The organism is Ruegeria arenilitoris, assembly GCF_013035315.1.
GTDB lineage: Bacteria > Pseudomonadota > Alphaproteobacteria > Rhodobacterales > Rhodobacteraceae > Ruegeria > Ruegeria arenilitoris_D.
In genome coordinates this window covers 1-451,436 of the sequence record NZ_WQHP01000001.1, presented here as the reverse complement: position 1 = coordinate 451,436, position 451,436 = coordinate 1, and the positions used below count along the sequence as shown (strand labels likewise).

The following is a 451,436-nucleotide window of genomic DNA, read 5'->3' as shown; positions in this document are numbered from 1 at the left end:
TTGTCACCTGTAAAACCGGACGCCATGCCTACACATTCGGAAACACGTCACCTCCCTTACACTGCCCAGCAGATGTACGAGCTGGTCGCCGATGTGGCCAAGTACCCCGAGTTCCTTCCATGGTGTGCAGCTGCCCGTATTCGGCGGACCTATGCAGCGGGCGAGGCGCAGGTGATGGAGGCCGATCTGGTGATCTCGTTCAAGGTTTTCCGCGAACGGTTCGGCAGCCGGGTGACCTTGTTTGCTGATCAAAAACGCATCGACACCGAATACCTGGACGGCCCCTTCAAATACATGAAGTCCGATTGGCAGTTTGAAGACGCAGACGATGGCGGCTGCAACATCTCGTTCCATGTGGACTTCGAGTTCAAGAATGCCATCTTGCAGGGGATCATTGGTGTGGTGTTCAACGAAGCCATGCACCGGATCGTGCAGGCTTTTGAAACCCGGGCAAAGGACTTGTACAGCTAGCCCTTTACCACCCGTCGGTGGTCGCTAGACTGCGGCCATGACAGACTTTACCGCATCTCTGGCAGCCTTTGCGGCGGGCCCCATCACGACGACCTTGCAAACGCGAGTTGTCACGTCTCTCTCTGTTTTGGACTGGATCGCTGTCGGGCGCGCAGGTGTGGATGAGCCTGTGTCGCGCGCCGTGCGTGATTTGGTTCTGGGCGAAGGTGGTGCAGAACAGGCGCGGTTGTTCGGCGGAGGTGCTGCGCCATTGCGCGGAGCGGCCTTGGTGAACGGCACGGTCTCCCACGCGTTGGACTACGATGACACGCATTTCGCCCATATCGGCCATCCATCGGTTGCCGTGCTGCCTGCTGCATTGGCGGCAAGTGAATGGGATGATCGCATTCTGGTCGATTTCCTTGAGGCGGCTCTGGTAGGCATGGAAACTTCAATCCGCATCGGGCTCTGGCTCGGGCGCGACCATTATCAAGCGGGTTTTCACCAGACTGCGACATCCGGGGCATTTGGTGCAGCTGTGGCTGCAGGGCGCATACTGGGCTTTGATGCGGTGCAGATGCAAAAAGTTCTGGGCCTGACGGCGACCCGCGCCGCTGGGTTGAAAGCGCAGTTTGGCACGATGGGCAAACCCTACAACGCTGGTCTTGCGGCCTCTGCCGGGGTCGAGGCCGCGTTGCTTGTGGCGGGAGGATTTGATCCCAATACACAGGCACTGGAAGGCGCTTATGGCTTTGGTGCAACGCATAAGGGACAGGCGGATACGGCGGCAGCTCTGGATGGTTTAGGAGAGGACTGGCTGTTCGAAAGCGTCAGTCACAAGTTTCACGCCTGTTGCCACGGCCTGCATGCCGCGCTTGAAGCAGCACGGGATCTGGACATTGCCGAGCCCGAGGTGGCCGAGATCAAGGTCAAGACCCACCCGCGTTGGATGAGCGTTTGCAATCAAACGTCGCCGACAACTGGTTTGGGTGCCAAATTCTCATATCGCACCGTGATTGCGATGCAGGCGCTTGGTTACGATACGGCCTTGCCCGCCAGTTTTTCGGAAAAGGTCTGCGCTGATCCGCGGCTGAGGTCTCTGCGGGACCGGGTCGCCGTTGAGGCAGACGAAACCCTGTCAGAAACGCAGGCGCATCTGACGCTGCTGCGCCGTGACGGTGCCCGGATGGAGGCCACGCATGATCTGCTGGCCCCGATGCCGCTGTCAGATCGTGAGGATCGCGTGCGCGGCAAGGCCGCCAAGCTGATCGGGAATGATGCGGCGGACGCGACCTGGTCGATGCTGCGAACCGGAGGCCGCGCCCGCGATTTGTCAAAGATGCTGGCGGGTTAAACCACGCGCCAGTGAAGCGGGAAGCCCGGATTAAAAACCGTCACCGGTCCATCGCCGGATTCGATCTTGGCGGGATACTCAACCGGTTCGCCCTTTGTCATTGTGATGGTCTCGTCGTTGACCGGCAGGCGATAGAAACCCGGTCCGTTCAGCGACACGAACCCTTCCAGCTTGTCCAATGCGCCTTCGCGGTCGAACATCTCGGTCACCAGTGACATCGTGTTGGTCGCGGTGAAACAGCCGGCACAGCCGCACGCCATTTCCTTGTTGTCATCCGTGTGCGGGGCACTGTCGGTTCCCAGGAAATATCGCGCGTCGCCCGAGGTTGCGGCGGCCAGAAGTGCCAGCCGGTGTTCCTCGCGTTTCGCAACGGGCAAGCAGTAGTAGTGCGGTTTGATCCCGCCCACCAGAATGTGGTTGCGGTTGATGATCAGGTGATGCGCGGTGATCGTAGCGCCAAGGTCGGCGTCGTTGGCTTTGACGTAATCGACGCCGTTCGAGGTGGTGATATGCTCCATCACGACGCGCAGGCCGGGCGTTGCCCTGCGGATCGGATCCAGCACGCGGTCGATGAACACGGCTTCGCGGTCGAAGATGTCGATCTCGGCATCCGTGACCTCACCATGCACGCACATCGGTAGGCCAATCTCGGCCATTTTTTCCAGCACCGGGCGCACCTTGTCGAAATCGCGAACGCCCGAGGCCGAGTTCGTCGTGGCACCCGCCGGGTATAGCTTGACCGCCTTGACAAGACCGCTGGCGTGGGCCGCTGCCATGTCCTTGGGGTCTGTATCCTCGGTCAGGTACAGTGTCATCAGCGGTTCAAACGTCATGCCGTCGGGCAGCGCGGCCAGGATACGGTCGCGATAGGCGGCGGCCTGATCTCCGCGTACAACGGGCGGAACAAGGTTGGGCATGATGATCGCACGTCCAAAATGGCGCGCGGTTTCGGGAAGGACGGCCTGCAGCATAGCGCCATCGCGCAGGTGCAGATGCCAGTCGTCGGGGCGGCGGATCGTGAGGGTATCGGTCATGGCCTTCCGCTAGCACAGCGGACCCGATGGCGAAAGACCCTCAATGGGTCCCAGACCTTGTCAACTCATCCGATCGTCGTAAGTCCCGGAAAGGACACGGCCTTGACGCGCGGGCATGGTCGTGACCTGTTGTGCCAAGGGAGAGACCAGAACATGACACAGCCAGAATCCATCGACGCCGTTCAATCCATGCTTGGCGAACAAGGTTATGTCTGTGGGCGGGCGTTGGCGACAGTGGTGTTCCTGTCACTGAAACTGGGCCGACCATTGTTCCTGGAAGGTGAGGCCGGCGTGGGCAAAACCGAGATTGCCAAAGCGCTGGCTGCCGGTCTGAACCGTCGCCTGATCCGGCTGCAGTGCTATGAAGGGTTGGATGCCTCTTCCGCCGTCTATGAATGGAACTTTCCGGCGCAAATGGTTGCAATCCGCACGGCCGAGGCCTCGGGTGGCGCAGATCGCGGCGCGCTGCAGTCCGAGCTGTTTTCGGACGAGTACCTGATCGAACGCCCGCTGCTGCAGGCGATGCGGCCGGACGAAAATGGCGCTCCGGTTCTGTTGATCGACGAACTGGACCGAACGGACGAACCGTTCGAGGCCTTCTTGCTTGAGGCGCTCAGCGACTTTCAGGTGACGATCCCCGAGTTGGGCACTGTGAAGGCCCCGGAACCGCCCATTGTCATCGTCACTTCAAACCGCACGCGCGAGGTGCATGATGCGCTGAAACGGCGCTGCCTCTATCATTGGGTCGACTATCCCGATTTCGACCGTGAGATCGAAATCCTGCACGCTCGTGCCCCGGAAGCCGCCGAGGCGCTTAGCCGCGAGATCGTAGCCTTTGTTCAGCACCTGCGCACCGAGGATCTGTTCAAGAAACCCGGCGTGGCCGAAACCATCGACTGGGCGAAATGCCTGCTGGCGTTGGACGTCATCAACCTGAGCCCCGAGGTGATCGGGGATACTTTGGGTGCGATCCTGAAATACCAGGACGACATCCAAAAGCTGCAGGGGTCCGAGGCCAAGCGCATTCTGGACGAAGCCAAAGCGGTGTTGGAGCCTGCCTGATCCGATGGCGACGGCTCCGGTCATTCATATTGGCGGTTGGCCGGGTGTCGGCAAAATGACGATTGGACGGATTGTTGCAGAGAAACTGGGCGGGCGCTTGATCCACAATCATTTGATGCTGGACGCGGCTCGGGCAATCTACGCGCGAAACACACCGGAAAGCGTTGAAATGCGGGGAGACGTGCGTAACGCCATTCTAAGTCACGCGCGGCGGCTACCAAAAGAAGTACCGATTGTCTTCACCGACGCTTTGGCGGACGAACCGGCTGCTGTTCCGTTGTTTCAGCCAACACTGGATTTTGCAAAAAGTCGGAACGCGCAATTGCATTTGTTTGTGCTGGACGCTTCGGTGCAGGAAAACCAGCGACGGCTGCGGGAACCGGGCCGCATTGGGGGGAGCAAACTAACAGACCCTGACGTTCTTGCAGCCATTCGGAGTTCGGAGGAGTTGTTTGTGCCCGAGACTGCGATTGTCCTGGATGTAACCGATTTGACCGCTGAGGCTGCAGCGGCTGTCATTTGCCAGCATGTGGAGCAAGCGCATGGCTGAGCAGATACCACTGGACATCCCCGACAATCCCAAGCTGGCGCAAAACATTACCCATTTCGCGCGTGCCTTGCGTAAGGCCGGGTTGCCCATTGGGACGGGCAGGGTTGTTGACGCCATTCGCGCCGTGCAGGTGGCTGGATTTACCGAGAAACAGGACTTTTATTGGACGCTGCACGCCTGTTTCGTGAACCGACCGGAACATCGAACCGTATTCGCGCAGGTCTTTCGGCTGTATTGGCGCGACCCCCGGTATCTGGAGCACATGATGTCCATGATGCTGCCTGCTATTCGCGGCGTTCAGGAAGAACGTAAGGCGGACGCTGCCGAAAAGCGCGCGGCCGAGGCGTTGCTGGACGGTGTCGAACAAGACTTGCCAGATGTCGCAGAGCAAGAAGAAGAGAATGAGCTTGAGATTGACGCCTCGCAGACGGCATCGTCCGAGGAACGTCTGCGGAGCCTCGATTTTGAGCAGATGAGCACGTCCGAGATCGCACAAGCAAAGCGGATGCTGGCGCGGTTGACGCTTCCGGTGAAGCCCATTGAATCTCGGCGCGGCCAGGCAAGCCATTTAGGGCATCGCATCGACCGGGCCAGAACGCTGCGCGCCGCCATGCGGCAGGGCGGAGAGCTGCATGAAATTTTGCGTCAAAAGCCTAAGCCGCGTTGGCCCAATCTGGTTGTGCTTTGCGACATCTCCGGGTCGATGAGCCAGTACAGCCGGATTGTTCTGCACTTCCTGCATGCCGTCTCGAACGCCAAGGGGGCAGGCTGGGCCAAGGTGCACGCCTTCACCTTTGGCACGCGGCTTACCAACATCACCCGCCACCTTCAGCACCGCGATGTGGATGCCGCGCTGGCCGCTGCCGGGGCCGAGGCGCAGGATTGGGAAGGCGGCACGCGGATCGGAGAGTGCTTGCATGCCTTCAATCGGGACTGGTCGCGGCGGGTCATGGGGCAGGGCGCGGTCGTCCTGCTGATCTCGGACGGGCTGGACCGGGGTGATCCCGAAGCGTTGGGAAAAGAGATGGAACGACTGCACCTGTCCGCACGTCGATTGATCTGGCTGAATCCATTGCTGCGGTGGGATGGGTTCGCACCCAAGGCCCAAGGCGTGGCGGCTATGCTGCCCCATGTGGACAGTTTCAGGGCAGGCCACTCGATTGCGTCGCTCGAAGATCTGGCTGCCGTTATTTCAAAACCCGACGATGTGGGTGAGAAAGCGCGGCTGATGACCGCGCTTTCGACCTGAGGGTCAGCTCAGCTGTTCTTCGTTGCACTTACGCGCCATTTCCATGGCCTTGTAGGTGCCGGTCAAATCAACGGTAAATCCGAAGTCCTTTTCCGGGAAAACGACCATGACCTTTTGTTTGGCAATGTCATCGGCGAACTGCGGATCATCCGACAGAACATACCCGCCCGAGTACCCTTTGGTGATATTGCCGCGCATGCCGGTGGCTTCGCCCACATAAAGATTTTCGCCCAGCAAAATCGCCACGGCTTCTTTCTCACCGCGCTTGATGTCGGTTTCTGCCTTGGTGAACACACCCACGTAGCCGACGCCACGGTCTTCGGTCAGGCCCATCTGGACCACGTTTTCCGAGTCATCAGCGGCTTCGATCAGGCAGGATTTCTTGTCCTGGTCGATGAATACTTTCCAGCCCTCAACCTCGCCGTAGCGCAGATATGTGTCCGCAGCTGCGACGGTCGAAGTAAACAGGCCAAGCGCCAGTCCGAGTGTAAGAATTCGTTTCAACTCTCTGTCTCCGTTGTGAAAAATTTATATGCGCATACTGGAATGCAGCAATTGCCCGTGTAGGCTAGAATCTGGGTTCGGCGCAATCAATGATTTGTGGGCGACAGTGGCATCTGGGCTTGTATACGCCGATGCCGGCCCAGGGCTAAGTGACGGCGAAATACAGGATGTTCGCCTTTAGGCTTACTTTTCATTGCGCCAAACCTGCCTATGTTGGACCTGAACACGCCGGGAGGGTGCAATGGACAGATTCGACAACAGCCCTGAGACGGCCCTGAAATGGCATGCCGAGGGTCATCCGACGGCACTGGCTACGGTTGTTGAAACCTGGGGCAGTGCGCCGCGCCGCGTGGGTGCTCAGTTGGTGATCGCTGGCGACGGCCGGATCGAGGGTTCGGTCTCTGGCGGCTGCGTCGAAGGTGCCGTCATCGTCGAAGCGCTGGAGGCGATGGACGAGGGCGAGGCGCGGTTACTGGAATTCGGCGTTAGTGACGAGGATGCCTTTGCCGTCGGTCTGGCCTGCGGCGGTACGATCCGCGTTTTGGTCGAGCCTATAGGATCGGTCCTTCCAGAACCCATGTTGCGTGACTTGGTTGCGGCCCGCGCCCGGCGGGAGCCTGTGGCATACGAGGTCAACGTTGAAACCGGCCACAGAGCGTTGCGCCGCAATGCCTATGCCAACCGAATGCGTATGGACCGATCCGGTTTTGAAGAAGACGGGCAGACATTCGTTGCCGTCCACAACCCTCCGCTACGGCTGATCATTGTGGGGGCCGTCCATATCGCTCAGGCGCTGGTACCTATGGCGCGGATTGCCGGGTATGACCCCGCCATCATCGATCCGCGTGACGCCTTCGCCTCAAGCGCGCGCTTTCCCGGCGAAAAGATCCTGACCGACTGGCCGGACGAGGCCGTTGCCAAGCTGGGCATGGACACACGGACCGCCGTGGTTCTTTTGACCCATGACCCAAAGCTGGATGATCCGGCATTGGAGTCTGCCTTGCGCGCGGGAGTGTTCTATATCGGGGCGCTCGGTTCCACGCGGACCCACGCGAAACGTGTAGCGCGGTTGACCGAAGCCGGGTTTTCTGAGGCTGAGATCGCTCAGATCCACGGTCCCATCGGCTTGGACATTGGCGCGGCGGACCCATCCGAGATTGCGGTGGCCATTCTTGCCCAGATGACAGCTGTTCTAAGGGGCAAAGCGTGAAGTTCGGTCCCGTTCCTATCGCAGAGGCCACGGGCGCAATTCTGGCGCATTCGGTGCAAGTCCAGGATGCCAAGCTGCGCAAAGGGCTTGTTTTGACAGCCGACCATTGTGACCAGCTTGCTGATGCCGGGTATGACGAAGTCACAGTGGCGCGGCTGGAAACCGGAGATTGTCACGAAGACGAAGCCGCCGAGCTTTTGGCTGCAGCCCTTGCACCGGACCCGCAAGCTGTGGGTTTGCGCGTGACGCAGCCTTTTACGGGGCGTGTGAACCTGTTGGCGGACGGGCCCGGTGTCGTGGACCTGGATGCCGAGGCGTTGCAGGCGTTCAATTGCGTAAACCCGATGATCACCGTCGCGACGGTGCCGCAATATCAGCAGATGGGCCCGGGTGGTATGGTCGCCACGATCAAGGTGATATCTTACGCTGTTCCGCGCGAGGATGTGTTGAAAGCCACCAATCTGGCCCGCGCGTCCATTCGCCTGGCGGCCCCGGTCCACAAAACCGCTGGGCTGATCGTAACGGATATTCCGGGCGGCCCCTCCAACGAAAAGGGCATCGCGGCCATTCGCGGCCGGGTCGAGGCGCTGGGGCTTGAATTGGATGAGGTGCAGATCGTACCTCACAAACCCGAACCATTGGCGCAGGCAATTTCGGAGGCATCGGGTGATATTGTGATGATCCTGACCGGCTCGGCCACGTCGGATGTGTTCGATGTCGCGCCTCAGGCCGTGCGCGCCGCAGGCGGTCATGTGGATCGCTTTGGTATGCCGGTCGATCCCGGTAACCTGCTGTTTATTGGCGCGCTTGAACAGCGTCCGGTGATCGGTCTGCCGGGCTGCGCGCGCTCTCCGGCGCTGAACGGCGCGGACTGGGTTCTGTCCCGCGTGGCCTGTGGGGTGGAAACGACCGGGGCTGATATCGCGGGTATGGGGGTCGGAGGGCTGCTCAAGGAAATTCCCACACGACCGCAGCCAAGATCAGGGCGCAAAGCGTAACCCGACCGCCGATTTTCGAATGGCCTAGGTGGATTTAACGCCAAAGGCGACCCCTACGAACGTCGGATACAGGCGCTAAATATTTTTGTTCTCAAACAATTTTTCCCGTGTTTAACTCGGAACGGGAGATTTCATATTGGGAGGAAAATATGACACAGGTCTCAATGACCGTGAACGGGAAATCCGTGAGCGGTGATGTCGAGGGCCGGACACTGCTGTCCAGTTTCCTGCGTGACCACCTGTCGCTGACCGGAACCCATGTGGGCTGCGATACCGCTCAATGCGGAGCCTGCGTTGTCCATGTGAACGGTGAAGCGGTGAAATCCTGCAACATGCTGGCGCTTGAGGCGGATGGGGCTGACGTAGGCACCATCGAAGGACAAGCCAATCAGGACGGCTCCTTGAACGTGATCCAGCAGGCATTTCAGGACCATCACGGCTTGCAGTGCGGGTTCTGCACACCCGGAATGGTCATGAGCGCGGCGGCCCTGCTGAAAGAGAACCCGCGCCCGACCGAAGGTGAGATACGCAAGTATCTGGAAGGCAACCTGTGCCGCTGCACGGGATACCACAACATCGTCAAGGCGATCATGGCCGCATCAGGCCAGGACGTAGGTCACATCGCTGCCGAGTAAGGCAGAGATTGAGAATTTTCGACGAAAATTCCTTTCCAGGGAGGAGAACAAGCAATGCCCAAAGACAGTGGCATCGGAGCCAGTTCCAAGCGGCGTGAGGACGTACGCTTTCTGACCGGAGCAGGCAATTACACCGACGACATCAACGTGCATGGCCAGGCCTATGTGCATTTCCTGCGGTCCGATATTGCGCATGGTCGGATCAAAAACATCGACACTTCGGCAGCTGAGGCCATGCCCGGCGTGGTCAAGGTATTCACCGGAAAAGACTTTGAAGGCGTGGGGGGTATCCCATGCGGTTGGGAAGTCACGGATAAGCATGGCGCGCCCATGCAGGAACCGCCGCACCCAATTCTGGCGCAGGGCAAGGTACGGCATGTGGGTGACCCGATTGCAGCCGTTGTGGCCGACAGTCTGGAGCAGGCGCGTGACGCGGCCGAGGCGATCGACCTTGATATCGAGGAGCTGCCCGCCGTTCTAGACATGAAAGCCGCCGCCCAAGACGGGGCGACGCTGGTCCATGACGATCTGAAGAACAACATCTGCTACGACTGGCAGTTGGGCGAAACCGACGACGCAAAGGTTAACGAGGTTTTTGCCAATGCGGCCCATGTGACGACGCTGGATCTGGTCAACAACCGGCTCGTCGCCAACCCGATGGAACCGCGTGTGGCTGTGGCCGAGTATAGCCGCGGAACCGAAGAGTATACGCTCTACACCACCTCGCAGAACCCGCATGTGATCCGGCTGCTGATGTGCGCCTTTGTTCTGGGACTGCCCGAGCACAAAGTACGCGTAGTGGCCCCGGATGTGGGTGGCGGTTTTGGCACCAAAATCTTCCACTACGCCGAAGAGGCGTTCTGTACCTTTGCCGCAAAAGTCTGCAACCGTCCGGTCAAGTGGACCGCCAGCCGGTCCGAAGCGTTCATGTCGGACGCGCAAGGCCGCGATCACGTCAGCAGGATCGAACTGGCGCTGGATGCGGACAACAACTTCATCGGTCTGCGCACCGATACCTACGCAAACCTGGGCGCTTATCTGTCGACCTTCTCCAGCTCGGTTCCGACCTGGCTGCACGGCACTTTGATGGCGGGCAACTACAAGACGCCAGTCATTCAGGTGAATGTTAAGGCGATGTTCACCAACACAGTGCCGGTCGACGCGTACCGCGGTGCTGGCCGGCCCGAGGCGACCTATCAGCTAGAGCGCGTGGTTGACAAAGCTGCACGCGAGCTGGGCGTTGATCCGATTGCATTGCGTCGTCAGAACTTTGTCACTCAGTTCCCCTATGACACGCCGGTCGCATTGACCTACGACACCGGGGACTACAACGGCACGATGGACAAGCTGGAATCTGCTGCTGATCTGGCAGGTTTTGCCGCGCGCCGGGCTGAAAGCGAGGCCAATGGCAAGCTGCGTGGTCTGGGCATCAATTGCTACATTGAGGCCTGCGGCATCGCGCCGTCTAACATCGTTGGTATGCTGGGAGCCCGCGCAGGACTCTATGATGCCGCGACCGTTCGGGTGAATGCTACCGGGTCGATCAGCGTTATGGTCGGTGCACACAGCCACGGGCAGGGGCATGAGACCGCCTTCCCGCAGGTCGTGGCCGACATGATCGGCATCGACGAGTCGATGGTCGAGATCGTGCATGGAGACACCTCGAAGATCCCGTTTGGGATGGGTACCTATGGGTCCCGTTCGCTGGCAGTCTGTGGTTCGGCCATGGTTAAGGCGACCGAAAAGGTGATCGAGAAAGCCAAGAAGATCGCAGCTCATTTGCTGGAGGCGTCCGAAGCCGATATCGAGCTGAAGGATGGTCAGTTCAGCGTTGCTGGCACCGACAAATCGGTGGCTTGGGGTGATGTGACCCTGACGGCCTATGTCCCGCACAACTATCCTTTGGAAGTTGAGCCGGGTCTGGAAGAGACCGCGTTTTATGACCCGGCCAACTTTACCTTCCCGGCAGGTGCTTATGCTTGCGAGGTCGAGGTTGACCCCGAAACCGGTCAGGTCAGCATCGAGAAGTTCACGGCGGCGGATGACTTTGGCAACATCGTCAACCCGATGATCGTGGATGGACAGGTCCATGGCGGCATTGGTCAGGGGATCGGTCAGGCATTGCTTGAGAACTGTGCCTATGACGAGAACGGCCAGCTGCTGAGCGCGTCCTTCATGGACTATGCCATGCCGCGTGCTGACGATGTTCCGTTCTATGGTGTCGATCACTCCAGCCAGACGCCGTGCACGCATAACCCGCTGGGTGTGAAGGGCTGTGGTGAGGCTGGCGCGATTGGCTCACCTCCTGCGGTCGTCAATGCGGTTCTGGATGCGTTGAACTCGGGTGGCAAGGCCGTCGATCATATCGACATGCCAGTGAGCCCGTCGCGCGTCTGGGCGGCGATGAACAGCTAAGTGACAAGGGTGGACCGGGGGCCGGCCCCGGACCCCCGAGGTATTTTTAGCCAGATGAAGGGCGGATCCGCGCCTTTCGGAAAGGAAAACGAAATGTACAATTTCGAGTTTGAGAAACCCTCGACCATAGCTGATGCGGTCGCCGCGTTGGGGCCCGAGGACGCGCAGGCGTTAGGAGGCGGGCAGACGCTTATCCCGACGTTGAAACAACGGTTGGCAGCGCCTTCGTCCTTGGTTTCGCTGAGTGGGATAGCCGAGATGCAGGGGGTCTGCGTCGAGGATGATGGGTCTGTCGCCATCGGCGGAGCAACTCCGCATGCCGTTGTCGCGAGCGAGGCGGCCAGCAGCTATCCCGCTTTGGCGGCGCTGGCGGGGCAGATCGGTGATCCTGCGGTCCGCAACCGCGGTACGATCGGCGGATCGCTGGCGAACAACGATCCGGCAGCCTGTTACCCGGCCGGTGCCTTGGGATCAGGTGCGACGATCATTACCAACACTCGTCAGATTGCAGCAGATGAGTTCTTTGAGGGGATGTTCTCAACGGCTTTGGATGAGGGCGAGATTATCACTTCGGTGCGCTTCCCGGTGCCACAGGCTGCGAGCTATCAAAAGTTCCTTCAGCCCGCGTCACGTTTTGCGCTTGTCGGTGTCTATCTGGCGCGATTTGCAGATGGGGTGCGTGTCGCCGTAACGGGAGCCAGTGAAGATGGTGTGTTCCGCTGGTCCGAAGCGGAAGAAGCCCTGAATAAGGAATTCCGTGCGGATGCCCTGACCGGGCTGAGCATCAACCCGGCTAACATGATCGCAGACCTGCATGGCAGCAAAGCGTACCGTGCGCATCTGGTGAGTGTCATGACCAAGCGGGCCATCGAAGCCTGTATGTAAATTCCAAACAATCCGAGAAGCCCCGGCGTCACCGCCGGGGCTTTTCTATGTGCGCCTGATTCTGGGGGGCTGGGACGGCCGCCAATAGGCGCCCGTGTCCTCTCGGGATTTTTGGTAAGCGTCGACCCGCTCGCGCGCGGCGTCTCCACCGGCTTGGAACAGGTGGCCCAGAAGGCATTCCAGAACCACCATTGCCCCGGCGTAGCTTGAAAAATGGTGGAGCGACCGGGTGCTGACCGGAAAGACAACATCTGGTTCAATGCCGGGGGCGATCACCTCGCTGTCGGCGATCAGGATTATTGGCATGGATTTGCGCCGGGCTAAGCGCATGGACTGGATAGTATCAGAGGAATAGGGGCTGACTGTGATCGCGATCAGGCAGTCACCGGGGGTGGCGTCCAACAGATCATCGGTAGCGGCCCCCATGTGGCGCGGGACTAGGCGCAGGCCGGGGTGCGCCATGCGACCGGTATAGGAAAAATAGTACGACAACGCATAGCTTGCGCGCGTTGCCGTAACAAAGCACCTGTCAGACCGGGTCATGATCTCAACCGCTTGCCTGACTTTGTCCGGATGCATGAGGCGCAGGGACCGCATGACCACGTTCTGCGCGTTCTGAGCGAATTGGGCCTGAGCTTCACTGAAGGTATCGCCGTCTTGCATGTCGCTGAGCCAAGATTGGCTCATATGGTCCTCGCTGTCGGTCACAAGGGCGGTGCGGAACGGGGCGCGAAAAGCCTCGAATCCGTCGAAACCCATGCGTTGGGCCAAGCGAACCAGCACGTTTGAGCTGACGCCGATCTTGGCAGCGGTTTCGCGGATTGGGTCCAATCCGAAATCCGCTGGGTGATCCAGGATGTACTTCGCGGCTGCCTGCAGACCGGGGGGCAATTGGTCGATCTGTTGTCGCAACGCTTCGGTGATTTGGTTCAAAGGCTGGGTCATGACCTTAGAAAAACAAATGTTATGAAGATTGCAAATTGAAAACGAGTGCTAGACGGATAACTGAGGGGCAACTTGCTAAGGATTGCCCGATGTCTGAACCCGTGTCTCATACTCAAACTGCGCCCAAACCGTATGTTCTTGTCGCGCCAAACGGTGCGCGCCGGGGATCAGTGGATCATGCAGAGTTGCCGGTTGGTTTAGAGCATATCGTTGCCACTGCGCAGAATTGCTTTCGGGCGGGTGCGGACGGCCTTCACCTGCATGTGCGCGATGATCGGGGGCAGCATACGCTGGACGCGGGGCGCTATCTGGAAACGATTGCCGAGTTGCGCCGGGTAGTGCCAGATATGGATGTCCAAATCACGACCGAAGCTGCGGGCGTTTTTGATGTGGCCGCGCAATTGGAGTGTCTGCGGAAGGTGCGGCCGGAATGGGCCTCGATCTCGGTGCGAGAGGTTGCTCGTGCGCGTGAGCTTGTCAGTACTTTGTATGGATTGTGCGAGGATCAGGGAACTCGTGTTCAGCACATCCTTTACGACCGAGAAGATGCGGCCTTGCTGGCGGACTGGCAGGGGCGCGGAATTGTGCGCACAGAGCAAACAGATCGGTTGCTGGTTCTGGGGCGATACAGCTCGGGTCAGCAATCCGCGCCAGAAGATCTGGATCAGTTTCCGCAAGACCCCTCGCGATGGATGGTCTGTGCCTTTGGCCGGCAGGAACATGCATGTTTGTTGACGGCCGCAAAGCGCGGAGGTGACGTTCGGGTCGGGTTCGAAAACAGTTTGACTGACAAGGACGGAAATACTTGGGCAGATAATGCAACGTCCGTAGCGTCGCTGGTTGCGGCTTTGAAAGGAGCGCAGGAATGAGTAGTCATGTTTTTCCACGTCACACGAAATCGGAACTTCCGGTCGCTGTGGGTGGCGACGGGTGTTACCTGATCGACGCGCAGGGGCAGCGGTATCTGGATTGCGGTGATGCTGCAGTGTCATGTCTGGGGCATTCAAACCCTGCGGTAATCAACGCCGTGCAGGAGCAGGTCGAAAGGATTGCTTTTGCGCATACCGGTTTCATGACATCCGAACCGGCGGAAGCCTTGGCGGACCTGCTTATCGAACATGCGCCGGGTGATCTTGACCGTGTCTATTTTGTTTCCGGTGGGTCCGAGGCGACCGAGGCGGCGATGAAGCTGGCCCGGCAGTACTTCCTTGAGATCGGACAGCCCGAGCGCCGCCGGGTGATTGCGCGGCGGCAGAGTTATCATGGCAATACCCTTGGTGCCTTGTCCGCAGGGGGCAATGAGTGGCGACGGGCTCAGTTCGCCCCGATGCTGATTGAGATGACGCATATTGCTCCGTGTTATGAATATGCCGAAAAGCCGGATGGTGAGAGCAGCTATGACTATGGCCAGCGCGTCGCCAACGAATTGGAGACCGAGATTTTGCGTCTTGGTCCCGAGACGGTCATGGCCTTCATGGCAGAACCGGTTGTCGGGGCGACCTTGGGCGCGGTGCCTGCGGTTGAGGGGTACTACAAACGTATCCGCGAGATTTGCGATCAGTATGGCGTCTTGTTGATATTGGATGAAGTGATGTGCGGCATGGGGCGGACTGGGCATCTGTTTGCCTGCGATCATGACGGTGTTGCGCCGGACATTCTTTGCATCGCCAAGGGTTTGGGGGCCGGGTATCAGCCGATCGGGGCGATGATGTGCACCGGCAAGATATACGATGCGATCGGGGATGGCTCGGGGTTTTTTCAGCACGGTCACACCTATATCGGCCACCCGGTGGCCACAGCGGCAGCCTTGGCGGTCGTAACCGAACTGACCTCGCGCGAATTGCCTGCGCGGGCCGGTGTTATGGGGAACAAGCTGCAATCGGCGCTGCAGGCCGAATTCGGCCAACACCCAAATGTCGGCGATATCCGTGGCAGGGGTCTGTTCCGCGCGGTCGAACTGGTCTCAGACCGTGAAACGAAAACGCCTTTTGATCCGACACATGGCGTTGCAGGCAAAATCAAAAAGGCCGCGCTGGCCGAGGGACTGATTTGCTATCCGATGTCCGGCACGCGGGACGGGCGGCTTGGGGATCACGTACTGCTGGCCCCGCCATTCATCATTGAAGACACTCAGATCGACGAACTGGTCGGCAAGTTGAGCCGGGCAATCGCTGCGTCGATCCCGGCTTGAGACACTTCTTCTCTCGTTTAAGTCCACAAAAAAACCCTGTCAGAGCGCTGTTCGACAGGGTTCCAATTTCGATAAGTGCCGGGCTTACTTTTGAGGCAGCGGGCCGATCATCATGATCATTTGACGGCCTTCCATCTTCGGCATGTTTTCGACCTTGCCGATTTCTTTGATGTCCTCGGCCACACGTTCCAGCAGCTCACGGCCCAGGTTCTGGTGCGCCATTTCGCGGCCACGGAAGCGCAGGGTCACTTTGACCTTGTCGCCTTTTTCCAAGAACTTCACGACGTTCTTCATTTTGACGTCATAGTCATGCGTGTCGGTGTTGGGCCGAAACTTGACCTCTTTCACCTCGATGACTTTTTGCTTCTTGCGGGCTTCGCTTTCGCGCTTTTGCTGTTCGTACTTGAACTTACCAAAGTCCATGATCTTGCAGACCGGAGGGTTCGCGTTGGGCGAAATCTCAACCAGGTCGAGGCCGGCATCGGCGGCAAGTTGCATGGCTTTGGCGGGATGAACCACCCCGACGTTGTCACCGTCTGCGCCAATCAGGCGAATTTCGGGGGCACGGATTCTTTCATTGACGCGCGGTCCGGTATCTCGTTGCGGCGGCGCGTTGTGAGGTCTGCGGGCTATGGGTTCATTCCTTTGATGATTGCAGAAATTCGAGCCCGAAATTTAGACCGGCCTGCACGCCGATTCAAGCGGCATAAACAACAGCCAACATGAAAATTCCGGGTTTTGTCAGAGGTTTTTGTGGGTTCCGGGGCAATTTACCCCGGAACCGCTGTGTTGGATTAACCAACAAAGGCTTTTTCGATGACGAATTCCTTAGGTTCGGAGTTTGCGCCTTCGCGCAGGCCGAACTCTTCCAGAATCTCTTTGATGTCCAGGTTGAAGGCCAGCGAACCACAAACCATGGCGCGGTCGGTGTCCGGTTTGATCCCGCCTTCGATACCCAGATCAGCAAACACGGTGCCGTCTTTCAGCAGGTTTGTGATGCGGCCCATTTTGGGGCTCTCTTCCCGCGTGGTGGTCGGGTAATAGCGGATCTTGTCCGCGAAACCTTCGCCCATCAACTCGGCCAGCATTTCGTCCTGACGGATGCTTTCGATCAACTGACGGCCATACTCCAGCTCGGCCACTTCGCGGCAGGTATGGGTGATGATGACCTCATCGTAATCCTCATAGGTCTGCGGTTCGCGCAGCAGCGACGCGAAGGGGGCGAAACCAGTGCCGGTGGCAAAGAACCACAGGCGTTTACCGGGCAGCAGAGCGTCATGCACCAGCGTGCCAACCGGCTTGGGCCGCAGGATGATCTGGTCGCCCGGCTTGATGTGCTGCAGCTTTGAGGTCAGCGGACCGTCCTGCACCTTGATTGAGTAGAACTCCAGCTCTTCGTCCCACGAAGGCGAGGCGATCGAATAGGCGCGCAGCAGCGCCTTGCCGTTGTCGCCCAGCAGACCGATCATCACGAACTCGCCCGAGCGGAACCGCAAGGACGCAGGACGCGACACCTTGAACGAGAACAGGCTGTCGGTCCAGTGTTTGACATCTGTTACTGTCTGGGCGTCCGGAAGGACGGGGGCCTTAACGGCGGTTGCTTCGGTCACGGGCTTCATCTCTGTCATCGTTGTCACTGTCGGTTCGGTAAACCGACATCTCCGTTTAATCTTTGATCCAAGTCAGGAAAAGGGGCTTAATGCCCCTTTCAAGTCACAAGCTGGCGATTGTCGGTCTTAGCCGCGCAGGCGGGCCTGATAGTTGTGGTTCTGCCAATCGGAACGGGCAAGCCACTGATCTTCGGGCTGGCGTGTCGCCAGTGCATTGTCGATCTCGACCTCGTCAAACCCACTGCGGCGCGCCATGGCATATTGGTCAGCCAGAACGTGGCCCTTGGCGCGCAAGCGGCCTGTATAGCCTTTCAGTCGCAACACGCGTGCGATGGTGAAACCGCGCCCATCGGCCGAGGACGGAAAGTCCACACGGACCATCTGGGCGCTGCCCAAACGGTCAATCAACTCATCGGGGTCGGTGTCCGAGGCCACGTCCAGCGCCACCACGTCATTGGCCGCGTCTTCCAGAGTGACAAAGCCATCGGTCCAGTCATCGGGGGCAAAGCCCTGATCAGTTACAATAACGTTCATGTTTTCTCTCCAGCGCGCACCATCTTGCCGTCGACAAAATGGATGCCGCATTCTTCTTTGTTCTGATCGCGCCAGCGTCCGGCGCGGGGGTCTTCGCCTTCTTTGACCGGCGAGGTGCAGGGCGCACAGCCGATCGAGGGGTAACCTTTGGCCACCAGCGGATGCCGGGGCAGGTTGTTTTCGTCCATGTAGGCGCGCACATCTTCGGGCGCCCAGTGGGCCAGCGGGTTGACCTTGATCCGGCCGGTGCCGTCTTCGACCTCGAAAAAGTCGAGCGCGGCGCGGGTTCCGGACTGAAACCGTTTGCGCCCGGTGATCCAGCCGTCATATCCCGCCAAAGCCTTTTGCAGCGGAAAGGTCTTGCGCAGGTTGCAGCAGGCATCCGTGTCGCGCAGGCGCAGTGCGCCATAAGGGTCTTCGCGTTGCACGTCCTCATCCTCGGCGCGGATGATCTGGACGTTCTTCAGGCCCAGACGTTCGCTGACCTCGTGCTGGTATTCCAGCGTCTCAGTAAACAGCATCTGCGTGTCCACGAACAAAATCGGGGTCATCTTGTCGACCACAGCGGCCATGTGCAGCAACACTACCGACTCCGCACCGAAGCTAGAGACCAGAGCAAGCTCTTCGATCTCTTCCAGCGCTCCATGCATGACATCATGGGCGCTGTGGTGGCGGAACCGGGCGTTCAGCGCGTCGACCTGTTCGGTCAACTCCGCGCGGTCTTTGCCCAGTTCCGTCTGGATCAGGTCAAGCGGCATTGGCCTGCGCCTCGGGGTAAAGCGCCGCTTTGAACGGAGCCATGCCTACGCGGCGATAGGTTTCGAGGAACGTTTCTTCGGCGCTGTCACGCTGTTCCAGATAGGTGTCCACGATGCGCTCCACTGCCGGCACGATCTCATCATAGGCAAAACCCGGACCGGTGCGGTCGCCAACGGCCGCAGTTTCGGTCGCGTCCCCACCCAGAGTGATCTGGTAGTTCTCGACGCCTGCGCGATCCAGACCCAGGATGCCAATGTGACCCACGTGGTGGTGACCACATGCGTTGATGCAGCCCGAGATCTTGATCTTCAGGTGGCCGATATCATGCTCCAGCTTCAGCTCATCGAAACGAGTTGCGATCTGCTGGGCAACCGGGATCGAACGTGCCGTGGCCAGCGCGCAGTAATCCATGCCGGGGCAGGCGATGATGTCGCTGATCAGGCCGATATTGGCGGTAGCCAATTCGTACTCTTTCAGCTTCGCGTGAATCGCGGGCAGGTCCGATTTGTGGACATGCGGCAGGATCACGTTCTGCTCATGGCTGATGCGCAGCTCGTCATAGGCGAACTCTTCGGCCAGATCGGCCATCACACGCATCTGCTCGGCAGTTGCATCGCCCGGCGTCTGGCCGTGCTTCTTGATCGAGATCGTGACGATCGCGTGGTCCGCGTTCTTGTGCGGCGCAATGTTTGTATCGACCCACGAACGGAAAACCGGATCGTTGGTGTAGGCACTTTCGAACGACGCGACCGATGCTTCGCGGAAGGTCGGAGGCGCAAAGTGGCCCTTGATCTCTTCCAGCAGGTTCATGTCCGCACCCTTGAACTGCGGGCGGACCTGCAGGAAGCGTTCGTTGACCTTGGCGCGGATAGCGTCGATGCCATGCTCGTGCACGGTGATCTTGATGCGCGCTTTGTACTTGTTGTCGCGGCGGCCGATTTGGTTCCAGACGGACACGGTGGCTTCGAGATAGGCCAGCAGATCGTCAAAGGCGACGAATTCGGACAGTTCTTTACCGATCATCGGCGTGCGGCCCAGACCGCCGCCAACGATGACGCGGGCACCCAGAACACCGTCACGCTCGACCAGTTGCAGACCGATGTCATGCGCTTTGATCACAGCGCGGTCGTTCTCGGACCCGGTGATAGCGATCTTGAACTTACGCGGCATGAACTGGAATTCCGGGTGGTCGGTCGACCACTGACGCAGCAGTTCGGCGTAGGGGCGCGGGTCGGCGACCTCATCCGCGGCGGCACCGGCGAAGTGGTCGGCGGTCACGTTGCGGATGGTGTTGCCCGAGGTCTGAATGGCGTGCATGCCAACCTCAGCCAGCGCGTCCAGCATGTCCGGAACGTCGTTCAGTTTCGGCCAGTTGTACTGAATGTTCTGACGGGTGGTGAAATGGCCATAGCCCTTGTCCCACTTTTCAGCCAGCAGAGCCAGTTGACGCATCTGTGCGCTGGACAGCGTGCCATAAGGGATAGCGACCCGCAGCATGTATGCGTGCAGTTGCAGATACAGGCCGTTCATCAGGCGCAGAGGTTTGAATTCGTCTTCGGTCAGCGAGCCGTCAATACGACGCTCGACTTGGGCGCGGAACTGCGCATTACGTTCTGCCAAAAATGCTGTGTCGAACTCGGAGTAGCGATACATGATTAGCTGTCCTTAGTTGCAGCCCCGAACCTTGGGGCCTTGAAAAGGGGAGAGAGACGGGCCAGAGGTCAGGCCCGGGGCTGCGTGGATGTTTCTTGTTTGCCGTGGGCATAGTTGGACGGGCCGGTGCGGCGGAAGTCTTCCCGGAAGTGGGTCGGCTCGGGGCCGTTGTCACCGGCGACTGCATCGGCCAGATAAGCGCCGACGATCTTGTTGGCCTGACGCGACGCATCCAACAGACGCACCTGCGCGTGCGCCTCGTCCGTGATCAACTCGGCCTCGGACAGTTCACGCGACCAGCGGTCGTCTTCGGTTTGATAGATCACGTCACCTTCCAACAAATCGTTGGCAGTGACCACTTTGGGGGTAAAAGCGCGGGCCATCAGGCGTGCTCCTTCTTGAATTCGGTCAGGGCCTGAGCCGCTTGGCGCGGGGCGAGGCCATAAAATGTCAGTGTTGGGCCGTCCATTTCGGCGGCGTTCAGATCGGTCGGAAGCTGATCCAGCGTCGTTTCCAGAACACGCTGATCGGGCCGCGAGGCGTTCTCGATCAGGGTCACAGGCGTCTGGCGGTCGGCACCGTGCATGATCAGGCGGCCTTGGATAAACCGGGCCGATTTCTTGCCCATGTAAATCGCTGCAACCGAACCCGCGCGTGCCAGCGCAGTCCAGTCGTGATCGGCAAATCCCTTCATGTCGTGGCCGGTCAGAAACCGGACCGAAGAATTGCGTCCACGCCGTGTCAGGCTTTGACCAATTCCGGCCACTGCCGCGGATGCAGCAGTGATACCCGGTACGATCCGCCACGGGATGCCAGCAGCCTCAACCGCCTCTATCTCTTCATCCAAGCGACCAAATACGGTCGGGTCGCCGGATTTCAGGCGTACGACGCGCTGACCTTTCAGCGCGTAGTCGACCAACAGGGCGTCAATGTCTTCCTGTTTCCACGAGGGGCCGAAACCGGCCTTGCCCACATCGACCAGTTGCGCGGTCTTACCGGCCAGTTCCAGCACCTCGGCGCTGATCAGGCGGTCATGCAGAACGACGTCCGCGCGCTCGAACGCATTCAGCGCTTTGAGCGTCAGCAATTCCGCATCGCCCGGACCTGCGCCGACAAAGTCGACATGGCCTTTGGCATTATGTGATTGCGTAAGCTGCATTTTCGGTCCCGAGTGTGGTTTGACTTGGGTTGCAATATAGGAAATATTCCCGCTAATACGCCATATGGGCGAGTAAATAAGGACAAACGTTCTAGTTGAGGTGAGCTTCAGGACGTTTGTTTCGAAACGAAAGGAAAATTGGAATGTCGGTGCGGATTGACGATACGGATCGGAAAATTCTGATCGAGCTGCAGCGGGATGCAAGCCAATCGCTGGACGAAATAGCCGCCCGTGTCGGTAGTTCCAAGACCCCGGTCTGGAATCGGATACGCAAACTCAAAGGGGCCGGAGTGATCGGCCAGCAGACCGTTTTGCTCGACGCCGAAGCGCTGGGGTTCGAGGCGACTTTCTTTGTGCTGATCCGCACCTCAGAGCACGAGGCCGACTGGCAGCACAAGTTCCTCAAAGCCCTGCGCGACAGGCCTGAAGTGCAAGAGGCGCACCGGCTGGCTGGTGACATCGACTATATCCTCAAGGTGCGGGTAAAGAACGCGCGCGCCTATGATGAGTTCTATCAGGCGCTGATCTCAGAGGTGCGCGTGCATAACGTCACCGCGCTGCTGTCTATGGAAGAGATCAAGTCGACCACGATGCTGCCGCTGAATGCGTTGATCGAGAGCTAGCTTTCGACCATCAGACGGGTCAGCCCGTGAAAATGATAGGTGTTCGAGTATTCCGGTTTGGCGCTCAGGCGCAGGTTAGGGCACCGTTCGAACAACACGGACAGGCCAATGCGCATCTCCATCCGTGCAAGCGGCGCGCCGACGCAAAAATGCAGGCCGCCGCCGAAACTGGTGTTCGTGACGATGGCGCGCGCAGGGTCGAACCGGTCGGGGTCGGGCCAGACCACAGGATCGCGGTTCGCAGCCCCTAGCAGCAAAGCGACCTCATCACCGCGTTTGAAGGTGTGGCCGAACGCTTCGATGTCTTCGTAGGCATAGCGGGTGAACATGTGTAGCGGCGGATCGTAGCGCAGGATTTCCTCGACCGTCCCGTCGATGGCGTCGGGCACAAAGGCTTGCGGCCCGATACCCAACTGCAGTGTGGTCTTCACTCCGTTTGCCAAAGAATGAACCGTCGCCTCATGCCCGGCATTCAAAAGCAGGATGCAAGTGGCCACCAGCTCATCGCGGGAGAGTTTCTCTCCGTCCTCTTCGGCAGTAATCAGCCGCGTAATCAGATCGTCCTGAGGATCGGCACGACGTTGGTCGATGTACCCGATCAGAAAGTCGGTGAATTCTTGCGATGATCTGGCAGCGGCGGTCTCGGTCTCAGCCGTGCGACTGGCCTGATACATCGCCACCATGTCATGCGACCAGCGCAGCAGGCTAGGTGCCATATCCTCGGGCACGCCCAGAAGGCGGCAGATCGTGATGACCGGGATCTGGGTGCAAAACGCAGGCAACAGGTCGAAGGGCGCGTCAGGACAAGAATCGATCAGCGTGTGGCTGAGCGCGTGGATCGACGGCTCCAGCGCCGCAATCGCGCGAGACGTAAATGCGCGCATCACCAACGCACGCAAACGCGTGTGCCGAGGCGGCTCGGCTTCAAGTAACGAGTGCGCCTCAACCGCCAGCCAAGGGGCAAGATGTGAGGGGCCGGGTGTTTGCAGCTCCTCAGGCACCTCGCGGCCAAAACGGCGATCCTTTAGCAGGGCGGAGACCGCGCGATGCGATACCGCTGCGACTTTGCCGTAATCCTCCCAATAGACAAGGTCGCCGAATGCGCGGGCCTCATCGTAGAAAGGGTAGGGATTTTGAACGAAACCCGGATCGACCGGAGATAGAATGACCGTCTTCATGCGGCGCAGACTTGCCATGCGGCGCGCTGAATGCAAGACCCTATGTCATGCACAGAGTTTGGGTCATCCTGGGATTTCTGTTTGCCGTCGGGCTGTTGTCTGCTGGTGTCTGGTCCTATGGCTATCGTCAGGCGCTGTCGCAGCTGAGCGAAAAGGCTGAAGCCGATCTGGAACTGGCCGCGGACCGGCTGAGCACTCAGATGCAGGTTTATCAGGAATTGGCGGTGCTGATGGCAACGCATCCCGTCCTGCGCAGGCTTGAAACGCCAGCACAGAAGCGTGCGGCGCGGGCGATACTGCTGGACGTGGCGGACAAGACCTCGGCCGTTAACATGATGTATCTGGATCGCAGCGGCAGGGTGCTGGCCTCGGCCCAGCCAATCGCTCAGGAAAGCATGTCCGACCACCCGGCGTTTCAGCGCGCCATGCAGGGCGCTATGGGCAGCGCGCATGGGGTTGTAGATTTCAGCGGAGACCGTACCTATTCATACGCGGCCCCAACCTTTGGCCTTGATGGTCGGGTCGAGGGTGCGCTGATCGTTGTGGCCGATGTGCAGGATGTGGAACAGACCTGGCGCGGCAGTACCGAGGCGGTGTTCTTCATTGATGGCGACGGCATTGTCTTTATCTCGAACAGATCGGACCTGTTGTTCTGGCAGCGGGAAGAAGGACAGTTAGGTCTGACGCCGCCGAGCGGAGAGGATGTCGATTTCGCCTCGGTTCTTGTCGGCCCGCATGAGGTTTGGAAGCTGAACTGGGGGCGTTACCTGCCAAGCCGAGCCTTGCACCTGATGTTGGAACTGCCGGTCATCGACATGACAGCCGAAGTGCTGGTGGACGTGGCCCCGGCACAGCGTCTGGCAGGGTTGCAGGCGGCCACTGTCGCCGCGATCTGCCTGGCCTTTGGGGCGCTTCTGTATTTGGCGACGGAACGTCGGCGTACACTGGCTGAAGCGAACGCTGTTCTTGAAACGCGTGTTGCGCAACGCACGCAGGCTTTGACCGCGGCCAACATGGCCTTGCGACGTGAAGTACGTGAACGTGAAGATGCCGAGGCCGCCCTCAAACACGCGCAGGAGGAGCTGATTCAGGCCGGAAAGCTAAGCGCTTTGGGGCAGATGTCAGCCGGTATCAGTCACGAGTTAAACCAACCGCTGATGGCGATCCAGCAATTCGCAGACAATGGGTCCGCGTTCCTTTCGCGTGGGCGCGAGGAGAAAGCCTCGGAAAACCTCACGCGTATCTCTGCCATGGCCGCTCGAATGGCGCGGATCATCAAGAACCTGCGCGCCTTTGCCCGCAACGAAAGCGAACCCATGGGCAAGGTCAATCTGGTGCACGTGATCGACACGGCAGTTGAACTGACCGAGGCGCGGCTGCGGACTGAGGACGTGCGCTTGGACTGGGCACCGCCCAAGAACCCTGTCTACGCCTGGGGCGGCGAGGTGCGTTTGGTTCAGGTTTTCGTCAACCTGATCAACAACGCCGCAGATGCCATGAGCGGACAGGACGACCGGCTAATCCGCATCAGGATCGAAGCCGGGGACAAACTGGCCGTGACCGTGCGCGACATCGGGCCGGGCATTGAGAACTCTGAAAAACTGTTCGAGCCGTTCTACACCACCAAAGCCGTTGGATCGTCCGAGGGGATGGGGCTGGGGCTTTCGATCTCCTATGGTTTGGTTCAGAGCTTTGGCGGTAACATCCGGGGTACCAATCTGGAAACTGGCGCAGAGTTCACAGTCGAGCTTGAGCCTTTCACAGAGCACGAGGTCGCATGACGCGGAAAATTCTACTGGTCGATGACGATGCCGCTGTGCGCGAGGCCCTGGCGCAGACGTTGGAGCTGGCGGATTACGATCCGGTAACGGCCGGATCGTTCGTTGCGGCAAAGGATCATATCCGGGCGGATTTTCCCGGAGTCATCGTTTCGGACATTCGAATGCCCGGTCGTGACGGATTTCATCTGTTGACCTACGCTCGCGACGTCGATCCAGAATTGCCTGTTATCCTGCTGACCGGAGAGGGCGACATACCGATGGCCGTGCAGGCCATGGGTCAGGGTGCGTTCGACTTTTTGGAGAAACCCTGCGCCGCAGCCGACCTGCTGTCAGTGTTGGAGCGCGCGTTCGAGGCTCGAACTCAGGTGATCGAACAGCGCGCCCTGAAATCCGAGCTTGAGCGCGGCGACCCAGCGGCACGGTTACTGTTCGGCTTGTCTGCGCAAGCCGAGGCATTAAGGGAACGGGTCCGGTCCGTCGCGCCTACGAAAGCCGAGGTGTTGGTCACCGGACCGCCGGGCAGTGGGATTTCCAAGGTGGCCGAGGTGGTGCATCTGATGTCCCCCGTTGGGCAGGGGCCGTTTGTAAAACGCCCGGCGTCAGGGCTGACGCCCGATGGTCTGGCCCGGGTCTGCGAAGATGCGGCCGGCGGGTCATTGTTTCTGGACGAGGTCTCGGCCATGCCGGAGGCGACGCAATACGCTGCTTTGGAACTGGTCGAGCAGGGACCCGGCGCCCGCATTGTGGCGGGCACAACTGCCGATCTGGCGGTTTTGTCAGAGCAAGGCAGGTTCAGTGCAGACCTGTTTTACCGGTTGGATGTCATGCGCGTGCGTATACCGTCGTTGGCCGAACGCCCTGAGGACATTCCGATCATCTTTCGTCACTACGTTGCGCAAGCCGCGGAACAGGCCGGTATTGCCGAGCCCGAGATTACGTCGGAACATTTGGCATCCTTAATGGCCAGCGATTGGCCGGGGAATGCGCGGTCTTTGATGTCAGCCGCAATGCGGTTCGTGCTTGGTATGCCCGAAGAAGTCGCGCGTGGAACTGATCTGGGATTGAATGAGCAGATGGCGCGGGTCGAACGGTCGCTGCTGATCGCCGCACTGGGGCGGCACAACGGCAAAGCAGCGGATGCTGCCAAAGCGTTGAAGCTTCCGCGCAAGACGTTTTACGACAAACTGGCGCGCTATCAGATTCGCCCTGAGGACTATCGCCGCTAGGAACGCTCCCGCCGGCTTTCGCCGCATTTACATGCGTTTGAAGCCGTTGGGCCGGGCAGCCCGCTGATGCGGTCTGCGGTCGTTTTAGTGAGGATTAGCCCTGCGCGTTGTCTCATTTGATTCGCGACCTGTGCGGAAATCCGCACAGCATGGCTTTGGCATGTGCGGATTTCCGCACAGCAGTTAGAAGCGCCGCCACAGCGGAACTTGGGATGTGGTTTGAAGCTATTGAAAAGAAACAATAAAGTCTGATGTGGTGAAAGTTTAAACAAAAAGTTGAGCGGTGATCTGCGATTCGGTTCACTTCGCGGCATGCGGCGTCTTTTGGGCGTCGACGAAAGGTTTCACGGAAGTCTGGGAGGAAAAGACAGATGAAATTCCTTACTACTGCTGCCACCGCGCTGGCACTGAGCGTTACTGCATCGGCCGCCATGGCCGCCTGTGACGATGGCGAGATCGTGGTCAAGTTCGCGCATGTGACAAACACGGACAAACACCCCAAGGGCATCGCAGCATCGTTGCTGGAGCAGCGCGTCAATGACGAGATGAACGGCGTGATGTGCATGGAGGTTTACCCGAACTCCACGCTTTACAATGACGACAAGGTGCTCGAGGCGATGTTGCAAGGCGACGTCCAACTGGCCGCTCCGTCGCTGTCGAAGTTTGAAAAGTTCACCAAGCAATTCCGTCTGTTCGACCTGCCGTTCATGTTCAAGAACATCGACGCCGTCGACGCGTTCCAGGCCTCGGCCGATGGTCAGGCTATGAAGGACAGCATGCAGCGCCGCGGCCTGCAAGGCTTGGCCTTCTGGCACAATGGCATGAAGCAGATGTCGGCGAACAAACCTCTGGTCGATCCGGCAGACGCGGATGGCCTCAAGTTCCGCGTTCAGTCTTCGGACGTTCTGGTGGCTCAGATGGAAGCCATTGGTGGTAGCCCGCAGAAAATGGCGTTCTCGGAAGTGTACGGCGCACTGCAGCAGGGCGTTGTGGACGGGCAGGAAAACACCTGGTCGAACATCTACGGCAAGAAGTTCTTCGAGGTGCAGGACGGTATCACCGAAACCAACCACGGGATCATCGACTATCTGGTCGTGACCTCGGTGGATTGGCTGGACAGCCTGGATCCTGCGGTGCGTGATCAGTTCCTGACCATTCTAGGTGAAGTGACCGAGACGCGGAACAAAGAAGCCTTTGCTGTGAACGAAGCGGCCAAAGCCTCGATCACCGACGCGGGCGGCATCATTCGGGAACTGAACCCTGAACAGCGTCAGGCTTGGGTCGATGCGATGAAGCCCGTTTGGGATCAATTCGCGGGTGACGTTGGTCAGGACAAGATCGACGCCGCTCAGGCAATCAACGCCGGGTTCTAAACCCGTAATACAGGTCGCGCGTCCGGGCACTGGGGAGTAATCGACGCGTGGGCCGGGCGGGCCGTTTAAAGGCCCGCCAACCTTACTCTCATCACCAATAAATGTGGGGACAGATAAATGTCTGGTTCGAAACCCGGCCAAGGCGGGCTGGTCGACCATATCGAAGAGACCATGATTGCGGCGTTGCTGGGCCTGATGACGGTCGTGACCTTCGCCAATGTGATCGCGCGCTTTGTTTTTAATTCCAACATCTTGTGGGCGCTGGAGCTGACTGTGTTCACCTTTGGCTGGCTGGTCCTTTTGGGTGCTTCGTATGCGGTCAAGAAACATGCGCATCTGGGTGTGGACGCCATCCTGAACATGTTGGCCCCGGCACCACGCCGCATTCTGGCGCTGATCGCGGTTGGGTGCTGTCTGGTATTTTCGCTGCTGCTGCTGAAAGGCTCATATGACTATTGGGCCGTGTTTGCGGACTTGCCGCCCACCTCCGGCCGCTGGTTCCCGACCGGGTTCAATTTCGACGCACGCAGCCAGAGCTTTTACGAGGTGGACGATATCCCCATGGTCGCGCCGCTGCGCTTTCTGGAAGACCTGATCAACTATGGCGAGGGCTATGAAAAGCTGCCCAAGGTGGTGCCGTATCTGGTTCTGCCAGTGTCAATGCTGCTGCTGGTGATCCGTTTTACCCAAGTCGCAGTACAAATCTGGCGTGGCGAGACAGACCGTCTTGTCGCCAGCCACGAAGTCGAGGACGAGATCGAAGAAGTCCGCGCTCAGCAAGGAGAGCATGACTAATGGACGTCGTACTTCTATTCTCGATGGTCATCGGCCTGTTGCTGATCGGGGTTCCGATCGCCGTGGCGCTTGGCCTTAGCTCGACCCTGTTCCTGCTGATCTATTCCGACAGTTCGCTGGCATCGGTTGCGGGAACACTGTTCGAGGCGTTTGAGGGGCACTTCACGCTGCTGGCGATCCCGTTCTTCATCCTCGCGTCGTCTTTCATGACGACAGGCGGTGTGGCGCGGCGTATCATCCGGTTCTCGATTGCCTGTGTGGGTCATTTGCCGGGCGGTCTGGCGATTGCGGGCGTGTTCGCCTGTATGCTGTTTGCTGCGCTTTCCGGGTCGTCCCCGGCCACTGTGGTCGCTATCGGTTCGATCGTGATCGCAGGGATGCGCCAGGTCGGGTACTCGAAAGAATTCGCTGCTGGTGTGATCTGTAACGCCGGTACGCTCGGCATCCTGATCCCGCCCTCCATCGTGATGGTGGTCTATGCTGCGGCTGTCGAGGTCTCGGTTGGACGCATGTTCCTGGCGGGCGTTATTCCCGGCCTGATGGCGGGTCTGATGCTGATGATCACGATCTACGTCATGGCCAAGGTGAAAAACCTGCCCAAAGGCGACTGGAAAGGCTGGGGCGAGATCTTTGTCTCAGCGCGCGAAGCCGGGTGGGGCTTGTTCCTGATCGTGATCATTCTGGGCGGCATTTACGGCGGTATCTTCACCCCGACCGAGGCAGCTGCGGTTGCTGCCGTTTATGCCTTCTTTATCGCTAGCTTTGTATACAAGGACATGGGGCCGCTTAGCACGGAAGAGGGTACGCCGAACCTGCCGTTGCTGAAAAAGCCATATGCGCTGGTCACGGCGTTCTTCCACCCCGACACCAAACATACGCTGTTTGAGGCTGGCAAACTGACGGTGACGTTACTGTTCGTCATCGCCAACGCGCTGATCCTGAAACACGTGCTGACGGATGAGCAAGTGCCGCAGCATATCGCCAGTGCCATGCTGTCGGCAGGTCTGGGGCCGGTGACCTTCTTGATCGTGGTCAACGTCATCCTGCTGATCGGCGGTCAGTTCATGGAGCCCTCGGGTCTGTTGGTTATCGTGGCACCGCTGGTGTTCCCGATTGCGATCGAGTTGGGCATCGACCCGATCCATCTGGGTATCATCATGGTGGTTAACATGGAGATCGGGATGATCACGCCTCCGGTTGGTCTGAACCTCTTCGTAACGTCGGGCGTCGCCGGTATGCCAATGATGAGCGTTGTGAAGGCTGCATTGCCGTTCCTGGCGGTTCTGTTCGTCTTCCTGATCATGGTGACGTACATACCGTGGATATCGACCTTCCTGCCGAACACCTTCATGGGGCCGGAGATCATAACGAACTAGCGATACAGGCTACCAAAGAAAGGCCGGGTCTTCGCCAGACCCGGCCTTTTTTCACGCACCGTACTTGTTCAGGTAGTCCGCGACCCATTCGATCCCGCCATAAGCGCGGCGGCGGCGTGATCCCCAATAACCGATGCTGTCATCCAACAGCTCATTTGGGTTGGGGCGCCATTGAAAATCACGATCTTCGGCCTTTTGGGGCGCTTTTTGTACTTTTTGAAGATCAGGCCAAACGGCCAATAATAGACCAGATGGATAATGCCGATGCACCAATTCTTGGGATAGCATTTCCGGTTCGTCGCAAGCGCCGAGATGTAATTCTGGTCATTTTCATATTTCGGCAGGTCCTTGGCCCCGTCGAAGTCATAGAACAGGTGAAACTGCTCGGCCGGGACGTACCCAACGATCGAGGAATTACCGCGTGTCACTTTGTTCATGAACCACGGAATCCGGTCCCGGATCACGGCGGGGATCATGCGCCAGACAAGCCCGCGGAACTTGGGCATCAGATACAGGCCGCCTTTTTCCAGCATGATCGTCAACAGCGGGTCCAACTGCCCGGTGACGACCAGATCCAGGTCGAGAAACAGCGCGGCGTCGTACTCTCCGACAATCTCGCGGTCGAACATCAACAGCTTGGGCCATTTGCCGTGAACCCATAGGTCTCTTTCAAGCTGGGGGAAGGAAAGCGGGACAACCTTGATGCCCGGCTTTAACCCTTCGGCATTGTCGGTGATACAGATAAAGTCGTGGTCCATCGACATATGGTCTTGAACCGCAGCATACAGCAGATTGACATAGTCAGGACCGAAAGCGTCGCCCCATTTCATGCAGATGATGCATGTCTTTGGTGATTTCCGGGCGGCACTTTCCATTCTTCTTCCTTACCTGAGCAGGTTCTAACCAGACGCAGTTGAGGGCCAAAACGCATCGATTGCCGATGCTAGTATCGCCCAGCACCTCGCATCCCCTTGAATCACGGTCAAGAGATTTTATCTAGCGGTCAGAGGACGACCTCGCCGTTTTGGCAGTTCATTCGGGACGACCCGAACGGAAATGAGGTGTTGTTATGCCCTGGATATTGTTGTTGTTCGCCGGTCTTCTGGAAATCGTTTGGGCGGTTGCCATGAAGCAATCTGCGGGTTTTTCGCGCATGTGGCCCACGGCTGTGATGGGCGTGTCCATGATTGGCTCATTTGGGCTGTTGGCCCTCGCGATGAGGGATTTACCGCTGGGCACGGCCTATACCATCTGGACCGGTATTGGCGCGGTCGGAGCCTTTATGGTTGGCGTGATGCTTTTGGGCGAGGCGCTGACTGCACCCCGCCTGATCGCCGCGGCCCTGATCATTGCAGGGCTGGTCACCATGAAACTGGCCTGACCTCAGGACTTCTGCAGCGCGTCGATGACACCTGAGAAGTCCTGCGATTTCAGGCTCGCGCCGCCTACCAGCGCCCCGTCTACATTCGAGACTGCAAAGATGTCACCGGCGTTGCTCGGTTTGACCGAGCCGCCATACAGCAACCGGACCGAGCGGCCGACGCCTTCGCCGAAGCGCCGCTCGAGCCGGGCGCGGATAAAGTCGTGGACCTCTCCGATCTCGTCCAGGGTGGGGACCTTGCCGGTGCCAATAGCCCAGATCGGCTCATAGGCGACGATCAGGTTTTCTCCCGTCGACTGATCGGGGATCGAGCCGGACATCTGGCCTCCAATAATGTCCAGAGTGTTTGCAGCCTCGCGCTGTTCCAGGCTTTCGCCGACGCAGATGATGGCTTTTAGGCCAGCGTCCATGGCGACACGCGCCTTGGCACGCACGTCCTCGTTCTGCTCGCCGTGATCTTCACGCCGCTCAGAATGCCCCAGAATGACGGCGGTCGCGCCTGCATCCAGCAACATCTGAGCACTGATGTCTCCGGTATGCGCGCCGGACTCTGCCGCGTGGCAATCCTGACCGCCCACAGTGATCGCGGTATCCTTAGCAACGTCTGCAGCGCGATGCAGCAACGTGGCAGGAGGGCAGATCAGAACATCCACCGAAGCGCTCGGATAGGAGGTAGCCAGCGACTGAAGCTCGGGCAAAGAAGCCGAGGTGCCGTTCATTTTCCAGTTTCCTGCTGCCAACTTACGCCGCATAACGCGTACCCCCAGATTAGTCATTGTTTGCCCTCGGATAGCACCGCTGGCCGCACCTGACAATTCCGGTTGCAAAGGCGCGGGTACAACGGCAGGCTTTTCGGTAAACAGGAGGGCCCGATGATCGATGATCTGGATCTGGAGAAACTGGACCGGCGCGAGACGCAAGAGCTGGCCAAGTTACTGCGCGCAGTGGGCGAGGTGGGGTTCCTGACCGTATCGAACACCGGCCTGCACACCGACCAGGTGTGTGAAGTGATCGAAACTTATCGCGGGTTTTTTCACTTGCCCGAAGTCCAGAAAAAGACGGTAGACATGGCGGTGACAGGGTCAAACCGAGGGTGGGGCGCGCCGCAGTCCGAACAGGTCGACCCCAACGCCAACCCGGATTTCAAGGAAGTGTTCGACTGTGGCTATGAACTGCCGCCTGATAACCCTTTTGTCGACAAAGGGCTGAGTGTTTACGCGCCGAACCTTTGGCCTGAATATCCTGTTGAATTTCAAAACACTATTCAGGGCTATTACAGCGACGCATGCGGCGTGGCGATGCGGATTCTAAGGGCGATCGCTGTCGCCTTGGGGCGCGATGAAACCAGCTTTGACAGAGCGTTTGACACACCCATGGCCCTGTTGCGCGGAAATTTCTACCCGGAACGCCCCACCTGGGCCGGAGAGCACGATTTTGGTATCGCGGCGCATACCGATTACGGATGCCTGACCTTGTTGGCAACGGACGGATCCTCGGGGCTTGAGGTCCGTATGCCGGACGACACATGGCAATCAGTCTCGGCCAAACCCGGTACGTTTATCATTAACTTTGGTGAGATGCTTGAATTCTGGACCGCCGGTCAGGTCAAAGCGACCGAGCATCGTGTGGTTGGCGGCACGCAAGAGCGAATTTCCGTGCCGCTGTTTTTCAACCCGTCCTACGATACAAACGTGGCCCCGCCGGCGTCGGGTCAAACAATCAGCGCGGGTGAGCATTTGACGAACCGGTACAATGAAACCTACGTCCACCTGCAGAAGGCTTAGGATTGTGAGGACAGCGCGTCGTCGAACTTGATGGATTCGCCACAGCCGCACGCGTCGACGACATTCGGGTTACGAAACTTGAAGCCGGACTCCAGTAGGGAGACCTCATAGTCAATCTCGGTCCCGAATAGGAACATCTGCGCCATTGGCGCGATCATGATCCGAGCACCATCCTGTTCAACAACTTCGTCGTTGGTGTCGGCCTCTTCAACGTAGTCCATGGTGTATTCCATGCCTGCACAGCCGCCCTTTTTGACACCAATGCGCAAACCGGCATGACCGCCGGACGCCATAAGGCGTGCGATTTGCTCGGCTGCTTTGGTCGTCATTGTCACGGCTTGTTTGCCGGGAATGCCAAACATGGTGATCTCCGTTGCGCTAGGTTACCCTCAATTTAGGGCTCGGAGGCGTCAGGCTCAAGACATAGCAGGCCTGCTGACCTAACTTTTACTTCTGTTTTGAGCGTCTGACGGAATTGGTGAAAGGAATCTTGCGTCAAATGCATCCTTCGCCTTAGCCTGAATTCAGGATCACCAAGGGTTAGTAAAAGGGCAATTGAATATGACTTGGCACGGGCAGATTCCACCGAAAAATGTTGTGATACAAGCTGTTTGCGCGGTTTTTTTAAGCGCAGGTGTTGCTTCGGCCGCTAATGACAAGCGGCATCCGGTGAACTGCGCGACCGCAGAGGGTGATCTGAGAGCGATTGCGTCCGAAAAGAAACACGCCCAGGACCAGCAAGCAGAAAGTATTATTGCAGTCACGCCAGCGGGTGCGTTGCTTGGGTTAGTGACTGGGACGGAAAAGAAGCGGCTCAGCATGCTGAACGGCGATTACGTCAAAGCGCTGGACGAACGCGCGGCCGAGATCAAAGAGACCTGCAACGTGGAATAGATTGCGCGTCTTACCAAAAAAAGACGGCCGGAAAGCGGGGCGGCCTATTTGTATTCTATAGTTTAGAGGGCGACCCTAAACTGATATCACATGAATCCCAGCTCTAGGCGGGCTTCGTCCGACATCATCTCCATGCCCCAGGGCGGCTCCCACGTCAGTTCGACATCAACTTCTTTGACGCCCGCGACGGGTTCGATGGCCTCGACGATCCAGCCGGGCATGTCGCCTGCAACCGGGCAGCCCGGCGCTGTCAGTGTCATGATCACCTTCACGGCGTTTTCCTTGGTGATGTCGATCGTATAGATCAGACCCAAGTCATATATATTTACGGGAATCTCGGGGTCAAAGACGGTCCGGCAAGCCTCGACCACGGGCTCGTATAGTGGATGATCGATGGTTGAAGGTGCAATCAAAGGCGTTCCTTCAAACTGTTCACTTGGGTGCGTCATTCATGCCTCGGGGCTGTTACCTGAGCAAATATATAGGGAAAGCATAGGGCAGCGTCCAGTGGTGCCGTGGCACCATCGGACGCTGCGTTCTTAGATCATTCGTTGATATCGTGGTTGAAGGTTTTCACCTGGCCATGGGGCAGGGCGAACATGCGCCGCAGGATCAACCAGGCCGCCAGCGAGAGAACGGCAAAGATCAACAGCAGCACGGGTAGGCTCGGTGCAAAGCCCGGAATTACAAGCAAAAGCCCTGTAACGGCCGCGCCTATAGCAAAGCCAAGAAAGATGAACCCCGGCAGCACGATCTCGAGTATGCCCAGAGCGAGAGCTCCGGCCAGCCAAATCCACCATGTCAGCCAGAAGGGATCAGTCATTACTTCGCTCCTTTCAGCATCTTAAACGCATCTCCGAAGGCTTCCAATGCGTTCGCGGGTACCACAATGGTCTGCGAACCGTTGCCATTGCCAAGCGCGTTCAGCGCCTCGACCTGTTTCAGGGCAACCTGATACTGTGCGGCCTCGATCCCATTGTCCTGAATAGCCTTGGCGACGACACCGGTTGCGTATGCTTCGGCCTCGGCCTGGATACGGCGCGCTTTAGCTGTTTGTTCAGCGGCATAGAGTTCCGCATCAGCGTTCAATTCGACTGCGCGCTTCTGACCCTCAGCCTCTGTCACCTGAGCGCGGCGGGCACGTTCGGCGTTCAACTGCTGCAGCATCGCATCGCGGGTGGCCTGATCCAGATTCACATCCAGAATCTCAGCGCGCGTTACCTCGATGCCCCAATCATCAACGGCCGTTTCGACACTTTCCTGTATCCGTGTAATCAGTTGGGCGCGGTTCGACTGGACCTCGTCCAGATCCATTTTACCAATTTCCGCCCGCACGATGCCGGCCACTGTCGTTGCGATCGCACCATCGACGTCGCGGATACGGTACACGGTCTTTTCGGGTTCAAGAATGCGGTAGAAGACCGATGTGTCGATCTGGACCAGAACGTTGTCCTTGGTGATCGCGTCTTGTGTCGCATTGGGCAACTGGCGTTCCAGAATGGATATCTTGTGACGTGCAACGTCCAGAAACGGAACGATAAAGTTGATGCCCGGGCCAAGGACCGAGTGCAGGCGGCCAAAGCGCTCTACCACGTATTTTTCAGATTGCGGCACGATCTTGATGCCTTTGAAGATCACAACGATAACTAAAATCGCCGCAAGCACGTAAATGATGTTTGATGTCAGCAATCCAATGATCTGGTCTTCTGTCATAACTGTCCTCTATTTTTGTGTACTATGGTATACACTTGGGGATTGTTCCGCCTAATTTCAACTCAGGTATGGCGGGAATGGCAGCGGATGCAAATCGATGAAACCGTGTTACCAGAGTGGAAATTTGCATATGTGGCCGCTTTGCATCCAGCTTCCGATTGCGCTATCGGGCGGGGATGAAACTAATAATTGACACTGATCCCGGCATCGACGACGCGATGGCCATCGCCTATGCCGCAGCAGCACCTGATATTGATTTGATCGGGCTGACCACCATCTTCGGCAATACGCACGTTCACCAATCCAGTCGCAACGCACGGTTTTTGTTGGATAAGTTGGGTTTGGATGCGCCAGTTTCAGAAGGGGCACCCTGGGCCTGGGAAACCGACGGTCATGCCCCGTCCGAGCATGTGCACGGCCCGGAAGGGTTTGGCGACATTACAGAAATTCCGCAGATCGGATCCAACCACCCTTTGGCGGCGGCAGAATATCTGGTGGATCAGGCACGGGCGCATAAGGGCGAATTGGTTGTGTGTGCGGTTGGTCCGCTGACAAACATCGCTGATGCGATGCGGCTTGACCCTCAGTTCGCCAGCAACCTCAACCGGTTGGTGATCATGGGTGGGGCGGTCTTTTGCCGCGGCAACATTACTGAACACGCAGAAGCCAATATCTATCATGATGCAAAGGCGGCGGATGCGGTGTTTGCCTCCCCTCCGGATACGGTTCTTGTGGGGCTGGATGTGACTTTGAAGACGCTTTACGAAACAGCGGATTTCGAGGCACTGGCCGAACGCTCGGTAGAAATGGGCGGGTTCCTGCGCGACATCTCGAAGTTTTACCTGAATTTCTACAAAGACATCGGCGGATTGGAAGGCTGCGGCTTGCATGATTCAACCGCTGTGATCGCCTGCACGCACGCGCCCATGTTCGAGATGGTGGAAACCGGTATTCGCGTTGTTGCGGACGGACCGCAAGCCGGGGCCACTTTGCCGGATGCCGACAGACCGGCGATACGCGTTTGCCGTGATGTGGACGGGGCAGGGGTTGTCGAGTTGTTCACTGAGCGTGTCGCAACACTGCCCTGACGGCTTGCAATAGAAGCTAAGATCGGGCAATTGCTGCCCGGTTCAGCGACCCTGAGGCATTCATATGACAGACCGTTTCTCTTTCGACCTGAAGGCCACCGATGGCAAGGCCCGCACCGGAGTCATCCATACTCCGCGCGGTGACGTGCGTACGCCTGCATTCATGCCGGTTGGAACAGCGGCCACGGTCAAAGCGATGATGCCGGAGAGTGTACGCGCCACAGGTGCGGACATTCTGCTGGGTAATACCTATCACCTGATGCTGCGTCCGACGGCCGAGCGGATCGACCGTTTGGGCGGATTGCACAAGTTTATGAATTGGGAGCGCCCGATCCTCACGGACTCGGGCGGATTTCAGGTCATGTCGCTGGCTGGGCTGCGGAAGCTGACCGAGAAGGGTGTGACCTTCAAATCCCATATCGACGGATCTCGGCACGAATTGACTCCCGAAAGGTCGATGGAAATTCAGCGCCTTTTGGGCTCGGACATCGTGATGTGTTTCGATGAGTGCCCGGCGTTACCCGCGGATCGGGATCGCATCGCTGAATCGATGCGCCTGTCGATGCGGTGGGCGCAGCGTTCGCGCGACGCCTTTGGGGATCGTCCCGGTCATGCCTTGTTTGGCATCCAGCAAGGTGGGCTGGAAAAGGACTTCCGCGAGGAATCGGCCGAGGCGCTGAAAGAGATTGGGTTCGAAGGCTATGCCGTCGGCGGTCTCGCCGTGGGCGAAGGGCAGGAAGCAATGTTCGACGTGCTGGACTTTGCCCCCGATATGCTGCCCGAAGACAAACCACGCTATCTGATGGGCGTCGGTAAGCCTGACGATATCGTTGGCGCAGTTGCGCGCGGAATCGACATGATGGATTGCGTTCTGCCGTCCCGTTCGGGGCGCACCGGGCAGGTCTTCACGCGCCACGGCGTCGTTAACATCAAAAACGCCCGCCACGCCGATGACCCGCGCCCGCTGGATGAACACTGCACCTGTCCGGCGTGTTCGAACTATTCCCGCGCTTATTTGCACCATGTGTTCCGCTCGAACGAGATGATCTCGGGCATGCTGCTGACCTGGCACAACCTGCATTATTTCCAAGAGATTATGCAGGGCATGCGCGACGCGATTGCCGCAGGTACTTTTGAGGCCTGGCGGGCAGATTTCCACGCACAACGTGCGCAGGGTGATATCGAGCCACTTTGATAGGCGTTTGGCGATTTGATGACCAAAATCGCCGAATAGTCCATCAGGTGCCTTGCAGTCCCGAACACCTCGGGTCATTCTCATCACGAGAGATGGCGGTGAGGTTGAAATAGGGCACAGACTGCCCCACCTTAATCGTCCAAGACAGGAGACGGCCGGGCGTTGCCTCGATGAGGGACCAGAGCCGTCTTGCCAATGATAAGGATAGAGCATGCAAGAGCCCCTGAACTCCTCATACCCAGTGCTGCCGCTGCGCGATATCGTGGTCTTCCCGCATATGATCGTGCCGCTGTTCGTCGGTCGGGAAAAATCCGTCCGTGCGCTGGAAGAAGTGATGCAGGACGACAAGCAGATTCTGTTGTCCAGTCAGATCGACCCGAGTGACGATGACCCCACCATAGATGGCATCTATCGGTCGGGTGTGCTGGCCAATGTGCTGCAACTGCTGAAACTGCCGGACGGCACCGTAAAGGTGCTGGTCGAAGGCCAAGCACGTGTGCAAATCACGGAATTCCTTGAAAACGAATATTTTTTCGAGGCTCGCGCCGAGTATCTGACCGAAATTCCGGGCGATGTCACCACGACCGAAGCGCTGCAGCGCACGGTGGCGGATGAGTTTGAGCGTTATGCCAAAGTGCGTAAGAACATCCCCGAAGAGGCTCTGACTGCCGTGGGTGAAACCGCCGAACCCGCCAAACTGGCCGACCTTGTGTCGGGTCATTTGGGCATCGAGGTCGAGCAAAAGCAGGAACTGCTGGAAACCCTCAGCGTCAGCGAGCGGCTTGAGAAGGTCTATGGCCTGATGCAGGGTGAAATGTCTGTTCTTCAGGTCGAGAAAAAGATCAAGACCCGCGTAAAATCCCAGATGGAGAAGACGCAGCGCGAATACTATCTGAATGAGCAGATGAAGGCCATTCAGAAGGAACTTGGCGATGGTGAGGACGGCTCGAACGAAGTCGCCGAGCTGGAAGCCAAGATCGCTGAGACCAAGCTGTCGAAAGAGGCGCGCGAAAAGGCCGAAGGCGAGCTGAAAAAGCTGCGCAACATGAGCCCGATGTCCGCCGAAGCGACCGTTGTACGCAATTACCTTGACTGGATCCTGGCCCTGCCGTGGGGCACCAAATCCCGCGTCAAAAAGGATCTGGGGCGTGCGCAGGACATTCTGGATGCCGATCACTATGGCCTCGAGAAGGTCAAGGAGCGGATCGTCGAGTATCTGGCGGTGCAGCAGCGTTCGAAAAAGCTGAAAGGCCCGATCCTGTGCCTCGTTGGCCCTCCGGGCGTGGGTAAAACCTCGCTTGGTAAGTCTGTGGCAAAAGCCACCGGGCGCGAGTTCATTCGCATCTCGTTGGGTGGCGTGCGCGACGAATCCGAGATCCGGGGACACCGCCGGACCTATATCGGTTCGATGCCTGGCAAGATCATTCAAGCGCTGAAAAAGGCGAAAACCACTAACCCGCTCATCCTGCTCGACGAGATCGACAAGATGGGGCAGGACTTCCGTGGCGACCCTGCTTCGGCAATGCTTGAGGTGTTGGACCCGGAACAGAACAGCACGTTCATGGACCACTACCTTGAGGTCGAATATGACCTGTCCAACGTGATGTTTCTGACCACGTCGAACAGCTACAACATGCCTGGGCCTCTGCTGGACCGGATGGAGATCATCCCGCTGGCCGGTTACACCGAAGAGGAAAAGAGCGAGATCGCCAAGCAACACCTGATCAGCAAGCAGGTCAAAAACCATGGTCTGAAAGCCAAGGAGTTTGAACTGACCGATGAGGCGCTGCAGAAGATCATCCGCACCTACACCCGCGAAGCGGGCGTACGGAACCTCGAACGTGAAATCGCCAAGGTGGCCCGGAAATCGCTGACCAAGATCGTCAAGAAAGAAGCCGACGAGATCACCGTGACGCCGGAGAACCTGGATGAGTTCTTGGGTGTGCCAAAGTACCGCTATGGTCTGGCCGAGCAGGACGATCAGGTCGGCGTGGTCACAGGTCTGGCCTACACTTCCGTTGGCGGCGATCTGCTGCATATCGAGGCGCTGAAGCTGCCGGGTAAGGGGAGGATGAAGACCACCGGTAAACTGGGCGACGTGATGAAGGAATCCATCGACGCGGCTTCGTCCTATGTACGGTCGATTTCGCCTCAGATCGGGGTCAAGCCGCCGAAGTTCGACAAGCTGGACATCCACGTCCACGTGCCGGATGGGGCGACGCCCAAGGATGGTCCCTCTGCCGGCCTGGCCATGGTGACGTCCATCGTGTCCGTACTGACCGGTATCCCGGTCCGCAAGGATATAGCCATGACGGGTGAGGTTTCGTTGCGTGGCAATGCAATGCCGATCGGTGGTTTGAAAGAGAAACTGCTGGCGGCGCTGCGCGGTGGCATCAAGACCGTCCTGATCCCAGAAGAGAACGAAAAGGATCTGGCCGATATCCCGGACAACGTGAAGGAAGGTTTGAAGATCATTCCGGTCAAGCACGTGTCCGAGGTGCTGAAAGCAGCGCTGGTGCGCGAGCCTGAGCCTATCGAGTGGGATGAGGCCGCCGAAGAGGCCGCTGCTGCCGCTGCAAAGGCGGCAGACAGCGCAGGTCCAGCCGCGACGACGCACTAAGGCCAAATAAGAAACGGAAAAGGCGGGGGAGACCCCGCCTTTTTTACAGCCCGATGACGGGTTGCCTGGGGTCCAGAATTTCCTCTTCTGCGATGTATTTCTGGAACTTTTCGACCGACAGGGCCGAGCGCACAGCAAGACCGAAAATCACGGCTGAAAACAGAATGCACAACGCGATGTCCCATCCGAAAGGAATCTGTTTCTGTGCGCCTTCCCCGAACTGACCCAGATATGAGATCAGGCCGATTCCGGCGAAGTAGGGCACGAGCCAAAGGGCCTCGGTCACGTCCATCTCATCCAGTCGATTACGGAACCTTGCCAGTAAGAGCGCGCCTCCGACGATGAGTGCGAAACCAAGCCGCCAGACGGTGTCCCAACCGCTCCAATAAACGATCAGGGTTGCGATGGAGAAGGCCGAAACGGCTACGATCTTCACCATCGGGATGCGGATCGACCTTGGGTGATCCGGCATCAGGTGACGCAGGCACACAACGGCTATGGGACCGACCGCAAAGGACATCACAATGGCCGCGCCATTCAGGGCGATGACTGTGGTGAACGGGACCGTGAGCAAAAACAGTACGCCGATCAGATAGTTCAGGGCCAGGGCCCAGAGCGGTACCCCAAATGAAGACAGCATTTGTAGCCGTTTTGGCAGAAAGCCATTTTTGGATAAGGCCAGTGCGATCCGCGCGTTTGATCCCGTGGATACAAGGCCATTGCCAAACGGGCCAATGATCGAGCCAACGTTCAGTACGCTCAGAAACCAGACGATCCCGACGGACAGGATCACCCCGTCTAATGGTCCTTGACCACCAAAGGACAGCTTTGCCCAACCGTTCTGGATCATAACAGGATCAAGTGCGCCGATAAAGGCGATTTGTAGCCCGATGTAAATCGCGGCACACAGAATGATGGACAACACCAGCGCGGCCGGGATGGCGACCTTGGGGTTTTTGACCTCGCCGGCCATGTCGACCACATGGCGAAAGCCGATGAACGAGAAAATCACTCCGCCTGTCGAAACGGCTGCCATGATTCCCTGCAGGCCGTATGGTGCGAAGCCGTCCGGTGAGGTGAAGTTCGCCGTATCGAACCGGCTGACAATCAAAAGCACCGACAGCACAATCGGGATAGCGATTTTGGCCCATGTTAGGGTCGCGTTGACCTGTGCGAAGAACTTCACACCTAGCGCATTGATCACCACAAAAAGCAGCATGAAGAACAAGGCGACGGTGATCCCAGCACCGGTCAGATCACCGGTTTCGGCGGTGTGTAGCCACGGCGCATAAGGCGCGAGGTATTTCAACATCGCCTCCACTTCGATCGGGGCTGTGGTGTTGTACCCAATCCAGGCGGTCCACCCCATTGCCATGGAAACGATGTTGCCGTGCGAAAACTGCGGGACACGCGCAATCCCTCCTGGGATGGGTAGCATGGCCGAGATCTCGGCAAAGGTTATCGCCAAGACAAACATGGCAGCTGCACCAATGACCCAGGACAGGATCGCTGCCGGCCCTGCGTGCTGAACCGCAAGCAAAGGGCCGAACAACCAGCCAGACCCGATGATTCCGCCAACCGAAATGAAGGTGAGGCCGATTAGGCCAATGTCCCGCTTCAGTTTGGCCATTTCGTTAACCCCGCCGATCCGCGCCGCTGAAGGATACGGCGGACAAAAGGACGATACGCAGCAGACGCGCGGTCTGGCAAGCTTTGCTAATTCAAGCGCTTAGCTGGAACAAAGGCTAAAAAGGGGAATGGTGGGTGATAAGAGATTTGAACTCCTGACATCTTCGATGTGAACGAAGCGCTCTACCACTGAGCTAATCACCCGTAGACGGTGCAGTTACAGCGAGTCGGAACGGTTGGCAAGATGAGCCAACGTGAATTCAGCTCGCAGACACAAAAAGCGGATTTTTCAGGGGCGCGGGCAGGGGACCAATTCGGAAAAAATCAGCTTCTTCAAAAAAACTTCAAAACGCCGCTTGACGATGTCGGGGCGTAGCCATAATACACCCCAACGTTCAGCGATGAACGGACAGCGGGCGGTTGTAGCTCAGTTGGTTAGAGTACCGGCCTGTCACGCCGGGGGTCGCGGGTTCGAGCCCCGTCAACCGCGCCACTGCTGTCAGCCTGGATCCGGGTTAAGGGATCTCGAAAATAGATGCGCGGTTGTAGCTCAGTTGGTTAGAGTACCGGCCTGTCACGCCGGGGGTCGCGGGTTCGAGCCCCGTCAACCGCGCCATTTTCTCCTTCACCCAATCCAAGATGTCCAAGTATTGAACCGGCTTCGATGGGTTGCGGTGCGTGATGTCAGGATGTGTCGGCAATAAACCGGTTGTTCACACTTTGTTCTAACTTTTCTGTTGGAGACTCAGCCCGGCTCGCCTATTTCTAAGACACTTGTGTGTTGGGGGCCAAAATGGCTGAGCTTAAGAATATCGAGGTGCGCGGCGCGCGCGAGCATAACCTTAAGGGAATCGACGTCGATATTCCTCGGGATCAGCTTGTGGTGATCACGGGTTTGTCCGGGTCGGGCAAGTCGTCTTTGGCCTTTGACACGATCTATGCCGAAGGCCAACGTCGCTATGTCGAAAGCCTGTCGGCCTATGCGCGCCAGTTCCTCGACATGATGGAAAAGCCGGATGTGGACCACATAAGTGGCCTGTCGCCCGCGATTTCTATCGAGCAGAAGACGACCTCGAAGAACCCCCGCTCGACCGTCGGCACCGTGACCGAGATTTACGACTATCTTCGTCTGCTGTTTGCCCGCGCCGGAACCCCTTACAGCCCTGCAACCGGCCTTCCGATTGAGGCCCAGCAGGTTCAGGACATGGTCGACCGTATCATGACGATGGAGGAGGGGACGCGCGGCTATCTTCTGGCCCCGATCGTGCGTGACCGTAAGGGTGAGTACAAAAAAGAGTTCCTGGAACTGCGCAAGCAGGGTTTCCAGCGTGTAAAGGTCGACGGTGAGTTCTACGAACTGGACGAGCCTCCTACGCTGGACAAGAAGTTCCGCCACGACATCGACGTTGTCGTGGACCGTCTGGTCGTGCGCGAGGGGATGGAAACGCGGCTGGCTGACAGTCTGCGCACCGCTTTGGACTTGGCCGATGGAATCGCGATTCTGGAAACAGCCCCCAGTGAAGGCGAGCCGGAGCGTATCACCTTCAGCGAAAACTTCGCCTGTCCGGTTAGCGGGTTCACGATTCCCGAAATCGAACCGCGTCTGTTCTCGTTCAACGCACCGTTTGGCGCTTGCCCAGATTGCGACGGTTTGGGCGTCGAGTTGTTCTTTGACGAACGCCTTGTGGTGCCTGACCAGACGCTCAAACTGTACGATGGGGCGCTGGCACCCTGGCGCAAAGGTAAGTCGCCTTACTTCCTGCAAACTATCGAAGCGATTGCGCGGCATTACGAATTCGACAAGAACACGCCGTGGAAAGACCTGCCAGCCAAGGTCCAGCAGGTGTTCCTGCGTGGCTCAGGCGACGAGGAGATTCAGTTCCGCTATGACGAGGGCGGGCGTGTCTATCAGGTGACCCGCAGTTTTGAGGGCGTGATTCCGAATATGGAACGCCGCTATCGCGAAACCGATAGTGCGTGGATTCGTGAAGAATTCGAGAGGTATCAGAACAATCGACCCTGCGGCACGTGCGAGGGGTATCGCCTGCGACCAGAGGCGCTTGCGGTCAAGATCGCGGGCCTGCATGTCGGTCAGTTGGTCGAGATGTCGATCCGTGAAGCTCTGGCTTGGGTCGAGGACGCACCGAACCATCTGAGTGTTCAGAAAAACGAAATCGCCCGTGCAATCCTCAAGGAAATCCGCGAGCGGCTTGGATTCCTGAATAACGTTGGTTTGGAATACCTTACACTGTCGCGTTCAAGTGGCACTTTGTCCGGCGGTGAAAGCCAACGGATCCGTTTGGCCAGCCAGATTGGTTCGGGCCTGACCGGCGTCCTCTACGTTTTGGATGAACCCTCCATTGGCCTGCATCAGCGCGATAATGACCGATTGCTCGGTACCCTGAAAAACCTGAGGGATCAGGGAAACACTGTGATCGTGGTGGAGCATGACGAGGAAGCCATTCGCGAAGCAGACTACGTGTTTGACATCGGCCCCGGTGCCGGCGTGCATGGCGGTCAGGTGGTCAGCAAGGGCACGCCTGCCGAAATCGCCGCAGACGCGGCCTCGATGACCGGTCAGTATCTGTCCGGTACGCGCGAGATTTCGGTTCCCACAGAGCGCCGGAAGGGCAACAAAAAGAAAGTGACCGTTGTCAAAGCGACCGGGAATAACCTCAGGAACGTTACTGCAGAATTTCCCTTGGGCAAGTTCGTGTGCGTCACGGGTGTCTCTGGTGGTGGCAAGTCGACCCTCACGATCGAAACGCTGTTCAAAACCGCCTCGATGCGCCTGAACGGTGCACGACAGACGCCTGCGCCTTGTGAGACGATCAAGGGGTTGGAGCATCTGGACAAGGTCATCGATATCGACCAACGACCAATCGGACGGACTCCGCGTTCGAATCCAGCGACTTACACCGGGGCCTTCACCCCGATTCGTGACTGGTTCGCCGGGCTGCCGGAGGCCAAAGCGCGCGGGTACAAGCCGGGGCGCTTCAGCTTTAATGTCAAAGGCGGTCGGTGTGAGGCCTGTCAGGGCGACGGTGTGATCAAGATCGAGATGCACTTTCTGCCCGACGTCTATGTGACTTGCGAAACCTGCAAAGGCGCACGGTACAACCGCGAAACACTCGAAATCAAGTTCAAGGGTAAGTCCATCGCCGATGTGCTTGATATGACAGTGGAAGATGCGCAGGAGTTCTTTAAGGCGGTGCCCTCGATCCGCGACAAGATGGACGCGCTGGCGCGTGTTGGACTGGGGTACATCAAGGTCGGACAGCAGGCCACGACCCTGTCGGGGGGCGAGGCGCAGCGGGTCAAGCTGTCCAAGGAACTGTCCAAACGTTCAACCGGACGAACGCTCTATATTCTGGACGAACCGACCACTGGTCTGCACTTTGAAGACGTTCGTAAACTGTTGGAAGTGCTGCACGAACTGGTGGATCAGGGGAATTCGGTTGTGGTGATTGAACACAATCTGGACGTGGTCAAAACGGCGGACCACATCATCGACATCGGCCCCGAAGGCGGCGATGGCGGGGGTGAGATTGTGGCAACCGGTACTCCGGAAAAAGTGGCCGAGGTCGAACGCAGCCATACCGGCCGGTATCTTAAACCGATGCTCAAGAATGCCCGTGTAGCGGCCGAATAGGAGCTGACATCCTTAGTTCAGGATGTCAGCAACTGCACCAATCAGGTTCAAAACTTTGCGTGTGTCCGGATCGACCCGATACACGTAGTCACCCGCGCGAACGTAGTAGCCACCTCGGTTCAGACCATAGCGGTAAGGATCATTGATCCAGCGGTAATCGCGGGTGATGTAGTCACCAGTATTGTAGAATTTTTTCGCCTGACCGGGCGGCACGCAAGGGATGCTTTTCTTGGCCAAGCCCGGGGGACAATGACCTCCTTTGGAGTTGCCGTTTCCAGCCATTGCGACGCCAGAACTGAACACAATTGTCAGGGTTGCAGCCAATGTAACCAACGTGCGGGACATCTTTGATCCTTTTGCGTGAAGCCGGAGTTACCTGATAGATGGCCAAAGTGTCGGGGTTGGTCAACCTGGTGGGCGGGAAGCCGCCCACCAGTTATTGTTAGCTTCTTCCTCGCTGTTCGAACCGGGGAAGCATGGCCGAGAAGTCTTTGCCAAGCCCGTTTTCAGACTCGACGAACTGTTCATACAGTGCGGTTGCAACCTGACCCATTGGCGTATCAGCATCCGAGCTTTCGGCGGCCTGCTGGCTGAGGCGCAGGTCTTTTAGCATCAGCTCAGCTGCAAACCCGGGCTGATAATCATTGTCTGCAGGGCTAGATGGACCGACGCCGGGCGCCGGGCAATAGGCATTCATCGTCCAGCTATAGCCCGAAGACGTGCTGACCACGTCAAACATCTTTTGCCGATCCAGTCCCAGCTTATCGGCCAGCGCGAAGGCTTCGCAGGTGGCAATCATGGTCACGCCCAGGATCATGTTGTTGCAGATTTTTGCGGCTTGACCGGCTCCGGATTCGCCACAATGTACGGCCTTTTGGCCCATGATCTCGAACAGCGGAGCAGCCTTTTCGAAGGCCGCGTCGCTGCCACCGGCCATGAATGTCAAAGTTCCTGCGGCCGCGCCACCGATGCCGCCCGATACCGGAGCATCAACTGCCATTACACCCGCATCCTTAGCCTGATCCGCTACTGCACGTGCGCTGTCGACATCGACGGTCGAGCAATCAATCCAGACCGAGCCCGCGCTCATCGCGGGGATGATTTCACCTGCCACAGCCCGCAGGATTTGCCCGTTGGGCAACATGGTGACAACGATGTCGGCCCCTGTGGCAGCTTCGGCGCCAGAGTTGGCCATGGTCACGCCCGGCACGCTGACATCCGCCATGTCGAAACCGACCACATCATGCCCCGCTTTGGCTAGGTTGGCCGCCATCGGATTGCCCATGTTGCCGAGGCCGATAAACCCGATTTTCATTCTTATTCCTCCTCGAATTTCAGAGTGTCCGCACCCAATGGCTGCAGCATGTTCGAAACGGCCACCGCCGGAACGTCTTGGCCCTGATGTTGCCAGCTTGGGTTGCGATCCTTGTCTATGATCTGCGCCCGTATACCTTCCAGAAAATCCCCGTGCTCCATCGCGCGATAGGTAAAGCGATACTCCATCTCCAGCGCCTTGCGCATGGTCAGGGTCGGAGAACGAAGCCGGTGCAGCATTTCCACTGTGCAAGCCATGGACAACGGAGAATTCCGCCCGATCAGTTTTAACGCTGCGGCGGCATTGTCATTGTCCGAGTTCTGCAGACTGTTCTGGATATCCCCAAGGGTTTCACCACCAAAATCCCCGTCGATCTGGGATTGAAGGGCGGTCAAACTGCCTTCGGGCGGGGTCTCGGAATGGGCTTCAAGGCTGTCGGCGTTCCCGGATGCCTCGAGCATTTCGATCAGGTCCTGCCAGTGTTGGATCGGGATGTAGTGGTCCGCGAAACCGGCCAAAATCGCGTCAGCCGGACCCATCCGATGCCCGGTCGTGCCCAGGTATTCCCCCAGCCGTCCGGGCGCGAGCGCCAGCATTAGCGTGCTTCCCACATCCGGCACCAATCCGATCGAGCATTCGGGCAGAGCGATTTGCGAGGTTTCGCCCACGATACGATGGCTGCCATGGCAGCCGATGCCAACGCCACCACCCATAGTGAAGCCCTGCAGAAAACTGACCACCGGCTTGGGGTATTCGAAGATCAGAGCATTCAGACGATACTCATCCCGCCAGAACGTGCGTCCGTATTCGTAGTCCCCTTTGATGCCGGTGTCATAAAGCTGGGCAATGTCACCGCCTGCGCAGAACGCCTTTTCGCCCTCGGCGTCCAGTATGATCAGGTCGACCGCATCATCTTCGCGCCAATTGCGCAGGGCTGTATCAATGGCCATGCACATATCATAGCTGAGCGCATTCAGGGCCTTAGGGCGGGTCAGGGTGATGCGCCCGGCGCGGCCTGTGGTGCGGATATAGATGTCTGACATGACGTCCTCAGCGTTGAGAAAGCATCTGGCGCGCGACGATGACGCGCATGATCTCGTTTGTGCCTTCCAGAATCTGATGCACGCGAAGGTCGCGCACAAGCTTTTCGATACCGTAATCGGCCAGATAGCCATAACCGCCATGCAATTGCAGGCACTGGTCGACAACTTTCGACCCCGTTTCGGTCACAAACTTCTTGGCCATGGCACAGAACTTGGTGGCATCAGGTGCGCCTTGATCCAGTTTCCACGCAGCCTGCCTCAGGAAAGTCCGGGCGGCCTGCAATTCGATCTCCATATCCGCAAGTCGGAACTGAAGCGCCTGGAACTGGTCGATGGACTGCCCAAAGGCTTTGCGTTCCGACATATACTGCAGCGTCATGTTCAGCCCGGTCTGTGCCGCCCCTAACGAGCACGAAGCAATGTTCAGGCGACCACCGTCCAGACCCATCATCGCGTATTTGAAACCGTCACCTTCGACCCCGACAAGATTGTCCGAGGGGATCTTGCAGTCGTCGAACTGCACCTGGGCGGTGGGTTGGCTTTTCCAGCCCATCTTCTGCTCCAGCGCGCCAAAGCTGAGGCCGGGGGCGCCATCCTCGACATATACGGTCGAAATGCCCTTTGGCCCGTCCTGACCGGTGCGCACCATGCAAACATAGGCGTCCGAATATCCGCCACCCGAGATGAACGCCTTGGTGCCGTTCAGAGTGTACCCTTCGTTCGTACGCTCGGCTCGGGTTTTCAGCGCGGCTGCGTCGGACCCCGATCCAGGCTCGGTCAGGCAGTAGCTGAGCACGGTGTTCAGGGTCAGAACATCGGGCATGATCCGAGATTTCAGTGAGTCACTGGCGAAACTGTCCAGCATCTTAGCACACATATTGTGGATCGACAGGAACGCCGCAACCGAGGGGCAAGCCATAGACAGCGCCTCGAACACAAGTGTGGCGTCAAGGCGGGACAGACCGGAACCGCCGCTTTCTTCGGACACGTAAAGACCGCCGAATCCCAGCTCACCAATTCGGGGCCACAAGTCCTTGGGGATGGTGCCTTCGGCCTCCCACTGACGGGCGAAGGGGGCGATATGTTCCTGCCCAAAATCATAGGCCATGTCGAAGATCGCGTTCTGCTCTTCGGTCGTTGCGAAATCCATGGTGTGCCTCCCACGCTGCCCAATGAATTGAACGAGTGTTTATTTCTGAATCCTTACAGAAATTTTGCACGGTCAGCAATCACCTGCATCACCCGTAAGCCAGGCGAGAACGTGCTTTCAGAGGTCTTGATGAAACTCTTCGATCAGGTGTCGGACGACCGCCTGTCCGGGGTCGTCTCCCTTGGCAGAGGCCTCGGCATGAACGCGGCGCTGGCGCGTGGCTGATGTGCCGTTCTGAGCGATCTGCACCAGTTTCGCCAGTTCAGGCATTGTCCCCAGTGCCTCGGCATCCTCGGCCAGCATCCCCATCAGTTCACCCATCAGTTCAGGCATCGGTTTCACGGAACGCTCGCCAAAGTCGATCATACCTTCGCCCACGCCATAACGCTGGGCGCGCCAACGGTTTTCACCGATCAGAAAGCGGTCATACTGCCGCCAGCGCAGGTTTCGGTCCTTCAACCGGCACAGCATCCGCGTCAGCGCCTGAACCATAGCGGCGAGGGACAGCGCATGCTCGAGCCGCGGCTGAACATCCATGATGCGGGTTTCCAGCGTTGGGAACCGGTGTGACGGGCGCAGGTCCCACCAGATTTTCGTCGTGTCCTCGATCACACCCAACTCAACCAAAACGCCCGTGGTGCGTTCATATTCTGACCAGCTAGAGAAAACGGGCGGCAGGCCGGTGCGGGGCAGGTTGTCAAATACGGTCAAGCGATAGGAGGAAAGACCTGTGTCCTCACCGTTCCAATAGGGGGATGAGGTCGACAGGGCCAGCAGATGCGGAAGGAAGTACGAAAGCTGCGGCATCAGATCGGCGCGCAGGGCTTGGTCCGCCACGCCCACATGCACGTGCATCCCGCAAATCAACATCCGGCGTGCCACGCCACCCAGCGCGTGTTGCAAGGCGTCATAACGGTCTTTGCGCGTGTGATGCTGTTTCTTCCAATCGGCAAACGGATGGCACGAGACCGCGATCGGGGCCAGATTGTGCTCGGCCGCACGCTTTGCAACGCAAGACCGCAGGCGTTTCAGATCTTCACGCGCAGAGTTGATGGTGACGTGGGGCCGTGTTCCAACCTCAATCTGGCATTGCAGGAACTCGGGGCTGACCTGTCCTTCAAAATCGGCCTGGCAGGCTTCCATCAATCCCGCTGGAGCTTCGGCAAGTTCAAGGCTGTCCCGATCGACAAGCAGATACTCTTCTTCGATGCCCAGCGTGAAGTCTTGCTGCATTCCGGCCCTCGCAATTGTGTTCGGACCAGTGAATACGGAAATCGCCTTTTTGCCAAGTGTTAGCCTGTGGGGTTCTTGCAGAGGCCCCATTGGCACAGGTAAGGAGGCGGTTAACGTGTGACCAAACCCGGAGCCCCCCGTGAAACCCAGGAAATTTCCCCGGCTGAATGCTGTCCTCGACCGGTTTGGTGTGAAACTGATCGACAAGGTGACCGAACGCGACGAGCGCGCACGCCTTGAGGCGTTCGAGCGGGCAGGTGGGCTTACACGCCCTGCCTACACCTTGTCACCTGGGATGGAAGGGTTCGACATCAGCCAATTGGTGGCTGAGTATCACGAGCACTCTGCCGCGCTTGAAGCACTAAAAGACCCGGCGCAGAACAAAACCGGGTATCGCATCAACAACGGCTATTACGATAGCCCGGATGCGGACGCCCTGTACCTGATGATCCGCCGGTTCACACCCAAACGCGTGATCGAGGTCGGTTGCGGCAACTCGACCCGTGTAACACGTCAGGCGATCATTGATGGGGGTTTGGACACAGAAGTCACCGCGATTGACCCATACCCACGGGCGGATATCGCCCATGTGGTGGACCGGTTCGAACAGAAACGGCTGGAAGACGTCGATCCGGCGCTCTTTGACCAGCTTGAAGCGGGCGATGTTCTATTCATCGATTCCAGCCATGTTGTGCGCATGAGCAATGACGTCGCGCATCTGTTCTGCCGCATCATTCCTGCGTTAAAACCCGGTGTCGTGATCCACGTGCACGATGTTTTTCTGCCCTATGAATATCCCAAGCGATTCTTCTATGATTGCCCTGGTTGGGGCGAGCAATACATGCTGCACGCGCTGCTGCAATCTGGTTCATATTCAATGCTTTGGCCGGGTTTCCTGTTGCAACAAGATCGCCCGGACGCCGTCGAAGCCTTACCGTTTCTAAAGGACGGCCGCGCCCAGAGCATTTGGGTTAAGGTCAAATAAATCTGATCCTATTGTGATCCGGTGCGTCAAAACGCCCGTACCCCTTTCCATAACAAGCTGGAGAGGAGTTAACAGCCATGTTTCGCCGTACGTTTATGGGCGCCGCCGCCGCACTCGCACTTGCACTGCCCGTCAAAGCGCAGGCCGCAGATATCGTTGACACCGCCGTATCGGCCGGATCGTTCAACACCCTGGTCGCTGCCGTTCAGGCCGCCGGTCTGGTCGACACGCTGAAAGGCGATGGTCCGTTTACTGTATTCGCGCCCACAGACGAAGCGTTTGCCGCGTTGCCCGAAGGCACGGTGGAAACACTGCTGCTGCCGGAAAACAAAGACCAACTGGTCGAAATCCTGACCTATCACGTGGTTCCCGCCAAGGTCATGTCGGGCGATATCGCAGGTAAGCGTGCACAGGTTCTGACCGTGCAGGGCGACCGCCTGTCCGTGAATGCCAAGCGCGGTGTGAAAGTGAATGACGCCGAGGTTATTCAGGCCGACATCGAGACCAGCAATGGCGTGATCCACGTCGTTGATGCTGTGATCCTGCCGGAATAAGACCTCATACCTATGAAAAAGCCCCGGTCCTTAAGGCCGGGGCTTTGTCGTCAGACCAGTCTGACTTGAGTTCCAATTTGAACCAGCGGATAGAGCTCTTCGACATGCTGGTTATAGAGACCGATGCAGCCGGACGAGCTTTGGCGTCCGATCTTGCGGGTATCGTGGGTTCCATGCACCAGGTAAGCTGGCCACCCCAGATACATCGCACGTGTGCCCAGCGGATTGCCCGGATCGCCGCCTTCCATTCGAACCGGAAGCGCCGGATCGCGTTCACGCATCGAGGCGGTCGGGGTCCAGCTTGGATACTCGGCCTTGCGGACAACTTTGGTATAGCCACGCTTGGTGAGTTCCTCGCTCATGGGAACCGAGCTTGGGTACAGTTTATATGTACCATCCGGCCCCCAATAGTGAACCGCGCGGCTGGTGATATCGGCCAGCAATGCGCCCACACCCAACGAATCAAAGTGGTCCTGCCAGTTTTGCTGCGAGAAGGACGAGATGTTACGGCGAACTGGCAATTGCGTGCTGATCGCCTCTTCATTCGTCGGGAAGGCATCAGAACTTTGGGCGCGTAGCAGCGTCGGCGTCGCAAGGACAGACGCAACGCCAAGCAGCGCAGTACGACGGTTGATACGGGAACTGGACACAGATGCCTCCTAAAGGACTACTCGGGATTTTTCGCAATTTAGTGTGAGGTTAACCCAACGACCAGATGTATCCCTTGAATTTTCCGTGAGAACTGCGTCCTCCGCGCGAATTTCTGCCTGTCCGGACGCGGGTTTTCTTGATGTCCGGACAGGATTTTCCTGTTTACCGGACACGGGTTAGGGTATTTTTCTGGCTATGGCTGCTCCAACTCCATAGGACAGGCCCACAGCATTCCGGAGACCGTACGATATGACCAAGAAATCAGAAACCTTGGAAATTCGCGTATCTTACGAGTTGAAAAGCAAATTGGCTGATCTGAGCGAACAGCGCGGATCGTCGATGAGCGAGCTCGTACGCGGCGTGATCGACCGCGAGCTGGCAGGGCCTTCAACAAACCCAGTTGGAGATAAAGACATGCCTATCCGTTCACTCAGCCGTTTCGCCCCAAAGACCCTCTATGCGTTGCCGGTCCTATTGTTGGCGGGCCTGTATTGGGGTCGGCCCAGACACCTGCGCAAGCGACACCAACGGCCCGGATTTTCTTTGCCGAGCTAGACCGAAATGGCGACGGCCAAATCACACAGGCCGAATTTCATCATTTTTTGTCCGATGAAGACGTCTTGTTCGTACCGGATGATTGCGACTCATCGACGGAACCCTGCACGGTCGAGGCGATCGCAGCGGATGAAATCAGCCGGGCAGACACCAATGCCGACGGCCGGGTCGAATACTCTGAATTCGAGATATTCTACTTGGCAGAACGGGCGGTCGAGTTTCTCGACTATGACGTTGATGAGAACGGCGTTGTTTCGCCGGATGAATTCGTCGCGCTGGAGGTGCGGGACCTCATCGAGTTTCCGGACCCGGAAATGGACGAACCGCTGTCCGCTGAGTGCGTGACCCTGGTCGAAAGCGATCAGATCAATGGCATCGCCAAAGCGTGTATGCCCGCGCATGACCTGCGGATGGTGATGGCGGAGTTCGACGCTGATTTTGATGGCAAGATTACACTCCGCGAGTTCCTTCAGAACTGACACCTCGTCGGGGAACAAAAAAGGCCGCCCAATCGGGCGGCCTTTGGTTGTTTCAAACGGTGGAAATCAGTCCATCGCTTTGAAGTTGAACTCGCCACCTTCCTTGATGCCCGACGGCCAGCGTGCGGTCACCGTTTTGGTGCGGGTGTAAAACTTGAAGCTGTCGGGGCCGTGCTGGTTCAGGTCACCAAACATGGATTTCTTCCAGCCGCCAAAGGTGTGGTAGGCCAGCGGAACCGGGATAGGGACGTTGATGCCGACCATACCGATATTTACACGGCTGGCGAAATCACGCGCGGTGTCGCCGTCACGGGTGAAGATCGCGGTGCCGTTGCCATACTCATGGTCCATCGCAAGCTTCAGTGCTTCTTCATAGGAACCGGCGCGCACGGTCGACAGAACCGGTCCGAAGATCTCCTGCTTGTAGATGTCCATCTCGGGCGTCACGTGGTCGAACAGGTGCGGACCGACAAAGAAGCCGTCCTCATAACCCTGCAGGCTGAAGTCGCGGTTGTCGACGACCAGTTTGGCGCCCTGTTCCACGCCTGAGTCGATCAGGCCGAGAATACGCTCTTTCGCGGCACCGGTGACGACCGGGCCCATGTCAACATCATCGCCAGCGGTGTAGGGGCCGACCTTCAGCTTTTCGATCCGGGGCACCAGCTTTTCGATCAGCGCATCCGCGGTCTCTTCACCAACCGGAACCGCGACGGACACAGCCATGCAGCGTTCGCCCGCTGCACCGAAGCCTGCGCCGACCAGAGCATCGGCGGCCTGATCCAAATCGGCGTCGGGCATGACGATCATATGATTTTTTGCGCCGCCAAAACATTGCGCACGTTTGCCGTTCGCGGTGGCGCGGGAATAGATGTATTGCGCGATCGGGGTCGAGCCAACAAAGCTGACGCCCTGAATGATTTCGCTGTCGAGGATGGTATCAACGGCCTCTTTGTCACCGTTCACCACCTGGAACACGCCCTTGGGCAGACCTGCCTCTACGAACAGTTCGGCCAGCATCAGCGGAACCGAGGGGTCACGCTCGGACGGTTTCAGAACCACGGCGTTGCCGCAAGCCAGAGCCGGACCAACGTGCCACAGCGGCATCATTGCGGGGAAGTTGAACGGCATGATCGAGCCGACAACGCCCAAAGGCTGACGCATCGAGTACATGTCGATACCCGGACCAGCGCTGTCGGTGAATTCGCCTTTCAGCATCTGCGGCGCGGCGATGCAGTATTCGATCACTTCCAGACCACGCTGCAGGTCGCCTTTGGCGTCGGGAATGGTCTTACCGTGCTCGCGGCTCAGCGCTTCGGCCAGTTTGTCCATGTCGCGGTTCATCAGGTGAACCATCGCCATCATGACCCGTGCGCGTTTTTGCGGGTTGGTCGCGCCCCATGCGGGTTGTGCAGCGGCGGCGCTTTCGATGGCAGCGGTCGTTTCTGCTGCGCTTGCCATGGGGCACTTGTACTGCACCTCGCCTGTGGCAGGGTTAAAGACGTCGTCAAAGCGTCCTGAGGTTCCGGCGACGTTTTCGCCGTTAATGAAATGGGACAGCTCGGTCATGGCAGATCTCCTCCGAATAGACTTGCGCGCAGGATAGGCTTGCATAATTTGCGTGAACAGAGGCAATCTCTCAAAGAAGTTTTGCAAAAATGCAAAGGACGGGTTTTGACGCCAAATTGGGATGATATGCGGGTCTTTTTGGCCGTTGCGCGCGAAGAGAGCCTGTCAGCCGCTGGACGCCAGTTGAAAATCGACCCCGCAACCGTCGGACGGAGGATCGCCCGACTGGAGGCTTCTCTGGATGCGCCATTGTTCACCAAGTCGCAGCAGGGCTATTTGCTGACACAAGCGGGTACGCGCTTGATGGAACACGGCCTGAAAGCCGAAGAGGCAATGCGGGCCGCAGCAGGGTCAATGGCGGGCACGTCAAAGACTCTCAGCGGTCAGATAAGGATCGGTGCGCCAGATGGATCGGCCAACTACCTATTGCCTCAGGTCTGCGCGAAAATCAGCGATGCCAACCCGGACCTGGATATTCAGATTCTTGCCTTGCCGCGTGTGATCAACCTGTCCCGGCGCGAGGCAGATATGGCCGTGACCGTCAGCGCACCGACTGCGGGCAGCTTGTTGGTGCAAAAGATCACCGACTATAAACTGCATCTGGTCGCGACGCTCGACTATCTGGCTGCGCATTCTGAAATCCGGTCGCTCGCGGACCTCAAAGGTCATCGTATGATTGGCTACATCCCGGACATGATCTTTGACCGCGAGCTGGACTATCTGGTCGATATCGGTGTTGACCGTGTTCCGCTTGCATCGAATTCGGTGTCGGTGCAGCTGCGTCAGGTGACACTGGGCACGGGCATTTGCGTGGCGCATGATTTCACGCTGCCGTTTCATCCGAACCTGCAAAAAATCCTAACGGATCAGGTGAGTCTGACCCGCAGTTTTCACCTGGTGCGCCATCAGGGTGATCAGCGGAACGAACGGCTGAACCGTTTCGCACAGGCCCTGACGCAGGGCATCCGTGAAGAGGTTGAGCGGCTTGAGGCCGAAGTGTCACCTTGACAGGTTTATTCATTCCGGCAACGCTTTGGAAAACAGGACATTATTTCGGAGGTTACGCATATGCTCGTTCAGGCCATTCTGAAATCCAAGGCCACCGGAGGGGTCGTCACAGTTGCGCCAACGGTCACGGTGTCTGACGCTTCGAAGATTTTGTCGGAAAAGCGCATCGGTACAGTGGTTGTGTCAGAGGATGGTGGCGAGACGGCAATGGGTATTTTGTCCGAACGCGACATCGTGCGCGAACTGGCCGCCAGTGGTAGCGGCTGTCTGAACCAACCGGTCAGCGCCTACATGACGCATGACCTTGTGACGGCCACGCAGCAAGACACTGTTCAGGACATCATGAGCCGCATGACCGAAGGGCGATTTCGCCACATGCCGGTTGTCGAAGAGGGCAAGCTGGTGGGGATCGTGACGCTGGGCGATGTGGTCAAGGCTCAGTTGGCGGAACTGGCCATGGAGAAGGACGCCTTGCAAGGCATGATCATGGGCCACTGAAGTCCTGTGACTTAACGCTGCCCCTTGCGTCTGCGGCAGAGTTATGTTTGCTGGCGCAGAATTTTTGTTGCGCAGGAGGCCCTGATGAGGGTTGGATTATATCCGGGAACTTTCGATCCAATCACTCTGGGTCATATCGACATCATCCGGCGTGCTGCAGCGTTGGTCGATAAGCTAGTCATCGGGGTCGCCATTAACCGCGACAAAGGGCCTTTGTTCTCACTGGAAGAACGCGTGGCCATGATTGAGGCCGAGTGCGCTTATCTGACCGAGCAAACCGGGACCGAGATTGTTGCTCATCCTTTTGAAAATCTGCTGATCGATTGCGCCCGCGATGTTGGGGCACAGATCATCGTGCGCGGTCTGCGCGCTGTTGCGGATTTCGAGTATGAGTTCCAGATGGTCGGGATGAACCGGGCGCTGGATGACTCGATCGAGACGGTCTTTCTGATGGCCGAAGCACGGCATCAGGCCATCGCGTCTAAACTGGTTAAAGAAATCGCCCGTTTGAACGGGGACGTGTCGAAGTTCGTCACGCCCGCCGTCAAAGATGCTCTGACTGAGCGTTTAGGTTAGGGCGCCCATCGCGGCTGCGGTGTCCAGCATCCGGTTCGAGAAGCCCCATTCGTTGTCATACCACGCAAGAACGCGAACCAGGGTGCCGTCGGTCACCTTGGTTTCTGGTAGCGACACGGTCGAGCTGTGCGCGTCGTGGTTGAAATCTACCGAGATCAACGGGCGGTTCTCGGCCGCCAGAACTCCGGGGATTTTGGCTGCGGCTTCTACGAATAGCGCGTTGACTTCTTCTTCGGTCGTTGGGCGCGATACTTCGGCGACCAGATCGACCACGGATACGTTCGGGGTAGGGACCCGAATGGCCTGGCCGGTCAGTTTGCCTGCCAATTGCGGCAGGACCAGCCCAACAGCCGAGGCTGCGCCAGTTGTGGTTGGGATCATCGACAGGGCAGCTGCGCGCGACAGGTAAGGATCCTTTCCTGCCGTGTCGTGGACGGGTTGGCTGGCGGTATAGGCGTGAACCGTGGTCATGTTGCCGTGCACAATGCCGAGGCCCGCATCCAGTGCGGCGGCGACAGGAGACAGGCAGTTCGTCGTGCACGATGCGTTCGAGACAACGGTGTCCTCAGCTGTCAGTTCGTGATCGTTGACGCCAAACACAATGGTCTTCACCGCGCCGTCACCACGGGCAGGGGCCGAGATCAGAACCTTTTTCGATCCGTTTTCAAAGTGACGAGACGCGGCTTCGCGTGTGCGAAACACGCCGGTGCATTCCAAAACCACGTCGATGTCCGACCAGTCCAGCTTTTCGGGCTCGCGCTCGCTGGTCAGACGGATTGGGCCTGCACCAACATCCAAACCGGCTTCGGTCAGGGTCACCGGCTTTGAGTAACGGCCATGCACGCTGTCAAACTCGAAGAGATGCGCGTTCATTTCGGGTTTTGCCAGATCGTTGATGGCGACGATTTCAACATCCGTGCGACCGGACTCCATCACTGCGCGCAATACGCCGCGTCCGATCCGTCCAAATCCGTTGATTGCCAGCTTGAGTGTCATGTCCTGCTCCGTCCGAAATTCGGCAAAAATGAAGTTAGCGCTAACAACGCTAGTTCAGCGGAAAAGTCAAGCGAAACATCACTCAGCGCCAGAAGGCGAGCCAGTCCAGAAAGGCGTAAAGTTTCTTGCCGAGGAACAGCAGGTGTTCGGTTCCGAAGATGGCGTAGTCGATCACAAACAGGGTCAGGATCAGCAAAGCAAGCCAAATGGCGATTTGATTGGTCATGATGGCCCCGGACGAAAACGCCCGCCCAGATAACCTGAGCGGGCGAAAAGGTTCAAGATTTCAGAGGTATCTTAGTTAAGCCGACCCATCGCAACAGCGACGTCTGCCATGCGAACCGAGAACGCCCACTCGTTGTCGTACCAGGCCAGAACGCGAACCATGCGGTCGCCAACAACGCGGGTCTGGTCCGGCGCGAAAATCGAGCTTTCTTCGGTGTGGTTGAAATCGGTCGAAACCAGCGGGGCGGGTTCATAACCCAGAACGCGCTGCATCGAACCCTGCGAGGCTTCGCGTACGATGGCGTTCACTTCTTCTGCTGTGACATCACGCGAAGCGCGGAAGGTCAGGTCAACAGCCGAGACGTTCGGTGTCGGTACGCGGATGGCAGACCCGTCCAGACGACCCTTGAGGTTCGGCAGAACTTCTCCCAGGGCTTTCGCTGCGCCGGTCGAGGTCGGGATCATCGACATAGCGGCTGCGCGAGCGCGGTACAGGTCACTATGGCGGCGGTCCAATGTCGGCTGGTCACCGGTATAGGCGTGGATCGTGGTCATGATGCCGTGTTCGATGCCGATGCCTTCGTCCAGAACCTTGGCAAGCGGAGCAAGGCAGTTCGTGGTGCAAGAGCCGTTCGACACCATTTTGTCATCGGCGACCAGGCTATTGTGGTTCACCCCGTAGACGATGGTCTTGTCGACGTTCTTGCCGGGGGCAGACAGCAGAACCTTTTGCGCACCGCGCTCAAGGTGGGTGTTGGCCTTCAGCCCGTCGTTGAACTTACCGGTGCATTCCAGAACGACGTCGCAGCCGTCCCAGTCAAGCTCGTTCATGTCGTAGGTCGAGAACATCTCCATCGGGCCGCGGCCCAGATCCATAGTCTTGCCGTCGATGGCGACGTCGCGTGGGAAGCGGCCGTGGATGCTGTCGTATTTCAGCAGATGCGCCGTGGTTTCCAGCGGACCAGTCGCGTTGACCTTGATCACTTCGATGTCGTTCCGGGCGGATGCCGCGATATGCGACAGTGTACAACGGCCGATGCGGCCAAAACCATTGATGCCGACCTTGATGGTCATGTGACGTCTCCAACTGCGCTTGCTTTGCAGGCCATATAGCCGTCAAAGCCCATTCTCAAAAGAGCGAAAGTGACATATTTTTAACGTGTTAGCGCAAACCTGCGCCGGTTGCGCTAACGCTTGCGCTAGCCGTCGGATCAGGTAGGGTTTGAGTGCGGCAGGTGAGATGAAAGGAAGCGCCATGAGCGGTCTGTTGGCCCTATTGGATGACGTAGCAGGCATTGCAAAGGTTGCGGCGGCGTCCGTGGATGATGTGGTCGCTGCAGCGGGCAAAGCAGGCGCAAAGACGGCAGGGGTCATCATTGACGACGCGGCGGTCACCCCGAAATACGTTCAGGGATTTGCTCCGGCGCGCGAGTTACCGATCATCTGGCGAATTGCGCGCGGTTCTATATTCAACAAAATCATCCTGCTACTGCCCGTCGCCTTGTTGCTGGCCAATTTTGCACCTTGGATGATCACGCCCTTGCTGATGCTCGGGGGGTCTTATTTATGTTTCGAAGGGGCCGAGAAGATTTTCCACGTCCTCTTTCCGCATGGTAGCCATGTCATCAAAGAGGACATGGCAATTCGTGATCCCGGTCACCTTGAGGAGCAAAAGGTCAAAGGGGCGATCAAGACCGACTTTATCCTTTCCGCCGAAATCATGACCATTGCACTGGCCGCAGTTGAAGCCCCGAACCTTTGGATGCAGGCGGCCACTCTGGCGGTCGTCGGTATCGGTGTCACGGTTGCGGTCTATGGCTCGGTGGCGCTGATCGTAAAGATGGACGATATCGGGCTGTATCTGGCCCAGAAAGCGTTCACCCCGATCGGGCGCGGGTTTGGTCGTGGGTTGGTCAAGGCGATGCCGGTGGTGATGAAGGTGCTGTCCGTCGTCGGTACGGCCGCGATGCTGTGGGTTGGCGGATCCATCATCATTCACGGGATGGAGGTTCTGGGATTTGGTTGGCTGGGCCACCACATCCACGACTGGGCCTATGCGGTCGGTCACTCTGTTTCAGAACAGTGGGTTGGGGCGGTTGAATGGATTTCCAAAGCTGCCATGGATGGCGTGTTTGGGCTGGCCTGGGGCATGGTTTTGATCCCGCTGGCGACAAAGGTAATCTCGCCGACGCTCAAGGCGATTAAGGGAAATTCCGAGGCGCACTAACGCGAGGTCACAGGTGCTCAGGTTGCTGTCACTTCTTATGGTCAGTGCGAACGGAGGGAATACCAAACCATGTCCGAGCTTACACTGTCCCAGACTCTTGAATCAGCTGAACGCGTCGACGACACGCAGAACTACCCGTTGCCGCCGAACTGGATGCAGGGTCGGACCGGTTTTGGCGGGTTCACCGCCGCATTGCTGCTGCATGCGGCCCGTGCGCAGCATCGGGAATTGCCGTCTCTGCGCTCTGCGATGATTAACTTTACGGCTCCGGTTACCGAAGGGCCTGACGTCAGTACCGAGGTTCTGCGGCAGGGCCGCAACGTGACGACGCTTTTGTCTCGCGCGCAGGTCGCGGGAAGAACGGCTGCTGTTGGCACCTTTTCCTTTGGCGCACCTCAGCAAAGCCAGATTGCCGTTGAACATCCCGCCAAGACCGCACCCAATCCTGAAGATACGCCCAGTTATCTGCCGCAAGGACTGACAAAGGCGCCGATTCCATTTCTGGATAACTTTGATCTTCAGTTGATCGACGGACAGCTTCCGTTTGCCGGGTCCGACAAAGGATACAATCGCATCTGGGCCCGCCACAGGGATCCGCAGATGCGGGGCACCTTGGAGGGTTTGATTGCTCTGGCCGATGTGCTGCCGCCGATGGTGTTCCCATTGTTGAAGGCGCCTACAGTCAATTCGTCGATGAACTGGATGATTAATCTGTTGTCGGAATCCGTTCAAACCCGGGATGGGTGGTGGTTGATGGAGAACCAGTTGACCGCTGGCCGCGACGGCTACAGCTCGCAAGTGATGCGGATGTGGAATACGGACGGCGAACTTGTAGTCGACGGAATGCAATCGGTGATTATCTTCGGGTAAGCCCGCGCAAGGTTACAAAAAAGCCCCGGTCGAAACCGGGGTTTTTCTTGTTTCTGCGGATGGAAATGCGGGATTAACCCAGCAGTTCCTTAACCTTGGCAACGGTTGCCTCGGCTGTGATGCCGAAATGCTTATACAGCTCACCAGCCGGGGCAGATGCACCAAAGCTGTCCATGCCGATAAAGCCTGCTTTGGCCTCACGACCACGCTCACCCAAAAGCCAGCGGTCCCAGCCACCGGCGCGAACAGCGGCTTCGATGCCGACGCGAACAGCACCGGCGGGCAGAACGCGTTTGCGGTAGGCCTCGTCCTGCTCGGCGAATAGCTCCATGCAGGGCATCGAGACGACGCGAGTGCCGATGCCTTCGGCCTCGAGCATCGCCTTGGCTTCCATCGCCAGCGAGACTTCGGAACCAGTGGCGATCAGGATGGCCTGACGCTTGCCTTCGGCTTCGGCCAGAACATAAGCACCCTGAGCAACAAGGTTCTTGGTTTTGTGCTGCGTCCGAACGGTCGGCACGCCCTGACGGGTCAGCGACAGGACAGAAGGGCTTTCCTTGAAGGTCAGTGCCAGTTCCCATGCCTCGGCGGTCTCAACCGTGTCAGCGGGGCGGAACACATAGGTGTTCGGGGTCGCACGGCTGATCGCCAGATGCTCGACCGGCTGGTGGGTCGGACCGTCTTCGCCCAGACCGATCGAATCGTGGGTCATCACGAAGACCGATGGGATTTTCATCAGGGCCGCCAAACGCATGGACGGGCGGGCATAGTCGGTGAAGGCCATGAACGTGCCGCCATAGGGGCGGATGCCACCATGCAGCGCCATGCCGTTCATCGCAGCGGCCATGCCGTGTTCGCGGATTCCATAGTGGATGTAGCGACCCTTGCGGTTTTCCGGCAGGAACACGCCCATATCGGCCGATTTGGTGTTGTTCGAGCCGGTCAGGTCGGCCGAGCCGCCAACAGTCTCGGTCATGATCGGGTTCACGACGTTCAGAACCTTCTCGGACGAGGCGCGGGTGGCCAGTTTTGGCTGATCTTCCGACATCTGCTTTTTGAACGCGCGGATGGCACCTGCCAGCTTCTTGGGTGCTTCAAACGCGTAGGCGCGGTTGAACTCGGCCTGTTTGCGCTCGGACAACTGAGCAAAACGCTCTTCCCATTCCGCACGCTCTGCGGCACCACGGGCACCAATGGCTTCCCAGGCAGATTTCACATCTGCAGGGATTTCAAACGCGTCGTGTGGCCAGCCATAGCCGTCCTTGGCAGCTTTCAGCTGCTCCTGATCCGTCAGCGCGCCGTGGCCTTTCGAGGTATCCTGTGCCGCGTGACCCAGAGCGATATGGCTTTCGCACGCGATCATGGTCGGTTTGTTCGACTTTTTCGCCTGGACGATGGCTGCATCGATCGCCTGCGGATCGTGGCCATCGACTTCAATCACGTGCCAGCCCGAAGCCGCGAAACGGCGCACCTGATCGGTGCGGTCTGCAATATCGACAGTGCCATCGATGGTGATGTTGTTGTTGTCCCAGAAGACGATCAGCTTGCTCAGCTCATGACGACCGGCCAGTGTGATCGCCTCTTGGCTGACGCCTTCCATAAGGCAGCCGTCGCCTGCGATGACATAGGTGTAGTGGTCAACGACCTTCTTGCCGTAGTGCGCGCGCTGGATTTCCTCGGCCATGGCAAAGCCGACAGCGTTCGAGATACCCTGACCCAGCGGCCCGGTTGTGGTTTCGATCCCATCGACCAGGAAGTTTTCCGGGTGACCGGCGGTCTTCGCGCCCAACTGGCGGAAGTTCTTGATTTCTTCCAGCGTCACATCCGCATGGCCTGTAAGATACAGCAGAGAATAGATCAGCATCGAGCCGTGACCAGCCGACAGGATGAACCGGTCGCGGTCCGGCCAGTTCGGGGCCGATGCGTCGAATTTCAGGTGCTTTTCAAACAGCACGGTCGCGACATCGGCCATGCCCATGGGCATGCCGGAATGGCCGGAATTGGCGGCGGCGACGGCATCAAGGGTCAGGGTGCGGATGGCCGCAGCCTTGTTCCAGTGTTCAGGATTGGCATTGCGCAGCGCAGTCAGGTCCACGGGCGTTGTTCCTTTGGATTACAGGCAGATGGAGCGCTCAATACCATCCACCCCCCAAAGTGCAAGCAGAACCGGGGGTTGCAGTCGGTTGGTGCTTCAAGAATGCTGTCCAAGTGGTTGAAAGCAAACAGTGGGTATTTTCCGTTCCGTTCGGTTAGACTAGGCCAATACTCGGCTCGTATTGATTCGGATGGGCCGTCGAAAAAGTGAACCTTGGTAAAGAGGTGGCAGGGGCATGAGCCAGATCGAAGACTTACAGCGCCGTATCATTGCCGCAATGGACAGGATCGGAGCCGGTATGGACGCACTGAGCGCCGCGCCGGTTGCAAGTGGCGACCAGGATTCTGAGTTGCGCACGGCTCTTGAAGACGAACGCGTAGCCAATGCGCAATTGGAAGAGCGGCTGAAATCCCTAAAGGAACGGCATGAGAGCGAAGTCGACGCCATGCGCGCCGACATGGAGGCGCTGAAATCTGCGCCAACCGAAGATCCCGAGAATGGTGCGTTGCGCCAGCAGTTGACCGAGGCGACGGCCAAGCTGGCTGCTGTCGAGGCCGCCAGGGCGGAACTGGCCGAGGCCAAGGCCGCCTTGGAAAATCAGGATGAACTGGCCGTTCTTAAATCTGAGAACGAAGAACTCAAAGCGACCGTGAGCAAGGCACAGGCCCTCGAAGAGGAAAACAAACGCCTGCGCTCGGAACTGGCCGACAGCGAACGCGTGGCCGAACTGAACGCCGAGCTTGAAATGCTTCGTGCAGAGCGCACCAGCCACGGCGCGGCGATGTCGCGTCTGGATGATGACCTGCAGCGTATGCGCAAGGCCAATGAACAGTTGCGCGAGTCCGTGGATGAATTGCGCGCCGCCAGCGAAGGCGGCCTGCCGGATGCCGAGCTTCTGAACCGCGCCACTGTGGCCGAGCTTGAGGCGACCAAGGCCGCTCAGGCCACAGACGCCGCCGAGGCCCAAGCCGTTCTGGCCCGGCTGGAACCCTTGCTGTCGCAGGCAAAACTGGCTGAGGGAGAGGTAGAGTAATGCCCGAATTGACCATTCATATCGGTGGGCGCGGCTTTGATGTCTCGTGCCAGGATGGCGAGGAACAGTTCCTGCAAACTGCCGCCAAAATGCTGGACGATGAGGCGCAGGTTTTGTCGGATCAGATTGGTCGGATGCCCGAGGCGCGGATGCTGCTGATGGCTGGACTGATGCTGGCCGACAAAACCGCAGCGACAGATGACAAGCTCAAGGCGGCAGAGGCCAAACTGTCTGCGCTCGAGGCTGAGGTGCAGGGCTTGCGCAACCAACCTGCGCCCGAACCCGAGCGGGTCGAGGTGGCCGTTGTGCCGCCCTCTGTCACGGATACACTGGCCGAATTGGCCGCTCGGGCCGAAGCACTGGCCACGGTGATCGAGGAGAAATCGACAAAATGAACGCGTTGAAAACGGTTGCGATTGCAGGGCTTTTCGGTCTGCAAGGTGGTTTTACGTGGGCGGATATGGATATCCTGCCGGTCACGTTCACCTGTGAAAATGGCGTACCGCTGCAAGTTGCGTATTTCAACGCACCTGATGGGTCCAGCGCGGCTGCTATGATGGTGGACAACCAATTGGTCGCTCTGCAGCAGGTGCCCAGCGGATCAGGTATTCGCTATGAATCCCAGGGTTCAAACGGCTCTTACATCCTACGCTCGAAAGGCTGGGATGCGACAGTCAGCTTTCTGGCGACCGGTGGGGCCGCCAGTGAGCAGGTTGTTCTGGAGAATTGCTCCAGCCGCTGATCAGGCGTTTGCCTCGCGGATCTTGTCGGCTGCTTCTTTGTTGTAGCCGACACCGTTTTCATCAAACAACGTGTCCAGCTCGCCCGACAGGGTCATCTCGGTGATGATATCGCAGCCGCCCACGAACTCACCTTTGACGTACAGCTGCGGGACGGTCGGCCAGTCGGAATAGTCCTTGATGCCCTGACGGACTTCTTCGTCGGCCAGAACGTTCACATCGGCATATTCCACGCCCATGTAGTTCAGCACGCCTGCCACGCGGGACGAGAACCCACATTGCGGCATCTCTTTCGTGCCTTTCATATAAAGCACCACATCGTTGGCTTTGACGGTTTCGTCGATCTGGGTCTTCACGTCAGTCATTTCGCGTTTCCTTTGCTCTTCGGCATCATCGCTTTGGCGTATTCTTTTGGGTTCTTCGGACTTTGGGTCTGCGCCGAGCTAATTGCACCGTCATGTGAATTGTAGGAGGAATGCAGAAGGTGCTTTCCATGCCCGGGTTGCGATCCTCGTCTTGTTTTGCGTTCAGTCTTTGAATTGTTCCGCGCAATGAGGGCGATCAGTAAAACAAAGACCGAAACCGCAATTGAGATTACAATCGCATGCTCCATGTCACTCCGGCACTTTGGTGGTCAGGGCGAGCGCGTGCAGGTCACCGTCCGGGCCGTCCATCTTGCCCTTCAAGGCTGCATAGACGGCGCGTTGCTGTTGGACCCGGTTTTTGCCGCGAAAGCTTTCGTCCACGACCATGGCGGACATGTGTACGCCATCGCTGCCGCCGACCTGAATTTCCGCGTCTGGAAAGGATTCACGCAGCAGGGCTTCAATTTCGTGGGCGCTCATCGGCATGTAGATTTCTCCTGAAGGTCTTTCCCAAGATGTAGAGCGCGCGGACGGGGCGTGCAAGGGTGTGATGGGGGGCAAAAAACGACAAAACCTGCGCCGGGCGGGGCGCAGGTTTCGGGTTCTTAGTCCGGTGCGGATTTATGCGACAGCTTCGGCAAAGCTGGAGCGGAACGTGGCGGCCAGATCCTCAAGCGAGGCTTCCGAGCTTCCGATCCGAACCATGTCTCCGGTGAATTTGCCGACCGAGACCAATGGAACGCCCGCCTGACCAGCTGCGATCATCAGAGCTTCGGCCTGGTCAAAGTTGCAGGCGACCAAATAGCGGGCCTGATCCTCGCCGAACAGGAACTCGGTCGAGGCTTCATCCAGGTGCACGCCCACGCCTGCCGCTTCGGCCAGTTCGAACGCTGCCAGAGCCAAGCCGCCGTCACCGAGATCGGTGCAGGCCTTGATCATCTCACGGTTGGCACGGATGAAGTCGCCATTGCGCTTTTCCGCGTCCAGATCGACATGAGGCGCGTCGCCGTCTTCGCGGTTGAACACCTCGGCCAGCAGGGCGGATTGCCCCAGATGACCATTGGTTTCGCCGATGACCAGCGCAACATGGCCCTCGCGGACTTCGTTGCCGATGATCTCGTCGGTGTGGGCCAGCAGGCCCACTGCGCCGATCGTCGGGGTCGGCAGGATCGCCTGACCGTCGGTTTCATTGTAAAGCGAGACGTTGCCCGACACGATGGGCATGTCCAGCGCGGCGACGGCCTCGCCAATGCCTTTGATCGCGCCAACGAATTGACCCATGATCTCGGGCTTTTCGGGGTTGCCGAAGTTCAGGTTGTCGGTGGTGGCCAGCGGTTTAGCCCCAACAGAGGTCAGGTTGCGATAAGCCTCGGCCACAGCCTGCTTACCGCCCTCAATCGGGTTGGCACGGACGTAGCGCGGGGTCACGTCGCTGGTAAAGGCCAGCGCCTTGTCGGTGCCGTGCACGCGGACCATGCCAGCACCCAGACCCGGTGTACGGGCGGTATCCGCCATGACCATGGTGTCATACTGTTCATAGACCCACTGCTTGCCCGCGTAGTTGGGCGAGGCGAGCAGGGCACGCAATCCGTCGATTGGGTCGATCTGCGGGACCTCGGCCAGCTCTTCGGCCTCGGGCGTCGCAACCCACGGGCGGTCATATTCCGGCGCAGTCGAGGATAGTTTCGACAGAACCAGATCAGCTTTGACCTCTCCATTGTGGACGATCAGGAAGCGGTCTTCTGCAATCGTTTCACCGACGATAGCGAAATCTAGGTCCCATTTCTCGAACACGGCGCGGGCTTCGGCCTCAAGCTCGGGTTTGAGGACCATGAGCATGCGCTCCTGAGATTCCGACAGCATCATCTCGTAGGCGGTCATGTTCTCTTCACGCTGGGGGACGTTTTCCAGGTCAAGACGCACGCCCAGACCGCCCTTGTCGCCCATCTCAACTGCGGAACAGGTCAGGCCAGCCGCGCCCATGTCCTGAATCGAGATCACCGCGCCGGTCTGCATCAGCTCCAGCGTCGCCTCCATCAGGCGCTTTTCGGTAAAGGGGTCGCCGACCTGCACTGTAGGACGTTTTTCCTCAATCGTGTCGTCGAATTCGGCCGAAGCCATGGTCGCGCCGCCGACGCCATCACGACCGGTTTTGGCACCCAGATAGACGACCGGCATGCCGACCCCAGACGCGGCCGAGTAGAAGATCTTGTCGCTGTCGGCCAGACCCGCGGCGAACGCGTTTACCAGGCAGTTGCCGTTGTAAGCCGGGTGAAAGCGGACCTCGCCACCGACACAAGGCACGCCGAAACAGTTGCCGTAGCCGCCGATGCCTTCGACCACGCCGTTGACCAGTTGGCGGGTTTTGTGGTGACCCGGCTCACCAAATGACAGAGCGTTCATCGAGGCAATCGGCCGCGCGCCCATGGTGAAGACGTCGCGCAGAATGCCACCGACACCGGTCGCTGCACCCTGATAGGGCTCAATATACGAAGGGTGGTTGTGGCTTTCCATCTTGAAGACAACGGCCTGACCATCACCAATATCGACAACGCCTGCGTTTTCACCGGGGCCGCAGATCACCTGAGGGCCCGAGGTGGGCAGTGTGCGCAGCCATTTCTTGGAGGACTTGTAGGAACAGTGCTCATTCCACATGGCGGAAAAGATGCCAAGTTCGGTGAATGTCGGCTCGCGCCCAATGATCTCGAGGATCATGTCGTATTCTTCGGGCTTGAGCCCGTGTGCAGCAATCAGATCCGGGGTGATGGCGGGCTCTTGCATCGTCTGTCCTTGTCCAAGGGTGGCCGAGATTGCGGGCCTTTTACGGCAAGGGCGCGCCAGTGGGAAGGGTCAAGAGGGCGCAGGCAGGTCAGAACTGCCAAGCGGGGCAAATAAGTCAGTTGATATAGGGAAGATTTTCGGGGGAGGTGGCCCGATGCTAACCGGAACGACCAAGCAGCGCCGACCCAGTCGCATACCAAAAAACCAAAGGAAAACGAGCGACCCAAAAAGGCCGCTCGTTCCGAAAGTTACTTCTGTTCTTCTTGTTGTTGGGCTTGCTGCGCGACGGCGTCGCCTGCCGCGGCACCAATTGCTGCTTTTTGATCTTCGGTCAGGTTTTCGGCATCTTCCAGTCCGGGGATCGCAACGCGTACCTCGCGGCGGGCAAAGTCGATGCCGTTTTCCTTGAACGCTGCCTTGACCCGGTTGAAGATCTCCTTGCGCAGGGTGAACTGTTTGCCCGGTTTGGCCATGAACTTGCCGCGGATGATCATGCCGACATCGTCAAAGTCGAACACGCCCTGAGACTTGAAGGGCTGCAGGAAGCCATCTTTGTGGGTCTCATCCTCCATCATCTCAGCACCGATCTTCTTGAAGATCTTTTTGACCTTGTTCGGATCAGTGTCGAACGGAACGGTGAACTTCAGCTTCATGATGACCCAGTCACGGCTGTAGTTGGTCAGCTTCTGAATCTCGCCGTATGGGATGGTGTGTACCGGTCCGCGATGGTGACGCAGTTGCATCGAGCGGATCGAGATTTTCTCGACCGTACCGGTGGTGCCGCCCACATCCACGTATTCACCGACACGGAAGGCGTCGTCGATCAGAAAGAAGATTCCACCCACGATATCCGATACCAGCTTCTGCGCACCAAAACCGATGGCCAGGCCCAGGATACCAGCACCAGCCAGAAGCGGCGTGATGTCGAGACCCAAAGCACCAAGGGCGAGCAGGGCGAAGATGACCGCAATCGCCACCTGAGCGGTTACGCGCAGCAAAGGCAGGACCGTCGCCAGACGCGAGCCACCCGACCCACCGCCTTCACCGGCTTCTTCGTCTGGGCTCTGTTCGGCTGCCGTCTGTTCTTTTGCCAGACGGCGGTTGATCCAGAGCGAAACGATTTCGTTGAGGATGTAGCCAATCGCGATAATGATGAAGAACTGGATCACTTCACTGCCGGAATCCGAACGTCCGCCCGCGATTTCCTGAAGATCCAGATCCCAGGCATCGGCAATCATGAGAATGACAAAGATGCCAGCAAGAACGCGGCCGATACGAATGTAGCTGCGTTTGGTCGACTTATAGGCACGCTCCGCCACGGGACCATCGCCCAGCATCGGAGGCTGCAGGTGCCGCACCAGACCCCGGATCAGGGTATCCAGGGCAGGCGCGATCAGCAGCCAGAACATGGTGATGAAATGTGCCCCATGCGCGAGCAGAGCAAAAATTGCCGGGTTGCGCTGTGCGGCCAGATACTCGACCAGCAGCCACGTACCTGCTGACACACCGATGGCAAAGTAGGGATAGAGACGGGCAACCTCTTCGTCGAACTTGGTGCGGTCGGGGTCCGACCCGCGCATCATATCAGTCAAGCCTTCACGGGCCCGCCACGCAATCAAGCCGACATAGATGTGGATCGCCGTATTCAGCCAGAAACCAAGGCGAGATTCACCGGGCGGTACGCCGTTCAGAGCGTTGAAGTCCAGAATGAACATGGTGAAGCCGATCAGCAGGAAAAGCCCGATCAGGTTCCGATGCAGGTATTTTGCCCAATGGTCGTCAATATTCACCAGTCTCAGGCGATGTTGCTTGGGCGCGAGGATAAACCGCGAAATCGCTGCGCCCAAACGGGGAAACCAGATCAGGAAGAAGACGAACGGCGCTGCTTGAGCAATCTGTTGTTCGTCCAGCAACCGCCGACCGACGAAAACCAGTGTGTAATAAAATACCAGCAACCCCAAAAATTCGAAGACGAACCGCTTGAACAGAAAGGTCACGGCACCGCGCAAATCCGAAGAAGCGTCTCCATCGATCACATGGACCCAGCGGCGGGTCCAAAGGCCGACCAGATTCTCGGCCGCGTACCCGATGGCCAGGGCAAGAAAAGTAAAGCCGAACAGCGTCATCAGGCCATTAGCGCCGAAGGTATTCCCAAAATTAGAGAACGCTTCCACCTGAGCGGTAATCAACACAGGGACTTTTCGGATCACATCCAGCCAGGACGCGACCATGCTGTTGACGGTTTCAGTGGTCGCCTGAATGACGCCGCGCCGGGCGGGTGCTGCCTCGGCTTGTTTGGCTGCAACAGCATCCAGTCTTTCTAGCAGGATCGCGCGAACCTGATCGTCGGACATGCGGGCGACCAGATCATCCACCTGCTCGGGCGTCAGATCTTCGGGGATCGTAACTGGGGCAGGTGTGTTGGTGGTGGTGCTGTGTTGCGCAAGCACTGGCCCCGATAACAAAGCAACGGAAAACAACGCCATTAATAGGCGAGTGAGGTGAAACATCGAATCTGTCCTCGACCTTAAGTCTTGATGATTTTTGCGTGATCATAGGACTAAGTGCCGGATTTTCCCAGATGTTTCGCCCCATGGCGCGCGAAATCAGAGCGAAGACCAAAAAAAAGGCCGAGCACTAAGCTCGGCCGAAGTCCAACAGGGAGGTATGAAGATGATGAGCGTTTCAGCATCACCGCCTTCGAGTGCTGATTTAGGGAGCAGTCTGTGAACGATCAAGGGTTTTAAGACTGATCGCTGAACATGTCCGCTATGCTATTTGCGCATAGCTATAGTTTTCCCATTTGTTTCAGGTGCTTGCGCTGCGCAACAATCTCGTCCTGAACAAAGTCGCGGAAGGCCGCGACGCGCTTGGAATGGCGCAGTTCCTCAGGGTAGGCCAGATAGACAGGAACATCGGCGGTTTCGATGTCCGACAGGACCGCTACGAGATGCGGGAAGTCCTGCGTCACGTAGTCCGGCAACACACCGATCCCGAGGTTGTGCAGCACCCCTTGCAAAACGCCGAAGTAGTTATTCACCGTCAGCAAAGAGGTCGGGTTGTACGTCATCAGATGCCGAACCATCATCGCGCTGGCACCAACCTGAGGCGCCGAGGGCGTCTGGCAAATCAGCCGGTGTTTCGAAATCTCTTCGGGCGTGGCAGGGCTGCCATGCTCTTCCAGATATTCTTGTGTTGCATATAACTGCATCTGCACAGTCATCAGGCGCTTGCGGACAAGATCGGCCTGGCTGGGTTCTTTCATGCGGATCGCGACGTCAGCCTCGCGCATGGGAAGATCCAGCACACGCTCTTCCAGCATCAGGTCGATGTTGAGATCGGGGTATTGCTCGTAAAGCTTCGGCAGGCGCGGGGCCAGCCAGAGTGTTCCAAAGCCAAAGGTTGTTGTGACCCGCAGTACACCGAATACTTCTTCTTCACTGTCGCGAATGCGGGCGGCCGCGGCGTCCAGACGTTTCGACATGGCGGAAGTTGCATCAAACAACAGCTCACCTTGTTCGGTCAGGATCAGTCCCCGGGCATGGCGGTGAAACAGGGTCGAATCAAGCGACTCTTCAAGCGCTCTGATTTGGCGGCTGACTGCCGATTGAGACAGATTCAGCTTGTCTCCTGCATGAGTCAGGCTACCAGCATCAGCAACCGCGTGAAATATCCTTAGCTTGTCCCAATCCATCGCCGCAACTTTCGTTATCCTTCCGAAGCCCTATATGAAATAGGTAACAAGTTCTACATTCAAACAGTTGAAAGGTTACAATAACTGTGCAGCAGACGCTATACAGGTCAGCATTTTTGACCTAAACTGCAAAGGAATGAAGCACACTGATCTGACGAGGGGAGGCGTCTGATGAGTCAGCCACAAATATCACTGAATGACCGTTTCGACCTTGAGAAGAATCCGGTCCTATTGAACGGCACACAAGCGCTGGTGCGGTTGATGCTGATGCAAAAGGCGCGCGACCGCGATGCGGGCCTGAACACGGCAGGTTTGGTTACCGGCTACCGAGGGTCGCCGCTGGGTGCCGTCGATCAGCAGATGATGCGGGCTCAGAAGCAACTTGCCGAAAGTGATGTCACCTTTCAGTTCGGATTGAACGAAGACCTCGCGGCCACGGCGCTGTGGGGCAGCCAGCAAGCAGGTCTGCGGGGTGATGGTAAGTTCGACGGAGTATTTGGCCTGTGGTACGGCAAAGGCCCGGGTGTAGACCGGTCCGGCGACGTGATGCGCCATGCCAATATGGCCGGTACTGCCAAGCATGGCGGCGTCCTGATGGCGATGGGCGACGACCATACCGGCGAAAGCTCGACCGTTTTGCATCAGTCCGAGTGGTCGCTGGTCGACATGTATATGCCCGTCGTCAGCCCGGCGGGTGTGCAGGAAATCCTGGATTACGGGATCTACGGGTTCGCGCTCAGCCGGTTCGCGGGGGTTTGGGTCGGCCTGAAGACGATGAAAGACACGATCGAGGTCACCTCGGTCGTCGATGGCAGCCCGGATCGCATGAGCGTTGTGGTGCCCGAGTTCGACATGCCCGAAGGCGGTTTGAACATTCGTCTGGGCGACACGCCCCATCTGCAGGAAGCGCGGGTCATTGACTATAAACGCTTCGCGGCCGAAACGTTCTCGCGCGCCAACAAGATGGACAAGCGCGTCTGGGGTAAGCCGGGCGCGAAGATCGGGTTTGTAGCGGCGGGTAAGAACTGGCTGGATCTGACCCACGCCATGTCCTTGCTGAATATCGACGAGGCAGAGGCCGAGCGGTTAGGAATCACCACATACAAGATCGGCCAGACCTTCCCGCTGGACATGGCAGGGTTCCATGATTGGGCCGAAGGCTTGGACCTGATTGTTATCGTTGAAGAAAAGCGAAAACTGATCGAGGTGCAGGTCAAGGAAGCCATCTTTGACGACCGCCGTGGCCGCCGCGTTTACGGTTGGTACAAGGGCGGAGCAGGGACGCTGCACCGCGAGGAGTTGTTCCCGACACGCGGTGCCCTGGACCCGATCATGATTGCCGAAAAACTCGGTGATATCCTCATCGAAGAAGGCCGTGACACCGACGGTGTTCGCGCCGGGATGGCCAAACTGTCCGAGGCGCGCCGTGCGGACAATGCTGAAGAAATCGCAACGCGTCTGCCGTATTTCTGTTCGGGTTGTCCCCATAATAGTTCGACCAAATTGCCCGAAGGTAGCCGGGCTTATGCAGGGATTGGCTGTCACTACATGGTCCAGTGGATGGACCGGGAAACCACCGGTTTCACCCAGATGGGCGGAGAGGGTGCGAATTGGATCGGTGAGGCCCCGTTCTCGACCACCGATCACGTATTCCAGAATCTGGGTGACGGGACCTACAACCATTCAGGTGTGCAAGCGATCCGTGCGGCGTTGTCGGCCGGGACCAACATCACCTTTAAAGTCCTGTTCAACGACGCGGTTGCCATGACCGGCGGTCAGGATAACGAAGGCGATCTGACAGCCGAGCGGATTGTGGCTGAGGTCAAAGCCATGGGCGTGCGCCATGTCGCTCTGGTTTACGACGAAAAAGAAGATGTGAACTTCAAGGCGCTTCCGTCCAGCGTAGAGACCTTTGAGCGCGCAGACTTGATGAACGTTCAGAAAAAGTTCCGCGAGATCGAAGGCGTCTCGGTCATCGTTTACGTGCAAACCTGCGCAGCCGAGAAACGCCGCCGCAGAAAACGGGGTACATTCCCGGACCCGGATAAGCGGGTCTTTATCAACTCGGACATCTGCGAAGGCTGCGGCGATTGTGGCGTGCAGTCGAACTGTGTCTCGATCGTTCCCAAAGAGACCGAACTGGGGCGTAAACGCGCCATCGACCAGTCCAGCTGCAACAAGGATTTCTCTTGTCTGAAAGGGTTTTGCCCGTCTTTCGTAACGTTGGAAGGGGCCAAAATCCGCAAAGAGGCTACAACCGAAATTGATCTGCCCGACCTGCCGATGCCGCAACTGCCGGTGATCAACGGCACGCATAACGTGGTCATCACCGGCATCGGAGGGACCGGAGTGGTCACCCTGGGTGCAGTGCTGGCGCAAGCTGCTCAAATCGACGGCAAGGGTGCCGGGATGATGGAGATGGCGGGGCTGGCCCAAAAGGGCGGCGCGGTCCACATTCACTGTCGTTTGGCCAACAAACCGGAAGACATCAGTGCCATTCGTGTTGCAACGGGCGAGGCCCATGCGCTGATCGGGGGTGATCTTGTTGTCTCGGCCGGGGCAAAGACCCTTGGACTGACGCGCACGGGTCAAACCGGTGCCGTCGTGAACAGCCACGAAACGGTCACGGGTGACTTTACCCGTGACACCAATTTCCAGATCCCCGGTGATCGGCTTGAGCTGGCATTGCAGGCGCGGCTGAAAGACGATCTGTCGCTGTTCGATGCTACCGATCTGGCCCGCGCAGTGATGGGGGACTCGATCTATTCCAACATGATGGTCTTTGGCGCGGCCTGGCAACGCGGACTGCTGCCGATCAGCCACGAAGCAGTGCTTCAAGCGATTGAGCTGAACGGAACCGCTGTCGAACGCAACAAACGCGCGTTTGACATTGGTCGATGGGCAGTGCTGCACCCGAAAGAGGTGAGCGCAATCCTCAGCCCGAAACTGACCGAACTGCCCAAAACACTGGAACAGGTTATCGAATTCCGGGCGAACCACCTTACTGAGTATCAGAGCGCGCGCCTGGCCAAGAGATATCGCAAGCTGGTTGACGGGTTCGAGGACGAGGCCGTCAAAGAAGCCGTCGCAAGAGGGTATCATAAGCTGCTGTCTTACAAGGATGAATACGAAGTCGCGCGCCTGTTGCAGCGCAGCCGCGAACAGGCCAAGGCCGAGTTCGACGGGGACTTCAAAATGACCCTGCACCTCGCGCCACCGATTCTAGGCGGCAAGGACGGTGACGGGCGTCCCCGCAAGCGCGCGTTCGGTGAGTGGATGTTAGGCCCGCTCAAACTGCTTTCGCGAATGAAAGTCCTGCGCGGTACGCCGTTTGACATTTTTGGGTACAGCTCCGAGCGACGGATGGAACGTGCTTTGATCAAGCAATATGAGCGCGACATCAAAGAGATAGCGACCTTGGTTACAGCGCAAACACGTGACGCAGTCGTCGCTTTGGCCCGATTGCCTCTGGACATACGCGGCTTTGGACCCGTGCTTCGCGAGAATGAGGCTAAGGCCGCAAAAAGACGCGAAGAACTGCTGGCAACCATTCGGAACGGAGGACCGGAATTGCGCGCTGCGGCGGAATAACCCGTCACAAGGCTGTCACGAAAGCTAGGCAAAATTGTCACTTGCTATTATCTAGCAGATGCCAACAACCGGAGTACTCAATGCCTTCGCCCCGCCACGTCGCTCGTGACATCTCTTATGCCTATTCCGCCGAAACCAAGGGCGGGCGCATGGTCATTCGGCTGATGGAGAACACCACCGGCCGACTGCGTTTGATAAAGCGCGCGGACGGGTATGAGCAAGAGGTCGCGAATGGTCGCGACTTCTGGTCGGTCATGGTGGAACGTTATGGCCTTTCGCTGAACGTTTTGGATGGGGCGCTGTCGAACATTCCAAAGACAGGTCCTGTGATCCTGATCGCCAACCACCCGTATGGCATTCTGGACGGGTTGATAATGGGCCATATGCTGTCCGAAGCCCGAGGCGACTTTCGCATTTTGGCGCATCGCGTGTTTCGCAAGGCCGAAGATATCAACCGCATCATCCTGCCGATTTCGTTTGATGAGACGAAAGAGGCGATGAAACTGAACCTGGAAACTCGAAAAACCGCACTGAACTATCTGGGCGAAGGCGGGGCAATCGGGATTTTCCCGGGCGGCACGGTCAGCACAGGTGTTAAGCCGTTTTCGCACCCAATGGATCCGGGGTGGCGCGGGTTTACGGCACGGATGGTGGCCAAGTCGAACGCGACTGTGGTGCCGGTTTTCTTTGACGGCCACACCTCGCGTTTGTTTCAGATCGCCAGCCATTTGCACAACACGCTGCGTATGGGCCTACTGATCAAGGAATTCAAAAAACGCGTTGATACACCGGTCGATGTGGTGATTGGCAAGCCCATTGGCCGCGATGTTCTGGACCCGTTGTCCAAGGATACGCGCAAGATGATGGATTTCTTGCGCAAAGCCACGTATGAGCTGTCCCCGAAGCCGTTGAAGTCTTATGACTACGGCTACGAATTTGAGGAACGGCATCGCGCCTGAAGGGGCAAATGGCAGTAGGTATATTTGATTCTGGTCTGGGCGGTCTGACTGTCCTGAACGCCGCGCAGAAACGCCTGCCGGACGTTGATTTTTTGTATTTTGCGGACAGTGCGCACGCGCCGTACGGCGTGCGGGATGCCGCGAACATTTATGATCTGACACGCAGTGCTGTCCGCGACCTGTGGCACCGGGGTTGCGATCTGGTGATTCTGGCTTGCAACACGGCCAGTGCTGCTGCGCTCCGTAGGATGCAGGAAGAAGGCGTGCCCGAGGGCAAACGGGTGCTGGGCGTCTTTGTTCCCCTGATCGAAGCTCTGACCGAGCGGGAATGGGGCGACAACAGCCCGCCGCGTGAGGTTGCCGTCAAACACGTCGCTTTGTTTGCCACTCCAGCGACCGTGTCCAGCCGCGCTTTTCAGCGTGAACTGGCATTCCGCGCCATCGGGGTGGACGTCGAGGCGCAGGCCTGCGGTGGTGTTGTAGACGCGATCGAAGACGGTGATATGATTCTGGCCGAAGCGCTTGTGCGATCTCATGTGGACGCCCTGAAGCGTAAGATGCCGGAACCACAAGCGGCAATTTTGGGCTGCACGCATTACCCGCTGATGGCCGAGACGTTTCAGAAGGCGCTTGGCCCCGATGTTCAGGTGTTCAGCCAGGGTGATCTGGTGGCAGAAAGTCTTGCGGATTACCTGCAGCGGCACCCCAATATGCAAGGTGAAGGAACGGGCGGTTTTCTAACCACCGGCAAACCTGATTTTGTTAGCGACCGGGCAACGCAGTTCCTCCGACGACAAATCACCTTCGAGGCCGCCTGACTTAGGTCAAGGACGACGCCAAACCGATCCCGTAATTCATCGACCGTCACATCGGCGGTCGTACTCTGTGACACACTGAAGCAAGAGGTCTGACATGACCCACAAAATCGCAATTCTGGGCGCATCCGGGTACACCGGCGCCGAACTGGTGCGGCTGATCGCCGAACACCCGAACATGGACATTGTCGCGCTGTCGGCCGAGCGCAAAGCGGGCCAATCGATGGCGCAGGTTTTTCCGCATCTTCGGCATATGGACCTGCCTGATCTGTGCAAAATCTCCGAGATCGATTTTTCGCAGATCGATTTGTGTTTCTGTGCCCTACCGCACAAGACCAGCCAAGAAGTCATCCGCGATCTGCCCAAGTCCCTCAAGATCATCGATCTGTCAGCCGATTTCCGGCTGCGCGACCCGGATGAATACGAAAAGTGGTACGGGAACCCCCATGCCGCGCTGGAGCAGCAGGAAGAGGCCGTGTACGGCCTGACCGAATTCTATCGGGAAGACATTCGGAATGCTCGACTGGTTGCGGGCACGGGCTGCAATGCGGCGACAGGGCAGTACGTTCTGCGGCCACTGATCTCGGCTGGCGTCATCGATTTGGACGACATCGTGCTTGACCTGAAATGCGCGGTCTCAGGGGCAGGGCGGTCACTGAAAGAAAACCTTCTGCATGCTGAGCTGAGCGAAGGCTACAATGCCTATGCGATTGGCGGAACCCATCGGCATCTGGGTGAGTTCGATCAGGAGTTCTCGGCTTTGGCCGGGCGTACCGTCCACGTTCAATTCACGCCGCATCTGATCCCGGCCAACCGCGGTATTCTGGCAACCACCTATGTCAAAGGTGACCCGAGCAGCGTGTACGAGGCGCTGGCCAAAGCCTATGAAAACGAACCCTTTATCCAGATGCTTCCCTTTGGCGAGGCACCGTCGACCCACCACGTGCGGGGGTCGAACTTCTGCCATATCGGTGTCGTGGGCGACCGGATTGAACGCCGCGCCATCGTGATTGGGGCGCTGGATAACCTGACAAAAGGTAGCAGTGGGCAAGCCTTGCAGAACGCCAACCTGATGTTAGGTGAGGATGAAACCCGGGGTCTCATGATGGCCCCACTATTCCCATGAGGACGATATGAAAACGCTCAAGAAACGTCGTCGAGTTCAGATTATTATGCTGGCAGCTGTCGCTTTGGCACTGTCGACGGCGCTGATTGGGTATGCGATGCGGGACGGCATCAACTTCTTCCGCTCTCCCAGCCAGGTAATTGCAGAACCGCCTGCGCCATCCGAGGTTTTCCGTATTGGCGGATTGGTCGAAGAGGGCTCGATCGTTCGCGGTCAGGGTGAGACGGTGCGCTTCGTGGTTACCGATGGCGGCGAAAGCGTCCCTGTGGCATTTACCGGGGTGCTGCCGGATCTGTTCTCGGAAAACCAGGGTATGGTTGGCACAGGTTCATACGTGAACGGTGTCTTTGAAGCGACTGAAATCTTGGCCAAACACGACGAGACTTATATGCCGAAAGAGGTCATGGATGCTCTGAAAGAGCAGGGCGTCTACAAAGGAGATGAGCAGAGCTAAAGGCGGCTTTGCAGCTTGAAAGTCAGTAACTGGGGCGTTGCGCGGGTTTGCCGGGCAACGCCCTTATACGTTTGCGGATATTAACGGGATCAAGGGACGGTTTCCCCACACATCAGGCTGAGGGGGCGTCATGCAAACGGTACGGCAAATCGCGGATGAGATTGTAGGTCGCGAAGGCGGTTATGTGGATGATCCGGATGACCCGGGCGGTGCAACGAAATACGGCGTTACCGAACACACGATGCGACGCTTGGGGTTGGACCTTTCCGGCGATGGGGTGATTGATCGGCTGGACGTACGGCGACTGAGCAAAGCTCAGGCCGTCGATATTTTCGTGCGGCATTATTTCGAGAAACCCCGGTTGGGGCTGTTGCCCGAGGTCGTGCAGCCTTCGGTTTTCGATATGTACGTCAATGCCGGCACTCAGGCGGTGCGCATCCTTCAGCGCCTGCTGCGTGACATGGGGTTCCAGATTGCGGTTGACGGAGTTGTAGGCCCGCAGACTGCCCGGGCCTGCCGACGTGCAGCGGATCGCGATCCTGTAACCTTTGCCGATGCATACGGGATTGCGCGGCGGAACTACTACTTTCGCCTTGCCGATCGCCGGCCATCCTCGCGGAAATACGCCCGCAGCCGGGTCGGGGGAAAAGGTGGCTGGATCAAGCGTGCGGAAGAGTTCCTGTCGCCCACTTACCATTTATCGGACGCAGAGTTTCAACGGAGGGTTTCGGGGTGGGATTGATCTCGGGGGTATTGGCATTTTTATTTGGAAACGAACGGAACATCGTCCGGGAAACGGCTGAAGTTTTTCGGGAAAATGCCGAGTACCAAGCCCAACGGGCTCTTGCGACTCGGCAGCAGGCGGTCGAACAGTTTGGGGCAGAGTTCCAGCTGGGCCAGAAAAGCAGATTCAATCGCTTTGTGGACGGTTTGAACAGGTTGCCACGGCCTGCAATGGCGCTGGGAACACTTGGTTTGTTTGTCGCAGCGATGGTTGATCCCGTGTGGTTTTCTGCCCGTATGCAAGGGATCGCATTGGTGCCCGAGCCGTTGTGGTGGCTGTTGGGTGTGATTGTCTCCTTCTACTTCGGCGCGCGTCATCAGGCCAAAGTGCAGGATCTACAGCGCGAGATCTCGGCGACGATGCTGCGGACGCCTCAGGTCGTTGAGAATTTGAAAACCCTGGAAGGGTTGCGGCGCGATTTGATCGGGTCGGCCAATCCCGGTTCCGACACTGAGTTAGCCCAGCATGCAAAGCGGCCTGACTCAAACCCTGCGCTTGAACAATGGAGGCGAAATCGCGTGGTCTGACCCGCGACACTATGTTCGGGGCGCGAGGTCGAAAGTGATTGGTGCTTGCCCCGCAACCGGATTATATCCGGGGGCATGATTACAGAACTCGGCCACTTCGCTCTGATCCTCGCGTTTCTTGTCGCCATCGTGCAATCGATCGTGCCCCTGATCGGTGCGTCAAAACGATGGGCCGGTTGGATGAGTTTTGCTGAACCGGCGGCAATTCTGCAGTTCCTGCTTGTCGCATTTTCGTTCGGTGCGCTGGTCTATGCCTTCGTGACTTCGGACTTCTCATTGCGCATCGTCGTTGAAAACAGCCATTCGGCTAAACCGATGCTGTACAAAGTCAGCGGGACATGGGGAAACCACGAGGGCTCGATGCTGCTGTGGGTTCTCATTGTCAGCCTTTTCGGTGCGATGGCCGCGTTCTTTGGGGGCGGTTTGCCGCCGACGCTGAAAGCGCGCGTTCTGTCGGTTCAGTCGATGATCGCGGTGGCGTTCTTTGCGTTCATCCTGTTCACCTCGAACCCGTTTGATCGCCTGATTGTTGCCCCGTTTGATGGACGTGATCTGAACCCATTGTTGCAAGACCCCGGCTTGGCCTTCCACCCGCCATTCTTGTATCTGGGATACGTGGGGCTCAGCATGGCGTTCAGCTTTGCAGTCGCAGCCCTGATCGAAGGGCGTGTGGATGCGGCGTGGGGACGTTGGGTGCGCCCATGGACTCTGGCCGCTTGGGTGTTTCTGACCATCGGCATCGCGCTGGGGTCCTGGTGGGCTTATTACGAACTGGGCTGGGGTGGTTTCTGGTTCTGGGATCCGGTCGAGAATGCCTCGTTCATGCCCTGGTTGCTGGCCGCCGCGCTGCTGCATTCGGCCATCGTGGTCGAGAAGCGCGAAGCGCTAAAAAGCTGGACAATCCTGCTGGCGATCATTGCCTTTGGATTCTCGCTGATCGGCACGTTCATCGTGCGCTCGGGCCTGCTGACATCCGTGCACGCCTTTGCAACGGACCCTGAACGCGGCGTCTTTATCCTGATGATCCTGGTGGTCTTCATCGGCGGTGCGCTAACCCTGTTTGCCACCCGCGCGCAAGCGATGGAGGCGAAGGGCGTGTTCAGCATGGTCAGCCGTGAAAGCGCACTTGTGCTGAACAACATCCTGCTGGCGGTCAGCTGCTTTGTCGTGTTCTTCGGCACCATGTGGCCGATGGTGGCCGAGATGGCGTTTGATCGAAAGCTCTCGGTTGGGGCACCGTTTTTCAACGCCGCGTTCACTCCGTTTATGGTGGCTTTGGGGCTTGCTCTGCCGGTCGGGTCCATGTTGCCATGGAAGCGAGGCAAACTGGGCAAGACCGCGTATTCTTTGCGCTACGTCTTCATCCTGTCTGTCGCACTGGCTGTGCTGGTATGGGCCATGCAGACCGGGCGCAGTGCGCTTGGACCCGTTGGTCTGTTCCTCGGAGCATGGATCACCTTTGGGGCCGCTGTCGATTTGTGGAGCCGTACGGGCCGCAACGGTAGCCTCAAACGCCTGTTCCGACTGCCCGGGGCAGACTGGGGCAAGGCTGTTGCGCATACCGGTCTTGGTGTCACCATTTTCGCCATTGCCGGTCTGACAGCTTGGGAAGTCGAAGACATCCGCGTCGCGCAACCCGGCGAGCCGTTCAAGGTCGGCCAATTCACCCTGACACTGGAAGATGTGCGCGAGGTGGAGGGACCCAACTATTTCTCGACCACCGCAGATGTGCGGGTTGAGAAGAATGGCCGCGCCATGGGTACGCTGCATCCGGAAAAACGAAACTACCCCGTCGCACGGATGCCCACCACCGAGGCAGCGATTGACTATCGTTTCCTGGGTGATCTGTACGTCGTGATCGGCGATCAGCAGGCCGATGGCGGCTGGGTCATGCGTACCTATATCAAACCATTGGCGAACTGGATTTGGGGCGGGTGCATCCTGATGGCGTTGGGTGGCTTCATCAGTCTTTCGGATCGCAGGTTCCGCGTCGCGGCTGGCGCGCGCAAGGCCCCCTCGGGTGGAGTACCCGCCGAATGAAACGTCTGGTCCTGATTTTCGCCCTGATCGCATCGCCACTATTCGCGGTGCAACCAGATGAGGTGTTGGACGACCCGGTTCTGGAACAGCGCGCCCGTGACCTGAGCACCGGTCTGCGCTGTTTGGTTTGCCGAAACGAAAGCATCGACGAAAGCAACGCTGAACTGGCCCGTGATTTGCGCCTGCTGCTGCGGGAACGGTTGGTCGCGGGTGATACCGACGAGCAAGCGATTGCATTCATCGTGGATCGGTACGGTGAATACGTTCTGCTAAAGCCGACCGTAACCGGGTCGAATCTGATGTTGTGGCTGGCTGGACCGATTATGCTGCTGATTGCAGCAGCGATGGGGTGGAGCTTTTTGCGAAAGCGGTCGCAGGCTGCAGGGGCCGAGGCCAAAGATAGCCTCAGCGACGCTGAGAAAGAGCGCCTGCGTCAGATTCTCGAGGACTGACCTACTGTGCTTCTTTCCCTTGCTCTCTAATTGAGTCAGTCTTCTGCCGTAGCATGGGAGAGGACGACATGGATTATGAGGCGATACGGTTTGAAATCACTGACAATTTGGCAGTGGTGACCCTGAACCGACCTGACAAGATGAATGCGTTGACGGCTCAGATGCGGGCCGAGGTCACCCATGCGATGACCCATGCTGCTCGCCATACTCGGGCCATCGTGCTGACGGGTGCCGGACAGGCGTTTTGTTCGGGTCAGGATTTGGGCGACTCCTCGACGACCGGAAAGCTCGATATCGAACGGACCCTGCGCGACGAATACGATCCAATGCTGGAATCCATTTATAACTGTCCGGTTCCGACCATCGCTGCCGTCAATGGACCTGCGGCGGGGGCAGGGGCAAACATAGCGCTAAGCGCAGACGTCGTGATTGCGGCCGAAAGCGCGTATTTCCTGCAGGCATTTTCACGCATAGGTCTGATGCCTGATGCGGGCGGGACCTGGTTCCTGCCGCGTCAGATGGGCTTTGCCAAGGCGATGGGGGCCGCCCTTTTTGCCGACAAGATCAGCGCCCGGCAGGCGGATGAGTGGGGAATGATCTGGGAAGCTATTCCCGATGCCGAGTTTGACGCCCATTGGCGCAAACGCGCAGCGTATCTAGCCAATGGTCCGACGGCCGCGTTTGGAGCAATCAAGAAGGCGATCCGCGGCACCTACGACAACACGCTGCCACAGCAACTGGAGGTCGAGGCCCATCTGCAGGGCGAATGCGGACGCTCTCGTGATTTTGCTGAAGGGGTGGTGGCCTTCATGGAAAAACGCCCCCCGAATTTTGAGGGGCGCTAACCGAATTAAGCCCGACGGCGGCGGCGCGTGCGCCGCTCAGGCACTGCCGCGCCCTCTTCGGTGCCGTCAGAAGCCGACGAGAATGGTCCCAACGCGTCCGTAATCTGATCCAGAGTTGGGCGCGTTCCGCGGTTGGTTGTGTCCAACGCCTCACGCATCTTGCGCAGGTGATCGGGCATGGTGCCGCAGCATCCGCCGATGATCGTAGCGCCCGCGTCCCGTGCCATGGCCGCATATTGCCCCATCAACTCGGGCGTGCCGTCGTAGTGGATGTGACCGTCAACGTATTTGGGAATGCCTGCGTTGCCTTTGGAGATCACAGGGCGTTCCGTTCCTTGTGCCGCGAAGCCCAATACCGTGCGCAGAATGTCCGATGCACCAGTGCCGCAGTTGGCCCCAAAGGCAATCGGTGGGTTTGGAAGGGTTTCCACCAGTTGCGCCAGATCAGCCGAGGTTACACCCATCATGGTGCGCCCTGCGGTGTCAAAGCTCATGGTGCCGCACCACGGCATATCGGCCAGGGCAAACGCTTCGGCAGCGGCTTTGAACTCTTCGGGTGCGCTGATGGTTTCGACCCACAGAACATCAACACCGCCGGCCTTAAGGGCTTCGGCTTGTTCGTGGAACATCTCGACCGCGCCTTCGTGGGACAGGCTGCCGACAGGCTCCATAATCTCACCGGTCGGGCCAACTGATCCGGCGACAACAACGGTGCGACCGGCCTTATCGGCCACCTCGCGGCCAAGTTCAGCGCCGATCCGGTTCAACTCGCCAACGCGGTTTTGCGCATCATGCAGCTTCAGACGCGCCGAGGTGCCCCCGAACGTATTGGTCAGGAACAGGTCACTGCCTGCGTCAACCGACCCTTGATACAGGGCCCGGATCTTGTCCGGAGCCTCGACATTCCACAGCTCGGGCGCGTCACCCGATTGCAGACCCATGTTGAACAAGTTCGTGCCCGTGGCCCCATCGGCCAGCAAAGCGTCTTTTGTTTCCAGAAGTTTATTGAGCGCGTTAGTCATGGGGGCATTCCCAAAGGGCCGTTTTTGGCCGTTAGAAATAGAGACGCCCCGTGTCTCATGACCGGGGCATCAAATCAAATTCATAAAACTCATGAAGATCATGAGTTGGATTTTTGGTTACTCGGTTTCGCTCATGACCTGAGCTTTGGCCTCGGGCAGAAGCTCGGCCATTTTGGCGCGGATCTCGTCATCCGAAGACAGCGAGCCCAGATCGCCCGATACCTTGCGAACCACATCTTCGTGGCCGGCCTCTTCGAAATCGGCGATCACCACGGTTTTGGCATACGCTTCCGCTTCGTCGCCGGTCTTGCCCAGCTTTTCTGCCGCCCACAGGCCCAGCATCTTGTTGCAGCGCGCCTGAGCCTTGAACTGCATTTCTTCATCATGGGCGAATTTGGCCTCAAAAGCGTTTTCGCGTTCGTCAAAAGTGGTCATTGGTTGGGGACCTCATGGATTACATTCTGTTTCCTGATGATATGACCATAGCTGAGCGCCTGTGCAAGGGATTTGCGCTGCGTCAAAGCCTCTCGGCGTGCTGAACTTGCGGGAAAGGGGGGCTTGGACTATGAGGGCGCCAACGCGAAGGGACTCATTCCCTCGCACCGGACCGGAAAGGTGGCACATGGCGCGTCGCAAAAAGATCTACGAAGGCAAAGCGAAGATTCTGTATGAAGGCCCCGAACCGGGCACGATCGTGCAGTATTTCAAGGATGATGCTACCGCATTCAATGCGGAAAAGAAGGATGTCATCGACGGTAAGGGCGTGCTGAACAACCGCCTGAGCGAGTTCTTCATGACCGGCCTTAACCAGATTGGCGTGCCTACGCACTTTATTCGTCGTCTGAACATGCGCGAACAGCTGGTGCGTAACTGCGAGATCATCCCGCTTGAGGTCATCGTCCGCAACTATGCGGCTGGTTCGATCTCAAAACGTCTGGGCATTGCCGAAGGCACTCAGCTGCCGCGTCCGATCGTGGAATATTGCTACAAAGACGACGCCTTGGGTGACCCGCTGGTCACCGAGGAACACATCGCCGCGTTTGGCTGGGCCGGTCAGCAGGACATGGACGACATCCTGAGCCTTGCACTGCGCGTCAACGATTTCATGAGCGGTGTGATGCTGGCGGTCGGTATTCGTCTCGTCGATTTCAAGATTGAGATCGGCCGCGTGTATGACGGGGATTTCCAGCGCCTGATTGTGGCGGATGAAATCAGCCCCGACAGCTGCCGCCTATGGGACATCGAAACCGGCCAGAAGTTGGACAAGGATGTGTTCCGCCGCGACCTTGGCAACCTGACGGACGCATATTCCGAGGTCGCGCGCCGTCTTGGTGTTCTGCCGCAGAGCAACGTGAATAAACCGACTTTGATTAACTGATCGCTGTACCGGTCACCAAACAAGCAAAAGCGTCGCGAAAAAACCCGCGGCGCTTTTTCTTTGCGCGGCAAAATTGACAGTGAGTTCAATTGTCTCTCATTGTCGGGTGGAACTATTGGACGGTGACCACATCAATGGCTGAATTGTTCGACCAGGCAGTCTTTCTGAAATTCCTCGCGGCTCTGCTGGCGATTTTCAACCCGCTATACGGGATCCCGATCTTTCTGAGCATGACCGAAGGCTATTCACCGGCCGAGCGCAAACGCGTGGCGCTGGTCGTGACCGGAACCGTTGTGACGGTCGCCTTGATCTCAGTGGTGGTCGGTGAAGAAATCCTGGCGATCTTTGGCATCGACATACCGTCCTTTCGGATCGCGGGTGGCTTGATCATTCTGGGGGTAGGGATGTCCATGCTGAACGCCTCAGACCCGCCGCAAGGGGATCAGAAGGCAGCCGAAGAGGGACACAAGAAGAAAAGCAACATTGCCGTCGTGCCTCTGGCCATTCCACTGACGATTGGGCCGGGTACGATTGCGACTACGATTGTCTTTGCTCATACCCTTTCAGATGGGGCCGAGATCGTGACACTGGGCTCGGCTGTCTTGATCGCCTGCGCCATTGTTGGGGTCGGATTGTTGTTTGCGGACCCGATTTCCAAGTTCTTTGGACCAACCATGATCAACGTAATCACGCGGGTTATGGCCATCATTCTTGTCGCCGTTGCCGTGGAAATGGTTCTGACCGGCACGTTTGACGCAATCGATAAGCATTATCCGGGGCTCACAGGGGGCGGCTGATCTGACCGGACTGCGGCAAACTGCGTGCTGACAAGGGTTGTCGAGCGCCCATCGGCAGGTTATCCCCCGCGCAACGGAACGGGTCCGAACTTAGGCCCTCAGCTGGAGATGCGAGAATGAAAGCACGTGTGCATGTGATGCTCAAGAACGGGGTTCTGGACCCGCAGGGTGAGGCGGTGCGTCACGCATTGGGTGCAATGGGCTTTGATCAGGTCGAAGGCGTGCGTCAGGGCAAAGTCATCGACCTTGAACTGGCAGACGGCGCGACCGAGGCGGACATCACCGAGATGTGCGAAAAGCTGTTGGCCAACACCGTCATCGAGCGTTACGAGATCGAACTGGTCTGAGCCGATGCGGGCTGCGCGTCTGATCACCTATCGTCAGCCCCTGGAGCTGACGACCGTTGCTGCCCCGGAACCAGCAGAAGACGGCGTCGTCGTCCGTGTGCTGGCCTGCGGCGTTTGCCGTTCGGATTGGCATGCATGGTCAGGCTCGGACCCCGATGTCGTTCTTCCCATGACCCCTGGGCATGAATACTGCGGCGAGGTTGTTGCAGTCGGCCCGCGTGTCAGCCGTTGGAAGGTCGGGGACAGGGTGATCGCGCCCTTTATTCTGGCCTGCGGTCACTGCCCGGATTGCGCGCAAGGTCATCAGACCATCTGCGCCGATCAGGTTGTGCCCGGATTTACCTGTGACGGGGCCTTTGCCGAATACATCGCTGTTGCACATGCAGATGCCAATCTGACCGCGCTTCCCGATACGCTTGCTCCGGAAATTGCTGCGGCGCTCGGGTGCCGCGTCACAACAGCGTGGCAGGCGTTGGTCGGGCGTGCGCAGTTGCAGGGCGGAGAATGGCTGGCCGTGTTCGGCGGAGGTGGCGTTGGGGTTTCCGCGTTGTTGCTCGGCAAGGCACTGGGCGCGCGCGTCGTCGTGGTTGATATTGCCGACAACAAACTGACCTATGCCAAAAGCCTTGGCGCCGACGCGGTGGTAAATTCTGCAACAGGTGACGCGCCTCAGGCCGTCAAGGACATCACGGGCGGCGGCGCGCATGTCGCGATTGAAGCGTTGGGGATTGAAACCACCACCGTAAGTGCTCTTAAATCCTTGCGGAAACTGGGCCGTATGGTGCAGATCGGAATGCCAACCGGCGATCACGCCGAGATGTCCCTGCCGATGGACGTTCTGTACTCGGGTCAGTTGGCTGTCTATGGAACGCGGGGTATGCCAAGCTGGCGATATCCTTCACTTGTTTCGCTGATTTCTGGCGGGTCTGTTGATCTGAGCCCACTCGTGACGCGAAAAATATCTCTGAATCAGGTAAGTGATGAACTTGCCGCTTTCGATCATCCAACACCGCCAGGTGTTGCCGTGGTCACCGATTTTGTCTCGTAGGAGGGCCCGCCATGCGCGCAGCTGTCATCGTATTCCCTGGGTCCAACTGTGACCGTGATCTTGCCGTCGCTTTTGAACAGGCGGGTTTTCAGGTCGATATGGTCTGGCACAAGGATGCCGCATTGCCTGCAGGCGTGGACATCGTCGGTGTGCCGGGCGGTTTTTCCTACGGCGACTACCTGCGCTGTGGCGCTATCGCCGCGCAATCGCCGATCTGCAAGGCTGTCGTCGAGCATACGGAGCGCGGCGGTTACGCCTTTGGCGTCTGCAACGGGTTTCAGATCCTGACCGAAACCGGCATCCTGCCCGGTGCGCTGCTGCGCAATGCCGGTCTGAAATACATCTGCCGCACGGTCGGCCTGAAAGTAGAAACCAGCGACAGCGCCTTTACCGAAGGCTATAACGCTGGCGATGTGATCGGTATCCCAATCGCGCACCATGACGGCAACTATTTCGCAGATGATGCGACGCTGGCAAAACTGAAAGACCAGGATCGCATTGCGTTCACCTATACCGAGAATCCGAACGGCTCGGTTGGCGACATCGCCGGTATCCTGTCCGAGAACCGCAGGGTGCTGGGGATGATGCCACACCCGGAACGCGCGGCAGACGAAGGTCACGGTGGCACCGATGGGGCGGCGTTGTTCCGCGCATTGCCTGGCGTTCTTGCTCCGGCGTGACTTGAGCTTGAGCTTCAGCCCGCGTAACTTTCCGGGATGAGTTCTGAAGTTCGCTCTGGCTGGTCCTTTCTGACAAAACCACTCCGCGGCGCGCCATTGGGTTGGCGGCTGCGGGCGGCGGTCTTTCTTTTGCTGTTCGCAACGGTCACAACGGTTTATGTGACCAACCGGCTGCTGACCGACCGTTTTACCGAGTCCACGCGCAACCGCGCCGAGGTGCGTCTGGCCCTGTATTCCGGGAACCTGCTGAGCGAACTGCGTAGAAACGCCATCGTTCCCCAGCTTCTGGCCCGCGATCCCACCCTTATTTCTGCGCTGCAATCCAGTGACTTCTCGCTGTCTACCCAGCGTCTGATCTCGTTCGTCGAAGAGATCGGCGCAGCGTCACTGATGCTGTTGGACGGGGACGGGCGTTCCGTTGCCGCAACGGACCGGGCGCGGTTGGGCGAGGCGCATCGAAGTTCGCCCTATTTCATCGACGCGATCCGCTCGAACTCGACGATCTTTACCGTGATCCAGACCGAATCCGGCGGCTACAGCTTTGTCTATTCACGTAGAATCGAAGCCAACTCTGAGATTTTGGGCGTCATCGTGGTCGAGGTCGACCTGCAGAAATTCGAACGCGCTTGGGCCGGTATCTCTGATGCGGTGATGGTGACCGACAGCACTGGGGCCATTATTCTGACCACCGAACCGCAATGGCGCGGTCTTGAGGAAAACGCCGCGATGCTTCGTCAGCCTCCGGAAGGGGCAATTCAGCGTGCAATTCGCGCCACGACGGATTGGACAGCGCTTCCGCCTGATGCGTACCTGCAGGGCGAAGCGGTGATGCGGATGGAGACGCGCATCCCGTTCCGGGGATGGAAAATGACTTCATTCACCACCTACCAGTCGATTCGAGAGAAGGTGAACAGCGTCATCGCGCTCGAGATCATGGGCTTTGCGATTCTCCTGGCGCTGACCTTCTACGCGCTTAGCCGCCGCGCCACGTTCCGCATGGCCTTGTTCCAACGCGAGTCGGCAGAGCTTCGCGCATTGAACACAAGGCTAAAGCGGGAAATTGCTGAACGGGAACGGGTTGAAAAGACGCTGGAAGTTGCCGAGCAGACGCTGGCGCAGAGCTCGAAATTGGCGGCTCTGGGCGAGATGTCGGCTGCCGTCAGTCACGAGCTCAATCAACCTCTGGCTGCAATGAAAACCTATCTCGCCGGAGCGCGCCTGTTGTTGCGGCGCAACCGCTCGGAAGAGGCGCTGGCGAGTTTTGGGCGGATCGATGGGCTGATTGAGAGGATGGGGGCAATTACCCGGCAGCTCAAGTCCTATGCACGCAAGGGAGCGGACGCGTTTTCCCCTGTAAATCTTAGCGAAGCGCTGGCTGCATCCTTGTCCATGATGGAACCGCAGCTGCGGCAGCGGCATGTGAAGATCACCCAGATCTTGCCGGACGAACCGGTGCTGGTCATGGGAGACCGGATGCGGATCGAGCAGGTCATGGTGAACCTCTTGCGCAATGCGCTGGACGCCACCAAATCGGTAAGCGAGCCGGATGTCGAAATCATACTGGCGGCAGGTGATATGGCGGTGCTGACCGTGCGCGATAATGGCTATGGAATCGAGAACATCGAAAACCTGTTCGAACCGTTCTATACTACCAAACAGCCCGGTGACGGGGTTGGTCTGGGGCTTGCCATCTCATCCGGGATCGTGAACGACCATGGCGGACGGCTGACTGCCCGCAACAGCCCGCAAGGCGGGGCGGTGTTTGAAATGCAGCTGCCGATACTTGGAAGCGACGGCCTTGAAGCCGCGGAATAACGAGGAATGATTATGGCACAGGCCATGAAGATCGCCATTGTGGATGACGAACAGGACATGCGCCAGTCGATCAGCCAGTGGCTGGCACTGTCAGGATATGACACGGAGACCTTTGCCAGCGCCGAGGATGCGCTCAAGGTGTTGGGGCCGGAGTATCCTGGCATCGTGATCTCGGACATCAAGATGCCGGGAATGGACGGCATCCAGTTGCTGAAAAAGCTGATGGGGGCGGACAGCACTCTTCCGGTCATCATGATCACTGGCCATGGCGACGTACCCATGGCGGTTGAAGCCATGCGCGTTGGTGCGTTTGATTTTCTGGAAAAACCGTTCAACCCGGACCGCATGTCAGAACTGGCCAAACGTGCCAGCAACGCGCGCCGGTTGACACTGGACAACCGTGCGCTGCGGCGCGAGTTGTCCGGTGGTACGCAGATCATGAACAAGCTGATCGGCGCCAGCCCGGTGATGGAGCGTCTACGCGAAGATATTCTCGACCTGGGGCAGGCCGACGGTCATGTGCTGATCGATGGCGAAACGGGCACGGGCAAGACGCTGGTCGCGCACGCGCTGCACGCTGTAGGCAGCCGGGCGGGTAAGAAATTCGTTCTGGTGTCCTGCGCTGCACTGGAAGAAGAGGCTCTGTCCAAGCGGCTGTTTGGCCCGATGATGCCTGAAGACGCTCAACTGCCCGCCATCGAAGAAGCGCGTGGTGGCACCCTTGTGCTGGAGGATGTCGAGGCCCTGAGCGATACGCTTCAGGCGCGCCTGTTGAGCGTAATGAACGATCAGGGAACCCCGGCCGAGACGCGCATCATCGCAATCTCAAACCTTCAGGAAGCGGGGAAGACCAGCGAAGACGTTCTGCGACCTGACCTGTTCTATCGCCTTGCAGCGCTTCGGATTACCATGCCGCCCTTGCGTCAGCGCGGAGAGGATATCCTGACACTGTTTACCCGGCTGAGCGAACAGTTCTCGGAAGAATACGGCTGCGAAGCGCCGCAGGTGAGTGCTCAGGAGGCCGCTCAGTTGTTGCAAGCCCCCTGGCCGGGGAACGTTCGTCAGTTGATCAACATCGCGGAACGCGCGGTTCTGCAATCCAGACGAGGCTCGGGCACGATTGCGTCGCTATTGATGTCCGATCACGAGGAAATGCAGCCGGTGATGACGACCGAAGGCAAGCCGCTCAAGGAATACGTGGAAGCGTTCGAGCGGATGCTGATCGACAACACGATGCGTCGCCACAAGGGCTCGATCGCATCTGTCATGGATGAGTTGTGCCTGCCGCGCCGGACGTTGAACGAGAAGATGGCGAAATACGGGCTTCAACGCTCGGATTATCTGTAAGGGAGGGGGGCCAGCCCCCCTCTTGGCCTTGTAGGCCAATTCACCCCCCGAGGTATTTTAAGCCAGATGAAGCGATCATGCGCCCAGTTCGGAGGGGCGGGATGTAGTTTGCCCATTGTCTTTTCCACAGGACTGCTTTTATTGTAGCCGAACGGGCCGAGCCATTTTTGCGCTCTTAAGTCCCGAATCATTGAGTTTCGCTGCTTTGCCGCAGGTGATCGTATTTCATCTCAAAGCAGACCGATTGTGCCCCATGGGGGCAGTAGAACGCCTGAGCCCGCAGATGCGGGCGAAAGGAATAAATGGGCGGGCAGCGGCCAGAGTCGCGCCTGTCGGAGAAGAACCGCGATGACGCGCGCGCAACGATTGAGTGTACGGGCAGGGGGCCAAAGCGCCAGACCCTGCCGCGCGCCGTCCGATATCGCCCTGACAAGACACCACCCCAAAAGCGCCTGTCCTCCCGGACGGGTAAGGACAACGCGTTTGGCGCGGTGCACCAAGGACACATGGCTAAGAAAATGCTTATCGATGCCACCCACGCGGAGGAAACCCGCGTCGTGGTGGTTGACGGAAACAAGGTCGAGGAGTTCGATTTTGAGTCCGAAAACAAACGCCAGCTTGCTGGCAACATCTACCTTGCAAAAGTAACTCGGGTTGAGCCGTCCCTGCAGGCGGCCTTTGTGGACTATGGCGGAAACCGGCATGGTTTTCTGGCGTTTTCCGAGATTCATCCGGATTACTACCAAATCCCCGTCGCTGACCGTGAGGCGCTGATGGAGGAAGAACGCGCCTACGCTGAGGCGATGAAGGCGCGTGATGAGGCGGAAGAGTCCAAGCCGAAGAAGCGCCGCTCGCGGTCGCGGACCAAGGCCGCGGATGTAAAATCCGATGATGCGGTCGAGTCGATTGAGGTTTCGAACGAACCCACCGGAATGGAAACAATTGACCTGGATGAAGGTGAAGAGGCGGCAGATGTGTCTGTGCCCGAAGGCACCTCTCCGGTCGAGCTTGTCGCTGAAACACCGGTTGAAGAGCCAGAGGATGCGGTCGAAGAACCTGCGGCTGATGCGGTTGAAGAGCCTGTAGTCGATACGGTCGAAGAAGACGCGCAAGAGCCTGTCGCTGAAGATGCATCTGAACAGGCAGCAACATCTGAAGCTGTAGCAGAAGAAGCCGCACCCGAGGCGGCAGAGGCTATTGAAGAACAGCAAGAAGACTCCGCGGAAGCTCAGGCGGCCGATGACGCTGACGACGAAGACGCGAAAGCCGAAGACGGTGAAGAGACCGAAGCCCGTTCAGATGCGACTGAGAAAGACGACTCGATCGAATCCGTGGCCGACGAAGATGACAGCGAAGACATCCGCCCGCCGCGCAAACCGCGCCCTCGCCGGTACAAGATTCAAGAAGTCATCAAAGTCCGCCAGGTTCTGCTGGTGCAGGTCGTCAAGGAAGAGCGCGGCAACAAGGGCGCTGCGCTGACCACATACCTGTCGCTGGCGGGTCGTTATTGCGTTCTGATGCCCAACACAGCGCGCGGTGGCGGGATTAGCCGCAAGATTACCAACGCGCCGGATCGCAAGAAGCTGAAAGAAATCGCCGCGGATATCGACGTGCCCACGGGCGCCGGTCTGATTATTCGGACTGCAGGCGCCAAGCGCACCAAATCCGAGATCAAGCGAGACTATGAATACCTGCAGCGCATGTGGGAGCAGATCCGCGAACTGACTCTACAATCCATTGCACCCGCGAAAATCTATGAGGAAGGCGATCTGATCAAACGGTCGATCCGCGACCTCTATAACCGCGAGATTGATGAAGTATTGGTCGAAGGCGAGGGTGGTTACCGCATCGCCAAGGACTTCATGAAGATGATCATGCCGTCCCACGCAAAGAACGTGAAACGGTATGAAGACGCGCTGCCGCTGTTCGCGCGCTATCAGGTGGAAAGCTATCTGGCCGGGATGTTCAACCCGACCGTACAGTTGAAATCCGGCGGCTATATCGTGATCGGCGTGACCGAAGCGCTGGTGGCGATCGACGTGAACTCGGGTCGGGCGACCAAAGAGGGTTCGATCGAGGAAACCGCCCTCAAAACCAACCTGGAGGCCGCTGAAGAAGTGGCGCGCCAACTGCGTCTGCGTGACCTTGCGGGTCTGATCGTCATCGACTTCATCGATATGGACGAGCGCAAGAACAACACGGCGGTCGAAAAACGCCTTAAGGACAAGCTGAAAACCGACCGCGCGCGCATTCAGGTTGGCCGAATCTCGGGCTTTGGCCTGTTGGAGATGAGCCGTCAGCGTCTGCGCCCCGGTATGCTTGAGGCGACAACGCAGCCATGCCCGGCCTGTCATGGCACTGGCCTGATCCGCTCGGACGACAACATGGCGCTGTCCATCCTGCGTCAGATCGAAGAGGAAGGCACACGCCGCCGCTCGCGTGAGGTTCTGGTCCGTTGCCCGGTCAGCATCGCCAACTTCCTGATGAACCAAAAGCGTGAGCATATTGCGCAGATCGAGGCACGCTATGGCCTGTCCGTACGCGTTGAAGGCGACGTGCATCTGGTCAGCCCTGATTTCTCGATGGAGAAGTTCAAGACCGCCAGCCGGATTGTTCCCGAAGCCAGCGCACCCGTTGTCTCGGTCGATGCGTCCCTGATGGATCTTGTTGACGCAGACGAAGAAGAACAGGTCGAAGAAGAAGCTGTTCAGGCGGAAGAAGAGGCTAAGCCCAAGCGCAAGCGCCGCCGTCGTCGTCGGAAAAAGAGCAATGGGTCCGGTGAAACTCCTGGGGTGAATACCGAAGAGGGTGAGGCAGCGGCTGCCGAGACGTCGGATGAGGCCAAAACCGAAGCTGAAGACGAGGCGAAACCCGAGGGTGAAAACGCCGAGCCTGCGGAAGAGGAAAAGGCAGCCAAGCCCAAGCGCCGCCGTGCACCCCGTCGCAAGAAGAAAGACGCGGAACCGGTTGAAGCGGAGGAAGAAACCGCTCCAGAAGAGGCTGCGGAACAAGTTGCAACAGAAGACACGGATGCGCCTGCCGAGGCAACGACCGAGGCCGCGCCGGAAGAAGCGGCTGTAGAATCCGCCGAAGAAGCGGAGCCGACTGTTGCCACCGCCGAGGAGCCTGTGACCGAAGCCGAAACAGTGGCCGAGGGTGAGCCTGTTCAGGAAGAACAGCCAGAACTAGTGGCGGAAGTTGTTGCCAATGAGCCGCAAGAACCTGCGGAGGTCGCGGTCGAAGAGACGCCCGAACCCGTTCTGGAGGTTTTAGCCGAAGAACCGGAGCAGCCCGCCAAGCCGAAACGGCGCGGCTGGTGGTCGTTGGGTCAATAACAAGAAAAGGCGGGCCAGGTGCCCGCCTTTTTCTTTGGAAATCTCAGTCGGATTTTCGGATCAGATAGATCTGATGCCCGTCAGCCTCTTCTTGCGCCAGCAGCTGGTGCCCGCTTTCCGCACAGAAATGCGGGACATCGACAATAGCCGCAGGATCGTCGGCCAGCACACGCAGCACGGCCCCAGCAGGCATGGATTTCAGGCGTTTACGCGCTTTGAGCACAGGCAGAGGACAAAGAAGTCCCAGCGCATCGAGTGTTTCTGACGGATTTGACATAGGGTTCAGATATTTCCACTTTGACACGGTGTCCAGCGTGCAACCACGAGGATGTGACCGAATGGCCCCGTGACGATGGCGCTCAGGTAACATATGTGCTGATGCATGTTCGGAATTGACATCATAGACGCGGGCCTGCTGCCTGCCATGTTCATCGCGCTGCTGGGTGGCCTGATCAGCTTTCTGTCCCCTTGCGTGCTGCCCATCGTTCCGCCTTATCTGGCGTATATGAGCGGTGTGACCATCCATGAGATGCAGGATCAGGCCCAGGCGCGGCGTAAGGCCACTCTGGCTGCTTTGTTCTTTGTTTTGGGCCTGTCCACGGTGTTTTTGCTGCTAGGGTTCACGGCATCCGCTTTCGGGGCCTTTGTGTTGCAGAACCAGGTATTGTTCGCAAAGCTATCGGGTGCGGTGGTGATCGTATTCGGTCTGCACTTTCTGAACGTGTTCCGCATCCCGTTTCTGGATCGCGAAGCGCGGATTGAGACCGGCGATTCCGGCGGGTCCGTGTTTGGCGCGTACATCCTGGGACTTGCTTTTGCGTTTGGCTGGACACCTTGTATTGGGCCCCAACTTGGCGCGATCCTGTCCCTTGCAGCGTCCGAAGCCTCGGTCGCGCGTGGAACGTTGCTGCTGGGTGTCTATGCGGCGGGTCTGGGTATTCCGTTCCTTCTGGCGGCAATGTTCCTGAATCGCTCGATGTCAGTGATGAACCGGATCAAACCCTACATGGGCACGATCGAGAAGGTGATGGGAGGCTTGCTGCTATTCGTCGGCATCATGCTGATCACCGGCCTGTTCACCGAGTTCAGCTGGTGGCTGCTGGAAACGTTCCCGGCATTGGCGAATTTCGGGTGATCTGCTGATCCGACTTACCTTGACGCTCAGCCTGCGCTAACCTGCGCTGCAGAAGGTAAGGCCATGAGCAGTCGGAATAATCATCCAGTGGTGAGCAAACGCCGGGTATTCTACATACCCGGCTATGACCCGATTCCGCCACGCCGCTATCGCGAGCTTTACCGCACCGAAAGCGCCCTGCAGGCCGAGATCTCTGGCTACCAGATTTCGGTATCAGCCAAATCGGGGGGTGGCCCCTATGGCTGGCATGTGACATCCCGGCAGGACGGGGTCGAAGTATTGGCCGACGTGGATGTTCTGGTCTGGTCCGATATCGTGCGCGATAGCATGTCCAATTCGATCCCTGCAACTTATCTGCAGCTGTTTCGAACCGCGTGGACCTATATCTCGACCGGTGCGCTGCGTCGCCTGATGCGGTTGCGTAAGGGGCCGGTCATCGCGGCCCTGTACCCGGTGGGCATGCTTTTGGCGCAGTTGTTGCTGGCGATTGTCCTGACACTGGTCCTGTCGTGGCTATTGCGGCCGTTTCTGGGCTGGTTTGGAATGATCCCGGCTGTGGCTGCCGCATATGGGCTGCTGAGCTGGTTTCGCAAGCTTGACGGCAAGCTTTACGCCTATTACCTGATGCATGATTACGCTTACTCGGCAAAACTCAGGGGCCAGACGCCGGACGAACTTCGCCTGCGTTTACGCAGCTTTACCGCTTTGATCCGCGAAGCGCTGCAGTCGGATGTGGATGAGGTACTGGTCGTCGGTCACAGCTCGGGCGCGCATCTGGGGGTGAGTGTTTTGGCCGATCTAATCCGTGAGGGTGGGTTGCGCGGCGATGGGCCAGAGCTTTCATTCCTGACTTTGGGGCAGGTGGTGCCGATGGTTTCATTCCTGCCAGATGCGCAGGAATTGCGGGCGGACCTACAGCTTCTTTCCGCGCAAGGCGACCTGACTTGGGTAGATGTCTCGGCCCCCGGGGACGGGTGTTCGTTCGCTTTATGTGACCCCGTTGCTGTAAGCGGTGTCGCAGGAGCGGAAAAAAAATGGCCGCTGGTCCTGTCCGCCGCCTTTACCCAAACGCTGTCGCCCGAACGGTGGGAAGCCCTGCGCTGGAAGTTCTTTCGCCTGCATTTCCAATACCTTTGTGCTTTCGACAACCCGGAACGGTACGACTACTTCCGCATCACGACCGGGCCTCAAACTTTAGGGCAACGGTTTCAGGGTCGCGCGCCGTCCAAATCCAGGGTGGAAGAGGCGGTCTCGAAATACACAACGGTGAAGGCATGACGCCGCCCAAGCCCACACCACGTCCGGACAAGGTATCGCTCTGGCGGTACATGAAACTGTTCCGCAAGGACATCCTGTCGGCGCAACCACAACGACTGTACCGCGCCTGGATGGCCGAGTTTCGCACACCATTCTTCCGATCATACCTGATCAACCAGCCGGAACTCATTGAAACCGTGCTGAAAAAGCGCCCTGATGATTTCCCAAAATCAAACCGGATCAGCGAAGGGTTGCGTCCGTTGCTGGGGGACTCGGTGTTCCTTACAAATGGAGAAACCTGGAAGCGTCAGCGTCGGATCATCGACCCGGCATTTGAAGGCGGCCGGCTAAAGGACACTTTCGCGGCAATGCACGCCGCAGGTCAGGCCGCAGTAGATCGATTGCAGCCGCAGGCCGGTACGGTTGTGGAATGCGAAGAGATCACCAGCCATATCGCGGCGGATGTCATTTTTCGTACGTTGTTTTCGGTTCCTATTGAACATGAGGTGGCCGCTCAGGTCTTTGACAAGTTCCGTAGCTATCAACGCGAGCAGCCTATTCTGAACCTTGCGGCGTTTGTTCCGCTGCCAAAATGGCTACCGCGTCTTCACTCAAGGCGCACTCGGAAGAATGCCAATGAAATCATAAAGCTAATCCAGCATCTTACGGCAGGGCGCGCTGAGCTGATCGCGCTGGGGCAAGCTCCTGATGATCTGGCGACCAAGATCATGACGACCCGTGACCCTGAAACCGGGCATGGTTTTGACACGCAGGAAATGGTCGATCAGGTGGCCATCTTCTTTCTGGCGGGCCATGAAACCAGCGCCTCGGCACTGGCTTGGACGTTGTATCTGATGGCTATGTACCCGGAATGGCAAGACAGGTTGGCCGGAGAGGCCGTGTCGCTCGACACGCCTGACTTTGCGGTCATGTCCCACCTAAAGCTTAGCCGGGATGTGTTCCGTGAAGCACTGCGGCTTTATCCCCCGGTGCCCATGATGGTGCGCGAGGCCACCTGTCCCGAGCGGTTCCGCGATCGCGACGTGCCGAAAGGTGCGCAAATTGTCATCAGCCCGTGGCACCTGCACCGGCAGGAAAGGCTATGGGACCGCCCGGATGCCTTTGATCCAACCCGGTGGGAGACCGAGAATGGCAAGACCTGCCAACGTAATGCCTACATTCCGTTTTCAGCCGGCACGCGGGTGTGCACCGGGGCAGGGTTCGCCATGATCGAAGGACCGCTGCTTTTGTCCATGCTGCTAAGGCACTATCGGTTCGAACTGGTCGAAGGCCAAACGCCTGTTCCTGTGGCTCATTTGACCGTCCGGTCGAAGGACGGCATTTGGTTGCGCGTAGTTGAGCGCTAACAAACTACCATCGCTGATCGCCTTGCTGTATGCGGTTTGAAAATGCGGAATCATATTGAACGGGAAAGTCTTATGTCCTTAGCAGAACAGCGCGCACAAATGTCCAACGGCGCAGGTTTTATCGCAGCATTGGATCAAAGCGGTGGTTCGACCCCGAAGGCGCTGGCGCTTTATGGCGTGGACGCTTCGGAATACAGCTCGGACGAAGAGATGTTCGGCGAGATCCAGAAGATGCGCGCGCGGATCATCCTGGCGGATGACTTCACCAAGGACAAAGTGATCGGCGCGATCCTGTTCGAGCGGACTCTGGGCGAAGAGATCGACGGTCGTAAGGTTGCGGATTATCTCTGGTCCGTGAAGGGCATCGTCCCTTTCCTCAAGATCGACAAGGGCTTGGAAGACCAAGCGAATGGCGTTCAGATGATGAAATCCATTCCCGGTCTTGCTGACACACTCGCCAAAGCAGAAGGTGTGTTCGGCACCAAAGAGCGTTCGGTCATTCACGAAGCCAACGCCGAAGGCATCGCCGCGGTTGTTGCACAGCAGTTTGATGTCGCGCGTGAAGTCGTAGCCGCAGGCATGGTTCCGATTGTCGAGCCTGAGGTGAACATTAACTCGACCACCAAGGCCGAAGCCGAAGACATTCTGAAAGCGGAAATCCTGAAGAACCTCGACCAATTGGACGAAGGACAGGATGTCATGCTCAAACTGACAATCCCCAGCAAAGCGGACCTATATGACGCCCTGGCCGATCACCCGCGCGTTCTGCGTGTGGTGGCTCTGTCCGGCGGCTATTCGACCGAGCAGGCCTGTGATCTTCTGGCGCAAAACGGCAAAATGATCGCGTCGTTCTCGCGTGCTTTGACCGAGGGTCTGTCGAAACAGCAATCCGATGCCGAATTCAACTCGGCTTTGGGCGGGAACATCGACAAGATCTTCCGCGCGTCTGTCTAAGCGCTAGACGGGTTTGGTGAAATCGCGGCGCAATCGCGCCGCTTTTTCCCGCATCACGCAGTCTGTGGCGTGGTCATTCACCAAACCCATCGCCTGCATAAAGGCGAACACGGTCGTAGGGCCGACGAACTTCCATCCTCGTTTCTTCAGGTCTTTCGACATCGCCACGGATTCTGGCGAAGTCGAGGCGGTCTGTGGGGCAGGTGGCACCTCTGCCTCATATCGCCAGACATAGGCGGCCAGAGACCCCTCGGCGGCGATCAGCTCTTGTGCGCGGCGGGCGTTGTTGATGACGGCCTCGATCTTGCCGCGGTGGCGGATGATGCCTGCATCTTGCAGTAACCGCGTTACATCCGCATCATCAAACGCCGCCACTTCATTGATTTCAAAGCCTTTGAACGCTTTGCGAAAGTTCTCACGCTTGGCCAAAATCGTGCGCCAACTCAGCCCTGACTGAAAGCTTTCAAGGCAGAGCTTTTCGAACAGGCGCTGGTCTTCCCCGAGCGGGTAGCCCCATTCCTGGTCGTGATACTCAAAAAACTCAGGCGCTGCCTGACACCAGGCGCAGCGCGGTTTCCCATCTGGTCCATTTACGGTGCCGGCCATGCGTGTTCCCACTTTGTTCTGGAGTACGGTACACCATGAGAACCTCTGGTCGCAAGGATCAACCGCGATCGCGATACCAGTTCAGGACAAACACACGAATGGCCGATGCTAGTCCGGTTTCAGGGTCTCGCGCGACGTCAATATCAGCCGCTAACGCGTTGATCGGTAGATTTTTCTCTTCCGCGATGTCTCGGAAAGCACGCCAGAACTCATCCTCAAGCGAAACCGAGGTGCGATGCCCTTTGAGTGTCAAAGAGCGTTTTACGGGGCGGCCACTCATTCATCCAGTTCGTGACCATCGAGGTCGCGCTTCTGTTTTTCCTGCCGCAGCTTGTCGGCGTTCTTTTCAGCCTTGTTTCGCCCAAACGCCACGGCGTTTTGGTCTGCGCGGGCCTTGTTCTCGGCCCGCGCTTTTTCTTTTCTGAACCGGTTCAGGTTGACCGGTTTGCCCATCAGTCTTTCGGGCCGATCATGTGTTCGGGCCGAACGACCGCGTCAAAGGTATCTTCATCGACAAAGCCCAGCGCGATAGCCTCTTCCTTGAGGGTCGTGCCGTTCTTATGCGCCGTCTTGGCGACGGTGGTGGCGTTGTCATACCCGATGGTTGGCGCAAGCGCGGTCACCAGCATCAGCGATTCCTTCATCAGCTTATCGATGCGCGGCTCGTTGGCCTTGATGCCCAGCAGCATCCGCTCGGTAAAGCTGTCGGTGGCATCGCCCAGCAGTTGGATGGACTGCAAAAGGTTGTACGACATCATCGGGTTATAAACGTTCAGCTGGAAGTGGCCTTGTGAGCCCGCAAACTTCATCGCAGCGTCGTTGCCCATGACATGCGCGGCGACCTGCGTCAGCGCCTCGGCCTGAGTCGGGTTCACCTTACCGGGCATGATGGACGAACCGGGCTCGTTTTCTGGCAGGATCAGCTCACCCAGCCCAGAACGCGGACCAGAGCCCAAGAACCGGATGTCATTGGCAATCTTGTAGCAAGAGCCCGCAATTGTCGCCAAAGCGCCCGACAAAAAGACCATCGCGTCATGGGCGGCGAGGGCTTCGAACTTGTTGGGGGCGGTTACAAAGGGCAGGCCGGTGATGTCGGCCATGTTCTTGGCGACAGCCGCATCCCAGCCGTTATGGGTATTCAGACCGGTGCCAACGGCGGTGCCGCCTTGCGCCAGTTCATAGATACCGGGCATTGCGGCTTCGACACGGGCGATGCCCTGACGAATCTGGTGCGCATAACCGCCGAATTCCTGTTCCAGTGTCAGTGGCGTCGCGTCTTGCGTATGCGTACGACCGATCTTGATGATGCCGGCAAACTCTTTTGCCTTGGCTTCCAGAGCCGAAGCAAACTTTTCAAGACCCGGCATCAGCACGTCGCGCACGCTCATCGCAGTGGCGATATGCATCGCGGTCGGGAAGGTGTCGTTCGACGACTGCCCCATGTTACAGTGATCGTTTGGATGCACCGGGTCTTTCGAGCCGATTACACCGCCCAAAATCTCGATCGCGCGGTTGGCGATGACCTCGTTCGAGTTCATGTTCGATTGCGTACCCGAACCAGTCTGCCACACGACCAGAGGGAAGTTGTCGTCAAACTTGCCCTCAATCACTTCACCCGCAGCCTGAATAATCGCGTCGGCGATCGTTGCATCCAGCTTGCCAATGGACTTGTTCTCCATCGCACAGGCCTTTTTGATCACGCCCAACGCGCGAACGATGGCCACGGGCTGTTTTTCCCAGCCAATCGGGAAGTTCATGATCGAACGTTGCGTTTGAGCACCCCAATACTTGTCGGCGGGAACCTCCAACGGGCCAAAGCTGTCGGATTCGGTGCGGGTCTGAGACATCGGTTACTCCGTATTGTATGCAGTCGCATGCCATTTACCCGTGACAGTGTCATCGCGCAATCGGCCAGTTGGGCGCACCATAAGCTCAACACCGCCAAAGGTATAGGCGCACGGGTGCGTCATTTTTCTTTTGCGGACGGGCATTAGGGCCATTGTGTGCGCGCAGCGCTCGGCTAGAATGACAAAACCACAGAACCGGAGGGTCAAGTGCTCCTGATTTCCCGAATTCACCCGCAAAGGCTGGTTGCAATTGCTCTGGGCGTACTGTTTTGGGCCGCTTGCCTGACCCTTCAGGCGCAGGCGGGGGACATCAAACCATTTGTCGGAGATTACGTCGGTTCGGCCAATGTCGTAGATGATGATGGCACCGAGACGCCTCGGGACATGAGTGTGTCCATCCACGAGACGAAAGACGGCTTCAACGTCAGCTGGAAGACCACGACCTATAAACCTGATGGCCGTGTCAAAGAGCAGTCTTTTTCAATCGATTTCAAGGAGTCTGGCCGCCCTGATGTCTACTCGGCCGCGATGAAGCGCAATGTGTTCGGGCATGAGGTGCCTCTGGATCCAATGCAGGGCGAACCCTTTGTCTGGGGTCGGATCGAAGGCCAAACCCTGACAGTGTTTTCGTTGTTCATTGATGAGAATGGCGGATATGAACTTCAGCAGTTCGACCGAACACTGGCCGAAGGCGGTTTGAACCTTTCGTTCTCGCGGTTCCGCAATGGCGTGAAGTCGCGGTCCGTGGAAACCTTCCTTGAGAAGCAGTAAACCCCGCGCGTGGCGGGGGCTTTTTGTCGGGACTTACTTTCTGAAACTGTCCAGCGAGACCACATCAGCATCATGCTGGACCGGAGTTTCCTCGACCTCGATCGTTTCTTCAACGATATGAGTTCCGATCTCATCCTCGTCCTCAGAACTTTCAAACCGTAGCCCAAATTCAACGGACGGGTCCACGAAGGTCTTGATCGCGGTGTAGGGGATATACAACGGCTCGGGCGCATCTCCAAAGTTCAGCGTGATGGCAAAGCCTTCGTCGCCCACCTCAAGATTTTCGAACCAGTGCTGCATAACGATTGTCATTTCTTCGGGATACCGATCGTGCAGCCAATCCGCCAGTTCCACACCCTCCTGCCGGGTATCGAACGTGATGAAGAAATGATGTGCCCCGGGCAGGCCGTTTTCAGCCACGTTGGTCAGAACCTTCTGGATCAGCCCGCGCATCGCGGTGTGCATCAGGGTTCCGTAATCAATGTCCTGCGGCATGTGTCATCCTCAAAAATGGTTACCCCAAGCATAGGCGATTCCTTGGGAAACGAAAGACCGCGTGTGGTTGGATTGTTTAAAGAAAATGCAACCCGAGTCCCGCCGCGGCCATTATGGCCAGCGTCAACCCCATGCCGAATTTTAGCTTGAATATCAACACCCCGGCCACGATCGTCAGCCCCACAGCCTGCAGGTTTAATGTGGCGAGCTCGGGCCACGGAAGGCTGAGGATGCCCCATGTTTTTTGCGGGATCGTTCCAAAAAGAACGTTCAGCGCAAACCACACCGAAAGGTTGAGAATCACGCCGACCACCGCAGCCGTTATCCCATGCAGCGCAGCAGACAGCTTTGGGCGCGCGGCCAAGTGGTCCAGGTAAGGCGCCGCGAGGAAAATCCACAGAAAACAGGGCACAAAGGTCGCCCACAACGCAACCGCGCCGGCCGCCAGAGCCAGCGGCATGCCTCCTGTGATCTGTCCAGTCAGCATGGCGACGAACTGAGTCACCAAGATCAACGGGCCGGGCGTTGTTTCTGCAAGGCCCAGCGCGTCGATCATCTGATCGGTCGTGATCCACTGATACTGATCGACAACGGTCTGGGTCATGTAGGCCAGCACAGCATATGCTCCGCCAAAGGTGACCACGGCGAGGCGGGCAAAGAACCAGCCCAGATCGCTTAACAGGTCCTGTCCCGTTACAGTTAGCAAGACCAGAGGACCCAACCACAGCGTCAGCCAAACAGCGCAGGTGCGCAGCGGTCGGGCGGCGTTTGGGGCAGGCGGGACAGCATTTGGGGGCGCATCAACCCGGAAACTGAGGTAACCCCATATCGCAGCCCCCAGAATGATCAGCGGGAAGGGCAGATCAAAGGCGAAGATGGCGATGAAGCCCAGACCGGCGATGACCCTATGCTCAGTATCAGTCAGAGCCTTGCGCGACAGATTCCTGAGCGCCTGCAGCACGATGACGATCACCGTGGCCTTTACGCCCAGAAAACCAGCTTGCACCAAGGGCAGATCGCCGAATGCGGCGTATAGGGCGACTAGGACCGCGATGATTAGCGCGCCGGGCAGCACAAAAAGGCCGCCTGCGATCAACCCTCCGGTCACGCCGCGCAACCGCCAACCGGCATAGGTGGCAAGTTGCATCGCCTCGGGGCCGGGCAACAGCATGCACAGAGACAACGCGCGCAGGTAGGTCTGTTCGTCCAGCCAAGGGCGTTTTTCCACCAGTTCCTGGTGCATCAGTGAAATCTGCGCGGCAGGCCCTCCGAAGGACAGCAGGCCGATGCGTCCAAAGACGCGAACCATATCCGTCAGTGTTGGTGTCATGATTTGCGATCCGTTGGCCAATCGTGACGCTCTTCGAACCCATCCCGCGCCCAACGGTACAGCGCATCATACAGATGCATACCCGCAGCCAATGCTTCGTGGTCATCGCGATATTGGCGTGATAGGCCGACCGATACGGCCAGCAGACCCGCTGCTTCGGGGGCGAGGTCGTGTCGATTTGTGTCGGCTGCCCGCACCACGGTCGCCAGCCTATCCAACGCAGGTGAGTGCAGCGCGAACTCGTCCAGCATGGTGTCAAAGGTGCAGCGGTCCTGTCGGTGGCTCCAAAAGGTATTCTCGACATCGAACGGGGTCGCGTCAAAGATGGCGGCAGCGGCCTCGACTTCAGTTGGCGCGACGAACAAGAAACGGGCGCGGGGATCGACAAAACGACGGATCAGCCAAGGGCAGGCAATGCGGTCGATCTTTGGGCGATGCCGAGTGATCCAAAGCGAGCCCTCTGGCCGCAGCGTTTTCAGAGCCGAGGCGGGCACACGAGGCGCATCTTTTGTTTCGCGCCAGGCGACCATTCCGCCCTCAAGATACTCAGCTTGAATGCCGCTGCTGCGCAGGAACGAAACAACAGCCTGGCTGAGTTTCTTACCCTTTTGGCAAATCACGACAGCAGGGCGGTCGGCAATCAAAGCCGCAAGCCCCTCGACGTCCTGCGCTGAATGGCGAATGGAGCTGGGGATCAGATATGGATCGGCCTCAAAATCCGCGTCGATACAGATGTCGATGAGTATTGGTGCTTTGGGTGTTCCGATCAGCCTAAGCAATTGCTTTGGGGTTATGGCGTTGGGCGCGGGCACAGCATGTCTCCTGGTTTTGTCGGATCCATGCGAAACTTGGGCTGACGCCTCACGGGGTGTTCGCAATCTTACCCCATGGCACTAGCTACAGCGTAAGCGCCAGAGGGGTCAAGATTGCGAAGGCGTTCAGGCCCAATCCAAACGTTGACCCGTCATGCATACCGGAAGGGTATCCTGCGGAAATTGCCCAAGCTGCTCAAACAACGAGATGAAGTCGAACTGGTTATACGCCTCGACCATACGGCCATCTTTGATCCGGCCAAAGACGCTGCCAGTGGCCTGCAGCGGGGCCCCATTATCGGCCCGTGTTATGCGCAGGTGAATAATGGCCGAAACCCAATCGCCATATTCAACAACCTTCGGCATCTCGACCTTGATATCGCCCAGGATGTGACGGAAAGCCATGACCAGGTCGCGGAAATCGTCCGCACCAACCTGCATTTCGGGAATAAGGCCCTCGGCCGTGGTGTCCGGCGCGAAATACTGATCGATGGCGTCGGTATTCCCGTTTTCCCAAACCTCGGAATACCATTCTCTGAGTAGATCTGCGTGCGACATCCCAGCTCTCCTTATTCTGTTGAGGTCAGCATGAGACGAAAGAGTGAAAAAACTCTGAACATGTGCACGTTCAGGCAAAAAACTCAGACTTTAAGTGGGAAATGCAGGTTTCTGTTGCCAGGTACCTGCGAACCCCGCCTTACGCGGCTAGGCGCAAGGGCTTAAGTTTCGGTCTTGCTACTGCTTACGCAGCAACTGCAACCGGAGCACGATTGTCGTTTGCAATTGTACTAGTTTCGCCGATAACGGTGGCAGACAGCCGAGACAAAGCTAACCCCTTTAGACGTTCGTCGATCCTATTTCGGCCCCCCGATCCTGAAAGAGTTCCTCAAACGAAGGATACCTCCAGAAGGTGTATGGTGGAGCCGCCGGGTACCGCCCCCGGGTCCGATCCGCTTATTACGAGCGCGTTTATGTCCATAGTCCCGAAGGACATACTCTATATAGGTGAGCTGCCGACCGGATGCAAACCTGGAATGCGCACCGCGATGCCGATTTATAACAAAGACTTAAGCCGCCCTGTTGATGTTCGCCAAAATTAACCAAAGCGCCAGGACAAGTTCGATTCCACCAAAAGTCGCTGCTTTGACCAAGGGTGGGTTGTCCAGAGCAACGGACACGAACCGACCCAAGGCCGCGCCCGCATAGACGACGCCCAGCATCGCGTAAGCCAATGGGTTGTTCAGCCACAGAACGGCAACTCCGGTGACCACGAACAGCCCCCCAACCGAGGCTCGCATCTCGCTTAACCCCATGTTGCTGTCAGTCGTCGTCAGATCCAATGCCCCCAGGGTGAAGCTGGGTGCCAGAAAGCCGAACAGGCCGAACCCGATGGTCATCAGAGCGGCAATCACATTTAATGCGGTGGTCATCCTGATCTCCTTACGCGGGTTTGCGGCGCTGTTGTGCGACATCCCGCGCCAATTGTCGCGTGTAATTCTCGAGTTCGACCAATGTCGCGTCAACTTTTGCCCCATCCCGAATTTCCAACGCATCGGCAATTTGGCTGTGAAGGGCTATGATCGCCTCGCGGGATCGAGCGGTGAAGGTGATCATGTTCATCAGGGGCTGCATGGCCTCGACCGCGCCGGCCAGTTGATAGGACAGCACAGGGTTATCGGCTCCATCCACAAGCGCCCGGTGAAAGGCCACATCTGATGCGCAGAACGCTTCGTCCGTCAGACCTGGCTGGCTTTGCCGATGAATCTCGGCCCGCATGGTGGCCAGCTGATCGGCGGTTCGACGTTGGGCAGACAGTGCAGCGCAAGCGCGTTCCAGCGCAAAGCGCGCCTCGCACGCAGTGTCGAAACTGACGGCGTTCATCGACAGCAACAAGGTCGAGGTCGTGATCTGCTGCGAATACGCGTTCTCAAAACTCAGACGGTTCACAAAAGCCCCGCCGCTTGCGCCGCGTTGAGTGCGGATCAGAGACTGCGCTGCCAACCGCTTCAGAGCTTCGCGCACAGTGGGGCGCGACACTTGGAACTGTTCGGACAGTTCCGCTTCTGACGGAAGACGCTCGTCCACGATCAATTGCCCCGAAATAATGGCGTCGCGGATGGCCTGCGCAATCTGCGCCGACAGATCGGCAGGTTTTTTGGGGTCGATTTTCATATTCCGGGGACCATTGGTGAGATTTTATTTGTCTGACATTTAAAAGTCTGACATTTCAAAAGCAAGAACTGAGTCGGGAGGAAAGCGTGAGTCGCGCAGTTCTGAGGAATAGCCTTTGGCTGGGATTTTACGCCCTGATCCTGTGGGCGTGGTGGGTCATGTTCACCATGAGCCGCGATATGGATCTGGATTTGATCGGTCGGCCGGGAACCATGGGGCAGGCGATGGCGGCGATGGATCCGCGCATGGACATGTATATGCCCATGGCCGAGTTTGGACCCCTGTTCTGGATGTGGGCGATTATGATGGCGGCAATGATGCTGCCGACGCTTGTCCCAACGCTCCGCAGCTATGAGGACCTGATCCGCAGCGCAAACGGCTCGCGCGCCGGGTGGTTGGGCGTGTTGAGCGGGTATCTGGTGGTCTGGGTCGGATTCGCCGCCCTGATAACCGGAGTGCAATTGGCGCTGTTGTTCGGAGGCGTAGTGGACATGCTGGGCATCTCCAAATCCTCGTGGTTTGCCGGAGGGCTGATGATCGCCGTCGGCGCGTTTCAGTTCACCCGCGCGAAAGAGGTTTGCCACGGCGTCTGTCACGCGCCCATGACGTATTTCCTGGGCCATTGGCAGACAGGTTTCGTGGGGGGGCTGCGCATGGGCCTTGGGCTGGGCGCGTTCTGCGTCGGCTGCTGCTGGGGCTTCATGGCGCTTGGCTTTGTCGGTGGTGTCATGAGCCTGTTGTGGATGGGCCTCGCGACATTCTTCATGGTGCTCGAGAAGTTGCCGCAAGTTGGTCATGTGATCACGCGGCCTTTGGGCTTCACACTTATCGCAGGAGGGCTTCTCCTGCTCATCTATCCCTTTGCTTACGGAGGTTAAGCCTATGGCTAAGAACAGAAAACCCGAAGCTGACAGGCTGCCGATCAGCCAGCGCATTGACAGCCGGATGCCCAACCCCAAACGCCGAGAGATGAGTCCGACAGAATGGTCCATCAAGGGTGAGTTGATCCTGAACTGTTCCTGCGATGTGTTCTGTCCCTGCGTTGTGTCTCTGGGCGCGCATCCTCCGACCGAGGGACATTGCCACGCCTGGATGGGTGTCATCATCGATGAAGGTCATTACGAAGGCGAAGACTTGTCCGGTCTGAGCGTGGGGCTACTGGTCGATATTCCGGGCCGCATGGGCGAGGGACAGTGGAAAGTCGCCGCATATGTTGACGAGCGTGCCAGCGGCAAGGCGTATAACGGGCTGCTGCAAATCTTTAGCGGTCAGGCAGGCGGAACCACCGGCCTGTTCACCATGCTGGTGAGCGAGATCATCGGGGCAGAGCGGGCTCCGGTTCAGATCGAACGCGACGGCACCAAGCGTCGCATAATGATCGGCCGCAAAATCCAAGGCGAGATTGAGATGCTGGCCGGTAAAGATGCGGATCACCCGGTCATGGTCTCAAACTCCAAGTACTGGATGGGCCCGGATATCATCGTGGCGCGCGGGACCAAGTCCAAAGTGCGCGACTACGGCCGCGTCTGGGATTTCGGTGGCAAGTCTGCCGAGATTTGCCCAATCGACTGGCACGGTCCCAAGTAACGATCACCGGTGCCTGCGGGCGCGGTCTGAACTTTCTGCCTGAGGAGGCTTAAGTGGCTCAAATTGCACTCTCGCGCCGCCTGCGCCGGACACCGTTCTCGGACGGTGTCGAAGCGGCTGGCGTCAAGGGATATACAGTCTACAACCGTATGTTATTACCCACGGTTTTTGAATCTGCCGAGGTGGACTACCGGCATCTGAAAGAGCATGTTCAGGTGTGGGATGTATCCTGTGAACGGCAGGTCGAATTGCGCGGGCCGGATGCGGCACGGTTGATGCAGATGCTGACCCCGCGGGACCTGCGCGGCATGCTTCCGGGGCAGTGTTACTACGTGCCCATCGTAGATGAAACGGGCGGGATGCTGAACGACCCGGTGGCCGTGAAGCTTTCAGAAGATCGCTGGTGGATTTCTATCGCTGACAGCGACCTGTTGCTTTGGGTCAAAGGCATTGCCAACGGGTACCGGCTCGACGTGCTTGTGGACGAACCCGATGTCTCTCCGCTCGGGGTGCAGGGGCCGAAGTCGGATGAGTTGATGGCCCGTGTCTTTGGCGACAGGGTGCGCGATATTCGTTTCTTCAAGTTCGATAAGTTCGAGTTCGAAGGCCGAGAGCTCGCGATCGCGCGATCGGGCTATTCCAAACAGGGCGGGTTCGAGATTTATGTCGAAGGGTCGGACATCGGAATGCCCCTATGGAACGCCTTGTTTGCGGCGGGCGAAGACCTGCAGGTCCGGGCGGGTTGTCCCAACCTGATTGAGCGGATTGAGGGTGGGTTGCTGTCATACGGCAACGATATGACTGACGACAATACGCCTCACGAATGTGGTCTGGGCAAGTTCTGCAATACGCACACGGCGATTGGGTGTATCGGCAGGGACGCTTTGCTGCGGGTCGCGAAAGAGGGGCCGGTGCAGCAAATCCGACCAATCGCTATCGACGGCGAACCCGTTCCGCCCTGTGATCGGCCGTGGCCGATTGTGGCTGGCGGCAAACGGGTCGGGCAGGTGACGTCGACCACTTGGTCGCCGGATTTCTCGACAAACGTGGCAATCGGAATGGTCAAGCTGAGCCATTGGGAACCCGGTACTCGGGTCGAAGTTGAAACGCCGGACGGTCTGCGTGGCGCGACCGTGCGGGACAAGTTCTGGATTTGAACGGCAATACGCGCATCAGCATCAGCTGGTGAGGGTTTGAAAAAGAAGGGAAAGTTTAAATGTTCAATGCATTGGTGATGGATAAGGACGAAGACAGCGGGCTGGCAAGCGCCTCGGTCAAACAGCTTTCCGAAAGCGATCTGCCCCATGGCGAGGTGACGATTGCCGTTGAATATTCGACCGTAAACTACAAGGACGGGCTGTGCATGTCACCCAAAGGCGGCGGTCTGGTGCGCAGCTATCCGCACGTGCCCGGCGTCGACTACAGCGGTACGGTCGAGGCCTCCTCGGACGATCGTTACAAGCCCGGCGACAAGGTTGTTCTGACCGGCTGGCGTGTGGGTGAAGCCCATTGGGGCGGCTATTCGCAAAAAGCCAACGCACTGGCCGACTGGTTGGTGCCGCTGCCCGAAGGTCTGGACACGCGGCAGGCGATGGCCGTGGGGACCGCCGGTTTTACCGCAATGCTGGCCGTAATGGCGTTGGAGGATCATGGCCTTGAACCCGGACACGGGCCTGTTCTGGTGACCGGTGCCGCCGGTGGCGTTGGATCAGTCGCAACTGCCATTCTGGCCAATCTGGGCTATGAAGTGGCCGCTGTGACCGGCCGACCAGAGGCGGGTGATTACCTCAAGTCCCTTGGTGCGACTACGATTGTCCCGCGCGAAGACATCAATGAAACCGTGAAACGTCCACTGGAAAGCGAAACCTGGGCCGGATGTATTGATGCGGTCGGCGGCGAAATGCTGGCGCGTGTTCTGGGCCAGATGAAATACGGGGCCTCGGTCGCAGCCGTTGGTCTGGCTGGCGGGGCAGGGTTGCCTGCCAGCGTCATTCCATTTCTGCTGCGTGGAGTGAACCTGCTTGGCATCGACAGCGTCATGCAGCCCTACGCCAACCGCGTGCGCGCCTGGCAGCGCGTTGCAACGGACCTGCCGATGGACAAGCTTGAGGCGATGGTCCATCCGGCAACTCTGGGCGAACTGCCACAATTGGGTGCAGATATCCTTAAGGGGCAAGTCAAAGGTCGCGTGGTCGTCGATGTAAACGCTTGATTCCCGCACAAATGATTGGGACCGGTCGAGGTGCGCCCCGATCGGTCCTTTTGCCTTTGAAAGAACCCGAAATTGTCAGAAACACCTCTGGCCATTGGCGCAATTCCCGAGCATCATTGCTATACATCCCAATTGCTATGGACTATGAGCCATGCAAACAGCACCTGAAGACGGGGAGTGAGCAGCATGTCTGACGATTTCGAACTGGATACCGATGATCTCAAGCGCCGCATGGAAGGCGCCATGTCCAACCTCAAAACCGAATTCGCATCTCTGCGTACCGGGCGTGCTTCGGCTTCGATGCTCGAGCCGGTGATGGTAGATGCCTACGGATCGATGACGCCGATCAACCAGGTCGGTACCGTAAACGTTCCTGAGCCCCGCATGGTCACCGTGAATGTTTGGGACAAAGGTCTGGTCGGCAAAGTCGAAAAAGCCATCCGTGAAAGCGGGTTGGGCATTAACCCTCAGCTGAACGGCACCATCATTATGTTGCCGATCCCCGAATTGAACGAAGAACGCCGCCGCGAACTTGGCAAAGTCGCCGGACAATATGCCGAGCATGCCCGCGTTTCGATCCGTAACGTCCGCCGCGATGGCATGGACCAGATCAAAAAAGCCAAGGCCGATGGCATGTCGGAAGACGATCAGAAGTTCTGGGAAAGCGAAGTTCAGGACCTGACCGACGCCATGATCAAAACCGTTGATGCCGCGCTTGAGACCAAGCAGGCAGAGATCATGCAGGTCTGAGCCCCGGATATGCCTGATACCGCTCAAACGCCGACAGGTCCGCGCCACGTTGCCATCATCATGGATGGCAATGGCCGCTGGGCACAGGCACGCAAACGGCCTCGGCTGTTTGGGCATCAGGCAGGTGCAAGGCGCGTGCGCGAAGTCGTCGAGGCTTGCCCCGGTCTGGGCATCAAGTATCTGACGGTTTTCGCGTTCTCGACTGAGAATTGGAAAAGGACACAGGTCGAAGTGGCCGGGCTTATGAGCCTGTTTCGCCGCTATATCGTCAAGGAGACGCGCAACCTGACCCAAGCCGGTGTGTGTGTCCGCTTTATCGGCGACCGCGTGCGACTGGATTCCAAGCTAACCGATCTGATGGACACTTTGGAAGCCGCCACGCAGCACAATGATTTAGTGCACCTGACTATCGCGCTAAATTATGGCGGTCGGGATGAGGTGGCGCGGGCAACCAAACGTCTGGCACGCGATGTGGCCGAAGGGCGATTGCGCCCCGAAGATGTAGATGAAGAAACGCTACCCAAGTATCTGGATACACGTGTTCTTCCTGATCCTGACCTCGTCATTCGCACCAGTGGTGAAGCGAGGATTTCGAACTTTCTTCTGTGGCAATCGGCCTATTCGGAATATGAGTTCATCGACACACTCTGGCCCGACTTCACCTCGGCCGAGTTGGAGCGTCTGTGCCGCAGCTTTGGACGCCGTGACAGACGATTTGGAGCTGTTCCAGCATGAGCGAAGGCCGATGGTCTGACTTGACCGCACGCGTCTTGTCTGCGGTGGTGCTTGTCTGCATCGGCGCGGTCGAGGTCTGGCTGGGCGGCCTGTGGTTCGAATCCTTCATCGCGATCGCCTGCGGACTGATGACGTGGGAACTTGTTCGCATGATCGACCCGAGCCGAAACGGCGTCGCAATCCAGCTTGGGATACTGACGGGTGTGGCCGTTGTCCTGAGTTACCACCTTCCGCCGCTTTACACGTTGCCAATCCTGTTGGCCCCGGCGCTGGTTGGGGCAGGGCAGGTTGGCCGGTCCAAAGGGACCTATGTGCTGTTTGCCATCTGGATCGCAGCGTCCGGTCTGGGTTTCATCTCGATCCGCGAAAACATGGGGTTCGGCTGGATGGTCTGGCTGATTTCGGTGGTCGTGGCGACGGATGTCGCGGGCTATTTTGTGGGAAAAACCTTTGGTGGCCCTAAGTTCTGGCCCAAGGTCAGCCCTAAGAAAACATGGTCTGGCACCGCGGGCGGATGGGCCGCTGCGGCTTTGGTCGGAACGATCTTTGCCATAAACGCGGGATTTGGCGTCATGTTTGTCGTGATCTCGGTGCTTGCATCTATGGCCAGTCAGGCCGGAGACATCGTCGAAAGCGCGACCAAGCGTAAGTTCGGTGTCAAAGACAGCTCGAACCTGATTCCGGGCCACGGCGGATTTCTGGATCGGTTCGACGGCATGATGGGGGCGGCCCTGTTCGTTTTGATCGCGGGAATTCTCTATTCCCCCGGAGCCATGTGATGCGCAAAATCTCAATTCTGGGCGCGACCGGATCCATCGGGCAAAACACGATTGACCTGATTGACCGGGATCCATCAGCTTATGACGTGGTCGCGCTGACGGGCGGGGCCAATATCACCAAACTGGCCGAAGATGCCCGTCGTCTGAATGCAGATGTCGCAGTTACGGCTTATGAAGACCGGTTACCCGACCTCCGCGCTGCCTTGGCAGGGTCCAGCGTGGAAGCGACGGCAGGCCAAAAGGCACTAGTCGAGGCTGCAGCCCGGCCCACCGAATGGGTCATGTCTGCCATCGTAGGCGCAGCGGGGCTGGAACCCGGCCTTGAGGTCCTCAAGCAGGGCGCGACGTTGGCCTTGGCCAACAAGGAAACGCTCGTCTGCGCTGGGGCACTGGTTCTGGAAACAGCCAAGGCAAACAATGCCCGGCTTTTGCCGGTCGACAGCGAACATTCAGCCGTGTTTCAGGCCCTAGTGGGCGAAAACATGGATGCGGTTGAGCGTATCATCATCACAGCAAGCGGCGGCGCTTTTCGAGACTGGCCACTGAGCGATTTGGCCAAGGCAACGGTTGAACAGGCCTCAAGCCATCCCAATTGGAACATGGGGCAACGAATTACGATCGACAGCGCTTCGATGTTCAATAAAGCCCTGGAGCTGATTGAAACGAAAGAGTTCTTTGGCGTTTCCCCCAAGCAGATCGAAGTGCTGGTTCACCCTGAATCCATCGTTCACGCGCTGGTTGGTTTCAATGACGGTGCCGTAATGGCCCATATGGGCGCACCGGATATGCGACATGCTATCGGTTACGCTTTGAATTGGCCGGATCGCCGCGAGTTGCCTGTTGCACGGCTGGATCTGGCGAAACTGGGCCAGTTGCGGTTCAACGAACCGGATGAAGCGCGCTATTCCGCGCTTCGCTTGGCGCGAAATGTTATGGAACGTGGCGGACTGTCTGGTGCGGTGTTCAATGCAGCCAAGGAACGGGCGCTGGATCGGTTCATCGCGCGCGAGATCGGTTTTTTGCAGATGGCCGATATTGTCGAGGCCGTTCTGGACCGGTTTGAGGCATCGAACGGCCTTATTGATGCCCCTTTGACTCTTGATAACGTGGTGCGAACGGACCATTTGGCACGTACGTGGGTTGATGACTTTGTCATCCAACGAGCAGGATAGAATTTTGGACGTACTCTCTCTGATCCCCCAGTTTGGCAATTTGCTGTTTACGATTATTGCCTTCGTCATCGCGCTCTCTGTGATTGTGGCGGTGCATGAATACGGCCATTACATCGTTGGGCGTTGGTCCGGCATCCATGCCGAGGTGTTCTCGATCGGGTTCGGTCCCGTACTTTGGAGCCGCGTTGACAAACGCGGCACTCGCTGGCAGATCGCGGCGTTACCCTTTGGCGGATATGTAAAATTCCTTGGTGATGCCAATGCAGCTTCGGGTAAGGACGAAGCTGCGATGACTGAGATTGTCGAACAAAGCCCCGAGGACTTGCGTCGCACTATGCATGGCGCACCGCTTTGGGCCCGCTCAGCTACTGTCGCAGCCGGCCCGGTCTTCAACTTTGTGATGTCGATCCTTGTGTTCGGGATGATTTTCCTGACGCAGGGCGAAATCAAAGAACCTTTGACTGTTGGCACGTTGCATCCTTTGCCCGGAACTGTTCAGGAATTGCAGGATGGGGATGAGATCATCGCCATTGCAGGCTTCCCAACGCCTGAGTCCGAGGTAGATGGGGCGTGGGACGACTTTATTGAAGCGCTACCGGTTGAACCGGTTCTGGACTATACGGTTATCCGCGATGGACAGACGCTGGACGTCTCCGCTCCTTGGTTGTTTCCGCCGTTAATCCAGAGCGTCGCGCCGCGTAGCGCGGCTATGGATATCGATCTGAAAAAGGGCGATGTCATCACCTCAGTCAACGGCGACCCGATATTTGCCTTCGATCAATTGAAAGAGCACGTCGAAGGATCCGACGGTAAGGTGTTGTTGCTAAACGTCTGGCGGGACGGGGCGGATCTGGAGTTCGCGCTTGCCCCAAGACGCACGGATGAACCGCAGCCCGAGGGAGGGTTTGTCACACATTGGCGCATCGGCATCGTCGGCGGCATGATGATTGAGCCTGCAAAGGAAGCCGCCGGTGTGTGGGATTCGCTGGCTGGTGGTGCGCGCCAGACCGTGCGGATCGCCGAAGGGTCGTTGTCCGGTATTTGGCACATGATCACCGGTGCAATCAGCACTTGCAATATGTCCGGCCCGATTGGAATCGCAGAAACCTCGGGCGCTATGGCCAGCCAGGGCGCGCAGAGCTTCATTTTCTTTATCGCGGTCTTGTCGACGGCTGTTGGTTTGCTGAACCTGTTCCCAATTCCTGCGTTGGATGGGGGGCACCTTGTTTTCTACGCCTACGAAGCGGTCACCGGAAAACCACCCAGCGATGGTGCCTTGAAAGTGCTGATGGGGGTCGGCATTTCACTGATCCTCGGTCTGATGATTTTTTCGGTGTCAAACGATCTGCTTTGCTGATTGTGGCTGACACCCCATACAAAAGCCGCATTTTCGCCCTAATCCGCACCTATGTTCTGACACGGAAACTTTCTGTGTCAGAGGCTCACAATGGCGAATGCACTGCGGAAATCGTACAAAAGCATTAGCGTCCTGTTCATGTTGAACTGGGACAACTTTCTGTTTTTCGGCGCCACCGCATTGGCGATGGCTGGATGCGCCTACGTGATCAGTTTGTGATTCTCACTTTGATCTGAACTCAGACAAACAGCGGCCCACCGGGCCGCTTTGTTTTTTCGTCTTTTGACAAGGAAACTTAATCTCGCTACTCAACAATAAAGTCCTAAAATTCTGGGTAGAGAAAAAAATGACTAATAGGCGAGGCGCAGGCACATCCTGCGGGGGGCAGAAGCCAACAAACAAGATTTTGTGGCAGACGCTACTAGTTTTTTCCTTTGTTTTTATAGCAGGCTTTACCTTCCGACCCGAGGTCGCACAGGCGCAAAGCTACACCATCAATTCGTTCGATGTTGAGGGTAACAGACGGATCGAAACGTCCACGATTATCGCCCGAACAGGTATCCAACCGGGGCAGACCGTCACTGCCGGACAATTGAATGACGCCTTTCAGCGTTTGCTTGACAGTGGTGTTTTTGAAACAGTCGAACTGACGCCACGCGGGAATACTCTGGTGATCGAAGTAGCCGAGTACCCGACGATCAATGCGATCAGCATCGAGGGGAACCGCCGGGTTAAGGACGACGTTCTGCTTGAAGCTATCAACTCGCAGCCCCGCCGGGTCTTTACGCCCCAGTCCGCCGAGGCAGATGCCGATCAGATCGCCGCAATCTATTCCGCGCAGGGCCGCGTCTCGGCCACGGTAATTCCCCGTATCATCCGCCGCAGCGACAACCGGGTCGATCTTGTCTTTGAGATTTCCGAGGGCACAACGATCGAGGTTGAGCGCGTCAGCTTTGTTGGCAACCGAGCGTTCTCGGATCGCCGTCTGCGTCGGGTTCTGGAAACCAAGCAAGCGAACTTCCTGCGTACGTTCCTGCGGGGCGATACGTTCATCGCCGACCGGATCGAGTTCGACAAACAGGTGATCCGCGACTTCTATCTGTCGCGTGGTTACGTGGACTTTCGGGTCAACAGCGCAAACGTTGAGTTCACGCGCGAGCGTGACGCGTTCTTCCTTGTGATGAACATCACCGAAGGTCAGAAATTCTCGTTCGGCCAAATCAGCACCGTCAGCGAAATCCCGGGCGTGGATCCGGCGGCTTACCAAGCGGCGTTGAAAATCAGACCGGGCGTCACCTATTCGCCGTCGCTAATCGAAAACTCGATTGCGCGCCAAGAACGGTTGGGTCTGAAGCAGGGTGTGGACTTCCTGCGGGTCGAGCCGCGTGTGACGCGAAACCCGCGTGATCTGACGCTGGATGTTCAGTTTGTTCTGACCCGTGGCCCGCGCATCTTTGTTGAGCGTATCGATATCGAGGGCAACACGACAACGCTGGACCGTGTGATCCGCCGTCAGTTCGACACAGTCGAAGGGGACCCGTTCAACCCGCGTGAAATTCGCCAAAGCGCCGAACGTATCCGCGCGCTGGGGTTCTTTGCGGTGGCAGATGTCGAACCGCGTGAGGGCTCTTCGCCGAGCCAGGTGATCGTGGATGTGGATGTCGAGGAACAACCCACCGGTTCGTTGAGCCTTGGCGGTAGCTACTCGGTCTCAGACGGCTTCGGTATCGCAATTGGCCTGAACGAGTCGAACTTCCTGGGTCGCGGCCAGAACCTTGGCGTGACCCTGTCGACCGCGCAGGATTCCGAACAATACATCCTGAACTTCACCGAACCATATCTGTTGGGTCGCAGGTTGCAGTTTGACTTGGGTCTGGGTTTGGCATCGACCAACTCGAGCTTTGCCAGCTACGATACAAAGCGGGTCTTCTTTAATCCGCAACTGAGTTATGCGATTGGCGAACTTTCGTCGTTGCGTCTGCGATATGGCTGGGACCGCAGCGAGATGACGCAGCAGGACAACGAAACAAACGGTGCTGTCATCTCGTCGGAAATCGACCAGGGCAAGCGCACGTCCAGCACTTTGGGTGTCTCTTACGTCTATGACAGCCGTCTCGGCGGTCTGAACCCAAATGCGGGTGTCCTGTTCGAGGTCGGCGTTGATGCAGCCGGTCTTGGTGGCGACAACGAGTTCTACAAGTCGACCGCCCGCGGTATCGCCCAGACACGCGTTTTGAGCGAAGAGGTCGTGTTGCGTGCCACTCTGGAACTGGGTGCACTGCATTGGCGCGGCGATGACTTCAGCCGGACGATCGACCGCTTCTTGCTTGGCCCGCAGACGTTCCGTGGCTTTGAACCTGCCGGTCTGGGTCCGCGCGACTTGTCCAACGGCCAGGATGACGCGATCGGCGGCAACTACTACTGGGTTGCGCGTTTCGAATCCGACTTCCCGCTGGGTCTGCCCGAGGAACTGGGTCTGCGCGGCGGCGTGTTCTACGATGTTGGTAACCTTTACAACATCGATAACGTGAATACCGCTGGTGCCAACATCGTTGGGGCAGGGGGATCAATTCGCCACGTCATCGGATTGTCGGTTCTGTGGGAAACACCCTTCGGTCCGCTGCGCTTCAACTTCTCGAAAGCTTTGAAGAAAGAGGACTTCGACAAGGAACAAAGCTTTGACCTGACTGTTCAGGCAAGGTTCTGATCCCCGGATGTCAAATTCAATCTACTCGATCGTGCAGGGCCCTTTGCGGGCCCTGTGCATTTTGTTGGCTTTGATCGGCGCATCGGTTGCGCATGCCCAGCAATTGGGCGTACCGCAGGCCGAAGTTCTGACCTTATCCAGCGACCGCCTGTTCACCGAGTCGCAATTTGGCCAACGCGTTTTGCGTCAGGTCGAATCCGAAGGTGCCCTGCTGGCCGAAGAAAACGAACGCATCGTTGCCGAACTCAGCAGGGAAGAAAAAGACCTGACCGAAAAACGTGCCGAACTGGAGCCGGAAGAGTTCCGCCCGTTGGCCGAGGCGTTTGACAATAAGGTACAGTCTCATCGCGAGGGCCAGCGCGCCAAACTGGATGCCCTGGCGCGCCAGAGCGAAGAGGCCCGACAGACCTTTTTCGAACTCGCACAACCTATTCTGATTGAGCTTTTGCGCGAGTCCGGGGCGTCGATCGTGATCGAACGATCCAACGTGTTCCTCAGCTCGGATCGAACCGACGTGACCGATGCAGCGATTGCGCGGATCAATGAACGGATTGGCGACGGTAGCCAACTTGAGAACCAGGACCGCGAATAGGTTCGCTTGCCCTTGGGGCGCTGTGTTGCTAACCACGCGACAAAGAGAAATCCATAACGGGACGACTGCACAATGACCACGGAAACCAAAAGCGCAGACATTCAGCTGATCCAGCGGATCTTGCCGCACCGCTATCCGTTTCTTTTGGTGGACAAGGTGGTCGACATCTCGGGCTACCAGTCGGCGGTTGGTATCAAGAACGTCACCATGAACGAACCGCATTTTCAGGGCCACTTCCCGGGCACGCCGATCATGCCCGGTGTCACCATTGTCGAGGCGATGGCACAGACCGCGGGCGTGATGCTGGGTGTCGGGATGGATGTGATCGACAGCGAGTTGCTGATCTATTTCATGAACATCGACAAATGCAAATTCCGCCGCAAAGTGATCCCCGGTGACGTGCTTGAAATGCATGTTGAAACCGTGCGCGGTAAGAAGGGCGGAAAAATCTTCAAATTCGCAGGCCGCGCGACGGTCGAGGGAGAAGTCGCAGCCGAAGCCGAATTCTCGGCCTATGTTGATTGGGACATGGAAAAGACGACATGAGCGGCATCCACCCAAGCGCAATCATTGAAGACGGTGCGCAGATCGGCGAGGGCTGTGTGATCGGCCCGTTCTGCTTTGTTGGCAGCCAGGTCAAACTGGGCGACCGGGTCGAGCTGAAATCGCATGTTGTTGTGACTGGCGATACTTCGGTCGGCGAAGACACGGTCATCTTCAACTTCTCGGTCATTGGCGAGATACCGCAGGACTTGAAGTTCGGCGGTGAGAACACGAGCCTTGAGATCGGCAAGCGAAACCGGATCCGTGAACATGTCACGATCAATACCGGAACCGATGGTGGTGGCGGAGTGACTCGGATTGGCGACGATTGCCTGTTCATGGCAGGCGTGCATGTGGCTCATGACGTTCAGATCGGCAATCGTGTTATCATGGTGAACCACGCGGGTGCTGCGGGTCACTGCATTATCGAGGATGATGTGATCGTCGGCGGTATCTCTGGCCTGCACCAATGGGTGCGCGTTGGCCGTGGCGCGATCATCGGCGCGCTTACGATGGTTCCGAATGATGTCATTCCATACGGTCTGGTCCAGGCCCCAAGGGGGGAACTGGACGGCCTGAACCTTGTTGGTCTAAAACGCCGTGGCGTGTCGCGCGAAGACATTGCTGCGTTGCGCGCAGCTTTCCGCGAACTGTCCAAGGGCGACGGGACATTCATGGAACGGGCGCATCGTGTTGGGATCGACAACGAAAGCGAATACGTTCAACGGATCGTTGATTTCGTGACTGGCCACTCGGACCGGTCTTTCCTGACGCCGGGGAAGTAACGCATGCTGGCGCTGATTGCGGGAACGGGCGTTTTGCCGGGCGAGGTCGTCGCACAATTGAGCGAACGCCCGGTCATCTGCGCGATGGAGGGGTTTCGGCCCGATACTCTGACCCCGGACGTCGAGTTTCCTTTGGAACAGGTCGGCAGCTTTATCGCCGAGATCAAAGCGCGCGGCGTGACCCAGATTTGCATGGCCGGTGCCGTCGGACGCCCCCCGATTGACCCGGCGCGGATCGATGCGGCAACGATGCCTCTGGTCCCAATTCTGCAGCAGGCCATCATGTCGGGTGACGACGCTGCACTGCGCGCAGTAATCGGCATTTTTGAAGAGGCCGGGCTTGAGGTGAAGGCCGCGCATGAAATCGCGCCGAACCTGTTGCCTCAACTTGGATGCCTGACACAGGCGCAGCCGTCCGAGGCGGATCTGGCTGACGCCGACCGTGCCTCTGGCATTGTAAGCGCGATGGGTGCGGCAGATCTCGGGCAGGCCTGCGTGGTCCTGAGACGACAGGCGCTGGCCATCGAGAACATTTTTGGCACCGCTTGGATGCTGCAGTCGCTGACGCAACGCCCCGATGCAGGCGGCGGCGTGCTGTTTAAAGCTCCCAAACCGGACCAGGACCGTCGTGCCGATCTGCCAGCCATTGGACCCGATACCGTCTCGGGCGCGGTTGCGGCCGGTCTTTCGGGGATCGTGATCGAAAAGGGCGGTGTTCTCGTTCTTGAGAAAGACCGAGTGATTGCCGAATGCGATCGGCTAGGTTTGTTCCTCTACGTGCGCGAGCGGACGAACTGATGCGGGTTTTCGTCGTTGCCGGTGAACCTTCGGGGGACCGGCTTGGCGGAGCACTGATGGAAGGGTTACGTACGCTGGTTCCCGAGGTGGAATTCCACGGCGTCGGCGGCCCCTTAATGGAAGCACAAGGCTTGGACAGCCTGTTTCCGATGTCCGAGCTTTCGGTGATGGGGCTGGTCGAGGTCCTACCCAAGTTTTTCCACCTCAAACGGCGGATTGCTGAGACCGCACAGGCGGTTCTGGATACCAAGCCGGATGTGCTGATTACCATCGACAGTCCGGATTTCTCGCTGCGCGTTGCAAAGCTGGTCAAAGAACAGAGTAGCACTCGGACCGTGCACTACGTCGCTCCCAGCGTGTGGGCCTGGAGGCCAGGGCGCGCGGACAAAATGGCCAAGGTCATCGACCATGTGCTGGCCCTGCTACCGTTTGAGCCGCCCTATATGGAGCGCGCGGGGATGGAGTGCGACTTTGTCGGCCACCCCGTCGTGGGGGAACCGGTTGCCACCGATCATGACATTCAAGCCTTTCGCGAGGCGCAGGGTTTGGGGCAGGCGCCGCTGGTGCTGGCTCTGCCTGGCTCGCGCCGGGGCGAGGTCGATCGGCTTGCCCCTGTGTTCGGTGAGGCACTACGCTTGTTTCTGGAGAACCGCCCGGGTACACGCGTCGTGGTTCCGGCAGTGGCCCATATGGTCGATGCAGTGACCGTGCATGTCCGCGACTGGCCCGGGTCGCCGGTCGTCGTTGATCCACGCAATTTACCCTCGGATCAGGCACAGGCGCAAAAGCGTGCAGCTTTCGCAGCAGCCGATCTTGCCTTGGCCGCGTCTGGGACAGTCTCGCTGGAGTTGGCGGCGCAGGCGACACCGATGGTGATTGCCTACAACCTAAACTGGCTGACCACGTTGATTGCAAAGCGGATGGTCAACCTGGACACCGTGACACTGGTCAATCTGGTCTCTGATACTCGTGCAGTGCCCGAATGCCTGTTGGATGATTGCGAACCGGCCAAGATCGCCGCGGCATTGTCAGATGTAGCTACAAACCCGGGAGCGCAGCAGAACGCGATGGACCTGACCATGGATCGCTTGGGACGCGGCGGCGAAGCACCGGGGTTGCGCGCAGCGCGTGCGGTATTGAACAGGCTGCCCGACCACCATGCTTGAACATATCCTGTTCGCAATTTCAGCTGCGATTGTTACCGTTTCGACCAATCTGGACAATCTGGTCGTTCTCTTTGGTCTGATAATGGTGATCCAGACACGCCGTGCTGTTGTCGGATTTGCTGTGGCGCAGACTATCATCCTGGCTTTGGCGCTGATCATTGCGACCGGGCTGGATCAGAGCAGATTTCTGGATTGGGTAGGTTATCTTGGTTTCATACCGTTGTCCCTTGGGTTGTACGGTATTTGGCAACAAGCCAAGGGCTCGGATGTGCGTCGACACACCAATTCAGGGGCGACACCTTCAGTCATTGCCCTGTTTCTTAGTCTTTCGATGGATACGCTGGCGGCAATGACACCGCTTTTTGCGGATTCGGCGCCTGCGTTTCGCGTGACGGCGCTCATTGGGGCGGGGTGCGCCCTGACAGCGTTAATCCTAATCGCCAGCTGGGGCGCGCCGCGAGCGCAGGTGCTTGGTCCGAGGTTCGCAAGATTGGACCGGATCGCGCCTTACATCATGGTTGCCGTCGGGCTGTATATCCTAGTGAACAGCCCGACAGACGTATTGTGATCCCCGAGGTTTAATACCCGCGCCAGATCCAGCCGCCGCCAAAGATGCGGCTACCTTCATTGGCGTAGAACACGCAAGCCTGACCGGGTGAGATGCCTTCTTCCGGTGTCAGCAGCTCGACCTCAGCGGTGGTGTCCGACAGGGGCCGGACGATCGCTTCACGCGGCGGACGCGTGGACCGTACTTTTACTGATAAGTGCCATTCATCACGCGATGTAAAGGGTTCGTCTCCCAACCAGTTGATCTCACGCACGGGAACAGTGCGTGTGGCCAGCATCTCTTTCGGGCCGACGACAACCTGTTTTTTGTCCACGTCCAGTTTCACAACGTATAGCGGCTCGGTCAGTCCGCCGATCCCCAAACCGCGGCGTTGACCGATTGTGTAATGGATCACGCCGTTGTGCTGGGCCAGTACGCGACCGTCGGCATGAACGATCTCGCCCGGCTCGGCAGCGCCAGGGCGCAGTTTCTCGATCACGCTGGCATAGTTGCCATTGGGCACGAAACAGATGTCCTGGCTGTCGGGCTTATCAGCCACCGACAGGCCATACTGCGCGGCCATCTCGCGGGTCGCGTCTTTGGAGGGCAGGTGGCCCAGCGGAAAGCGCAGAAAGTCCAGCTGCTCGGGCGTGGTCGAGAACAGGAAGTAGGATTGATCCCGGTTCGCATCCTCAGCGCTGTGCAGCTCGGGGCCGTTAGCACCCATCTTGCGCTGGATATAGTGCCCGGTGGCCATGCAATCGGCCTCAAGATCTTTGGCGGTTTCCAGCAGGTCCTTGAACTTCACCCGCTCATTGCAGCGGATGCACGGCACGGGAGTCGCGCCGGCCAGATAGCTGTCGGCGAACTCATCGATCACGGCGTCCTTGAAAATGTTCTCGTAATCCAGAACGTAGTGCGGAAAGCCGCGCTCTTCGGCGACGCGGCGGGCATCATGGATATCGATACCAGCACAACACGCGCCTTTTTTAGCCAGCGCCGCGCCGTGATCATACAACTGCAGTGTCACGCCAACCACGTCATAGCCCTGATCAGCGAGGTATGCGGCGACAACGGAGCTGTCTACGCCGCCGGACATGGCCACAACCACCCGTGTTTCCGACGGGGGTTTGGCAAAGCCAAGCGAGTTCAGCGGTGTCTCGGTATCGAGGGCCATGACGATTCCAGTGCGCGTTAAGAAAGACCGGCAGAATATAGGAAAATTCTACACACTCTCAAGGGGCGGTTTCACGCGGCATTAAGTAGGCTGTTGGCAGCTTTGTCGCAGTTGAAAAAGGGGCGAGAGATGTTTTTGCACAAAGTCGAAGGGCCAAGGTCTGTAACCCTGCCTGATGGAACGGTTCTATCGCGTGCTGATCTGCCACCAGCCGAGACGACCAGATGGGTCGCCTCTCGTAAGATCATCGTGGTGCGCGGCGTTCTATATGGGCTGATTTCGCTATCAGATGCCAAGAAGAGGTACGGTCTCAGCGATGAAGAGTTCAATTCGTGGGTATCCGCGGTGGCTGACCACGGGACGGACGCTTTCAAGGTCACTGCTTTAAGAAAACATCGACAACCTAAAGATGAGCGTGAATAAATGATTCAACGATAACGTCAAATTAACCATTTTTTGTACAGGCTGAATTGAAAATGGTTAATTGACCCGAATTGGAGCAGTAAATGCGTATTCTTCTTGTCGAGGATGATCCCACCACGTCCAAAAGCATCGAATTGATGCTGACGCACGCCAATCTGAACGCCTACGCGACGGACCTGGGCGAAGAAGGCATCGATCTTGCCAAGCTGTACGATTATGACCTGATCCTTCTGGACCTGAATCTACCGGATATGAATGGGCATGAAGTTCTGCGTCAACTGCGCATTTCTCGCGTCGAAACTCCAATCCTGATCCTGTCAGGTGCGGATGATACTGAAAGCAAGATCAAAGGCTTTGGCTGTGGCGCCGACGATTACTTGACCAAGCCCTTCCACCGCGAAGAACTCGTGGCGCGTATTCACGCGATCATCAGGCGGTCCAAGGGGCATTCGCAGTCCGTCATCCATACCGGACGTGTGGCTGTTAATCTGGACGCGAAAACCGTCGAGGTTGAAGGCAAAGCCGTGCATTTGACCGGCAAGGAATACCAGATGCTGGAACTGCTCAGCCTGCGCAAAGGAACCACGTTAACGAAAGAGATGTTCCTGAACCATCTCTACGGCGGCATGGATGAACCTGAGCTTAAGATCATCGATGTGTTCATCTGTAAGCTGCGAAAGAAACTCAGCAACGCAACGGGCGGCGAAAACTATATCGAAACGGTCTGGGGCAGGGGATATGTCCTTCGAGACCCCCAAAGCAACAGCGTGGATGACCGCCGGATCGCGGTTGGAGCCTGACCTTTCGTGAAATTCAGCCGCCGCTGGTCCAGGGCGGCCCGCTCACTCACTGAACAGCACGGCTGGACCTAGCCATGCCCTCGCCCTATCACTGGGATCAAAGACGACGTGACAGGGCGAGGGCATGAGCGATTCACTTTCAATAACCGAGCTGACAGAAGACCAGGCACGCGCAGAGCTTAAGAGGCTGGCCGGTCTGATCGCTCGGGCAAACACGCTGTATCACGCACAAGATGCCCCTGACATCTCTGATGCAGAGTATGACGCGCTAAAGCGGCGCAATGCGGAAATCGAGGCACGGTTCCCGCAGTTGAAGCGTTCCGATAGCCCCTCGGATCAGGTGGGTGCCCGTCCGGCGGAAGGCTTTTCCAAGGTCGAGCATGCTGTGCGCATGATGTCACTGGGCAATGCGTTCGATGACGAGGACGTGGCGGATTTCGACCGCTCGATCCGAAAGTATCTGGGACTTGATGACAAGGCCGCTCTGGCCTTCACGGCCGAACCGAAAATCGATGGGTTGTCCTTGTCATTGCGCTACGAACAGGGAAAGCTTGTCCAGGCTGCAACGCGCGGTGACGGAGAAGTCGGGGAAAACGTGACCGCAAACGCCCGCACCATTGCCGACATACCGCACAGCATCGACGGCGCGCCAGATGTTCTGGAGGTGCGCGGCGAAGTCTATATGTCCCACGATGATTTCGAGAAGCTCAACGCCCGACAGGCCGAGCTTGGCGAAAAGCCTTTCGCCAACCCGCGCAATGCGGCTGCGGGATCGTTGCGTCAGCTTGATGCGAAAATCACGCGATCCCGACCCTTGCGCTTTTTTGCCTATGCTTGGGGCGAGCTATCAGAGCCTTTGTCCGGAACACAGATGGGCGCCATCGAACGGCTGGAAGCTTTAGGTTTCTCGACCAACTCTTTGACCGCATTGTGTGAAACGACAAAGCAAATGCTCGATCACTACGCTGGTATCGAAGCGCAACGCGCTACGTTGGGCTATGATATCGATGGCGTGGTCTACAAAGTGAACGATCTGGCGCTTCAGGCTCGGTTGGGGTTTCGCTCCACAACGCCTCGCTGGGCGATTGCTCATAAGTTCCCGGCCGAACTGGCCTGGACGCGATTAGAGGCGATCGACATTCAGGTCGGTCGAACTGGCGCGCTTAGCCCTGTTGCACGGTTGCACCCGGTCACCGTCGGTGGCGTCGTGGTGTCGAACGCCACGCTGCATAACGAGGATTATATTGCCGGTCGCGACGCGAAGGGGGGTACCATCCGCGATGGCAAGGACATCCGGGTCGGCGACTGGGTGCAGGTCTATCGCGCGGGCGACGTGATCCCCAAAGTGGCGGATGTGGACATTTCAAAGCGGCCGGAAGGGGCCGCACCTTACGTCTTTCCCACCTCTTGCCCGGAATGCCACAGCGATGCTGTCCGTGAAGAGGGCGATGCAGTTCGCCGTTGCACCGGCGGCATAATTTGCCCCGCGCAGGCTGTTGAAAAGATGAAGCATTTCGTATCCCGCAAAGCCTTCGACATCGAAGGTTTGGGCGCGAAGCAGATCGAGATGTTCTATGATGATCCCGATCTGCCGATCCGAACGCCCGTCGACATATTCACGCTGCAGAAAAGGGATGCGGCCAATCTGAACAAGCTGGCAAACCGTAAGGGCTGGGGCGCGCAAAGCGCCGGAAACCTCTGGGCTGCAATCGATGAAAAGCGCCATATACCCTTTGGACGACTGCTGTTTGCCCTCGGCATCCGCCATGTGGGTGAAGCCGCGTCCAATCTGATCGCGAACCATTATGGCGCCTGGGCGGATTTCGAACGTGCGGTGACTGCCGCCGCTGAATTCCAAGGCCCCGAATGGGACGAACTGCTTGCGATTGACGGAGTGGGCGAAGTGATGGCCCGCGCGCTGGTGTCCGCCTTTGCGCAGGAAGCCGAACGCACCAGCATTGACGATCTGGTCAACGAACTCACGGTTCAGGACGCCAAACGCCCTGATACTTCGGGCAGCCCCGTGGCGGGCAAGACGGTTGTATTCACCGGAACGCTGGAAAAAATGACCCGCGCAGAGGCCAAGGCCCGCGCCGAAGCGCTTGGGGCCAAGGTCTCGGGCTCGGTCAGCAAAAAGACCGATCTGCTGGTCGCGGGTCCGGGCGCAGGATCGAAAGCCAAGAAAGCAGCCGAGCTTGGCATCGAAACTCTGGATGAAGACGAATGGCTGAGCCTGATCGGCAGCGCATGAGCGGCCGTCCCGAAACGCTGTTTCCGCTATTCGCTGGGTTGGAAACGCTTGAGGGCGTGGGCCCCAAGACCGCGCAAACCATGGTGCAGGCGGGGATCGAGTCGCCGCGCGATGTGCTGTTTGGCTTGCCTTACGCGGTCATCGACCGCCGACGGCGGGATACGATCAAAGGGGCCGATCTGCCCACGACTTTGACGGTTGAGGTCACGGTCGGCAGTCATCGACCCTCGCGAAATCGGGGCGGAGCCTACCGCGTTCACGTCGAGGACGCGCAGACAGATTTCCAGTTGGTCTTCTTTCACGCGCGGGGTGATTACCTCAAAAAGGTTCTTCCACAGGGCAGCCGCCGGGTGATCTCGGGCAAGCTGGAGCTTTTTGACGGCATGGCGCAGATGGTTCATCCCGATCATATGCTGCCGGTGGAAAATGCACGCGACATACCCGAATTCGAGCCGGTATATCACCTGACGCAAGGGATTACGCAAAAGACAGCGTACAAAGCGGCTCGCAGTGCGCTGGCTCGGGCACCCAAGTTAGCGGAATGGATTGATCCGGCACAGGTCGCACAGCAGGGTTGGTCGGATTGGGCAACGGCCATAACCTCGGCACATAATCCGCAAGGCGCAGATGATGTGGCGATCCATGCGCCCGCCCGGGAACGTCTGGCTTATGATGAACTGTTTGCCCATCAGGTGACGCTGGCTCTTGCACGTCAACGCGAGCGCAAGGCGCGAGGGATCGTGAGTATCGGGTCCGGCGCGTTGCAGTCCAAAGTCCTGGCCAATCTTCCCTACAAGCCGACCGGCGCTCAGATGCGGGCGATCAAGGAAATAACCGCGGATATGGGGTCGGACGCGCGTATGAACCGACTGCTGCAAGGTGATGTTGGCGCAGGGAAAACTCTGGTGGCCTTCATGGCGCTGCTTGTTGCAGTTGAGGCGGGCGGTCAGGGTGTGATGATGGCTCCGACCGAAATCCTCGCTCGGCAGCACCTCGACGGTCTGCGCCCGCTGGCGGAAGAGGCTGGCGTCGTATTGGAGATCCTGACGGGTCGCGACAAAGGTGCCGAAAGACGCGCCAAACTGGCAGCATTGAAACAGGGCGACATTCAGATTCTTGTCGGTACACACGCGGTGTTCCAAAGCGATGTGGAGTTTCAGGCCCTGCGGCTGGCCATTGTTGACGAACAACACCGCTTCGGTGTGCGACAGCGGATGGAATTGTCGGAAAAAGGGCAGGGTGCGGATGTTCTGGTCATGACGGCAACGCCGATCCCGCGCAGTCTGGCCTTGGCGCAATATGGGGATATGGATGTCTCGGTTCTGGATGAAAAGCCGCCAGGGCGGAAGCCTATCAAGACTGCCATCATCAGCACGGACCGGATGGAGGAAGTCGTCGCGCATCTGCGGAAAGCGATTGATGAAGGCCGACAGTGCTATTGGGTTTGCCCGTTGGTCGACGAATCCGAGGTTTCAGATCTGACAGCTGCCGAAGAACGCTTCAAACGCCTGCGCGCTGTATTGGGCGAAGGTATGGTCGGGCTTGTTCATGGCCAGATGCCCGCCGCTGACAAAGATGCAGCCATGGCCGCGTTTCAGGATGGTCGCACAAAAGTTTTGGTCGCTACGACCGTAATTGAGGTGGGGGTGAACGTACCCAATGCCTCGATCATGGTGATCGAACGGGCTGAGATATTCGGTTTGGCCCAGCTACACCAGTTGCGCGGGCGGGTTGGGCGCGGAGAGGCGGATTCAACTTGCCTGCTGATGTATCAACCACCACTCAGCGAGGGTGGGCGCAAACGTCTTGAGGTTCTGCGCGAGACCGAAGATGGGTTCAGAATTTCCGAGACGGATCTGCAGATGCGCGGTGCGGGCGACCTGATTGGAACCGCCCAGTCCGGATTGCCAAAGTTCCGCATTGCGGATTTGGAGCGTCAGGCCGGATTGATGGCTGTCGCTCAGTCCGACGCGCGCAACCTGTTGAGCAAAGACCCAAAACTGACCTCGGACCGAGGGCAAGCGGTGCGTGTTCTGTTATGGCTGATGAAGCAGGACCAAGCAATCCGTTTGATTTCAGTGGGTTAGCGAAAGCGTTCCCATAAGTTCACAAATGTTCGCAAAAAGTTCTTTACCGACTCGGCAAAATATGAGAACAAAAGGTCAACAAAGGATTAAAACCCGACCGGAGGTGAGACCATGCTAACCCAGATCAGAACCGCCATTAGCCGCTCGCAGTCCACGCTTTTGCAGGATGCGGCGGGCGCGGTGTCCCTGGTGGTTATTTTGGTCGTTGCCCTTCACCTACCCGGAACGTTCTGACCCTTTCTGCCTGCGATCTCGTGCCGAAAATACCGTGCTGTCGTCCCCATTTCAGTCAAGGGTGACCTGCCTGTCCCAATTCCCTTGAAAGGGCCATGCCTCGGCCCTGCGCGGAAAACCGGATCCCACACGAGACACGCATTGCCTGCCGCCGCCCTTTCCGCCCGGAAGGTGCGGCGGTTTTTTTTATAGCTGCCCGGTTCTAAAGATTTCCAACATCGCCGACAGAACCGAATTTACCGCGACCGAAGCAAGGATCATGCCCATGATCCGGCTGATAATGGCAGCGCCCGAGTGGCCGATCAGACGAATGATAGGCTCGGCAAGCAACATCAAAACAAAGGCGATCGCGACGACCGACAGCATGACCAATGCGGTAATGCTCTGATCTGTCGCGCTGTAACGGCTGTTGTCGGTCAGGATCACCACCGCCAGCATCGCGCCCGGTGATGCAAGAGACGGCACCGCCAGCGGGAAAATAGCAGGGTTGTGCTGGTGAAACTTGTCTTCTTGATCGTCCTCGGCGGCGCGCTGTTCGATGTCCTGCTTGCTTTCGCCAAAAATCATGGTCAGCGCGAACAGGAACAGAATGATCCCGCCTGCCACCTGGAATGAGTTCAAGCCAATATCCAGAGCCTCGATCAACAACTGCCCGAAGACAAGGAAGAACAACAGAACGCCGGCACTAATGATCGCGGCCAACAGGGCCGTTTTACGCCGCGCAGCGGCGCTTAGGCCCGCTGTAACCGCGATAAAAACAGGTATGGTGCCGATCGGGTCAATAACCACCCAAAGGGTGACGAAATGTTCCAGCAAATTATTCAAACCAAAAACTCCCCCAACTTTGCGCGGAGGTTAGATTGGTTTGTAGCGAATTACCATGCTCAGGCGCAATTGGCCTGCTCGGCCTGCGCAACTGCCTCAGCAGTTGCATCCAGCGCCAGCAGGATCGAGGCGTGGCGGTTCTTGTATTCACGCGCGGGCATGAGTACTTCCAGCCCGTCAAACGGCGCATCCGGGGCGGGGCCGTCTTTTTTCAGCATATCCGATAGCTGATCCCGCGCAGTTTCGATCTGCGCCCGTGTCGCGCCGATCACAGCCGATCCGACAACCGAAGCCGAGGCCTGACCCAGCGCACAGGCTTTAACGTCCTGACCGAATCCCGACACCCGACCATCCTGAACCTTGACGTCCACGGTGACGGTTGACCCACACAGGGGCGAGCGCTTTTTGACGGTCGCATCAGGGTTCTCAAGCCGCTCCAGATGCGGAATATCTGCGGCAAGGGCCAAAATGCGCCCGGAATACAGCTTGATCAGGTCGTTCTCGCCGGACATGGCTTTCCCTCGTTGCGTGTTCCCCATACATAGTGGCCATGCACCGGGATGCAAAAGGTTTTTATAATGTCCGAGACCATCACATTCGATCCATCGAGCCTGAAATACAATGAGGCCGGTCTGATCCCCGCCATTGCGCAGGATGAAGCCTCTGGCGAAGTTCTGATGATGGCCTGGATGAACGCCGAAGCGGTTGAAAAAACGCTGAAAACACGCCGGGTAACTTATTGGTCGCGTTCGCGCCAATCGTTCTGGATCAAAGGTGAGACCTCGGGCCATGTCCAGGAGTTGGTTGATTTCCGGGTGGATTGCGACCGTGATTGCCTGTTGGTTCTGGTGCGGCAGACCGGGGCGGCCTGTCACACGAACCGGCGCACCTGTTTCTACACCGCTGTGCGGGACGGTAGCGAAGTTGAGCTGATGAAGCCCATGGAATAGGTCGATTACAGCCCGACCATGGCCCTGATTTGATCGACCGTTGCGCCTTCGGCGCGGTATTTGGCGATGGCTCGGGCATCGTCCCGTTTGGCGAGGCGTTTTCCCGAGTCATCGCGTATCAGCTTGTGGTGGTGATATACGGGTGTCGGCAGGCCGAGCAGTGCTTGCAACAACACGTGTATACGTGTGGCCTCGAACAAATCCTGCCCACGCACCACTTGCGTAACGCCCTGAGCCGCGTCATCCAGCACTACGGACAGATGATAGGACGTGCCCATGTCGCGGCGTGACAGGACTACGTCCCCGATGCTGTCCGTTAGCTCTTGCGCAGTGAACGCGATTTGCCCGGTTTCGCCGTTTGGGCCCACACCGGATTCCATAAAAAAGTTCGATTTGTGAATAACTTCTGAGGCAGTTCTAAACAAGCCCGAAGCAGCGGCTGCCTCTGCAATGTCCAGACGCAGGGGCGTTTCGGTCGGCATGGGACCGGACCTCTCGGATACATGCCGGCAGGTGCCGGGATAAATGATCCCGTCGGGGCCGTGCAGGGGTACGCCTTCCTGCGGTGCTCCGGCTGCGGCGGCAATGTCCCGACGGTTGCAGGTGCAGGCGTATAGCAGACCGCGCGACCAGAGTTCTCTCAGCGCGTCTTCGTAAGCTGGCAGACGTTCGGACTGACGCATCACTGAATCTGGCCAGGTCAATCCAAGCCAGCTCAGATCGTCATAGATCTGATCTTCCCAATGCGTACGACAGCGCGAGCGATCAATGTCCTCGATCCGCAACAGGAACTTACCAGCGGCGGCGGCCGCCATATCACTGGCGAGTAACGCAGAATAGGCATGACCAAGGTGAAGCGGCCCCGTAGGAGACGGGGCGAACCGAGTAACAAATGTCACGATTTCTCAACAACATATACGTCAGACTTGAGGTCCATTCCCGGCAAATGCGGTCCGTACTCCCGAAACAGTAACCGCGCCGCGCCCATGTCCAGCCAATCGGACAGGCGGCTGGTAAAACTGGGGTCAGCCAGCGTGTGATCATTGAACGAGAATGCCACAAAGCCACCTTTAGGCAGCGCTTTCATCAACAGATCGAACGTCTCGGGCGGCGCCGCACCGGTGCCAATGACGCCGATGGCCGTGATTGCCCGGTACGCGTCTTGCTGCAAGGGATTGGGGTCGGTGATCTCAAATGTGGTCAGGGACCGATAAACGCCCTTGGCCTCGGCCCCTTCAAGCATCTTCGGGGTCGGATCAATGCCGTCGATCACCCGAAACCCTGCATCATGCAGCGCTTTACCGGACAACCCGGTGCCACAGCCATAGTCCAGAACGGGTGTCTGCGGCTCGGGCATCTTTGACCATAGCGCCTCGGCGACCCGGGCGGGGGTCGCGTAGCCCTGCGATCCGACCTCGGCATCGTAGGACGAGGCCCATTTCTGATAGTGCGCGCGGGTGGCTTCGGGCGTTTCCAGCCCGTATGCGTCCTTGAGGTATTTTTCACTCATGCCCGCAGTTTAGGCCGGTAACACGCAACGCGTCCAGTCAGCAATGCGCCAGCCAGTCGGTCCATTCTGCCTTGGCACGATCGGTGTAGGCCTTGTAGCGATCCTTGCGACCCCGCCGACCACATTTTAGGCCATCCACAGGGCGGAACAGGCCAAAGTTCACGTTCATCGGTTGGAACGTCTTGGCCTCGGCCCCTCCGGTGATGTGGTGGATCAACGCGCCCATAGCACTATCCTGAGGGATTTCAGGCAGGGTGCGATCAAGGATTTCCGCAGCGGCGAGGCGACCGGCCAGCAACCCCATGGCAGCGCTTTCGACATAGCCCTCGACACCGGTGATCTGACCGGCAAAGCGGATGTTCGGCTTTGATTTCAAACGCATCTGCGCATCAAGTAATGTTGGCGAGTTGATGAAGGTATTTCGGTGAATCCCGCCCAAACGTGCAAAACTAGCATTTTCCAGACCCGGAATCATCCGAAACACTTCGGTCTGCGCGCCGTACTTCATCTTGGTCTGAAAGCCGACGATATTGAACAATGTGCCCAGGGCATTGTCGCGCCGCAACTGCACCACGGCGTGAGGCTTCACGTCCGGCTGATGCGGATTGGTCAGACCCACCGGTTTCATGGGCCCGTGGCGCAGTGTTTCGCGGCCCCGTTCCGCCATTACCTCAATGGGCAGGCACCCATCAAAATACCCGGCAGTTTCGCCTTCGTGGAACTCGGTTTTATCAGCAGCCAGCAGGGCGTCGATGAACGCCTCGTACTGATCCCGATCCATCGGGCAGTTCAGATAGGCGGTCCGCTCTTCCTCGGTCTCGCCCTTGTCGTAACGCGATTGCATCCACGCTTTGCTCATGTCGATGCTATCGGCATAGACGATGGGGGCGATCGCATCGAAAAAGGCCAGAGCTTCGGCGCCGGTTTCCGCACGGATCGATTCACCCAACGAGGATGAGGTCAGAGGACCGGTCGCGATGATCCAGTGGCCGTCCTCAGGCAGGGCGGTGACCTCTTCGCCTGTGACCTCAACACGAGGATGCGCCAGCAATTTCGCGGTGACCGCCTCGGCAAAAGGATCGCGATCGACAGCCAGCGCGCCACCTGCGGGCAGGCGATGCGCATCAGCGGCGGTCATGATCAGACCATTGGCCGCGCGCATTTCCCAATGCAGCAGACCAACCGCGTTCTGTTCATCATCATCCGAGCGGAACGAATTCGAACACACCATCTCGGCCAGATTTCCGGTTTGGTGCGCAAACGTGCCTACTTTGGGCCGCATTTCGTGGATCACCACATCTACGCCCATTTCCGCCGCCTGCCAGGCCGCTTCGGACCCGGCCATGCCGCCGCCCACGATATGCAATTTCTGTGTCATTAGGTGCCACATAGGGCAGAGCATCGCACAACGCAACATGGCCTGCGTGCAGTCTTTGAAGCCCTATGTTTTATGGGGGTACTTGGGGTCGCCGCAGCGGGAATGTCAACGCCGGTGAGAGAAACCAGCTTGGAGGGACCTTCCGCTTACAGCGACCCAAAAGCGTATCTGAGGCCAAGGCCTTGTCTCAGCATTGCCACAGTGTTGCCCTTTTGAAAAGAATAAAAATGCTAACAGTGGCGAAATTTTCCCCTGACAATCGCGTTATTGGTCCCAATTTGGCGGTCTTTTTTCGATAAATGCGGAAATCCCTTCTTCGGTATCCCGATGCATCATATTCTGTGCCATTACCTCTCCGGTATAGGCATAGGCCTGTTCAATTGGCATTTCGAGCTGCTTGTAGAAGGCCTCTTTTCCGACTTTGACAGCTGACCCAAGCTTGTCCGCAAGTTGCTCAGCCAAAGCATTGGTTTCATGTTCCAACAGCATCTCGGGTACGACGCGATTGACCAGCCCCAGTTCAGCCGCGCGGTCAGCAGTGATAAATTCGCCGGTCGTCAACATCTCGAACGCCTGTTTGCGGGGAATATTGCGGCTAAGGGCCACCATAGGGGTCGAGCAAAACAGCCCGATATTGACGCCATTCACGCCGAACCGCGTCCCCTCGGCCGCGATTGCAAGGTCGCAGGTCGCGACCATTTGGCACCCGGCAGCTGTGGCGATGCCGTGGACCTGCGCAATCACCGGTTGGGGCAGGGACTGGATCGACAACATCATCTTGGCGCATCTGGAAAAGAGATCCTGAAAGTAGGCCTTGCCGCCATCTTCGCTCTGGCGACCGGCAGTCATCTGTTTCAGGTCGTGACCGGCGCAAAATGCCTTGCCTTCGCCGGACAAGATCACCGCGCGGATACTGCTGTCGTCGCTTAAGGCATCGAACTCGGCCTGAAGGGCAGCCAGCATCTCGTCACTCAGGGCGTTCAGACGCTCAGGCGCGTTCATTTTCAGCCGTGTGACGCCGCCTGTGTCGTTACGTTCCAGAATTCCCATCTTGCCCTCCGATCTGATGTGAGGCCAACTCTAGGGCGGCAAGTCGAGGAGGGGAAGTATGTCGTTGGTTTTGAACCGTGAACAGCTGTCAGAGTATTTGGCCCAAGTGTTTCCACAGGTCGAGCGTGACTTTGCCATCGAAAAGGTGGACGAGAATTCGATCACCGTGCGACTTAAAGTCGAAGACAGGCATCTGCGACCGGGGGGTACGGTGTCAGGGCCATCCATGTTCAGCTTGGCCGATGTCAGCGTTTATGCATTGATCCTGGCATTGAAAGGGCGGCAGTCGCTGGCCGTCACCACCGGGTGTTCGATGGACTTTATGCGAAAACCTGATGGCGGGGCGGATATGATCGCGCGGTGCACGTTGCTGAAACTGGGCAAGACACTTGCCGTGGGCGATGTGCTGATGTTCTCGGAGGGCGCCGATAAACCAGTGGCGCGGGCCACAATGACCTATTCCTTGCCGCCTGCAGGGTCTGCCGCAGCGGCGTTCGGATAAAAAAGGGCCGGGAAAACCCGGCCTAGGAAGAGGTCCCGTTTGGGACTGGGGATTGGTTAATACTGCCAGAAATAGCGTTTGACCTCGCGGTTGGCCTGCGAGCGCGTCAGACCAACGTCTTTCAGCAACCGGTCATCCAACTGCGACAGGTTAATCCTGCTGCGGCGCTGTCGTTCCCACATAGTGACAGTCGCCGCAAACCGCACGGCCAGCGCGGCGATCATCGGCAGCCGGGGGCTATCGTTCAGCAGCAAGAGGGCGGGGTTGTGCATGTGGCGTGTCATCTTGGGTATCCCTTCAAATTGTATTGACACAAAGCATAAATGTTCGGTACATGTGCTTGATACATTCAAGATTGTGCCAAAAGCAAAGGAAGAATTGTAATGGATACAATTTGGCCCGAAGCACTGCCAAAATCCAAAGGCCCCAAGTACACTCTGGTGGCTGACACAATACGAAAAGCGATTGAAAACAAGGCGCTGGAGGTTGGAACGAAACTCCCTCCGGTCCGCGAACTTGCGTATCGGTTACAAATCACTCCTGGCACCGTGGCGCGTGCTTACACGATTCTGACGGACGAGGGCTTGCTACAAGCCGAGGTTGGACGTGGTACATTTGTCGCCCCGCCAAAATCCCCGCTTTTGGACGACGTATGGGCGCGCCAGCTTCACCTGCGCGAAGACAAATACAGCGCCGATGTCAGCCTGTTCAGCCCGCGATTGCCGGATATGGGGCAGGTGGCTTTGATCCGGGAATGCCTGAAGAAAGTTTCACAAGCCGACCCCCAGTTGCTGATGAACTATCCAACCCGCGACGCTTATCAGCCGATGCGCCAGGCTGTGGTCGATTGGCTGTCGGACTTACCACTCGGTCCAGTGACCCACGATGATGTGGTGCTGACCCATGGTGGTCAGAACGGGCTTTGTCTGGTGTTTCAAACAATTTTGCGCGGTCCCAAGCCTGTCGTGCTGGTCGAAGACCTGTCTTATGCGGGTTTTCGTCGTGCTGGGGAGTTGATGCGTGCAGAGGTCGTCGGGATCAAAATGGACAAGTGGGGCATCGACCCAGCAGCTATGGAGCATGTTCTGCGCCAAACCTCGGTACAGGCGGTCTGTGTCTCGCCAGAGGTGCAAAACCCTACAGGAACGCATACACCGCTTGAACGCCGCAAAGAGGTCGTCGAGGTCGCGCGGCGTTATGATTTGCAAATCATTGAGGACGATTGTTATCGAATGGGCGATGCTCGTGAGCCTAGCTATCGCGCTCTGGCACCCGAGAGGGGTTGGCACGTTTCGTCGATCTCAAAAATCCTGACGCCTGCATTGCGTGTTGGTTTCGCGATTGCCCCGCGCGAACGCAGTGTGGACCTGCGGCGGTCGGCCGAATACGGCTATTTCGGCCTCGCGCAGCCGTTGGCCGAGCTGACCCGGCTGCTGCTTTCAGATCCTCGAACAGCGCAAGTGGCCAAGGACGTTCGCGCCAGAATGGGCGAATATGTTCGGGTCGCCGTAAACGCCTTGGGTGGGTTCGATCTGAATTGGGCACCGGATGTGCCCTTTGTCTGGCTTAGCCTCCCTTCAGGCTGGCGCGCCGCAGCCTTTAGCCGCGCAGCCGAGCGCGAGGGGATTCAACTGCGGTCAGCCGATGAATTCGCCCTGCGAGACGGCCGCGCACCCAATGCGGTGCGCATCGCTATGAATGGCCATGTGTCACTGGATCGGTTCGAGGATGCCATGCAACGCTTGCGTCGATTGCTAGACAATCCGCCTGAACAGATCAGTGTCTGACGCCTAACTCAAGGGTTCAGGGTCGCCGAAGAACCCGGCTAAAAGCGCAATCTTTCCATCGGAATCCAAATGCGCGAAGTCGTGGCCTGCGACGACGACATTGCCATCAGGACCAACCAGGCGCCAGGTGAAATGGGCAACGTCATTATGGCCACTGGCCTTGCTTGTCAGCTCAAGCCTGCCACCCGTGCTTTGCTTGACCTCTCCGATATGGTCGCAAAGGTTAGACCGGCCCTGTACCCGTGCCATGGGGTCGACATATGTTCCGTCTTCGGCAAAGCACCTGGCCAGGATTTCCAGCCTTTTGCTGCGGTCGGCTTCTTGCCATGCTGCCCCATAGTCGGACACAGTTTGTTGCCAGTTCATTGCGTGGATTCTCCCAAATCGAAGCCTGTCGAGTTACTTAACGCTCACTCTGTATGCCAATCAGGCCCAAAATATATGGGGTAAAATAATACCTATTTTATAACCTACTGTTTTATATCATTTTAATTACGATTGGCGATGTTGACCTGCACGCCCGTGCCCTCTAAATACGCTCCATCGAATTCGGGCCGCTCCGCCTTGGGGCGGTCTTTCACATCAAACAGGACTATCCTGCCATGAAAACCTTTTCTGCAACACCTGCAGACATCGACAAGAAATGGATCCTGATCGACGCCGAGGGCGTTGTTCTGGGCCGTCTTGCCTCGATCGTCGCCATGCGCCTGCGTGGCAAGCACAAAGCGTCGTTCACCCCGAACATGGACATGGGCGACAACGTCATCGTGATCAACGCTGACAAAATCCAGATGACCGGCAAGAAGCGCGAAGAGAACTTCTACTGGCACACTGGCCACCCGGGCGGCATCAAGTCGCGCACCAAGCAGCAGATCCTCGAGGGTGCACACCCCGAGCGCGTCGTGACCCAAGCGGTCAAGCGCATGCTGCCGGGCAACCGTCTGGCGCGTCAGCAAATGACCAACCTGCGCGTTTACGCCGGTGCCGAGCACCCGCACGAAGCCCAGGCCCCCGAAGTTCTGGACGTTAAGTCCATGAACAAGAAAAACACCCGGAGCTAATGACCGATGGCTGATCAGATCAATACTCTCGAAGAGCTGAGCGCCGTCGCAGGCGTTGAAACCGTGGCCGAAGAAGTCATCGTGCGTGAACCCGTACGTGACGAGCTGGGCCGCTCCTACGCCACCGGTAAGCGTAAAGACGCTGTTGCCCGCGTTTGGATCAAGCCGGGCTCCGGCAAGGTCACCGTGAACGGCAAAGATCAGGACAAGTATTTTGCGCGTCCCGTTCTGCAGCTGATCCTGCGCCAGCCGTTCCAGGTTGCCGGCGTTGAAGGTGAATTCGACGTTGTTGCAACCGTCAAAGGCGGTGGCCTGACCGGTCAGGCCGGCGCGGTCAAGCACGGCATCTCGAAAGCGCTGCAGCTGTACGATCCGTCCCTGCGTGGTGCTCTGAAAGCTGCTGGCTTCCTGACCCGCGACAGCCGTGTTGTTGAACGTAAGAAATACGGTAAGCGCAAAGCGCGTCGTTCGTTCCAGTTCTCGAAGCGTTAATTCGCTGCCGAGTGCACAAAATCAAAGGGCTCGCATCTGCGAGCCCTTTTTCGTTGGAACAGGGGTCGGGTTTATTCCTCGTACACCATCTTCCAGGCACCATTTTCGACAACGCTGACATAAACCGAGTCCGCGCCTTGGTGGTCATCCGGACCAAAGGTCATATGATTGCCGACCAGGTCATCCTGATAATCCAGCGTCTCCATCGCGGCGATAAAGCTTTCCTGGGTCAGATCCGGGCCAGCGGCTTCAAGAGCCCGAACCATCATGTCCGCAGCGGCATACCCCAGCATGGCGAAACCAACAGGGTCTTCACCAGTCGCAGCTTTGTACTCTTCGATAAAGGCAGCAGGGGCGGGTTCGTCGGCACGTGCCCAAAGGTCCTGCCATGAGGCGGCGGCATAGAAGCCATCGGTCACACCACCGGGAACCTGCGCGACAACGGTCAGGAAACTGGCCGAGGTGCCGAGGAACTTCATTTCTTCAAGGCCCATCTTCTTGGCCGTTCCGACCACGGTGATCGCCTGGCGCACGCCCAATGCGATTGTGACGATATCGCAGCCTTCTTCTTTGAGCTTGCTGAGCGACCCCACGAAATCCGCCTCATCGGGTTTATGCGTGGTCTCTGCGGCAAAATTGATACCGGCTTCTTCCGCTCCGGCCTTGCTGCCTTCAAGAATCTCTTCGCCGAAGTCGGTCGGCAGATACATGGTGCAGACATTCTGCGCCCCAAACTGCTCGGCCAGATACTTCACCCCGACGCGGCTCTGATCGAAATAGGTCGAGAACGACGTGAATTTGTTGTCCATCGGATCTTGCAGCATTTGCCGCGCGGCGGTCAGGGGGGCGACGTTCGGAATGCCCTTTGGATCCAACAGCTTGAACCCGGCCAGGTTCATCGGTGTGCCAAGGGATTGCAGCATGGCAAACACCTTGTCGCGATTCAGCAGCTTGTTATAGCCCTGCATCGCGCGCGGCATCTGGTATCCGTTATCTTCGACGACGTAGCGGATTTGACGCCCGTGCACGCCGCCTTCTGCATTGACGCGGTCGAAATAGACATTGGCCCCTTTGATCGCCGGAACGCCAACAGCCGCGAAGATGCCGCTCAGGTCATTGACTGACCCGATGACGATCTCATCATCGGTGACGCCTTGGGTCTGTGCGCTGGCGAAACTTGCCGCAGCTGTCAAAGCGGTGGCAGCCGCCAGCCGCGTGATCACATTCCTCATCTTAGTCCTCCCTTTGGGTTATCCCTTTTACTATTTGTACATATCTTCGATCAGATGACTGTGTTTCTTTTCCACAAAACTGCGTTTTAGCTTCATGGTCGCTGTCAGCTCATCGTCATCTGCTGTCAGAAGCACGTCTATCAGGCGAAAATCCTTAATCTGCTCGACGCGGGCAAAGTCCTTGTTGACCGCGTTGATCTCGGCCTGGATCTGATCCTTGACCTCAGCCGCAGCGCATAGCGAGGCAAAATTCGAAAACGGAATCTTCCGGTCCTGAGCGAACTTCTCGACGTTTTCCTGATCGATCATGATGAGCGCCGTCAGGTATTTGCGCTTGTCGCCAATGATCACCGCGTCCGAGATATAGTGGCTGAACTTCAATCGGCTTTCGATCTCGGCCGGGGTGATGTTCTTGCCGCCGGCGGTGATAATGATGTCCTTCATCCGGCCCGAGATAGTGACATAGCCGTCATCGTCGATGAACCCGATATCGCCGGTGCGCAGCCATCCGTCTGCGGTGAACGTTTCCGCCGTCTTGGCGTTGTTGCGCCAATAGCCTTGAAAGATGTTCAGACCCTTCAGCTGAATTTCACCTTCCTCCGATATGCGGATGTCATTACCGGGAACCCTGCACCCGACGGTTCCAATCTTGTTATGTTCGATCGTGTTCAGCGTGGCGAGGCCCGAGGTTTCGCTCATCCCGAACCCTTCGATCAGTGGTACGCCGATGGCCCAATACCATTTCAACAGATCGGTCGAGATCGGGGCCGCACCCGATCCGCCACGGCGCATCTTGTCCATGCCCAGCATTCGACGCAGGTTGCGCAGGACCAGTCGATCCCATAGCCAGTATTGCGCGGCCACTCCGGCGGGCACAGGTTTGCCCTCCAAAATGTACTCGGCCCGCGCCAATCCGGCTTTGATTGCCATACCATAGGCAGCCCGACCAGCAGGCGTAGCATCCTGCGCCATGATCTGAACCTGGGAATAGATCTTCTCCCACACGCGCGGAACGGCGGTAAAGGTCGAGGGCGAGACCTCTTGCAGGTTGGCAAACACCGTCTCTGGGCTCTCGGCGAAATTGACAGTGCATTTCGCAGCCAGTGGAAAATAGACGGAAACGTCGCGCTCCAGAATGTGGCACAGCGGAAGAAAGCAGAGCTGTTCGTCGTTGCTTTGGGTTGGCAGGGAATGAGCGCCACACTCGATGGCTGCCAGAATGTTTTCATGGCTCAACATCGCGCCCTTGGGCATACCCGTTGTACCCGAGGTATAAACCAAAAGGGCGGTATCCTGCGGCGTGGCGAGCGCGATTTCGGCTTCGAACCGGCCGGGCTCCTCGGTCTCGGCCTGCTGGCCCAGTTTGTAGAACTCTTCAATCATCATGCAGCGGGGATGGTTCAGGTCATGCAGACCCTCATCATCCAGAATAATGACTTTCAGCAGCTCAGGCACCTCGTCCTCGATCTGCAGGAACTTGTCCAACTGCTCTTCGTTCTCGACGATCAGAAAACGGCTGCCGCTGTCATTGATCAGGTATTGCAACTGGCTGGCCGAGTCTGTGGTGTAGATGCCTGACGCAATGCCCCCGACAGCCTGAATACCCATATCGAACCAGACCCATTCCTTGCTGTCTTCCGACAGGATCGAGACGACCTCTCCGCGCTTTAGACCCAGCTTGCGAAGCGCCAGACCGATCCATTTGGCATGATTCCAGTAATCCGCCCAGGAGTATGACCTCCAGATCCCAAAGTCCTTTTCGCGATGGGCCGTGCGATCACCCAATTCGGCGCAGCGTTTCTGAAACAGCTCGCAGATCGTAATGCACTCATCGACGCGCACGGGGCGTTGGCCGGGTGTCGCGTTCAGGCGAACGCCGTTGACTGTGATCTGAGGGGGCAGGGTGCTGATGTTCATCTGTCTCACCTCCACGTCTTCTTGCGTTTCCAGCGACGGTTCTCCCGCGCGCCTTCTTCCTGCACGCCCAAATAGAAGTTCTGGATGTCCTCGGACTGCATCAGAACCTTTGCAGCTCCATCCATCACGATGCGACCGACCTCCATCACGTAGCCATGATGGGCCAGTTCCAGCGCGGCATTGGCGTTCTGTTCAACCAACATCATCGTCATGTTTTGTTCGTCGTTCAGCCGTTTGAGGATGCCAAAGATCTCTTGCACCAACAGCGGGGACAGGCCCAGTGAAGGCTCATCCAACAGCATGATCTTCGGGTTCCCCATCAACCCACGTCCGATGGCCAACATCTGCTGTTGCCCGCCTGAAAGCGTGCCAGCCTCTTGATTGCGGCGTTCCTTGAGGATCGGAAAATACGAAAACACCAGATCGCGATCATGGTCGATCTGGCCTTTGTCCCTCAGCGTATACGCCCCAAGGCTCAGGTTTTCGTCCACAGTCAGCAGGGGGAAGACCTCGCGGCCTTCGGGGACATGAACGATGCCTTTCTGGACGACCTTGTGTGGTTCTGACCCCTGAATGTCTTCGCCGTGGAACGTGATCTTTCCCTTCTCCGGGTCCATCACACCCGAGACGGTTTTCATCAGCGTTGTCTTGCCCGCACCGTTTGCCCCGAGGATTGAAACGATCTGACCGGGATGCACATCCAGCGACACGCCGCGGATCGCCATGATCGGGCCGTAAAAGCTTTCGATATTTCGGATTTTCAGGATCGGTTCGCTCATGAGGCTTTCCCCAGATAGGCTTCGATCACCGCCGGGTGTGACTGGACCTCGGCCGGTGTGCCAAGCGCCAGTTTCGCGCCGTCAGCCATGGCCAGAACTCGATCGGACACGCCGGAAACCAGCCCCATGTCATGCTCCACCATCAGCACAGTCGTGCCCATCTGCCGTCGGATATCGTCAATCCACCAGCGCATATCCGTCGTCTCTTCGACCGACAGCCCCGAAGCAGGTTCGTCCAGCAACAGCAACTTGGGGTCGGTCGCCAGTGCGCGCGCAACCTCGACCACCTTGCGGACGCCGTAGGGCAAGCCCGAGATCATCTTGTCACGGAATGCCTGCAGATCGAGGAACTCGATGATCTCTTCGACCTTTTCGCGGTTTTCCAGCTCTTGCCGCCGGGCTGAGGGCAGGAACAGCACCTCGGAGAACAGGTTGGTTTTGCGATGCCGATGCCGCCCAACCAGAAGGTTCTGCAATACGGTGGCATGTTCGAACAGTTCAATATTCTGAAACGTCCGCGCCACGCCATAGGCCGCCACGCCCGAGGGTTTGACTGCCAACAGGTCGTGCCCGTCAAACCGGATCGAACCTGCGTAGGGATCGTAAAACCGTGAGATCAGGTTAAAAACCGTGGATTTACCCGCGCCATTTGGACCGACTATGGCAAAAACCTCGCCTTCTTCGACCTCGAAGGACAGATCGTTCACCGCCGTCAGGCCACCGAATTTCAGGGTGACATTTTCAAACTCAAGCAAGCTCATCTCAGGCGCTCCGTCTTGAGGTAGGATTTCTGACGTTTGAACATATCCTTGCGGTAGAAGGGGAACAGTTCGAACCAGGTACGGATTTTCAGCCAGCGCCCATACATACCCATCGGTTCGAACAGGATGAACGCGATCAGGATCATACCGAAGATGCCGAACTCCAGACCCGGAATGGCAACGGTGCTGCCGCCAAAAAGCGCGCCGACATATTCCTTCGAGATCGACAGGAATTGAGGCAGGAACCCGATGACGATCGCACCAAGAAACGCTCCGTGGATCGAACCCAACCCGCCGATCACGATCATCATCAACAGCTGGATCGAGATCACAACGCTGAACGTCTCGTTATTGAACGCACCGGCATACATGCCCATCAGCGCTCCAGCCCAACCGGTCACAGCGCAAGACAGCGCGAACGAGATCATCTTGGTGCGGGCAATATCGACGCCCATCGCCTGAGCCGAAACCTCAGAGTCGCGCACCGCGATAAAGCTGCGCCCAAGCGGCGCGCGCAAAAGGTTGATGTATCCGAGGGTCACCAGAACGGCCACGCCCAACACCAGCCAGAAGAACTGCACCGGTGTCCCCCAGCGATCAACCAGAAAGCCGAAGATTTCAACGCCGCCCAGATACTTGCCCGACACACCGCCTGTGATCGGCTCAGCCAGAACGATGACGTCATCCATCAGGATGGACAGAGCCATGGTAAAGATCGCCAGATAGATCCCGTGCAGGCGCAGGGCAGGGATCGCGACCGTCACCCCAGCCAGACCCGTCAGGATGCCCGCCAGCGGGAAGGCGATCAGAAACGGCACGCCTGCTTCCAGAAGGATGACGTTGGCATAGCAGCCAAAGGCCAGAAACGCAGCGTGACCAAGGCTGACCTGCCCGGTATGGCCGGTCAGAACCATCAGACCCAGACCCGCGATGGCCCAGATCAGAACATTGGTCAGTTCACCCAGGTAAAACTCATCCAGCCACCACGGTGCGGCGACGATGATCACGAGCAGGATCAGGTAGAGGCTGAGCTGGTAGGTGTCCTTCCAGGGCCGGATATCCTGCATGTAGTTGGTTTTGAAGATAACTCGCATCGCTTACACCTTCTTGACCCGAACCTGGCTGAACAGCCCGTTTGGACGGAAGATCAGCACGGCCAACAACAAGGCGTAAGGCGCGACCTGACTGTACCCGGCGGCGATGTATCGGCTGGCGAAGGGTTCGATCACGCCGACAACCAGCCCTCCGGCCAGAGCACCGGGCAGGCTGCCGAAACCACCGATGACCGCCGCAGCGAAGGCTTTGATACCGAGCAAGCCACTGCTGGGATCGACCGAACCTTTTGCAGCGAAAAGGATACCGGCGATCCCGGCGACCACTCCGGCGAGGGCCCAGATGAACCCCTGCACGCGCTTAACCGGGATACCCATGTAATAGGCCGCCAACTGGTTCTGAGAGGCGCCCTGCATCGCAAGACCCAGCTTGGTGCGGCTGAAGAAAACATACAGGCCCCAGGTCAGCAGGATGGTGACGACGATGACCGCCACGTCCTCCATCCCCAGAACCAGCCCGCCGAAACGCACCTCTTTACCGGCCAGTGGGTTTTGCAATGTCTGCGGCTCGTGCCCCCAGATCAGCCCGGCGACGAACCGGATCACAAAACCCAATGCGATGGTCAGGATCACCACGGCCGTTTGGCTTTCCCCGAACAATCGCCGGATGATTAGGCGATCCAGAAGGTACCCCAAAGCCGCCATGATCCCCAGAGAGATCGGCAATGCCAGCCAGAATGGCAACCCCATGTATTCGGTATTCGTCAGTCCGATGGTGACAAAGGCACCCAGCATCATGAAGTCGCCTTGCGCGAAATTCACGGCTTCGGTTGCCTTGTAAATCAGTACAAATCCAAGCGCGATCAGGCCGTAGACACAGCCATTCGCCAGCCCGCTGATCAGCAGCTGCGCGTTATCCAATTTTCTCCTCCCATGCCGGTATGCCCGGCGTTTTTTTTAGCCCCGAACGTCCTGCTACGTTCGGGGCCTTGTACTACTATGGCGTGATCAGAACCTTTCCGTCACTCTTTTTCAGCGCATCTGCCAATTTTCCCACGACATCACGCAGTTTAAGCCGTTCCGACACATCAGTTTTCCAGCGTCCATCAGCAAAACGGGCCTGAACTTCCGCAACCACGCGCATCTGGTCCGCAGGCGGGGTCGAGGTCATCCATTGCGTCAGCCAGAACCCTTCGATCCGCTTGTTCATGAAAATCAACTGACCTGTCTGTGTCAGCTTTGGCAGCTCGGGGCTGAGTTTTCCGTAAACAACCCATCGCGCGCCGTTGGGCATCGCGCAGAACAGCTGTTCGGACAATTGATCCGCGACCGCATCAAGAAAGACGCGGGGTTTTAATTCATGGCTGAGTTCAGAGAATTTCTGGACCACATCCTGATCTGTAGTGACCAGAACCTCATGTGCACCATGCGCTTTTATGACTTCGACAGCTTCAGCTCGGCGCACAAGGGCAATGGGTTTCAACCCAAGGTCACGACCCAGAGCACACATCAGCTTGCCCAACTGGCTGGTGGCAGCAGATACTACAAAGGCCTCACCGGCGCCGCGCGCGATATCGACCATGGCCATCGCGGTCATGGGGTTCACGATCTGGGCCGATCCGTCCTCATCCGAAATGTCGGGACGCAGCGGGATGCACATCAGTGCCTGCGTCACCACATATTCAGCCCAGGCCCCTGAACCTGCCGCGACAAAGGCGACCCGCTGACCCTGCAATGCCTCGGCCCCTTTGCCGGTTGCAACAACGTCGCCGCAGCCCTCAAATCCGGCCGGCACACCCTTGACGCGCGGCTGCCCATATTCGCCCTTGATAAAGTGAATGTCGGACGGGTTCACCGATGCCGTGCGCAGTTTGATCAGAACCTGTCCGAGACCGGGTTCGGGAATGTCGACCTCGGCCTCGGCCAACCAATCGGCGGCGTCCTCGATGAATGGCCCAGACGGAGAGCCGGTGTACCCGTCATGGGTTTGAATTACGGCGAACATTTTGGGGGGCAGGGTGGTCATGCTGTCTCCTATCTGCTGTACAGGCACAGGACCGACCGGGTCTGGTGCGTGTGGTATTCGGATTTAGGAAACAGCCAACCAAACGCCCGTCCATACGTCAATCAAAGTGGGAACTGACGTAGCGGGAGCTTGCCCGCGACAAAAAAAATGGGCCGCTCTGAAGCGAACGGCCCATAAGGGTTATTGCTGAGATGTCAGAAGGGTGCGCAACTCTTCGATTTTCTCTGCAATCAACTGAGGTGACGCCTTGATTTCATCAAGGATATTCAGCGCCTGTGTTTTCAGGTCCTGCGACAACTGACTGTCCTGAACCGAGGCGACAATGGCGTCATAGTCAAAGTTCTGAACGGAAAGCGTGCCTTCTTCGATCCAGGAATTCACCAGATCCTGGCCTTGCGTGGCCAGTGAGGCAACCTGATCGCTGGCCTGGTTTGCCAGATCGGTGGCTGCCTGTCCGGCTTGCTCGGCGGCTTCGGTAGCCTGCTCTGTGATCGAAGATGCAGCCTCATTCGCTTGCTCGGTGGCCGCGTCAACGGCGTCGTTCACGGCTTCGCCCGCTTCTTGCGCCGCCGATTGCAGCCGCTCAGCAGGCGTGGGTTCAGGTTGATTTAGGTAATAGTAGATGCCAGCGCCAAGGCCAGCGACGATAACTGCGAGAATAAGAGTACGCGACATAGGGGGATCTCCTTGAAATACGTGTCGCCCAGATGGGTGGAAAATACCGGAAATCAAAGGGGAATTCCCCGGAGTTCACTTCAAATCCGGGAATTGAGCCAGCCTGCGCCGATCTGACCATACCAGATGGCAATAACACGCCGCCTCGCGGTCGTTGCGCACGCTTTGCTTGAAAAAGGCCGTCATCCGAAAGGGATTGTGGCGGAGAGACAGGGATTCGAACCCTGGGTGGGCTTGCACCCACAACGGTTTTCGAGACCGCCCCGTTCGACCACTCCGGCACCTCTCCGCGGGGGTCTGTGAGGGGGGGATTTAGTGAGGAACGCGCGGGGGTGCAAGCAGAAAATTCCGAAAATTAACAAAGCTGGGATTTTCCGTTGCCTGACGCCGTAATTCGCCTAGGCTCTTGCTTATGACCTATGCTCTACACCGGGCCGTTGTGCCGCTTTCAGCCGTTGTTTTCACCCTTGCTCTTCTGTCGCAGCAGGCTTTTGCAGCCAGCCGGGACCGGATCGAGGCGTTTTTGACCACAACCGGGTTTGATGTTGCCCTTGAAAGCATAGCGCTGGCTTCAGCCTCGGCGCCTCAGATGCTGGGCATTGACCCCGACGGGTTTGGATCGGATTGGACCCGTCTGACCGAAGAAGTCTTTGATGTCGAAGACATGCACAACATCGCCGTTTCGATTCTGGAACAAACGCTGAGCGATGATGCGCTGAACCACGCGGTCGAGTTCTATGCTTCGGACCTGGGGCAGCGCTTGGTTCAGGCCGAAAACGCGTCTCACATGATCGAAGACGATGAAGCCAAGCAGACGGAAGGGCAGGAAATCGTATCGGGCCTGATCCAAGATGGCTCGAAACGCGTCGAAGAGCTCAAACGCATGAATCGCGCGATTGACTCCAGCGGCACTGCTTTGCGGGCTGTGCAAGAGATTCAGTTGCGCTTTCTTCTCGCGGCCAGCGCCTCGGGTGTGATCGACCTGCAACTGAGCGCCGATGAGCTTAGGGAAATGCTTCGGCGCAGCGAAACCGGAATGCGGCAGGCGTTGCAACTGTCCGCTCTGGCTGGGGCTGCCTATACCTATAAAGACTTCTCGGACGCCGAGGTCGTTGCTTATGCCGACGCGTTGGAGCAACCGCTGATGCAAGAGGTCTATGAGCTGTTGAACGCCATCCAATATGAAATCATGGCCATGAAGTTCGAAGACCTCGCCGCAAGAATGGCCGAACTGCACCCGGCACAGGATATCTGATGCGTCTGACCGCTGCGTGTTTGTCTTTTCTGCTATTCGCCGTTCCTGCGGCTGCCTCGGACCGGGTCGAGCGTCTGATGCAGGCGCTCAAGATCGAACAGGTCGTTGAGATTCTGCGGGATGAGGGCAGGGTGCAAGGGCAAGAACTGGATGAGACGTTTCTGGGAAACACCGGCGGACCGGTGTTCGAGGCCCAGATTGAGGAGATTTACGCGCCCGAACGGATGCAGCAGCAGATTGCTGAGACCTTTGAGAGCCGCCTGACAGACAGTCAAATGGACCGCGCGATCGTGTTTTTTGAAAGCGAAGTGGGCCAAACCATTGTCACGCTGGAAAACTCGGCACGGCTGGCATTCGCGGACGAAACCATCAAGGACATGGCGCGCGAGGCTTACCTGGACAGTGCGCAGGACACCTCGTTGTTCCTGCTGGTCGACGAATACATCGAGGTCAATGATCTGATCGATAGGAATGTCCAAAGTTCCCTGAGTTCGGATTACAACTTTTTTCGCGGCCTGAGCGGCGAAACGGGCGCTAACCCCGAAGACATCCTGGCGCAGCTATTGTCGGAAAAGGACAGCGTTACCGAAGAGACCCGTACTTGGCTGTACTCTTTTTTGCTGCTTGCTTATCAGCCTCTGACCGAAGCCCAGATGCGCGAGAACATCGCCTTTTCCCGCACCGATACGGGACGCGCCATGAATGAGGCCTTTTTTGTCGGCTTCGATCTGATTTATGATCAGGTCTACTTTGAATTGGGGCAGGCGGTCTCACGCGCGCTCAGCGCATCGGACCTTTGACCCTCTATTTACTGTTGACTTTCCCAGCCATTCTATGGATAAGCGCGCATCCCGGCCGGTTTCTCCGCGCCGGGTCTCGTCATTATTGACCCAAGGGGTTGTCCCGAAAGGTCGTCACACAGCCCGAAAAGGGCGCGCTGTTCGAGGTGGCGAAAGCCAGTAACGCCCGAAAGGGGACCACAGAACGCGGGTTTGAAAAGGAAAGACGCATGTTTGCGGTCCTCAAGACTGGCGGCAAGCAGTACAAGGTTCAGGCGGGCGATGTGCTCCGCGTTGAAAAGCTGGCTGCCGACGCAGGTGAAAAAGTTCAATTCAACGATGTTCTGATGCTGGGTGGCGACGCTCCGGTTGTTGGTGCTCCTTTCGTTGAAGGCGCAGGCGTACAGGCCGAAGTGATCGAACAGATCAAAGGTGACAAGGTCATCAAGTTCGTCAAGCGCCGTCGTAAGCACAGCTCGAAGCGTACCGTTGGCCACCGTCAGAAGCTGACTTTGGTCAAGATCACCGACATCCTGGCGTCGGGCGCTGACAAGTCTGGCATCAAAGCTGCAACCGGTTCGGCTCCGGCTGGCGAAGCTGCTCCGGCGGCGAAAAAGCCTACTGCGAAGAAAGCTGAAGCCAAAGCAGAGGCACCCGCCGCTGCTGCTGCCGCTGACGATCTGACCAAGCTGAACGGTGTCGGCCCTGCCGCTGCCAAGAAGCTGGCAGAAGCCGGTATCGAGAGCTTTGCTGCTCTGGCCGCCTTGTCGGACGAGCAGATTGCTGCTATCGAAACGGTCAAAGTGAAACCCGAGTGGGTTGAGCAGGCCAAAGAGCTGGCCAAAGGCTAAGGAGAGAGAGAATGGCACATAAAAAAGCTGGCGGTTCCTCCCGTAACGGTCGCGACTCAGCTGGTCGCCGCCTTGGCGTGAAACTGTACGGTGGCCAAGCAGCCATCGCAGGCAACATCATCGTACGTCAGCGCGGCACCAAGTTCTGGCCGGGCGAGGGCGTAGGTATGGGCAAAGATCACACCATCTTTGCAACCACCGATGGCGCCGTGAAGTTCCACAAGGGACTCAAAAACCGCACCTTCATTTCGGTCCTGCCAGTGGCGGAGGCCGCAGAGTAAGCCGAAACCCGTAAGGTTTGAAAAATTCCAGGGGGACCGGCAGAAAATGCCGGTCCCCTTTCTCGTTTTAACGCAGTTTTGATCAATGGCCCCGATGACCAATGCAGCAAGCTTTATACCGACCTTGACACAAGGTCGGATTGCCCATGCGGTTGAACATCGTCTGGGCCGCAAATATCTGATGTGGACGTTATTTAGTTTTGCTTTTGCGTCCATAATTTACGTGTTGTTCGGAGGAGGAACGCACTCATGAAACTGGAGACGATCATAAACCAGCCGGTCATAGAAACCGAGCGGTTCGATCTGCGCCCGCTGCGCAGGTCGGATTTGGGTCTCATTGAACATTACGCAGGTGATGAGCGCGTGGCACGTATGACCACATCGATCCCGCATCCGCTGCCGCCCGGCTCGATCGAGGCATTCGTGTCCCGTTCGATGGCCGAGGACCGGGATGAGGATGTCTGGGCGATGGATGCCACCAAAGATGGTGGTCCCGAGCTGATTGGCCTGATTTCACTGACGCGACTGGACCGCAACCAGTCCGAGGTCGGTTATTGGGTCGCGCCTGTCTATTGGAACACGGGCGTTGCGTCGCTGGCCGTTGAAACTCTGGTCAATGCCAACCCGTTGGAAAACGCCACCATGTTTGCCAGCGTGTTTCAGGACAATCCGGCCTCGGCCCGGGTGCTGACCCATTGCGGGTTTGAATACCTTGGGGATGCCGAAAGCTACTCGGTGGCGCGCGATGCGAACGTGCCTACCTGGACTTACAGTAAAAAACTCTGACTTGTGGCCGATGGGGCCTTTGCAGTAGGGGACACACATGAAATTTCTCGATCTTGCAAAGGTCTACATCCGGTCCGGTGCCGGAGGTGGCGGCTGCGTCAGCTTTCGGCGCGAAAAGTACATTGAATACGGCGGTCCCGATGGCGGTGACGGCGGTAAGGGCGGGTCTGTCTGGGCCGAAGTTGTGGATGGGCTGAATACCCTGATCGATTTCCGGTATCAGCAACACTTTTTTGCCAAAAACGGTCAACCGGGTCGCGGTCAGCAACGTACCGGTAAGGACGGTGACGATATCGTCCTGCGTGTGCCCGTCGGCACCGAGATTCTGGACGAGGACGAAGAAACCGTCATCTGTGACCTGACCGAAGTTGGACAGCGCGTTTTGCTGGCCAAGGGCGGCAATGGTGGCTTCGGCAACCTGCACTTCAAATCGGCCACCAACCAGGCCCCGCGCCGCGCCAATCCGGGGCAAGCGGGGATTGACCGCACCATCTGGCTGCGGTTGAAACTGATTGCAGATGTGGGTCTGTTGGGCATGCCGAATGCCGGCAAATCAACCTTTCTGGCGGCCACATCGAACGCGCGCCCCAAAATTGCTGATTATCCGTTTACGACCCTGCACCCGAATCTGGGTGTTGTCGGTGTCGACAACGTGGAGTTTGTGGTCGCCGATATTCCGGGCCTGATCGAAGGCGCCCACGAAGGGCGCGGGATCGGGGATCGGTTCCTTGGGCACGTCGAACGCTGCGCCGTTTTGTTGCACCTTGTCGACGGCACCTCGGAAACGGTGGCCGAAGACTACCGCACCATCATTCATGAGCTTGAGGCCTATGGCGGCGAACTGGCCGAAAAACCTCGGATCACGGTTCTGAACAAGGTCGATGCACTGGATGAAGAGGAACTCGAGATCCAGAAAGCCGAGCTGGAAGAGGCTGTAGGTGGCCCCGTGATGACCATGTCCGGCGTGGCGCATCTGGGTGTGACCGAGGTGCTTCGTGCGCTTCGTACGCAAATCGACGAGAACCGCCTGCGCCAAAAACCCGTTGAGGAGACGAAGACGTGGCAACCCTGACCGCCGCACGTCGCCTTGTTGTCAAGATCGGGTCCGCCTTGCTGGTGGACCGCGACACGGGTTTGTTGAGGTCGGAATGGTTACATTCGCTGGCACAGGACGTCGCGTGGCTAAAGGGGCAGGGGACGGACGTAGTCTTGGTCTCGTCCGGCTCAATCGCGCTGGGGCGCGGTGTTTTGGCTCTGCCGATGGCGGCTTTGCCGCTGGAGCAGTCGCAGGCCGCGGCTGCCGTGGGCCAGATCAGACTGGCCCGCGCTTATGAAGAGGCTCTGACCCCTTACACCATCACCACCGCGCAGGTTCTTGTAACACTGGAAGACAGCGAAGACCGCAGACGCTATCTGAATTCCCGCGCAACGCTTGAGACCTTATTGAGCCTGGGCGTAGTTCCGATTGTTAACGAAAACGATACAGTTGCAACGGATGAGATCCGTTATGGCGACAATGATCGCCTTGCCGCGCAGATCGCTGTAACGGTTGGGGCTGACCAATTGATCCTGTTGTCGGATGTGGACGGGTTCTACACGGGCAACCCCAATGAGGACAGAACAGCCAAGCGGTTCGATGTCATCGAAGCCATCACGCCCGAGATCGAAAAAATGGCGGGCGACGCTGGTTCCGGTCTATCCAAGGGTGGGATGAAGACCAAGCTGCTGGCGGCCAAGATGGCAACGGCAGCAGGTTGCGACATGGCGATAACCGAAGGGTCGACCCTGAACCCTCTGAAAACGCTGGAAGAAGGTGCAGACTGCACATGGTTCACCGCGACACTTGATCCGCATGCGGCGCGCAAGCGCTGGATTTCGGCCATGAAGCCGCGCGGCGAGATCGTGGTTGATGCCGGAGCGGCCAAAGCGTTGGGCAACGGCAAAAGTCTGCTGCCCGCAGGCATTGTCGAAGTCACCGGTGATTTTGGCCGCGGCGACCCGGTTGCTATCGTCGATCCACAAGAGCGTCGACTGGCACAGGGCCTTAGCCGCTATACCGCGCAAGAGGCTGACGCGATAAAGGGGCGGAAGTCCTCCGAGATCGAGGCCACGCTGGGCTATCCCGGTCGGGCCGTTTTGATCCACCGCGATGATTTGGCGCTGTAACGGCGCAATGATAGACAAATAAGACCGACCGAAAGGCATATGAGATGAAGGATTTCGACAATATTCCCGCCCTGATGGCCGATCTTGGAAAACGCGCCAAGGCAGCTTCGGCCGATCTGGCCTTCGCGACTGCCGAGCGTAAACACGCAGCCCTGATCGCCGCTGCCGATGCGGTATGGGCTAATCGCGCTCAGATCATCGAGGCAAACAAGAAAGACCTGGAATTCGGTCGCGAAAAGGGCCTGAGCCCGGCGATGATGGACCGCCTGATGCTGGATGAAGCGCGCGTCCAGGGCATGGTCGACGGTCTGCGCACAGTCGCGGATCAGGCCGATCCGGTAGGCGAAGTTCTGTCTGAATGGGACATGGCATCGGGCCTCAACATTCAGCGTGTTCGCACTCCGCTGGGCGTGATCGGCGTGATCTATGAAAGCCGTCCGAACGTGACTGCCGATGCAGGTGCCTTGTGCCTGAAGTCGGGCAATGCGGTGATCCTGCGGGGTGGGTCGGAAAGCTTCCACTCCTCAACCGCCATTCACGCCTGTCTGGTCGAAGGGTTGAAGGCCGCGAACCTGCCCGAAGACGCGATCCAACTGGTCCCCACCCGCGACCGGGCCGCGGTGCAGGAATTGCTGACCATGACGGATTATGTGGACGTGATCGTTCCCCGTGGTGGTAAGGGCTTGGTCGGGCTGGTGCAGCGCGAGGCGCGGGTGCCGGTTTTCGCCCACCTGGAGGGTATCGTGCATATCTATGTCGATAAGACCGCCGATCCGCAGAAAACGCTGGAGGTCGTGCTGAACGCAAAGACCCGGCGCACTGGAATCTGCGGCGCCGCTGAATGTCTGTTGATCCATCAGGACGTGGCCGAAACACTGGGCCGTGACATCATTTCGGCGCTGCTTGCAGCCGGTGTTGAAGTCCATGCCGAAGGCAATCTGGCTGTCGACGGTACAATTTCCGCCACCGACGATGACTGGGGCAAGGAGTTCCTCGACAGCATCATCGCTGCCAAGCCGGTCGCAGATATCGACGCAGCGATTGCGCATATCCGGAAATATGGATCGAACCACACCGATTGTATCATGACCGAAGATGCCACTGCCGCCGCCCGCTTCTTTGAGCGGCTGGACAGTGCAATCCTGATGCACAACGCGTCGACGCAATTCGCCGACGGGGGCGAATTTGGCATGGGCGCCGAGATCGGGATTGCCACAGGCAAGATGCACGCGCGCGGCCCGGTCGGGGCCGCTCAGTTGACCAGTTTCAAATACTTGGTGCGCGGCAACGGGACCGTTCGGTCCTAAAACCGGATCACAACGCGGGTTGAGGTAGTTTCCGCCGCAACCCGCCGCCCCATTGACGCAGCCGTTTGCGGCAAAAGCGCGAATTGAACATGCGCCGGTGTGACTTTGTTGGCAAACTGCCCCTTGGGAAGGTTTTTCCAAAGGTCCATGTCGACATTCAGCTTGTCGGCAACCCCCGTCACGGTCCATGCGCCACCGTTGTTTTCGACGGTTACCTCTCCACCCATCGGCATCGCGCTTTCACAGCACATCAGGGCCAAAAAGGCGAGCTTGACCTGATTGCGCGGCACGGCTTCAGTCACGTGCCAGTTGACGCGCACACGACCGACGCTTTCAACATCCTTCAACAGTTCGGTAACTTCGGCGCGACCGAGCGGCTGGTCACTGGCCGAGCCGAACGCGACGCGAAAGAACCGGATTCTTGCCCCGGCACTGCCGACACTGCCCGAGATTAACTCCATCTCGGGGCCTTGCACGGACCCGACCATTTCAAGCAGTTCCAGCCCGTTCGTGATCGCTCCAATCGGGCTAATCAGATCGTGGCAAATTCGCGATCCGATAAGCTCGGCCAGATTGACGTTGGTGTCGCCCATGCGTACCTCTCCTGTTGTATCTGCCGCCGGACCGGAGCTCGAACATGACAGACCTTAATGCTATTCTTGCACCGGGCATGTATGTCCGCCACCCCGATTTCCCCGATTGGGGCATTGGACAGGTACAGTCCAACATCGCTGGCAAGATCACCGTGAATTTCCAGGAACAGGGAAAAGTGGTGATTGACGGAAATCGCATCGCCCTGACGCCCGTCTTTGATCCGTGAAACTGGTTTAAGATTGGTTAACGCCTGCAACAGCGCCGCCGGTTGCCATTCTCCCGAAATCTGCGGTATCAGCGCGCAAACAAGAACGGAAACGCCGATGCCGGATGCAGGCCCCACTTTCACCGTCAAACTCGCAGAGTCCGAGGCCGAATTGCGCGCCGCCCAAAGGCTGCGCTACGACGTGTTTGTCCGCGAGCTGGGCGGCGGCGGTGAGATGGTAGATCATGAGGCCGGGTTGGAGCAGGACCGCTTCGATCCCTACTTTGACCACATGCTGGCCTATGACGATGCGACAGGCGAAGTTATTGGCGTTTACAGACTGTTACCCGGTGAACGTGCAATGGAATTGGGACAGTTCTATTCCGAAGACGAATACGACCTGACCGTCCTGAAACAGAGCGGCCGTAAGCTGCTGGAGCTTGGCCGCTCTTGCCTGCATCCTGACTATCGCGGTGGCACAGCGATGTACCACCTGTGGAACGGTTTGGCCGCCTATGTAAACGAGCGCCAGATCGAGGTTCTGTTCGGGGTCGCCAGTTTTCATGGCATCGACGTACAGAAACTGGCGCAACCGCTGTCGATGCTGCACCACAATCACCTCGCGCCAGAGGACCTGAGGGTTCGAGCGCAACCGGATGTGTTTCAATCCATGGATCTGGTCGCGCCCGACGCGCTGGATCGACGCGCGGCGATGGTGCAGGTCCCTGCATTGATCAAAGCCTATCTGCGGCTTGGCGGCTTTGTGGGCGAGGGGGCTTTCATCGACCATGCCTTTAACACCACCGATGTTTGCCTGATCCTGGATACCGCGCGTATGAACGAACGCCAGCGCCGCATCTATGGCGGAGCCTGAGCCGGTGTCCGAACCACTTTGGGATAGTGAGGACGCACCCGACCCAATTGAACTGGGTGTGCTGGGTTGGCTTCTGGTGATCCTTCGAGGCGTGCCGCTTGCATTGCTGGTTTTTGGCGGGCTGATTGTCCTGCTGGCCGTCCGCCTTGTCGAATACCCGCTGTTTGGTCTTCGCCGTCCGGTCACGCCGTTCATCGTGCAGTTTGTCTGCCGCAATGCACTTCGGCTTTTGGGCATCGGTATTCGTTACTCTGGGGATTTGATGACCGAGAGGGGTGCCGTGGTTGCCAACCACACGTCCTGGCTGGACATCTTCGCGCTCAATGCGCGCAAACGGGTCTATTTCGTATCAAAGGCCGAAGTCGCCAAATGGCCCGGCATCGGCTGGCTGGCCCGTGCGACCGGCACCGTGTTCATTGAGCGCGACCGGAAGAAGGCCCGAGAACAGACACAGGTGTTCGAGGAACGCTTGAAAGCGGGGCACAAGCTGCTGTTTTTTCCCGAGGGCACATCGACCGACGGCTTGCGGGTTTTGCCATTTAAAACAACGCTTTTCGCCGCGTTCTTCGCGGATGAGCTGCGGGATTTCATGTATGTGCAGCCGGTCTCGGTGATCTTTCATGCGCCCAAAGGCCAGCCCGACAGGTTCTATGGCTGGTGGGGAGATATGGAGTTCGGGCCGCATCTGCTCAAGACCTTGGGCGCGCGCCGGCAAGGATCGGTTGAGCTGATCTATCACGCCCCGGCCAAGGTAAGTGACTTCGAAAACCGCAAAGCACTGGCCGCGCATTGCGAAGAGGCCGTGCGCCATGCACATTCTCTGGCGCGCCTTGAAAAATAAGGGCGATTGGCCCTTGCACTGCATTCAAACCTGCCGTATACGCGCGCCATTCAAACCCGCAGGCGGGGTTTGGGCTTTGTAGGGGAGACATCCTTATCTGGCCCGCCGGTTGGAGCATCCGCTTCTTTCACCCCCGCCGAGGCGTAAACCGGAAAAGGAAAGAATAGCATGGCTCTTCCCGAGTTCACCATGCGTCAGCTGCTGGAAGCTGGCGTTCACTTTGGTCACCAGACACAGCGTTGGAATCCCCGCATGGGCCCGTTCATCTACGGCTCGCGCAATGGCATCCACATCATGGACCTGACCCAGACCGTTCCTATGCTGGACCAGGCTCTGCAGGCCGTTCGTGACACCGTTGCCAAAGGTGGCCGCGTTCTGTTCGTTGGTACCAAGCGTCAGGCCGCTGGCCCGATCGCTGAAGCGGCTGAAAAGTCGGCTCAGTACTACATGAACCACCGCTGGCTGGGCGGCACGCTGACCAACTGGAAAACCGTTTCCCAGTCGATCAACCGTCTGAACCAGATCGACGAAGCCATGGAATCGGGCGCCGAAGGCCTGACCAAGAAAGAGCGTCTGGGCATGGAACGTGACCAGGCCAAGCTGCAAGCTTCGCTGGGCGGTATCCGTGAGATGGGCGGCGTTCCTGACCTGCTGTTCGTCATCGACGTCAAGAAAGAAGCACTGGCCATCGCGGAAGCCAACAAGCTGGGTATCCCGGTTGTGGCTGTTGTCGACACCAACTGCTCGCCCGACGGTGTTGATTACATCATCCCTGGCAACGATGACGCAGCCCGCGCAATCTCGCTGTACTGCGATCTGGCCGCTCGTGCCGCTCTGGACGGTATGACCGCTCAGATGGGTGCAGCAGGTGTTGACCTGGGTGCCTTCGAAGAAGCTCCGGTTGAAGAAGCCGTTGCAGAAGAAGCCCCGGCAGAAGCAGAAGCATCTGCCGAAGCGTAAGCTGCCCGTCACGTAAATGACATATGGGGCAGGGTATGACCTGCCCCAATTCCGTTTGAATTGAGGAGAGCCTAAAGATGGCAATCACAGCAGCAATGGTTAAAGAACTGCGCGACTCGACCGGCGCAGGCATGATGGACGCGAAAAAAGCGCTGACCGAAACCGGCGGCAACATGGACGAAGCCGTTGACTGGCTGCGTACCAAAGGTCTGGCGAAAGCGGCCAAAAAATCCGGCCGTACCGCAGCCGAAGGTCTGGTTGCAGTACACGTCGACGGCGGCAACGGTGTTGCTGTTGAGGTGAACTCGGAAACCGACTTCGTCGCGAAGAACGCCGAGTTCCAGGAAATGGTTGGCAAGATCGCTTATGCAGCTGAAGGCGTCGCAGATGTTGACGCACTGCTGGCGGCCGATCTGGGCGGCAAGACCGTTGCAGACACCCTGACCGACAAGATCGCCACTATCGGCGAGAACATGTCGGTGCGCCGTATGGCCAAACTGTCGGGCGACACCGTTGTGTCCTACGTCCACAACGCGGCCACCAACGGCATGGGCAAAATCGGTGTTCTGGTGGCTCTGACCGGCGGTGACGAAGCAATCGGCAAACAGGTTGCAATGCACATTGCAGCTGTGAACCCGGCAGCTCTGTCCGAAGCGGACATGGACCCGGCTGTTGTCGAGAAGGAAAAGCAGGTTCAGATGGACATCGCCCGCGAATCCGGCAAGCCGGAGCAGGTGATCGAAAAGATGATCGAAGGCCGCATGAAGAAATTCGTCGCGGAATCGACTCTGCTGAACCAGTCGTTCGTTGTGAACCCTGACCTGACCGTTGAAGCAGCCGCCAAAGAAGCAGGCGCAACCATCACCGGCTTTATCCGTCTGGAAGTTGGCGAAGGCATCGTGGTCGAAAAAGAAGACTTCGCAGCCGAAGTTGCTAAAGCAGCCCAAGGCTAAGCCTGACAGAGGCCCTGCAAGGGGCCTCAACCAGCGCAAATTGGAAAACCGACTACGGAAACGTAGTCGGTTTTTTCGTGCGTATTAAAGCACTTGTCCATCACTCACTTGAAGAGATTGAGGGGCCCCGCAGATGGGGATGGTCGAGGCCCCTCAAAGATTCCAACACAGAAACGCGGAAAAATAAACGCCCTTATGCCAGAGTGATCGGAGAGCCCTGAAATTGCAAAGATCCGACCAAAATGTTCCCAGGCTAAAGCCACCACTCACGGAACAATATCACTTTGCAACTGGGCCCCAGATTCGGGAAGTCATGATTTCCTTACCCTACGTAAATTGACGCAAATTAGCGTCAAAAAGAACACGTCAGGCTTCCATGATGAACATCTGATTCTGCAGCGACGCCTTAAGGACCGCCTGTGCCGTTGTTTCAACACACAGCGCCTCACGCGCGAGCCTTAGGTGTTTTTCGACAGTTGCCGCAGTCAGCCCCATGAGCAGCGCGATGTCCTGGGTGGTCTTACCATCGCCGACCCATTCCAGCGCCTCGCGCTGGCGTTTCGTCAGCGCCCGGTTGGGTGCGTTATAGGGCAGGGTGAGGATCTTCAGATGCGCGACGTTGTTCATCAGCAGGATGTCTTCGCCATGTTCGGCCCACACGGCGTCAACCTCTTGCTGACTGCGCCCGCCACCTGCTGAAAGGGAAATGGCCCCCTTTGATCGCATAGAGACCGAAGTGAAGCTGACCGTATAGCCCGCAACCACGCCTTTTGAGCGGTTGAATTCGTAGACCCGACGCTCCTCGGCGCTCATTGAGCCGTCGGCGCTCATATCCTGGATCATTTTCCAACTGGCCGCGCCCTCGTTGTTCAGCGCCCATTTCAACATCGGGGCGTTGAAGTACAAGCCGTCACGCAGAAAACCGTCCAGATAAGCCTTTCCGTGGTTCGTCAGAATCGTAAAGTCTTCGGGGTCGCCCAAAGAGGTTTCCGTTCTGTAGCGCGTATAGCCATAGAGCAAGCGATCAAATCCGAACTTCGCCATCTGACGGCAATGGGCATCCCAAAGCTCTTCCAGCGTCTTCACGTAGCTGAGGAAATTCAGATACTCGCTTAGCTTCATACAGCCCCCTTGTCCCGCAAGTGCGCAGACAGCGCATTTAGCGCCACAACATAGCTCTGCAACCCAAACCCGCAAATCTGGCCGAGCGCGACCGGAGCGATGTAGGACTTATGGCGGAACGGTTCGCGCGCGTGGATGTTGGACAAGTGAACCTCGACCACAGGCAGCTCAACCGAGCTGATCGCATCCATCAACGCGATAGACGTGTGGGTATAAGCCCCGGCGTTCAGCACGATACCGTCCTGTTTGCCCTTGGCAGCATGGATGGCGTCAATCAGAACGCCCTCATGGTTCGACTGGAGATACGACACCTCCAACCCAATAGAGGCGCCGTGGCTGACACAGGTTTCTTCAACCATTTTCAACGTTGTATGTCCGTAAACCTCAGGTTGCCGTGTGCCCAGCAAGTTCAGGTTCGGACCGTTCAAAATCAGAACTTTATTCATCAATTCACTGTCCTCGTTACCGGTTCATAAACGTGAATAGGTATGAATGTCCACCGGCCCCGGATCATACGACCGGCACCTGTGTGGAAGCGACCCACCTCAGTTCAGTTTTCCGGCATAGTGACCACAACCTTCCCGAGCACGGTTCTATCGTTCAAAAGTGTCAGGGCTTCGCTGGCCCGATCCAAGGAAAAACGCGCACTGATCTGCGGTTTGATCTGAGCTTTTGCGTAGAGGTCAAACAATTCGCTGATGTTTTCGCTGTGGCCCTTGGGATCGCGAAAAACCGAAGCACCCCAGAAAACGCCCACGACCTGACACCCTTTCAACAACGGCAGATTGAGCGGAATTTTCGGAATGCCTGCGGGAAAGCCGACAACCAGAAACCGTCCACTCCACGCCATGCTGCGCAACGCAGGTTCGGCATAGTCACCCCCGACAGCGTCATACACGACATCAACACCATTCGCGCCCGCCAATGCCTTGATTTCAAAAGAGAATGCCTTTTGCGCGTCCCGGTCCATGTCTCGGGAATAAACGATGGTTTCGTCCGCACCGATCTGACGGCAAAACTCGGCCTTTTCCTCTGACGACACAGCGGCGATCACGCGCGCTCCCATCGCCTTGCCAAGCTCGATCGCAGCGCTTCCGACACCACCCGCAGCGCCCAGAACCAACAGCGTTTCCCCGGGTTGCAACGCGGCGCGGTCTTTCAGCGCGTGATACGAGGTGCCATAGGTGAAGATAAAGCAGGCCGCGTCTTCAAACGGCATCGTATCGGGAAATTTGATGGCAGAGGCCGCCTTGACCGTCAGCCGAGTGGCAAAACCTCCATGTCCGGTCAGCGCAAGAACCCGGTCGCCGGGCTCAAACCCCGTTACGCCTTCGCCAACTGCCAGAACCTCGCCCGCGATCTCTCCGCCCGGGGCGAAGGGACGGGGCGGTTTGATCTGATACATGTCCCGGATCATCAGCGTGTCGGGGAAATTGACCCCGGCTGCTTTGACGCCGACCAGCAACTCGCCTTTTTTAGGTTCGGGATCGGGCAGTGTCGTCAGTTCCAATGTGTCCGGCCCGCCCGGAGCGACGCTGAGTAAAGCTTGCATAATGATCCTGTTGTCCTTGTTATTCAGTTTAGGAGGAACTTTGGCGCAGCAGCGGATGTTGTCAAGAATTCAGCGGGATGGAAGTCTCGCCCATGACCGCCGCGCACGTCTACACGCAAAAAACCGAGGAGCAGACCATGACCCCTGAAACCTTATTCTCACTGCAGGGCAAAACCGCGCTTGTGACCGGCGGCGCCACAGGGATCGGCCGGATGGCGGCCGAAGCGCTTGTCAGGGCAGGGGCCCGCGTCCTGATCGCATCGCGCAAGGGAGACGCGTGTGAGGCAGTTGCCGCTGAGTTAAACGCGCTGGATGCGCCGGGCCATGCCGAAGGTTTCAGCGGCGATGTCGGCACGGAAGAGGGTGTTCAGGCTATGGTGGACGAGGTGAAGAGCCGGACAGACACCATTGATATCCTGATGAATAATGCTGGAATCACATGGGGGTCGCCCATGGGTCAGTTCCCTTATCACGCCTGGGAAAAGGTCATGTCGATCAACGTAGCGGGCCTGTTTGAACTCACGCAGCGCTTGTTGCCGATGCTGATGAAATCAGGAACGCCAGATGACCCGGCGCGTGTCGTCAATATCGGCTCGGTAATGGGCGAGGTTCCTATGGGCGACGGAGCTTATAGCTATTCCGCCTCCAAAGCCGCAGTACTGCACCTGACCAAAATTCTGGCAAAGGAGCTTGCGCCGTACCATGTCACCGTCAACGCCCTTGCGCCCGGACCGTTCGTCTCGCGCATGACTGCCTTTGCGACAGGCGATGAAGGAACCCGCGACAAGGTTGGCAAATCGGTGCCGTTGGGACGCGTCGGACGGGACGAAGACATCGCCGGTTGCATGCTGTTTCTGTGCGGACGCGGCGGGAGCTACGTGACCGGGGCTGTGATCCCTGTGTCCGGCGGCATCAACGTCGTGACGGCTGGTAACATCTTTGCCGAAGCACTTTAGAGTGTGGTGTTTAGATGTCTGAAAAAGATACGAAATCACAACTCGACCTCAACGCGCTGGATGCCTATCTCAGTGCACATCTGGACGGTTATCAGGGTCCGCTCGAAGCCACGAAGTTCGCAATCGGCCAGTCTAACCCAACGTTCGAGCTGGGCACTCCGGCCAAAACCTACGTGCTGCGCCGCAAGCCGCCGGGCGTGCTGTTGAAATCCGCGCACGCCGTTGATCGAGAATTTCGCGTGCAAACCGCGTTGACCGACAGTGCCGTTCCAGTACCGCGCATGATGTTGCTTTGCGAGAATGACGACGTCATCGGCTCGGCTTTCTACGTGATGGAACGACTGGAGGGGCGCGTGTTTCTGGAGCCCACGATGGACGATGTCGACAAGGCCACTCGCACCGGTGTGCTGGACGAGATGAACCGCGTGCTGGCCGATCTGCATGAGGTCGACGTCGATGCAGTTGGCCTGTCGGACTACGGCCCGCCGGGGAACTACTTCGAACGTCAGATCGCGCGCTGGACCAAGCAGTATCGCGCGTCAGAGACCGCAACCGTCCCTGAAATGGACGAACTGATCGTGGCACTTGAGACGTCCATCCCCGAAGATGACGGCCAACGCACCCTGGTGCACGGCGACTATCGCATCGACAATCTGATGTTCGAACAAAACGGGACCCGCTGCATCGGCGTTCTGGATTGGGAACTGTCGACAATCGGCCACCCCTATGCAGATCTGGCTGCGGTGATCATGCAGTGGCAACTGCCCCCCGGAAAAGAGGGGCGCGGTCTGGCCGGCGTCGACCGCCAAGCGCTAGGATTGCCATCAGATCAAGAGTTTATCGCACGATATTGCGACCGCCGGGGAATACCGGGGATTGACAATTTTGGGTTCTATCTGGCCTTCAACTTCTTCCGAATGGCCGGGATCCTACAGGGAGTCTACAAACGCGCACTGGATGGAAACGCCTCAGACCCCAAACGCGCACAGGTGTTCGGAGCATACGTTCCAATCTTCGCGCAACACGGGCTTGCCGCGTTGAAATCCTAGGCCTTTCAGGCTGACGCCTGAGACAGCTCCAGTTCGAGGTTCGTCAGGCTGTTTTTGCCAAAGAACATCTCGGTGCCCGCAAACATGGTGGGCACCCCGAAAACACCACGTTTCACCGCAGCTTTGGATTGGTCCTTGAGCCGCTGCTTGATCTCGGCATCGGTCATTGCCTCCCGTATCTTGCGGGCGGGCAATTCGTTTTCTTGCAGAATATCCATCAGCACACTCAGCTCATCCACCTTTTGACCATGCACCCAGATCGCATCAAATATTGCGTCTATATACTTGGATTCCCAGGCTTTACCGGACGCAAACAGAGCACCTCGCATGGCAAACTTTGTATTCACCGGGAAGTGCGGACTCATGTGAAAGCTCAGCCCACGTCGTCTTGCATAGCGATGCAGGTCATGGGTCAAATAGGCAGTCTTCTGGCGGTTTTCCGAGAACGCCTCGAACGGGTTTTGGTTGTTGGTGGCCTTGAAAATCGTTGGCAGCAACACCGGCACGTAATTCAGGGCCTGATCATGCTTGTTCGTCACTTCGGGCAAAACCTTATGTGCCAAATAGGCATTGGGGCTGCAGAAATCGAAAAAGAACTCTATGGGCTGCGTCATGGTCTGCCTCCGATAAGACGATCAACGAATTGTACTCAGAACCACCAGGCGAATCTGTAACGCGTTCAGTGTAACAGTTGCGCGAAGCGGGACGCAGCATCTGATAACCCAACTGCGAATTACCCTGTTAATTCAGTGCTTCACCAGCCATGATTGGACAATTGTGCCCAGGAGGTTCCGTCAACTATGTGCAGCCAGTCGAGTTTTGATCCTGACCGTTTAAATCGTATACGGGACTGGATGCAGCGCTATGTGGACGATCGGAAGTATCCCGGCAGCTCATTGCTGGTGACGCATCGCGGGACCGAGGCGTTTTTTCATGCCTGCGGCTTTAGAAGCGTTGAACAGGGCCTGCCGTTTGATCGCGATACGCTGGTGCGCATCTATTCGATGACGAAACCCGTCACCTCGGTCGCAGTGATGATGCTTGCCGAGCGCGGATTGTTTCACCTTGACGCACAACTCTCTGACTTTCTGCCAGAATTCGGGTCCATGCAGGCCCTCCTTCCGGGAGCAGAGTGTTTGGATCAGATTGAGGACGCGCCGCCTCCGACGCTGCATCAATTGCTGACGCATACCAGCGGTTTCAGCTATCCGTTCAACCCCGGAGTTCTTCCAAAGGCGATGGACGCGCGGGATCTGATCTTTGGCCCCGATCAGGGTCCCCTAAAGGATCGCATCCACGCGCTGGCGAGCCTGCCGCTGGCATTTCGGCCCGGCAGTCGATGGGAGTATTCGGTTTCTACCGATGTTCTTGGCCGTGTCGTCGAGGTGGTTTCGGGTCGGTCTCTGGACCAGTTTCTTGCGGCGGAAATATTTGAGCCACTCGGCATGACGCAAACCGGCTTTGCCGTGCCCAAAGGGGCAGGGGATCGGTTTGCGTCGCTCTACACTCCGCTAGCCGGGGATGCGATGGCTTTGAACTCGGCGGAAACCGGAGACGATACGCTACGCCTGACGGATCAGGCTGGTACGTCGCCATTTGAACGTACGACCACATTCTCGGGCGGTGGCGGCTTGATCAGTACAATCGATGACTACGCCAAGTTTGCCGAGATGATACGAAATCGGGGGCAGGGCAACGGCAACAGATTGCTGAGCCCTAAGACGGTGGACTTCATGTTGCACAACCACTTACCGGGCGACATTGCCTCGATGGGACCGCAGAGTTTTGCCGAGCAACCGATGGAAGGTATGGGTTTTGGTCTGGCCGGTGCGGTCGTTGTGAACCCCGGTAGAACGCGAACAGCCGGGTCCTTGGGGGACTTCAGCTGGGGCGGCATGGCGTCGACCTTCTTCTGGATCGACCGCTCTAACGATTTTTCGGTCGTGTTTTTCACGCAGCTGTCTCCGTCCAGCTCTTATCCATCGCGGGCCGAACTAAAGGCACTTGTGTTGGGCGCGTTGATTGAATGACAAACGCCGCCCTGATACGCCTTGCCCATAGCCAACCGGAGACTCGCACATGACCGAAGCCGAACGTGTCCTTCTGGACCTTTTGGACCTTGAAAGACTCGAAGTGGATTTGTTCCGGGGCACAGGGTCGGGGGGTGAAACACCAACCCGGATCTTTGGCGGACAGGTGGTTTCCCAAGCTTTAGCAGCGGCGTATCGAACGGTCGACGATCGCATGTGCCATTCTTTGCACGCGTATTTCATCCGTCCAGGAGATCCATCTATTCCCGTTATTTATCAAGTTGATAGAGCGCGAGATGGAGGTTCTTTCACGACCAGGCGCGTCGTAGCCATTCAGCATGGAAAACAAATCCTGAACCTATCCGCGTCCTTTCATATTCTGGATGAAGGCTGGGATCATCATCACCAGATGCCGCAGATGGAGGCACCGGAAAGCTATCCGTCTCGCACTGAACTACGTGAAAAATACGCTCCTTTGCTGCCAGAGAAACTGCGCATGGAACTGACACGCGAACGCCCGATTGAGGTGCGTGAGGCCAGTCATCTTGATCCGTTCAAACCGGAAAAGTCAGATGACCAAAATCAGGTCTGGTTCCGCATGCCCGGAGCCGCCGGAGCGGATGCTGCCACACAACAACTTCTGCTGACTTACGCGTCGGATATGTACTTAATGGGTTCGGGCATGCGACCGCACGGGCTCAGTTGGTTCACAGGCGAAGTCAACGCGGCCAGTCTGGACCATGCAATGTGGTTCCACGCGCCAATTCACTTTGAAAACTGGCACCTGTATTCAATGGATTCCCCGTGGAGCGGGCGAGGGCGCAACTTCAACCGAGGATCGATCTACGCGCAGGATGGCACTTTGGTCGCTTCGGTCACGCAGGAAGGCTTGATGCGCAAGGCACAGCCCAAGTCTTAGGAACCCTCGATAAACGCTTGATTTAGCTTTCGCATTCCGCCCAGCCAACGATCATAGTCGCCAGCTTTGTGCCGGATGTAATCCAGCACCTGGCCGTGCGGCAGAATTAGGAACTGCTCGGCCTCGATACCATCGACACAGGCCTGAGCCACATCTTCGGGCTCTAGCATTCCGTCTATGGATGCAACCGAATCCTCATGGCCGCGTGTCATTTCCGACCGGACAGCCTGCGGACACAAAACTGACACGCGCAAACCTTTGTGGCCGTAGGTCAACGACAACCACTCAGCAAACCCAACTGCCGCGTGTTTCGTAACACCATAAGGCGCAGCACCAGGTTGGTTGAGCAATCCGGCAGCTGAGGCCGTCGTCATAATGTAACCGCCGCCGCGTGAGATCATGCGCGGCACCAGATGCCGCGCAGTCCAGACATGCGACATAACGTTGATCTTCCAGATCCGGTCCCAGTCTTCGTCCGGCACATTCAAACCGCCAAGCGTCAGAATACCGGCATTCGCACAGAACAGATCAATCGGAGCGATCTGATCTTCGACGTGATCGATCAGTGCCTTGATACTGTTTTCATCCGCGACGTCGCAGGTAAACGCATGGCCACCAATTTCCTTTGCGACGGACCGGGCGGCAGCCGTGTCGATGTCGGCGCAGACAACCGTGGCACCTTCGCGCGCAAAGCGGATGGCCAGACCTTTACCAATGCCATTCGCGGCACCGGTTACGACGACAGTTTTACCGTTCAGGTGCATCCAAACCTCCGTAAGACACGTTCAGGAAAGGATCCTAAGGCATTGGCGATATGAGGAAAGCCCCAATCGCGCAATGCCATTTATTTAACATAATACCGATTACACGATATTTAGAATATCCTAGTAGAAGGCCTGCAAACCAGTCTGCGCCCGCCCCAGGATCAATGCGTGTACGTCATGCGTCCCTTCATAGGTGTTCACGGTTTCCAAATTGACCATATGGCGGATCACCTGAAACTCCAGCGAGATGCCGTTGCCGCCGTGCATGTCCCGTGCCATGCGCGCAATATCCAAGGCTTTGCCGCAGTTGTTGCGTTTCACGATCGAGATCATCTCGGGCGCAGCTTCGGCTTCATCCATCAGACGTCCAACGCGCAAACTGGCTTGCAGGCCCAACGCGATTTCGGTTTGCATGTCTGCCAGCTTTCGCTGGAACAGCTGCGTCTGCGCCAGAGGCTTGTTGAACTGCTTGCGATCCAATCCGTATTGCCGTGCTCCGTGCCAACAGCATTCCGCGGCCCCCATGACGCCCCAGCTGATCCCATAGCGCGCGCGGTTCAGACAGCCGAACGGACCTTTGAGACCTTGGACGTGTGGCAGCAAAGCGCCCTCGTCCACTTCGACGCCGTCCAGAACGATTTCACCGGTGATCGAGGCGCGCAGGCTCATCTTGTTTTGAATCTTCGGCGCACTCAGCCCTTTGAGGCCTTTGTCCAGAACAAAGCCGCGGATCTTGCCGTCATGCGCGTCGGACTTGGCCCACACGATAAACACATCAGCAATCGGAGAGTTCGAGATCCACATCTTGCTGCCGGTCAGACGATAGCCGCCGTCGATCTTTTCAGCGCGGGTTTTCATGCCCGCCGGGTCCGAACCCGCATCAGGTTCGGTCAGGCCAAAACACCCGATCCATTCTCCGCTTGCCAATTTCGGAAGGTATTTCCGGCGCTGTTCTTCGCTGCCATAGGCATAGATCGGATACATCACCAGCGAGCTTTGCACCGACATCATCGAACGATAGCCTGAGTCCACGCGTTCGACTTCGCGCGCGACCAGACCGTAAGACACATAACCCGCGCCCAGACCGCCATATTCTTCGGGAATTGTGGTGCCCAGCAGGCCCATTTCGCCCATTTCGCGGAAGATTTCAGGGTCGGTTTCTTCGTTCTGAAAGGCTTCCAGAACACGTGGCTGCAGCTTTTCCTGCGCATAGGCCTGCGCACTGGCGGAAATCATACGCTCGTCTTCGCTGAGCTGATCCGCTAGTCGGAATGGATCGTCCCACGAAAAAGAGCCCATGTCTGGTGCATCTTTGGCGCGCAAAGTCGGTTTTGTGTTCGGGGCGTTCATCTTGCTTCTCCGCTAAATCAGCTTTGCCGCAAGGTAACCTGCCGACATCGCAAAAAACAGTCAGAGTTTCACATCGAACTATGAGTAAACTGCATAGAACAGGGCGTAACCGCCCTGCCCTGATTGTATCACCCTAAGGCGTAGCCCGCCCCGCGCACTGTGCGTACTGGGTCTTCGCCGCCATGCTGCGTCAGCGCTTTGCGAAGACGACCGATGTGAACGTCAACCGTTCTGGTATCGACATAGATGTCGCGACCCCAAACCCGATCCAACAGCTGCTCGCGGCTCCAGACACGGCCCGGTTTTTCCATGAACGTGCTCAGCAGACGAAACTCGGTCGGGCCCAGTTTCAACGGCTTGCTGTCACGGCTAACCTTGTGAGTTTCCGAGTCCAGAATGATGTCATCGAACTCCAACCGGATTCCGACTGTTGCCGGACGCACACGGCGCAGCTGTGTACGAACGCGGGCCATCAGTTCCACAACCGAATATGGCTTGACCACATAGTCATCCGCCCCGGTTTCTAGCCCGCGCACCTTGTCGACCTCTTCGGATCGAGCCGAGAGCATGATGATCGGGATCGAGCGCGTGTCGGGCCTTGTCTTCAATCGACGGCACACTTCAATGCCGCTCAAGTTGGGCATCATCCAGTCCAGAACGATGATGTCGGGACTATCCTCATCCACCAGCAACAAAGCCTCATCGCCGCTGGCCGCCTTGGAGACACGAAACCCTTCGGCTTCGAGGTTGTAGGCCAGCACTTCGCGCTGGGCCAGTTCATCTTCGACCACCAGAACTGTAGGTTGATCAGCCGACATACCCAGGTACTCCTATACGGATTGCGACGTGATATCGGCCTTGGGCCGCGCCTCGGTCGGGCGTTCACCGGTCACCAGATAGACCACCTGTTCTGCAATCGCAGTCACGTGGTCGCCCATACGCTCGATATTCTTGGCGATGAAATGCAGGTGCATACAGGACGAGATGTTGCGCGGATCCTCGGCCATAAAGGTCAGGAATTCGCGGAACAGACCGTTGTACATCTGGTCGACTTCTTCGTCGCGGTTGATCACATCGGTGGCCAGTTCGGCATCCCGCTGGATGTAGGCGTCCAGCGCGTCGCGCAGCATAAGCTCCACCTCGCGCGCCATACGGCGCAGAGCGGCGGCGCTGCCATTGATCTCACCGGCGTTGACCAGAACCGTGGTGCGTTTTGCGATGTTTTTCGAATAATCGCCGATCCGTTCAAGGTTGCCAGAAACCTTCAAGACGGATAGCACAAGACGCAGATCGCTCGCCGTCGGTGCCCGCAAAGCAATCAGGCGCGCAGTCTCTTCGTCGATCAGCTCTTCCAAAGCATCAATGGCCTTGTCGCCCTGACGCACTTCTTGCGCCAATTCCTCGTCGCGTGTTTCCAACGACCGGGCGGCTCCCATAATTGCGGCCTCGACCAGACCACCCATTTTCATGATATGGGCCTGAATCGCCTCGAGATCGCGATCGAATGCAGATGCAATATGTTGTTCGCTCATGTTCAAATACCTGTCCTCAACCGATACGGCCGGTAATGTAGCTTTCGGTGCGGGGATCTTCGGGATTAGTAAAGATCTGACCGGTTTCACCGAATTCGACCAGATTGCCCAAGTGGAAGAATGCTGTCTTCTGGCTGACCCGTGCGGCCTGCTGCATCGAGTGCGTCACGATCACGACCGAGTAGCGCGAACGCAGCTCGTCGATCAGTTCCTCGACCTGAGCGGTCGCGATCGGGTCAAGCGCCGAGCACGGCTCGTCCATCAGCAGAACCTCAGGCTCGGTCGCGACGGCCCGTGCAATGCACAGACGCTGCTGCTGACCACCTGACAGGCCGGTGCCCGGAGCATCCAGTCGGTCCTTAACCTCATCCCAAATTGCGCCGCGGCGCAGGGATTTTTCAACGATCTCATCCAGTTCGGCCTTGTTCTTGGCCAAGCCGTGGATGCGCGGGCCATATGCGACATTGTCATAGATCGACTTGGGGAACGGGTTCGGTTTCTGGAACACCATCCCCACCTTTGCGCGCAGCTGCACCGGGTCGACCCGTTTGTCATAGATATCTTCGCCGTCCAGCTTAAACGAGCCCATGACACGGGCGATGTCGATCGTATCGTTCATCCGGTTCAGACAGCGCAGAAAAGTCGACTTACCGCAGCCGGACGGACCAATAAATGCCGTGACAGTTTTGTCTTCGATATCGACATTCACATCTTTGATGGCGTGGGTGTCACCGTAGTACACTTGGCAGTCACGGCACTCCAGCTTGATAGAATTGGTGTCCACTTGTCTCTCCACTCGCGACATATCGTTCATAGTAGTGCCCTTCCTTACCAGCGGCGTTCAAAGCGGCGGCGCAGGATGATTGCGATGATATTCATGGTCAGCAGGAACATCAGAAGAATGATAATTCCGCCCCAGGCTTTTTCATAGAAGCCAACGTCCGCCCGTGCGGCCCAGGTATAGATCTGGGCAGGCATGGCCGAGTTCGGCTCGGTAAAGCCGGCCAGGAAGCCGTCGGGGTAACCGCGGGCAACAAAGCCCACCATCCCGATCAGAAGCAGCGGCGCGGTTTCACCCAAGGCCTGAGCCAGACCGATGATGGTTCCGGTCAGGATACCCGGTGCGGCCAGAGGCAGCACATGGTGGAACACGGCCTGCATTTTCGAGGCCCCTACCCCAAGTGCGGCATCGCGGATCGACGGCGGAACCGCCTTCAACGACGCGCGGGTCGAAATGATGATCGTGGGCAGCGTCATCAGCGTCAGAACAAGCCCGCCAACCAGCGGCGCCGATTGCGGCAGGTGCATGAACTGGATGAAGACCGCCAGACCCAGAATACCGAACACAATGGACGGAACCGCCGCAAGGTTCGAGATATTCACCTCGATCAGGTCGGTAAACTTGTTCTGCGGTGCGAACTCTTCCAGGTAGATCGAGGCAGCAACACCAATCGGCAGCGACAGGACCAGAACCACCAGCATCATGAAGAACGAACCAACGACCGAGGCACCGATACCGGCCCCGCCGGGGTTGTCCACACCGGAATCCGCTCCGGTGATGAAGGGCCAGTTGAAAGCTTGCTTGATGATCCCCGCCTCTTTCAGCGCGTCGACCAGATCAAGGTCGCTCAGCTGAAGGAAACGGCTGTCTTGGAGCGTATCGCGCGACACGCGGCCCTTGAAATACCCGTCCACCCGGCTTGAGGCGGCCAGATCGAACATGATTGGTTCACCCAGCTTGTCAGGGTTATCGGCATAGAAAGTCCGGATCGTGCCCCCGACTTTACCCAAAAGGCGCTCGATGGCGGCTTCGTCAAAGTCGACATTGATACCGCTTTCGGCCAGTTCCTTGTTCAATTCAGCGATGAACAGGTCAGAATAGGCCTTGGTTTTAAAAAGTGTGCCCTCTGCCTCTTCGCGTTGTTCCGGCGTCAACGTGAACTCAACGCTTACAACGGTGCGGGTGAAGGCTGGAATGCCCTCTTTCAGGATCGATGCGAAGAGCACGACCAGAAAGAACAGACCGGTTGCGATGGCAATGATGCCGTAAAAGCGAAAGCGCTTTTCAGCCCGCGCCCGCTTGCGTGTCCGCTCATCCGTCGCCGTGAGCGATGTGCCGCGACGACCCGTCTCGGGGGTTTGCATGCTGGCGTCGGTCATTCGTACTGCTCCCGGTACTTACGCACGATGTAAAGGGCGAACACGTTCAGCCCCAGCGTTAGGATGAAAAGGGTCATGCCGAGCGCGAACGCAACCAGCGCCTCGGGGGACGCAAAATCCGCGTCACCGGTCAGCTGGCTAACGATCTTGGCGGTCACCGTTGTCATGGCTTCAAACGGATTGAGGCTGAGCCGTGCGGCCGCACCTGCCCCCAGAACCACGATCATAGTTTCCCCAATGGCGCGCGAAGCCGCCAGCAGGATCGCACCGACGATACCCGGCAGCGCGGCAGGCAGAACCACCTGACGGATGGTCTCGGACTGAGTGGCGCCAAGGCCATAAGACCCGTCGCGCATCGCCTGCGGCACCGCGTTGATGATGTCATCTGACAGGGACGACACAAACGGGATCAGCATGATGCCCATGACCAGGCCCGCCGTCATCACGGCCGTACCGGCCTTCATCCAGCCCAAACCGTTGTCGCCAAACACGTCCAGCAGCAGCGGACCAACTGTCAGCAGCGCGAACAGACCGTAGACGATGGTGGGGATACCGGCCAGAACCTCAAGCAGCGGCTTGGCAAAGGCCCGAACCCGCGGCGACGCATATTCGCTAAGATAGATCGCGGCGAACAGGCCAATCGGAACGGCGACCAGAAGGGCGACAATCGAGATGTAGAACGTGCCCCAAAGCAGCGGGATGATCCCAAGCTCGGACGAGCCGCCACGGCCAGAGAAGCTGGGCGACCATGTGGTGCCGAAAAAGAAGTCGGACGCGGGGTAGAGTTTGAAGAACTCCCACGTGTTGAACACCAGCGAAAGGACGATGCCGATCGTGGTCAGAATGGCAATCGAGGCAGCGGCCAGCAAAAGGACGCGGACGCCCTGCTCTACCACATTGCGCGCGCGGTAATCCGCGTGGGTTTGCCACCACCCAATCGCTGCTCCGGCCAATGCCAGCAGGATCACCACGACAGACATGGCGCTGTAACCGACAGCGTTCATGCTCGTATAGCTTTGGGCCGCGTTCAGGATGGGCTGCGTGATCTCGGAGGTGACGACCTGACCCGCGTCTTTCAGACCTTGCGTTACGACAGCGACGTCCGCGTTCGGATCACGGGCGACCGAAGCTGGCAACTGACCCTGAGAAACCGCCGCGTCCAGACCGGAAGCTGCCCGACGAACCTCGGCCATGACCAGGCTGCGCGAGGAGCCTTCCTTGATCGCTGTATCCGGGATCATGCCGGACACCTGGGAATTGACGTAGAGAGGCTGCACCAGCAGCCAGATGATCAAAAGACCAAAGGCAGGCACCATGGTTTTCAGCATAACATTCGCACCGTAGAAGTTCGGCAGCGAATGCAAGCCACGTATGTCTCCGCCCGCGCTCTGCAGCGCACGGGACCGCCCCATTACATAACCGACCACCGAAATTGCGGCGACGATCAGAAAGAGCCAAAGAATTGGCATGACACCCTCACTGGTCTCGATTGAAAGTTCAAAGCAGCACAGGGGCGACCGAAATGGCCGCCCCCTGCAATTCGTAGATAGCCAAGATTAGCTGCCCGAGCCCATGGTCACTTCGTTGGCAATCGCTTCCTGAGTTTTCGCCAGCTCAGGGTCAGCAACGAGGCCGTAGTTGGCCAGCGGGCTCGAAGGACCAGCGATTTCGTCAGCAGTGAAGAACTGAGCGTATTCTTTCAGGCCAGGGATCACGCCGATGTGGGCTTTCTTCACGTAGAAGAACAGCGGACGCGAAACAGGGTACTCACCGGTCGAGATGGTCTCGGTCGACGGTGCGATACCCGACATGGTCGCGACTTTCAGCTTGTCGGTGTTGTTCTCGTAGAACGCCAGACCGAAGACGCCGATGCCGTTCGGGTTGGTGTCGATACGCGCCAGGGTTTCGGTGTAGTCACCATCGATGTCGACCGACTTACCGTCTGTACGAACGTTCAGGCATGCATCTTCTGCATCATCTTCGCTCATGCCACCAGCGATCATGGCTTCCATGGCGCCGGTTGCTTCACAGCCGATCAGCAGAACTTTTTCTTCGAACACTTCACGGGTGCCGTGCTTGGTGCCGGGGATGAAGCCTGCGATCTCAACGTCGGGCAGATCCGCGTTGAATTCGGCCCAGGTGTTGTAGGGGTTGTCGACGACTTCGCCGTCTTTCAGAACTTTTGCACCCAGAGCGTTGAAGATGTCCGACGGCTCGAACGCGTTGAAGGCGGGGCCGGACTGCTGGCTTGCAAAGACGATGCCGTCATAACCGATGCGGACTTCCATGATGTCGGTCACGCCGTTTTCGGCACAGGCTTTGATTTCTTTTTCGCGGATTGCGCGCGATGCGTTTGCAACGTCAATGGTGTTCTCGCCAACGCCTTCGCAGAAGCGCTTGAGGCCAGCGGACGAACCACCCGATTCAACAACCGGTGTCGGGAAGTCAGTGTTTTCACCGAACAGTTCTGCGACGATCGAAGCATAAGGCAGAACGGTCGACGAACCTGCGACTTGAACGTTGTCACGAGCAGCGGCGGTGGTGGCCGAAACAGCAGCGATAGCCAGCGCAGAAGCCGACAGTTTTACAAAGGACATTTCAGTCTCCCTGAAAAGTTTGATTGTGATCACCCCCATGATGATCCTGCGCGCACCCCTAAGTGCCGTGCGTAAGCCTTTTGTGACAGGTATGTAACAGCTTTATGACAAGTCACGATTTACTTAGAAATTCTTAACTTGACGAAGCGTAAGGTCCGCGGCCTTGGACAATCGGTTTCAGGCAGACGTGAAAATCAGCGAGGCAAAATGACTGTGAAAACAGAGCCCTTGCCCAAATCGCTTTCCACGCGCAACCGACCGCGGTGGCGGTTAACGATATGCTTTACGATTGCCAGACCAAGACCGGTTCCACCCAGCTCGCGCGACCTATGGCTGTCCGCGCGATAGAATCGCTCGGTCAAACGCGGCAAATGTACAGCGTCGATTCCCGGCCCTTTGTCACAAATCTGTACACGCACGGCCGGTCCCCGCATCGCAGTGTCCCGCTCGGATGCGGTCAACCGAACATCCACAACGCCGCCGCTGCCGCCATACTTGATCGCGTTTTCGATCAAGTTGGTGAAAACCTGACGCAGCTGGTCGCTGTCACCCGTCAACGTAATCGGTTCGGACGGTGCATCCAGCGTGAGGGTGACGCTGGCGTTCTCGGCCAGTGGTCGCAGAGAGTTCAACGTGGACTGCAACAACCCTATCAGCTCGACCTGTTCCTTCGGCCGGACCCGCTCTTCGCTTTCGACGCGGTTCAGCGATAGCAAGTCACCCACCAGCCGATTCATCCGGTTGGCTTCGTCGTTCATGATCTGCAGAAACCGCTCGCGTGCGGCGACATCGTCCCGCGCCGGACCGCGCAGTGTTTCGATGAACCCCATCAATGCGGTTAACGGAGTGCGCAACTCATGGCTGACATTCGCGACAAAATCCCGACGCATCTGGCTGGCCTGCTCCAAATGGGTCATATCCTGAAACACGGCCATGACCGCACCGCCGTCAACGGCACCAACACCCTTCATGTATCGGCACTGAACCTCGAACGTCGTATCCTGGGCACCATCATTGGCCAAATGCCGGGTTTTGGCCGGACCCTTGGTGCGCAGGCTCTGTTCCATCGCGTCAATGACCTGCGGCTGTCGCAGGATGGTCGCATAGTGGCGACCTTCGATGTTTTGGCCCAATAGCGTCTTTGCGTCCGTATTGGCGGCGATAATCCGTTCGGTCTGATCCACCATGAGTGCGGGCATTGGAACGGCCGAGACCATTTCGGCAAGCAGATCGTGGGGCATTTCAGACACTTTCAACAGATTTGCGGACGACCTAAGGCACAGATGTCAAAGTTTCACGAAACTTGCGCATGTTCTGCTGATAATGCAGCGCGCTGAACGTGATCTTTTGCGCCGCCGCTTCATCCAATTCTCGCACCACCTTGCCCGGTGAACCCATGACCAGCGAGTTGTCTGGAATCTCTTTGCCTTCCGTGATCAAGGCCCCTGCCCCGATCAGGCAGTTCTTACCGATCTTCGCGCCATTCAGGACAATAGCACCCATCCCGATCAGCGTGTTTTCCCCGATTGTGCAGCCGTGCAGCATGACCTTGTGACCAATGGTGCAGTTTTTCCCAATGGTCAGAGGGAACCCGGCATCAATATGCATGACGCAGTTTTCCTGCACGTTGCTGCCTTCGCCCACACGGATCTCTTCATGGTCCGCGCGGATCGTACAGCCAAACCAGACCGAGGCCCCCTGCTCCAGCACAACCTTTCCAATCAGATTGGCATCCGGCGCAACCCAGGTGTCTTCGTGGATTTGCGGGCAATGGTCGCCCAAGGCGTAAATCGTCATGACGCACCTTCGAATTCGTTCTGCAGGGTTCGGACATGGTTCTGCAACGTCGGTTGCTGAATACGCCGCATGCGTTCGGCGCTGACGATGGTTTTCAGCTTTTCTTCGGTCACATCCAGATCGTCATTGATCAGTACATAGTCGTAGTAGCCCCAGTGGCTGATCTCATCCCAGCTTTTCAGCATGCGCTTGGCGATGACCTCCTCACTGTCCTGCCCGCGACTTTCCAGCCTGCGGCGCAGCTCGGGGATCGAGGGCGGAAGAATAAAGATCGACAGTGCGTGCTTACCAAGGTCAGAGTTGCGGATCTGCACTTCGCCCTGCCAATCCACGTCAAACAGAACGTCACGCCCCGCGTTGATCGAGTCGCGCACCGGACCTGCGGGCGAGCCGTAGAAATTGCCGAAGACATGCGCGTGTTCGAGCATCTGACCCTCGGAGACTTGCTGACGGAAGGCATCCTCACTCAGGAAGTAGTATTCACGGCCATCTTCCTCGCCCGGGCGCGGCGCACGTGTCGTGGCCGAGACTGAGAATTCCAATTCAGAGTCCCACTGCATCAGCCGCTTGGCCAAGGTCGATTTACCTGCCCCCGATGGCGAGGACAGAATGATTAAAAGGCCGCGTCGATCCGCCATTTGGGCGCTCCTTTGGTTATTCTACGTTCTGCACTTGCTCGCGCATCTGATCTATAATGGCCTTCAACTCAAGGCCAACTGCCGTCAGGTCCGCGCTTTGCGCCTTGGAACACAGTGTATTTGCCTCGCGATTGAACTCCTGCATCAGGAAATCCAGCTTCCGCCCGACCGGCGCGTCCTGCGCCAGCAAATCACCTGCAGCCGTAACATGCGCTTTAAGGCGATCGATCTCTTCGGTGATATCCGCCTTGACTGCAATCAGCGCCAACTCCTGCGCGACGCGGTCGGGATCGGCCCCTTGGGCATTGTCCATCACGCGGGCCAAATTTTCGCGCAGCGCCTCGGCCATCTTGTCCTTGCGTTGTTCAGCCAGCCCGGCTGCCTGAGTAGTCAAAGTCGCAACCTGAGCAAGTTGTTCGTCCAGAATTGTGGCCAACGCCCGGCCCTCGGTTTGGCGCATTTCGATAAAGTCGCTCAGCAAGCCTGCGAATTCCCTCGTCAGTTGAGCCACCAAGGGACCGGGATCATCCACATCGCTGCCAGCATCCAACATGCCCTTAAGCGAGACCAGATCAGCCGCCGACGATGGTGCCAGCGTCACATCGCGCGCAATAGCCATCTCTTGCGTCCGGGCCACGGCCTCAAGAACCGCGCCCATTGCGGCTTCGTTCAAGACCAGGTCAGGCTGGGACTCATCCCGGCTGAGGCGCAAGGACAGTGTCACATTGCCCCGGCTCAGTTGCTTTGACATCTCAGCGCGCAGCGCCGCCTCAAGCCCGGTCAGCCACTCGGGTACGCGCAGACGCATATCCAGGCCTTTGCCGTTGACACTGCGCAGCTCCCACGTCCAGCTATGAGGCCCAAACGCCCCTTTGCCCGAGGCGAAACCGGTCATGGATTTTATCATGCCTGCCCTTTCCATAGCTGCCCGTTTCAGTTTGCTGCGCGCACCTAATGCCAACTGTACGTTCAGGGCAAGAGTTTGCTGACTTTGGCTTTGTTCGCCAGTCGTTAACCATTCGTTAAGGATTTGCTCCAAAATTGATTCAACCCGCGTCAATCTTACACCTGCGAAAGCTGGTCTCTGCCAGAGGTCCCCAGTAGTTCGCATTTTAGGAAAATGACGGTCGATAGACGCCAGGGTGATAATGATGAAAACCATTTTCGGGAACGGTTTCGGGTCAAGTTTTGGAAAGATCGTCGCAATGGATCGTTTTGACAGCGGGCGCAGCCTTTCGCCCATCCGACAGGCCGAGGCGTATTGGACCGCACTTCTGACCGGAGACGGCGTTCCCATGCGGTCACAAATCGACCCGCGCGGGCTTGAGAACATTCTGGAATACACATTCGTTCTGGAACGCATTGCCCCCGGACTGACACGGTTCCGTCTTGCGGGCAGCCATTTGAACAAACTGGCCGGGATGGAGGTACGTGGCATGCCCCTGACCGCTTTTTTTGAGGCCAGCGCGCGGGATCGGGTCAAAGAGGTCACGGAACAGGTCTTTAGCCAACCGGCGATTGCCAATTTGGGTCTGAACTCAGCGGGCCGTATGGGACGCGTTCAACTGCATGCCCGGATGATCCTGCTGCCCTTACGAAGCGATCTGGGCGATGTCAGCCGTATTCTCGGTGTCATGGTCAGCGATGGCGCAATAGGTCCAACGCCGCGGCGCTTTGCACTTTCCGAGGACACCCTGCGCCCGCTGACCGAGGTTCAGGTGGCTCAATCACAACCACAAAGCCTTGAGACCGGATTCGCCGAAGACCAAGGGCGGTTTGAACGTCCCCGCGCTCATCTAAGACTGGTTGTTTCGAGGGACGAATAAACCACGAAAAAGGCGGGCCATTTCAGCCCGCCTTATCATTTCTCTTGCGAAAAGCCTTAGCTGGCTGCGCGCTTGCTGCCATTGCGGCGCAGGTTTGTCAGCTCTTCCGCAACAAGGAACGCCAGCTCCAGCGATTGCGATGCGTTCAGGCGCGGGTCGCAAGCGGTGTGGTAGCGATCGGACAGATCCTCTTCGGTCACCGCACGAACACCGCCGGTGCATTCGGTGACGTCCAGTCCTGTCATCTCGAAATGCACGCCACCGGGAATGGTGCCTTCGGCCTGGTGGACGCCAAAGAAGTCGCGCACTTCACGGAGGACCGAGTCGAACGGACGGGTTTTGTACCCGGTTGCCGACTTGATCGTGTTGCCGTGCATCGGGTCGCAGACCCAAGTGACTTTGGCGCCTTCTTCTTTCACAGCCTTAACCAGACGCGGCAGATGCTCACCGGCTTTGCCTGCACCGAATCGGGCGATCAGGGTCAAGCGACCCTCTTCGTTTTCGGGGTTCAGCTTGGCCATAAGCACCTTAAGGTCCTCGGCGGTCGTGGTCGGACCGCACTTCAGACCAATCGGGTTCAACACACCACGGCAGAATTCCACATGCGCGCCGTCCGGCTGACGTGTCCGGTCGCCGATCCAGATCATGTGACCGGACCCGGCGAGCCAGTTGCCCGAGGTCGAATCCAGACGGGTCAGCGCCTCTTCGTACTCAAGCAGTAGCCCTTCGTGGCTGGTGTAGAATTCCACGGTCGAAAATTCATGCGTGGTGTCTGCTGTGATACCAGCAGCCCCCATGAAGTCGATCGTGTCCTGAATGCGGTCCGCGATTTCCGAGTACTTCTGAACGTCCTGCTCATCCGTGAAACCCAGGGTCCACGAATGCACCATGCTCATATCGGCGAAACCACCGGTCGAGAAGGCGCGCAGCAGGTTCAACGTCGCGGCAGCCTGCGTGTAGGCCTGCAGCATCTTGCCGGGATTCGGAATGCGTGCTTCGGGTGTGAAGGCCAGTTCATTGATGATGTCACCGCGATAGCTGGGCAGCTCAACGCCATCCACCACCTCGGTCGGGGCGCTGCGTGGTTTGGCGAATTGGCCAGCCATGCGGCCCACTTTGACCACAGGCACCTTGGCGCCATAGGTCAGAACCATCGCCATCTGCAGCATTACCTTGAACGTGTCCCGGATCGCATCCGCGCTGAATTGTTCAAAGCTTTCAGCACAATCCCCGCCCTGCAACAGGAAGGCCTCGCCGCGACCAGCGGCACCCAAATGTTGCTTGAGACGCCGTGCTTCGCCCGCAAAGACCAGCGGGGGATACTGTGAAAGCTGGGCCTCGACTTTGGCCAGCGCGGCCGCGTCGGAATAATCTGGCATCTGAACCCGGGGCTTGTTGCGCCAGTTCGTTTTTTGCCATTCGGTCATAGCTTTCATCTCCGCTGAAGTATTCAGGTGGTCTCTATACAAAATGCATTGAAGACTGACCATATCCCTTTTGCGCCTCTTGACGCCGCAAACAAGCTTTGGTCATGGTGGCTGGCAATAACGACGCCGGACGCCACGAAACACGGCGCCGAATCAAGGACACCAAGCCATGCAAGAGCAACGCCAAGTTGTCACAGTGGAAAGCACTGAGGCCAATCCTCGCCATTTCATCTTTGTCCTTTTGGACAAGTTCTCTCTGCTGTCTTTTGCCTCGGCACTGGACAGCCTTCGAATTGCCAACCGCATGGCGGACAAGCAACTTTATTCGTGGACGCTGATTGGCGAGGGCGGCGAGACGGTCTCGTGTTCGGCGGGAACGACCTTTTCCTTGGACGGGGATCTGAATGAGCTTCAGCGCGACGATGTCGTTCTGATCTGCGGCGGCGTCGACGTGCAAATGGCGACGACCAAGAAAGTTCTGAACTGGGTCCGGCGCGAGGCCCGGCGTGGCCTTCGGATCGGCGGACTTTGCACAGCCGCCTATACACTGGCCAAGGCGGGCCTGCTGGACGGAAAACGCGCCACGATCCATTGGGAAAACTCGGACAGTTTCATCGAAGAATTCGATGAAGTCGAGCTGACCAAATCCGTCTTTCAGGTCGATGGAAACCGCATGACCACTGCGGGCGGAACGTCGTCCATTGACCTGATGCTCAAGATCATCGCCGACGATTATGGTGAAGATCTCGCAAATGCCGTGGCGGATCAAATGATCTACTCGTCGATCCGCACCGATCAGGATACGCAGCGCCTGTCGACCCCGACCCGCATCGGAGTACGCCATCCCAAGCTGAGCCAGGTCATCCTGATGATGGAAAAGAACATCGAAGAGCCGATCTCGCCTTCGATTCTGGCTAAGGATGTCGGCATGTCCACTCGTCAGCTGGAGCGTCTGTTCCGCCGCTATCTAAGCCGTTCACCCAAACGCTATTACATGGAGCTTCGCCTGCACAAAGCACGAAACCTGCTAATGCAGACGGATATGAGCGTGATCAACGTCGCGCTGGCCTGCGGGTTTGCCTCACCCAGCCACTTCTCGAAATGCTACCGGGCGCACTACAACACTACGCCCTACCGCGAGCGTGGTGCTCAGAGCGGGCGTTTATCTGTCTAAAGCTCGGGGGTCATTTGGTAGACGGCGCCCTGACCCACCGAAATAAACCAGATCGAACCGTCGGGTGCTTCGACGATGTCCCGGACACGCTCGGTTTCCCGGCCTTTGATCTGTTCGACCTCGCGCAGGGGCGACCCATCCAGACGTGAGATGTAATCGAATTTGAGAGAACCGACAAAAATGTCACCCCGCCATTCCGGCCAGAGTTTGCCGGAATAGACCAGCAGGCCCGAGGGCGCGATAGACGGATCCCAATAGAATTCGGGCTGTTCCATTCCCGGTTTCGACGTGCCCTCTCCGATCTTTTGGCCCGAGTAATGCACGCCATACGAAATCACCGGCCAGCCATAGTTTCGGCCCGCTTGAACCAGATTGACCTCATCGCCTCCACGAGCGCCGTGTTCCGAGATCCACAAACGCCCCTGCCGATCCAGGTCTGCGCCTTGAGGGTTGCGGTGCCCGTAAGACCAGATTTCGGGCCGGATACCTGCCTGACCAACAAAAGGGTTATCCGCAGGCACCGAGCCATCGCGGTTGATGCGGATCACGGTGCCCATATGGTTCGTCCGGTCTTGCGCGGTTGGGCGATCGCCCCGGTCGCCTATCGTCACGAACAGCGTGCCATCCCGTGCCTCAACCACCCGCGATCCAAAGTGTCGGCCTGTTGATCCGCCCGGAACAGCCTCGAAGATGACGCGCACATTTTCCAGCTGCTCACCGCTGTCAGAAAGACGTGCAACGGCCACCGCTGTTCCAGCTCCGCCGCTTTGAGGTTTGGAAAAGGTCAGAAACACCTCGCGCGATTGAGCGAAGTCCTTCGCCACTGTGACGTCCAGCAAACCGCCCTGCCCGTTCACTGCCACCTTGGGTACGCGGCCAACGCGCGTCGCTTTGCCTTGCGACACGAAAAGAAGGTCCCCATCCCGTTCGGTCACCAAAAGACCACCGCCCGGCAGAATGCCAATGGCCCATGGCGTGTCCAGCCCCTGAACGACAGCAGTTACACGTACCGGACCTGCCGAGGTTTGCAGAGTGTCGGCATAAATTGGGGCACCCAAAATCGACAGGACCAGAATCGCAACTGCCCGCAGCATTTCAATCTCCACTTCCGAAAATCAGCGACAAGTACATAAGAACAAATAGGATTGTTTCTGACAAAAACACATTTGCGTTAGGACTTTTCTTTTCCAGACAGCTTGCCTAGGGTCTAGCCCAGAACGAATACGTTCCAATGAGGGAGTAACCATATGAAAAAGCTGCTTACTGCAACTGCAGCATCCGCTCTGCTGGCTGGTCCGGCACTGGCCGAAGATGTCACTCTGGGCGTTCTGTTCGGGTTTACCGGCCCGATTGAATCGCTGGCCCCTGCCATGGGCTCGGGTGCCGAGCTGGCAATGGCCGAAGTCACCGAGTCCGGCAAACTGCTGGATGGCGCAACCGTGACCGCGTCGCGCGCTGACACCGGCTGCATCGACAATGGTCTGGCCACGTCGAACGGCGAACGCATGATCGCGGACGGCGTTGCCGGCATCATCGGCGGTGACTGCTCGGGCGTCACCGGCGCGATCCTGCAGAACGTCGCGATTCCGAACGGCATGGTCATGATCTCGCCGTCGGCAACCTCGCCCGGCCTGTCGACCATGGAAGACAACGGCCTGTTCTTCCGCACCGCACCGTCGGACGCGCGCGAAGGTCAAGTGATGGCTGACATCCTGAAAGATCGTGGCATCAACTCGATCGCCCTAACCTACACCAACAACGACTACGGCAAAGGTCTGGCAGACGCGATCCAGTCGTCGTTCGAAGCAGCCGGTGGTGAAGTCACCATCGTTGCCGCGCACGAAGACGGCAAGGCTGACTACTCGGCCGAAGTTGGCGCGCTGGCCTCGGCCGGTGGCGACATCCTGGTCGTTGCAGGCTATCTGGACCAGGGTGGTCTGGGCATCATCCAGTCGTCGCTGGACAGCGGTGCATTCGACACGTTCGGTCTGCCCGGCGGCATGATTGGCGACTCGCTGCCTGCCAACGTTGGTCCCGACCTGAACGGTTCGTTCGGTCAGATCGCCGGTTCGGGTGGTGAAGGTGCCGAAAAGTACTTTGCCATGGCCGAAGCTGCCGGTTTCGACGGCTCGTCGCCCTACTCGCCTGAGTCCTATGACGCGGCAGCCCTGTTCATGCTGGCCATGCAGGCCGCGGGTTCGACCAACCCGGCAGATTACGGCGCCAAGATCATGGACGTTGCCAACGAGCCGGGTGAAAAGATCTATCCGGGTGAACTGGCCAAGGGTCTGGAACTGTTGGCCGCTGGCCAGGAAATCGACTATGTCGGTGCGTCCGGCGTCGAGCTGATCGGCCCGGGTGAAAGCGCAGGTTCTTACCGCGAGATCGAAGTGACCGACGGCGAGAACAAGACCGTCAACTTCCGTTGATCCGGCGCTAAACGCCATAAATTCAAGCAGCCCGGGCCTTGTGTCCGGGCTGTTTCAATGAAAAAAGGCCGCACCTCACCTTTTAGGTTCGGGGAAGCACAAACGCCGGTAACGGTGGCTAGGGGAAAAGATGATCGTCGTCGAAGACGTGCACAAGCATTTCGGCGGGTTTCACGCGGTGGATGGGGCATCGCTGGAAATCCAAAAAGGGTCTATCACCGGCCTGATCGGGCCGAACGGAGCGGGCAAGACCACTCTGTTCAACGTGATCGCGGGCGTTCTGCCGCCGACCAGTGGTCGCGTTTTCATGGATGGCGAGGAAATCACCGGCCTGCCGCCGCATGATCTGTTCCACAAGGGCTTGCTGCGGACGTTCCAGATTGCGCACGAGTTTTCGTCGATGTCCTGCCGCGAGAACCTGATGATGGTCCCCGGCGCCCAGTCCGGGGAGTCGCTGTGGAACACGTGGTTTGGGCGCAAGCGCATCGCCGATGAAGAACGCGCGCTGAGGGCCAAGGCCGATGAAGTGCTGGAGTTCCTGACCATCGAACACCTGGCTGATCATAAGGCTGGTCAGGTCTCGGGCGGTCAAAAGAAACTGCTGGAGCTTGGCCGCACCATGATGGTCGACGCCAAGATCGTGTTTCTGGACGAGGTCGGCGCGGGTGTGAACCGCACCCTGCTGATGACCATCGCCGACACAATCCTGCGCCTGAATAAAGAACGCGGCTATACGTTCGTCGTCATCGAGCACGACATGGATTTCATCGGCAAAATCTGCGACCCGGTCATCTGTATGGCCGAGGGCAAGGTGCTGGCCGAGGGGACTCTGGACGAAATCAAAGCCAATGAACACGTGATCGAAGCCTATCTGGGCACCGGCCTGAAGAACAAAGACAAGCTGGAGGCCGGAGCATGAGCGACAATCCTTACCAGGATGACAAGGGCAACAAGGATGCCTCGATCACCAATACGCACGGGGTTGGCACCATGACGCCCGCTCATACGAAAAGCGGCAAGACACACCAGGTCGATGGCGGCCCGTTTCTGATCGGCGACACTATGACGGGTGGGTACGGAAAAGGGCCGGACATCCTTCACGATTGTACGATTGCCGTCGACAAGGGCGAGATCGCCGTGATCGTCGGCCCAAACGGTGCCGGTAAATCGACCGCGATGAAGGCAGTGTTCGGCATGCTTGATGTCCGCTCGGGCGCGGTACGGCTGGATGGTGAGGACATCACCAACCTCACCCCGCAGGATCGCGTGATCCGCGGCATGGGTTTTGTTCCGCAGACCTCGAACATTTTCACATCGATGACGGTGGAAGAAAACCTTGAGATGGGTGCCTTCATTCGACGCGATGACATCAGTGAAACGATGGAACAGGTCTATGACCTCTTCCCCATCCTGCGCGACAAACGCAACCAACCGGCCGGAGAGCTGTCAGGCGGACAGCGCCAACAGGTTGCCGTGGGCCGCGCGCTGATGACCCAGCCCAAGGTTTTGATGCTGGACGAGCCCACCGCCGGAGTTTCACCAATCGTGATGGACGAGCTGTTCGACCGGATCATCGAGGTCTCGCGCACCGGTCTGCCGATCCTGATGGTCGAACAAAACGCCCGCCAGGCGTTGGAGATTGCCGATAAGGGCTATGTGCTGGTTCAGGGACGCAACGCCTACACCGGTACAGGCAAAGAACTGTTGGCTGATCCCGAAGTGCGGAAGAGTTTCCTGGGGGGATAATCCCCCCATTCAACGAATTACCCGATTGGCTCACCACAAGACCCGAAATCCTGCGCCGCATGCGGGCCTTTGATTGACATATCGTAGTTCCGGTCCTCGAAATCGACGACAAAGGTTACGACATCCTTGTCCATGATATGCAGGAAGGTCAGCGAATTCAGCCCCGAGATGATCGTGGCCTCGCCCTTGATCTCGTCAGTGACGATAAAGCCTTTGTCCGTGGCCCCCGACCGCGCCAATGTTACCGATCCGCCGGTGCTGTCGGACACGCAGTTCACTACAAAATCCGCTCCGTTCAGCGGATCGCTCTGCGCAGCTGTCAGTCCGGGCGCTGCGAGTCCCAGAAGCATCGTCACCACGTATTTCATGTCTTGCCTTCCTATTCCGCGGACCTTTTTTGTGTGATCCGTATTTCTTTTTCCCGGCACCGCGGAACGCCGCGGGTCGTTCAGGAAAGCTAGGCAAATCCATTCAGGATCAAAGCAGCTATTGGCACGTTTCACTTCATCTTGAGGTTGCGTGAGCGCGTGGGTCGCAAGAAACCTCTTGAGCGCGAACAAACCCCGACGTCATCGATTCTGGATGTTACATTTCCCGCGCGCCCACTACGGCCTGACGTTACAGGTTCGAACTGCAGAATGTGGCTAAATCACGGCAATCGAGTCCGTCCTACTGCCCAAACCATCAAGCGAGCGCGGGATTTTACCTGAATTTTCAATGCACCTTTACGATACTCGTCGAACAAAAGAAATTTTCCACTTCAGAATTCTGACCCCGGAAAGATCAATTCTCGCCATTTTCCCAACCTAGTCATGCGCCGAAACCGGACCTGTTCAAAGCCGGTTTCTCACCAATCGGACCGATCCATCGGCCAACATCCTTTAGGAGAGTTTTAATGAAATATCTGGCCGCTCTTGCTGCCTTGATCCTGCCCGCTGCCGCGCAGGCCACAACGCAGAAAACACCGGGGGCTGAGTTTGTTTACGAGTGTCAGATTGAAGAGATTTGCAAGTCCGGAAAATGCAGCCCTCTTGCCACGCCCACCAAGATCACACTGAAGCGGATCGAGGGCCAGTCCAAGGGCACTGTAACCGTCAACGGTGAAGAAGCCGAGTTGCACGTCTTCAAAGGCCTTGGTGCCAATGAATTTCTTCAACTCGCAAATGGCGGAAGCATTGGTTACACGGTCAACAACACCAGTGGTTCCCTGGCAATCCGAGCAACAGGCGCCAACAGCCGCAACGAACGCGGCACGTGTGTCATTAACTAAAAGACTTGCCTCCATTTGGCCGTGTAGGCCAGTTTGGAACCACCATTCAGGCGGGGATAGACCCGCCTGAAAACGTCTGAAATCACTCAAAGTCCCATCGACAAACCGGCCCTGTCCGACTTTGTGGTTTTCAGATCAGAATTTTCCCAAAATAACCCTAGAAAACGCGCGGGAATGATTGTGCATATGGCAAAACGCATGCCATAAAGCCGCACCCGAAAGAACGAGACGATCAAATGGATTTACTGAACGCGTTAGTCGCGCTGGCAAACTTTGTCATCGTGCCTGCGGTTGCTTATGGCAGCCAGTTGGCTCTGGGGGCGCTGGGGGTCACACTCATCTACGGCATCCTGCGGTTTTCGAATTTTGCCCATGGTGACACCATGGCCTTTGGCGCGATGGTCGCGGTGCTGGTCACGTGGGGCCTGCAAGCCGCAGGCGTCAGTTTTGGGCCTTTGCCGACCGCTCTGTTGGCTCTGCCCTTTGCCATTCTGGGGTGCATCATTTTGGTGTTGATAACGGATCGGCTGGTCTATCGGTTCTATCGGGAACAAAAGGCCAAACCAGTGATCCTTGTGATCGTGTCGATGGGCGTCATGTTCATCATGAATGGCCTTGTGCGCTTTATCATCGGACCGGATGATCAGCGGTTCTCGGACGGGGCGCGGTTTATTGTTTCTGCCCGTGACTTCAAAGCGATGACCGGCCTGCGTGAAGGTCTGGCGATCAAGACGTCGCAGGGCATCACCGTGATCGTGGCCGTTGTCGCCGTTGCGCTGCTGTTCTGGTTCCTGAACAAGACGCGCACCGGCAAGTCGATGCGCGCCTATTCCGATAATGAGGATCTGGCGTTGCTGTCAGGAATCAACCCGGAACGCGTTGTGATGATCACTTGGATCATCGTGGCTGCTTTGGCTACCACAGCGGGCGTGCTGTACGGGCTGGACAAAAGCTTTAAGCCCTTCGTCTATTTCCAACTGCTGCTGCCGATCTTTGCATCTGCCATCGTGGGCGGCCTCGGCAATCCTTTGGGTGCCATCGCGGGCGGGTTCATCATCGCGTTTTCCGAGGTAACCATCACCTACGCCTGGAAAAAGGTGCTGACCTATATCGCGCCAGAAAGCCTGGCCCCGTCAGGTTTGGTGCAGTTCTTGTCCACCGATTACAAATTCGCCGTCAGCTTTGTCATCCTGCTGATCGTGCTGCTGTTCAAGCCTACGGGCCTGTTTAAGGGGAAAGCGGTATGACCGAGTCCGTCAAAAACACGCTGCTTTTCGTCGTCGTCGGCGGCCTTATCCTACTGACCGGGTTCACGCAAAGCTGGAACACTGCGATCCTGATCCTGAACATGGGTCTGATCTCGGCCATCATGGCGATCGGGGTGAACCTGCAATGGGGCTTTGCGGGCCTCTTCAACGTCGGTGTCATGGGTTTTGTCGCGCTGGGCGGTCTTGCGGTCGTGCTGATCTCGACCCCTCCGACACCGGGGGCCTGGTCCTCGGGCGGGTTTGGCATCGTTTTGGCATTGCTGCTGGGCGCGGCGACTGTAGTGGCCGCCGTCATGGTCGCCACACGCATGCCCAAAGGTCGGATGCGCACGCTGACGATCATTGCCATCCTTATCGTGGGTTTCTTTATCTATCGTGCCGTCTTTGACCCCAACGTGGCTGGAGTCGAGGCGATTGACCCTGCCATCGCAGGTAACCTGGGCGGTTTGAACATGCCTGTCCTGCTGGCTTGGCCTGCAGGTGGCCTGCTGGCCGCCGGTGCCGCTTGGCTGATTGGCAAAACGGCGTTGGGCCTGAGGTCGGATTATCTGGCTATTGCAACGCTGGGTATTGCCGAGATCATCATTGCGATCATGAAGAACGAGGATTGGCTGGCTCGCGGCGTTAAGAACGTTTACGGCATCCCGCGCCCCTCGCCCGTGGTTGGGTATGAGGTCGAGTTGCAGAGCGACCCGGGCTTCATCGCCCGCGCCGAATGGTTCGGGCTGGACCCGGTTACAGCCTCGACCCTGTCGGTCAAGTTGGGCTATTCTCTGTTGTTCGTGATCGTTTTGCTGGTTCTGCTCTGGATGGCGCAAAAAGCACTGCACAGCCCCTGGGGCCGCATGATGCGCGCCATTCGGGACAATGAGGTCGCTGCCGAGGCGATGGGCAAGGACGTCACCCGCCGCCACCTGCAGATTTTCATTCTGGGCTCGGCCATTTGCGGAATCGCGGGCGCGATGATGACAACGCTGGACGGGCAACTCACGCCCAGCACCTACAACCCGCTGCGGTTCACCTTCCTGGTCTGGGTCATGGTGATCGTCGGAGGGTCCGGGAACAACTTTGGCGCGGTTCTGGGCGCGTTCCTGATCTGGTTCCTGTGGGTTCAGGTCGAACCAATCGGTCTGTGGCTGATGAACCTGATCACCGCCGGAATGCCCGATGGCAGCGCGCTCAAGGCGCATCTGATCGAAAGCGCCGCGCATATGCGTCTGTTTACCATGGGCCTGATCCTTCTGATCGTTCTCAGGTTCAGCCCAAGAGGTTTGATCCCGGAAAAATAGGATCACAAACATACAATTCCTGAAACCGCGCTAAACCTTTGGCGCGGTTTCTTGATTTTACGCAGTATACCGATTAGACGATCCAAAGTACCGCCTTGATCCAGCCCTCTTTTTGGCTCGAATTTACGCTAACTTGACACTTGGCCCGCGATCATCCGGGAAACCTACGAGTATAAGAAGAGTGCACATGAATATTTCTCTCACCAAAGCAATCCTCATCGTTCCGCTGTTCGTTGCCCTGGCAGGCTGCATTCCGACACCGGAAGAGCTTGAGACTACTCCTGTCAAAGTGCAGACGCCCAAAGGCGAAGTGACCTGCCAGCTGTATCGTCAGGACCGTGTGATCTGGGATCGCGCAATCAACTTCCCGGCGACCAAGATGTCCGTATCCGAAGCGGACGCCTATTGCCGCCAGGAAGGCCAGCGCCGTCTGAAGTAACGTGTCAGGCACCGGGCAGGCCCAACCTGCCCGACTGTTTGTCCGTTAGCGAGCCTTGAACAACCCGCCCAGAATGCCGCGCACGATGCGGCGTCCGGTTGTGCCTTTCAGTTCTTTGATCACGGCCTCGCTCATCGCGGTGGCGAATGTGTCCTTCTTGCGCATGACGCGGGCTGAGGATCGTCCGACGCGGCTGCCGGAATAGCGCCGCGCTGTCGCGAATTCCCGTTCTGCCGTCGATTGCGTCTCAAGCTGTTCTTCCGCTTCGGCCGCAGCCTGCGCCGCTGAATTTGCGCGGGCTTGCAGGATTTCAAAGGCTGATTTCCGGTCAGTCAGTTTCCCATACTTCGCCTTCATCGCCGAGGCATCCATCAGCGCCTTGCGCTCGGCCTTTGTGATCGGGCCAAGCTGCGATCCCGGCGGGCGGATCAGTGTCCGTTCGACGATCCCCGGGACACCCTTTTTCTGCAGCATCGAAGTTACGGCTTCGCCCACACCAACCTCGCGAATAGCCTGTTCGGTGTCGAAGGCGGGATTTTCCCGATAGGTCTCGGCTGCGAGGCGCAGGTTTTTTCGATCCCGTGCTGTGAACGCGCGCAGGGCGTGCTGAACCCGGTTGCCCAGCTGACCCAGAATGTCTTCGGGAATGTCCGCAGGATTTTGCGAGATGAAATAGACGCCCACGCCTTTGGAGCGAATAAGACGCGCGACCTGTTCGACCTTGTCCACCAACACCTTGGGCGCGTCATCGAACAACAAATGCGCTTCGTCGAAAAAGAAAACCAGCTTGGGTTTGTCCGGATCGCCAACCTCGGGCAGTTCCTCGAACAATTCGCTCAGCAACCACAGCAGGAAGGTTGCGTAAAGGCGCGGTGAACCCATCAACTTGTCGGCGGCCAGGATGTTCACGACCCCCTGCCCGTTTTCGTCCAAACGCATCAGATCGGCCAGTTCCAACGCTGGTTCGCCGAACAACTTTGTACCGCCCTGATTTTCGAGCACCAACAGACGGCGCTGGATCGCTCCGATCGAAGCGGTTGAAACGTTGCCGTAGCGCAGGGACAGCTGCGCCCGGTTTTCCCCGATCCAGACCAGCAGAGACTGCAGGTCCTTGAGGTCCAACAATGGCAAACCTTCTTCGTCCGCCACCCGGAACGCGATGTTCAAGATCCCTTCCTGTGCCTCGCTCAGGTCCATTAACCGAGACAGCAACAAGGGACCCATTTCGGTTACGGTGGTTCGGACCGGGTGCCCCTGTTCCCCGAACAGATCCCAAAAGGTGACCGGAAAAGCGCCATAGGCGTAGTCAACAAAACCGATACGCTGCGCACGGTCTTGAAACGCCTGGTGGAGTTTGTGGTCTTCGCTGCCTGCCTTGGCCAGACCGGACAAATCGCCTTTGACGTCCGACAGGAAAACAGGGACGCCCGCTTGCGAAAACCCCTCGGCCAGAATTTGCAATGTCACGGTCTTGCCGGTGCCGGTCGCCCCCGCAATCATGCCGTGACGATTGGCATATTTCAGCGTCAGCGATTGCGGTTGGCTATAGTCGTTGCCGGAGCCGCCCAAAAAGATGTTTTTGTCCATGAATGTAAGGCCTTGTTTCCACCGATCTTCGGCCAGCATACAAATTTAACCTTTGGCTGCGAAAGTCTAATTGCTGTCCCCCGGCTTTGGTTGTGGGTCAGCATATTTCCTCCCTGTCGACTGACCGCGCCTCCGGGCGCGGTTTTTTTCACAAATCATGGTCATAACATTAAAAATTCAGGTTAGCAGTTGACCGCTGCGTCTGCCTTTCGTAACGTCTGCGCATAACTAAGTCGGCCAGTCCGACGGGGAGAAAATTATATCGAAGGGAGCCGCTCCAACGGCTCCCTTTGTCGTTTGTGAGTTTGCCCTTTCTGCGCCTCCAAAAGGTGGCGAAAATCCGATCACATCTTGAATTGCGCCACCTTAGCCGCTGACACTGTTGGCGAGGGGTGATAGACGAAAGAAAAAGTCCAACACACACATTGCCGAGGCACTCATGATCAAGAACATCCTATCCGTCAGCCTGGTGACCGCCGCCTTGTGCTGCGGCACTGCATTTGCCCAAGAGGCAACCCAGGACACTGAAACTCAGCCTCAGACCGGGGTCGGCACCGACCTGGATCTGGGCGAAACCGGTCCCCGTCTGGGAGAGCAATACATCAAAGAGGAACAAGGCGACTGGGCCATCCTTTGCATCAACACCAATAACGAAGAAGATCCCTGCGCAATGCGTCAGGTCCTGACCGGTGAGCAAGGCCAACCAATTGCAGAGATCACCATTGAACGGCTGCCGGAAGGTGTTGCCGCCGTTGCGGGTGCAACTGTCGTGGTTCCTCTGGAAACCTTGCTGCAGGCCCAGATCGCCTTTTCGATCGATGGCGGACCAGGCAAACGCTATGACTATCATCATTGCAACCCTGTCGGCTGCCTCGCTCAGTTGGGCTTTACCCAAGGAGATGTAGACGCGATGAAAGCGGGCTCGACCGCCAAGCTGTCGCTGGTGTCGGTTTTGGCCCCCAATCAGTTGCTGGAACTGGAAGTTTCGCTGGCCGGATTCACCGCCGGGTTCGACAGTTTGAACGTTCTGCAGAACTAAATTACGCTCAAGAAAAAAGCGCCACCGAAGATCTTCGGTGGCGCTTTTTTTGTGTCAGATTCCTGGCTTAAACGCGTTTCAACGCCAGCACAGCGTTCAGGCCGCCAAAGGCAAACGCGTTGCTCAGGACAACATCAACATTCGCTTCGCGTGCTTCGTTTGGCACGATGTCCAGCGCGCATTCCGGATCGGGTTCTTCATACCCAATCGTGGGCGCAATCACTCCGTCACGCAGGGCCATGATACAGGCCAACAGCTCAACCGCGCCGGTGCCCCCGATCAAGTGACCATGCATCGACTTGGTCGATGAGATCATCAGCTCATCCGCGTGTGGGCCGAACACATCAGCAACCGCCGCGCATTCCGTCTTGTCATTGGCCGCGGTACCGGTGCCATGGGCATTGATATAGCCCACCTTGTCTGCACTGATCCGCGCATCTGCCAGCGCACCGGACATTGCTCGTGAAGCACCCTGTTTGCTGGGCATCACGATATCCGCAGCGTCAGAGGACATGGCGAAACCGACCACCTCGCACAGAATATCCGCACCACGGGCGCGCGCATGCTCGTATTCCTCGAACACGAAGACACCTGCGCCCTCGCCCTGAACCATACCATTGCGGTTTGCGCTGAAGGGTCGGCACGCGTCCTTGGACATGACGCGCAGCCCTTCCCAGGCCTTGACCCCGCCGAAACACAGCATCGACTCCGAACCACCGGTCACCATGGCCGGAGCAGCGCCGCTACGCACCATCTGAAACGCCAACGCCATCGCGTGGTTGGACGATGCACACGCTGTCGAGACCGTAAAGCTTGGCCCCTTCAGGTTATGCTCCATCGACACATGGCTAGCGGCTGCGTTGTTCATCAGTTTCGGTACGACAAACGGGTGAACCCGGTTTTTGCCATCCTCATAAACGGAACGGTAGTTATCGTCCCAGGTCGAAACGCCGCCACCGGCGGTCCCAAGCACCACACCAGATCGCGCGGCCAGATCACCGTGAAATTCGATCCCGGATTGATCAATCGCCTCTTTCGCTGCGGTCAGCGTGAATTGGGTGAAACGATCATACAGGCTCATCTGCTGCCGGTTGAACCGGCCCTCAGCTTCAAAGCCGCGAACCTGACCGCCAATCTTGATGGCCAAACGCTCGACATCCCGAAATTCGAGCTCAGAGATCCCACAACGCCCTTCGCGCATGGCCTCAAGCGTATCGGCCACCGAATGGCCCAGCGAATTGATAGTACCGGCCCCGGTAATGACGACGCGTTTCATGAGACTACGTCAGACCTTTTCCGACACCAGCTTTTCGATCCCGGCGATAATCGCCGCAACGTTCGTGATATCAAAGTCGCTGGCGCTGGGTTCGTTAGCGTTGAACGGAACCGAAATGTCGAACTCTTCCTCGATCGCAAAAATGCTCTCGACCAGACCAAGACTGTCGATGCCAAGATCTTCAAGCGTGCTTTCGGGGGTCACATCAGACGGCTCCAGCACGGCCTGCTCTGCAATGATTGCGATGACGCGGTCGCTGATGCTCATGACGATCCTCTGATTATCCTGTTGAGGGTGATTTAATCACTCGAAGGCAATTTGGAAACAGCCTTTTTCAACGCCTCTACGTCACGCGCCAATCGCGGCAGACGCCGCTGCGCTTTGTAAATGTCTGTATGGCTTTCCATTTTTATGCCCGGATAGCCCATAATCACGCGTCCTTTGGGTACATTGGACAGGATTTTCGTTCCCCCGCCCGAGATCACGCCGTCACCAATAAAGATGTTGTCGACCACTCCGGTCTGACCGCCCAACACGACGTTGTTTCCGATCTCGACAGACCCGGACACACCGGTTTGGCCACACAGCAGACAATCGCGCCCGACGCGCGTGTTGTGGCCCACATGGACCAGGTTATCGAGTTTTGAGCCGTCGCCGATGCGCGTATTCCGAATAGTGCCGTTATCGACGGTGCAATTCGAGCCAACCTCGACATCGTCACCAATTTCAACGGCACCAAGGGAATGGATGCGCAGCCAACTTTGCGCGCGGGCTTCGCCTTGATCGCCCATTGTCTTGCGTGCGTTTTCGGCACCTGAAACCTCGGGCGTCACAAAGCTGAACCCATCGCCACCGATCCGCGCGCCGGGTTGGGCTATGAACCGGTCCCCAATCTGCGCCCGGGCGCCAATGCTCACCATCTCGCGCAGAACGGCGTTGTCACCGAGAACCGCATCCATGCCGATCACACAATGGGGGCCGATCACCGCGCCCTTTCCAATGCGAACCCGTGCGCCGATAACCGCCAGCGGGCCGATAGAGGCCCCTTCGCCAATTTCCGCAGTTGGGTCGATCACGGCTGAAGGGTGAACACCGGATTCAACACCCTGCCCGCGATCCAGCATCGCGGTGATTCCGGCCATCGCCATGCGCGGACGTGGAACGAAAATCGCGGCGTCCAAACCCAGGGCTTGCCAATCAGCACCTTCCCACAACACGGCAGCACGAGCGGACCCGGCGCTCAGCGCTTCGGCGTATTTCGGCGACATCGCCATGGCCAGATCAGCTGGGCCCGCATCGGCCGGTTCTGCGGCGCGTTCGATGACAACGCTCAGATCACCCTGGCTTTCGGCGCCCAGGGCTTCGGCGATTTGCTGAATGGTATATTGCATGACGGGCTTCCCGAATTAAGGACCTGCCCCCGGTGCTTACCCCTGAACGTCCGGCAGGGCTACCCCTGCTTTCTGCAGAGCCTCCCAGATTTTCCGATCCCGGTCATAGACATCGCGGCGATACTGAACCTCACCCTTCGGCCCGATATAGGCCGTGCGATAGATCAGGTGGACCGGAACATGCTGGTCAAGCTGAACCGTCGTTTCCTTGCCGGTCGCCAGAATGCGATGGAAAAACGCCTTGGGGTCTTCTTCTTGCTTGGCCAGCAACGCATAGGCAAACTCAAACGGTTGCGCCAGTCGGATACACCCGTGCGAGAACGCCCGCACCTCACGCGCGAACAGAGATTTCTGAGGCGTATCATGCAGATAGATGTTGTACTTGTTTGGGAACATGAACTTCACTAGCCCCAACGCATTGCTTTTGCTGGGCGGTTGGCGCATCGCAAATGGGAAGTTCCGGGTGTTGAACTGAGTGAAATCCACAGCGCCCCGGTTCACCACCCGACCGCTGCGATCCGTGATCTGGATGTGCCCCACAGCATTTGGGTTCGACTGCAGCTTGGGCAGATATTCCTTGGTGATGATCGAGCGCGGAACATACCAACTGGGGTTGATGACCATATGCTCCATCTCGTCCGAGAATTCAGGGCTACGGCGATCATGAACGTTTTTGCCAATCACCGCGCGGGTTTCAAACGTGACCCTGCCTTCATCAACGATCTTGGCCGAGAAATCCGCTTGATTCACCAGAATATGCCGCTCACCCCTCTCGCGCGGCAACCAACGCTCGCGTTCCAGGGCGACGTAAACGGCCTTCAGGCGCTCGGACGCGGTCCGGTTCAGCTCGGTAATCGTACCTTGTCCTGCGACACCGTCCGCAGCCAGGCCGTGCGCCTGCTGAAAGTCCTTCACAGCGGCCAGCAACGCGTCGTCGAACACCGGGCTGGCTGTGGGCTTGAGATAGCCCATTGTTATCAGGCGGTTCCGCAGCTTAATGACATTGGGGCCCGTGTCCCCGAGCTCCAGCTTGTCCACCGGAACGGACGCACCCCATCCGCCCTGATGGACGAGAGTTTCAAGAGCCAACTTCTGCTTCATCAATGCTCGATACTGAACAGATTGCGGTGCGAGTTCGTCGAAATAGGCGTCTCCGTCAGCGGTTGTCAGCGCCTGCAGGTGTTCTGCGGCGGACCGTCGAGAGACTTTGCGGACCAGACCGTCGTCAATCTGCGCAGGGCGCAACGCACCGGAATAAAGGTCATCTGCATAGCGTAAAAACGCGCGGCTCAATGCGATCTCAACCGCGCCAAGGTCCCGCAAGGACCGTGCGTCCTGCATCTGAGACATTAGGGACGAAACGTCGTAGTCCCCTTGGGGCAAACCATGCAGATCCGTTGACGACAGCGCCCGGATCAAACGGGCCCGGCGCGCTTGATGCTCTGGGCTTTCACCAACCCAAATCGGCGCAAAATCGTTGCCGCGGTAGAAATCCGCGAGTCCTGACCCGGAAGGTGCAAACTCGGCAACAGCCATTTGAAACGCGGTATCCGGCACGGATTGGGCGTTTGCCACGGATGCTGCCGCCGAAACACAAGCGGCGAAAATAAGACGTGTTGGCAATCGTAAAAAAGCTCGCATGGGATGGCCCTGATTATTCAATACTTTGCGCGTTCTGAGGCGCATGTCGGTAAAATATGGTTTTCAGCCGAAGGATTTGTCCATTCACAAATGCATCAAATTGATGCATCCCCTTCTGTCTGATGCGCGTTTGCATCGGCTGCAGTATGCCAATGCCTAATTGCCTCAATATTATACCAATTTGCATCACCTGCGCAAAAAACTGCCGAAAATTCCCCCTTGAAAAGGTGAATTTCAAAGACTTCTTGGCGGCTCCTCACGACTGTGTCATAAATCCCGCATCTGGGATGGGAAAAAATTAATACCGCGCGCGTAACATCGTGTGCAGGCAGGAACAGTACGGGACGAAACTAAAATGACTACGAGCAGTACTTCGGGCTTGACCCGTCGTGCCCTATTGGGCGCATTTGCAGCAACCGCAGTTGTGGCAGCACCGACTTATTCCAACGCAGCAGGTTTTTTGCGCGGCGGCGGCGATATCCGTCGTATTCGCATGTATTCGGGCCGCACCGGCGAACGGATCGACATGATCTATTGGGTGGATGGCAAATACATCAAGGACGCCGTCAAAGAAGTGAACCACTTCATGCGCGATTGGCGCACGGATCAGGTCAAATCCATGGACCTGCGCACCATCGACATCATGGCCGCTTCGCACAACCTGCTGGACGTGAACGAGCCCTACACGCTGCTGTCCGGCTACCGCTCCCCCCAAACAAACGCGATGCTGCGCTCGCGCTCGCGCCGTGTGGCCAAGAACTCGCTGCACATGAAGGGTCAGGCCGCTGACCTGCGTCTGTCTTCGCGCTCTGTTTCCCAAATGGCCAAGGCGGCCATCTCCTGCCGCGCTGGTGGCGTTGGCAAATACTACCGTTCCAACTTTGTCCACATGGATTGCGGCGAGGTCCGCAGCTGGGGCGGTTAACGCCCCAAAAACTCCAGTCCTGCTGATGGTTATGATTGAGCGCCATACGGCGCTCTTTTTCATTCAAAACACAACTGAAACCGGATTCTGCTACCCAGGTACTTTACCCGATCACCAGCTAATGGTGATTGATGCAACGGCACCCGGCTCTGTCCCGTACGAAACACCGACATTGCCATAAATGCGGTCGTTCAACTTCATACCCACTAATCCGGAATACCCGGTCTTCCCATCATAATAGCCAAGACCGAAAGACGTCTGGATTCCGTCATAATGCGGGTTCTGCTGCAACGCTGCCAAAGACATCGCCGCGGCAATTCCTGCTGTGTTGTTGGCGATGTTTTCCGCATTTCGCGCAATAGCATTCCGGTTTGCGACAATCTCGTTTTGGAGCGGGATCATGCGCGCATAGTCGACTTGTCCAGTTTCACCCTGCGGCCCCACGTCGCCCTGTTGTCCGGTTTCGCCTTGTGGACCAGTCGCGCCTTGCGGACCCTGTGGCCCAGCAGGACCGGATTGATATGGATCGTAAGCCTGATTGCCTGCCGCTTTGGTTTTTGTGGTACTCTCGCCATTAAAGTAAGCTTTGTGCGTCTGTGCCCCGCTACCTTTTCCCCCATAAACGATTGTTGTACCTGGATTGACGACGAACTCTTTGTCGAACGTCCCGCCATATTGTTGCAACCGCACAGTTTGAGGCGCATCCAAATCGTTCGTGATGCGCCAAACGGTGGTTCCATCGCTCAAACGACCCAAACTCGTTAGGTTAGCCGCATTGACCACCCCCGCGGCCAAAAGGCTGCCTGGTATCGCCAAAACTGCGGCATACATTTATTCTTTGACTCTCATAGTGGTGAACTCCTTTCTTCGAACGCGAATTAGTTCGTCGACCGAAGTTCGCGCATGTGATGTTCTGCCATCGACAGCGGCGTCGATTTAGGTTTTTGGCAGAAAATAGGAAGTTGCCGGGTTCATGACATACGCAAGTCAAACCAAAACAGCTTTGTCGAAGTAAGAGAAATTGTGCTGTCTTGGGCAATCCGTCGCAAAGACAGGTCGCCATGTGTAACAGCGGTTTAGGCAGATAGCGTCGCTCCAATTACGTCGGCATCGATAGCGACCAAGTGCAAAACACGCGCTGCGAACACCCGACACCATTTTTAGAAAACGGCGCGTCAGCTCCGGGCATTCAACGTATTTTCTCTATGAATTATCGCCTAGAATAACTTCCGTATCGGATATGACTACCAGCTTTTTGAACAATGGTGGGGTACGTGGCGCACCTGAGAGGATTCGAACCTCTGGCCTCTGCCTTCGGAGGGCAGCGCTCTATCCAGCTGAGCTACAGGTGCCTTGGCCGTTAGCTAACCTTGTTCCGATCCGGGTGCAACTGCAAATCTTCCCGGATCGGTCAGGTTTCACGCAAACAGATCATGCGCCAGTTCAAGCGCGTCGATCAGCGTGTCGACCTCGTCCGTCGTGTTGTAGAGGCCAAAGCTGGCGCGGCAAGTGGCAGTGACACCGTAGAAATCCATCAGCGGCCCGGCACAGTGATGACCGGCGCGCACGGCCACACCTTTTTTGTCCAGAATGGTTGAAACATCATGCGCGTGCCCTGCCCCGTCCAGCGTAAAGCTGAAGATCGCGGCCTTGTCGGGACGTGTGCCCTGTACCTGCAACCAGTTCAGACCCGTCAGTTTCTGCATTGCGTAATCGCGCAGACCGGCCTCGTGCTTGGCGATGTTCTCCATCCCCAAATCCATCATGTAATCCAGAGCAACACCCAGACCGATGGTCTGCACGATACCGGGCGTGCCGGCCTCGAACTTCATCGGCGGATCGTTGTAGATCACCTGATCCTTGCTGACCTCTTTGATCATGTCGCCGCCGCCGATGAAGGGGCGCATTTCAGCCATGCGTTCGGACTTGATATAAATCGCGCCAGAGCCGGACGGGCCGTAAAGCTTGTGCCCGGTGATAGCATAGAAATCACACCCGATATCCTGCACGTTCACAGGCATATGAACCGCGCCCTGGCTGCCATCGACTAGCACCGGAACGCCTTTGGCGTGGGCTCCTTCGGTGATCGCTTTGACATCCACCACCGTGCCCAGAACGTTTGAACACTGGGTGACGGCGACCAGCTTTGTTTTCGGACCGATTGCATCGATCACGGCTTGCGGGTCCAGTCCGCCGTCCGCATCCACATCGACCCATTTCAAAACAACACCCTGACGTTCGCGCAGGAAATGCCAGGGCACGATGTTGGCGTGATGCTCCATCACGCTCAGGACGATCTCATCCCCGGCCTGCAGGTGCGGCATCGCCCAGCCGTAGGCAACAAGGTTGATCCCTTCGGTCGTGCCCGAGTTCAGAACGATCTCATCCTCATCCGCGGCCCCCAGAAAATGGGCAATGGTTCCGCGAACACCTTCATACTTCTCGGTCGCGAGGTTGGACAGGTAGTGCAGCCCACGATGGACATTCGAATACTCTTCTGCGTAGGCGCGCGTGACTGCGTCGATCACCACCTGCGGTTTCTGCGCCGACGCGCCGTTGTCCAGATAGGTCAGCGGCTTGCCATTTACTTCCCGTGACAGGATCGGAAAGTCAGAGCGAATTTTCTGCACGTCATACATGGTCTTTTTCCCTATACCGGGCCGCCGGGCGTAAGAGCGAGGACAAGTGGAACTGCCAGCAAGGCAGATAACACGATGACCCCAAAAGATTTTGCAAGCGAACCGAACTGATGCGCTTCATTCAGGAAATGTAGCGTGACGTAAAGGCTGATCACGGCTGTGGCCAACAAAAACATCACCATCAGGAACGGCAAAACGATTGTAACCGCCAATGTGATCACCATCGCAGCGATCTGCAGGTATTGAAGCCAGATTGTGAGCGTCAGGATGTCTTCGAACGAGGCGCGGCCACCCAGAAAACGGCCGACGAAAAGAAATGCAGCGACGCTCAGCATCATGGTACCCGCCGAGCGCAGCAGGCCCAAAAAGACAGGCTCTGGCGGAAGAACCGGTTCCCCTTCGGGCACCGGGACCATTTGTTCAATCCCCAGCTGGATTATGCCGTTCAGAACGACGGCCAAAGCAAAGGCAAGCCACAGAACCTCACGCCCCGGTCGCAGCGCTAAAAGCTGGCGGGCAGCTTGCGCAGGGTTAGTCAGGGTCAGTACGGCAAGTTGAGCAATGCCTGTGGAATTCATTCTTGTTGCCTTTGCGCTTGGCTGAGACCTGCCACCCAGAACCACAGGAACACGGCGAACCAGATAGCGCCCACGATCGTCAGCGCGGGACCAGAGCCGATAAATCCTGCAACAAGGCCATTTAACAGAACCAGCGGCGTCGAGGAAAGTAGCGCCCAAAACAACGCCAGCCGTGCACCGTAAGATGTGCCCTTACCTCCAGCCAGCCGCGCCGCGCCATATGACACAAAAGCCAGCAGGTAGAAAAACAGCGGCAGAATAAAGACGGTGCCCATCAAGGCACCGCCCATCAACATATCAAGCTCAAGGCCTTCGATATGCGCACGGCGGGCGAGGCTGGGCAATTGGGCGATGAATGCCACAACGCAGAACGCCATAACAAACACCAGTGCCCTATCCTCGCGCGGGCCAAGATCAAGAAGCCGACGCACAACCCGCCCCGGCCCCCGATAGGTGGCCACGATATCTGATGTCACCGGCATCAGCTATGCCGCGACAACCAGCCTTCGAGGCGTTCGACAATGGCTTCGGCCAGAGCCTCATCCTCGATCTCATCGACGGCCTCGGCCAAAAAGGCCAGCGTCAGCATATTGGTGGCGTCTTTCACCGGAACCCCGCGCGAGCGCAGGTAGAACAGCGCCGTCTCGTCAATCGCGCCCGAGGTCGAGCCATGCGAACACGCGACATCGTCGGCATAGATCTCAAGTTCCGGCTTGGCGAGGAACTGGCTGTCGTCATCCAACAGCAAGGACTGGCTGATCTGGTAACCGTCGGTCTTCTGAGCACCCTCTTTCACCAGGATCTTGCCTTGGAACACGCCGGTCGCACCGTTGCGCAGAACCTTCTTGAACACCTGTCGGCTTTCGCAGTTCACCGCGTCGTGGGTGATGAAAACCGTGTCATCGTGGTGGAAATCACCATCGCCGACACAGGCGCCTGCCACATGCGCAACCGCATCATCGCCGGTCAGTTCAACGACTTGCTCGTTCCGGGTCAGAATACCATTCACCGTCAAGGTGAACGACTTATAGGTAGCTTCCTGACCCAGACGGGTAAACATATGTGTTGCCGCACGACGTTCATGATCCCTGCCCTGCGCGCGCACGTGATGCAAAGTCCCGCCATCAGCGATGTCGATCTCCATGCATTTGTTAAAACGCGACGCCGCAGGCCCGTTTTCAAGGATCGTCACCTCGGCCTCGCTTTCGACACGGACGATGTGGTGCAGCATGGCGTCAGAGGTTTCGGAGGCGTGACGATAAATCAGGCTAATCGGCTTGGACGGCTTGCCGGTGACATGAATAGCAACACCATCCGCTGCAAAGGCGGTGTTAAGCGCCGCCAATGGTCGCTGAACCGGAGACTGCCCGCGCGCTTCAAGAACGCCGTACAACTCTTTGGCCCAGTGAATATCTTTGCAGCAGATATCCTCGATACGCTCGATACTGACGCCTTCCAGTTGCAAATCGTCCGATTCCTCGGCGCTGAACACGCCGTCAACAAAGACGATTTTCAGACGGTCAAGGTCCCCGAACAGCAACGGCTCGTCCGAATGGAAAAGCGCAGCGCGCGGCGCTTCAGGCGAAATCAGCGTGTCCGGGCGCGTGTACTTCCAGTATTCATCGCGCCGTCCGGGCAAACCCATTTCAAGAACTCGGGCCAGTGCATCCTCGCGCGCGGCGCGCGTGCACCCTGCATCGGGCATGGTCAGCGTAGCCAGCCGCGCCTCGGTCGCAGTTTGTTTAACTTCGGGCAGCGCCATCAGTTCACCTCGGCCAGAATGTCTGAGTAACCGTTGTTTTCAACTTCCAGAGCCAGATCAGGACCACCGGTTTTGACGATCCGACCGTCTGCCATGATGTGCACGACATCGGGTTTGATGTGATCAAGCAGACGCTGATAGTGGGTGATTACCAGGAAACCACGACCTTCGTCGCGCAGCGCGTTCACGCCCTCGGCCACCAGCTTCATCGCATCGACGTCCAGACCCGAGTCCGTTTCGTCCAGGATGCACATCTTCGGCTCAAGCATCGCCATCTGCAGGATTTCGTTCCGCTTCTTCTCACCGCCAGAGAATCCAACGTTCACCGGACGCTTAAGCATGTCCGCGTCAATCTTCAGCGACTTGGCCTTGGCACGAACCAGCTTCAGGAAGTCAGCGGCCGACAGTTCTTCTTCACCACGCGCCTTACGTTGCGCGTTTACTGCGGTGCGCAGGAACGTCATGTTGCCGACGCCGGGGATTTCGACCGGGTATTGGAACGCTAGGAAAATGCCTGCCGCAGCACGCTCTTCCGGTTCCATATCCAGCAAATCCTCACCATCCAGAGTGGCCGTGCCTTCGGTCACTTCGTAGCCGTCGCGGCCCGACAGCACATAGCTGAGTGTCGACTTACCCGAGCCGTTCGGCCCCATGATCGCGTGCACCTTTCCGGCCTCGACAGTCAGATCAACACCTTTGAGGATTTGCTTTTCTTCTTCCTCAAGTTTCACGTGCAGGTTTTTGATTTCAAGCATGATAGAGTTCCGTTTCTTGCGGGATTGTTGAAAAGCTCTCCAACAAGTTCGACTGGCTTTGTTCGATACCGTTCTGGTAGGCCAGCGAACCCGGAGGCTCGTTCGTAGCTAGTTTCGCGATCTCTCCCACACTCAGTGGCGAGGGCAAAGCGCGTTCGATTCCGGTTGCGTAGTCATAGAACTTCAATCCGGGTTTGCGATGTATTTCGTTCAGCGTGAACCAATGGTTGGCCACGCCATAGCTGTCCGCGACGATCAGCCCGTGCAGGCTGGAAGAGAAAATCCTTGCACAACCCGCAATTTCCGCACAGACGACATCCGCGGGTCTTCGGGTGTCAATTAGTCTGAATCTGGGATCCGACACGACCAGCGCGACGATGTTCGGATCCTCGACCTCGCTGTGGTGTGGGACGATACCGATGACATCATCCTGCGCTTCAGTTCTTGGATAGACGCGGCTGGCCAAAATTCCGGGATCTCCAAAGTTTACGTCCCGCAAGTTTAGAAGAGCCGCCGTAATCGGACCACGAACAGTCTTTGGTGTCTGCACCGAGCCGACGAAATCCGGTGCCAGCGGCTCCAGACACCCGCTTCCCCAAACGAAAGGTTTTACAGGTGAACCCCGACCCAACGCGCCGCGGCTGACAAAAGACATGATCGAGCCGATCGCGAACAGATCCGCCCGAACCGGTTTCGCCCAAACAACAGGACGGCCCGACACATGCGCCACAACGCCATGAGATAGATCATCCCCGAAATTTGGCCTCTTGTTCCACCAAAAAAGCTTGATGGGATCAGCCTCTTTTTGAGGTACAGACTGTTCCATACTTACGCTCGCTCCATGCCCGCGCAAGGGCAGGTGACCGACCCCGATGATCCGGACAACACGGTCACGACGATACTGGCCTCAAGCACCCGAATTACCCCACGGACCCTTCCAGACTGATCGCAACCAACTGCTGCGCTTCCATAGCAAATTCCATCGGCAGTGCCTGCAGGACGTCCTTGCAGAACCCGTTGACGACCAGTGCCACGGCCTCTTCCTCGTCCATTCCGCGCTGACGGCAGTAGAACAGCTGGTCATCGTCCACCTTGGACGTCGTCGCCTCGTGCTCCACTCGGGAAGAGTTGTTTTTGACCTCGATATACGGAACCGTATGCGCCCCGCATTTGTCGCCGATCAGCAAACTGTCGCACTGCGTATAGTTCCGGCTGTCCTTGGCCTTCGGGTGCATCGAGACCAGACCACGATAGGTGTTCTGAGCCTTACCCGCACTGATACCTTTGGAAACGATCCGCGACTTGGTGTTTTTGCCCAGGTGAACCATCTTCGTGCCGGTGTCGGCCTGCTGATAGTTGTTGGCAATCGCGATCGAATAGAACTCGCCCTGGCTTTCGTCGCCGCGCAAGATGCAGGACGGGTACTTCCAGGTCACGGCCGAGCCGGTTTCAACCTGCGTCCACATCACCTTGGACCGGTCACCCCGGCAATCGGCGCGTTTGGTCACAAAGTTATAGATCCCGCCCTTGCCGTTCTCATCACCCGGGAACCAGTTCTGAACGGTCGAATACTTAACCTCGGCATCTTCTTCGACGATGATCTCAACCACAGCCGCGTGCAGCTGCGCTGTGTCACGCTGAGGTGCAGTACAGCCCTCCAAGTAGCTGACATAGCTGCCTTTATCGGCGATGATAAGGGTCCGTTCGAACTGACCGGTGTTTTCCGCGTTGATACGGAAATAGGTGCTCAGCTCCATCGGGCAGCGGACGCCCGGTGGGATGTAAACAAACGACCCGTCCGAGAACACGGCGGAGTTCAGAGTTGCGTAGAAGTTGTCCGAGACCGGAACGACAGTACCCAGATACTTCTTCACCAACTCAGGATGTTCTTTGATTGCCTCGGAGATTGAGCAGAAGATCACTCCATGCTTGGCCAGTTCGTCCTGGAACGTCGTTCCGACCGAGACCGAGTCAAACACCGCGTCCACCGCAACTTTGCGGCCCTCGGCGGGCATGTCTTCGGCGCCCTCAACGCCAGCAAGAATCATCTGTTCTTTCAGAGGGATGCCCAGCTTTTCATATGTCGCCAACAGCTTGGGGTCGACCTCATCCAACGACTTGGGCTTTTCCTCCATCGACTTAGGACGGGCATAGTAATACTGGTCCTGAAAATCGATCGGCGGATAGTGCACCATGGCCCATTTGGGCTCTTCCATCTGGGTCCAACGCTCGAACGCAGCCAAACGCCATTCGGTCATCCACTCGGGCTCTTCGTTCTTCTCCGAGATGAGCTTTACGATATCCGGGTTTACGCCTTTGGGGGCGTATTCCATCTCGATATCTGTATCCCAGCCGTATTTGTAGGTTCCGACCTCGCGTACCGCATCTACGGTTTCCTGATCGACACCCTCTTTTACCTGGGTCTGGTCCAAAGCGGCCATATGACACCCTCCGTCAGATCACGCGGCGCGCGCGCGATGCTTCTTTTCTTTTTCAAGCCACGTTTCGGCGAAACGCAGCACTTCTTCTTCTGTGGTCAAAGGCCCCAGCGACACGCGGATCGCGCTGGCTGCTGTCACCTCATTAAATCCCATTGCGGTCAACACCGCGCTGGCCCGAACCTTGCCGCTGGAACAGGCCGAGCCCGCACTAACAGCGAACCCTGCCAAATCCATCTGCATAACCTGCGTTTCACCCTTCCAGCCCGGAGTAGCGAAACACGCGGTATTTGGCAGTCGGTCCTGACCTTTCCCGACAAAAATAGTAGATTTAGAACCAGCCTCAAGGGCATTTTCTAGAATATTTCTAAATTCACGAACCTGTTCCCAAACACCGTTCGACAAATCCCGCGCGGCTGCTTCAGCTGCGACCCCGAACCCCGCGATTCCAATGACATTTTCGGTACCCGAGCGGCGACCCATCTCTTGCCCGCCACCTTTGATCATCGCAGGCAGATCGGTGCCACGTTTCATAACAACCGCACCGATCCCTTTCGGGCCGCCCAGTTTATGAGCTGAAATCAGCGCCATCTGCGCGCCCATCCAGTTGAAGGCCACCGGCAATTTGCCAAACGCCTGCGTGGCGTCGGTGACCGCAAGCCCCTGGGGCAGCGGCTGCACGATCCCCGTTTCCGAGTTGGCCAACTGCAGAGTCGAATGCTCGGGACTGGCCACCTCGACCAAACCATTGGGCGCAGTCGGAAGGTCTTCGACGATCCATGACCGGATCGCGTCGTGCTCCACCGCCGATCCGTGCAAACTCCGCCCAGCCAACGTCAAGGCTGCCCCTTCGGTCGATCCAGAGGTAAAGACGATGTCCGCTCCATCCGCTCCAAAAGCCGCTGCGATCTGGGCGCGGGCGCGTTCGACGAGAGATTTGGCCGCCCGACCCTCAGCATGAACAGATGAGGGATTCCCGCACAACTCCATCGCGGCCACCATGGCTTCGCGCGCCTCGGGGCGCAGCGGAGTCGTTGCGTTATGATCCAGATAAACGCGATTCATGGATACATCTTTTCCTGAACGCAAATGGGGCACATCACAGGCAGCATCGGATCACTCATCCACGACGGAAAACAGGCTGGGCACGGCCGGACACGGGGCCAGATCGTTCTTGATCACGTCGGACAAACGCGTCTGATGCAGAAACACATAGACATGCGCGCTGAGGCTTTCCCACAAACGATTGGTCAGCGATTGCGCCCGGCTTCCCGAAGACGCCCCGGACGCACCCGCACCTTTTTGCAGCGCATCCACAGTCTCATCCACCGCAGCCAAAATCTCGACCACCCGAATCTCGGACGCAGGACGCGCCAGACGATACCCACCGCCTGGCCCGCGCACGGATGACACAAGCTCGGCCCGGCGCAGCTTGACGAAAAGCTGTTCGAGATACGGTAGGGAAATGTCCTGACGTTCAGAGATTTCGCTTAGCGTTACCAACCCTTCAGAGCATTGCAGGGCAATGTCAGCCAATGCGACCATCGCGTAACGACCCTTCGTCGAAAGCTTCATTGTCTTTCCCTTATGGCAGGTTATACGCGAAAACATTGACGCCGCCGCCGCCAGTGCGTATCTCCGACAGGCAGCGCCTTGCGCAAAGCATCACAATTAGAACCGTTCTAAGGTGCCTTACGATAATCGTCAAGTATATCGTGGCACCCGGAAGTAAAAGACAGGACCAAAGCACACATGCCCGAGGTGATTTTTCCCGGACCCGAAGGCCGCCTGGAAGGCCGCTACCACCCGCAAAAGGAAAAAGACGCACCGATCGCCATCGTGTTGCACCCGCACCCACAATTCGGCGGGACCATGAACAACAAGGTCGTCTATAACCTGCACTATGCGTTCTACAACATGGGCTTCACCGTGTTGCGCTTTAACTTCCGCGGTGTTGGCCGCAGCCAGGGCGAATACGACCAGGGCGTGGGCGAGCTGAGCGATGCCGCGTCGGCACTGGACTACCTGCAGTCGATGAACAACAACTCGAAGCACTGCTGGGTCGCTGGCTTCTCGTTCGGGGCCTGGATCGGCATGCAGCTTCTGATGCGCCGCCCTGAGATCACGGGCTTCATCAGCGTGTCGCCGCCCGCCAATATGTACGACTTTTCGTTCCTAGCGCCCTGCCCGTCTTCGGGCCTGATCATCAACGGCTCGGCCGACCGCGTCGCCCCACCTGCAGACACCACCGCGTTGGTGAACAAACTGCATGAGCAAAAGGGCATCACCATCACTCATAACGAGGTCGAAGGTGCCGATCACTTCTTCCAGGATCGCCACATGGACACGCTGATCACCGATGTCAGCGACTATGTTAAGCGTCGCCTGACCGAGAACACGCGCTAATGTCAGACACCATCAGCACCCTCGCCGCCAAGCTGGCCGAGGACACGATGAAAGTTATGGATGAAACGGGCAACGACCGTTTCTTTGTCGAGGTGGGCGAGCTGTTGGGCGCGTCCTCTCAGACGTTGGAAGAGGCCTTCCTGACCGAAATCCGCGTGCGCCTTGCCGAACGCAAGGCCCGCAAATTTGTCATAGACACGCTGACCAAGCACCGATCACAAGTTAAGGCGATTGAAAAGAAATGACCGAGAGACTGTCCGCGCAACTTGAATTCCTGAAACGCGCGGACAGGCTGAAGTCAGTCGATCGCGCCAACGCCCTACTTGACCAGTCGCGGCCCGAGAACTCTGCCGAGCACAGCTGGCACCTTGCTCTTTGGGCTTTGGTGATGCAGCCGCTGGCAGCTGATGATGTCGACATCAACCGGGTCATTCAAATGCTGCTCTTGCATGATCTGGTCGAAATCGTTGTCGGCGATCACCCCATCCATCTGGAGACCGACTGGGCGGCCGTCGAACGTGCCGAACGCGCAGCTGCGGACGAACTGTTCGGCCTGCTGCCCGACGATCAGGCCACTATGTTTCGAGCCCTGTGGGAAGAGTTCGAGGCTGACGGAACTCCGGACGCTAGATTCGCCAAGTATCTGGACCGGTGCCAACCGCTGTTTCAGGTTCTGTGCGCTCCCGCTCCGAATCCAGAGCACGTAGAGGTCGCGCGGGACAATCTGCGAGACGGACGCGCCGCTTATCTGGCGCAGGAGCTCCCCGAAGCCCACGCTCTGGCAACCGCTCTGCTACACGATAAACCCGTGCCCGAGACGACGTTCTCGGAACGACTGGCGTTTTTGACCGAAGCGGATCAACTGAAATCCGTCTACCGCGCCTCGCGCCTGTTGTCCGGTGAGCGGTTTGAAAACTCAGCCGAACACTCCTGGCACATCATGCTGTTTGCCTGGGTGTTGGCGGAATATGCCCAACCCGGCGTTTCCATGGATCGCGTGCTGCACATGCTTTTGCTGCACGACATCGTCGAGATCGATGCCGGAGATCACCCCATCCACGGTCAAGTCGACCACGCCGCGCAAGAAGCCGAAGAACAAGCCGCGGCCGAGAGGTTGTTCGGACTGCTGCCCGACGCTCCGCAGCAGGCATTCATGTCGCTCTGGCAAGAGTTCGAGGCCGCCGAGTCTGCCGATGCGCGTTTCGCAAAGGCCATCGACCGGTTTCAAACGCCAATTGGCAATCTGGAAACGGGCGGCGGATCATGGGTGGATTTCGACGTGACCTTTGCCCAGATCGAACAACGTGTGGGCACACCGGTTCAGCGCGGCGCACCGGACCTTTGGGCATGGTTGCGCCCGCAATTGAGCGCCTTTTTTACTGAAAAAGCACCGGGCTGATCGCTTCTAAGCGCTCAACCCGGTTGGGTGACCGGATGTTGCCCCCTCTTGGTTGCATTATTGTCAGCAGGCGCTTCGCCTGCCAGCCAACCAAACGTTACGATCAAAGCCGAAGCCGCAATAACGGATAATGCAAATCTGGTCACAAAAAATACTCGCAAAGAAATCACTCGAAACACGATATGGATACCAAGCTTTTTTCTTTTGAAACAGTACGGTTATCCTGACCAGCGAAGGCTCGTTTCCATCTGGGTACTTGCGTTTGAAATTCGTTGGCGGGCCACAAAAATTCACTTGCCGCCCAGTAAGATTTCGTGCTCAACCGGGCGCAGGAAACCCAGACTGAGACATCCTGTGCCCAAAGCTTATTTGATCCTCTTGCTGGCGGTGATCGCCGAAACGATTGGCACGACGGCGTTGCAGGCCAGTCAGCAGTTTAGCCGGTTCTGGCCATCGGTGCTGGTCGTTTTGGGCTATGGCGTCGCCTTCTACCTGTTGGGGCTGACCCTGAAATACATGCCTGTCGGCATTGTCTATGCCATCTGGTCGGGTCTCGGGATTGTGCTGATCGCCATCATCGGGTTCATAGTGTTCGGTCAGCGACTAGACTGGCCTGCGGTGATCGGTTTAGCGATGATTTTGACCGGAATCCTGATCATTCACCTGTTTTCCAAGACTGCAGGCCACTGACGACCGGTTAGGGCTGGCCTATTCGGCAAATCCGCGTTATGCGCGCGGCAACTTCCCGTTCAAAGGCTGACCTCTCATGGACCTGCGCAACATCGCAATCATCGCTCACGTGGACCACGGTAAAACGACCCTGGTGGATGAGCTGCTCAAACAATCCGGCGCGTTCCGGGAAAATCAAGCCGTGGCCGAGCGCGCCATGGACAGCAACGATCTGGAGCGCGAGCGCGGGATCACCATCCTTGCCAAAGCCACCAGTGTTGAGTGGAAAGGCACGCGGATCAACATCGTCGACACCCCCGGCCACGCCGACTTCGGTGGTGAGGTCGAGCGTATCCTCTCGATGGTTGACGGCGTTGTCCTGCTGGTTGACGCAGCCGAAGGCCCGATGCCGCAGACCAAGTTCGTGACTTCGAAAGCGCTTGCGCTGGGCCTGCGCCCGATCGTGGTTCTGAACAAGGTCGACAAACCCGATGCCGAGCCTGACCGCGCGCTGGACGAATGCTTTGACCTGTTCGCCAACCTTGGCGCTGATGATGAGCAACTGGATTTCCCTGCCATGTACGCCTCGGGACGTTCCGGTTGGGCTGATATGGAACTGGACGGCCCCCGCAAGGACCTGACAGCCCTGTTCGACTTGGTCGTCGACCACGTCCCCGCGCCGAAACAGGCCGACAAGAAAGACGAACCCTTCCGTATGCTGGCAACCACGCTGGGCAGCGATCCGTTCATCGGCCGCATCCTGACCGGTCGTGTGGAAAGCGGCACGCTGAAGGCAGGTGACAGCCTCAAGGCCCTGTCCCGCGACGGCACGCTGATCGAGAACTTCCGCGCGTCGAAAATCCTGGCGTTCCGTGGCCTCGCCCAACAGCCTATCGATGTTGCAGAAGCAGGTGACATCGTCACCATCGCTGGCATGAGCAAGGCGACCGTGGCAGATTCGCTTGTTTCCCCTCAGGTTGACGAGGCCCTGCCCGCTCAGCCCATCGATCCGCCGACCATCACCGTGACCTTCGGTATCAACGACTCGCCGCTGGCCGGTCGTGACGGAAAGAAGGTCCAGTCGCGCGTCATTCGCGATCGCCTGATGAAAGAGGCCGAATCGAACGTTGCAATCCGCATTACCGACACTCCCGGCGGCGAAGCCTTCGAGGTTGCGGGTCGCGGTGAACTCCAGATGGGCGTTCTGATCGAGAACATGCGCCGCGAAGGGTTCGAGCTCAGCATCTCGCGCCCGCAGGTTCTGTTCCGCGAAGAAGACGGCCAGCGGATGGAACCCATCGAAGAAGTCACCATCGACGTTGACGATGAATATTCGGGCGCTGTAATCGAAAAGATCACCGGCGCGCGCAAAGGCGAACTGGCTGAAATGCGCCCCGCAGGTGCAGGCAAGACCCGCATCATCGCTCACGTCCCGTCTCGTGGGCTGATCGGCTATCACGGTGAGTTTCTGACCGACACCCGTGGCACCGGCGTTCTGAACCGCGTGTTCCACGGCTGGGCGGCCCATAAAGGTCCGATCCCGGGCCGTCGTGCCGGGGTTCTGATCTCGATGGAGAACGGCCAGGCCGTGGCCTATGCGCTTTGGAACCTGGAAGAACGTGGTCGCATGTTCGTCGCCCCGCAAACCAACGTGTATCAGGGCATGGTGATCGGTGAGCATTCGCGCGACAACGATCTGGAAGTGAACCCGCTAAAAGGCAAAAAGCTGACAAACGTACGCGCCAGCGGTTCGGATGACGCCGTGCGCCTCACTCCGCATATCCAGTTCTCGTTGGAAGAAGCAATTGCATACATCGACGATGACGAACTGGTTGAGGTTACACCAAACGCCATTCGCCTGCGCAAACGCTACCTTGATCCGCACGAGCGGAAACGGATGGCAAAGTCGGCTTAAGCTTCTCAGGCCCACTGTTTCCGAAAGCGGTACAATGGGCCCGATGTGGCATTTTTGCTTCCATTTTGACTATTTTGACTTCAAAACAGCCCGTTGCTCGACCGGGCTTTTTTGTTGTTTTTCATATAGTTTCGCCAATAGGTTGCGCGTTTCTTCGTCTTGGGTAGTGACAGCCCAAAGAAAAATGAGGCAGGATACGGCTGTATTTTTGTCAATTTTGTGGCACAATTACTTAGTTGTTAGGTGTAAGTAATGAGTTTAAAGGAGTAGCGCTATGCGCGTAAGGTCCCGTTTATATTCGTTTGTATTTGTATCCGCGACATTCCCATTCATGGCAACCGGCGCGGCATATGCGGCAGAAACCTGTAACGTCAAAACAGCCCGTCAATCCGTATCCACCGAAACGCTTTGTGGTTGCAAAGTGGTGGATAAACGGATGCTGCGGTACATCCAGCGTCGCGCTGATTTTGAGGATATTCTGGCCCGCACCTCTCAGGCCTGCCCTCTGTTCGCGGCGGTTTTGACTGACATCCCAACCGCAACTGTTCGGAACGATACGCGCAACGACGATAACGAAAATCGTGGCGCCGCAAGCACTGCAAGTGCGTCGGACAGCGGCAACGGTAGCTCGGGCGGAGCGGGCGCAACCACGACCCGCGGCGGCGAAACTCGTGACGGCGGCGACGGCGGTAACGGCGGGTCCGGAGGCGACGACGGCGGATCTGGCGGCGGCGGTGGCGGTGGTAACACCGGCGGCGGCAGCGGTGGATCCGGTGGCGGCACAGGCGGCAGCAACGGCGGTGGCAGCAATGGCAGCGGCGGCAGCAACGGTGGCGCAGACAACAACAGCGGCGGCGGCAGCGGCGGCAGCAATGGCGGCGGCAACTCCAACAGCGGCGACGGCAACGGCGGCAGCAATGGCGGCGGCAACTCCAACAGCGGCGACGGCAACGGCGGCAGCAATGGCGGCGGCAACTCCAACAGCGGCGACGGCAATGGCGGCAGCAATGGCGGCGGCAACTCCAACAGCGGCGACGGCAACGGCGGCAGCAATGGCGGCGGCAACTCCAACAGCGGCGACGGCAACGGCGGCAGCAATGGCGGCGGCAACTCCAACAGCGGCGACGGCAACGGCGGCAGCAATGGCGGAGGCAACTCTGACAGCGGCAGCGGCAACGGCGGCAACAATGACGGCGGCGGCGGTGGCGGAAGCGATGGCAGCGGCGGCGGTGATGGTGGCGGCGGCAACGATGGCAGCGGCGGCGGTGATGGCGGCGGCGGCAACGATGGCAGCGGCGGCGGCGATGGCGGCGGCGGCAGCGATGGCAGCGGCGGCGGCGGATCGGCCGGTGGCGGCAGCGACGGAAGCGGCGGCACGCTGTAACGAACTGACATGCAGCGCAGCCTGCGGAGCCAATCCCTTTAGGCTGCGGTGCGAGAAAAGTTTAGGGCAGCACTATTGATATGACCAAAAATATAAAGGGGCGATCAAATGGTCGCCCCTGATAGCTATTTCAGAAGAAAGACGGAAGCCTTAACTGCGGCCGTAAACACCGACCCAACTGCTGGGCTTCCGCGGGTCCTGCATCCGAAGGAACAAGTAGCGCGTCGCTGACCAGGGCTTGATCCGATCGGTCAGATTATCCAGCACCAGATCCCCGGAAGCAGAGCGATAGACCAAAACAGCATGTGCGTTGCGTTTCGTATCCAGCACTGTGGCGATCAGCAATTTGCTTGGATCAACGCCAGCCCGGATAAGATCGCGTTTCTTCAACAACGCAAAGTCTTCGCAATCGCCACCGCGCGAGGTCGGCAGCGCCCACCGCTCGCTGGTACGGTATTGCGCCTGATCGGTCACCGCGCGGGTCGTCGCGTTGACCTGACGGTTGATGCGTTGAATGATTTTCATTTCTTGCTGCGATGTCATGCGCGCCGAAGCTTTGCTTGAACAGGCCCAAGCGTATTGGCGACACAGTTGGCGGGCGCCCGACGGCGGAGGCGACGACGCAACGGTGCGAATGAAGTTGCCTTCGCTCGCCTCAACTGCGGACCCGGCAAACACCGCCCCGCACACCAAAGCAGCGATCCCCACTGCCCGACCTGAATATGTAACGATCCGCCCGAGAGCGGCCCCGAGTCCGATATCCAACGATTTCATGCCTGTACCTCGATCCCTGTCTACTCAGTCGTTTGGCGACAAGCGGGACCGTATTCGATTAGAACCAACTAACGGTAAACGGTAGCGCTTGTACAATCTGAGGCGACGCTGAAGGGGAAAAAGGGCGGAAATTCGTCACTCAATATGACCATTTCGCGCAAGAATTGCGGGCATGCCGCCACAATCTGGGCGGGAAACCACTTCAAGGCCCACACGGAAATCAGTTAAGGCTCTGGAATCAAAAAGATTCAGACAACGTCCAAAGTTGCCACAATACCACATTTTCAAATCGTGATATGTTCGGCTGAAATCCGCCCATCAAGCGATACGCTGGGCGGATTCTGTGCTTGTCAGCCCCGTCGGGGCGTTATTCGGTGATCTCGACAACCACAAGTTCGCGCTCGCTCGCGCCACGGGCATGGTCCAGGGCCTGCTGGTATTCGGGCGAATTGTAGCATTCGACCGCCGCCTCTACCGACGGGAATCGAGCAACCACGTTTCGCGGCCGCTCTTTCCCTTCAAGCTGCACATACCGCGCAGCTCGGGCGATGAACGTCCCGCCATGCTTGGCGATCGCGGGCCCGGCGAGTTCCGCGTACTTCGCATAAGCATCTGCGTCAGTCACGGTTACATGTGCAATCCAAAGCGCGGCCATCTTATCCTCCCAGAACCTGCTCGGCGGCTTTGATTGCCGCATCTGAATTCGAGGCGTCCTTTCCGCCCCCTTGTGCCATGTCGGGACGTCCGCCACCGCCCTTGCCGCCCAATTCGGCAACCGCAGCACGGACCAGATCAACGGCCGAGACTTTATCTGTCAGGTCCGCGGTTACGCCGGCGGCAACGGCCGCCTTACCACCGGCATCTGCGATCAGCAGAACAGCGCCCGAACCCAGGCGGCTTTTGTGTTCATCGATCAGCGCAGGCAGGTCCTTGCCGGACACGCCGTTCAGCGCCTGGGCAAGAAAGGCAACACCATTCACATCGCGGGCCTCGCTGCCGCCCTGCCCGGCTCCACCCGCCATGGCGAGGTCCCGGCGCAGTTGCGCAACTTCGTTCTGCAGCGATTTGCGTTCGTCCAACAGCGCCTTGACGCGGTTCACAACGTCGTCGGGTTGCGCCTTGAGCTCTGACGCAATCTGCCCCAGCCGTTGATCCTGCTGCGACAAGTGGCGCAGGGCATCATCACCGGTCAGCGCTTCGATCCGGCGCACACCGGCGCTGCTGGCGCTGTCGCCCAGAACGACGAAGGTGCCGATATCGCCGGTTTGGCGCACATGCGTGCCACCGCAGAGTTCAATCGACCAGGTTTCACCGTCCTGACCCTTGCCCGTCGGAGCCTTGCCCATCGAGACAACGCGGACCTCGTCGCCGTACTTTTCGCCAAACAGCGCCTGCGCACCCAATTCGCGCGCATCGTCCGCCGTCATGATCCGCGTTTCAACGGTCGAGTTCTGGCGGATGAAGTCATTGACGTCCCGCTCGACCTTCTGAATTTCCTCGCGGCTCAATGCCTTGGAGTGGCTGAAATCAAACCGCAACCGATCCGCCGCGTTCAGCGACCCACGCTGTGCAACATGATCGCCCAGCGTCTCGCGCAGAGCTTCGTGCAGCAAGTGAGTTGCCGAGTGATTGGCACGAATGGCGGTACGGCGAGTGTGATCAACCTCAAGCTCCACCGCATCTCCCTTCGACAACGTTCCATGATCCACGGTGACCTTATGGGCGTAAACCTTGCCGTCCGCGAATTTCTTCGTGTCTTCCACGCGCGCCATGTCATCGCGCTCTTCAAGTCGACGGATTTCACCTGTGTCACCAACCTGACCACCGGCCTCGCCATAGAACGGCGTTTGGTTGACGATGACCCAGCCGGAACCGCCCTTTTCGATCGTATCGACCAAAGCACCGTCCACGGCCAAAGCCGCGATCTGACCTTCGGCCTTTTCAGTGTCATAGCCCAGAAAGTCGGTCGCTCCGGCGCTGTCCAGAACGTCGAACCAAACCGCCTGATCGGCAGCCTCGCCCGATCCGGCCCAGGCCGCACGCGCCTTGGCTTTTTGTTCTGCCATGGCTGCATCGAACCCATCTGTGTCCACGGTCCGGCCCTTTTCGCGCAGGGCGTCCTGCGTCAGGTCCAGCGGGAACCCGTATGTGTCATACAGCTTGAACGCGGCACCGCCAGGCAAGGCCGCGCCTTCAGGCAGTCCCGCGACTTCGTCATCCAGCAGCTTCAATCCGCGGTCGAGCGTTTGTTTGAACCGGGTTTCTTCCAACAGCAGCGTTTCTTCGATCAACGGCTGCGCCTGACCAAGCTCGGTGTATTGTGCGCCCATCAATTGCACCAGAGTCGGCACCAGTTGGTGCATGACCGGATCCTTCGCGCCCAACAGATGCGCATGCCGCATGGCGCGACGCATGATCCGGCGCAGGACATAACCGCGCCCGTCGTTGCTGGGCATGACCCCATCCGCAATCAGGAACGAGGTTGAACGCAGGTGATCCGCGATCACGCGGTGGTGCACGTTCTGGTCACCATACGGATCAACACCGGTCGCCTCAGCCGATGCCTCGATCAGCGTTTTGAACAGATCGGTATCATAGTTGTCATGGCTGCCCTGCAGCAAAGCGCCGATACGCTCCAGCCCCATGCCGGTGTCGATCGACTGCATGTCGAGTTCCACCATCGAGCCGTCTTCGAACTGCTCATTCTGCATGAAAACGATGTTCCAGATCTCGATGAACCGATCACCGTCTTCCTCGACCGAACCCGGAGGGCCACCCCAGATGTGATCGCCGTGGTCATAGAAAATCTCGGTGCACGGACCACAGGGGCCGGTTGGGCCCATCTGCCAGAAATTGTCGCTGGTCGCGATGCGGATGATCCGGTCTTCGGGTACGCCGACCTTTTTCCAGATTTCGAACGCCTCGTCATCGGTATGGTAAACCGTTGTCAGCAGGCGACTTTTGTCGATGCCGAATTCCTTGGTGATGAGTTCCCACGCGAACGGGATCGCATCATGCTTGAAGTAGTCCCCGAACGAGAAGTTGCCCAGCATCTCAAAGAACGTGTGGTGGCGCGCGGTGTAGCCCACGTTGTCGAGGTCATTGTGCTTGCCACCGGCCCGCACACATTTCTGCGCGGTTGTGGCGCGCTGATAGTCGCGGGTTTCAACACCGGTGAACAGGTTCTTGAACTGAACCATGCCCGAGTTGACGAACATCAAAGTCGGGTCATTGCGCGGGACCAGCGGGCTGGACGCGACCACTTCATGACCCTGTTTGGCAAAATAGTTCAGAAAAGTTGAGCGGATATCGTTCAGCGTGGGCATAAGGCTCTCTCGGCGCGCAATCAATTTGTTCCGAAACGGGTTTATCCCTGTCCCCAAGGATAGTCCACAGCCTAGGGTGCGCCGAACGAAACAAGGCGGCCAGATGGGCCGCCCTGTTCTTGTTTTCTTACTAAGCCATTACGCCTCGAGGATGTCATCCTCTTCAGCGGCACCCGGCGGCATATCGAAATCCAGACCGTGTGCTGCTCGAATCTTGTCTTCAATGTCCAGCGCAATGCGGCTGTTGTCGCGCAGGTATTGTTTCGCGTTCTCACGCCCCTGCCCGATACGCTCATCGCCATAGCTGAACCACGAGCCAGACTTTTCGACCACACCGGCTTTGACGCCCAGATCCAGAAGCTCGCCCATTTTGCTGATGCCTTCGCCATACATGATGTCGAATTCCACCTGTTTGAACGGTGGCGCCACCTTGTTCTTGACCACTTTGACGCGGGTCTGGTTGCCGACGACCTCATCGCGATCCTTGATCGCGCCGATGCGGCGAATGTCCAGACGAACCGAGCTGTAGAACTTCAGAGCGTTACCACCGGTGGTGGTTTCCGGGCTGCCAAACATCACGCCGATCTTCATCCGAATCTGGTTGATGAAGATCACCATACAGTTCGAGCGGCTGATCGAGCCGGTCAGCTTACGCATTGCCTGGCTCATCAGACGGGCTTGCACGCCAACGTTGCTGTCGCCCATGTCGCCTTCAAGCTCGGATTTTGGTGTCAGCGCCGCAACCGAGTCGACCACGACCATGTTCACAGCGCCGGACCGTACCAGCGTATCGGTGATCTCAAGCGCTTGTTCACCTGTGTCGGGCTGCGAGATCAGCAACTCGTCCAGATCCACTCCCAGCTTGCGGGCATATTGGGGGTCCAGCGCGTGTTCCGCATCGACAAAGGCGCAAACTCCGCCGCGTTTTTGCTGTTCTGCAATGCAGTGCAGCGTCAGAGTCGTTTTACCCGAGCTTTCCGGCCCGTAAATCTCAACAATCCGGCCCATCGGCAAACCGCCGATCCCCAGCGCAATGTCCAAGCCCAAAGACCCGGTCGAGCTGGCATCGATGTCTTGCTTGGCGTCTTCGCCCAGCTTCATGATCGAGCCCTTGCCGAACTGCCGTTCGATTTGCGCCAGCGCGCTGTCGAGCGCCTTTTGCTTGTCTGCGTTTTTCTTGTCGCTCATTGTCAGAAGATCCGCCATTTTCCTGTCGCCTTCTCTTTTGTCACACCCTTGGCCGGGCGGCAATCGCTGCTTTGTTCGCCTCTTGTTCCTTATGGGACCAAAAAGAGAACATTTCAACTAAAACTTACAGAACTTACTGTTGGGCAATTGTGTTAAAGAGTCGTTTACGCCAATCTGCGCTTGGAAAATTCCTCGGCAAAGGGCGATTAAATGCTTGTTTTCTATAAAGAACGCCTTGCGTTTCTGGCTGTTCCCAAAACAGGTAGCACCGCTTATCACACTGCCCTGAGCCATCGTGCCGACCTTGTTGTGACGGGCCCGCCCGAGTTGAAACATGCTCCGGTCCGCCGCTACGACAGGTTTTTTCAGAACATCTTTCGTAAAATGTACGACACCGAAATGGAGATCATGGCGGTCGTGCGGGAACCGATTGACTGGCTGGGCAGCTGGTACAAATACCGCAGCCGTGACGACCGCATCGGTCATCCTCATTCTACCAGGGACATGAGTTTTGATGACTTTGTTCGGGCCTATATGCAGACCCCGCGCCCCGAATTCGCGGATGTTGGCAGTCAGAGCCAGTTTTTCAGAACGAGAAACAACGGGTTCGGCGCCAAACACGTTTTCAAGTACGAGAACCAGGATAAGATTCTGAATTTCCTACAGGACCGTTTGAACATGGAGATCACATTGGAGCGCGAAAATGTCTCGCCGGTGCGCGCGTTAGATTTGCATCCAGAAACCGAAGCGAAGTTTCGCGCCCAGCACGCCGCCGAATTTGCCTGCCACGACGCCGCGCTTTAGTTGAGCTGCTGAAACACCGTCTCGGTCAGTTGGGTCAGGGAAAATGGCTTAGGCAAGAAGGTAGAATTGGCAATCTCTGGGCCCGAATCCCCGAACGCCCCTTCGGTGTAGCCTGACATGAAGATCACCCGGACATCCGGACGCGTCTCCATCGCCTTGCGCACCCAGGTCGGTCCGTCCATGCCCGGCATGACCACATCCGTGACGAAAGCATCTACATTCAACGATCCGTCTTCAAGCAGATGCAGTGCCTCTTCGGCGGATCCCGCCTCTAGCACAGTATAGCCTTTCAAACGCAATGCCCGCGTTGCAAAGGCGCGAACCGGGGCTTCATCCTCGACCAGCAGAACGACGCCCTCTCCTTGCCGGGCACTTGGGCTTTCGGGCAACGCGGCGGTATCTTCGTCCGCTGCCTTGGGCGCAACCGACACCGGCAAATAGACTGTGAATTCGGTCCCTTGTCCCTGAACGCTATCGACAAAGATGAAGCCGCCCGTCTGTTTGACGATGCCATAGACAGTGGACAAACCCAGCCCCGTGCCTTCACCGGTGCGTTTGGTGGTGTAAAACGGCTCGAACACTTTCTGCAGCTTGTCTGCTGGTATTCCGGTGCCGCTGTCGATCACCTTAACGGTCACGAATTCACCTGATGGCACAGTCGCGCGATCACGTCTGAGGGGTTCACTCAAAGAAACCACCTCAGTCTCAATCCGCACTTCGCCGCCTTCGGGCATCGCATCCCGCGCGTTCACGACAAGGTTCATAAAGACCTGCTCCAACTGCCGCTTGTCGGCGCGCACGGGCTTGAGCACCGGGTCATGGCTGAGTGTCAGGCGAACTTTTTCGCCAACCAGCCGGTTCAACAGATGAATAAGGTCCGAGATCGTGTCACGCAGGTCCAGTACCTCGGGTTGCAAGGTCTGTTTCCGCGAGAACGCCAACAGCTGACTAACCAGAGCCGCCGCCCGGTTTGCGTTTTGGTTTATCTGGACAAGGTCGCCGTAATTCGGATCGTTCTGATCATGCCGCAACAGCAAAAGGTCACAATGCCCCGAAATCGCGGTCAGCAAGTTGTTGAAGTCATGCGCCACACCGCCGGCAAGCTGACCGACGGCCTGCATTTTTTGCCCCTGCACAAACTGCGCCTCAAGCGTCTTGAGCTCGGTTGCATCGTTTAACACCGCGATCAAGCAGACCCGCCCTTTGTTCACGACACGGTTTAGCGTGACCTGCACAAACACCTCTTTGTCCTTTCGGCTCAGACGGAGAAACTCCGAGCTTGGGGCGTCATCTTGGTTGGCCGCACGGGCCAGCCAGTCCTGAATCGGGTATCCTAGGCCGTGCATGATGTTTGTGACGCTCGTTTGGCCGGGCTCAATTTCTCCGATCAAGTTAGTGGCCATACGGTTAGCGTCTAAAATCTCGCCCTCGGGCGTCAGGCACATGACAGGTACGGGCAAGTCGGCGAAGCGCGTGTCACCACCCTGCGACCGCGCAGTGTTCAGCGGCAACAAAAGCAGATCCCGGACGGTACCTGAATTGGAAAGTTCAGAAATAGTCACCTGCACTTGCCCAGCAGCGGTATCTGCCAACACGATATCCCCGGTCGTGGGCACACCGTCCGGAAACACCTGATTCAGATTGTCGGGCTTGCAGCCCAGCACCGTTTCAGCGACGCCGTTGACGCGCAGAACCGTTCCGTTCCGGCCCTCTGTCAACACCGGTATTGCGGCACTGTCCCACTGCCCCTTCTCGTCCAGATGGAAGCGCCAACAAAACACATTGTGCCCGACGCTGAAAACCGAGATCGGGATAGTCGTTCCCACGGTTACGATGTCCTCTCTGGTCTTGCCATGGATTTCAGCGATGGATTGCAGCCGCAACAGGATGGCTGCGGGATTTGCAAACATGGATTTCAGGCATTGCTCAATACGCGCGCCGGGCAAAGCATGGATCTGCGCACGCGCGCGCGTGTTGGCAGTCAGAATGTCACCGTTGCCGGTTGCGACCACCGTCGGGAACAAATCCTGCTCGGCAAACAAGGCCATCACATCTGTCGACGTTCGGGCGGACCAATCGGCAAATTGCCCGCGCATCACCACCAACAGACCTGCGACCAGCAATGAGATACCGGCAACCACAAATCCCGTGTTCCCAACTCTGGGCAAAAGTCCCGCAAATGGGGTCAAGATCAGCAAGGAACCGAGAACTATCAGCGGGGCAAGACGTGAAAGGGCGGGAGTTTTTCGAAAACTGGGTTCGGAATAAATCTCAGCAGTTTCTGACATAAACAACTCGAGTTGAAAGGCGTAGTCACACTCAGCCCAAATAAGGTTAACGCCCTCTTAAAGAGCACGGAAAATTCCACCTTGAGTTGTTTTTCACTGATGCGCTACCGCGTCAAGTGCGCCAAAAAGAAGCCATCAGCACCGTGTGTCACAAGCCACGTTTTTCGAAACGTCTCGGTCCAATCCGGGTTGTCTTGCCCGAACTGGTCGACGATGGCACCATTTTCGCATTCGAGCATCGAGCAGGTCGCATAGACCAAAACGCCACCCGGCCCGACCAGATGCGCCGCTTTGCCTATGATCTCAGATTGCAGGTCGTTCAGCGCGCCCAGCCCCTCTTCAGTCAGTGCCCACTTCCCCGCAGGTGCACGACGCCACGACCCACTGCCCGAGCACGGGGCATCCGTCAGCACAATGTCAAACGGAGCCTGTTTCGCGACGTTTTCAGGGGCAAGACAGGTCACACGCACCCCTGCCCGTTCCGCCCGGACCGGTAGGTCGCGCATACGCCCGATGTTCACATCATGCGCGTAGACCTGAACGCCCTGATGCGCGGCGAGCGCCAGTGACTTGCCCCCTCCGCCGGCACAATAGTCCAGCACCCGCAGCCCCGGTCGCAACTCAAGCGCCTCGACAACGGCCTGACTGGCCGCGTCCTGCAGTTCAACCAACCCTTCGTTGTAGGCACGGCTTTGCGCGATCTTTCGGGCACCTTCGGTAACTTCAAGCGCGGTGTCGCACGCTGGATGCGGCTGGGCGCTAATCCCCTCGGCCGCGAGTGATTCAATTGCGCCGGCCCGGTCGGTTTTGGCAAGGTTGGCGCGCAGATGAACCGGCGCGCGGCTTTGCAGCACTTGCGCTGCTGCCTCTGCCTGATCGCCCAGCGACGCTTGAAAGCTCGGCCAAAGCCATTCGGGGATGTCATAGCGTTCCGCATCCGACTGGAAGGCGCGCGGCGCGTCGGCCTCGACCAATGGTTCTGGCGCATGGCGCTCGCCGGTGAACAGCGCTTCGGGGGATTCACCCCCAGTACGCAGTGCCCCTATCATCAGCCCGCGTCCTGTGTACGAGCCACCCAGGGCCGCAAAAGACCGTTTGCAGCGCAACGCCTGAAAAACGTGGTCTCGCACCGCCGCGCGGTCTTTCGATCCTGCAAACCGGCTGCGCCGCGCCCAACCGGTCAGGGCTTTCTCGACCGGTGCACCGGCGAGAATATCGTCGAGTATTTCAATCGAAGCCTGAACACGCGCTGCTGGGGTCATGGAGATTTCCGATTTCGTAGCGCCCTTGGTGGGCCGAAACGCAAAACGGCGCCCCCGTTGGGGCGCCGCGTTGCAAACTCAGTTGTCTTACATCACCCGGTAGTTCGGGCTTTCGCGGGTGATCTGAACGTCATGCACATGGCTTTCCTTCAGGCCTGCGCCGGTGATTTTCACGAAGTTACAGTTCTTGCGCATTTCCTCGACCGTTGCGCAGCCGGTATAGCCCATAGCCGCGCGCAGACCACCAACCAGTTGGTGCACCACTGCACTGGCCGACCCTTTGTAGGGCACCTGCCCCTCGATTCCTTCAGGCACCAACTTGTCGTTCGCCGCGTCTTTCTGGAAATAGCGATCGGCTGAGCCGCGCGCCATTGCGCCCAGGCTACCCATGCCGCGATAGGATTTGAACGAGCGACCCTGATAAAGGATTACCTCACCCGGGCTTTCATCCGTGCCAGCGATCATCGAGCCGACCATGGCGCAGGACGCGCCAGCCGCGATCGCCTTGGCGAAATCCCCCGAGAATTTGATGCCTCCATCCGCGATGACCGGCACGTCTCCGGCAGCCGACGCGCAGTCCATGATCGCCGTCAATTGAGGCACACCAACGCCTGCAACCATCCGCGTGGTGCAGATTGAACCCGGCCCAATACCGACCTTGATTGCGTCCGCGCCCGCATCAATCAGTGCTTTGGTGGCCTCGCCCGTGGCAACGTTTCCTGCGATGATCTGAACCTCGTTCGATAGGGTTTTCACACGTTTCACCGCATCAAGAACGCCCTGCGAGTGGCCGTGAGCTGTGTCGACCACAATAATGTCGACACCCGAATCCACCAACTGTTCGGACCGCTCAAAACCGGCATCGCCAACCGAGGTCGCCGCAGCCACCCGCAAACGGCCCAGCCGGTCCTTGCAGGCGGTCGGGTTCAGCACCGCTTGTTCTGTATCTTTCAGAGTCAGCAGGCCGGTCAGCTTACCCGCGCCATCGACCACCAGCAGCTTCTCGATGCGGCGGGCGCGCATAAGGCTCTTGGCTTCTTCCAGATCGGCAGGTTCCTGCAACATCGCCAGGTTGTCGGCGGTCATCATCGCCTTGATCGGGGTATCGTCCGAAGTGGCAAAGCGCATGTCGCGGTTGGTTACGATGCCAACGACACGGCCTTCATCGTCGACAACCGGGAAACCGGTGAAGTTATACCGCTGAACCAGCGCCTGAGCATCCGCCAGCGTCTGATCCGCACGCAGGGTGACGGGGTTGTATACGATCCCGGATTCAAACCGCTTGACCCGACGCACTTCGCGCGCCTGCTCTTCGACAGACAGGTTCTTGTGAATGACCCCGATGCCACCCGCCTGCGCCATTGCAATGGCCATGCGCGCTTCGGTCACCGTGTCCATGGCCGAGCTCAGCAGCGGGATGTTCATGGTGATCTCGCGCGTCACGCGCGTTGTCGTATCCGCCGTCGCAGGCAGCACTGTGGATGCGCCCGGAACCAAGAGTACGTCGTCAAAGGTAAGTGCCTCACGAATCTGCATCTGCTAACCCCATGCAAAAGCCCGTTTGGCGGTGACCCTATTGCATGGATTTGAGGTAAGGAAAAGCCCCTGACCCAAACTAGTTTCCCCCTGCGGCCCGATACCGCTGCAAAAAACGACGCAAGACGTGCAAAACGTGCCGCTGAATGGCTTTCCCTTTGCGCGCAAACGCATATCTTGCCCGGCATACGCGCGAATACAAAAGGCAGGCCAAACATGACCACCGACCCCCTTGTCGTCTTTACCCCGTCGGGCAAACGCGGGCACTTCCCCGTGGGCACTCCGGTTCTGACCGCCGCACGGCAGTTGGGCGTCGATCTGGATTCGGTCTGTGGTGGCCGTGGCATTTGTTCGAAATGTCAGATCACGCCCAGCTATGGTGAGTTCCCCAAGCATGGCGTCACCGTTTCCGAGGATGCGCTGAGCGAATGGAACGCGGTCGAGCAGCGCTATGACGACAAGCGCGGTCTGAAACCCGGTCGTCGTCTGGGCTGTCAGGCGACGGTTCAGGGCGACATCGTGATCGACGTACCGCCTGAAAGTCAGGTGCATCGCCAAGTGGTTCGCAAAGCTGCGGCTGCGCGCGCGATCACCATGGACCCGGCGACACGGTTGTATTTCGTGGTCGTGGAAGAGCCCGACATGCACTCGCCCACCGGCGATCTGGAACGGCTGGAGCGTGCCCTGCGCGAGCAGTGGAAGATCGAGGCCGTGACCGCCGATCTGTCGCTGATGTCAAAACTGCAGCCCGTCCTGCGCAAGGGCAAGTGGGAGGTCACCGTCGCCGTCCACAAGGGCCACAAGGACGAGGTGGCGAAGGTCGTCGAAATCTGGCCGGGCCTGCACGAAAGCGGGCTTTATGGTCTGGCGATCGACCTCGGCTCGACCACCATCGCGGCCCACCTGACCGATCTGGAAACCGGAGAGGTCAAGGCATCGTCGGGCCTGATGAACCCGCAGATCCGCTTTGGTGAAGACCTGATGAGCCGCGTGTCTTACTCGATGATGAACCCCGGCGGCGATCAGGAAATGACCAAGGCCGTGCGCGAAGCGATCAACGACCTAACGACCTCGATCGCGGACGAAGCCGGAATCGACGCAGCGTTGATCGTGGAAACCGTCTTTGTGTGTAACCCGGTCATGCACCACCTGCTGCTGGGCCTCGACCCGGTTGAGCTGGGGCAAGCCCCTTTCGCTCTGGCGACGTCGGAAAGTATGTCCCTGCCCGCGCGTGAGATGGATCTGACCAACATGAACCCGCGCGCACAGGTCTATATCCTGCCCTGCATCGCTGGTCACGTGGGCGCAGATTGCGCGGCGGTCGCGCTATCCGAAGAACCCGGCAAATCCGAAGACCTCGTTCTGATCGTAGACGTGGGTACAAACGCCGAAATCCTGCTGGGCAACACCAGCCGCGTTCTGGCCTGTTCTTCGCCCACCGGGCCAGCCTTTGAAGGTGCTCAGATCAGTTCCGGTCAGCGCGCGGCACCCGGCGCCATCGAGCGTATCGAGATCGACCCCGTTACCAAGGAACCGCGTTTTCGCATCATCGGGTCGGACAAATGGTCCGATGAGGAAGGCTTCGATCAGGACGTCGCAACGACCGGCATCACCGGCATCTGCGGTTCAGGCATCATCGAGGCGGTTGCCGAAATGCGCATCGCAGGGCTGCTGGACGAAGGCGGCCTGATCGGGTCCGCCGCACAGACCGGCACCCCCCGCTGTGTCCCCGAAGGCCGCACCCACGCCTATCTGATCCACGATGCCAGCGCCGAAGGCGGCCCGCGCATCACCGTCACCCAAGGCGACATCCGCGCCATTCAGCTGGCCAAATCCGCGCTTTATGCCGGTGCACGGTTGCTGATGGACGAGATGGAGGTCGATACCGTCGACCGCGTCGTTCTGGCCGGGGCGTTTGGCGCGCATATCTCGACCAAACACGCGATGGTGCTGGGCATGATTCCGGACGCGCCGCTGGATAAGGTTACCAGCGCGGGCAACGCCGCGGGCACTGGCGCACGGATCGCTCTGTGCAACATCGCGGCCCGGTCCGAGATTGAGCGCGTCGTGCGCGAGATCACCAAGGTCGAAACCGCTATCGAGCCCAAATTCCAAGACCATTTCGTCGCCGCCAACGCGATCCCGCACAAGACCGATCCGTTCCCGGAACTGGCGCAGGTGGTCACCCTGCCCTCGCCTTCCTTCAACACCGGTGGGTCCGAAGAAAGCACTGGTCGCAGGCGGCGCAGGCGGTCATAGTCTCCCCCAACACCGGGGGACAATATGCAGATCGCAAACGAAGAACAGGCCGAATACTGGGGCAAGTCCGCGTCCGGCGCGAAATGGTTGACGTACGAGGACCAGCTGGATCAGCTTATGTCTCCGGTTCTGGAGCTGGTACTGGACCGCGCCGGGCTGCAGCCCGGCATGCGTGTGCTGGACGTCGGTAGTGGTACCGGAGCCAGTTCGATTGCTGCGGCACAGGCTGTCGGCAAAGAAGGCCATGTTCTGGCTGCAGATGTCTCGCAACCGTTTCTGGATCGCGCCTCGGACCGGGCGTCCGAGGCTGGACTGCAAAACATTGCCTTCCAATTCGCCGACGCCCAGTCCCACCCCTTCAACGAAGGGGATCGGGACGCCATGATCTCGCGCTTTGGCGTCATGTTTTTTGAAGACACGGTTGCTGCCTTTGCCAACATGGCGCGCGCGTTGAAGCCGGGCGGTCAGATGACGTTTGCTGCGTGGGGTCCTCTGCGTCCCAATCCGTGGTTCAAGCTACCGCATGTGGCTGCCACTGAACGGCTTGGCAATCCCCCCAATGTTGACCGCAACGCCCCCGGCCCTCTTGCGTTTCATGACCGGGACAGGGTGACGGGGCTGCTTGAACAAGCCGGGTTTCAGGACATCCGCGCCGAAGCCGTTGCCCTGACGCTGCATTTCAAAGGCTCATTGCTGGACTGCGCTGGCTTGTGCACGCGGGTTGGCCCCGCGGCCCGCGTGATCAACCACTTCGATGGCACGCCCGAAGATGTCACGGCAATTCAGCATAAGGTGGCCGAGGCGTTTCGCCCCTTTGCGACCGAAGATGCAGTTCACATCCCGGCCGAAATCAACCTGTTTCAGGCGCGTAGAGCCGAATAGACAAGCAATCCACCAATGTCTGAAAAAGGCTGGAGCGGGTAACGGGAATCGAACCCGTAACAAGAGCTTGGGAAGCTCGTGTGATACCTTTTCACCATACCCGCCCGTGCCGGACACCGATAGCATTTCGCAGCCGCAAACTTCAAGCTCTGATCCGCGGCATTCGCACCCTATTCTGTTCGTGCACGCAAGCTGTCTATCAGATCCCGGTCGACCGTCATCACTTCGCGCGCGGCCTCTAGTGTGCGTATGTCAAGATGCTGCGGGTTCAGGTCGATCGCCTTGGAGAATGCGTCCACAATGATCTCCATCGCTTTGATCCGGGCGTATTTTTTGTTGTTGGCCGGGATCACATGCCAAGGTGCGACCTCGGTAGAGGTACGGGCCAGCATTTCATCAATGGCCACCTCGGTCTCATCCCATTTTTCGCGGTTGCGAAAGTCCTCATAGGTCAGCTTCCACCGCTTGAGCGGGTTGTGAAGCCTTTCAGTGAACCGGGCCATTTGTTCTTCGGGCGAGATGTGGAAGAACAGTTTGACGATCCGGGTGCCGTCATCCACCACCATCCGCTCGAAATCGTTGATCTCGCGGTATGCGGCGCGCCAGCGTTCCTCAGGCGTCAGATTTTCAAGCCGTTCGACCAGGACACGCCCATACCAACTGCGATCAAAGGCCGAAATCGCACCCTCTGGCGGCAAACGCTCCCAAAAGCGTAGCAGGTAGTGCCGGTTCAGATAGTAGTTGCGCGGGGCCCCGATCGGCCAAACTTTGAAGCTGCGCGGGTCCAGTGCCTGGCTGATCCGGCGGATTGTCCCGCCCTTTCCTGCCGCATCCCAGCCTTCAAAGACCAGAACACCTTTGACGCCGTGAAACAGATAAGCCTGCTGGATCAGAGCCAATTTCGCCTGCAATTCAACCAAACGCTCAAAATAGTCTTTCTTGCTCAGACGCTTGGTAAGGTCGGCGTCTCCCAGCCGTGGGGGATAATGCTTGCCCATATGCTCTCCTGACCGTTGGTGCGATGTTTCAACAGTATCACAGGGTGATCAGAGGCTGGCGTTGATCCGCATCAATATGAAAAAGGCCGGGCATACCTGCCCGGCCTTGTCTTTAAACCCTGTAGGTCGATCAGGCGCGACGACGACGTCCACCGCCGCGACGGCCGCCCGCTGCACCAGCAGCTCCGGCCTCTTCGGGGGATTTGTTGAACCGGATCCACTCGCCGCCATGCGGGTCGTTGTTGGTCAGCAGGTTGGCAGCGCGGATCGCCTCCATTTCCTTGCCAGCGCGCGGCTTGGTCGAACCCAGACCGAACATCTGCACGAACGCCTCGTCATCCATGCCTTCGGGCAGGATGATGCCGGCGGCTGCAACGGCCTCTTTCTTCTCGGCGATCTTCTTCTGTGTGATCGGCAAAGCAACCGGGTTCATGATCGCAGATGTCATACCAGCGCCCATGGCCATCGGCAGGAAGGCGTTGTTGATGCCATGACGGTTCGGCAGGCCGAACGAGATGTTGGACGCACCGCAAGTCGTGTTCACACCCAGTTCTTCACGCAGACGCCGGACCAAAGCGAACACCTGCTGGCCAGCAGTAGCCATCGCACCGATGGGCATGACCAGCGGGTCAACGACGATGTCATGCGCGGGGATGCCGTGATCAGCTGCGCGCTCAACAATCTTCTTGGCGACGTCAAAGCGGACGTCGGGGTCTTCCGAGATCCCTGTATCGTCGTTCGAGATCGCCACGACCGGAACGTTGTACTTTTTGACCAGCGGCAGAACCAGCTCCAGACGCTCTTCTTCACCGGTGACCGAGTTCAGCAGCGGACGACCCTCCGCCGCCTCAAGACCGGCCTCCAGAGCGCCGGGAACCGACGAGTCGATGCACAGCGGTACCTCGACCAGACCCTGGACCAACTCGACGATCTTGGTCATCAGCGGCGGCTCGGTCTCGTTCGGGTTGGGGTTCGAGTTGTAGACGACGCCCGCGTTGATATCCAGAACGGTGGCACCTGCCGCGACCTGCGCGATGGCATCTTTCTCGACGGTCGAGAAATCGCCCGCTTCCAGTTCAGCGGCCAGTTTCTTACGGCCCGTCGGGTTGATCCGCTCACCGATCACACAGAACGGTTCGTCGAAGCCCAGAACGGCGGTTTTTGTTTTTGATTCTACGACTGTACGGGTCATGTCCGTTCCTTAAGCGTTTGCAGGCTTTGCCGAGGCGCCGCCGTTATTGATCGCCCAGTTGGCGTTGGTCTTGATACCGCCGAGCGGGAAGAAATGCACGTTGGTGATGTTGAAGTCCGGGTTGGCCGCCTTGTGGTTGGCCAGCTCGGTGACAACGTCGGTCGGCTCATACGGCAGCAGCAGCTTGGATACGTCCATCGCGCGTTTCTGCAGAACCTTCAGCGAGGGGCCGACACCGCAGGCAATCGCGAATTTGATCAGCGTCTGCAGTTTGGCCGGGCCTGCGATGCCGATGTGGATCGGCAGATCGATGCCGGCTTCTTTCAGGCTGTCCGCCCAGGCGATGATTGGTTTGGCGTCGAACGCAAACTGCGTGGCCAGTGCCATTTCGGCATCCGTGGTTTCGCTGAACTTTTGTTTCCAGCGCAGCGCGTCCTCGACGTTTTTGGTCGAGCCATCGGGGTCGATGTCCTTGTTGCCCTCGGGGTGGCCCGCAACGTGCAGGCGCTTGAAACCTGCCTTGTCGAACAAGCCGGTTTCCATCAACTGCATCGAGCTGTGGAAATCACCATGCGGTTTTTCGACCCCACCGGCCAGCAGCAGCGCCTGTTCCACGCCTGCCTCGCCCTGATACATCGAAATCCAGTTTTCCAGCGTCGCCGCATCCTTAATGATCCGCGCAGGGAAATGCGGCATGACCGGATAGCCTTCGGCAGCGATGCGCTTCGCGGTCTTGACCATATCCTCGATCGGCGTGCCTTCGATATGGGCGATGTATACACGGGTGCCTTCGGGCAGCAGAGCGCGGAAATCTTCGACCTTTTCGGCGGTGCGCGGCATCACCTCGATCGAATAGCCTTGCAAAAAGGCTTCGACGGTCGGATTCACGGGGCCGTTTTCGACCACATCACGTTTCTTGAAATTCAGCAAAGCCATCGTGGCCTCCCATAAAGATTTCGGGCTCATGCCCAACCGTCATTTGCGATCAGCGCCTTGATGCGGTCCTGATCGTATTCTGTCTCCAGACGTGCGGCCTCGGCCTCGGCAATCTCGGACGGGTCGCCCTCGACTGCGAAAGGTTCAGCTTTGCGCCATTCGGCCAGATAGGCATCGCTGTCCTTGGCGTTCACCTTCATGGCCGCACGGTCGATGGCTTGCTCGAACCTTTCTTCCAACTGCCGCTTGGCACCGCGGCGGCCTTTGCCGACGATGACTTGGGCGGGAATGTCGCGCCAGTATACGATGGTGACGTCAGGCATTGCGTTTGATTCCTCCTAACCAGATGGATCGGTTCTAAACTTCTATGTGGGGGCAAGTCGGTCGAATTTCGACACACGGCGCATTTCCAGCGACCTTTTTGCCCACGATGGGATACCGGGCTTGTAACGAAGTCTTCTTCAAAGACTCATATCAAAATTCTCATCACTTTAATGAGCGTCTTGCACGACGCATTTCCGCGACCTATGGTCGGGGTAACTCGAAGTTCGGAGGGCGTTTAACATGGCGCCCAAGCGTCCCAAAGGTGCGGGCGCGTTCCCGAAGGCGGTCGAAAGCCCCGCGCCAGCAAGACCCGATCCAGATGCGTTGTATGCGGCGCTGGATTTGGGAACAAATAGTTGCCGCATGTTGATAGCCCAGCCCAAAGGCAGCGGGTTCCATGTGGTCGACAGCTTTTCCAAGTCCGTACAATTGGGTGCGGGACTGGAACGGACCGGACGTTTGTCGCGGTCCTCGATGGCGCGCACCATTCAGGCTCTGCGCATCTGTCAGCAAAAACTAAAACGCAACAAGGTTCGGCGCATGCGTCTGGTCGCGACCGAGGCGTGCCGCCGCGCGAAAAACGCGCGCGACTTCATTCGACAGGTCAAACGCGAAACTGGCCTGACGCTTGAGATTATCCAACCCGAAGAAGAAGCGCGTCTGGCCGTAATCTCTTGCGCCCCGCTAGTGTCGACCAAGACCGAGCAGCTACTGGTCGTCGATATCGGAGGCGGCTCGACCGAACTGGTGTGGATCGACATCTCGTCCGTGCCGCGACGCGACCGGCCAGCGGCGATCATGCGCTTGCATAACGGGTTTCACACCAGCGAAAGCCCCTTTCCCGCGGCCAAGGTCGTTGACTGGATCAGCGTTCCTTTGGGCGTGGCCACGCTGCGTGACCAGTTTCATGATGTCGAGGATGACTCGGCCCGGTTTGCCCTGATGAGCTGGTTTTTCGAAGAAAACCTGGCAGATTTCGCACCGTACAAAGACGAGCAGGCTCGGGAAGGGTTCCAAATCGTCGGCACCAGCGGCACGGTCACGACTGTCGCCGCTTCGCACCTGGGTCTCAAGCGCTATGACCGCACAAAGGTAGACGGTTTGCGCATGACCAGCGATCAGATTGACAAAGTGATACGTGGGTATCTAGAACTCGGCCCTCAGGGTCGGCGCCGGGATCCGCGTATCGGCGATGACCGGCAGGCCCTGATCATGTCCGGCTCGGCCATTTTGCAAGCGCTGTTAAGATGCTGGCCCACTGACCGCCTTTCCGTGGCGGACCGGGGGCTGCGCGAAGGCCTGCTGTATGCGCAGATGAGCGCGGACGGTGTATTGGAAGACGGACCGTTCTGATGGCGAAGACACCAAGTGGCAAAAACACCTCGGGCCGCGGGCAGCGCGACCTGAAGGTCAAGGTTAAGACGGCACGCGGCCGTAAGCTCAGCTCGACCCGTTGGCTCGAGCGGCAGCTGAACGACCCGTATGTGAAACGTGCGCAGGCCGAAGGCTATCGCGGGCGCGCGGCCTATAAGATTCTGGAATTGGACGATAAATTCCGCTTCCTCGTCCCCGGCGCGCGTGTGGTCGATCTGGGTTGCGCCCCGGGCGGCTGGTTGCAGGTGGCCGTGAAACGCGTCAATGCGCTGGGCGAAAAATCCGGCAAGCGGATCGGCACGGTTCTGGGTGTGGACCTGCAAGAGGTTGAACCCGTCGCAGGCGCCGAGGCCCATGTGTTGGACTTCATGGAAGACGATGCCGACGTGAAGGTCAAAGACTGGCTGGGCGGCAAAGCCGACGTGGTGATGTCCGATATGGCTGCGGCCTCTTCGGGTCATAAACAAACCGACCACCTGCGCATTATGGCCCTGTGCGAAACGGCGGCCTATTTCGCGTTTGACGTGCTGGACGAAGGCGGCACTTTCGTCGCCAAGGTGCTGGCGGGCGGTGCCGAAGGCGATCTGCAGAAGCTGTTAAAACAGAAATTCGACAAGGTTGCGAATGTGAAGCCGCCTGCGTCGCGCTCGGACAGTTCCGAGAAATTTGTGGTCGCGACCGGGTTCCGCGGCTAAATCAATCGTCCAGCGAAATTCGATCTTCGGCCAGCACTTGTTCGCGCAGCGACGCAACCGCAATGCCCTGTAACAAGAGCGCTTCACCGTGGTTGATGAATTGCGGCGGTCGAGCGCGTAACTCTTCGACCCGTTGAGACACGGCCAATGGTCGTTTCAGTTGGGACGTGTGGACCGGTTTCAGAAACATCACTCACCTATACGCTGGGGCAGTTCTTGCCTCAGTGTCACTGGTAACTGCGAATTTTGCCGGGAACGTGGCCGAAACCGGGCCAAGCCTTGCCGTTTCAGCGGCCCATCTGGTCCTGCAATTGCAGAAGGTTCGGGTCTTCGGGAATGATCTCCAGCCCCTGTTGCAGCATCTCGCGCGCTGCCTGAGGCCCGCGATTGATCTGCGCCAACTGGACCAGCATGGGCCAGGCCTCGGCCCTTTGCGGATCGAGTGTCACGACCTCTTGGAACGCTTGCTCGGCGGCTCTGGCGTTGCGGAATGTCAGCGCCATACCCCCCAGAACAAGATGGGTTTCCGGGAAATCCAGACGGTTCGAAATCGCCGACTGCCACTCGGACATGGCCTGCCCAGAGGCTTGCTGCTGCGCGCGCGACAACGCTTGCGGCGGAATGTTCAGGAACTCTTTCGCGGCAGAGATACGGACGTTTCGCAATGGGTCCGACAACAAAGGCTCAAGACGCTGGACTTGATCGGGCACGCTGGCCTGACGCTGCAAGGGCGCTGCATTTGCGCGCACTAGCGGGTCTTCGTCCGTCAACAACGCGGCAGTCCGAGCTGCCACATCTGCGGAGCCAAAGGGCTGCAGGAGATAAGCCGCTGTTGCGCGGATGATACCGGGTTGATCCGGGTCAGTCGCAATCCCCAGCAGGTCATCAGGCCCGTCAGCAAGTCCCAGCGTGGCGGCCTGAAAGGTCGATCCGAAATGCGTCTCTCTGTGCGCGCTATCCGGGAACCAGCCTTCGATCTGTTGCGCTGCCCAGTCTTGGCCCTGATCCTGATGGCAATCCGTACAGGCATCCTGTCCAAGCCCCAAGTCGGGACGCGGGATACGGAAACTGTGGTCGCGACGGCCATCCACACCCATGTAGACACGCTCGATCATATGGCAGGATTTGCACTGCGCGCCCTCGCTGCCATCAGGGTGGTGATGATGCGCGGGCGAGTCATACTCTTTCGCACTCAGCGTCGGGAACCGCGGGTTGGCAGCCGGAGAGTGGCATTGCGTGCACACCCCGTTTCCATCGGCCTTCAGGGATGCGCTGTGCGGATTGTGGCAATCCATGCACCCTACTCCGCGATCATACATCTTGGATTGCAGGAACGAGCCATACACGTAGACCTCGTCCAAAATCTGCCCGTCAGGGTGATAGAGCCCCGGACGCAGCACCGCCAGGTTATACGCGTCATGAAACGGCGTACCCGGCAGCGGGTTGCCGTCGCCATGTGCCTCGCGCCGGGAATGGCAGCCTGCGCATTGCTGTATCTCAACCTCGGTCTGGCCCCGCCCCCAATCAATCAAGAAACCGGTATCTCCAATGCCCTCGGGCAGGCTTTGCCCACCAACCCAGTCGATATGCGCCGAGCCTGGGCCGTGGCAGGCCTCGCACCCGACACCGATCTCGGACTGGGTCGAGCTATAGGTTCGGGTTTCCGCATTGTACTTCTTTTCAAACCCCGTGGCGTGGCATTCGGCACATCGCGCGTTCCAGTTCTTGTATGGTCCGGTCCAGTGCAACCCGTCATCCGGCGGCAAATCCTGATCAGGGTAAAGGTGAAACCATTCTTTGTTCTCGGTGTCCCAGACTACATCAAAGCTTTGCAACCGGCCCGGTTCGGTCTCGAACAAGTACTGTTGCAGCGGCTCGATACCGACGACGGAATGCACACCATACTCTGTGGTGACCCCGTCTTTTTCGGTAACTGCCGCGCTTGGGGTTCCGTCCTTGTCCGAGAACTCCACCGACATGCCGTCATGTTCGAACCGTGTACCGCCAAAATCCGCGACAACGGCCCCTTCCCCAGCCTCGGTCCAGGCCAGCGCATGGTGGGATGAGGACCATTCAGCGGCCTCGTCCTTGTGGCACTCGACACACTGATCGGACCCGACATAGGTCGCTGACTGACCCAAAGCAGCCGCGGGCATTAGTAGCCCGAATGCCAGAACCAAAGCCTTCATGCTGCCCCCTGACCGTGATCGTTTTCCAGATCCATCAAAGCGCCGTTGTATTCGGCGCCAAAGATCAGAATGGCCGCGCACAGATACAGAAAGATCAACGCCGCCATCACACCTGCCAGACCCGCATATGTGGCGCTGTAAGTCGCAAATTGGGCGATGTAGATCGAGAACCCCCACCCGCCTGCGGCCCACAGGGCCAGTGTCAGAATAACTCCGGGCAAAATTTGCATGATCCTGTGCCGCCGCGTTGGCAGTATCAGATGTGCCAAAAGAACGGTGCCTGCCGGAACCGCGACGGTGAAGGTCCAGCGCAGACGTTCGACCGACAACCAGTCCGACAGGTCCACATCCGTCTTTTCGCTGACCAACTGCGTGTAGACTGGCAAGACAACCTCGACCGCGGCAATGCCCAGAATGGCGACGCCACCGACAATCACAAGCCCTAAGCACAGCAGCCGGGTTTTCCAGAACGGCCAGACGTCCCGGTCATGATAGGCCTGGTTCATCGCGGCACGCACCGCCATCACACCATTCGAGGCAAAGAATATCGCCAGAAGACCACCCAAGGTGATGACGCCAGAGCCAGACTCCTGCAAAACCGCTCGCAGTTCGGAAACGATCGGGCCCGCCACGTCTTGGGGCCAGGCTCCGAACACCAACTCAATCAATTCGTCGGTCACATAGCCTTGCGACAATGACCCGGCCAAGGCAACGGTAAACAGCACAAAGGGAAACAGGGCCAGCATCAGCGACATGGCGACGTGGCTGCTCATGACAAAGCCGTTTTTGTTGTTGAACCGAACTATGGCAAGCCACAGCGCCCTGATGGGCCGGCTGAAAGAGGGAATCACTTGTGCATTCATTGGCAAAGCCTAACCCGCGGGGCCATTCCTCTGAAACGGCAAATCCCGGTTGCGACGTAAATTATCCCGGCCAAACATTTGCTCGCATTGCAAAATCCCGCCCGGCTATGCAGGATCGACTTTCCGACCGACCACCAATCGGTATAACGTGCCACGCGGCGTCACAGGCGGGCTGAACGATGACTTTGGAACCTGATCAGAACACGAGCGGCCCACGGTTGAAACTGTCGGTCGTGCGCGACACGACCATCGTGGCCACACTGATCGTGCTGGGCCTCTATGCCGGGTCGGCCTTTTTGATCCCGCTGACGATGGCGCTGTTGATCAACGTTCTGATCATCGCCCTCAGTGATCGAGTGATTGCACTGACACGCGTTCCCATCTGGCTGGCTAATGTCGCCGCTGTCACTGTCGTATTAGCCGGTTTGTTCGTGATCATGTACATTCTGGGAAGTCAGGCCACGCAGTTCGCCCGCTCAATCAGCACCTATGAGAACCAGTTCGATGGTGCCGTGCATCGCATTACAGGGCTGGTCGGGAATGATGTCACGACTTTCATCCGCGACAACTTGGTCAGCATCGACATGTCCTATGTCGCCCGCGTGTTGCTCAGCAGTGCGACATCGCTGTTGAACCAGTTCTTTCTGATCAGCCTCTACGTCGCCTTCCTGATGGCCGAGCGTCTGGCCTTTCGCAAAAAGATCCGGCTTGCCGCAGGCAGCCCTGAAACCGGAGCCGAATTCACGGCCATTTTGGACGCTATCACCTATAGCCTGCAGCGCTATGTCGGCGTCAAAACCTTCATCAGCCTTGTCACAGCGGGCATCAGCTATACCGTCTTCAAAGTGCTTGGACTGGAATATGCTGAAACATGGGCAGTGCTGACCTTTGCGCTGAACTTCATCCCATCGATCGGGTCGATCATTGCCGTGATCTTCCCGGCCATGATCGCTTTGGTGCAGTTCGAAACAATCGGACCGTTCCTGATCATCGTACTGGGATGCGGCACGATCCAGTTCATGATCGGCAACTTTCTGGACCCCGCCATGTTGGGGCGATCGCTGAACATGTCCACGTTTTTGGTGATCCTGGCGCTGACCTTCTGGACCACCGTATGGGGGTTGATCGGAGCGTTCCTCAGCGTGCCCCTGACCGTCTGCATTCTGATCATCTTCAGCCACATACCCGCGCTGCGTCCGGTGGCGATTCTGATGTCGCTTGACGGTCGCCTAGGCGATGACACGCCACCGGCGCAGGCCCACTAGCCTGTGAACAGCCCCATTTTCATAGGGTCAGAAATCTATCGCCATTCCACCTATGGCTCGAAACACCCTTTGGCCATTCCGCGTGTTTCCACCGTAATTGACCTGTGCCGCGCGCTGGGCTGGTTGGATGCGGGCAACTACCGTGTCAGCCCTTGCGCGAAACCAAGCGCTTTACACCGGTTTCATAGGCCCGAGTACATCGACGCGCTGCAAGCGGCCGAGACTGCACAGGCCGTTTCTGACGATGTCCGCTCAACCTATGCGCTGGGCACCTTGTCCAACCCCGTATTCCCCGAGATGTACCGCCGCCCCGCCACCGCAGCCGGAGGGTCCATGCTGGGCGCTGAACTGATCCGTGACGGCGGTATCGTCTACAACCCTGCGGGCGGCACGCATCACGGTCTGCCCGACCGCGCCAATGGGTTTTGCTATCTGAACGATCCGGTTCTTGCGATCATGACCCTGCTGCAGATGGGTTTGGACCGTATCGTCTATGTGGATATCGACGCGCATCACTGCGACGGGGTCGAGGTCGCGTTCCACGGCTCGGACAAGGTTCGTATGATCTCGGTCCATGAAACCCGACGCTGGCCATTTACCGGACGCCTTGAGGATGAGGCTGGCGGCGCTGCGTTCAATCTCCCAGTGGCTAGAAATCTGAATGATGATGAGTTTGCGGCCATCCTCGAGCAGTTGGTTTTGCCCGCGACCCAGGCCTTTTCACCTCAGGCTATTGTCCTGCAATGCGGTGCTGATGCGGTGGCAGAAGATCCGCTGTCGCGTTTGACCTTATCCAACTCTTCGCACTGGAATGCGGTCGCCGCGCTCAAGGAACTTGCGCCGCGATTTCTGGTGCTGGGCGGCGGCGGCTATAATCCTTGGTCCGTTGGGCGGTTGTGGACCGGAGTATGGGCCACCCTGAACGGGTTCGACATTCCCGACAGGCTAGACATGGGCACCCAAACCATTCTGCGCGCGTTGACCTGGAACCGGTCGGCAGGCCGGAAACCACCGGCGCATTGGTTGGACACTCTGCGGGACGCGCCTAATTTCGGGCCAGTCCGAGAGGAACTCAGTCAGGACTTGCACCGATTGGCCGCGCGGATTTGACGGTAGATCGTCCGAGCGAAGACTGCTAACATACGGGCGCCACGACAGATTTTCTGCTCTCAGCCTTTTTCTGAACAACCACACTGCTAACGTCAAATGTGGACGCCGATTGGACCCGCCAAATGAATGCACTTAATCAGATAAATGATCTCAAGGCCCGCATGGGGCAATCCATCATCGGCCAAACAGACGTCATCGACCGCTTGTTGATCGGGATGTTGGCCAACGGCAATTTGCTGATTGAAGGGTTGCCCGGATTGGCCAAAACCCGCGCGGTCAAGGCGATGGCCCGCAATCTGGACGGCAGTTTCAGCCGCATTCAGTTCACACCCGACCTTTTGCCCTCGGACGTCACTGGCACTGAGGTCTTTCAGCAGACCGACGATGGCGGAACCTTCCGGTTCGAGGCTGGTCCGATCTTTGCCAATATCGTTCTCGCGGACGAGATCAACCGCGCACCCGCCAAGGTTCAGGCAGCGCTGCTAGAGGCGATGGAAGAACGGCAGGTAACCGTCTCAGGTACAACACATAAAATGGAACCGTTGTTCGTCGTGATGGCAACGCAGAACCCGATCGAGCAAGAGGGTACCTACCCCTTGCCCGAGGCGCAGTTGGACCGGTTCCTGATGCATGTCCAGATCACTTACCCTCCAGTCGAAGACGAGGTTGAAGTGATCCGCCTGGTGCGCGGAGAAGAGATTGCGGCGGGCAAAGGCGGGTCCAAGGATGCGCCGCCGACGATCCCTCAGGACGCCGTGTTTGCTGCACGCGCCGAGATCGGGCAAATCCACGTTTCCGACGCAATGGACCGCTACATGGCCGATCTGGTGCAAGCCACACGGACCCCCGGTGCGCTAAGCGAAGAACTGGCCAGTTGGATCGACATCGGCGCCAGCCCGCGCGCCTCGCTGGCGCTGGACAAAGGCGGACGCGCCCATGCCTGGATGAACCAGCGTGATTATGTAGACCCTGCCGATATCCGCGCCATCGCCCATGATGTGTTCCGCCATCGCATCACCCTAAGCTTCGAGGCGCAAGGCAGCGGAAAATCCGCCGATGATGTGATCTCGGAAATCCTGCAGCTTGTTGCGCTGCCCTGATAGCTAAGGAACGCCGCGTGTCCCAGACCGCCGCATATCCCGACGACCCGCGCATCCATGTGGATGCGGACCATCTTCTGAGGTTGGGGCCAAAGTCGCGCGCGATCAGCCTTTTGCCACGCCAACCTGCCCGTTCCATCTTGAACGGACGGCACGCATCACGTCTGCGCGGGCGCGGTTTGAACTTTGAAGAGTTGCGCAACTATCTGCCCGGCGACGACATCCGCACCATCGATTGGAAAGTCACGGCCCGCACAGGAAAGCCCCACGTTAGGGTCTATACCGAAGAACGCGACCGCCCCGCCTTTTTGCTGGTCGACCAGCGCGTTTCGATGTTTTTCGGCACGCAAGTTTACATGAAGTCTGTGATCGCGGCCGAAGCTGCGGCGATTTCCGCCCACAGAGTGCTGGGCCAAGGCGACCGGGTTGGAGGGCTCGTCTTTGGCGACACCGATCTGGCCGAACATCGCCCGCAACGACGCCCTGCCGCGCTGACGCGTTTTCTGGCATCCGTAGGCGCGCTGAATTGTAGTCTGCGCGCCTCGCAGCGATCCGAAGCGACCGTGACTTTGAACGCCGTGCTGAAACAGGCCGCCCGCGTTGCGCATACCAACACACTGATCTGCATCTTTTCGGATTTCGACGGACTGGATGAGAGCTCCGAGGTTCTCATACGTGAACTTGCCGCTTCAAATGATCTGATTTTATTCAATATTTCAGACCCAAGCTCTCGTGAATTGGTTCCCAACCTCAGGCTGACTGTATCGGACGGAGACAACCAGATCGAATTGGACAGCGCGGACACGGGTTTGTCGGACCGCATCCGTCAAGCGATGGAAGATCGGTTGGCTCAGTTGCAAACTTGGTCGCGCCGCTATGGCTTTCCCATCGTGCCATTGACAACGGCGGAACCAACCCTCGACCAGTTGCTCAGGCTGTTTGGCCATACCGGAGGCTGCAGATGAGTGTTGACGTCGAAGGCAAATCACTTGTTGACCTGCTGGACATGCTCGAACCCGCTCCGCCACCGGACCCGGTTTCCATGGTGCCCCAGACTTGGGGATGGGTCGTCCTTGCCGTTCTTGTTGCTGGGCTCATCGCAATTGGTGTTCATGTGTATCTTCGGCATCGACGGATGAACGCCTATCGGCGCGAGGCGCTGATTGAACTCGCGGCTGCGAAAGACAATCCCGCTAAGATCGCCGAGATCCTGCGTCGTGCGGCGCTTGTTGCCTTTCCACGCAATCAGGTTGCTGGCCTGCATGGAGACGAGTGGATCAGCTTCCTGACACAAACTTCTGACAATATGCATTTTTCTGATGCGGATACTCACACTCTTACTGCAGCACCCTACACGACCATTCCCGCCAATCCCGAATTGACGAAACTGGCGCAGCGATGGATTACATCCCACAAACGCGAAAGGAATACGTGATGTTTTCCTTTGCCGCGCCCTGGGTGTTCGTCCTGCTTCCGCTTCCTGCTTTGGTGTACTGGCTTGCCCCGCCTCACCGCGAGAAAAGCAGCTCGATCCGTATTCCTTTCTTCCGCCATGTTGCAAAGGCCGCTGGCGTCGAACCCCGATCAGGGTCCGTCATCCCACGCCGCGCGGCCTTCCAGACTGTGACCGTCATTGTGATCTGGTGCCTTCTTATCATCGCGATGGCCCGGCCCGAAAAGCTGGGAGAACCGATCGTGATTGAAAAGTCTGCCCGAGACGTGGTTCTGGCCCTGGATATCTCGGGTTCAATGGACCAGAGGGATTTCACCTCGTCAGACGGTACGCCGACCCAACGCCTGGCTGCAGTCAAAGATGTTTTGCGCCAGTTCATTGCGGAGCGACAAGGCGACCGGATGGCGCTGATCATCTTTGGCACCCGCGCCTTTGTACAGGCCCCGTTTACCGAAGACCTCAATAGTTTGAATGGCTTTCTGGACCAAACTCAAGTCGGCATGGCCGGTCCGAACACAGCCCTTGGGGATGCTATCGGACTGGGTATCCGCACCTTTGAATCCAGCGAGGTTGACCAACGTTTGATGATCGTCCTGAGTGACGGCGCTGACACCTCAAGCCGCATGACCCCGGTCAATGCCGCGGCTATCGCGGCGGAAAAAGGCGTTGTCATCTATACGGTTGGCGTTGGCGACCCAGACGCGTCGGGCGAGGATCGCGTCGATCTGGATGCGCTGAAGGACATCGCTGACAGAACAGGTGGAGCGTATTTCTTTGCCAATGATCAAGATGCTCTGGCCGAAACATATGCCCGCATTGATGAGCTCAACCCGAGAATTGTGGAAACGCAAAGCTACCGACCACGTGAAAGCCTTGCGCACTATCCACTTAGACTGGTCGTACTTTTGATGCTGATGACATTGGCTGCCCAACACGTCGCCCAACGACGCAGAGGTGCGGCATGATTGGTGCTTTGACAGATTTCCATTTTATTCGAGCGGGTTGGCTCCTTCTCCTCATACCGATTGCGGCACTGTGGTGGCTGATGCGCCCCAAGCCACAAGCCCGTACTCAGACGATGTCCGGTATTGCACCGCACCTCGCTGCTGCGCTTGAGTTGGGGGCTGACAACGCGAAACGCCTCTATCCGATTGATGTTGCGATGATCGCGGCTGTTCTGGTCTCACTGGCTGCCGCAGGGCCAACTTGGTCGCGGGCACCCAATCCGCTGGTCGCCGACACTGCCCCATTGGTGATCGCTCTGAAGGTGACCGACAGCATGGAAGAGTCCGACTTGGCCCCATCCCGTCTGGATCGCGCCAAATTCAAAGTCACCGATCTGATCAACGCGCGTGTGGGGGCCCGGACTGCCTTGATCGCGTATGCCGGTACCCCGCATCGCGTCGCACCCTTGACCGAGGACGTCAACATCCTGCGCCCGCTGCTGGAAGGCCTCACCCCCGCGGTCATGCCAAAACAAGGGGACGCCGCCGCGGACGCGTTGAAGCTGGCCGAGACGATCCTGAACGATAGCGAAACGCCCGGCGCTGTCCTGTTCGTATTGGACGACCTTGACCCCTCGCAATTGGCAGGGTTTGAGAACGCAACTGTGCCGGTTTTCTTTCTGACCATGCTGCCCAATGGTCAAAACATCGCTCAGCTCGATGGTTTGAAAGGGGCGACAGTGGTTCCGTTCACAAGCGATGATCGGGATATCAATCGCTTACAGCGTCAAATTCAATCGGCTTACACAGCTGCACTGGATGATGATGACCGCCTGGACTGGCAAGACAAGGGATGGTTGCTGGCATGGCCGGCCGCTTTTCTGTCATTGCTTTGGTTTCGCAGAGGTTGGGTGATCCGGTTGATACTGCTGACCTTCTGCTTTGGGTCCCCGTCAGGCCCGGCTTATGCCGATGGTTGGCGGGATTGGTTCCTGACGCCGGACCAGCAGGGCCAGATCGCGATGAACCAGAAACGCTATGCTGAGGCGGCAGAGTTGTTTCAGGACCCCTATCAGGAAGGGTATGCGCGGCTCAAAGCCGGGCAATATCCCGAAGCTGCCGCGATCTTTGCCGAGTTGGACACGCCCGAAGCCGCATTTTCTGAAGGCATGGCGCGCATACGTAACCGCGAGTATCGTCCGGCCATTGCGTCCTTTGAGACCGCCTTGGAACGCCGGCCGGATTGGCCAGAAGCGCAGCATAACCTCGAGGTCTCGAAAGCGATCCTCGACTATGTTGAAACCACCCGAGAGCAGTCTGATACCGGCGAAGAAGCCGGGATCGGGGCCGATGACACGGTCTTTGACAACGACGCCGGGCGCGGGGAACAGACGACCATTCAGGCCCCGACAGACGGATCACAGGCCATGTCCGCTGACCAATGGATCAGCACAATTGATACCGACATGCAGGACTTTCTGCGCAACCGGTTCCTGTTGGAAAATCAGGAGCAACAGCAATGAGATACCTCGCCCTTCTCATGTTGTTGATCCCAGTTCAACTGTTCGCCCAGACCAGCGTCCAGCCACAGGTGACCGCCGAGACACCTACGGATCCCGTCATTGTCGGGCAGCCCGCAATTGTGCGGATCAAGGTGCTTGTGCCAACCTTCATGCCCTCGCCTCCGGTATTCCCGTCGCTTGAGCAAGAGAACCTGTTGGTGCGCCTGCCGGAGCGTGCATCTGGGCCAGTGAGTGAGACCATCGAAGGCGAAACCTGGTCCGGCGTTCAGCGCAGTTATCGCCTCTACCCTCTGAGCGCCGGAGAAGTTGCGTTTGGTGCGCAGGACGTCGTGGTCACCTTTGCCGATCCCGATACGAATGCGCCTGTTCAGGTGAGCTTGCCCCTGCCGGAACTGACCCTGAACGCCGTGGTTCCAGAGGGCGCACGCGATCTGGATCCGCTTATCATCGCAACCGGTCTTACGGTCGATCAGCAGATCGACGGGGATACAAATATGGAGAATGGTGGATCTATCACACGTCGCCTGACCGCCAAAATCTCTGGAACGACACCGTTTCTGGTGCCCGAATTGATTCCGGACAACCCGGACCCTCTGCTGCGAGCCTACCCCAAAGAGCCGCGCTTTACCGAGAATGAGGACCGGGGCGTTCTATCCGGGCAGCGGGTGGATGAGGTCGTCTACCTGGCGCAGGACGGTGGCCAGACCCAGCTGCCGCCTATCTCGATCCGCTGGTACAATCTGGACAGCGATCAGGTCGAAACCATCGACATTGCCCCGGTCGACCTGACACTGGCCCGACCAAAATGGCAACCGCCGGACGCGGAAACCATTATTAGGTTCGTTGTATGGTTGGTGGCTTGTGCGCTGTTCATATGGCTTGCCATCCGTTTCCTGCGCCCGCGTGTCGACCGCTGGCGCCAGCTTCGGCGGGATCAGTTGCTGGCTTCGCCCGACTATGCGTTGGGTGAACTCAAGAAAGCACTGCAAGATCATGATATCGCAGCAGCTTACGCAGCTTTGGAGATCTGGAAGTCCCGCAGCGGCGTGGTTGGCCAGACCACCAGTTTGGACCAGCACCTCGCCCAGATTGGAGCCGCCAGATACTCGGCGCACCCCGACATCAAGACCGAGGATTGGGCCGCGGCGTTGTCGGCGCTCGCGTCACTTAGGCAATCCGCGCAAACGCCAGCGAACCCCTTACCGCCGCTCAACCCTTGAGATCAGCACTGACACGAGGCAATCAACTGCCGTCGGTCCTTCAGGCGCACACGTCCATACCCAAGCTCGATCAATCCCAAATCCGCTAGACGGTGCAAATTGCGATGCAATGTCGGTTGGGACACGGCCACCATTGCGGCCAATTCGTCCTGGGATATCACGATCCACCCATCGGATTTCGCGGTCCCCTCGTCCAAGTGCAACAGGCGCAGAACAAGACGCTTTTCCGTTCCCGTTACGGCAAGATTGGCCATGATACGCAAAGCGGTTTGCATATTTTCATGCGACAATGCGTAAAAATCACGGATGTAATCGGGATTGTCGTCGACCAGCCTGTCCAACCGTGACGACGGGAAAAACAGCGTTCGTGTGGTTTGGGTGGCCACGACACTCACCAGCCTGCTTGCTTCGGCAAACAGGGCCAGATCACCGATCCAGAACCCACCGCCTTGCCTGTGCACAACGAATTCCTGACCATCATCAGCGGGGGCCGTGATCTGAACCGCGCCTTCAAGAACCGCATAAACGCCATTGGCCAAATCACCATACAGGTAGAGCGCTTCGTCGGCCTTGAAGGTTTTTCCTATCCCGCAGGCCAACAGGTCCGTCTGAAACCGCGCCCCACGTGCTCCAAACCAGCCAGAGCCCAACAATCGCTTTCGATCATGCGGATTATCAAACATTAGTATTCTTCAATCTCATCATATGATAGGTTTCGAGACATTGTCATAGCCTAAGGTAAGGCTATTCGATTCTCGACGTAATGCGAATTTTTCCTGCCGGGAATCAATACCTTGTTGGCCGATCTCAAAAGATAATGATCGCCTTCAATTACTTTTACTTCAACGGGTCATTAAGACCCGGTCAGTTCAGGAGCAAACTATGTCACCACCTCGTTCGATTACAGAAAGTTGGCGCAGCACGATACGCAAATTCGCTGTAGCTTCGGTCGCTGTTGCACTGGCCCTGCCCGCATGGGCACAGGATCAAAAGCCCAACATCCTGGTTATCTGGGGTGATGATATCGGTCAGTCGAACATCTCGGCCTACACAATGGGCCTGATGGGCTATCAGACGCCGAACATCGACCGCGTTGCGAAAGAGGGCATGATCTTCACCGACTATTATGGCGAGCAGTCCTGCACCGCCGGCCGGTCTTCGTACATCATGGGTCAGTCGGTATTCCGCACGGGTCTGTCGAAAGTTGGCTTACCCGGTGCCGATCTGGGGATGCAGGTCGAAGATCCGACCATCGCAGGCCTGCTGAAAGACCACGGCTACGTAACCGGTCAGTTCGGTAAGAATCACCTTGGCGACAAGGATGAGCACCTGCCGACAAACCACGGATTTGATGAGTTTTTCGGGAACTTGTATCACCTGAATGCGGAAGAAGAGCCGGAAAACGAAGACTATCCCGGCGACATGATTCTGGCTGATGGCCGCACCTTCCGCGAGGCCTATGGCCCGCGCGGTGTGATCAAGTCCAAGGCGGATGGCACGATCGAAGATACCGGTCCGCTGACCCGTAAGCGCATGGAAACGGTGGACGATGAAACCGTCGCGGCTGCGATCGACTTCATCAAGCGTGCCCATGAACAGGGTCAGCCCTTCTATGTCTGGTGGAACGGTACGCGCATGCACTTCCGCACCCACGTCAAAGATGAAATGCGCCAACAGGCCAACGAGATCTTTGGTGGCGTTGCGGACGAGTACACCGCCGGCATGATCGAGCACGACATGCATGTCGGACAACTGCTTGATCTGTTGGACGAACTGGGCATTGCCGATAATACCATCGTTCACTACTCGACCGATAACGGCCCGCACATGAACACATGGCCGGATGCCGCGGCAACGCCGTTCTGGGGTGAAAAGAACACCAACTGGGAAGGCGGCTGGCGCGTTCCGTCGATGGTTCGCTGGCCCGGTCAGATCGAAGCCGGATCGGTCACCAACGAGATCGTGCACCACATGGACTGGCTGCCGACCTATCTGGCGGTTGCTGGCGATCCCGACATCAAGGAAAAGCTGAAAGCTGGCTATAGCTCGTCCGGTATGGGCCGCGATTACAAGGTGCATCTGGATGGCTACAACATCCTGCCCCTGTTGACCGGCGAAACCACAGAAAGCCCGCGCTCTGAGATCTTCTATTTCTCGGATGACGGCGACCTGACAGCGCTGCGCTATGACGACTGGAAGCTGATCTTCCTTGAGCAGAAAGCCTGGGCGACGCTGCGCGCATGGATCGAACCCTGGACCGAGCTGCGCATCCCGCTGATCGTGAACCTGCGTCGCGACCCGTATGAGCGCGCCTATCGTACGTCCAACACCTACTATGACTGGCTGTTGGATCGCGCGTATTTCCTGGTTCCGGCCCAGCAATACGTGGGTAGCTTCCTCGCAACCTTCGAGGAATTCCCACCGCGCCAGAAAGCGGCAAGCTTCAACCTGGATCAGGTGATGCAGAAACTGGAAACACCGACAAACAACTAAGTCGCGTGCAAATCCAAACCGGGCCGCCACTTCTTTGGCGGCCCTTTTTTTCTTGAATGTGAATGAGCTTCCAATGCGACATCTACTTCTCACCGCTGTGCTTGCCTGCGCCCCGCTATCCCTGCTTGCCGACCCGCTGCCCAGTTGGAACGACACCGAAAGCAAAGACAGGATCATCGATTTTGTCGATGCCGTCACCGACCCTGAACGCCCTGAATATGTGACACCTGCTGAACGGATCGCAGTTTTCGACAATGATGGCACGCTCTGGGCCGAACAGCCTGTTTATTTCCAACTGTTTTTTGCCATGGACCGGCTGGCTGAATTGTCCGCAGACGATCCTTCGATCCTGACCTCTCCGACATTGCAGGTCGCAGCTGACGGGGACCTGAACACCGTGCTGCAAGGCGGACATGATGCCCTGATCGAAGTTGTAAATGCTTCGCACTCGGGCGTTTCGGTGGACGAGTTTCAGGACGCAGTCGCCGAATGGCTGGAGACCGCCCGCCACCCCGAAACCGATATGCCCTATGATCAGATGACCTATCAGCCGATGGTCGAACTGCTGCGTTATCTGCGCGACGAAGGCTTCAAGACATACATCGTATCGGGCGGTGGGTTGCATTTCATGCGCGTCTTCGCCGAAGAGGCCTATGGCATCCCGCCCGAACAGGTTCTGGGCACATACACCGGCACCGCCTATGACAGCGCTGACGGCTCTCCGGTCATCACCAAAACCCCTGACATCGCCTTTGTGGACGACAAAGAGGGCAAACCGATTAATATCGAACGCACCATCGGCAGGCGCCCGATCTTGGCGGGTGGCAACTCGGACGGTGATTTTGCGATGATGGAGTGGACCACGGCGGGCGACGGACCGCGGTTGGGCGTTCTGGTGCATCATACAGATGCCGAGCGTGAATGGGCCTATGACCGCGAAAGCCCGATTGGCAAGTTGGTCGATGGTCTGGACAAAGGTCCCGAAATGGGGTGGGTGATCGTAGATATGGCGCAAGACTGGTCACGCATCTACACTGGGGCGAACTGAACCGTTTTCGGAGCCCGATAACCCCATGTGGACATTGCTTGTTTCCGTATCCGTCTTTGCGCTTTATGCCACGGCAATTGTCTTCGCGGTGCGCGCGGCCCAAACCGCGCGAACCCCTCAGGGTGCGGTCGGCTGGGTGGTTTTTCTGATCGCTGCTCCGGTGTTCGGCGTGCCGCTATATCTGTTTCTGGGGCACCACCGGTTCCGCGGCTATCGGATCGCTCGGAAGGAAAGCCAGCGCGTGGTCGAAGGGATCAAAACCTTCGCTGACTACTCGAAACCGAACGCAGATAAGATGCTGATCAACCCGCGCCCCTTCGAGGCACTGGCACACATGCCCGTCTCGCGCGGGAACGGGGCCGAGTTGCTGGTCGATGGGCAGGCCACATTCGACGCGATTTTCGAGGCCATCGACGCGGCACAGGTTTACGTTCTCATTCAGTTCTACATCGTGCGGGACGATGCGCTGGGTCAGCAGCTTAAAGACAAACTGATCGCAGCAGCCAAACGTGGTGTCAGCGTCCGGTTCATGATGGACGCAGTAGGCAGCTATGCCCTAACCACCGCTTACATCGAGGAAATGCGCGAGGCCGGTATCGCGGTTGTGGACCCCAGCGAACAGCGCGGGCCGAAATTCCGGTTCCAGCTGAATTACCGAAACCACCGCAAGACGGTCATCATCGACGGTGAGACGGGCTTTATCGGCGGGCATAATGTGGGGGTCGAGTATTTGGGCCAAGACCCGCATTTCGGTCGCTGGCGCGACACGCATATCAAGATGACGGGCCATATCGTCCGGCAATTGCAGCTCATTTTCATCGAAGATTGGCACTGGGCACATGAAGAAGATCTGATCGACCAGTTGGACTGGGCCGGTACGGTATCCGATCAGGACATGAACGCTTTGCTGGTGGCGACCGGACCGGGGGACGAGACCGAAACCGGGGCGATGATGTTCTTTGCCGCCATCACCGAGGCGCAGCACAGAATCTGGATCGCATCGCCCTACTTCGTGCCCGATATCGACATTATGACGGCCCTGAAACATGCCGCCATGCGCGGCGTTGATGTGCGTATCCTTGTGCCCGATACCATCGACCACCGCCTGCCCTGGCTGGCTGCCTTTGCCTATTTCGACGAAATCCGCGCCTGCGGCGCGCGGGTCTTGCGCTATACCGATGGGTTCTTGCACCAGAAAGTATTCCTGGTTGATGACGCATTGGCGGCTGTCGGGACCACAAACCTGGACAATAGGTCTTTTCGTTTGAATTTCGAGGCTATGGCGCTGTTCTTCGATGCGCAGGCCGCGGCCGCCCTTGCCGCGATGCTGGAGGACGATTTTGCAAACAGCTATGAGTTATCACGCACGCTTGCGCAGCAACCTGTTCACATCCGCCTCGGCGCACCGCTAGCGCGCCTCTTCGCGCCGATCCTTTAGGACATGAACCGTTCCTGAAACACGCGGGTCATCAGGGCGACCATGTAGGCGGTAGACAAACCAAACGCCAGCAGACCCGTGACCGCCGCGAAGGTGCCGAATATCCGCAAATCCTCACCCAGTACGATGTCGCCGTAGCCGAGCGTTGTGAACGACACCAATGAGAAATACAGCGCGGTGTTCCAATCCGGCAGAACGTCGTACATGACCCACACGATCGCCCAGATCCAGACCTGAATGGTGTGGGTCAGAACGATGAAGGCCAGCGCGGTCGCGATCGGGCCCGCCGTCGCCAGGATGACGCCCTTGTTCTCCCATCGTTCGATCAGCTTGTTTATCATGACGGTGCACAGGGTCAGCAGGATGATCTCGACCAGAAAGCACAGCCCCAGAAACATGCTGCCCCAAAGGATTTGCTGCGACAAGGTCATGTTTTTTCGTCCTGATTTCTACTGACCACAAACAGTGCCACAATGACCCGCGCAGGCCTGTGACACAACCCGCCCCGATCCGGGCAGAGTGCGGCGAAAGGAACCGATCCATTGTCACCACTGGACAGTCGGCGAAACTGTTGCAAATCCTACTGAAAATGGGGACCAACATGCTTCTGACATTTGACAGGGTTCAGAAATCTTATCCCGGCGGACGCCCGGTATTACGCGACGTGTCGCTGACATTGGATCGCGGGCAAACGCTGGCCCTGACCGGGGAAAGCGGCAGCGGCAAAAGCACTCTGCTGAACTTGGCCGCGGCCCTCGACACTGTGGATGGCGGAGAAATCACTCTGGATGGCACAGCCCTGTCGCAATTGGATGATCCGGGGCGCGCCGCATTGCGCCGAAGCGCGCTATCTCTGGTGTTTCAGCAGTTCAACCTGATCCCGTCTTTGACCGTAGATCAGAACCTGTCCTTTCATGCCCGGCTTGCGGGATGCCACGACCCCGAATGGAGCGCGCATCTGGCCCAGCGGCTGGGTCTGTCCGACTTGCTGCAACGCTACCCCGAGAATCTCTCGGGTGGTCAGCAGCAACGCGTCGCCATCGGTCGCGCCATGGCCGCCCGACCGAAACTGCTGTTGGCGGATGAGCCAACAGGGAACCTGGATGAAACCGCCAGTGCAACGGTGCTGGACCTGATGCTGTCTTTGGTCGCGGACACTGGCGCCGCTTTGCTGTTGGTCACGCACTCTGCCGAGATTGCGGGGCGTCTTGATCGCCGCGTGCACCTGTCTGGTGGGCACATCGCATGACACTGGCCGTCATTCAGGCGCTGGCGTCGCATTGGCGGGCGCATCGGCTGCAACTGGCGACGCTGTTGATTGGCCTTGCTTTGGCGACCGGGCTTTGGTCGGCGGTGCAGGCCATCAACGCAGAGGCGCGCGCCAGCTACGAGCGCGCCGCCGATCAGTTGGCTCTGGGCCAATATGACGAGTTGCACAACGCAAGTGGCGCAATCCCCCTGTCGCAATACGTCGCGTTGCGGCGGGCGGGCTGGCAGGTCGCGGCGGTGTTGGAAGGTCCCTTGCGGGTCAATGGGCGTACCCTACGACTTTTGGGTGTCGACTTTGTCGCCTATCCCGCGCTGCCCGCGGTCGCCGAGGTTGAACAAAGCGAGACGCCCCCGGACCCTGCCGATCTGCTGACCGCGCCGGGCCGATTGCTGACCACTCCGGAAGTGCAGCCCCTGCTGTCCACCCAACCGGGCTTACCGCCAGTCCTGATTAGCAATTCCTTACCGCCCGACCTGATCCTCACCGATATTGGCGTAGCAGAGGTTCTGCTGGACCGGCCCGGAGAGATCTCGCGCCTGATCATTTTACCTGGACAACCGGGCTCTGTTCCTCCGCTGTCCGAGATCGCACCGGGCTTACAGCGCGTCGCCGCAGCATCACAGCTGGATACAGCCCAGTTGACAGACAGTTTCCACCTCAACCTATCCGCCTTTGGCTTACTCTCATTCGCGGTCGGCCTCTTCATCGTGCATGGCACAGTCGGGCTGGCCTTTGCCCAACGACGGGGGATGATCCGTACCTTGCGCGCGCTGGGGGTCTCGATGCGGCGACTGGTCTGGCTGATCATGGCCGAACTTTCGATCCTTGCTATCATCGGCGGGGTATTGGGTCTGGTGCTGGGCTTCTTTCTGGCAGGCGCGCTGCTGCCGGATGTCGCGGCAACGCTGCGCGGGCTCTACGGCGCGCCGGTGAGCGGTAAGATTACCCTGCAACCGCAATGGGCATTGGCCGGGCTAGCCATGGCCTTGGGCGGCACCTTTCTGGCCAGTGGGCATGCCTTGTATCGCCTGTCCCGGATGCCAATCCTCAGCGGAGCGGGGCTGCAGGCCTGGCGCAGCGCGGCCTCGGGCAACTGGCTTGTCGCACTTGCAGGCTTAGCTGCTATTGCGGGCGGAGTACTGGCCCTGCTGCTGATAGGAGGATTGGTTGCAGGTTTCATCATGGTCGGTGGGCTGCTGGTCGGGGCCGCGCTGGTGCTGCCCTATCTGTTGTCGCGTGTACTGATCCTGATGCAACGCGTCGCAAAGGGGCCCGTTGCGCAATGGGTCTGGTCAGACATGCGCGCGCAATTGCCCGGACTGTCGCTGGCCTTGATGGCCTTGCTGCTGGCTCTGGCCGCGAATATCGGTGTAGGCACAATGGTTTCCAGCTTTCGGTTGACCTTTACAGGTTGGCTGGACCAACGCCTGACGTCCGAAGTCTATGTGACCGCAAACGATGACCAGCAAGGGCTGCGGATCGCAGAATGGTTGGCCCCGCAGGTAAACGCCGTCCTGCAGATCCGCAGTGTCGAGCTGGCACATCCGTCCGGTCCGCTGTTCCTTTATGGCATCATCGACGACGAGACCTATCGCGAGAAATGGCCCCTGATCGCCTCGGTGGATGGCGTTTGGGATCAGGTCCTTGACGGGTCTGCCGTGTTGATCAACGAACAGCTCGCGCGTCGCGAGAACCTTTGGCCCGGCGATAGCCTGGCGCTGACCCAATCCGTCACATTGCCCATCGCCGGGGTCTATTCCGACTATGGCAACCCGACAGGCCAGGCCATTGTGTCGATGCCGCAACTGGATGCGATCGCTCCGGGCGCTGAAACGCGGCGGTTTGGAATCCGCATGGACCCGGATCGCGCGACTGAAATGACGCAGAGGCTGCGTGAGCGGTTCGACCTGCCGCCGCGCGCCGTCATCCAACAGGCGGCGTTAAAGGCACAGTCGATGGCCGTGTTTGAAAGGACATTCGTGGTCACCTCGGCCCTGAATATCCTGACACTGGGTGTTGCAGGGTTTGCCATCCTGACCAGTCTGCTGACCCTGTGGACCCAACGCTTGCCGCAAATTGCACCTGTCTGGGCGCTGGGGCTTACGCGTGCCGAACTAGCCCGGCTTGAGCTGTTGCGCAGTGTTTTGCTGGCCGCCTTGACCGCGGTTTTTGCTCTACCGCTGGGTCTGGCGCTGGCCTGGACCCTGCTGGCCGTCATCAACGTCGAGGCCTTTGGCTGGCGCCTGCCCATGTTCCTGTTCCCGGCAGATTGGATCTATCTTTTTGGTCTGACCCTCCTGGCCGCCGCCGTCGCAGCCGCCCTGCCCGCCGCCCGCCTGCTGCGCCTGCCGCCTGCGGATTTATTGAGGGTTTTCGCCAATGAACGTTAAGGTCTGGTTTCTCATACTCGTGCTCGCCCTACCCGGATTTGCTCGCTCTCAGGGTTACGCTGGTCTTGGCGGCTCTGCCGACGGGTTCGCGGTGCCGCAGGCCGGCTATCAGTTTCAGTTCCCGCAGGATAACGGCCCCCATCCAGCCTATCGGATCGAATGGTGGTACCTGACCGCAAACCTCAAGGGCGAGGACGGGCGCGATTATGGCATTCAGTGGACGTTATTTCGGTCGGCGTTGAAGCCAGAGGAGACAGGCGGTTGGCAAAGCCCCCAGATCTGGATGGGGCACGCGGCTGTAACCACGCCGGACAAGCACTATTTTGCAGAACGTCTCTCGCGTGGTGGGATCGGTCAGGCCGGGGTAACGGCTGCGCCTTTTGAAGCATGGATTGATGAATGGCATATGCGCGGCCCGGACCCGAACAACGTCATCCTGTCGGCGAATGGCGTTGATTTCAGCTATGACCTCCAGCTCGACGCCCAGGGGCCGCTCGTGTTTCACGGTCAGGATGGGTACTCGGTCAAATCCGCAGATGGTCAGGCCAGCTATTACTATTCCCAGCCGTTCTATCAGGTCGAAGGCGTCCTGCGTCTTCCGGATGGCGAAGTCGAGGTCACCGGGCAAGGCTGGTTGGATCGCGAATGGTCCTCGCAACCTTTGGCCGCGGATCAAAGCGGGTGGGATTGGTTTTCGCTCAGTTTTGATGAGGGTGACAAGATGATGGCCTTTCGACTGCGCGGAGACCGCGGAGACTTCACAGCAGCCACGTGGATCGCTGCCGATGGCACAACAACTGCCATCCCTGACGGCTCGGTCGCATTCGAACCGCTTGCCACTGCCCCGGTCGCTGGCCGCGACGTCCCCATAACGTGGCGCGTCACCTTGCCCGACCGCAATCTGGACGTCGAAGTCTCGGCGCTGGTGCCCGACGCGTGGATGGCTACTCGGTTCGAATACTGGGAAGGCCCGGTTCAGATCAGCGGCAGCCATTCAGGTCGCGGATACCTTGAAATGACAGGTTACTGATCCCCTGTCGCCCTTCTGTCACACGCCGACTCTATCAAGGCGGCGACCAAGAAAGGGCAAAGATTTCATGACCAAACTGAAAGTAGGCGCGGCGCTGATGGTTGCCGATCTGGCAGCGCATCGGGACTGGTTGCTCGACGGGCAGCGCGATTTGGAGATTCAGGATTTTCTGCTTCCCGACAACCCCGGAGACGCGCCTGATCCGTTGATACAAGAGGCGAAAACCGCCCTCACGGGATATACCGGGCGACTCGGCATCCACGGGCCGTTTTATGACCTGCCCTTAGATTGCCGTGACCCGGAAATCCGCGCTATAATCCAGAAACGAATGAACCAGGGGCTGGACGTCGCAGCGCGCTTGGGGGCGACGCAGATGGTGGTGCATTCCCCTTACACCACCTGGGACCACAACAACCTGAACATGACCCTCAACGCTCGGCAAAACCAAATGTCACGGGTGCATGAAACTCTGAACCCGATTGTCGAGCGCGCCCAGACGCACGGTGTCGAACTGGTGATCGAGAACATCGAAGACAATGACCCGACCTATCGCGTCGATTTGGCCGAAAGCTTCGGTTCGAAATATGTGCGCGTTTCTCTGGACACCGGACATGCGCACTATGCACATGGCTCAAACGGCGCGCCGCCGGTCGACTACTATGTCCGGGCCGCTGGCGAAAAGCTTGCCCATGTACATCTGCAGGACGCGGACGGCTATGCCGACCGCCATTGGCGCCCCGGTCAGGGCAGCGTCAATTGGCAGGCGGTTTTTGAGGCGCTGGTCGACTGCGCGCCCCAAGCACGGCTAGTGCTGGAATTGCGTGACAGCAAAGACGTTTTGCCGGGCTTTGAGCACCTGTGCGCCCTTGGCCTGGCCGAGTAATCTCAGCGCACCACGTAGACAGAGACGTTCGAATGCCGCACAACCCGTGCCGCATTCGGACCCAGCAGGTAATCCTTGAAATCCGGTTTATGCGCCCCGATCACGATCAGATCGCTGCCCGCGCTTTCTGCGGTTTTCAGGATTTCCTGATAAGCAGTGCCAGTTGCGACCACATGGCGGATTTTTTCGTTCCGCTCGGACCCGACGGCTGCGACACACATCTCAGCCAGCTTTGAATGCGCCTCTTCCATCGCCTTGTCGTGGAAATCGCTTTCAAAGAAACCAGACACCCAGCTTTCTCCGAAATCCGGCAGGACGGTGACCACATCCAGCTGTGCGTTCTCTTGATCCGCTAGCGCAGCCGCCTTTTTCAGAATTGGTGAATCAAGATCACCATTGCTGATATCGACAGCACAAAGAACAGCGTTTGTCATGCGGGCACCTCTTCTTTTCTGGCGGCACGGCTGCGTTGCAGGAAGGCGATCAGACCCAGCAACAGCATTGCCGGAATGTAGATCAGCTGCTTCGGCGGCTGGCTGGACGGCAGGCTGACCGAGGTCAGGCGCACGGCCTCATCCCCATAGTAGTCAAAGATGTCCAGATCGTTGGCAACCGGGGATCCAAACATCGGTTCTTCAAGTTTGACCAACCCGTCTTCCTCAATCAGCAGCAGGCCCATAGCATCAACGCGCGCTTGGCCACCTTCTTCACTGCCGACAGGCACGACGACTGTGGTGTCCGTCATCTCAAGCGTATCGAAGTCCGGCCCGCTGATCACCATCCGCACTTCGGTGCCCGGTGGTGTTTGCCCTATCGTCTCGACAAAGACAGACGGCTCGACCGAGGTGAAGGGCGGTGAGATACGATCCATGAAGAAATCCGGCCTGAACAGGGCAAAGGCCACAAAGATCAGCGCGACGCTTTCGTAGATACGGCTGTGCGTCAGGAAGTAACCCATTGTACCTGCGGTAAAGACCAGGATGGCAATGGTGGCAAATATCGCCACTGTTATCCCCTCGATCCAGGTTACATCGATCAGCAGCAGGTCGGTGTTGAAGATGAACACGAACGGCAAGGCAACGGTGCGCAGAGAGTAGAAGAACGCTGTAAAGCCCGTCTTGATCGCGTCTCCGCCGGACACGGCGGCCGCTGCAAAGCTGGCCAGCCCAACCGGCGGCGTCACGTCCGCCATGATCCCGAAATAGAACACGAACAGGTGCACGGCGATCAGCGGCACGATCAATCCGCTCTGCGCGCCCAGTTCGACAACCACACCCGCCATCAGCGAACTGACGACGATGTAATTCGCGGTGGTCGGTAGGCCCATGCCAAGGATCAGGCTGAGCAGGCCAACCATCACCAGCATCAGGATCAGATTGCCGCCCGACAAGAACTCGACCAGATCGGCCATTACCTGCCCCACACCGGTCAGGGTCACGGTGCCCACGATCACGCCCGCCGTGGCCGTGGCCAGAGCGATCCCGATCATGTTGCGCGCGCCGTCAATCAGGCCCTGCCACAGGTCGGCGACACCATCGATGAATGTGTTGTAGACGTTGCTTTGCCCGCGGAAGATCGCCTTGAGCGGTTTCTGCGTCAGCAGGATCACGAACAACAGTGCCGTCGCCCAGAAGGCGGACAGACCCGGCGATTTCTGCTCGATCATCAGGAAGTAGACCAGAACAATGATCGGCAGCAGATAGTGCAGACCGGCTTTGTAGATGTCCGCGATTACGGGCAGTTGCACCTCTTTCGCGTTTGGATCGTCCGGCTCAAGGTCTGGCACCGTGGCGGCCAGCTTCAGTAGCACCACGTAGACCGCACAGACAATCAGGCTAAGCACCAGACCGGCCATGGACGGCACCCAATTGGTCACCGCTTCGACCGGGAATTGCGAGCCATAGCAGAGGCCGGCGAAAACCAGGAAGAAAGACAGCATCCCAACAACGGTACGCGCCAGATGCACGTCGCGGTCGCCCAGCGTGGGCATGTTCCGCTTCACCGCTTCAAGGTGCACGATATAGACCAGCGCGATGTACGAGATCGCTGCCGGCAGGAAGGCGTGGGTGATCACCTCGACATAGGAAATGCCGACATATTCCACCATCAGGAAGGCCGCAGCACCCATAACGGGGGGCATGATCTGGCCGTTCACCGAACTGGCAACCTCGACCGAGCCCGCCTGTTCACTGCTGAACCCAACGCGCTTCATCAGCGGGATGGTGAATGTGCCGGTGGTGACAACGTTGGCGATGGACGAGCCCGAGATCAGGCCGGTCGCCGCCGAGCCCACAACGGCCGCTTTGGCCGGACCACCGCGCAGGTGGCCCAGTGCGCCAAATGCCATTTTGATAAAGTAGTTCCCTGCTCCGGCCTTATCGAGCAACGCTCCGAACAGCACGAACAGGAACACGAATTTGGTCGAAACCCCAAGCGCGATGCCAAATACACCCTCGGACGTGATCCACATATGGCTCATCGCTTTTTTCAGGCTCGCGCCTTTCCAGCGGATAACCTCGGGCACCCAATCGGATGAGCCGAAGAAAACATAAGCCAGGAAGATCGTTGCAATGATCGCCATTGCCGGGCCAAGCGCGCGCCGCGCGGCCTCGAACAGCAATAGCAGGCCAAGCAATGCGACCCATTTGTCTGTGTCATCCGCAAGACCACCGGCATCGACGATCTTTTGGTAGAAGAAATAGCCGTACAGCGCGACAAACGCGCCCAGCAGGCCCATGATCCAATCCTGAATCGGGATGTGATCGCGCGGGCTGGACTTCAGCGCTGGATAAGCCGCAAAGGCCAGAAACATCGCAAAGGCCAAATGGAACTGCCGCGCGTTGTTCACGATGCTGCCGGGCAGCACGTAATTCGCAAGAGGTGAGGCCAACACGACCTGAAAAATCGACCAGATTGCGGCGACGACGGCCAGAAATACTCCGACATTACCGACCGGATTGCGTCCACCCGCATCGGACGAGGCTACAAGGTCCTGTAGTTCTTCTTCGGATAGCGGACGATTGGATTGTGTGTCGGAACTCATGAAATGTCTCCCCGTCGCGGCCTTTTCGGCCTTCTCATCCACCCGATTTATTCGGGCTTGGGTTGCAGGGCGCCCGTAGGCACCCTGCGTCAGGTCTGGCTTACTGAATCCAGCCTTTTTCTTTGTAGTACTTCTCGGCGCCCGGATGCAGCGGAGCCGACAGGCCGTCTGCGATCATTTCTTCGGGCTTGAGGTTGGCAAATGCCGGGTGCAGCTTTTTGAAGTCATCGAAGTTCTCGAAGACCGAGCTGACAACTGCATAAACCGCATCTTCCGACACGTCTGCCGAAGTCACGAAGGTCGCGCCAACACCAAAGGTCGAGGTGTCGCCATCCGAACCGCGATACATACCACCGGGGATGGTTGCGGTGCGGTAGAACGAGTTGTCGTTGACCAGCTTGTCTACGGCTTCACCGCTGACGTTCACCAGAACCGAGTCACACGCCGTGGTGGCTTCCTGGATCGAACCCGACGGGTGACCAACGGTGTAGACCATTGCGTCGATCTGGTTGTCGCACAGAGCCGCCGACTGTTCAGCCGCCTTCAGCTCGGTCGCCAGTTCGAAATCGTCGGTGGACCAACCCATTTCGCCCAGCAGAACCTCCATGGTGCCGCGCTGACCGGAACCGGGGTTACCGATATTGACGCGCTTGCCCTTCAGGTCTTCGAAGTTGGAAATGCCGGAATCGGCACGTGCCACAACAGTGAACGGCTCGGGGTGTACCGAGAATACGGCGCGCAGGTTTTCGAAGGGGCCAGCCTCTTCGAATTTCGAGCTGCCGTTATAGGCGTGGTACTGCCAGTCGGACTGCGCAACACCGAACTCCAGCTCGCCTTCGCGAATGGTGTTGATGTTGTAGACCGAACCACCGGTCGACTCGACCGAGCAACGCACGCCGTGCTCTTTGCGGCCTTTGTTCACCAGACGGCAGATCGCGCCACCAGTCGGATAGTAAACGCCGGTCACGCCGCCGGTACCGATGGTGATGAATTCTTCTGCATAAGCGGCCGGAGCCATAAGTGCGGCAGTTACGACCGCGCCCAGGCTAAGCTTGCTGCTGTTTTTCATTTTTGAGAACTCCCAATTCTTATTGTGGATGAGAAACCGATCAGCGGCCCCCGTCCAGGGACCTTGCCGGTACGGCAAGCGCGCCCGTCTTGCAACGGGTCAAGCATCTGAAAATCAAAAGTCTCCCAACATATTTGACGTTTCATTCAGACACTCCGCTTGTCAACCCCCGCACCGGGCCAGATAGCGCGGATCGGCAGATGTGAAGACGTTTCCGAAACTTTCCCCCTTTAAACACGGGTTTTGGCACCAATCGGTGCGACAGGCTTGGACCGAGCCGGTTCACGTTTGCTAACCACTCATAAACACTTTGAAACTTTAAAAGTCACAATCTAGGCTCAGAGCTACGACCAAGTGCTTCCAAGGACCGAACGAAAGGGCGCTGGACCGTGGACGGAAAATCTCCCAGCCCGATGCTTGTAATCGCATTGGCGATTAGCGCGGCCATTGCGGCCTGGGGTATCGCCGACCCACAGGGGCTGGGTCGAATTGCGGCCGCGGCCGTGGCGACGCAGTTCGACAGCCGTGGCTGGTTCATCATGCTTGAGGTCAGCGCGCTGTTGTTTGTGTCCCTGTACCTTGCCCTGTCGCGGTTCGGAGACATTCGCCTTGGCCCCGACAACGCAGAGCCCGAGTTTTCGACCCCTGCATGGATCGCGATGCTGTTTGCCGCCGGAATGGGCGTCGGGCTGCTGTTTTACGGGGCGGCGGAACCTCTGACCCATTACGAAGTTCTTCGCCAATACAGCCCAGACGCCAGGGCGGCCAGCCAGGCCCTGTTTGTGACCTATCTGAACTGGGGCTTCCACGCTTGGGCCATCTACGGAATTGTCGGTCTGGTCATCGCCTATTTCGCCTATCGCCGTGGCCGCACCCTATTGCTAAGCGCCCCGGTTCTGGACGCATTGGTCGAGGCCCGCTGGACCAAAGCAATGGGCTGGCTGTTCGACCTGCTGTCAATCGTGGCCATAGCCGTCGGGCTGGCAGGGTCTTTGGCAATGGGCGTCTTTCAGATCCAGACCGGGCTGGCAGGATTGATCGGCGTCGACTCCCCTGGCGTTCTGACCCTGCCTGTCTTCGTTTTGCTGTGCATCGCGTTCATCATCCCCCTACGACGCGACCTGAGCGACGGAATGGCACGACTCTCGAACGCTGCGATGCTGATCGCCGTTGGGATGATGGTCTATCTTCTGGTCCTTGGCCCAACGTCCTACCTGATGGACGGAATCGTCACCGGATTTGGACGTTACCTGTTCGGCGTCCTGCCTGCAGGGTTTTCGACCGCCGAGTTTTTTGACGACATTCTGGTCGGCTGGTTTCAGGGCTGGACGCTGAACTACATGATCTGGTGGCTGGCCTGGTCACCCTTTGTCGGCATCTTCATCGCCCGGATTTCACGCGGGCGCACGATCCGCGAATTCCTGATCGGAGTCGTCGTCACGCCTACCCTGTTTTCCATCCTGTGGTTCGGCGTGTTCGGAGGCCTGGGCTTTTTCGATGCGCTGCGGCAGGACGGAGCATTGTCCGCCGTAAACGTTGAGAACCTGGACGCCACAACGTTTGCCCTGCTTGAACGATTTCCGCTGGATCCGATAACGCGAACCGCAACGATTGTGGCGGCATTCCTGTTCGTGGTCACCAGCGTCGTCAGCGCAGGCTTCACCCTAGCGATGATAGGCGCTGATGGGGACGACAACCCTTCGCCCAAGCTCAGAACGATCTGGGGCATCATCCTTGGGGCATTGGGCTTGGCGATGATTCTGGTCGGTGACATATCATTGGTCAGGTCTATCATCGCCCTGTCAGCGATCGCCTTCGTCTTTATTGTGCCAATCCTGGTGATCTGCTTGTTCAAATGCCTGATGCGCGAGGACAAATCATGAGCGGCCAACTAATTGATACCGCCCTCAACCTCAGCGTTTTCGCCTATATCGGATTTTTGGTCTGGCTTGCATTACGACTAGATCCGTAATCTCGTACAAAACTGATACTGCCGATCATACTCGTCGATGGATGGGATGTGTCGCCCAAAGAAGGAACATAGGAAAAGTACAAATCGACTCGTATAGAATAATAGCTTCACGCCAGATCCTTAAATTTGTTGTTATTTTTTGCTCCTACCCTGCAGATAGTTTCAACTCCTGCCGCCGACCCAAAACCTTGTTTCGTCCTGGAGCGAACATACATCGAAACGTGGCGAATGTCCGCTCTGTGGGCAACGCGAACACAGGTGTTATGAAAATTTGTGAGATTTTTCAGGTCCTCGGCTGCCGGATATGAATACTCGAACTTGGGTTCCAATAGGCCCGTTCCGCGCAAAACAGTAAACTTACATTTAAGTCAAAAAAGAGTCTCGGGCACGTTGCGAACCTTCCCATCTGGTCTGATTTAAATGGAATATGTCGATTAGATCGCCAGATACTCCTCACGAAGATTGGTGTCTTCAAGCACCTCTTTCGCCGTGCCGTCGAATACGATTGTTCCGGTATCCAGAATGATCGCCCTGTCCGCCAATTCCAAAGCGCGTACCGCGTTCTGTTCAACGATGATCGTGGTCATACCCTGTTGTTTGACGTGAATGAGGGTTTTTTCTATCTCATCGACAATGACTGGGGCCAAGCCCTCATATGGTTCATCCAAGAGTAAGACTTTGATATCTCTGGCGAGAGCTCTGGCGATTGATAGCATTTGCTGCTCGCCACCAGATAGCGTGATCCCTTCCTGATTCCTGCGCTCTCCAAGACGAGGAAACAGTTCATAAAGCCGTTCGAGTGACCACCCGATTGGAGGAGCAATTTGTGCAAGTTGCAGATTTTCCTCAACGGTCAGGCCTGGAATAATACGTCTATCCTCCGGCACCAGACCGAGGCCGGCGGCTGCTGCTTCGTAGCTTGTCATGTTGTGCAATGGCTTGTGGTCCAGCCAGATTTCGCCATGTTTTACTTCAGGTTCACCCACTCTCGCGATCGAACGAAGGGTTGAAGTTTTACCCGCACCGTTGCGCCCGAGAAGGGCGAGAATTTCGCCTTCATGCACATTGAAGCTGATACCTTGCACAATATAGCTTTCGCCATAGTACGAGTGCATGTCCCAAACCGAAAGAAATGCTGGAGCAGTGCTGGCCAGATTGGCGTTTTTCGAAAAGTCAGGTTTCTCGTTCATAGCTTTTCCTTACGCAGCCTCGCCCAAATAGGCTTCGCGGACTTTTGGGTTTCCGCGAATGTTTTCCGGAGTGTCTTCAACCAAGGGTGTGCCCTGTGCCAAAACAGTGATCCGTTCGGCAAGGCTGAAGACCACATGCATGTCATGCTCGATGATTGCGATGGTGATGTCGCGCTCATCTTTGATCTGTTTCAGCAGGTCGATCGTGTTGTTAGTATCGGCACGCGCCATACCCGCTGTGGGCTCATCCAACAACAACAGGCGCGGATTTTGGCTTAAGCACATGCCAATCTCCAGACGCCTTTTGTCCCCGCGAGACAATGAGGCTGCGTGCATCTCGCGCTTGTCGGCCATGTTCATTTCTTCCAGCATCGCTTCGGCCTGTTCTACGATTTGGCGTTCGTTTGCGATGGTCTCATAGGCATGCATTCTGAATGCCCCGTCCCGCATTGCGAAAATCGGGATGAGCATATTCTCCATGACTGTCAGTTCGCCGAAAATCTCTGGGGTTTGGAAAACGCGGCTAATACCCATCTGGTTGATTTGGTAAGGTTCAAGCCCCAACACCGAGGCATTGTCGAATAAGACGGACCCGGTGTCTGGCATGAGCTTACCCACCAGACAATTCAGCAAGGTCGATTTGCCTGCACCATTGGGACCAATAATTGCGTGAACCGAGTTTTCTTCAACGTTGAGGTTTACATCCGTCAACGCTTTGAGGCCACCGAAGCGTTTGCTTATGTCTTTGACTCTGAGAATTGCCATGGTTCGCCCCTTACTCCGCCGGTTCCGTTTTTCCCGATGTCGCGTCATCGGCGCCTGATTTCTTTCGTTTGATTCGGTTCAGCAAACGTTGGCCGCCTTCGACCAAGCCACCCGGCAGGTAGATAACGACAAGCATGAACATGATACCCAGCGTTAGGTGCCAGCCTTTTCCGATGAAGGGATGGATCAGGAACACGACCGCGTCCTCCAGCCCGTCGGGTAGGAATGCAAACCAACTATGCAAAACGTTGTCGTTGATTTTCGAGAAGATGTTCTCGAAATACTTGATGAAACCAGCGCCCAGAACCGGACCGATCAAAGTGCCGGTGCCACCCAGGATGGTCATCAGAACAACCTCACCCGAAGCGGTCCACTGCATACGCTCTGCTCCTGCCAGCGGGTCCATCGCAGCCATCAGGCCGCCGGCCAGACCGGCATACATGCCCGAGATCACAAAGGCCGCCAACGTATAAGGCTTGGAGTTCAGGCCTGTATAGTTCATCCGCTGCTGGTTCGACTTTACCGCGCGCAGCATCATGCCAAAGGGCGAGCGGAAGATGCGGATTGCCAGATAAAACACGGCCATCATGATCACCGCGCACAGGTAGTAGCCCGCATTAAAATCGAAGCTCCACGCGCCGACATCCATCGTGTAAGTCGCGCGCATGGGCAACCCAAACAGGTGCGGCAGGTCTGGTGAGTTCGCTCCCTGCAAGATTTGGGGATCGTCCGCATAGACCTGCAGGCCGGTTTCCCCGTTGGTCAGGTTAAACTTTGGGTTGGACAGCACTGAATAAGCCAGCGCGAAACTCATCTGCGCGAAGGCCAGCGTCAGGATCGAGAAATAGATGCCCGACCGACGCAGGCTGACAAACCCAATCAGCAAGGAGAACAGTCCAGCGACAACCACACTCAGCGCGATGGCTGGAATGACGTTGTAGCTGAGCAGTTTGAACATCCACACTGCGGAATAAGAACCCACGCCCAGAAAGGCCGCGTGGCCAAAGGACAGGTATCCAGTCAGGCCGAACAGGATATTGAACCCGATGGCAAAGATGCCAAAGATCACGAAACGCTGCATCAGATCCGGATAACCCGCGTTGAACTGCGCCATTGCGCTACCCTCGGGGAACGGGTTCAGGATGAAGGGGGCCAGCAAAGTCAAAAGCGCGACGATGATCAGCAGGCTGGTGTCTTTTTTGTTCAGTCCCAACATTGATTATTCCTCCATCACGCCTTTGCGCCCCATCAGCCCGCGCGGGCGCGTTAGCAGCACGATGATGGCGACAAGGTAGATGATGATCTGGTTGATGCCCGGAATCGTTGTCGTAGCCCAAGTGGTCGAAGCAAAGCTTTCAAGAATACCCAGAAGGAACCCGGCTAAAACGGCACCGGGCAGCGAACCCATGCCGCCGACGACAACGACAACAAAACTCAGCACAAGGAAATCCATCCCCATGTGGTAATTGGGCGGATTGAGCGGCCCGTACATTACACCGGCCAAACCTGCCACCGCTGCAGCGATGCCAAACATGATAGTGAAACGGCGATCGATGTTGATGCCCAGCAATCCTACTGTTTCGCGGTCCGCCATCCCCGCCCGCACGACCATTCCAAAGGTGGTGAATTGCAGGAACGAGAACACAGCCCCGATTATAGCTACGGCAAACCCAAAATAGACCAATCGCCAGATCGGGTAGATAATCGCGTTCGGATCAAAACCTACCATGGTGCCAAGGTCGATCGATCCGCTCAGCGCATCGGGCGGCGGCGTCTGGATCGGGTTCGCGCCAAAGAAGTATTTGACGATTTCCTGCAGAACGATCGCCAAGCCAAATGTCACAAGGATTTGGTCCGCGTGCGGGCGCTTGTAGAAATGCTTGATCAGCCCACGCTCCATCACATATCCGACCAGCAACATGATCGGGATTGCGAACAAAATGGCTAGCGGGACAGACCAATCGATGATTGTTGCGCCAACTTCGGGCCCGAACCAAGCTTCGATGTAAGGTGTTTCCACCTTCAACGGATTTCCAAGAAAGTCGGTCTGGGATTCATCAACTGTTTCGAAACTCAGGTTCATGAGTTTCTGCAACGTTACGGCGCAAAATGCACCGATCATGAACAACGCCCCATGGGCAAAATTCACGACGCCCAGGGTTCCGAAAATTAGCGTCAGCCCCAGGGCAATGAGGGCATAGGCCGAACCTTTGTCCAGACCGTTCAGAATTTGCAATAGGATGGCGTCCATTGGCCCCACCTCAGGTCTATTTAGCTTGTTTTTTTGAATCGCGGCAGGAACAACCCTGCCGCGAGGGTCTAGCCGCCTACTCGGCAGCTAGACTCAGGCACAAACCCTTACGCGCCTGGGTTGCACTCACCAAGGCTACCGCCAGCAAACATTGGATGCTCCGGATCATATTCCACTTGCGCGCGCGGAGTGATCTCGACGATTTCCAATGTGTCATAAGCGTTGGTCGGGTTCTCGTTGCCCCGCACGACCAGCACGTCCTTAAAGCACTGGTGGTCGGCTCCGCGATACCATGTCGGACCGTTGCCCAGCCCGTCGAACTCGAAGTCTTCCAACGCTTCAACGACGCCGCAGGGGTTAAAGGTACCCGCACGCTCGACCGCATCAGCGTAAAGCAGAACCTGCGCATAGCATGTCTGAGCCGAGTTTGACGGTGGTTTACCGTACTTCTCACCAAAGGATTTAACGAAAGCCTTGGTGCCCTCGTCCTGCAGCTGCCAATTCCAGTTCATCGAACCCAGAACGCCCTTGATGTTTTCGCCAGCACCAGCTGCCATTAGCTCGGAGTACAGCGGCACGACGATCTTGAAGTCCTTGCCGTTGGCCACTTTGTCGAGCAGGCCGAACTGGATCGCGTTGGTCAGCGAGTTCACCATGTTGCCGCCATAGTGGTTCAGAACCAGCACGTCCGCGCCCGAGTTCAAAACCGGAGCGATGTAGGACGAGAAGTCAGTCGAAGCCAGCGGTGTCTTGACCGTGTTGACCGTTTCCCATCCCAAGGCTTCGGTCGAGGCGACGATCGACTCTTCCTGAGTCCAGCCCCAGTTGTAGTCGGCAGTCAGGTGATACGCGCGACGTTCCTTGCCCATCTCAGCCGCCAGCACTGGCGCCAGCGCAGCACCCGACATGTAAGCATTGAAGAAATGGCGGAACCCGTTTGCTTTCTTGTCCTTACCGGTGGTGTCGTTGGCGTGGGTCAGACCCGCCATGAAGATCACGCCGGCTTCCTGGCACAGGCCCTGAACCGCAACCGCCACGCCCGAGGACGAACCGCCGTTGATCATGATCGCACCGTCTTTTTCGATCATCGACTTGGCCGAGGCCCGCGCTGCGTCCGATTTGGTCTGGGTGTCGCCGGTAACGAACTCGACCTTCTTGCCGAGGATCCCGTTACCTTTCAACGCCTTCGACGTGAAGGTGTTCAAACAACCGCCATCTCCCTCGCCGTTGAGATGCTCGACCGCTAGCTGTTGCGCTAGTAGCTCATCATTGCCTTCTTCGGCATACGGGCCAGTCTGCGGAACGTTGAAACCTAGAGTGACAGACCCTCCGGTTGGTTCGTTGGTAAAAGCAGCAGCCGACGAAGCCGTAAAGATCGTAGGCAGGGCCAGACCGGTACCTGCAACGGCACCAGACTTCAACACGCCGCGGCGTGTGACAGATTTATTGGTCATTAATTCCTCCCATTTCCCTTTCTTTCGTCGTTTGGCTCCTCTTCCAGCAGACGAAAGCGCACTTATGTGCAAATTAATAATGGAAAGCGGGGTGAAAATTTCACAACAAATTACTGGATTTGAAATAAATTTTTGTAATTTTTTTCACCATTGGCGAGCGTATTTGTAAACTTCTGACCGCTCCACCAAGATTATCCGTGGTATTTCTGATATCTAGTTGAAAATGTCTTCTGCTATTCTTTTTAGAAGAATTGCCGCTCGTTTTAATTGGCAGAAGTTGAGGTCAAATCGAGAGTTCAAAGCAAAAATTGCCGCTCCAAAATGATACAAGACCTTCTTAGACGCTCGGTGCCTGCAGAGCGCATTTTTCCCATTGGGCGCATGCTTCGCGGAGCTTAAAGTCTGATGTATCAGTGGCCGGGGGTATCCGGCACTCGTAATCCGACATGGTTCATCCCCTCAAAATGAAGTTCTAAACCGCGCATACCGTTGAAGAAGATCAGACGCAGCGCAGCCTCTGGGTCACCCATTTCTCTGGTAGCTAGCAGGAAGGCGCGCAGGTCCTTGGTGCCGAGGTATCACGTGCACTTGGCCGTATCCACCTCTGGCAGCATTGCCGAGGTGGTGGCGAAACCCTAGGACAACAGACCAGCGTTGCGCGCCTGTTTTAGGACGCCTGAGTTAGCCGAACGCAGCTTGCGGGCCTGTTGGGGTGTCTTGGCCTGAGTGTGCACAATTGGCGCTCTGGTGGTCAATGTCCAGTTCGTCGAGGGTGATCCGCTCGGGACCCGGCAACAGGTGTTGACGCGACAGCCGGTCATTGGCCTGCAATGAGCGCAGATTGCCTGCTCGCCCACGTCGTATAGTGATCAACCAGTTGTTCGAGGGTGGTGTCTGCTTTGGTGTCGGGCGTCTCACCTTTGTTGCGCTTGGCACGAAGGGTGGCCCACTTGTCGCGGGCATCGGCCACGGACACCGGGAGAATAATGCCCGCGGGTCAATTCGCGTTGCTTGCCATCTACCTCGGTGCGGTACGTCCACCACTTGAGGCCGGTCTTGCTAGATTTCATGATATGGGGCCCGGTCGCACCGGGTTAGCCAGGCGCGCGCCGCACCCTAGCCGGCCATAGTGCAATTGGCTGAGTTCCTTCGTTGCGTCGCCCTCGGCGATTTCCAGAGCGCGCACAAGGGTGTTACACAGTTCCTTGCGCGGATCTGGCGCAATGGCCTATTTTATCAGGCTTGAAACTTGGTCCCAGATTTCCGATGCAGAGTTCGACATGACCGTTTCCTTAAGCAGTACGGTCGTGTTTCGCCCGGACAGCGGCCGTAACGCCGCTGGGCCGTTACCCAAAATATAGTGATTCACAGCCCGCTCACGAGAGCGAGTCACGGATGAGTGACGGTTGTAGGCTGCGGCGACAATTTTCACTTCACGCTGACACGACTTGAGAGCGAGAGGCTGTCCGTTGGCTTCCTTAAGGCCTAGCAGATGGTCCATGAAGCAGTGGGCCGTCTGGCGGTCGATGCTCTCAATCTCCAAGTCTTCTAAAGGCTTCCCTAAAACTTCGCTCAACCGACCGAAGGTGCGGTCAATTCGAAACATCGCCTTCCGATCATCGGACAGCCCTTTGTCCTTAGCGTAGGTGTCGCGCATTTCGGCCAGTGTCGGCTTAGGGGCTTCCCGATTAGGGCTCAGGACAGCAGCTACAACTTCCGGGGGCTCCCCACATGTAGCCAGACCGTGCCCCATCACACCACGGTACCAGCTATCGTCAGGGTTTGGACCCGGAACAACTGCCGCGTAGTGCTCGGCAAGCCGCTGGGCGTCGATGAACTTTTGAGTTGCTGACCGTGTGTCATAGTCGGGGTGACGGGCGAGAGTTTCAGCCACCAACTTGCGGAAGGTGAAATTCAACATCTCGTATTCGCGATGGAATGCCGCACCTTCACGGTTGCCCATGTGCTTCTAAAACCAACCAGTACCCAAGATTTCAGCAAGCGACTTGGGCAAGCGACGACGATAACGCCACTGGTTGCCGTTGATTTGGTCTACGTACTTGACTCTGAAAACTGCGGCCATTTGTGTGCTGTCTGTTACCCGCAACACGCTTGAAAACACTGAAAGGACTTATTTTATTGGCTCGAAGACTCAGTCCTAACCATTTGTGGTGCCCAAGGAGAGACTCGAACTCTCACGCCCGTGAAGGCGGGGGATTTTGAATCCCCTGCGTCTACCATTCCGCCACTTGGGCCACGAACACTGGATTAGCGTCCAAGTTCAGGAAGGTCCAGAGGCAAAAAACAACCGATATTCAGTTTGTTTTCCCTCCGTCCTGTTGACGCCCCTTCGGTCGCGTGGTTTGGCTGGCTCAACACGAGACTGGGATTTTAGCACCTGATGTTGCGATCGCTCTATGACTGGACCATTCGTCTGGCCGAACACCCGCACGCCCTTTGGGCTTTGGCCGTCGTGGCATTCATCGAAAGCTCGTTCTTTCCGATCCCCCCAGATGTTCTGATGATCCCCATGATCATTGCACGCCCCTCGCGCGCGTGGTTGATTGCATCGGTTGCACTGGTCGCTTCGGTTCTGGGTGGACTGCTGGGATATGCCATCGGTGCATTCTTCTATGAGAGCATTGGCCAGCCCATCCTTGAATCCATGGGCAAAGCGGAAGCCATGGAACAGTTCAACACCAAGTTCAACGATTTCGGCTTTTGGGCCGTGCTGGGCGCTGGGGTCACGCCTTTCCCGTACAAGGTTATCACGATCATGTCCGGCTGGACGGGTATGCCCTTGGGCACGTTCATCGCCACTTCGATTCTGGCACGCGCGCTTCGGTTCTTTATCGTCGCAGGCTTGCTTTGGGGCTTTGGTGAACCCATTCGCGTCTTCATAGAAAAGCGTCTGGGTCTTATGTTCACCCTGTTTGTCATCCTGCTGTTTGGCGGTTTCTTGGCGGTGACGTACCTATGACCCGAAAAAGGCTTCTGATCCTGATCGCCGCCGGTGGCTCGGCTGCACTATTGCTGGGGGCGTGGGGCTTCCAGCATCTGGGCGGCATGACCCCGTGCAAAATGTGCATCTGGCAACGCTATCCACACGGCGCGGCAGTCGTGATAGGCGTGCTGGCTTTTGCCTTCCCTGGGATTCGCCCCCTGCCCCTTTTGGGCGCAATGGCAGCCATGGTCACAGCCGGGATTGGCGTGTTCCACGCTGGGGTCGAGCAGAAATGGTGGGAAGGCCCCAGCAGTTGCACCTCGGGCGACATCGGTGGTCTTTCGACACAAGAACTGATGGATCAGATTATGTCCGCGCCGCTGGTCCGCTGCGACGAAATCCCGTGGGAGATGTTCGGCCTGTCCATGGCCGGGTGGAACGCCCTTATCTCGGCCGGTCTGGTTCTGGTCTGGCTGGCCGCATTCCGCGCCAAGTAAAGATCAAAGCTCGTCCAGTTCCGCATCCCAGTACAGAAAGTCGATCCAGCTGTCGTGCAGGTGGTTCGGCGGGAACTTGCGGCCGATATTCCGCAACGCCTCGGCATCGGGCTGACGCGGAGGCTTGCGCAGGGTCATCCCTGCCTGGCGCAGCGATTTGGAACCTTTCTTGAGGTTGCAGGGGCTGCAAGCCGCAACCACATTCTGCCAACTGGTCACGCCACCCGCCGCACGGGGAACCACGTGGTCAAAGGTCAGATCTCCACGGCTTCCGCAGTACTGACAGCGGAATTCGTCCCTCAGAAATAAATTAAAGCGCGTGAAGGCCACGCGCTTTCTGGGTTTTACATAGTCTTTGAGAACAACGACCGACGGTATTCGGATCTCGGTACTCGGGCTTCGGACGACCTCGTCGTACTCGGCCACAATGTCCACCCTATCCAACCAAGCCGCCTTGATCGCCTCTTGCCAGGGCCACAGGGACAGTGGGTAATAAGACAAGGGGCGATAATCGGCGTTCAAAACCAATGCCGGATGATGCTTTAGCGCACCGGGTTCCCTGACAAATTCGGTCCTGAAGTCTCCATCCATGTCAGAATCGCTCCTCGCTCTGCTCTGCCCGTTTTTGACATCAGAGCGGGGAACACCCGCCCCGGCCTTAAGATAACTATATATCGTGTTAAAACTCTGACAAGCCCTGAGTTTCCACAATATGTCGCAGACTAGGTAAGCCGAATCCGTAACAGGCACGTGACAGTTATCCACAGGTTGCACCAGTGTGGCCCGCGGGCTATGGCGAGGTCATGAGCTGGTTCATTCGATTCAACAAACCCTTCGACGTGCTGCCGCAGTTCACCGACCGTGCAAACGCGGATTCGCCGCGCAGCACGCTGTCGGATTTCATTGACCTGCCCGGTGTGTATCCCGCCGGGCGGCTGGATCGCGACAGCGAAGGGCTGATGCTGTTGACCGACAACGGCAAGCTTCAGGCACAGATCTCTGACCCCAAGCACAAGATGGCGAAAACCTATTGGGTGCAGGTCGAAGGCCTGCCCAACGCAGCCTCACTCAAGGCATTGCGCGACGGGGTCGAGCTGAAGGATGGGCTGACGCGTCCAGCCAAGGCCCGCGTGATCGACGAACCAGAGGGGCTGTGGCCGCGTAACCCTCCGATCCGAGTACGGCAGACGGTGCCTGATTGTTGGATTGAGCTTACGCTGCGCGAAGGCCGCAATCGGCAGGTTCGGCGCATGACTGCGGCTGTCGGCCATCCAACCCTGCGTCTGATCCGAGCGCGGATCGGCGATTGGACACTGGACGGGCTGGAACCCGGCCAATGGGACAGCTTGCCCGCACCCGCACTCAATTCCGCGCCGCAACGCAAACGGGATCGCCGCCCGCGCAGGTGACGAAAACGCCGGATTGTGATAGGGTTAAGGCATGAAGGTCACCCGGACCATACCGCCGCCCGAGGGCATTCTGGAAGCCGCGCTTTATGTAGATGATCTGGACGCGGCCGAGAAGTTCTATGGGGACATCCTCGCCCTTGAGCGAATCCAGCGCTTCGCAAACCGGCATGTGTTTTATCGGGTTGGAGCTGCGGTGTTGTTGCTCTTCAATGCAGACGAAACCGAACAGCCGCCGGGGAACCCGGACCTGCCGGTTCCGCCGCATGGCGCGCGCGGACCGGGACACGTGTGCATGACCCTGTCGAGAGATCAGATCGAAGAGATGCGCAAACACCTGCTTGAATGGAACGTACCTGTCGAGGCCGAATTCGATTGGCCAAATGGCGCACGATCATTGTATATACGCGACCCCTCCGGAAACTCGGTCGAGTTCGCCGAAGGTCACTTGTGGGATTGACGTCCTATCGTAGCGGCAGCTTCTCACCGCCCACAACACGGTAAATCTCGGCTAAGGTGACGCCGACTTCACCCAGAACAGCCTGAAACTCGGCCATATGTGGTGCAGTGAAATGCGCCTCAAGCGCGGTCTGGTCCTGCCACTCTTCATACACGCGGAACCGGTTTGAGTGTCCGAGAATCTGGCTGAACTCATAGATCAGGCAACCAGGCTCTTTCACAGTTTCCGCGACCATGCGCTGCGCCGCTGCCACGGCTTTTTCTACGCCATCCGGCGAGACTTCGACTGTTCCTGTGACAATCAGCATGACCTGCCCTTTTTCAACTCGAACCGTTTGGAAATTCTGTCGACGGGTGCCCCGTCGCGCAATGCGACCCCATAAGCGACTGAGTAATCGCGAAACCCCATCTTGTCATAATAGCTCAGCCCCATCCGATTATCGGCCCGAATGGTGGCATTGATCGCAGAAAACCCAAGGGCAGCGGCACGGGTCGCGGTTTCTGCAAACAACGCACGCCCTGCCCCCTTCAATAGCGGCGCACGACGGGTGAACGTAGCAATATCGGCACAATCGTCAGGCAGGTCGTCATGGGTGCCAAGCCATTGAAAACCGGCCACCTCGCCCTGATCGTCCAGGGCGAGGTGGCAACAAATCTTGTCTGCTCCGTTCAGATAGGCCTGAGCAAACAGCGCCTCAGAGAACGGCGTTTCAAACGCGGTTGTACCGCCGATCGCTATGATATCGTTGAGGATCTGGCAGGCGACTGCCACATCCTCTGGCATCATGGGGCGGACCGCGATCATCGTTACAGGCTCAGCTTGTCGCGCATGAAGGCGAGTGCGACGCTCAGGCCGTCCGGAGCAATACCATGGCCGGTGCCTTTCATGACATGGGCATAGACTTCCTGAAACTTGGCGGCCTGCAAGGCTTCTGCCGCTTCGGGCAGTGACTGCGGCGGCACCACGTCGTCCATATCGCCATGCACCAGCAGAACCGGCATGCGGCTTACGGTTTCGTCTGGCAGCAGGTCAGGTTCCAACAGACGGCCCGAGAAGGCGACGATCCCCGCAATCGGGTCTTCGCGGCGCGGGGCGACATGCAGGCTCATCATTGTACCCTGGCTGAAACCGAACAGAACGACCTGTTCGGGCAGCACATCCTCATCGACCATCAGCGCATCAAGGAATGCGTTGAAATCCTCGACCGCCATTTCCATTCCACGGCGCGCCTCTTCCTCGGACGATCCATCGATCCATGGGATCGGGAACCACTGAAACCCGTTCGGCATTCCGGGGATCTGCTCGGGCGCGTCCGGCGCGACAAACAGCGTGTCCGGCAAATGCTCGCCCAGCGGATCGGCCAGCCCCAGCAAATCGGCACCATTGGCCCCATAGCCGTGCACGAACACCACGACCGAGCGTGTGTCGCCCGAAACCGGCTCTTTTCTGAGCGCATTCAATACCCGTGTCATCTGATCCCTTCTCGTTCTTTTGCAACCCGGTAATAGGCCCACAGCACCCGCGCCGCAACCGACCGCCAGGGTGACCAGTCTTCGGCCATTTGGCGCAGTTGTTTGTCGGTCGGCCGTTCCGGCAGGTCATAGAGGATGCGCGCGGCCTCTTGCAGGGCCAAATCGCCGGGCGCGATCACGTCCGCACGTCCCAGCGAGAACATCGCGTAAATCTCAGCCGTCCAGACGCCAATACCCGGCACCTCGGTCAGGATGGCAACAACATCTTCATTAGAAGCGACGCGCAACGCCTTGTAATCAATGCGCGCTTCGGCCAAAGCGCGGGCATAACGGATTTTCTGCCGGCTCAGCCCGACTGCGCGCAAATCGTCGTCAGTCGCCCACATGATTTTGCGCGGGCCGGTCAGCTTGGCCTCTTGCAACCTTTTCCAGATCGCGTTAGCCGACGCCACACTCACCTGCTGACTGACAATCGCACTGAGGAGTTGGGCAAACCCATCCGGGCGGCGGCGCAGTGGTAAAGGCCCGGTCTGATCCATCGCATACGCCATGCTCGGACAGGTTTCGGCCAGCCATGCCGCCCCTTCCGCAACGCAGTCGGGTGTTTCGATGATCCGTCCAACGGACATGTGCCCTCCGGGGCCAGAATACGTACCGGCACGTTAGGCCGCTTTGCCGCAGATGCAACCCGCTTGTGCACAATCGTTTTCGCCGATACGCATGTCCCCATGACAATGATCACCGCCACACCGGACGACCGCCAGGCCAAACGAAACGTCACTGTTCTGGTGGCCGCCCAAGCCGTGCTTGGTGCGCAGATGCCGATGATCTTCATCGTTGGAGGGCTAGCCGGTCAGTCCTTGGCCACCAATGCCTGTCTTGCGACGCTGCCCATCTCGCTGATCGTTCTGGGATCAATGCTGGCGGCAACGCCGATTTCAGCCATTATGCAGCGTTGGGGCCGCCGGGCCGGGTTTCTGGTCGGGGCCACCGCCGGCGCATGCGGAGGCCTGGTTGGCGCCTACGGCCTGTTCCTGGGGTCATTCCCGGTGTTTCTGCTGGGCAGTCTGTTGACCGGCATCTACATGAGCGCGCACGGGTTCTATCGTTTTGCCGCCGCCGATACAGCGTCAGACGCGTTCCGGCCAAAGGCGATTTCCTATGTCATGGCAGGCGGACTGGCGGCAGCCATTATCGGTCCTCAGATCGTCAAGATGACCTCGACCGCGTATGTGATCCCATTCCTGGGCACTTATCTCGCCGTCATCGCCGTGAACGTCATCGGTTCGGTCCTGTTCTTCTTTCTTGATATTCCCACGCCACCCAAGCCAGCGGCCGATGCACCCAAAGGCCGGTCGCGTCTTGAGATGCTGAAAACTCCGCGCATCGCTGTCGCCATCATCTGCGCGATGGTATCCTATGCCCTGATGAATCTGGTTATGACCTCGACCCCTCTGGCGGTTGTCGGTTGCGGTTTCAGCGCCAATGACGCTGCTGATGTGGTCACCAGCCACGTTCTGGCCATGTACATCCCCAGCTTTTTCACCGGACAGCTGATCGCACGTTTCGGCGTGGAGAAAATCGTGGCCCTAGGGCTAGCCATACTAGCTGCCGCAGGGGTCGTCGCCTTGCAAGGTGTCGAATTGGGCAACTTCTTTGTCGCGCTGATCCTTCTGGGGATCGGGTGGAACTTTGGCTTTATCGGAGCAACCACGATGCTGGCCGACAGCCATGACGTGAGCGAGCGGGGTCGGATGCAGGGCTTGAATGACCTGTTGGTATTCGGCGGCGTAACCTTCGCGTCGCTGGCTTCGGGCGGGTTGATGAACTGCTCGGGTGGCTCGCCGGTCGATGGCTGGACTGCGGTGAACATCGCTATGGTGCCGCTGCTAACCCTTGCAGGTGGCGCGTTGCTGTGGCTGACGATGCGCCCCCGCACAGCTTAACCCGATCACCAGCGCCCCGTCACAACCTGAGCCATCAAAGACAGCCTGCGGCGCATCTCGCCACAGCCAAGCGCCCCAGCCGCCACTCGGTCCGGGCGCGCCACGGCCTGTTTCAGGATCACTCCGGCCTGCCACCCCGCATGCAACGCCGGACTTGCCTGGGGCGAGACCGCAATGCGGTTCGACCGGGCCCGGTTCAACCGATCCAAGGCGTTTTGGGCCAGCTGCCGCACGCCCTCGGGCGTACCATCCAGCAACGGAATACGCCCGCGCGCCTCAAGGTCTGGGATTGCACGCAGCCAATTGGCGACACCAACCCCATAACCAAAATCACGCAGGACATCTTCGTCTGCCGTTCCCAAAGCCTGCGCTGAAACCACCATCAGTGTCCCTGCGCTGTGGTTGATATAGGCGTCAAAGTGATCCTGATCTTCGAACGGGTCGCGGTAGATGTCCCAACGCCTTACGGCCACATATTCATCCATCATCGCCGCAAGATGCGGTGACAAAATGCGCGACAACGGAGTCACCACCTCGTGCCGTCGGACGGTCGGCCCCTCGGCAATCTCTTGCAGCGCGTCGCGCCACCATTGCAGGCGCATTTCAGCGATCATCGGCTCTTGCGTGACCCAAGGTGCGCGCGCAACTTCGATATTGAGCGCATAGATGGGAAACAGAACCAACCGCGCCGAAACCGGTGCTGCCATCGCCGCCATAAACCGGTCGGGATCGGACCGGTGCAACAGCGCGGCACAGGCCTTTACTTCGTGATCAAACGGACCGCTCACTCGGCCACCACGGCCTGAGGGCCGCAATCGCGCACCAGTTTCCAGTGGATTGCGTCCAGAAGCGCCTCGAACGAGGCGTCGACTATGTTCGCGCTGACGCCCACGGTCGACCAGCGCCGCCCCTGTCCGTCCTCGCTGTCGATGATGACACGGGTCACAGCCTCGGTACCGCCTTGCGTAATGCGCACCTTGAAGTCCACAAGGTGCATGTCGTCCAGTATCCGGGAATATTGCCCCAGATCCTTGGCCAGCGCCTTGGCCAGCGCGTTCACCGGACCCCGGTCACTGCCATCACCATCCAGCGACTCGCTGACCGACAGCTTTTTCTCGCCATCGACCTTCACCACGACGACCGCCTCGGACAGGCTGACCATCTTGTTGTACTTGTTCTTGCGCCGCTCAACCGTGACCTTGTAACGCTTCACCTCAAAAAACTCGGGCAGTTGCCCCAACTCATCCCGCGCCAGCAGTTCAAAACTGGCCTGAGCGGTGTCGTAGGAATACCCATCCGCCTCACGCAGCTTGATCCGCTCGAGGATGCGGCCCAAAGCGGGATCACCGGCCTCGACAACCAATCCGGCCTCGGTCAACCGTTTACGCAGGTTCGATTGCCCCGCCTGATTCGACATCGGAATGACCCGTGCGTTGCCGACCGATGCCGGGTCCACGTGTTCATAAGTCGTCGGGTCCTTGAGGATCGCACTGGCATGCAGCCCGGCCTTATGCGCAAAGGCCGACGCGCCGACATAGGCCGACTGTTTGCTGGGCACCCTATTCAGGATGTCATCCAGCATCCGGCTGACACGTGTGAGGCTCGCCAGAGCCTGTGCGTTGACGCCGATGTCATAGGTCGAGGCATAGGGTTCTTTCAGAACCAGCGTCGGGATCAAAGCGGTCAGGTTCGCGTTTCCACAACGCTCTCCCAACCCATTCAATGTCCCCTGAATCTGTCGTGCGCCCGCGTCGACCGCCGCCAGCGAACAAGCCACCGCGTTTTCGGTGTCGTTATGGGTGTGGATACCCAGCCGATCCCCCAGCAAACCCGCCGCGATCACCTCGGACACGATCCGCGACACCTCAGCGGGCAGCGCGCCGCCATTGGTGTCACACAGCACGACCCAGCGGGCACCAGCCTCCAATGCGGCGCGGCAAACGTCCAGCGCATAGTCCGGATTGTCTTTGTAGCCGTCAAAGAAATGCTCGGCATCAAACAGCGCCTCGCGCCCCTGCGCCACGATATGCGCGACCGAGGCCCGCACGTTCTCGACATTCTCTTCCAACGAGATCCCAAGCGCGTGAGTCACGTGATAATCATGCGATTTTCCGACAAGACAAACCGCCTGCGTGCCCGCATTCATAACGGCGGCCAGCACGTCGTCATTCTCGGCCGAGCGACCGGACCGTTTGGTCATCCCAAAGGCCGTCAGGCTGGCCGAAGTCTTTGGTGCCGCATCGAAGAACGCACTGTCCGTCGGGTTTGCCCCGGGCCAGCCACCTTCGATGTAGTCGACACCCAACTCATCCAGAGCCTGCGCAATCTGCACTTTCTCGGCCGTCGAAAACTGCACCCCCTGCGTCTGCTGCCCGTCGCGCAGAGTGGTGTCGTAGAGATATAGGCGGGTCTTGGTCATCACACGCCCTCCAACTTGGCCGCATCGAACCCGGTGCCAGGCACCAGCTCGACGCCGTCCTTGCTCATGCGAACTTCCAGACCAGCCGCGAGATAGGCAGCCTTCAACCGATCAACTTCCGAGAAGTCCTTGCTCTGCATTGCGACCGCGCGGGCATCGGCCAGACGATCCGCATGGGACGAAAGGTCAACGGAATCCGTGTCCGCCCAAGCGCCCATTTCCTCGGACAAAAGACCAAGAACATTCGCGCTCGCCAACAACCCTGCTGCATCGCCCTCTGCCGCCAGCCGGTGCAGCTCGGTCAAGGCCCCTGCCGTGTTCAGGTCATCCGCCAGAGCTGCAATAACCGCAGGGGCCGCGCTGGCAGAGGGCTCGATGCCCGCTGTCAGCGCCCGCCACTTGCGCAGCGTCGCCTCTGCCTCGTGGGCCTTTTTCTCGGTCCAGTCCATCGGCTTGCGGTAATGGGTTTGCAAAAAGACTAATCGGATCACCTCGCCCGGCACACCCTGTTCCAGCAGGTCATGCACGGTAAAGAAATTGCCCAGCGATTTGGACATTTTCTTGCCCTCGACCTGCAGCATCTCATTGTGCAGCCAGTACCGCGCGAACTCCCCTTCGGGATGCGCGCAGCAGCTCTGGGCGATCTCGTTTTCATGGTGCGGGAACATCAGGTCGTTGCCACCGCCATGGATGTCAAAGCTGGCGCCCAGCAACTCATAGCTCATGGCCGAGCATTCGATGTGCCAGCCCGGACGACCCCGGCCCCAAGGGCTGTCCCACCCCGGCAACTCGTCGGTCGACGGTTTCCAAAGTACGAAATCCATCGGGTTCTTCTTGTATGGCGCAACCTCGACCCGAGCCCCGGCGATCATGTCATCGACCGAACGACCAGACAAAGCGCCATACTTGGCTTTCCAACTGTCCACAGCGAACAGAACATGCCCCTCGGCTGCATAGGCGTGGCCTTTGGCAATCAAGTCCTCGATCATCGCGATCATCTGGTCGATATACTGCGTCGCGCGCGGCATCTCGTTGGGCTCCAGCGCGCCCAAAGCGCCCATGTCATGCAGGTACCAGCCGATCGTCTCGTCCGAGCGTTCCTGTACCAGCTGCTCCAACGTGCCTGCCGCACCTGCTTTCTGTCGCGCCAGAGCAGTCGCGTTGATCTTGTCATCCACGTCGGTGAAGTTGCGAACATAGGTCACGTGGTCCACGCCGTAGACATGTCGCAGCAACCGATAGAGCACATCGAACACGACAACGGGACGCGCATTACCGAGGTGGGCGCGGTCATAAACCGTCGGCCCACAGACATACATCCGCACGTTTTCAGGATCGATCGGAACGAAATCCTCTTTCGTCCGCGTCCGGGTGTTGTGCAGTTTGATCGTCGTCATCGGTCAGCTCCTAAGAACGGCAAAGCTTTTCGCGTTGGCGCGGGCTTAGCAACTTGTCTCAGAGATGAAAACGAAAGAAACCGGCCCGCTTGATAAATCAGCAGGAAATGCAGCAGATAATGATGCAGGTCATACGGTTCATGACGTCTCGCATAGCACGGAGGGCCGATTGAGCCAAGGCTTGAGTTTCAATGCCACACGGCGCACCCTAGCGCCCATGAGCCGAGAGTTGGTCAATTCGATCTGCCGCACCTTTCCGGGCGCCGACCTGTCGGATCCTTGGGGTGGCGGTCATGATGCCTGGAAGGTCGGAGGCAAGATGTTTGCCTGCATCGGCACGGCAAACGATGGCGTGTCGGTCAAAACCGCGGATATAGAGACCGCCCAGATGCTGATCGATGCAGGTGTTGGCGTCAAAGCCCCCTATTTTCACCGCAGCTGGATTCGCCTGCCCTTTGATTGTGACGAGGGTGAGATGCGCCATCGGCTGACCGCGTCGTATGATTTGGTGCGGGCCTCGTTGACCAAAAAACTACAAGCCACGTTGCCGCCCCGAGACTGATTGACTTTTCCCAACGGCTCTGGCCCTGTCGCCCGAAAGACAACAGCGGAGCGGGCCATGAAACTGTCGCAGCGTATTACTCAACTGACCGGGGGCGGCAGCGATGGGTGGGATGTATTCTACCGCGCGCGCCGTATGATCAGCGAAGGGCATCCAGTCACCGAGTTGACGATTGGCGAGCACGACATTCGCACGGATCAATCCATACTCGACGCGATGGATCTGTCGGCACGGCAAGGCAATACGGGCTACGCTATTGTTCCGGGCAACGATCTTCTGCGCGACACCGTGGCGGCGCGCGTTCAGGCCCGGACCGGAGTTCCCACCAGCCGCAACAATGTGCTGATAACACCGGGAGGTCAGTCTGCCCTGTTCGCCGCGCATGTGGCTGTCTGCGAACCGGGCGACGTTGGCCTGTACCTTGATCCTTACTACGCCACCTACCCCGGCACGATTCGCGGTGCGGGCGCAACTGCACGGGCGATTCAGACCTCGGCCGAGGACGCGTTTCAACCCCGGGCCGAAGAAATCGACGCAGCGGCGGACGGTGCCGTGTCTCTGTTGATCAACACACCGAACAACCCCACTGGCGTGGTCTATTCCCTTCAAACTCTGGAAGGAATCGCCGAGGTCTGCCGCAAGCGGGACCTCTGGCTGATCTCGGATGAGGTCTATGACACGCAGGTCTGGGACGGAGAACATATCTCACCGCGCACGCTGCCCGAAATGGCTGATCGCACGCTTGTCGTTGGTTCGATGTCCAAGTCGCACGCCATGACCGGATCGCGCTGTGGTTGGGTCGTTGGACCGGAAGAGGTGATTGCACATCTGATCAACCTCGCGACGCATACCACGTATGGGGTGCCCGGATTTATCCAGGACGCCGCCAGCTTTGCCCTGAACGCTGGTACTGATTTCGAAGAAGAGATCGCGGCCCCCTTCCGCCGACGTCGCGCGTTGGCGGTCGAGATTCTCTCTGCGCAAAACACGATCGGTTTGGTGCCTGCTCAGGGCGCGATGTACCTGATGCTGGACATCCGTGCGACCGGGCTCAGCGGTGAAGCCTTTGCCAACGCGCTGCTGGACACGCACGAGATTGCGGTGATGCCGGGCGAGAGCTTTGGCAAAGCCGCCGCAGGCCATATCCGTGTTGCGATGACGATCGAGGATGAACGCTTTGCCACGGCGCTGAAAACTATTTGCGATTTCGCGACAGGTTTGGCCGAAAGCGCAGCCGCCGAGTAATAGCGTTTAGAACCGGAAGGTCGTGCGCAGGTTGAACACGTTGGTGTCAACGCCGCCTTGGCTGCGTGTGACGTCGTCAAAGTTCTGGCGCAGCGCTTCACCGCTGATGACAAAACTGTCGCCAATTGGATAAGCAAGCCCGATACCATAAACGGCGGCCGTGTCACTTTCAGGTGACGCATCCAGTCGTGCCGCACCTACGACCACATAGCCAAGCGCCGGTCCGAAATCGTAGCCGCCCCGCAGTTTCAGGCGGGTCAGACTGTCGACGCTGCCTTCACCCTGCCCCAAATCCAGCGAAAGCCGGTTGTACTCCAGCTCGCCGCCCAGAACAAAGTTACCGAAGTCATAGTCATATCCGACATGAGGGCCAAAGGTTGTGTCGTCACCGCCCGAACCATTCGGGCCGTCGACATCTGCGTAGCCAAAGCTGAACCCTGCGAATGCACCGGTCCAATCCTCAGCCATAGCCGGAGCAGCGCCAATTGCCAGGCAGGTTGTTACGAGGGCCTTTAGGGCTTTCATCAACCTCTCCAAAATTGCTTGCAGCTAGCCCGATCGGGATCGGGGGTCGTCACACAATAACTGGCTTGCAATCGTTAAAATTCCATTGCGATCACGGCGCACTCTTAAATAAGTGATAGAAGCATAACAGATTTTCCGGCATTCGGGAAAAAACTTTACCTAACGGCAAGAACTGATGCGCCCAAGGCACAACACTTCGCTTTTGGACTGTCAGGTCGCAAACAGGACAGATTGTATGCCGTGGTATTGGAAGAGTACGCCTCACCAGTTGAGGACCCGCATGCAAAGTGACGTTTGGAAGATTCGCCTGATCAGCCGTACCATTGGTGCGGATCGCGGGCGTGCCGCGCGGGGGCGGCCATTTGCGGTCTGAGTACACTCACCCTGAACGTACTTTTTCGACCGGACTCTAAACTATGAACGAACAAACCCGAAATTCATCGCGTAGCGGCGGCCGTGCCGCGCGTCGTGCCGCCCGTGCCACGGCTCTGCCGGAACATCTGCGCCCTATCCGCCCCGGTATGGAAGGCGGAACGCTGAAGGTTCTCACGCAGGCTCAGATCGAACGTATTCACGAGGCCGCCCTGACCGCGCTGGAAACCATCGGTCTGGCAGACGCACCGCAAAGCGGTATCGACTATCTCGTGGCAGCAGGCTGCACACTGGGCGACGATGGACGCATCCGCTTTCCCCGCGCTTTGGTCGAAGACACCATCGCCAAGGCCAATCGCTCCATCACCCTCCACAGCCGTGACGGGAAAAACGATCTGGAGCTGTCGGGCAAGCGCGTCCACTATGGAACCGCCGGGGCCGCGGTCAGCATGGTCGACGTGCACGGTCAGGAATACCGCGACTCGACCCTTCAGGACCTGCATGACGCGTCGCGCATCTGCGAACAGCTTGAAAACATTCACTTTGTCCAGCGCCCCATGGTGTGCCGCGACATTGCGGATAACCTCGAGATGGACCTGAACACTGTCTATGCGACGACCTGCGGCACGTTCAAACACATCGGAACATCATTTACCGAGCCCAGCCACGTCGCCCCGGCGATTGAGATGCTGCACATGATCGCAGGCGGAGAGGACAAGTGGCGAGAACGGCCTTTCATGTCCAACTCGAACTGCTTTGTGGTGCCACCGATGAAATTCGCGACCGAAAGCTGCGAAGTGATGGAGGAATGCATCAAAGCCGGGATGCCAGTATTGCTGCTGTCCGCTGGCATGGCCGGAGCCACCGCACCCTCGACGGTTGCCGGGGCGATTACCCAAGCAACCGCCGAATGCCTCGCCGGTCTGGTTTATGTAAACGCCGTAAGCCCCGGTGCTCCGGCGATTTTTGGCACTTGGCCATTCGGTCTGGACCTGCGCACGGGCGCGATGTCCATTGGTTCGGGAGAGCAAGCACTGCTGACCGCAGGTTGCGCCCAGATGCACCAATTCTACGACTTGCCGGGCGGTGCCGCTGCTGGTGCCTCGGACGCGAAACTGCCCGATATGCAGGCCGGATGGGAGCAAATGTGCTCTAACGTCATGGCGGGCCTTTCCGGCCTGAACATGGTGTATGAGGCGGCCGGGATGCATGCCTCGCTGCTTGGGTTCTGTCACGAAAGCCTGATCCTCAGCGATGATCTGATCGGTCAGGCGCAGCGCTGTGTACGGGGGATCGAGGTGACGGACGAAACTCTCGCGCTGGATCAGATGGCCGAGGTGTGTCTGGGAGGACCCGGCCACTATCTTGGCACCGACGCAACCCTTAGCCGGATGCAGGCCGATTATGTCTATCCGACCTTCGGGGACCGGTCCTCGCCAAAAGAATGGGTAGAACTCGGCAAGCCGGACCTGATCGAAAAGGCGGTCAAACGGAAAGAAGCGATTCTGGCCACTCCGTCTGCGGCCCGGTTCGATCCGCTTTTGGATGCTAAGCTACGCAGTAAATTCAACATTTACTTGCCAGCGTAACCCATTGAAAATAAGCGGCCCGCTTGGGGTAGCGGGCCGCCGATGCCTTCGCGGGATCAGCCGTTGCTGGGCGGCAGCAAACCTGCTTCCTGCGCGACGGCAATTTCATCAGCGTCCAGCGACCCGTCGCCATTAGCGTCCATCGCCGAGAAACCGTCGGCGTCGACCTCGGGCAGAACGGCCTGAACCTCTTCGATGGTCAGAACCCCGTCGCCATTGGTGTCCGCCGAGGACTGAGCCGTTGCCAGCGCCGGCAGGCTGAGTGCGAATGCGGAAAGGATTGCCAAGTTTTGCGGTTTCATTGTGATGCCTCCTGAGTGATTTTCAGTGTGTGTTTTGTGTCCGGACAGGAACCAAAAACACCGCATCACGCACACTGTCACTCGCATTGAAGGCAACAGACGATTTCACGCCAATCTCCGCGTGTTTAGCCGAGTCGCGTCTGCGGCGAGTCGCTCGGCAAAATTCCCCCATCCGGTGTCGGCGGGACTCGCCCGACGGTAGATGTGCGATCCGGCAGAACTATGCCCAAACCGCCGCTCAAAGCTTGAAAAAAAGAAAGGGGGCCGAAGCCCCCTGTCAGTTTCGCCTTCCAGGCTCATTTCGTTGACCGCCCGGTGTTTTTTTGCCTGCGGCCTGGACTGCGCATGGGACGAGCGCACCCGCCCCGTGAAAGAGTGGGAGGGAGCTAATATTCCGCCCCACCCTGTTCCCGGTCGACACGGGCATGTCGACCGAGTGGAGCAAGCCGACTTTGGTAAGTCTTGGCGCCTTGCTCCGTGTTCGTCGGGATCGGAAATCCGGGGGGAGATCCTGATCCCTACACCCCGCCTGGCGGGGCGTTTGCCTTAGCTACACCCGCTGGTTGCCCCGCAGGTGTTGCATTTCATGCAGGTTCCGTTCCGTACTAGAGTGTAATTTCCGCATTCACCGCAGGGGTCGCCCTCGTAGCCCTGCATCTTGGCTTTCGTGCGGGCATCCATGCTGGTTGCTACCGCAGTTTCTGCGACCGGCGCCTCGAACTGCGCGGCGGGTTCCGCCATGCCGTTCACTTCGGCCTGACCGCCGTTGAACACCACCAGGTCTTGCGGCAGACGCTTGCGCAGGTAGCCGGTCGAACTGATTTGCTTCAGCACTTCCAGTGACTTGGAAGCCGCACTGTCGCTGATTTCCGAGACGTTCGAGACGCCTTCTTCCTCGCCCCGGCCCAGATCATCAAAGGTCGCGCCTTCGGGTTTCACATGGGCCAGATCGGTGCGGTCCAGATAGGACACGGCCAGTTCGCGGAAGATATAATCCAGGATCGACGTCGCATTCTTGATCGAGTCGTTGCCCTGTACCATCCCAGCCGGTTCGAACTTGGTGAAGGTAAAGGCATCGACGAACTCTTCCAGCGGCACACCGTATTGCAGACCAACCGAGACCGCGATGGCAAAGTTATTCATCATCGCCCGGAAGCCAGCGCCTTCCTTGTGCATGTCGATGAAGATCTCGCCCAATTTGCCATCTTCGAACTCACCGGTTCGCAGATAGACCTTGTGGCCGCCCACAATCGCCTTCTGGGTATAGCCCTTGCGGCGGTGCGGCAGTTTCTCGCGATGGCTGCGGATCATTTCTTTGACCACAACCTTCTCGATCACCTTCTCGGCCAGAACGACGGCTTTCTCTTGAGTCGATCCGCTTTCCAGCACTTCTGCTGCTTCATCGTCATCTTCGACCAGCGCCGCTGCCAGGGGCTGCGACAGTTTCGAGCCATCACGATAGAGCGCGTTGGCTTTCACACCCAACGACCAGCTGAGTTCATAGGCGTTCTGGCAATCCTCAATGGTTGCATCATTCGGCATGTTGATCGTTTTACTGATCGCACCAGAGATGAAGCTTTGCGCGGCGGCCATCATAGTGATGTGACTGTCAACACCAAGGAAACGCTTGCCTTTCTTGCCGCACGGGTTGGCGCAGTCGAAGATCGAATAGTGCTCTTCCTTCAGATGCGGCGCACCTTCCAGCGTCATGGTTCCGCAGACATGATCGTTCGCTGCGTCGATATCCGCCTTGGTAAAGCCCAGATGGCGCAGCAGGTCGAAGGTCGGGTCATTCAGCTTGGTCGCTGGGATGCCCAACACGCCGGTGCAGAAATCCTCACCCAATGTCCACTGGTTGAAGACGAACCGAATGTCGAACGCGCTTTCCAGTGCAGCGTCCACTTTCGCCAGTTCGTTCGGACCAAAGCCGTGACCGGTCAGCGAGGTGTGGTTGATCCCCGGCGCGTTGCCGATGGTGCCGTGACCAACCGCATAACCCACAATCTCTTCAATCTGAGAAGAGGAATACCCCAGCTTTTCCAGCGCCGAAGGCACGGAGCGGTTGATGATCTTGAAGTAACCGCCTCCCGCAAGCTTCTTGAACTTGACCAGAGCAAAGTCCGGCTCGATCCCGGTGGTGTCGCAATCCATCACCAGACCGATGGTGCCGGTCGGCGCGATCACGGTCGCCTGCGCATTGCGGTACCCGTTCTTTTCGCCAAGGCTCAGCGCCTCATCCCAGGCCGACATTGCCAGATCAATCAGACGCTTGTCTGGGCAGTTGCCGTGGTCCAGAGGCACCGGCTTAACGGCCAGTTTCTCATAACCCTCGGTCACACCCTGCGACGCACGGCGGTGGTTACGGATGACGCGCAGCATATGGTCGGCGTTACGCTCGTAACCCTTGAACGGGCCAAGCTCGCCTGCAATCTCGGCTGAGGTCGCATAAGCAACGCCGGTCATGATCGCAGTCAGCGCGCCACAGATCGCCCGACCCTCATCCGAGTCATAGCTGTAGCCCATGTTCATCAGCAGGCCGCCGATGTTCGCATAGCCCAGACCCAGCGTACGGAAGTCATAGGACAGTTGCGCGATTTCCTTCGATGGGAACTGCGCCATCGTCACCGAGATTTCCAGCGTCAGGGTCCACAGACGCGAGGCGTGCATGTAATCCGCGGCCTGGAACTCACCATCCTTGAGGAAGGTCAGTAGGTTCATCGACGCCAGGTTACAGGCCGTGTCATCGAGGAACATGTATTCCGAGCAAGGGTTCGAGCCGCGAATCTCACCATCTTCGGGGCATGTGTGCCATTCATTTACGGTGTCGTGGAACTGGATACCGGGATCGGCACAGGCCCAGGCAGCGTGACCGACCTTTTCCCACAGATCGCGCGCCTTGACGGTCTTGGCGACCTTGCCGTCGGTGCGGTTGATCAGTTCCCAATCGGCGTCTTTTTCGACGGCGGTCAGGAATGCATTGGTGACGCGGATCGAGTTGTTCGAGTTTTGGCCCGAGACCGAGCTATACGCTTCCGAATCCCAGTCCGTGTCATATGTCGGGAACTCGATGCTGTCGTGACCCTGCCGCGCATAGTCCAGCACGCGCTTGATGTAAGTCTCGGGGATCGCGACCTTTTTGGCTTCGCGAACCGCTTTCTTCAGGCTGTCGTTCTTGTTGGGATCATACGCGTCGTCCTGCGCGCCGTCCCAAGAGCGGATGGCCTCGAAAATGCCGTTCAGCATCTTCTCGTGCATCTTCGATCCGGCAACGATCGAGGCCACCTTCTGCTCTTCGATCACCTTCCATTCGATAAATTGCTCGATGTCCGGGTGATCTGCATCGACGATCACCATCTTTGCTGCTCGACGGGTTGTCCCGCCTGATTTGATCGCGCCAGCGGCGCGGTCGCCGATCTTGAGAAAGCCCATAAGGCCCGAGGACTTGCCGCCTCCTGACAACGCTTCGCCTTCTGCGCGCAGATGGCTGAAGTTGGTCCCGGTACCCGAGCCGTATTTGAACAGGCGCGCCTCGCGCACCCACAGATCCATAATGCCGCCTTCGTTCACCAGATCATCATCGACAGACTGGATAAAGCACGCGTGCGGCTGCGGATGTTCGTAAGCGGATTTCGACTTGGTCAGCTTGCCGGTTTTGTAGTCGACATAGTGGTGACCCTGCGCCGGGCCGTCGATTCCATAGGCCCAGTGCAGACCGGTGTTGAACCACTGCGGGCTGTTCGGCGCGGCGCGCTGGGTCGCCAGCATATAGCGCATCTCGTCGAAGTAGGCGCGCGCGTCTTCCTCGGTCGAGAAATAGCCGCCTTTCCAGCCCCAATACGCCCATGCACCCGCCAGACGGTCGAAAACCTGTTTCGAAGACGTCTCACCATCGAATTCTGCGCCATCGGCGGGGACCGAGCGCCACAGGAATTCCGGAACGTCTTTTTCTTTTACTTTCTTCAGTTTGGAGGGCACGCCTGCTTTGCGGAAGTACTTCTGCGCAATGACGTCGCTGGCCACCTGGCTCCAGCTTGAAGGGACTTCAATATTGTCCAGTCGGAAAACGATGGTTCCATCCGGGTTTCGGATTTCGGATGTTGCCGAGACAAAATCCAGCTCTGCGTAAGCATCCTGCCCCGGTTTCGTAAACTTCCTGTCAATCTTCATGTCCGCCGCCTATATTCAATTCACTTGTCCAAGGACGTCTGGTCCGGGGATACGAACCGATCGCCATGCCGTAAAATCGGGCGCAAACAGTCGGTCACTGCGTTCTGCAGCGCAAAACCGACTCAACGGTGCACGTGAGTATGATGTGCTTTCCGACCCTCGCCCTGTGCCCTGCTCTGGTTTTGCTACCAGATTTTGTGGCCACCCTTCCGGCCTATACAACTTGACGTATCCACCCATAGATCGTCAACGTCATTTTTAAGCCATTTTTGATATCTTTTGTGTTGACCCGTTTTCGAAGATGCCTAGCCAACGGCAATGCTCCGATTCCTCCACAGGTTCATCCCCTGCTTGCCACCCGCCTCGCGGGAAACCTTCAACCGAATTAACTGTTTTTCCCGGCACAGTTATCGGCATTTGGTAAACTAAGGATATGGTGAATGCGGTGGATAAGAATCACGACGCGGTTATTTTCAGATCAAACGTCGCGTAAAGGTTCAGCCGTGGTGGATTGAGGGGCACAGGACATATGGTTATCTTACGTATTCTACCGGTATTTGCCCTGATCGTGGCGTGTACACCACAATATGTGCCCCCTCCGACGCGCAGCGCGCAATTCGATATCTTCCCCCAAAAACTGTTCGAAACATTCGAAATCAGCTGCGGCGGCCCAGGCGAACAGTTTAAAAATATGGGGAATCGAATATTTGAATGCTCCGAGCTCCTGCCGCCGGACACCACGGCCTTCCTGATTCTAAATTATGACGGCTATCCGCAGGATCTGCCCAAAAGCGTGATGCGGCTGACTTCTACAAAAAACGCGCAGGGTTATCGCGTGGACGCAGACCTGTTTTTTAACGTGCCGCGCCGTACGGGACCAGCCGTCCAGGTACCAGTAGAAAGCGAAACGCTGGATAAGGCGCTTGGCGCGCTTTACCAAGCGATGGGTGGTTCACCAACGTAAATGAGAGAAGTGGTCGGGGCGGCAGGATTCGAACCTACGACCCCCTGTACCCAAAACAGGTGCGCTACCAGACTGCGCCACGCCCCGGACCGTGCGCCTTCCTAACGATGCCGACCTGATTTGAAAAGCCCTAACAGGACCAAATTGCAGGGCCAGAGGAAAAAATTTCGTGTCGCATCACCGTTCCGGGTTGGATCGCATAGCGCGCAGCCAAACCGGCGTTGATTTCCAGCACTGCAAACACGGAATCGCCGCCTTCGATCGGGGTCAGATCGCCGGGAATCGCCCCTTGGTGCACGCGCGTAACCACCCCTACCCGGTCCAGGAAAATGATGTCGAGGGGAATCAGTGTGTTCTTCATCCAGAACACCACAGGCTGCGGCGGATCGAACACGAACAACATGCCAGAACGGTTCGGAAGCGACTCACGGAACATCAGGCCCCGAGAGCGTTCCTGCGGCGTGATCGCCAATTCGATGTTGAAACGGATCTGGGCCGAGTCGTTTTTGATGTCGATCCGGTCTTGCTGACAAGCCGCCCAAGCCATTCCGGACCAAAGCAACAAAGATGCAACAAGACCCGGGAAAAGCTTAGACATCAATCACTCAGTCATCCAAGGCAGCTTCCCAGGCCAGAACCTGCGCTGCCATACGTCCACGCTTGCCGTCGATGACCCGCATCGCCAACGCCTCGCCCGGCTGTAAATCAGACAGGCCCGAGCGGCGCAGAACCTCGATGTGCAAGAATACGTCTTCGCCACGGCCGAACACATTGGCAAAGCCAAAGCCCTTGCCTTTGTCAAACCACTTGACCCGCGCGGCCTCCAGCGGGGCCGCCGCAATCTCGACCGGGTCGAGTTCGGCGAAGTCGGCCAGCATCATGGTATCGGTCCGCGCAGGGGGATCGACACTGATGACTTCGACCGCCTGGACGCCGCGGTCCGTGCGATGGGTCATGATCTCAATGCCTGCGCCATCCGCGACCGAGCTTTGGCCGAAATTGCGCAACACGTTGACATGCAACAAAATATCAGGACCGCCTTCGTCAGACACAACAAATCCGTATCCCTTTGCAGGGTCGAACCATTTCACGTGTCCACGGACGCGGTACATATTGTTCAGGTCTTCTGGCACGGTGTTCCCATCGCGAAAATTACCATTTCGTTAAGGGTCCGATGTGTATGGGAATGACACACAAATTCAAGCTGAAAAAATCTTTTCATCTCGGTCGCTTGCATTTCACGATACGCGAACGTCATGGATTCAACCTCTGTATCTGCCAGTCGGAACCCTCGTGATCCCGCTGCCAACGGAACCTATCATGCAACCGAAAGGCCCCATCGGCCCAAAATTCAATTTCAGTCGGCACAAGCCGGTATCCCCCCCAAAACGGAGGACGAGGCGGATTCGGTCCAAGCTTGGCCGTTACTTTGGCCACTTCGGCCATCAGGGCCGCCCGACTGCTGAGAGGCTGTGACTGCTTGGACGCCCAGGCCCCCAGTCGGCTTTTGAGCGAGCGTGATGCATAGTATTCATCCGCCTGCGGGCCACTTTCTTTGGTAATTGTACCACGAACCCGGATTTGCCGCCGCAGAGATTTCCAATGCATCACAAAAGCAGCCTTCCCGGCGCTGTCCAACTCGGCCGCCTTGGCGCTTTCATAGTTGGTGTAGAACACAAACGCTGCGGGTTCGATTTCTTTCAACAGAACCATACGCACATTCGGCATGCCGTCCGGGTCGACGGTTGCAAGGGCAATCGCGTTCGGATCGTTCGGTTCTTTGTCTTGGGCCTCGGCCAGCCACCGCTCCGCTATTACAAACGGATCGGCGCCGGCAAAAATGCCGTCTCGTTCGCTCATTCCCATCCCCTGGAAACCAATTACCGGTACCCTAGGGCGAGAACCTGCCACGGGCAAGAGCGCGCGGCCTTGAAGCAGCGCACCCGATGGCATAAACCATCCCAACATGACGCGAAGACAGGCGGAGAACCGAACATGGCAAATCAGTTGATGGCCGGCAAACGCGGCCTCATCATGGGACTGGCCAATGATAAATCAATCGCATGGGGAATAGCCCGCGCCTTGTCCGAATCCGGAGCAGAGCTGGCATTTTCCTACCAAGGGGACGCACTTAAGAAACGCGTGGATCCGTTGGCCGCGCAATTGGGCAGCGAAATTGTGCTGCCGTGCGACGTCAGCGACGAAGCGTCCATTGACGCTCTGTTCACCTCGCTGGAAGAGAAATGGGGCAAGCTGGACTTTATCGTCCACGCCATCGGCTTTTCCGACAAGAACGAATTGCGGGGCCGCTATGTCGACACCTCGCGCGCGAATTTCAAGCTGACCATGGATGTGTCGGTCTATTCTTTCACGGCCGTGATGCAGCGCGCCGAAAAGATGATGTCCGAGGGTGGCAGCGCAATTACGCTCACGTATTACGGTGCCGAGCAGGTGATGCCTCATTATAATGTGATGGGTGTTGCCAAAGCCGCGCTTGAAGCGTCCGTCAAATATCTGGCTGAGGATCTGGGCAAGGACGGTATCCGCGTGAACTCGATCTCGGCGGGTCCGATCAAGACCCTGGCCGCCAGCGGAATCGGCGACTTCCGGTGCATTATGAAGTGGAACGAGTATAACTCGCCCCTGCGTCGCAACGTGACCATCGACGATGTCGGCAAATCGGCACTGTATCTGTTGTCTGATCTCAGCAGCGGCGTGACCGGTGAAAACCTGCACGTGGATTCGGGGTATCATATCGTCGGCATGAAAGCCGTCGACGCCCCCGACGTGGAAAAGGGCTAAGCATCATGAGCGCGAAAGATCGTCTGCCCCACGAAAAAGGGTTTCACATCAGCTGGGATCAGATTCACCGTGATTCCCGCGCTTTGGCGTGGCGTCTGGACGGGCAAGGCCCAGATGACGGCGCATGGCGCGCGGTTGTGGCCATCACCCGTGGCGGCATGGCCCCCGCGATGATCGTCAGCCGTGAGTTGGACATTCGCACCGTCGACACGATCAGCGTGCGTTCATATCACCATCAGGAACAGGGCGAAGCCGAGGTTCTCAAGGCCCCGGATGCCGACCTGATGGGTGACGGCGAAGGTGTACTGATCATCGACGATCTGGTCGACAGCGGCAAAACGCTGGAACTGGTACGCGATCTCTACCCCAAGGCGCATTTCGCCACGGTTTACGCCAAGCCAAAAGGCCGCCCTATGGTGGACACCTTCATCACCGAGGTCAGCCAGGACACCTGGATCTTCTTCCCGTGGGATATGGCCCTTCAATATGTCGAGCCTTATCGCGGCACGGACTGACGCGCCCAATCCTCAGATCAGAGACTTCGTATGACACGGACACGCACCGCCGCCACCTTCGCCCCTCCGGTGATGGAGGCGCGGCGCTGGCTTCAGGGCGTCGATTTTCCCGACCACCAACCTCTGATCAACGTCAGTCAGGCAGCTCCGGTTGATCCGCCACCTCTGGCACTGCGCGAAGAGATCGCCCAATTTGCAATGAGCGAAGACAGCGCTCATTTATATGGGCCGGTTCTGGGCAACCCCGTTCTGCGGTCCGAGCTCGCCCGTCAGATCGGGCTGCACTACGACGCCCAGGTTGTCAGCGAACAGGTGGCGATCACCTCGGGCTGCAATCAGGCATTTGCCGCTGCAATCACCGCGATCACCGATCAAGATGATGAGGTGATCGTGCCGACGCCGTGGTACTTCAATCACAAGATGTGGTTGGATATGGCCGGGGTCCAGTCTGTTGATTTGCAGACCGATGACACTTTGCTGCCCGATCCGGCGATGGCCCGATCTCTAATCACTGAAAAAACACGCGCCATCGTTCTAGTCACTCCGAACAATCCCGGTGGTGTAGAATACCCTGCCCCACTTGTCCGCGCCTTCTTTGAGCTGGCACAAGAACACGGCATCCGGCTGATCGTCGATGAAACCTATCGGGATTTCGACAGCCGCAGCGGCCCCCCGCATGATCTGTTTTCTCAACCCGACTGGGACAAGACCCTGATCCACCTGTATTCCTTTTCCAAGGCGTACAGACTGACCGGCCACCGTGTCGGGGCGATCGCGACGAACCCGTCCCTTTTGTCCGAGATCGAGAAGTTTCTGGATACCGTCGCCATATGCCCCGGCAAGATCGGCCAGCATGCCGCGTTGTGGGGGATGCAAAACCTGTCACAGTGGCTGGCCGGAGAGCGGGACGAAATCCTCGACCGCCGCGCCGCAATCACCGAGCTTTTGCCCATCCTGACAGATAAGGGCTGGCGGCTTTTGGGGCTGGGCGCGTATTTCGCCTATTTCCAACATCCTTTCGACATTCCGTCTGATGAACTAGCCCGGCGGCTGGTGCCCGATGCGGGTATCCTGCTTTTGCCCGGCACCATGTTCATGCCGCAGGATGACCCAGACGGAAAACGTCAGGTGCGCATCGCGTTTGCCAATCTGGACCGCGCCGGAATACAGCAATTGTTCGACCGGTTGGCCGCTCTGTCCTTCTGAGCTTGCCCCCCGACCGCACGCGTCGTATTCAGGGCCGCAACCGACAGGGCAGATACCTGCCGACAAAGCACAAAGAGGGCACGATGGCCGCAGGCATGAAAAACCTATCGAAGACCTTTGTCTGGATTCTCATGGGCCTTTTGATGCTTGGCCTCGCAGGGTTCGGCGCAACAAGCCTGACCGGCACCGTTCGCACGGTCGCACAGGTCGGGAACGAGGATGTATCGGTCGAGGAATATGTGCGCGAGCTGCAGCGTGAAATCCGCGCAGTTGAACAGCAGACCGGCCAACCCCTGCAGATGTCGCAGGCGGTCGAGTTCGGCCTGGACCGTTTGGCCCTGTCACGCCTGACCGCTCTGGCCGCACTGGACAATGAGGTGGACGAGCTGGGCATCTCGATCGGTGATGAAAACCTGCAAAAGGAAATCGTCGCGATCCCGGCCTTCCAGGGCGTCAACGGCACCTTCGACCGCGAGGCCTATCAGTTCCAGCTGGATCAGATCGGCATGTCCGACTCCGAATTCGAATCGGACCTGCGCAAGGAAACATCCCGTACCATCGTGCAAAACGCGGTAGTCAGCGGCGTTCGGATGCCGGAAACCCTGACCCAGGTGCTGACCGACTACGTGGGCGCGCGGCGCAGCTTTACCGTCGCGACCGTAACTCCTGAGGCTCTGACCACGCCCATCGGAGCACCCTCCGACGCGCAGGTGCAGGGGTTCTATGACGAGAACACACAGCTGTTCACCCTGCCCCGCACCAAGAAGATCACTTATGCCATCCTGTCGCCGGAAATGCTGCTGGATCAGGTCGAAATCGATGAGGACGCGGTTCAGCGTCTGTACGATAGCCGCGCTGCTCAGTATCAGCAGCCCGAGCGTCGGCTGGTCGAACGCCTGACCTTCCCGGACGAAGAAGCCGCCCAAAGCGCCATGGCCCAGCTTGAGGTCGGTGGCACAACCTTCGAACAACTGGTCCGCGATCGTCAGCTGGAACTGAGCGACATCGACCTTGGCGATGTGACCCGCGATGACCTGGGCGAAGCTGCCGAAGGCGTCTTTGCCGCTGATCTCGACACGGTCGTTGGCCCGTTGCCGTCGACCTTCGGCCCCGCGCTGTTCCGCATCAACGGATCGCTAGCGGCCAACAACACTTCGCTGGAGGACGCGGCCCCCGAACTGCGTGAGGAACTGGCCGCCGACCGCGCCCGCCGCTTGATCGAGGCTCAGGCCGAGGACATCAATGACCTGTTGGCCGGAGGTGCGACGCTGGAAGAGCTGGTCTCGGAAACCGAGCTGGAACTGGGCCAGATTGACTGGACCGCGCAAAACGGCGAAGGCGTCGCGGCCTATGACGGGTTCCGCAGCGCTGCCGAGGCCGTTCAGGATGGTGACTTCCCCGAGGTTGCGTTCCTTGAGGATGGTTCGATCTTTGCCCTTCGCTTGAACGAAGTGTTGGAACCGCGGCCCGAACCTCTGGAAACCGCGCGCGACCGCGTGGTTGCCGCGTGGACGCTGGCGGAAACCAACAAAGCATTGGAAGAACAGGCGAATACCGTGCTGGAACAAGTGCAAACCGATGGTGACTTCACTGCCACTGGATTGCCGTTCCGCGTCGAAAACGCCCTGACCCGCACCGCGTTCCTTGAGGATGTGCCCGCCGATTTCATGACTCAGGTCTTTGAGATGGAGCAAGGAGATCTGCGCGTCATTCCGGGCTCTGGCACCGCTTTTGTCGTGCGTCTGGAAGAGCTTCTGCCGCCCGACGAAACCGACGAACTGCGTCAGGTCAAAGACGCCTTGGCCGTTCAGTTGGATCAGGCTTTGGCCCAGAACATCTTTGATGCCTTCGTCCGCGACGCGCAGGTCCGTGCCCGCCCCGTGGTGGATCAGCAGGCCCTGAATGCCGTTCAGGCGAGCTATTAAACGAGACCGCATATGGCACTGACCCCAGAATTCGACAGTTTCGCCCGCGCCTACGAGGCTGGCGAGAACCAGGTTGTCTATACGCGCCTCGCAGCTGATCTGGACACTCCGGTGTCGCTGATGCTCAAGCTGACGGGGGCGCAAAAAGACGCCTTCATGCTGGAATCGGTCACTGGCGGCGAGGTGCGCGGCCGGTACTCGATCATCGGGATGAAACCAGACTTGATCTGGCGCTGCCATGGCGAGACCTCAGCGCTGAACCGCTCGGCCCGTTTCGACCCCGATGCGTTCACGGCGCAGGACGGTAACCCGATGGACAACCTTCGGGCGCTGCTGGCCGAAAGCAAAATCGACCTGCCGGATGATCTGCCGCAAGCGGCTGCTGGCCTGTTTGGCTATCTGGGCTATGACATGGTGCGTCTGGTAGAATACCTGCCCGACGTGAACCCCGACCCGTTGGGCCTGCCGGATGCGGTCATGCTGCGCCCCTCTGTCGTGGCGGTGCTGGACGGCGTGAAAGGTGAGGTCACGGTTGTGTCCCCCGCATGGGTCAGCGAAGGCCAATCGGCCAAGGCGGCCTATGCGCAAGCGGCAGAACGTGTGATGGACGCTGTGCGCGATCTGGAACGCGCCATGCCTGCCGAGACGCGCGATCTGGGCGATGCCTCAGAGGTGGCCGCGCCGGTGTCGAACTTCACCAAGTCCGGCTACATGCAAGCGGTTGAAAAAGCCAAGGAATACATCCGCGCGGGCGACATCTTTCAGGTCGTTCCGGCGCAGCGCTGGACGCAGGACTTCCCCCTGCCGCCCTTTGCCCTGTACCGCTCGCTTCGGCGCACCAACCCGTCGCCCTTCATGTTCTATTTCAACTTCGGCGGTTTTCAGGTCGTAGGGGCAAGCCCCGAGATTCTGGTCCGCGTGTTCGGGAATGAGGTGACGATCCGCCCCATCGCAGGCACCCGTCCGCGTGGCGCAACGCCGGAAGAAGACAAGGCGAATGAGGTCGATCTGCTGGCCGACAAAAAGGAACTGGCAGAGCATCTGATGTTGCTGGATCTGGGCCGCAACGACACGGGCCGCGTGGCCAAGATCGGCACCGTGCGCCCGACCGAAGAGTTCATCATCGAGCGTTACAGCCATGTCATGCACATCGTCTCGAACGTTGTCGGTGAACTGGCCGAGGACAAAGACGCGCTGGACGCCTTCTTTGCGGGTATGCCCGCGGGCACCGTGTCGGGCGCACCCAAAGTGCGCGCGATGGAGATCATTGATGAACTGGAGCCGGAAAAGCGCGGTGTCTACGGCGGTGGCGTCGGCTATTTCAGCGCGGGCGGTGATATGGATATGTGTATCGCCCTGCGGACAGCCATCGTGAAGGACCAGAAGCTTTATATCCAAGCCGGTGGCGGTGTGGTCTATGACAGCGACCCCGAGGCCGAGTTCATGGAAACCGTTCACAAATCGAACGCCATTCGGCGGGCTGCTGCGGATGCAGCGCGGTTTACCGGTTCGGGCAATTCCTAAAAGAAACGGCTGATCAACACGATCAGCCGTTTTGCTTTGTGGGTGTTACTGAACTTCTTTCATCATGACCGCGGAAATCGGGGCCATCGCCACTCGGCTGCCACGGTCTTCCAGACCCCACAGCAACAGGGCTGAGATCGTGTCTGGGCGCAGACGACCCAGCATCACCACAGTGCCTTGCTGACCCGCACGGAACGCGGCCTGATCCAGAAAACGCCGCATGATCTTGGGATCCTGACGTGCACCGTCAATGTCACGGAAGATGACACCCGAAGGCACACCATTGCGCGCGGCCAATTTCTGGACGGTATTCAAACCATTGTCCTGTGTGATCAGACCCCGACCGGTGTCCCCGGCAATGGCGGCAACTTGATCGGCCAGTTTGCGGTTGCCTTGTATCCCCGTGTCGACACCTTCCAAGATGCCAACGGTTTCAGGCAGAGTTTCCAGCCAAACGGCCATTGAGACTTCGGCGTCTTGCGCGCTGGCCGCTTTGGGCAGATCAGCAAGGGCCAGAACTTCAAACCCGGCCTCCCGGTGACGAGCCATTTTCTCTGCCGCCTCAGGATCAGACGGGCTGACCGCAAAGCTGAGCGGATACGGGAAGTCCTTGAGCGCCTCAGCCCCAAACGCGCCTTCATCGTCGATCAGGATGATGGACATGAGGGGCTTGGATTCAGGATTTTCAAACTTGGCCGCATAGTCGTCTATGGGTTTGCCGGATTGGATTACCACAGCCTGATCGGCCGCTGCCGTTGGCGCATCATCGCGCTCGGTCAGAGGAACCACGCGCGTGCCCACGGTAAGGCCCGCGGTTTCAGTTTCTTCGCCACCGATCTGCGGAACGGCTGCGATACGCGGTAGTTTCCGCAGTTGCGGATCTTCTTCCCCCTCGACCGCAATCGGGTTTTCCGCAAGCGGATCAGCTTCGGGCTCTTGCGGTTCAACCGCGACGGGCTCGGTTTGTTCCTCTGGCTGAACTGCCGCAATCTCGGGCTGCGGTTCGGGCGTGGCCTCGCTCTCGGCGACCTCGGGCTCGACAGTCTCAGGCTCTGCGACTTCGGGCTCTGGTACAACCTCAGCGGTTTGTGGTTCTGGCAGAACCTCAACAACCTCGGGGGCAGGCTGCGGTTCAACCTCGGCCACGGTTTCTTCCTCATCGGCCACGGCAGGCGGTTCCGGAGCGGTCTCGGCAACAACTGGTTCACCGTCGGAACTGGGCGATGGCTGAATAGGGGCCGGTGTTTGCGGCATAACCGGGGCTTCGGCCGACACTGTAACATCCGTTGTTTCGGGAACATCGACCCCTTCGACCTGGGTCACAGTCTCATTGATCTGAGGCTCGGCCTCTGGCGCGGCTTCCAGTTCATCAAGGCCGCTCAGCGTGTCCGTCTGCTCTCCGCTCACGTCCGAAGAAATCGGCGGAACGGTCACCAGATCGGCATCCGCTACGGTTTCGGCCACGTCTGTACTGACCTCAGGCGCCTCAGCCGGAGCAGGCTCGGGCGCTTCAGCGGTCACAACCGGTTTTCGGGTCAAAGGGGTGTTCAGGGACAGTACTGCGCCAAGCAGCACCACAACGACCGCCCCCGCGATCATCCCGCCTAAAAATCCGCCCATCTTAACTGCCTCTCGCCTTCATCCTGCTTCGGTCGCCTCAACGCCGTTTACCGCGCCTTTGGCCTGCGATTGCGCCGGGAACAGGATGTCCTCTTGACGCTGCCCCGCAAGCCTGAGCATGTATGTCCCGACATTATACCGTGGCAAAGGGCTGCATCGCCAGTCTGAAATGCCGAAGCCGAGACAAGTGCCCAAATGCTGCTGCTGATCGACAACTACGACTCGTTTACTTACAACCTCGTACACTATTTAGGCGAACTTGGCGCCGAAATGGTCATTCGGCGAAATGACGCCTTAGACGTGCAGGAAGCGATGGCCATGAACCCGGCTGGTATCCTGCTAAGCCCCGGCCCCTGCGATCCGGATCAAGCCGGGATTTGCCTCGCCCTGACCGAAGCCGCAGCCGAGACCAAAACCCCTTTGATGGGCGTGTGCCTTGGGCATCAGACGATCGGTCAGGCCTTTGGTGGCGACGTGGTCCGTTGTCATGAAATCGTTCACGGCAAGATGGGCACCATGCACCACACCGGAAAAGGGGTGTTTGCCGGGCTGCCCTCTCCGTTTGAAGCCACGCGCTATCACTCGCTAATCGTTGACCGTGCCACCCTGCCCGACTGCCTTGAGATCACGGCAGAGCTTGAGGACGGCACGATCATGGGCCTGCAGCACAAAGAGCTGCCCATCCACGGCGTGCAGTTCCACCCTGAATCCATCGCTTCCGAGCACGGCCACGCCCTGCTCAAGAATTTCCTGTCCGAGATGAAAGTTCCCGCATGAGCGACGCTCTGAAACCGCTGATCGGAGCCGCTGCCGACCGGCCTCTGACCCGCGCCGAGGCCGAACAGGCCTTTGGCATTTTGTTTGACGGTGAAGCTACGCCCAGCCAGATCGGCGGGCTTCTGATGGCGATGCGCACCCGTGGCGAAACCGTTGACGAATACGCCGCGGCCGCCGCTGTAATGCGCGCAAAGTGCAATGCAGTAAAGGCACCAGCCGGGGCGATGGACATCGTGGGAACCGGTGGCGACGGTAAAGGCACGTTGAACATTTCGACCGCGACGGCCTTTGTCGTGGCTGGCGCGGGTGTCACCGTTGCAAAGCACGGGAACCGAAATCTGAGTTCGAAATCCGGTGCCGCAGATGCTCTGGGACAGATGGGCATCAACGTGATGGTCGGCCCGCAAACCGTTGAAAAGGCTCTGCAAGACGCCGGTATCGGCTTTATGATGGCACCTATGCACCACCCCGCGATTGCCCATGTCATGCCCAGTCGGCAAGAGCTTGGGACACGCACGATTTTCAACATCCTTGGCCCACTCACGAACCCGGCCGGGGTGAAGCGCCAGTTAACTGGCGCGTTCAGCCGCGATCTGATCCGGCCCATGGCAGAAACGCTGGGCCTTTTGGGGGCCGAACATGCCTGGTTGGTGCACGGATCAGACGGAACCGACGAGTTGACCATCACGGGCGTCAGCTGGGTCGCCTCCCTCGAGGATGGCGTGGTCAAAGAAGTGGAACTGCACCCTGAAGACGCAGGCCTGCCTGTGCATCCGTTCGAGGATATTCTAGGCGGGACGCCCGAAGAAAACGCAGTCGCCTTCCGCGCATTGCTGGACGGCGCGCCGTCGGCCTACCGCGATGCGGTTCTGTTGAACTCTGCTGCGGCATTGGTTGTCGCGGATGCAGCCGATGACCTGAAAGACGGCGTCGCCAAAGCAAAAGACAGCATCGACAGCGGAAAAGCTAAAGACAAAATCGCGGCACTGGCCCGAATAACGCAGGAGGCCGCATGACCGAGACGGTTCTGGACAAGATCAAAGCCTACAAGCTGGAAGAAATCGAAGCCGACAAGGCCGCGAAACCGCTTGCGATGCTGGAAGGCGAAGCCCGCAGCGCCCCCGAGGTCCGCGGTTTTGCCGACGCCCTGCGCACCGCTGCGCGCCGGGGTTACGGCTTGATTGCCGAAGTTAAGAAAGCCAGCCCGTCCAAAGGCTTGATCCGCCCGGATTTCGATCCACCTGCCCTGGCCCAAGCCTATGAAGAAGGTGGGGCTGCATGCCTGTCGGTTTTGACCGACACACCCAGCTTTCAGGGTGCTAAAGAGTATCTGACCGCCGCCCGTGCGGCGACCTCCCTGCCCGCCTTGCGCAAAGATTTCATGTACGACCCGTATCAGGTGGTCGAAGCGCGCGCCTTGGGGGCCGATTGCATTCTGATCATTATGGCCTCGGTCGATGACGAACAGGCTGCGGAACTGGAACAGACCGCTTTTGACTGGGGAATGGACGTTCTGATTGAGGTTCACGATCAGGAAGAGCTTGAGCGCGCCGCTGAGCTGAAAAGCAGTCTGATCGGGATAAATAACCGTAATCTCAAGACTTTCGAGACGTCTCTTGATACGACCCGGCACCTGTCAAAGCTGGTGCCCGCAGACCGGACAATCGTCTGCGAAAGCGGTCTGAGTACGCCCGAGGATCTGGCCGATATCGCCCGTTACGGCGCGCGTTGTTTCCTGATTGGCGAAAGCCTGATGCGTCAGGATGACGTGGCGACCGCAACCCGCCACCTGCTGGCCAATCCGCTGATACCCGGAGTGATGTGATGCCGCTGACCCATTTCGATGCCCAAGGGCAGGCCCATATGGTAGACGTCTCGGACAAAGAGGTCACCGATAGGGTCGCCGTTGCTGCTGGTCATATCAAAATGGCGCAAGAAACCTTTGACCTGATTTCCGCAGGTCGCGCCAAAAAAGGCGATGTTCTGGGTGTCGCGCGTCTTGCGGGCATCATGGGGGCCAAGAAAACACCCGATCTGATCCCCCTGTGTCACCCACTTCCAGTCACAAAGGTTTCGGTCGAACTGACATTGGACCCCGAATTGCCGGGCGTTCAGGTTCAGGCGACGGTTAAGACATCCGGCCAGACCGGCGTCGAGATGGAGGCGCTGACAGCGGTGTCAACAGCTGCGCTGACGGTCTATGACATGACCAAAGCAGTGGACAAAGCGATGGAGATTGGCGGTATCCGCGTTCTTCTGAAAGATGGCGGTAAATCAGGGCGTTACGAGGCGACATGATCACCGTCGAAGAAGCCCGCGCGCTGCTGTTTGATCTGGTCTCGCCGTTGCCCGGCGAGACGGTTCCGCTGTCCGACGCCGCCGGGCGCGTCCTATCACAGGACGTCGAGGCCACGCGTGACCAGCCGCCGTTTGCAGCCTCTTCCATGGACGGCTATGCTGTGAAATCCACCGAAGTTGAGCTGCATGCGATGTTCAAAGTGATCGGTGAGTCGGCTGCCGGAAAGCGATTTCAGGGCTCTGTCGGACCCGGCCAGGCCGTGCGCATTTTCACCGGTGCACCGATCCCCGAAGGTGCTGATTTCGTTGTTATTCAAGAAGATACTGAGCGTCGCGGAGATCTGATCACGATCTCTGACCTGCCCGGTCCCAAAACCAATATCCGACCGGCCGGTGTTGATTTCACCGTTGGAACCAAAATTTCGGCCCCACGCCGCTTGCGCGCGGAAGATGTCGCCCTGATGGCCGCCATGAATATCGCCGCCGTGCCAGTTTCACGGAAGCCCGTGATCGCTCTGATTTCCACCGGCGATGAGCTTGTGATGCCCGGCGATGTTCCGGGACCTGACCAAATCATCGCGTCGAACACTTTTGGCCTAAAGGCGTTGCTGGAAGAGGCCGGTGCCCATGTGCGCGTTCTTCCAATTGCCCAAGACACCGTCTCGTCTCTGCGCACCGCGTTCGAATTGGGCGAAGGGGCCGATCTGGTGGTCACCATCGGCGGCGCGTCGGTTGGTGATTACGATCTGGTGTCCGATGTTTCGGCCGGTCTGGGAATGGAACAGTCGTTCTACAAAATCCGCATGCGCCCCGGCAAACCTCTGATGGCGGGTCGGCTTGGTCAGGCGGCAATGGTCGGATTGCCGGGAAACCCTGTAAGCGCAATGGTTTGCGGGTACCTCTTTTTGTTGCCCATGGTTCGCCAAATGCTGGGTGTGGAACAGGTTCTGACTCCGTTCCAAACCGCACGCCTGACTGAGCCACTCGATAAGAATGGCCCACGTGAGCATTACATGCGCGCGACCCTCGACGAGACTGGCATCCGCGCCTGTCGCGATCAGGACAGTTCGCTGCTCAGCGTTTTGGCGCAAGCGAACGCCCTGCTGGTCCGTCCACCGCACGATCCGGCCCTGCTTGCCGGAGACAAGGTTCAGTACCTGCCGATCTGAGGCGCGCTCAAATCCGTTGACACAAAACGTGAACATGCGTAGAACAAAAGAAAACGCATGACCGACGAGGTGTGAGCAATGCTGACCAAGAAGCAGTTGGATTTGTTGGAATTCATCCACAAACGCGTTCAGGCGGATGGTGTTCCGCCCAGTTTCGACGAAATGAAGGCCGCGCTGGACCTGCGCTCAAAATCTGGCATCCACAGGTTGATCACGGCGCTTGAAGAACGCGGGTTTATCCGGCGCCTCGCGCACCGTGCGCGCGCGATTGAAATCGTTAAGCTGCCCGAAAGCCTAGGTGGCGAGCCTACTGCGGCCTTCAAGCCGCGCGTGATTGAGGGCGACCGGCCGTCTGGCCCCCGCCCTGCGAATTTTGAACCCGTGACCGTGGACGCGATGGAGCTGCCCGTGATGGGCCGCATTGCTGCCGGTGTACCGATTGAGGCGATCAGCCATGTTTCGCACCGCGTCGCTGTGCCAGGCACAATGGTGTCGGGCAAGGGTGAACACTACGCATTGGAGGTGCGTGGCGATTCGATGATCGATGCGGGGATCAATGACGGCGACGTGGTCGTGATCCGCGAAACCTCGGTCGCGGATAATGGTGACATCGTTGTTGCACTGGTCGAGGATCAAGAGGCCACGCTGAAAAGATTCTTCCGCCGCGGTCAGGCCATCGCGCTTGAGGCCGCGAACCCGGCCTATGAAACCCGCGTTCTGCCCGAAGAAAAGGTCAAGGTGCAGGGGCGACTCGTCGGCCTGATCCGCAGTTACTGATACGGTTTGAACGCCCGGTCCTCGCGGGTACGCGGGGACCAGAGCCTGTCTCCAGTTACTTCGGCGCTCGTTGTGATCTTGCCATCTATCAGTGCCAGGCTGCCCGTTTTCAGCAGGCGCTTGGGGTCAAACACTTCGCAGCCTCCATTCAAGTCCAACGCCACCGCTGAGATGACGATCTGATTGTCCTTGCAGTCGCTAATCCCCTGCGCGGCGCGTTTTCCTGTGATATGCAACACCTCTTTGCCCAGCCACTCCAAGCGCTGAACGCCGCCTGTTGCTTGCGGCTAACGATTTGCAGCCTGCGGCTGCCCCGCGCCGTCGCCATCATTCTCCAACCAGACGGTGGCGACAAAGCCGCTCCCTTTTTTCTTGCTGAGAGCTCGCCCCTGATCTGTCATGATCCCGACAAGTCCACCCGAATCCGCAATCAGGACATCGGGACGCTGCCCCTGCCCCCACAGCAGCATTGCGGCGACAACTGGTATGATCCCGACCCATTTCACGCGACCCTGCCACAGTGCTATCCACAGCCCACCAAGGGCGATCATCGGTAAGACGTAACGCGGCGGGCTGACCACATAGCCCTGCGCCGCGCCCAGCCCCGACACCCATTCCGAGACCGTCAGGATCCACTCTAACCCCAGTCCCATGGCCATCAGAGGCAATGCTTCGAGCCCAAACGGGGCCAAGAGAGCAGCGACCACGGCGGATGGCACCACAACCGTGCCCATCACGGGCACGGAAAGCATGTTGGCCAAAAGGCCATAGTGCGACATCGTGTTGAAGTGCGCGGAACCGATCGGCGCTGTCGCCAGCCCTGCGATGGCCGAGGACATCAGCAGCCCGGCAACAGGTTTTAACCAGTTGGGCCCAGGCATCGGTCCAAAATCGCGTAAGGCTCCGAATACAGCCACAAGCGCAGTAGTGGCGGCGAATGACATCTGGAAACCGGGGCTCAGCAGGGACTCAGGCCGCAACACAAGAACGATCAGCGCAGCGACGGCGACCGCCCGTAGGGAAATGGCGCGCCGGTCAATCAGAATCGCACCCAGCATAACGCTGGCCATGACAAAGGCACGCTCAGTGGCGACGTTTCCACCGGAAAGCAACAGATAGATCGTTCCCGCGATGATCGCGCAGACTGCTGCCAGCTTGCGAATTGGAAACCGCAGGGCCAACACCGGTATCGTCGAGAACAACACCCGGCACATCAGATATACAAACCCGGTCAACAGGCCCATGTGCAAACCCGAGATCGCCAGCAAATGCGCAAGGTTCGATGCTCGCAATGACTTCAGTGTTTCCTGCCCCATGCCACTGCGATCGCCCGTGGTGACTGCGGCGGCGAACCCTCCGACCTCGCCGGGCAGGATCGTCTGAACATGGGTTGAAATTGCCATCCGCCAGGCAGTGACCCTGACACCTTCGGGTCTTGGGGGTGCTGCTATCAGAACAGGAATGCGTGTGTATCCCACCGCCCCAAGCCGTTGAAACCAGGCGTGTCGCCTGAAGTCGAAGCCGCCGGGCTCGACAGGTCCTTGCGGCGGGGACAGATGGGCCGTTGTCATGATCCTTTGACCAGGGAACAACGGACCCGCCCCACCGTGCAGCGAAAGCCGGACGCGCTGCGGCCGCCGGTCTTCGGGCACATCCCCTATGCGCACCCGATCCAGCGTTACCCGCAGCGCATCCGACGCAGAGCGGTCCATGGCCACGACCCGCCCCTCGACCGGGCCGTAGTAGCGCCATGACAGGACCGGCTCTGCCACCGTATGGGCGCGTGCACCCGCCAGGATGAACCCGGCCGCGATCAGCGCCCCCCCTGTTATCAACGTAGCCCAGCCAGTCGGCAGCCTGCGCGCCATCTCCAGGCAAATGGCAATCGTGACCGCGAGGCCACCGTATACCATCCAATCCGGTTCAAACCGGAGGCCGAAATACAGACCGATGCCGATCGCCAGACACACCGGGGACCACTGAAACAAATACCCTGTCTGGTTCAGTAATGCGGTCTCGACCCGTGCCAGAACACGCATGGTTGCCCCCGTCCTTCGGGCTCGTTAGACAGGCGCCAATCTATGCCCGACACGGTTACCAAAAGGTTAATCCAAACAATGTCCGATCAGGTCGTCACTCGTTTCGCTCCGTCTCCTACAGGTTTTCTGCATATCGGCGGCGCGCGCACCGCGCTGTTCAACTGGCTTTACGCTCGTGGCCGGGGCGGCAAGTTCCTGCTGCGGATCGAAGACACGGATCGCGAGCGTTCGACCCCTGAAGCCACCGCCGCAATTCTGCAGGGGATGGAGTGGCTGGGTCTGGATCACGATGGCGATGTGATCAGCCAATTCGAAGGTGCCGAGCGACACGCAGAGGTGGCGCGTCAGCTGCTGGCCGAAGGAAAAGCGTATAAGTGTTTCTCAACCCAGGAAGAAATCGCCGCCTTCCGCGAACAAGCCCGCGCCGAGGGCAAATCGACTTTGTTCCGTAGCCCGTGGCGCGATGCAGATCCGTCCACGCACCCAGACGCGCCTTACGTGATCCGCATCAAGGCCCCGCAAGACGGTACAACCGTGATCCGCGATCAGGTGCAGGGTGACGTGACCATCCGAAACGACCAGTTGGACGACATGATTCTGCTGCGCTCGGACGGAACTCCGGTCTATATGCTTGCGGTTGTTGTGGATGACCACGACATGGGCGTGACCCACGTGATCCGCGGTGACGACCACCTGAACAACGCCGCGCGTCAGATGATGATCTATGAGGCGATGGGCTGGGACGTGCCGGTCTGGGCACACATACCTCTGATCCACGGGCCGGACGGCAAGAAACTGTCGAAACGCCACGGAGCATTGGGTGCGCAAGAGTATCAGGCAATGGGCTATCCTGCCGCCGGAATGCGCAACTATCTGGCTCGTCTGGGCTGGAGCCACGGTGACGATGAGTTCTTTACCGACGCGCAAGCCAAGGAATGGTTCGATCTGGATGGAATCGGCAAAAGCCCTGCCCGGTTCGATTTGAAAAAGCTGGAAAACCTGTGCGGGCAGCACATTGCGGTTGCCGATGATGCTGCACTGCGGCAAGAGATCGAGGCCTATTTGGCCGCGGCGAATTTGCCTGACCTCACGGAAACACAATCCAGTGATCTGGAACGTGCGATGTATTGCCTCAAGGATCGGGCACGCACATTCCCGGAACTGCTTGAAAAGGCGCACTTTGTTCTGACATCTCGTCCCATTGAACCCGACGAGAAAGCGGCGAAAGCGTTGGCGTCAGTATCCGATGGTATACTGAATGAATTGACGCCGCACGTGCAAAATGCTAGCTGGACGCGAAACGAACTGGAGCAAACCCTTAATTCGTTTGCAGAAGCGAAAGGGGTTAAGTTCGGCAAACTGGCCGGTCCATTGCGGGCCGTGTTGGCAGGTCGGGCAGTAACGCCTTCGGTTTTTGACATGATGCTTGTGCTGGGACAGGAAGAAACCCTGGCACGGCTTTCTGACGCAGCGACATAAACCCAAGCTTCACATTTGGGTAACGCTGCTCCGCTAACACCCGGACTGCGCGCCCGCGCGCAGCCGTTGCCCGCAGTGTCGGACAGCGATCCGACATGCGCAAGAATGAGGAAGGGACACTATGACCGACAGCAATAAATCAGCCACTCTGACAGTCCATGGTGAAACGTACGAGTTGCCGGTTCATTCTCCGACCGCTGGTCCTGACGTAATCGACATCCGCAAACTGTACGGCGATGCTGGCGTGTTCACCTACGACCCCGGATTTACGTCGACCGCAAGCTGTGACAGCACCATCACCTATATCGATGGCGAAAAAGGTGAGCTGCTGCACCGCGGTTATCCGATCGATCAACTGGCGAGCAAATCGCACTTCCTTGAAGTGTGCTACCTGCTGCTGTACGGAGAGCTGCCGGTCGCCAAGGATCTCGAGCAGTTCGAAACCACCATCACCCGCCACACCATGCTGCACGAGCAGATGCAGTATTTCTATCGCGGTTTCCGCCGGGACGCGCACCCGATGGCAATCATGGTTGGTGTGGTTGGCGCGATGTCGGCCTTCTATCACGACTCGACCGATATCTCGGACCCGCATCAGCGTGAGGTTGCCTCGCACCGCCTGATCGCCAAGATGCCGACCATTGCGGCATGGGCCTTCAAGTACCATACCGGTCAGCCGTTTGTGTATCCGCGCAATGATCTGGACTATGCGTCCAACTTCCTGCGCATGTGCTTCAGCGTTCCAGCCGAAGAGTATGAGGTCAACCCGATCCTCAGCCGCGCGATGGACCGTATCTTTACTCTGCATGCGGATCACGAGCAGAACGCCTCGACCTCGACCGTGCGTCTGGCGTCGTCCTCGGGCGCGAACCCGTTCGCCTGTATCGCAGCCGGTATCGCCTGTTTGTGGGGTCCTGCCCACGGCGGCGCAAACCAGGCATGCCTGGAGATGCTGGAAGAGATCGGTTCGGTGGATCGCATCCCCGAGTTCATCGAACGTGCCAAGGATAAGAATGACCCGTTCCGCCTGATGGGCTTTGGTCACCGCGTCTACAAGAATTTTGACCCGCGCGCGAAAGTCATGAAGCAGTCGGCGGACGAAGTGCTGGATCTGCTGGGCATCGAGGACAACCCGAAACTGCAAGTCGCCAAGGCGCTGGAAAAGCAGGCTCTGGAAGATCCGTATTTCGCGGAGAAAAAGCTGTTCCCGAACGTCGACTTCTATTCGGGCATCATCCTCGAGGCGATGGGCTTCCCGACTTCGATGTTCACACCGATCTTTGCGCTGTCGCGCACCGTCGGCTGGGTCAGCCAGTGGAAAGAGATGATTGCGGATCCTCAGAACAAGATCGGCCGTCCGCGTCAGCTGTATCTGGGCGAAACCATGCGCGATTACGTGGATATCGAAAACCGCTGATCACCGGTAAATTCCTGAAAACGCCTCGGACCTCGCGCCGGGGCGTTTTTCGTTTCAAAACAAGCTCAACTGGTCACCCGCCTGCGCGGGTTTGGCGAACAGGTCGCAACGCAAGGGCGCTGTTTTTGTCATCAACCCCAGACGTTTCACCGCAAGCCTGAACCGTTTGGCCACCAGCTCGGCATATTCCCCCTCGCCCCGCATGCGGTAACCCCAGCGCGGGTCGTAGTCCCGACCGCCGTGCATTTCCCGCAGCTTGGACATGACTTTCTCGGCCCGTGCGGGTTTATGTTCGTGCAGCCACGCCTGCCAAAGATCGGAAACCTCTCGCGGCAAGCGCAGCATGATCCAACTGGCAGCATCGGCCCCGGCCTCACGCCCCGCTTCCAACAGGTTTTCCAGCTCGTGATCGGTTAGACCCGGGATGAGGGGCGAAGTCATAACACGGACCGGCACGCCCGCTTCGGTCAACCGCCTGATCGCCGCCAACCGGCGTGCGGGTGAAGGCGCGCGCGGCTCCATCCGCCGTGATAGATCCGGGTCCAGCGTCGTCAACGAAATGCCCACCCGCACAAGCCCCATCTGCGCCATCGGGGCCAGAATGTCCAAGTCTCTTTCGACCAGGGTTCCTTTGGTTACGATTGCAACTGGGTGGTGAAACGCTTGAAGAACTTGCAGGCAAGCCCGAGTAATCGCAAGGCGTTTCTCGACCGGCTGATAGGGATCGGTGTTGGTCCCCAACGCTAGCGTCGCCACTTTGTATCGTGGGGCTGACAACTCTTTCCGCAGAACACCAGCCGCGTTCGGTCGGGCAATCAGCCGGGTTTCGAAATCCAATCCCGGCGAAAGACCCAGAAAAGCATGGCTGGGACGGGCGAAACAGTAAACACACCCATGCTCGCAACCACGATACGGATTGATCGAGCGATCAAACGGCAAGTCGGGCGAACGGTTATAGGTGATCACGCTGCGGGCAACCTCTTCGCGCACTTCAGTCCTGAGCGGCGGGAGCTCTTCGTCAGTTGCCCACCCGTCGTCGCAGGCGACCGTCGCAAACCGTTCGAATCTACCTGTTTCATTGCTGGCCACACCGCGGGCCTTGATCTCGTACGCAGGCATGTCTGTTCCCGTTATGTTCTCACTGCTTTAGTCTTAAACACGGAACGCGCTTGCAACAAGCAAGACTAGCTACCCCGCCCCCGACATCTGCCTGAGGTTTTTGCCCGGATGTGAACGGATTGCAGGATGTTGTTGCAGAAAATTCCATCGTGATCGCAAACAATTTGACGTATAGGTCGGTCCCGGAGCCGCCGAGGTCGCAATCGTCACAGTCTAACTGCGACGAAATGGCCAAAACGGAAAAAATGCCACCACGGGCCAACGGTCCGCTCAGCACAGGGAAATACCCCATGTCCGATGAAGAAGACATCGTCCTGTCCGAACTGAATGACGACGAACTTGTCGAACAGATGTTCGACGATCTTTATGACGGCCTGAAAGAAGAGATCGAAGAAGGTGTGAACATCCTGCTGGAACGCGGATGGACCCCCTATGACATCCTGACCAAGGCTCTGGTCGGTGGCATGACCATCGTGGGCCACGACTTCCGCGACGGCATCCTGTTTGTTCCCGAAGTTCTACTGGCCGCAAACGCGATGAAGGGCGGTATGGCAATCCTCAAGCCGCTGCTGGCCGAAACCGGCGCGCCGCGCGTGGGCAAGATGGTGATCGGTACGGTGAAGGGCGACATCCACGACATCGGCAAGAACCTTGTTTCGATGATGATGGAAGGCGCCGGCTTCGAGGTTGTGGACATCGGTATCAACAACCCGGTCGAAAACTATCTGGAAGCGCTGGAAACCGAACAGCCTGACATTCTGGGCATGTCCGCTCTGCTGACCACGACGATGCCCTACATGAAGGTGGTCATCGATACACTGGTCGAACAGGGCCTGCGCGAAGACTATATCGTGCTTGTAGGCGGTGCGCCTCTGAACGAGGAATTCGGCAAAGCCATCGGCGCCGACGCATATTGCCGCGACGCTGCGGTTGCAGTGGAAACTGCCAAAGAGTTTGTATCGCGCAAGCACAACCAACTGGCTGGGTGACGCCCCTATGTACTTTCCGGATGGGCCGTCCATGTTGGACGGCCCTTTCACTTTCCTGAGAGCCAATGACCATTGGAGACAACAGCCTTTACAAATTTTCAATAGTGTTCTTACTACACGATGTTAAACAAGTTTCGAGGTTCCCGTGCCAACCACCTTTACGGCCATTTCACTTGGCGTTCTTCCAGATATTGACACCACAGAAGGCAACAACGTTGCCGAAAATGCTTCGGCGCTTGTCGGACTGACTTTCGGCGGGACCGGTGACGCCCTTCTGGCCGATGCTGTCACATGGAGTCCCGTCCAAGTATTTGGCGGCGTCTACGACATGGATGGCTCACCAACGGAACAGTTTTCGATCAACGGCGGCCCCGCACAGACGTTTGATGGCACCTCCATCTACAACGCGACAATCACTTACATCGACGGAACGACGGCCAACATTTCGGCGGTCGTGGCTCAGGACATAGACGGCAACACGTATCTGATGCCCGAGTTTTCCGACAACGCCGATCAAACGGCACTGGAAGCTGGACCAATTCAATCCATCACCTTTAACAGTGTCCAAGGTAATTCTTTTTCCGGCCTCACGGCGGACCGTGAGACTTGGGATCTTGTTACCTGCTTTACAACCGGAACTCTGATTGAAACGGCCAAAGGCCCCATTGCCGTGCAAGATCTCCGCGCAGGCGATAAAATCCAAACACTGGATCGCGGGATGCAAACGCTGCGTTGGGTCGGACAACGTAAGGTTAACGCAACCGGAGCGTTTGCCCCGGTCCTGATCAAAAAGGGCGCGCTCGGTAATGACCGTGATCTTATCGTCTCGCAACAGCACAGAATGCTGATCAGCGATTGGCGGGTCGAGCTGCATACTGGCCACCCCGAAGCGCTCGCCCCGGCGAGACAATTGGTCAATGGCCACGATATCGTAATGCAGTCCGGCGGGTTGGTGACCTACTACCACCTGATGTTCGACCAGCATGAATTGATCTGGGCCGAAGGCTGTCTGAGCGAAAGCTTTCATCCCGGCATTCAGGCGTGGAACAGCCTCGAAGATGCCACCCGGCAGGAAATCCTCGCGCTGTTCCCGGAACTGGCTGATCAGGGCATCAAAGCCTACGGCCCCCCTGCCCGCCCGTCGCTGCAATCCTTTGAAACACGGGCGTCGCTGGCCTGACACGCGATGTCGGAACCGGGCTTGCCCTGGCCCGGCTTTCGTCCTTTGATGCTGCTACCGGCTAGGGAAAAGACCATGCAGCACACCAACACACCGGATGATGACAGCCTGACGACGCAGGGCTTTACCGAACAAGGTCAGACCGGCCGCATCTTGTTGCTGGCCTGCGGTGCTTTGGCGCGTGAAATTCTGCATCTGAAACAACGCAATGGTTGGGACCACATGAGCCTGACCTGCCTGCCCGCCATCTTGCATGTCCATCCTGAACGGATCACGCAAGCCGTCGAAGAAGCCGTTGCCAAGCATCGCGGGAACTATGACCAGATCTTCGTGGTCTATGCGGATTGCGGCACCGGAGGGCTATTGCAAAAGGCCTGTCAGGACATGGGGGTCGAAATGATCAAAGGCCCGCATTGCTATTCCTTTTTTGAAGGAAATCAGGCATTTGAGAAGCATGGCGACGATGAAACCACCGCGTTTTACCTAACAGATTTCCTCGCTCGCCAGTTCGACGCCTTTGTGTGGAAACCGTTGGGTCTGGATCGCCATCCTGAACTGCGAGATATGTATTTCGGCAACTACACCAAACTTGTCTACCAAGCCCAGACAGACGACCCCGACCTGACTACTCGCGCACAGGAATGCGCGGACCGGATGGGCTTGGCGTTCGAGCGTCGTTTTACCGGTTATGGTGATTTGGAGACCACCCTTGCCGAGTGGGCAACACGCGCACAGAGCGCCTGAGCGTCAGGCGTTTTCCTGCGCGACCTCACGAATACGTTCGATCATGGACCGCAAGCCGTTCGACCGCTGCGCCGACAGGTGGTCGTTCAAACCCAACCGGGCAAGTTCACCCCCTGCGTCAACCTTGGGAACCTCTGCCACCGGCAGACCGTTATACAATGATCGCAGAACCGCGATCAGTCCACGCACAATCAGCGCGTCGCTGTCGCCATCAAAGCGGAAAACACCACCTTCAATCACAGGATGCAACCACACCTGACTGGCGCAGCCGTGCACCTTGGTGGCCGGCACTTTGAACGCATCATCCAGCGGCTCCATCGCCTTGCCCTGTTCGATGACATGGCGATACCGGTCTTCCCAGTCATCCAGAAACTCGAAATCCTCGACGATGTCCTCAAAGGCGGGCGTTGCCATGTCGCGGCTGTCCTTCTTGTTGCGTTCACATCTGTGACCTATGCCTCTGTTAGGCACCTGTCCAGCCCTGCCGTGGGTTTTCAAACTTTGGAAAGTGCGATAACCCATTGCTCAAATTACTTCTCTGGGCTTTGGGACCATGAAAAAATCAATTCCTCTTCTGATGGTCGGCACTCTGGCACTGGCTGCCTGCAGCGGTTGGAGCGATTCACGCGTGAATCCGACAAACTGGTTCGGGTCCAGCTCTCCTGCTCCGGTTGAAACTGCGCCAGCAAATGATGCCAATGCCCTGATCCCTGAACAGCGTGAAAGGTCTGGGGTGTTTCGTCGACCAGATGAAGAATTGATCGGGTTCCCCATCACCCGCGTCGATGAGCTGCGGATCGAACCCACCCCATCCGGTGCAATTGTCTATGCCGCCGGCACTGCGGCCCGACAGGGTGCCTACAACGCCCGCCTCGTCAAAGTGGAGAACCCAGAAAACGCCCAAAACGGTATCGTGGAATATACGTTCGAGGTCAGCTATCCCGACTACGCGACCAATCAGGGCACAGAGAGATCGCGGCAGGTCACAGATGCAGTCAATATCGGCGCTAAAGAGCTACGCAGTGTGCGCCTGGTCCGCGTGCGGGCCGAGCAAAATGCGCTGGAGTCGCGCCGCCGTTAACCCGGCAGCGCCACGACCTTGACCGTTTGCCCCTTGGCGGCCAGAGCGATCTTGCCGTCACACAGTTTCAGGGCATCTTCGCCAAACACCTCAAATCGCCAGCCGGACATCGACGGCAGCGCTCGTTCGCCCGCAGCCAGTTGATCCAGTTCCGAGCTGGTGGCGATCAGCTTGGCCGCCACGCCCGAGCTTTCGGTTTTGGACTTGAGCAATACGCGCAACAAATCGGCCAGCGCCGGATTGACCTTGAGCTTGTCGCGGCTGTTGTCCACGCGCGGCAATTCATCGGCGGGGCAATTCACCCCGCGTTTAACAGCGGCCAGAATACCTTCGGCAATTGCACCCTTGCGGGCTTCGCGCAGCAGCAGGCGTGACCCACCCAGATCAGAAGGCGTCTTGGGCTTGGTCGAGGCCAGTTCGATCAGCGCGTCATCCTTGAACACCCGGCTGCGCGGCACATTGTTGTCCTGCGCATAACCCTCGCGGAACTGCGCAAGTTCGCGCACCACGGCCAGAAACTTGGCCGAGTTTGTCCGGGTTTTGACCCGCTTCCACGCGTCTTCGGGACGGATGATATAGGTTCCGGGTTCGGTCAGGGTGCGCAGCTCTTCGGACACCCAATGGCTGCGCTGCGACTTTTTCAGCTGCGCCGAGAGGTGCTCATATATCTGCCGCAAATGCGTAACGTCCGCCAGCGCGTAGGTCTTTTGGGCCTCCGACAGCGGGCGGCGCGACCAGTCAGTAAAGCGCGAGGTTTTGTCGACCCCCTGCTTACAGATCTTGCGCACCAGTGTTTCGTAACCGACCTGCTCACCAAATCCGCAGACCATTGCGGCGACCTGTGTGTCGAACAGAGGTTTGGGGAAGACCGCCGCCTCAACCCAGAAAATCTCAAGATCCTGCCGTGCCGCGTGGAACACTTTGACGACGCTCTCGTCACGGAACAGATCGTAAAGCGGGTCGAGCGACAGACCGTCGGCCAGCGGGTCCACCAGAACCGCACTGTCTTCGTCCTCGGACGGCACAGCCAATTGCACCAGGCAGAGTTTTGAATAGTAAGTCCGTTCGCGCAGAAACTCGGTATCTACGGTGACATAATCGTATCCCGCCGCGGCCTTACAGAAATCGGCCAGCTCTTGCGTCGTTGTCAGGGTTTTCATGCGCGCTGCTGTTCTTGCTCTTGTTCTCAGTGGCGGTTCATCGTCCGTTAACTGCCGTACCCCGCCGTATTGGCGACCATAGGCCGATTATGACGGGCGTGTAAATCACCCTGAGACGTTCAGGGCAGCAACACCGGAGTCCGATCTCCACTGGCGTAACGGCGCAACACTGCAGGATAAAGCTTGTGTTCCCAGACCAGCACGCGGGCCGCCAACGCATCGGGTGTATCGCCTGCTTCGATATCCACCCGTGCTTGCCCAAGGATCGGGCCGTCATCCAGCGCAGCGGTGACCTCATGCACGGAACATCCATGCTCGGCATCACCCGCCTCGATCGCGCGAGCGTGTGTATTGAGGCCTTTGTATTTGGGCAGCAACGAGGGGTGGATGTTCAGCATCCGCCCCTGAAAGCGCGAAACAAAATCACCGGTCAGAACCCGCATGAACCCGGCAAGGCACACGATGTCGGGCTGGGCTTGCTCGAGTGGTTTCAGCAACTCAGCCTCGAACGCGGCGCGATCGCCCTTGAACGGGCGGTGATCGACCGCTGCTGTTGCAATTCCCCGGTCCGCCGCCTTTTTCAGACCACCTGCATCGTGGTCATTGGACAGAACCAGACAGGGTCGCGCCGGATGGTCACCGGTCATGCTGTCGACCAGCGACACCATGTTCGAGCCACCGCCGGAAATCAGGATTGCGACGCGCTTGTGGCTCACAACAGTTTGCCCGAATAGGCCATGCCAGCTGTGTCTGTGATGGTGCCGATCCGCGAAACCGTTTCACCAGCCTCGGCCAGCAAAGCGGCCAAATCGTCGGCGCGCTCTGCGTCACAAACGACGATCATGCCGATGCCGCAGTTGAAGGTCTTCAGCATCTCGGCTTCGGCGATACCACCGGTTTCCGCCATCCAGCGGAAGACGGGCGGCAACTCCCACGCGTTCAGATCAATCTCGGCGCCCAGTCCTTCAGGCAGAACGCGCGGCAGGTTCTCGGTCAAACCGCCGCCGGTGATATGGGCCAGCGCATGAACGCCACCTGCCCGGATCGCATGCAGGGCCTGTTTCACATACAGCCGCGTGGGTGTCAGAAGCGCCTCGCCCAGCGTACCGTCGCCAAAGGGCGACGCAGCATCCCAACCCAAGCCCGAGATCTCAACCAGTTTGCGTACCAGCGAATACCCATTCGAATGCACACCGTTCGAGCCCAGCCCCAACAGCACATCGCCCGCTTGCACGCCTGCCGGCAGATGCGCGCCACGTTCCATCGCGCCGACCGAGAACCCAGCCAGATCGAAATCTCCATCCGGGTACATGCCCGGCATCTCCGCCGTCTCGCCACCGATCAAGGCGCAACCGGATTGCACACAGCCTTCAGCGATACCTTCGATGATCCGCGCGGCGGTATCCGTGTCCAGCTTGCCGGTCGCAAAATAGTCTAGGAAAAACAGAGGCTCAGCGCCCTGACAGATCAGGTCGTTCACGCACATGGCCACCAGATCAATGCCCACACCGTCGACGAGCCCAGTATCAATTGCGATCCGCAGTTTGGTACCCACACCATCGGTGGCCCCAACCAGAATCGGATCTTCGTATCCCGCGGATTTCAGATCGAACAGAGCGCCAAAGCCACCCAGCCCGCTCATCACGCCCGAGCGGTCGGTGCGTTTGGCGGCAGGCTTGATCCGGTCGACCAGAGCATTCCCCGCATCAATATCAACGCCCGCATCGGCATAGGTGATTCCGTTCTTGCCCGTCGTCATGGCCAACCCCTTATGAATGGTTCCCGCGCGGGTTATTCGATTGTCGCGCATGTTGCAACGGTCAGGCTTGACGCGGGCGTTCACCGTGGTACTCAAAGCGCCTAGGCGGGCCTGTAGCTCAATTGGTTAGAGCAGAGCGCTCATAACGCTTTGGTTGCGGGTTCAAGTCCTGCCGGGCCTACCAAATCCACCGTCTGACCCGATTTAACGCCCGATAATAATGTCGGCGCAAAGACCACCCAGCCGCTCGCTTTTGCCAAGCCGCAGCACGCCGCCATGCGCGCGCGCGATGTCTGCCACGATCGCCAGACCCAGCCCCACACCGCTACCCTGATTCTGATTGCGGGCAGGGTCCAGACGGGAAAAAGGTTTCACCGCCTCGGTACGCTGTTCGGGTGGAATTCCCGGTCCATCATCTTCGACCCGGATTCGCAGGGTCTTGGCCGACATTGACATACTGATCTCTGCCCGATTTCCGTATCGCACCGCGTTTCCAATCAGATTCTCGACCGCGCGGCGAATTGCAGTGGGGCGCAGCATCGCGGTGCCGTCGCCTTCAACCGCCACCAACTCAGCCTGATGCCCGGCGCGCTGCGCGTCATCGACAATCTGACGCAGCAGAGCTTCGGGATCGACCGCCTCAGGCGGGCCTTCGGCTGCACCGCGAGAAAAATCAAGGAAGGCATCCAGCAGCAACTGCATCTCGTCCACGTCCTGCTGCAATGGAGCAGCGTCATCCTCAGGCAGCATGGAGAGCCCCAGTTTGAGGCGCGTAAGCGGTGTTCGCAGATCGTGGCTGACACCGGAAAGCATCATCGTTCGCTGCTCCATCTGGCGCTCGATTCTGGCACGCATTTCCAGAAACGCACTGCCCGCAGCGCGAACTTCGATCGCGCCGCCAGGTGAATATGGCACCACCCGGCCCCGCCCAAAGGCCTGTGCCGCATCCGCAAGGCGGGTAATGGGCCGCAGCTGATTGCGCATGTAGAGAAACGAGATCGAGGTCATGACAACGGCAAAGAACACCATCGTCACGATCAACTGATGAGGCGCCGCGGGCGACAAGCGGCGGCGATCCAGGGTTACTTGCAGCAGGCCCAGATCGGTCTGAAGGTACAACCGGGCCTCATCCCCCGTCGGCAGCGCGACAGACACCAAATCAGGCAAATCGGTGCGCAAATTGCCTTCGACCTGCGGCGCTATAAAATCGTACCAGCGGCGTCGTTCAGTCGCCGGGTCTTGTGCGGCATCGACAAAGCGCGCCTTCATGTCCAACGCCGCCAAATCCAGTCGAATGGACGCAATCGCCTGTTGCTGCGTCTCGGCCCCTTCCATCGTCTCAAGCAACAGCAGAACTTCACGCGTTGCGCTCTTGGTCATCTGCGCGGTGACGTCCTCAAGGTGCTTTTGCAAAAAGGCAATCCCAACGACCAGCAGCAGCACGACAACCGGCAAAACCAGAATCAGTGCTGCCCGGGCATAAAGGCTGCGTGGCATATATCGTTTGAGCCATTGACTGGACATGCGCTAAACCTAACGGGCTGATCCGCCAAGAGAAAGAGCACAGAATGCAGGCGCCTGACGATTTCAACCCACCTGTCGGTCAAGCAATCGAATTGCAGCCGGGATTGCACCGAATACTTGCACCAAACCCGTCCCCGATGACCTATCGAGGCACCAACACCTATTTGGTGGGCGAACGCGACCTGGCCGTGATCGATCCTGGCCCTCTGAGCGAACCGCATCTCGACGCGATTCTGAGCGCTTTGCAACCCGGTCAGCGTATCAGCCACATCGTGGTCACCCACAGCCATCTGGACCACTCTCCCCTGGCGGCCCCGCTGGCGGAACGCACGGGAGCGCCGATACTGGCCTTTGGCGGGCCGCAGTCAGGCCGTAGCACGGTCATGACCCAGTTGGCGCTGCAAGGTCTGGCCGGTGGCGGCGAAGGGATCGATACCGCGTTCCGCCCCCATATCGAGGTCGCCGACGGCGAAATGATTAACGGCGACGGCTGGCGGCTTGAGGTCATCCATACGCCGGGCCATTTGGGCAACCATATCGCCCTCGCGTGGGGTGATGTTTGCTTTACCGCAGATCACGTCATGGGCTGGGCCAGTTCGCTGGTTTCACCACCTGACGGAGATCTGACAGATTTCATGCAAGCCTGTCACAAGCTGCAAGCGCGCGATTGGTCGGTGTTTCACGCAGGTCACGGCGCGCCAATCTCGAACCCTGCTGAGCGGCTCGAATGGCTGATCGCGCACCGTCAGACACGCGAAGCGCAGATCCTGGCTGCGTTGGAAGATCAACCCGGAACCGCCCGGCAGCTGGCCGAGCGCATCTATACCGACACCCCAACGGCTTTGCTGCCGGCAGCCGAGCGTAATGTGTTTGCACATCTTGTTGATCTTTATGGGAAATCAAAGGTCACAATGCCCGGCGACCTGTCAGTTGAAGCCACGTTTGACCGCTCGGCCTGACGGTTCCAAAAATTTTTGACGTTTGGTGCAGTTCCCCTCTGGACGGCAAAAATACAGGTTGTTATACGCCCCTCAGTTCCGGCGTAGCTCAGCGGTAGAGCAGTTGACTGTTAATCAATTGGTCGTAGGTTCGATCCCTACCGCCGGAGCCAAATCTCTCCAAATCAAAACACTCTGATACCTGTCGCAACGGGTGTGTTTTGGTGCGAAACTTTTTCATCGAAAAAAGTTGTGCGACCCTCTGGACGCCGCAGAAACAGGTTGCTATACGGCGCGAACCGTTCCGGCGTAGCTCAGCGGTAGAGCAGTTGACTGTTAATCAATTGGTCGTAGGTTCGATCCCTACCGCCGGAGCCATTTTCTCCACAATTTGGCACTTAGCCCATCAGGGCACCCTCGAAATCCGCGCGCAGATTGCGCTTCAGGATTTTACCTGTCGCATTCAATGGCAACGCATCCACAAAGACGACCTTGTCCGGCACCTGCCATTTGGCGATCTTGCCGTCGAAAAAGGCCAATAGCTCTTCCTCGCTTGGGTTTTCACCTTCGGCTTTGACCGCCACCAACAAGGGGCGTTCGTCCCATTTCGGATGTGGCACTCCGACGACAGCCGCCGTGGCGAGTTTCGGGTGTGCAACGGCAATGTTTTCCAGCTCGACCGAGCTGATCCATTCCCCACCCGACTTGATAATGTCCTTCGACCGATCGCGGATCGTCATATACCCGTCGGAATCAAGCGTGGCGACATCGCCAGTGGCGAACCAACCGTCCTGTAGCAGCCCCTGATCCTGCATTTGGAAATAGCTGTCCAGAACCCAATGCCCGCGCACCAATAGGTCGCCTTGGGTGACGCCGTCATGGGGCAGATGCTTGCCGTCATCGTCGACAATTTTCAGCTCGACGCCATAAGGTGGGCGACCCTGGCTTTCGCGCAGCTTGTGCTGCTCTTCGGCTGGAAGCGTCAGGTGCTTGGCCAGCGGATAGTTCGTGGTGCCCAGCGGGCTCATTTCGCTCATACCCCAGGCATGGACGGTATCGACGCCATAGGTCTCGCGGAAGGTTTCGATCATCGACGGCGGGCAAGCAGCCCCGCCAATCACGGTGCGCGCAAGACTGTCCAGCTTGCTGCCCGATTGCGCGGCATAGGCCAGCAGCCCCTGCCAGATCGTCGGAACACCCATGGCAAGTGTTACGCCGTAGGTATCGATCAGCTTCACCAGAGCTTCACCATGCAGATCAGGCCCCGGCAGCACCATGCGCGAACCCGACATTGCGCAGGCATACGGGGAACCCCACGCGTTTACGTGGAACATCGGCACCACCGGCAGCACTACATCCATGGCCGAAAATCCGATGACATCGCAGGTGTTCGAACCGAAGCTGTGCAGAACGGTAGACCGATGAGAATAGAGAACCCCTTTGGGATTGCCCGTCGTGCCCGAGGTATAGCAAAGGCTGGACGCAGTATTCTCGTCGAAGCTGGGCCACTGGAAATCGTCATCGCCCGTTTCGATCAGCTCGTCATAGAACGCGACATCAGGGATTTGTGCGATGGCATCCTCGTTCCGAGGGCCCATCAGAACGAAATGGCGCACTTCGGTCAGGTGTTCATGCAGCGCCGCGACCAGCGGGATGAAGGTCGCATCAAAGAACAGAACCCGGTCCTTGGCGTGGTTGATGATGTAAGTCATTTGCTCGGGGAAAAGTCGCGGGTTCACCGTGTGGCATACAAAACCTGCGCCTGAGGTGGCATAGTAAATCTCAAGGTGCCGCCGGTTGTTCCAGGCCAGCGTTCCAATGCGGTCTTGCGGTTCAAGCCCCAGTTTCGTCAGCGCAGATCCCAGCTTGCGCGCGTTCTGGGCCACCTGTGCCCAATTGGTTTCGGTGACCGTCCCATCGGTTTCGACCGAGTAAATCTCGGTCTGGCCGTGATAGCGTTCGGCGTGATCAATCAGCGACGAGATCAGCAAAGGCTGCGTCATCATCTGTCCCAGCATGGACATCCTCCCTTTGTCAGCACCGCCTGCGTTGGGCCGCGCTGTCTACTTGCCCGAAACACCTAGTTCGCTTTCACGACGTGTTCAGAGCTCTCCCTAGGATACGACCCTGCCAATCATTTAATTGTCTGACAATAAAAGAATGCAGCCTGCCTCTACGGCAGGCTGTTGAAAACCACGTTACTGGTCGCGATGTCGCATTGCATAAGCAACCAGCGCCGCGGTCGAGCCGTCCTTGCCGGATGCGCTCTCTTCCCCGTTCACAATCGGGCCCAACGAGGTGGCAAGCTCTTTGCCCAGCTCGACGCCCCATTGGTCGAAAGAGTTGATGCCCAGCAGAACGCCTTCGACAAAAACGCGATGTTCATAAAGCGCAATGATCTGGCCCAGTACAAAAGGCGTGAGCATGGGGTAGATCAGCGTCGTCGAAGGGCGGTTGCCCGGAAAGACGCGGTGGCGGGCCTGGCGTTCCAGCTCAGCCCCCTCCAGCCCCTTATCAGCCATCCGCTGGCGCGCTTCGTCCAAAGACCGGCCGCGCATCAGCGCCTCGGACTGGGCAAGGCAATTGGCCAGCAACAAGCGGTGATGGTGGGTGAGTTCGGGTTCGTGCCCCTCGGCCGCGACCATGAACTCGCAGGGGATCACGTCGGTGCCCTGATGGATCAGCTGATAGAACGCATGTTGGCCGTTTGTGCCCGGCTCGCCCCAAACCACTGGCCCCGATGGAACTGTCAAAGAACTGCCGTCCATGGCCACGGATTTACCATTCGACTCCATCTCGAGCTGTTGAAAATAGGCAGGCAACCGCAGAAGACGTTGATCATAAGGCAGCACTCCCCGGCTGGCATGACCCAACACCTGTCTGTGCCACACGCCAACCAAAGCCAGCATCACCGGCATATTTTCTGCCCAATCGGCGGCGCGGAAATGCACATCCATCGCCTGCCCGCCCCGAAGAAAGGCGTCAAATGCATTCGATCCGACTGCGATCATCACCGGCAAACCCACCGGTCCCCAGACCGAATAGCGCCCTCCGACCCAGTCGGCGAAACCGAAAACGCGATCCTCGGGGATGCCAAAGGCCTGTGTCTTGTCCAGCGCGCTGGAGACGGCGGCGAACTGGCGGGCCGGGTCGCCGCCTCCATCCTCCATCCAGGCCCGCGCGGTGCGGGCGTTGGTCATGGTTTCGATAGTCGCAAAGGTCTTGGAGGCGACAATCACCAGCGTCCGCGTCGGATCTAGCTGACGCAGCGTGTCGGCAATATGCGCACCATCCACGTTGGACACGTAATGCAGCCTAGGCCCGTCATGATAAGGGGACAACGCGTGGGTGGCCATGACAGGCCCCAAATCCGAGCCGCCAATGCCGATATTCACAACGTCGGTGAAACTGCCCCCTACTCCAGCGACTGCACCGCCCCGCACCTCTTCGGCAAAGACGCGCATGCGCTGCAACGTGTCCAGAACATCGGGCATGACGTCCAGACCGTCGACCTCGACCGGTCCACCGTCCAGATTGCGCAGAGCCGTGTGCAGCACCGCGCGCCCTTCGGTTTCGTTGATCTTCTCCCCGTCGAACATTGCCGCACGGCGTGTGGCCAAACCGGCCTCATCACACAGGGCGATCAGCGCCGTGCGCACCTCATCGGTGATTTGAGTTTTAGAATAATCGAACAGCAAATCCCCGGTCGAAGTCGAGAAGCCTTCCGCACGATTGGGGTCGCTGTCGAACAGGCTCAGGATAGATTGGCTTTCTGCTTGGGATGCCAATGCCTTAAGTAGGGTCAATTGCATCTGCGTTACTCCGCCCAATGTACGGTCATACCGGTGAGGGCTGCGGCAATGGGTGCTTCTTCGGGTGGCATGGACATGGCCCTATCCAATGCATCCCGCTTGGCGGCCCCGAAAATGATCAGATGCTTGGACAGAGCACCGTCCAATACCGGCCCAGTCAGTGTAATCCGCGCTTCGGGCTGCGTTTCGGGACGCGCCACAGCCAACGGGCGGGCGTGGCTGTCCAGCGCGGCCTCGATCCCTGCCATCCCGGGAAACAAAGATGCCGTGTGCATATCCTCACCCATACCCAACACAAGAACGGACAGCGGAAGGACCGGAGTGATCAGGCTTTCGATTTCGGCCAATACCGCATCGGGCTCTTTTCCTTCGACATAGAGCGGCACATATTGCGCAACCGATGCGCGGTTTGTAAGCAGACGCTGGCGGATCAGGCGTTCGTTCGACCGCTCGCTGTCGCCCGGTACACACCGTTCATCGGTGGGCAGAACCCGTACCCGATCCCACTCCAGATCCGCAGCGCAAAGACTGTCAAACACCGGCCCCGGAGTCGTTCCTCCAGGCACCGCCAACGAGACCATATCATGATGCAGCAAGGCGGCCTCTAGCTCTCCAGCCAAGGCGTTTGCGACATCAATGGCCAGCATGTCGCGGTCAGCATATTCCTGAATATTCATGGGTTTATTCCTTGCCACCGGCGACCATCTCGTTTCATCAGCAGCTCGGCGTCGCCCGGGCCTGTGCTGCCGCTTTCATAGGGTTTGGGAACATCGCCGCGCGCTTCCCAGCCGGCGATGATCGGGTCGGTCCAGGCCCACGCGGCCTCGACCTCGTCGCCGCGCATGAACAGGGTCTGGTTTCCTCGGATCACGTCCATGACCAACCGTTCATAGGCATCTGGCGGGTTCTGGTTTTCCGGTCCCAGCGCCTCGGCAAAACTCATGTCCAGGGGCACATCGACAAGGCGCATCCCGCCCTGCCCCGGCTCTTTGATTGTCACCTTCAGCGTGATCCCTTCGTTCGGCTGCAAGCGGATCGACAGGACATTTGCGTGGCGGCCTGCATCTTCGCCAAAGATCGAGTGCGGCGCGTCCTTGAACATCACGTTGATCACCGAGGAGCGCGCCACCAAACGCTTACCCGTGCGCAGGTAGAACGGTGTTCCCGCCCACCGCCAATTGCTGACATGCGCCTTGAGCGCGACATAGCTTTCGGTGGTCGAGCGTGGATTGCCCACAATCTCACGGTATCCTTGCCCGCTGCGGCCACCATCGAACTGACCGCGGACGATATGGTGCGGCTCGACTTGATCCAGCGCGCGGATGACTTTCAGCTTTTCGTCCCGCACCGCATCCGGATCGAATTTGGCCGGTGGCTCCATCGCAATCAGGCACAAAAGCTGCATCAGGTGGTTCTGCATCATGTCGCGCATCGCCCCTGCGCGCTCATAATACTCCTCACGACCGTCAATGCCCACGGACTCGGCCACGGTGATCTGGATGTGATCGACATACTGGCTGTTCCAGAGCGGTTCGAACAGCATATTGCCAAAGCGTACCGCCATCAGGTTCTGGACGGTTTCCTTGCCCAGATAATGGTCGATGCGGTAGATTTGCCCTTCGCGAAAATGCTCGGCCAGCGTCGCGTTCAAGGCGCGCGCACTTTCCAGGTCGTGACCAAAGGGTTTTTCGACCACGATTCGGGTGCTGGGCGTCGCCAGATCATGCGCCTTGATCCGTTCCGCCAAGGGTCCAAACAGCCGAGGTCCCACGGAAAAGTAAAACGCTCTGACCCGGTCTGCGGTCAGCTTCGCCGCCAATTGGTCCCAGCCCTCGTTCGAAGACCCATCCAGCGTCACGTAGTCGACGCGTTGCAAAAACGCATCCAACGCCGCCGCATTCTGACACTGTGCCGGTGCATGGGCACGCAGCGATTCGGCCACAATGGCCTGAAACGCCGCCCGATCGTGTTCGGTGCGCGCGGCACCGATGATTTGCACGGCGTCATCCCACTGCCCCGCACAAAAGCGCTTGAACAGCGCCGGTAAAATCTTGCGCTGCGCCAAATCGCCGGTCCCGCCAAAAATGACGAGATCGAACGGATCAACAGGTATGACGCGAGAAACCATGATTTTTCTTTACCTTGCCCCGCAGGGCATGTCCAATGTTAGCGCCACCAGTCACCGCAAAAACCTCGTCATCAAAACTCTGTCAGGTGTCATCGGCCTGACTTAACTAATCCGACTCAAAGGGCTACATCAAAGACAACTAGAAAGAACCGGATACGGTAATGAAAGACAACGCGCCTCAGACCGCCAATATCGGCAAGTTTCAGAACAAACTGGTGACAGCAGATGGGCAGACCCGCGCGTCGGTTGCGCTGAAAAACCCAGAAACCCTATGGTTCAATACCGGCACACTGTGCAACATCGAATGCGTCAACTGCTATATCGCCAGCAGCCCGACCAATGATGCGCTTGTCTATATCACCGCCGACGAAGTGCGCGATTACCTCAACCAGATCGAAGAGCGTGGCTGGCCGGTGCGCGAGATTGGGTTTACGGGCGGTGAGCCTTTCATGAACCCCGAAATGATCGACATGACCCGTGCCGCACTGGAACGCGGGTACGAGGTTCTGATCCTGACCAATGCAATGCAGCCGATGATGCGCCGAAAGATGCGCGAAGGTTTGCTGGATCTGCAGGCCGATTATGGTGACAAGCTAACCCTGCGGATTTCAGTCGACCACTTCCGCCCCGAATTGCATGACGAGGAACGCGGCAAAGGCAGTTTTGACAAGACGGTCACCGGCATGGAGTGGCTGCGCGACAACCGGTTCAACATCGCGATTGCGGGCCGCACGGTTTGGGGAGACAGCGATGCGGACAGCCGTGCGGGCTACGATGCGTTTTTCCAACAGCACCGCTTTGATATCGATGCGCAAAACCCCGGCCAAACCGTTCTGTTCCCTGAAATGGACGAAAGCGTGGAAGTCCCCGAAATCACGACCGCCTGCTGGGGCATACTGGACAAATCGCCAACGTCGGTGATGTGCTCAAACGCTCGTATGGTGGTCAAACGCAAGGGGGCCGAACGCCCTGCAGTGCTGGCGTGCACACTGTTGCCCTATGAGCCCGAGTTTGAATTGGGAACAACACTGGCCGAAGCCGAAGCCGACGTGCACCTAAATCACCCGCACTGTGCCAAGTTCTGCGTTCTGGGCGGGGCAAGCTGCTCGGGCTAGTTCAGCTCGGGTGACTTCCAGTATTTCGTGCCGGAAGCACCAGCCGAAACGCGCCAACCCTTTTTGCTGAGCACAAAGAAAGATCGCCCGTCGGTGAACCTGAGCGTTTCGTCTGTGCGCTCGTCGCCGTACATCGCGCCGGACTCTGCTGTGGCGTCGTAGCCATTGGTGATGAAGTGGTCCAAATCCGCCTGGGTTTCGAACAGGATCACGAACTTGGTCTCGAACCCGCCGATCCCCACAGCCGCACCAACGCCGCCGGTTCCCATGTTCATGTACGTGTGCTGGCCGGTCTCTTTATCCACCGCAACGCCGCGACCGTACCCGGCAGCGACCGGAAAAACGGTTACTTTGCGGGAATCGAACGCGGCATACCCGGCACTGACATCGTACAGCGCCTGCGCCTCGGGGTTTTCTGTCAGCAGTTGCGCCAACACATCTGAGGCCATGACATCCAGCTTGGCGCGGGTTTCTTCTGGCGTCGCCTCGTTGGACAACAGCTCAGATGTGGACGTTATGGTCTCATCCACCGCACCGGCCCCTTTTTCGATCGTTTGACCGACGCTTTCGGCCCCACGTCCAATGGCATTTGCGGTATTTTCAGCGCCCTTCTTGATTTTATCGAGGACACCCTCAGCCGACACAGGTCCGCCAAGGCAAATGGCGACTGCAAGCAACAAAACTCTGGTCATTCCGTGTTCCTGCTCGTGATTTATGCTTTGGTCATCACGATACCGGAAGCGGCGAAAATGTATATGGGCTTTGAGCCGGATGCTTCTGGGTCAGTTCACTCGAAATTCACCGACCACGTTGCGCCATTCGCCGGGGGCGATCATCTTGCGATGGGTAAACCGCACCGAATGCAGTGGCCCTTCAATCTCGCGTTGCCAGAATTCAATAAAATCGAAAAGCTTGGGATGATCTGGCGCCAGGTCGTAATCCTGCCAGATGAACGTGTTCAATACGTGAATATAGTCGGGCATATGATAATAAAATTCTGCCGTCGTCAGCCCATACCCCTTGAGCATCAGTTCTGTTTCGCTTTGCTCCATTCAGACCTCCAAAATCGTTGCAAGGTCTCTTCAGCATAACACGAAAACCACCTAATCCTTGGTTAACAATATGTTACCCTCGTGTTACGGGGGTTTTTTGCGCGAAATGCGCTGCTTGCTTGCACCTTATGTGCCGGGTCTGATAAGGTACATCCACAAGATATAGACCCAGCACAATAAACGGGCAGTTTACGTGAGCGATACGCCAGAAACCCCAGAAAACATGGATGAAACCCCGCCAGAGCGCCCCGTTTACGACGGCCCGACGGTGTCCATCGAATCCGAGATGCGCACGTCCTATCTGGACTATGCCATGTCGGTCATCGTGTCCCGCGCGATCCCTGATCTGCGCGACGGCCTGAAACCTGTTCACCGGCGTATCCTCTACGCGATGCACGAAACCGGGAACACGCATGACAAGGCCTATCGTAAATCGGCCCGTCCGGTTGGCGATGTGATGGGTAAGTATCACCCTCACGGTGACAGTGCGATCTATGACGCGCTGGTGCGGATGGCGCAGGATTTCTCGATGTCGCTGCCGCTGCTGGATGGTCAGGGCAACTTTGGCTCGATGGACGGTGATAACCCGGCTGCCATGCGTTACACCGAAGTGCGGATGGACAAGCCCGCCGCGTCCCTGTTGGCCGACATCGAAAAAGAGACGGTCGATTTTCAGGATAACTATGATGGCAAGGACCGTGAACCAACGGTTCTTCCCGCCCGCTTCCCGAACATGCTGGTCAATGGTGCCGGTGGTATCGCCGTGGGTATGGCGACCAACATCCCGCCGCACAATCTGGGCGAAGTGGTCGATGCCACGCTGGCGCTGATCGACGACCCTGACCTGACCTCTGAACAGCTGATCGAATATGTGCCTGGCCCCGACTTTCCGACCGGCGGCGTGATGCTGGGCCGGTCTGGCGCGCGCAAAGCCTACCTGGAAGGCCGCGGCAGCGTGATTATCCGCGCCAAGACCCGCGTGGAAGAAATCCGCAGGGACCGGTACGCCATCGTCGTGGATGAAATCCCCTATCAGGTGAACAAGGCCTCGATGATCGAAAAGATCGCCGAAGCCGTGCGTGAAAAACGCATCGAAGGCGTGTCCCATGTGCAGGACGAATCCGACCGCAATGGTGTGCGCGTCGTGGTCGAACTAAAGCGCGATGCAACGCCCGAGGTGGTTCTGAACCAGCTCTATCGGTTTTCACCGATGCAAACCTCGTTTGGCTGCAACATGCTGGCCCTGAACGGTGGCCGACCCGAGCAGCTGACCCTGCGCCGCTTTCTGACCTCGTTCATCGACTTCCGCGAGGACGTGGTCGCTCGACGCACCGCCTATGACCTGCGCAAGGCTCGCGAACGCAGCCATATCCTGTGTGGTCTGGCCGTGGCGGTTTCGAACGTGGACGAAGTTGTTGCCACGATCCGCTCGTCGGCAGACGCCGCCGAGGCGCGCGAAAAGCTGATGACCCGCCGCTGGCCTGCAGCTGAGATCGAAGGCTATCTGCGCCTGATCGACGATCCTCTGTCCAAGATGAACGACGACGGAACCTATAACCTGACAGAGGTTCAAGCCCGTGCCATCCTTGAACTGCGCCTGCAACGCCTGACCCAATTGGGCGTCAAAGAGGTCACGGACGAGCTGGAAGAACTGGCCGCCAAGATCAAGGAATACCTCGACATTCTGTCCTCGCGCGAGCGCATTATGTCGATCATCGGTGACGAGTTGCGCAGCGTCCGCGAGCAATTCGCCGTGCCGCGTCGCACCGAGATCGTCGACTGGTCCGGCGATATGGAAGACGAGGACCTGATCGAACGCGAGGACATGGTCGTAACCGTCACATCGGGCGGCTACATCAAGCGGACCCCACTGGCCGATTTCCGCGCCCAAAAACGTGGCGGCAAGGGCCTGTCGGGGATGCAGACTAAGGAAGAGGATGTGGTCACCACCCTCTTCGTAGCCAACACCCATACGCAGCTGCTGTTCTTCACCACCGAGGGCATGGTCTACAAGCTCAAGACATGGCGCCTGCCGCAGTCCAGCCGGACCGGTAAAGGCAAGGCCATCGTCAACATCCTGCCGATACCGACGGGTGTCTCCATCGCGGCGATCATGCCCGTGGATGTGCCGGATGAAGAGTGGGAAAACCTGCAGATTGTCTTCGCCACCAGCGCTGGTGACGTGCGCCGCAACCGTCTGTCGGATTTCACCAATGTCCGCCGCAACGGCAAGATCGCCATGAAACTGCCGGAAGGCGTTGAACTGGTGAACGCGCGCATCTGCTCGGAAGACGAAGACGTGATGCTGGTCACCAACTCGGGCCGCGCCATCCGTTTCCGGACAACTGACGTGCGTGTCTTCAACTCGCGCGAGTCGACCGGCGTACGTGGCATCAAGCTGACAAATGGCGACCGTGTCGTCTCGATGTCCGTGATCCGCCATTTCGAGGCCGGACCGGACGAACGCGCCGCATATCTGAAAATGCGTCGTGCCGTGGCCGGTATCGCCGATGATGGTGAGACCGATGAGGACGAAGCTGCACCCGGCATGATCACGCAAGAGCGTTACGCCGAAATGTCAGCGGCCGAGAACCTGATCCTGACGATCACGACGGGCGGCGCAGGCAAGCTGAGCTCTAGCCACGATTACCCGGTCCGCGGACGCGGCGGCATGGGCGTTGCGGCCATGGACAAGGCAATGCGCGGCGGTGAACTTGTTGCTAGTTTCCCCGTCGACATCGAGGACCAGATCATGCTGGCCACGTCCAAGGGTCAGTCGATCCGGGTGCCGGTTGAAGGGATCTCGTTCCGATCGCGCTCGGCTGGTGGTGTGAAAGTTTTCAACACTGGCAAAGGCGAAGAGGTCGTCAGCGTGGCCTGGATCGCCGATCAGGGCGACGAAGAAGACGCCGAAGAATAAAGCGCAGCAAGGCCTCGGACCTCTGGGTTCGGGGCCTTGGTCATTTTAGTCGACCGGTATCAAACCGTTGACTTGGCGCACATTGCGCGCCGAAACTTACCAACAGATCGATATTTGTTGTGTTTGTTTTGTGTGCGAGGGCGCGATCTGGCATGAAAGTCATTGCCTGTTATTCCAACAAGGGTGGCGTGGGTAAGACGGCGACGGCGGTCAACCTTGCCTATGCCCTGTCTTCGGCAGGTGTGCGCACGCTGTTATGTGACCTCGACCCACAAGGGGCCGCCGGGTTCTACTATCGCCTCAAACCCTCGAAATCCCTGAGCAATAGTCGGTTTTTTGATGACGCCAGGCGGCTGAGTAACGCCATACGCGCAAGTGATTTTGCCAATCTGGACATCCTGCCCGCCAACAAAAGCTATCGGGAGTTCGACGTTTTGCTATCGCAGATCAGCACTGCCCGTTCGCCGCTGGGCCGCGCTTTGGCCGGGATCGAGTTCGACTATGAGGTCGTAGTGCTGGATTGCCCTCCGAACCTTTCGGTGCTGTCGGAACACATTTTTCAAACCGCAAACGCAATTGTCGTTCCGGTCATCCCGACGACACTGTCGCAACGCACCTTAAGGCAGTTGGTCAAGTACTTTAAAAGCAATGATCTTTCAGTTGAAAAACTGCACTGCTTCTTTTCTATGGTTCAGGTGTCAAAGACCCTGCATCGGGACACGATGGAACAAATGAGAGATACCTACGGTCAGCGCTTTCTGACCGCCCAAATCCCGTTTGCCACCGATGTGGAACGTATGGGCCTAAATCGTGCGCCCGTCATGGTCAGCGCACGCAATAGCCCGGCGAGCCGGGCATATCTGGCACTGTGCGAGGAAGTCGTTTCGCGGGTGTTCAAAACCTGAACGTTTGCCCGGCATCAAAGCCCGTAAAGTGCCCCGAATTTGTCTTCCAGATAGCTTAGGAACGGCTCCGGCCCCGGCTCAACGCCGCTGGCGCGCGTGATCGCGTCGCGCGGAGTGTAAAGCGCGCCGTACTGCTGAAGGTTCTCTCGCAGCCACGATGTTGCGCCCGAGGTGTCGCCCTGCGCCAGTTGCGCATCCAAGTCCGGCACCGCCCCGCGAAGTGCCTGATAAAGGCACCCGGCGTAGACATTGCCCAGAGAATAGGTTGGGAAATAGCCAAACAGCCCCACCGACCAATGCACGTCCTGCAAGCACCCGTTCGACGGCTTGTCGACTGCGTATCCGAAATCCGCCTTGAACCGGTCATTCCACGCGGCTTCAAGGTCGCTGACCTGCAGATCGCCTGTCATCAGCGCACGCTCAAGATCAAAGCGCATCATGATGTGGAGGTTATACTGCACCTCATCTGCTTCGGTGCGGATATAGCCGTTATGGACGCCATTCACAGACGCATAGAACGCGTCTGCGTCTGCGATACCGAAATCACCGAACGTGTCTTTCATCTGCGCGAACAACCAGCCGGTAAAGGCGCGCGAGCGGCCGAGCTGGTTCTCGTAAATGCGGCTTTGGCTTTCATGGACGCCCATCGACACGCCCATGCCCAACAGAGTCAAGTTGAATGCAGGGTCAATCCCCTGCTCATAGACCGCGTGGCCGACCTCGTGAACTGTTGAGTAGAAACAGTTGAACGGATCGGTCGCGCTGGTCCGGGTGGTGATACGGACATCCAGCCCACACCCCGAACTGAAGGGATGTACCGACTTGTCGATACGGCCCGTGTTCAGGTCATACCCAAAGGTCACGGCGAGTTTCTGGGCCAATCGCATTTGAGCCAGTTCGTCAAACGTGCCGGTCAGAGCTGCAGGCGCGGGCTTGTCCAACACAGCCGCCCGTAATGCCACCAAACGCGGGCGCATCTGTTCAAAGATCTCGGCGATTTGAGAGCCGGTCGTGTAGGGCTCGTAATCCTCGACCATCGCGTCATAGATGTCACCGCCCTGCGCCAGCGCCGCCCCCTCTTCGCGTTTGAGAGAGACAACCTCGCTGAGTGCAGGCTGAAACGCCGCCACGTCCTCATCCGCGCGGGCCTGAGCCCAAGTGCCTTGCGCGGCCGAGGTTACGCGGGCAATAGCCTTGGCAAGATCCGCAGGTACTTTGACTGTCCGCTCATAGGTTCTGCGGATTTCACGCAGGTGCGCCTGCCCAACTTCGTCCTCGGGCGTTGCTTGTTCCAGCCATTCCGCCACGCGGGGATCGGAACGGCGGGCATGAAGAACCGCCTCGATCGCGGCCATTTCCTCGGCCCGCTGAGGGGCCGCACCGCGCGGCATAACCGTTTCCTGGTCCCAGCCCAGTCGCCCTGCAATTTCGCTCAGCGCTGTTGTTTCGCGCTGAAAGGCCATCAGATCATCATAGGCTGCCATGGGGTCAAGCTCCGCGCAGAGAGGTTGCGATTGGGTAAGCGGTCAGGAACCGCGCCCGCAGGATCAGGGTCCAGACCACGACGGCCATGAACTGGTGGAAGATCGCGATCTGCCACGGGGCTGCGTAGACCACGGTGACGATGCCGATCACCACTTGGAGTGAAAGCGCCGCAAAAGCTGCATTGAAGGCAAATCGGGTCTGCGGATGTGCGCTGGTGCTGCCGCGGCGCCAGACGATCACGGCGAAGATGAACAGCAGGTAGCCAACGCACCGGTGGATGAACTGCACCAGGCCCGGGCTTTCAAAAAAGTTTCGCCACATCGGTTCCAGCATCGCGGCATCGGGCGGCAAGAGCTGCCCGCCGATTAGGGGCCAGTCGGTGTACGAACGACCGGCGTCGATCCCGGCGACCAGCGCACCGATGAGGATTTGCAAAAAGGTGAAATGCAAAAGGCCGGTCGATAGCGAAAACAGCTTCGCCTCCTTCGCGCGGCGGGCCTGCATCAGGTCGCGTTCCTCGCGGCCGAGCTCAAAGATATACCACGCCAGGAATCCCAGGATCACAAACGCCAATCCAAGATGCACCGCCAGCCGGTAGCTGGCGACAGCAATCATGCCTTCACCCTGCGTTACGCCAGAGGCGACCATCCACCAGCCGACAGCACCCTGAACGCCCCCCAAAAGACCTGGGATCAGCAGCTTACCGGTCCAGCCGACAGGAATTTGTCGAGCGACCAGAAACCCGAAGAAACCGATCGCCCAGACCACCCCAATAAAGCGACCCAGCTGTCGGTGACCCCATTCCCACCAATAGATGAATTTGAAATCACTCAGGTCCATCCACTGGTTCTGGATGCGCCACTGGTCGATTTGTTTGTACTTATCAAACTCGGACTGCCAGTCGGCCTCGTTCATCGGCGGGATAGCCCCGGTGATCGGCCGCCATTCGGTGATCGACAACCCGCTGTCGGTCAGTCGTGTCAGCCCGCCCACCGCGATCATGATGACCACAAGCGCGAACAGGATCATCAGCCAGACACGAATGGCCTTGCGCGCGCCACGGCGACCGCGATCCAGCATACCGGGTTGAACGGCTTGTTGTTTTTCGGTGTCTGAGACGTCTTCGAAGATGCTGCGCTTACCGCTCATGCTGTCCTCTTGTGCCTTGGATTTCGTCGCAAGCTAGGGTGATGCGGAACATAGGTCCAGCCTCAGCCCTTGTCTTTCCAGCGGACCATCTGACGCATGATCCCGTGAAGCATCTGCACATCCGCCCGTGTCATCCGCATCCGCGACCACAGATTGCGCAGGTTGGTTTTCATCCCTTCGGCCTTTTCGGGCGGGTAGAAAAAGCCTGCCTCTTCCAGCCGGTCTTCGTAATGCTCGACCAGTTTCTCGACCTCAATACCTGTGGCCCAGTCGCCCTTGCCCAGATCCGTGGCCTCGTGCACGACGTCTCCGGTCTGGCGCATCCACTCATAGGCGGTCAGCAACACGCACTGCCCGAGGTTCAGCGAGGCATATTCGGGGTTCACCGGGACCGAGATGATGGCGTTGGCCTTGGCGATGTCCTCATTCTCAAGCCCCGCGCGTTCGGGGCCAAACAGAACGGCGACCTTCTCACCCGCTGCGACCTTTTCCGCCGCGATCTGCATTGCGCGTTCCGGGCTGTAGACCGGCTTAGTCAGGCCTCGTTGACGGGCCGTGGTGGCAAAGACGAAGGTGCTGTCGGCCAGTGACCCGGCCAGATCGTCGAACAGCTGCGCCTCATCCAGCAGCCGCCCGGCCCCGCTGGACATCGCTACGGCCTTGTGGTTCGGCCACCCATCGCGTGGTGCAACGATCCGCATCCGGTCCAGCCCAAAATTCCACATCGCCCGCGCGGCGGCACCGATGTTTTCGCCCATCTGCGGGCGTACGAGCACGAACGAGGGCTGAGATTTATCGCTGGGCATGGCAGTCTCCGAAAGTTCCGCCTGCTCTAATCCGCGCGCGCAGGCAGGGCAAGTCGCCCGGGCGATCATTTGCGCCCGAAACGGGTATAAAAGTTTGCTTCCCTGCCGCAATCCGCTAAACCGCGCAAAAGACTGAAAGCGAAGGACGCGCCAATGGACACCCCCGAGCAGCCGCAGATTTACCTGATCACGCCGCCGACGATTGAGTTGAGCACCTTCCCCAACCGTTTGGCCAGTGTGCTCGACAGTGCCGAGATCGCCTGCATCCGCCTGGCGCTTGCGGGCAGTGATGAGGATACGATCGCGCGTGCGGCCGATGCCTGCCGCGAGGTCGCGCATGCCCGAGACGTGGCGCTGGTGATTTCGAACCATGTCCTGCTGGCCCAGCGTCTGGGTCTGGACGGGGTGCATCTGGACGACGCGGCCCGCTCGGTCCGCGCCGCACGCAAAGAACTGGGCGCAGACGCGATTGTCGGCAGCTTTTGCGGAGCCTCCAGCCATGACGGCATGACCGCTGGTGAAGCTGGCGCCGACTACGTGGCCTTTGGTCCGGTTGGGAATTCGACACTGGGTGACGGCACCACCGCAGAGAAAGATCTGTTCCAGTGGTGGTCAGAAATGATCGAAGTGCCGGTGGTGGCCGAAGGTGGCCTGACGCCTGACCTGATCCGCGAACTCGCCCCGCATACCGATTTCTTTGGCATTGGCGAAGAGATCTGGGCCCAAGACGACCCCGTCGCAGCGCTCAAGGCTCTTACCGACGCGATGTGAGCGTTGACCCTTGCACCTGCGCGGGGCCTGCGGCATGACGATCACATGACTCAGAACAGCGACATTCTTTGCATTGGCTCGGTCCTGTGGGACGTGATTGGCCGGTCTGCCAGCGCCATGCGGCAGGGCTCGGACGTGCCGGGACGGATCACCCGCCTGCCCGGCGGCGTGGCGATGAACATTGCCATGACCCTCGTGCGCTTTGGCATGACCCCCACCCTGCTGACCGCTATTGGCCGTGATCCCGAAGGGGATGAGCTGATCAATTCCTGTGCCCGGCTGGGCATGGTGACCGATCACGTCTATCGCTCGCAGGATTTGCCTACAGACCGGTACATGGCGGTCGAGGGGGCCAACGGCCTGATCGCGGCCATTGCTGATGCCCATTCGCTTGAGGCCGCAGGGGCCAAAATCCTGCGCCCGCTGATGCATGGTCCGTTGGGCTTTGAAAACGCACCGTTCGAAGGTCCGATCGCATTGGACGGCAACCTGACGCTGACACTGCTTGAGGAAATTGCCCAAAGCCCCGCCTTTGCCCGCGCCGATCTGCGCGTGGCCCCCGCCTCGCCCGGCAAGGCCGAGCGTCTGCTGCCCTTCCTGAAACATGCGCGTGCGACGCTCTATGTGAACCTCGAAGAAGCAGGCCTACTATGCCAACGCGAGTTCGCTGATTCCGAATCCGCAGCCAAGGGCCTGCTGGACCGTGGCGCGCTGCGCGTTCTGGTCACCGACGGAGGTAACTCGGCCACCGTAGGCAGCGCAGATGAAATCCTGACACAAACACCCCCATCCGTACTGGTCACCCGAGTGACCGGGGCGGGCGACACATTCATGGCGGCCCATATCGCCTCAGAGGCCAGTGGCGCATCGAGCGAAGAGGCTCTGACCCGCGCTCTGAACGCCGCTGCAACATACGTATCCGGAGAAACCCCACTGTGATCGACATCCAATATTCCGCCGAAGTCCGCGCCGCCAAAGACGCAGGCCAACCCATCGTCGCGCTGGAAAGCACCATCATCACGCACGGGATGCCCTACCCTCAGAACATCGAGGTGGCGGCGCAGGTCGAACAAGACATCCGCGACGCGGGCGCGGTTCCGGCTACAATGGCGGTGATCAAGGGCAAGCTGCATGTAGGTCTGGAAGCCGATGAGCTGAAAGCACTGGGTCAGGCGCAAGGCGTTGCCAAACTGTCCCGCGCCGACATGGCCGCCTGCATGGCCACCGGCGGCACCGGTGCGACCACGGTCGCGGCCACGATGATCGCCGCGCACTATGCAGGGATCGAGGTGTTTGCCACCGGCGGTATCGGCGGTGTGCATCAGGGTGCCGAGACGACATTCGACATCTCTGCCGACCTGCACGAACTGGCGCAATCCCCGGTGACAGTTGTGGCTGCAGGGGCCAAAGCGATCCTGGATCTTGCCAAAACGCTCGAGGTTCTGGAAACGCTCGGCGTTCCGGTCATCGCCTACGGGCAGGACGAATTCCCGGCCTTCTGGTCAGCGAAATCGCCTTACGCCGCGCCGCTGCGCATGGACAATGCCGAGGACATAGCCAAGGCGCACGCAACGCGCCGCGCACTGGGTCTGCCCGGCGGTCAGCTGGTCGCCAATCCAATCCCTGCCGAGGATCAAATCCCGGCTGAGGAACTGGCTCCGATCATAGCCTCAGCGCAGTCCGATGCCGACGCTCATCGTATCACCGGCAAGGGTGTCACGCCTTACCTGTTGCAGCGGATTTACGAACAGACCGAGGGGCGTTCGCTGACTGCAAACATCGCCCTGGTGCGCAACAACGCCCGGCTCGCGGCTGGCATTGCACGCGCGCTGGCGGACCGGAGCGATTGACATAAAGCTATTGTACCAAGGCACCGGACTGCTTAACTAATTCGGCACAAAGCCGCTCAGGACTGCAATGAACACACCATTTGACGAAGAACCGCATCGCCGACCGGGCCTGTTGGCCCGCCTGCGCGCGTCGTTCCTGACCGGCATCGTCGTCATTGCGCCTGTATGGCTTACGATTTGGCTGATCTGGTCGGTTGTCGGCTGGATCGACAGTGCGGTGTTGCCGCTGATTCCGCAAAGGTTCCAGCCACAAGAATATGTGGGCATCAACCTGCGGGGCGTCGGGGTGGTCATTTTCCTGGCCTTCACCGTCGTTGTCGGCTGGATCGCCAAGGGCATCCTTGGGCGCTCACTGATCCATTTCGCCGAAAGTCTTGTGAACCGGATGCCGGTCGTCCGCTCGATCTATTCCGGCATCAAACAGATTTCCGAGACGGTATTCGCCCAGACCGAGCGGTCGTTCGAAAAGGCCTGCCTGATCCAATACCCGCGCCGTGGTATCTGGGCGATAGGTTTTGTCTCGACCACCGCCAAAGGCGAAGTGGCCGACCGCGCGGAAACCGGCGGCGATCTTTTGAGCGTTTTCGTTCCGACAACGCCCAACCCGACGTCTGGCTTTTTGCTGTTTTTCCCAGCCGAAGACGTGATCCTGCTGGATATGTCCATCGAGGACGCGGCTAAGCTCGTGATTTCTGCGGGCCTTGTCTATCCCAACGAAAAAGACCCAACGCAACCGCCCGAGTGATCAGCTGAACATCTCTGGCAGGTCGACCGAGCTGCGCTCACCCAGATCATCCTTGTGATCAGCCAGAAACCGATCCGCAGCAACGCGGCCCGCGTCTTTCAGCTTGTGCAGGATCACAGGGTTCGGAACCGTTTTGGTCGCGACGGACAGGTCGTTCATCAGCTCGTCATCCGCGATCATATGAACAAGAACCCGGCTCATCTCGCCCGCTTTCAGCTTGCCGTCCGCCAACAGACGCTGCACGAAATTGATCGCTCGTAACTCACGCAGCAGCGACGAGTTAAAGCTGATCTCATTGATCCGGTTCTGAATCTGCTGCGGTGTTTTCGGCACCTCATCCCGTTCAAGCGGGTTGATGTTCACGATCACCACATCGTCGGGCAAACCATCGTTAAACAGCGGATAAAGCGCCGGATTCCCTGTGTATCCGCCATCCCAGTAAGCCTCGGTCCGGCCTGACTTGGGGTCAAAAATCTCAATCGCCTTGAAAAGATTTGGCAGGCAGGCAGAGGCCAGGATCGCGTCGGTTGAAACTTCGTCCCCGGTAAAGACGCGGATCTTGCCGCTGCGGACACAGGTTGCACAGACAAAGAGCTGTGGCCCCTGATCTGCACAAACCTCATCAAAGTTGAATGTGTCGACCACCTGCTGCAACGGGTTGCGATAGAACGGGCCGTAGGCGTAAGGCGAGACCAGTCGCGACACGGTATCGCCAACCGAGAACGGCAGGGAATACTCCATCGCCTGAGATATCTGTGCGGGTTCGACTGCCTGCATCCAGTTGGCAAGGCGCATATCGCCTACCGCACCCATCTGCGCCCACAACCCATTCAGGCTTGCCCGCGCGCCTTCGCGCCCGTTGTGAACCATCCCGGATTTGAACGCGGCCCCGTTCAACGCCCCGGCCGAGGTTCCGGTGATAGCCGCAACCTCGATATCGTCCTCGTCCAATAGCCGGTCCAGGACACCCCAAGTAAACGCGCCATGCGCGCCGCCGCCCTGCAATGCCAGATTGATCTGTTTCACAACACCGCCTCCTTTTTCAGAGTGCAGTCCAACCACCATCAACCGATATTGTGGTCCCCGTGATCTGCGCCGCCGCGTCCGAGCACAGGAAAACCGTGGTGCCACCCAACTGCTCGACCGTCGCGAATTCTTTGGACGGCTGCCGTTCGAGCATGACGTTCTTGATCACGTCCTCACGGCTCATGTTGTATTCCTTCATGGTATTCGGAATCTGCGCCTCGACCAGTGGGGTCAGCACGTAGCCGGGACAGATCGCATTGCATGTGATCGGCTCTTGCGCCGTTTCCAGCGCGACCGATTTGGTCATCCCGACCACACCATGCTTGGCAGCGATGTAAGCCGATTTAAAGGGCGACGCCGTCAATCCATGGGCCGAGGCAATGTTGACGATCCGCCCCCAACCGGCCTCGCGCATCATCGGCAACGCCGCGGCCATCGTGTGGAAGGCCGAGTTCATGTTGATCGCGATAATCGCGTCCCATTTGTCGACCGGGAATTGATCAACGGGTGCAACATGCTGAATGCCTGCGTTGTTCACCAGAATGTCACAAGCCCCCGCCTGCTCGATCAGGGCGCGACATTCGTCACCCTTGGACATGTCCGCCTTGATATAGCGCGCATTGGTACCCGTCTCTTGCGAGATTTCGGCAGCCAGCGCATGGTCTTCGTCACGGTCGGTGAAGGAATTCAGAACCACATTGGCCCCGGCCTTGGCCAGCTCGCGCGCGACGCCCAATCCGATCCCTGAATTCGATCCGGTAATGATGGCTGTTTTTCTCGAAAGGCTCATGGCCGAACTCCCTGAAGGTACACTTTGACGACACAGTGCCATGCTGCACCTGCAAAGAGAACGGGGAAACATTCTGCCCGCGCAACTGATCGGAAAAAGCGCAAAAAAAACGCCCGCGCGAAGCGGGCGTTAAGTTATTGAGGCAGGTTTCATACAGGCAAGAAACCTATCGAGCAGTGCATCCTTTATAAGCAATTCCGCGCCTTCGTCCAAGCTAAAAGTTTGATAACAAGAAAAATCATCGCTACGGTGAATCCCAACAAAATAAGGCCAGAGCAGGATTGTTTCCAAAATGAGCCCCAATTTCCTCCGCCCCGTTCGCCCCCTTGTCGCGGGAATCACCGCCCTTTTGAGCGCTTCAATCGCGCATGCAGATTCGGCCCATGGCATAGCTATGTACGGTGACCCCGCCCTACCACCGGATTTTGTGTCCCTGCCCTACGCAAATCCGGATGCGCCCAAAGGCGGGAAAGTCGTGTTTGGAAACACCGGCGGCTATAACAGTTTGAACCCCTTCGTGCAAAAAGGCAGCTCGCCCTGGCAGTTACGGTTTTGGACCCACGAGAGCCTTATGGGCCGCTCTTGGGACGAACCTTTCACACTTTACGGGTTGTTAGCCGAATCAGTTGAGACAGCTCCCGACCGCTCTTGGGTCGAATTTTCGCTGCGCGAAAACGCCGAGTTTTCCGATGGCACGCCGGTCACCGTGGATGATGTGATCTGGTCATATGAGACATTGGGCACCGAAGGACACCTGCGGTATCGCGGGTTGTGGGGCAAGATCGACAGCATCGAACAGACCGGTCCGCGCTCGGTTCGGATCACCTTCAATGAACCCGATCGCGAACTTGCCCTGATCGCCGGTCTGCGTCCGATCCTGCAAAAGGCGCAGTGGGAAGGCAAAGACTTTGCCGATGCCGGGCTGCATGACATTCCGGTCGGAACCGGACCTTATGTGGTCGACGGTTATGAAGCCGGGCGGTACGTCACCCTGAAACGGAACCCCGACTATTGGGGCGCTGATATCCCATTCCGCAAAGGCACCATGAACCTGGATGAGATGCGGATCGAATTTTATGGCGACGGCACTGTCCTGTTCGAGGCATTCAAAGCCGGAGAGCTGACAGCCGTGCGTGAATTCAACGCCGACAAATGGGCCACGCAATACAACTTTCCCGCCGTGCAGCGCGGCGACGTCGTTAAGACTGAGATCCCCCATGGCAAGCCCTCGGGGATGACCGGCTTTGTGATGAACACCCGCAAGGCTCCATTTGATGACTGGCGCGTGCGCGAGGCGCTGACGCTGGCGTTCAACTTCGAATTCATCAACGACACGATCACCGGCGGCGCACAACCTCGGATCGCCTCTTATTTCTCGGGCTCGGACCTTGCCATGCAACCCGGCCCGGCCACCGGACGCGTCGAAGAGCTGTTGCTGACCTTCCAGGACGACCTGCCACCGGGCGCGGTGGAGGGCTACACCCTGCCCGAAAGCGATGGATCGGCGCGTAACCGAAAGAACATCCGCGCTGCAACCAACCTTCTGGCCGAAGCAGGCTGGACAATTCAGGACGGCGTGCTGCGTAACGCCAACGGTGATGCCTTCACCCTGACCGTCCTGCTGCAGCAGGGTGATACAGAAAGCGAAACGGCCATCGAGATCTATTCGCGTGCGCTGGAGCGTCTGGGCATTCAAGTGACCACCGAACAGGTCGACAGCGCCCAGTTTACCGCGCGCACGTCTGAACTGGATTTCGACATGACCTTCTTCCGCCGCGCGCTGTCACTGTCACCCGGCAATGAGCAACGCCTGTATTGGGGCAGCGAGAATGCGGACACGCCGGGAACCCGGAATCTGATGGGGGTCGCCTCGCCCGCTGTGGACGGTTTGATTGACGCCATGCTGGCCTCGGAAAGCCACGAGGATTTCGTCTCGGCCACGCGGGCGCTTGATCGTGTCCTGACCGCCGGGCGCTATGTCATTCCGATCTGGAACTTTGATGTCGGCCGGATCGCCCATGCCAAAGAACTGAAACAGCCCGAGACTCTGCCGATCTATGGCGACGGTCCTGAATACATGCCACAGGTCTGGTGGTACGAGGATTGACCCGCCGCGCAAAGATCGGCGGAAATCAGCACAATACACAGGCTCGCCACATGTGGCGAGCCCCAACCATCACTCTCGCAAGATGTTGTTGCATCCCCTAAAGTGGGTACATAGCAAAAAAACTCACACAAAAGGCTTTACGGAACTGGTTCCGCCGGTATAGCCTTGCCCAATAGTTACGCGATTGAGGCGAATTGATTATATCTTTAGAATTCGAGACATAACTCTTCGCCCGATCCGTAGCACATTGAATTTACGGACCGGCCTCCACTCACTCAAAAACTAGGTCCGTCTGCCCGTTGCGGGTTGGCTGCAACGGGCATTTCCGCATCCTAAATCCACCCTCAGAAGGTGCGACATTTTGTCATGCCCGATCACCCCGTATGCGTTCGTACCCTGAACCCCAGGCCGAGCAGTTGTGTAACCGATTAACCGGAAAGATCGCTGATGTTGAAATGGACCGATCTGACGCAAGACTGGGATGCAATGTATGCGCGCGCCAAGCGACGTTTTCCGAACCTGAAAGACCAGGACATGGTGCGGTTCAGCAAGGACCGTAAACGTTTCGAGGCATATCTGGCCGAATGTCACCAACTGACCGTGAACGAAGCCCACGAAGAGCTTGAGGACTTTCTGTTCACTGAAGGCTTGAACCGCGAATTCAGCCGCTCGTTAAGTGAGTGATGTCACCCACAGGATCATTGCGTCTTCATCGCTGACCGAGATGACGTTGTGCCCCATGCTGCCGTCGTAATAGGCGCTGTCACCACGGCGCATTTCGACGGGTTCATAGAACTCGGTATAAAGACGCACTACACCCGTCAGCACATACAGGAATTCTTCGCCATCATGGCGGACCCAGCCGTCGAACTCGTCCATTGACCGCGCGCGGACACGCGCACGATAGGGCAGCATCTGCTTTTTGGTCAGCGTATCGGCCAGCAGCTCATGTTCATAAGTCGTGGTGGGATGCGCGGACCCTTCGCCCATCCGTGTCACGGCCATCCGTCCAATAACTTGCTCCCGCTGCGGCGGCGTGAACAACTGCGGGACCGAGATCTCCAAACCGGTCGCTAGCTTTTTCAGAGCGTCATATGTGGGCGACATCTGTCCATTCTCGATCTTGCTGAGCGTTGAACGTGCCAGACCGGCCTGGCTTGCCGCCTGTTCCAGCGTCCATTTCCGCGCTTTACGCAACTCGCGTACACGCGCGCCGAGGTCCAGCGGCTCAACTTCCGTTTGTTCGCCCGTGTCGCGCGCGATGCGGATCAAAGATGTCTGGTCTTGGGTGCTCATGCGTCATTCTATAGGCATAGCCCGTCCCGCTTGCAACGTACCAGTGGTCGCGCTAGCCAGTTGTCATGCTTTCGATATTCGATCAGGGGCCGCCGCCGCCCTGCCCGTCTCCGTTCAACCTGGCCGCCCATGTGCTGCGCCATGCAGACGGGGTCTCTGACAAAACGGCCTTATCCGTGTTGGGCCCTGACAGTGCGCAGAATTGGACGTATCGCAACCTGAAACAGGCCATTCTTGGCACTGGAACGGGGTTGTTGCAGGCCGGGTTGGCACCAGGTGACATCGCGTTGATGCGTTTGGGGAATACGGTTGATTTCCCGATTGCGTATCTGGGCGCGATTGCTGTTGGCATTGTCCCCGTTCCGACCTCTTCGCAACTGACCGAACCTGAAACAGCGCGCATGATCGACGATCTGAAACCGGCCGCGGTTCTGCGCGACCCGGTGGTCGCCTGCGCTGCGCACCCTTTTCAGATCAAGCTGGGCGATCTGGCCGCGATGCGCGATCTGCCCCCGGCTGCGTTTCAGATGGGTGACCCGGACCGAATGGGTTACGTGGTCTACACGTCCGGCACATCCGGCAGACCAAGGGCCGTGGCCCACGCGCACCGCGCCATCTGGGCGCGTCAGATGATGGTGGATGGCTGGTACGGTTTGCGCGAAACGGACCGGTTGTGCCACGCTGGAGCGTTCAATTGGACCTACACGCTGGGGACCGGCTTGATGGACCCTTGGACCATCGGCGCGACCGCCTTGATCCCTGAACCCGGTACAGACTTGAACGACCTTCCCGCACTGTTGCGCCAGCATAATGCCACCATATTCGCGGCTGCCCCCGGCGTTTTCCGAAAGGTTCTCAACTCGGGCGAGGACATTACCTTTCCTGACCTGCGCCACGGGTTGTGCGCAGGGGAAAAGCTGCCGCGCCACCTGCATGAACGGTGGGTAGATGCGACCGGAACCGAGCTTTACGAGGCCTATGGCATGTCCGAATGCTCGACCTTCATTTCCTCAAGCCCGGCCCATCCGGCGCGGGGCAATGCGTTGGGGCAGCCGCAGCCCGGCCGTCGGGTGGCAATTCTGGGACCGGACGGTCCCGTACCACAAGGACAGGAAGGCACGATTGCGGTTCATCGTTCGGACCCCGGCCTGATGCTTACCTACCTCAACGCCCCGGACGAGGCCGACGCGCGGATGCAGGGCGATTGGTTTTTGACCGGCGATCAGGGTGCAATGGCCGTCGACGGGCAGATCACCTATTTGGGCCGCGACGACGACATGATGAACGCGGGCGGCTACCGCGTGTCGCCGGTCGAAGTCGAGGCCGCCCTGTCCCGCTATCCCGGCATCGCTCAGGTCGGGGCTGCGGCGGTCGAGGTTAAACCGGACACATTTGTGATAGCTGCCTTCTATACAGGGCCAGAAAAACTGGACGATGACGCTTTGCGCACTTATGTCGAAGCAAATCTGGCGCGTTACAAGCAACCGCGTGCCTTTATCCATCTGCCCGAACTGCCCGCTGGTGGGAACGGAAAACTTCTGCGCCGGGCGCTGCCGGCCTATTTCAAGGCGACCAACGAATGACCCAGACCGTCAAGCTTGATATCATGTCCGACCCGATCTGCCCCTGGTGCTATATCGGCAAAACCCATTTGGACAAGGCGCTGGCTGCTATTCCCGACCACCCGTTTGTGATCGAATGGCATCCGTTCCAGCTGAACCCAGATATGCCCGACGCAGGCATGGATCGGCGCGAGTATCTGGAACGCAAGTTTGGGGGCAAAGAAGGCGCCGTGCGGGCCTATGCGCCGGTTGTCGAACACGCCGAAAACGCGGGCCTCAAGATCGATTTCGAGGGCATGAAGCGCACGCCAAACACGCTGGACGCGCACCGCCTGATCCATTGGGCGGGGATCGAGGGCAAGCAGAACGCCGTCGTGGACGCCCTGTTCGACGCATACTTCGTGCAGGCCCGCGACATTGGCGATCACGAGGTTCTGGCCGATATCGCCGACAACGCCGGAATGGACGCAGCCGTTGTTCTGAAACTGCTAAAATCCGACGCCGACCGCGAGGATATCAGCAACCGCGACATCCATTCCCGGCAGATGGGCGTCAACTCGGTCCCAACTTTCATTGTGGCCAATCAACACGCGGTTCCTGGCGCACAACCCCCTGAAATGTGGGAAAAAGTGATTGCCGAGATCATGTCTCAACTTGAGGCTTCTCCTGCAAATTAGCACAGACCCCTGTGCAATTTGACACCTAGCGCCACCTGATCTGCCGTGATAGCGCGATCAGGTCAGGAGGGCGCTATGGCCAATCGCATGTCTCGCGGCGAGTTCATCGCACTAATCGCAATGATGTTTGCAACGATCGCATTTTCGATCGACGCCATGCTGCCAGCCCTACCGAACATCGGTGCGCAGCTCAGCCCGGATGACATCAACAAGGCGCAATTGATCCTTACGTCGTTTGTTCTGGGCATGGGCATCGGCACGTTTTTCACCGGGCCGTTGTCTGACGCCTTCGGGCGCAAACCGGTTATCTACGTGGGTTCAGCCTTGTACATCATCTCAGCGGCTGCGGCATGGGCCAGCTCCTCTCTCGAGGTGTTGCTGATCGCCCGCATCTGTCAGGGGATCGGCTGCGCGGCCCCCCGGGTGGTGGCCATGGCGATTATTCGGGACCTCTATTCGGGCCGTGAGATGGCGCGGATCGTGTCGATCGCGATGATGATTTTCACGCTCGTTCCAGCCATTGCGCCGATGATGGGCGCTGGCGTAATCGCCTTGACCGGCTGGCGGGGTATCTTTGCCTCGTTCATCCTGTTCTCGCTGATCACGGTCGTCTGGATGGGCCTCCGCCTGCCCGAGCCGTTGGCGGTCGAGAACCGACGCCCGCTGCGCCTGCCCCTGATGATGGATGCAGCGCGCCAGATGTTTGCACACCCGACGGTCCGTTTGTCGATCATGGTGCAGACCTTGTGCCTGGGCATGCTGTTCACCATGCTGACGATGGTGCAGCCGGTCTATGACATCATTCATGACAGTGCCGACAGCTTCCCGTTCTGGTTCGGTTTTGTCGCTCTGATGTCGGGCTCGGCCAGCCTGTTGAATGCGGCGTTTGTCGTCAGACTGGGCATGCGTCGGATCGTAACTTGGGCACTGGGAGCGCAGGTGATCTTTACAACCGGCGTCATCCTGTTGAACGCGACGGATCTTTCGCCGACCTTATCCTTTGCCGTATTCGTCAGTTGGCAGACGGCGGTGTTCTTCATGGCAGGCATGACCATGGGCAACCTGAACGCCATCGCGATGGAGCCGATGGGCCATATCGCGGGAATGGCGGCATCAGTGATCGGGGCAATCTCGACCGTGTTCGCCGCCGCAATCGCCGCACCCATTGGTCAGTTGTTCGACGGCTCAATTCTCCCACTGGCCATCGGGATCCTGACGATGAGCGCCCTGGGCTTTGGCCTGATGCTGCATATGGGTCGGATCGAAGACAGGCTGCCTGCCTGATCTGTGCAGACCGGATGAATCGGGTTAACCTCCCCTCTATATGAGGGGGGATTTTCAATGAGCGATTATTACGATCTTGGCGCCTATTCCTGTCCGATCACCACGTCCTCGGCCGAGGCTCAGCTTTGGTTCGACCGGGGTTTGAACTGGACATATGGCTATAATCATGACGAGGCCGTGGTCTGTTTTCAGCGCGCACTGGAATTCGATCCCGATTGTGCGATGGCGCATTGGGGCGTGGCCTATGCGGCCGGGCCAAATTACAACCTGCCCTGGAACCTGCTGGACGACCGAGGGCAACGAAAGGCGCTGGCGCTGGCCTATGACGCAGCGCAAATGGCTGTTGCCTTGGCTGACAAGTGCACACCGGTCGAACGGGCGCTGATCGCCGCCCTGCCCGCACGATACCCTCAGCGCGACCCTGTCGCAGACATGCACAGCTGGGACCACGATTTCGCCGACACCATGCGCGCAGCTTTTGCGGATCAGCCCGGACACCTCGACCTGCGCACGATTTATGTCGAGGCGCTGCTGAACCTGACCCCCTGGCAGATGTGGGATCTGAAGACAGGCCAACCCGCCGAAGGAGCCGCGACACTGGAGGCGCAAAAAGCGCTTGAGGATGCGATGACCGAAGATCCGGCTGCCATGTCTCATCCCGGTCTGCTGCATCTGTATGTGCACCTGATGGAGATGTCTCCGACCCCGGAAAAAGCTCTAAAGGCTGGGGATGTGCTTCGCACTCTGGTCCCTGATGCAGGGCATCTCGTCCACATGCCCACCCATATCGACGTGCTGTGCGGGCATTATCAGAACGTCGTCCACTGGAACGAAAAGGCCACCGAGGCCGACCTGAAATACTATGAGCGTGAAGGCGCGTTTAACATCTACACCGGCTATCGCCAGCACAATTATCACTTCGCCATCTACGGTGCGCTGTTTCTGGGACAGATGGAACCGGCTTTGCGCGCCAATCAAGGCATCTGGGACACCACGCCCGAGGCGATGCTGCGCACCGAAAGCCCACCCATGGCAGATTTCTTCGAAAGCTATATGTCGATGGGGCCTCATATCCTGATCCGGTTTGGCCGGTGGGAAGAGGCGAAAGCGTTGCCCTTGCCCGACGATCAGGACCTCTATCGCACGGTCACGGCGACCACCCATTACGCGCGTGCCATCGCATTTGCCGCAACGGGTCAGGTGACAGAGGCCGAGGCCGAAGAACAGCTTTTTCTGGCCGCAAAGGATCGGGTGCCGGAAACTCGGCTGCTGCACAACAACCGGGTTATCGACCTTCTGGAGATCGCCCGCGAAATGCTGCGCGGAGAGATCGAGTACCGCAAAGGCAACTATGACACCGCTTTTGGTCACCTGCGCCGCTCGGTCGAGTTGGATGACACGCTGCCCTATGATGAGCCTTGGGGCTGGATGCAACCGACCCGCCACGCGCTGGGGGCGTTGCTGTTCGAACAGGGGCATGTGATTGAAGCCGAAGCGGTTTATCGTGAGGATCTGGGGCTGGGCGGCACCCTCAGCCGGGCCTCGATCCACCCCGACAATGTCTGGAGCCTGAAGGGCCTGCACGATTGCCTGAAGGCGCGCGGGGAAACCGTTGAAATCCGGCAAATTAAACAGCGCCTGGACCTGGCACTGGCCCGCGCGGATCGGGCCGTTGGGGCCTCATGCTTCTGCGCTCAAGCTGCGATGAAGGCAGCAGAATGATCCGCGTCTTGCTTTGCCTGATGCTCTGCGGTCCTGCTCTCGCCGATCGACAAACCTTTCCGCCTGTCGATGAGGCCGACCGCGACCCCTCCCTGTTGGCCTTTCGCGACAAACTGCTGGCGGATGTAATCGCGCGGGACACCGACGCCGTGATCGCCTCAGCCTGCCCCGACATCTACTTGAGCCACGGCGGCGACGGCGGCCCGGAAGAGCTGCGCGAATACCTAGCCACAGGCGACGCCTATTGGCGCAGCTTGGAAACCACCCTGTCACAGCCGGGTTACTTTGATGATGAGGGTGAGTTCTGGATGCCCCATCAGTGGCAGATCACCCTGCCCGCCACGCTGGACCCGGCCATGGCCTATTTCGTAAGCGGCGGCGACGTAACCCTCAGACAGGCTGCCCAATCCGATGCCCCGGCTCTGGGCCTGATCAGCCATGAGATCGTCATCATCACCGCCTATCAGGATGCCGCCGACTATCAACCGGTGATGCTGACCGACGGGACCCGCGGGTTCATGCACAGGGATTTCCTGTGGCCCATGACCGGCCACCGCGCCGCGTTCGTGAAATCGGACGCGGGCGAATGGCAGCTGTGCACCTTTGTGAGCGGAGACTAAGCCTTCGCCTTTTTCTTCTTCTCGGCCATGACTTTCTCGGCCAGATCGCGTGCGATTGCGAAGGCTCCTTTGATCTTGTCGGCGTCCTTTTTCCAGTCGCGCCGGACCACAATCTTGTTGTCCTTGACCTTGGCCAACCCGCGTTGGTTCTGGATGAACTCGACCAGACCTTGTGGCGAGGCGAATTTGTCATTGTGGAACTGGATCGTCGCGCCCTTCGGTCCGCCGTCCAGCTTGGCAATGCCTGCGCGCTTGCACATCGCCTTGATGCGAACGACCAGCATCAGGGTGTTCACCTCTTTCGGAAGCGTGCCGAAACGGTCGATCAGCTCTGCGGCAAAACCCTCCAGCTCGACCTTGGTCGAGAGCGAAGACAAGCGACGATAGAGGCCCAAACGCACGTCCAGATCGGGCACGTAGTCCTCGGGGATCAGGACCGGTACGCCCAGATTGATCTGCGGTGCCCATTGGTCATCGGCATCCGACAGCCCTTCCATCTCACCGGCTTTGATCTTGGCAATCGCCTCTTCCAGCATCGACTGGTAGAGTTCATAGCCTACATCGCGCATCTGGCCCGACTGTTCTTCGCCCAACAGGTTACCCGCGCCGCGAATATCGAGGTCTTGCGAGGCCAGCGTGAAACCAGCGCCCAGAGTATCCAACGAACCCAGAACCCGCAGGCGTTTTTCAGCGGTGGCCGTCAATTTTTGGCGCGGTTTTGTGGTCAGATAGGCATAGGCGCGCGTCTTTGACCGCCCCACCCTGCCGCGGATCTGATACAGCTGCGCCAGACCGAACATATCCGCCCGGTGCACGACCATCGTGTTTGCCGTCGGAATATCCAGCCCGCTTTCGACAATCGTGGTCGCCAAAAGCACATCGTATTTGCCGTCGTAGAAAGCGTTCATCCGGTCGTCGAGCTCGCCCGCCGCCATCTGCCCGTGGGCCACGACATAGGTCAGCTCTGGCAGTTGTTCTTTCAGGAATTCCTCGATCTCGGGCAGGTCCGAGATACGCGGCACCACGTAAAAGCTCTGCCCGCCCCGGTAGTGCTCTCGCAGCAGCGCCTCGCGGATCGTGACTGCATCAAACTCGCTGACATAGGTGCGGATCGCCAAACGGTCGATGGGCGGAGTGCCGATGATCGACAGATCACGCACCCCGGTCAGCGACAATTGCAACGTCCGCGGGATCGGCGTCGCGGTCAGGGTCAGCACGTGGATATCGCTTCGCAACTGTTTCAGGCGTTCTTTGTGGCCAACGCCGAAATGCTGTTCCTCATCAATGATCAACAGGCCGAGATTGTTGAATCGAATACCCTTGGCCAGCAGCGCGTGCGTGCCGATCACGATATCCACCGTGCCGCGCGCTAACCCGTCTCGGGTTTGTTGCGCTTCTTTTGCGGACACGAAACGCGATAGTTGCCGAACCTCAAGAGGGAAGCCGCGGAACCGTTCTTTGAACGAAGCCGCGTGTTGGCGCGCCAACAGAGTGGTCGGCGCGATCACGGCGACCTGCACGCCCGACATGGCCGCGACAAAAGCCGCGCGCATGGCAACCTCGGTCTTGCCAAAACCGACATCGCCGCAGATCAGGCGATCCATCGGCGCGCCAGAGTGCATGTCCTCCATCACCTCAGAGATCGCACGCAACTGGTCATCGGTTTCCTGATACGGAAAGCGCGCGCTGAACTCGTCCCACGCATGCGGTGGCGGGTCCATGACGGGTGCCTTTCGCAAGGCGCGTTCGGCGGCGATGCGGATCAGCTTATCCGCCATCTCGCGGATACGCTCTTTCAGCTTGGCCTTCTTGGCCTGCCACGCGCCGCCGCCCAGACGGTCCAGCAGCCCTTCGTCATGGCCGTATTTCGACAAGAGTTCGATGTTTTCGACTGGCAGGTACAATTTGGACTGTTCGGCATACTCCAGCAGCAGGCATTCATGCGCGGCTCCGGCGGCCGTCACGACCTCCATCCCAATGTAACGTCCGATACCGTGGTCGACATGCACCACCAGATCACCGGGTGAAAGGGATTGGGTTTCGGTCAGGAAGTTCTCGGCCTTGCGGCGTTTTTTGGGCTGGCGGATCAGGCGGTCGCCCAGCACGTCCTGCTCGGCAATGACCGCCAGACCCGGCGTTTCAAAGCCGTGCTCCAGCGCCCAGACCGCCAGATGCAGACCACGTTTTCCGATGCGGGTGCCGTCGGTGACGGGGATCGCTTCGGCCAGACCTTCATCCTCGATCAATCCGGTCAGGCGTTCGCGCGCGCCCTCTGAGTATGATGCGATCAGCACCGGCCCCTGGGCCATCTTGTCGGTGATATGACTTGCCAGTGCGCCGAACAGGCTGATGCTTTCCTGTTGCCGCTCCGGTGCAAAGTTGCGCCCGATGCGCCCGCCCGCGTCAATCACACCGGGGCCACTGGCCTGCGGCAGAGGGCTGAACTGGATCACCCGCCGGTCGCCGACCGCCTGTACCCAGGCGGCATCGTCCAGATACAGCAAACCCGGTGGCGTCGGTTTATAGACCGTGTCCATGCGCGAGCGATTTTCAAGCGCCAGCCGACGCGTTTCGTATTGATCCACGATCGTATCCCAGCGCGCCAGTAGAGCGGGTGTGACCTGATCATCCACGGTGATCGTCGCCTCGGGCAGATAGTCGAACAGGGTCTCCAGCTTGTCGTGGAAAAACGGAAGCCAGTGTTCGATGCCCTGATGTTTGCGGCCCGCGCTGACTGCTTCGTAGAGAGGGTCGTCAGTACCCGCCGCACCGAACTCGATACGATAGTTCTGGCGGAACCGGGTGATGGCGGCGTCGTCCAGAATGACTTCGGATACTGGGGCCAGTTCCACGAAGTCCAGCTTTTCGGTGGTGCGCTGTGAAACAGGATCGAACCGGCGTGCGCCGTCCAGAACGTCGCCAAAAAGATCCAGCCGCACTGGGCCGGATTCGCCCGGCGGGAAGATGTCGATGATGCCGCCGCGTATGGCGTAGTCGCCCGGTTCCATCACCGTGGGACTTTGGGCGAATCCCATTCGAACGAGGAAATTGCGCAGCGCCGTTTCATCAACGCGCTGGTCTACGCGGGCGGTGAAGGCAGATTCGCGCAGTAGATCACGTGCAGGTACACGCTGGGTAGTGGCATTCAGCGTGGTCAGCAGGACAAATCGATCCGGCATCTGGTGGACCAACGCGGCCAATGTCGCCACGCGCGCGGCGGCAATGTCGGCATTAGGCGAGACCCTGTCATAGGGCAGACAATCCCATCCCGGGAACTCAAAGACCGGCATGTCAGGCGCGAAAAAGGCCAATGCGGCCCGCATCGCTTCCATCCGCTTGTCGTCGCGCGCGACATGGCAAACAGGCCCGCCGGACCGGGCGATTTCGTTCAGCACAAGCTGTGCATCAAACCCTTCGGGAGCGCCGCCAACCGTCACATGGTTCGGAGCTGTCATCGCCTTGCCTTTCCGATTGTACTTATCCCAGAACGCCGATCGACAGGTTCTGGTACATACCCCACAGGGAAGTAATAACAATTGAGATCATGCCAATGATCTGCGTGTAAATTCTGCACCGTGTCAGGATTTTTGCCACAGGCTCAAGCGCAGGCTCAATACGGTTCAATTTGCGTGCCGCGCGAATATTGATCAGCATCACCAGCGAAACGGGAAACAGCAGCAGAAATACGGCCTGTGCAAATTCCACCTCATAATAGAATCCAAGTATCACCAGCCCAGTAAAGAAAAAACAACTCAGCGCCATAAGAATCAAACCAGAGACGTCGACGATGTAAAGAACACGGTTTCTGTTGATCCGCACGATGTCGAGCAGATCCTGCTCAGCCTGTCCGCCCGTTCGCCGCGCCCGTACAACCAGATCATAGGGTACACCCATCGCCCAGTGACTGGCCGACGACCACAATACTGCCAGTCCGATCCAGTACCACAGATTCGAAAAGCTTCGCATGTCGATGAGTTCGAAAATCGAAGAGTGCAAATCCACGCGTCAGCCCTTTGTTCACTGTCTTTGGGGCCTTCTTCGAACAAGCGCGTCCATTGTACCCTTGAGACCACCGGAAATTCATGCCACCCAATGCACGAATATTCAAGGAGAGCGCGCCATGAAACCGACCATAGCCCCCTACCCACTGACCCGTTTTCGTCGGGCGCGCCAATCTGATGCCATCCGTGGACTGGTTCGGGAAAACACGCTCACAACCGACGATTTGATCTGGCCGGTTTTTGTGAGGGACGGCGAAGGGATCGAAGAGCCCATCCCTTCGATGCCCGGTGTTGTGCGCCGCTCGGTCGATCTGATCGCAAAGGCCGCCGTTGAGGCGCAGGCGCTGGGGATTCCGGCGATATGCATCTTTCCCTACACGGATCCGTCCCTGAAAACCGAAGGTTGCGCCGAGGCCTGGAACCCGGATAATCTGTCGAACCGGGCCATTCGCGCAATCAAAGAAGCCGCCCCGGAAATCGCCGTGATGACCGACGTCGCGCTGGACCCTTACAACATTAACGGCCACGACGGGTACGTGGTCGATGGCGAGATTGTGAACGACCAGACGGTCGACGCGCTGGTCAAAATGACACTTGCGCAGGCCGATGCCGGGGCCGACATCATTGGTCCGTCCGACATGATGGATGGCCGCATTGGCGCGATGCGCCGCGCGCTTGAGGCTACGGGCCATCACAACGTGATGATCCTAAGCTATGCCGCGAAATACGCCAGCGCCTTTTACGGTCCATTCCGCGATGCCGTCGGCGCATCCGGCGCTCTGACCGGCGACAAGAAAACCTATCAGATGGACCCCGCCAATTCGAACGAGGCCCTGCGCCTGATCGAACGCGACCTGACCGAAGGCGCGGACATGGTGATGATCAAACCTGGCATGCCCTATCTGGACATTTGCCGCCGTGTAAAAGACGCATTTGGCGCGCCTACTTATGCGTATCAGGTGTCCGGCGAGTACGCGATGGTACAGGCTGCGGCCCATAACGGTTGGATCGATGGCGAGAAGGTAATGCTAGAGAGCCTTCTGGCATTCAAACGCGCAGGCTGCGACGGTATCCTGACCTACTTTGCGCCTCAGGTCGCGCGCATCCTGCAAGGCTAAAACCCCGGACAGTCGCAATTTTTCGCCGATCGCCATTGTGAGCGGCCCAGCTTTCCCGTGACACACGGACGCAATCGGCGTATTCTTGCACATAAGATCGGGAACACCCGACACATCAGGCAGTTATAATACAGAGAAAAAACATGAGCAGTTCCAACTCCCCCCGACTGAACCGTCGTGGCTTTGCGCTTGGCATGGCCGGGCTGACGGTCACAGCAGCCTGCGGCAACGGCGTGGGCAATTCGAACGCGGCCCAAATCGACGCCCGTGTGAACGTCACCCTGAACGAGATGTTCACCAAGTATCCAAACACGGTCGAGATCGCCAACAAGTCCACCGGCATGCTGGTCATGCCCCTGATCACCGAGGCCGGCTTCATCTTTGGCGGCGGCTTTGGCCAGGGTGCGCTGCGGATCAATGGTGCGACGGTCGACTACTACTCGGCCGTCAAGGGCAGCGCTGGCCTGCAGATCGGCGCACAGCAATACGCGCATGTGTTGTTCTTCATGACCGAGGACGCGCTGAACGATTTCCGCCGTTCCAGCGGTTGGACCGCGGGCGCTGACATCGGCTATGTGGTCGACGCAACCGGCAGCACCCTTTCGACAACAACCACCACTCTGCGCACCCCGGTGATCGCGGCCATCTTTGGTCAGGCAGGTCTGTTGTTCGGTGCGACGCTCGAAGGCACCAAATACACGCGCATCATTCCCTGATTTCGAATACCACACCCCCTCAAGCGCACCCCGCCGCGTCGTCAGCGACGCGGCGGGGTTTTTCATCTCTGCAGCTTAACTCAACGTTCGCGGGCCGTTCCTCTTTCGGTCGGTTAGCCCTTCCAGTAGGGTTCAGCCAATGATTTCGTACGGGAATGTGGGGCGTTCATGGGTCTTGTTTTTCGCTGGCTGGTTCGGATTGCAACGGGTCTGGTCCTGTTGGCGGTTGCCGCCGTGGTTCTTGTCTACTTTCTCGCCAGCCAATCCCTGCCGGACTACGATCAGACCGTAGAAGTCAACGGGCTGAGCGCCCCGGTCGAAATCGTGCGCGACACGGCCAATGTTCCCCATATCCTGGCTGAAAACGACCCCGACGTGTTCTTTGGTCTGGGCTATGCGCACGCACAGGACCGGTTGTGGCAGATGACCGTGATGCGCCGCACTGCGCAGGGTCGTCTGTCCGAGGTTTTTGGCGCGCGCACGGTCGAAATCGACAAGCTTTTGCGGCGGTTTGATCTTTATGGCCTGGCGCATCGCTCGGTCCAGGTTCAGGACGACTACACCAAGGCGGCGCTGCGGGCATATGCTGCGGGCGTCAATGCGCGATTGGATGAGATCAACGAGAATGCGCTGGGTCGTGGCGCGCCCGAGATGTTCCTGTTCAACGCACCCGTTTCGCCGTGGCAGCCGGGTGACAGCATCGCGGTGATCAAACTGATGAGCCTTCAGCTGTCCGGCCATCTAAAGGATGAGGTGCTGCGCGCACGGACTTCGCTGATACTGAACGACCCGCAACGGCTATCCGATATTCTGCCGGACGTGCCCGGCGCGGGCATCGCGGCGTTGCCCGAATATGCGGCCCTGTTCCCCGGCCTGCCGCGCTATGCCGAGGGCACTCCGATGCCCGACACGCCCTTGTCCCCATTCCCCAAACGCGGATTGGCCGGGGCATCCAACGCATGGTCCGCCGCGCCTTCGCGCTCGGCGATCGGAGGCACATTGCTTGCCAACGACCCGCATCTGGGCCTCACTGCGCCCGGTGTCTGGTATCTTGCCCGGCTCGAACTGGCCAAAGGCGGCGTTATCGGCGCGACCATTCCCGGTATTCCGGCGATCATGACCGGACGCAGTGATCGTCTGGGCTGGGGCCTGACCTCGTCCTATCTGGACGATCAAGACATACATATCGAGAAGCTGAACCCTGAAAACCCCGAAGAATATCTAACGCCGGATGGCTACAAACGGTTCCGCACCCGCCCCTCGATAATCGAAATCAAAGACGAGGCGCCAATCACCCTGACCCTGCGCTGGACAGAAAACGGACCGGTTCTGCCCGGCACGCATTATGATCTCGAGACGATCACGCCGCCGGGCCACGTTGCATCCCTGTCCTGGACGGCGCTTAGCCCGCGCGACACGTCGATGACCGCGTCGATGGGTTTGATGAATTCGGACAGCGTACGCGAAGCGATTGATGCAGCCGAGCTGTTCATCGCGCCCTCGCAAAACCTGTCACTGGTCGACAAAGACACCATTGGCATGAAGTTGATCGGGGCGATGCCGAAACGGGATATTCGCAACCAAAGCCGCGGCCGCATCCCGACACCCGGTTGGCTGGCCGAAAACCTGTGGCAGGGCCGCCTGCCCTACGCGGACAACCCGGAATTCGTGGCCCCGGCGGGCGGGATACTCGGCAACACAAACAACAAGATCATCGACCGTCCCTTCCCCAACCATGTCTCATACGAATGGGGCGACACGCAGCGCGTTCACCGCTGGGAACGCCTGATGCAATCGCGCGAGGTTCACACCCGCGACAGTTTTATCGAAGCGCAACTGGACACCGTCAGCTTTACCGCCCGCTCGTTGCTGCCTTTGATTGGTGCCGATCTGTGGTTCACCGGAGCCTCGGCCCCTGAAGGCACCCCCGAGCGTCAGCGCCAAATCGCCTTGTCCCTGCTGGCCGAGTGGAATGGTGAGATGAACGAGCACCTGCCCGAACCACTGATCTATGCCGCGTGGTTGCGCGCGCTGCAGATCCGGCTGATCTCGGACGAGCTCGGGCCGCTGGCTGCCGAGTATAAGCATGTCGAGCCCCTATTCATCGAACGGGTTTACCGCGACATTGAAGGGGCCTCGGTCTGGTGCGACGTGCGCCAAAGCGCTCCGGTGGAAACCTGCACCGACATGGCCCGGCTTGCGCTGGACGATGCGCTGATCTGGATCACCGAGAAGTATGGCGACGCGCTGGAATCCCTGCGCTGGGGTGATGCGCATCAAGCCACTCATGACCACCCTGTTCTGGGATCGGTTCCAGTGCTGCGCTTCTTCGTCAATATTCGCCAGTCCACCAGCGGGGGCGACAACACGCTGCTGCGCGGTCGAACTTCGGGCGAAGGCCCCGACCCGTTCCAGAATGTCCATGGCGCGGGCTATCGCGGGGTCTACGACTTTGCCGACCCCAACAGCTCGGTCTTTATCACTGCAACCGGGCAGTCCGGTCATTTCCTGTCGCGATACTATGATGATCAGGCGCAGCTGTGGCGAAGGGGCGAGTATATCCCGATGTCGCTGGACCTTGATCTGGCCCGCGCAGCCGCGGTCGGCGTGACCAACCTGATCCCCCGCTGATTTCGCCGCTTCGGCAAGACCTTGCCCCTTTTTTCCTCGGTCGTGGACGCGCACCGGTGTTTTCGCCTACGATCTGAGGGCCGACCATTTCGAGCCGGGGGGTACAGATGGCCAGTATTCGGGATATGATGAACAATCTCGCACGCGACTACGCAATCGCCTGGAGCTCAGGTGACCCAGACTCTGTCGCCAGTTTCTATGCCCCGGATGGGCAGATCGTCATCAACCGCGGCGAACCAATTGTCGGACGCGCCGCTGTCGCGGAGATGGCGCGCGGGTTCTATGCCGATTTCCCGGACCTCGAGGTGCGCTGCGACATGCTGAGATGGGCCGGTACCCACGCTATCTTTGTCTGGACCCTGGAGGGCCACCACGCGCAAACCGGCAACCATGTCGTCACGCGTGGCTGGGAAGAATGGGAGCTGACAGCGGACAACAAGGTTCAATCATCGCTCGGCTGGTTCGATGCTGAGGATTATCAGCGTCAGATTGACGGGAAGTAACCTATCCGCGCGTGATCTCGTAGTGTCGCGGGATACCCTCGGTCACCTTGAACCACTCGGACGCTTTTGTCCGCGCCTGATGCGCGTCGAAGGCGGCCTGATTTTCAAAGATCTCACTGACGTTGAAACGACCCGAAACTTCCCCGTCTTCCGCGACATCAAAGGCAAGGCACCCAGGCTCGGCCCGCGTCAGCGCGATATGATCCGACAAGGCTGCGCGTACCTGCGCGATACGGTCCGCAGGTACAGAAATATAGCCACTTAAGAATACCTTGGCACCTGACATCGCGAACTCCTGTGCCCCTCACAGGGCAGCGAACTGCGCCGCCTGTTTGTCAGTCCACAGGACGGTGATCTGAAACCCATCCTCCGTCTGCTCTTCGGCTCGCACGACGTCTTGGCGGAACAGCCAAGCCCGCTTGTTTCCTTCGGCAAACCCCAGCGTCAGAGTTGTTTCGTGCCGTACGCCTTGCAGTTTAACGGCGATTTCGGCCAGCAAGGGTTCGATCCCCTCACCTGTCACGGCAGAGATGGCGAAGATCGACGGATCGCGCTCGGCCCGTGCGAACGCGGCTTCGCGCTCGTCATCGCTCAGCAGGTCTATCTTGTTCCAGACTTCAAGCCGTGGGCGCTCGTCATCGACACCCAGAGAAGTCAGAATCGTCTCGACGTCTTGCGCCTGTTCGTCGGTTTCCTCATGACTGATGTCGCGCACATGAACGACGATATCAGCGCCCAGAACCTCTTCGAGCGTGGCGCGGAACGCTGCAACCAATTCGGTCGGCAGGTTCGAGATGAACCCCACGGTATCCGAAAGGATCACTTCGGGACCGTCGGGCAGTTCCACGCGCCGCATGGTCGGATCCAGCGTGGCGAACAGCATATCCTTGGCCATGACTTCGGCTCCGGTCAGCCGGTTGAACAGCGTGGATTTGCCCGCGTTCGTATACCCAACCAAGGCCACAATCGGATACGGCACCTTGGCCCGCGCTTTGCGGTGCAGTTCGCGGGTTTTGACCACTTTTTGCAATTGCCGCCGCAGACGCACGAGTTGTTCATCAATGGCGCGACGGTCCGCCTCGATCTGGGTTTCACCCGGACCGCCGACAAAGCCCAAACCGCCCCGCTGCCGTTCAAGGTGCGTCCAGGCACGTACCAGACGCGTCCGCTGATAGCTGAGCGCGGCCATCTCGACCTGCAGCACACCCTCACGGGTCCGGGCGCGGTCGCTGAAAATCTCAAGGATCAGTCCGGTCCGGTCGAGGATCTTGACCTTCCACGCCTTTTCCAGATTGCGCTGCTGAACAGGCGTCACCGGTCCGTCGATCAGCACCAGTTCAATCTCATTTTCCTTGAACCGCGCGCCCAGTTCCTCAATCTTGCCGCTGCCGAACAAAAGCCCCGGCTGGGCACGCTGAAGGCGCACGATTTCGGACCCGATCACATCCAGATCGGGCAAAGCGGCAGCCAAAGCCACCGCCTCTTCCAGCGCCGGTTCGGGGACACGGCGCTGTTCATCTGATTTGATTTCCGGATGCAGCACCCAGGCCCGGGTGCGCACCCTGTCATGTTCCATCAAGAGGCGTCTTCGCCCTCATACAGGTTGATCGGCTGTGACGGCATGATTGTCGAAATCGCGTGTTTGTAGACAAGCTGCGACTGTCCGTCGCGGCGCAGAAGCACGCAGAAATTGTCGAACCAGGTGATCACACCCTGCAATTTCACGCCGTTGATCAGGAATATTGTGACCGGGACCTTTGCTTTCCGTACATTGTTCAGGAACGCGTCCTGCAGATTCTGTCTGTCCGAAGCCATATTTTTATAATCTCGCCATTGTTCTTGCTACGCGCTGCGGACCAACGCGCTCCCTCCGGCAGAGTATGGAGTGTCGTTAACCGATATTCCAGATGAAAAATCAGGCAGGCCTGCAGGTGAGGATTCTCAGTCTCGCCAGAGGCTTGGCGTAATCAGCGCAATGATCGCCAACGTTTCCAACCGCCCGATCACCATCGCCGCGCACAAGGTCAGCTTTGCCCCCCAGGGCAAATCGACCAATCGGATGGGAACATCCGTGGCCAATTCGATCAACGGGCCCGTGGTGCTCAGCGCTGCGACGCTCAGAACCATCGCCTGTTCAAACCCCGACCCCATGGCGGCCAGCAGAAGGTTAAACAACGCGGTCGTCAGCGCGAACATCATCAGGAAGATCCAGGCGATAAAGGCACCATCGCTTTGAATACGCCGGTTCCCGCCGCCAATACCGCTGACGGATGAGGGGTAGATCAGGCGGTCAATTTCGCGCGCGCCGTTCAGGTACAGGGCAAAGACACGCAACAGTTTGACGCCTCCGGCAGTGGTCGCCACGCCGCCGCCGATCAACGCCAGCCCCATCAGGATCAGACCGGGCGTCCCCAGACCTGACAGCTGCTGAGCATCGTTCCAGTTGGCGCTTTCGAACCCGGCTGTGGTCAGGAATGACAACGCGGTGAACGTCATCCCCCAGATCACGCCAAGCGCTTGCATCGGCTCTAACTGGTTGCCGATCTCAAGCACCCCAGCCCATACCCGCGCAAACAACAGGGCTGCCACAAAGGCAACGATCATCAGGCCAATCCGAAACTCGGGGTCTTTGTCCAGGCGGGAATAGCCCGTGGTCGCCGTATCGGTGGAAAAGGTCAGCCGCGAAAGCGCAAAGAACAGGAACAGAAACAGGATGGCTTCGCCGGTAATGCCCGCCTGCGCGCCCTCCAGCCCCCCGACCGGAGAAATCCCGGACGTGGCCATGGTGGACATCGCGTGACACACGGCGGTCAGGCCGTTTTCACCGGCAACCAGAAGCAGGATACAGATGACGGCGGTCAGACCGGCATAGACTGGGGTCAGTGTTAGCGTCACACGGATCAGGCGACCGCGCGGATCCACCTCTTCGCTTTGGGCCACGCCAGAGACCGGGCGGCCAGGTTGACCGCGCGCCGTAATCTCGAACCCGCCCAGCGACAAAGGGGCCAGAATGGCCGCCGCTGCGATCCACATCAGCAAACCGCCCATCCATCCGACCAACGCCCGCCACAGATGCAAGGGCGCTGTCAGCCGGTCCGGGTCGGGAAACAAGTCGGCGCCGGTCGTGGTCACCGCGCTGACCATGTCGAAATAGGCGTTCAGAAAGGTGGTGTTACCCAAGGCGTCATGCAGCGGGATGGCCAGAAACAGGGGCAGGATCGTAAAGCAGCCAAGCAATACGGCCAACTGCCCCAGGGTTCCGCGACGCGGTATCCGGTTGGATGAAGCCAAGGCGATGGTCGAGACGACAAACAAGCCCAGCAAACCCGAATAGAAGAACGACCGTGACGTGTCGTGGTCATCCAGAGCCAGCGCATAAATTGCCGGAATCCACATCGAAAGGGACACAATTCCCCAGATCAAAAGAAACAGCGGTAAGCGCTGTATCAGCCTGATCTGTTGTCTCCGAGCGCGCGCCATCAGAAGAAATCGATTGAAACCTGCAACAGGCGCTCGACTTCGGGCACATCCTTGGCCATGGCAAAGATCGCCAAGACGTCTTTTTCTTCAATCCGCAGGCTGCCGGTCGGACGCAACAGCTCGTCGCCCTTTCGGACGGCCCCCACCAGAACGCCCTCGGGAAAATCGATGTCCCGCAATTTCTGTCCGGCCATCGGAGAGGTCGACAGGACCTCGGCCTCGATCACCTCGGCCTCGGCATCGCCAATCGAATAGACCTGACGCACCCGCCCGTGACGGATATGGCGCAGGATCGAGCTGACAGTGGTCGCACGCGGGTTAATGTAAGCGTCAATTCCCAGCGGCCCCATCAGCGCCACCATGCTGGGGTCGTTGATCAGCGCGATCGCAAGGGCGCAGCCCTCGGCTTTGGCCCGTACGGCGGCCAGCATGTTCGCCCGATCATCATCGGTGACCGCCAACATCGCATCGGCCCGCTCAATCCCCGCCTCGCGCAGCAGCGCGGCGTCCAGACCGTCGCCATTCAGAACAATCGTACGCTCCAGTGCCTCTGCAGCAAGTTCCGCACTTTGACGGTCGCGTTCGATAACCTTGGCGCGGACGCGGCTTTCGCGTTCTTCCAGTGTCCGTGCGACCTCGAGCCCCACATTGCCGCCGCCCACGATCACCACGCGGTCCTGCTTTTTCTGAGCTTTACCGAACACCTCCATGGTGCGGTCCACGTCTTTGACGTTGGTGAAGACATAGCATTCGTCGCCGACAAACAGCTGGTCTTCGGATTCAGGAGCGAACAGCGTGCCTTCGCGTCGCACCCCAACCACGATCGAGCTGAGCGTCGAAAACAGATCCGTCAACTGGCGCAGAGGCGTGTTCACGATCGGGCAGTCTTCATCGATGCGAATGCCCAGCAACTGCGCCTGCCCGTCCATGAACATCTCGGTATCAAAAGCCGAGGGGGCCGACAAACGGCGCATCGCGGCTGCTGCGACCTCGCGCTCGGGACTGATCACTACATCAATCGGCAGGTGATCGCGGCGAAACAGGTCCGAATGAATAGCCTGCAGATAAGATTTCGACCGCAAACGTGCGATCTTGCGTTGGATCGAAAAAATCGAGTGCGCCATCTGGCAGGTGACCATATTCACCTCGTCCGAATGAGTCGCAGCAATGATCATATCGGCGTCCCGCGCCCCTGCACGCTCCAGCACATCCGGATAGCTGGCAAACCCGGCGATTCCCTGAACATCCAGCGTCTCTGTCGCCCGGCGCACCAGATCGGGATTGTTGTCCACCACCGTTACGTCATTCAGCTCGCCCGACAAGTGACGTGCGATCTGCCAGCCGACCTGACCGGCACCGCAAATGATGACCTTCATGTTTCTGGCCCTTCTGCCTGAAATCCTTGAATGACAGATGCCCCCATAGCGGTCAATTGAATTGTCATATCTGCCAAACTGAGGCAAGATAAGCCTATGAAATCAGTGCTTCACTTGCTTATTCCCGTGATGGCCCTGTCCGCGTGTACGGGCCCCTTGTCGCTGTACTACCGCGAGGGCGAAAGCGTTGCGCGCGCCCAGTCTGATACCACCCAGTGCCAAGTTCAGGCCGTTCAGAACGTGCCAGTGGCCAATCAGGTACGGCAAAGCCCGCCCACTTATTGGCCCGGTCGCACCTACTGCGACAGTCGCGGCTACTGCCACCGCTCACCCGGCTGGTGGCAACCGGGGCAGGTTTACACCGTTGATGTCAACGCAGGGCTACGCAACTCGGTTGAGGCGCAGTGCATGGCCCAAAAGGGCTATCGCCCGGTCAGCCTGCCACCTTGCAAACAGAACGTGAAAGCCAGCGTTGCAGCACAGCGCACGACCAAATTGCCGCCACTGGGTACCGAATCCTGTTACGTGAAATTCGACGACGGATCATTCCAGATCATCACCCCGGGTCAGGCGGGGTGATGCTCCGGCGGATTACTCCGCCGGTTCCGGTTCGTCGATCTGGGCTACACGCGCGCCGGATTTGTTCGAGGTCACAACCCCCAAGGATTTCAGCTTGCGGTGCAGCGCGCTGCGCTCCATCCCAACAAAGCTGGCTGTCCGGCTGATATTGCCGCCAAAGCGATTGATTTGGGTCAGTAGGTACTCACGCTCGAACGCCTCGCGCGCTTCACGCAGCGGCAGAGTCGCCAGGGCACCAGACAGGACCACGCGGCCAGAATCGTCTGTCTTTTCCTCTTCAGTCGGCAACTCGCGGGCCTCAATGGGACCTGTGCCGTCGCCAAGGATCAGAACACGCTCGATCAGGTTCTTAAGCTGACGCACATTGCCCGGCCACGTCATCGTCTGCAGCAGCGCCACGGCCTCTTCCGAGATGTCGCGCACCGGCAAGCCTTGGGTTTCGTTGCACATTTCGATGAAGTGCTGCGCCAGAACCGGGATATCTTCGCGCCGATCCTCTAACGACGGAACAGCAATCGGTACAACATTCAGTCGATGATACAGCTCTTCGCGGAACCGATCGCCTTCGATCTCGGCCTCAAGATCGCGGTTGGTCGAAGAGATCACCCGCAGGTCAACCCGTACTTTGTCCGAGCCACCTACCCTCTGGAATTGCTGATCGACCAGCACGCGCAGAATCTTGGACTGCGTGCCCAAGGGCATATCGGCAACTTCGTCGAAGTAAATCACGCCGCCATGCGCCTCCTCCAGCAGTCCGGATTCGATCCCGCGTTCCGAGGATTCGCGTCCGAACAGCACCTCTTCGACACGCTCAGGTTCGATCCCGGCGCAGTTAACGGTGACAAACGGCGCATTGGCGCGGTTGGAATGGGCGTGGATATACCGCGCGGCGATCTCTTTGCCCGATCCAGCCGGTCCGCTCAGCATCACGCGACCGTTTGATTTGGTCACCTTGTCCAAATGGCTCTGCATTGCCCGGAACGAGGCCGACTTGCCGATCATATCCGAATTCGTGACCTCGCGGCGCTTGAGCGAGGCATTCTCGCGGCGCAGACGCGACGTTTCCATCGCGCGGCGGATAACCACCATCAGCTGGTCGATGTTAAAGGGCTTTTCGATAAAGTCGTAAGCCCCCTGCTTGATCGCGGCGACCGCGATTTCGATGTTGCCATGTCCGGAAATGATTACGACCGGTACATCCGGGTTATCGCGTTTAACCGCCTTCAGGATATCGATCCCATCCATCCGACTGTCTTTCAGCCAGATATCAAGGATCAACAGCCCCGGTGGTTCCGAGTTAATGGCCGCCATGCATTCGTCCGAGTTGCCAGCCAACCGGGTTGCATAGCCTTCGTCCTCCAGAATGTCGGACACCAGTTCGCGAATATCGCGCTCGTCATCTACGATCAGAATGTCACTCATCTTTGGCCTGCTTTCAGTTTGTTGGTTTTGATTGCCTGCTTTTGTGGCGCTGATGTCTGGGAAAAATTGCCCCCCGGCAAACGGATCACAGCCATCGCACCGAAATGGTCTTGTCCGTCGAAAACGGGCGCATCTTCCAAAGTCAGCGCTCCGCCATGTTCTTCTATGATCTTTTTGACGATGGGCAGGCCCAGACCTGTGCCCTCGTCGCGGGTGGTGACATAGGGCTCAAACAACCGTGCCCTGTCCTCGGGCAGGCCTATGCCATTATCCGCAATCGTGATTACCGTTCCCGCATCATCATTGGATACGTCCACTTTTATCTGTGGCTTTAGGTTTTCAGGTGGACCCTTTTTCTTAAGCGTTTCAATTGCCTCACCCGCGTTCTTTATCAAGTTCGTCAATGCCTGATTCAGCATCGTCGCGTCCACATCCGCCTGGATTGGATGATCCGGCAAGGTCGCGTCGATCTGCACATCCGGTTGTCCGGCCTGCTGCAACAGAACCGCTTCGCGCACCAGACCCACGATTTCTTCTTCCCGTCGGTCAGGTTCCGGCATACGCGCGAATTTCGAAAACTCATCCACGATCCGCCGCAGATCGTTTGTCTGCCGCACGATCACATCGGTCATGGATTCAAGGCTATCGCAATCCTCTTCGTCCAGTTTGCGCGAGAATTTGCGTTTGATCCGTTCGGCGCTGAGCTGGATGGGTGTCAGAGGGTTCTTGATCTCATGCGCGATGCGCCGGGCCACGTCACCCCATGCGGCCATACGCTGCGCACTGACCAGATCGGTCACGTCATCGAAAGCGACCACATAGCCCTCTAAGCCACCATCCTCGCCACGCCGGGTTGCCATCCGCACCAGCAGGTTTTCCAGCCGCCCTTTGCGCGTGACCTTAATCTCGCCCTGTACAGCCTCTTGCCCGCTGTCCTTAAGGCTTTCAAACAACGGCAGGAATTCCGGAACCGCGATCCCAATCGCCAGATGTTCTTCGCCGCGCGACCAGTCCAAAAGACGTTCAGCCGAGCGGTTCACGAAGGTCACGCACCCATCCGAATCGACACCGACAACGCCCGAGGTCACCGAGCTGAGAACCGAATCAAACAGACGGCGGCGGCGTTCGATCTGCTGAGTGTTTTCAAGCAGAGTGTCCCGTTGCCCTTTAAGTTGGCGCGTCATCTGATTGAAATAACGGCCTAACATGGCGATTTCGTCATCGCTGGCCTCTTCAATGACCTGAACACTCAGGTCTCCGGCACCGACCCTTTGCGCCGCCGTTGTCAGACGCCCCACGGGACGTGACAGGCGCTCGGCAAACCACATGCCCAGCGACATTGCTGCAAGTATCAGGATGACAGCGAAGCCAAGGTAAAGAAGCCCGAATTCGAACAGAACCCGGCCCCTTTCGCTTTCGAGCTGTTGATAGAACTGCACCGTCTCTTTGGTGTCATCCAGCAGGGTCAGCAACTCTCCGTCCACCTCGCGGCTGACATAGAGGTACCGGTCCAGATAGGCCTGCAACGGCACCAGAGCGCGGAATTCATTATTTTGCCAATCGGCGATGATCAGAAGGCCCTCGTCAGTGGCCTCGACCATCTGCTCGGGCGTCGGAGCTTCGTAGTTGAAAAGATAAGACCGGTCCCCGCGAGATTTGATTTCCCCACTGCCGTCAATGACATAGGCCTCGCGCAGGCCGCGCTGGATCTGGGACTGACCCTGCGCCAGAACCTCGCGCAATTCGGCATCAGAGATGTAGAAATCCAACGCCCGTGCATTGTCGAGATAGCGAGACAGAACAACAGCGTCCTGGGTCAAACCGCGACGATGCTCAAGCTCATAGGCTTCGGCCGCGGACAGGGACGATCCGACCACCTGTCGAACTCGATCCGAGAACCAGCCTTCGAGGCCGATATTCACTGTGAGGCCTGCAAAGATCGCCACGGTTACCGTGGGCACAAGCGCCAGCAGCGTGAACGCCCCGATCAACCGAAGGTGCAAACGAGACCCTGCGGATTTGGCCCGACGCGCTGCGATAAGGCTGCCCACCTGCCCCAACACCAGGGCCGCGACGACCAGCACATAAACCAGATCGGCCAGAAGAATCAGACGTAGTGTGGGCGCGGCCGAGCCCAGATCAAATGGGCCGATGACCAGATAGGTGGCCAGCGCCAGAACCGGCCCCAGAAGAACCAGCCCCAAGGTGCTAATATTGCGCAGTTTTCGGGATTTCCGCCACCGATCAATCGATAGGATCAGCCCGCTCTGTGCTCGGGTTGCCACCGTCTGCCCTCATCCTGATGTGCCGCTTTCGCGGCTTACCGCCATATCTCGTGGTCGTTGCCGGATGTGTACCCGGATGCCACGCTTTGTGTGGCCATATTACATCAGTTTGCGGCGCCGTGTCACCTGAATATCGAGATCAGTGATTTTTTTGCGCAGCGTATTCCTGTTGATCCCCAGCAAATCGGCACATTTCGCCTGATTTCCGCCGGTTGCGTCCAATGCCTGTTCGATCAGAGGGGCCTCAACTTCACGCAGGATGCGCTGATACAGGCCTGGGGGTGGCAATAAATTGCCATGCAGATCGAAATAGCGGCGCAAATGGCGGGCAACCGAGGCCGAGAGTTTTTCCCGCTCGCCGTCCCCTAGAACAGGTTCCGCTTCCGGCTGGCTGCCCAACACCATCTCGACCTCGGCCTTGGAGATCTCCTCGGCGCGGCTGGTCAGGCTCAGGCGGCGGATCGCATTTTCCAGTTGCCGGACGTTTCCGGGCCAGGAATACCGCCGGACCAGCTCCACCGCCTCGGGGCTGAGCCAACGTTTCGTGCCGTGTTCACGCTCTTCCCGCGCTAAAAAGTGATCGGCTAGCAGAGTAATGTCATCGACGCGCTCGCGCAGCGCAGGAACGTGGATCGTTGCTCCGCACAGACGGTAATACAGGTCCTGACGCACCCGCCCGCTCTCCATCGCTTCGGTCAGATCGGATTGGCTGGTCGCCATGAAACGCGGGACATGATCGCCGGGCGTGTCCATCATACGAACGATGCGAGCCTGAATCTCATCTTCGATGTCAGCGATCTCATCAATCAACAGCGTACCACCGCGCACCCGCGCCATGATGCGCGCCGGGCCCTCCAAATCGCGCAGATCGCCTGCAGTTGCGGTCACAAAAGGCAGCGTGCGCCGGTCCGAGAAGTCATGAATAGCGCGCGCGATCAAAGACTTACCGGTACCACTTTCACCAGAAATCATCACCGATAGGTCAGTATTCATCACCCGCGCCACGAGGCGATACAAGGCCTGCATCCCCGGCGTGCGGCCGACCAGTGGCAGTTCTTCAGGACGATCCTCAACCGGGGCCGCGGTTTCGGTCTGAACGCGTTGCTTCTGCTCTAGTGCTCGCGCGGTGCGTTTCATCAGGTCCGGCAAGTCGAACGGTTTGGGCAGATAGTCGTAAGCATCAGCCTCGGCGGCCTGAATGGCCGTCATGATTGTGTTCTGGGCCGAGATCACGATCACCGGCAGCCCCGGCCGGTCCTGTGCGATCTTGGGCAGCATCTCAAGCCCGTTTCCGTCCGGCATGACCACGTCCGAGATAACGACGTCGCCTTTCCCCTCACCGACCCAGCGCATCAGCGTCGTCAGCGACGAGGTCGCATGCACCTTGCACCCGGCCCGGGTCAGGGCCTGGGTCAGAACGGTTCGGATCGTGCGGTCGTCATCTGCGACCAGTACTGTGCCATCCATCGGGTGCTCTCCTTACTTATCTCTGCTCGGCTGTCCGTCTCAGCTTGCGTCGCGCGGCGCGCGTCTGAGGGACAGGCGGAATACTGTGTGGCCCGGAACCGACTCGGCTGAAATCCAGCCGTCGTGGTCCGAGATGATTTTGCTGACCAGCGCCAGCCCAAGGCCGGTGCCGTTTTCCTTGCCGGAAACGAAGGGGTCGAAGATGTCGCTGCGGATTTTGTCCGGCAAACCGGGGCCATCGTCGATGATTTCGATCTGAAGCGGCAACGAATGCCCCGACCCGTCACTGCGGCGCAGGCGGAAGGAATGTTCGAAATACGTGCGCAGGCGAATGGTCCCACCCTTGTCACCAGCTGCCTCGGATGCGTTCTTGAGCAGGTTCAACACAACCTGCAACAGCTGATCCGGGTCTCCAAAAGCCAGTGGCAGCGAGGGGTCGTAATCCTCAATGATCGTCATTTGAGCGCCAAAGCCCAGCAAGGCCGACCGACGCGCACGATCCAGAACGTCGTGGATGTTCACCGGTTTGAAATCAGGCTGAGACAAGTTTCCAAACTGCTCAACCTGTTCCAACAGCTTCACGATCCGGCGACTTTCAGCAACAATTAAGTCCGTCAGCTCAAGGTCTTGCTGACTGATATTCATGCTCAACAACTGCGCGGCCCCGGTGATCCCGGCCAGTGGGTTCTTGATCTCATGTGCCAGCATCTCGGCCATACCGATTGCTGACTGCGCCGCAGACTTGACGGTATTGCCCCGCGTCATCCGCCCCGCCAGTTCACGTGGCGACATCGTCATGATCATGAAACCCGGATGCCCCAACAGCGGAGCAATCTGCAGCGCACACTGCAACGGCGCGCGATTTCCCGAGCCGACGTCGACATCATTTACGAACAGCGGTGTGCCTTGCTGGCGCGCGCGCAGGAACGCCTCTTCCAGAGGCGCATCGACCGCGATCTGATCCCAGACCGGGTGGCCAATGACCGCCTTGCGGGATGCGTTCAGGAACCCCTCACCGGCGGAGTTTACATCCGTGATCCGATCATCGGCATCGATGATAAAGGCCGGAACGGGCAGCGACGCCCAGATGCTCTGATCCGAGTTCATGCCGCTGCCTCCGTATCGCCGCTGAGTGCATCGCCCAACAGGCGCAAAACCTCAGCAGTGTCGCGCGAAGTCAGAACCGCACGGCGCAAGGTGGCCGGGGTGCCCGCCTCATCCATATACCAACCCAGATGCTTGCGGGCGACGCGCAGGCCAAGATCGGTGCCGTAGAACGCCAGCATCGCCTCGTAGTGGCCACGCACCATGTCGATCAGGTCGCCGTTGGCGGGAATGACCGGGGCATCCGCGCCGTACAAGTCGTGACAAATCTGGGCCAACACCCACGGCTTGCCCTGCGCCCCGCGGCCCACCATGACGCCATCCGCATTTGACTGGCCCAACGCCTTTCGCGCTGCTTCGGTGTCGATGATGTCCCCGTTCGCGATCACAGGGATTGAGACCGCATCTTTCACCGCCCGGATCGCCTGCCAATCAGCGTGGCCCTTGTAGAACTGGCAACGCGTCCGCCCATGGATGGTCACCATGCGGATCCCTGCATCCTGCGCTCGTCGCGCCACGTCCGGCGCGTTCAGCAAATTGTCGTCCCAACCCAAACGGGTTTTCAACGTCACCGGAACGTCGACGGCCTGGACCACCGCTTCGATCAGCGTCAGCGCGTGATCGGGCGTTTTCAGCAAGGCTGACCCGGAATAACCGTTCGTGACCTTTTTGGCCGGACAGCCCATGTTGATGTCAATGACCCGCGCGCCGCGATCAGCGACCTGACGGGCGGCCTCGGCCATCCAATGCGCCTCGCGACCCGCGAGCTGAACGGCGGTGTTTTCCACGTCGGCAGACAGCTCTGCCCGCTCGCGCACACCAGGTTTGGCCTGAACCATTTCCTGACTGGCGACCATTTCGCTCACGACCATGCCCGCGCCAAAGCGCATGACCAGATCACGGAATGGCCGGTCGGTGATTCCGGCCATCGGTGCCAGCAGAACAGGCGGATTCAGGGTTTTGTCAGCGAGTTGCAGGGTCAACGTGCTTAATCCTTGGGCAGTTGCGACTTAGATATCGAATTCGCGGCATATGAACAACAAAACGGCAGGAAACAAGCCTGCAAAATCATCATGTGCTTAATTTTTAGGCAGCTTTACGCGGGTGATTGCCACTGCATTCACCGCAGCTTAAACACTGCGCTCAAATCACCGGAGTTTTCGCCCCTATGACCACCGCTGCCATCATCGTCGCCGCAGGACGCGGGCTGCGCGCCGGAGGGGGGATGCCAAAGCAGTGGCGGCCTTTGGGTGGACGCCGTGTAGCCGATTGGACTCTCGACAAGTTTCGCGGTCAGGTCGACCATATCGTGCTGGTTCTGTCTGAAGAGGATCAACCCGCTTGGGATGAGTTTTCCGGCACCGATCTGCTTTTGGCCTCCGGCGGGGATGATCGCGCCGGTTCTGTACGCAACGGGCTGGCTGCTCTGGCGGGCCTTGGTGTCGAGCAGGTTCTCATCCACGATGTCGCCCGCCCCTGCGTGACTGGCGAGACTATTCAGAACGTTCTGCAGGCGCTTTCCACGCATGACGCCGCCGCGCCCGGACAGGCTGTGACGGATGCACTCTGGACCGGGGACGGAGCGGTTGTCACGGGAACGCAAGACCGCAACGGCCTCTTTGCTGCGCAGACCCCGCAGGGATTTCGCTATCACGCAATCGTTGCGGCCCATGCTGAACACCCGGGTGGCGCGGCAGATGATGTTGAGGTCGCCCGCGCCGCAGGTCTGGACGTGGCCATCGTGGCTGGCGACGCGGACAACATCAAAATCACCCGGCCCGAGGATTTTGCCCGGGTGGAACGGATATTGGGAACGGATATGGATGTAAGATTGGGCAACGGCTATGACGTGCACCGCTTTGGCGACGGCGATCACGTGATCCTGTGCGGGGTGAAGGTGCCGCATGATCGAGGACTGCAAGGCCATTCCGACGCAGACGTTGGCATGCATGCAGTCACCGATGCGATCTATGGCGCGTTGGCGCAGGGCGATATCGGCCAGCACTTCCCCCCGTCCGACCCGCAATGGAAAGGCGCGGCCAGCGAGATCTTTCTGCGGCACGCTGTCGAACTTGCCGCGACGATGGGCTACGATATCTCGAACGTCGATTGCACGCTGGTCTGCGAATATCCCAAGATCGGCCCCCATGCGCCCGCAATGCGCGAGGAAATGGCCCGCATTATGGGACTGCGCGTAGATCAGATCTCGGTCAAGGCGACCACCTCGGAACGGCTGGGCTTTACCGGACGCAGTGAAGGCATCGCATCATTGGCCACAGCCTGTTTGGTGAAATCATGACCGCCGCGCGCCTGATCGGAACCGTTTGCGGTGTAGGCCACCTGCGCCCTGCCCCCGGCACCTGGGGATCGTTGGCCGCCCTGCCCTTGGCATGGGTTCTGCACACGCTAGGCGGATTTCCCCTTTTGGTCATCGCCACGATCGCCGTTTTCGTCGGCGGCCTATGGGCGACTAAGGTCATGACCGCCGGGCAGGACGACCATGATCCTTCGGAAATCGTGATCGACGAGGTTGCTGGGCAATTCATCGCACTCTGGGCGATCTCCTACCCCTCTTGGGCGCATGGGATTGAGATCACGGCGCTGTGGCCCGGTTGGGTCGCGGGTTTCCTGCTGTTCCGCCTATTCGACATCACCAAACCCGGCCCCGTCGGCTGGGCGGATCGCAAGGGCGACGCGATGGGGGTTATGCTGGATGACGTTATCGCAGGCGTTTTCGCCGGAATTGGCGTGCTGATCCTGGCCGGTGTCTCTCACGGAGTCCTAGGGCTATGAACGTCGCCGATCTGCTTGACCGCGCCAAGGCGCAGGGCGTGATGATCGCCACCGCTGAAAGCTGCACCGGCGGGATGGTCGCGGCTGCGCTGACGGATATTCCTGGCAGTTCGGCCGTGGTGGATCGCGGCTTTGTCACCTACACGAACGCGGCTAAGCAACAGATGCTAGGCGTAAGGGCAGATACCCTGGACGCGCATGGAGCCGTCTCCGAAGAGGTCGCGCAGGAAATGGCAGACGGCGCGCTGAGGAACTCGGGTGCGCAACTGACAGTGTCCATAACCGGCATTGCAGGCCCCGGCGGATCGGAGTTCAAACCCGAAGGCCGCGTCTGCTTTGGCCTGGCTGTCGAAGGGCAGCGAACGGTGACCGAAACCGTCGAATTCGGCGCGTTGGGCCGCGACAAAGTCCGTCTGGCAGCACGCGACCACGCGTTAGACCTGCTGTCGCGCGGCCTTTTAGAACCTGCCCAAAATTAAAGCACGCAGCGCGTTTTGCTGCACATTTAATCGCCGGTTGGCTAAAAGCCCTTAAAATAAGCACTCTATTCGGCGGTTGCCTCTTTTTTCCCCGCCCTCTCTCCGCTTGAACGCCCCACGCAAGTGGAAGACGCCTAAGAGGAGACCGGCTGATGAATGGAGCCGATACCGCCTGGATCATAGTTGCAACCGCACTGGTCCTTTTCATGACATTGCCGGGCCTTGCCCTGTTCTACGGCGGCCTCGTGCGCGCCCGCAACGTGCTGAGCGTATTCATGCACTGCTTTTCGATCGCCTGTTTGATGAGCATCCTTTGGCTGGTCGCAGGCTATTCGATCGCGTTTGGCGACGGCGGTTCGGGCCTGTGGGGCGGTTTGGGCAAAGCGTTTCTGAATGGCGTCGACGCCGACAGCCTGTCGGGCAACCTGCCCGAGATCCTGTTCTTTGCCTTCCAGATGACATTCGCGATCATCACCCCTGCCTTGATCGTTGGCGCCTATGTAGAACGTGTGGGCTTTGGGTTCGTGCTGACGTTCTCGGGCCTGTGGATGCTGCTGTGCTATGCGCCGGTCGTTCATTGGATCTGGGGCGGCGGCATTCTGACCGATGGCGGTATTCTGGGTGAGGTCGGCGTGCGTGATTTTGCCGGAGGTATCGTGGTTCACGAAACCGCAGGTCTGGCCGCCCTGATCATTGCCATTGTTCTGGGTCCGCGCCGCAATCGCACGACCCCGCCGCACAATCCCGGCTTTGTCATGATCGGTGCCGCGATGCTTTGGGTCGGTTGGTTCGGCTTCAACGGCGGCTCGCAACTGGCCGCTGACGGAGGTGCCGCGATGGCAATGACCGTCACTCATATCTCAGCAGCGACTGCATCGCTGACATGGGCTCTTTATGAACGCATCAAATACGGCAAAGCCTCGATGGTCGGTCTGGTCACTGGTACGATTGCCGGTCTGGCCTCGATCACCCCGGCGTCCGGCTATGTCGATCCGGTTCAGGCACTGATCATCGGCGCTGTTGCCGGCGTCCTGTGTCAAGAGGCGGTCAACGTGATCCGAAACATGCTGAAGATCGACGACACGCTGGACGTTTTCGCCGTGCACGGCGTAGGCGGCATCTTTGGCACCATCATGATCGCAGTCTTTGGTCTGGGTGCGTGGACGGCGCAAATCGGCGGGCTCGTTATCGTCGGTGCGTTTACGGCGGTTGTCACATTTGTGTTGATCAAGGTGGTTGCGCTGATCACGCCGCTTCGCGTAGACGCAGAGACCGAAACAAACGGGCTCGATCTTTCGATACACGGCGAACGGGCTTACGACATGAGCAGCTAAGCCCACCTTGGCTGCCCATCGCCCGAAAGGGCACAAAGCGGACCTGTTGAGGGTCCGCTTTTCTTTTGTGCGCAACCCTCTCGACTCTGGGCCAAGGGACAGGCTATCAGCCCGCAATGCCATTTAGCCCAGAGGTACCGTTATGATCCCCAGCTCCTTCCCCGATAGCACCGAAATCGCCCGCCTGACCGCGCGGATGCTGCTGGAGATCAAGGCCGTTCACTTCAATTCCCGCGAGCCGTTCACGCTGGCCAGCGGTCTGCCCAGCCCGACCTATATCGACTGCCGCAAGCTGATCTCGTACCCGCGTATCCGCTCGACACTGATGGATTTCCTGACCGTTACCGTCATGCGCGATGCCGGCTTCGAAGCATTCGACAACATCGCAGGCGGCGAGACCGCCGGTATCCCCTTTGCGGCCATGGTGGCCGAGCGCATGGCTCTGCCGATGACCTACGTGCGCAAAAAGCCCAAAGGCTACGGCCGCAATGCCCGGATCGAAGGCGCGATGAGCGAGGGCGAGCGCGTTCTGCTGGTCGAGGACCTGACCACCGATGGCGGCTCGAAACTGTCCTTCGTGGATGCGATCCGCGAGACCGGTGCCACCTGCGGCCATACCGCAGTGATCTTTTACTATGGCATCTTCCCCGAGACCGAGAAGACGCTGGGCGACCATGGTGTGAAGCTGCACCACCTGTGCACCTGGTGGGATGTTCTGGCCGAAGCCAAGGCGCAAAAAGCCTTTGATCAGGAAACACTTGAGGGTGTCGAAGCCTTCCTGAAAGACCCCCGCGGATGGCAGGAAGCCAACAAATCTTCATAATCCGCTTGTGAATAAGCTGGGGGTAACTCTACCCAGAATCGCCCCCACGCCACTCGCATCTAGTGGCAATGCCCGCCGATCGCACAAAATGTTGCGTGGCGCGGTGATTTTTGGCAGAGTTGTCCAAACTTATCCCACGCTGAAGGCAAGTTATACGCGACTTATCTTCAGAGATTTACAGATAGCCCCGGCGGGGTCTGATTGATTAGAACTGCCACACGGGCAGCGGGGACAATATGAACGAGATTAGCAGCATCGAGCAGGCAGCGGCGCAGATTCAGAACGCCGAAACCATGCCGCATTCCATTGAAGCTGAACAGCAGCTTCTGGGTGCGATCCTGACCAATAATGACCTGTATGACCGGGTCGCCTCGATCATCGGGGCGGAACATTTCTATGACCCGGTCCATGCCCGCATCTATGAGGTCGCGGCCAATCGCATCGCCAAGAATGCGCTTGCCTCGCCCGTGACGCTGAAATCCTTTATGGCCGAGGATGAGGGCCTGAAGGAACTGGGTGGCCCGGCTTATCTGGTCAAATTGGCCGGCGCCTCGATCAGTGCCTTCGCGGTGCATGATTACGCCCAGATGATTTATGACCTCGCCATCCGTCGCGAGCTGATCCGGTTGGGTCGTGACATCTCGGACAAGGCGGCGCGGGTTGATGTATCAAGCGAGCCCAAAGAACAAATCGTCGAGGCCGAGCAACAGCTTTACCAGTTATCCGAGCAGGGCCAGACCGAACAGGGATTTCAATCCTTCCTCAAGGCGGTCACAGAAGCCGTCAACGTCACCAACGAAGCGTACCAGCGTGGTGGTGGCATGGCGGGGATTTCCACCGGTCTGGCCGACTTGGACAAACAGCTTGGCGGTCTGCACCCGTCCGACCTGATCATCCTTGCCGGTCGTCCGTCGATGGGGAAAACCTCGCTGGCGACCAACGTGGCGTTCAACGTAGCAAAGGCCTATAAACGCGGACTGAAGCCTGATGGCAGCGAAGGCGCAATCGATGGCGGCGTGGTCGGGTTCTTCTCGCTCGAAATGAGCGCCGAGCAACTTGCAGGACGTGTCCTGGCAGAAGCATCGGAAATTTCATCGCACAAGATCCGCCAAGGCGACATGACCGAGGCCGAGTTCCGCCGTTTCGTGGATGCAGCCAAAGAACTGGAAGCCTGCCCGCTGTTCATTGACGACACCCCGGCCCTGCCGATCTCGCAGCTGGCCGCGCGGGCGCGCCGGTTGAAACGGACGCACGGGCTGGACCTGCTGGTCATCGACTACCTGCAGCTTTGCCGGGGCATGGCCGACAACCGCGTGAACGAAATCGCCGAGATTTCGATGGGCATGAAAGCCATTGCCAAGGAACTGAATATTCCTGTCATAGCGTTGTCCCAGCTCTCTCGTCAGGTCGAAAGCCGAGACGACAAGCGCCCGCAACTTTCTGACCTTCGGGAATCAGGCTCGATCGAACAGGACGCCGACGTGGTGATGTTCGTGTTCCGTGAGGAATACTATAAGGAACGCGAAAAGCCCGGCGATCACGAGCTGGAAAAGATGGAAGAGTGGAAGCAGGCCATGGAACGGCTGCACGGCAAGGCCGAAGTTATCGTCGGCAAGCAGCGTCACGGTCCCATCGGCACGGTTGAGCTGTCGTTCGAGGCGCAGTTCACCCGCTTCGGTAACTTGGTCAAACCCTGGCAGCAGGGTGGCGAGATCGAAGGCTACTAACCTCTACCAAAGCTCCGGTTTGTTGAAGGCTTCGACACAATGGGACGGCCCCTTGAAAGGCGCCGCTCCGGCCTCTGTCAGGGCTTGACCCAGCCACCCATGCGGGTGGCTCAGCGGCATCGGGGACGGAGCAAAATCCTCAGAGATCGGCAGGAACCCGGATTTGCCGTAATAGGCCGGATCGCCGTAGGTCACGACATAGTCGACATTTGCGTTGCGCAGCCCGTCCAGACCAAACCCGATTAGTCTCTGCCCAATCCCTGATTTCTGATGATCCGTGCGCACCGCGACCGGCGACATCAGAAAAACCTGACGCGTATCCCGTTCAAAGCGCAGACTGGAAAACAGGATGCATCCCAATACCTTAGGTCCATCATGGGCAATCGCGGCACGCAGGTCATCCTGCGGCGTGTTTGATAGCAGATCGGACACCAACGCCCCGATCACCTTGCCCTCATCTTCGCCTTCCGAGTCCGAAAACGCTTGCTGGAACAGCTTTGGCAGCGCGTCGGACCACTGCGAAATTTCTGCGCTAAGTTTCATCGTTCGCCCTACCCGTCCTGCAACTGTCAAAATACAACTTTGATACTCGGGCGGGTGGACACAACCTCTTTTTCGCCAATGCCTTGCAAGACAGGCCGGAACTTGCCCATGTTCGCGCCGAAGTTTGCAATAATCGTCGCTTCCCCTCTTGACCTGCCGCGATCCAATGTCATGAACGGTTCCATGAGTACCGCACGTTTGACGATCAATCTTCAGGCGCTGGCCAGCAACTGGCGAGCGCTCGACGCAAAAACCGAAGTCGAGACCGGCGCCGTGGTCAAGGCCGATGCCTACGGGCTTGGGGCCGAACCGGTGTCCGCGACGCTGGCTGAAGAAGGCGTTCGCAAATTCTTTGTCGCTGTCGCCGAAGAAGGCGTGGCCGTGCGCAAGGCCATCGGCCCTGGTCCGATGATCGCCGTATTCTCGGGCCATATGGAAGGTGACACCGATCTGTTGCGCGATCATGACCTGACGCCGCTGATCAACTCGCCGGAACAATTCCTGCGCCACCAGCAAGCCCTGCCCGATCACCCTTTTGGGATCCAGTTGGACAGCGGCATGAACCGACTGGGGCTTGAGCCCGCCGATTGGGCCGAACTGCGCCCAAAGGCCGAGGCGCTGGCCCCCGTGGTCATGATGTCTCACCTCGCCTGCTCGGACGAACCCGATCATCCGATGAATCGCCAGCAGCTGAAGACTTTTCGTGAGATGACCGATGGCACCAATGCGCCCCGGTCACTGGCCGCCACAGGCGGTACGCTGCTTGGGCCTGAATTCCACTTTGACTTTTGCCGACCCGGCGTCGGCCTGTATGGCGGCATGCCATTTGCCGAGGCCAAGCCCGTCGTGACGGCCGATTTGCCGGTTGTTCAGGTTCGCCCGGTCGAAGTGGGCGAGTCGGTCGGGTATGGCAACAGCTGGACCGCCCGCCGCCCGTCGCGCATCGCAACTGTCGCTGCCGGTTACGCCGACGGCCTGCACCGCGCCATTGGCGGTGGCATCGACGCCTTTGCGGGCGGCAAGCCCTGTCCCGTGGTCGGACGCATCTCGATGGACCTGATCACGGTCGACGTAACCGACCTGCCCGAAGACCCCGAACGGCTGCGCATTCTGAACGGCCATCAAACGGTCGACGATCTGGCCGAAGCAGCAGGTACAATCGGATATGAGATCCTAACCTCTTTGGGCGCACGCTATTCCCGAGGTTACGTGGAATGAACCCTTTGGCCGCGCTGGGTGGGCTGGGCCGCGCTGTCCTGTCCCTGCTTGCAACATTTGGCAAGGTCGGGATTTTTGCGGCGGACGCGATCTCACACATCTTTCGCCCGCCGTTCTATCCGCGCGAATTTTTCGTGGCCCTGATGAATGTGGGCTGGCTGTCTCTGCCGGTCGTGGGCCTGACCGCCATCTTCACCGGTGGCGCTTTGGCGCTCCAGATTTACGCAGGTGGCGCGCGTTTCAATGCCGAGGCCGTGGTACCCCAGATCGTCGCCATCGGCATGGTGCGCGAACTTGGGCCGGTGCTGGTTGGCCTGATGATTGCCGCGCGGGTGACCTCGTCCATCGCTGCTGAGATTGCCACCATGAAAGTGACCGAGCAGATCGACGCGCTGGTCACCCTGTCGACCCACCCGATGAAATACCTGACCGTTCCGCGGGTTCTGGCGGCCCTTATAACCGTCCCTATGCTGGTGGGGATCGGAGACATCATCGGCATCGCCGGAGGTTACGTGGTTGCAACCGAAAATCTGGGTTTTAACGCGGCGACATACCTGCAAAACACCGTCAATTTCCTTGAGACAAAAGACATCGTATCGTCTTTGGTCAAAGGCGCAGCCTTCGGCCTGATTGCGGCGATCATGGGCTGCTACTACGGCATGAACTCGGGTCGCGGCGCACAGGGCGTGGGCCGGGCCACCAAGTCCTCGGTCGAATCCGCCGCGATCATGATCCTGGCCGCCAACTTCATTCTTACAGGGGTGTTCTTCTCGGTATGATCAGAATGGAGAACGTGCATAAGGCCTTTGGCGACAATCAGGTTCTGCAGGGCATGAGCCTTGAGATCCCCAAGGGCACCTCGATGGTCATCATCGGCGGCTCCGGCACTGGGAAATCCGTGGCTTTGAAGTGCATTCTGGGCCTGATCAAGCCCGACAGCGGCATGATCTATGTCGACGGCAAAGACGCCACCAAAGGCGATCGCGATGCCTTTCTGGCCCGTTTCGGGATGCTGTTTCAGGGCGCGGCGCTGTTCGACTCTCTACCCGTCTGGCAGAACGTCTCGTTCCGCTTGCTGCGTGGCCCTTTGAAACGCCCCGCCGAATACGCGCGCGAGATCGCGATTGAGAAGCTGCGGCGCGTGGGTCTGAAATCCGACGTGGCCGACCGCTTTCCGTCCGAGCTGTCCGGTGGCATGCAAAAACGCGTGGGCCTTGCCCGCGCCATCGCTGCCGAGCCCGAGATCATCTTTTTCGACGAACCCACCACTGGCTTGGACCCCATCATGTCCGGCGTCATCAACGACCTGATCCGCGAGATCGTGACCGAGATGGGCGCGACCGCCATGACCATCACCCACGACATGAGCTCGGTCCGCGCGATTGCCGACAACGTGGCCATGCTGCACGGAGGCGTCATCCAGTGGACCGGTCCGGTTGGGCAGATGGACGCCTCGGGCGATCCTTATGTCGAGCAGTTCATCAGTGGGAGTGCAGAAGGGCCGATTGAGGCGGTGCGGTGACGCCAACACGAGGCATACCGCGCGTGGAGGAACTCGTTTTCTTCATACCAGCTATCGCTCTCTCATTGGCAACACTGGCAAGCGCCATCGCTCTTGTCACAAATCAACATCGTTTGATTGCAGCGTATCTGCTGGCTGTCATCGGCGTCATTGTTTGGCTTTTTGCAGTCATGCTTTCTGCAGTTGAAACGATAGACGGGCCTGGAATTTTTGGCGTTGCATTTCTAGTGATGGGTATAGTGATGGGTATGACGTGCGTTGGTCCAATACTGCTTTCAATAGGCCTGATCGGCCTGACCAACGGAGCAACAAAAAGCGTAAGATCGCTCTCATTTTCTTCTTTGGCTTTAACGTGGATTTTTGTCATTTGCGTTGTTGTGCTAAACCTAGTTCGCTGAACGAGGTAATTTGATTGCCTATGACCCTCCGCCTCGCCACCCTCTCGCTCCTGATCCTATACCCCATCGCGTGGTTCGCACCGCTGATGCGCGCAGGGTTACTGCCGATCTTCGGCCTCAGCGAGATCAGCGTCGTGACCGGTCTCCAGTCGCTCTGGAAGTCGGACATCTTCCTCGCACTGGTGGTCACGGTCTTCGCCCTCTTCGCCCCGTACATCAAAACCATCGGCACCGCGCTGATCCAGTGGGACCTGCTGGATGCCCGCGTTCAACCCGCGCTGAACGTCCTTGGAAAACTGGCCATGGCCGACATTTTCCTCATCGCGCTTTACATCACACTGGCCAAGGGAATCTCTTACGCCACCATCGAAACGGCATGGGGATTGTACCTGTTCACGGGCTGTATTCTGGCCTCAATCGCGTTGGGCCACATTACGGAAATGACACGCAGATCACGAAATACTCAGAACTAATTGATTGAAAACACTCATCTGAGTATCATCTTTATATTTCGAGCAGTAAAAATTTGTAGTTTCGGTCCTAAGCGGATCATTCTGTGTGTTTTAGATGTTCCCCGCTTTGGGCTGGTTTGTACCGGTTATCAAAGGAGTTCGTCTATCATGACTGCCCTCCACAACATTACATTGCAATTTCAGAATGCCTTTTTAAGACTGACTTTTTTCCTAATTTGCACCGCAGCACTTTTTTCGATTGGCGCGTGTCTTTTGTCCGCTTTGGGGGTTCTTCCCTGGCTTTCCATGCAAGCCGGATTCGGCTCTGGTCCTGTCGTCGATGCGGGCATGTACATTCAGATCGGTTTGACCGTACTGATTCTCATGCTGGCCTTCTACTTGCCCGCAAATGCCCGGATGATGGCCCTTGAAACGTCACACCGTAAGTTCTCGCTGAACATGCACGACGTCGCGCAGGCCTATCAACTGGCCCACGCGGCCGATCGCGGCGACACGTTTCTGCTGTCCTCTGAATTCGACGCAGTCAAAGAGCGGATGGCCTTTCTGCGCCATCACCCTGACCTGCAATCGCTGGAACCCGAGATCCTCGAACTGGCGGCGCAGATGAGTCATCTGAGCCACGAGCTGGCCGAGACCTATGGCGATGCGCGTTTGAACCGCGCCCGCATGTTCCTGCAACAGCGGCAGGAAGAGATCGAGCTGTTCCAGCAACGCATCGAAGAGGCACAAGTCATCCAGCACGAGCTACGCCAGTGGACCCAGGATATCGAGATGGAGGAAACCATCGCGAAATCGCAACTGACCCGTCTGCGGGACGAGTTGTTCGAACTGCTGCCGGAGCTGTCGGCGCAATTGCAGCCGCTTGCTGACGAGCGCGATCCAAAGAAGTCGCGTGTGGTCGCAATGTCCCCGCCCCGCGCTGCAGAATAGGCGCGTCAGCGCCCGTCGCCGACGATGGCCCGCCGGGCCTGAGGACGCGACGCGCCACCGGCGGAGATGAAAGTCCGGCAAGGGCTTGAAGAACCGCCCGTCCTCGGGCACGAATTGCGCCATGGCAAAGACGACTTTCTCCTGCTCGGCCTGTGGCGCAACACATACCCGGTGGTCTGGGCGATGTGATGCCTGCGGTGAATGGAACACCATCACGCAAGACGTGCCCCTTTCGGCTGGCCCCGCGAAAAAATCCCTCGGCGGCAAACGTGGCCAGTCCATCGCACTCACGGACCTGTCGACCGAGGAAACACCCCCGCCTCGCACTCTGTGCGGGGTCGAGGAATTGGACCGCGTTTTGGGTGGCGGTCTGGTTCCTGCCTCGGCCCTGCTGGTCGGAGGAGATCCGGGGATCGGCAAATCGACGCTGCTGTTGCAGGCCGCAGCGCGGTTTGCGCGCGCTGGCGTGAAAACGGTCTACGTCTCTGGCGAAGAGGCCAGCGCGCAGGTCCGCATGCGCGCACGTCGCCTAGGGCTTGAGGACGCGCCGGTGCAACTCGCAGCAGAAACCAACCTGCGCGATATTCTGACGACGCTTGAGGCCGAAAAACCGGGCCTCGCCATTATCGACTCGATTCAGACCATGTGGGCCGACAATGTCGACAGCGCGCCGGGTTCGGTGTCACAAGTACGGGCCGCAGCGCATGAATTGACCACGTTTGCGAAACGACACGGCGTCTCGGTCATTATGGTCGGCCACGTTACCAAAGAAGGTCAGATCGCCGGCCCACGCGTGGTCGAACATATGGTCGATACCGTTCTCTATTTCGAAGGCGAGCGCGGCCACCAGTTCCGTATCCTGCGCGCCGTAAAGAACCGTTTCGGCCCGGCGGACGAAATCGGCGTGTTCGAGATGACCGGCAAGGGTCTGGCGCAAGTCACCAACCCCTCAGCCCTGTTTCTGTCCGAGCGCGGTACGCCAAGCCCCGGATCAGCCGTTTTTGCAGGGATAGAAGGCACAAGACCTGTATTGGTGGAGTTACAGGCCCTCGTCGCTCCGTCGCCCCATTCACAACCCCGCCGGACCGTTGTGGGTTGGGATAGCGGGCGGCTGGCCATGATCCTCGCCGTCCTCGAGGCGCGCTGCGGCATCCCTTTTGCAGGCCTCGACGTCTATCTAAACGTCGCCGGGGGACTGAAAATCGGCGAACCCGCCGCAGACCTCGCAGTTGCCGCTGCGTTACTTAGCGCACGAGAAGACACTGCCTTGCCCGCAGACACCGTAGTTTTCGGAGAAATCTCGTTATCTGGGGCACTTAGACCTGCCCCCCAGACCGAAAACAGGTTGAAAGAAGCCCAAAAACTTGGTTTCACATCGGCAATCGCTCCGGCGGGCGGCAAAACCGGTACTGTGGCAGGTCTGACACTCACCCGACCCTCTGATTTGGTTGGGTTTGTTGGCGAAACCTTCGGAGCAGGTTAAAGTCGCGCCTTGAGGGGCAGAAAAAGAACAGGCGAGGGCCATGGAAGGTTTTACAATTATTGACGGGGTCGTTGCCCTGATCATCGTCGTGTCGGGCATCCTGGCCTACTCACGCGGTTTCTTACGAGAAGTTCTGGCTATCGCGGGCTGGGTTGCGGCCGCTGTGCTGGCCTTCATCTTCGCACCGCAGGCGGTTCCACTGGTGAAAGAGATCCCGGTGGTCGGAGATTTCCTGCGCGACAGTTGCGAATTGTCGGTCATCACAGGCTTTGCTGCCGTTTTCGCAGTAGCCTTGATTATCGTCAGCATCTTTACCCCCCTGTTTTCGTCGCTGGTTCAGCGCTCGGCCTTGGGCGGTCTGGATCAGGCTCTGGGCTTTTTCTTCGGCATCGCACGCGGTATCCTGTTGGTGGCGATCGCGTTTTTTGTCTACGACACGGTGATGACGGGTCAGTCCTACACGATCGTCGACGAAAGCCGCTCGGCCAAGGTGTTCGAACAGTTCAGCGACCGGATCGAAGAGCAAAACCCAGAGGCAGCTCTGGGTTGGGTGACGCGCCAGTACGAAGAACTGGTGGCAAGCTGCACCGAAGGCTCTGCTCCGACGGAAGAGCTGACAGCGCCAACAACAACCGAATAAGAAAAAAGCCCGGCAACAGCCGGGCTTTTTTTCATCAGATCGGATCGCGATCAGACGAACCCTTCACCTCCGCACACAGTGCATCGGATCGTTTTCAAACCGAAACAGCCGTCACACCGGCCCGTGATCGGCTTGCCGTGAATGTCGCGGCTTTTGATGACCTCACCTGCCCCATTGCAGATCGGGCACGGCGCCCGGCCCATGCCCCTGCACCTATGGCACCGACGTTTTACCGGTTCTTCCTTCTTTGTTCCTTGCTTGTGTTGCCACATTGCATAAGCCCACCCGAACCGTTGTTGATACCGCGAAATTCGTAACTTGTGTTATGACATCACACGCGGATGGCTCATGTCACGTTTTCAAACGAAAATTCGCCAAAAACGCATGCGTCAAATTGCAAATGTGATCCTTTGATGACACAGGCGCGGTTAGGCATTATGTGAGTGCCGAACTGACATGGAATCGGAGCCGCCGATCTTGCTGTATCTGTTTTCTTTCGCGCTTGTCCTAGTGACTCTGGCGCGCTTGCACCGCCAGATGGTCGGGCGACACTACGTACAGGTACAGAGTTTCAGCCAGCCCGACCTGCAAAGCTCATCACAATAAACACGTCGTAGAGATTGGAGCCCGTATATGTGTGGCATTTTGGGGATTGCGAGCAGGACGCACGATGTCTTTGCAGAGCTCTATGACGGGCTGCTGATGCTGCAGCACCGAGGTCAGGACGCCTCGGGGATCGTCACCTACAACGGTGAGTTCTTTCGCGAGAAAAAGGCCAACGGTCTGGTCAAGGATGTGTTCAACGCGCAGGACGCTGAAACCTTGTTGGGCAAGGTCGGCATGGGGCATGTGCGTTACCCGACCGCCGGATCGCTCAGCGCGGCCGAGGCGCAGCCGTTCTTTGTTAACGCTCCCTATGGGATCTATCTGGTCCATAACGGCAACATCACGAACACGGCCGAGCAGCGCGAGAAAGTCACGGCAAAATACAGCCGCCATCTGCGTACCACTTCGGATTCGGAAATTCTGTTGAACGTGCTGGCCGACAAAGTGGCCGATGCGATCAAGGTGAACGGCAATGCCGAACCGATCCGCAACATCTTTGCTGGAGTAAAGATGACCATGGAGCGTGTTCAGGGCGCGTATTCGGTAATCTGTCTTGTTGCAGGTGTCGGCATGCTGGCTTTCCGTGACCCATATGGCATCCGCCCTCTATCCGTGGCCAAACGCGATGTAGATGGAGAAGGTGACGATTATGCCTTTGCTTCCGAAGATGTGGCCTTTGGCATCAACGGCTTTGAAAAGCTGCGCGATGTGAAACCCGGTGAGGCGATCCTGATCGATCTTGACGGCAACATGCACACGTTCCAGGCGGTCGAAGGGCAGCTGACGCCCTGTATTTTCGAATACGTGTACCTAGCCCGTCCGGACTCGCTGCTGGATGGCGTATCGGTTTACAAAACGCAGATGCGCATGGGTCAGACTCTGGCTCGCCAGATCGAGGCTGCGGGTCTTGAGATCGACCGGATCATCCCGGTCCCAGACAGCGCCCGCCCCGTCGCCCTTGAGGTCGCAAAGGCGACAGGCATTCCCTACCGCGAGGGTCTGGTCAAGAACCGCTATGTCGGTCGGACGTTCATCATGCCCGGACAGGAAGAGCGTCAGAAATCCGTGCGCCGCAAGCTGAATGCGGTACCTCTGGAGTTCAAAGATCACAATGTCCTGCTGATCGACGACTCGATCGTGCGTGGGAACACGATCAAAAAGATCGTGCAGATGTGCCGCGAAGCCGGAGCAAAGAAGGTGTTCATCGCCAGCGCCTCGCCCCCGGTGAAGTTTCCGAACGTTTACGGCATCGACATGCCCACCAAGCACGAACTGATCGCCAATGGCAAAGAGATCGAAGAAATCCGGCAGGAACTGGGCGCGGATGCTCTGTTCTATCAAAACCTCGACGACCTGATCTGGTCGGCCAAAGAGGGCAACCCCGAGATCGAGGCCTTTGACTGCTCGTGCTTTGATGGAAACTACATCACAGGCAGTGTCAGCGAGGACTATCTGGACAGCCTGGAAAACAGCAGCCGCGTCAGCAAAAAGCGGCAGGATATGGAAGTCCCGGGCGGGTCGTGGAACGGGGCCAAACTGGCGTCTGGCTAACGGCACCGAACCGAATCAGATTTGGTTCCAGGCCCGCATCGCACCTGCGACGCGGGTCTTTTTCTTGCATCAAATGCGAAGCACCGGTCGGTTTCCGCGCACAACTTTTCGATGAAGGAACCGCAATCGCAATGGGTTCGACAGCGCGACTTTCAACGTGCAGCAAGCCGCTGCTGCCGCCCCTTTTGTTCTGGGATTTGGTTTGGTAGCCCCAGTGCCGAACCACTCATAAAACAAGGGGCCGGACCGTTTTGGTCGGGCCGGATTTCATGTCGAACGCCACCGTCAAAAGCGCGGCCACGCAGAAGGGCGCGTTGAAGAAGAATTCCGTTTCAGTCCTTGGGGTCTTTGGTCCCAAAGCCAACATGCGGGCCCTCATGCGCCTGTCATCTGGCCGGGTCAAAGAGGTTAAGCCCGGCAGTCGGGTCTCTTCCGGCACTGTGATCGCCATCGATGAAGAAGGCATCATGCTGCGACAAAGCGGCCAGACGCGGCGGATCGCAATCCCGGGCAGCTAAACTGCCTTGACGCCCTGCGCACATGGGTTCAAACCGCCCCTATGACCGATCAGACCAAAATTGCCCTCATCACCGGGGCCTCGCGCGGTTTGGGTGCTGCCCTGGCCGAAGCATTGGCGCCCGAATATCACATCGTCGCCGTCGCCCGTACCACCGGCGGGCTGGAAGAGCTGGACGACCGTATCAAAGCCAAAGGTGGCGCAGCGACCCTCGCGCCCATGGACATCGCGGACCCGAACGCCATGGCCACTCTGTGTCGCGGAATTCATGACCGCTGGGGCAAGGTTGATCTGTGGATGCATACTGCGGTCCATGCCTCGGCCCTAACGCCTGCGCATTTCGTTGATCCGAAAGAGTGGACAAAGGCCGTGAATATCAACGCGACGGCTACGTCTGTTCTGATCCCCTATGTCGCCCCCCTGTTGGGCGAAAGCGGCCATGCGGTGTTTTTCGACGACCCGAAGGCGGGTGAGAAGTTCTATGGCATCTATGGTGCGAGTAAGGCCGCGCAACTGGCACTGGCGCGCAGCTGGGCGCTGGAGACCGAGCGCACTGGCCCGCGCGTCTCGATCGTGGAACCTGCTCCCATGCCCACAGCCGTGCGCGCGCGTTTCCACCCTGGTGAGGATCGGGACGCTTTGACCAGCCCAGCTGATGAGGCCGCGCGTATTCTGGCATTGCTTTAAGGGATGGCCCTGACGGGCCAGCCTCCGGCGGAGGTATTTTTAGCCAGATGAAGCTGGGATCAGGCGATATGAACGCCGTTGCGCCCAGCCAGATCGACGAAGAATTGCCAGGCGACTCGGCCTGAGCGCGCGCCGCGTGTGGCCTGCCATTCGATTGCTTCGGCTCGCAAAATACCTGCGTCGACAGAAACACCATAGGCCGCGCAATAGCGGTCGATCATGGCCAGATATTCGTCCTGATCACAGGGATGGAAGCCCAGCCACAGGCCGAACCGATCGGACAGCGACACTTTTTCTTCGACGGCTTCAGACGGGTTGATCGCGCTGGATCGTTCGTTTTCGATCATATCCCGCGGCATCAGGTGGCGGCGATTTGAGGTGGCGTAGAACACAACATTCTCGGGCCGGCCTTCGATACCGCCGTCCAGCACCGCCTTAAGCGATTTGTAATGCTGGTCATCGTGGCTGAATGACAGGTCATCGCAGAACAGGATGAACCGGTGCGGTGCTGCGCGCAGATGGTTCAACAGGCGTGCGACCGAGCCCATGTCCTCGCGCTGTAGTTCAACCAGTTTCAGGTCTGGGTGGTCAGCTTGCAACGTGCCGTGGACGGCTTTGACGAGGCTGGACTTGCCCATCCCGCGTGCGCCCCACAAAAGCGCGTTGTTGGCCTTGTACCCGGCGGCAAAGCGGCGCGTGTTGTCCAACAAAGTATCGCGGGATCGATTGATGCCGACCAACAGGTCCAGATCGACGCGATTGACCTGCGCGACCGGTTCCAGCCGGTCAGGTTCAACGTGCCAAACGAAAGCCGGAGCAGCCCGGAAGTCAGGCGCGGCCAGAGGGGCCGGTGCCATACGGTCCAGCGCGTCAGCGATACGGTTCAGGGCTAGGTCGTCCATGGGTGCCTCCGGGTGTTTTGAGGTTCAAACCATGTTCCGACTGGCGCAACAAGAGCTTGGCATGAAAAAGGCGCGCCCGTTGGGGCGCGCCTGATGTTCAAAGGATGCAAAGGTTACTTGCTCTCTTCTTCCCGAATGATCTCTTCATCCGCCTCTTCTTCATCGTCGTAGTAACCGTCGGCGCGCAATTGCTCTTCACGCTTTTTCTCAACACGGCCGACCAGGAAGATCGACACTTCGTAGAGGCCGTAGACCACGACAAACAGGATGATCTGCGTGATCACGTCTGGCGGTGTCACCAGCGCGGCCAGCACCAGGATCGCAACGACCGCATACTTGCGGACCGATCCCAGCGCTTCTGCGGTGACCAACCCGGCCTTGCCCATCAGGGTCAGCAACACGGGCAACTGGAAACACAGGCCGAAGGCGACGATGAACTTGATCGTCAGGTTTAGATACTCCTGCGCCGACCCCTGAAACACAACGCTCAGCGGCGCCGCGGCTGTTCCCTCGGTCACAGCCTCTCCTTCAGCTCCGAATTGCTGGAAGCCCAGGAAAAAGTCGTAAGCCAGCGGCGTCACGACATAGAATGCAAAGCTTGCACCCAGCAGGAACATGAACGGCGAGGCCACCATGAACGGCAGGAACGCGTTCTTTTCAGACCGGTAAAGGCCCGGTGCCACGAACCGCCACATCTGCATCCCGATATAGGGGAACGCCAGAATGAAGCCGCCCAGCAGCGAGACCTTGATGGCGACAAAGAAGCCCTCTTGCGGCGAGATGAAGATCAGCCCGCAATCCTGCCCGCGTTCGGCCAGAACATCACACAGGGGTTTGGTGAGAAAGTTGAAGATCGGCGTGGCCACCGTGAAGCAGATGATCATCCCGATCAAGAATGCCACAACACAGTGTATGAGCCGCGTGCGCAGTTCCGCCAGATGCTCGATCAGCGGGGCTGAGCTGTCTTCGATCTCGTCGGTCTTGGTCATGTTTTACTTTCAGTGTTCAGCGCGGCCTCGGCCTCTTCGGCTTTGGCCAGTGCATCCGCCGCTTCCTTGGCCTTGCGCTCGGCTGCTGCGCGGGCGGTCGAGGCCTGAATCTTCTTGGCCTGCTCGGCACGTTCTGCCGCCAGTTTGCCGGTCTCGCTATCGGGATCGAACTTGGTCGGGTCGATGCTTGTGGCCATCTCCTGCGCGGCTTTCTTCACGCCGTCCATGGCGGTGTTCACAGGATTGGTCGCAGCATTCAGACCTTGCTTGATCTCGTTCACGCCCGCCTGATCCGCTGCCTCGTTCATGGCGCTGCTGAATTCGCGCGCCATGCCGCGGGCCTTGCCGACCCAACGGCCGACATTTCGAAACAGCACCGGCAGATCCTTCGGCCCCACAACGATCAGGGCAACGATGCCGATGACCAGAAGCTCAGTCCAGCCCAGATCAAACATCTGCGCTTAGGCCTTGTCTTTGTCGGTCTCAGGCGTGACGTCTTTCGCCACTTCGGCCGCGTCCTGCTCCAGCTCGTCCGCGCCTTCTTTGACGCCCTTCTTGAACGAGGTGATGCCCTTGCCCACTTCTCCCATCAACGAGCTGATTTTACCGCGGCCAAACAGCACCAGCACCACAACGGCGATCAGCAGAAGACCGGGAAGGCCGATATTGTTGAGCATGTCTTATCTCCTTTGAAGTCGGCGCACCCGCGCCGTGAATGTCATCTGCCAGTGTGTTTACGCCCGCGCGCACCAACGCAAAAGCGTGTAGCACCGGTTCTCGCAGCAAATTTGAACAGATCACGCGGATTTTGGGGGCTGGCAAAACACAACTGACAGGTTTATGTCAGTTGTAAGGGCGTAGAACGCACCTGTCTCAGCTAACAGGAGCATCACGTGACACAAATCGCAGAAACCGTAACCTTCAAACTGGCAACCGATGTCACCAAGGAGGAGTTCGTGACCATTATGAAGCGCACAGAATCCTTTGTTCGGAATGCCGAGGGCTTTGTCTTCCGCCGTCTCAGCGCGGGTGAGGACGGACAGTGGACCGACACGGTCATATGGGCTGATATGGACTGCGCCCAGGCCGCCGCGGCGGCCTTTCCCCAGCAGGACTTCGCCCCTGCGGTGATGGCCGCAATCGCGCCCGACACGGTGAACATGCGCCATGACGCGATCCATTGGACCATTGGGGCGTCATGACCCGCAGGACACCCAATGCGCCGTACTGATCGGCTGTTCGATATCATCCAGATCCTGCGCGACGGTCAGCTTCATCGCGCGCAGGACATCGCGGACCGACTCGAAGTGTCGGTTCGCACGATCTATCGCGACATGGACACTCTGGTCGCTTCGGGAGTCCCGGTCGAGGGCGAGCGCGGCGTTGGTTACATGGTGCGCGAGCAAATCACCCTGCCCCCTCTAAACCTGACCCCGGCCGAGCTTGAGGCCCTGAATCTCGGTATGGCCATCGTCGCCGAAGCTGCCGACCCAGACCTCAAAGCCGCAGCCGAGTCGTTGGCCGATAAGATCGACGCTGTGCTGCCCACGCAGGTCGTGGCAGAGGCCGACAGTTGGAAATTCGCTGTTTACCCCTTTGCGGATGCCGCACGTGGGTTGGCGCATATGGCTCCGATCCGCGCCGCCATCAAATCGCGGCAAAAGCTGCGATTGTCCTATCGTCGAATTGACGGAGTTCTGACCGAACGAGTGATACGCCCCCTGCACATGGAATACTGGGGGCGCGTGTGGACCCTGACCGCATGGTGCGAACTGCGTCAGGGCTTCCGCGTCTTTCGGATCGACCTGATCGAGAGCGTTTCCCCCCTGCCCGAGGTTTTTGCGGATGAACCCGGCAAGCGTTTGAGCGATTACGACCCGCACGCCTGACGGTTTCACATTCACCTCAGATAGGGTTCAGGATCGACGGATTCGAACCCCTTGCGCACCTCAAAGTGGACATAGGCATTGTCCCCGCCGCGCAAGGACGCGATCTTTTGGCCGCGCTTGACCCGGTCACCCTTTTTCACGGTGATACCTTCAACGTTCGCGTAAACGGTCAGCAGGTCGCTGTTGTGCTTCACCACGATGATCGGCACCTGATCTGCGTCGGCCGTAATGGCCGCCACCGTGCCCGCAGCCGCTGCGTTCACACGGGTACCCGGAGAGGACGCAATATCGATCCCTTCGTTTTTGCCTTTTTCATAGGTCCGAATGATCGTTCCGGTGACAGGCATGCCCAGGGCGGAATTGCTTTGGTTTGTCGGAGCCTCGGCTGTGACGTCCGGCGCAGGTTCCGCCGGTGCGATCACCTCATCCGGCAAGGGTTGCGTCGCGCTTGGAGGTGTTGGCGTGGGAGACCCCTGCCCCGGCTGCGTGATCGTGGTCGCGGGAACCGTCGCCGCCGCAGCTTGTCGCGGTGCGGGCTGGTTCTTGACCGGGATCAGCAGGAACTGACCTTCACGCACGGTGAAGTCAGACCCCAGCCCATTCCACTCGGCCAGCGCATCGACCGGCACATCATAAAGCCGCGCGATCGTATAAGCGGTTTCGCCACGCTTGACCTTGTGACGAATGGGCTCTGGCCCGGACGCCGCTGGCGCAGGTGCCGGAGCGGGCGTTGCGGCCGGTTGCGCCGGTTCCAAGGTCGCCGTGCGAACTGTGCCATCTGCCTGGGCCTCATCAATCGCGGCCCCCGCAATCGATGCAATATCGACCGAGCTGGCGGCGCTGACCGTTCGGGGCAAAGCGACAACTTCGCCATCGCGCAGTTGATCTGCGGCTTGCAACCCATTGAACCGCGCGACTTCTTCAGCTGGCAGGCCGACCCGAGCGGCCACATCCCCGACCGTGTCGCCGCGCCGGGCGACGACCACCTGATAGTTGGGATAAGTGATCACGCCGCGCGCATCAGGTGCAGGCCTGTTAGCGGTGGCCGCCTGCGCCGCATCCGCCGTGGAAAACCCACCCACATTGCCCCGCAAGTCATAGTCGATGGGGCCTTCGCATCCCGCAAGGACCGCCAAAGAGGCCACACCTGCCGCGATTGCTGATTTGGAAACTGCTCTCATTTTACTGTCCTCATCGCCTGCCCCTGTTGTCCGGGGTTCCAGCGCTTATCGCAAATATTACTTCACGCCTCGTCTTTGCCAAGCCCCTCCAGCAGGGGCACAAAACGGACGGGCAACAATTCGTCATAGTCCAGACCGGTTTCGGTGCGCCTGACCCGGATCAGGGTTTGAACCGCATCCGACTGTCCCACCGGCAGCACCATGATACCGCCGATTTTAAGCTGCGCCAAGAGCGGCCCGGGCGGGTCCTCGGCAGCGGCGGTCACAATGATACGATCAAAGGGCGCTTGTTCCTGCAGCCCGAAGGATCCATCCGACAGCATTGCAGTCACATTGGTCAGTCCCAACTCGCGGAATAGGTCCGAGGTTTCGCGCACCAGCCGCTTATGGCGTTCCACGGTGTAAACCCGGCGCGCGAGCTTTGACAGGATCGCAGCCTGATAGCCCGAGCCCGTACCAACCTCCAGCACTGTATCCCTAGGCCGCACATCCAGCGCTTGCGTCATCAGCCCCACAACCGAGGGCTGGCTGATGGTCTGGCCGCAGGCAATCGGCAGCGGCGTGTCCTCATAGGCGCGCTCGGCGAACAGACCTTTGACGAAACGGCCACGGTCGACCTGCTCCATCGCGGCCAGAACGCGCGCATCCGTCACCCCGCGCGAGCGCAGGGCAAAGAGGAACTGCATGGTGGTTTCTGGATCAGGTCCGGTCATTCGATCGTCTTCAGTTGATCCAGCATATCATGCGCCGTCAAATCCGCGCGCATCGGCGTGACCGAAATGTAGCCATCCAGATTGACCGCCGCGTCGGTGCCGGGCGCAGTCGGGTTGTGCTGATACCCCCCCTTGATCCAAAGGAACCGACGCCCCGAGGGGGAACTGTGAGGCTCAACCGAGAAGCGCGTATCGCGCCGATAGCCCTGCGCGGCAATACGCGTGCCCTTGACCTCATCTGCAGGCACGGGCGGGAAATTCACGTTGTAGAACAACCGGTAATCGCCCTGTTCAGAGGGTGTCGCGTCCAGAATGTGACGCACAAGGTCGGCCCCGAACCGCGTTGCGGTTTCGAACGGGTCGTCCAGCCCCAGATTGCGCGGGCCAAAGTACTGGGACAGCGCAATGGCCGGAACGCCTTGCAGGGCGGCTTCCATCGCGCCACCAATCGTACCGGAATAAAGCGTGTTTTCTGCTGAATTGTTGCCTCGGTTCACACCCGACAAAACCAGATCGGGCGGCGTGTCTTTCATGACGTCGTGCAATCCTGCCAGCACGCAATCCGCCGGAGACCCCTCGGCGGCATAGCGGCGCTCGCCCAGCTTGGCGACCATCATCGGGTGGGTATAGCTGATGCAGTGACCAACCCCGGATTGCTCGAAGGCCGGGGCCACAACCCAGATTTCGCCATCAGGGCCTGCCAGATCGGCGGCAATTGCCTCAAGCGCGATCAGCCCCGGAGCATTGATCCCGTCATCATTGGTCAGAAGAATACGCATCGCCCCATCCATCCCAGCGTTTTGACCTTGATAATGATGCCCCCGCGTGGCGGCAAGCAAAGCGCACCCGCAATCTGAGGCTTTCGCGCACCACTTGGCGCTAAACTGTCACACCAGACCCTAAACCGGGAATACGAAACACTTGTCGCGCCGGATTGTCAGCCACATCACCCGCCCCGGACTGGGGACAAAGACATTTGGAACAGTGGCTTTGAGGATCGAGCCGTCATAGTCCATTCGAAACTCGACAAGGCTTTCATTACCCAGAAACCGTGCCCGTTCGACCACTCCCCGCGCGGCAACGCCGTCGGTCGGCGTAGGCAATGGCCCCTTGCCATTGCGGTCAAAATCCAGGCGCACATGCTGAGGGCGGAATACAATCTCGACATCGGTATTGTCGGGTACACCCGGTGCCAGAAACTGCCCAAAGGGCGTTTCCGCCAAAGCTCCATTCACTTTGGCGGGCAATACATTGACATCACTAAAGAAAGCGACCGCAGCTTTGTCCGCCGGTCGGGTGTAAACATTGTAGGGCGCGCCTTGCTGAACGATTTTTCCGCGGCGCATCAGGGCAATCTCGTCGGCCATGCGCATCGCCTCTTCGGGCTCATGCGTGACCAGTACAACCGCCGCGTCCTCTTCTTTCAGGATCGCCAGTGTCTCATCCCGGATACCGTCGCGCAAGCGGTTGTCGAGGCCCGAAAACGGTTCGTCCATCAGCATGATCCGCGGACGCGGGGCCAAGGCACGTGCCAGAGCGACCCTTTGCTGTTCGCCACCTGACAGATGATGCGGGTATTCGTCGATAAAACGCATCAGATCGACCTTGGTCAGCAACTCTTCGACGCGGGCGCGCTTTTCGTCCCTGTGCCCCTTCAGGCCAAAGGCCACGTTGTCGGACACGCTGAGATGCGGAAACAGGGCAAAGTCCTGAAACATCAGGCCGATCTCACGCCGCTCGGGCGGAACCCGAAACACCGTATCGCAGATCAGCTTGCCATCGACATAGATTTCACCGGATTCCTGCATCTCGACACCGGCGATCATACGCAGCGTCGTGGACTTGCCGCAGCCCGACGGGCCCAAAAGACAGGTCACCTGCCCCGCCTGCACCGTCAGCGAGACATTGTCCACCACGACCCGCCCCTCATACCGGGCGATCAGGTTTCGGATTTCCAGCCGAGGAGGAGTTGCGTTTTCTGTCACCGATGGACCCCGTTGCCTTTCCCGATCAATTCCATCGGGCTTAGGCGGGGATAACAACCCCGCCCCTCAGGCGCAAGAGATCAGCAGCACCCGCCCGATGCGGCCTCACCCGTCGCTTCAAACGGGCTTTCGCCGCCGCAGCCTTCGAAGATTCCATAATGGGTTGAGAAATCGCCGATGAATTCAAAATGCCGGGCAAACCGCGTGTCTTTCAGCATCATCCAGGTGTTGCCGCAGACGGGAAACACCTTGCCCGCCTCAATCGCGTGGTGGTCATCCAGTTCGAACAAGTGCGGCGCGTTCGGGATGGTGCCCTTGTAAATCACGGCCTGACCGTAATCCTCACACGCAGGCTCAAGCTCGGGCAGTTTGAACAGACGGTAAGTCGCCGACAGGAAGTTCAAGGGCGCGACACGCTCTTCCAGAACCGGATTCTCGATGGTCAACGGACGGTGCGTGACGCGGCGCGGATCACCAAAACCGGCCTTGCGGGACATCGACAGGAAGTCGTTCCAATACAGCGCACCCGACAGGCACTCACCGTACAAGACCTCATCTTCAGCCATTTCCTGCGGCACGCGACGGTCTGCATAGACGTCCGAGAAATACATCTCGCCACCGTCTTTCAGCAGCCGATGCGCGCCACGCAGGACGGCGTCTTTGTCGGTGGCCAGGTTGATCACGCAGTTCGACACGATGATGTCGAAAGACCCAGGCTCAAGATCCAGCTCATCCAGCTTTTCGATATAGCCGTGGTGGAATTCCACATTCGACGCCGCATGCCCAAACGCCTGCGCGTGATAGTCCTGATGCGCGCGCGCGACGTCCAATTGCTCGGGCGTCATGTCCACGCCCACGACGCGGCCCTTTTCACCCACCATTTCCGACAGCGCGTACACATCCCGCCCGGCACCACAGCCAAGGTCCAGAATGCTCATCCCTTCAAGGTCCAGCGGCGCGATCAGGCCACATCCATAGTAACGAGTCAGCACGTCGTCATGGATTTTCGACAGGGTCTTCTTGAGGTGATCCGGCATGTCATCCGGAGTGCAGCACGCGTTGGTCTGCAAATCCGCGCTGCCCTGCAGGACCTCGCCATAGTAATTCTGCACTGACTCATGCTTCATCGCGGCTACCCTTCTGTCTGATCGCTGCCTAGCAGCTAATGCAGCGCCGGGCGTGGCGCAATCCGAGCATTTGCGATCTGACGAAAGCGTGAGGATATCTGGGCACTAAGCCAGCAGTTCGAAGTCAACACCCGCGCGGACCTGACCGTTCACCTGTATCTCTAGCCGATGCGCGCCGGGGACAAGTTTGAACGTAGTCGCGTCGCCCTTGAGCTTGTGTATTTTGCTCAGCGTCAGAGCACCATCCTTCAGCGCGGCCTGCTTCAACTTGTGAACTTTGGCTGAGGTTTTTCCGCCAGGGCGCTGAAAATGAACGATATAATCAACCAGAACGGGCTGACTTCCTGCCCCGCTCAACGCCACATCAAACTCCAGCGCCTCGCCGATCCGTGCTTCGCCAGTGATTTCAATATCCGCGCGGATATCGGCCTCCGGGTCGAACCCCAGCATTTTCATCGCGCGCGGATGACCGGATTTCACAAGCCCACGTAAGGTATGAGTGGTCATCCACTCCAACTCTGCGCGGTCCTGCTGTCCGTCTTCGGCCCAGACCTGTAATCGGTCCAACACCAGATCGGGGTCTTTCTTCGTGATATCGTTCAGGTGGTTCGCGACAGACCGCGTGACATACCGGGTACCATCGGCATGAAGCCGGTCCAGCAATGGCAGCGGATCGCTTAGGTCCAACCCCACCGCCTGCCCCCATGGCAATCGCGGGCGGGTGCCCTCACTGACCAGACGGCGCACATGATAACTGTTATGGGCGCACCACGCCTCCATCTGGGACAGCACTAGGTCCGGGTAGGCTTTCAGGAACGGGCGAATGGCCCATTCCATTGAAAACCTTTGAGTAATCTCTTCCAGCACATCCAACGCCAGCTCTGGATGATCCAGACCCACAGCAACAACCCAGTCGCCCAAAGGCGCAAAGATGAAATCACCAAAGTCGTCATCTGTCTTGCTGGGGTCCAAAGGCGGCGGCAAGGAGCGCAGCAACGTCGGTGCGACGTCGGGCAGATCACCGGGAATGGCCTGTTGCAGGCACTCAGCGATCCAGGCCATCCGCTCTTTCAGCTCAAGGTCCAGCAGGCGCGACATGACCTGCGCGTGAAACGCACAGGCGTCAAAGGACGCGTCAGCACCGGCAAAAAGCCCGGCCAGATAGCGGGTCTTTTCGTCGTTAAACAGCTGATCCTTGAGCGAAAAGTTCTGAGCCATTGTTAAATCGTCAGGTTGGTCGCGCCGCCATCCAGCAGGATGTTTTGCCCGACGATGAACCCGGCATGTTGGGAGCACAGGAAGGCGCAGGCGGCACCGAACTCTTGCCGAGTACCGTAACGGCGCGCTGGGATCGTCGCCTCGCGTTGTGTCCGGGCCTCGTCAATTGAGATCCCTTTTTGCGACGCAACTCCGCCGTCCAACGAATTGGCCCGATCTGTGGCATGAATACCGGGCAGCAGGTTGTTGATCGTCACACCCTTGGGTGCGACCTGACGCGCGGTCCCGGCCACATAGCCGGTCAGACCAGTGCGCGCCGCGTTTGACAGGCCCAACGCGGGGATCGGAGCTCGTACCGATTGCGACGTAATGTTGACCACCCGGCCCCAGCCCTTGTCCATCATGCCTGGCAGCAGCGCCTTCATGAACGTAATCGGGGTCAGCATGTTGGAATCCAACGCCTTGATGAAATCGTCGCGATCCCAGTCCGACCACAAGCCCGGAGGCGGACCACCCGCGTTTGTCACAAGAATATCAACACCCTGCGCTGCTTCGATCACCTGCGCCTGCCCCTCGGCCGAGGTCACGTCGCAGGCAATGGTCTGAACCTGAACACCATGCGCCGTTCGGATGCTGTCGGCGGACGCTTCCAAAGCGTCGGCCCCACGCGCATTCATCACCAGATCGACACCCGCTGCGGCCAAAGCCTCGGCACATCCCAGACCCAAGCCCTTGCTGCTGGCGCAAACCAGCGCGCGTTTTCCTTTGATTCCCAGATCCATCCGATCCTCCCTGTCTTTGCCGCACATCTAGCACCAGCCTTTCAGGGAAGACCAGAAGCCGATCGTGGATCAGTAAAAGAACTCTTCCCGTACGATCTTGCCATCCGCGACGTGATAGATTGCCACCTCGCGCATATCGAAGCTGTCACCGCTTTCCTTTACGGTTCCGCTTACTTCGAAGATCACGGCAAAGCGGTCGTCGCCGTGCAGGAACGGATCGCTCACCGACGCGCCGGTCACATCATGCGCGCCTTCCCACCACTCATGCTTGCCCCGGATCGCATCACGGCCCGCGGCTTCGCGCCCCATGCCCATGGCATCGGCTGCTTCAACTGAAACGGCGTCTGTGGCATAAAGCTTGTCCAAGTTTTCCTTGGCGCGACCTTCCCGGCATCCGGCGACTAATTCTTCTGCAATTTGCTTCAAATCCATTGGGCTTCTCCATTATTTGTTCACTATTTGTTCTCATTGCCACATGCAGACGATTCTGAACAGCCCTTTGTCTTGCCTCGGCAGGATTCCCCGCATATACGCGCGTTCATGCTTGATACCGCCTCGAACCAACCCGTTTTGCCGCCCGAGATCGCTCGGCGCCGGACATTCGCCATCATCTCGCACCCGGATGCGGGCAAGACGACGCTGACTGAAAAGTTCCTGTTGTACGGGGGCGCGATTCAGATGGCCGGTCAGGTGCGCGCCAAGGGTGAGGCCCGGCGCACGCGGTCAGACTTTATGCAGATGGAGAAGGATCGCGGTATCTCGGTTTCGGCATCGGCGATGTCGTTCGATTATGGGGACTTCCGGTTCAATCTGGTGGACACGCCCGGTCACTCGGATTTCTCCGAAGATACCTATCGCACGCTGACCGCCGTGGATGCGGCCGTGATGGTCATCGATGGCGCGAAAGGTGTGGAAAGCCAGACGCAGAAGCTGTTCGAGGTCTGCCGCCTGCGCGATCTGCCGATCCTGACCTTCTGTAACAAGATGGACCGCGAAAGCCGCGATACGTTCGAGATCATCGACGAAATTCAGGAAATGCTGGCCATCGACGTCACCCCTGCCGCGTGGCCTATCGGTGTCGGGCGCGATTTCATCGGCTGCTATGACATGCTGCGTGACCGGTTGGAACTGATGGACCGCGCCGACCGCAACAAGGTGGCCGAAAGCATCGAAATTAACGGTCTTGATGACCCCAAGCTCGCCGAACACGTACCCGAGCATCTACTGGACAAGCTGCTGGAAGAGGTCGAAATGGCGCGCGAACTGCTGCCTGCCCTTGACCCACAGGCCGTTCTGGAAGGTCACATGACCCCGATCTGGTTCGGCTCGGCGATCAATTCGTTCGGGGTGAAAGAACTGATGGAAGGCATCGGCGCTTATGGTCCGCAACCTCAAATTCAGTCCGCCGAACCTCGCCAGATCGCGCCCGATGAGAAGAAGGTCGCCGGCTTTGTTTTCAAGGTGCAGGCCAATATGGACCCCAAGCACCGCGACCGGGTGGCGTTTGTCCGCATGGCCTCGGGGCATTTCAAGCGCGGCATGAAGCTAACCCATGTGCGGTCGAAAAAGCCGATGGCGATTTCGAACCCCGTATTGTTCCTCGCCTCTGACCGGGAATTGGCCGAAGAGGCCTGGGCGGGTGACATCATCGGCATCCCCAACCACGGCCAGCTACGCATCGGTGATACGCTGACCGAGGGCGAGGCGCTACGCGTGACCGGCATCCCCTCCTTCGCGCCGGAACTGCTGCAAACCGTCCGTCCGGGCGATCCAATGAAGGCCAAGCATCTGGAAAAAGCCCTGATGCAATTCGCCGAAGAAGGCGCGGCCAAGGTGTTCAAACCCTCGATCGGATCGGGCTTTATCGTGGGCGTCGTCGGCGCACTGCAATTCGAAGTACTCGCCAGCCGGATTGAGATGGAATACGGCCTGCCCGTCCGGTTCGAGGCGTCTCAGTTCACCTCCGCCCGTTGGGTCAGCGGTGACAAGGCCGAGGTCGACAAATTCGTCAACGCCAACAAGCAACACATCGCGCATGACCATGACGGCGACATCGTCTATCTGACACGCCTGCAGTGGGACATCGACCGCGTCGTGCGTGACTATCCCGAGCTGAGCCTGACGGCCACAAAAGAGATGATGGCGTGACGCAACTAGCTGATTGCACAGGGAAGATACCCTGTGCAAGCTTGGGCGCATGACCGACACAGTCCTGATGCTATCGCGCTGCTTGCCAGGCGTTTGTGCTGAGAAAACCCGTTGGCAACGCGCCGATGGTACAGGTGGGTCATGACCACTTGGGGGATCGTGTCCATGGTTCGCGGCCCGACCAGGGACATCCTTGGTTTCGCCGCCCACCACCTCGATCTGGGTGCGGACTATCTGTATATCTACTTGGACGAACCCAACCGGCAGGCGCATCGAGCGCTGCGCAGGCATCCAAAGATCAGGGCGCGAATCTGCGACGACGCCTTCTGGGAAAAACGCAGTCGAAACCGACCCGAGCGGCATCAGGTGCGCCAGACGCTGCACGCGACATTCGCCTATCGCAACACCGATCTGGAATGGCTGGCGCATATCGATGTCGATGAGTTTCTGTGGTCCGACAAGCCCATCAAAGAGCAGCTTCAATCGGTTCCTGAAGAAAAACCAGCCGTCCGTGTGCGACCGATGGAGGCCATGGCTGGCGGCGAGGATTTGTACAAGGCCCATATCCCAAGTGGGCCAAACCGCTCGGCGCTGGTGCAGTCACTATACCCCAACTATGGTGAATTTGTTCTGGGTGGGTTCCTCAGCCATGTTCAGGGCAAGCTGTTTGTTCGCACCGGCATGGAAAAGCTAAACTTCCGCATCCATAACCTGTTCCAAAACAAAGAGCTTTTGCCCTGCAAGTTCGAACTGCCGGGGTTGGAGCTGTGCCACCGACATGCTCCGGACTGGGATCACTGGATGGCCCACTATGCGTTTAGAATGGACCGAGGATCGTATCAGCCCGGCATGTCCCCCAACGTCCCACGCGAATTGGGCGGGCTGAACAAGAACGAACTGTTCAGCTGGATCGAAGAAGAACAAGGCCCTGCCAGCTTGCGCGCCTTTTACGATGAGATCAGCGGTGCCGACCCCGACGTCCGTGCGCGGTTGCAAGAATACGGTCTGATCCGCCACAGGCCCTTGGATCTGGATGCCAAGATCGCGAAACACTTTCCCGGAAGCTGCTGAATTGTTGCGAAAAATCAGCAGCGACCTTTGGCGACGTTAGGTTAAAGGCTCTTCATTTGACCCTGCCTCATGATTTTGTTATGTCCGCGCAAAGCCGAAATGTGCCTGACAGCGCATGGCCATCCGGGCCCGGCATTCCATTGACGCGCGGGCCAGGTCTAGTGTCCGCAAAAACCGGACATACATGACAAAATTTAACGAACTGAACCTGAACCCGAAGGTCCTCAAAGCCATTGAGGAAGCTGGATACGAAACGCCCACTCCGATTCAGGAGGGCGCCATCCCCCCCGCGCTTGAAGGGCGCGACGTGCTGGGGATCGCACAGACGGGTACTGGCAAGACCGCCAGCTTTACCCTGCCGATGATCACACTGCTGGCCCGTGGCCGCGCGCGTGCGCGGATGCCGCGTTCGCTGGTGCTGTGCCCGACGCGGGAACTGGCTGCGCAGGTCGCGGAAAACTTCGACACCTACACCAAGCACCTGAAGCTGACCAAAGCGCTGTTGATCGGCGGTGTCAGCTTTAAGGAGCAAGAGGCGCTGATCGACCGTGGTGTGGACGTGCTGATCGCCACCCCGGGCCGTCTGCTGGACCATTTCGAGCGTGGCAAGCTGCTGCTGACCGGCGTGCAGATCATGGTGGTGGATGAGGCTGACCGGATGCTGGATATGGGCTTTATCCCCGATATCGAGCGCATCTTCTCGCTGACGCCCTTCACCCGCCAGACGCTGTTTTTCTCGGCCACCATGGCGTCTGAGATTGAGCGGATCACCGACACCTTCCTGTCCGCCCCGGCCCGGATCGAGGTCGCCCGTCAGGCCACCGCATCCGAGACCATCGAACAGGGCGTGGTCATGTTCAAAGGCGGTCGCCGTGATCGCGAGGCCAGCGCCAAGCGCAAGACCCTGCGTGCACTGATCGATGCCGAAGGTGATAAGTGCACCAACGCGATCATCTTCTGTAACCGCAAGACAGACGTGGATATCTGCGCGAAGTCGCTGAAGAAATATGGCTATAACGCAGCCGCCATCCACGGCGATCTGGACCAGTCGCAGCGTATGAAAACGCTGGACGGGTTCCGGGACGGCTCCCTACGGTTGCTTGTCGCGTCTGATGTGGCCGCCCGAGGCCTGGACATCCCGTCGGTTAGCCACGTGTTCAATTTCGACGTCCCCGGCCATGCCGAGGACTACGTGCACCGCATTGGCCGTACGGGTCGAGCGGGACGTGAAGGTAAAGCCATCACCATCTGCTCGAAGCGTGATGAAAAGGCGCTGGATGCGATCGAAAAACTGATCCAGAAGGACATTCCGCGGATCGAAAACCCGATCAAGGAAGAGCCCAAGGACGAAGCGCCGAAGCCCGAGAAGAAAGCCAAATCTTCCGAAGGCAAGAAAATCGACAACAAACGCGGCGACCGTAAGAAGGACAAGGATTCCAAAGGTCGTGGCCGCCGGGACGACGGCGGACCAGCGGTTGTCGGCATGGGCGATCACCTGCCCAGCTTCATCGCCCTCAGCTTTGATGAGCGTCGCGCTGGCTAAATCGCCAGCACCAGCGCCAGTATCGATACACCAAGCAATGCCATCCCGGCGATCTCACGCCGGGTTATGCTTTCCCGGAAAAACAGGATCGAGGCAAACAGGCTGAGGATCAGCTCTACCTGCCCCAACGCTTTGACATAGGCTGCGTTTTGAAGCGTGAACGCCAAGAACCAGCAGAACGATCCGCAAAGGCTTGTGATTCCGACAAAAACGCCGGTCTTGCGCGTGTCCCAAACCGCGCGCAGTTCTGCCCTATCGCGCCACAGCAGCCAGAGCCCCATGCTAAGGAACTGGAACGAGACTACAACAGCCAGCGTAATCAACGCACGGTACCAGGCATCTATGTCACCCAGTTCCAAAGATGCACCGCGATAGCTGACGGATGAGAAGGCAAACAGAACGCCTGACCCCAACCCAAGGCGCGATGCTCGGTTGGTGAGGTTCGCCCACCAAGCCCCGTCACCACCGGGATTTTTTGATAGCAGCAGAACCGCCATCAAACCCAGAACGATGGCAAACAAGGCACCCGTCGAAACCTGGTCGCCCAACACCAGAAAACCGACGATGGCTGTTTGGATAACCTCAGTTTTTTTGAACGTGATACCTACCGCGAAGTTGCGCTGCTTGAACAAGGCCACCACACAAATGGTCGCCAGAATCTGCGTCGTCCCGCCGATCATTGCAAACAACCAGAACCACCCGGTCAAAGGCGGCAGGCTGAAACCCGTGATCTGCATCGCCACGATTAATCCCAGCACCGCCAAAGGCATGGAGTAGGCAAAGCGCGCAAATGTCGCGCCCGCCGCCGAGAGTTTCACAGTGCTGAGCGACTTTTGCAGCATGAACCGCACGGTCTGAAACGTAGCGGCGGCGATGGTGACGGGAATCCACAAACTCATGGACTCTCTTGTGTCGGCAAATCAACCCTTTGGCCAGAGCGGATGCGCCACCGGATCTTTCGCGCGCCAAAAGTACGAGCGGAAAACCTGCCCGTAAGAGCGGTAGACATAGGCCTCGTTGCTGGCCAGATAGCGGTCCTTTCCAGCGCGATAGAGCGCTGGCAACCGGTACCACGGGGCGCCTGGATTCATGTGATGAACGACGTGTAGATTGTTGTTCAAAAACAGAAACGCCAAAATCCCCCGATCTTCAACGATCACGGTGCGGGCGCTGGAATTCTCATGCGCCCGGTGTTCCAGAAATGTGCGAATCTTGACCAGCCCCAGCCCAATGTAAGCCGATAAAACAAAGGCCCAAATCGGCATCGGGGACAGAGAGACGATCCACAGAACGACGGCCACCCCAACCAAATGAAGCGCCCAAGCTTGCAGTATGACCCCGTCCCCACGCATGGCTCCGCGCAGCTCATCGCGTAGAAACGTGTACTGACCTATCGCCGGCCCCAGAATCATACGCCCAAATAGCGTGTTGTTCGCCCGCAGCAGTTTCCGTTGCCAGCCGGTCAGAGCGTTCCAAACCTTGGGGTCCAGATAGTTCGACTCGGGGTCGTCATAGGGATCGGTCAGGGTCGCATCGCGGTGATGTGCCAGATGCAGATCGCGGAATCGATTGTAGGGGATGAACAAAGTCAACGGCAGCGCCATCAGGGCCTCATTCAGCCATCGGGCGCGAAACGGGTGGCCATGCAGTGCCTCATGAGTCAGCGACGAATGCAGCGCTGCAACCAGCCCCATGGCCGGGATTGCCAGCCAGATCGGCAATGCAAAAATCACCATGAGCCATGCCGCATAGCATGCGAGGATCAGGGCGAACGTGCCCCACTCGGGTCCCGGACGCTCAGACATTGCGACCCCACGAGATCCCGGCCCAGATACGTTCGTAAATTACGTACATGGTCAGGCCGATTGCGGTGTTAACAATCGCCAGTGTCCCGCCTACTGCTGCCGAGCCCGTCGCGACCAGACCCACCACCGTCATCACGGCCAAGCCCATCGCATTCCACAGCACTGCCTTCACGACCGATCTTCGTCGCGTTTCCATTCCGTCACCCATATTGTTGTTATGGTTTAAGAATTACGGATCGCGGCGTAGGTTGAAAATTCTGAATATGATTAACAAAACTCATCATCTGTGATATTTTTCATCACATGCAGGATAAAATAGACAAACGAGACCGTGCCGCGCAGTTCCGACTGCGCCTTGCCCGCGCCATGGAAGAACAGCACGTCAGCCAAAGCGCCCTTGCGCGGAATATCGGCGTTGACCGCTCGACCGTTTCCCAATTGTTGACCGGTGAAGGCGCACGCTTGCCGAATGCCCATGTGGTCGGCAGCTGCGCCTCGGCGCTTGGGGTGTCGGCGGATTGGTTGCTTAGCCTGTCGGATCGACCCGAAAGCGCGGCCGAGTTGCTGGCCAGTTCATTGACAATGACCAAGGCCCCGCGCGCGCTGGTCGATGAACGCATTTTCGAGTGGCACAAAGAGGCTGCCGGCTACAAGATTCGTTATGTCCCGGCCACCCTGCCCGACATGTTGAAGACACGCGCCGTATTGGAATGGGAATACGCCCCGCATCTGGGCCGCACGGCAGATCAAGCCATCGGTGCATCGGCCGATCGCCTGACATGGATGCGCAGCGCGCAATCGGACTATGAAATCGCGATGCCCCTGTTCGAGTTGGACAGCTTTGCTCGCGCAACTGGCTATTACGAGGGCCTTTGCCCCAAGATCCGCCTGAACCAGATTGACCACTTGCTGGCGCTGTGTGAGCAGCTTTATCCCCGGATGCGCATCTATCTGTTCGACGCCAAACGCCTCTACTCAGCGCCAGTCACCATCTTTGGTCCTCTGCTCTGCGTGTTCTACGCAGGCAGCCACTACATGGCCTTTCGCGACCGCGACCGGATCGAGACATTTACCCGTCATTTCGACACGTTGGTGCGCGAAGCGGATGTGACTGCCCGGGATTTCCCCGACCACCTTCGGCATCTGCGGTCGGCGATTCCCGCCTGAACCTAATCCTAGAGATGCAAGCTGGGTCATCCTGTGCTACTGTCGTTTGGCGCGAACCTTCAGGCAATCCGATCCCAGACGGAGGAGGACAGGAATGGACGCACTGAAAACCGCTCAATACGCCCGAGCCCTTTATTCGGCGCACGGAGATCAGGCCGAGGCGGAAGCCGCGCAGAAAATGCGCGAATGCGAAGCCGCCGGGAACATGGACCAAGCCCGCGATTGGCAGGCGGTCCGCCAGTCGATCCGCCAGATACGCGGTCCCAATCAGGGTTAAACCTTTGGGTCCGGGTTGACCGTATGACCGTCGACGGCAATCACCTGCCCCGACACCAATCGGGCTGCGTCTGAAGCCAAGAATACCGCCATATTCGCGATGTCACGACCTTCGACGAAGCGCCCCATCGAGGTGCCCGAGGCGTACCCCGCATAGACCTCATCCCGGGTCATTCCCTTGGCCTGCGCCTCGCGGTGCAGCACGCCCTCCATCCGGGGGCCCTCAACCGCGCCCGGACAGATGGCGTTGCAGCGTATACCGTGCGGGCCCAGCTCCATCGCCAGGGTTTTGGCCAAACCGATCATCCCCCATTTTGCCGCCGCATATGGCGCGCGATTGGGATAGCCATATTGCCCGGCAGTTGACGACGTGATGACCACCGCCCCGCTGCCTTGGCGCTTCATCAGCGGAGAGGCGTATTTGGCACACAGAAATGCCCCCTCAAGGTTTACCGCAAGACACAAACGCCAGTCCTCGAGCGCAACGTCTTCGACCAGAGCCGTCGGACCCGCGATCCCGGCGTTGGCGCAAAGCGTGTCCACCCCGCCCCATTCCGCTTCAATCTCACCGAACAAGGCAGCAACCTCTGCCTCATCCGCGACATTCACCTCACATCGCCGCCAATGATCGGGGCAGTCAGACAAGGCCTGATGATCGACATCCGCCACCCAAACCTGCGCGCCTGCGGCGTCAAACGCCTCGGCCATGGCACGGCCAACGCCCGAAGCGCCAGCCGTGATCAGAACACGCCCGCTCATGCCGGTTTACGGATCGCGGCCCCGGCACCCTCGGGGTACGGCAAACCAGCTTGTGCTTCGACGATACGGGCCATCGCCGCTTCGATCTCGGCCGATGGGGCGCTGGGACGGCGGGTTTCCAAACTGACATGCAGCAAGAAGCTCTCGCCCGTGGCCAGCAGCTTATCCCCTTCATACATCGAGTGGAAAACGTGCAGCTTTTTGCCCTGCCCCAGCAGCATCTGGGTCCGAACTTCGATCTTCGCACCCGCATGCACTTCGTCGATATACCGGATGTGGTTTTCAGCCGTGAAGTAACTGCCGCCTGACGAAATGTAATCCGCGTCACAGCCGATGATCTCCATGAACCGGTCGGTGGCTGCGGCAAAGGCCTCCAGATAACGCGCCTCGTTCATGTGGCCGTTATAGTCGGTCCAGTCCAGCGGAACGGCCCGCGCAAGTGTCAGGATCGGCTGGCTCAGGTCTGCCTGTTCGATTGTCGGCAAGGCACCGGGCTTCAGTGCAGCATCATGCTGGTTCAGGATAGCGCCAGCACCCCAGTTTTGCGCCTTCAACGCCCGCATCATCCCGACAAGGTTGTTATCGCGAATCCGCTCCAGTTCACGGATCGAGTGCATCCCCGACTGCGCATCCGACTGATCCGCGATCATATCGACCAGTTCATCCGTGAATTCCGGCACATCCATCAGCTTGGTCCAGGGCCATTTCAACGCCGGGCCAAACTGCGCCATGAAATGCCGCATCCCGGCCTCACCGCCCGCCACACGATAGGTCTCGAACAGGCCCATCTGCGCCCAGCGTATGCCGAACCCCATGCGGATTGCTTCGTCGATCTCTTCGGTCGTCGCGATACCATCCTTGACCAGCCACAGCGCCTCGCGCCAAACAGCCTCGAGGAACCGGTCAGCAATATGCGCGTCGATCTCTTTTTTAACGTGCAGAGGGAAGAACCCAACCGATTTCAACAGTTCTTGCGCCCGCTCGATCATTTCAGCGGGGTTCTTGTCGGTCGGCACCAGCTCGATCAACGGCAACAGGTAGACAGGGTTGAACGGGTGCGTCACCACGATCTGTTCCGGGCGCAGAGCACCATCCTGCAGTTCCGACGGTTTGAATCCGCTGGTTGATGAGCCGATGATTGCGCCTGGATCACAAGCTTCTTGCAACCCCTTGTAAACCTTCAGCTTCAGGTCCAAACGCTCTGGCACGCTTTCCTGAATCCAGGCCGCCCCCTGAACGGCGTCGGCGATATCGTCGTGGAACGTCAATGCGCCCTCAGCAGGCAATGGCACATCGCTGAGCCCCGGCAACGACCGACGCGCATTGTCCAGAACCTCACCTATCTTTCGCTCAGCCTCGGGATCCGGGTCGAACACCCGGACGTCCCAGCCATTCAGAAGGAACCGGGCGGCCCATCCGCCGCCAATCACACCGCCGCCAATAATCGCCGCTGTTTTCATAGTCTACCGCCTGTAATTTTCGCAGTCTTCATTCGTCGAAGCGCCTGGGGGATTGGGGCTTGGCCCCAACCCCGCTTGGGATCACTTTGCCACCGGAGCGCGCTTGGTCAGCCCCAGCTTCTCACGCACTTCCTGAGCACCGATTACACGCGCGCCCATGTTTTCAATGATAGTCCCGGCCCGTTCGACCAACTGCCAGTTTTCGGCCAGTACGCCTTTGTCCAGCCACAGGTTATCTTCCAGCCCAACGCGCACATTGCCGCCCGCCAGAACGGCTGCTGCCGCGTAAGCCATCTGGTTGCGGCCCAGCGAAAACGCGCTGAAGGTCCAGTCGTCCGGAACGTTGTTCACCATCGCCATGAAAGTGTTCAGATCATCCGGTGCACCCCACGGCACACCCATGCACAGCTGAACCAGAGCCGGGCTGTCCAGAACGCCATCCTTTACCAACTGCTTGGCGTACCACAGATGGCCGGTGTCAAACGCCTCGATCTCGGGCTTTACGCCCAGATGCGTCATCATGCGGCCCATCGCCTGCAGCATGCCGGGAGTGTTGGTCATGACGTAATCGGCCTCGGCAAAGTTCATGGTGCCGCAGTCCAGAGTGCAAATCTCGGGCAGACACTCAGCCACATGCTCAACCCGCGCCGCCGCGCCAATCATGTCGGTCCCGTCCTCGCGCAGAGGCAGAGGCGACTCGGTCGGGCCAAACACCATGTCGCCGCCCATCCCGGCGGTCAGGTTCAGAACCACGTCCACCTCGGCCTCGCGAATGCGCTCTGTGACCTCGCGGTACAGATCCAGACGACGGCTGGGCGCACCTGTTTCAGGATCGCGCACGTGACAGTGAACGATGGCGGCACCTGCCTTGGCGGCGGCGATCGCGCTTTCTGCAATCTGCTTCGGCGAGCGCGGCACATGTGGGCTGCGATCCTGCGTTCCGCCCGAGCCCGTAACGGCACAGGTGATGAAGACGTCGCGGTTCATTTCCAGAGGCATGGTGTTTTCCCCAAGTTATACCCGGTTTCGCCCTGAGTTTTCCCCAGGCTTCTCCCCGGATTCCGATTTGCGTTCACCCCCGACTCTGACGCAGCCTTGGAAAAACACTTGCCAGAATGCGAATCGAACTTGATGAAATCCGCAAAAAACATATTGCAGCCTGAACATCGCGCCCTGAAAACGGCGGTGCTGGTTCTGGACGAATGCAACACGCTCAGCTTCGCATCCGCCGTTGACCCAATGCGCGCAGCAAACCGGCTGGCGGATCGCCCGGCATTTGACTGGGATTATGTGACCGCGACCGCCGAACCCGCGATGCTGACCAGCGCGCTGATGGTGCCCGGCATTCCGTTGGCCCGATTGCAAGTTTGCGACCTGATGATTGTCGTCGCCGGGTTTCAACTGGCCCGCCACGCCACGCCCAGCCTGCTGGCCGGTCTACGCCGCATTGCGGGCACCGGTGCCACCATGGCCGGGATCGATGGCGGTCCGTGGCTGCTTGCCGAGGCCGGTCTGCTGAACGGCCACGCTGCCACCACGCATTGGGAAGATCTGGATAATTTCGCCACCCGCTTCCCCGAGGTCGACGTGCGCCCCGACCGATTTACCGTATCCGAAAACCGCCTGACCTCAGGCGGCGCGATCCCCGCGGTCGAGATGATGCTGCACATCATCGCCGCGCGCCACGGCGCGGGCTTTGCCGCACGTGTCTCGGGCCTGTTCCTCTACGACGGCGCGCCCAGCCCAACCAAGCCGCAGAGCCGCACCGGCGCTCCACATCGCCACACAGCACTGACCGCCAAAGCAAATTCCCTGATGGAGTCTTCGTTGGAAGACCCCCTTCCGCTGGCCGACATCGCCGAAACGCTTGGCACCAGCCCTCGGACCCTACAGCAGCAGTTCCGCCTGCGCCTGAACACCACGCCGCAGGATCACTACCTGCAACTGCGCCTGGCCGAGGCGCGTCGTCTGGTCACCGATACAGACATGCCCCTCATGGACGTGGCGTTGGCGACCGGGTTTGCCTCGCAATCCAGCTTTGCCCGCGCCTTCCGCACGGCGCACGGCCTGTCGGCCCGCGACCTGCGCCAGGATCGTACGCAACCGACCCACCACTGACGGGATCTGCTTCATCTAGCCCTAAATGCCTCGGGGGAGCCGCCCGACACGGGCGGCGGGGCAGCGTCCCCTAGAATGGCATGGGATGCGCGCGATGCGCCTGACCAATCTCGGTCAGAACTTCATCCGACAACCGAAGATCTTTCCCTGCAAGGATGTGTTCCAATTGCGCCACGGTGGTGGCCCCGAAAATGGCTGACATCATAAAGGGCCGTGTCCGGCACCACGCCAGCGCCATGTGAACCGGATCCAGACCATGCCGTTGCGCAACCTCAAGATAGGCATCCACCGCCCCGAACACGCGCTCGTACTTACGTCCACCCATTGTAGGCACCAGATCCATGCGCGATCCCTTGGGCACTGCCCCGCCTTGATACTTGCCCGTCAGGAACCCGGCCCCCAGCGGAGAGAACGCCATCAAGCCCACATCCTCATGCACGCTCAGTTCGGCCATGTCCGTGTCAAAGTGACGACACAGCAAGGAATACTCGTTCTGAACGGATGCCACGCGCGGGGTGCCCATCTGCTCGGACAGGCGCAGCCATTGCGCGGTGCCCCAGGCGCTTTCGTTCGACAGACCAAAAGCACGGATGTTGCCTTTGTCGACCTGGGCCTGCAGCGCCGTCAAACACTCCTGCATGTTGTCCAGAACTTCATTGGTGTTATGCCCCGAGGGCGAATAGTTCCAGTTCTGCCGGAACATGTAGCTGCCCCGGTTCGGCCAGTGAAACTGGTAAAGGTCAATGTAATCCGTCTGCATCCGCCGCAGCGAGCCTTCGATCGCCTCGGGAATGGTTTCACCCGTAATCCACGCCCCATCACGAGCGTGGGCGAATCCTGCGCCTGAGTGCTTAGTCGCCAGAACATAGTCGTCCCGCCGCGCCGGGTTGGCGGCGTTCCAGTTGCCTAATATCTCTTCGGCCCGGCCCACGGTCTCTTTCGAGATCGGGTTCACCGGATACATCTCGGCGGTATCAACGAAGTTGATGCCGGCGGCCAGCGCTATGTCCATCTGCCGATGCCCGTCCGTTTCGGATGTCTGAGTACCGAATGTCATTGTACCAAGGCACAGGTCGCTGACCTCGATACCGGTACGGCCCAAAGGCTTCATGTCCATCTGTCACTCTCCTGAAATTACTTGTGAGACCCGGCGCTTAGGCCTCGGCCTTTTTCTCCCACCGGCCCGACTCTTCGGACCAGTATTGAGCCGAACACCCCGCGCCGGTCAGCGCTTTCCACTGCCCGCGCGCATGCTGCACAGCTTGATCGTCATTGCCGTCAAACAGAATGCAAACCCTGTCTAAGGCCGTTACCTCGCCCGGCTCAACCTGCGCGCCGTCCACGGCCATGACGCAGGTCGGGTCATTCGCGGCCTGCATTTCGGTCGTCAACAGGATGGGTTGTGCTGCGTCATGCGGACCGCCCGCGCGTCCATGGGGCAGAAAATCCTCTTCCCGCCCCAGCCACAGTTTTTCATCCAGCCAGTCCATCCGCGCAGGGTCGGTGCCCCGCACGGCAATCTTCCACCCGGCCTGCCGTGCCTTATCCAGCAACACCGGCAAGGTGTATTCCAACGGCTGGCGGGTCAGGTGGTAGAAATAGACTGCGCCCATGTGCTTACTCGAAATTGTCCTGCACAAAGCGGCTGAGTGCGCGCACGCCCCAGCCGGTCGCGCCTTTGGGCGCATAGGATGTCTCGGACGACACCGAAGCCACACCTGCGATGTCGAGGTGAATCCACGGTGTCTCTTCCTTGACAAAGCGCTGCAGGAACTGCGCCGCAGTGATCGAGCCCGCCGGACGGCCACCGACGTTCTTCATATCAGCGATCCGGGACTTGAGCTGTTTGTCATAGGCTTCACCCAGAGGCATGCGCCATGCACCTTCATCCTCGGCCCCGGCGGCCTTGAGGAAGGCGTTGCAGAACGTGTCGTTGTTCGAGAACACACCCGCATTTTCATGCCCCAGACCGATGATGATCGCGCCGGTCAGGGTAGCCAGATCAATCATACCCACCGGTTGGAACCGTTCCTGCGCGTACCACATCACGTCACACAGGACCAAACGACCCTCGGCATCGGTGTTGATGATCTCGACCGTATCGCCCTTCATCGATTTGACCACATCGCCAGGACGTGTCGCGTTGCCCGAGGGCATGTTCTCGACCAGTCCAACCAGCCCCACGACATTGGCCTTGGCCTTGCGCTTGGCCAGCGCACGCATCGTTCCCGCAACGACGCCCGCGCCGCCCATGTCCATGGTCATGTCTTCCATGCCACCCGCCGGCTTCAGCGAGATACCACCGGTGTCAAACACAACGCCCTTTCCGACCAGTGCCAGCGGCGCATCGTCCTTGTCGCCACCGTTCCACTGCATCACCACAACCTTGGAGGGGCTGACTGAGCCCTGCCCGACGCTCAGCAGCGTGCGCATGCCCAACTCGGCAAGCTTGTCTTCTTCCAGAACTTCGACCTCAAGTCCCAACTCTTTCATCTCGTCCAGACGGTCGGCGAATTCGGTCGTGGTCAGGACGTTGGCGGGTTCATTGGTCAGGTCCCGCGTCATGCGCACGCCGTCGGCTACTGCATAAAGCGGCGCAAAGGCGGCCTCGACCTCGTCGGCCTTCTGGTGGCTGATGGTGAACCCTGCGGGCTGATCCGCCTCTTTGGATTTGTGCGCGTCAAAGTCATAGCTGCGCAGCGCCAGACCCATCGCCAAATCTTCGGTTTTGGCCTGATTTCCAGCCATCACCAAAACGGGCTGGTTGTCCGCCAGCTTGGCCAGTTTGGCCCCTGCCTTGCGGGCCTCGGCCGGATCGGGGCGACGGTCCAGGATCAGAATGTCCAGCGCCTCGGCCGCCATTCCGCTGGGCCAGGCCAGTGAGACCACATCGCCCGCTTTGACCTTTTCGAACCGGTCGCTTTCGATCAGACGGGCCACCGCGCCGCGGGTCAATCGGTTGGCGCGACGCACAGCTGGACCCATCTTGGCCTCGGGTGTCATGATGACGACAACGCGCCCTTCGGCCTGCGCCATTGCGTCCACATCGAAAGCCTGAAAACGGATCGGTACAAGACTGCTCATTGCAAACTCCTCAAAATCAGTTCCCCAAGACCTAGCCCGCGCCGCGCGGCTTGACCAGATAGCAGTTTTCCCCGATCAGCAATTGCATTACAGTCCCGGAAAAAATCCGACAGGCTCGGGGGAGAAGACTTTGGCAAGACAGGGCAGGCATAGGCCGTCACGCACATGGGTGCGCTGCGGTGATTCTGGTCTGTATCCGGCGCTGAATCGGCTGAATATCTGCATTGCGGAGGGTCCCGCGTGATCCTCGACCGCTACTTCGCCCGCCGTTTCATTCAAAGCTTTCTGGTTATCGGCAGCATCTTTCTGACGCTGATGATTCTGATCGACCTGATCGAGCAGGTCCGCCGCTTTGACGAGGTAAACCTGTCGTTTGGCCAATTGCTGCAGCTGACCTTGCTGAACACCCCAGCCGCGATCAGCGAGATGCTGCCGCTGCTGATCATCCTGTCCACAATCGCGTTGTTCATCGGGCTGGCCCGCAGTTCCGAGCTGGTGGTGACCCGCGCCACGGGCCGGTCAGGTATACGCGCCCTTTTGGCCCCGGTGGTCATTGCGTTGATCATTGGCGCGATGGCGGTCGGCCTGTTGAACCCAATCGCTGCGGCGACGTCCGAGGAATACAAGCGTCTGGCTGAGAGCTACAGGAATGATGGCGGGTCGACCCTGTCGATCAGTGCCGAAGGGCTGTGGCTGCGTCAGGGCTCGGCCAATGGACAGTCGGTGATCCATGCGCGCGATACGTCGAACGGGGACACCTTCACGCTGAACGAGGTCACGATCATCACCTTTGCCCCGGACGGCACACCAACCCAGCAGATCACTGCCGATCAGGCTGACCTCGAGGGTGGAATCTGGGTGCTGAGCAATGCCAAAATCTGGTCGCTGGAAGACGGCGTGAATCCCGAAACCCACGCCAAGGAACATGCGCGGCTTGAGATTCCCACCTCGCTCACGCGTCAACGGATTCTGGACACGCTGGGCGAGCAGGACTCAGTATCCATCTATGATCTACCGGAACTGATCCGCGATCTGCGCGAAGCCGGGTTTTCCACCAAGCAGTACGAGGTCTGGCTGCAGGTGCAGTTGGCCCGTCCGCTGTTTTTGATATCGATGGTTCTGATCGGTGCCGCTTTTACCATGCGCCATGTGCGTTTCGGCGGCACCGGGATCGCCGTTCTGACTGCCGTATTGCTGGGCTTTGGCATCTACTTCATTCGAAACTTTGCCCAAATTCTGGGGGAAAACGGTCAATTGCCTATTCTAGTGGCGGCCTGGGCCCCGCCCTTTGCAGCCATTCTTCTGTCCCTTGGCCTATTGCTGCACGCGGAGGACGGCTGATGCGGATTTTAACCGGCTTGCTGCTGTCCGGTGCCGTCGCGCTGGCAATGCCTGCAAGCACTTTGGCCCAGTCCCAGACCGCCACAAACGCGCCCCAGAGCACCGCGCAAGAGGATCAACCGGCCCTTCTGGTGGCCGACCGCATCTTTATCACGCCCGAACGTAATCTTGTCGCCGAGGGCAATGTCGAGGCGTTTCAGGGCGACACAAAAGTCACCGCTTCGCGCATCACATACGACCGCGAGACCGGCAACCTGTCATTGGAAGGTCCCGTTCGCATAGACCAGGGCGGTGCCACGACCTTGCTCGCGGATTCGGCCGAGTTGGATGACGGCATCATGAACGGCCTGCTGGTCGGCGCGCGCATGGTGTTTGACCAACAGGTCCAGATCGCCTCGGTCCAGGCTGCGCGGGCCGGTGGGCGCTATACGCAGTTCAGCAAAGTCTCGGCCACGTCGTGCCATGTCTGCGCCAATGGCAAACCGCCGATCTGGCAGATTAGGGCCCGCAAAGTCACGCATGATCAGCTGGAACGCCAGCTGTATTTCGAAGGGGCGCAATTCCGCCTTCTGGATGTGCCGGTCTTCTACCTGCCCTACCTGCGTCTGCCTGACCCTACGCTTGAACGGGCCACCGGTTTTCTCGTCCCGTCGCTGCGCACGACATCGCAACTGGGTACCGGGCTACAGGTGCCGTACTTCATCAAGATGGGCGACCACAAAGACCTGACCCTGACCCCCTATCTGTCGTCGAAAACCCGCACGCTGGGTTATCGTTACCGACAGGCATTCAGGCGCGGGCGGATCGAGTTTACCGGCGCGTTCACCCGCGATGACCTTCAAGAGGGCGAGGATCGCGGCTATTTGTTCGCCAACGGTTTCTTTAACCTGAACAACGATTTCCGCTTTCTGTTTGATCTGAAGACCACGTCGGACAACGCCTATCTGGCCGACTACGGCCTGCCCGACTTTGACCGTCTGCGCAGCGAGGTCGCGTTAGAGCGGATCAAGCGCGATACCGCTTTCCGCACCAGCTTTATCCATTACAAGTCCTTGCGCGACAGTGAAAACGAAGAAGAGATTCCCTCGCGGATTTTCGACCTCTACTACCAAAAACGTTATTTCCCGACTTCGGTCGGTGGCGAGGTTCGTTTGGGTTTCATCGCACACACGCACGAACGCACCAGTGATCAGGATGTCGTCGGACGGGATGTTGCTCGCGCGACTTTCGACACGGAATGGCTGCGCAGCTGGACCTTCGCTTCGGGCTTGCGGGCTGACGCTCAGTTTGGTGCGTCCGTGGATACGTTCAACATTCGCGACGATAGCAATTACCCTGATCGCGTGACCCGGGCGACGCCGCGAGCAGCGCTGACGCTACGCTATCCGATGTCCAGACGCGAAAAATCCGGCGCATCGCAGGTTCTGGAACCGATTGCCCAAGTCGGTTGGACGCACGTAACGGACCAGGACATTCCAAATGACGAAAGCACATTTCAGGAATTCGACCAGGGCAACCTACTGTCCTTGTCGCGCTTTCCGGCCCCTGACCGCCGGGAAGACGGGTTCACAGCCGTTTTCGGCGTAAACTGGGCACGGTACGCCGCAAACGGATGGCGCGCTCTGGCAACCGTTGGTCAGGTGTTCCGCTCAACTGCGGATCCCAACTTTAACCTGACGTCGGGTCTTCAGGGCACGGCTTCTGATATTCTGCTGGCCGGTCAACTACAGACGGCCAATGGCTGGTCGCTGGCTGGGCGTGGCCTGATGAACGGCGATTTCAGCTTTGCCAAAGCAGAAGTTCGCGCGGGTTGGAACAAGGGAAATGCTAGAATTTCAGGCAGTTACGCTTGGCAAGAGCCCGATCCGGCGGAAAACGTGGACGATCAGATATCTGAAATTCGGGTGGCTGGGCGCTACCGCGTAGACCAGAATTGGCTGACGCAGTTCGGAGCAAGATATGATCTCAGCGAGTCCGAACCTATCCGCTACGGGTTGGGCATCACGTACCAGAACGAGTGTGTAAGGGTTAACATGACCGTCAACAGGCGCTTTACCTCATCATCAAGTATTGAGCCTTCGACAGAATTCGGGTTTACCGTTGCCCTGACAGGTTACTCCGTCGAGGGTGGCGGCCAACAGTACAAGAGAAGATGCAGTTGATTTCAGGTTTCTCCCGATTCATCCGTTCCGGTTGGCTTAAACCGGTTGCACCGGCGCTGGCTGCCGTTCTGGTGACCCTCTCCGGTGTGCAGGTGCAGGCGCAAAGCCTGTTTTCGCCTGCGATCAAGGTCAATCAGGACATCGTCACCTGGTATGAGCTTGAGCAACGTCAACAATTCCTTTCAGCACTGGGTGCACCGGGCGCGACCGAGGCCGAAGTCCGCGAGGCATTGATTGATGAACGGCTGCGCAAGCAAGCCATGCGCGAGGCTGGAATCGAGGCCGCTCCTGAAGATATTCAACTGGGTATTGACGAATTTGCCGCCCGCGGTCGTCTTTCGACCGACGAGTTCCTGAATCTGCTGGCTGATGCCGGGGTTTCACCTGAAACCGTGCGGGATTTCGTTGCCGATCAGCTGTCATGGCGCGACTTTGTCAGCGCGCGCTTTCTCTCACAGGCCCGACCCAGCGAGGATGAGATCAACCGGGCCCTGGGCCAGGGGGGCAGCGGCGGGCTTCAGGTCCTCTTGTCCGAAATCATCATCCCGGTGACACAGCAGACCGTTGCGCAGGCCGAGTTGCTGGCCGAGGAAATCGCCCTTTTGGAAGGGTTTGATGCGTTTTCTGCGGCCGCGACCCAATATTCAGCTGCTGGCACGCGTAATGATGGCGGGCGTCTGGAGTGGCTGAACCTGACCGACCTGCCCCCCGCCCTGCAGCCCGTGATTCTGGGACTGAAAAATGGCGATATCACGCAGCCGCTGTCACTGCCCAATGCCATCGCTTTGTTCCAAATGCGCGGAATACGGGAAACAGCAGCCAGCGCGCCGCGGTTTTCCAAGATCGACTACGCCATCTACAACATGGCCGGTGGACGCAGCGCCGAAACCCTGGCTCGTGCCGCCAAACTGCGCGAAGAGGTCGACACCTGTGACGACCTCTATGGCATTGCCAAGGATCAACCAGCCGGAGTTCTGCAGCGCGCCGAGGTCAGCCCTTCTGAGATCCCGCGCGATGTCGCGATTGAGCTGTCCAAACTCGACCTGAACGAAGTCTCGACCACGCTGACCGGCAACAACGGCCAGACGTTGAAATTCCTGATGCTGTGCACGCGCACGCTGGACCGTGGCGAGGAGACGTCGCGCGTGGATGTAGCCAACGCCCTGACGCAGCAGCGCCTGCAAGCCTTCGCTGACAGCCTGATCGAACAGATGCGCGCTGACGCCACGATCATCGAGCAATGAGCGCGCTCATCGCGCTCAGCTGCGGAGATCCGGCGGGCATTGGCCCCGAGATCGCTGCCAAAGCCTGGTCAGAACTGCGCGAAGCCTGTCCCTTTTTCTACATCGGGGATGCTGCGCACCTGCCCACGGGCACCCCTGTTCAACGGATCGGCACCCCGGCAGAGGCCAGGGATATCTGCGCAACCGCCCTGCCCGTCCTGCAGTTGGATTTCCCGGCCCCGAACAGGCCGGGCCAGCCTGACCCGGCCAATGCGCCCAGCGTGATTGATGCTATCGAGACCGGAGTCGCCCTGGTGCAGTCCGGCGCTGCATCAGCACTGTGCACCGCGCCTATCCACAAAAAGGCCCTGATCGACGGCGCGGGGTTCGCCTATCCCGGCCATACGGAATTTCTGGCCGCGTTGGCGGGGAAAAAACGCGTTGTCATGATGTTGGCCAGCGATCAACTGCGCGTCGTTCCTGCCACGATTCACATCCCGCTCTCGCGGGTGCCGTCCGAGCTGACCCCCGACCTTCTGCGTGAGACCATCGCAATCACCGCCGAGGGTCTGCGTGACCAGTTCGGCATCGCCCGCCCTCGCATCGCCGTTGCTGGTCTAAACCCGCATGCGGGCGAAGGCGGGAAGATGGGGCACGAAGAACTCGATTGGATCGCACCGCTGATTGCAGAGTTGCCTAACGATTCGTGTGTGGTGACCGGCCCACACCCGGCAGATACGATGTTCCATGCCGCCGCACGCGACCGTTACGATGCAGCGGTTGCGATGTATCACGACCAGGCGCTGATCCCCATCAAGACACTGGATTTCGACCGCGGTGTGAATGTGACCCTAGGATTGCCATTCATACGCACCTCGCCAGATCACGGCACAGCACTGGACATCGCCGGTCAAGGCATCGCCACCCCCACCAGCCTGATCGAAGCGCTTAAACTCGCCCAACGGATGACGCAGGCCTCTTGACCCTTCACCTGGCTGAAAATATCTCCGCCGGAGGCAAAAAATCTCTGGCGCTGACCAACCAACACGCGCCACGGTAAACGGATCATGAGCGCAATCGACACCCTTCCCCCCTTGCGTGAGGTCATCGCGACCCACCAGCTTTCAGCGCGCAAGTCGCTGGGGCAGAACTTTCTGCTGGATCTCAACCTGACCGCCAAGATCGCGCGGCAGGCAGGCGACCTGACCGAATGCGACGTGCTCGAGATCGGCCCGGGCCCGGGCGGCTTGACCCGAGGCCTTCTGTCTGAGGGCGCGCGTAAGGTCGTGGCCGTTGAAAAAGACACCCGCTGTATCGCGGCTCTGAACGACATCGCTGCGGCCTACCCCGGACGGCTCGAAGTGATCAACGGCGACGCGTTGGAAATCGACCCGCTGGCACATCTGACCCCGCCGATCCGCATTGCCGCCAATCTGCCTTACAACGTGGGAACAGAATTGCTGGTCCGCTGGCTGACCCCGCCCGAATGGCCGCCCTTTTGGCAGAGCCTGACCCTAATGTTCCAGCGCGAGGTCGCCGAGCGCATTGTCGCGCAACCGGGCAGCAAGGCTTATGGCCGGCTGGCCATTCTTGCGCAGTGGCGGGCCGAGGCGCGTATTGCGATGTCTCTACCGCCCGGTGCATTCACTCCGCCGCCCAAGGTTTCCAGTGCGGTCGTCCACCTGACCGCCCTGCCGGAACCGCGCTATCCAGCTGATGCTGCCACGCTGTCGCGCGTCGTCGCCGCCGCGTTCAACCAACGGCGCAAAATGCTGCGCGCTTCGTTGAAAGGCGTAGCCCCGGATATCGAGGACCGCTTGCTTGCTGCCGGCATCAAACCGACCGAACGCGCCGAGCAAATCCCGCTCGAGGCGTTCTGCGCACTGGCGCGCGAAGTCCAGAAAAACTGACCCAAAAATACAAAAGCCCCGGACCAACATCCGGGGCTTTTTTCTAACTTCTGATACCGGGATTACTCGGCGGCTTCTGGCGCGTCGCCGTCGCCTGCCGGGGTATCCTCAGCCGCCGCTTTGGGCTTGCGCGCGCGCGGGCGGCGCGGCGCTTTTTCCTTTTTCGCCGGTGCTTCTGCCGGGGGGGCTTCTCCCTGGCTTTCCGGAGTTTCAACCAGTCCGGATTCAGGTGCCGAAGCCTCGGGCGCGAAATCCATCACATCGGGCTGTGGTGCTTCAGCCGGGTCCGCCTGACGGGCAGCCGCTTCGCGTTCCTGACGCTCGGCGCGCTCACGGTCACGCTCGGCCTGACGCTCGCGGTTCTGACGCTCCTGCTCTTCACGACGCGCTTCCATTTCGCGTTGCGCTTCGCTCAGCAGGCGCAGATAGTGTTCAGCGTGCTGCTGAAAGTTCTCGGCGGCCACACGGTCGTTGGACAGTTGGGCGTCACGCGCCAACTGGTTATACTTGTCGATGATCTGCTGGGGCGTACCGCGCACCTTGCCTTCTGGACCCGAGCTGTCAAAAACCCGGTTAACGACGTTACCCCCAGAAGGGCGATTGCGGTTGTTCTTGGCCCGCGAGCGGGATTTGGAAGATCTCATCTTACTTTACGTCAGCCTTGTCATTCGATGCCGATCTGTTCGCGTCCTGCACTGCTCAAAGGCTTTAGCCGTCACGCGATGTCGACTTTTTTGGGCTTGGCGTCAGGGGCCCGCTGAAACAGCGTCAACCTCTCCGACTGATCCTGAGTAAACACGTCCTGCGCGTGCAGACAAGGGGGTTGTCCAAAATTTCGCAGCTTTTTTACATCATTCGGCGCTTTTCGGCGTCAGGTTGCCACGTTACTGGGGCATTCTGGCAAAAACCACACGATCCCGACCATCCAAATCGGGGATGATCCGAGTGGCCGTCAAACCCGCCGACTCGAACAAGGCTGCGACACTGCGTCCCTGGGTTGGGCCGATTTCCACCAACAAACGCCCTCCGGGCAGCAAATAGTCCGGCGCACCTGCCGCGATATGGCGATATGCGCCCAGCCCGTCCCCCTCGTCCGTTAATGCCATGCGCGGCTCGTGCTCACGCACTTCGGGCGAAAGTGCGTCCATTTCGGACAGAGAGATATAGGGCGGATTTGAGACGATCAGGTCGAATTGAACCTCAACGCTTTCAAACCAGTTCGATTGCAAAATCTCGACGCGGCTTTGCACATGATGCTGCACCGCATTGGCGCTGGCCTGCAAACAAGCGGCCTCGCTCAGATCGACTCCCACGCCTGACGCACTGGTCCGTTCGGCAAGCAGTGTGATCAGGATACAGCCGGACCCAAGGCCCAGATCCAGAACATGGTCAAACGGCTCACTCAGCGCGGCTTCGATCAGCGTTTCGGTTTCGGGGCGCGGGTCCAACACATCGCGGCTTACGCGGAACCGGCGGCCATAGAACTCACGCTCGCCCAGCAGATGTGACACTGGCACACGGACGGCACGCAGCGCGATCAATTGATCATAGCGTTCTGCGATCTCGGGCGACAACTCCTCGGGCGCGATCAGGGTCACGCGGCTGGCCTCAATCCGTGCGGCATGGGCCAGCAGAACCCGAGCGTCCCGCGCAGGATCATCGACCCCGGCCGCCCGCAATCGCGCAGTGGCGGCCACCATCGCCTGTGCAGCGGTCAACGCCCCGATCATTGAGCCATCTCGGCCAACAGCCGCGCCTGATCGTCCGCAGTCAGCGCGTCGATCACCTCATCCAGATCGCCCTGCATCACCTGATCGAGCTTGTAGAGTGTCAGGTTGATGCGGTGATCCGTCATGCGCCCTTGCGGGAAGTTATAGGTCCTGATCCGCTCTGACCGATCCCCCGACCCCACTTGGCTGGCCCGGTCGGCGGACCGTTCACTGTCGATCCGCTGACGCTCCATATCGTAGAGACGCGTCTTGAGCACCTGCATCGCGATTTCTCGGTTGCGGTGCTGGGATTTCTCGGAACTCGTGACCACCAAACCCGTAGGTAGGTGCGTGATCCGAACCGCCGAGTCAGTGGTATTCACGTGCTGCCCGCCTGCGCCCGAGCTGCGCATCGTGTCGATACGGATGTCATTCGCGTCGATCTGGATGTCCACATCCTCGGCCTCGGGCAGAACCGCAACCGTCGCGGCCGAGGTGTGAATCCGCCCACCGCTTTCGGTTTCGGGCACGCGCTGCACCCGGTGCACGCCGGATTCGTACTTCATCCGGGCAAACACATTCTCGCCTTTGATATGGGCCACGACCTCTTTGATCCCGCCCAGATCCGAGGACTGCTCCTCGATGATCTCAAACCGCCATCCGCGCGCCTCGGCATAGCGCTGGTACATGCGTAGCAGATCGCCCGCGAACAGCGCGGCCTCGTCCCCGCCGGTTCCGGGGCGGATTTCCAGCATTGCCGGGCGCGCGTCCGCTGCGTCCTTGGGCAGCAAAGCAAGCTGCAAGGCATGTTCAGCATCGGGGATGCGGGTCTGCAGAGTAGGGATTTCTTCTTCGGCCAGTTCCTTCATGTCGGGATCGGCCAGCATCGCCTCGGCTTCGGCCAGATCAGCCACCAGCTGCCGCCACGCCATGATCTGATCGACCACCGGCTTGAGGTCGGAGTACTCTTTGGCCAGCGCAGCGATATCCCCGCCCGAGGCGCCATCAGCCATGGCGGCTTCGAGGTACTGGAATCGCTGGGTTATCTGTTCAAGGCGTTCTTCGGGGATCATCCCGGCGGTGTCTATCAATCCGGGCCTTTGGTCAAGGGCCGTCCCTGTGCTAAGCTGCCGCGCATGAGACGATTGATCCTTGTTCTGACCCTGTTCACAACACCCGTAATGGCCGATGTAGTAGGCCCCGGAGGCAAGGTTCAGGACTGCTATTGCACCGACAAATCCGGCGCTCGCGTCGAACTGGGCGAGATGATCTGCCTGCAAGTCGATGGCCGCATGTTCATGGCGCAATGCCAGATGTCGCTGAACGTACCCATGTGGCGCGAGGTACAGGAGGGCTGCTTGTTCTCAGGGCTGCAGCAGAGCAAGCCACCCCTCAACACGAGCGCGGTTTACCCCAAAATCTGAGCGCCCAAAGCGAAGGCGCGCGTAGATACGCAGGTTGTCGCCGTCCTGCTGGGCGGTGGTGTAGTCGGGAAAGGCAATCACTTTGGTTCGCGTGATATAGGTGATCATCCCCTCACCGACCGAACCGGCCAGAACTGACGTGCGCGGCGTGTCGCGTGCAATTGCGTCCAGTTTTGCCAGGCCGTCCGGCCCGGTCTCGACCACGCGAACGGCCCCTCCTTCGAGGTCGCGGTTCTGCTCACCGACCGGAGCCACGTGCCATTTCGCCGGGTCTGAGGGAGCGAGGCGGATATACGCCCCCAGCAGAATAACCGCACCAATACCAAGCCAAAGCGCTATCATCTTCATCCCAATCCAGTCCCTTTGGGAAAGAATATCCCGGGCGACCGGTTGAGCAAGCCGCCTTGAACCTGCCTACCGCGACGTCACACCCGGCAGGATGCACAACAGCTCGAACAACAGGTTCGCTGCCGTTAACGCCGTGTTCCCAGACGGGTCATAAGGCGGAGAAACCTCGACCAGATCGCAGCCCACAACGTTCACCCCCGCCAGCGCATGGATCAGTTGTAAGGCTTGCGGGGTCGTCAGCCCTCCGATCTCGGGCGTACCGGTGCCGGGGGCATAGGCCGGGTCGAGACTGTCGATGTCATAGGTGATGTAGACCGGGTGATCGCCGATCGTCTTGCGGATCTGCGAGCCGATCTCGGTCAGGTTCTGCTGCCACAGTTCCCATGCGGGAAACTGGCGAAAGCCCCAATCGCGGGCCTCAGAGAAATCGCTCGCCGCATAGCCCGAGCCGCGGATGCCGATTTGAAACGTCTTTTCCGGGACGATCAGCCCCTCTTCGTAGGCGCGGCGAAAGACCGTGCCATGAGTCTCACGCTCTCCAAACATCTCGTCATTGACGTCCGCATGCGCATCTACATGCACCAGCGCGACCGGCCCGTGTTTGCCTGCAATGGCCCGCAGAATAGGCAGGGTGATCGAATGATCGCCGCCCATCGCCACCGGGATAACTGCCTGATCAAGAATGGCGTCATAGCTTTCCTTGATGATCTTCAGACTATCCGCCAGTGAGAAGGTGTTGATCGCCAAGTCTCCGATATCTGCGATCTGCAGACTGTCGAAAGGTGCTGCGGAATTGGCCATGTTATAGGGCCGGATCATCGCGCTTTCGCTGCGGATCTGCTTTGGGCCGAACCGTGTTCCCGACCGCCAAGAGGTACCGATGTCCATCGGAATACCCAGCACGGCCACATCCAGACCGGCCAGAGACTCCGCCTGCGGCAATCGCATGAACGTATTCGGCCCGGAAAACCGGGCCAGATCATTGCCGCTGATCGGTTGGTTAAAGTCAGTCATGCCCGTATGTCTCCCGTCCGGTCTTTTGGTTAACGTGATACCGGAAAGATGGCTAACCAAAGGTTAAGGCAGCAGCTTGTTCCACCCCAAAAGGCAAATGATCTGCGTCGCCACATGCGCGCCGGCGATTGCCGTTGCGCCCGAGGTGTCATAGGGCGGAGAAACCTCGACCACGTCCCCGCCCTTGATGTTGATGCCCGCGATGTCGCGCAGGATGATCTGCGTTTGGATCGAGGTCAAACCACCCCAGACGGGCGTGCCGGTGCCGGGGGCAAAGGCCGGGTCCAGACCGTCTATGTCGAAACTCAGATACACGGGGCTGTCGCCAAGAATGCCCTTGATCTTTTGTGCTACGGCAGCGGGGCCGGACTCGTAGACCTCGCGCGCGTCAATGATGTTGACGCCCAGCGTGTCCTCATTGGTGGTCCGAATACCCACCTGAACCGAGCGTTTAGGGTCCACGATTCCCGACTTAACCGCCTTGTAGAACATGGTTCCGTGGTCGACGCGGGACATGTCATCGTCGGCCCAGGTGTCCGTGTGCGCATCGAATTGCAGCAGAGACATCGGCCCGTATTTCTCGGCATAGGCCTTGAGGATCGGAAAGCTGATATAGTGGTCGCCGCCCAGCGTCACCGAGGCGACATCCGCGGCCAGAATCGTGCGGATATGATCGGTCAGCGTGTCGGGAAAGGCCGGGATATTGGCATAGTCATAAGCCATGTCGCCATAATCCACGATCGCCAACTCGCTCAGCGCATCAAAGGGCCAGCCATAAGGCGCATCCGGGGATTGCAGCGCACTGGCCTCGCGGATTGCGCGCGGTCCCAGACGGGTGCCAGGGCGGTTGGTTACCGCCTGGTCAAACGGTACGCCGGTTACGGCAATATCCACGCCGCTCAGGTCTTTGGTGTAGAGGCGGCGCAGGAACGAGGTCGCACCGCCAAAGGTATTTTCGTAAGATAAACCCTTGAGATCAGGGTTGGTGAACGCCTCGTCCACCTGGTTCTTTGCGTCTTCCAGTGCCATTCTTTCCCCTCGTCAGCCCAGCGGCTGCGCTTTTTCGACAATCCGCGCAAAGAAGGACGCTCCGACCGGCGCGATGTCGTCGTTGAAGTTGTATTTTGGATGGTGAAGCCCGGCGCTGTCACCCTGCCCGACAAACAGATAGGCACCGGGACGGGATTGCAGCATAAACGAAAAGTCCTCGGCCCCCATCATCGCGTCGATATTGGCGATGACCTGCGTATCTCCGGCAATATCGCGGGCAACCTCTGCCGCGAACTCCGTCTTGGTCGCGTCATTGATGGTGGCGGGGTAGTTAACCTCGTAGTCCAGCCGCGCTTCAACGCCATAGGATTGCGCCTGCCCTTGCACGATCTGTTCCATCCGCTTCATCACCATCTTTTGGACCGTTGGATCGAAGGTGCGCACCGTACCGTTGATATATGCCGTGTCCGGGATCACGTTGTTCACGGTTCCGGTGTGGATTTGAGTGACCGAAACGACCAGATCATCCAGCGCATAGTTGTTGCGGCTCACGATGGTCTGAATCGCCTGTGCGATGCCACAGGCCGCCATCACCGGATCGCGGGTCTCATGAGGCATGGCTCCATGGCCGCCGACACCTTGGATATGAACCTCGAACGTGTCTACCGCCGCCATGATCGGGCCCGGCGTGGTGTGGAATGACCCTTCGGGAAGACCCGGCGCGTTGTGCAATGCGTAGATCTGAGAGATGTCGAATCGGTCCATGATCCCCTCATCGACCATGATGCCTGCGCCACCGCCTTCTTCTTCGGCGGGTTGAAAGATCAACGCGACACGGCCGCGAAAGTTCCGCGTCTCGGCCAGATAGCGTGCCGCACCCAGCAACATCGTCGTATGCCCGTCATGGCCACAAGCGTGCATCTTGCCGGGATTGGTCGAGGCGTACGCGACCCCCGTCTCTTCGGGGATGGGCAAAGCATCCATGTCCGCGCGCAAGCCGATCGTTGGCCCCTCGCCCTGCCCGTTGATGATGGCGACGATGCCGGTCTTGGCAATGCCTTCATGCAACTCGTCTACTCCGAACTCGCGTAGGCGGTCCGCAACAAAGGCCGCCGTCTCATGGCATTCGAACTCCAACTCGGGGATCGTATGCAGGTGCTGGCGCCATGCGGCCATATCGGCTGAGTAATCGGCAATTCGGTTGACGACGGGCATCTGGGGTGGACTCCTGATCGGGACTGCGGAATGGATGCATCTGACACCGGAACGAAAGGGTTCGCAATGGCCGAAAATCCTCTGATCCATGACAGCGACGCTGGTATCGAGCGCCTGTTGGAAATCATGCGCCGCCTGCGCGATCCTGAATCCGGTTGTCCGTGGGACATCGAACAGGATTTTTCGACCATCGCGCCCTATACGATTGAAGAGGCCTATGAGGTTGCCGACGCGATCGAGCGCGAAGCCTATGATGAGCTGAAGGGAGAGCTGGGCGACCTGCTGTTCCAGTCGGTCTTCCACGCGCAAATGGCTGAAGAGGCTGGACATTTCACCTTTCAGGACGTCGTCCGCACCATGTCGGACAAGATGGTTGCCCGTCACCCACACGTGTTTGGCGACGAATCCCGCGACAAGTCTGCTGAACAGCAAACGCTGGATTGGGAAACGATCAAGGCAGCAGAACGCGCCGGCAAGGAACAGAAGGGCGCGCTGGACGGTGTGGCAGCAAACCTGCCCGCCCTGTTGCGCGCGCACAAACTACAGAAACGCGCCGCCCGTGTGGGATTCGACTGGCCGGATGCCAGCCATGTTCTGGCCAAGATCACCGAAGAAGCCGCCGAATTGGAAGAAGCCCGCGACAACATGGACGTCGACGCGCTTGAGGATGAATTCGGCGATCTGTTGTTCGTGATGGTTAATCTGGGCCGCCACCTTGGCATCGAACCCGAGGCCGCCCTGCGCCGCACCAACGCCAAGTTCACGCGCCGTTTTGAACAGGTCGAAGCACGTCTGGCCGCCCGTGGAAAAACGCCTGCGCAAAGCGATCTGGCCGAGATGGATGCCTTGTGGGACGAGGTGAAAACTGATGAGCATCGCGCCAATGGCAAACTCCCGCCTGTGGATGCCGCAACCGGGGCCTGAAACCGCTGGACAAGTGCAGCGACACTTGCGAGTGTCCGCGCTTCAAGACCCCGGAGGCAAAGCATGGCACCGCGCAAAATAATCATCGACACCGATCCCGGACAGGACGACGCTGTCGCCATCCTTCTGGCCCTGGCCAGCCCCGAAGAGATTGATGTTCTTGGCATTACCGCCGTTGCTGGCAACGTGCCGCTGGAACTGACCGCCAAGAACGCGCGGGTCGTTTGCGAACTGGCTGGTCACACGCACATCCCAGTTTACGCCGGATGCGACCGCCCGTTGAATCGACCGCTGGTGACAGCTGAGCATGTACACGGCAAAACCGGGCTGGACGGCCCCGTACTGCCCGATCCTGAAATGCCACTGGCCGAGGGGCATGCGGTGGACTTCATCATTGAAACCTTGCGCGCGCACGACCCCGGCACGGTGACGCTGTGCCCGCTGGGGCCGCTGACCAACATTGCGACAGCGTTCCGCAAAGCACCCGATATCGTCGACCGGGTTCCGGAAATCGTTCTGATGGGCGGGGCCTATTTTGAGGTTGGGAACATCACCCCGGCTGCTGAGTTTAACATCTACGTCGACCCGGAAGCCGCTGATATCGTGTTTAAATCCGGGGCGCATATTGTTGTGATGCCCTTGGACGTAACTCATGACGCGCTGGTCACACCGCACCGCAATGATGCGTTCCGGGCGCTGGACAGCAAAGTTGGACATGCTGTGGCGGAAATGACCGACTTCTTCGAACGCTTCGACAAAGAGAAATACGGCTCGGAAGGCGCGCCGCTGCACGACCCTTGCGTCACCGCCTACCTGATCCGACCCGAGCTATTCTCGGGCCGTCACATCAATGTTGAGATCGAAACCCAGTCGGAATTGACGCTTGGCATGACCGTGGCCGACTGGTGGCGGGTCACTGACCGCGCGCCAAATGCCATGTTCATGGGTGATGTTGACGCCCAAGGGTTCTTTGACCTGCTCACAGACCGGCTGGCCCGACTATGAGCGCCGCCCTACGCCTGGCCCGCCCCGAGGATCTGGACCGATTGATGGGCCTCGTGACCGCGTTTCACAGCGAAGCGCAGATCGCGCAGGACAGGGATCAGACTCGCAACGCGCTGGCCCCTTTGCTTGATGGGATCCCCCATGGGTGCGTCTACCTGGTCGGCCCGGGGCGCGCGCCCCTGGGCTATGTCATCCTGACCTTCGGCTGGTCGGTCGAGTTTGGCGGCATGGACGCGTTCGTGGACGAGATTTACATCCGCCCCGCCGTCCGCGGCCGTGGCATTGCCACCGAAGTTCTTTTGGATCTGCCCAAAGCGCTGGCCGAGGCTGGCTTGACAGCCCTTCACCTCGAAGTTGATCGCACCAACGAAACTGCGCAGAAACTGTACCTGCGCACCGGGTTCAAACCGCGCGATCGCTATGTGCTGATGAGCCGTAAGCTCTGAAACAGATCGGTATTCAAGGGCGTCGCCGCCCTTCCCCCCGTGGAAGCCCTAACGGGCTTCGCCGCGATACATGTAAGTTGGCGATTGCATTTCCAGAACCGGGTCACTTGCAGAAACCGGCGCGCCGGTAATCGGATAGGTGCCCGGCCCCGCACAGGCCGCCAAAAAAACAGTGCTGATCACTGAAGCTACGAGAAGGAATTTCGAACCAGTCATGGCGTTCTCCTTTTCTGTAATGCAGTCAGGATACGTGACAGCGGGGTCCGGCAAATAGGGAAAAGTTCACACATAATCGAATTTATGCTATTTATTTGCGGCTAAAATTGATTTCTTGAGAAAAATCAAAGCCGAACAGCACGATTTTTTTTGGGTGTTCTATGGGTTTTTTGCAGTTTACCTGCGCAGATGCATCTCAAAAAACACCAGTGTGTCTTTGGCAATCTCCGGAATTTCAAAATACGCGTCGCGGAATTTGAACCCCATCGAAAGGTACAAGCGTATTGCCGCTTCCAATGGTTTTCCGGTGTCCATGCGAATGAAATCGAAACCCTGCTTGCGACACTGATCAATTAGGGATGTCATTATCGCGAAGCCAGCCCCCGTCCCTCGGGCGGCATCACTCACAAAGACCCTTTTGATTTCGGCGACGCCTGGCTCGATTGTCCGAAACATGCCGCACCCAATGGCATCGCCATCCTTGAGCGCCAGCCTCACGCCTCCGTCGGGCACCGCATGCTCGACTTCGATCTCCCCCATCAGCCTGTTGTAGACATCTTCGGGATAATAGGTTTTTGCAACGCGCACAGACTTCTCGTCCAGCGTCATCAGAAAATCGCGGTATTCCCAACACAAACGCCGAACCTCATCAAATTGGTCGGGCGTCTTGGCTTCAATAATGTCCAACAAAACATGACCCTCAAAAAACACTTGAGGACCAGTTTAGCAGTGTTGCCATCAGTTGCGAAGAATCGAAGCCCCTGCGTATTCCGCGACCTCACCCAACGACTCTTCGATACGGATCAGTTGGTTGTACTTGGCCAACCGGTCCGACCGCGCCAGCGAGCCGGTTTTGATCTGACCGCAGTTGGTCGCAACTGCCAGATCGGCAATGGTGGCGTCCTCGGTCTCGCCCGAGCGGTGGGACATTACGTTGGTGTAACGGGCACGGTGCGCCATATCGACGGCGCGCAGGGTTTCGGTCAGCGAGCCGATCTGGTTCACTTTGACCAGCATCGAGTTTGCACAACCGCGCTCGATCCCTTCGGCCAGACGTGCCGGGTTGGTCACGAACAGGTCGTCGCCGACCAGTTGCACCTTGTCGCCGATCATGTCGGTCAAAGCTTTCCAGCCGTCCCAGTCGTCCTCGGACATGCCGTCCTCGATCGAGATAATCGGGTAGTCTTTGACCAGAGCGGCCAGATATTCGGCGTTTTCCTCGGAGGTCAGCGAGATGTTCTCGCCCGACAGAACGTATTTGCCGTCCTTGTAGTATTCGGTCGCGGCGCAATCCAGCGCGAGGTGGATTTCTTCGCCCGGCTTGTAGCCTGCCTTTTCGATGGACTGCAGGATGAAATCCAACGCTTCGCGGGTGCTGGCGATATTCGGGGCAAAACCGCCTTCGTCGCCGACACCGGTGGCCAGACCGGCCGCTGACAGCTCGCGCTTCAGCGTGTGGAACACTTCGGATCCCATGCGCACGGCTTCGCGGATATTCGCGGCCGAGGTCGGCATGATCATGAATTCCTGAATGTCGATCGGGTTATCCGCGTGCTCGCCACCGTTGATGATGTTCATCATCGGAACCGGCAGAACACGGGCCGAGGTGCCGCCCACGTAACGATACAGGGGCTGCGTGGTGAAATCCGCGGCGGCTTTGGCAGTTGCCAGCGAGACACCCAGGATCGCGTTTGCGCCCAGACGACCCTTGTTCTCGGTCCCGTCCAGTTCGATCATTGCGCCGTCGATGGCCACCTGTTCGGTCGCGTCATAACCGACCAGTTCCTCGGCGATTTCACCGTTCACGGCGGCCACGGCCTCTAGCACACCTTTACCCATGTAACGCGACTTGTCGCCGTCGCGTTTTTCCACCGCCTCATAGGCACCGGTCGACGCGCCCGAAGGAACAGCGGCGCGGCCCATGGTGCCGTCTTCCAGGATCACGTCCACTTCGACCGTAGGATTACCCCGGCTGTCCAGGATTTCGCGTGCGTGAATGTCGATAATAGTGCTCATGAGGCCCGTCCCTATGGCTGAATTCATTGCATGCCTCATAGCATCACGCGGCCAAAAGTAAACCGGTGATGTTACCGCTAACAGGTATATTCACCAACCTTTAGGGCTAACAGCCTTCTGTTTGCGCAAACGTGCGACGATCCGTCAGGCCGCAACCGCCACCGCCTGGGCCAGGCGGCGTTCGCGCAAGAAGGTGTACATACCCGATCCGATAATCAGTGTCGCACCCGCAATCGTCATCATGTCGGGACGTTCTCCGAACATCATCATGCCTGCCGCAATCGAAAACACCAGACGGGTATACCGGAACGGCGTCAGGGCCGAAGCCTCTCCGATCCGCATGGCCGTCACGATGGCGTAATAGGCCAGAACGCCAAAGCCGATGGCGCCCAGATATGGCCCCACATGCGCGGATTGCAGAGGAACCACAGACTGGCCCGAAAACACCATCAGGGCCGCACCGGCCAATGCAATGGCCAGGTAGGCTTGCAGGGCAACAACGGAAGAGGCGACGCGTGCATCCAGCTTGCGCGTGATCAGGTCGCGGGCGGCAATCGCAATCACGGTGGCCACAACAAACAGGGACTCGGGCTGGAATCCGGCCAAACCCGGGCGGATGATCATCAGAACGCCAATGAAACCGACCCCGATAGCGCTCCACCGCCGCCAACCAACGGTTTCGCCCAGGAACAGAGCAGCGCCCATGGTTACAGCCAATGGCATGGCCTGAAAGACTGCCGCAACGGTGGACAGATCGACCAGAGACAGCGCGGTGACAAAGGTCACGGCACCAAGCGCCTCGGCCCCGGCACGCAATAGCGGCAAGGGTTTCCACGCCAGCGGATCAAAGATGCGTTTACGGGTGACCAACGACATGCCCGCAAACACAAGGCCGCAGACCACGCCAAGGATGATCATGATCTGACCGGTCGAGACACTGGCCGACAGGTGCTTGATGAACATATCCTCAAGCGAGAAGGCTGCCATCGAGCCGACGATCAGCAAAATGCCGTGTACGTTATTCATGCGCGTGTCCGTAGGGTTGGGCCGATAAATCCAGGCCGTTGCCTCACAGAAACCGTATCATCCGCGACGTCGCAAGCGATATTGCGACATGTTTCATGAATTGCCGTGCGGCCATCAATCGCGTTTCGTAATGGATCAGTCCTGTTCCAGCGGAACGCCGTACAATTCCAACCGATGCCCTTTCAGCCGATACCCCAGCTTGGCCGCGATTTTTTCCTGCAGGGCTTCGATCTCGGGGTCCACGAACTCGATCACCTCGCCCGACTGCATGTCGATCAGATGGTCGTGATGGTCACGTTCGGCGTCTTCATATCGCGCGCGGCCGTCGCCGAACTCCAGACGCTCAAGAATCCCGGCCTCTTCGAACAGCTTCACGGTCCGGTAAACCGTCGCGATCGAGATGCCCGCATCCACTTCTGATGCGCGGGCATAGAGCTCTTCCACGTCCGGGTGGTCATCGCTCTGCTGCAACACCTGAGCGATCGTGCGGCGCTGCCCCGTCATGCGCAGACCTTTGGCTTCACAACGGGCGATGATTGTGTCGGACATAGTGACCCTCAAAGTAGTTCGGGCCTCTGTCTTAATACGTCTGCTTCGCTGGCGCCACAGAGGAATTGCGCTCAGGCCACCCGCCGCAGGTCAGCCCAGATCGGCAGATGGTCGGATGCGATATGCGCAGGTCGCGCGCTATGGACGCCGTGCACCACTGCCTCAAGGCCTTCGCCCAGCGCGATCCGATCCAACGCGCCCAACGGCTGAGCGGCGGGAAAACTGGGCACCGGCGGCAGAAAGCGCATGTCAGGGGCCAGGTGATCCAGCACCGGCTGGCGCGACCATTCGTTGAAATCCCCGGCCCAGACGGTGGGCATGTCGTCCAGTTCTTCGTCACACCGGCGCAGCTGATGGATCTGCTGCCGCCGGGAGGCAGGCAGAAGACCCAGATGCATGCCCATCACGCGCAGCGGGCCGATCTGGGTATCAAACTCAACCCGAACCGCGCCGCGCGGTTCGAACCCCGGCAGATCGTGATGTCCGGTCTGACGCACGTCGATCCTGTCGCCGCGCCAGATCACGGCATTTCCGTGCCAGCCCAGACTGCCTGCGCCCCCCAAATCAACGATTTCCCAGCCTGCCTCATCCAGCATGAAATGCGGAAGGGCAGCGGGTCGCGGTGGCAACCTCTTGTCGGCCTCTTGCAGCACGACAATATCGGCCTGCATGCTTTCGATCACCTGCAGAATACGCTGTGGCTGACGGCGAAAGTCCAGCCCAACGCATTTCTGGATGTTATAGCTTGCGATCCGCAGGGTTGACGTAGGCGACATAAGGTTCCGATCAAATCACTGACCGCCAAAGTGCCACGCTTGTGGCCGGGCGCAACCCCCCAGTGTGCCGCATGCGCGTCCTGCCGCGGATTGAACCAAGGCGTTGCTGCACAAAATTCAGGCAAGCGATGCGTGTATGAACGCGATGCTTGATCCTCGGGCCGCCGATACTCTATCCCGGCAGTACGCGGTCTCACACCCGGAGCACCAATGGTTTCCAGCGACACAATCTCGAACAACCGTACATGGGCCAGTCTCGTTCTGGTGATCGGTGGAATGATGTGGGGTCTTTACTGGATCCCCGTGCGCTTTTTCTATGATCTTGGCTTGACCGGACCCTGGCCGGGGATCGCAATGTACAGCGTCGCGCTGTTGGCGCTGGTTCCATTCATCTGGAAAGAGCGTGGAACACTGGCCTTGCAATGGCGGGATCTGGTGTTCAGCGGGATGTTCACCGGTGCGGCTTTCAGCCTTTATTCCATCAGCCTTGTCTATACGGACGTGGTGCGGTCAATCCTTCTGTTCTACCTCACACCGATCTGGGGCACGATTCTGGGGCGCGTGTTCTTAGGCGAACGCCTGAGCGTTGGTCGCCTTGCGGGTCTTGTCTGCGGCGTCGGCGGCTTGTTCGTCGTGCTGGGAGGATCTGGCGGTATCCCCCTTCCACAGAACATAGGCGACTGGTTGGCGCTGGCCTCGGGGATAAGTTGGGCGCTGGGGACACTGGGGCTGTACAGGACCAGCACGATCTCAGCCTCAGGTCAGGTCTTTGCCTTTGTCGCAGGCGCGCTGATCCTGTCTCTGCTCAGCCTCACGGTCCTGCCTGAACCCGCGTTGCCGGCCCTTGCCAAGGCCGATCTGGTCTGGACCCTGCAGTTCGTTCTGCTGTCTGCGTTCTACACCTTACCCATGGTCTTTATGACAATCTGGCCCGCCACCAAGCTGTCCCCTGCCCGCGTCGGCCTGTTGCTGATGAGCGAAGTGGTCGTGGGTCTGGCCTCAGCCGCTGCGTTTGCCGGCGAACCCTTTGGCCTGCGCGAACTTCTCGGAGCGGTGCTGATCGTCTCAGCCGCAGTCCTCGAAATCCTGCGGAACTAACGAAAGCGCTCTGCACATATTGGACTAGGCCCCGCAAACAGGTATCTGTTCGGGTGTTTGATGCCATATCAGGACGTTACCCATGTCGATGCCAACCGCAGACCGCAGAAAACAGCTGGAAGGGCGCGCGCTGATCGTCGCGATGATCGGCAATCTCTTCATGGGTGCGGCGGGTATTCTGGCCGGGGTTCTGTCCAATTCAAACGCGATCATGATGGATGGCTTGTTCTCGCTGGTGGGGTTTGGGTCGGCTTTGCTGGGCCGTCAGATCAGTTTGCGGATCGACGCGGGCCCCGACAAGCGCCGGCCCTTCGGCTATGCAGCAGATGAAGCGATCTTTTCCACTTTCCGCGCGCTCTCGCTGCTAGGTCTGGTGCTGTTTGCTATCACCAACGCGGGCAAGAACATCTACAGCTACTACAATGGCATGACGCCTGAGCCGCTGATTTTCGGCCCTATGTTCCTCTACTTTGCCTCGATCGGTCTGACCTGCCTGCTTTTGTGGGCGTTTCACTTTTTCACCTGGCGCAAGACCGGTAAAACCAGCGCGATCCTACGGCTGGAGGCCAAAGCATCGCTGTTCGACGGGCTGTTCACCGCCGCCGCAGGGATTGGCCTTGGTGCCATCTACCTGTTTCGTGACGGAGCACTCGCGGCTATTGCGCCCATAGGCGACTCGATCATCGTGCTATTCCTGTGCTTGCTGGCCATCGGGTCTTATCTACGCGACTTCCGAGGCGGATTGGGAGAGCTGGCCTATGCCACGGCCAGCCCGGTCCTTCTGGCCGCCGCCCGCCGCGCCTTGCGTCCTGCGATCACCGAGGATGGTGGCGCGTTGCGGGATATGTCCGTAACCAAACAAGGCCGCACCGTTCTGATTACGGTCTACTATAACCCGCTGCGCGCGATCACCGCCGATCAGGTCGACACGCTGAACCTGCGCATGATCGCAGATGCGCGACAGGCTATCGACGGTGCGGACGTGTATCTGATGATCTCGCAATACGCCCGGCGCTGGCCGGATGAGATTAATCCCTATCGTGACGAGGTTTGATCCGTCAGGTCCCGCAAAAGGTTGCGTGAACCACTTCGCTATCGGTCGGAGGTCGTTTGAGGTCGTCTGCACCGGACTGATCATCATAGGGGCGCGACAGAACCGAGTTCAGCCGGTGGAATGGTTCATAGTCCCCTTGAACGGCAGCCTGGATCATCTGCTCGACCCTATGATTGCGCGGGATGTAGGCGGGGTTTGAACCTGCCATAACGGCGGACGGATCCTGTTCACGCGCCAAACGTCCAGCCCAACCGTCGGACCATGTGTCAAAGGCAGTGGGATCTGTGAACTGATCCCTCGCGGCCTCTCCGCCCAGCGCGCGGAACGTATTGGTGAAATCGGCCTGATTCTGCGCCATCCGTGTCAGCAGGTCCGTGATTAGCTCAAGATCGCCTTCTTCCTCGGTCACTAGCCCGATCTTGGCGCGGAACCGTTTCAACCAGTTCTCCTGTAGCAGCGCGGGCATGGCGTGTACGATCTCGGTCGCTTCTTCAACCGCAGCGTCCTTGTCCTCCATCTGCTGGATCAAGGCCGTCGCCAGTTGCGCCAGATTCCAAACCGCGATGTCCGGCTGGTTGGAATAGGCATAGCGCCCCATCCGGTCGATTGAGCTGTAAACGGTGTTCGGATGATAGCTGTCCATGAAGGCGCATGGACCATAGTCGATGGTCTCACCGGCGATCGAGCAATTGTCGGTGTTCATTACCCCATGGATAAAGCCCACACTCATCCACGCCGCGATAAGCCTCGATTGGGCTTCGACCACGGCGCGCAGCAGACCCATAGGTCCGTCGGCATCCGGGTAGTGGCGCGCGATGGCGTAGTCCGTTAGCTGGCGCAAGCTGTCCAACTGCCCGCGTCCGGCAAACACCTGAAACGTGCCGACGCGTAAGTGGCTTTGGGCGACACGGGTCAGAACCGCTCCGGGCATTGGTCCTTCGCGCAGCACGATCTCTCCGGTCTCGACCGCTGCAAGAGCTCGGGTCGTGGGGATGCCCAGCGCGTGCATCGCCTCGGACACCACGTATTCGCGCAGCACAGGACCTAACCAGGCGCGGCCGTCTCCGCGGCGGCTGAATGGTGTCGGACCCGACCCTTTCAGCTGAATGTCGCGGCGGATGCCATCCGCCCCAACGGTCTCGCCCAGCAAAACGGCGCGCCCGTCCCCCAGCTGCGGGTTATAGCTGCCGAATTGATGGCCTGAGTAAAGCTGCGCAATCGGCTCGGCCCCGTCCGGCAGCGTGTTCCCGGCAAAGGCTTCGGCCATTTCTTCGACATCACCCGGAGTGACGTTCAGAATCTTGGCCAATTCCGCGTTGAACGCGACCAGTCGCGGCGCGCGCACGGGGATCGGCGCCTGCCGTGCATAAAAGCTGTTGGGAAGGCGGGCGTAACTGTTGTCGAAGGGGATCGTCAGGGTCATGCGGCAAACATATTCCTTGCGCGCACGAATACCATAGCGGATCGCCGGATCGCGTGCATAATCGGCCCGAAAATCGAGAGGCCCCATGACCGCACAAGACATCATCGACCACCTGAACCTACAGCAACACCCCGAGGGCGGCTGGTTCCGCGAAACCTGGCGTGCCGAGAACGAGGGCCGTGCAACCGGCACCTGCATCTATTTCCTGCTGGCCGCAGGCGAAAGCAGCCACTGGCACCGCGTCGATGCGACCGAAATCTGGCTGTACCACGCAGGCGCGCCGTTGACCCTGTCGCTCAGCGCAACGGAAGATGGCCCTGCGAACGACCACCTGCTGACCCCGGACCTGTCAAAAGGCGCGCCGCAACTGATCGTGCCCGAAAACCACTGGCAGGCTGCGCGCAGTACTGGGGATTATACTCTGGTCAGTTGCAACGTCTCACCGGGTTTTGAATTCGAAGGGTTCGAGCTGGCCCAGCCCGGCTTCGACATCCCACGCGGTTAAAGCATGGACCACCGCGCGCTCATAGCATCGCTGCCGCCCGACGCTAAGGATCGGCTGCAACAGCGCTCGGACCGGGCGGGGTTGCGCCATCTAGCGGGCTATCTGGCGCTGCTGGCTGTGACCAGCTCCGGTATCGCGTTGCAGGTGCCGCTGTGGCCGCTGCTGATCCTGCCTCAAGGCATTCTATTGGTGTTTCTGTTTACGCTCAGCCATGAATGCACGCACAAGACGCCCTTCAAAACCGGCCGGCTGAATGACGTTATCGGGCATCTGGTTTCTATTCCGATCGCCCTGCCCTTCACGTGGTTCCGGTACTTTCACCTGGCTCACCACAAATGGACGAACCACCCCGAAAAAGACCCCGAACTGGGTGGCAAACCGCGCCCGCAAGATCGGCGGAGCCTGCTGATCTACCTGTCCGGCTGGCCCTACTGGTCAGGGATGACCCGGGTCCTGTGCCAAAATGCCTTTGGCCCGATCGACGCCCCCTACCTGCCCGCCCGTCAGCACAAGGCGATGCGGGTCGAGGCACGCCTGCTTCTGGCCGTCTATCTGGCCGCGGCGCTAAGCCTGATCGCCTCCCCGTTGGTGCTGTGGCTATGGATGCTACCGGTTCTCATCGGCCAACCGTTTCTGCGGCTCTACCTGCTGGCCGAACACGGGCTGTGCCCGACGGTTGCCAATATGCTCGAGAATTCTCGCACCACGTTTACCAATCGGATCGTCCGGTTCGTTGCTTGGAACATGCCCTACCACGCCGAACACCATGCCTTTCCGAATGTTCCGTTTCATCAGTTGCCGGTATTGCACGTCTGGACAAGGGAACATCTGAAATCCACTTCGGACAGTTACTCTGAGTTTACAGGCGAATATGTACGCAGCGTGAAGCATCAATCATTCAGATAGTTGGTCACGGAACGGCTGCTTCGAGCCCAAAGCGGCCATTAGTCCACGTGCAATAAACAGCTATACTCAAAAGAGACGCTATTGTGGCGACTAAGGCAATTGGCCGTACAAAAAGGCTTTAGGCATTTAAGGGAGGCAAGCCGCAACGATGAGGAAGCTAATTCTGGCAGTTATTGTAGCCGTCGTACTCGGGGTTCTAGTATACTCAGCGCTGTTTACCCAGCAGCCGGAAGGCTCCTTTGCACGAGACAAAAAAGGCCCTGATTTCGCATCAGTTTTAGCAAACATCTCTGATGAAGGCTTTGAACGGCCATCCTCGGATTGGAAACTGGAGCTGCCCGAGGATCATGGTGCCCATGTTAATTCACGCACTGAGACCTGGCAGCTACATACTCATTTAAGGGATGACGATGGTAATGAATTTGGTTTTCAGTTCCTATTTTTACGCATCGGGATTGTGCCTCCAACGGTGCCACCGGCGGAGTCAGTTTGGGACGTCAGACAGCTTGAACGGGTGCACATCGCACTCCTCGACGCAAACTCGGCGAAAGTTGCGCGCGAGGAGCGGTTCGGACGGGGAATACCCAGTATCTCGGGTTTCGATTGGAATGCTGCGGAGCTTCGAATGGATAATTGGTTCCTCAGTTTCGCAGATGACGGATCCCCGGCGACGCTTAAGCTCTATGCGACAATTAGCGACAAGTCTGTTGTGGAGTTTGATATACGACCGGTGAAGCAGGCTGTTGCCTTGGAACCGGATGGCGCAGACGCACCTTTTGTGGGTTATTCAATCACGCGTCTGACCGTTGATGGCACCGTTGATCAAGGACAGGGAAAGAAAAGGGTCACAGGAACCGCATGGTACGATCATTTATGGGGTGAGCTTCCGGTGCCAGGTGCAGGACCGGTCGCATGGGATCGTTTGCAGCTTCAACTTGAGGATGGGGCCGAGATCTCGGCAGTGCGTTCGAGGAGGATCGACGGAAGAGGCGCAGCGTCCGTTAACGGCGCTATATTTGAACCCAATGGTGAAGTCATTTCCTTGGACGAGGAGACCATTAAAATGACGGCTTTCCGAACTTGGCAGTCTCCCTATACCGGGGTCGAATATCCAATCGAATGGCAGCTTGAAGGCCCCGATCTGGACATAACGATTGAGCCCTTGTTCGACGCCCAGGTGCTTGATTTTTCCGTCCCGCTCTGGAGTGGGCTTGTGCGGGTTAAGGGGAGTCGTGCCCAAAGTCCGGTCTCCGGATTTGGGACGCTGCAACTGACAGGATATGAACAGTGATTAGAGGAGGAGTAGCCATCGGCGGCGTCGCCGTACTGTTGGGCGCTTTCGCTGCCGGAGCGTTCTGGCTTTTTGCACCATTCGGTAACCGGGAAACGGCCTTTGACCCGAGCCAGTTCCGCTCTCCGACAGGACCAGTTCCACCCTCGGAGCAGCGCCCTGGTGACATCGATGCAGGCCGTCACGCTCTTCTAAATGCTCCTTACGTCAGCTGTGGTATTCCGTATAACGCTTATCGCCGCCTGAATCCTGAAACTGCCGAAAATAAACCTCTTTCCGGGCGTGAGGGTCGGAACGCCGAACTACCCTACGCGCTCACCTCGCATGTGAATGAAGATGGTGTCGAGGTCATCTCCAATAATTGTTTGACGTGCCATGCCGGACGCCTCAACGATGAGATCATCATCGGTCTGGGAAACGAATTTGGGGACTTCACGCGCGATCCGAGCAGGTTGGTTCTCCAAACAGGAAATTACGTTCGTGGAGCTGCCGAAACGAAAGCCTGGGAGCACTGGGCTGACCGCATCGACAGCATTGCGCCTTACGTCCAAACAAAAACGATTGGTGTGAACCCGGCGACCAACCTGACCTGGGCCCTCATGTCCAGGCTCGATCCTGAAACGCTGAAGTGGTCAGAGACACCGCTTATTGACCCGCCACCGCGAGACCCGCTGCCGATCAGTGTCCCGCCTTGGTGGGGGATGAGCAAGAAGAACGCGATGTTCTACACGACAATCGGTCGGGGCGACCACGCGCGCTTCATGCTCCTTGCGTCCATGCTGTGCATTGATGGCACTGAAGATGTTGCAGACATCGTCGCCTATGCGCCTGACATTCGTGCCTTCATTGCCTCATTGGCGGCACCAGCCTTCCCATATCCTGTCGATGTAGAGCTGGCAGCTGACGGAGAGGGCATCTTTCTTCGTGAGTGCAGCGCTTGCCACGGCACATACGGGGCAAATGAGACCTTTCCAAATCGAGTCTATCCGGTTTCCGAAATTGGAACTGACCCCGCATATGCAACTGAGGCGACGGATGGATCGCGAGACCGGTTCTACGCCTGGGTGGCGCGTTCTCCTTACGGAGACACTGAAAGTGCCAACCCTGCACCTGGCTATATAGCACCGCCACTCGATGGGATCTGGGCCACGGCACCCTATCTACACAACGGTTCAGTGCCAAATATGGAGGCTTTACTCCGAAGCGACTTGAGGCCGAAGTACTGGCGGCACCTGTTCGATCCACGAAATTACGATCCCCAAAGGATGGGCTGGCGCTTCGAAGTCCTTTCTGCAGGGCAAGAAAGTGAAAAAGACCCGGAGAGGAGAAGACTAATCTACGACACCACGTTAAGAGGCTACGGGAACCAGGGCCACACTTATAGTGACAAATTGAGCGCCGAAGAACGCTCCGCCCTGCTTGAATACCTTAAGACTCTTTAGGAAAAATTAGTGTACGTCGGCCACTGCAATTTGGGAACTAGAAGTGAAACTGAGCTTACGAACCATGAGCATTGCGCCCCAGTTGCGACAAGATTGCAAGCCATGCCCACAAGAGAATAGAGATCCTTAGTGCTTATTCTAAGTTGCGCAGAACATGACAATAGAACTATGGTTACGCAAAGCAGATGCTCAACTGATTTGAGTGAGTTTCTGCAGCGGGTCCGGTGCAGAAACTCATTTAATGTTGGTGTATCGTTCTACAGCGAACTGCTGCTCTAAGCACAAGGCGGAAGTTGCAAAGCTCAATTTTGAATCTGCTTTACTGGGTGAAAGTCCTGTCAGAGTAATTCGCTTGGTTGCGCTCTAAGTTCTATGTTTTTCGCCGCTATTAGAAGTAGTTTTCCTACATAAAATTTTTTGCGCCTTTCGATGTCTTAAGGCAGCAGAAAAGGGGAACTGTATCAGGTAGTCTGACTATCCTCATTTAGCCATTTAGCAAAACTCGAAAACCCTGCATTAAATGCGAAGTTATTGTTTTGTTAAATTAATTATTTGTGAATACCGCATTCTCACAACGTTAAAGCGCGCAATGTTATTCTAATAATCAAATGTTTTGATTGGGCTCATTCATTGCGATCGTAGTCCATCAGTGAATTGCTCAAATAGCATAGGACATTTTTGATGTTTAGAAATTCAGTATTCGCACCTTTTTTTAGAGAAACGGCAAACTTTGAAGACTTGTTTGCCGAAATCCCCCCAGAATACGCGCCCGCAACAGGACTTGCTGAAAGGTTATCCAGCAAGCCATTGAATATCGCGACTCTAAGTTCAGACGAGTCTGTACCATCAGTGACAGGCGGAGACGAAAGCGAACCGCATGATCACAACGATCACGAAAGTTTCGAATTCGGTCACGCTGGCACTTCGGCGAGCGGGAAAGTGATCGCGCCCGTCTTTGCGGAAATAGCAAGCTTAGAGATTTCGATTGCCAACATTCTGCCCGAACTGCCACCTGCAAAAGGGCTTTCTGAAGGGCTGTCGAACAAGCCATTGAATTTCGAGACCCTGAGTTCCGATGAGTTTGTATTTGCAGTGGCGACCGGCAATGACAACGAGCTGCACGATCATAACGACGAACACGACCACGAGGGTTTCGAAGTTGGCCACAACGGCGTCTTGGCAAGTGGAAAGGTGATTGCGTCAAACGGCAAAGTTTTTGACAACGGTGAGCTTGCGTTTCAGCGACCGGACGGCGTGGGCGGTGGCGGTGGTCCATTCGGTGGCGGCGGTACTGGGGATGATACGGATGATAGTGGCACTGGCGACGACACGTCCCCCGGTTACGGTACAAACGATCTGTTCGCGGAATACGTCAGCGGCACCGCCGATGCGGATGGTGTGGATCACTTCAACGTCGAAATTGAGTTTTACGGCGATTGGACCGGCTATGAAGCTTATATGGACGCCTTCGCTCTTTCTGCAGAGTTCATCAGCTCTATCATGACGCAAGGCCTTTGGGATGACCCGCAATCATTCAACACATTTGATCCAACTGGCGTTAACATGTTCACTGTCGATGATGTGCTTATTGAAGCCCGTCTAACGGATATTGATGGAGTCGGTAACATCTTGGGTGGCGCGAATGTCTACTCAGCGCGCGAAGCAAGTGCTCCCGATGCCTACACTGCGGTTGTCGGCCTGATGGAGTTCGATACGTCCGATGCACAGGCTTTGTCTGTAAACGGAACGTGGGATGACGTTGTACTTCACGAGATGTTTCACGCGTTGGGCTTCGGCACGCTCTGGGACAATTACTACCCTGAAATCATTTCTCAGTCGTCGACGCAGATTGCCGGACAAGACACACGTCGTCCAAATGATGATGTTTACGAAACAACTGCCGTATACAACGGTGTTGCTGGAAACGCTGAGTATATAAGCGAAACTTGGACAGACGGTGATCAAATCATTGTCGAAACAGATGGCGGCTCTGGTACGGCTCTGGCGCATTGGGACGAGGACGCTCACTTTGATGAACTCATGACCGGTTATCTCGATACCGAAAACGGAGCGTATCTTGCAGACTGGTCCATCGCAGCGCTTGCCGACATCGGCTATTATGTCGATCAGGACGCGCTGCTTGGTGATAACGCAAATTATCTGTCTCAAGATATTGATCTTTTGGACACCCAGGTTGTCGCGGACAACGCGTATATCCTTTATAATGAAGATGGCACTTTGATCGCCTGATGCACATTACTTTAGATACTCAGACCGGCGCGTTCTTGCGCCGGTTTTCGTTTTTTAAATCAAAACGGCAAATTTAGGCCGCAAAGCAGTTACTCAATTGGAAATTAAGCGCTGCAACGTAGCCAACGGCGGTTTTGTCCGCATAGCGGACTTCAGTCAAACACCTTTCAGCCCACCGCTCCATTCGCAACCGAACTAACAACCCCACCCCCGACCAGAGCCTTCACTCCGGTGGTGCCCGGACATGACGTCGGCAGTCTGCGCGCGACGCGGGCGGCGAGGTAGGCGAAGGCCTGCGCTTCGAGCATGTCGCCGTCCAGACCCACAGCCTCGACCGGTTCGACCGGGCAGTCCAGAGACACGCGCAGCATTTCCATCAGCACCGGGTTGTGCCGCCCGCCTCCGGTGACCAGCAAGCGTGTCGGGCGTTTGGGGCAGTACTCCATCCCCTGCACCACACCTGCGGCGCACATACCCGTTAGCGTTGCCACAGCATCCGCATCGCTGAGTTCCTGCACCAGCTTTATCATCTCGGCAAAGTCGTTCCGATCCAGCGATTTTGGCGGCATCCGGGAAAAGTACGGCTCGGCCAGGAACAGCTCGAGCGCGCCCATCTCGACCGTTCCCCCACGCGCGACCGCGCCGTTTCGATCCATGGGCAGGCCCAAACGCGCCTGCATCAGATCATCAATGGGCGCATTTGCGGGGCCGGTATCAAAGGCCAGCAACGCGCCGGGGGCTTCGGGGCCGTCAAAGCTGGGGTCCACATAGGTCAGATTGCCCACCCCGCCCAGGTTCAGGAAACACAGCGGCTGAGTTGCTCCGATCCATTTAGCACAGGCAAAGTGAAAGAACGGCGCCAGCGGAGCGCCCTCGCCCCCCATCGCGACATCATCGCTGCGGAAATCCCAGACAACCGGGACGCCCAGAGCTTGCGCCAGCCCTTTGCCATCGCCCACTTGCAACGTTCCGCGCCCGCGGGGCTCGTGCGCCAGTGTCTGGCCGTGCACTCCGATCAGATCGACCTCGTCAAACTCGGACAGCGCCTCGGCATGGGCCACGGTCACAAGCTCGGCCGCAGCGTCTACATCCGGACCGTGCCATTGGCCCAACGCGGCGCGCAGCACCGCCCGCTCGCCTTCCGAATAAGGCCGGTAACCGCTGGGGCCAAAGCCGATGATCCGGTGCCCGTCCGTTTCCACGACAGCGGCATCCACCCCATCCATCGAGGTGCCGGACATTGCGCCCAAAACCCTAATCGCGCCTGATTTCTTGTTGGCCCGGCCCACGCTTATCTCTCCTGCGCTTGATACTTGAACACCGTCATAGTTGAGCGGTGTCGCGGTTTAACCTGCCCCCCGATCAAAAGCCAAGGCAAGGCAGATCGCACAAGACATGCGCTTTTTCCCTGTAGTTTGGTATAAGGAACACAAATCGGATTTTGGTGCACATGGCAGATACATACTCGCAAAAACAGCCCTCGGAAGGCAGGAACTATTTCCTGATCTTCTGGTCCGGGGCGTTGGCGACGATCGGGGGACAGTTGATCAACCCCAACCTTGTGTTGCCATTTCTCTATCTGGCTCTGGGCGCGCCGACCTTTTTTGCGGGCATGTTGCTGCCCTTTGTGACCGGGTCGCGCCTGATCGCCGAAATCTTTGTCTCGCCCTTCATCAACCGCGCCACGCGCGCAAAGCTGGCGGTTTACGCTCCGAACCTGTTGACTGCCGCGGTGCTGGCCGCCGTGGCGCTGTTTTCAACCAAACTGCCCGGCCTTATGATCGTGTTGCTTTTCCTGACCACCGCGGTTGTGCTGGGGCTGTGCCAGGGGATCACCAGCCTTGGCACCAGTCAGATTTACGGCATCTCGGTGCCTGCTGAGAAACGGAACCGGATGGTGTTCGCGCAAGCCACCATTTCCGGCGTTCTCGCCATTATCGTCGTACTGGTCACCCGCGACCTGCTGGCTGGCGATCAACCAATGCAGCGCCACATCGTCGTCCTGTGGTGCGGCGTGATCGCCATGTTCGCCGCTGGCGTTGCCTTTGCAGGCGTGCAACTCCTTGAGGAAGAACAGGCCCACCGCATTGAGCCCGCCAAAAAGCCTAAGCCGCTGGCCGAATTGGCAACTGGATTCAAGACCGGGATGGCCTATCACTGGTATCGCAAGTTCCTGACGGCCCGTCTGATCTTTGTCTCGGTCGAGCTGGCGATGCCCTTCTACACGATCCATGCCGCAACGCTGCACATGGGGACAAAGCACTCGCTCAGCTATTTCGTCATCGGGGCCAGCCTGGGGATGGTCATCGGTTCGATCCTGTGGGGATGGCTCAGCAATCGTATCTCGGTCAAACCGGTCATGTGGCTGGGCTGCATGATCGCCGCTGTATCAGCCGGGATGGCATTGGGTTTCAACTTCCTCGGCTACGCCCAGAATGTCTGGGCCTATGCACTGGTCATTATGCTTCTGTCGCTGGGAGGGAACGGAGTCATCTACGGGCGCTACCTGTACCTTATTCAGATGAGCGCCGAGCAAGAGCGCCCCTACCTTGTCGCTTTGGGGGACGTCAGTGCGGGTCTGGTCGGAATGGTGTTTGCGGCGATCCTTGGGGCGGTTGCGCATCTACACGACCCGATCACGCCGATCTTTGCGCTGGTGGTGCTGAACCTGATCGCCATGTTCTATGCCTCCCGCCTGCCACCGGTCAAAAGCTGAAACAGTCCGCTTTTAATGGAAAAGGTGCCTTTTCCTTACCCGGCACCCCGCCTATACAGTGCCCCGCAACATTAACCCGAGGCACGATATGACCTACCACCCCAAATCGGATTTCATCGCCACGATGATTGAGCGCGGCTTCCTTGCCGACTGCACCGATTATCAGGGCCTTGACGAAGCGCTGATCAGTGGGTGCAAACCGGCCTATATCGGCTTTGACGCGACGGCCAAGTCGTTGCACGTGGGCAGCCTGATTCAGATCATGATGCTGCGCTGGTTTCAAAAGACAGGTCACCAGCCGATCACCCTGATGGGCGGCGGCACCACCAAGGTGGGCGACCCCTCGTTCCGCGCCGATGAACGCCCCCTGCTGGGCCCCGAACAGATCGACGAAAACATCGCCGGCATCAAAAAGGTGTTCTCGGCCTACATCGACTATGACAGCGACGTCGAAAACAAGGCGCTGATGCTGAACAACGCCGAGTGGCTGGACGACCTGAATTACCTCGATTTTCTGCGAGACATCGGGCGGCATTTCTCGGTCAACCGCATGCTGAGCTTTGAGTCCGTGAAATCGCGATTGGATCGCGAACAATCGCTGAGCTTCCTCGAATTCAACTACATGATCCTGCAGGCCTATGACTTCCTGGAACTGAACCGCCGCTACGGCTGCGTGCTACAGATGGGCGGATCGGACCAGTGGGGCAATATCGTCAATGGTATCGACCTCACGCGTCGCGTGCTGGATCATGAGATCTACGGCCTGACCTCGCCTCTGCTGACCACCAGCGATGGCAAGAAGATGGGTAAATCTCAGGACGGTGCGGTGTGGTTGAACGCCGAGATGCGCTCACCCTATGAGTTCTGGCAATTCTGGCGCAACACGACTGACGCGGATGTCGGGCGGTTCCTGAAACTCTACACCGAACTGCCCGTCGATGAATGCGACCGCCTTGGCGCGCTTGAGGGGTCCGAGATCAACGAGGCCAAAATCCGCCTTGCGAATGAAGTCACCACCCTGCTGCACGGGGCCGAGGCCGCGGCAAACGCCGAGGCAACCGCCCGCGAAGTATTCGAGAAAGGCGGCGTCGGAGGCGATCTTCCGACCCTGACCCTGAGCGCGGAGGAGCTGGGCGACGGTATGTCCATCGTGCAGGTCATCGTGAAATCGGGTCTGGCAAAGTCGGGCAAAGAGGCCAAGCGCCTGATCGCCGAGAACGGCGCCAAGCTGGACGACGCGCCGCTGACAGATGCGGGCCTGATGATCGACGCAGGTGCGCTGTCATCTCCAATCAAGCTGAGCGCGGGCAAAAAGCGTCACGCCTTGGTCCAGCTGGGCTGATACAAGCGCATAGCGCACAGAAAAAGGCCACCCCGACAGGGTGGCCTTTTTTGTTGGTATCCAAAGCTGATAGGCCCGGCTTAACGCTCTTCTTTCCCGCCGCCGTTGCTGCCGCCATTTCCTTGGCCACCGCCACCATTGCCCTGGCCGTTGTTGCTGCCGCCATTGCCGGTGCCGGGGCCCGAGCCGCCATTGTTGCCGCCGCCGTTGCCGGAGTTGCCTGCGTTCCCGTTTCCATTGCCGGGACCACCATTGCTACCGCCGTTGCCCTGGCCTCCGCCATGGCCGCCACCATTGCTGCCGCCGTTGCCTTGGCCGCCGCCTCCGCTGCCAGAGCCATTGCCCTGGCCATTATTGCTGCCGCCATTACCGGTTCCGGGGCCCGAGCCGCCGTTGTTTCCGCCACCGTTGCCGGGGTTGCCAGCGTTCCCGTTTCCATTGCCGGGACCATTTCCGCCGCCGTTGCCGCCGCCGTTGCCGCCGCCGTTGCCGCCGCCATTACCACCGCCGTTGCCGCCGCCGTTTCCACCGCCGTTGCCGCCGCCATTACCGCCGCCGTTTCCACCGCCGTTGCCGCCGCCGTTGCCGCCGCCATTACCACCGCCGTTGCCGCCGCCGT

At 58.5% G+C, this 451,436-nt stretch carries 440 protein-coding genes, 11 tRNA genes and 1 other RNA gene; 235 read left to right on the top strand and 217 right to left on the bottom strand.

All coding sequences use genetic code 11. The features are described from left to right. Positions 1-24 precede the first annotated feature (24 nt). Both GOV53_RS02250 and GOV53_RS02245 read left to right on the top strand, forming a co-directional pair. Positions 25-471 carry a type II toxin-antitoxin system RatA family toxin gene (locus GOV53_RS02250; RefSeq protein ID WP_170425355.1) on the top strand — a complete coding sequence of 149 codons (447 nt, stop codon included), beginning with the start codon at positions 25-27 and terminating at the stop codon, positions 469-471. A gap of 37 nt (positions 472-508) precedes the next feature. Continuing rightward, entirely contained in the window at positions 509-1,804 is a 1,296-nt protein-coding gene (locus tag GOV53_RS02245; protein ID WP_170463962.1) for an MmgE/PrpD family protein, read from the top strand. Here GOV53_RS02245 and pyrC read toward each other — a convergent pair. Continuing rightward, positions 1,801-2,838, bottom strand: a complete 1,038-nt coding sequence (pyrC, locus tag GOV53_RS02240) for a dihydroorotase (RefSeq protein ID WP_170463960.1) — start codon at positions 2,836-2,838, stop codon at positions 1,801-1,803. The two genes, GOV53_RS02245 and pyrC, sit on opposite strands and share 4 nt — an antisense overlap. A gap of 153 nt (positions 2,839-2,991) precedes the next feature. Between pyrC and GOV53_RS02235 the strand changes: the two genes are divergently transcribed. Genes GOV53_RS02235 through GOV53_RS02225 form a run of 3 tightly spaced genes read left to right on the top strand, consistent with a single transcriptional unit; the run spans position 2,992 to position 5,699 of the window. Continuing rightward, positions 2,992-3,900: an AAA family ATPase gene (locus GOV53_RS02235; protein ID WP_170463959.1), complete on the top strand. Its 909-nt coding sequence runs from the start codon at positions 2,992-2,994 to the stop codon at positions 3,898-3,900. Positions 3,901-3,904: 4 nt separating this feature from the next. Further along, on the top strand, positions 3,905-4,450 hold the full coding sequence (locus GOV53_RS02230; protein WP_170463957.1) for an AAA family ATPase: 546 nt from the start codon (positions 3,905-3,907) through the stop codon (positions 4,448-4,450). Next, positions 4,443-5,699 carry a vWA domain-containing protein gene (locus tag GOV53_RS02225; RefSeq protein WP_170463955.1) on the top strand — a complete coding sequence of 419 codons (1,257 nt, stop codon included), beginning with the start codon at positions 4,443-4,445 and terminating at the stop codon, positions 5,697-5,699. Before GOV53_RS02230 ends, GOV53_RS02225 begins: the two co-directional genes overlap by 8 nt. A gap of 3 nt (positions 5,700-5,702) precedes the next feature. On the opposite strand, the gene GOV53_RS02220 is transcribed toward GOV53_RS02225, so the two are convergent. Further along, complete coding sequence (locus GOV53_RS02220; RefSeq protein WP_170463953.1) at positions 5,703-6,203, bottom strand: hypothetical protein; 501 nt, start codon at positions 6,201-6,203, stop codon at positions 5,703-5,705. Positions 6,204-6,444: 241 nt separating this feature from the next. Between GOV53_RS02220 and GOV53_RS02215 the strand changes: the two genes are divergently transcribed. The 5 genes from GOV53_RS02215 (at position 6,445) to GOV53_RS02195 (ending at position 12,346) form a co-directional block, all read left to right on the top strand. After that, positions 6,445-7,413, top strand: a complete 969-nt coding sequence (locus GOV53_RS02215; protein WP_170425334.1) for an XdhC family protein — start codon at positions 6,445-6,447, stop codon at positions 7,411-7,413. Next, positions 7,410-8,411 (top strand): molybdopterin-binding protein, encoded by a 1,002-nt coding sequence (locus tag GOV53_RS02210; protein WP_170463951.1) that lies wholly within the window; start codon positions 7,410-7,412, stop codon positions 8,409-8,411. The genes GOV53_RS02215 and GOV53_RS02210 overlap by 4 nt, the downstream gene beginning before the upstream one ends. A 149-nt stretch (positions 8,412-8,560) precedes the next feature. After that, a complete protein-coding gene (locus GOV53_RS02205; protein ID WP_170463949.1) occupies positions 8,561-9,046 on the top strand; it encodes a (2Fe-2S)-binding protein in 486 nt (161 codons plus the stop codon). Positions 9,047-9,100: 54 nt separating this feature from the next. After that, a complete protein-coding gene (locus GOV53_RS02200; protein WP_170463947.1) occupies positions 9,101-11,461 on the top strand; it encodes a xanthine dehydrogenase family protein molybdopterin-binding subunit in 2,361 nt (786 codons plus the stop codon). A gap of 93 nt (positions 11,462-11,554) precedes the next feature. Then, positions 11,555-12,346 carry an FAD binding domain-containing protein gene (locus GOV53_RS02195; RefSeq protein WP_170463945.1) on the top strand — a complete coding sequence of 264 codons (792 nt, stop codon included), beginning with the start codon at positions 11,555-11,557 and terminating at the stop codon, positions 12,344-12,346. A 45-nt stretch (positions 12,347-12,391) separates the two neighbouring features. On the opposite strand, the gene GOV53_RS02190 is transcribed toward GOV53_RS02195, so the two are convergent. Beyond that, positions 12,392-13,291: a MurR/RpiR family transcriptional regulator gene (locus GOV53_RS02190; RefSeq protein WP_170463943.1), complete on the bottom strand. Its 900-nt coding sequence runs from the start codon at positions 13,289-13,291 to the stop codon at positions 12,392-12,394. Positions 13,292-13,380: 89 nt separating this feature from the next. On the opposite strand from GOV53_RS02190, the gene GOV53_RS02185 reads away from it, so the two are divergent. Both GOV53_RS02185 and GOV53_RS02180 read left to right on the top strand, forming a co-directional pair. Next, positions 13,381-14,160: a 3-keto-5-aminohexanoate cleavage protein gene (locus GOV53_RS02185; protein ID WP_170463941.1), complete on the top strand. Its 780-nt coding sequence runs from the start codon at positions 13,381-13,383 to the stop codon at positions 14,158-14,160. Then, positions 14,157-15,482 (top strand): aspartate aminotransferase family protein, encoded by a 1,326-nt coding sequence (locus GOV53_RS02180; protein WP_170463939.1) that lies wholly within the window; start codon positions 14,157-14,159, stop codon positions 15,480-15,482. The genes GOV53_RS02185 and GOV53_RS02180 overlap by 4 nt, the downstream gene beginning before the upstream one ends. Before the next feature lie 84 nt (positions 15,483-15,566). Here GOV53_RS02180 and infC read toward each other — a convergent pair whose 3' ends face one another. The 7 genes from infC to cobA form a co-directional block, all read right to left on the bottom strand. Continuing rightward, positions 15,567-16,028 carry a translation initiation factor IF-3 gene (infC, locus tag GOV53_RS02175; RefSeq protein WP_437436788.1) on the bottom strand — a complete coding sequence of 154 codons (462 nt, stop codon included), beginning with the start codon at positions 16,026-16,028 and terminating at the stop codon, positions 15,567-15,569. A gap of 248 nt (positions 16,029-16,276) precedes the next feature. After that, positions 16,277-17,110 carry a ferredoxin--NADP reductase gene (locus GOV53_RS02170; RefSeq protein WP_170463937.1) on the bottom strand — a complete coding sequence of 278 codons (834 nt, stop codon included), beginning with the start codon at positions 17,108-17,110 and terminating at the stop codon, positions 16,277-16,279. A 108-nt stretch (positions 17,111-17,218) separates the two neighbouring features. Beyond that, on the bottom strand, positions 17,219-17,626 hold the full coding sequence (locus GOV53_RS02165) for a DUF934 domain-containing protein (protein WP_170425309.1): 408 nt from the start codon (positions 17,624-17,626) through the stop codon (positions 17,219-17,221). Continuing rightward, complete coding sequence (locus tag GOV53_RS02160) at positions 17,623-18,384, bottom strand: phosphoadenylyl-sulfate reductase (protein ID WP_170463935.1); 762 nt, start codon at positions 18,382-18,384, stop codon at positions 17,623-17,625. Before GOV53_RS02160 ends, GOV53_RS02165 begins: the two co-directional genes overlap by 4 nt. Then, positions 18,374-20,038 carry a nitrite/sulfite reductase gene (locus tag GOV53_RS02155; protein ID WP_170463933.1) on the bottom strand — a complete coding sequence of 555 codons (1,665 nt, stop codon included), beginning with the start codon at positions 20,036-20,038 and terminating at the stop codon, positions 18,374-18,376. The genes GOV53_RS02160 and GOV53_RS02155 overlap by 11 nt, the downstream gene beginning before the upstream one ends. Before the next feature lie 68 nt (positions 20,039-20,106). After that, positions 20,107-20,421, bottom strand: coding sequence for a DUF2849 domain-containing protein (locus GOV53_RS02150; protein WP_170412772.1), 315 nt, complete (start codon positions 20,419-20,421; stop codon positions 20,107-20,109). Next, positions 20,421-21,197 (bottom strand): uroporphyrinogen-III C-methyltransferase, encoded by a 777-nt coding sequence (gene cobA / locus GOV53_RS02145; protein WP_170463931.1) that lies wholly within the window; start codon positions 21,195-21,197, stop codon positions 20,421-20,423. The genes GOV53_RS02150 and cobA overlap by 1 nt, the downstream gene beginning before the upstream one ends. Positions 21,198-21,340: 143 nt before the next feature. Here cobA and GOV53_RS02140 point away from each other — a divergent pair, with 143 nt between their 5' ends. Beyond that, positions 21,341-21,820: an Lrp/AsnC family transcriptional regulator gene (locus tag GOV53_RS02140; RefSeq protein WP_170463930.1), complete on the top strand. Its 480-nt coding sequence runs from the start codon at positions 21,341-21,343 to the stop codon at positions 21,818-21,820. On the opposite strand, the gene GOV53_RS02135 is transcribed toward GOV53_RS02140, so the two are convergent. Beyond that, positions 21,817-22,998 carry a cytochrome P450 gene (locus GOV53_RS02135; RefSeq protein ID WP_170464523.1) on the bottom strand — a complete coding sequence of 394 codons (1,182 nt, stop codon included), beginning with the start codon at positions 22,996-22,998 and terminating at the stop codon, positions 21,817-21,819. The genes GOV53_RS02140 and GOV53_RS02135 overlap by 4 nt on opposite strands. A 47-nt stretch (positions 22,999-23,045) precedes the next feature. On the opposite strand from GOV53_RS02135, the gene GOV53_RS02130 reads away from it, so the two are divergent. From GOV53_RS02130 to GOV53_RS02110, 5 genes are all read left to right on the top strand, one after another. After that, entirely contained in the window at positions 23,046-24,779 is a 1,734-nt protein-coding gene (locus tag GOV53_RS02130) for a sensor histidine kinase (RefSeq protein ID WP_170463928.1), read from the top strand. Then, complete coding sequence (locus tag GOV53_RS02125; protein ID WP_170463926.1) at positions 24,776-26,005, top strand: sigma-54-dependent transcriptional regulator; 1,230 nt, start codon at positions 24,776-24,778, stop codon at positions 26,003-26,005. Before GOV53_RS02130 ends, GOV53_RS02125 begins: the two co-directional genes overlap by 4 nt. A 371-nt stretch (positions 26,006-26,376) precedes the next feature. After that, positions 26,377-27,378: a DctP family TRAP transporter solute-binding subunit gene (locus GOV53_RS02120; protein ID WP_170463924.1), complete on the top strand. Its 1,002-nt coding sequence runs from the start codon at positions 26,377-26,379 to the stop codon at positions 27,376-27,378. Positions 27,379-27,495: 117 nt separating this feature from the next. Continuing rightward, the gene (locus tag GOV53_RS02115) at positions 27,496-28,173 is read left to right on the top strand and encodes a TRAP transporter small permease (RefSeq protein WP_170463922.1); all 678 of its coding nucleotides are present in this window, start codon (positions 27,496-27,498) and stop codon (positions 28,171-28,173) included. Beyond that, the gene (locus tag GOV53_RS02110; protein ID WP_170463921.1) at positions 28,173-29,549 is read left to right on the top strand and encodes a TRAP transporter large permease; all 1,377 of its coding nucleotides are present in this window, start codon (positions 28,173-28,175) and stop codon (positions 29,547-29,549) included. Before GOV53_RS02115 ends, GOV53_RS02110 begins: the two co-directional genes overlap by 1 nt. A 68-nt stretch (positions 29,550-29,617) precedes the next feature. Here the strand turns inward: GOV53_RS02110 and GOV53_RS02105 are convergent, their stop codons facing one another. After that, the gene (locus GOV53_RS02105; protein ID WP_170463919.1) at positions 29,618-30,424 is read right to left on the bottom strand and encodes a hypothetical protein; all 807 of its coding nucleotides are present in this window, start codon (positions 30,422-30,424) and stop codon (positions 29,618-29,620) included. Between the two features lie 194 nt (positions 30,425-30,618). Between GOV53_RS02105 and GOV53_RS02100 the strand changes: the two genes are divergently transcribed. Further along, positions 30,619-30,930: a DMT family transporter gene (locus tag GOV53_RS02100; protein ID WP_170463916.1), complete on the top strand. Its 312-nt coding sequence runs from the start codon at positions 30,619-30,621 to the stop codon at positions 30,928-30,930. 2 nt (positions 30,931-30,932) lie between these two features. Here the strand turns inward: GOV53_RS02100 and tpiA are convergent, their stop codons facing one another. Then, positions 30,933-31,682 (bottom strand): triose-phosphate isomerase, encoded by a 750-nt coding sequence (gene tpiA / locus GOV53_RS02095; RefSeq protein ID WP_170464522.1) that lies wholly within the window; start codon positions 31,680-31,682, stop codon positions 30,933-30,935. Positions 31,683-31,802: 120 nt separating this feature from the next. On the opposite strand from tpiA, the gene GOV53_RS02090 reads away from it, so the two are divergent. After that, the gene (locus GOV53_RS02090) at positions 31,803-32,714 is read left to right on the top strand and encodes an isopenicillin N synthase family dioxygenase (protein ID WP_170463914.1); all 912 of its coding nucleotides are present in this window, start codon (positions 31,803-31,805) and stop codon (positions 32,712-32,714) included. On the opposite strand, the gene GOV53_RS02085 is transcribed toward GOV53_RS02090, so the two are convergent. Further along, on the bottom strand, positions 32,711-33,076 hold the full coding sequence (locus GOV53_RS02085) for a HesB/IscA family protein (protein WP_170463913.1): 366 nt from the start codon (positions 33,074-33,076) through the stop codon (positions 32,711-32,713). The two genes, GOV53_RS02090 and GOV53_RS02085, sit on opposite strands and share 4 nt — an antisense overlap. 307 nt (positions 33,077-33,383) lie before the next feature. On the opposite strand from GOV53_RS02085, the gene GOV53_RS02080 reads away from it, so the two are divergent. Further along, positions 33,384-33,608, top strand: a complete 225-nt coding sequence (locus tag GOV53_RS02080) for a hypothetical protein (RefSeq protein WP_174823311.1) — start codon at positions 33,384-33,386, stop codon at positions 33,606-33,608. A gap of 86 nt (positions 33,609-33,694) precedes the next feature. Here the strand turns inward: GOV53_RS02080 and GOV53_RS02075 are convergent, their stop codons facing one another. The 3 genes from GOV53_RS02075 to GOV53_RS02065 all read right to left on the bottom strand — a co-directional run bounded on the left by GOV53_RS02075 (position 33,695) and on the right by GOV53_RS02065 (position 35,321). After that, entirely contained in the window at positions 33,695-34,057 is a 363-nt protein-coding gene (locus GOV53_RS02075) for an SUF system Fe-S cluster assembly protein (protein ID WP_170425261.1), read from the bottom strand. 95 nt (positions 34,058-34,152) lie between these two features. Continuing rightward, positions 34,153-34,431, bottom strand: coding sequence for an NfeD family protein (locus GOV53_RS02070; RefSeq protein ID WP_170463911.1), 279 nt, complete (start codon positions 34,429-34,431; stop codon positions 34,153-34,155). Beyond that, positions 34,431-35,321 carry an SPFH domain-containing protein gene (locus tag GOV53_RS02065; RefSeq protein ID WP_170463909.1) on the bottom strand — a complete coding sequence of 297 codons (891 nt, stop codon included), beginning with the start codon at positions 35,319-35,321 and terminating at the stop codon, positions 34,431-34,433. Before GOV53_RS02065 ends, GOV53_RS02070 begins: the two co-directional genes overlap by 1 nt. Positions 35,322-35,497: 176 nt before the next feature. Between GOV53_RS02065 and GOV53_RS02060 the strand changes: the two genes are divergently transcribed. The 3 genes from GOV53_RS02060 (at position 35,498) to lon (ending at position 40,224) form a co-directional block, all read left to right on the top strand. Next, on the top strand, positions 35,498-36,409 hold the full coding sequence (locus GOV53_RS02060) for a nucleoside hydrolase (RefSeq protein ID WP_170463907.1): 912 nt from the start codon (positions 35,498-35,500) through the stop codon (positions 36,407-36,409). Positions 36,410-36,473: 64 nt separating this feature from the next. Next, a complete protein-coding gene (gene tgt / locus GOV53_RS02055) occupies positions 36,474-37,604 on the top strand; it encodes a tRNA guanosine(34) transglycosylase Tgt (protein WP_170463905.1) in 1,131 nt (376 codons plus the stop codon). Between the two features lie 211 nt (positions 37,605-37,815). Continuing rightward, positions 37,816-40,224 carry an endopeptidase La gene (gene lon / locus GOV53_RS02050; protein WP_170463903.1) on the top strand — a complete coding sequence of 803 codons (2,409 nt, stop codon included), beginning with the start codon at positions 37,816-37,818 and terminating at the stop codon, positions 40,222-40,224. A 43-nt stretch (positions 40,225-40,267) separates the two neighbouring features. Here lon and GOV53_RS02045 read toward each other — a convergent pair whose 3' ends face one another. Together GOV53_RS02045 and GOV53_RS02040 are read right to left on the bottom strand one after the other, a co-directional pair. Beyond that, positions 40,268-41,854, bottom strand: a complete 1,587-nt coding sequence (locus GOV53_RS02045; RefSeq protein WP_170463901.1) for an APC family permease — start codon at positions 41,852-41,854, stop codon at positions 40,268-40,270. Between the two features lie 128 nt (positions 41,855-41,982). Beyond that, a tRNA-Val gene (locus GOV53_RS02040) sits at positions 41,983-42,057 on the bottom strand. Positions 42,058-42,097: 40 nt separating this feature from the next. On the opposite strand from GOV53_RS02040, the gene GOV53_RS21410 reads away from it, so the two are divergent. The 4 genes from GOV53_RS21410 (at position 42,098) to uvrA (ending at position 45,505) form a co-directional block, all read left to right on the top strand. Continuing rightward, on the top strand, positions 42,098-42,229 hold the full coding sequence (locus GOV53_RS21410; RefSeq protein ID WP_302477671.1) for a hypothetical protein: 132 nt from the start codon (positions 42,098-42,100) through the stop codon (positions 42,227-42,229). 40 nt (positions 42,230-42,269) lie between these two features. Continuing rightward, positions 42,270-42,346 (top strand) — tRNA-Asp (locus GOV53_RS02035). A 46-nt stretch (positions 42,347-42,392) separates the two neighbouring features. Further along, positions 42,393-42,469: transfer RNA gene (locus tag GOV53_RS02030), tRNA-Asp, on the top strand. Between the two features lie 177 nt (positions 42,470-42,646). Further along, complete coding sequence (gene uvrA / locus GOV53_RS02025) at positions 42,647-45,505, top strand: excinuclease ABC subunit UvrA (protein WP_170463899.1); 2,859 nt, start codon at positions 42,647-42,649, stop codon at positions 45,503-45,505. Between the two features lie 12 nt (positions 45,506-45,517). Here uvrA and GOV53_RS02020 read toward each other — a convergent pair whose 3' ends face one another. The 5 genes from GOV53_RS02020 to GOV53_RS02000 form a co-directional block, all read right to left on the bottom strand. Next, positions 45,518-45,850 carry a hypothetical protein gene (locus tag GOV53_RS02020; protein ID WP_170463897.1) on the bottom strand — a complete coding sequence of 111 codons (333 nt, stop codon included), beginning with the start codon at positions 45,848-45,850 and terminating at the stop codon, positions 45,518-45,520. Between the two features lie 97 nt (positions 45,851-45,947). Then, positions 45,948-46,820, bottom strand: a complete 873-nt coding sequence (gene mmsB, locus GOV53_RS02015; RefSeq protein ID WP_170463895.1) for a 3-hydroxyisobutyrate dehydrogenase — start codon at positions 46,818-46,820, stop codon at positions 45,948-45,950. Between the two features lie 2 nt (positions 46,821-46,822). Beyond that, the gene (locus GOV53_RS02010) at positions 46,823-47,863 is read right to left on the bottom strand and encodes an enoyl-CoA hydratase/isomerase family protein (protein WP_170463893.1); all 1,041 of its coding nucleotides are present in this window, start codon (positions 47,861-47,863) and stop codon (positions 46,823-46,825) included. Positions 47,864-47,870: 7 nt separating this feature from the next. Continuing rightward, positions 47,871-49,013 carry an acyl-CoA dehydrogenase family protein gene (locus tag GOV53_RS02005; protein ID WP_170463891.1) on the bottom strand — a complete coding sequence of 381 codons (1,143 nt, stop codon included), beginning with the start codon at positions 49,011-49,013 and terminating at the stop codon, positions 47,871-47,873. Positions 49,014-49,130: 117 nt separating this feature from the next. Further along, entirely contained in the window at positions 49,131-50,246 is a 1,116-nt protein-coding gene (locus GOV53_RS02000) for a carboxylate-amine ligase (protein ID WP_170463889.1), read from the bottom strand. A gap of 139 nt (positions 50,247-50,385) precedes the next feature. Between GOV53_RS02000 and GOV53_RS01995 the strand changes: the two genes are divergently transcribed. Then, positions 50,386-51,231 (top strand): class I SAM-dependent methyltransferase, encoded by an 846-nt coding sequence (locus GOV53_RS01995; RefSeq protein ID WP_170463887.1) that lies wholly within the window; start codon positions 50,386-50,388, stop codon positions 51,229-51,231. 77 nt (positions 51,232-51,308) lie between these two features. Further along, the gene (locus tag GOV53_RS01990; RefSeq protein ID WP_170425222.1) at positions 51,309-51,785 is read left to right on the top strand and encodes a fasciclin domain-containing protein; all 477 of its coding nucleotides are present in this window, start codon (positions 51,309-51,311) and stop codon (positions 51,783-51,785) included. Between the two features lie 50 nt (positions 51,786-51,835). Here the strand turns inward: GOV53_RS01990 and GOV53_RS01985 are convergent, their stop codons facing one another. Beyond that, complete coding sequence (locus GOV53_RS01985) at positions 51,836-52,435, bottom strand: L,D-transpeptidase (RefSeq protein WP_170463885.1); 600 nt, start codon at positions 52,433-52,435, stop codon at positions 51,836-51,838. A 492-nt stretch (positions 52,436-52,927) separates the two neighbouring features. Here GOV53_RS01985 and GOV53_RS01975 point away from each other — a divergent pair, with 492 nt between their 5' ends. Next, positions 52,928-53,470 carry an EF-hand domain-containing protein gene (locus tag GOV53_RS01975; RefSeq protein WP_170463883.1) on the top strand — a complete coding sequence of 181 codons (543 nt, stop codon included), beginning with the start codon at positions 52,928-52,930 and terminating at the stop codon, positions 53,468-53,470. 66 nt (positions 53,471-53,536) lie between these two features. On the opposite strand, the gene GOV53_RS01970 is transcribed toward GOV53_RS01975, so the two are convergent. After that, entirely contained in the window at positions 53,537-55,036 is a 1,500-nt protein-coding gene (locus GOV53_RS01970) for a CoA-acylating methylmalonate-semialdehyde dehydrogenase (protein WP_170463881.1), read from the bottom strand. A 105-nt stretch (positions 55,037-55,141) separates the two neighbouring features. On the opposite strand from GOV53_RS01970, the gene GOV53_RS01965 reads away from it, so the two are divergent. The 3 genes from GOV53_RS01965 (at position 55,142) to coaD (ending at position 57,118) form a co-directional block, all read left to right on the top strand. Further along, complete coding sequence (locus tag GOV53_RS01965; RefSeq protein ID WP_170463879.1) at positions 55,142-56,044, top strand: LysR family transcriptional regulator; 903 nt, start codon at positions 55,142-55,144, stop codon at positions 56,042-56,044. A gap of 60 nt (positions 56,045-56,104) precedes the next feature. Then, positions 56,105-56,542: a CBS domain-containing protein gene (locus GOV53_RS01960; protein WP_170463877.1), complete on the top strand. Its 438-nt coding sequence runs from the start codon at positions 56,105-56,107 to the stop codon at positions 56,540-56,542. An 84-nt stretch (positions 56,543-56,626) separates the two neighbouring features. Next, positions 56,627-57,118: a pantetheine-phosphate adenylyltransferase gene (gene coaD / locus GOV53_RS01955; protein ID WP_170425204.1), complete on the top strand. Its 492-nt coding sequence runs from the start codon at positions 56,627-56,629 to the stop codon at positions 57,116-57,118. On the opposite strand, the gene gap (GOV53_RS01950) is transcribed toward coaD, so the two are convergent. The 3 genes from gap (GOV53_RS01950) to gap (GOV53_RS01940) all read right to left on the bottom strand — a co-directional run bounded on the left by gap (GOV53_RS01950) (position 57,110) and on the right by gap (GOV53_RS01940) (position 59,413). Beyond that, positions 57,110-58,114, bottom strand: coding sequence for a type I glyceraldehyde-3-phosphate dehydrogenase (gene gap, locus GOV53_RS01950; protein ID WP_170463875.1), 1,005 nt, complete (start codon positions 58,112-58,114; stop codon positions 57,110-57,112). The two genes, coaD and gap (GOV53_RS01950), sit on opposite strands and share 9 nt — an antisense overlap. Before the next feature lie 82 nt (positions 58,115-58,196). After that, the gene (locus tag GOV53_RS01945) at positions 58,197-58,340 is read right to left on the bottom strand and encodes a hypothetical protein (protein WP_170463873.1); all 144 of its coding nucleotides are present in this window, start codon (positions 58,338-58,340) and stop codon (positions 58,197-58,199) included. Positions 58,341-58,411: 71 nt separating this feature from the next. Further along, on the bottom strand, positions 58,412-59,413 hold the full coding sequence (gene gap, locus GOV53_RS01940; RefSeq protein ID WP_170425194.1) for a type I glyceraldehyde-3-phosphate dehydrogenase: 1,002 nt from the start codon (positions 59,411-59,413) through the stop codon (positions 58,412-58,414). A 181-nt stretch (positions 59,414-59,594) separates the two neighbouring features. On the opposite strand from gap (GOV53_RS01940), the gene GOV53_RS01935 reads away from it, so the two are divergent. Both GOV53_RS01935 and GOV53_RS01930 read left to right on the top strand, forming a co-directional pair. Beyond that, positions 59,595-60,566, top strand: a complete 972-nt coding sequence (locus tag GOV53_RS01935) for a DUF808 domain-containing protein (protein WP_170463871.1) — start codon at positions 59,595-59,597, stop codon at positions 60,564-60,566. A gap of 69 nt (positions 60,567-60,635) precedes the next feature. After that, on the top strand, positions 60,636-61,436 hold the full coding sequence (locus GOV53_RS01930) for a thioesterase family protein (RefSeq protein ID WP_170463869.1): 801 nt from the start codon (positions 60,636-60,638) through the stop codon (positions 61,434-61,436). Between the two features lie 73 nt (positions 61,437-61,509). Here GOV53_RS01930 and tkt read toward each other — a convergent pair whose 3' ends face one another. Then, positions 61,510-63,531 carry a transketolase gene (gene tkt / locus GOV53_RS01925; protein WP_170463867.1) on the bottom strand — a complete coding sequence of 674 codons (2,022 nt, stop codon included), beginning with the start codon at positions 63,529-63,531 and terminating at the stop codon, positions 61,510-61,512. Positions 63,532-63,766: 235 nt separating this feature from the next. Between tkt and GOV53_RS01920 the strand changes: the two genes are divergently transcribed. The 3 genes from GOV53_RS01920 to GOV53_RS01910 are packed head-to-tail and all read left to right on the top strand — an operon-like array spanning position 63,767 to position 65,306. Then, complete coding sequence (locus GOV53_RS01920; protein ID WP_170463865.1) at positions 63,767-64,564, top strand: hypothetical protein; 798 nt, start codon at positions 63,767-63,769, stop codon at positions 64,562-64,564. Continuing rightward, a complete protein-coding gene (locus GOV53_RS01915) occupies positions 64,564-64,959 on the top strand; it encodes a cell division protein ZapA (protein WP_170463863.1) in 396 nt (131 codons plus the stop codon). The genes GOV53_RS01920 and GOV53_RS01915 overlap by 1 nt, the downstream gene beginning before the upstream one ends. Beyond that, a complete protein-coding gene (locus tag GOV53_RS01910) occupies positions 64,956-65,306 on the top strand; it encodes an MliC family protein (protein ID WP_170463861.1) in 351 nt (116 codons plus the stop codon). The genes GOV53_RS01915 and GOV53_RS01910 overlap by 4 nt, the downstream gene beginning before the upstream one ends. Here the strand turns inward: GOV53_RS01910 and grxD are convergent, their stop codons facing one another. The 5 genes from grxD to GOV53_RS01885 all read right to left on the bottom strand — a co-directional run bounded on the left by grxD (position 65,307) and on the right by GOV53_RS01885 (position 72,144). Continuing rightward, positions 65,307-65,669 (bottom strand): Grx4 family monothiol glutaredoxin, encoded by a 363-nt coding sequence (gene grxD, locus GOV53_RS01905; protein WP_170463859.1) that lies wholly within the window; start codon positions 65,667-65,669, stop codon positions 65,307-65,309. It lies immediately after the preceding gene. Between the two features lie 249 nt (positions 65,670-65,918). After that, complete coding sequence (locus GOV53_RS01900) at positions 65,919-66,155, bottom strand: BolA/IbaG family iron-sulfur metabolism protein (protein WP_170425166.1); 237 nt, start codon at positions 66,153-66,155, stop codon at positions 65,919-65,921. Between the two features lie 135 nt (positions 66,156-66,290). After that, positions 66,291-68,450 carry a phosphoribosylformylglycinamidine synthase subunit PurL gene (purL, locus tag GOV53_RS01895; protein WP_170463856.1) on the bottom strand — a complete coding sequence of 720 codons (2,160 nt, stop codon included), beginning with the start codon at positions 68,448-68,450 and terminating at the stop codon, positions 66,291-66,293. A gap of 248 nt (positions 68,451-68,698) precedes the next feature. Continuing rightward, the gene (locus GOV53_RS01890) at positions 68,699-70,960 is read right to left on the bottom strand and encodes a mechanosensitive ion channel family protein (RefSeq protein WP_170463854.1); all 2,262 of its coding nucleotides are present in this window, start codon (positions 70,958-70,960) and stop codon (positions 68,699-68,701) included. A gap of 278 nt (positions 70,961-71,238) precedes the next feature. Further along, entirely contained in the window at positions 71,239-72,144 is a 906-nt protein-coding gene (locus GOV53_RS01885) for a LysR family transcriptional regulator (RefSeq protein WP_170463853.1), read from the bottom strand. Positions 72,145-72,315: 171 nt separating this feature from the next. On the opposite strand from GOV53_RS01885, the gene GOV53_RS01880 reads away from it, so the two are divergent. The 10 genes from GOV53_RS01880 to GOV53_RS01835 all read left to right on the top strand — a co-directional run bounded on the left by GOV53_RS01880 (position 72,316) and on the right by GOV53_RS01835 (position 83,737). Next, on the top strand, positions 72,316-75,735 hold the full coding sequence (locus GOV53_RS01880; RefSeq protein ID WP_170463850.1) for an indolepyruvate ferredoxin oxidoreductase family protein: 3,420 nt from the start codon (positions 72,316-72,318) through the stop codon (positions 75,733-75,735). An 80-nt stretch (positions 75,736-75,815) separates the two neighbouring features. Then, on the top strand, positions 75,816-76,694 hold the full coding sequence (locus GOV53_RS01875; RefSeq protein ID WP_170463848.1) for a lysophospholipid acyltransferase family protein: 879 nt from the start codon (positions 75,816-75,818) through the stop codon (positions 76,692-76,694). Positions 76,695-76,702: 8 nt separating this feature from the next. Then, positions 76,703-77,512 (top strand): glutamate racemase, encoded by an 810-nt coding sequence (locus GOV53_RS01870; protein ID WP_170463846.1) that lies wholly within the window; start codon positions 76,703-76,705, stop codon positions 77,510-77,512. A 94-nt stretch (positions 77,513-77,606) separates the two neighbouring features. Further along, on the top strand, positions 77,607-78,635 hold the full coding sequence (gene argC, locus GOV53_RS01865; protein WP_170463844.1) for an N-acetyl-gamma-glutamyl-phosphate reductase: 1,029 nt from the start codon (positions 77,607-77,609) through the stop codon (positions 78,633-78,635). A gap of 7 nt (positions 78,636-78,642) precedes the next feature. Beyond that, the gene (gene ccmE, locus GOV53_RS01860) at positions 78,643-79,089 is read left to right on the top strand and encodes a cytochrome c maturation protein CcmE (protein WP_170463842.1); all 447 of its coding nucleotides are present in this window, start codon (positions 78,643-78,645) and stop codon (positions 79,087-79,089) included. Between the two features lie 130 nt (positions 79,090-79,219). Next, positions 79,220-79,831 (top strand): holin-associated N-acetylmuramidase, encoded by a 612-nt coding sequence (locus GOV53_RS01855; protein WP_170463840.1) that lies wholly within the window; start codon positions 79,220-79,222, stop codon positions 79,829-79,831. Further along, entirely contained in the window at positions 79,822-80,400 is a 579-nt protein-coding gene (locus GOV53_RS01850) for a holin family protein (protein ID WP_170463838.1), read from the top strand. The genes GOV53_RS01855 and GOV53_RS01850 overlap by 10 nt, the downstream gene beginning before the upstream one ends. Positions 80,401-80,475: 75 nt before the next feature. Next, positions 80,476-82,440, top strand: a complete 1,965-nt coding sequence (locus tag GOV53_RS01845) for a heme lyase CcmF/NrfE family subunit (RefSeq protein ID WP_170463836.1) — start codon at positions 80,476-80,478, stop codon at positions 82,438-82,440. Beyond that, positions 82,437-82,892 carry a cytochrome c-type biogenesis protein gene (locus tag GOV53_RS01840; protein ID WP_170463834.1) on the top strand — a complete coding sequence of 152 codons (456 nt, stop codon included), beginning with the start codon at positions 82,437-82,439 and terminating at the stop codon, positions 82,890-82,892. The genes GOV53_RS01845 and GOV53_RS01840 overlap by 4 nt, the downstream gene beginning before the upstream one ends. Before the next feature lie 68 nt (positions 82,893-82,960). Then, positions 82,961-83,737, top strand: a complete 777-nt coding sequence (locus GOV53_RS01835) for an enoyl-CoA hydratase-related protein (RefSeq protein ID WP_170463832.1) — start codon at positions 82,961-82,963, stop codon at positions 83,735-83,737. Between the two features lie 5 nt (positions 83,738-83,742). On the opposite strand, the gene bmt is transcribed toward GOV53_RS01835, so the two are convergent. Together bmt and GOV53_RS01825 are read right to left on the bottom strand one after the other, a co-directional pair. Continuing rightward, complete coding sequence (bmt, locus tag GOV53_RS01830) at positions 83,743-84,759, bottom strand: betaine--homocysteine S-methyltransferase (protein ID WP_170463830.1); 1,017 nt, start codon at positions 84,757-84,759, stop codon at positions 83,743-83,745. A 117-nt stretch (positions 84,760-84,876) separates the two neighbouring features. Beyond that, positions 84,877-85,194 (bottom strand): DUF1476 domain-containing protein, encoded by a 318-nt coding sequence (locus GOV53_RS01825; RefSeq protein ID WP_170425119.1) that lies wholly within the window; start codon positions 85,192-85,194, stop codon positions 84,877-84,879. 187 nt (positions 85,195-85,381) lie between these two features. Here GOV53_RS01825 and purC point away from each other — a divergent pair, with 187 nt between their 5' ends. From purC to GOV53_RS01785, 8 genes are all read left to right on the top strand, one after another. Then, complete coding sequence (purC, locus tag GOV53_RS01820; protein ID WP_170425116.1) at positions 85,382-86,137, top strand: phosphoribosylaminoimidazolesuccinocarboxamide synthase; 756 nt, start codon at positions 85,382-85,384, stop codon at positions 86,135-86,137. Between the two features lie 134 nt (positions 86,138-86,271). Next, positions 86,272-86,934 (top strand): MarC family protein, encoded by a 663-nt coding sequence (locus tag GOV53_RS01815; RefSeq protein ID WP_170463828.1) that lies wholly within the window; start codon positions 86,272-86,274, stop codon positions 86,932-86,934. 116 nt (positions 86,935-87,050) lie between these two features. Then, positions 87,051-87,281 (top strand): phosphoribosylformylglycinamidine synthase subunit PurS, encoded by a 231-nt coding sequence (gene purS / locus GOV53_RS01810; protein ID WP_170354098.1) that lies wholly within the window; start codon positions 87,051-87,053, stop codon positions 87,279-87,281. Positions 87,282-87,285: 4 nt separating this feature from the next. Beyond that, positions 87,286-88,329: a zinc-dependent alcohol dehydrogenase family protein gene (locus tag GOV53_RS01805; RefSeq protein WP_170463826.1), complete on the top strand. Its 1,044-nt coding sequence runs from the start codon at positions 87,286-87,288 to the stop codon at positions 88,327-88,329. Positions 88,330-88,340: 11 nt separating this feature from the next. Next, positions 88,341-89,009, top strand: a complete 669-nt coding sequence (purQ, locus tag GOV53_RS01800; RefSeq protein WP_170463824.1) for a phosphoribosylformylglycinamidine synthase subunit PurQ — start codon at positions 88,341-88,343, stop codon at positions 89,007-89,009. A 36-nt stretch (positions 89,010-89,045) separates the two neighbouring features. After that, positions 89,046-90,824 (top strand): sensor histidine kinase, encoded by a 1,779-nt coding sequence (locus GOV53_RS01795; RefSeq protein WP_170463822.1) that lies wholly within the window; start codon positions 89,046-89,048, stop codon positions 90,822-90,824. Positions 90,825-90,836: 12 nt separating this feature from the next. Continuing rightward, positions 90,837-92,171: a sigma-54-dependent transcriptional regulator gene (locus GOV53_RS01790; RefSeq protein WP_108858689.1), complete on the top strand. Its 1,335-nt coding sequence runs from the start codon at positions 90,837-90,839 to the stop codon at positions 92,169-92,171. A gap of 506 nt (positions 92,172-92,677) precedes the next feature. Continuing rightward, positions 92,678-95,506: an Rne/Rng family ribonuclease gene (locus tag GOV53_RS01785; RefSeq protein WP_170463820.1), complete on the top strand. Its 2,829-nt coding sequence runs from the start codon at positions 92,678-92,680 to the stop codon at positions 95,504-95,506. Positions 95,507-95,549: 43 nt separating this feature from the next. On the opposite strand, the gene GOV53_RS01780 is transcribed toward GOV53_RS01785, so the two are convergent. After that, on the bottom strand, positions 95,550-95,783 hold the full coding sequence (locus tag GOV53_RS01780) for a sulfurtransferase TusA family protein (protein ID WP_170463818.1): 234 nt from the start codon (positions 95,781-95,783) through the stop codon (positions 95,550-95,552). A 105-nt stretch (positions 95,784-95,888) separates the two neighbouring features. On the opposite strand from GOV53_RS01780, the gene GOV53_RS01775 reads away from it, so the two are divergent. The 4 genes from GOV53_RS01775 (at position 95,889) to GOV53_RS01760 (ending at position 100,219) form a co-directional block, all read left to right on the top strand. Continuing rightward, positions 95,889-96,641 (top strand): cytochrome c biogenesis CcdA family protein, encoded by a 753-nt coding sequence (locus GOV53_RS01775; RefSeq protein ID WP_170425098.1) that lies wholly within the window; start codon positions 95,889-95,891, stop codon positions 96,639-96,641. Between the two features lie 63 nt (positions 96,642-96,704). Further along, on the top strand, positions 96,705-97,919 hold the full coding sequence (locus GOV53_RS01770) for a hypothetical protein (RefSeq protein WP_170463816.1): 1,215 nt from the start codon (positions 96,705-96,707) through the stop codon (positions 97,917-97,919). Then, the gene (locus tag GOV53_RS01765) at positions 97,916-99,265 is read left to right on the top strand and encodes a cytochrome P450 (RefSeq protein WP_170463814.1); all 1,350 of its coding nucleotides are present in this window, start codon (positions 97,916-97,918) and stop codon (positions 99,263-99,265) included. Before GOV53_RS01770 ends, GOV53_RS01765 begins: the two co-directional genes overlap by 4 nt. A 72-nt stretch (positions 99,266-99,337) precedes the next feature. After that, a complete protein-coding gene (locus GOV53_RS01760; RefSeq protein ID WP_170463812.1) occupies positions 99,338-100,219 on the top strand; it encodes a fructose bisphosphate aldolase in 882 nt (293 codons plus the stop codon). Positions 100,220-100,222: 3 nt separating this feature from the next. Here the strand turns inward: GOV53_RS01760 and GOV53_RS01755 are convergent, their stop codons facing one another. From GOV53_RS01755 to fumC, 4 genes are read right to left on the bottom strand one after another with little or no spacing between them, the layout of a single operon-like run. Next, positions 100,223-100,825, bottom strand: a complete 603-nt coding sequence (locus GOV53_RS01755) for a DNA-3-methyladenine glycosylase I (protein WP_170463810.1) — start codon at positions 100,823-100,825, stop codon at positions 100,223-100,225. Positions 100,826-100,883: 58 nt separating this feature from the next. Continuing rightward, positions 100,884-101,105: a ribbon-helix-helix domain-containing protein gene (locus GOV53_RS01750; RefSeq protein WP_170463808.1), complete on the bottom strand. Its 222-nt coding sequence runs from the start codon at positions 101,103-101,105 to the stop codon at positions 100,884-100,886. Next, the gene (locus GOV53_RS01745; protein WP_170463806.1) at positions 101,102-101,278 is read right to left on the bottom strand and encodes a DUF4169 family protein; all 177 of its coding nucleotides are present in this window, start codon (positions 101,276-101,278) and stop codon (positions 101,102-101,104) included. The genes GOV53_RS01750 and GOV53_RS01745 overlap by 4 nt, the downstream gene beginning before the upstream one ends. Then, positions 101,278-102,672, bottom strand: a complete 1,395-nt coding sequence (gene fumC / locus GOV53_RS01740) for a class II fumarate hydratase (RefSeq protein WP_170463804.1) — start codon at positions 102,670-102,672, stop codon at positions 101,278-101,280. Before fumC ends, GOV53_RS01745 begins: the two co-directional genes overlap by 1 nt. Before the next feature lie 213 nt (positions 102,673-102,885). On the opposite strand from fumC, the gene GOV53_RS01735 reads away from it, so the two are divergent. Further along, positions 102,886-103,443 carry a hypothetical protein gene (locus GOV53_RS01735; protein ID WP_174823332.1) on the top strand — a complete coding sequence of 186 codons (558 nt, stop codon included), beginning with the start codon at positions 102,886-102,888 and terminating at the stop codon, positions 103,441-103,443. A 33-nt stretch (positions 103,444-103,476) separates the two neighbouring features. Here the strand turns inward: GOV53_RS01735 and GOV53_RS01730 are convergent, their stop codons facing one another. The 7 genes from GOV53_RS01730 to GOV53_RS01700 form a co-directional block, all read right to left on the bottom strand. Continuing rightward, complete coding sequence (locus tag GOV53_RS01730; protein ID WP_170463800.1) at positions 103,477-103,938, bottom strand: SspB family protein; 462 nt, start codon at positions 103,936-103,938, stop codon at positions 103,477-103,479. Between the two features lie 76 nt (positions 103,939-104,014). Continuing rightward, the gene (gene chrA / locus GOV53_RS01725) at positions 104,015-105,268 is read right to left on the bottom strand and encodes a chromate efflux transporter (RefSeq protein WP_170463798.1); all 1,254 of its coding nucleotides are present in this window, start codon (positions 105,266-105,268) and stop codon (positions 104,015-104,017) included. After that, entirely contained in the window at positions 105,265-106,080 is an 816-nt protein-coding gene (locus tag GOV53_RS01720; protein ID WP_170463795.1) for a chromate resistance protein ChrB domain-containing protein, read from the bottom strand. The genes chrA and GOV53_RS01720 overlap by 4 nt, the downstream gene beginning before the upstream one ends. 126 nt (positions 106,081-106,206) lie before the next feature. Next, positions 106,207-106,638, bottom strand: coding sequence for an ester cyclase (locus GOV53_RS01715; protein ID WP_170463793.1), 432 nt, complete (start codon positions 106,636-106,638; stop codon positions 106,207-106,209). Positions 106,639-106,738: 100 nt separating this feature from the next. Further along, positions 106,739-107,111, bottom strand: a transfer-messenger RNA (tmRNA) gene (ssrA, locus tag GOV53_RS01710). A gap of 36 nt (positions 107,112-107,147) precedes the next feature. Continuing rightward, complete coding sequence (locus tag GOV53_RS01705) at positions 107,148-107,510, bottom strand: DUF4345 family protein (protein WP_170463791.1); 363 nt, start codon at positions 107,508-107,510, stop codon at positions 107,148-107,150. Between the two features lie 10 nt (positions 107,511-107,520). Beyond that, on the bottom strand, positions 107,521-108,252 hold the full coding sequence (locus GOV53_RS01700) for a FadR/GntR family transcriptional regulator (RefSeq protein WP_170463789.1): 732 nt from the start codon (positions 108,250-108,252) through the stop codon (positions 107,521-107,523). Between the two features lie 86 nt (positions 108,253-108,338). Between GOV53_RS01700 and GOV53_RS01695 the strand changes: the two genes are divergently transcribed. From GOV53_RS01695 to GOV53_RS01620, 16 genes are all read left to right on the top strand, one after another. Beyond that, on the top strand, positions 108,339-109,130 hold the full coding sequence (locus GOV53_RS01695) for a DUF2182 domain-containing protein (RefSeq protein WP_367648743.1): 792 nt from the start codon (positions 108,339-108,341) through the stop codon (positions 109,128-109,130). 4 nt (positions 109,131-109,134) lie between these two features. Next, positions 109,135-109,839 (top strand): DUF1326 domain-containing protein, encoded by a 705-nt coding sequence (locus GOV53_RS01690; RefSeq protein WP_170463787.1) that lies wholly within the window; start codon positions 109,135-109,137, stop codon positions 109,837-109,839. A 53-nt stretch (positions 109,840-109,892) separates the two neighbouring features. Next, positions 109,893-110,996: a dimethylsulfoniopropionate demethylase gene (locus GOV53_RS01685; RefSeq protein ID WP_170463785.1), complete on the top strand. Its 1,104-nt coding sequence runs from the start codon at positions 109,893-109,895 to the stop codon at positions 110,994-110,996. Between the two features lie 59 nt (positions 110,997-111,055). Further along, a complete protein-coding gene (acuI, locus tag GOV53_RS01680) occupies positions 111,056-112,051 on the top strand; it encodes an acryloyl-CoA reductase (protein ID WP_170463783.1) in 996 nt (331 codons plus the stop codon). Between the two features lie 186 nt (positions 112,052-112,237). Beyond that, entirely contained in the window at positions 112,238-112,801 is a 564-nt protein-coding gene (gene frr / locus GOV53_RS01675) for a ribosome recycling factor (RefSeq protein ID WP_170425031.1), read from the top strand. A gap of 9 nt (positions 112,802-112,810) precedes the next feature. Next, positions 112,811-113,536, top strand: coding sequence for a polyprenyl diphosphate synthase (gene uppS / locus GOV53_RS01670; protein WP_170463780.1), 726 nt, complete (start codon positions 112,811-112,813; stop codon positions 113,534-113,536). Then, positions 113,533-114,315, top strand: a complete 783-nt coding sequence (locus GOV53_RS01665; RefSeq protein WP_170463778.1) for a phosphatidate cytidylyltransferase — start codon at positions 113,533-113,535, stop codon at positions 114,313-114,315. Before uppS ends, GOV53_RS01665 begins: the two co-directional genes overlap by 4 nt. Continuing rightward, positions 114,315-115,487 (top strand): 1-deoxy-D-xylulose-5-phosphate reductoisomerase, encoded by a 1,173-nt coding sequence (dxr, locus tag GOV53_RS01660; RefSeq protein WP_170463776.1) that lies wholly within the window; start codon positions 114,315-114,317, stop codon positions 115,485-115,487. The genes GOV53_RS01665 and dxr overlap by 1 nt, the downstream gene beginning before the upstream one ends. Before the next feature lie 4 nt (positions 115,488-115,491). After that, positions 115,492-116,844, top strand: a complete 1,353-nt coding sequence (gene rseP, locus GOV53_RS01655) for an RIP metalloprotease RseP (RefSeq protein WP_170463774.1) — start codon at positions 115,492-115,494, stop codon at positions 116,842-116,844. A 346-nt stretch (positions 116,845-117,190) separates the two neighbouring features. Beyond that, positions 117,191-119,551: an outer membrane protein assembly factor BamA gene (gene bamA / locus GOV53_RS01650; RefSeq protein ID WP_170425016.1), complete on the top strand. Its 2,361-nt coding sequence runs from the start codon at positions 117,191-117,193 to the stop codon at positions 119,549-119,551. Positions 119,552-119,558: 7 nt separating this feature from the next. After that, on the top strand, positions 119,559-120,143 hold the full coding sequence (locus tag GOV53_RS01645) for an OmpH family outer membrane protein (protein ID WP_170463772.1): 585 nt from the start codon (positions 119,559-119,561) through the stop codon (positions 120,141-120,143). A 72-nt stretch (positions 120,144-120,215) separates the two neighbouring features. Continuing rightward, positions 120,216-120,689 carry a 3-hydroxyacyl-ACP dehydratase FabZ gene (fabZ, locus tag GOV53_RS01640; RefSeq protein WP_170425011.1) on the top strand — a complete coding sequence of 158 codons (474 nt, stop codon included), beginning with the start codon at positions 120,216-120,218 and terminating at the stop codon, positions 120,687-120,689. Then, on the top strand, positions 120,686-121,471 hold the full coding sequence (gene lpxA / locus GOV53_RS01635; protein WP_170425008.1) for an acyl-ACP--UDP-N-acetylglucosamine O-acyltransferase: 786 nt from the start codon (positions 120,686-120,688) through the stop codon (positions 121,469-121,471). The genes fabZ and lpxA overlap by 4 nt, the downstream gene beginning before the upstream one ends. Positions 121,472-121,474: 3 nt before the next feature. After that, the gene (locus tag GOV53_RS01630) at positions 121,475-122,269 is read left to right on the top strand and encodes an LpxI family protein (protein ID WP_170463770.1); all 795 of its coding nucleotides are present in this window, start codon (positions 121,475-121,477) and stop codon (positions 122,267-122,269) included. After that, the gene (gene lpxB / locus GOV53_RS01625; protein WP_170463768.1) at positions 122,269-123,435 is read left to right on the top strand and encodes a lipid-A-disaccharide synthase; all 1,167 of its coding nucleotides are present in this window, start codon (positions 122,269-122,271) and stop codon (positions 123,433-123,435) included. The genes GOV53_RS01630 and lpxB overlap by 1 nt, the downstream gene beginning before the upstream one ends. Then, the gene (locus tag GOV53_RS01620) at positions 123,428-124,003 is read left to right on the top strand and encodes a hypothetical protein (protein WP_170463766.1); all 576 of its coding nucleotides are present in this window, start codon (positions 123,428-123,430) and stop codon (positions 124,001-124,003) included. The genes lpxB and GOV53_RS01620 overlap by 8 nt, the downstream gene beginning before the upstream one ends. A 10-nt stretch (positions 124,004-124,013) precedes the next feature. Here GOV53_RS01620 and mnmA read toward each other — a convergent pair whose 3' ends face one another. Further along, positions 124,014-125,159, bottom strand: a complete 1,146-nt coding sequence (gene mnmA, locus GOV53_RS01615) for a tRNA 2-thiouridine(34) synthase MnmA (RefSeq protein ID WP_170463764.1) — start codon at positions 125,157-125,159, stop codon at positions 124,014-124,016. A gap of 129 nt (positions 125,160-125,288) precedes the next feature. On the opposite strand from mnmA, the gene sciP reads away from it, so the two are divergent. The 5 genes from sciP (at position 125,289) to GOV53_RS21405 (ending at position 130,954) form a co-directional block, all read left to right on the top strand. After that, entirely contained in the window at positions 125,289-125,582 is a 294-nt protein-coding gene (sciP, locus tag GOV53_RS01610; protein ID WP_170463762.1) for a CtrA inhibitor SciP, read from the top strand. Between the two features lie 83 nt (positions 125,583-125,665). Further along, on the top strand, positions 125,666-126,382 hold the full coding sequence (gene ctrA, locus GOV53_RS01605; RefSeq protein WP_170463760.1) for a response regulator transcription factor CtrA: 717 nt from the start codon (positions 125,666-125,668) through the stop codon (positions 126,380-126,382). A gap of 124 nt (positions 126,383-126,506) precedes the next feature. After that, positions 126,507-128,633, top strand: a complete 2,127-nt coding sequence (ligA, locus tag GOV53_RS01600) for an NAD-dependent DNA ligase LigA (RefSeq protein ID WP_170463758.1) — start codon at positions 126,507-126,509, stop codon at positions 128,631-128,633. After that, positions 128,630-130,720 carry an ATP-dependent DNA helicase RecG gene (gene recG / locus GOV53_RS01595; protein WP_170464520.1) on the top strand — a complete coding sequence of 697 codons (2,091 nt, stop codon included), beginning with the start codon at positions 128,630-128,632 and terminating at the stop codon, positions 130,718-130,720. Before ligA ends, recG begins: the two co-directional genes overlap by 4 nt. A gap of 111 nt (positions 130,721-130,831) precedes the next feature. After that, on the top strand, positions 130,832-130,954 hold the full coding sequence (locus GOV53_RS21405; RefSeq protein WP_302477663.1) for a hypothetical protein: 123 nt from the start codon (positions 130,832-130,834) through the stop codon (positions 130,952-130,954). Between the two features lie 186 nt (positions 130,955-131,140). Here GOV53_RS21405 and GOV53_RS01590 read toward each other — a convergent pair whose 3' ends face one another. Further along, positions 131,141-131,779 carry a MarC family protein gene (locus GOV53_RS01590; protein WP_170463755.1) on the bottom strand — a complete coding sequence of 213 codons (639 nt, stop codon included), beginning with the start codon at positions 131,777-131,779 and terminating at the stop codon, positions 131,141-131,143. Between the two features lie 59 nt (positions 131,780-131,838). Next, positions 131,839-132,291 carry an iron-sulfur cluster assembly scaffold protein gene (locus GOV53_RS01585; RefSeq protein ID WP_170463753.1) on the bottom strand — a complete coding sequence of 151 codons (453 nt, stop codon included), beginning with the start codon at positions 132,289-132,291 and terminating at the stop codon, positions 131,839-131,841. 48 nt (positions 132,292-132,339) lie between these two features. Between GOV53_RS01585 and hisI the strand changes: the two genes are divergently transcribed. Next, positions 132,340-132,729: a phosphoribosyl-AMP cyclohydrolase gene (hisI, locus tag GOV53_RS01580; protein ID WP_170463751.1), complete on the top strand. Its 390-nt coding sequence runs from the start codon at positions 132,340-132,342 to the stop codon at positions 132,727-132,729. Between the two features lie 5 nt (positions 132,730-132,734). On the opposite strand, the gene gluQRS is transcribed toward hisI, so the two are convergent. From gluQRS to GOV53_RS01560, 4 genes are all read right to left on the bottom strand, one after another. After that, positions 132,735-133,628: a tRNA glutamyl-Q(34) synthetase GluQRS gene (gene gluQRS, locus GOV53_RS01575; protein WP_170463749.1), complete on the bottom strand. Its 894-nt coding sequence runs from the start codon at positions 133,626-133,628 to the stop codon at positions 132,735-132,737. After that, entirely contained in the window at positions 133,625-134,239 is a 615-nt protein-coding gene (locus GOV53_RS01570) for a class I SAM-dependent DNA methyltransferase (RefSeq protein WP_170463748.1), read from the bottom strand. Before GOV53_RS01570 ends, gluQRS begins: the two co-directional genes overlap by 4 nt. Positions 134,240-134,276: 37 nt before the next feature. Continuing rightward, on the bottom strand, positions 134,277-135,617 hold the full coding sequence (gene trmFO, locus GOV53_RS01565; protein ID WP_170463746.1) for a methylenetetrahydrofolate--tRNA-(uracil(54)-C(5))-methyltransferase (FADH(2)-oxidizing) TrmFO: 1,341 nt from the start codon (positions 135,615-135,617) through the stop codon (positions 134,277-134,279). A gap of 264 nt (positions 135,618-135,881) precedes the next feature. Then, complete coding sequence (locus GOV53_RS01560; RefSeq protein ID WP_170463744.1) at positions 135,882-136,667, bottom strand: enoyl-CoA hydratase; 786 nt, start codon at positions 136,665-136,667, stop codon at positions 135,882-135,884. Between the two features lie 58 nt (positions 136,668-136,725). Here GOV53_RS01560 and GOV53_RS01555 point away from each other — a divergent pair, with 58 nt between their 5' ends. Next, complete coding sequence (locus tag GOV53_RS01555; RefSeq protein ID WP_170463742.1) at positions 136,726-137,169, top strand: PaaI family thioesterase; 444 nt, start codon at positions 136,726-136,728, stop codon at positions 137,167-137,169. A gap of 56 nt (positions 137,170-137,225) precedes the next feature. Here the strand turns inward: GOV53_RS01555 and GOV53_RS01550 are convergent, their stop codons facing one another. Continuing rightward, a complete protein-coding gene (locus GOV53_RS01550) occupies positions 137,226-137,453 on the bottom strand; it encodes a DUF1127 domain-containing protein (RefSeq protein ID WP_170424957.1) in 228 nt (75 codons plus the stop codon). Between the two features lie 99 nt (positions 137,454-137,552). On the opposite strand from GOV53_RS01550, the gene GOV53_RS01545 reads away from it, so the two are divergent. Then, positions 137,553-138,956, top strand: a complete 1,404-nt coding sequence (locus tag GOV53_RS01545) for a PLP-dependent aminotransferase family protein (protein ID WP_170463740.1) — start codon at positions 137,553-137,555, stop codon at positions 138,954-138,956. Positions 138,957-138,959: 3 nt separating this feature from the next. On the opposite strand, the gene GOV53_RS01540 is transcribed toward GOV53_RS01545, so the two are convergent. After that, a complete protein-coding gene (locus GOV53_RS01540; protein WP_170463738.1) occupies positions 138,960-139,322 on the bottom strand; it encodes a nuclear transport factor 2 family protein in 363 nt (120 codons plus the stop codon). 236 nt (positions 139,323-139,558) lie between these two features. On the opposite strand from GOV53_RS01540, the gene rplM reads away from it, so the two are divergent. Both rplM and rpsI read left to right on the top strand, forming a co-directional pair. After that, positions 139,559-140,017 (top strand): 50S ribosomal protein L13, encoded by a 459-nt coding sequence (gene rplM / locus GOV53_RS01535; protein ID WP_039536983.1) that lies wholly within the window; start codon positions 139,559-139,561, stop codon positions 140,015-140,017. A gap of 6 nt (positions 140,018-140,023) precedes the next feature. Next, positions 140,024-140,509, top strand: coding sequence for a 30S ribosomal protein S9 (gene rpsI / locus GOV53_RS01530; protein WP_039535473.1), 486 nt, complete (start codon positions 140,024-140,026; stop codon positions 140,507-140,509). A 71-nt stretch (positions 140,510-140,580) separates the two neighbouring features. On the opposite strand, the gene GOV53_RS01525 is transcribed toward rpsI, so the two are convergent. The 9 genes from GOV53_RS01525 to GOV53_RS01485 all read right to left on the bottom strand — a co-directional run bounded on the left by GOV53_RS01525 (position 140,581) and on the right by GOV53_RS01485 (position 149,240). Next, positions 140,581-141,741: an ABC transporter substrate-binding protein gene (locus tag GOV53_RS01525; protein WP_170463736.1), complete on the bottom strand. Its 1,161-nt coding sequence runs from the start codon at positions 141,739-141,741 to the stop codon at positions 140,581-140,583. 30 nt (positions 141,742-141,771) lie between these two features. Next, positions 141,772-143,658 carry an AMP-dependent synthetase/ligase gene (locus tag GOV53_RS01520; RefSeq protein WP_170463734.1) on the bottom strand — a complete coding sequence of 629 codons (1,887 nt, stop codon included), beginning with the start codon at positions 143,656-143,658 and terminating at the stop codon, positions 141,772-141,774. A gap of 5 nt (positions 143,659-143,663) precedes the next feature. After that, positions 143,664-144,437 carry an ABC transporter ATP-binding protein gene (locus tag GOV53_RS01515; RefSeq protein ID WP_170463732.1) on the bottom strand — a complete coding sequence of 258 codons (774 nt, stop codon included), beginning with the start codon at positions 144,435-144,437 and terminating at the stop codon, positions 143,664-143,666. Then, positions 144,434-145,198: an ABC transporter ATP-binding protein gene (locus GOV53_RS01510; protein ID WP_170463730.1), complete on the bottom strand. Its 765-nt coding sequence runs from the start codon at positions 145,196-145,198 to the stop codon at positions 144,434-144,436. Before GOV53_RS01510 ends, GOV53_RS01515 begins: the two co-directional genes overlap by 4 nt. Continuing rightward, positions 145,195-146,292 (bottom strand): branched-chain amino acid ABC transporter permease, encoded by a 1,098-nt coding sequence (locus GOV53_RS01505; RefSeq protein ID WP_170463728.1) that lies wholly within the window; start codon positions 146,290-146,292, stop codon positions 145,195-145,197. The genes GOV53_RS01510 and GOV53_RS01505 overlap by 4 nt, the downstream gene beginning before the upstream one ends. Positions 146,293-146,295: 3 nt before the next feature. Continuing rightward, positions 146,296-147,171, bottom strand: a complete 876-nt coding sequence (locus GOV53_RS01500) for a branched-chain amino acid ABC transporter permease (RefSeq protein ID WP_170424932.1) — start codon at positions 147,169-147,171, stop codon at positions 146,296-146,298. Between the two features lie 76 nt (positions 147,172-147,247). Continuing rightward, complete coding sequence (locus tag GOV53_RS01495; RefSeq protein ID WP_170463726.1) at positions 147,248-148,276, bottom strand: alcohol dehydrogenase catalytic domain-containing protein; 1,029 nt, start codon at positions 148,274-148,276, stop codon at positions 147,248-147,250. Positions 148,277-148,456: 180 nt separating this feature from the next. Then, positions 148,457-148,951, bottom strand: coding sequence for a hypothetical protein (locus tag GOV53_RS01490; protein ID WP_170463725.1), 495 nt, complete (start codon positions 148,949-148,951; stop codon positions 148,457-148,459). 199 nt (positions 148,952-149,150) lie between these two features. Further along, a tRNA-Ser gene (locus tag GOV53_RS01485) sits at positions 149,151-149,240 on the bottom strand. Positions 149,241-149,363: 123 nt separating this feature from the next. Between GOV53_RS01485 and GOV53_RS01480 the strand changes: the two genes are divergently transcribed. From GOV53_RS01480 to GOV53_RS01445, 8 genes are all read left to right on the top strand, one after another. After that, entirely contained in the window at positions 149,364-150,206 is an 843-nt protein-coding gene (locus GOV53_RS01480; protein WP_170463723.1) for a DUF2059 domain-containing protein, read from the top strand. Then, positions 150,206-151,006, top strand: coding sequence for a DUF2059 domain-containing protein (locus GOV53_RS01475; RefSeq protein ID WP_170463721.1), 801 nt, complete (start codon positions 150,206-150,208; stop codon positions 151,004-151,006). The genes GOV53_RS01480 and GOV53_RS01475 overlap by 1 nt, the downstream gene beginning before the upstream one ends. A gap of 209 nt (positions 151,007-151,215) precedes the next feature. Continuing rightward, on the top strand, positions 151,216-151,836 hold the full coding sequence (locus tag GOV53_RS01470) for a 50S ribosomal protein L21 (RefSeq protein ID WP_170463719.1): 621 nt from the start codon (positions 151,216-151,218) through the stop codon (positions 151,834-151,836). 11 nt (positions 151,837-151,847) lie between these two features. Then, positions 151,848-152,117, top strand: coding sequence for a 50S ribosomal protein L27 (rpmA, locus tag GOV53_RS01465; protein ID WP_039535512.1), 270 nt, complete (start codon positions 151,848-151,850; stop codon positions 152,115-152,117). Positions 152,118-152,366: 249 nt separating this feature from the next. Further along, positions 152,367-152,903, top strand: a complete 537-nt coding sequence (locus tag GOV53_RS01460) for a GNAT family N-acetyltransferase (RefSeq protein WP_170424914.1) — start codon at positions 152,367-152,369, stop codon at positions 152,901-152,903. Between the two features lie 37 nt (positions 152,904-152,940). Next, a complete protein-coding gene (gene obgE / locus GOV53_RS01455; RefSeq protein ID WP_170463717.1) occupies positions 152,941-153,975 on the top strand; it encodes a GTPase ObgE in 1,035 nt (344 codons plus the stop codon). After that, positions 153,963-155,069, top strand: a complete 1,107-nt coding sequence (proB, locus tag GOV53_RS01450; protein WP_170463715.1) for a glutamate 5-kinase — start codon at positions 153,963-153,965, stop codon at positions 155,067-155,069. The genes obgE and proB overlap by 13 nt, the downstream gene beginning before the upstream one ends. A 44-nt stretch (positions 155,070-155,113) precedes the next feature. After that, positions 155,114-156,376 (top strand): glutamate-5-semialdehyde dehydrogenase, encoded by a 1,263-nt coding sequence (locus GOV53_RS01445; protein WP_170463713.1) that lies wholly within the window; start codon positions 155,114-155,116, stop codon positions 156,374-156,376. On the opposite strand, the gene GOV53_RS01440 is transcribed toward GOV53_RS01445, so the two are convergent. Then, positions 156,373-156,969 (bottom strand): histidine phosphotransferase family protein, encoded by a 597-nt coding sequence (locus GOV53_RS01440; RefSeq protein WP_170463711.1) that lies wholly within the window; start codon positions 156,967-156,969, stop codon positions 156,373-156,375. The genes GOV53_RS01445 and GOV53_RS01440 overlap by 4 nt on opposite strands. Positions 156,970-157,013: 44 nt before the next feature. Between GOV53_RS01440 and GOV53_RS01435 the strand changes: the two genes are divergently transcribed. From GOV53_RS01435 to tsf, 5 genes are all read left to right on the top strand, one after another. Further along, on the top strand, positions 157,014-157,196 hold the full coding sequence (locus GOV53_RS01435) for a DUF3553 domain-containing protein (protein ID WP_170424898.1): 183 nt from the start codon (positions 157,014-157,016) through the stop codon (positions 157,194-157,196). A gap of 97 nt (positions 157,197-157,293) precedes the next feature. Then, entirely contained in the window at positions 157,294-158,049 is a 756-nt protein-coding gene (locus GOV53_RS01430; protein WP_170463708.1) for a GNAT family N-acetyltransferase, read from the top strand. Continuing rightward, entirely contained in the window at positions 158,036-158,890 is an 855-nt protein-coding gene (locus tag GOV53_RS01425; RefSeq protein ID WP_170463706.1) for a lysophospholipid acyltransferase family protein, read from the top strand. Before GOV53_RS01430 ends, GOV53_RS01425 begins: the two co-directional genes overlap by 14 nt. 168 nt (positions 158,891-159,058) lie before the next feature. Continuing rightward, a complete protein-coding gene (gene rpsB / locus GOV53_RS01420) occupies positions 159,059-159,850 on the top strand; it encodes a 30S ribosomal protein S2 (RefSeq protein ID WP_170424888.1) in 792 nt (263 codons plus the stop codon). Between the two features lie 77 nt (positions 159,851-159,927). Further along, positions 159,928-160,803, top strand: coding sequence for a translation elongation factor Ts (gene tsf, locus GOV53_RS01415; protein WP_170463704.1), 876 nt, complete (start codon positions 159,928-159,930; stop codon positions 160,801-160,803). 366 nt (positions 160,804-161,169) lie between these two features. Here tsf and GOV53_RS01410 read toward each other — a convergent pair whose 3' ends face one another. From GOV53_RS01410 to GOV53_RS01400, 3 genes are all read right to left on the bottom strand, one after another. After that, on the bottom strand, positions 161,170-161,925 hold the full coding sequence (locus GOV53_RS01410) for a helix-turn-helix transcriptional regulator (RefSeq protein ID WP_170424882.1): 756 nt from the start codon (positions 161,923-161,925) through the stop codon (positions 161,170-161,172). Continuing rightward, complete coding sequence (aroQ, locus tag GOV53_RS01405; protein ID WP_170463702.1) at positions 161,922-162,371, bottom strand: type II 3-dehydroquinate dehydratase; 450 nt, start codon at positions 162,369-162,371, stop codon at positions 161,922-161,924. Before aroQ ends, GOV53_RS01410 begins: the two co-directional genes overlap by 4 nt. Before the next feature lie 104 nt (positions 162,372-162,475). Further along, a complete protein-coding gene (locus GOV53_RS01400) occupies positions 162,476-163,477 on the bottom strand; it encodes an NADPH:quinone oxidoreductase family protein (protein ID WP_170463700.1) in 1,002 nt (333 codons plus the stop codon). 137 nt (positions 163,478-163,614) lie between these two features. Here GOV53_RS01400 and GOV53_RS01395 point away from each other — a divergent pair, with 137 nt between their 5' ends. Continuing rightward, positions 163,615-164,433: an SDR family oxidoreductase gene (locus tag GOV53_RS01395; RefSeq protein ID WP_170463698.1), complete on the top strand. Its 819-nt coding sequence runs from the start codon at positions 163,615-163,617 to the stop codon at positions 164,431-164,433. Between the two features lie 14 nt (positions 164,434-164,447). After that, complete coding sequence (locus GOV53_RS01390; protein ID WP_170463696.1) at positions 164,448-165,482, top strand: phosphotransferase; 1,035 nt, start codon at positions 164,448-164,450, stop codon at positions 165,480-165,482. Positions 165,483-165,487: 5 nt separating this feature from the next. Here GOV53_RS01390 and GOV53_RS01385 read toward each other — a convergent pair whose 3' ends face one another. Next, positions 165,488-166,096, bottom strand: coding sequence for a 2-hydroxychromene-2-carboxylate isomerase (locus tag GOV53_RS01385; RefSeq protein WP_170463694.1), 609 nt, complete (start codon positions 166,094-166,096; stop codon positions 165,488-165,490). Between the two features lie 240 nt (positions 166,097-166,336). On the opposite strand from GOV53_RS01385, the gene GOV53_RS01380 reads away from it, so the two are divergent. Both GOV53_RS01380 and GOV53_RS01375 read left to right on the top strand, forming a co-directional pair. Next, on the top strand, positions 166,337-167,512 hold the full coding sequence (locus GOV53_RS01380) for a serine hydrolase domain-containing protein (RefSeq protein WP_254439144.1): 1,176 nt from the start codon (positions 166,337-166,339) through the stop codon (positions 167,510-167,512). A gap of 49 nt (positions 167,513-167,561) precedes the next feature. Next, positions 167,562-168,431 (top strand): acyl-CoA thioesterase, encoded by an 870-nt coding sequence (locus GOV53_RS01375; protein WP_170463690.1) that lies wholly within the window; start codon positions 167,562-167,564, stop codon positions 168,429-168,431. On the opposite strand, the gene GOV53_RS01370 is transcribed toward GOV53_RS01375, so the two are convergent. The 12 genes from GOV53_RS01370 to GOV53_RS01315 all read right to left on the bottom strand — a co-directional run bounded on the left by GOV53_RS01370 (position 168,428) and on the right by GOV53_RS01315 (position 180,164). After that, complete coding sequence (locus GOV53_RS01370) at positions 168,428-169,195, bottom strand: SDR family oxidoreductase (protein ID WP_170463688.1); 768 nt, start codon at positions 169,193-169,195, stop codon at positions 168,428-168,430. The two genes, GOV53_RS01375 and GOV53_RS01370, sit on opposite strands and share 4 nt — an antisense overlap. Positions 169,196-169,315: 120 nt before the next feature. Next, positions 169,316-170,545, bottom strand: coding sequence for an acyl-CoA dehydrogenase (locus GOV53_RS01365; protein ID WP_170463686.1), 1,230 nt, complete (start codon positions 170,543-170,545; stop codon positions 169,316-169,318). A 128-nt stretch (positions 170,546-170,673) separates the two neighbouring features. Next, a complete protein-coding gene (gene phoB, locus GOV53_RS01360) occupies positions 170,674-171,363 on the bottom strand; it encodes a phosphate regulon transcriptional regulator PhoB (protein ID WP_170424856.1) in 690 nt (229 codons plus the stop codon). A gap of 12 nt (positions 171,364-171,375) precedes the next feature. Beyond that, positions 171,376-172,077 (bottom strand): phosphate signaling complex protein PhoU, encoded by a 702-nt coding sequence (gene phoU, locus GOV53_RS01355; protein ID WP_170463684.1) that lies wholly within the window; start codon positions 172,075-172,077, stop codon positions 171,376-171,378. Positions 172,078-172,093: 16 nt separating this feature from the next. Beyond that, a complete protein-coding gene (gene pstB / locus GOV53_RS01350; RefSeq protein WP_437436787.1) occupies positions 172,094-172,882 on the bottom strand; it encodes a phosphate ABC transporter ATP-binding protein PstB in 789 nt (262 codons plus the stop codon). A gap of 23 nt (positions 172,883-172,905) precedes the next feature. Continuing rightward, a complete protein-coding gene (gene pstA / locus GOV53_RS01345; protein ID WP_170463682.1) occupies positions 172,906-174,237 on the bottom strand; it encodes a phosphate ABC transporter permease PstA in 1,332 nt (443 codons plus the stop codon). Beyond that, positions 174,234-175,706 carry a phosphate ABC transporter permease subunit PstC gene (gene pstC / locus GOV53_RS01340; protein WP_170463680.1) on the bottom strand — a complete coding sequence of 491 codons (1,473 nt, stop codon included), beginning with the start codon at positions 175,704-175,706 and terminating at the stop codon, positions 174,234-174,236. Before pstC ends, pstA begins: the two co-directional genes overlap by 4 nt. A gap of 87 nt (positions 175,707-175,793) precedes the next feature. Next, entirely contained in the window at positions 175,794-176,834 is a 1,041-nt protein-coding gene (locus GOV53_RS01335; protein WP_170424842.1) for a substrate-binding domain-containing protein, read from the bottom strand. A gap of 194 nt (positions 176,835-177,028) precedes the next feature. Then, positions 177,029-178,075 (bottom strand): sensor histidine kinase, encoded by a 1,047-nt coding sequence (locus GOV53_RS01330; protein ID WP_170463678.1) that lies wholly within the window; start codon positions 178,073-178,075, stop codon positions 177,029-177,031. A 31-nt stretch (positions 178,076-178,106) separates the two neighbouring features. Next, complete coding sequence (locus tag GOV53_RS01325; protein ID WP_170463677.1) at positions 178,107-178,631, bottom strand: gamma carbonic anhydrase family protein; 525 nt, start codon at positions 178,629-178,631, stop codon at positions 178,107-178,109. Next, complete coding sequence (gmk, locus tag GOV53_RS01320) at positions 178,628-179,269, bottom strand: guanylate kinase (RefSeq protein WP_170463675.1); 642 nt, start codon at positions 179,267-179,269, stop codon at positions 178,628-178,630. The genes GOV53_RS01325 and gmk overlap by 4 nt, the downstream gene beginning before the upstream one ends. Positions 179,270-179,285: 16 nt before the next feature. After that, positions 179,286-180,164 carry a YicC/YloC family endoribonuclease gene (locus tag GOV53_RS01315; RefSeq protein ID WP_254439143.1) on the bottom strand — a complete coding sequence of 293 codons (879 nt, stop codon included), beginning with the start codon at positions 180,162-180,164 and terminating at the stop codon, positions 179,286-179,288. Between the two features lie 310 nt (positions 180,165-180,474). On the opposite strand from GOV53_RS01315, the gene GOV53_RS01310 reads away from it, so the two are divergent. Further along, entirely contained in the window at positions 180,475-181,095 is a 621-nt protein-coding gene (locus tag GOV53_RS01310; protein WP_254439142.1) for a PAS domain-containing protein, read from the top strand. A 56-nt stretch (positions 181,096-181,151) separates the two neighbouring features. Here GOV53_RS01310 and GOV53_RS01305 read toward each other — a convergent pair whose 3' ends face one another. Then, positions 181,152-182,522: a class II 3-deoxy-7-phosphoheptulonate synthase gene (locus tag GOV53_RS01305; RefSeq protein ID WP_170463669.1), complete on the bottom strand. Its 1,371-nt coding sequence runs from the start codon at positions 182,520-182,522 to the stop codon at positions 181,152-181,154. A 169-nt stretch (positions 182,523-182,691) separates the two neighbouring features. Here GOV53_RS01305 and GOV53_RS01300 point away from each other — a divergent pair, with 169 nt between their 5' ends. Next, positions 182,692-183,696, top strand: coding sequence for a GlxA family transcriptional regulator (locus GOV53_RS01300; protein ID WP_170463667.1), 1,005 nt, complete (start codon positions 182,692-182,694; stop codon positions 183,694-183,696). Here the strand turns inward: GOV53_RS01300 and GOV53_RS01295 are convergent. Next, positions 183,693-184,790 (bottom strand): PQQ-dependent sugar dehydrogenase, encoded by a 1,098-nt coding sequence (locus tag GOV53_RS01295; RefSeq protein WP_170463665.1) that lies wholly within the window; start codon positions 184,788-184,790, stop codon positions 183,693-183,695. The two genes, GOV53_RS01300 and GOV53_RS01295, sit on opposite strands and share 4 nt — an antisense overlap. Before the next feature lie 153 nt (positions 184,791-184,943). On the opposite strand from GOV53_RS01295, the gene GOV53_RS01290 reads away from it, so the two are divergent. The 3 genes from GOV53_RS01290 (at position 184,944) to GOV53_RS01280 (ending at position 187,871) form a co-directional block, all read left to right on the top strand. Next, entirely contained in the window at positions 184,944-186,125 is a 1,182-nt protein-coding gene (locus tag GOV53_RS01290) for an ABC transporter substrate-binding protein (RefSeq protein ID WP_170463663.1), read from the top strand. A 130-nt stretch (positions 186,126-186,255) separates the two neighbouring features. Beyond that, the gene (locus tag GOV53_RS01285) at positions 186,256-187,044 is read left to right on the top strand and encodes an ABC transporter ATP-binding protein (protein WP_170424812.1); all 789 of its coding nucleotides are present in this window, start codon (positions 186,256-186,258) and stop codon (positions 187,042-187,044) included. Then, complete coding sequence (locus GOV53_RS01280) at positions 187,041-187,871, top strand: ABC transporter ATP-binding protein (protein ID WP_170463661.1); 831 nt, start codon at positions 187,041-187,043, stop codon at positions 187,869-187,871. Before GOV53_RS01285 ends, GOV53_RS01280 begins: the two co-directional genes overlap by 4 nt. A 17-nt stretch (positions 187,872-187,888) precedes the next feature. Here the strand turns inward: GOV53_RS01280 and GOV53_RS01275 are convergent, their stop codons facing one another. Beyond that, the gene (locus tag GOV53_RS01275) at positions 187,889-188,239 is read right to left on the bottom strand and encodes a hypothetical protein (protein ID WP_170463659.1); all 351 of its coding nucleotides are present in this window, start codon (positions 188,237-188,239) and stop codon (positions 187,889-187,891) included. Between the two features lie 527 nt (positions 188,240-188,766). On the opposite strand from GOV53_RS01275, the gene GOV53_RS01270 reads away from it, so the two are divergent. The 4 genes from GOV53_RS01270 to GOV53_RS01255 all read left to right on the top strand — a co-directional run bounded on the left by GOV53_RS01270 (position 188,767) and on the right by GOV53_RS01255 (position 192,137). Then, a complete protein-coding gene (locus tag GOV53_RS01270) occupies positions 188,767-189,141 on the top strand; it encodes a hypothetical protein (protein ID WP_170463658.1) in 375 nt (124 codons plus the stop codon). Between the two features lie 236 nt (positions 189,142-189,377). Beyond that, positions 189,378-190,388 (top strand): branched-chain amino acid ABC transporter permease, encoded by a 1,011-nt coding sequence (locus GOV53_RS01265; protein ID WP_170463655.1) that lies wholly within the window; start codon positions 189,378-189,380, stop codon positions 190,386-190,388. After that, positions 190,385-191,698: a branched-chain amino acid ABC transporter permease gene (locus GOV53_RS01260; RefSeq protein ID WP_170424799.1), complete on the top strand. Its 1,314-nt coding sequence runs from the start codon at positions 190,385-190,387 to the stop codon at positions 191,696-191,698. Before GOV53_RS01265 ends, GOV53_RS01260 begins: the two co-directional genes overlap by 4 nt. Before the next feature lie 187 nt (positions 191,699-191,885). Further along, a complete protein-coding gene (locus GOV53_RS01255) occupies positions 191,886-192,137 on the top strand; it encodes a hypothetical protein (RefSeq protein ID WP_170463653.1) in 252 nt (83 codons plus the stop codon). A 45-nt stretch (positions 192,138-192,182) separates the two neighbouring features. On the opposite strand, the gene GOV53_RS01250 is transcribed toward GOV53_RS01255, so the two are convergent. Beyond that, the gene (locus GOV53_RS01250) at positions 192,183-193,724 is read right to left on the bottom strand and encodes a helicase HerA-like domain-containing protein (RefSeq protein ID WP_170463650.1); all 1,542 of its coding nucleotides are present in this window, start codon (positions 193,722-193,724) and stop codon (positions 192,183-192,185) included. A gap of 439 nt (positions 193,725-194,163) precedes the next feature. Between GOV53_RS01250 and GOV53_RS01245 the strand changes: the two genes are divergently transcribed. Continuing rightward, positions 194,164-194,763, top strand: coding sequence for an invasion associated locus B family protein (locus GOV53_RS01245; RefSeq protein ID WP_170463649.1), 600 nt, complete (start codon positions 194,164-194,166; stop codon positions 194,761-194,763). Positions 194,764-194,830: 67 nt separating this feature from the next. Here GOV53_RS01245 and GOV53_RS01240 read toward each other — a convergent pair whose 3' ends face one another. The 4 genes from GOV53_RS01240 to GOV53_RS01225 are packed head-to-tail and all read right to left on the bottom strand — an operon-like array spanning position 194,831 to position 199,071. Continuing rightward, positions 194,831-196,039, bottom strand: a complete 1,209-nt coding sequence (locus tag GOV53_RS01240) for a beta-ketoacyl-[acyl-carrier-protein] synthase family protein (protein ID WP_170463647.1) — start codon at positions 196,037-196,039, stop codon at positions 194,831-194,833. 9 nt (positions 196,040-196,048) lie between these two features. Then, the gene (locus GOV53_RS01235; protein ID WP_170424789.1) at positions 196,049-196,306 is read right to left on the bottom strand and encodes an acyl carrier protein; all 258 of its coding nucleotides are present in this window, start codon (positions 196,304-196,306) and stop codon (positions 196,049-196,051) included. Positions 196,307-196,338: 32 nt separating this feature from the next. After that, complete coding sequence (gene lpxD, locus GOV53_RS01230) at positions 196,339-197,430, bottom strand: UDP-3-O-(3-hydroxymyristoyl)glucosamine N-acyltransferase (RefSeq protein WP_170463645.1); 1,092 nt, start codon at positions 197,428-197,430, stop codon at positions 196,339-196,341. Between the two features lie 36 nt (positions 197,431-197,466). Beyond that, the gene (locus GOV53_RS01225; protein WP_170463643.1) at positions 197,467-199,071 is read right to left on the bottom strand and encodes a L,D-transpeptidase family protein; all 1,605 of its coding nucleotides are present in this window, start codon (positions 199,069-199,071) and stop codon (positions 197,467-197,469) included. Positions 199,072-199,426: 355 nt separating this feature from the next. On the opposite strand from GOV53_RS01225, the gene GOV53_RS01220 reads away from it, so the two are divergent. Further along, positions 199,427-199,996, top strand: a complete 570-nt coding sequence (locus GOV53_RS01220; protein ID WP_170463641.1) for a YcbK family protein — start codon at positions 199,427-199,429, stop codon at positions 199,994-199,996. Positions 199,997-200,107: 111 nt separating this feature from the next. On the opposite strand, the gene GOV53_RS21400 is transcribed toward GOV53_RS01220, so the two are convergent. From GOV53_RS21400 to GOV53_RS01165, 11 genes are all read right to left on the bottom strand, one after another. After that, a complete protein-coding gene (locus tag GOV53_RS21400) occupies positions 200,108-200,743 on the bottom strand; it encodes a collagen-like protein (RefSeq protein WP_217361226.1) in 636 nt (211 codons plus the stop codon). A 528-nt stretch (positions 200,744-201,271) separates the two neighbouring features. Next, positions 201,272-201,348, bottom strand: a tRNA-Arg gene (locus tag GOV53_RS01210). A gap of 66 nt (positions 201,349-201,414) precedes the next feature. Continuing rightward, positions 201,415-202,635, bottom strand: a complete 1,221-nt coding sequence (locus GOV53_RS01205; protein ID WP_170463639.1) for a cysteine desulfurase — start codon at positions 202,633-202,635, stop codon at positions 201,415-201,417. Positions 202,636-202,646: 11 nt separating this feature from the next. Then, complete coding sequence (locus tag GOV53_RS01200; RefSeq protein WP_170463637.1) at positions 202,647-203,213, bottom strand: YIP1 family protein; 567 nt, start codon at positions 203,211-203,213, stop codon at positions 202,647-202,649. Continuing rightward, positions 203,210-203,695: a YIP1 family protein gene (locus GOV53_RS01195; protein WP_170463635.1), complete on the bottom strand. Its 486-nt coding sequence runs from the start codon at positions 203,693-203,695 to the stop codon at positions 203,210-203,212. The genes GOV53_RS01200 and GOV53_RS01195 overlap by 4 nt, the downstream gene beginning before the upstream one ends. Continuing rightward, complete coding sequence (gene sufD / locus GOV53_RS01190) at positions 203,695-204,975, bottom strand: Fe-S cluster assembly protein SufD (RefSeq protein ID WP_170463633.1); 1,281 nt, start codon at positions 204,973-204,975, stop codon at positions 203,695-203,697. Before sufD ends, GOV53_RS01195 begins: the two co-directional genes overlap by 1 nt. Continuing rightward, positions 204,975-205,730, bottom strand: a complete 756-nt coding sequence (gene sufC, locus GOV53_RS01185; protein ID WP_170463632.1) for a Fe-S cluster assembly ATPase SufC — start codon at positions 205,728-205,730, stop codon at positions 204,975-204,977. The genes sufD and sufC overlap by 1 nt, the downstream gene beginning before the upstream one ends. Continuing rightward, positions 205,723-206,556 (bottom strand): polysaccharide pyruvyl transferase family protein, encoded by an 834-nt coding sequence (locus GOV53_RS01180; protein ID WP_170463630.1) that lies wholly within the window; start codon positions 206,554-206,556, stop codon positions 205,723-205,725. The genes sufC and GOV53_RS01180 overlap by 8 nt, the downstream gene beginning before the upstream one ends. A 94-nt stretch (positions 206,557-206,650) precedes the next feature. Next, entirely contained in the window at positions 206,651-208,171 is a 1,521-nt protein-coding gene (gene sufB, locus GOV53_RS01175) for a Fe-S cluster assembly protein SufB (protein ID WP_170463628.1), read from the bottom strand. Positions 208,172-208,189: 18 nt separating this feature from the next. Next, complete coding sequence (locus GOV53_RS01170; protein WP_170463626.1) at positions 208,190-209,233, bottom strand: cysteine desulfurase family protein; 1,044 nt, start codon at positions 209,231-209,233, stop codon at positions 208,190-208,192. Between the two features lie 51 nt (positions 209,234-209,284). Next, positions 209,285-209,743 carry an Rrf2 family transcriptional regulator gene (locus tag GOV53_RS01165; RefSeq protein ID WP_170463624.1) on the bottom strand — a complete coding sequence of 153 codons (459 nt, stop codon included), beginning with the start codon at positions 209,741-209,743 and terminating at the stop codon, positions 209,285-209,287. 177 nt (positions 209,744-209,920) lie between these two features. Here GOV53_RS01165 and GOV53_RS01160 point away from each other — a divergent pair, with 177 nt between their 5' ends. The 6 genes from GOV53_RS01160 to GOV53_RS01135 all read left to right on the top strand — a co-directional run bounded on the left by GOV53_RS01160 (position 209,921) and on the right by GOV53_RS01135 (position 215,941). Then, positions 209,921-210,574, top strand: a complete 654-nt coding sequence (locus tag GOV53_RS01160) for an alpha/beta hydrolase (RefSeq protein ID WP_170424714.1) — start codon at positions 209,921-209,923, stop codon at positions 210,572-210,574. Beyond that, positions 210,574-210,819 carry a hypothetical protein gene (locus GOV53_RS01155; protein ID WP_170424711.1) on the top strand — a complete coding sequence of 82 codons (246 nt, stop codon included), beginning with the start codon at positions 210,574-210,576 and terminating at the stop codon, positions 210,817-210,819. The genes GOV53_RS01160 and GOV53_RS01155 overlap by 1 nt, the downstream gene beginning before the upstream one ends. After that, a complete protein-coding gene (locus tag GOV53_RS01150; protein WP_170463622.1) occupies positions 210,816-211,973 on the top strand; it encodes an HD domain-containing protein in 1,158 nt (385 codons plus the stop codon). The genes GOV53_RS01155 and GOV53_RS01150 overlap by 4 nt, the downstream gene beginning before the upstream one ends. Before the next feature lie 354 nt (positions 211,974-212,327). Continuing rightward, the gene (locus GOV53_RS01145) at positions 212,328-212,663 is read left to right on the top strand and encodes a DMT family transporter (protein ID WP_170424705.1); all 336 of its coding nucleotides are present in this window, start codon (positions 212,328-212,330) and stop codon (positions 212,661-212,663) included. A gap of 76 nt (positions 212,664-212,739) precedes the next feature. Further along, on the top strand, positions 212,740-214,557 hold the full coding sequence (gene typA, locus GOV53_RS01140; protein WP_170463620.1) for a translational GTPase TypA: 1,818 nt from the start codon (positions 212,740-212,742) through the stop codon (positions 214,555-214,557). Positions 214,558-214,831: 274 nt separating this feature from the next. Then, positions 214,832-215,941, top strand: coding sequence for a cell wall anchor protein (locus GOV53_RS01135; protein ID WP_170463618.1), 1,110 nt, complete (start codon positions 214,832-214,834; stop codon positions 215,939-215,941). A gap of 150 nt (positions 215,942-216,091) precedes the next feature. Here GOV53_RS01135 and GOV53_RS01130 read toward each other — a convergent pair whose 3' ends face one another. From GOV53_RS01130 to recA, 4 genes are all read right to left on the bottom strand, one after another. Beyond that, positions 216,092-216,715 carry a transglutaminase-like cysteine peptidase gene (locus GOV53_RS01130; protein WP_170463616.1) on the bottom strand — a complete coding sequence of 208 codons (624 nt, stop codon included), beginning with the start codon at positions 216,713-216,715 and terminating at the stop codon, positions 216,092-216,094. A 367-nt stretch (positions 216,716-217,082) separates the two neighbouring features. Beyond that, positions 217,083-217,370, bottom strand: a complete 288-nt coding sequence (locus GOV53_RS01125) for a DUF1330 domain-containing protein (protein ID WP_170463614.1) — start codon at positions 217,368-217,370, stop codon at positions 217,083-217,085. 1 nt (position 217,371) lies between these two features. Then, positions 217,372-220,041 (bottom strand): alanine--tRNA ligase, encoded by a 2,670-nt coding sequence (gene alaS / locus GOV53_RS01120; protein ID WP_170463612.1) that lies wholly within the window; start codon positions 220,039-220,041, stop codon positions 217,372-217,374. Between the two features lie 138 nt (positions 220,042-220,179). Further along, positions 220,180-221,247 (bottom strand): recombinase RecA, encoded by a 1,068-nt coding sequence (recA, locus tag GOV53_RS01115; RefSeq protein ID WP_170424687.1) that lies wholly within the window; start codon positions 221,245-221,247, stop codon positions 220,180-220,182. A 192-nt stretch (positions 221,248-221,439) separates the two neighbouring features. Between recA and GOV53_RS01110 the strand changes: the two genes are divergently transcribed. Next, positions 221,440-222,033 (top strand): sulfotransferase family 2 domain-containing protein, encoded by a 594-nt coding sequence (locus tag GOV53_RS01110; RefSeq protein ID WP_170463610.1) that lies wholly within the window; start codon positions 221,440-221,442, stop codon positions 222,031-222,033. Here GOV53_RS01110 and GOV53_RS01105 read toward each other — a convergent pair. The 3 genes from GOV53_RS01105 to guaB all read right to left on the bottom strand — a co-directional run bounded on the left by GOV53_RS01105 (position 222,030) and on the right by guaB (position 227,119). Continuing rightward, positions 222,030-224,321, bottom strand: coding sequence for a PAS domain-containing hybrid sensor histidine kinase/response regulator (locus tag GOV53_RS01105; protein ID WP_170463608.1), 2,292 nt, complete (start codon positions 224,319-224,321; stop codon positions 222,030-222,032). The two genes, GOV53_RS01110 and GOV53_RS01105, sit on opposite strands and share 4 nt — an antisense overlap. Positions 224,322-224,425: 104 nt before the next feature. Continuing rightward, positions 224,426-225,583, bottom strand: a complete 1,158-nt coding sequence (locus GOV53_RS01100; protein WP_170463606.1) for an RsmB/NOP family class I SAM-dependent RNA methyltransferase — start codon at positions 225,581-225,583, stop codon at positions 224,426-224,428. An 87-nt stretch (positions 225,584-225,670) separates the two neighbouring features. Then, complete coding sequence (guaB, locus tag GOV53_RS01095; RefSeq protein WP_170424676.1) at positions 225,671-227,119, bottom strand: IMP dehydrogenase; 1,449 nt, start codon at positions 227,117-227,119, stop codon at positions 225,671-225,673. A 216-nt stretch (positions 227,120-227,335) separates the two neighbouring features. On the opposite strand from guaB, the gene GOV53_RS01090 reads away from it, so the two are divergent. Together GOV53_RS01090 and GOV53_RS01085 are read left to right on the top strand one after the other, a co-directional pair. After that, positions 227,336-229,378 carry an ASKHA domain-containing protein gene (locus tag GOV53_RS01090; protein WP_170463604.1) on the top strand — a complete coding sequence of 681 codons (2,043 nt, stop codon included), beginning with the start codon at positions 227,336-227,338 and terminating at the stop codon, positions 229,376-229,378. 24 nt (positions 229,379-229,402) lie between these two features. Beyond that, positions 229,403-230,260: a class I SAM-dependent methyltransferase gene (locus GOV53_RS01085; protein ID WP_170463602.1), complete on the top strand. Its 858-nt coding sequence runs from the start codon at positions 229,403-229,405 to the stop codon at positions 230,258-230,260. Positions 230,261-230,290: 30 nt separating this feature from the next. Here GOV53_RS01085 and GOV53_RS01080 read toward each other — a convergent pair. The 5 genes from GOV53_RS01080 to GOV53_RS01060 form a co-directional block, all read right to left on the bottom strand. Further along, positions 230,291-230,364: transfer RNA gene (locus GOV53_RS01080), tRNA-Gly, on the bottom strand. A gap of 66 nt (positions 230,365-230,430) precedes the next feature. Next, the gene (locus GOV53_RS01075) at positions 230,431-231,258 is read right to left on the bottom strand and encodes a polyphosphate kinase 2 family protein (RefSeq protein WP_170424670.1); all 828 of its coding nucleotides are present in this window, start codon (positions 231,256-231,258) and stop codon (positions 230,431-230,433) included. A gap of 130 nt (positions 231,259-231,388) precedes the next feature. Beyond that, positions 231,389-232,450 carry a methyltetrahydrofolate cobalamin methyltransferase gene (locus GOV53_RS01070; protein ID WP_170463599.1) on the bottom strand — a complete coding sequence of 354 codons (1,062 nt, stop codon included), beginning with the start codon at positions 232,448-232,450 and terminating at the stop codon, positions 231,389-231,391. A 9-nt stretch (positions 232,451-232,459) separates the two neighbouring features. Further along, entirely contained in the window at positions 232,460-233,386 is a 927-nt protein-coding gene (locus tag GOV53_RS01065; RefSeq protein ID WP_170463598.1) for a methylenetetrahydrofolate reductase, read from the bottom strand. A 26-nt stretch (positions 233,387-233,412) separates the two neighbouring features. Continuing rightward, entirely contained in the window at positions 233,413-233,709 is a 297-nt protein-coding gene (locus tag GOV53_RS01060; RefSeq protein ID WP_170463596.1) for a virulence factor, read from the bottom strand. 241 nt (positions 233,710-233,950) lie between these two features. Here GOV53_RS01060 and GOV53_RS01055 point away from each other — a divergent pair, with 241 nt between their 5' ends. Both GOV53_RS01055 and GOV53_RS01050 read left to right on the top strand, forming a co-directional pair. Beyond that, a complete protein-coding gene (locus tag GOV53_RS01055) occupies positions 233,951-235,063 on the top strand; it encodes a Ppx/GppA phosphatase family protein (RefSeq protein ID WP_170424662.1) in 1,113 nt (370 codons plus the stop codon). Further along, positions 235,063-235,779, top strand: a complete 717-nt coding sequence (locus tag GOV53_RS01050; RefSeq protein ID WP_170424660.1) for an RlmE family RNA methyltransferase — start codon at positions 235,063-235,065, stop codon at positions 235,777-235,779. The genes GOV53_RS01055 and GOV53_RS01050 overlap by 1 nt, the downstream gene beginning before the upstream one ends. A 1-nt stretch (position 235,780) precedes the next feature. Here the strand turns inward: GOV53_RS01050 and GOV53_RS01045 are convergent, their stop codons facing one another. The 3 genes from GOV53_RS01045 to GOV53_RS01035 form a co-directional block, all read right to left on the bottom strand. Continuing rightward, a complete protein-coding gene (locus tag GOV53_RS01045; RefSeq protein ID WP_170463594.1) occupies positions 235,781-235,969 on the bottom strand; it encodes a hypothetical protein in 189 nt (62 codons plus the stop codon). Positions 235,970-236,066: 97 nt separating this feature from the next. After that, complete coding sequence (locus GOV53_RS01040; protein WP_170463592.1) at positions 236,067-237,968, bottom strand: cytochrome c3 family protein; 1,902 nt, start codon at positions 237,966-237,968, stop codon at positions 236,067-236,069. Beyond that, positions 237,965-238,831 carry a YihY/virulence factor BrkB family protein gene (locus GOV53_RS01035; protein ID WP_170424654.1) on the bottom strand — a complete coding sequence of 289 codons (867 nt, stop codon included), beginning with the start codon at positions 238,829-238,831 and terminating at the stop codon, positions 237,965-237,967. The genes GOV53_RS01040 and GOV53_RS01035 overlap by 4 nt, the downstream gene beginning before the upstream one ends. A gap of 179 nt (positions 238,832-239,010) precedes the next feature. On the opposite strand from GOV53_RS01035, the gene GOV53_RS01030 reads away from it, so the two are divergent. The 8 genes from GOV53_RS01030 (at position 239,011) to GOV53_RS00995 (ending at position 247,446) form a co-directional block, all read left to right on the top strand. Next, positions 239,011-240,096, top strand: a complete 1,086-nt coding sequence (locus GOV53_RS01030; protein ID WP_170463590.1) for an AI-2E family transporter — start codon at positions 239,011-239,013, stop codon at positions 240,094-240,096. A gap of 3 nt (positions 240,097-240,099) precedes the next feature. Continuing rightward, positions 240,100-241,206 carry an acetoin utilization protein AcuC gene (locus GOV53_RS01025; RefSeq protein WP_170463588.1) on the top strand — a complete coding sequence of 369 codons (1,107 nt, stop codon included), beginning with the start codon at positions 240,100-240,102 and terminating at the stop codon, positions 241,204-241,206. 122 nt (positions 241,207-241,328) lie between these two features. Continuing rightward, positions 241,329-242,306, top strand: coding sequence for an AAA family ATPase (locus GOV53_RS01020; protein ID WP_170463586.1), 978 nt, complete (start codon positions 241,329-241,331; stop codon positions 242,304-242,306). Between the two features lie 17 nt (positions 242,307-242,323). Continuing rightward, positions 242,324-243,271, top strand: coding sequence for a DUF58 domain-containing protein (locus GOV53_RS01015; protein WP_170463584.1), 948 nt, complete (start codon positions 242,324-242,326; stop codon positions 243,269-243,271). Further along, positions 243,268-243,741 (top strand): DUF4381 domain-containing protein, encoded by a 474-nt coding sequence (locus GOV53_RS01010; protein WP_170463582.1) that lies wholly within the window; start codon positions 243,268-243,270, stop codon positions 243,739-243,741. The genes GOV53_RS01015 and GOV53_RS01010 overlap by 4 nt, the downstream gene beginning before the upstream one ends. Then, positions 243,741-244,724 (top strand): vWA domain-containing protein, encoded by a 984-nt coding sequence (locus GOV53_RS01005; protein ID WP_170463581.1) that lies wholly within the window; start codon positions 243,741-243,743, stop codon positions 244,722-244,724. The genes GOV53_RS01010 and GOV53_RS01005 overlap by 1 nt, the downstream gene beginning before the upstream one ends. Further along, positions 244,721-246,226 (top strand): VWA domain-containing protein, encoded by a 1,506-nt coding sequence (locus GOV53_RS01000; protein ID WP_170463579.1) that lies wholly within the window; start codon positions 244,721-244,723, stop codon positions 246,224-246,226. Before GOV53_RS01005 ends, GOV53_RS01000 begins: the two co-directional genes overlap by 4 nt. Further along, positions 246,223-247,446, top strand: coding sequence for a BatD family protein (locus GOV53_RS00995; RefSeq protein ID WP_170463577.1), 1,224 nt, complete (start codon positions 246,223-246,225; stop codon positions 247,444-247,446). The genes GOV53_RS01000 and GOV53_RS00995 overlap by 4 nt, the downstream gene beginning before the upstream one ends. Positions 247,447-247,448: 2 nt before the next feature. Here the strand turns inward: GOV53_RS00995 and GOV53_RS00990 are convergent, their stop codons facing one another. Next, positions 247,449-248,129 (bottom strand): Crp/Fnr family transcriptional regulator, encoded by a 681-nt coding sequence (locus GOV53_RS00990; protein ID WP_170463575.1) that lies wholly within the window; start codon positions 248,127-248,129, stop codon positions 247,449-247,451. A 199-nt stretch (positions 248,130-248,328) separates the two neighbouring features. Between GOV53_RS00990 and GOV53_RS00985 the strand changes: the two genes are divergently transcribed. The 3 genes from GOV53_RS00985 (at position 248,329) to cls (ending at position 252,425) form a co-directional block, all read left to right on the top strand. Continuing rightward, a complete protein-coding gene (locus GOV53_RS00985; RefSeq protein ID WP_170463573.1) occupies positions 248,329-249,939 on the top strand; it encodes an arylsulfatase in 1,611 nt (536 codons plus the stop codon). Positions 249,940-250,012: 73 nt separating this feature from the next. Beyond that, positions 250,013-250,987, top strand: coding sequence for an HAD family hydrolase (locus tag GOV53_RS00980; protein WP_170463571.1), 975 nt, complete (start codon positions 250,013-250,015; stop codon positions 250,985-250,987). Between the two features lie 25 nt (positions 250,988-251,012). Continuing rightward, positions 251,013-252,425: a cardiolipin synthase gene (gene cls, locus GOV53_RS00975; protein WP_170463569.1), complete on the top strand. Its 1,413-nt coding sequence runs from the start codon at positions 251,013-251,015 to the stop codon at positions 252,423-252,425. On the opposite strand, the gene GOV53_RS00970 is transcribed toward cls, so the two are convergent. After that, a complete protein-coding gene (locus tag GOV53_RS00970) occupies positions 252,422-252,856 on the bottom strand; it encodes an ion channel (RefSeq protein ID WP_170463567.1) in 435 nt (144 codons plus the stop codon). The genes cls and GOV53_RS00970 overlap by 4 nt on opposite strands. 170 nt (positions 252,857-253,026) lie before the next feature. On the opposite strand from GOV53_RS00970, the gene GOV53_RS00965 reads away from it, so the two are divergent. The 4 genes from GOV53_RS00965 (at position 253,027) to GOV53_RS00950 (ending at position 257,998) form a co-directional block, all read left to right on the top strand. After that, the gene (locus GOV53_RS00965) at positions 253,027-253,674 is read left to right on the top strand and encodes an ABC transporter ATP-binding protein (protein ID WP_170463565.1); all 648 of its coding nucleotides are present in this window, start codon (positions 253,027-253,029) and stop codon (positions 253,672-253,674) included. Then, positions 253,671-256,085: an FtsX-like permease family protein gene (locus GOV53_RS00960; protein ID WP_170463563.1), complete on the top strand. Its 2,415-nt coding sequence runs from the start codon at positions 253,671-253,673 to the stop codon at positions 256,083-256,085. Before GOV53_RS00965 ends, GOV53_RS00960 begins: the two co-directional genes overlap by 4 nt. Continuing rightward, complete coding sequence (locus GOV53_RS00955) at positions 256,075-257,115, top strand: lipocalin-like domain-containing protein (RefSeq protein ID WP_170463561.1); 1,041 nt, start codon at positions 256,075-256,077, stop codon at positions 257,113-257,115. Before GOV53_RS00960 ends, GOV53_RS00955 begins: the two co-directional genes overlap by 11 nt. Before the next feature lie 67 nt (positions 257,116-257,182). Beyond that, on the top strand, positions 257,183-257,998 hold the full coding sequence (locus GOV53_RS00950) for a sugar phosphate isomerase/epimerase family protein (protein ID WP_170463559.1): 816 nt from the start codon (positions 257,183-257,185) through the stop codon (positions 257,996-257,998). 2 nt (positions 257,999-258,000) lie between these two features. Here the strand turns inward: GOV53_RS00950 and GOV53_RS00945 are convergent, their stop codons facing one another. From GOV53_RS00945 to GOV53_RS00935, 3 genes are all read right to left on the bottom strand, one after another. Next, positions 258,001-258,432: a universal stress protein gene (locus GOV53_RS00945; protein WP_170463557.1), complete on the bottom strand. Its 432-nt coding sequence runs from the start codon at positions 258,430-258,432 to the stop codon at positions 258,001-258,003. Then, the gene (locus GOV53_RS00940; RefSeq protein WP_170463555.1) at positions 258,429-261,041 is read right to left on the bottom strand and encodes a TRAP transporter permease; all 2,613 of its coding nucleotides are present in this window, start codon (positions 261,039-261,041) and stop codon (positions 258,429-258,431) included. Before GOV53_RS00940 ends, GOV53_RS00945 begins: the two co-directional genes overlap by 4 nt. A gap of 100 nt (positions 261,042-261,141) precedes the next feature. Beyond that, entirely contained in the window at positions 261,142-262,110 is a 969-nt protein-coding gene (locus GOV53_RS00935) for a TAXI family TRAP transporter solute-binding subunit (protein ID WP_170463553.1), read from the bottom strand. Between the two features lie 389 nt (positions 262,111-262,499). Between GOV53_RS00935 and GOV53_RS00930 the strand changes: the two genes are divergently transcribed. Then, positions 262,500-263,993, top strand: coding sequence for a BCCT family transporter (locus GOV53_RS00930; RefSeq protein WP_367648742.1), 1,494 nt, complete (start codon positions 262,500-262,502; stop codon positions 263,991-263,993). A 523-nt stretch (positions 263,994-264,516) separates the two neighbouring features. Here GOV53_RS00930 and GOV53_RS00925 read toward each other — a convergent pair. The 7 genes from GOV53_RS00925 to GOV53_RS00895 all read right to left on the bottom strand — a co-directional run bounded on the left by GOV53_RS00925 (position 264,517) and on the right by GOV53_RS00895 (position 271,997). After that, the gene (locus tag GOV53_RS00925) at positions 264,517-265,272 is read right to left on the bottom strand and encodes an ABC transporter ATP-binding protein (protein WP_170463551.1); all 756 of its coding nucleotides are present in this window, start codon (positions 265,270-265,272) and stop codon (positions 264,517-264,519) included. Between the two features lie 9 nt (positions 265,273-265,281). Continuing rightward, positions 265,282-266,037 (bottom strand): ABC transporter ATP-binding protein, encoded by a 756-nt coding sequence (locus tag GOV53_RS00920; RefSeq protein ID WP_170429389.1) that lies wholly within the window; start codon positions 266,035-266,037, stop codon positions 265,282-265,284. A 10-nt stretch (positions 266,038-266,047) separates the two neighbouring features. After that, on the bottom strand, positions 266,048-267,253 hold the full coding sequence (locus GOV53_RS00915) for a branched-chain amino acid ABC transporter permease (RefSeq protein ID WP_170429385.1): 1,206 nt from the start codon (positions 267,251-267,253) through the stop codon (positions 266,048-266,050). A 3-nt stretch (positions 267,254-267,256) separates the two neighbouring features. After that, a complete protein-coding gene (locus GOV53_RS00910) occupies positions 267,257-268,288 on the bottom strand; it encodes a branched-chain amino acid ABC transporter permease (protein WP_170429382.1) in 1,032 nt (343 codons plus the stop codon). Between the two features lie 107 nt (positions 268,289-268,395). Continuing rightward, positions 268,396-269,742, bottom strand: a complete 1,347-nt coding sequence (locus GOV53_RS00905) for a substrate-binding protein (protein ID WP_170463549.1) — start codon at positions 269,740-269,742, stop codon at positions 268,396-268,398. Positions 269,743-270,970: 1,228 nt separating this feature from the next. Continuing rightward, positions 270,971-271,705, bottom strand: a complete 735-nt coding sequence (locus tag GOV53_RS00900) for a hypothetical protein (protein WP_170463547.1) — start codon at positions 271,703-271,705, stop codon at positions 270,971-270,973. Between the two features lie 206 nt (positions 271,706-271,911). Continuing rightward, positions 271,912-271,997, bottom strand: a tRNA-Leu gene (locus GOV53_RS00895). A 146-nt stretch (positions 271,998-272,143) separates the two neighbouring features. On the opposite strand from GOV53_RS00895, the gene GOV53_RS00890 reads away from it, so the two are divergent. Further along, positions 272,144-272,722 carry a YqaA family protein gene (locus tag GOV53_RS00890; RefSeq protein WP_170463545.1) on the top strand — a complete coding sequence of 193 codons (579 nt, stop codon included), beginning with the start codon at positions 272,144-272,146 and terminating at the stop codon, positions 272,720-272,722. Then, positions 272,719-273,183, top strand: a complete 465-nt coding sequence (locus GOV53_RS00885; protein WP_170463543.1) for a disulfide bond formation protein B — start codon at positions 272,719-272,721, stop codon at positions 273,181-273,183. The genes GOV53_RS00890 and GOV53_RS00885 overlap by 4 nt, the downstream gene beginning before the upstream one ends. A gap of 3 nt (positions 273,184-273,186) precedes the next feature. On the opposite strand, the gene GOV53_RS00880 is transcribed toward GOV53_RS00885, so the two are convergent. After that, the gene (locus tag GOV53_RS00880) at positions 273,187-273,774 is read right to left on the bottom strand and encodes an HNH endonuclease (protein WP_170424606.1); all 588 of its coding nucleotides are present in this window, start codon (positions 273,772-273,774) and stop codon (positions 273,187-273,189) included. 212 nt (positions 273,775-273,986) lie between these two features. On the opposite strand from GOV53_RS00880, the gene GOV53_RS00875 reads away from it, so the two are divergent. Together GOV53_RS00875 and GOV53_RS00870 are read left to right on the top strand one after the other, a co-directional pair. After that, positions 273,987-274,592: a pseudouridine synthase gene (locus tag GOV53_RS00875; RefSeq protein WP_170463541.1), complete on the top strand. Its 606-nt coding sequence runs from the start codon at positions 273,987-273,989 to the stop codon at positions 274,590-274,592. A gap of 31 nt (positions 274,593-274,623) precedes the next feature. Beyond that, positions 274,624-275,049: a VOC family protein gene (locus tag GOV53_RS00870; protein WP_170463539.1), complete on the top strand. Its 426-nt coding sequence runs from the start codon at positions 274,624-274,626 to the stop codon at positions 275,047-275,049. A gap of 4 nt (positions 275,050-275,053) precedes the next feature. Here the strand turns inward: GOV53_RS00870 and GOV53_RS00865 are convergent, their stop codons facing one another. From GOV53_RS00865 to GOV53_RS00850, 4 genes are read right to left on the bottom strand one after another with little or no spacing between them, the layout of a single operon-like run. Further along, on the bottom strand, positions 275,054-275,356 hold the full coding sequence (locus GOV53_RS00865) for a putative quinol monooxygenase (protein ID WP_170463537.1): 303 nt from the start codon (positions 275,354-275,356) through the stop codon (positions 275,054-275,056). Further along, entirely contained in the window at positions 275,350-275,853 is a 504-nt protein-coding gene (locus GOV53_RS00860; RefSeq protein ID WP_170463535.1) for a GNAT family N-acetyltransferase, read from the bottom strand. Before GOV53_RS00860 ends, GOV53_RS00865 begins: the two co-directional genes overlap by 7 nt. A gap of 2 nt (positions 275,854-275,855) precedes the next feature. Further along, the gene (locus GOV53_RS00855; RefSeq protein ID WP_170463533.1) at positions 275,856-276,521 is read right to left on the bottom strand and encodes an alpha/beta hydrolase; all 666 of its coding nucleotides are present in this window, start codon (positions 276,519-276,521) and stop codon (positions 275,856-275,858) included. Further along, the gene (locus GOV53_RS00850) at positions 276,518-277,150 is read right to left on the bottom strand and encodes a DNA-3-methyladenine glycosylase family protein (protein WP_170463531.1); all 633 of its coding nucleotides are present in this window, start codon (positions 277,148-277,150) and stop codon (positions 276,518-276,520) included. The genes GOV53_RS00855 and GOV53_RS00850 overlap by 4 nt, the downstream gene beginning before the upstream one ends. A gap of 99 nt (positions 277,151-277,249) precedes the next feature. On the opposite strand from GOV53_RS00850, the gene GOV53_RS00845 reads away from it, so the two are divergent. Further along, entirely contained in the window at positions 277,250-278,467 is a 1,218-nt protein-coding gene (locus GOV53_RS00845) for an MFS transporter (protein WP_170463529.1), read from the top strand. 5 nt (positions 278,468-278,472) lie between these two features. On the opposite strand, the gene GOV53_RS00840 is transcribed toward GOV53_RS00845, so the two are convergent. Genes GOV53_RS00840 through cysS form a run of 3 tightly spaced genes read right to left on the bottom strand, consistent with a single transcriptional unit; the run spans position 278,473 to position 282,283 of the window. Continuing rightward, positions 278,473-279,255, bottom strand: a complete 783-nt coding sequence (locus GOV53_RS00840) for a squalene/phytoene synthase family protein (protein WP_170463527.1) — start codon at positions 279,253-279,255, stop codon at positions 278,473-278,475. After that, positions 279,252-280,886, bottom strand: a complete 1,635-nt coding sequence (gene cimA, locus GOV53_RS00835; protein WP_170463525.1) for a citramalate synthase — start codon at positions 280,884-280,886, stop codon at positions 279,252-279,254. Before cimA ends, GOV53_RS00840 begins: the two co-directional genes overlap by 4 nt. Further along, entirely contained in the window at positions 280,886-282,283 is a 1,398-nt protein-coding gene (cysS, locus tag GOV53_RS00830) for a cysteine--tRNA ligase (RefSeq protein ID WP_170463523.1), read from the bottom strand. The genes cimA and cysS overlap by 1 nt, the downstream gene beginning before the upstream one ends. Positions 282,284-282,500: 217 nt before the next feature. Between cysS and GOV53_RS00825 the strand changes: the two genes are divergently transcribed. Together GOV53_RS00825 and GOV53_RS00820 are read left to right on the top strand one after the other, a co-directional pair. Beyond that, entirely contained in the window at positions 282,501-282,845 is a 345-nt protein-coding gene (locus GOV53_RS00825; protein ID WP_170464518.1) for an MmcQ/YjbR family DNA-binding protein, read from the top strand. Between the two features lie 57 nt (positions 282,846-282,902). Next, positions 282,903-284,090 carry a pyridoxal phosphate-dependent aminotransferase gene (locus tag GOV53_RS00820; protein WP_170463521.1) on the top strand — a complete coding sequence of 396 codons (1,188 nt, stop codon included), beginning with the start codon at positions 282,903-282,905 and terminating at the stop codon, positions 284,088-284,090. A gap of 6 nt (positions 284,091-284,096) precedes the next feature. On the opposite strand, the gene GOV53_RS00815 is transcribed toward GOV53_RS00820, so the two are convergent. Next, complete coding sequence (locus GOV53_RS00815) at positions 284,097-284,615, bottom strand: outer membrane protein (protein WP_170424578.1); 519 nt, start codon at positions 284,613-284,615, stop codon at positions 284,097-284,099. A gap of 416 nt (positions 284,616-285,031) precedes the next feature. Between GOV53_RS00815 and GOV53_RS00810 the strand changes: the two genes are divergently transcribed. Further along, positions 285,032-286,576, top strand: a complete 1,545-nt coding sequence (locus GOV53_RS00810; protein ID WP_170463519.1) for a trimethylamine methyltransferase family protein — start codon at positions 285,032-285,034, stop codon at positions 286,574-286,576. Between the two features lie 56 nt (positions 286,577-286,632). Here the strand turns inward: GOV53_RS00810 and GOV53_RS00805 are convergent, their stop codons facing one another. Next, on the bottom strand, positions 286,633-286,878 hold the full coding sequence (locus GOV53_RS00805; RefSeq protein ID WP_170424573.1) for a hypothetical protein: 246 nt from the start codon (positions 286,876-286,878) through the stop codon (positions 286,633-286,635). Positions 286,879-287,424: 546 nt separating this feature from the next. Next, the gene (locus tag GOV53_RS00800; RefSeq protein ID WP_170463517.1) at positions 287,425-291,045 is read right to left on the bottom strand and encodes a vitamin B12-dependent ribonucleotide reductase; all 3,621 of its coding nucleotides are present in this window, start codon (positions 291,043-291,045) and stop codon (positions 287,425-287,427) included. 529 nt (positions 291,046-291,574) lie between these two features. Here GOV53_RS00800 and GOV53_RS00795 point away from each other — a divergent pair. After that, positions 291,575-292,009, top strand: a complete 435-nt coding sequence (locus GOV53_RS00795; protein WP_170463515.1) for a hypothetical protein — start codon at positions 291,575-291,577, stop codon at positions 292,007-292,009. A 10-nt stretch (positions 292,010-292,019) separates the two neighbouring features. On the opposite strand, the gene GOV53_RS00790 is transcribed toward GOV53_RS00795, so the two are convergent. From GOV53_RS00790 to pdxH, 4 genes are all read right to left on the bottom strand, one after another. Beyond that, a tRNA-Pro gene (locus GOV53_RS00790) sits at positions 292,020-292,096 on the bottom strand. A 43-nt stretch (positions 292,097-292,139) separates the two neighbouring features. Further along, on the bottom strand, positions 292,140-292,607 hold the full coding sequence (locus GOV53_RS00785; protein WP_170463513.1) for a DUF192 domain-containing protein: 468 nt from the start codon (positions 292,605-292,607) through the stop codon (positions 292,140-292,142). A gap of 7 nt (positions 292,608-292,614) precedes the next feature. After that, complete coding sequence (locus tag GOV53_RS00780; RefSeq protein WP_174823325.1) at positions 292,615-293,121, bottom strand: cold-shock protein; 507 nt, start codon at positions 293,119-293,121, stop codon at positions 292,615-292,617. A 142-nt stretch (positions 293,122-293,263) separates the two neighbouring features. Next, on the bottom strand, positions 293,264-293,869 hold the full coding sequence (gene pdxH / locus GOV53_RS00775) for a pyridoxamine 5'-phosphate oxidase (RefSeq protein ID WP_170463510.1): 606 nt from the start codon (positions 293,867-293,869) through the stop codon (positions 293,264-293,266). A gap of 135 nt (positions 293,870-294,004) precedes the next feature. Between pdxH and fabI the strand changes: the two genes are divergently transcribed. From fabI to trpE, 5 genes are all read left to right on the top strand, one after another. After that, entirely contained in the window at positions 294,005-294,811 is an 807-nt protein-coding gene (fabI, locus tag GOV53_RS00770; protein ID WP_170463508.1) for an enoyl-ACP reductase FabI, read from the top strand. 5 nt (positions 294,812-294,816) lie between these two features. Further along, a complete protein-coding gene (gpt, locus tag GOV53_RS00765) occupies positions 294,817-295,326 on the top strand; it encodes a xanthine phosphoribosyltransferase (protein ID WP_170463506.1) in 510 nt (169 codons plus the stop codon). A 30-nt stretch (positions 295,327-295,356) separates the two neighbouring features. Beyond that, a complete protein-coding gene (locus GOV53_RS00760; RefSeq protein ID WP_170463505.1) occupies positions 295,357-296,532 on the top strand; it encodes an aminotransferase in 1,176 nt (391 codons plus the stop codon). Between the two features lie 83 nt (positions 296,533-296,615). Beyond that, positions 296,616-298,457: a peptidyl-prolyl cis-trans isomerase gene (locus GOV53_RS00755; RefSeq protein ID WP_170463503.1), complete on the top strand. Its 1,842-nt coding sequence runs from the start codon at positions 296,616-296,618 to the stop codon at positions 298,455-298,457. A 12-nt stretch (positions 298,458-298,469) separates the two neighbouring features. Further along, positions 298,470-299,981: an anthranilate synthase component I gene (trpE, locus tag GOV53_RS00750; protein WP_170463500.1), complete on the top strand. Its 1,512-nt coding sequence runs from the start codon at positions 298,470-298,472 to the stop codon at positions 299,979-299,981. A gap of 45 nt (positions 299,982-300,026) precedes the next feature. Here trpE and GOV53_RS00745 read toward each other — a convergent pair whose 3' ends face one another. After that, positions 300,027-301,601 carry a divergent polysaccharide deacetylase family protein gene (locus GOV53_RS00745; protein WP_170463498.1) on the bottom strand — a complete coding sequence of 525 codons (1,575 nt, stop codon included), beginning with the start codon at positions 301,599-301,601 and terminating at the stop codon, positions 300,027-300,029. 195 nt (positions 301,602-301,796) lie between these two features. Here GOV53_RS00745 and GOV53_RS00740 point away from each other — a divergent pair, with 195 nt between their 5' ends. The 6 genes from GOV53_RS00740 to lexA all read left to right on the top strand — a co-directional run bounded on the left by GOV53_RS00740 (position 301,797) and on the right by lexA (position 306,622). Beyond that, a complete protein-coding gene (locus tag GOV53_RS00740) occupies positions 301,797-302,378 on the top strand; it encodes an anthranilate synthase component II (RefSeq protein WP_170424550.1) in 582 nt (193 codons plus the stop codon). Continuing rightward, positions 302,375-303,394, top strand: a complete 1,020-nt coding sequence (trpD, locus tag GOV53_RS00735; RefSeq protein ID WP_170463496.1) for an anthranilate phosphoribosyltransferase — start codon at positions 302,375-302,377, stop codon at positions 303,392-303,394. The genes GOV53_RS00740 and trpD overlap by 4 nt, the downstream gene beginning before the upstream one ends. Then, positions 303,391-304,203, top strand: coding sequence for an indole-3-glycerol phosphate synthase TrpC (gene trpC, locus GOV53_RS00730; RefSeq protein ID WP_170463495.1), 813 nt, complete (start codon positions 303,391-303,393; stop codon positions 304,201-304,203). Before trpD ends, trpC begins: the two co-directional genes overlap by 4 nt. After that, complete coding sequence (moaC, locus tag GOV53_RS00725) at positions 304,203-304,676, top strand: cyclic pyranopterin monophosphate synthase MoaC (RefSeq protein WP_170463493.1); 474 nt, start codon at positions 304,203-304,205, stop codon at positions 304,674-304,676. The genes trpC and moaC overlap by 1 nt, the downstream gene beginning before the upstream one ends. Continuing rightward, positions 304,673-305,845 (top strand): molybdopterin molybdotransferase MoeA, encoded by a 1,173-nt coding sequence (locus tag GOV53_RS00720; protein WP_170463490.1) that lies wholly within the window; start codon positions 304,673-304,675, stop codon positions 305,843-305,845. The genes moaC and GOV53_RS00720 overlap by 4 nt, the downstream gene beginning before the upstream one ends. Positions 305,846-305,923: 78 nt before the next feature. Continuing rightward, positions 305,924-306,622, top strand: a complete 699-nt coding sequence (gene lexA / locus GOV53_RS00715) for a transcriptional repressor LexA (RefSeq protein WP_170424540.1) — start codon at positions 305,924-305,926, stop codon at positions 306,620-306,622. On the opposite strand, the gene GOV53_RS21465 is transcribed toward lexA, so the two are convergent. Together GOV53_RS21465 and GOV53_RS00710 are read right to left on the bottom strand one after the other, a co-directional pair. After that, a complete protein-coding gene (locus GOV53_RS21465; protein ID WP_367648741.1) occupies positions 306,616-306,882 on the bottom strand; it encodes a hypothetical protein in 267 nt (88 codons plus the stop codon). The two genes, lexA and GOV53_RS21465, sit on opposite strands and share 7 nt — an antisense overlap. 27 nt (positions 306,883-306,909) lie before the next feature. Beyond that, the gene (locus GOV53_RS00710) at positions 306,910-308,661 is read right to left on the bottom strand and encodes a ComEC/Rec2 family competence protein (protein ID WP_367648740.1); all 1,752 of its coding nucleotides are present in this window, start codon (positions 308,659-308,661) and stop codon (positions 306,910-306,912) included. A gap of 78 nt (positions 308,662-308,739) precedes the next feature. Between GOV53_RS00710 and gltX the strand changes: the two genes are divergently transcribed. Together gltX and gltA are read left to right on the top strand one after the other, a co-directional pair. Beyond that, positions 308,740-310,140, top strand: coding sequence for a glutamate--tRNA ligase (gene gltX / locus GOV53_RS00705; protein ID WP_170464517.1), 1,401 nt, complete (start codon positions 308,740-308,742; stop codon positions 310,138-310,140). A 121-nt stretch (positions 310,141-310,261) separates the two neighbouring features. Then, a complete protein-coding gene (gltA, locus tag GOV53_RS00700) occupies positions 310,262-311,557 on the top strand; it encodes a citrate synthase (protein ID WP_170424534.1) in 1,296 nt (431 codons plus the stop codon). A 54-nt stretch (positions 311,558-311,611) separates the two neighbouring features. On the opposite strand, the gene GOV53_RS00695 is transcribed toward gltA, so the two are convergent. Further along, on the bottom strand, positions 311,612-312,676 hold the full coding sequence (locus GOV53_RS00695) for a PA0069 family radical SAM protein (protein WP_170463488.1): 1,065 nt from the start codon (positions 312,674-312,676) through the stop codon (positions 311,612-311,614). Positions 312,677-312,966: 290 nt separating this feature from the next. On the opposite strand from GOV53_RS00695, the gene GOV53_RS00690 reads away from it, so the two are divergent. From GOV53_RS00690 to GOV53_RS00680, 3 genes are all read left to right on the top strand, one after another. Beyond that, the gene (locus tag GOV53_RS00690; protein ID WP_170424530.1) at positions 312,967-313,665 is read left to right on the top strand and encodes a corrinoid protein; all 699 of its coding nucleotides are present in this window, start codon (positions 312,967-312,969) and stop codon (positions 313,663-313,665) included. 145 nt (positions 313,666-313,810) lie between these two features. Further along, complete coding sequence (locus GOV53_RS00685) at positions 313,811-314,845, top strand: Hint domain-containing protein (protein WP_170463486.1); 1,035 nt, start codon at positions 313,811-313,813, stop codon at positions 314,843-314,845. Between the two features lie 75 nt (positions 314,846-314,920). Beyond that, entirely contained in the window at positions 314,921-315,589 is a 669-nt protein-coding gene (locus GOV53_RS00680; protein WP_170463484.1) for a DUF1638 domain-containing protein, read from the top strand. A 3-nt stretch (positions 315,590-315,592) separates the two neighbouring features. Here the strand turns inward: GOV53_RS00680 and GOV53_RS00675 are convergent, their stop codons facing one another. Beyond that, positions 315,593-316,003: a SufE family protein gene (locus tag GOV53_RS00675; protein ID WP_170424525.1), complete on the bottom strand. Its 411-nt coding sequence runs from the start codon at positions 316,001-316,003 to the stop codon at positions 315,593-315,595. Between the two features lie 139 nt (positions 316,004-316,142). Between GOV53_RS00675 and GOV53_RS00670 the strand changes: the two genes are divergently transcribed. Next, positions 316,143-316,670: a hypothetical protein gene (locus GOV53_RS00670; protein WP_170463483.1), complete on the top strand. Its 528-nt coding sequence runs from the start codon at positions 316,143-316,145 to the stop codon at positions 316,668-316,670. Here GOV53_RS00670 and rnd read toward each other — a convergent pair. The 3 genes from rnd to purM form a co-directional block, all read right to left on the bottom strand. Continuing rightward, a complete protein-coding gene (gene rnd, locus GOV53_RS00665) occupies positions 316,667-317,830 on the bottom strand; it encodes a ribonuclease D (RefSeq protein WP_170463481.1) in 1,164 nt (387 codons plus the stop codon). The genes GOV53_RS00670 and rnd overlap by 4 nt on opposite strands. Positions 317,831-317,949: 119 nt before the next feature. Next, positions 317,950-318,546: a phosphoribosylglycinamide formyltransferase gene (purN, locus tag GOV53_RS00660; protein WP_170424519.1), complete on the bottom strand. Its 597-nt coding sequence runs from the start codon at positions 318,544-318,546 to the stop codon at positions 317,950-317,952. Then, positions 318,543-319,589, bottom strand: coding sequence for a phosphoribosylformylglycinamidine cyclo-ligase (gene purM / locus GOV53_RS00655; RefSeq protein ID WP_170463479.1), 1,047 nt, complete (start codon positions 319,587-319,589; stop codon positions 318,543-318,545). Before purM ends, purN begins: the two co-directional genes overlap by 4 nt. A gap of 107 nt (positions 319,590-319,696) precedes the next feature. Here purM and GOV53_RS00650 point away from each other — a divergent pair. After that, positions 319,697-319,773: transfer RNA gene (locus tag GOV53_RS00650), tRNA-Ile, on the top strand. A 20-nt stretch (positions 319,774-319,793) separates the two neighbouring features. On the opposite strand, the gene GOV53_RS00645 is transcribed toward GOV53_RS00650, so the two are convergent. After that, the gene (locus GOV53_RS00645) at positions 319,794-321,113 is read right to left on the bottom strand and encodes an ATP-binding protein (protein WP_170463477.1); all 1,320 of its coding nucleotides are present in this window, start codon (positions 321,111-321,113) and stop codon (positions 319,794-319,796) included. 44 nt (positions 321,114-321,157) lie between these two features. On the opposite strand from GOV53_RS00645, the gene GOV53_RS00640 reads away from it, so the two are divergent. The 3 genes from GOV53_RS00640 (at position 321,158) to GOV53_RS00630 (ending at position 322,429) form a co-directional block, all read left to right on the top strand. Next, positions 321,158-322,072, top strand: coding sequence for an MBL fold metallo-hydrolase (locus GOV53_RS00640; RefSeq protein ID WP_170463475.1), 915 nt, complete (start codon positions 321,158-321,160; stop codon positions 322,070-322,072). Positions 322,073-322,149: 77 nt separating this feature from the next. Then, positions 322,150-322,224, top strand: a tRNA-Asn gene (locus GOV53_RS00635). A gap of 130 nt (positions 322,225-322,354) precedes the next feature. Then, positions 322,355-322,429, top strand: a tRNA-Asn gene (locus tag GOV53_RS00630). Positions 322,430-322,449: 20 nt separating this feature from the next. Here GOV53_RS00630 and GOV53_RS00625 read toward each other — a convergent pair. From GOV53_RS00625 to zwf, 4 genes are all read right to left on the bottom strand, one after another. Next, positions 322,450-324,069: a long-chain-fatty-acid--CoA ligase gene (locus tag GOV53_RS00625; RefSeq protein WP_170463473.1), complete on the bottom strand. Its 1,620-nt coding sequence runs from the start codon at positions 324,067-324,069 to the stop codon at positions 322,450-322,452. Positions 324,070-324,249: 180 nt separating this feature from the next. Beyond that, a complete protein-coding gene (gene pgi / locus GOV53_RS00620) occupies positions 324,250-325,863 on the bottom strand; it encodes a glucose-6-phosphate isomerase (protein WP_170463471.1) in 1,614 nt (537 codons plus the stop codon). Between the two features lie 5 nt (positions 325,864-325,868). After that, positions 325,869-326,540: a 6-phosphogluconolactonase gene (gene pgl / locus GOV53_RS00615; RefSeq protein ID WP_170463469.1), complete on the bottom strand. Its 672-nt coding sequence runs from the start codon at positions 326,538-326,540 to the stop codon at positions 325,869-325,871. Then, a complete protein-coding gene (gene zwf, locus GOV53_RS00610) occupies positions 326,537-327,991 on the bottom strand; it encodes a glucose-6-phosphate dehydrogenase (protein WP_170463467.1) in 1,455 nt (484 codons plus the stop codon). Before zwf ends, pgl begins: the two co-directional genes overlap by 4 nt. A gap of 161 nt (positions 327,992-328,152) precedes the next feature. Between zwf and GOV53_RS00605 the strand changes: the two genes are divergently transcribed. Continuing rightward, positions 328,153-329,106 carry a radical SAM protein gene (locus tag GOV53_RS00605; RefSeq protein ID WP_170463466.1) on the top strand — a complete coding sequence of 318 codons (954 nt, stop codon included), beginning with the start codon at positions 328,153-328,155 and terminating at the stop codon, positions 329,104-329,106. On the opposite strand, the gene GOV53_RS00600 is transcribed toward GOV53_RS00605, so the two are convergent. Continuing rightward, on the bottom strand, positions 329,103-329,798 hold the full coding sequence (locus GOV53_RS00600) for a hypothetical protein (protein WP_170463464.1): 696 nt from the start codon (positions 329,796-329,798) through the stop codon (positions 329,103-329,105). The two genes, GOV53_RS00605 and GOV53_RS00600, sit on opposite strands and share 4 nt — an antisense overlap. Before the next feature lie 90 nt (positions 329,799-329,888). Continuing rightward, positions 329,889-330,158: an usg protein gene (locus GOV53_RS00595; RefSeq protein ID WP_170463462.1), complete on the bottom strand. Its 270-nt coding sequence runs from the start codon at positions 330,156-330,158 to the stop codon at positions 329,889-329,891. A 193-nt stretch (positions 330,159-330,351) separates the two neighbouring features. Here GOV53_RS00595 and gyrA point away from each other — a divergent pair, with 193 nt between their 5' ends. Together gyrA and GOV53_RS00585 are read left to right on the top strand one after the other, a co-directional pair. Beyond that, positions 330,352-333,078: a DNA gyrase subunit A gene (gene gyrA, locus GOV53_RS00590; protein ID WP_170424497.1), complete on the top strand. Its 2,727-nt coding sequence runs from the start codon at positions 330,352-330,354 to the stop codon at positions 333,076-333,078. 152 nt (positions 333,079-333,230) lie between these two features. Next, positions 333,231-333,983 carry a ParA family protein gene (locus GOV53_RS00585; RefSeq protein WP_170463460.1) on the top strand — a complete coding sequence of 251 codons (753 nt, stop codon included), beginning with the start codon at positions 333,231-333,233 and terminating at the stop codon, positions 333,981-333,983. 14 nt (positions 333,984-333,997) lie between these two features. Here the strand turns inward: GOV53_RS00585 and GOV53_RS00580 are convergent, their stop codons facing one another. From GOV53_RS00580 to GOV53_RS00570, 3 genes are all read right to left on the bottom strand, one after another. After that, positions 333,998-335,467 (bottom strand): carboxypeptidase M32, encoded by a 1,470-nt coding sequence (locus GOV53_RS00580; protein ID WP_170463458.1) that lies wholly within the window; start codon positions 335,465-335,467, stop codon positions 333,998-334,000. 4 nt (positions 335,468-335,471) lie between these two features. Continuing rightward, positions 335,472-336,617 carry a heme A synthase gene (ctaA, locus tag GOV53_RS00575; RefSeq protein ID WP_170463456.1) on the bottom strand — a complete coding sequence of 382 codons (1,146 nt, stop codon included), beginning with the start codon at positions 336,615-336,617 and terminating at the stop codon, positions 335,472-335,474. A gap of 62 nt (positions 336,618-336,679) precedes the next feature. Next, entirely contained in the window at positions 336,680-337,423 is a 744-nt protein-coding gene (locus tag GOV53_RS00570; RefSeq protein WP_170463454.1) for an RNA methyltransferase, read from the bottom strand. 153 nt (positions 337,424-337,576) lie between these two features. Here GOV53_RS00570 and GOV53_RS00565 point away from each other — a divergent pair, with 153 nt between their 5' ends. The 4 genes from GOV53_RS00565 (at position 337,577) to GOV53_RS00550 (ending at position 340,789) form a co-directional block, all read left to right on the top strand. Beyond that, the gene (locus GOV53_RS00565; RefSeq protein ID WP_170463452.1) at positions 337,577-338,194 is read left to right on the top strand and encodes a thiamine phosphate synthase; all 618 of its coding nucleotides are present in this window, start codon (positions 337,577-337,579) and stop codon (positions 338,192-338,194) included. Between the two features lie 45 nt (positions 338,195-338,239). After that, positions 338,240-339,133, top strand: coding sequence for a PfkB family carbohydrate kinase (locus GOV53_RS00560; protein WP_170463451.1), 894 nt, complete (start codon positions 338,240-338,242; stop codon positions 339,131-339,133). Beyond that, entirely contained in the window at positions 339,130-340,044 is a 915-nt protein-coding gene (locus GOV53_RS00555) for a pseudouridine-5'-phosphate glycosidase (protein ID WP_170463449.1), read from the top strand. The genes GOV53_RS00560 and GOV53_RS00555 overlap by 4 nt, the downstream gene beginning before the upstream one ends. 67 nt (positions 340,045-340,111) lie before the next feature. Next, positions 340,112-340,789, top strand: coding sequence for a DUF502 domain-containing protein (locus tag GOV53_RS00550; protein WP_170463447.1), 678 nt, complete (start codon positions 340,112-340,114; stop codon positions 340,787-340,789). Here the strand turns inward: GOV53_RS00550 and GOV53_RS00545 are convergent, their stop codons facing one another. Both GOV53_RS00545 and GOV53_RS00540 read right to left on the bottom strand, forming a co-directional pair. Then, complete coding sequence (locus tag GOV53_RS00545) at positions 340,790-341,854, bottom strand: patatin-like phospholipase family protein (protein ID WP_170463445.1); 1,065 nt, start codon at positions 341,852-341,854, stop codon at positions 340,790-340,792. It abuts the gene before it with no gap. After that, complete coding sequence (locus GOV53_RS00540) at positions 341,832-342,605, bottom strand: 3-hydroxybutyrate dehydrogenase (protein WP_170463443.1); 774 nt, start codon at positions 342,603-342,605, stop codon at positions 341,832-341,834. Before GOV53_RS00540 ends, GOV53_RS00545 begins: the two co-directional genes overlap by 23 nt. A 292-nt stretch (positions 342,606-342,897) precedes the next feature. Between GOV53_RS00540 and GOV53_RS00535 the strand changes: the two genes are divergently transcribed. Both GOV53_RS00535 and GOV53_RS00530 read left to right on the top strand, forming a co-directional pair. After that, positions 342,898-344,712, top strand: coding sequence for an extracellular solute-binding protein (locus GOV53_RS00535; protein WP_170463441.1), 1,815 nt, complete (start codon positions 342,898-342,900; stop codon positions 344,710-344,712). Positions 344,713-345,159: 447 nt separating this feature from the next. Further along, complete coding sequence (locus tag GOV53_RS00530; RefSeq protein WP_170463439.1) at positions 345,160-345,396, top strand: hypothetical protein; 237 nt, start codon at positions 345,160-345,162, stop codon at positions 345,394-345,396. Here the strand turns inward: GOV53_RS00530 and GOV53_RS00525 are convergent. Then, positions 345,385-346,008 carry a helix-turn-helix domain-containing protein gene (locus GOV53_RS00525; RefSeq protein WP_170424471.1) on the bottom strand — a complete coding sequence of 208 codons (624 nt, stop codon included), beginning with the start codon at positions 346,006-346,008 and terminating at the stop codon, positions 345,385-345,387. The genes GOV53_RS00530 and GOV53_RS00525 overlap by 12 nt on opposite strands. 65 nt (positions 346,009-346,073) lie before the next feature. Between GOV53_RS00525 and GOV53_RS00520 the strand changes: the two genes are divergently transcribed. From GOV53_RS00520 to GOV53_RS00500, 5 genes are all read left to right on the top strand, one after another. Then, entirely contained in the window at positions 346,074-347,591 is a 1,518-nt protein-coding gene (locus GOV53_RS00520) for a class I adenylate-forming enzyme family protein (protein WP_170463437.1), read from the top strand. Further along, entirely contained in the window at positions 347,588-348,247 is a 660-nt protein-coding gene (locus GOV53_RS00515; protein ID WP_170463435.1) for a DsbA family oxidoreductase, read from the top strand. The genes GOV53_RS00520 and GOV53_RS00515 overlap by 4 nt, the downstream gene beginning before the upstream one ends. Positions 348,248-348,322: 75 nt before the next feature. Then, on the top strand, positions 348,323-349,531 hold the full coding sequence (locus GOV53_RS00510; protein WP_170463432.1) for a multidrug effflux MFS transporter: 1,209 nt from the start codon (positions 348,323-348,325) through the stop codon (positions 349,529-349,531). A gap of 57 nt (positions 349,532-349,588) precedes the next feature. Beyond that, entirely contained in the window at positions 349,589-351,253 is a 1,665-nt protein-coding gene (locus tag GOV53_RS00505; RefSeq protein ID WP_170463430.1) for a hypothetical protein, read from the top strand. Beyond that, a complete protein-coding gene (locus GOV53_RS00500; RefSeq protein ID WP_170463428.1) occupies positions 351,250-351,873 on the top strand; it encodes an SH3 domain-containing protein in 624 nt (207 codons plus the stop codon). Before GOV53_RS00505 ends, GOV53_RS00500 begins: the two co-directional genes overlap by 4 nt. On the opposite strand, the gene mfd is transcribed toward GOV53_RS00500, so the two are convergent. Next, entirely contained in the window at positions 351,870-355,328 is a 3,459-nt protein-coding gene (gene mfd / locus GOV53_RS00495) for a transcription-repair coupling factor (protein WP_170463426.1), read from the bottom strand. The genes GOV53_RS00500 and mfd overlap by 4 nt on opposite strands. Positions 355,329-355,350: 22 nt before the next feature. After that, complete coding sequence (locus GOV53_RS00490; protein ID WP_170463424.1) at positions 355,351-355,875, bottom strand: component of SufBCD complex; 525 nt, start codon at positions 355,873-355,875, stop codon at positions 355,351-355,353. Positions 355,876-355,993: 118 nt separating this feature from the next. Here GOV53_RS00490 and hemB point away from each other — a divergent pair, with 118 nt between their 5' ends. From hemB to GOV53_RS00470, 4 genes are all read left to right on the top strand, one after another. After that, positions 355,994-356,992 carry a porphobilinogen synthase gene (gene hemB, locus GOV53_RS00485; RefSeq protein ID WP_170463422.1) on the top strand — a complete coding sequence of 333 codons (999 nt, stop codon included), beginning with the start codon at positions 355,994-355,996 and terminating at the stop codon, positions 356,990-356,992. Positions 356,993-357,135: 143 nt separating this feature from the next. Continuing rightward, entirely contained in the window at positions 357,136-357,708 is a 573-nt protein-coding gene (locus GOV53_RS00480; RefSeq protein WP_170424452.1) for a YSC84-related protein, read from the top strand. A 168-nt stretch (positions 357,709-357,876) separates the two neighbouring features. Next, a complete protein-coding gene (locus tag GOV53_RS00475) occupies positions 357,877-360,339 on the top strand; it encodes a penicillin acylase family protein (RefSeq protein WP_170463420.1) in 2,463 nt (820 codons plus the stop codon). A gap of 107 nt (positions 360,340-360,446) precedes the next feature. Next, complete coding sequence (locus GOV53_RS00470; RefSeq protein ID WP_170424448.1) at positions 360,447-360,842, top strand: nuclear transport factor 2 family protein; 396 nt, start codon at positions 360,447-360,449, stop codon at positions 360,840-360,842. Between the two features lies 1 nt (position 360,843). Here the strand turns inward: GOV53_RS00470 and GOV53_RS00465 are convergent, their stop codons facing one another. The 5 genes from GOV53_RS00465 to trkA all read right to left on the bottom strand — a co-directional run bounded on the left by GOV53_RS00465 (position 360,844) and on the right by trkA (position 365,698). Further along, positions 360,844-361,128: a putative quinol monooxygenase gene (locus GOV53_RS00465; RefSeq protein WP_170463418.1), complete on the bottom strand. Its 285-nt coding sequence runs from the start codon at positions 361,126-361,128 to the stop codon at positions 360,844-360,846. Positions 361,129-361,146: 18 nt separating this feature from the next. Further along, positions 361,147-362,418, bottom strand: a complete 1,272-nt coding sequence (hflX, locus tag GOV53_RS00460; RefSeq protein ID WP_170424446.1) for a GTPase HflX — start codon at positions 362,416-362,418, stop codon at positions 361,147-361,149. After that, a complete protein-coding gene (gene hfq, locus GOV53_RS00455; RefSeq protein ID WP_005982826.1) occupies positions 362,418-362,657 on the bottom strand; it encodes an RNA chaperone Hfq in 240 nt (79 codons plus the stop codon). Before hfq ends, hflX begins: the two co-directional genes overlap by 1 nt. Before the next feature lie 126 nt (positions 362,658-362,783). Further along, positions 362,784-364,322 carry a TrkH family potassium uptake protein gene (locus tag GOV53_RS00450; protein ID WP_170424444.1) on the bottom strand — a complete coding sequence of 513 codons (1,539 nt, stop codon included), beginning with the start codon at positions 364,320-364,322 and terminating at the stop codon, positions 362,784-362,786. Further along, positions 364,322-365,698 carry a Trk system potassium transporter TrkA gene (gene trkA, locus GOV53_RS00445; RefSeq protein WP_170463416.1) on the bottom strand — a complete coding sequence of 459 codons (1,377 nt, stop codon included), beginning with the start codon at positions 365,696-365,698 and terminating at the stop codon, positions 364,322-364,324. The genes GOV53_RS00450 and trkA overlap by 1 nt, the downstream gene beginning before the upstream one ends. A gap of 96 nt (positions 365,699-365,794) precedes the next feature. On the opposite strand from trkA, the gene GOV53_RS00440 reads away from it, so the two are divergent. Then, positions 365,795-366,277: a hypothetical protein gene (locus GOV53_RS00440; protein WP_170463414.1), complete on the top strand. Its 483-nt coding sequence runs from the start codon at positions 365,795-365,797 to the stop codon at positions 366,275-366,277. 12 nt (positions 366,278-366,289) lie between these two features. Here GOV53_RS00440 and ntrX read toward each other — a convergent pair whose 3' ends face one another. The 5 genes from ntrX to dusB all read right to left on the bottom strand — a co-directional run bounded on the left by ntrX (position 366,290) and on the right by dusB (position 373,538). Beyond that, the gene (gene ntrX, locus GOV53_RS00435) at positions 366,290-367,699 is read right to left on the bottom strand and encodes a nitrogen assimilation response regulator NtrX (protein WP_170463412.1); all 1,410 of its coding nucleotides are present in this window, start codon (positions 367,697-367,699) and stop codon (positions 366,290-366,292) included. Continuing rightward, positions 367,696-369,984, bottom strand: a complete 2,289-nt coding sequence (locus GOV53_RS00430) for a sensor histidine kinase NtrY-like (RefSeq protein ID WP_170463410.1) — start codon at positions 369,982-369,984, stop codon at positions 367,696-367,698. The genes ntrX and GOV53_RS00430 overlap by 4 nt, the downstream gene beginning before the upstream one ends. A 99-nt stretch (positions 369,985-370,083) precedes the next feature. Further along, complete coding sequence (locus GOV53_RS00425) at positions 370,084-371,451, bottom strand: response regulator (protein WP_170463408.1); 1,368 nt, start codon at positions 371,449-371,451, stop codon at positions 370,084-370,086. Between the two features lie 39 nt (positions 371,452-371,490). Then, positions 371,491-372,558, bottom strand: a complete 1,068-nt coding sequence (locus tag GOV53_RS00420) for a two-component system sensor histidine kinase NtrB (protein WP_170463406.1) — start codon at positions 372,556-372,558, stop codon at positions 371,491-371,493. Next, positions 372,555-373,538: a tRNA dihydrouridine synthase DusB gene (dusB, locus tag GOV53_RS00415; RefSeq protein WP_170463403.1), complete on the bottom strand. Its 984-nt coding sequence runs from the start codon at positions 373,536-373,538 to the stop codon at positions 372,555-372,557. The genes GOV53_RS00420 and dusB overlap by 4 nt, the downstream gene beginning before the upstream one ends. 185 nt (positions 373,539-373,723) lie before the next feature. On the opposite strand from dusB, the gene GOV53_RS00410 reads away from it, so the two are divergent. The 6 genes from GOV53_RS00410 to GOV53_RS00385 all read left to right on the top strand — a co-directional run bounded on the left by GOV53_RS00410 (position 373,724) and on the right by GOV53_RS00385 (position 379,711). Then, positions 373,724-374,854 carry a bifunctional 2-C-methyl-D-erythritol 4-phosphate cytidylyltransferase/2-C-methyl-D-erythritol 2,4-cyclodiphosphate synthase gene (locus GOV53_RS00410; RefSeq protein WP_170463400.1) on the top strand — a complete coding sequence of 377 codons (1,131 nt, stop codon included), beginning with the start codon at positions 373,724-373,726 and terminating at the stop codon, positions 374,852-374,854. Continuing rightward, complete coding sequence (locus tag GOV53_RS00405; RefSeq protein ID WP_170463398.1) at positions 374,851-375,348, top strand: phosphatidylglycerophosphatase A family protein; 498 nt, start codon at positions 374,851-374,853, stop codon at positions 375,346-375,348. Before GOV53_RS00410 ends, GOV53_RS00405 begins: the two co-directional genes overlap by 4 nt. Further along, positions 375,345-375,827: a CinA family protein gene (locus GOV53_RS00400; RefSeq protein WP_170463396.1), complete on the top strand. Its 483-nt coding sequence runs from the start codon at positions 375,345-375,347 to the stop codon at positions 375,825-375,827. Before GOV53_RS00405 ends, GOV53_RS00400 begins: the two co-directional genes overlap by 4 nt. 152 nt (positions 375,828-375,979) lie before the next feature. Next, positions 375,980-377,161 (top strand): ammonium transporter, encoded by a 1,182-nt coding sequence (locus GOV53_RS00395; protein WP_170463394.1) that lies wholly within the window; start codon positions 375,980-375,982, stop codon positions 377,159-377,161. Between the two features lie 142 nt (positions 377,162-377,303). Next, positions 377,304-377,984, top strand: coding sequence for an orotate phosphoribosyltransferase (locus GOV53_RS00390; protein ID WP_170424419.1), 681 nt, complete (start codon positions 377,304-377,306; stop codon positions 377,982-377,984). A 236-nt stretch (positions 377,985-378,220) separates the two neighbouring features. Next, on the top strand, positions 378,221-379,711 hold the full coding sequence (locus GOV53_RS00385) for a replicative DNA helicase (protein ID WP_170463392.1): 1,491 nt from the start codon (positions 378,221-378,223) through the stop codon (positions 379,709-379,711). A 3-nt stretch (positions 379,712-379,714) separates the two neighbouring features. On the opposite strand, the gene GOV53_RS00380 is transcribed toward GOV53_RS00385, so the two are convergent. Both GOV53_RS00380 and GOV53_RS00375 read right to left on the bottom strand, forming a co-directional pair. After that, positions 379,715-380,254, bottom strand: coding sequence for a GNAT family N-acetyltransferase (locus GOV53_RS00380; RefSeq protein WP_170463390.1), 540 nt, complete (start codon positions 380,252-380,254; stop codon positions 379,715-379,717). Between the two features lie 26 nt (positions 380,255-380,280). Further along, the gene (locus tag GOV53_RS00375) at positions 380,281-380,427 is read right to left on the bottom strand and encodes a hypothetical protein (RefSeq protein WP_170424415.1); all 147 of its coding nucleotides are present in this window, start codon (positions 380,425-380,427) and stop codon (positions 380,281-380,283) included. 10 nt (positions 380,428-380,437) lie between these two features. On the opposite strand from GOV53_RS00375, the gene alr reads away from it, so the two are divergent. The 11 genes from alr (at position 380,438) to GOV53_RS00320 (ending at position 390,279) form a co-directional block, all read left to right on the top strand. After that, positions 380,438-381,472: an alanine racemase gene (gene alr / locus GOV53_RS00370; RefSeq protein WP_170463388.1), complete on the top strand. Its 1,035-nt coding sequence runs from the start codon at positions 380,438-380,440 to the stop codon at positions 381,470-381,472. After that, positions 381,469-382,251 carry an MlaE family ABC transporter permease gene (locus tag GOV53_RS00365; protein WP_170424411.1) on the top strand — a complete coding sequence of 261 codons (783 nt, stop codon included), beginning with the start codon at positions 381,469-381,471 and terminating at the stop codon, positions 382,249-382,251. Before alr ends, GOV53_RS00365 begins: the two co-directional genes overlap by 4 nt. Continuing rightward, a complete protein-coding gene (locus GOV53_RS00360; RefSeq protein ID WP_170463386.1) occupies positions 382,248-382,994 on the top strand; it encodes an ABC transporter ATP-binding protein in 747 nt (248 codons plus the stop codon). The genes GOV53_RS00365 and GOV53_RS00360 overlap by 4 nt, the downstream gene beginning before the upstream one ends. Before the next feature lie 23 nt (positions 382,995-383,017). After that, positions 383,018-383,392, top strand: a complete 375-nt coding sequence (locus GOV53_RS00355; protein WP_170463384.1) for a hypothetical protein — start codon at positions 383,018-383,020, stop codon at positions 383,390-383,392. A gap of 20 nt (positions 383,393-383,412) precedes the next feature. After that, positions 383,413-383,865: a paraquat-inducible protein A gene (locus GOV53_RS00350; protein ID WP_170463382.1), complete on the top strand. Its 453-nt coding sequence runs from the start codon at positions 383,413-383,415 to the stop codon at positions 383,863-383,865. Between the two features lie 285 nt (positions 383,866-384,150). Further along, entirely contained in the window at positions 384,151-384,795 is a 645-nt protein-coding gene (locus GOV53_RS00345) for a DNA repair protein (RefSeq protein ID WP_254439141.1), read from the top strand. A 121-nt stretch (positions 384,796-384,916) separates the two neighbouring features. Next, positions 384,917-386,278: a DNA repair protein RadA gene (gene radA / locus GOV53_RS00340; RefSeq protein WP_170424400.1), complete on the top strand. Its 1,362-nt coding sequence runs from the start codon at positions 384,917-384,919 to the stop codon at positions 386,276-386,278. Between the two features lie 40 nt (positions 386,279-386,318). Next, positions 386,319-386,918 (top strand): CvpA family protein, encoded by a 600-nt coding sequence (locus tag GOV53_RS00335; RefSeq protein ID WP_170463378.1) that lies wholly within the window; start codon positions 386,319-386,321, stop codon positions 386,916-386,918. Between the two features lie 633 nt (positions 386,919-387,551). Next, the gene (gene purF / locus GOV53_RS00330; RefSeq protein ID WP_170463376.1) at positions 387,552-389,075 is read left to right on the top strand and encodes an amidophosphoribosyltransferase; all 1,524 of its coding nucleotides are present in this window, start codon (positions 387,552-387,554) and stop codon (positions 389,073-389,075) included. A gap of 269 nt (positions 389,076-389,344) precedes the next feature. Beyond that, a complete protein-coding gene (locus GOV53_RS00325) occupies positions 389,345-389,593 on the top strand; it encodes a hypothetical protein (RefSeq protein ID WP_170424394.1) in 249 nt (82 codons plus the stop codon). A 41-nt stretch (positions 389,594-389,634) separates the two neighbouring features. Next, positions 389,635-390,279 (top strand): SDR family NAD(P)-dependent oxidoreductase, encoded by a 645-nt coding sequence (locus GOV53_RS00320; RefSeq protein ID WP_170463374.1) that lies wholly within the window; start codon positions 389,635-389,637, stop codon positions 390,277-390,279. Positions 390,280-390,338: 59 nt separating this feature from the next. Here the strand turns inward: GOV53_RS00320 and GOV53_RS00315 are convergent, their stop codons facing one another. From GOV53_RS00315 to GOV53_RS00300, 4 genes are all read right to left on the bottom strand, one after another. After that, positions 390,339-391,181: an ATP-binding protein gene (locus GOV53_RS00315; protein ID WP_170463372.1), complete on the bottom strand. Its 843-nt coding sequence runs from the start codon at positions 391,179-391,181 to the stop codon at positions 390,339-390,341. Between the two features lie 113 nt (positions 391,182-391,294). Then, the gene (gene tatC, locus GOV53_RS00310) at positions 391,295-392,170 is read right to left on the bottom strand and encodes a twin-arginine translocase subunit TatC (protein WP_170463370.1); all 876 of its coding nucleotides are present in this window, start codon (positions 392,168-392,170) and stop codon (positions 391,295-391,297) included. Further along, positions 392,167-392,625 carry a Sec-independent protein translocase protein TatB gene (gene tatB / locus GOV53_RS00305; protein ID WP_170424386.1) on the bottom strand — a complete coding sequence of 153 codons (459 nt, stop codon included), beginning with the start codon at positions 392,623-392,625 and terminating at the stop codon, positions 392,167-392,169. The genes tatC and tatB overlap by 4 nt, the downstream gene beginning before the upstream one ends. 6 nt (positions 392,626-392,631) lie before the next feature. Next, positions 392,632-392,847 carry a twin-arginine translocase TatA/TatE family subunit gene (locus GOV53_RS00300; RefSeq protein ID WP_170348913.1) on the bottom strand — a complete coding sequence of 72 codons (216 nt, stop codon included), beginning with the start codon at positions 392,845-392,847 and terminating at the stop codon, positions 392,632-392,634. 216 nt (positions 392,848-393,063) lie between these two features. On the opposite strand from GOV53_RS00300, the gene GOV53_RS00295 reads away from it, so the two are divergent. Continuing rightward, complete coding sequence (locus GOV53_RS00295; RefSeq protein WP_170424384.1) at positions 393,064-393,372, top strand: hypothetical protein; 309 nt, start codon at positions 393,064-393,066, stop codon at positions 393,370-393,372. Between the two features lie 15 nt (positions 393,373-393,387). Next, a complete protein-coding gene (locus GOV53_RS00290; protein WP_170463368.1) occupies positions 393,388-394,059 on the top strand; it encodes a helix-turn-helix transcriptional regulator in 672 nt (223 codons plus the stop codon). A gap of 11 nt (positions 394,060-394,070) precedes the next feature. Here the strand turns inward: GOV53_RS00290 and GOV53_RS00285 are convergent, their stop codons facing one another. The 8 genes from GOV53_RS00285 to GOV53_RS00250 all read right to left on the bottom strand — a co-directional run bounded on the left by GOV53_RS00285 (position 394,071) and on the right by GOV53_RS00250 (position 401,497). Further along, positions 394,071-395,240: a LysM peptidoglycan-binding domain-containing M23 family metallopeptidase gene (locus GOV53_RS00285; RefSeq protein WP_170463366.1), complete on the bottom strand. Its 1,170-nt coding sequence runs from the start codon at positions 395,238-395,240 to the stop codon at positions 394,071-394,073. A gap of 62 nt (positions 395,241-395,302) precedes the next feature. After that, positions 395,303-395,953, bottom strand: coding sequence for a protein-L-isoaspartate(D-aspartate) O-methyltransferase (locus GOV53_RS00280; protein ID WP_170424378.1), 651 nt, complete (start codon positions 395,951-395,953; stop codon positions 395,303-395,305). Further along, the gene (surE, locus tag GOV53_RS00275) at positions 395,950-396,732 is read right to left on the bottom strand and encodes a 5'/3'-nucleotidase SurE (protein WP_170463364.1); all 783 of its coding nucleotides are present in this window, start codon (positions 396,730-396,732) and stop codon (positions 395,950-395,952) included. The genes GOV53_RS00280 and surE overlap by 4 nt, the downstream gene beginning before the upstream one ends. A 120-nt stretch (positions 396,733-396,852) precedes the next feature. Next, positions 396,853-397,938, bottom strand: coding sequence for an ABC transporter ATP-binding protein (locus GOV53_RS00270; RefSeq protein WP_170463363.1), 1,086 nt, complete (start codon positions 397,936-397,938; stop codon positions 396,853-396,855). An 80-nt stretch (positions 397,939-398,018) separates the two neighbouring features. Next, on the bottom strand, positions 398,019-399,065 hold the full coding sequence (locus tag GOV53_RS00265) for a methyltransferase domain-containing protein (protein WP_170463361.1): 1,047 nt from the start codon (positions 399,063-399,065) through the stop codon (positions 398,019-398,021). A gap of 105 nt (positions 399,066-399,170) precedes the next feature. Further along, on the bottom strand, positions 399,171-400,283 hold the full coding sequence (locus tag GOV53_RS00260; protein WP_170463359.1) for a hypothetical protein: 1,113 nt from the start codon (positions 400,281-400,283) through the stop codon (positions 399,171-399,173). A 2-nt stretch (positions 400,284-400,285) separates the two neighbouring features. Further along, positions 400,286-401,065 (bottom strand): SDR family oxidoreductase, encoded by a 780-nt coding sequence (locus GOV53_RS00255; protein WP_170463357.1) that lies wholly within the window; start codon positions 401,063-401,065, stop codon positions 400,286-400,288. Between the two features lie 69 nt (positions 401,066-401,134). Next, positions 401,135-401,497, bottom strand: coding sequence for a nuclear transport factor 2 family protein (locus tag GOV53_RS00250; RefSeq protein WP_170424366.1), 363 nt, complete (start codon positions 401,495-401,497; stop codon positions 401,135-401,137). Between the two features lie 108 nt (positions 401,498-401,605). On the opposite strand from GOV53_RS00250, the gene GOV53_RS00245 reads away from it, so the two are divergent. From GOV53_RS00245 to GOV53_RS00235, 3 genes are all read left to right on the top strand, one after another. Beyond that, the gene (locus GOV53_RS00245) at positions 401,606-403,213 is read left to right on the top strand and encodes a peptide chain release factor 3 (protein ID WP_170463355.1); all 1,608 of its coding nucleotides are present in this window, start codon (positions 401,606-401,608) and stop codon (positions 403,211-403,213) included. 141 nt (positions 403,214-403,354) lie between these two features. Continuing rightward, positions 403,355-404,284, top strand: coding sequence for a glycosyltransferase family 2 protein (locus GOV53_RS00240; RefSeq protein ID WP_170463353.1), 930 nt, complete (start codon positions 403,355-403,357; stop codon positions 404,282-404,284). A 184-nt stretch (positions 404,285-404,468) separates the two neighbouring features. Continuing rightward, complete coding sequence (locus GOV53_RS00235) at positions 404,469-405,827, top strand: DEAD/DEAH box helicase (RefSeq protein ID WP_170463351.1); 1,359 nt, start codon at positions 404,469-404,471, stop codon at positions 405,825-405,827. On the opposite strand, the gene GOV53_RS00230 is transcribed toward GOV53_RS00235, so the two are convergent. From GOV53_RS00230 to GOV53_RS00220, 3 genes are read right to left on the bottom strand one after another with little or no spacing between them, the layout of a single operon-like run. Beyond that, positions 405,824-406,726, bottom strand: coding sequence for a DMT family transporter (locus GOV53_RS00230; protein ID WP_170463349.1), 903 nt, complete (start codon positions 406,724-406,726; stop codon positions 405,824-405,826). The genes GOV53_RS00235 and GOV53_RS00230 overlap by 4 nt on opposite strands. Positions 406,727-406,747: 21 nt before the next feature. Beyond that, the gene (locus tag GOV53_RS00225; RefSeq protein ID WP_170463346.1) at positions 406,748-407,632 is read right to left on the bottom strand and encodes a fatty acid desaturase; all 885 of its coding nucleotides are present in this window, start codon (positions 407,630-407,632) and stop codon (positions 406,748-406,750) included. Further along, positions 407,625-407,828 carry a DUF2061 domain-containing protein gene (locus GOV53_RS00220; RefSeq protein ID WP_170424354.1) on the bottom strand — a complete coding sequence of 68 codons (204 nt, stop codon included), beginning with the start codon at positions 407,826-407,828 and terminating at the stop codon, positions 407,625-407,627. Before GOV53_RS00220 ends, GOV53_RS00225 begins: the two co-directional genes overlap by 8 nt. Positions 407,829-407,935: 107 nt before the next feature. Between GOV53_RS00220 and GOV53_RS00215 the strand changes: the two genes are divergently transcribed. Then, positions 407,936-408,799 carry a helix-turn-helix domain-containing protein gene (locus GOV53_RS00215; RefSeq protein ID WP_170463344.1) on the top strand — a complete coding sequence of 288 codons (864 nt, stop codon included), beginning with the start codon at positions 407,936-407,938 and terminating at the stop codon, positions 408,797-408,799. 94 nt (positions 408,800-408,893) lie between these two features. Next, the gene (locus GOV53_RS00210) at positions 408,894-409,076 is read left to right on the top strand and encodes a hypothetical protein (RefSeq protein ID WP_170424350.1); all 183 of its coding nucleotides are present in this window, start codon (positions 408,894-408,896) and stop codon (positions 409,074-409,076) included. On the opposite strand, the gene GOV53_RS00205 is transcribed toward GOV53_RS00210, so the two are convergent. The 3 genes from GOV53_RS00205 to GOV53_RS00195 all read right to left on the bottom strand — a co-directional run bounded on the left by GOV53_RS00205 (position 409,073) and on the right by GOV53_RS00195 (position 412,293). Next, positions 409,073-409,834, bottom strand: coding sequence for an SDR family oxidoreductase (locus GOV53_RS00205; protein ID WP_170463342.1), 762 nt, complete (start codon positions 409,832-409,834; stop codon positions 409,073-409,075). The genes GOV53_RS00210 and GOV53_RS00205 overlap by 4 nt on opposite strands. Further along, positions 409,831-411,294 carry a carnitine 3-dehydrogenase gene (locus GOV53_RS00200; protein WP_170463340.1) on the bottom strand — a complete coding sequence of 488 codons (1,464 nt, stop codon included), beginning with the start codon at positions 411,292-411,294 and terminating at the stop codon, positions 409,831-409,833. Before GOV53_RS00200 ends, GOV53_RS00205 begins: the two co-directional genes overlap by 4 nt. Positions 411,295-411,375: 81 nt before the next feature. Then, positions 411,376-412,293, bottom strand: coding sequence for a 3-keto-5-aminohexanoate cleavage protein (locus tag GOV53_RS00195; protein ID WP_170463338.1), 918 nt, complete (start codon positions 412,291-412,293; stop codon positions 411,376-411,378). A gap of 132 nt (positions 412,294-412,425) precedes the next feature. Here GOV53_RS00195 and GOV53_RS00190 point away from each other — a divergent pair, with 132 nt between their 5' ends. Beyond that, positions 412,426-413,412 (top strand): GlxA family transcriptional regulator, encoded by a 987-nt coding sequence (locus GOV53_RS00190; protein WP_170463336.1) that lies wholly within the window; start codon positions 412,426-412,428, stop codon positions 413,410-413,412. A gap of 70 nt (positions 413,413-413,482) precedes the next feature. On the opposite strand, the gene GOV53_RS00185 is transcribed toward GOV53_RS00190, so the two are convergent. Genes GOV53_RS00185 through GOV53_RS00175 form a run of 3 tightly spaced genes read right to left on the bottom strand, consistent with a single transcriptional unit; the run spans position 413,483 to position 416,496 of the window. Next, positions 413,483-414,529, bottom strand: coding sequence for an aldo/keto reductase (locus GOV53_RS00185; RefSeq protein ID WP_170463335.1), 1,047 nt, complete (start codon positions 414,527-414,529; stop codon positions 413,483-413,485). Between the two features lie 37 nt (positions 414,530-414,566). Next, entirely contained in the window at positions 414,567-415,025 is a 459-nt protein-coding gene (locus tag GOV53_RS00180) for a DNA polymerase III subunit chi (protein ID WP_170463333.1), read from the bottom strand. Positions 415,026-415,029: 4 nt separating this feature from the next. After that, positions 415,030-416,496, bottom strand: a complete 1,467-nt coding sequence (locus GOV53_RS00175) for a leucyl aminopeptidase (RefSeq protein WP_170463331.1) — start codon at positions 416,494-416,496, stop codon at positions 415,030-415,032. Positions 416,497-416,736: 240 nt separating this feature from the next. On the opposite strand from GOV53_RS00175, the gene lptG reads away from it, so the two are divergent. The 5 genes from lptG to rsmA all read left to right on the top strand — a co-directional run bounded on the left by lptG (position 416,737) and on the right by rsmA (position 423,132). Further along, a complete protein-coding gene (gene lptG, locus GOV53_RS00170) occupies positions 416,737-417,837 on the top strand; it encodes an LPS export ABC transporter permease LptG (RefSeq protein WP_170463329.1) in 1,101 nt (366 codons plus the stop codon). After that, positions 417,837-419,999 (top strand): LPS-assembly protein LptD, encoded by a 2,163-nt coding sequence (locus GOV53_RS00165; RefSeq protein WP_170463327.1) that lies wholly within the window; start codon positions 417,837-417,839, stop codon positions 419,997-419,999. The genes lptG and GOV53_RS00165 overlap by 1 nt, the downstream gene beginning before the upstream one ends. Then, on the top strand, positions 419,990-421,243 hold the full coding sequence (locus tag GOV53_RS00160) for a peptidylprolyl isomerase (protein ID WP_170463325.1): 1,254 nt from the start codon (positions 419,990-419,992) through the stop codon (positions 421,241-421,243). Before GOV53_RS00165 ends, GOV53_RS00160 begins: the two co-directional genes overlap by 10 nt. Then, complete coding sequence (gene pdxA / locus GOV53_RS00155; RefSeq protein WP_170463322.1) at positions 421,240-422,205, top strand: 4-hydroxythreonine-4-phosphate dehydrogenase PdxA; 966 nt, start codon at positions 421,240-421,242, stop codon at positions 422,203-422,205. The genes GOV53_RS00160 and pdxA overlap by 4 nt, the downstream gene beginning before the upstream one ends. Positions 422,206-422,289: 84 nt before the next feature. Beyond that, positions 422,290-423,132, top strand: a complete 843-nt coding sequence (rsmA, locus tag GOV53_RS00150) for a 16S rRNA (adenine(1518)-N(6)/adenine(1519)-N(6))-dimethyltransferase RsmA (protein WP_170463320.1) — start codon at positions 422,290-422,292, stop codon at positions 423,130-423,132. A 62-nt stretch (positions 423,133-423,194) separates the two neighbouring features. Here rsmA and GOV53_RS00145 read toward each other — a convergent pair whose 3' ends face one another. The 3 genes from GOV53_RS00145 to prfA form a co-directional block, all read right to left on the bottom strand. Continuing rightward, complete coding sequence (locus GOV53_RS00145) at positions 423,195-423,776, bottom strand: DUF4167 domain-containing protein (protein ID WP_170463318.1); 582 nt, start codon at positions 423,774-423,776, stop codon at positions 423,195-423,197. Positions 423,777-424,016: 240 nt separating this feature from the next. Further along, on the bottom strand, positions 424,017-424,862 hold the full coding sequence (gene prmC, locus GOV53_RS00140; protein ID WP_170463316.1) for a peptide chain release factor N(5)-glutamine methyltransferase: 846 nt from the start codon (positions 424,860-424,862) through the stop codon (positions 424,017-424,019). Beyond that, the gene (prfA, locus tag GOV53_RS00135) at positions 424,859-425,914 is read right to left on the bottom strand and encodes a peptide chain release factor 1 (protein ID WP_170464516.1); all 1,056 of its coding nucleotides are present in this window, start codon (positions 425,912-425,914) and stop codon (positions 424,859-424,861) included. The genes prmC and prfA overlap by 4 nt, the downstream gene beginning before the upstream one ends. A gap of 63 nt (positions 425,915-425,977) precedes the next feature. Between prfA and GOV53_RS00130 the strand changes: the two genes are divergently transcribed. Next, complete coding sequence (locus GOV53_RS00130) at positions 425,978-426,265, top strand: hypothetical protein (protein WP_170463315.1); 288 nt, start codon at positions 425,978-425,980, stop codon at positions 426,263-426,265. Here the strand turns inward: GOV53_RS00130 and GOV53_RS00125 are convergent. From GOV53_RS00125 to GOV53_RS00110, 4 genes are all read right to left on the bottom strand, one after another. Beyond that, positions 426,206-426,613 carry a DUF1499 domain-containing protein gene (locus tag GOV53_RS00125; RefSeq protein WP_170463314.1) on the bottom strand — a complete coding sequence of 136 codons (408 nt, stop codon included), beginning with the start codon at positions 426,611-426,613 and terminating at the stop codon, positions 426,206-426,208. The genes GOV53_RS00130 and GOV53_RS00125 overlap by 60 nt on opposite strands. A gap of 66 nt (positions 426,614-426,679) precedes the next feature. After that, positions 426,680-427,627 carry an agmatinase gene (speB, locus tag GOV53_RS00120; protein ID WP_170424315.1) on the bottom strand — a complete coding sequence of 316 codons (948 nt, stop codon included), beginning with the start codon at positions 427,625-427,627 and terminating at the stop codon, positions 426,680-426,682. A gap of 63 nt (positions 427,628-427,690) precedes the next feature. Continuing rightward, the gene (gene speB / locus GOV53_RS00115) at positions 427,691-428,656 is read right to left on the bottom strand and encodes an agmatinase (protein ID WP_170424313.1); all 966 of its coding nucleotides are present in this window, start codon (positions 428,654-428,656) and stop codon (positions 427,691-427,693) included. Positions 428,657-428,668: 12 nt separating this feature from the next. Further along, the gene (locus tag GOV53_RS00110; protein WP_170463313.1) at positions 428,669-429,832 is read right to left on the bottom strand and encodes a M20 aminoacylase family protein; all 1,164 of its coding nucleotides are present in this window, start codon (positions 429,830-429,832) and stop codon (positions 428,669-428,671) included. A 66-nt stretch (positions 429,833-429,898) separates the two neighbouring features. Here GOV53_RS00110 and mazG point away from each other — a divergent pair, with 66 nt between their 5' ends. The 3 genes from mazG to GOV53_RS00095 all read left to right on the top strand — a co-directional run bounded on the left by mazG (position 429,899) and on the right by GOV53_RS00095 (position 432,207). After that, positions 429,899-430,756 carry a nucleoside triphosphate pyrophosphohydrolase gene (gene mazG / locus GOV53_RS00105; RefSeq protein WP_170464515.1) on the top strand — a complete coding sequence of 286 codons (858 nt, stop codon included), beginning with the start codon at positions 429,899-429,901 and terminating at the stop codon, positions 430,754-430,756. Positions 430,757-430,819: 63 nt separating this feature from the next. After that, positions 430,820-431,761: a nucleoside hydrolase gene (locus GOV53_RS00100; protein WP_170463312.1), complete on the top strand. Its 942-nt coding sequence runs from the start codon at positions 430,820-430,822 to the stop codon at positions 431,759-431,761. Beyond that, positions 431,758-432,207 (top strand): GNAT family N-acetyltransferase, encoded by a 450-nt coding sequence (locus GOV53_RS00095; protein WP_170463311.1) that lies wholly within the window; start codon positions 431,758-431,760, stop codon positions 432,205-432,207. Before GOV53_RS00100 ends, GOV53_RS00095 begins: the two co-directional genes overlap by 4 nt. Before the next feature lie 48 nt (positions 432,208-432,255). On the opposite strand, the gene GOV53_RS00090 is transcribed toward GOV53_RS00095, so the two are convergent. The 6 genes from GOV53_RS00090 to GOV53_RS00065 form a co-directional block, all read right to left on the bottom strand. After that, positions 432,256-432,423 carry a hypothetical protein gene (locus GOV53_RS00090; RefSeq protein WP_170424306.1) on the bottom strand — a complete coding sequence of 56 codons (168 nt, stop codon included), beginning with the start codon at positions 432,421-432,423 and terminating at the stop codon, positions 432,256-432,258. A 177-nt stretch (positions 432,424-432,600) separates the two neighbouring features. Further along, a complete protein-coding gene (locus tag GOV53_RS00085; RefSeq protein ID WP_170463309.1) occupies positions 432,601-433,113 on the bottom strand; it encodes a GNAT family N-acetyltransferase in 513 nt (170 codons plus the stop codon). Between the two features lie 48 nt (positions 433,114-433,161). Next, positions 433,162-434,439, bottom strand: a complete 1,278-nt coding sequence (eno, locus tag GOV53_RS00080) for a phosphopyruvate hydratase (RefSeq protein WP_170463307.1) — start codon at positions 434,437-434,439, stop codon at positions 433,162-433,164. A gap of 144 nt (positions 434,440-434,583) precedes the next feature. Beyond that, positions 434,584-435,465, bottom strand: coding sequence for a DMT family transporter (locus tag GOV53_RS00075; RefSeq protein WP_170463305.1), 882 nt, complete (start codon positions 435,463-435,465; stop codon positions 434,584-434,586). A 135-nt stretch (positions 435,466-435,600) separates the two neighbouring features. After that, positions 435,601-436,014 carry a Fur family transcriptional regulator gene (locus GOV53_RS00070; RefSeq protein ID WP_170424298.1) on the bottom strand — a complete coding sequence of 138 codons (414 nt, stop codon included), beginning with the start codon at positions 436,012-436,014 and terminating at the stop codon, positions 435,601-435,603. 71 nt (positions 436,015-436,085) lie between these two features. Further along, a complete protein-coding gene (locus GOV53_RS00065; RefSeq protein ID WP_170424296.1) occupies positions 436,086-436,790 on the bottom strand; it encodes an endonuclease/exonuclease/phosphatase family protein in 705 nt (234 codons plus the stop codon). 210 nt (positions 436,791-437,000) lie between these two features. Between GOV53_RS00065 and GOV53_RS00060 the strand changes: the two genes are divergently transcribed. Together GOV53_RS00060 and GOV53_RS00055 are read left to right on the top strand one after the other, a co-directional pair. Further along, positions 437,001-437,888: a DMT family transporter gene (locus tag GOV53_RS00060; RefSeq protein ID WP_170463304.1), complete on the top strand. Its 888-nt coding sequence runs from the start codon at positions 437,001-437,003 to the stop codon at positions 437,886-437,888. Between the two features lie 82 nt (positions 437,889-437,970). Then, entirely contained in the window at positions 437,971-438,942 is a 972-nt protein-coding gene (locus GOV53_RS00055) for a cation transporter (protein ID WP_170463302.1), read from the top strand. Positions 438,943-438,946: 4 nt separating this feature from the next. On the opposite strand, the gene GOV53_RS00050 is transcribed toward GOV53_RS00055, so the two are convergent. Next, positions 438,947-440,365: a protein adenylyltransferase SelO gene (locus GOV53_RS00050; protein ID WP_170464514.1), complete on the bottom strand. Its 1,419-nt coding sequence runs from the start codon at positions 440,363-440,365 to the stop codon at positions 438,947-438,949. An 85-nt stretch (positions 440,366-440,450) separates the two neighbouring features. On the opposite strand from GOV53_RS00050, the gene GOV53_RS00045 reads away from it, so the two are divergent. The 5 genes from GOV53_RS00045 (at position 440,451) to GOV53_RS00025 (ending at position 446,759) form a co-directional block, all read left to right on the top strand. Next, complete coding sequence (locus GOV53_RS00045; protein WP_170463301.1) at positions 440,451-440,870, top strand: cupin domain-containing protein; 420 nt, start codon at positions 440,451-440,453, stop codon at positions 440,868-440,870. 3 nt (positions 440,871-440,873) lie between these two features. After that, positions 440,874-441,776, top strand: coding sequence for a fatty acid desaturase (locus GOV53_RS00040; protein WP_170463300.1), 903 nt, complete (start codon positions 440,874-440,876; stop codon positions 441,774-441,776). A gap of 148 nt (positions 441,777-441,924) precedes the next feature. After that, complete coding sequence (locus tag GOV53_RS00035) at positions 441,925-443,067, top strand: lipocalin family protein (RefSeq protein ID WP_170463299.1); 1,143 nt, start codon at positions 441,925-441,927, stop codon at positions 443,065-443,067. After that, positions 443,064-444,509, top strand: a complete 1,446-nt coding sequence (locus GOV53_RS00030) for a hypothetical protein (RefSeq protein WP_174823309.1) — start codon at positions 443,064-443,066, stop codon at positions 444,507-444,509. Before GOV53_RS00035 ends, GOV53_RS00030 begins: the two co-directional genes overlap by 4 nt. A 681-nt stretch (positions 444,510-445,190) precedes the next feature. Continuing rightward, positions 445,191-446,759, top strand: coding sequence for a leishmanolysin-related zinc metalloendopeptidase (locus GOV53_RS00025; protein ID WP_170463298.1), 1,569 nt, complete (start codon positions 445,191-445,193; stop codon positions 446,757-446,759). A gap of 167 nt (positions 446,760-446,926) precedes the next feature. Here GOV53_RS00025 and GOV53_RS00020 read toward each other — a convergent pair whose 3' ends face one another. Beyond that, positions 446,927-448,000, bottom strand: coding sequence for an anhydro-N-acetylmuramic acid kinase (locus GOV53_RS00020; protein WP_174823316.1), 1,074 nt, complete (start codon positions 447,998-448,000; stop codon positions 446,927-446,929). A 209-nt stretch (positions 448,001-448,209) separates the two neighbouring features. Here GOV53_RS00020 and GOV53_RS00015 point away from each other — a divergent pair, with 209 nt between their 5' ends. After that, complete coding sequence (locus GOV53_RS00015) at positions 448,210-449,475, top strand: MFS transporter (RefSeq protein WP_170463296.1); 1,266 nt, start codon at positions 448,210-448,212, stop codon at positions 449,473-449,475. An 88-nt stretch (positions 449,476-449,563) separates the two neighbouring features. Continuing rightward, positions 449,564-450,817 (top strand): tyrosine--tRNA ligase, encoded by a 1,254-nt coding sequence (tyrS, locus tag GOV53_RS00010; protein WP_170463295.1) that lies wholly within the window; start codon positions 449,564-449,566, stop codon positions 450,815-450,817. Positions 450,818-450,897: 80 nt separating this feature from the next. Here tyrS and GOV53_RS00005 read toward each other — a convergent pair. Beyond that, the coding region (locus GOV53_RS00005) for a hypothetical protein (RefSeq protein WP_217361225.1) at positions 450,898-451,436 on the bottom strand (539 nt) is incomplete at its 5' end.

What these genes read in the sequence shown, in the direction of transcription:
- GOV53_RS02250 (WP_170425355.1), top strand. Translation starts at nt 25, where the DNA reads ATGCCTACACATTCGGAAACACGTCACCTCCCTTACACTGCCCAGCAG.
- GOV53_RS02245 (WP_170463962.1), top strand. Translation starts at nt 509, where the DNA reads ATGACAGACTTTACCGCATCTCTGGCAGCCTTTGCGGCGGGCCCCATC.
- pyrC (WP_170463960.1), bottom strand. Translation starts at nt 2,838, where the DNA reads ATGACCGATACCCTCACGATCCGCCGCCCCGACGACTGGCATCTGCAC.
- GOV53_RS02235 (WP_170463959.1), top strand. Translation starts at nt 2,992, where the DNA reads ATGACACAGCCAGAATCCATCGACGCCGTTCAATCCATGCTTGGCGAA.
- GOV53_RS02230 (WP_170463957.1), top strand. Translation starts at nt 3,905, where the DNA reads ATGGCGACGGCTCCGGTCATTCATATTGGCGGTTGGCCGGGTGTCGGC.
- GOV53_RS02225 (WP_170463955.1), top strand. Translation starts at nt 4,443, where the DNA reads ATGGCTGAGCAGATACCACTGGACATCCCCGACAATCCCAAGCTGGCG.
- GOV53_RS02215 (WP_170425334.1), top strand. Translation starts at nt 6,445, where the DNA reads ATGGACAGATTCGACAACAGCCCTGAGACGGCCCTGAAATGGCATGCC.
- GOV53_RS02205 (WP_170463949.1), top strand. Translation starts at nt 8,561, where the DNA reads ATGACACAGGTCTCAATGACCGTGAACGGGAAATCCGTGAGCGGTGAT.
- GOV53_RS02200 (WP_170463947.1), top strand. Translation starts at nt 9,101, where the DNA reads ATGCCCAAAGACAGTGGCATCGGAGCCAGTTCCAAGCGGCGTGAGGAC.
- GOV53_RS02195 (WP_170463945.1), top strand. Translation starts at nt 11,555, where the DNA reads ATGTACAATTTCGAGTTTGAGAAACCCTCGACCATAGCTGATGCGGTC.
- GOV53_RS02190 (WP_170463943.1), bottom strand. Translation starts at nt 13,291, where the DNA reads ATGACCCAGCCTTTGAACCAAATCACCGAAGCGTTGCGACAACAGATC.
- GOV53_RS02185 (WP_170463941.1), top strand. Translation starts at nt 13,381, where the DNA reads ATGTCTGAACCCGTGTCTCATACTCAAACTGCGCCCAAACCGTATGTT.
- GOV53_RS02180 (WP_170463939.1), top strand. Translation starts at nt 14,157, where the DNA reads ATGAGTAGTCATGTTTTTCCACGTCACACGAAATCGGAACTTCCGGTC.
- GOV53_RS02170 (WP_170463937.1), bottom strand. Translation starts at nt 17,110, where the DNA reads ATGACAGAGATGAAGCCCGTGACCGAAGCAACCGCCGTTAAGGCCCCC.
- GOV53_RS02165 (WP_170425309.1), bottom strand. Translation starts at nt 17,626, where the DNA reads ATGAACGTTATTGTAACTGATCAGGGCTTTGCCCCCGATGACTGGACC.
- GOV53_RS02160 (WP_170463935.1), bottom strand. Translation starts at nt 18,384, where the DNA reads ATGCCGCTTGACCTGATCCAGACGGAACTGGGCAAAGACCGCGCGGAG.
- GOV53_RS02155 (WP_170463933.1), bottom strand. Translation starts at nt 20,038, where the DNA reads ATGTATCGCTACTCCGAGTTCGACACAGCATTTTTGGCAGAACGTAAT.
- GOV53_RS02150 (WP_170412772.1), bottom strand. Translation starts at nt 20,421, where the DNA reads ATGGCCCGCGCTTTTACCCCCAAAGTGGTCACTGCCAACGATTTGTTG.
- cobA (WP_170463931.1), bottom strand. Translation starts at nt 21,197, where the DNA reads ATGCAGCTTACGCAATCACATAATGCCAAAGGCCATGTCGACTTTGTC.
- GOV53_RS02140 (WP_170463930.1), top strand. Translation starts at nt 21,341, where the DNA reads ATGTCGGTGCGGATTGACGATACGGATCGGAAAATTCTGATCGAGCTG.
- GOV53_RS02135 (WP_170464523.1), bottom strand. Translation starts at nt 22,998, where the DNA reads ATGAAGACGGTCATTCTATCTCCGGTCGATCCGGGTTTCGTTCAAAAT.
- GOV53_RS02130 (WP_170463928.1), top strand. Translation starts at nt 23,046, where the DNA reads ATGCACAGAGTTTGGGTCATCCTGGGATTTCTGTTTGCCGTCGGGCTG.
- GOV53_RS02125 (WP_170463926.1), top strand. Translation starts at nt 24,776, where the DNA reads ATGACGCGGAAAATTCTACTGGTCGATGACGATGCCGCTGTGCGCGAG.
- GOV53_RS02120 (WP_170463924.1), top strand. Translation starts at nt 26,377, where the DNA reads ATGAAATTCCTTACTACTGCTGCCACCGCGCTGGCACTGAGCGTTACT.
- GOV53_RS02115 (WP_170463922.1), top strand. Translation starts at nt 27,496, where the DNA reads ATGTCTGGTTCGAAACCCGGCCAAGGCGGGCTGGTCGACCATATCGAA.
- GOV53_RS02110 (WP_170463921.1), top strand. Translation starts at nt 28,173, where the DNA reads ATGGACGTCGTACTTCTATTCTCGATGGTCATCGGCCTGTTGCTGATC.
- GOV53_RS02105 (WP_170463919.1), bottom strand. Translation starts at nt 30,424, where the DNA reads ATGGAAAGTGCCGCCCGGAAATCACCAAAGACATGCATCATCTGCATG.
- GOV53_RS02100 (WP_170463916.1), top strand. Translation starts at nt 30,619, where the DNA reads ATGCCCTGGATATTGTTGTTGTTCGCCGGTCTTCTGGAAATCGTTTGG.
- tpiA (WP_170464522.1), bottom strand. Translation starts at nt 31,682, where the DNA reads ATGCGGCGTAAGTTGGCAGCAGGAAACTGGAAAATGAACGGCACCTCG.
- GOV53_RS02090 (WP_170463914.1), top strand. Translation starts at nt 31,803, where the DNA reads ATGATCGATGATCTGGATCTGGAGAAACTGGACCGGCGCGAGACGCAA.
- GOV53_RS02085 (WP_170463913.1), bottom strand. Translation starts at nt 33,076, where the DNA reads ATGTTTGGCATTCCCGGCAAACAAGCCGTGACAATGACGACCAAAGCA.
- GOV53_RS02075 (WP_170425261.1), bottom strand. Translation starts at nt 34,057, where the DNA reads ATGACGCACCCAAGTGAACAGTTTGAAGGAACGCCTTTGATTGCACCT.
- GOV53_RS02070 (WP_170463911.1), bottom strand. Translation starts at nt 34,431, where the DNA reads ATGACTGATCCCTTCTGGCTGACATGGTGGATTTGGCTGGCCGGAGCT.
- GOV53_RS02065 (WP_170463909.1), bottom strand. Translation starts at nt 35,321, where the DNA reads ATGACAGAAGACCAGATCATTGGATTGCTGACATCAAACATCATTTAC.
- GOV53_RS02060 (WP_170463907.1), top strand. Translation starts at nt 35,498, where the DNA reads ATGAAACTAATAATTGACACTGATCCCGGCATCGACGACGCGATGGCC.
- tgt (WP_170463905.1), top strand. Translation starts at nt 36,474, where the DNA reads ATGACAGACCGTTTCTCTTTCGACCTGAAGGCCACCGATGGCAAGGCC.
- lon (WP_170463903.1), top strand. Translation starts at nt 37,816, where the DNA reads ATGCAAGAGCCCCTGAACTCCTCATACCCAGTGCTGCCGCTGCGCGAT.
- GOV53_RS02045 (WP_170463901.1), bottom strand. Translation starts at nt 41,854, where the DNA reads ATGGCCAAACTGAAGCGGGACATTGGCCTAATCGGCCTCACCTTCATT.
- GOV53_RS21410 (WP_302477671.1), top strand. Translation starts at nt 42,098, where the DNA reads ATGAGCCAACGTGAATTCAGCTCGCAGACACAAAAAGCGGATTTTTCA.
- uvrA (WP_170463899.1), top strand. Translation starts at nt 42,647, where the DNA reads ATGGCTGAGCTTAAGAATATCGAGGTGCGCGGCGCGCGCGAGCATAAC.
- GOV53_RS02020 (WP_170463897.1), bottom strand. Translation starts at nt 45,850, where the DNA reads ATGTCCCGCACGTTGGTTACATTGGCTGCAACCCTGACAATTGTGTTC.
- mmsB (WP_170463895.1), bottom strand. Translation starts at nt 46,820, where the DNA reads ATGAAAATCGGGTTTATCGGCCTCGGCAACATGGGCAATCCGATGGCG.
- GOV53_RS02010 (WP_170463893.1), bottom strand. Translation starts at nt 47,863, where the DNA reads ATGTCAGACATCTATATCCGCACCACAGGCCGCGCCGGGCGCATCACC.
- GOV53_RS02005 (WP_170463891.1), bottom strand. Translation starts at nt 49,013, where the DNA reads ATGGATTTCGCAACGACCGAAGAGCAGAACGCGATCTTCGACATGGCC.
- GOV53_RS02000 (WP_170463889.1), bottom strand. Translation starts at nt 50,246, where the DNA reads ATGCAGCAAGACTTCACGCTGGGCATCGAAGAAGAGTATCTGCTTGTC.
- GOV53_RS01990 (WP_170425222.1), top strand. Translation starts at nt 51,309, where the DNA reads ATGTTTCGCCGTACGTTTATGGGCGCCGCCGCCGCACTCGCACTTGCA.
- GOV53_RS01970 (WP_170463881.1), bottom strand. Translation starts at nt 55,036, where the DNA reads ATGACCGAGCTGTCCCATTTCATTAACGGCGAAAACGTCGCCGGAACC.
- GOV53_RS01960 (WP_170463877.1), top strand. Translation starts at nt 56,105, where the DNA reads ATGCTCGTTCAGGCCATTCTGAAATCCAAGGCCACCGGAGGGGTCGTC.
- coaD (WP_170425204.1), top strand. Translation starts at nt 56,627, where the DNA reads ATGAGGGTTGGATTATATCCGGGAACTTTCGATCCAATCACTCTGGGT.
- gap (WP_170463875.1), bottom strand. Translation starts at nt 58,114, where the DNA reads ATGACACTCAAGCTGGCAATCAACGGATTTGGACGGATCGGACGCGGC.
- GOV53_RS01945 (WP_170463873.1), bottom strand. Translation starts at nt 58,340, where the DNA reads ATGACCAATCAAATCGCCATTTGGCTTGCTTTGCTGATCCTGACCCTG.
- gap (WP_170425194.1), bottom strand. Translation starts at nt 59,413, where the DNA reads ATGACCATCAAGGTCGGCATCAATGGTTTTGGCCGCATCGGCCGTTGT.
- GOV53_RS01935 (WP_170463871.1), top strand. Translation starts at nt 59,595, where the DNA reads ATGAGCGGTCTGTTGGCCCTATTGGATGACGTAGCAGGCATTGCAAAG.
- GOV53_RS01930 (WP_170463869.1), top strand. Translation starts at nt 60,636, where the DNA reads ATGTCCGAGCTTACACTGTCCCAGACTCTTGAATCAGCTGAACGCGTC.
- GOV53_RS01920 (WP_170463865.1), top strand. Translation starts at nt 63,767, where the DNA reads ATGAGCCAGATCGAAGACTTACAGCGCCGTATCATTGCCGCAATGGAC.
- GOV53_RS01915 (WP_170463863.1), top strand. Translation starts at nt 64,564, where the DNA reads ATGCCCGAATTGACCATTCATATCGGTGGGCGCGGCTTTGATGTCTCG.
- GOV53_RS01910 (WP_170463861.1), top strand. Translation starts at nt 64,956, where the DNA reads ATGAACGCGTTGAAAACGGTTGCGATTGCAGGGCTTTTCGGTCTGCAA.
- grxD (WP_170463859.1), bottom strand. Translation starts at nt 65,669, where the DNA reads ATGACTGACGTGAAGACCCAGATCGACGAAACCGTCAAAGCCAACGAT.
- GOV53_RS01900 (WP_170425166.1), bottom strand. Translation starts at nt 66,155, where the DNA reads ATGCCGATGAGCGCCCACGAAATTGAAGCCCTGCTGCGTGAATCCTTT.
- purL (WP_170463856.1), bottom strand. Translation starts at nt 68,450, where the DNA reads ATGCAAGAGCCCGCCATCACCCCGGATCTGATTGCTGCACACGGGCTC.
- GOV53_RS01890 (WP_170463854.1), bottom strand. Translation starts at nt 70,960, where the DNA reads ATGTTTCACCTCACTCGCCTATTAATGGCGTTGTTTTCCGTTGCTTTG.
- GOV53_RS01885 (WP_170463853.1), bottom strand. Translation starts at nt 72,144, where the DNA reads ATGGATTGGGACAAGCTAAGGATATTTCACGCGGTTGCTGATGCTGGT.
- GOV53_RS01880 (WP_170463850.1), top strand. Translation starts at nt 72,316, where the DNA reads ATGAGTCAGCCACAAATATCACTGAATGACCGTTTCGACCTTGAGAAG.
- GOV53_RS01875 (WP_170463848.1), top strand. Translation starts at nt 75,816, where the DNA reads ATGCCTTCGCCCCGCCACGTCGCTCGTGACATCTCTTATGCCTATTCC.
- GOV53_RS01870 (WP_170463846.1), top strand. Translation starts at nt 76,703, where the DNA reads ATGGCAGTAGGTATATTTGATTCTGGTCTGGGCGGTCTGACTGTCCTG.
- argC (WP_170463844.1), top strand. Translation starts at nt 77,607, where the DNA reads ATGACCCACAAAATCGCAATTCTGGGCGCATCCGGGTACACCGGCGCC.
- ccmE (WP_170463842.1), top strand. Translation starts at nt 78,643, where the DNA reads ATGAAAACGCTCAAGAAACGTCGTCGAGTTCAGATTATTATGCTGGCA.
- GOV53_RS01855 (WP_170463840.1), top strand. Translation starts at nt 79,220, where the DNA reads ATGCAAACGGTACGGCAAATCGCGGATGAGATTGTAGGTCGCGAAGGC.
- GOV53_RS01845 (WP_170463836.1), top strand. Translation starts at nt 80,476, where the DNA reads ATGATTACAGAACTCGGCCACTTCGCTCTGATCCTCGCGTTTCTTGTC.
- GOV53_RS01840 (WP_170463834.1), top strand. Translation starts at nt 82,437, where the DNA reads ATGAAACGTCTGGTCCTGATTTTCGCCCTGATCGCATCGCCACTATTC.
- GOV53_RS01835 (WP_170463832.1), top strand. Translation starts at nt 82,961, where the DNA reads ATGGATTATGAGGCGATACGGTTTGAAATCACTGACAATTTGGCAGTG.
- bmt (WP_170463830.1), bottom strand. Translation starts at nt 84,759, where the DNA reads ATGACTAACGCGCTCAATAAACTTCTGGAAACAAAAGACGCTTTGCTG.
- GOV53_RS01825 (WP_170425119.1), bottom strand. Translation starts at nt 85,194, where the DNA reads ATGACCACTTTTGACGAACGCGAAAACGCTTTTGAGGCCAAATTCGCC.
- purC (WP_170425116.1), top strand. Translation starts at nt 85,382, where the DNA reads ATGGCGCGTCGCAAAAAGATCTACGAAGGCAAAGCGAAGATTCTGTAT.
- GOV53_RS01815 (WP_170463828.1), top strand. Translation starts at nt 86,272, where the DNA reads ATGGCTGAATTGTTCGACCAGGCAGTCTTTCTGAAATTCCTCGCGGCT.
- purS (WP_170354098.1), top strand. Translation starts at nt 87,051, where the DNA reads ATGAAAGCACGTGTGCATGTGATGCTCAAGAACGGGGTTCTGGACCCG.
- GOV53_RS01805 (WP_170463826.1), top strand. Translation starts at nt 87,286, where the DNA reads ATGCGGGCTGCGCGTCTGATCACCTATCGTCAGCCCCTGGAGCTGACG.
- purQ (WP_170463824.1), top strand. Translation starts at nt 88,341, where the DNA reads ATGCGCGCAGCTGTCATCGTATTCCCTGGGTCCAACTGTGACCGTGAT.
- GOV53_RS01795 (WP_170463822.1), top strand. Translation starts at nt 89,046, where the DNA reads ATGAGTTCTGAAGTTCGCTCTGGCTGGTCCTTTCTGACAAAACCACTC.
- GOV53_RS01790 (WP_108858689.1), top strand. Translation starts at nt 90,837, where the DNA reads ATGGCACAGGCCATGAAGATCGCCATTGTGGATGACGAACAGGACATG.
- GOV53_RS01785 (WP_170463820.1), top strand. Translation starts at nt 92,678, where the DNA reads ATGGCTAAGAAAATGCTTATCGATGCCACCCACGCGGAGGAAACCCGC.
- GOV53_RS01780 (WP_170463818.1), bottom strand. Translation starts at nt 95,783, where the DNA reads ATGTCAAATCCGTCAGAAACACTCGATGCGCTGGGACTTCTTTGTCCT.
- GOV53_RS01775 (WP_170425098.1), top strand. Translation starts at nt 95,889, where the DNA reads ATGTTCGGAATTGACATCATAGACGCGGGCCTGCTGCCTGCCATGTTC.
- GOV53_RS01770 (WP_170463816.1), top strand. Translation starts at nt 96,705, where the DNA reads ATGAGCAGTCGGAATAATCATCCAGTGGTGAGCAAACGCCGGGTATTC.
- GOV53_RS01765 (WP_170463814.1), top strand. Translation starts at nt 97,916, where the DNA reads ATGACGCCGCCCAAGCCCACACCACGTCCGGACAAGGTATCGCTCTGG.
- GOV53_RS01760 (WP_170463812.1), top strand. Translation starts at nt 99,338, where the DNA reads ATGTCCTTAGCAGAACAGCGCGCACAAATGTCCAACGGCGCAGGTTTT.
- GOV53_RS01755 (WP_170463810.1), bottom strand. Translation starts at nt 100,825, where the DNA reads ATGGCCGGCACCGTAAATGGACCAGATGGGAAACCGCGCTGCGCCTGG.
- GOV53_RS01750 (WP_170463808.1), bottom strand. Translation starts at nt 101,105, where the DNA reads ATGAGTGGCCGCCCCGTAAAACGCTCTTTGACACTCAAAGGGCATCGC.
- GOV53_RS01745 (WP_170463806.1), bottom strand. Translation starts at nt 101,278, where the DNA reads ATGGGCAAACCGGTCAACCTGAACCGGTTCAGAAAAGAAAAAGCGCGG.
- fumC (WP_170463804.1), bottom strand. Translation starts at nt 102,672, where the DNA reads ATGTCTCAGACCCGCACCGAATCCGACAGCTTTGGCCCGTTGGAGGTT.
- GOV53_RS01730 (WP_170463800.1), bottom strand. Translation starts at nt 103,938, where the DNA reads ATGCCGCAGGACATTGATTACGGAACCCTGATGCACACCGCGATGCGC.
- chrA (WP_170463798.1), bottom strand. Translation starts at nt 105,268, where the DNA reads ATGACACCAACACTGACGGATATGGTTCGCGTCTTTGGACGCATCGGC.
- GOV53_RS01715 (WP_170463793.1), bottom strand. Translation starts at nt 106,638, where the DNA reads ATGTCGCACGCAGATCTACTCAGAGAATGGTATTCCGAGGTTTGGGAA.
- GOV53_RS01705 (WP_170463791.1), bottom strand. Translation starts at nt 107,510, where the DNA reads ATGACCACCGCATTAAATGTGATTGCCGCTCTGATGACCATCGGGTTC.
- GOV53_RS01700 (WP_170463789.1), bottom strand. Translation starts at nt 108,252, where the DNA reads ATGAAAATCGACCCCAAAAAACCTGCCGATCTGTCGGCGCAGATTGCG.
- GOV53_RS01690 (WP_170463787.1), top strand. Translation starts at nt 109,135, where the DNA reads ATGGCTAAGAACAGAAAACCCGAAGCTGACAGGCTGCCGATCAGCCAG.
- acuI (WP_170463783.1), top strand. Translation starts at nt 111,056, where the DNA reads ATGTTCAATGCATTGGTGATGGATAAGGACGAAGACAGCGGGCTGGCA.
- frr (WP_170425031.1), top strand. Translation starts at nt 112,238, where the DNA reads ATGTCTGACGATTTCGAACTGGATACCGATGATCTCAAGCGCCGCATG.
- uppS (WP_170463780.1), top strand. Translation starts at nt 112,811, where the DNA reads ATGCCTGATACCGCTCAAACGCCGACAGGTCCGCGCCACGTTGCCATC.
- GOV53_RS01665 (WP_170463778.1), top strand. Translation starts at nt 113,533, where the DNA reads ATGAGCGAAGGCCGATGGTCTGACTTGACCGCACGCGTCTTGTCTGCG.
- dxr (WP_170463776.1), top strand. Translation starts at nt 114,315, where the DNA reads ATGCGCAAAATCTCAATTCTGGGCGCGACCGGATCCATCGGGCAAAAC.
- bamA (WP_170425016.1), top strand. Translation starts at nt 117,191, where the DNA reads ATGACTAATAGGCGAGGCGCAGGCACATCCTGCGGGGGGCAGAAGCCA.
- GOV53_RS01645 (WP_170463772.1), top strand. Translation starts at nt 119,559, where the DNA reads ATGTCAAATTCAATCTACTCGATCGTGCAGGGCCCTTTGCGGGCCCTG.
- fabZ (WP_170425011.1), top strand. Translation starts at nt 120,216, where the DNA reads ATGACCACGGAAACCAAAAGCGCAGACATTCAGCTGATCCAGCGGATC.
- lpxA (WP_170425008.1), top strand. Translation starts at nt 120,686, where the DNA reads ATGAGCGGCATCCACCCAAGCGCAATCATTGAAGACGGTGCGCAGATC.
- GOV53_RS01630 (WP_170463770.1), top strand. Translation starts at nt 121,475, where the DNA reads ATGCTGGCGCTGATTGCGGGAACGGGCGTTTTGCCGGGCGAGGTCGTC.
- lpxB (WP_170463768.1), top strand. Translation starts at nt 122,269, where the DNA reads ATGCGGGTTTTCGTCGTTGCCGGTGAACCTTCGGGGGACCGGCTTGGC.
- GOV53_RS01620 (WP_170463766.1), top strand. Translation starts at nt 123,428, where the DNA reads ATGCTTGAACATATCCTGTTCGCAATTTCAGCTGCGATTGTTACCGTT.
- mnmA (WP_170463764.1), bottom strand. Translation starts at nt 125,159, where the DNA reads ATGGCCCTCGATACCGAGACACCGCTGAACTCGCTTGGCTTTGCCAAA.
- sciP (WP_170463762.1), top strand. Translation starts at nt 125,289, where the DNA reads ATGTTTTTGCACAAAGTCGAAGGGCCAAGGTCTGTAACCCTGCCTGAT.
- ctrA (WP_170463760.1), top strand. Translation starts at nt 125,666, where the DNA reads ATGCGTATTCTTCTTGTCGAGGATGATCCCACCACGTCCAAAAGCATC.
- ligA (WP_170463758.1), top strand. Translation starts at nt 126,507, where the DNA reads ATGAGCGATTCACTTTCAATAACCGAGCTGACAGAAGACCAGGCACGC.
- recG (WP_170464520.1), top strand. Translation starts at nt 128,630, where the DNA reads ATGAGCGGCCGTCCCGAAACGCTGTTTCCGCTATTCGCTGGGTTGGAA.
- GOV53_RS21405 (WP_302477663.1), top strand. Translation starts at nt 130,832, where the DNA reads ATGCTAACCCAGATCAGAACCGCCATTAGCCGCTCGCAGTCCACGCTT.
- GOV53_RS01585 (WP_170463753.1), bottom strand. Translation starts at nt 132,291, where the DNA reads ATGTCCGGCGAGAACGACCTGATCAAGCTGTATTCCGGGCGCATTTTG.
- hisI (WP_170463751.1), top strand. Translation starts at nt 132,340, where the DNA reads ATGCAAAAGGTTTTTATAATGTCCGAGACCATCACATTCGATCCATCG.
- GOV53_RS01570 (WP_170463748.1), bottom strand. Translation starts at nt 134,239, where the DNA reads ATGAGTGAAAAATACCTCAAGGACGCATACGGGCTGGAAACGCCCGAA.
- trmFO (WP_170463746.1), bottom strand. Translation starts at nt 135,617, where the DNA reads ATGACACAGAAATTGCATATCGTGGGCGGCGGCATGGCCGGGTCCGAA.
- GOV53_RS01560 (WP_170463744.1), bottom strand. Translation starts at nt 136,667, where the DNA reads ATGGGAATTCTGGAACGTAACGACACAGGCGGCGTCACACGGCTGAAA.
- GOV53_RS01555 (WP_170463742.1), top strand. Translation starts at nt 136,726, where the DNA reads ATGTCGTTGGTTTTGAACCGTGAACAGCTGTCAGAGTATTTGGCCCAA.
- GOV53_RS01550 (WP_170424957.1), bottom strand. Translation starts at nt 137,453, where the DNA reads ATGACACGCCACATGCACAACCCCGCCCTCTTGCTGCTGAACGATAGC.
- GOV53_RS01545 (WP_170463740.1), top strand. Translation starts at nt 137,553, where the DNA reads ATGGATACAATTTGGCCCGAAGCACTGCCAAAATCCAAAGGCCCCAAG.
- GOV53_RS01540 (WP_170463738.1), bottom strand. Translation starts at nt 139,322, where the DNA reads ATGAACTGGCAACAAACTGTGTCCGACTATGGGGCAGCATGGCAAGAA.
- rplM (WP_039536983.1), top strand. Translation starts at nt 139,559, where the DNA reads ATGAAAACCTTTTCTGCAACACCTGCAGACATCGACAAGAAATGGATC.
- rpsI (WP_039535473.1), top strand. Translation starts at nt 140,024, where the DNA reads ATGGCTGATCAGATCAATACTCTCGAAGAGCTGAGCGCCGTCGCAGGC.
- GOV53_RS01525 (WP_170463736.1), bottom strand. Translation starts at nt 141,741, where the DNA reads ATGAGGAATGTGATCACGCGGCTGGCGGCTGCCACCGCTTTGACAGCT.
- GOV53_RS01520 (WP_170463734.1), bottom strand. Translation starts at nt 143,658, where the DNA reads ATGAACATCAGCACCCTGCCCCCTCAGATCACAGTCAACGGCGTTCGC.
- GOV53_RS01515 (WP_170463732.1), bottom strand. Translation starts at nt 144,437, where the DNA reads ATGAGCGAACCGATCCTGAAAATCCGAAATATCGAAAGCTTTTACGGC.
- GOV53_RS01510 (WP_170463730.1), bottom strand. Translation starts at nt 145,198, where the DNA reads ATGAGCTTGCTTGAGTTTGAAAATGTCACCCTGAAATTCGGTGGCCTG.
- GOV53_RS01505 (WP_170463728.1), bottom strand. Translation starts at nt 146,292, where the DNA reads ATGCGAGTTATCTTCAAAACCAACTACATGCAGGATATCCGGCCCTGG.
- GOV53_RS01495 (WP_170463726.1), bottom strand. Translation starts at nt 148,276, where the DNA reads ATGACCACCCTGCCCCCCAAAATGTTCGCCGTAATTCAAACCCATGAC.
- GOV53_RS01490 (WP_170463725.1), bottom strand. Translation starts at nt 148,951, where the DNA reads ATGTCGCGTACTCTTATTCTCGCAGTTATCGTCGCTGGCCTTGGCGCT.
- GOV53_RS01480 (WP_170463723.1), top strand. Translation starts at nt 149,364, where the DNA reads ATGACCTATGCTCTACACCGGGCCGTTGTGCCGCTTTCAGCCGTTGTT.
- GOV53_RS01475 (WP_170463721.1), top strand. Translation starts at nt 150,206, where the DNA reads ATGCGTCTGACCGCTGCGTGTTTGTCTTTTCTGCTATTCGCCGTTCCT.
- GOV53_RS01470 (WP_170463719.1), top strand. Translation starts at nt 151,216, where the DNA reads ATGTTTGCGGTCCTCAAGACTGGCGGCAAGCAGTACAAGGTTCAGGCG.
- rpmA (WP_039535512.1), top strand. Translation starts at nt 151,848, where the DNA reads ATGGCACATAAAAAAGCTGGCGGTTCCTCCCGTAACGGTCGCGACTCA.
- GOV53_RS01460 (WP_170424914.1), top strand. Translation starts at nt 152,367, where the DNA reads ATGAAACTGGAGACGATCATAAACCAGCCGGTCATAGAAACCGAGCGG.
- obgE (WP_170463717.1), top strand. Translation starts at nt 152,941, where the DNA reads ATGAAATTTCTCGATCTTGCAAAGGTCTACATCCGGTCCGGTGCCGGA.
- GOV53_RS01445 (WP_170463713.1), top strand. Translation starts at nt 155,114, where the DNA reads ATGAAGGATTTCGACAATATTCCCGCCCTGATGGCCGATCTTGGAAAA.
- GOV53_RS01440 (WP_170463711.1), bottom strand. Translation starts at nt 156,969, where the DNA reads ATGGGCGACACCAACGTCAATCTGGCCGAGCTTATCGGATCGCGAATT.
- GOV53_RS01435 (WP_170424898.1), top strand. Translation starts at nt 157,014, where the DNA reads ATGACAGACCTTAATGCTATTCTTGCACCGGGCATGTATGTCCGCCAC.
- GOV53_RS01430 (WP_170463708.1), top strand. Translation starts at nt 157,294, where the DNA reads ATGCCGGATGCAGGCCCCACTTTCACCGTCAAACTCGCAGAGTCCGAG.
- GOV53_RS01425 (WP_170463706.1), top strand. Translation starts at nt 158,036, where the DNA reads ATGGCGGAGCCTGAGCCGGTGTCCGAACCACTTTGGGATAGTGAGGAC.
- rpsB (WP_170424888.1), top strand. Translation starts at nt 159,059, where the DNA reads ATGGCTCTTCCCGAGTTCACCATGCGTCAGCTGCTGGAAGCTGGCGTT.
- tsf (WP_170463704.1), top strand. Translation starts at nt 159,928, where the DNA reads ATGGCAATCACAGCAGCAATGGTTAAAGAACTGCGCGACTCGACCGGC.
- GOV53_RS01410 (WP_170424882.1), bottom strand. Translation starts at nt 161,925, where the DNA reads ATGAAGCTAAGCGAGTATCTGAATTTCCTCAGCTACGTGAAGACGCTG.
- aroQ (WP_170463702.1), bottom strand. Translation starts at nt 162,371, where the DNA reads ATGAATAAAGTTCTGATTTTGAACGGTCCGAACCTGAACTTGCTGGGC.
- GOV53_RS01400 (WP_170463700.1), bottom strand. Translation starts at nt 163,477, where the DNA reads ATGCAAGCTTTACTCAGCGTCGCTCCGGGCGGGCCGGACACATTGGAA.
- GOV53_RS01395 (WP_170463698.1), top strand. Translation starts at nt 163,615, where the DNA reads ATGACCCCTGAAACCTTATTCTCACTGCAGGGCAAAACCGCGCTTGTG.
- GOV53_RS01390 (WP_170463696.1), top strand. Translation starts at nt 164,448, where the DNA reads ATGTCTGAAAAAGATACGAAATCACAACTCGACCTCAACGCGCTGGAT.
- GOV53_RS01385 (WP_170463694.1), bottom strand. Translation starts at nt 166,096, where the DNA reads ATGACGCAGCCCATAGAGTTCTTTTTCGATTTCTGCAGCCCCAATGCC.
- GOV53_RS01380 (WP_254439144.1), top strand. Translation starts at nt 166,337, where the DNA reads ATGCAGCGCTATGTGGACGATCGGAAGTATCCCGGCAGCTCATTGCTG.
- GOV53_RS01375 (WP_170463690.1), top strand. Translation starts at nt 167,562, where the DNA reads ATGACCGAAGCCGAACGTGTCCTTCTGGACCTTTTGGACCTTGAAAGA.
- GOV53_RS01370 (WP_170463688.1), bottom strand. Translation starts at nt 169,195, where the DNA reads ATGCACCTGAACGGTAAAACTGTCGTCGTAACCGGTGCCGCGAATGGC.
- GOV53_RS01365 (WP_170463686.1), bottom strand. Translation starts at nt 170,545, where the DNA reads ATGAACGCCCCGAACACAAAACCGACTTTGCGCGCCAAAGATGCACCA.
- phoB (WP_170424856.1), bottom strand. Translation starts at nt 171,363, where the DNA reads ATGTCGGCTGATCAACCTACAGTTCTGGTGGTCGAAGATGAACTGGCC.
- phoU (WP_170463684.1), bottom strand. Translation starts at nt 172,077, where the DNA reads ATGAGCGAACAACATATTGCATCTGCATTCGATCGCGATCTCGAGGCG.
- pstB (WP_437436787.1), bottom strand. Translation starts at nt 172,882, where the DNA reads ATGTCGCGAGTGGAGAGACAAGTGGACACCAATTCTATCAAGCTGGAG.
- pstA (WP_170463682.1), bottom strand. Translation starts at nt 174,237, where the DNA reads ATGACCGACGCCAGCATGCAAACCCCCGAGACGGGTCGTCGCGGCACA.
- pstC (WP_170463680.1), bottom strand. Translation starts at nt 175,706, where the DNA reads ATGCCAATTCTTTGGCTCTTTCTGATCGTCGCCGCAATTTCGGTGGTC.
- GOV53_RS01335 (WP_170424842.1), bottom strand. Translation starts at nt 176,834, where the DNA reads ATGTCCTTTGTAAAACTGTCGGCTTCTGCGCTGGCTATCGCTGCTGTT.
- GOV53_RS01330 (WP_170463678.1), bottom strand. Translation starts at nt 178,075, where the DNA reads ATGCCCCACGATCTGCTTGCCGAAATGGTCTCGGCCGTTCCAATGCCC.
- GOV53_RS01325 (WP_170463677.1), bottom strand. Translation starts at nt 178,631, where the DNA reads ATGACGATTTACGCCTTGGGCGACCATTGCCCGCAAATCCACGAAGAC.
- gmk (WP_170463675.1), bottom strand. Translation starts at nt 179,269, where the DNA reads ATGGCGGATCGACGCGGCCTTTTAATCATTCTGTCCTCGCCATCGGGG.
- GOV53_RS01315 (WP_254439143.1), bottom strand. Translation starts at nt 180,164, where the DNA reads ATGACCGGTTTCGCCTCGGGCAAAGGGGCGTTTGGGCCTCATAGCTGG.
- GOV53_RS01310 (WP_254439142.1), top strand. Translation starts at nt 180,475, where the DNA reads ATGGATCGTTTTGACAGCGGGCGCAGCCTTTCGCCCATCCGACAGGCC.
- GOV53_RS01305 (WP_170463669.1), bottom strand. Translation starts at nt 182,522, where the DNA reads ATGACCGAATGGCAAAAAACGAACTGGCGCAACAAGCCCCGGGTTCAG.
- GOV53_RS01300 (WP_170463667.1), top strand. Translation starts at nt 182,692, where the DNA reads ATGCAAGAGCAACGCCAAGTTGTCACAGTGGAAAGCACTGAGGCCAAT.
- GOV53_RS01295 (WP_170463665.1), bottom strand. Translation starts at nt 184,790, where the DNA reads ATGCTGCGGGCAGTTGCGATTCTGGTCCTGTCGATTTTGGGTGCCCCA.
- GOV53_RS01290 (WP_170463663.1), top strand. Translation starts at nt 184,944, where the DNA reads ATGAAAAAGCTGCTTACTGCAACTGCAGCATCCGCTCTGCTGGCTGGT.
- GOV53_RS01285 (WP_170424812.1), top strand. Translation starts at nt 186,256, where the DNA reads ATGATCGTCGTCGAAGACGTGCACAAGCATTTCGGCGGGTTTCACGCG.
- GOV53_RS01280 (WP_170463661.1), top strand. Translation starts at nt 187,041, where the DNA reads ATGAGCGACAATCCTTACCAGGATGACAAGGGCAACAAGGATGCCTCG.
- GOV53_RS01275 (WP_170463659.1), bottom strand. Translation starts at nt 188,239, where the DNA reads ATGAAATACGTGGTGACGATGCTTCTGGGACTCGCAGCGCCCGGACTG.
- GOV53_RS01270 (WP_170463658.1), top strand. Translation starts at nt 188,767, where the DNA reads ATGAAATATCTGGCCGCTCTTGCTGCCTTGATCCTGCCCGCTGCCGCG.
- GOV53_RS01265 (WP_170463655.1), top strand. Translation starts at nt 189,378, where the DNA reads ATGGATTTACTGAACGCGTTAGTCGCGCTGGCAAACTTTGTCATCGTG.
- GOV53_RS01260 (WP_170424799.1), top strand. Translation starts at nt 190,385, where the DNA reads ATGACCGAGTCCGTCAAAAACACGCTGCTTTTCGTCGTCGTCGGCGGC.
- GOV53_RS01255 (WP_170463653.1), top strand. Translation starts at nt 191,886, where the DNA reads ATGAATATTTCTCTCACCAAAGCAATCCTCATCGTTCCGCTGTTCGTT.
- GOV53_RS01250 (WP_170463650.1), bottom strand. Translation starts at nt 193,724, where the DNA reads ATGGACAAAAACATCTTTTTGGGCGGCTCCGGCAACGACTATAGCCAA.
- GOV53_RS01245 (WP_170463649.1), top strand. Translation starts at nt 194,164, where the DNA reads ATGATCAAGAACATCCTATCCGTCAGCCTGGTGACCGCCGCCTTGTGC.
- GOV53_RS01240 (WP_170463647.1), bottom strand. Translation starts at nt 196,039, where the DNA reads ATGAAACGCGTCGTCATTACCGGGGCCGGTACTATCAATTCGCTGGGC.
- GOV53_RS01235 (WP_170424789.1), bottom strand. Translation starts at nt 196,306, where the DNA reads ATGAGCATCAGCGACCGCGTCATCGCAATCATTGCAGAGCAGGCCGTG.
- lpxD (WP_170463645.1), bottom strand. Translation starts at nt 197,430, where the DNA reads ATGCAATATACCATTCAGCAAATCGCCGAAGCCCTGGGCGCCGAAAGC.
- GOV53_RS01225 (WP_170463643.1), bottom strand. Translation starts at nt 199,071, where the DNA reads ATGCGAGCTTTTTTACGATTGCCAACACGTCTTATTTTCGCCGCTTGT.
- GOV53_RS01220 (WP_170463641.1), top strand. Translation starts at nt 199,427, where the DNA reads ATGACTACGAGCAGTACTTCGGGCTTGACCCGTCGTGCCCTATTGGGC.
- GOV53_RS01205 (WP_170463639.1), bottom strand. Translation starts at nt 202,635, where the DNA reads ATGTATGACGTGCAGAAAATTCGCTCTGACTTTCCGATCCTGTCACGG.
- GOV53_RS01200 (WP_170463637.1), bottom strand. Translation starts at nt 203,213, where the DNA reads ATGAATTCCACAGGCATTGCTCAACTTGCCGTACTGACCCTGACTAAC.
- GOV53_RS01195 (WP_170463635.1), bottom strand. Translation starts at nt 203,695, where the DNA reads ATGCCGGTGACATCAGATATCGTGGCCACCTATCGGGGGCCGGGGCGG.
- sufD (WP_170463633.1), bottom strand. Translation starts at nt 204,975, where the DNA reads ATGGCGCTGCCCGAAGTTAAACAAACTGCGACCGAGGCGCGGCTGGCT.
- sufC (WP_170463632.1), bottom strand. Translation starts at nt 205,730, where the DNA reads ATGCTTGAAATCAAAAACCTGCACGTGAAACTTGAGGAAGAAGAAAAG.
- GOV53_RS01180 (WP_170463630.1), bottom strand. Translation starts at nt 206,556, where the DNA reads ATGGAACAGTCTGTACCTCAAAAAGAGGCTGATCCCATCAAGCTTTTT.
- sufB (WP_170463628.1), bottom strand. Translation starts at nt 208,171, where the DNA reads ATGGCCGCTTTGGACCAGACCCAGGTAAAAGAGGGTGTCGATCAGGAA.
- GOV53_RS01170 (WP_170463626.1), bottom strand. Translation starts at nt 209,233, where the DNA reads ATGAATCGCGTTTATCTGGATCATAACGCAACGACTCCGCTGCGCCCC.
- GOV53_RS01165 (WP_170463624.1), bottom strand. Translation starts at nt 209,743, where the DNA reads ATGAAGCTTTCGACGAAGGGTCGTTACGCGATGGTCGCATTGGCTGAC.
- GOV53_RS01160 (WP_170424714.1), top strand. Translation starts at nt 209,921, where the DNA reads ATGCCCGAGGTGATTTTTCCCGGACCCGAAGGCCGCCTGGAAGGCCGC.
- GOV53_RS01155 (WP_170424711.1), top strand. Translation starts at nt 210,574, where the DNA reads ATGTCAGACACCATCAGCACCCTCGCCGCCAAGCTGGCCGAGGACACG.
- GOV53_RS01150 (WP_170463622.1), top strand. Translation starts at nt 210,816, where the DNA reads ATGACCGAGAGACTGTCCGCGCAACTTGAATTCCTGAAACGCGCGGAC.
- typA (WP_170463620.1), top strand. Translation starts at nt 212,740, where the DNA reads ATGGACCTGCGCAACATCGCAATCATCGCTCACGTGGACCACGGTAAA.
- GOV53_RS01135 (WP_170463618.1), top strand. Translation starts at nt 214,832, where the DNA reads ATGCGCGTAAGGTCCCGTTTATATTCGTTTGTATTTGTATCCGCGACA.
- GOV53_RS01130 (WP_170463616.1), bottom strand. Translation starts at nt 216,715, where the DNA reads ATGAAATCGTTGGATATCGGACTCGGGGCCGCTCTCGGGCGGATCGTT.
- GOV53_RS01125 (WP_170463614.1), bottom strand. Translation starts at nt 217,370, where the DNA reads ATGGCCGCGCTTTGGATTGCACATGTAACCGTGACTGACGCAGATGCT.
- alaS (WP_170463612.1), bottom strand. Translation starts at nt 220,041, where the DNA reads ATGCCCACGCTGAACGATATCCGCTCAACTTTTCTGAACTATTTTGCC.
- recA (WP_170424687.1), bottom strand. Translation starts at nt 221,247, where the DNA reads ATGGCGGATCTTCTGACAATGAGCGACAAGAAAAACGCAGACAAGCAA.
- GOV53_RS01110 (WP_170463610.1), top strand. Translation starts at nt 221,440, where the DNA reads ATGCTTGTTTTCTATAAAGAACGCCTTGCGTTTCTGGCTGTTCCCAAA.
- GOV53_RS01105 (WP_170463608.1), bottom strand. Translation starts at nt 224,321, where the DNA reads ATGTCAGAAACTGCTGAGATTTATTCCGAACCCAGTTTTCGAAAAACT.
- GOV53_RS01100 (WP_170463606.1), bottom strand. Translation starts at nt 225,583, where the DNA reads ATGACCCCAGCAGCGCGTGTTCAGGCTTCGATTGAAATACTCGACGAT.
- guaB (WP_170424676.1), bottom strand. Translation starts at nt 227,119, where the DNA reads ATGCAGATTCGTGAGGCACTTACCTTTGACGACGTACTCTTGGTTCCG.
- GOV53_RS01090 (WP_170463604.1), top strand. Translation starts at nt 227,336, where the DNA reads ATGACCACCGACCCCCTTGTCGTCTTTACCCCGTCGGGCAAACGCGGG.
- GOV53_RS01085 (WP_170463602.1), top strand. Translation starts at nt 229,403, where the DNA reads ATGCAGATCGCAAACGAAGAACAGGCCGAATACTGGGGCAAGTCCGCG.
- GOV53_RS01075 (WP_170424670.1), bottom strand. Translation starts at nt 231,258, where the DNA reads ATGGGCAAGCATTATCCCCCACGGCTGGGAGACGCCGACCTTACCAAG.
- GOV53_RS01070 (WP_170463599.1), bottom strand. Translation starts at nt 232,450, where the DNA reads ATGACCCGTACAGTCGTAGAATCAAAAACAAAAACCGCCGTTCTGGGC.
- GOV53_RS01065 (WP_170463598.1), bottom strand. Translation starts at nt 233,386, where the DNA reads ATGGCTTTGCTGAATTTCAAGAAACGTGATGTGGTCGAAAACGGCCCC.
- GOV53_RS01060 (WP_170463596.1), bottom strand. Translation starts at nt 233,709, where the DNA reads ATGCCTGACGTCACCATCGTATACTGGCGCGACATTCCCGCCCAAGTC.
- GOV53_RS01055 (WP_170424662.1), top strand. Translation starts at nt 233,951, where the DNA reads ATGGCGCCCAAGCGTCCCAAAGGTGCGGGCGCGTTCCCGAAGGCGGTC.
- GOV53_RS01050 (WP_170424660.1), top strand. Translation starts at nt 235,063, where the DNA reads ATGGCGAAGACACCAAGTGGCAAAAACACCTCGGGCCGCGGGCAGCGC.
- GOV53_RS01045 (WP_170463594.1), bottom strand. Translation starts at nt 235,969, where the DNA reads ATGTTTCTGAAACCGGTCCACACGTCCCAACTGAAACGACCATTGGCC.
- GOV53_RS01040 (WP_170463592.1), bottom strand. Translation starts at nt 237,968, where the DNA reads ATGAAGGCTTTGGTTCTGGCATTCGGGCTACTAATGCCCGCGGCTGCT.
- GOV53_RS01035 (WP_170424654.1), bottom strand. Translation starts at nt 238,831, where the DNA reads ATGAATGCACAAGTGATTCCCTCTTTCAGCCGGCCCATCAGGGCGCTG.
- GOV53_RS01030 (WP_170463590.1), top strand. Translation starts at nt 239,011, where the DNA reads ATGACTTTGGAACCTGATCAGAACACGAGCGGCCCACGGTTGAAACTG.
- GOV53_RS01020 (WP_170463586.1), top strand. Translation starts at nt 241,329, where the DNA reads ATGAATGCACTTAATCAGATAAATGATCTCAAGGCCCGCATGGGGCAA.
- GOV53_RS01010 (WP_170463582.1), top strand. Translation starts at nt 243,268, where the DNA reads ATGAGTGTTGACGTCGAAGGCAAATCACTTGTTGACCTGCTGGACATG.
- GOV53_RS01005 (WP_170463581.1), top strand. Translation starts at nt 243,741, where the DNA reads ATGTTTTCCTTTGCCGCGCCCTGGGTGTTCGTCCTGCTTCCGCTTCCT.
- GOV53_RS01000 (WP_170463579.1), top strand. Translation starts at nt 244,721, where the DNA reads ATGATTGGTGCTTTGACAGATTTCCATTTTATTCGAGCGGGTTGGCTC.
- GOV53_RS00995 (WP_170463577.1), top strand. Translation starts at nt 246,223, where the DNA reads ATGAGATACCTCGCCCTTCTCATGTTGTTGATCCCAGTTCAACTGTTC.
- GOV53_RS00990 (WP_170463575.1), bottom strand. Translation starts at nt 248,129, where the DNA reads ATGTTTGATAATCCGCATGATCGAAAGCGATTGTTGGGCTCTGGCTGG.
- GOV53_RS00985 (WP_170463573.1), top strand. Translation starts at nt 248,329, where the DNA reads ATGTCACCACCTCGTTCGATTACAGAAAGTTGGCGCAGCACGATACGC.
- GOV53_RS00980 (WP_170463571.1), top strand. Translation starts at nt 250,013, where the DNA reads ATGCGACATCTACTTCTCACCGCTGTGCTTGCCTGCGCCCCGCTATCC.
- cls (WP_170463569.1), top strand. Translation starts at nt 251,013, where the DNA reads ATGTGGACATTGCTTGTTTCCGTATCCGTCTTTGCGCTTTATGCCACG.
- GOV53_RS00970 (WP_170463567.1), bottom strand. Translation starts at nt 252,856, where the DNA reads ATGACCTTGTCGCAGCAAATCCTTTGGGGCAGCATGTTTCTGGGGCTG.
- GOV53_RS00965 (WP_170463565.1), top strand. Translation starts at nt 253,027, where the DNA reads ATGCTTCTGACATTTGACAGGGTTCAGAAATCTTATCCCGGCGGACGC.
- GOV53_RS00960 (WP_170463563.1), top strand. Translation starts at nt 253,671, where the DNA reads ATGACACTGGCCGTCATTCAGGCGCTGGCGTCGCATTGGCGGGCGCAT.
- GOV53_RS00955 (WP_170463561.1), top strand. Translation starts at nt 256,075, where the DNA reads ATGAACGTTAAGGTCTGGTTTCTCATACTCGTGCTCGCCCTACCCGGA.
- GOV53_RS00950 (WP_170463559.1), top strand. Translation starts at nt 257,183, where the DNA reads ATGACCAAACTGAAAGTAGGCGCGGCGCTGATGGTTGCCGATCTGGCA.
- GOV53_RS00945 (WP_170463557.1), bottom strand. Translation starts at nt 258,432, where the DNA reads ATGACAAACGCTGTTCTTTGTGCTGTCGATATCAGCAATGGTGATCTT.
- GOV53_RS00940 (WP_170463555.1), bottom strand. Translation starts at nt 261,041, where the DNA reads ATGAGTTCCGACACACAATCCAATCGTCCGCTATCCGAAGAAGAACTA.
- GOV53_RS00935 (WP_170463553.1), bottom strand. Translation starts at nt 262,110, where the DNA reads ATGAAAAACAGCAGCAAGCTTAGCCTGGGCGCGGTCGTAACTGCCGCA.
- GOV53_RS00925 (WP_170463551.1), bottom strand. Translation starts at nt 265,272, where the DNA reads ATGAACGAGAAACCTGACTTTTCGAAAAACGCCAATCTGGCCAGCACT.
- GOV53_RS00920 (WP_170429389.1), bottom strand. Translation starts at nt 266,037, where the DNA reads ATGGCAATTCTCAGAGTCAAAGACATAAGCAAACGCTTCGGTGGCCTC.
- GOV53_RS00915 (WP_170429385.1), bottom strand. Translation starts at nt 267,253, where the DNA reads ATGTTGGGACTGAACAAAAAAGACACCAGCCTGCTGATCATCGTCGCG.
- GOV53_RS00910 (WP_170429382.1), bottom strand. Translation starts at nt 268,288, where the DNA reads ATGGACGCCATCCTATTGCAAATTCTGAACGGTCTGGACAAAGGTTCG.
- GOV53_RS00905 (WP_170463549.1), bottom strand. Translation starts at nt 269,742, where the DNA reads ATGACCAATAAATCTGTCACACGCCGCGGCGTGTTGAAGTCTGGTGCC.
- GOV53_RS00900 (WP_170463547.1), bottom strand. Translation starts at nt 271,705, where the DNA reads ATGGGCAACCGTGAAGGTGCGGCATTCCATCGCGAATACGAGATGTTG.
- GOV53_RS00890 (WP_170463545.1), top strand. Translation starts at nt 272,144, where the DNA reads ATGTTGCGATCGCTCTATGACTGGACCATTCGTCTGGCCGAACACCCG.
- GOV53_RS00885 (WP_170463543.1), top strand. Translation starts at nt 272,719, where the DNA reads ATGACCCGAAAAAGGCTTCTGATCCTGATCGCCGCCGGTGGCTCGGCT.
- GOV53_RS00880 (WP_170424606.1), bottom strand. Translation starts at nt 273,774, where the DNA reads ATGGATGGAGACTTCAGGACCGAATTTGTCAGGGAACCCGGTGCGCTA.
- GOV53_RS00875 (WP_170463541.1), top strand. Translation starts at nt 273,987, where the DNA reads ATGAGCTGGTTCATTCGATTCAACAAACCCTTCGACGTGCTGCCGCAG.
- GOV53_RS00870 (WP_170463539.1), top strand. Translation starts at nt 274,624, where the DNA reads ATGAAGGTCACCCGGACCATACCGCCGCCCGAGGGCATTCTGGAAGCC.
- GOV53_RS00865 (WP_170463537.1), bottom strand. Translation starts at nt 275,356, where the DNA reads ATGCTGATTGTCACAGGAACAGTCGAAGTCTCGCCGGATGGCGTAGAA.
- GOV53_RS00860 (WP_170463535.1), bottom strand. Translation starts at nt 275,853, where the DNA reads ATGATCGCGGTCCGCCCCATGATGCCAGAGGATGTGGCAGTCGCCTGC.
- GOV53_RS00855 (WP_170463533.1), bottom strand. Translation starts at nt 276,521, where the DNA reads ATGACACGGGTATTGAATGCGCTCAGAAAAGAGCCGGTTTCGGGCGAC.
- GOV53_RS00850 (WP_170463531.1), bottom strand. Translation starts at nt 277,150, where the DNA reads ATGTCCGTTGGACGGATCATCGAAACACCCGACTGCGTTGCGGAAGGG.
- GOV53_RS00845 (WP_170463529.1), top strand. Translation starts at nt 277,250, where the DNA reads ATGACAATGATCACCGCCACACCGGACGACCGCCAGGCCAAACGAAAC.
- cimA (WP_170463525.1), bottom strand. Translation starts at nt 280,886, where the DNA reads ATGACCAAGACCCGCCTATATCTCTACGACACCACTCTGCGCGACGGG.
- cysS (WP_170463523.1), bottom strand. Translation starts at nt 282,283, where the DNA reads ATGACGACGATCAAACTGCACAACACCCGGACGCGGACGAAAGAGGAT.
- GOV53_RS00825 (WP_170464518.1), top strand. Translation starts at nt 282,501, where the DNA reads ATGAGCCGAGAGTTGGTCAATTCGATCTGCCGCACCTTTCCGGGCGCC.
- GOV53_RS00820 (WP_170463521.1), top strand. Translation starts at nt 282,903, where the DNA reads ATGAAACTGTCGCAGCGTATTACTCAACTGACCGGGGGCGGCAGCGAT.
- GOV53_RS00815 (WP_170424578.1), bottom strand. Translation starts at nt 284,615, where the DNA reads ATGAAAGCCCTAAAGGCCCTCGTAACAACCTGCCTGGCAATTGGCGCT.
- GOV53_RS00810 (WP_170463519.1), top strand. Translation starts at nt 285,032, where the DNA reads ATGAACGAACAAACCCGAAATTCATCGCGTAGCGGCGGCCGTGCCGCG.
- GOV53_RS00805 (WP_170424573.1), bottom strand. Translation starts at nt 286,878, where the DNA reads ATGAAACCGCAAAACTTGGCAATCCTTTCCGCATTCGCACTCAGCCTG.
- GOV53_RS00800 (WP_170463517.1), bottom strand. Translation starts at nt 291,045, where the DNA reads ATGAAGATTGACAGGAAGTTTACGAAACCGGGGCAGGATGCTTACGCA.
- GOV53_RS00795 (WP_170463515.1), top strand. Translation starts at nt 291,575, where the DNA reads ATGGTTATCTTACGTATTCTACCGGTATTTGCCCTGATCGTGGCGTGT.
- GOV53_RS00785 (WP_170463513.1), bottom strand. Translation starts at nt 292,607, where the DNA reads ATGTCTAAGCTTTTCCCGGGTCTTGTTGCATCTTTGTTGCTTTGGTCC.
- GOV53_RS00780 (WP_174823325.1), bottom strand. Translation starts at nt 293,121, where the DNA reads ATGTACCGCGTCCGTGGACACGTGAAATGGTTCGACCCTGCAAAGGGA.
- pdxH (WP_170463510.1), bottom strand. Translation starts at nt 293,869, where the DNA reads ATGAGCGAACGAGACGGCATTTTTGCCGGCGCCGATCCGTTTGTAATA.
- fabI (WP_170463508.1), top strand. Translation starts at nt 294,005, where the DNA reads ATGGCAAATCAGTTGATGGCCGGCAAACGCGGCCTCATCATGGGACTG.
- gpt (WP_170463506.1), top strand. Translation starts at nt 294,817, where the DNA reads ATGAGCGCGAAAGATCGTCTGCCCCACGAAAAAGGGTTTCACATCAGC.
- GOV53_RS00760 (WP_170463505.1), top strand. Translation starts at nt 295,357, where the DNA reads ATGACACGGACACGCACCGCCGCCACCTTCGCCCCTCCGGTGATGGAG.
- GOV53_RS00755 (WP_170463503.1), top strand. Translation starts at nt 296,616, where the DNA reads ATGGCCGCAGGCATGAAAAACCTATCGAAGACCTTTGTCTGGATTCTC.
- trpE (WP_170463500.1), top strand. Translation starts at nt 298,470, where the DNA reads ATGGCACTGACCCCAGAATTCGACAGTTTCGCCCGCGCCTACGAGGCT.
- GOV53_RS00745 (WP_170463498.1), bottom strand. Translation starts at nt 301,601, where the DNA reads ATGGGCGGATTTTTAGGCGGGATGATCGCGGGGGCGGTCGTTGTGGTG.
- GOV53_RS00740 (WP_170424550.1), top strand. Translation starts at nt 301,797, where the DNA reads ATGCTGCTGCTGATCGACAACTACGACTCGTTTACTTACAACCTCGTA.
- trpD (WP_170463496.1), top strand. Translation starts at nt 302,375, where the DNA reads ATGAGCGACGCTCTGAAACCGCTGATCGGAGCCGCTGCCGACCGGCCT.
- trpC (WP_170463495.1), top strand. Translation starts at nt 303,391, where the DNA reads ATGACCGAGACGGTTCTGGACAAGATCAAAGCCTACAAGCTGGAAGAA.
- moaC (WP_170463493.1), top strand. Translation starts at nt 304,203, where the DNA reads ATGCCGCTGACCCATTTCGATGCCCAAGGGCAGGCCCATATGGTAGAC.
- GOV53_RS00720 (WP_170463490.1), top strand. Translation starts at nt 304,673, where the DNA reads ATGATCACCGTCGAAGAAGCCCGCGCGCTGCTGTTTGATCTGGTCTCG.
- lexA (WP_170424540.1), top strand. Translation starts at nt 305,924, where the DNA reads ATGCTGACCAAGAAGCAGTTGGATTTGTTGGAATTCATCCACAAACGC.
- GOV53_RS00710 (WP_367648740.1), bottom strand. Translation starts at nt 308,661, where the DNA reads ATGCGTGTTCTGGCACGGGTCGAGACCGCATTACTGAACCAGACAGGG.
- gltX (WP_170464517.1), top strand. Translation starts at nt 308,740, where the DNA reads ATGTCCGATCAGGTCGTCACTCGTTTCGCTCCGTCTCCTACAGGTTTT.
- gltA (WP_170424534.1), top strand. Translation starts at nt 310,262, where the DNA reads ATGACCGACAGCAATAAATCAGCCACTCTGACAGTCCATGGTGAAACG.
- GOV53_RS00695 (WP_170463488.1), bottom strand. Translation starts at nt 312,676, where the DNA reads ATGCCTGCGTACGAGATCAAGGCCCGCGGTGTGGCCAGCAATGAAACA.
- GOV53_RS00690 (WP_170424530.1), top strand. Translation starts at nt 312,967, where the DNA reads ATGTCCGATGAAGAAGACATCGTCCTGTCCGAACTGAATGACGACGAA.
- GOV53_RS00680 (WP_170463484.1), top strand. Translation starts at nt 314,921, where the DNA reads ATGCAGCACACCAACACACCGGATGATGACAGCCTGACGACGCAGGGC.
- GOV53_RS00675 (WP_170424525.1), bottom strand. Translation starts at nt 316,003, where the DNA reads ATGGCAACGCCCGCCTTTGAGGACATCGTCGAGGATTTCGAGTTTCTG.
- GOV53_RS00670 (WP_170463483.1), top strand. Translation starts at nt 316,143, where the DNA reads ATGAAAAAATCAATTCCTCTTCTGATGGTCGGCACTCTGGCACTGGCT.
- rnd (WP_170463481.1), bottom strand. Translation starts at nt 317,830, where the DNA reads ATGAAAACCCTGACAACGACGCAAGAGCTGGCCGATTTCTGTAAGGCC.
- purM (WP_170463479.1), bottom strand. Translation starts at nt 319,589, where the DNA reads ATGACGACGGGCAAGAACGGAATCACCTATGCCGATGCGGGCGTTGAT.
- GOV53_RS00645 (WP_170463477.1), bottom strand. Translation starts at nt 321,113, where the DNA reads ATGTCCAGTCAATGGCTCAAACGATATATGCCACGCAGCCTTTATGCC.
- GOV53_RS00640 (WP_170463475.1), top strand. Translation starts at nt 321,158, where the DNA reads ATGCAGGCGCCTGACGATTTCAACCCACCTGTCGGTCAAGCAATCGAA.
- GOV53_RS00625 (WP_170463473.1), bottom strand. Translation starts at nt 324,069, where the DNA reads ATGCTGGGACAGATGATGACGCAGCCTTTGCTGATCTCGTCGCTGATT.
- pgi (WP_170463471.1), bottom strand. Translation starts at nt 325,863, where the DNA reads ATGCAATTGACCCTACTTAAGGCATTGGCATCCCAAGCAGAAAGCCAA.
- pgl (WP_170463469.1), bottom strand. Translation starts at nt 326,540, where the DNA reads ATGAATATTCAGGAATATGCTGACCGCGACATGCTGGCCATTGATGTC.
- zwf (WP_170463467.1), bottom strand. Translation starts at nt 327,991, where the DNA reads ATGGTTTCTCGCGTCATACCTGTTGATCCGTTCGATCTCGTCATTTTT.
- GOV53_RS00605 (WP_170463466.1), top strand. Translation starts at nt 328,153, where the DNA reads ATGAAAGACAACGCGCCTCAGACCGCCAATATCGGCAAGTTTCAGAAC.
- GOV53_RS00600 (WP_170463464.1), bottom strand. Translation starts at nt 329,798, where the DNA reads ATGACCAGAGTTTTGTTGCTTGCAGTCGCCATTTGCCTTGGCGGACCT.
- GOV53_RS00595 (WP_170463462.1), bottom strand. Translation starts at nt 330,158, where the DNA reads ATGGAGCAAAGCGAAACAGAACTGATGCTCAAGGGGTATGGGCTGACG.
- GOV53_RS00585 (WP_170463460.1), top strand. Translation starts at nt 333,231, where the DNA reads ATGAAAGTCATTGCCTGTTATTCCAACAAGGGTGGCGTGGGTAAGACG.
- GOV53_RS00580 (WP_170463458.1), bottom strand. Translation starts at nt 335,467, where the DNA reads ATGGCAGCCTATGATGATCTGATGGCCTTTCAGCGCGAAACAACAGCG.
- ctaA (WP_170463456.1), bottom strand. Translation starts at nt 336,617, where the DNA reads ATGAGCGGTAAGCGCAGCATCTTCGAAGACGTCTCAGACACCGAAAAA.
- GOV53_RS00570 (WP_170463454.1), bottom strand. Translation starts at nt 337,423, where the DNA reads ATGCCCAGCGATAAATCTCAGCCCTCGTTCGTGCTCGTACGCCCGCAG.
- GOV53_RS00565 (WP_170463452.1), top strand. Translation starts at nt 337,577, where the DNA reads ATGGACACCCCCGAGCAGCCGCAGATTTACCTGATCACGCCGCCGACG.
- GOV53_RS00560 (WP_170463451.1), top strand. Translation starts at nt 338,240, where the DNA reads ATGACTCAGAACAGCGACATTCTTTGCATTGGCTCGGTCCTGTGGGAC.
- GOV53_RS00550 (WP_170463447.1), top strand. Translation starts at nt 340,112, where the DNA reads ATGAACACACCATTTGACGAAGAACCGCATCGCCGACCGGGCCTGTTG.
- GOV53_RS00545 (WP_170463445.1), bottom strand. Translation starts at nt 341,854, where the DNA reads ATGGTGGTTGGACTGCACTCTGAAAAAGGAGGCGGTGTTGTGAAACAG.
- GOV53_RS00540 (WP_170463443.1), bottom strand. Translation starts at nt 342,605, where the DNA reads ATGAGCCTTTCGAGAAAAACAGCCATCATTACCGGATCGAATTCAGGG.
- GOV53_RS00535 (WP_170463441.1), top strand. Translation starts at nt 342,898, where the DNA reads ATGAGCCCCAATTTCCTCCGCCCCGTTCGCCCCCTTGTCGCGGGAATC.
- GOV53_RS00530 (WP_170463439.1), top strand. Translation starts at nt 345,160, where the DNA reads ATGTTGAAATGGACCGATCTGACGCAAGACTGGGATGCAATGTATGCG.
- GOV53_RS00525 (WP_170424471.1), bottom strand. Translation starts at nt 346,008, where the DNA reads ATGAGCACCCAAGACCAGACATCTTTGATCCGCATCGCGCGCGACACG.
- GOV53_RS00520 (WP_170463437.1), top strand. Translation starts at nt 346,074, where the DNA reads ATGCTTTCGATATTCGATCAGGGGCCGCCGCCGCCCTGCCCGTCTCCG.
- GOV53_RS00515 (WP_170463435.1), top strand. Translation starts at nt 347,588, where the DNA reads ATGACCCAGACCGTCAAGCTTGATATCATGTCCGACCCGATCTGCCCC.
- GOV53_RS00510 (WP_170463432.1), top strand. Translation starts at nt 348,323, where the DNA reads ATGGCCAATCGCATGTCTCGCGGCGAGTTCATCGCACTAATCGCAATG.
- GOV53_RS00505 (WP_170463430.1), top strand. Translation starts at nt 349,589, where the DNA reads ATGAGCGATTATTACGATCTTGGCGCCTATTCCTGTCCGATCACCACG.
- GOV53_RS00500 (WP_170463428.1), top strand. Translation starts at nt 351,250, where the DNA reads ATGATCCGCGTCTTGCTTTGCCTGATGCTCTGCGGTCCTGCTCTCGCC.
- mfd (WP_170463426.1), bottom strand. Translation starts at nt 355,328, where the DNA reads ATGACAGCTCCGAACCATGTGACGGTTGGCGGCGCTCCCGAAGGGTTT.
- hemB (WP_170463422.1), top strand. Translation starts at nt 355,994, where the DNA reads ATGAAACCGACCATAGCCCCCTACCCACTGACCCGTTTTCGTCGGGCG.
- GOV53_RS00480 (WP_170424452.1), top strand. Translation starts at nt 357,136, where the DNA reads ATGAGCAGTTCCAACTCCCCCCGACTGAACCGTCGTGGCTTTGCGCTT.
- GOV53_RS00475 (WP_170463420.1), top strand. Translation starts at nt 357,877, where the DNA reads ATGGGTCTTGTTTTTCGCTGGCTGGTTCGGATTGCAACGGGTCTGGTC.
- GOV53_RS00470 (WP_170424448.1), top strand. Translation starts at nt 360,447, where the DNA reads ATGGCCAGTATTCGGGATATGATGAACAATCTCGCACGCGACTACGCA.
- GOV53_RS00465 (WP_170463418.1), bottom strand. Translation starts at nt 361,128, where the DNA reads ATGTCAGGTGCCAAGGTATTCTTAAGTGGCTATATTTCTGTACCTGCG.
- hflX (WP_170424446.1), bottom strand. Translation starts at nt 362,418, where the DNA reads ATGGAACATGACAGGGTGCGCACCCGGGCCTGGGTGCTGCATCCGGAA.
- hfq (WP_005982826.1), bottom strand. Translation starts at nt 362,657, where the DNA reads ATGGCTTCGGACAGACAGAATCTGCAGGACGCGTTCCTGAACAATGTA.
- GOV53_RS00450 (WP_170424444.1), bottom strand. Translation starts at nt 364,322, where the DNA reads ATGGCGCGCGCTCGGAGACAACAGATCAGGCTGATACAGCGCTTACCG.
- trkA (WP_170463416.1), bottom strand. Translation starts at nt 365,698, where the DNA reads ATGAAGGTCATCATTTGCGGTGCCGGTCAGGTCGGCTGGCAGATCGCA.
- GOV53_RS00440 (WP_170463414.1), top strand. Translation starts at nt 365,795, where the DNA reads ATGAAATCAGTGCTTCACTTGCTTATTCCCGTGATGGCCCTGTCCGCG.
- ntrX (WP_170463412.1), bottom strand. Translation starts at nt 367,699, where the DNA reads ATGAGTGACATTCTGATCGTAGATGACGAGCGCGATATTCGCGAACTG.
- GOV53_RS00425 (WP_170463408.1), bottom strand. Translation starts at nt 371,451, where the DNA reads ATGGATGGCACAGTACTGGTCGCAGATGACGACCGCACGATCCGAACC.
- GOV53_RS00420 (WP_170463406.1), bottom strand. Translation starts at nt 372,558, where the DNA reads ATGAACTCGGATCAGAGCATCTGGGCGTCGCTGCCCGTTCCGGCCTTT.
- GOV53_RS00410 (WP_170463400.1), top strand. Translation starts at nt 373,724, where the DNA reads ATGACCACCGCTGCCATCATCGTCGCCGCAGGACGCGGGCTGCGCGCC.
- GOV53_RS00405 (WP_170463398.1), top strand. Translation starts at nt 374,851, where the DNA reads ATGACCGCCGCGCGCCTGATCGGAACCGTTTGCGGTGTAGGCCACCTG.
- GOV53_RS00400 (WP_170463396.1), top strand. Translation starts at nt 375,345, where the DNA reads ATGAACGTCGCCGATCTGCTTGACCGCGCCAAGGCGCAGGGCGTGATG.
- GOV53_RS00395 (WP_170463394.1), top strand. Translation starts at nt 375,980, where the DNA reads ATGAATGGAGCCGATACCGCCTGGATCATAGTTGCAACCGCACTGGTC.
- GOV53_RS00390 (WP_170424419.1), top strand. Translation starts at nt 377,304, where the DNA reads ATGATCCCCAGCTCCTTCCCCGATAGCACCGAAATCGCCCGCCTGACC.
- GOV53_RS00385 (WP_170463392.1), top strand. Translation starts at nt 378,221, where the DNA reads ATGAACGAGATTAGCAGCATCGAGCAGGCAGCGGCGCAGATTCAGAAC.
- GOV53_RS00380 (WP_170463390.1), bottom strand. Translation starts at nt 380,254, where the DNA reads ATGAAACTTAGCGCAGAAATTTCGCAGTGGTCCGACGCGCTGCCAAAG.
- GOV53_RS00375 (WP_170424415.1), bottom strand. Translation starts at nt 380,427, where the DNA reads ATGACATTGGATCGCGGCAGGTCAAGAGGGGAAGCGACGATTATTGCA.
- alr (WP_170463388.1), top strand. Translation starts at nt 380,438, where the DNA reads ATGAGTACCGCACGTTTGACGATCAATCTTCAGGCGCTGGCCAGCAAC.
- GOV53_RS00365 (WP_170424411.1), top strand. Translation starts at nt 381,469, where the DNA reads ATGAACCCTTTGGCCGCGCTGGGTGGGCTGGGCCGCGCTGTCCTGTCC.
- GOV53_RS00360 (WP_170463386.1), top strand. Translation starts at nt 382,248, where the DNA reads ATGATCAGAATGGAGAACGTGCATAAGGCCTTTGGCGACAATCAGGTT.
- GOV53_RS00350 (WP_170463382.1), top strand. Translation starts at nt 383,413, where the DNA reads ATGACCCTCCGCCTCGCCACCCTCTCGCTCCTGATCCTATACCCCATC.
- GOV53_RS00345 (WP_254439141.1), top strand. Translation starts at nt 384,151, where the DNA reads ATGCAAGCCGGATTCGGCTCTGGTCCTGTCGTCGATGCGGGCATGTAC.
- radA (WP_170424400.1), top strand. Translation starts at nt 384,917, where the DNA reads ATGGCAAAGACGACTTTCTCCTGCTCGGCCTGTGGCGCAACACATACC.
- GOV53_RS00335 (WP_170463378.1), top strand. Translation starts at nt 386,319, where the DNA reads ATGGAAGGTTTTACAATTATTGACGGGGTCGTTGCCCTGATCATCGTC.
- purF (WP_170463376.1), top strand. Translation starts at nt 387,552, where the DNA reads ATGTGTGGCATTTTGGGGATTGCGAGCAGGACGCACGATGTCTTTGCA.
- GOV53_RS00325 (WP_170424394.1), top strand. Translation starts at nt 389,345, where the DNA reads ATGTCGAACGCCACCGTCAAAAGCGCGGCCACGCAGAAGGGCGCGTTG.
- GOV53_RS00320 (WP_170463374.1), top strand. Translation starts at nt 389,635, where the DNA reads ATGACCGATCAGACCAAAATTGCCCTCATCACCGGGGCCTCGCGCGGT.
- GOV53_RS00315 (WP_170463372.1), bottom strand. Translation starts at nt 391,181, where the DNA reads ATGGACGACCTAGCCCTGAACCGTATCGCTGACGCGCTGGACCGTATG.
- tatC (WP_170463370.1), bottom strand. Translation starts at nt 392,170, where the DNA reads ATGACCAAGACCGACGAGATCGAAGACAGCTCAGCCCCGCTGATCGAG.
- tatB (WP_170424386.1), bottom strand. Translation starts at nt 392,625, where the DNA reads ATGTTTGATCTGGGCTGGACTGAGCTTCTGGTCATCGGCATCGTTGCC.
- GOV53_RS00300 (WP_170348913.1), bottom strand. Translation starts at nt 392,847, where the DNA reads ATGCTCAACAATATCGGCCTTCCCGGTCTTCTGCTGATCGCCGTTGTG.
- GOV53_RS00290 (WP_170463368.1), top strand. Translation starts at nt 393,388, where the DNA reads ATGCGCCGTACTGATCGGCTGTTCGATATCATCCAGATCCTGCGCGAC.
- GOV53_RS00285 (WP_170463366.1), bottom strand. Translation starts at nt 395,240, where the DNA reads ATGAGAGCAGTTTCCAAATCAGCAATCGCGGCAGGTGTGGCCTCTTTG.
- GOV53_RS00280 (WP_170424378.1), bottom strand. Translation starts at nt 395,953, where the DNA reads ATGACCGGACCTGATCCAGAAACCACCATGCAGTTCCTCTTTGCCCTG.
- surE (WP_170463364.1), bottom strand. Translation starts at nt 396,732, where the DNA reads ATGCGTATTCTTCTGACCAATGATGACGGGATCAATGCTCCGGGGCTG.
- GOV53_RS00265 (WP_170463361.1), bottom strand. Translation starts at nt 399,065, where the DNA reads ATGAAGCATGAGTCAGTGCAGAATTACTATGGCGAGGTCCTGCAGGGC.
- GOV53_RS00260 (WP_170463359.1), bottom strand. Translation starts at nt 400,283, where the DNA reads ATGGCTCAGAACTTTTCGCTCAAGGATCAGCTGTTTAACGACGAAAAG.
- GOV53_RS00255 (WP_170463357.1), bottom strand. Translation starts at nt 401,065, where the DNA reads ATGGATCTGGGAATCAAAGGAAAACGCGCGCTGGTTTGCGCCAGCAGC.
- GOV53_RS00250 (WP_170424366.1), bottom strand. Translation starts at nt 401,497, where the DNA reads ATGGATTTGAAGCAAATTGCAGAAGAATTAGTCGCCGGATGCCGGGAA.
- GOV53_RS00245 (WP_170463355.1), top strand. Translation starts at nt 401,606, where the DNA reads ATGCTTGATACCGCCTCGAACCAACCCGTTTTGCCGCCCGAGATCGCT.
- GOV53_RS00240 (WP_170463353.1), top strand. Translation starts at nt 403,355, where the DNA reads ATGACCACTTGGGGGATCGTGTCCATGGTTCGCGGCCCGACCAGGGAC.
- GOV53_RS00235 (WP_170463351.1), top strand. Translation starts at nt 404,469, where the DNA reads ATGACAAAATTTAACGAACTGAACCTGAACCCGAAGGTCCTCAAAGCC.
- GOV53_RS00230 (WP_170463349.1), bottom strand. Translation starts at nt 406,726, where the DNA reads ATGAGTTTGTGGATTCCCGTCACCATCGCCGCCGCTACGTTTCAGACC.
- GOV53_RS00225 (WP_170463346.1), bottom strand. Translation starts at nt 407,632, where the DNA reads ATGTCTGAGCGTCCGGGACCCGAGTGGGGCACGTTCGCCCTGATCCTC.
- GOV53_RS00220 (WP_170424354.1), bottom strand. Translation starts at nt 407,828, where the DNA reads ATGGAAACGCGACGAAGATCGGTCGTGAAGGCAGTGCTGTGGAATGCG.
- GOV53_RS00215 (WP_170463344.1), top strand. Translation starts at nt 407,936, where the DNA reads ATGCAGGATAAAATAGACAAACGAGACCGTGCCGCGCAGTTCCGACTG.
- GOV53_RS00210 (WP_170424350.1), top strand. Translation starts at nt 408,894, where the DNA reads ATGGACGCACTGAAAACCGCTCAATACGCCCGAGCCCTTTATTCGGCG.
- GOV53_RS00205 (WP_170463342.1), bottom strand. Translation starts at nt 409,834, where the DNA reads ATGAGCGGGCGTGTTCTGATCACGGCTGGCGCTTCGGGCGTTGGCCGT.
- GOV53_RS00200 (WP_170463340.1), bottom strand. Translation starts at nt 411,294, where the DNA reads ATGAAAACAGCGGCGATTATTGGCGGCGGTGTGATTGGCGGCGGATGG.
- GOV53_RS00195 (WP_170463338.1), bottom strand. Translation starts at nt 412,293, where the DNA reads ATGCCTCTGGAAATGAACCGCGACGTCTTCATCACCTGTGCCGTTACG.
- GOV53_RS00190 (WP_170463336.1), top strand. Translation starts at nt 412,426, where the DNA reads ATGAAATCCGCAAAAAACATATTGCAGCCTGAACATCGCGCCCTGAAA.
- GOV53_RS00185 (WP_170463335.1), bottom strand. Translation starts at nt 414,529, where the DNA reads ATGGACATGAAGCCTTTGGGCCGTACCGGTATCGAGGTCAGCGACCTG.
- GOV53_RS00180 (WP_170463333.1), bottom strand. Translation starts at nt 415,025, where the DNA reads ATGGGCGCAGTCTATTTCTACCACCTGACCCGCCAGCCGTTGGAATAC.
- GOV53_RS00175 (WP_170463331.1), bottom strand. Translation starts at nt 416,496, where the DNA reads ATGAGCAGTCTTGTACCGATCCGTTTTCAGGCTTTCGATGTGGACGCA.
- GOV53_RS00165 (WP_170463327.1), top strand. Translation starts at nt 417,837, where the DNA reads ATGCGGATTTTAACCGGCTTGCTGCTGTCCGGTGCCGTCGCGCTGGCA.
- GOV53_RS00160 (WP_170463325.1), top strand. Translation starts at nt 419,990, where the DNA reads ATGCAGTTGATTTCAGGTTTCTCCCGATTCATCCGTTCCGGTTGGCTT.
- pdxA (WP_170463322.1), top strand. Translation starts at nt 421,240, where the DNA reads ATGAGCGCGCTCATCGCGCTCAGCTGCGGAGATCCGGCGGGCATTGGC.
- rsmA (WP_170463320.1), top strand. Translation starts at nt 422,290, where the DNA reads ATGAGCGCAATCGACACCCTTCCCCCCTTGCGTGAGGTCATCGCGACC.
- GOV53_RS00145 (WP_170463318.1), bottom strand. Translation starts at nt 423,776, where the DNA reads ATGAGATCTTCCAAATCCCGCTCGCGGGCCAAGAACAACCGCAATCGC.
- prmC (WP_170463316.1), bottom strand. Translation starts at nt 424,862, where the DNA reads ATGATCGGGGCGTTGACCGCTGCACAGGCGATGGTGGCCGCCACTGCG.
- prfA (WP_170464516.1), bottom strand. Translation starts at nt 425,914, where the DNA reads ATGATCCCCGAAGAACGCCTTGAACAGATAACCCAGCGATTCCAGTAC.
- GOV53_RS00130 (WP_170463315.1), top strand. Translation starts at nt 425,978, where the DNA reads ATGAGACGATTGATCCTTGTTCTGACCCTGTTCACAACACCCGTAATG.
- GOV53_RS00125 (WP_170463314.1), bottom strand. Translation starts at nt 426,613, where the DNA reads ATGAAGATGATAGCGCTTTGGCTTGGTATTGGTGCGGTTATTCTGCTG.
- speB (WP_170424315.1), bottom strand. Translation starts at nt 427,627, where the DNA reads ATGACTGACTTTAACCAACCGATCAGCGGCAATGATCTGGCCCGGTTT.
- speB (WP_170424313.1), bottom strand. Translation starts at nt 428,656, where the DNA reads ATGGCACTGGAAGACGCAAAGAACCAGGTGGACGAGGCGTTCACCAAC.
- GOV53_RS00110 (WP_170463313.1), bottom strand. Translation starts at nt 429,832, where the DNA reads ATGCCCGTCGTCAACCGAATTGCCGATTACTCAGCCGATATGGCCGCA.
- mazG (WP_170464515.1), top strand. Translation starts at nt 429,899, where the DNA reads ATGGCCGAAAATCCTCTGATCCATGACAGCGACGCTGGTATCGAGCGC.
- GOV53_RS00100 (WP_170463312.1), top strand. Translation starts at nt 430,820, where the DNA reads ATGGCACCGCGCAAAATAATCATCGACACCGATCCCGGACAGGACGAC.
- GOV53_RS00095 (WP_170463311.1), top strand. Translation starts at nt 431,758, where the DNA reads ATGAGCGCCGCCCTACGCCTGGCCCGCCCCGAGGATCTGGACCGATTG.
- GOV53_RS00090 (WP_170424306.1), bottom strand. Translation starts at nt 432,423, where the DNA reads ATGACTGGTTCGAAATTCCTTCTCGTAGCTTCAGTGATCAGCACTGTT.
- eno (WP_170463307.1), bottom strand. Translation starts at nt 434,439, where the DNA reads ATGAGCACTATTATCGACATTCACGCACGCGAAATCCTGGACAGCCGG.
- GOV53_RS00075 (WP_170463305.1), bottom strand. Translation starts at nt 435,465, where the DNA reads ATGAATAACGTACACGGCATTTTGCTGATCGTCGGCTCGATGGCAGCC.
- GOV53_RS00070 (WP_170424298.1), bottom strand. Translation starts at nt 436,014, where the DNA reads ATGTCCGACACAATCATCGCCCGTTGTGAAGCCAAAGGTCTGCGCATG.
- GOV53_RS00065 (WP_170424296.1), bottom strand. Translation starts at nt 436,790, where the DNA reads ATGTCGCCTACGTCAACCCTGCGGATCGCAAGCTATAACATCCAGAAA.
- GOV53_RS00060 (WP_170463304.1), top strand. Translation starts at nt 437,001, where the DNA reads ATGGTTTCCAGCGACACAATCTCGAACAACCGTACATGGGCCAGTCTC.
- GOV53_RS00055 (WP_170463302.1), top strand. Translation starts at nt 437,971, where the DNA reads ATGTCGATGCCAACCGCAGACCGCAGAAAACAGCTGGAAGGGCGCGCG.
- GOV53_RS00050 (WP_170464514.1), bottom strand. Translation starts at nt 440,365, where the DNA reads ATGACCCTGACGATCCCCTTCGACAACAGTTACGCCCGCCTTCCCAAC.
- GOV53_RS00045 (WP_170463301.1), top strand. Translation starts at nt 440,451, where the DNA reads ATGACCGCACAAGACATCATCGACCACCTGAACCTACAGCAACACCCC.
- GOV53_RS00040 (WP_170463300.1), top strand. Translation starts at nt 440,874, where the DNA reads ATGGACCACCGCGCGCTCATAGCATCGCTGCCGCCCGACGCTAAGGAT.
- GOV53_RS00035 (WP_170463299.1), top strand. Translation starts at nt 441,925, where the DNA reads ATGAGGAAGCTAATTCTGGCAGTTATTGTAGCCGTCGTACTCGGGGTT.
- GOV53_RS00025 (WP_170463298.1), top strand. Translation starts at nt 445,191, where the DNA reads ATGTTTAGAAATTCAGTATTCGCACCTTTTTTTAGAGAAACGGCAAAC.
- GOV53_RS00020 (WP_174823316.1), bottom strand. Translation starts at nt 448,000, where the DNA reads ATGTCCGGCACCTCGATGGATGGGGTGGATGCCGCTGTCGTGGAAACG.
- GOV53_RS00015 (WP_170463296.1), top strand. Translation starts at nt 448,210, where the DNA reads ATGGCAGATACATACTCGCAAAAACAGCCCTCGGAAGGCAGGAACTAT.
- tyrS (WP_170463295.1), top strand. Translation starts at nt 449,564, where the DNA reads ATGACCTACCACCCCAAATCGGATTTCATCGCCACGATGATTGAGCGC.